Source organism: Rhizobium sp. Root708 (assembly GCF_001429725.1).
Taxonomy (GTDB): Bacteria; Pseudomonadota; Alphaproteobacteria; order Rhizobiales; family Rhizobiaceae; genus Rhizobium.
The window spans coordinates 57,672-511,790 of the sequence record NZ_LMHV01000043.1; the positions used below are offsets into that span (position 1 = coordinate 57,672).

Genomic DNA, 454,119 nt, shown 5'->3' on the forward strand with positions numbered 1-454,119 from the left:
CTTTACAGGCAGCCACTTCGGCTGCCTTTTTTCGTTCAGCCCGCGAGGACGCGCTGCGACGGGAAGGCGATCTCGACGAGCGTGCCTTCGTTCGGCGTAGAGCTGATCGCGAAGACGGCACGGTTCGCATCGACCATTGCCTTGGTCAGCGGCAGGCCAAGGCCGGTGCCTTCGCCGCGATGGCGCGATTGCGTCGACACCTGGCGGAACGGCTTCATCGCCTGATCGAGCTCGCTGCGGGTCATCCCGACGCCGGTGTCGCGAATGCGAAGAACAACGCTGCCGTTGGCTTCATAGGACGTGGACACCACGATCTGACCGCCCGACGGCGTGAAGCGGATCGAATTCGACAGGATGTTGAGCGCGATCTGCTTGATGGAGCGAAGATCGGCGACGACATCGGGAATGGCTTGCGACAGTGCCGTCCGGATGATGACGCGCTGGCTGTTTGCCTGCGGCTGCAGCAGCGATACCGCTTCCGAAATGGCCTCGTTCAGTTTGACGGCGTCGAAGTCCAGGTCCATCTCGCCCGCCTCGATCTTGGAGATATCCAAAAGATCGTTGACGATATCGAGGACATGCCGGCCGGACCGGCCGATGTCGTTGGCATATTCGACATAGCGCGGATGGCCGATCTGCCCAAAGCGTTCCGTCGCCATCATGTCGGAGAAACCGATGATTGCATTGAGCGGCGTGCGGATCTCGTGGCTGACGCGCGCGAGGAAATCCGTTTTGTGGGCATTGGCGGTTTCGGCCGCGCTCTTGGCGGTGCGCAGGTCGTCTTCGGTGCGCTTCCACTGCGTGATGTCGCGGATGACGGCGCAATAGCCGTTCGACGAGGTGAGGCGGCCCATCGTCATGAAGAGCGGCACGAAGCCACCGGCGGCCTCGCGCGCGATCACTTCGCGACCATCGTTCAGGACGCTCGCGACGCCGTGGCCCGAGAGCCCATTGAGATAGTCGAGCACTGCTCGCTGGCTTTCATGGGCGAAGAGCATGACGAAGGGTTTGCCGCGCGTCTCTTCCTCGTCGTAGTTGAAAAGAGCGCTGGCCGAGCGATTCATCGAGCGGATGTCGCCCTCGCTGCCGATGACGACGACGCCGTCGGTGGCGGTCTCGAGGATCGATCGCAGTTCCTCGACTTCGACCTGAAGCCTTGCGACCTTTTCGATCATCCGATCGGTCGCGCGGGGCTCGGCAGGGGTAATATCCTTCGCCGGCACAGTCGCATCGTTTGCGGTGGGCATCAGCGCCAGCATCAGCGCGCTGGATTCTTCCCAGCGAATGGATTGCAGCCGCGCCGAAACCGGCACAAGCTGGTCTTCCGCGGTGACGAGCATCATGGCGCTGCCCCCGCGTGAATTCCCAGCCAGTTCGTGGCGTTGTAGCAGCGCGTCGATCCCGCCGACGTCCGAAAGCTCCTCGAGCGAGCCATAGCCGGTCAGTCGCATGAACTCCGGATTGGCATGAATCAGGTCATCGCCAGCATGAATGAGAACGGCAACGGGCAGCTGGTCGATCACACCCGCGGAGAAGCCGTCCGTCATCTTCACCCGTGGCGGAATGAAGCTCGCCAGGATGTCCATCTGGCTGACGGTTTCCTCGAGGCCCTCGACGGCGTCGTCTTCTTCGTCAGCAATCGGCTGTGCCGCGCTGTCCGATTCCGAAGGCTCAAGTGCGTCTTCTAGCGGCGCGACAGGCCCGGCATCGCGAACTTCCTGCTCCTCGGGAGCTGCGTTGTCGCTGCCCGTGGCGTCTTCCTCGGTTTCCGATGCGCGAACGCCGAAAGCCTCGAGGCGCTTGGCGATTTCGCGGAAGTTCGCCTGCTCGGCCGAGGTCAGGGTCGGTCCGGCGCCGTGCAGCTGCACGATCTTATCGGTCAGGCGACGGTTTGGCGTTTCGACGATCCGGAGCGCCGGCGGCTCGACACGAACAGGTGCTGCCTCGGTCGGTAGATCCTCGTGCTGAGGCGCTTCGGCGACAGGCTCTGGCTGCAGAGCAACGGGCTCCGGCTGTGCGGTATCCGGTTCTGACTCGGCGGCAACAGGTTCCACCTCAGCCGGTTCGGTGGTGTCGACGACGTCAGGCGTCTCGTCTTCGACCTGGACGGGCGCAGGCTCTTCCTCGGGCTGCGCTTCGACAGGCAGGTCCTCATCGGCTTTCGCTTGTTCCAGTTCCGGAGGCGTTGGTTCCTGCGCCAGGAAGGTCAGGCCAAGCGCCAGCGGATCCTCGGCGGCATCGGCAAGGCGCACGACGCCGAAACCACGAAATCCGTCGAACTCGCGGCTTCTCGTATAGGTCGGCAACGCTGCGAGATCGACGGGAACGGCCAGGCTCGTTCCCTCGATCGGCCAGTTGATCGTCTTTCCCGACCATGTATCGCGGCGGGCCAGCGCTTCGGCAATCTTGCCTTCCGGATCGAGATTGAAGAGGGCGGCGAGGTCGCTGAACGCGACGCCGATGATGTCGGCGGCATGTGGGCCGACGGCCTCGGCGAACTCGTCCGAGACTTCGCTGAAACGCCCCTCGGCATCGATCTTCCAGACAAAGCGGGTCGCCCGGCTGTTCGGCCTGAACACGAAGGCGGCATTGTCGGATGCCTGCACGACCGGCGTCTCAGCCGCAACGTGATCGCCTGTCGTGATTTCGTCTTCTTCTTCGGCGACTGTCTCGACCGGCTGATCCGTTGCCGGATCCGCAGCGAGTTCACTATCGGAGGGCATCGGCTCGGCTTCGGCAGCGACCTCTGCCGCCTCATCCGCAGCGTCCTCAACAATAATATCAGCGGCGTCGGTGGCAGGCTCCTCGATCACCTCAAGTGCCGTTTCCGCAAGCTCGGCTTCTACTGCTTCTTCCGCAACGGCAGAGGCCTCGGCGGTATCGTCGCTGGCCTCGATACGCTCTTCCGGCTCGTCCTCTATGTCCTCGATCCCGGCAACAGCGTCGATGGCGTCGGCGAAGTCCGGTGCGGGGGTGTCGGCAACATGGTTAACAGGGCTTGTGGATAAGTCCGGCGCTTCCAGCGGGTCGAGTCTTCCAAGAACCGTCTCGACGGCAAAAAGGAGATTGAGCGCCGGTGCATCACTGATTCGCCCAACGGCGGCAGGAAGATAGCCTTTACCCGTCGCGACCGGCCGCTTCACCAGACCATGCGTGCTTTCACCCGCCATCGTGGCCAGTGCACGCGCCGTTTGCTGTGTGACGCCGAGCGAGGAAAAGCCCGGCGAAGAGGCGATGATTTCGCCATCGTCGCCGATTACCGCCATATGGGTGTCGGGGTCATCGAGGCCGCTCAGCATCCGCTTGGCGCTGTCGCGCAGGGGCGGTTTCGCCGAAGCGGGCAGGAAGACCAAGATGGCCTGTTCGCCGGAAGAGAGAGTGAGAAGTTCCACTCCCGCCTGAACAGCAACCCGCTGGAACCCTTCCGCGATGCGGATCATGAAGTTGCGGCTGTCGCCGATGGCGGCAAGTTGCCTTGCTGTGGCCTCGAGTTGTCGAAAGGTGATGTCCGTTCGGCTGATGCCCTGTTCGAGAAGGTCATAAACCGCCGAATACCCGAAAAGCGCAGCGCCCGAACCGTTGGCCCATAGTGCGCGGGTGAGGTCGGCGGAAAGCAGGACCAACGCTTCGCCACGCGCAAAACGTTCCCTGACGCGCGGGTGGACGGCGATATCGATGAACGGATACTGGACTGCCGGCATGCTCGCACCTTCGGGCTTCGGGCATTGAAATTAACGCTCTATTAATAACGACAGGCTGCATGAGGGTCCAGCAGAGCCCGGGAGTTTCGAGCGGAAAGGTTAATGCGTTGTGCAGTGCACAATGATATTGCAATGCACAAGGAACTGCTATATATAATGGTCACCTAACAAATGAGGCGTGACCCATGCCCAGACCAAAGGAGCGCAGACCCATGGCGAAAATCGACGACGTTTTTTCGATCTCTTCCTTCGACCCTGCAAAGTTCGCGGATTCTTTCCGTGATTTCGCCGAGAAGGGGGCTCAGCAGTCCCGCGAGGCTTACGCGAAGATGAAGGTCGCGGGCGACGAAGCCGGCAAGACGCTGGAAACAACTGTGCAGACCGCCCAGGCTGGTGTTGCCGAAATCGGCCACAAGGCCATCGATGCACTGCGCGTGAATGCCGAGCACTCCCTGACGCACATGGACGCCCTCCTGTCCGTCAAGTCGATTGGCGAACTGATCGAACTGCAGACCTCGTTCCTGCGCAAGCAGACCGAGCTCACCATCGAGCAGGCCAAGTCGATGCAGGAGACCTCCAAGCAGGTCGCCGAGAAGCTTGCCAAGCCGAGCAAGGAAGCTGCGGAAAAGGTCATGGCTTCCTTCAAGGCAGCCTGATCCGATCACCGAGACGACAAAAGGCCGGACCGTTCGTCCGGCCTTTTTGTATATTGAGGGGAGATAGGGCTTGAATTAATTCTCAAGTCCTCGTATGTGAGCCCCGTCGCGTCGGACGCGATTTGTGCGGTTGTAGCTCAGTTGGTTAGAGCGCAGGTTTGTGGCACCTGAGGTCGGAGGTTCGAGACCCCCCAACCGTACCATTCTTCCACTTTTCATTCCGAATGTGACCAGCTCAGTGCTTCATCAGCAATGGCATTGGCGCGTTCAGCAATAGATAACGCGTGACCCGCCCGAGCAGCAGTTCGAGGAAATAGCTGTGCTTGAAGGCGCCGAGCAGCAGGCAGCTGGCGTTCTCCGAGCGGGCGAAATCGAGAATCGTTTCGCCGACCGAGCGGCTTCCGGAACTGACGGCGACGATCTCAGCCCCGATGCCGATCTCGGCCATCAGGTCTTTCGCCTTGTTTCGCGACACGGCGGTCGGCGTGTCGTTGACGCAGAGGATCGTCACGCGTTCAGCTACGGTAAGCCATTGCCTTGCGGCGGTGACGGCCCGCTGGGCGTGGTTTTGCGGCTTCCAGGCGATCACGACGTGACGCAGCAGGTTGCCGTCATAGCCGCCGCGCGGCGGCACCAGCACCAGCTTCTGTTCATTGAAGATAAGGTCGTAGAAGGCATCCCGGGCGTCGAGGTTGCCGTGATAGGGCGCCACCACGATCGAGCTGTCGTGAGCCTCGCGGGCCATGCAGCGCTCCATGTCGCCGCCATAATCGCCCATCGGCAAGGTTCGCCGTTCCGGAGAGTTGCGTCGCCAGGCCCGGAACACCTTGCTCACATGCTCGAAACGTTCCCGCGAAGACCCTTCCGAGATCTCGCGCAACATCATCAGGTCGATCTCTTCAGGCGCCGTGATCATGCCGACAGGGCGTGTGCCGAGATGGGCTGCCCCCATGCTCCCGTTGATCGAGCGGGCGGCCTGTTCGGCGATCTCCAGGCACGAATGGGCGCATGCGGGATCGGAGAGTAGGGCCAGCACGTCGGCCGGCGCCAGGCGCTGATCCGGGTATTGCATTCCCTCCGGGCTACGGTCGGGTTGCTGTTGTCTCGGTCGCACGGTGAACATGGCGGGATCTGCCTCCACAAACGCAGTCTTGTCTCGCCCTTCCGCGCCAACATCTGCTTTTTGTGATTGGCGGCGCTACTCCAAACTCTACGCCTCTACCCCCTGCGCTGCAACGACTATGTGATCCCTACATATCAAGCGATGTAAGCCCGCTAATGCTGCAAGCCGTCGTTTGCAATTCAGGACGGAGGGCGCAAGAAAGATCGCGCGCTAATCGTTTCAATGCATCACAATTTTGTTCTCTATCGTCATATTGCGTTGCAAAATGTGATTGAGAATGCCATTTCTTAAGCGGGGGTTAATTCAGAGTGATTTTAGAAGGAGAATTGGATGTCCATTTCGCTCAACAATCTGGATGAAACCAAAGCCACGGCCGTATCCACCATCAATATCGCAGCTGCTGTAAAGAATGCTCGCGAGGCCGTTGGTTATTCGATTGACGATCTGGCGGTTACCTGTGGCCTGCTCGTCAGCGAGATCCAGGATGTCGAAAGCGGTGCGGATGTCGATCCTGCAAAATTGAAGCGGATCGCTGCGGCGCTGCAAATAACGATTACGGCGTTTCTTCCAGAGTGACGAATGCTATGGGGCTGGCGGGATTTTCCGGCCGCCCCTGCCACTCTTCGGTCCGGCGATGCCGACCGTCTTATGAACCGGTTTCTTTGCCGGCATCCTGAGTGGCGCTTTTCCCCGACTGACCTGACCATGGAACCGCTCCCTTCGGGCAAGCGTTGTCATCGGCAGCGGGAGAATATCGAATGTCAAAGACACTCTTATATGGCGCAACCAAGGTTGACGAAACGAATGCCGGCTATGCCGCCATCGGCAGCCTTGAGCAGTTTCAATGGAAAAGCCGTGTTGTCGTCATCTTTCCGGACAAGGACAATGCGCGCGCGGCACGCCAGGAAAATATGCTGCTTGCCGATCGTCAAGGGCTGGGTGAGCGCGATGTCGTCGTCCTGAAGGTCGCCGGCGGTAACCTGCGCGCGATTTTTGGAGCCGCCGAAAGTCTGGATGCCGAAGCTCTCGAGCAGGAACTGATCGGCGTGTCTGCCGGCGAATTCGCGGCGGTTCTCGTCGGCAAGGACGGGACGGTGAAGCTCAACGTTCGTGAACCGGTGAGCAGCGGCGAGCTCTTTACCATCATCGATGCGATGCCGGTCAGGGCTGCGGAAGCCGCTGACGCAAAGGATCCGTCTTGAGCCTCCGCCTGATGCTCAGAGAAATATGTTGCGCTCGGCGCTGACGAGTTCCTGCAGAAAATCGACCACGGTGCGGACACGAACGAGATCGCGCGCGCTCTCGTGATAGGTCGTCCAGTAAGCCCGATGGATGGAGACGTCGGGAAGCACCTGTATGAGTTCGGGGTATTGTCTGGCGATATAGTCGTGGAGGATGCCGATGCCGGCGCCTGAGCGCACGGCCTCTGTCTGACCGATCGCGGTCGAGATCTCGAATGAGGCATCCCAGCTGCGCATCACCGCCGAGCTGAAATTGAGCGAGGCTGTGAAAACGAGGTCTTCGACATAGCCGATCCGGGGATGCGTTTTCAGCCCATCGGCATCGACGGGCGCTTCATGCCTTTTGAGATAGTCGCGCGAGGCGTAAAGGCCCAGCGTATAGTCGGTCAGCTTGGACGAGACGAGGCGACCTTGTTCTGGGCGCTCGAGGGTGATGGCGATATCGGCCTCGCGCTGCGAAAGCGAAAAGGAACGCGGTACCGGCACCAGCTGGATCTTTAGCTCGGGATGGCGCTCGATCAGCCGACCCATGCGCGGGGCCAGAAACGAAACGCCGAAACCGTCAGGCGCTCCGACACGAACGGTGCCGGCGATCGCCGTATCGGTGCGGCCAAGATTGGCCTGCGCCGCCAGCATCTCCGTTTCCATCCGCTCGGCCGAAGCCAGGAAAACCTCGCCTTCGGTCGTCAGCTCGCACCCGTTAGTCCGGCGAACGAACAGCCGTGTCTTGAGCGCCTCTTCGAGCGAAGTCAGGCGTCGCGACAGCGTGGCGTGGTTGAGCGCCAGCCGTTTGGAGGCCGCGAGGATCTGACCGGTTCGGGCGACGGCCAGGAAAATGCGAACGTCGTCCCAGTTCATGCTTTGGCCGCCATCGCGATCGGCTCGACATCGACGAGCGTCAGCGACGTCACCATCCCGGCCGTTCCATTCTTGTATTTGAGAAAATGCGGCGTCAGCAGATGCGCCTCATAGGCCTCGCGATCCGCATAGACTTCGAGAATGCGGATCTTGTGCGGACTGTCCTTGATGGCAACGGCACTAAGCGAAAGAACGCCGTCCTCCAGGGCAACGGCTGCTTCGATCTCCTCGGAAAGCAGCGCGCGGTAGGCTTCGAGCTGGGCCGGATCGATCTCGATCTCGGCCATTCTGACGATCGGTTTTGCGCTCACTGAGATCATCCTCTCAAATTCGGCTGGCGCTCTATATAGCTCCGCAGAAGCCACAGTGTCGCCAACAACTTTAATTTTCGCACAACGGTTCCTTATATCAGTTCATTGATTTGTGTAAATTGAAGTGCGATTGTGCGGCATCCAATAAATCTAGAGGAGGCACATCCATGCGTGAGATCGGTCATTTCATCGGCGGCAAGCATGTCGCTGGCACCAGCGGACGCACCAGCAACGTTTACAATCCGGCGACGGGCGAAGTGCAGGCGACCGTTGCTTTGGCGAGCAACGAGGATATGCGCGCCGCTGTCGAGAACGCCAAGGCTGCACAGCCGAAGTGGGCTGCCACCAATCCACAGCGTCGCGCCCGTGTCTTCTTCAAGTTCGTCGAGCTTCTGAACAAGCACATGGATGAGCTCGCCGTTCTCCTGTCCACCGAGCACGGCAAGACGGTCGAGGACTCCAAGGGCGACATCGTCCGCGGCCTCGAAGTCTGCGAATTCGTCTGCGGCATCCCGCACCTGCAGAAGGGCGAGTTTACCGAAGGCGCGGGTCCTGCAATCGACATGTACTCGATGCGCCAGGCTGTCGGCATCGGTGCCGGCATCACGCCGTTCAACTTCCCGGCCATGATCCCGATGTGGATGTTCGCCCCGGCGATCGCCTGCGGCAACGCCTTCATCCTGAAGCCCTCCGAGCGCGACCCGTCCGTGCCGATGCGCCTGGCCGAACTGATGATTGAAGCCGGCCTTCCGGCAGGCATCCTCAATGTCGTCAACGGTGACAAGACCGCCGTCGATGCGATCCTCACCGATCCCGATATTGGTGCCGTCTCCTTCGTCGGGTCGACCCCAATTGCTCGTTACGTCTATGGCACCGCTGCCATGAACGGCAAGCGCGCCCAGTGCTTCGGCGGCGCCAAGAACCACATGATCATCATGCCCGATGCCGACCTGGATCAGGCCGTCAACGCTCTGATGGGCGCCGGCTACGGCTCCGCCGGCGAGCGCTGCATGGCGATCTCCGTCGCCGTTCCTGTTGGCGAAGAAACGGCCAACCGTCTCGTCGAGAAGCTGACGCCGAAGATCGAGGCGCTCCGCATCGGTCCTTACACGGATGACAAGGCTGATCTCGGCCCGCTCGTCACCAAGGAAGCTCAGGCCCGCGTCACCGGCCTGATCGACAAGGGCGTCGAGGAAGGCGCCAAGCTCCTCGTCGACGGTCGCGGCTTCAAGCTGCAGGGTTACGAAGACGGCTACTTTGTTGGCGGCACGCTGTTCGACAACGTCACGCCCGACATGGATATCTACAAGACCGAAATCTTCGGACCGGTTCTCTCGGTCGTCCGCGCCAAGAACTACGAAGAAGCCCTCGACCTGCCGATGAAGCATGAATACGGCAACGGTGTCGCGATCTACACCCGCGACGGTGATGCCGCCCGCGACTTTGCCTCGCGCATCAACATCGGCATGATCGGCATCAACGTTCCGATCCCTGTTCCGCTGGCCTACCACTCCTTCGGCGGCTGGAAGGCTTCGAGCTTCGGCGACCTCAACCAGCACGGCACGGACTCGATCAAGTTCTGGACCAAGACCAAGACGATCACCGCTCGTTGGCCGTCGGGCATCAAGGACGGCGCCGAATTCGTCATGCCGACGATGAAGTAAGAGTACCAGCCTCAAGACATTTCGACCGGCCCCTCGTGGGGCCGGTTTCGTTTTGGCCCGTGCGGCGAGGGGCCGCATAAACGTGATTGGGAATTTCATATTTTGGAATTGTTCAAAACTACCAAAGCCACTATATAGACGACTTACACGGGAACGATTCTGGAGATCGGCATGCGTTTGACGAAACAGACCAACTATGCGGTACGCATGTTGATGTATTGCGCGGCCAACGACGGGCGCCTCAGCCGCATTCCAGAGATCGCCAGAGCCTACGGCGTTTCCGAACTTTTTCTATTCAAGATCCTGCAGCCCTTGAACAAGGCTGGTCTGGTTGAAACGGTCCGCGGCCGCAATGGCGGTGTTCGCCTCGGCAGGCCTGCCAAGGACATCAGCCTTTTCGACATCGTCCGTGTCACCGAAGATAGCTTCGCCATGGCGGAATGCTTCGAGGACGACGGCATGGTCGAGTGCCCGCTGGTCGACAGCTGCGGTTTGAACTCCGCGCTTCGAAAGGCGCTGAACGCCTTCTTCGACGTGCTGACCCAGTACTCGATCGACGATCTCGTCAAGGCGCGGCCGCAGATCAGTTTCCTCCTCGGCATTACCGGCGAGCAGGCGTACCGCAAGCCCGCGGTTACAGCACCCGCTGCCTGAGCTTCGGTTTCCAGCATTCCGCAACCGCAGTCGCCTTGGGTGCCTGCGGTTGTTTTGTTTTTGGGCTAGGCTCCCCGGTTCGCGGCAAGCTTGTGCCGTGTCGTCGCCCCCGTAGGCGAAATCATACCAAATGCGACAAAAACTAGACTTATCCAGTGCAAATATTTCTAAATGCGGCCTATTTTCGGCGGAAAATTACAAAAGTTGTCCGACTGGAAAAATTTTCCAATCGGGTCGTTGATTTCAGCAGATAAATATCGTTCCATCTGCCGCCGATCCGGGTGGAATGCCCGGCATCTCAAATAAAAGAACAAACCTGGGAAACGATCTTATGAAAAAGATGTCTGTCTTGTTGGCCGCGACGGTCCTGGCTTCGGCCATGGCATCCGCAGCCTGGTCCAAAACGCTCGTGTATTGCTCCGAGGGCTCGCCGGAAGGCTTCGATCCCGGCATCTACACTGCAGGCACCACCTTCGATGCTTCCTCGCGTACGGTTTACAGCCGCCTGGTTGAATTCAAGCACGGCAAGACTGAAATCGAGCCGGGCTTGGCGGAGAGCTGGGCCGTTTCTGACGACGGCACGACCTACACCTTCAAGTTGCGTCCGGGCGTCAAGTTCCAGACCACCGAGTTCTTCACGCCGAGCCGCGATCTGAACGCTGACGACGTCGTCTTCTCGTTCGAGCGCCAGCTGAAGGCTGACAGCCCGTGGGCCAAGTACGTCGCCGGCGTTTCCTACGAATACGCTGCCGGCATGGGCTTCCCCGATCTGATCAAGTCCGTCGAAAAGGTCGACGATCTGACGGTGAAGTTCACGCTGAACCATCCGGAAGCGCCGTTCCTCGCCGACCTCGCAATGGACTTCGCGTCCGTCCTGTCGAAGGAATATGCCGACAAGCTGCAGGCTGACGGCAAGATGGAACAGATGAACCAGATGCCGCTTGGCACCGGTCCGTTCACCTTCGTTGCCTATCAGCCGGATGCCGTCATCCGCTACAAGGCCAACGAAACCTACTTCAAGGGCAAGGAAAAGATCGACGATCTCGTCTTCGCGATCACCCCTGACGCTTCGGTTCGCACGCAGAAGCTGAAGGCCGGCGAATGCCACATCATGCCGTACCCGAACGCGGCTGATATCAAGGACCTGAAGGCAGACTCGAACCTCAAGGTTCTGGAACAGCCGGGCCTGAACGTCGCTTACCTCGCCTACAACACGCTGCAGGCTCCGTTCGACAAGCCTGACGTTCGCAAGGCGCTGAACATGGCGATCAACAAGCAGGCGATCGTCGATGCCGTCTTCCAGGGTGCCGGCCAGGTTGCCAAAAACCCGATCCCGCCGACGATGTGGTCCTACAACGACAGCATCAAGGACGATGCCTACAATCCTGACGAAGCCAAGAAGGCTCTCGAAAAGGCTGGCGTCAAGGATCTTTCGATGAAGATCTGGGCAATGCCGGTTTCGCGCCCGTACATGCTGAACGCACGTCGCGCCGCTGAACTGATGCAGGCTGACCTCGCCAAGGTCGGCGTCAAGGTCGACATCGTCACCCACGAATGGGCCGAATACCTGAAGCTTTCCAAGGACAAGGCCCGTGACGGCGCTGCGATCCTCGGCTGGACCGGCGACAACGGCGATCCGGACAACTTCCTTGACACCCTGCTCGGCTGCGAAGCCGTCGGCGGCAACAACCGCGCTCAGTGGTGCAACAAGGAATTCGACGCCCTCGTGAAGAAGGCCAAGAAGACCGCTGACCTCGGCGAGCGCACCAAGCTCTACGAAGAAGCACAGGTTGTCTTCAAGAAGGAAGCTCCGTGGGCGACGCTCGATCACTCCACGGAATTCGTGCCGATGAGCGCCAAGGTTTCTGGCTATGTCCAGGATCCGGTCGGTGTTCACCGCTTCGACGGCGTTGATATCGCCGAGTAATCAAAAATATGCAAAGATGCCCGGCAACCCCGGGCTGGCCGGCGGTCAGGTTTGATACCTGACCGCCGGAACACTATGGACACTTGCCAATGTTGCGATTTCTCATCGGACGCCTTGCGATCCTGATCCCAACCTTCATCGGCGTTTCACTCATCGCCTTCTCGTTCATTCGTCTGCTGCCCGGTGATCCGGTCATGCTGATGTCGGGCGAGCGCGTGATGGCGCCGGAACGCCATGCCCAGGTCATGCATGATCTCGGCCTCGATCGACCTGTCTACGTTCAGTACCTGGATTACCTCGGCAACGTGGTGCAGGGCGACCTCGGCTCGTCGATCGTCACAAAGCGCCCGGTTTTGCAGGAGTTCGGCTCGCTGTTTCCGGCGACGCTTGAGCTCTCGCTCTGTGCGATCATTTTTGCCATCGTGCTTGGCATTCCCGCCGGCGTCTTTGCCGCGGTCAAGCGAGGAACCTGGTTCGACCAGAGCGTGATGGGCGTCGCCCTCATCGGCTATTCGATGCCGATCTTCTGGTGGGGCCTGCTGCTCATCGTCCTGTTCTCGAATACGCTGCACTGGACGCCCGTGTCCGGCCGTATCTCGCTGATGTACTTCTTCAAGCCGGTCACCGGCTTCATGTTGATCGACAGTCTGCTCTCCGGCCAGGCAGGCGCCTTCAAGTCGGCATTCGTCTCGCTGATCCTGCCGACCATCGTCCTCGGCACCATTCCGCTGGCTGTCATCGCGCGCCAGACGCGCTCGGCCATGCTCGAAGTCCTCGGCGAAGACTATGTTCGTACCGCCCGCTCCAAGGGCCTCGCGCCGCTCCGCGTCGTCGGCGTCCATGCGCTGCGCAACGCGATGATCCCGGTCGTTACCTCGATCGGCCTGCAGGTCGGTGTCCTCCTTGGCGGCGCCATCCTGACGGAAACCATCTTCTCCTGGCCGGGTATCGGCAAGTGGATGGTCGATGCGGTGTTCAAGCGTGACTATACCGTCGTTCAGGGTGGATTGCTGCTGATTGCCGGCATCATCATGCTCGTCAATCTGATCGTCGACCTCATGTACGGTCTCATCAACCCACGCATCAGGCACTAGGAGCGGCTCATGAGCACGGCAACCACAAAGTCTGCCACACCCTCCGGCCTGTCGGAGTTCTGGTACTACTTCTCCCGCAACAAGGGCGCGGTCATCGGCCTCGTCGTCTTCGTCTTCGTTCTCCTGCTGGCGATCTTCGCATCCGTCGTCGCCCCGCATGATCCGAACGTACCGTCAGGCTTCCAGCGCCTGCCGCCGGCATGGGCGGAAGGCGGCAACAGCGCCTATCTGCTCGGCACCGATGCCGTCGGCCGCGATATGCTCTCGCGCCTGATCTACGGCACGCGCTTTTCGCTGTTCATCGGCCTCGTCGTCGCCTCGCTGTCGGCGGTCGCCGGCGTGTTGCTCGGCCTCATCGCCGGCTATTTCCGCGGCCGTACCGATACGATCATCATGCGCGTCATGGATATCATCCTGGCCTTCCCGTCGCTGCTCCTGGCTCTCGTGCTGGTCGCGGTTCTCGGCCCGGGTCTGTTGAATGCCATGATTGCGATCTCGATCGTCAACCAGCCGCACTTCGTCCGCCTGACCCGCGCCGCCGTCATCAGCGAGCGTGAAAAGGAATATGTCGTAGCCTCCCGCGTCGCCGGCGCCGGCACGCTTCGCCTGATGTTCAAGACCATCCTGCCGAACTGCCTGGCACCCTTGATCGTCCAGGCAACGCTCGCCTTCTCGGCGGCGATCCTTGATGCGGCGGCCCTCGGCTTCCTCGGCATGGGTGCCCAGCCGCCGACATCCGAGTGGGGCACGATGCTTGCCGATGCACGCGAATTCTTCCAGAGCTCGCCGTCGCTCGTCACTTTCCCGGGTCTTTGCATCCTCGTCACCGTTCTCGCCATCAACCTGATGGGCGACGGTCTGCGCGATGCGCTCGATCCCAAACTGAAGAGGTCCTGATATGGCACTTCTCGAAATCGAAAATCTCGTCGTCGAGTTCCAGACCTCGACCGGTGCGTTTCGCGCCGTCGATGGCGTCTCGCTCAAGGTTCATGCCGGAGAAGTCCTCGCCATCGTTGGCGAGTCCGGCTCTGGAAAGTCGGTCTCGATGCTCGCCGCGATGGGCCTCCTGCCGTGGACGGCAAAGGTCACCGCCGACAAGATGGTCTTCGACGGTCGCAACCTGCTTGGCATGTCCGCGCGCGAACGACGCAACATCATCGGCAAGGACATGTCGATGATCTTCCAGGAGCCGATCGCCAGCCTCAATCCTTGTTTCACCGTCGGGTTCCAGATCGAAGAGGTCCTGAGAATCCACATGGGCATGAACAAGGCTGCGCGGCGCAAGCGCGCTGTCGAGCTGTTCGAGGCTGTCGGCATTCCCAATCCCGCCGAACGCCTGGGCCACTTCCCGCACCAGATGTCGGGCGGCCAGTGCCAGCGTGTGATGATCGCCATCGCGATTGCCTGCAATCCGAAGCTTCTCATCGCCGACGAACCGACGACCGCGCTCGACGTCACCATTCAGAAACAGATCCTCGATCTCCTGATGCGCCTGCAGACGGAGCACGGCATGGGCCTCATCATGATCACGCACAACATGGGCGTGGTTGCCGAGACCGCCGATCGGGTGATCGTCCAGTACAAGGGTCGCAAGATGGAGGAGGCCGACGTGCTCTCGCTCTTTGAAGCGCCGAAAAGCGATTATACCCGCGCGCTGCTCGCAGCCTTGCCCGACAACGCGACAGGCGACCGCCTGCCGACGATCGGCGAGCTTTTCAATCCAGACAAGACTGTGCAGGGAGCGGCCCAATGACGCCAGTTCTCGAAGGCAAGAATATCGTCCGCAACTACTATCTGCCGGGCGGTCTCTTCAAGAAAGAGAAGACCGTAAACGCCGTCAAGGGCGTGAGCTTCAAGGTCGAGCAGGGCAAGACGCTGGCGATCGTCGGCGAAAGCGGCTGCGGCAAGTCCACGCTCGCCCGTATCATCACCATGATCGATCCGGCAAGCGGCGGTGAGCTGTTCATCGACGGCAAGAAGGTTGATATCGCAGCCGGCGACCTGACGCCCGAGATGCGCCGCAAGGTGCAGATCGTTTTCCAGAACCCATACGGCTCGCTGAACCCGCGCAAGAAGATCGGCGATATCCTGATGGAGCCGCTGATCATCAACACCAACACGCCTGCAGCCGAACGCCGAGAATTGGCGATGGCGATGCTGAAGAAGGTCGGCCTTCAGGACGTCCACTTCAATCGCTATCCGCACATGTTCTCGGGCGGGCAGCGCCAGCGTATCGCCATCGCGCGCGCACTGATGCTGAAGCCACGGCTCCTGGTTCTCGATGAGCCGGTTTCCGCGCTCGACCTGTCGGTGCAGGCTCAGGTGCTGAACCTGCTCGCCGATCTGCAGGACGAGTTGAACCTGACCTACGTCTTCATCAGCCACGACCTCTCGGTCGTTCGCTACATGGCAGACGACGTGATGGTCATGTACTACGGTGAAGCCGTCGAATACGGATCGCGAGATCAGGTCTTCAGTGATCCGCAGCATAGCTATACAAAGACCCTGTTTGCGGCCACGCCGCGCGCCGATGTCGACACCATCAAGGCACGCCTGGCCCGCAAGAATGCATCCCTGTCGGCTGCATCGTAAGGCACGCTCGCCGCGCCTGATCGGGCCGGCGTAACGAGCGAGACGAGCAATGCCAGAGATCGACAACCACCCCCATGCCATTATCGTCATGGGGGTGAGTGGTTCAGGGAAAACGTCGATAGCCGAAAAGCTGGCTGAGTTGCTCGGCATCGGCTTCGTCGAGGGCGACCGCCTACATCCTGCTTCGAACGTCGAGAAGATGTCGAAGGGCATTCCGCTCACCGACGATGACCGCATGCCTTGGCTCGACCTGATCGGCGATGCAATGAAAGCGTCGATCGGCAATGGCCGGGGCATTGTGGTGTCCTGCTCGGCATTGAAGCGCATCTATCGCGATCGTTTGCGCAACGCCGTCGGCGGCAACCTCTATTTCGTCTACCTCTCAGGTTCCGGGGAGTTGCTGACCAGGCGCATGGGCGAGCGCAAGGGCCATTTCATGCCGCTATCGCTGCTCGAAAGCCAGCTTGCGACGCTTGAGGTACCGACCGGCGAAGCGCGTGTCGTCACTGTCGATATCGACGACACGATCGACGGCATCGTCGCCACCGCTCTTCGTGATCTCCGAAAACTTCTTGCCGCCTAGATGAAGCGTTTCGGCGAATAGGCGGAAATATCGATGAAGGGCGTCTCGCCGGTGATCAGCTCCGCGAGGACCCGGCCCGTGACCGGCCCCAGTGTCAGCCCGTGATGGGCATGGCCGAAAGCGAACCACAATCCATCGTGCCGAGGCGCCTTGCCGATAACCGGCATCATGTCCGGCGTGCACGGGCGGGCGCCCATCCAGGGCTCCGGATCCAGCCGCTCGCCAAGCGGAAACACCGTGCGCGCCACCTTTTCGGCACGGTCGAGCTGCACCGGAGTCTTCGGTGCGTCGAGTGCGGCAAACTCCGCGCCCGTGGTCAAGCGGATACCCCGGCTCATCGGCGCGAGGAAGTAACCGCGCTCGGCATCCAGCGTCCAGTTGTTGAGGGTCGCATCGCCTTTTGTGTCGTAATGCATGTGGTAGCCGCGTTTGACGCCGAGCGGAAACGCGTAGCCGAGCCGGCGCGTCGCGACCGCAGCCCAGGGGCCTAGCGCCAGCACAGCGTCTTCGGCTTCGACAGGACCATCACTTGTCACGACCTTCCAGCTCTTGCCGGAACGCCCCAGCGAGTTGGCGTCGCCGGTAACGGACCTGCCGCCCAGGCTCTCGAAGTAGTCTCGATAGGCTGCCGTCAAGCCGTGCGGATCGAGCACCGACCAGGGATCGCGCCAGCGCAACGCCCCCACGAAGTCGCCTCTGATGTCGGGCTCGAGCTTGGCGAGATCGGCACTTCCCAACGTCTCGTAACTGACGCCGAATTCACGCTGAAGGCGCTCCGCCTCCCAGAGCTCCGCATCGCGCCGCGCAGCTGTGCGGAAGATTTCCATCCAACCGTTCTTGCGGATCAGATGCTCCGCGCCCGAGGCCTCGATGAGCTCGTTATGCTCGGAAATCGAATGCTCGATCAGCGGCGCATAGGCTTTCGAAATGATCTCGTGGCGTTTGGCGTTGGAGTTCCACCAGTAGCGCGCGAGGAAGGCAAGCTGGCCAGGCAGCGCCTTGAGATGGTAGTGCGCGTCGATCCGGTTGTTGAAGGCGTAGCGGACCAGAAGGCCGAGCTGCTGGGGAAAGCCGTATGGGACCACACCCTCCCGCTGGATAAGACCGGCATTGCCGAAGGACGTCTCGCGGCCCGGAGCCTTGCGATCAATCAGGACAACCTGTCGCCCGCGGCGTTGCAAATGAATGGCAGTCGATACGCCTACAATGCCGGCACCAAGTACAATTACCGTCTTCGTCATTTTCCGTGCAGCTCACCCTATTTTGCCGAGGAAGATGCATCTGGAAAACCTGCCGCGCAAACGAAATTTCGGTTTCATTTCAAAAACATTCCCGCTCCAACGCGGTGCTTTCCGCAGCGATGCGAACGCGCAGGATGAGCGCATTCAGCAGGGAGAAACCCAGGGCATAGAACGGCAGGCCGAAGGCGAGGGGGAGGGTGGCAATCTCACCCGCGACGATCAGGTAGTTCGGATGTGCCATGAACCGGTAAGGCCCGCTCCGGACCAGCGCAGATCCCGGCAATATCACGATCCGCGTCGTCCATCGCTCCTTCAGGGACGCGATGACCCAGATGCGGCCCGCCTGGAGCAGGCAGAAAGCCACGAGCCAGATGGGATTGATGCTGTGTCCGGGCGCAAGCAACCACAGTCCGCCGAGCCAGAGCGCATGAAGCGTGACCATAAGCGGATAGTGCCGCGCGCCGATTTCATGACCGCCCTTTCTGAGGAGGGCCTCCGTGTTGCGCCGGGCGAGCAGAAGTTCAGCCAGCCGCTGCAGCGTGACGAAGCTGAGAAGGATGATCGCCGGAGACATCATGCGACCCTCCGGAGCGTCATGCAGCTTGCCGAAAAGCCTGGCCCCATCGCCAGCATCGCGGATCGCTCCGGCAATCCCTGTCGAAGCGCTCGCTGCAGCACGAAAAGCACTGTTGGGGATGACATGTTGCCGTATTCGGCGAGAACCTCGCGCTCGACATCCAGAGTTCCTGTCGGCAGACCAAGAACGGTTTCAAGCGCTGCAACCACGCGTGTTCCGCCCGGGTGGCAGATGAACCGGCCGATGTCATTCCGCGAAAGCCCGTTGCGATCGAGGATGGAATCGAGTGCTCCGCCAAGCTCTGCCTCGACGAACGGCGGAAGAGACTGCGCCAGCACCACGCCGAACCCGCCGTCATCGACCTTCCAGCCCATGATGCCGAGCGTATCGGGAAACAGATGCTCCCCGGTCGCCTCGATCTCGATGAGGCCGTCATCGACGCCGCTTTTCAGCACGCAGGCAGCCGCGCCGTCGGCAAAAAGAGCTGTGGCGATGATGTTCGCGCGCGTCAGTTCGTCCAGCCGGAAAGCCAGCGTGCAGAGTTCGATCGCGACGAAAAGTACGACAGCGCCCGGCCGGTTTCTCGCCAGCCGCGCGGCGACCGCCAACCCCGAGACCCCGGCGGCGCAGCCAAGGCCGAAGACCGGTACACGCTCGATGTCGGGTCGAAATCCCATCTGCCGCGCAAGCTGGGCATCGAGACTGGGCGTTGCGAGCCCGGTGGACGAGACAGTGACGATGCAGTCGACAGCGTCGGGTGCGAGATCTGCATCGGCGAGCGCTTTCGTTGCTGCTTCCGCAAACATGCGCCGCGCCGTATCGACATATGCCGACATGCGATCTTCCCACCCATGCGGCTCGGTAAACCAGCTGAGCGGACGTGCGGCGTGGCGGGTTTGAATGCCGGCATTTGTGAAAACACCAGCAAGATGGCGAAAATCCTGGAAGCGGTCTGCGAAAAGGCGTGCGGCCGTTTCCGCGGCGTCTGATTGCTGGATGATATGCTCAGGCACCGCTGTGGCGAGACTCAGCAGTTGCACGTTGTTGTCCACGAAATGCTCCTCTTGCTCCCGGCAGACAGTAAACCCCTCGTCGGCCTATTTTATTCGCCGGGCGCACTCACAAAGGTGTGATCGAAATCATGCCCGCCGACCTCGAATAAAAATCGCCGCCCGCGTGTTCATTCTCTGCAACTCGATTCAAAGGAGATGAATCCATGACGACTGCGAGCGTTAAGATTGCGTCCGTCGTTGCTGGCGGCTGCATGGCGGCTCTGGCCCTGTCGATGCCTGCTTTCGCGGCGGGTGGAAGCGATGACGGCGCGACCATGCCGGTGTGCAAGAAGGGTCAGATGTACGACAAGAAGACGCAGAAATGCGTCAAGCAGCAGGGCGCCAACGTGACCGACGAAAATCGGGCCGACTACGCCTACGCCCTGGCGAAAGCCGAGCGTTACGACGAGGCGCTTGCCATGCTCGACACGCTGCAAAATCCGAACACCGCCGAAGCACTGAACTACCGCGGCTATGCAACGCGCAAACTCGGACGGACGGACGAGGGGATTTCCTACTACCTCAAATCCGTGCAGCTCGACCCCGGCTACGCGAAAGTGCGGGAGTACCTCGGCGAAGCCTACGTCATCAAGGGCCAGATCGATCTTGCCAAGGATCAGCTGAGCACGATCAAGACGATCTGCGGTACGGACTGCGAGGAATATCGCGATCTGCACGAAGCAATCACCGATCCCTCGAAGATCTGATCGACCGAGCGGAAATACGGTGCGCAGGGAGCTTTTCGATGCCGGTCGCCTACACCGAGTTTCCCGCCTATAGTCCTGCAAGACGAGGCCCGCAGGTTGCATCTGCGGGCCCCGACGACAAACCCGCGGCGGAGGCAGTCATCGCGAGCGAAGCGGATATAAGAGGCGGGCTGGCCGGGCATCTTACCCGGCTGTGGCGCTATGGCCTCGTCCTGTCGCACCGGCGTGACGTGGCCGACGATCTCGTCCAGCAGACATGTATGCGAGCGCTGGAACGAGCCGGCCAGTTTCAGCCGGGCACGCGGCTGGACCGCTGGCTCTTCGCGATCCTGCATTCGATCTGGCTGAACGAGATACGTTCGATGCGCGTCCGCCAGGGACATGGTTTCGTCGATGCCGAAGACACGCTCGTGGTGGACGGCGCCCGCGAAGTCGAAGGCCACGTGATGAGAGGTCAGATATTGCGTCTGGTGAACGGTTTGCCCGACGCGCAGCGTGCGGCGGTCTTCCTGGCCTATGTGGAAGGCCTGTCCTACAAGGAAGTGGCGGAAATATTGAATGTCCCGATCGGAACGGTGATGAGCCGCCTTGCCGCGGCCCGCGCCAAGCTCGCCGAGGGTCTCGCAGGAGGGGAGGCAGCAGGATGAGCGACGAAAGAAAACACCCCTCTGATGAAGAACTGACCGCCTTTCTCGACGGCGAACTTTCCCCGGACGATGCCCGCCGGATCGAAACTCTGATTGCAGCCGATGGCGGTGTTGCCGAACGCATCGAATTCCTGTCGCGCGCCAGCCTTCCGTTCGATCAGGCCTTCGCGCCGCTCCTCGCCGCAGCACCTCATGATGATTTGCAGGCAATGCTGGCCAAGCTTTCGCCGTTACCCGAGGCCCGACCAGCAAGAGCCGGGCGCCGCGCCTTCCTCGGCGCACTCGCCGCAAGCCTCGTTGCCGGCATTGCTGTCGACCGTGGCTACATCGGACTGCGCCGGCATCTCGACCGGGATGAAAGCAGCGAATGGCGCGCGGTCGTGGCCGAGTACATCGATCTCTACACGGCCGATACGCTCTCGGGGCCGACGCCTGGCATCGAGACCCAGACCGCCGAGCTTGCGGTCATTCGCGACAAGCTTGGTCTTTCCCTGTCGCCGGCGTCTGTCGCTTTGTCGGGGGTCGAATTCAAGCGTGCGCTTGTCCTGCAGTATGACGGCAAGCCGCTCGCCCAGATAGCCTATCTCGATCCCGAAACCGGTCCGCTTGCGCTCTGCATCGTTCGTACGGAGGAAGGAGCGCAGCCGCTGCGCATGGAGGGGCGAAAAGGCATGAACGTGGTCTATTGGTCGAGGGGATCGCATGCCTTCATGCTGATCGGCCACGCATCGCCGGAAAGGATGAAGGAGATCGCCGGCGATGTCGAAAACAGGGTGGCGGCGTAAACAGGCGCTACCGTCCTGATTATCTCCACATCGTTCGCATGCGCGCCCCGACGTCGACGCGAATTTGCTTCGTGCTCCGTTCCGTGGAGGATGCCTTGACCAGCGGCCAGCTGGCGGCCTCGAAATACTGCAGCAGCGTCACCGGGATGAAGCGCGTGCGCGACGCATAAACGTGGCGGTCGCCCTGGCCGTGCTGGCCGCTGGTGAAGAAGCGTTGCGGCGTGATGAGCGTCAGGCTGTCCTTGGCGCGGGTCATCCCGACATAGAGCAGCCGCCGCTCCTCTTCGATCTCATCGGTGGTTCCGACGGCAAGATCGGACGGGATGCAGCCGTCCACGACATTCAGCATGAACACCGCCCGCCATTCCTGCCCCTTGGACGAATGGATGGTCGAGAGGATCAGATAGTCCTCGTCGAGCAGCGGCACGCCCGCCTGGTCGCTGGTTGCATCCGGTGGATCGAGCGTCAGTTCGGTCAGGAACCGCTCCCGGCTGGCATAGCCGGCCGCGATCTGCTCGAGCTGCAACAGGTCCGCCTTGCGTGTCTCGCCATCCTCATGAATGCGCTCGAGATGCGGTTCGTACCAGGTGCGGGCCTGAGCGATTTCAGCGGGCCACGCCCCATCGGAGCGACGCAGCCCCTCGAGCAGCTGGATCAATGCGGGCCAATGCTCGCCGGTCTTTGCGGGTGGCGGTATCTCGGCAAGCGCGACCAGCGGCTCCGGATCAGCCGCGATCGCATCCAGTATCTTGCTCGCCGTCTGCGGCCCGATGCCGGGCAGCATCTGCAGCAACCGGAACCCGGAGACACGGTCTCTCGGGTTTTGCGCAAACCTGAGGACTGCAAGCATGTCCTTCACATGCGCAGCATCCAGGAACTTCAGCCCGCCGAACTTGACGAACGGAATGTTTCGCCGCGTCAGCTCCACCTCCAGCGCGCCGCTGTGGCTTGAGGTGCGAAACAGCACGGCCTGCTGCTTGAGAGGCATACCGACCTCGCGATTGGCGAGGATCTGTTCGACGATGTAATTTGCCTGATCGGTCTCGTCCTTGACGGTCAGAAGCTTCGGGCGCTCTTCCGATTGCCGGTCCGTCCACAGGTTCTTCGTGAAGCGCTCGCGCGCCAGGTCGATCACCCCGTTTGCCGCCGCCAAGATCGTCTGCGTCGACCGATAGTTTCGATCGAGCGTGACGATATCGGCCGGCGGGGAGAACGCTTTCGGAAAGTCGAGGATGTTGCGGATCGTTGCTGCCCGGAACGAATAGATCGACTGGGCATCGTCGCCGACAACCGTCAGCCCATGCCCCTGCGGCCTCAGCGCCATCAGCACCGAGGACTGCAGCTTGTTCGTATCCTGGTATTCGTCGACGAGAACATGGTCGAAGCGTCCGCCGATGTCGGCCGCAAGCTCGTCGTCGCTGACCATCTGCGCCCAGTAAAGCAGCAGGTCGTCGTAATCGAGGACGTTCTGCGACTGCTTGGCCTCGACATAGCCGGCAAACAGCTCCCGCAGTTGCTCTTCCCATCCTGACACCCAAGGATACCAGGTCTTCAGCACCTCGTTCAACGGCGCCTCGGAGTTCACCGCGCGCGAGTAGATTGAAAGACAGGTGCCCTTGGTCGGAAACCTGCTTTCCGTCTTGGAAAACCCGAGTTCATGCCGGACGAGGTTCATCAGGTCGGCACTGTCTTCGCGATCGTGGATGGTGAAATCGACGTTCAGGCCGATCTGTTCGGCATAGATCCGCAACAGTCGGGCGCCGATGCCGTGAAAGGTGCCGGCCCAGGTCAGCGCTTCGCTCAAGGCGCCCGCTTTGGCGCCGAGCACCTGTCTCGAAATTCGGTCTACCCGCCGGGCCATTTCAGCGGCAGCGCGGCGGGAGAAGGTCATGAGGAGAATACGGCGCGGGTCGGCGCCGTTGACGATGAGGTGCGCCACCCGATGGGCGAGCGTGTTTGTCTTGCCCGAGCCAGCGCCGGCAATGATCAGCAGCGGCCCGGCCGCCTTGTCCTCGCCAATTCCATGTTCGACAGCCAGCCGTTGTTGGTCGTTCAGCTTGTCGAGATAGGCGGCTGCCGGCATCTATGTCTTTTCCTTCATGTTGCCCGAGCCGCAATGCGCACGACTCGGAACAAATATGGAACATAGCAGTGTCGCCGCGTCGTGGGAAGATCGTTTGAGCCGCTGGCAGCCATCGCTGTCTCTTGTGCACTGCGCAAAAGCACGGGACAGCCTGCCAATTGCATGGCATAAGGGCGCCCAAACGCGTTTTTTCCGGAACTCCTCCTTATATGATTCGTATCGAAAATATCAGCAAGCAGAACAGCCACCGCATTCTCTTCATAGAGGCATCGGCTGCCCTCAACAGAGGCGAGAAGATCGGCCTCGTCGGCCCGAACGGCGCCGGCAAGACCACCCTGTTCAGAATGATCACAGGCGACGAAACGCCTGACGAAGGCCAGGTCTCCGCCGACAAGGGCGTGACGATCGGCTATTTCAACCAGGATGTTGGTGAAATGGGAGGCCGCAGCGCGGTCGCCGAAGTCATGGAAGGTGCTGGCCCCGTCAGCGTCGTTGCCGCCGAACTGGCGGAGCTCGAAGCCGAGATGGTCGATCCTGACAAGCTCGACGAGATGGACCGGATCATCGAACGCTACGGCGAAGTGCAGGCACGTTACGAAGAGCTGGACGGCTACGCGCTCGAGGGACGTGCGCGCGAAGTTCTGGCAGGCTTGAGCTTCAGCCAGGAAATGATGGACGGCGATGTCGGCGGCCTGTCGGGCGGCTGGAAGATGCGTGTTGCGCTTGCCCGCATCCTGCTCATGCGCCCTGATGTCATGCTCCTCGACGAGCCGAGCAACCATCTGGATCTCGAAAGCCTGATTTGGCTCGAGGAATTCCTGAAGGGCTACGAGGGAGCCATTTTGATGACCTCTCACGATCGCGAGTTCATGAACCGCATCGTCGGCAAGATCATCGAGATCGATGCCGGGTCGCTGAACTCCTATTCCGGCGACTACGGCTTCTACGAACAGCAGCGTGCGCAGAACGAGAAGCAGCAGCAGGCGCAGTTCGAGCGCCAGCAGGCGATGCTTGCCAAGGAAATCAAGTTCATCGAGCGCTTCAAGGCGCGCGCCTCGCATGCTTCGCAGGTGCAGAGCCGGGTGAAGAAGCTGGAAAAGATCGATCGCGTCGAGCCGCCCAAGCGCCGCCAGACCGTGGCCTTCGAGTTTCTGCCGGCGCCGCGCTCCGGCGAGGATGTGATCAACGTCAAGAACGTCCACAAGAAATACGGCAGCCGGGTGATCTACGAAGGCCTCGATTTCATGGTGCGGCGCAAGGAGCGCTGGTGCATCATGGGCATCAACGGCGCCGGCAAGTCGACGCTTCTGAAGCTGGTGGCGGGCTCCGCCGAACCGGATACCGGCAGCGTCGCGATCGGAGCAAGCGTCAAGATGGGCTATTTCGCCCAGCACGCCATGGACCTTCTCGATGGCGAGCTGACCGTTCTGGAATGGCTGGAGGAGTCCTTCCCGCTGTCGGGCCAGGCACCGTTGCGCGCGCTTGCCGGCTGTTTCGGTTTTTCCGGTGACGATGTCGAGAAGAAGTGCCGCGTGCTCTCGGGCGGCGAGAAGGCCCGCCTGGTCATGGCCAAGATGCTCTTCGACCCGCCAAACCTTCTGGTCCTCGACGAGCCGACCAACCACCTCGACCTCGACACCAAGGAGATGCTGATCAAGGCGCTCTCCGAATACGAGGGCACGATGCTCTTCGTCTCGCACGACCGCCACTTCCTCGCGGCCTTGTCGAACCGGGTGCTGGAACTGACACCTGACGGCATCCACCAGTATCCGGGCGGCTATACGGAATATGTGGAAAGCACCGGCCAGGAAGCGCCGGGTCTGCGGAGCTAAGCCAGGGCCGATGTCCGAACCGGTGAGCGCGCCTCAGGCGCGCTCTTCCCACACCTTGACGAGTTCGACGATCGTCTGAACTGCCTTCTCCATGTCTTGCCGGCTGATCCATTCGAGCGGCGAATGAAACGCATGCCCGCCGGCGAAAATGTTGGGGCACGGCAATCCCATGAACGACAGGCGCGAACCGTCTGTACCGCCTCGAATGCTGCCTCTCACCGGCTCCAGGCCGGCACGGCGAACCGCTTCGATGGCGTTGTCGACGATCTCTGGATGGCGGTCGAGAACAGACTTCATGTTGCGGTATTGCTGTTTGACCTCGAAGCGGTAGGTCGAGCCGGGGTAACCCGACAGTACATCTTTCACGATGCCTTCAAGCAGAGCTTCCTTGGCGACTAGGCCATCCTCGGTAAAGTCACGAACGATAAGGCTGATGGTCGCCTTCTCCATTGATCCCTCGATGCCGGTCGGGTGAATGAAACCATCTCTTCCGGCTGTGGTTTCAGGGGCCATGTTGCCAGGTAGCCGATCGACGATCGACGCTGCGATCTTGGCCGCGTTCTCCATCTTTCCTTTGGCAAAGCCCGGATGCATGGCAACGCCAAGAATGGTGATCTGGACACCATCGGCGGAAAAGGTCTCGTCCTCGACGTGGCCGGCTGTCTCGCCGTCCATCGTATAAGCGAATTGCGCACCGAGCTTGACGAGATCGACCTTGTCGACACCACGCCCGATCTCTTCGTCGGGCGTGAACAACAGCTTGACCGTGCCGCGGCGAATCTCGGGATGCTCCAACAGGAATTTGGCCGCGGTCATGATCTCGGCAACACCGGCTTTGTCGTCGGCGCCAAGGAGCGTCGTGCCGTCGGTGGTTATGATGTCATTGCCGATTTGATCGCGCAGCGCTGGATGGTCGCTCGCCCGGATGACCTGCTGAGGGTCGCCCGTCAGAACAATATCGCCGCCGCGGTAGTTGCACAGCGTTCGTGGTTTGACGCCGGTGCCGCTGAAATCGGGCGCCGTGTCCATGTGCGAACAGAAGCAAATGGTCGGCACGGTCTTCTCGACATTCCCGGGAATGGTTGCGTAGACGTAGCCGTGCTCATCCAGATGGGCGTCTTCCAGTCCCATCAGCAGAAGCTCGTCCGCCAGCAAGGCCCCGAGGGTCTTCTGCTTTTCAGTGGAAGGTTGCGCGGAAGACTGCGGATCGGACTGGGTGTCGATGACGACATAACGAAGAAAGCGATCGGTAACGGTATCAGACATGGCGGCTTCCGAATAATGACATCAAATCACAATGATGCACTAAACCACCCAGGCGCGCGGCCTGCTATTCCGAAAGAGTTTTGTCGTGGGAGAATTGGCTGGGGAACCTGGATTCTCACATGATTTCAATGACTTATGGAAAAGCCTTTGAAATCCCCTCTGTTTTCCCATCGTGAGCGACCGTGGATGCCACCTTTGTGCCCTGGCTTTGGGCATCAGTCAACAGGACGGGCGAGCGGCAATAATTTCCGGTTTCGAAGGTCAAGTATGCGGTGAGGCGGCCACAAAGCGCCCGGCCGCTCTGCGCCCCCATGCATGTCGGTCGTTCAGAAACACAGCGTCGACACTTTTAAGCGGACATTGAACGGAGCGCGCCATGAGCGGCGATATAATGTTGCAGGTCAGAAGCCGCACTCAGGCTGCGCGAGAGGATCCGGGAGGCGAGGGCACCTAGGCCTCATCATCCTTATCCCCCGCGAGGCCAATCAGGTCGAGGGATGTTGATCGGTCCGCCTTCTGCTCGACAATTTGATCTCCCCACTCCTCGTGACTCCAGCCGCACTGCATGCACTTCCCGCCGCTCTCCTCGTCAGCGCTGAGCAGCTCGCTTTCGCATTCGTCGTTGGGGCACGCGCCGACCTTCATCGGATACACGCCGTCGCAGATCACGCAGCGGACCTCGAGAGTGTCGACCATCCGGAACGACGTCGGCGCATCGGTCTCGTAGGGTTCATGGCCGCCCAGCCTCGCGTCAGACGAGCAACTGAAGCAGATTAAACGACGCTCCTCTCGCTCGTGCCCCATCAGCCACCTGTACTGGCCGTCGGACAGGCCCGGAAGGAGCTGCCAAAGCTCGTGGAATAGATCGCTTCGCTCGTTATAGTCGCTGTCGGCGTAGTTGGCCCAGCGGTGCAGCGTGGCGAAGTGGAGTCGGTCCTCCATCCAACGGCGGCCGGGATACAGCTCAGTGTAGTGCATCTGCAGAATGTCGATGATCACCTGAGGGTCAAGCGCCCTCCTATAGATGCCAAGGTGATACATCTTGTTCCGGTTGCGCCTGATCTCATCGAACATCGCCTGGAACTCCTTCGACAGCAAGGTGGAGCAGAAGGTGTTGTGGACCCGGACAAGTTCCGAGGCGTCGATGGTCGGGAAGTCGGTGAAGTCCCAGGTGTTCGTGGCAGAGTCGGCGGGCTTGATGTCCGTGCGCTTGAGCAGGAGGTACGGACTCACGTCGCATATCTGCGCCTTCAAACCGATCTCCTGGCTCTGCTGGATCAGCGTATAGATGCCCTGCAGGTCACTCTGGGCAGCCTCGATGTAGTCCCGCCACTCGCTGATCACCTCGTCGCCGGAACTGTCGGCCCTGTCGAGGTAGAAGTGCCCGCGCTCCGGCGACCAGTCGGGCGTCGCGAGTCCGCTAAACCTCTCCCATTCTGTGACAATCGCCGTCACCTCGGACCATGCTTTGAAGTAGAGCCGCAGGCTGACGGTGCGCAGCTCGTCTGCTGTCGGTACGTTCTCGATCACGCTTCAGGGTCCTCCTCAAAAGGACTCGTGGACTAAACGGAACCAGCATTCAAGATCCCAGATCGGCGCGAGGCGCCTGACATATACCGGGGCCTTTTGCGCAAAGCGAATTTGTGCGCTGGTTTCAAGCGCGACGCGGTGCGTCAGATCACCGAACGGGGCTATCAGGTCCCGGAGGTTTCGCAACGGCTCGACGTGAGCCAGCGTTCGCTCTACGAGTGGTGGTTGGAAGTTTGCCGCATGGAATACCAAAAGCAGTGTGGCGATTCTACAAAGCGTCTCCATTTCGGCCGTTGAGATCAGCTTTACCGCCGCCAAGGAGCAGTATTGGGGACGGCTCTGCTGATAGTCGTGGCTGCGACTGTGCAGGGCGTTGCGAGCATTTCAACCGTCGCCGACTGCGTTTCGGCGTTCCGTTTCGCTCAGTCGTCTTCGCCGGTGAGTTCCTTCCAGCGACCGACGTCGATATCTACAAAGCCGGCGGGATAGCTCCGCCCCATTGCGCTGAACGCAGCTTCGCCCTCCGTATGGACAGCGGACACCGCCGTCGCCGGAAGCGACGCTTTCAAATAGAGATCGAAGACCGATTTCTCTGGGATCGCGCCGCGTGCGCGTCCGAAGGTCGCGACCACTGCTTTGCTGGCGGCATGGCTGTGACGGGTCGCCTCAAGCGGCACCGCGATCTCAGCGATCCGTGCCCTGCCGAGCCGTGTCAACGGCGCGGAAAGCGCCGTGTCGTTGACCCAAAAGGAAGCCACCTCGCCGCCCCAGCGTGCCATTAGCGGCGCGACGCCGTTGTTGTCGACCGCAATTGGATGGGAGACCATCCAAAACTTCTCGGAGCGGGCGTCGCGCTGCTCGCTGTGGAACGGGCTCGCGTCGTAGAGCTGATCGGCGATCTCGGCTGGCAGGGCGCCGGAGACAACCAGCGCATCGAGGCGGCGGCGCAGGGTGGTCGGGGTGGATAGGTGGATGCCCGAACGGCGAAGCTCCGCGACTTCGTCGTCGGTCAAGCGAGTGTAGTGGAAGGCGCGGATGATGCGTGACACCATAAGATCCCCCACTCTGTCGAGCAGGGCATAGTACGCGGCCGCATGCGGATTGTCCGGGCGCTTGATGGGACGGTCGGGGCCATCGACGTTGTCGTAGGACAGGAAGATGGCGTGATCGGTATCGAAGTAGCCAACGATCTCTTCCGCACAGTCCTCGAGGACCTCTAGCAGGCCAAGATCGAAGGTGCGCGCGTCCCAGACGTCCATAACACCCGGCATGGCGCTACCCTTCAAGGAGCGCGCCGTGCCGATCCAGCACCTTCATCAGAACGGCGTTCGCGGCCGTGAAATTGCCAAGCTGGCCGGCGAGCTTGTACTGCCATTTCAAGCCATGGAAGAGGTTGTTGCGATAGCGGAAAATGATGATCAGGACGGCAGCGACGCGATCGCGCGGATCATTGCCGCTGCCATCGATGACGGCGCGGATCAGGGGCTCTTGATCGTTCTTGCGCAGATGCAGATGTTGGAAGTGATCCGTAAAGGCGCCATTGGCGAAATAGCGTTGCCTAAAGTAGCCGAGTTCCGGGTCGAAGGATGGCGCGTCGAGTATCCCGTCCTTTTGCCAACCATCTACCATGTCGGAGATGGATCGGGCACCTCCTTCAGTGTTGAGCAGGCGGGACTCGAAAAGGGCCCAGAGCAGCGAGAAGTCCGAGATGGCGCTCACCTCCTCGTTTGAGAGGTGATTGAAGCCATGCGCCTTTGCCCTAAGCCAGTCGGTGATTTGGGTCATGGCAGATCTGTAAATCAGTTTCGACGCGCGGTGTAGATCGAGCTTGGAAAAAATGTGTATCGACGACAACCTGCCGCAGCAAGTAGCGAACGACTGTATGTCTTCGTCGTCGGACCAATTCTGGGATGGCGGCCCACGACGGTTGCGTGGAACTGGGGATGAGCGTGCTGACACCAGGATATTGCATCGGGAGATCGTGGATGCGCCCGGCGACGTCGCGGATTAGGTGGAAGCGGACACTTTTATGTCGCCAGAATGGGTGGTAAACGGCTCTGCTGCCTTCGGTGACCGCCGCACTCGGGTCCACCTTCACCCACCGAAGCACCTGAGGAAGGAGATCCGCACGTGAGCGCCGACATCATCATGGACCTTCACGCCGATTTCGCGTCCGCTTGCGCGAAGGAGTTGCAGGCCGCCGGCTACTCACCCCCCACCGGGCCTGCGGCCGAGATCATCCGTTCCTACGCCAATGTCCGAAATCGGCGTGTGCCGCAACGGCCGCGCAGAGTGCATAAAGCCGCGTACTCAGTCCCGGCGCATCTCGTAGCGGGCGAGCAGGCGTTCCTCTCCGCAGTCGCCGTCGGCGCCGACCTTCGCCCCTACCAAAGCACGAGGCTAGAGAAGGCCGACTTCAACGACGGCATGCTCAACGACTTCGGTATCCAGCACTTCCACCTTGGGATCGGGCAGCATCCGACCAAGCCCGGTTTCATGGCGCGCACCGAGCCGGTCCTATTCGCGTTAGTCAGAGATGATGATTTCTACAGCCTGGGATGCTATGTTCACGGGGCCTGGTCCCAGATTGGCTTACTGGACCTCATCCACGCGATCTGGCCGGACGTAATTGCGTCCAACTCTCCAAACAGAGCGCCGGACAGTTCAACCAGCACGCCCGGCTTGAGAATTTTGGGACTACGCCACAACTACACTGACGACGAGGTTGAGATGCTCCGCAAGGCCGGCATCAACGCACTCACTCAGCGGCCAGATGGGACGATTCACGTCGGACCCGGCGGCGGCGTAACAACCGACGGAAAAAGTGGAAAAGTCTCCCGCGAGGTTACCACCATCAAGGGACTGTGCGAGCGGGTCGAGCGGGACCTGAAAGACCTACTGGCTCCCATGCTTGCTTCCGGTGAACTCTCGTCGCCGGTCACATTGCAATTACAGCAGCGTGGGGCCGACACGTTTGCAGTCGTTGATGGGAACAGGGGAGAGTTCGACCTTGGCCGGCGGCTCTTTGTGCCCCCGCTCTGATCAGTCGGCGCGGATCGCGACGGCGAATGGTTTGCGGTCGTGCGTTAAGGGAAGGCCGCGTTCGGAACTGAACAACTGCGGACGAGCGCCTCTCTTTAGGTCGACAGCAGGACGGCAGCCTGGTCGGTGACTTCTAATCCATAGCGATCAGTCCGGAAACGGCCCCCGATCTGGCCGCATGCGCCGCTCCTGCGAACGGTAGGTTCCGGAAAATCACACAACAGGCCATCTGTTGTGCCAGGCGATGAGGTCCTAGCGCGCATGCATTCGCCTTGGCCGCGAGTTCGTGCGCATCCTCTTTACCAATGGTGAGATATTGGTCGGGTGATCTGCAACGGCATGGCCAGGTGGCGCCGACGCTCGCAATACAAGGCTGCTACATTGAATCGACTGCAACAACGGCCATTGCTGGGACTGCTTGTGAACCCATTCGGGACGACGTTTCAGGCCATGGAGCTCGACAGCGATTACCTGTGGGTTACTCGCCGCGGATTGACCTCGTCCGTATCCCTGGAAGCAATATCTGCTGCTCCATTGGTGCGGAAGGGGGCAGTTGCTGCGACGATGACAGTTACCACTGCAGAGCGCCACTTCGTTATTCGTGGCCTACGATATCCTGATGCGTACACGTTCGCCGAGGAAGTCAAAAGTGCCTGGATCGGGTTCAATCTTTCGGCGCTGAAACGCGAAGCAGATCACTTGCTGCGCATTCACCGAGCGATTGCCGAACTTGCCAAGCCCACTGGTTATCCTGCTGCCTGCCAACTCGCGCCGCTTCTGAGCGACGCCAGGGCACTTGAGACCTCGCTGTTATCGAAACTTCAAGTAGACGCCATCGGGGCCGACAAAGCAGAGCGTGTTGCGCTTATCAGGAAGTTCGCCGTCGAGCCTGACACGATGAGAACGAGCGCCATCGCGACCTTTGTCCCTGCCGAGCTCGAACGCTGGAAGGATTTCTTCGATACGATCGAGAGTAAGCCTCTGACGCCGGAACAAAGACTTTCCGTCGTCGTCGACGAGGACGCAACGCTGGTCCTCGCTGGCGCCGGCTCTGGAAAGACAAGTGTCATCACGGCCAAAGCGGCATATCTCGTAAAGGCCGGGATCCGTCAGCCAGACGAAATCCTACTATTGGCATTTGCGAAGAACGCTGCCGAGGAAATGTCGGAACGGGTCGAAGTACGCTCCGGAGTGCCGATTGTTGCGCGAACTTTCCACGCCATTGCCTATGACATCATAGGGAGCGTTGAGGGTTCGAAGCCCGCATTGGCCGATCACGCTACCGATGATGTGAAGTTTACGCACTTGATCAAACAGATCCTGAAGGATCTGGTTCGGGCGCTGTCTGAAGTGTCTAGGGCGATTATCCAGTGGTTCGCGCACTTTCTGGTCGAGCCGAAGACCGAATGGGATTTCAGAACCAAGCACGATTTCTACACCCACATGGAAAAGCAGGATCTTCGCACCTTGCAGGGTGAAAAGGTCAAGAGCTACGAAGAGCTCCAGATCGCCAACTGGCTTTATGAGAATGGTGTCGAATACGAGTACGAGCCGGATTACAAGCATAAGATCCGTGGGACGGGACGCCGGGACTATTGTCCGGATTTTCGTCTTACCGAAAGTGGTGTCTACATCGAGCATTTCGGCGTGCGGCGGCAGAAAGTAGCCGATGGCAGCGAGCGGCTACTCACCGCGCCCTTCATCAATCGTGACGAGTATCTGCGCAGCATGGAATGGAAGCGCGAGGTTCATGCGGCTCATGAAACGGTGCTCATCGAGACATATAGCTACGAGCGGCAGGAGGGGCGTCTGCTCACCGCTCTGGCAGAAAAGCTCGCACCGCATGTGACACTTAATCCTCGCTCTGCCGACACCATCTTTGACCGCGTGGTTGAGCTAAATCAGGTCGACGCGTTTTCACAACTACTCGGCACCTTCCTGCGCAAGTTCAAGAGCGGGGGCTATAGCGTCGCTGACTGCGAGGCCAAGTCCGAGCGAATGAAGTTGGGCAATCGCGCCAAGGCTTTCCTCGCCGTCTTCACGCCAGTTTTTGAGGAGTATCAGAAAAGTCTGGGCGGACGGATAGACTTCGAAGACATGATCCTGCGAGCCGCCCAGTATGCCGAATCCGGCCGATATGTAAGCCCGTTCCGCCACATCCTAGTGGACGAGTTTCAGGACATTTCACAGAGCCGTGCCCGGCTGGTGAAGGCATTGAAAGCTCAGCATCCGGACGTCCGTGTCTTTGCGGTTGGCGACGACTGGCAATCGATCTTCCGATTTGCAGGGTCGGACATCCATCTGATGCGCCACTTCGGCGAAGAATTTGGTGGGAGCTTCAACGGAAAGACCGGAGTTCACAGGACGGTTGATCTTGGTCGCACCTTCCGATCGATCGACCAGATCGCATTGGCGGCGAGGGCCTTCGTGCTGAAAAATCCGGCCCAAATCTCCAAACAGATCGTTCCCGCTGGCAATGCAACAGAGCCGGCCATCAGGATCGTCATGACGTCGAAGAACGAGGAGGCGAAAAAACTTGGCGAAGTTCTTGCCGAGATATCCGCCAAGATTGAATCCGCGAACACCGCAAGCGTCCTACTGCTTGGACGGTATCGCTTTATTGAGCCGGACATCAGAGACCTGCAGCGTCGATTCTCGCGTCTGCGCATTAGCTTCAAGACGATCCATGCGTCCAAGGGCCTCGAGGCCGATCATGTGATCGTCCTTAACGCGGACAGCGGTCGAATGGGCTTCCCGTCTGAGATTGTCGACGACCCTTTGCTAACCTTGGTCTCGCCAGACGAAGAATTGTTCGAAAACGCCGAGGAGCGGCGGGTCATGTACGTCGCGATGACCAGAGCCCGTCGCACTCTAACGATCATGGCCTCGAACTCAAGACCATCGTCCTTCGTGACGGAACTCGCGAAGGACCCTGAATATGGCGTTGCTGCGGAGGCTGGCAGCGAACAGATGGCGCATGAGTGTGGAGAGTGTGGCGGAAGGCTACTGGACGTACGGGGCCAGGATGGTCGAACTTGGTATCGCTGTGAACATGTGCAGCACTGCGAAAATTTACTGCCCGCCTGCCGCTCCTGTGGTGCTGGCCTTCCGCGTCGCCTGGACGGATCGGGCGAGGCTCGGTGTACCTGCGCAACCAGCTATCCGGTATGTCCGGAATGCAAGGATGGATGGCTGATTGAACGATCTGGACGCTATGGTGCTTTCCTGAGCTGTGTCCGTTTTCCCACCTGCATAGGAAAGGCTAAGATTTCGACCAGCATGGCAGGCGCCGGGGCCAGAATGTCGAAGCGTTAGGACACGCTACCGAGCGGCCCGCACAATGTGTCAGTTTCCAAGTGCGACAATCGGTGCCGCCTTGCGATAAATTGGGGCGAGTTGTTTGGGAAACTCGGAGGAAAGCCAAAGCTTCATCCATACGCTGCCATGAGCCGCTCCGGACAAGAAGATCGCGTGGTCAGGGAGTGGCGTCCGACCAAAGCGGGGTCCCCAGCCAACATTCCCAACGGTCCTCGAGCACGATGGATAGCCTAAAGAACTGCGGCCGCGGTCGCCCAACTTATTGAGAAGACGCCACTTTTCCGTGCGGGAGATGGTTGCCAATTTGGATCAAAAAAGCGGTCAAATAAGACCTGCCTGGGTGACCTGGATTCTCACATGATTTCAATGGCTTAGCGGAATGGCCTTTGAATTCCCTATGTTTTCCCATCGCGAGCGACCGTGGATGCCACCTTTGTGCCCTGGCTTTGGGCATCAGTCAACAGGACGGGCGAGCGGCAATAATTTCCGCTTTCGGAGGTCAAGCATGCTTGGGCACAGTCATAAAGCGCTAGGCAGCTTTGCGCCTTCATGTCGGCCGTTCACGACACCCACATCAGATCCCGGAAGCACTCAGACCTCTCTTCGAATGGTCACGGTTGCGACAAGCAGGTTGCAGACCGCACACGAACGGAATCTCAACCTAGAGAATTCCATGGTTGATCGCACCTTTGCCACGTGCAAGCTTGACTCGCTAATAGGCGGCGCCTTGCCCTGTCAGGAGACAAATGGATGACAGCATTCAATCGATCATGGACTGTTCTCACGGTTCTCTTGTCGCTGGCAGCCTTTGGGAACGGCCCCGCATTTTCCAAAGATGCCGACCAGGGGCAAAAGGACTGGCAAGCATGTATGGACAAGTCTGACGGCAGCAACGCGGCGTGGGGCGGCTGCGGGCAGGTCTGGTTGAAGCAGGAAGACGAGAAATTGAATTCGGTTTGGAAAAAAATTTACGGACAGAGCACGGGGCAGACGAAGACCGATCTGCTGGCGGAGCAGCGCCTCTGGAACACATACAAGGAAGGTTCGTGCCAAGTTTACGCGAACGGTGATTGGGGCGCAGAACGGATGGTGCTGGATTACGTCACCTGCCGGGCAGGCGTAATCGATCAACGGATCACCGACCTCGAAAGTTACGGCGAACTATTCAAGGGCAATTGAGCGGCCCTTAGGTCTCCTACTTTTCTTCTGGAGGCCCGCCAGAGCGTAAGGCAGGATCGCGCCCCCATCTCTGTCATAGAATTAGCTTTACCTCGTCGGAAAGCATACACCACCTCGCTTTCAACGAGACGGTATCCGTACGCTGAAACCGGTACGGCATGATCCTTACCGGTTCTCCGCTTCGTATGGAGATTAGCCGGCGGGTTAAGGTTCTGGAAATTTCCAGGTCCCGTCAAGAATTTCTGCTTTGGGTCGATAGAGGCGGACGGTGTAATTCCAACCATTCATGATGAGCAGGCAATTGGGAATTTTCCCATCGCAGCCACCGAACCGAATTGCGATGGACCCGTCCTCGCTTTTTTCGCTGTCACGTTGTTGAGCGAATAGGCGTCCTACTGATTTTTCTCAAAATAACCCTTCGCGTTGTAAAGACTGATGGACGAGAAGCCATCGACCAGTACATCCTTGACGGCGAGCTTGTAGATCGCGTTGCCACCATTGTTCGCAGGCGTCACATTGATATATGATGCGCAGCGTACCAGTCGGCACGGTGCGATTGCCCCAGTCCTCGCTGGACTGCGGCAAAAATGTCGCGCTAGCGCCTACGCACTCGATCGTCTTTCATCCACTTCTTCGAGAGTTTGGCGTATGAGATAAACGGACCCGACTACTTCACAGGTTGTTGTTTCGGCAGCTCCCATGTCCCGTCCAGAGCTCCCTTTTCGGGTCCATAGACCCGCGCGACAAGGCTGTACTTCCCCTCCGGGGTCGGCAGCCAGTTGGCTTCCTTATCTTTGCCTGGTGACGCATGGCCAAGGTAGATCGTCAACGACTTGTCTGGTCCGTATTCAAGCCCCTTCGTACGATCACCGATCGAATAGCGATCGAGTGGGTTTGCATAGAGGAACCGATCGGGAAGCGTGTAGAGCGTCAATGACCAGAAGAACTTGGCCGGCGGCAGCTTATCGGCCTCGAAGTGCAACATCGTCGGCCTCGATCCGTCACCAACAAACCCGCCGTACCACGCTTCCTCAAGCGAGTTGCCGTACAGCCCTTTCTCCGCACCCATGGCGCGCTTCATGTAGTCGCCTTTGAGAGCCTCGCGCGTGCCAAAGAGTCCATTCGAACTCAAGGTCGTTTTCGCTGTCTCCGCCATTTCCGCCTTGGCGTCGCCGACGCCCTGATCGATCGCAGCGAGCGTGGCCGGATCGACTTTTGAAGGATCCCATGGCGCGCCCGGCGCGATGCCGATCTTCGCAAATTTTGCCATCAGCTCCTTCTCTGCAGGGACAGGCGGCTGGGTAAACTGCAGGAGGAAGTTGGTGTAGCCTATAAAGTCGTGGCTGGTCGCCTTGGCGACGTCGTATGGCGGGAACGTAATGGCCGGCGTGGGCTGCGGCGCCGGCTCGTTCAGGAATTTGCTGAGTGGCTCGAGCTTGTACTGAGCCTGGATCGCCTTCACGTTCGGGACGTCTTCCTTGCCATCAAGGGAGGTGCGTCCAAGGATCCCGATGATGTCCGTCTCCGACTGGAAGACCTTGTCGATGCCCTCGGGCTTCTCGCCTTTCCAGTTCGGTCCGGCAATGACGTAGTTTCCGGCGTCGAAGCCCGTCGAACGCACGCCGACATAAGCAAAGTTGTAGGTAAACAGGTCGATGAGCTGCATGACGTAGTACCGATCCTTGGGAACGGCAGGAACGCTCAAGACCATCGGCTCGGCGCGCAGGTCGAGCCACGCCCAGGAGTAGGGCGTGTCATTGTTCGGCGTCACGATATCCTTGTTTTCCGGTGTGAAGGCTTCCGAATAATGCCTGAACACGTTGAAGCCTCCAACGTATTCGGGCGCGTCCGGGAGCGTGGCCTGCTTCGACCATGTCCCGTAGCTTGCGATCGGAGCGTACGCGTAAATATATGCCTCCTTCGCGATCGCTCTCACCTCATCCGGCGGTAAGGTCTGGGCGGTAGCCGCTGCTGTCAGACCCAGAAAGGCTAGTGTGATCGCGAAAATCCGAAACATGCTCTATCTCCAGCGTGGGCAAGCAAAGGTTGGCCGCATAGGGCTCTCGACAAGCAAGCGCTTGTCACTCCACCGGCTGCGGCTAGGGGAATTTCCAGGAACCGTCGAGGATTGCCTCGCGAGGGCGATAAAGTCGAACGGTATAGTTCCACCCCTCGACCGTGGGTAGGCAGTTGGGAATTTTTCCATCACATCCACCGAACTGCACGGCGACAGCGCCGTCCGCGTCCTTCGCGGCGGTCACATTGTTGAGCGAATAGGCGTCGAATGAGTTCTGTTCGAAGTATCCCTTCGAATTGTAGAGACTGATCGACCAAAAGCCGTCGACAGGGACATCTTTGACATTGAGCCTGTAGACCGTTTTTCCGTCGTTCTTGGTCGGCGTGACGTTCAGATACATTGCATCCCTGTCGGGATTGCCACCCCACGCGGCGGCGGTCGCCACAATATGCCTTACTGGATCGACCTCCTCCTTCTTGCCGAAGGACTTGTTGAAGTCCGGCATGGTGGTGGCAAGAACCAGGAGCGCGTCGCGAACCTTCTTCTGACTGGCCGCGTCCCAGTCCGGCGCCGCAAATGATCCGGGCCCGTCCGGCTGGTCAATCTTGATGGCATCCTGCAGAGCATGGACTTCAGACACGTCCGTGGGATCAGTAGGATCGATGAATGTGCGAACGCCTACCAGAACGTATCGCGTGCCGATCTCTTCCTTGGTCAAAGTGTTTATGCCGCCATAAGACATTTTCGGAATGTAGTGGTCCTGATTGATCGTCATCAACGACATGAAGCGCTTCTTGGCGTCCGGAAGCGTAATGGTCACCGGGCCTGCGTCCAGATCGAACACCGCCGCCGAATACAAAGTGTCCCGGTTCAGCCTGATGATGGTCTGGTTCTCTATGGTCGCCGGTTCGCGACGATGCACAAATTTGCCAAGGCCACCATCCTTTACGATGTTTTCAAAGTAGAGGTCGCTCTCGGCACGACCGAAGTTATCGATGGTGACAGGTTCGGAGGCGGCGGACGGACCGGCGTAAGCAAGCAGGGCTGTCAAACCGACCGCGGCGGCGAATGAAGAATGACGAAGGGGCATACAGGTCTCCCGACTGTTTGGCTGCCATCCCATCGCTGAGAAGCAGTCGCTTCCCGCTTCAAGAGCGCGCTCCGTAAACTAAGCTGGTTTCACAGGTTTAGAAGTGGCTTGCCATGAAGTTTCGTAAATCAAGGAATCAAGGGGATTTAGAGAGAATTGGATGGGGAGCCTTGATTCTCCCATTATTTCAATGGTTTAGCGGATAAAACTTGAAATTCCCTCTGTTTTCCAATCGCGAGCGACCGTGGACGCCACCTTTGTGCCCCGGCTTTGGGCCTCAGTCAAAAGGAGGACCCAGCGGCAATAATTTCCGCTTCTGACCTCGTTGCAGTAACTCAGGAAAAGTTCTCCAGTACTGCGAGGAACTTGTGCCGATCGCCTTGTCCCTCGGTCAGCCTCACCCGCCCCTCGATGTCCGCCAGATGGTGATCCATTAGATCCTGTGCCTTGGTGAGATCCTTCGCCTTCAGCGCTGTAACGATCATACGGTGATGGTCGGCACCACAGTCGTCCTTGCGGTCTTCTTCGTAGAGCGACATGACGAGGGAGAGGCGGGCGACGATCTTGGAGAGCATTTCCGTCAGCACGGGATTGCCTGCGAGATCGGCGAGGACGATGTGGAACTTTCCTGATAGTACCGTTTTCGACTTTTCGTCGCCGTGATGGTGGATGTGTTCCTCCTCGTCCGTCAGCCTGTCCAGCGCATCAAGCTGCTCCGAGGTTGCGCGCATGATGACGAGTTCGAGAAGCAGTCGCTCCAGCTTCCGCCGCGCCTCGAACAAGCTCTTGGCTTGCTCGATGCTCGGCTCGGCGACGAAGGTGCCGCGGTTTTTCTTGCGTTCGAGAAGGTGGTCGCTCTCCAGCACGCCAAGCGCGCCGCGAACGACGGTTCGGCTGACCCCGAAATGCTCGGCGATCGCTTCTTCGAGAATCTTGGTCCCCGGCTTGAGGGCGCCTTCGCCGATCGCCGCCGCCAGCGTGTTGCGGATGCGTTCGGAAACGTCGTCGTTGTCAACGGTGTCCGTCGCCCCGTTGGAGGTTGTGGACGGTTTCAGGCTTTGACGACGCGTCTTCTTCATCATTCCTCTCCGGGTTTTGCAGCCGCCGCCGGTTCACACCGGAAGTCGTGACATATCCGATATCGGTGCGCCGTAATTTTTTCCATAAGAATGTTTGTGCGCAATTTGATGTTTCCACCATAAGCTGATGATATCGGGCGGCCGAAGCCGCCGTCATTTCAGCCGATCATGCTGCCTTCTTGTCCGCTGTTGCCGAATTCAGCGCGATGCCTTTGTCTTTGCAGATCGTCTCGATGTGACGCGCCGACTGCTTGATGAACGCGATTGCTTCATTGAAGCCGTAGGACTGGTGTTCGTAGCTTGGATAGCCGTACTGGCTGGATTCATAGGCCTCCCAGTTAGGGACCTCGCCGGATGCCACACGCTGTTCGTAGGCATTCACCAGCGCCATGTAAGCGTCGAGCTCTTCGGCTGTGAGGTCGGGATGGCCCGCGCGCCAGATGGGATCGTCGATCAGGATGCACTGGCGCGGGTTTGCCTTGCGCGGTTTGTCGGCGACGGAAGCCGCCACCTCCAGCGAGAGGTTGAGCGTGGGGTTCGTTTCGGCAAGGATTGGCAGGATCGTCTCGAAATCGACGATACCGCCGCCGACGGGGCGGGTCTGGAAGTCGAGGCCGCCGGGCGCGCGGCCGACATAGGCGTCCTTGATATGCGTCTGGCGGACGAAGGGGGCTAGGCGCTTGGCCGCAAAGACCGGATGCTCGGCGCGCTGCAGTCCATTTGCGGTGTCGAAGACGGCACCAACGCAATCCGCGCCGACCTTCTCGATCAGCCGCAGGATCTCGAAGGACGTGATCTCGTCATGCGTCTCGATGTTCAAGTGCGCGCCATGCGCGCGGGCTACCGGCGCAAGCTTCTGCAGAACCTTCTCGATGCCGGTGAGTTGGTCTTCCCAGGTGATGTCTGTTCGGAAGCGGTCGTTGGCGAGCCGGCCGCGATACTCCGATTTGAAGTTTCCGGGGGCAACCCAGAGTTCGAAGCAGCCAATGGCGGCGCTCGCCTCGATCATCCGCGTGAAGCCGGCGATGATGTCGCCATCACCGGCAGCTCTCAGCGCCGGTTCCTCGGCGCTGCAATAAGGATTGATCTTGCCGACGCCGCTTTCGAGGTAGAGACCGAGTTCGTCAGCCTTTGCCCTGATGTCGCGCATCTCGCCCATGTCGAGCGTCGGGCTCATGTCCAGCGCCGTCGAGAAGAAGATGCCCGAAAGCCCGAGTTCCTTGACGTGGTCGAGGCTGCCGAGCGGGCCGCGCTTCTTCGATTCCGGCAGTTTGATGTTGTCGATGCCAAGCTTCATGATGTGCTCCTTGTCGTTTCCTGACAGGCGTCGCTGCTCTGGCGACGCCCTTTTTTGTTGACCGGTCCTCAGCCGCGTTTCGCTATGCGGTATTTGGGCTGAAGGCTCTTTTCGAGATAGTGCTGGCCGATCGACGCCACCGTGGTGATCGCGAGGTACCAGATGGAGGCGACGAACAGCAGTTCGATCACCAGGAAGTTGCGGGCGTAGATGACCTGAGCCTGCGTCAGCAGGTCCTGCATGCCGATGACGGAGACGATGGCGCTCGCCTTCAGCATGCCGATCGCCTGGTTGCCGGTTGGGGGTACGATGAGGCGCGCCGCCTGCGGCAGAATGACGGTGCGGAATGTCTGCCGGGGCTTCAATCCGAGTGCCGTCGCCGCCTCCCGCTGCCCGCGGTCGATGGCAAGAAGGCCGCTGCGGATGATCTCCGACATGTTGGCGGCTTCGTGCAGCCCGAGCGCCAGGAAGCCCGCGAGCGCCGGTGTGACGAGGTCGTTGATCGAGATACTGTAGTGTCCTACCCCGACCTGCGGAATGAAGAGCGCGATATTGAACCAGAGGAAGATCTGAACGATCAGCGGCACGCCGCGAAACCAACAGACGAAGCCTGCGGCAATCGCTTTCAGAACGATGTTCGTCGATGTTGCCATCACGGCGAGAAGGCAGCCAAGGCCGATGCCGAAGACCATGGCGCCGGCCGTCAGTTCCAGCGTCAGCAGGACGCCGCGCAGGATAGAGGGATTCACGAGATAGCGCGGAATCTCCGTCCATTGCACACTCTGGCTCTGTGCCACGGTGGCTGCGAGAAGCACCAGCGCGAGGATCGCGCTGGCACCGGTTGCAAACTGTCCCCACTTGATCGACCGCACGGCCGGTGGCGGCAGGCTCATTGTCGTTGTCGGCGTGGTGAACAGCGTCATGGGATTCACTCCGCGGGCATGCTGGCGGCGTCGTTGACCTTGACGGTCTTGACGGCGAGTGGGCCGAGGCTCCACTTCTTCATGATTGTCTCGTAGGCGCCGCTGTCAACTATCTGCTGCAGGGCGGCGACGACGGTGCCGCGGAGCTCCGGATTGTCCTTCGATATCAGCATGCCGAGGTAGCCGACGGCGAGCCGGATCTCGGGAAGCGCCTGCAGGCCCTTGCCGTTGCCGGTCTGATGTTCGGTCGTGTAGACGCTGGTCGCATAGCCGTTTACAGTGGCGTCGGCGCGGCCGGTACGCACGGCCTGCAGCACGTCAGGCATCTTCGGGATCGCCATGATGTCGATCGGTGTCTTGCACTTTGCCGAGGCGGCCTCGACCATCTTGCCCTGGAAGGTGCCGACCGGAACCGCAACCTTCTTGCCGCAGAGGTCTTCCATGCTCTTGATGCCGAGCGGGTTGTCCTTGATCGTCATGATCGTGGTGGCGTCATACATGTAGTCGATGACATCGACCTGCTTCTCCAGCTCGACATCGTCGTTGATGCCGGAAATCGTCATATCGAAGCGCTTGGAGAGGATTGCGGGAACGATGGCGGCGCCGGCGCCGACATCCGTCATCTGGACATTGAGCCCGAGGATGACGCCGAGGGCCGCGGCGATATCGGCGTCGATGCCGACAAGCTTGCCGTCGTCACCGTGGAAGCTGATCGGCGGCGTCAGATCCGTCGCGACCTTCAGAACACCCGATGCCTTGATGGACGCGGGAAGACCATCCGCCAGCTTTTGGGTCAGCACCACGCCTGGGAGCTTGCTGACGTCAGCCGCTTCCATCTTCTCGGCCGCGCTCTCCGCTGCATGGGCGGAAAGTGACATGAGGTTAACGAGTACCGTGGCGATGCCGGTCTTCAGAACTGTCTGCACGTTTTTCATGGGATCCCCTTTTTTCGATTTTTGCTGTGCGTGAATTTTCAGGAATACCCAAGCAATCACCGTGCCAGTTTTGTTTTCGAGGCATCAAGCAATTGAATATGAACGGCTAAATTTCCTCCGTATTTGTCCGAATAAAGTTTCGAATATTATTTCGCATAATTATTCGCAATAAGAGTGATTAAAAAATCGCCCTTGCGTCGATTTTCTGAGCGAAACTGCCTTAAGTCTCGTCTTTTCCCTTATTCCTATTCTTTTCATGATGGCTCGTGGCCGGCGAAATTGCCTGTTTCTCGCCATACACTGCAGATATCCGGTCGATAAATGTGCAGAATTCTGCACGACATCGAACCTGCATGGTAAAATTTTAGACACATAAAATTCCGAAGAAAATGGTGGAACTTTATAATAAGAAAGTTTCGAAACTTTATAAATCATAAAAACCGACTTATAATCAGGTACTTGAATCTACGCCGCTTAATGGCCTCTGAATCTGGCACGGCCCTTGCAATTGCCTTTGCATGAACATGCTCCGGTGTTGGAGCGCTCGTTGCACCACGCAAGATCAGGGAAGCCACATGCTGGACATCGCAAAGACTGCCGATCGCAAGCAGCTCAGTGTTCGGGGCGTTACCCATAGCTATGGCGGGCAGAATGCCGTCAACGACATTTCCTTCGATGTCGAGGCCGGCGAGATCGTCGCACTTCTGGGACCGAGCGGCTGTGGCAAGTCGACGGTGCTGAGGGCGATCGCAGGCCTCATCCAGCCGAAAGCGGGCAGGATCGTGCTCGGCAACGACGACCTCGCCAATGTCTCCGCCCGTGCGCGCGGTATCGGCATGGTCTTCCAGAACTACGCGCTCTTCCCGCATCTGACCGTCGCAGAAAACATCGCCTATCCGCTCGCTTGCCAAAAAGTGCCGCGCGCAGAGCGAAACGCACGCGTAGCCGAAATGCTCGCGCTTGTCCGGCTCGACGGCTATGGCAACCGCCTGCCGCGCGAACTCTCCGGAGGCCAGCAGCAGCGTGTCGCCGTTGCTCGCGCCCTCGCGGGCCGCCCGTCGCTGCTGCTTCTCGACGAACCCTTCGGCGCGCTTGACCGGGCACTGCGCTTCGACCTGCAGGTCGAACTCCTCCATCTTCAGAAGACGCTCGGAATCACCACCCTAATCGTCACCCATGACCAGGAAGAGGCCCAGAGCCTCGCCAGCCGACTGGTGCTGATGAACAAGGGCAATGTCGAGCAGATCGACACACCGATGGCCGTCTACGACCGACCGAGGACCCTGTTCGTCAACACCTTCATCGGCCAGACCAACGTTCTCCAGGGGGCCGTTGCCGAACTGGGCGAAGGCAGCACGGTCATCGCCCTGAAGAGCGGCGAACGCCTCGTCCTGCCACGCCGCCTGAGCTTCACCACGGGCTCGGATGTCACCATCACCTTCCGGCCCGAAGAGGTCCGCCTGATGACGCAGCCGGGCGTGAATGCGCTCGCCGCGCGCGTCACTGTTTCCGTGCCGCTCGGCCCGACGCTGATCCACGACCTCGTTCTTGGTGACGGCACGGGCCTGCGCGCCTCCGAGGTTCGCGGTCCCGGCACCGCCATTCCCGAGATCGGTGCCCAGCTTTTCGCAGAGATCGACACCCGCAGGTGTCACGCATTTCCGGCCGAACCGGAAAGCATCCAGTGAATGCCAAAAACGGAATGACATCAACAACAACCAACAGAGGTGACAGCATGAACGACTTCAAAATGACCCGCCGCCATTTCGGCCTTCTCGCTGCCGGCGTCGCCACAGCCTCCGCAATGCCCTTCGCGGCTCGTGCTGCAGCGGGCGAAACCGCAATCGCTGCGACCTTTCCTGGCAACTGGGAAGACGGCTATCGCAGCGTTCTGGGCCCGCTTGTCAAGGAAGCCGGCTATGGCCTGACCATCGCTCCGTCGATGGCGCAGGATCAGCTCGCCAAGGTCATGGCGAGCCCCGGCAACCCGCCTTACGACACGCTGCTGATGTCGCCGGGCCAGATGGCAGTCGCCATCGAGAACGACATCATCCAGAAGATCGATCCAAGCCGTCTAAAGAACTGGAACATGCTGGATCCTGCCTTCCAGGGGGAATACGGCCCCACCGTGACCATCGAGGTCAACGGCATTGCCTACAATCCCGACCTCGTGCCGCGCCCGAAGGGCTATCGTGACCTGTTCGAAAACCCGGCCTATAGTGGCCTTGTCTCCTGGACCGGCTTCGGCTCGAACACAGCCGTTATGGCTTATACGGAGATGGCAAAGATCTTCGGCACCGGCCCTGATGACATGGATGCGGTCTTCAAGCTGTTCAAGGAGCATCCGGATCAACTGAAGGGCGTCGTCGACAGCACCAACCACCAGATGACCCTGTTCCAGCAGGGCGAGATCGCCGTGTTTATGTGCTCGACCGGCAACGTCGCCCGCCTGAAGTCAATGGGGCTCAAGGCTGAATATGTCGCCCCGGAAAGCGGCGCGCCGGCAGCCCCTGTCAACATCCACCTGACTAAGGGCGCGAAGAACCTCGACGCCGCTTACGCCTATATGGATGCCGCCATCTCGAAGGCTGCGCAGGACAAGCTGAAGCTGCCGCCGACCGAGATGTTCCCGACCAACAAGGACGTCGCGCTCACCCCTGAGATCGAGGCCTATGTGACGCGCGAGCAGCTTGGCAACATGGTCTATCCGGACTGGGTCGCCATCAACAAGAACCGCGCCGACTGGATCCGCCAGTTCGACGCTCTCGTCGCAGGCTGAGGAGAGCACGATGAAGGCGGGCGGTTTTCCATACGTTATCCCGATGCTGTTGCTGTCGGTGGCGTTCTTTGCTACGCCGCTCGCCGTTCTCGTCGGTTTCAGCTTCACTGGGCCGAACGGGGCCACGCTGGCTAATTATGGCCGATTCTTCGGGGACGCGTTCAATTTCCGCGTCCTCCTCAACACGGCACGGCTCGGTCTGCTAACCGTTGCGGCCACCACGCTGCTCGGCGTCCCGATAGCGCTTCTTTACTGGCACAGTGGCAGGACGGCGCGTCAGGTCATCATCTTCCTGACGCTCATTCCGATGCTGACCAGCAATGTAGTGCGCACCTTCGCCTGGATCGTCATCCTCGGACGGCAGGGGCCGATCAGTGAATCACTGCTCGGGCTCGGACTCATCGGCCGACCTATATCATTGATGTTCACCGAACTAGGTCTCGTCATGGCCATGTGCCAGATCGATCTACCGCTAATCATCCTGCCTCTCGTCGCCATCCTGTCCCGCACGCCGGTTCAATATACCGAGGCGGCGCAGGTGTCCGGTGCCGGTCCCTGGCGCATCTTCGTCACGGTGCTCATCCCGCTGATGCTGCCGGGTCTGCTGGCAGGCTGGATCCTGGTCTTTGCCAGCACCAGCAGTTCGTTCGTCACGCAGGCCGTCATCGGCGGTGCGCGCAATGTCTATGTTCCGCAACTGATCTATCGCGAGGTCGGCACGCTGTTCGACTGGCCGCTGGCATCGGCGATCGCCGTCGTGCTGTTGCTGTCCACCGGTTGCCTGCTCGTTGCAATGACCATGATTTCCCGTCACAGGAGACTTGTCGGCCATGGCTAACAGACGCGAAAACCCCATCCCAGGCCTGCTCTACAAGTTCTTCGTCTTCGGTTTCGGGACCTTCGCCGTGATCTATCTTGTGGCGCCGATCGTCATCGCCCTGATGATGTCCTTCACCTCGGGTCAGACTTTGAAATATCCCCCCGAGGGCTTCTCGCTTCGCTGGTACGAGGCGCTGCTCGATCCCGTTCGCTCGGCGACGGAACATGCGGCTGCCTTCAACTCGCTGAAGATCGCAGGCCTTGCGGTTCTGGGATCGCTGCTCTTCGCGGTGCCGGCCACCATCGGCATGAGCCGGATGCGCAAGGGCACCGTCGGCGCCATCGAGCCTCTGCTTCTGTCGCCACTCGTCCTGCCCAGCCTCGTCTACGGTCTGGCGGCGCTGATCGTCGCCAATTTCATCGGCTTCCAGCCGTCGCTCTGGCTGACCGTTGCCGGCCATGTCGTGGTCTTCGGCCCGCTGATGTACCGCGCGGCCTCCGTCGTCGCGCAAGGACTCAATCCTTCGCTCGCGGAAGCATCGACCGTCATGGGCGCATCCTGGTTCACCACGCTTCGCCGTGTGACGCTGCCGCTGCTGATGCCGGGCATTCTCGCCGGCGCGTTTCTCGTCTTCATCCAGTCGCTGGACAATGTCTCGATCTCGCTTTTCCTTGCGGATGCCGAGACCACGGTCCTGCCGCTCCGGATGTTCGCGCTGATCGAGGAGTCACTCGACGTTCGCGTCGCCGCGATCTCGGGCATCCTCATCGGCCTCACCCTGATCGTCATGCTCGTCGCAAGGCGCGTTCTCGCGCCGCGGCAGGCCTGATCAAACTCCAATAATAATCTGGAAGGAAACACCCATGACCCCTAGCGCAACCAAGTCAGGCTCCTATCGCGTCGGTTCACTGCTCGCCGATTTCCAGCCGGACTTCGATTTCGATGCACCTCTGCCGCTGCCGGTCGAGGAGTTCGAGGATCGCCTGCGCCGCATCCGCCGTCACGCTGTGGAAGCCGGGCACGATGCGCTGATCGTCCACACTGGGGGCGTCGGCTGGTTCCATACCTCAAATCACTATCTGCGCTATATCTGCGACTGGATGCGCGAGGGTGTGCTGATTATCCCGACCGACAGCGACAAGCCGTTGACGCTTCTGTCCTTCTTCACCCAGTCGGTGCTACTGCCACCCGGCGGCGAGCCGGTTCTGGTCGAGGACATCTGGCAGATCGGTCCGATCGGCCGCGAATATGCCGACCGTCCGGGCGACAGCGTCGTTAAGACGGCGGAGAAATGTGCCGAACTCCTGGCGGGCATGGGGCTCGCCAAGGCCCAGATCGGCCGCATCGGCGATCGGACGTCGCTGACCTTCTGGGCGGCGCTCGATGAATTGATGCCGAAGACCAAATTCGTCGCCGACAACGCCATTCTCGACCGGATGCAGAAGGTCCGCTCGCCGCGCGAGATCACCATGTTCCGCGCCGCAGCCCAGCTCATCAGCATCGCCACGCAGGCGGCCTGTCATGTCGCCAAGCCCGGTGTGACCGACCATGAGATTTACGCCGCCTTCACGCAGGCGCAGCTCACTTATGGCGGCGAGACCGGCGATGGTTACCAGATTGGCATCAACGAGTTCGGCACCCATTGCGGCAAACCCTACGGCCACGTCGTACGGCCGGGCGACCTGATCAATCTATATGTCTCCAACGTGACCTATCGCGGCTACACCGCCCAGACCGCGCGCATGATCGCGGTCGGCGAGATCACCAAACGGCAGGAAGAGGTGCTTGATGCCTGCACTGAGGGCGTCAAGCGGGCCGAAAAGCTGATCCGCCCCGGTGCCCTGATGCGTGACGTCAACAACGCAGCCTTTGAGCCGATGATCGAGCGCGGCATGCTGGCTTCGCTCGAGGCGAGGACTATGCCCTACAACTGGGCGCCGATGGACGACGGCAGCGCCCGCCTCATCCCGCGCCAATATGTGAAGAACATCGACTGGGAGGCGCAGGGCCGCAAACTCATGCACGTCTACCCGGCAACCCACGGGCCGCATAACCCCAATCTTGGCCATTCCGTCGGCATGGCGGGTGGTCAGAACAGCTTCAACATCTCCTCGCACAATTACGACCGGATGGAGGAGGGGATGGTCTTCGTGCTCCATACCCAATGGCTGGAACCGTTGTCGGCCGGGTGCAATGTCGGCGACATGTATGTCGTCACCAAGGATGGCTTCGAGAACCTTTCCCGCCATACCCCGCTTGAAACCCACCGCATCGCCGCCGAGGCCTGATATGTACGATCATACCCATTTCGACTTCTCCAACCTCAACGAGCGCGAGCGCTACAAGATCCTGATCGGCACCGTGATCCCGCGGCCGATCGCGCTGGTGACGACCGTCAACAAGGACGGCCAGCCGAACGCCGGCCCCTTCAGCTTTTTCAATGTGCTCACCCACGATCCGGCCATCGTCGCCATCGGTGTCGAGAACTACGCCGACATGCGCTTCAAGGATACCGCCCGCAACATCCGGGAGACTGGCGAGTTCACAGTCCACATCTGCGATAATGCCCTCGTCGACCAGATGGAGGTCTGCGCCATCAAATTCGGCCCCGAGGTCGACGAGATGGAGGAGGCGGGTCTCGCGACCGTGCCCGGACAGATGGTCCGCAGCCCGCGAATCCTTGCGGCCCCGGCAGCCTTGGAATGCCGCCGCCACACCACCCTGCAAGTCGGCCCCGCCCGTGAGATCATCCTTGGCGAGGTCGTCGGCGTCTTCGTCCGCAGCGATGCAATTAATGCGTCAAATCTCCACATCGACCAGCAAATGATGGATGCCGTCGGCCGCATGGGTGGCCACACCTACGCCCGTACGCGCGACCAGTTCGACATCAAGACGCTGACGCCTCAGGAGTGGGAAGGCCAGAAAGTGGCTGCAGAGTGAGCGACTGTAAAACAAGGGCGTCCCTAAATGCCAAACGGGTCCCCAGCCAGCTTTTGTGCGCCGATAAATGACGTTTTCGACGCTGAGGGATCCCAGAACAGCGGCTCTCTTTTTTGCCGCTAACTATCTGTAAAATTATGACATTTTCAGGTGTGTTCCGGGCCAAAAAAGTCGGGTTATGACGGCGGCAAAAACAGCGTGCCTGGGGACCTTGGATTCTCACATGATTTCAATGACTTAGTGAAGAAGCCTTGAAATTCCCTCTGTTTTCCTGCCGCGAGCGACCGTGGATGCCACCTTTGTGCCCTGGCTTTGGGCATCAGTCAACAGGACGGAGCGAGCGGTAATAATTTCCGCTTGCGGACCTCAAGCTTGTGGTCAGGCGGCCATAACGCGCCCGGCAGTTTCGGGCCTTCAACGCAGACTTTGAGGCATGGCGCTTGCCGGACTAAAAGCGGATGTCCACTCAATCCTCTGGTTGAAAGCCAGCCTTCGGAGTCCTCGGCCCTTCGCGTCACCTTTTGGCATCGAAGTACTGTGTGCCCTGGGCCGCAGGTATAGGGTTACATCATAAAACTGAGTTGGATAGGTGGCCATCCGGCAAAGTTTATGTATGGCACAAGTTGAAAGTTGACCTTTCGCCAAACGCGCGACCATGATGCTAATTGTTTCATCACGCGAATAAAATCTGTTGCATATGGCTGAGCCTTTCCAACTCTTTCTACAGCGTTGCGTTTCGATCGACCTGGAAGTTGATCCTGCAACCGCAAGCATCTTTGCTTTTGCGGCGGTGCGTGATGATGCTCGTCCCCCGATCTTGGCAAAAAAACGCAATCTCGTGATAGCCCTCGACCGCCTGGAAGCAGAAGCAACCGGGGGCATGCATCTGCTCGGCCACAACATACTTCGGCATGACTTGCCTCATCTGTTCGCGGTGCGGCCTGGGCTGGCGAATGTTCTTCGATCACCGATAGACACTCTATGGCTCAATCCGCTCGCATTTCCGCGCAATCCCTACCACCACCTGGTCAAGCATTATCATGACGGGCGTCTGCAAGCGGGTCATGTCAACAATCCTGAACTGGATGCGCGACTGGTGTTTCAGGTGCTGCGCAATCAATTGGCGGCTTTGACGCAGCAGAACGCCGACCAGCCTGATGCCGTTGCAGCATTTCATTTCCTTGCTACGAGGATGGAGAATTCAGGTGGGTTCGACGTGGCGTTTCGGGAGGTTCGCGGAGTTCCCGCGCCCGATCCTCTTGCGGCACAAAAGGCGATTTCCGGGCTTCTGGCGAGGCGCGCCTGCGAGAGGCGGCTCGAGCAGACGCTGAATCGCCTTTCCAACCCGCAGCTTGGTTGGCCGATGGCCTATGCTTTGTCCTGGATATTGGTCGCGGGCGGAGACTCCGTCATGCCGCCCTGGGTGCGGGCGCAGTTTCGCGAGGCTGCACTGATCGTGCGGCACCTGCGCGACGCTAATTGCAATGGTCCGGATTGCGCCTGGTGTAGCGAGAGGAACGACCCGGTGCGCGCGCTCTCACGCTGGTTCGGGTTCGATGCTTTCCGCGCCGAGCCAGTAGATGACATGGGACGCCCCCTGCAGGAGCGGATCGTCGATGAGACGATGCGCGGGGCAAGTGTTCTCGGCATTCTACCAACCGGCACCGGCAAATCGGTCTGCTATCAGATCCCCGCCCTCTCGAAGTTTGACAAGACCGGCGCGCTGACGGTGGTGATCTCCCCGCTAGTCGCATTGATGGCCGATCAGGTGCAGGGCATGGCGCGGGCAGGGATATCCTCTGCCGTGACCGTCAATGGCATGCTTTCGATGCCCGAACGGCAGGATGCACTGGACCGTGTGCGCATGGGAGAGGCCGCAATGCTGCTGATCTCACCCGAGCAGTTGCGGAGCAACTCGGTGCGATCTGTCCTGGCACAGCGTGAAATCGGGCTATGGGTGCTGGACGAAGCGCATTGTGTGTCGAAATGGGGACACGATTTCCGGCCTGATTACCGCTATGTCAGCGGCTTCATCAAGGAAACTTCGGGCGATGAAGCGCCTGCCCAGGTGCTCTGCCTAACCGCCACCGCCAAGCCAGAAGTGGTGCGGGACATCCGAGAGCATTTCAAATCAAGGCTTGGACGCGAACTTTTGCTGCTGGACGGTGGCGCAGTGCGCACCAATCTCAGCTTCGAGGTCCGGCCGACGCAGCGCGGCACCAAGCTGGCGGACATCCTCGATGTGATCGAGACCAAGCTACCACAGGAGGGTGCTTCGGGTGCCGTGGTCTATTGCGCCACCCGCAACGAGACACAGCGCGTCGCCGAGTTCCTCAAGCAGCAGGGTCTGTCGGCGGAACGGTTCCATGCTGGGCTGACGTCCGAGGAGAAGCGTGACATTCAGGAACGATTTCGCGTCGGCGAGCTGCGAATTATTGCTGCGACCAATGCCTTCGGCATGGGGATCGACAAGCCCGATATCCGATTGGTGGTCCATGGCGACATTCCCGGCTCACTGGAGAACTATCTGCAGGAAGCGGGGCGGGCGGGCCGTGACCGTGCCCATGCCAATTGCGTGCTGCTCTTTACTGAGGAGGATGTCGAGCGCCAGTTCTCGCTTTCGGCCCGCTCGCGTCTGGCCCGGCACGAAATCGGTGCGATCCTGAAGGCCCTGCGGCGGCTTGACGAGCGGTCGAAAAAGACCGGCACCGTCGTCGCCACCTCGGGCGAAGTCGTGCGAGCTGAACGCGATCAGGAATTCGAGCGCGACACCAACACCGACGACACCAGGGTGAAGACCGCGGTGTCATGGCTGGAGGAGGCCACGCTGCTGAGCCGCGAGGAGAACAAGGTTCAGGTCTTCCCCTCATCGCTCAGAATCCGCAACCTGGAAGAAGCCGAGGCGATTCTGGCCAGAGCCGCGATCACCGGCACCCGTCGCAAGCAGCTTCTGGATATCACGCGCCACTTGATGAACGCGCCGCCCGATAAGGGCATTTCCACCGACGAGCTGGCCGGGATCAGCGGTTTGACAGAAGGTATGCTGAACAAGGCGCTGGCCGATCTCGAGGCGCTGGGGATTGCCCGCAATGACGTCGTCGTCACGATATTTGTCCATGTTGCGGTGGACGGTCATTCGCAGCAGCGCCTGACGCAGGCCGCGCGACTTGAAACGGCGCTCATTGCCCTGATGCGGGAGGCTGCCCCCGATGCAGATGGCGCCGGAGACATGCCCTTGCATCTGGCTGAAACCTGCCAGGCGCTCCGCAATCAGGGGCACAGCGCAGTGCGGCCCGACATCGTGGAGAAGCTCTTGCGTAGCATGGGCCGCGACGGGCGCGATCAGGATGGTGGTAAGGGAAATCTGCGGCTCCGCAAGGCTTCGCGCAACACGTTGACGGTCACGCTGCAACGGTCTTGGCAGGCGTTGGAACAGACAGCAATCCTGCGGCAGCAGGGGGCAGAACGATTGCTAGGGCACCTTCTGGGCAAGTTGCCGAAGGGTAGCCGCGGCAAGGACATCCAGGTCGAGACCACGATGGGTGACCTGCTCGCCACCCTGACAGGAGACGCGCTGCTGCGCGGCAGCGGCATTCAGGACATGACAAGACTGATGGAGCGCGCACTCCTGTGGCTGCACGAGCAGGAGGTTGTGACCCTCGGCAAGGGACTGACTATTTTCCGGCAGGCGATGACGGTTCATTTGAACCCTTCGGGCGGCCAGTTCACCGTAAAGGATTTCACACCCTTGGAGGATCACTACACGGAGCAGACCATTCAGACCCATGTGATGGCGGCCTATGCAGAAAAGGGCCTTGCCGCAATGGAGCAGGCGCTGCGGCTGTCCGAGGATTACTTTGTGCTAGAGCGCGACGCCTTTCTGCGCCGCTGGATGCCCGGCAAGGGTGGTGAGATCCGGCGTCAGACTACTGGCAGCTCTTGGAAGACGATCGTAGAGGCGCTGAAGAATCCAGTCCAGCAGGAGATTGTCGCTGACGACCGCGAACAAACAAGCGTCCTGGTTCTTGCAGGACCGGGTTCGGGCAAGACGCGCGTTCTGGTGCATCGCATCGCCTACCTAATCCGTGTCCGCCGTGAGGACCCGCGCGGCATCCTCGTGCTGACCTACAACCGTCATGCCGCTGCCGAGATACGCATCCGGCTGCGGCATTTGATCGGCGATGATGCGGCTGCGGTGACCATATCCACTTGTCACGCACTTGCGATGCGACTGGTGGGCGCGAGCTTTGCCGGAACTGCAAGCGAGACGTCCCACGACTTCGACGGGATCGTTCTGGAGGCAGTGCGCCAGTTGAACGGGGAAGGACTGAGCAAACCGGAGGCAGAGGCGCAGCGTGATACGCTGATTCAAGGCTACCGCTGGATCCTGGTAGACGAGTATCAGGACATTGGCCCCGAGGAATATGCTTTAATCTCGGCCGTCGCAGGCCGCTCGCTGGACGATAAGGAGCTTCGGCTCAGCCTGTTTGCGGTAGGCGATGATGATCAGAATATCTACGCTTTCGCTGGGGCCTCCATCCGCTTCATCCGCCAGTTCGAGGCCGACTATAGCGCACGACCGATGTTTCTTGTCGAGAACTACCGCTCGACTGGGCATATCATTACCGCCGCCAACGCAGTCATAGCGCCAGCCGTGGCCCGCATGAAAGCCGGCCATGACATTGCCATAGATCGCAAACGCATCAAGGCTCCGCCCGGAGGAGATATGGCGGCGCTCGATCCGGTAGCCCATGGGAGGGTGCAGGTGTTGGACTGCCCGTCCGGCGATGTGGCGCAGGCGATGACCGCGGTTGATGAACTCGTCCGACTATCACGCCTGGATCCGGAGTGGAGCTGGTCGCGCGCGGCGGTCATAGCTCGCGACTGGCGGCGGTTGGCCCCGGTGCGCGCCTATGCCGAAAAGCTTGGCATTCCGGTAGAGATGGCAAATGAGAGCCTACCAAGCATCTGGCGTTTGCGTGAGATGCAGCAGTTTATCGATGTCCTGCGCCGCGATTCGATACGTCTGCTGGGCGTGCGTGATCTGGTGGGCGTGCTGAATGCGATACAGTCCAATCGCTGGACGGATCTGATCGGCGAAGGCATCGCCGCGCTGGCCAAGGAGCTTGCGAACAAGAGCATGCCCGTACCTGACCTCGTTGAGTGGTTCGCTGAGTGGGCCCACGATGCGCGCAGCGATCAGCGCGCACTCCTGCTACTGACGGCGCATCGATCGAAGGGCTTGGAATTCGACGACGTCGTCATCCTGAATGGCGGTTGGGACCGGCCCTCTAAGGGCGAGGATTCCGATGCGCCGCGCCGGCTTTTCTATGTCGCCATGACCAGAGCGCGACGTAGCCTTACCGTCATTGCCGAAGGCCAGCATCCGTTCGTCCCGCACGGCGAAGAGCATGTGCTGCGCCGCGCCGCGCCAGCCATATCGAATGCCGCCGATTTTCCCGCTGCGCTATACCAAATGCCGAACCTCAAGACCGTGGACCTCTCGTGGGCTGGCCGTCTGGAGTTCGGTCATCCCTCGCTTGTCGCAATCTCGGCGGCAAAGGCAGGTGACCCGCTTCAGATCGCGCGCGATGGCCAGACTTGGATAATGCAGGATGCAAGGGGACAAACTCTCGGACGCATGGCCAAAAGCTGGTCACCTCCCGAGGGGCTAAATTTCCTTCGCGGCGAGGTGGGCGCTATCGTGCGCTGGCGCAAGGCCGACAATAAGGAAGAGTTTCGGGTGCACCTTCATCGCGATGTTTGGGAGGCGGTTGTGCCGGAGCTTGTGTTTCTTTGATCGTTTGCTCGTCGCTACCGTCAGACCGATCGGATAGCTTTGCTCAGTATTTTGAAATTGTGCGATGTGGCTTCATCGCACCGTCACGAGGGCTTTGAGCACCAGTTGGCGGCAATAATTTCCGTTTTACTGGCGAATTCGCGAGCCGGTCACAAGCCGCCAGGCAGTCCATTGGCCTCCCGGCAAGCTTGCGCCCAATGGCCATGCGAAGTCTTCCTCGGATGGAACAGGTATCTCCTTTCTCACCCAATCACCTCCGCGAACAAACCATCGACATCTCTTTCTGAAGTTGGCGGAGCCAGCATATCCCGCGACAATGACCTTTTGCGCTCTAGCAAGTCGTGCAGTTTCTGGTCGAACGACCCCGCACCGTGGGACGGGTGGATGGCCATGGGTAGATGAATGGTGACATCTTTGGTTTGGCCGATGCGGAAGGCGCGATCGTTGCATTGATCCTCAACCGCCGGGTTCCACCATCGGCTCAGGTGGATCACATGATTTGCCGCAGTGATCGTGAGGCCAATCCCCGCCGCTTTCGGCGAGAGTATGAGGAGATCGAAACCTGTCGGCGCTTTCTGGAACGCATCTACGATCTCTTGGCGCTGTCGTCCCACCATCGTGCCGTTTATGATCGGTGGCCGTGCAGGAAGGTTCAAATGCTCTGCGATCGCTGCTGCAAACGTCTGTTGCATGGACCGGTCCTCAAGGAAAACCAACGCCTTCTCCGACCGGCTGCGAATGTGCTCAAGAAGTGTGACGGCTTTCTGCACACGTGCGGAACTGTTGATCCACGAGCTGCGCCACGCTGCGTCATAGGCATTGGCGTCGCCCGCGCGATCAGGGTGCAATGATATGCCGCGCAGCAGATGTAGGGTCTCTAGCATGCTCTTGCGGCTTTTTGAGCCGGCCCTCGCTGCCGCGACGGCGTCGTCATATGCTCTTGCCTGGCTCGCCGGCATCGCGATTGAGTATGGCATGATATGCTTGGCTGGCAGATCCTTCGCGACGTCATCTTTCATACGCCGTAACATGATGGCCGGCGCATTGCCCTGAGGTTGATCCATCTTTGCCTTGAGCTCAGCGAGAGCCTTGGGATCTTCATCGCCATAGGTGCCGGAAAAGCTTTTGAGGTTACCCAGGTAGCCGGGCGCAATTCGATCCATTATGCACCATAGATCCTCCAGCCGGTTTTCGATCGGCGTTCCGGTCATACCCAAGACGAAGTCTATATTCATCGTCTTCGCCGTATGGCTGTTAATCGAATCCGGCGACTTAACTTTCTGCATTTCGTCGAAGATTGCGATCGAATAGGCGATGCGCGCAAAACTGCGGTGATAGAGTGCCAAGGTCTCATAAGTCGTGAGGATCCAATCGGCCTGTCGCATGTAATCGACATCGAGAGCATCCTCTTCACTCCAGCCAACTCCCTTACGGGTCTTAAGTGTTTTCAGCCCAGATCCGAAAGCCTCCGCACACACGCCAAGCTTGCCCGGCTTGAGGTGAATGCTCGCTTCCTTTTTCCAGTTGTCGAGAAGGGACGTCGGCGCAACAATCAGGATTGGACCCTGCAGAGGACGATAAGCGCCACGCCTTGCAGCCATGTTGTCCTTGATCCAAGCAAGAAACGCGAGCGCCTGAAATGTCTTGCCGAGCCCCATGTCGTCGGCGAGCAGCGCACCGGGCCAGCCTTGCGTCCAGCAGTTGCGGAGCCATTCGAAGCCCTGCAGCTGGTGCTGCTTGGGCTGTGTGCCGTTTATGCTCTGCGTTGGAAACCCGCCGGGGATGAGGTTGCTTCGTTTCTCCAGTCTTGACTGGAAGTCGAGCTCCTCTAGGTTCTGCCTGATGATCAGGACGTCATTGTCCGTAGCCTCACGAGGCGGTCTCTCGCCTTGCGGCTCGCCGGAGTAGGGCACGCCGTCTTCATCAAGGCTTGTGAGCATCCTGCGAACATCTGTGGTTGGATAAAGCTCCTGCTCGAAATTGATTTCGTCGGAGCGGTCCTGCTCCGCTTGGTCACAGAGAACCTCCAGCTCCTCGATCTTGTCCGGAGTGGCATTGAGTGTCTTGCTGCCGATCCGAACGACGAAGTTTTCCGGCAGCCACTGGGTGGACTTTTTCTTGATCCAGGGCAGGCTTGGTTTTTGCCACAGCCCCAGGCCTTCGATCCGATCGGAATATTGCGCCGTCTCGACAAACAGACCGGAGGCGAGAGCATCACCATCATCGCCCAGCGCCGCCGCGATACGGGTGCGCGGGTTCTTCAAGAACTCTCGACGGGCCTCGGGCGATGCGCCACGCATCGTCTTGACCACGTCAAGGGCGGTGCGCAGCGTTGGCTCCAGCAGAAGATAGGTATTGCGCCCAACAACATACGCCGCTTCGGTCCTTCCGGGTCGGGAGAGCGCCTGTTCGTAGAATGTGTCCTGGAGGATTGGCGGCAGTAGCGCATCGGCATCGTTGCTGCGTCGGTCGGTGTCCGAAGCCCAAGCCGAGGCATCGTCGCCATCGGTTTCCGGCGCATCATTGCCATCGTCTACCTGGCCAAGCTCGGGCTCGACCGTTCGTGACATCAGCACCGGCAGGAAATCGGTTCCCTGAGCGGTTTCGCGGACATCAAGGCCAAACGCGCCTGCCTGATAGATCGTCAGAGAACCCACAAACTTGTCGGTCTGCACGTCGTTGCCAAGATAGGTCTTCAACTTATCCTGAACCGGCTGCCAGAAAGGAAGACGCTCGGCGAAGGGTTGGCCGGCGGAATTGTTGTAGTCGCGGGCAGCGATGTGGATATCGTAGAGCGGGCGAGACAATCTGGCCCAGTCGCCGCCCACGCGGAGGAAGGGGCCGTGGAAGTCCGGGGTGATGGGCCGCGAGTTCTGGTCCTGCCAGTGCAGGAGGAGGGTGCTATCAGAGTTATCGATCCGACCGCGCATGGAGAGGCTGACCGAAAGACCGACCAGTTTGGGCACGCGCAGCATATCGGCCTGCGTCGCCGACAAAGACAAGATGAATTCCGGCTTTGCGAAGACACCATCGCCTGATGGAACGACGTCACCGGCTGCGACGGCATGCGAGAGAAAACGAAAGCCGTGATCTGCAGCGGCAGCCTTGTCGCCCCATTGCTCGTAGGGAATTAACTTCTTGCCGAGCAGGCCTCGCTGTTCAAACTCGATGAGAGCGCCGTTATGCTGGGGCACGCATTTGAAACTCATGATCGATCCCTATTTGTAGTCACCGGGCTGCAACCTCGTATTCGTCATCCGGTAAATTCGTTCGGCGACGACGCGTTGCCAGCTGTAGGTTTTGGGCGAGCTATGCGTCTTGACGAGATAGCGTGACGTTTCGGTATCGTCCTTCGAAATCGTTACATCGTCCGAACTATAGCTTCTCTGATAGAGCTTCGGCGCGCCTCGCTCGGACGCGTCAGACCAGATGTTAACTTTGCCATTGTGGCTCCAGTCGGCAACAATTCCTTGCCCTACCTCAAGGAGAAGAACGGCGTGCGTGCGCTGGATCTGTTTGGAGCCAGCGCTGACAAAGGTGGCAAAGTCCACATTCTTGCCAAAACGACTACGCGCCAATCGAGCGCCATCCTCCGCGAAGACCACCCATGCGCCCCTGATAATACCTTTCCGGTGCGCGGCTTCCCAGAACGCGCGTCGATATCGCCACATCTGAGCGTCGTTCGGATCCTTTACGGTGAGCCCCACGATATCAAGGAACTGCCGAAGCGACTGCTCCGTTAGCCACGAGACGATCAATGCCTTAATTTGCGGGAATCGTTCCCAGCGGCCGGGATAGGTTCGCGGATCTTTGAAAAGCGAGACAATGAAATTCAAGAAGAGATCTTTAATCGCCTTCTCGGGCGACTTGCCGAGGAACGGTTTGATCAACGCTTCGGCTATCTCCAGATCAAGTCCCTTGAAGACAAGCTCGTTCCGGCTATCGAGCGCATATGATCTGACCATTTCCAGGCGCCTCATATGGTCGGGCTCCGCCCCGTCGCTGAGTTGCACCAATAGGTTTCGGGTGATCGCCTCCGTGAAGCCGGACTGCGCGTCGAGCGCACCAAACCCGAGAGATCGCATTGCGTCGGAGGGCGACATAGCCTGCCGCAACGCCAAGGCTGCGATATTCTTGGGTCCAAGGATCGGGTCGTAGAGTGCGTAGTCTTTTTGATATGATGCGAACGGCTCGCCCCAGCGAACACTACCTTGTTGCAAGATGGAGCTTATGGCCTCAAGTCCGGGTCTGCCTGGGCGAAACTGTATCAAATAGACCGTAGCGAGCGTCCTGAACAGCTTGCGCTTGTCGCTCCGATCCACTTCGTCGACAATTCGCTTCAGCGCTGCGGGTTGGTCGGCCAGCGGCGTCCTAGCCTCCCACAGACACCAGATAGCGTCGCGAAATTCCTTCGTCGACAAGACATCGCCTGCCTGCAACATCGGTAGCAGCCGCGCTGCAATTTCATTAATGGATGCGAGGTCACGCTTTGCACGATCATCAATGCCGGTTGCGCCAATTGATCGTGCTGCCTCATGCACGTAAGTGTATTTGGGTATCACGTCATGACCGGTCAGCCCGGACGCGCGGGCTGACATGCCTGTGCAAGCTTCGCGGAAGAGCCCAATCATTTGAGTGTCGCCGCTTCCCGCAGTTTCTCGATCTGTCCCTCCATATCGTCAGTCAGACGGAGCACATCTTTTAGTCGATCGGAAGGGTCAACCTGCATGACAAAGCGCATGTCGATACGGCGGTTCTTCTCCCAGGCCTGTTGGGTGATTTCAGCGCCTTGCGCAGGCATTTCGGTCCCCGGTATCGGGCGCGTCGAGGAGTAGCCCGAAACAGAGAGGATTTCCTTCTTCTCCGGGTTTCTAAGTGCCCTGAGCGATGGTTCGAAAGCCGTCAGCGTTCTATAGGTCTCGACAGCCCGCTCAGTCGATAGTTGCCAATTGCGACTATCACCGGCCGCGGTCTCCGATCCCTGCCTGTCTGTGTGCCCCTCAATGAAGACGGTGTCGATTGCTGCGCCAGGCGCAAGCAGTTTGCAATCCGTGGCACTACTTGAAACGACGCAACTTGTGTATCGCGGCAACACCCGCGCGAGCACAGCAGCAAGCTTTCGAACATTGTCGGCAGCCTGGGCGCTCAAGTTTGACTTGTCCGTGGCAAAGCGAATTGCATTCTCCGTCAAACGCAAAACGCCGTTTTCGCGGTCGATCTGAACGTCGAGGCCCGTGGCTTTCAACTCGCGCTCAAGATCGTTCAGCAAGGCGGTCCGCTCGCGCTGCGACTGGCTGAGATCCTCGAGCTCCTCGTTGATCTCGGATCGCAAGCTATGGAGCTGCTCGCTTACCTGCCTGACCTTCTCGAGGACTTCTTCGATCTGGACCTTCGATTTATCGGCTTGCTTTTCAGATTCGTCGGTCTGCTTCTGAAACTGGAGCGCGAAAACCATCAGCATGATGATGAAGATGAAGAGGATGCCAACCATCATGTCGGTCATCGACACGAAGTAGTTTTCCTCTTCCTCCTCGATCGCCGGCTTCCCGGCAGCATCGTCAAATGCCAACATGGCTCACCTATTCCGCCGCAGGCCGAACAGCCGATCGCAGGTCTGAGATCGAGCCGGAGAACTCATCAAACGAATCGCTCATTTCTTTTACAGACGACGAAAGCGTATTGACCGCATTGGCGAGCCCGCGATCGATGTCGGTCGCGTAACGGCTCAACGTGTCACCCTGTCGCTCGGTTGCCGTCGCGAGGTCGCTGACCGATTTGGCTAGCGCTTCGTCGATGCGGGCGAACCGTGCTTCATAGTTGCTCCAGATCGCAGCCATGCTCTCCGATTGCTCACGCAAGGATCCATTCAGCTGCTGCGAGGCGGCCTGGCTTGCAGCGAGCGCATCGACGGCCAGGCGCAGCGAATCTTCGAAGCTGGAGGTTGCGGAAGCGATCTTCTCGCCCGACTGCAGCAACGGCGCCGATGCGGAGCGAATATCCGTTGCTGTCTTTGAAAACGCGTCCGAGACGATGCGCGTTTGTGACGTCGCTTCGCCAAGGGCATTGGCCTGCGAAGACAGGGCGGAATTGGATCCGCGCAACGCACTTTCGAAGCGGTCTACTTCCTGACGGATCGTCGCAATGGCCTCGGCAAGGCCTGTCTTGATCGCCTCGGCGGCCCCGGCTGCTACCGCGCTGACGGTAGAGACCGCGCTTTCTTGTGCTGTCCGTATTTGCTCCTGCGTCTTTGTCACGCCATCCCGCAGGTCGCCGTCGAGAGAAGTCATGCTGCCCGTCAGCGTGGTGACCTGGCTTTCCAGCTTCTCCATCACCCGGCCCATCGCCGCCTCGATCCGCTCCGAAGCGCCGCCTGCGGCACGTCCGAGCTCCGTGTCGACCTGCGCGCTCGCCTTGTCGAAGGTGGCCTTCATGGCGGCGAGAATCTCCGCAAGCCCGTCGCGGTTGCGGTTGGCGCCTTCATCCATCGAGCGGGCGGCATCGCCGACCAGCCGGTTGAGGTTTTCGGCTGCCTCGCTCATACGGCGCGCGAAATCCTCGCCCGAACCGCGAACGCCGGTCTGCATATCGGCAAGCGTCGCCTGCATGGCGCCCAAGGTCTCCGCAAGCTGGCGCAACTCCGTGCCGGCGCTTCCCTGGACGCTCGACGAGAACTGCGCGAGCATGTCGTTGATGCCGCTTTGGCTGTTCTCCGTGATCTTTCCAAGCACACCGGTGATGCTGTCATTGATCGGCGCCATCGCCGACGCAAAAGCTGACTGGATTTGCGGCTCGAGTTGACGGCCCATCTGCGCAAAGAACTTGTCGCTGTTGATTTCCTTCAGCTGATCCCGCTGTTCCTTGGCCGCTTCGGCGATCTCGATGGCAACCGATTGCGGTGGGACATATTTCAGCCTGCTCTCCGCAGCCTCACAAAACTTGTGCACGCTGGCTTCGAGCCAGATCGTGTAGACCTTGAAGACGATGGACAAGAGAAGCGAGCAGCCAAGCCCGGCGATGGATGTGGTGAACTTGAAGGATGCGATCTGCAGCAGCTCGGTCATGGCGACCTGCATTTCGTTCACATTGCCCGCACTGGAGGCGCTTCCCGCTTTATAGAGTGCCAGGACGATCCCTGCGAATGTCAGCAGCAAGCCCACGGCGACGAAATAGCCAGGAATGCTCGCCATCATCTTCAGGCCGAAGAAGCGGTCCCGAATGGCGCCGAAATGGATGAAGCTCTGGGGGCGCACCGTGTTCTTGATCAGCGGTGGCTCACCGACTGACGGCTTTATCAGGGTCTCATCGAACTCGCGCCAGGCATGACCAAGCAGCTTGCTGCCTTCCAAGTGATGATAGATCGACTGATCGTATTCGTTGGCAAAATCAGCACGTGTTTTCTGCCGTGAGACAACGCGACGAAGATTGTAGAGCGCGCCGATAATCGCTGCGACGTGGAGCAGCCCGAAAGTCACCATCAAGGAAACGGCCACCGCGAAAATAAGCGATGCAAGGCTGAAGATGAAATCGGTCTGGCTCAAGGCGTCCAGCGCGGCTTTCGCTTCCTGCGCACCAACCTGACCACTCAGCAACGCCAAACCGTTACCAACGCGTTCGATGATCAAGCCGACATCGAGCGGCGGCAATACAAAGCTCAGCCCGAAGACGACCCCGATCGCCAACACCCAAAATGCCACCAGCCTTACAAACCAGTTCCAGCACAAACTACCGAGATTCCTCATGCCCCTACCTGCGATTTCACTGGGGCTGCTCGCCGATGCACTCCAGCCACCCGATGTCCCTGAAATACTGTGCGATGCAAACGCATCGGTTGTTTTTATTTCCTGCTAAATGCCGGGATTGTCCAGATAACAATCGGAATACTTTGTTGAAATGGATAACGCAGCGGGCAATTTTACCTCCAAAGCTGCCATCATCGAAAATGAGGCGAAGTAAGTCATTCACGTCGAGAAGCTTGACGGGAGCCAGAGCCGTCATTCGGCGTGCTCAAGACGGTATAAAACTGGTGAGCAAGGTCAGTCCAACTCGGCAGTTGGTTACTAGGGGCGACCGAGCGTCAATATATGGAAAGCCGAGAAGGCAACTGGATCTCTGTTAGTCGCGACTTGCCAAGGAATAACCTGGTCAACAAAAAGCTCTATGAGTTGTTGGCCGTCAAAGTTCCGACCGGGCTTCTGCCAATCGTCACCAAGCACTATGGCCAGCCAATCTCCCTGTGGATTAAAGACCGGCCCCAGTTTGTCACGGACCTCCTGCTTCAAACTCAGCCATAAAGCCTGCGAATTTACGAATGCCCGTGCAGTATTCTCCCCGGAGGTGGACATTTCGATCTCGATGGCCGGACCGACTACCATTTCAGCTATTCTCCGCTGCTCCAGCCCATCGCTCATATTGACGTGCTGGAACGCGCGGTGCAGCGTTGTGGTAGCAACGACGCAGCGTGCGATATGCTCTGCCGAATAAGGGTGTGGACGCATCCCGCCCCATAAACGATCGATCTGTTTCTGCAGCTTTTCGTCTTCGTCCGAACAGACAGTAAGAAGATTGGTGCAGCCGCGACGCTTCTCGACAAGTTCAGCTAACGCGGCGACCGAGTTCAGCAAGGACTCGGCCAACGTCGGGCCGACAGAGGTCACATCGATTTCGTCCCAACGCTCGTTTGGTCCTGCGATCCAAACAGGCGGAACGGTCAAGGCGTCTTCTTTGGTGATCTGGCCCTCGTCGCTCACCTCAATCAAGACCCCGCCAGCCGACTTTATGTGCTCTAAGAGATCGTCAAACGCGACACGCCGCCGCACCACCACGTTGTACTGATCGAGAGCGTTTTCCAACGCGCTCTTCTTGTCCGGATAAATATGATGCCGTGGAATCGATGAGTGAGAAGCAATATGAGGGAAGACGATGCGGTCCAGTGGCCAGATATGGTCAAATTTTCCGGGCGCCTCCAAGAACAAGCCCTCCTGGGCTTGCAAACGCCATAGATTCGGTACGTCCAAGTGAATAAAACGAGCTGGTCCACCGACCGCATCAAAGGCCCGTTCTGCTTCGTGATCGACTAAGAAGATCGCCCCTTCGTCTTCGGTCGATGCTCCATCGCTTGCGAACCAACCCGCCACCTCAGGACTGCGCGTGAAATCTATAAAGTTGGTCAGGGCAAGCCCGTGGTGCTGCGCGGTGGCAATGAGCGCATCGTCATTCTGGAGATAGGGGACGAGATGCTGAGCACGGCAGGCGAATGAATAAAAGGCGTCCAAATCGGCGACCGCCCTGGCACGGTCAGCCTCGGCAGCCCGGACCAAACTTGAAACGACCTGCCAGCGCGCGTCGCGCTGCCCACGGAAGTACTTGTAGTGACCGCCGGCCCTGAAGTCGGCAGCCAGCGCCACGGCCGTCAGCAAATCGGGTGCATCGTACTGGATAAACCCGCCGGGCATTGGGCGACCCAATATTCCCAACGCATTCCGCTTGGCGCCGAGCAGCTCGGCTATCTCTCTCTCGGACAGGAGTGGTTTCTTATCCATCATGGGCGCCCTCTCAACAGAATATCTAGCCGACGCCCATAGTACGCGGGCGAATGCGGATGGTGCCACTGCCTAGCCTATTTCGAAGAAGACATAATTGCTAAATGCTGTTTAACGAAACTAGCTGCCCGTCTAAAATTTATAGACGAAATAAAGATCCCGATGCGATAAAAGAATCAACCAGTAGTATAGGCAAAAGGGGGGATTATGCCCGACGACGCGCCAGCACCGCGTGACATTCATCTGCTGACAATCGACGCCTTGCTCGCCGATCTGGTCGGCGGGCGTGCCGTGGCTCTCGACGGCGGCAATGAACTCGCGATGGCTTCGGATGACGCACGGTCGGTCCTCGACTGGTATCGGCAAAATCGTGGCAAATGGCAGGCAAATTTGTCGTCCGGAGATACCGAGGCGATTATAGACATGATCGGCACACCTCCGCCGACGATCGAAGCATCGGCCGAGGACGGTGGTAGCCGCGCCATCAAGACTTTGCGTCTGGTGAAGATCGAGGCGCACCGCTTCGCGGGATTACACGCCTATGGCCGACCAAGCGCGCCGCCGGTATCTTTCGTATTTGAACCGGGAAAGCCCGTAACGCTGCTGGAAGGCGTGAACGGTTCGGGCAAGACCTCGATCGCTAATGCGATTGTCTGGTGCTTGACCGGCCACCTGATCCGGTCGCAGCGGCCGCCGGAAGAGGGGCCGCTGGATTTCGCATGTGAAATTTTGCGTGACGATGCCGCGACCACAACACATCCGATGTCAGCGATCACCCCGTTGCCGCCCAAGTCGGCTGAGCTTCCCGCGGATGGCCAGCCGATCCCCGCAGATAGCTGGGTCGAACTGACCTTTTTGGATTCGACTGGCACCCTATTGCCACTGCTCCGTCGTTCACAAATACGCACGAATCGCGGCAAGATCAACGAGACGCCTCCTGATCTAGGCGCGACAGGCATCGACCCGATCGCATGGCGGATCGCTACGATCATGCCCGCGTTGCTGCCGTTCCTTTCGGTCGGTTCGACATCGCAACTGGGCGAAGCGGTGGCGCGACTGACTGGTCTAGCTGACCTGGTGGATCTCGCGCGGCACGCCGAAAAGATGGCCGGCCGGGTTGCCAAGACCGCGACGCCCGAGCTTGAAAAGCAGAGGGTGGAGATCGCGGGCCGATATCAGCAAGCGGCCGACGACCTCGCGGAGATCCTCACCGAAACACCGAGTATCGCATTCGAAGGCGACTGGCCGACGGTAGGTTCCGAAGGTGCACAAGAACGAATCGCTGAGATCGCGAAGCATTTCGTCGAACTCAAAGCCAAGGCATTGAGCGAAGCGCAAGAGGTGCTTGGCACAGGGTTCGACGCGGAGAACAAGCAGGCCCGCGACGATCTTGAAGCCAGCATTCGCCCGGCAATCGAAGGGCTGAAGGTCATCGGCGAATTGCCGTCGATTGCCCGCCTTTCCGCGCTGAAGGTGCACGCTGCCGAGACCGCCAAAGTCGTTGAATTGCTGGCGCAGGTGGAGGCTGAAGCCGCTACGCTATCGACGTTGGCTGCCGATCCCGATCGGGCGCGCCGTGCTCAACTCTATGCTAAGGTATCGGCGTGGATGCACGATCATTCCCATGTCAACGACGGCACTTGCCCCGTCTGCGTCGGTCAACTTCACGGCGCGTGCGATCCGGTGACAGGGGTTCCCGTAACCGATCATCTCGTCGAGGCGGCACGCGACCGGGAGGTGATTGCGCGGACGATCGCCGAATGGTCGGCGCATTGGTGCGGGCGCCTGCTTCAGGAACTGCCGCCGGCGATAGGTGGCGAAGTGCGTCATGACCTGCCTAAGTCTCCTGCCGCGCTGCTTCGGGCTGGCCTGGCAGACGATCTATTTGCAACGGAACCGTTCCGCGGCACCTTGGCGACGCTGCGCACTGATGCCGTTGCGTTGATCGACATACGGCTCGCCGGACTTCCAGAATTTCTACAACCGGCTGGTCGATCACTGCCTGTCGCTCTGCAAGCAGGCTCTGCCCGGCTGCAGCAAATGATCGATCGCACCGTACGTGCATTGGCTTTCGCTGAATGGCGGGAGCAGAACGGGACGGCGCTGACAGCCTTTGTGCACACGGTGCGACGCGGTGACGACGGGGACGCAGACGCAGATCGGGCGATCGGCAGGCGCTTGACCTCGCTGCTTCGGATCGTGGAAGGCGTAACCCCGCTCAATTCAGCGAGCGCACAGGTGCGCCGAATGGAGGCCGCGCGCAAAGACCATGACGCCAAAAAAGACCGTATCGCGGCTTGCGCGCGGGCGATCACGGCGCTCAACCTTCTCGTCCCACTCGGCGGTTTGGCCCAAACGCAGGTCGACACGCTACGCCGCAAACTCCACAATCGGTCGGAGCATTGGCGCCGTGCGATCTATCGCAATGCCACGACCTTTGCGCCCGACCTCATCGGCACAGACATGAACGCGCGAGGCGTGCTGGACCTCAAGGTCGGTCGCGAGGGGGTCACCGCCCCAGCGCAGCACATTTCCAACGCCTCCGCCCTGCGTGGTGCACTGTTCGGCTTCTTTCTCGCGTTCCGGGAGCATGTACTTGCAACGCGTGGCGGACTTTCGCTGCTCATTCTCGACGATCCGCAGGAATTGCTCGATCATGACAACCGCCAGAGACTCGCGCATGGGCTTGCAGCAGTTGCAGAAGCGGGTGCCCAATTGCTCATCACCACCCATGATCGTCGTTTCGCCCGGTCGGTGGTTGCTGAGAACCGTGCGGCCGATCGGGTTCAGCATCTCTCTGTTCACGCGGTCAACAGCGTCCATCCCACCCTGAGTCTGTCGCCGACTATCGAGGAGGTTGATCGGCGTCGGCAGGCATTCATCAATAACCCCGATTCAGCGGTCGCGGCGCAGGATTATGCATCTGATCTGCGCGTCTTTATCGAAGCGCGTTTGGGCGATCTGTTCGATGATTTGGCGGAGCCGGCCCACGCGACATCGACGCAGGCGCTCACCCTCTTCCCTCTGCTTGATCGACTGCGCGCGCTGATATCCAATGGCGGCGGCGAGTTGTTCTCCAATCCGGTACTGCGGCGTTTCGTCGATGATCCAGGGCTGGTCGATGGGGCGGCTCCGCGGCGCATCCTCAACAAGGCCCATCACAGCGAACGGGCATCCATCACATATGTCGATGTCAGAGACGTCGAACCGGCATTCGTTCGCCTGCGAAGCGGGATCGAGAAGGTGCATGAGCAGTTCCGGCTGCATCGCTGGCGCGAACCGCTCGCGCCGACCGATGCCTCGGAGACCAACGTCGTGTCGCTGCCGATGATGGCGCGACCCACATTTTCGGTGCCGATCTGCCCCGACATTGCAGCCTTCTCCCGCTCGGTTCCAGCCGCCGGCGGCTCCCAGGACATGGCCACCGAACAACTCAACGGCGAATGGTTCGATGGAAAGGCTCTGTTCTACGTTCGAGGTGAGACACTGGGCTTCGCGCTTCCCTCGGGCGCCGTCGCCATTGTAGAGGCGGAAGCCTATCCTGGCCGCGACCGAAACCTCGTGATCGCCCGACATCAGGGCAACGTGCTGGCGCGGCGGTTACTCAAGGCACCCGGCTCGCTCGGAATCTCGCTTGCCGCGCAAACTCCTGATCCTCGAACTCCGCGTCCGACGATGACCTATGACGAGAGTAAGGTCAGGCTGTTCCGCATCGTCGGTGCCATTTTCACCGACATGGCTCCACCATCTGGTGGTGGCGAAGCGACGGCGATCGACACCGTACAAGAACTTGGCCGGATCGAGGTCGCTTACCGTGTACGCGAAGACAGTGCCGTGCCTCTCGCACTACCCGGCCAGATCATTCTCGGCGGTGCTGAGCTGACCCCAAGCGAACTCAACACCTGGGAAGGCAAGCTCGTTGCCGTTACGCTTGCCGATGGCACCAGCATCTTCAAGCGCGTTGGTGCGAGGCTTTCCGGCAGCCTTGCTCACCTTCGTCAGTTCGAGACGATCGGCGGACTTGGGGCATCGATGGTTGTCGCCACGGAGGCACTTGACAGGTCCGCCAGCATGCCAGCGATGATCTCCGCTCGCCGAGTTTTAGGAGTGCTCTATGATCAAACATGAGGTATCGACACTTTTCAGGCTTGTTCGACGAAGTATCCGCAATTACCCACACGTGCCGGCTTTAGGGTGGATTGATAAGTGAGACAGACCTTCCACGTTCGGCCCCGAAGTTGACATCGGCTGTAGGCCGCTCGTGGCCACCGGTATTGAACAAATCAGCATAGGAAATTATTTCCGATATCGGAGCTATCTTCTTACGATCTGCTGCGTGTCTCGGTCATATCGATAGAGATGTAGCTGCCCGTCCTTGATAAGTTGTGCTGCGTGGCCGACGTGTTCGGGCAGCACATAAAACCACTCGCGCGGTCGAATTCTTTTGCCGAACCGATCAATGATGAAAAGCTCTCCGGGCCTTGCGGCGTCAAAGAACCGATGGAGCAAGTTTTCCACCTTGGAACGCGACAGGTTCTGCAGTTCGTACGTCGCCACAATCTCGACAGGTGCCAGAAGGAAGGTTGGATCGTTCCGCGCATCGGCCACGCGACGCCTGACGTCTTGTGAGGTTACGCCGATCTTGTAGAGGATATCGCGCTGCGGTTTGATCACCGGATCTTCGGAAAGGCTGCGCGCCACATAGATCGTGCCGGAAAGCGAAACCTTGTCGGTTTCCCAGTCCGGGTCGAGCGGACCGAGGCCCAGGCGCTGAATGACTCGAGCCGTCTTGTCGTCGTTAAGGGACTTGCGGAACGATGACATCAGCGGGTCGCTTTCAGTACCGTTCGAGAAAATCACCCGCAGGCGGTGGTCGCGAGCGCCGCCGCGCTGCGTGCTTTCACTCTTTTCCGCGATGTATGCAAGAAGGCCGTTACGGATGAAGAAGTCGCCTTCCAGTGGCTCGATAATGGCCCATTTTTCAATGAGCGTGGCTTCGCGTGCGCCGCTATCGAGAGCCTGTTGCATGGTCTCGAACAGGCCTTCAAACTGATCGAAGTCCTTGCAGGGTATGAAGTCCGCCCGGTGGTCGGGCACCTGACGTTCAGCAGCAGGCGTCACATGCTTGAGCTGAACAAGCTCCGGCTGAACATCCAGGCCATCATCGGCAAAGATGTCATCGAGCGAGTCCGGTATGTCGTCGTCTTCGACCTCATCCCGCCAGGAAACCTTGGCTGCCTTGTCTTCAAGCTCCAGAAGTCCATGCCTGTCCGCTTGACGCAACTCATCGCTAGGAGATTTGGCAAGGTTTTCCCATATTGTGCCAAGCCGCATCTCTTCGTGGTTGGATGCGTTGGCGTCCGGCAGATGTCCGTGCTGCTCGAAAAAGCGCGTCACATCATTTAGGATCGAGACGCCATTGTTGCCTGAAGATGACGCCCTTGGCTTTAGCTTCACAGCAAGAAGGCCGAATTCGTCTGGCTCTGCAAAGATCTCTTCCAGTGTCGGGCGGGGCATCAGCTTGCCGTCTCCCGCATGATCTGGGCCTTGCGGTTCTTGAGCCAGGCCAGCGCTTCTGCCATGCGCTTTTCCAGCGCATCTTCTGCATGAACATTCGGCTCACGCCCCTCCTGCGCCCGGAACCGCTTGATCCGGGGCCACAGCGTCCGCGCTTCCTCTTCCGTCATCTGCACACGCATGGCCACCATGGTTGACTGCACCTGAGATAGAAGCGGGGCATCGAAGCTGCGCGAGGCCACCTCGAAGCACTCCTGAAAGGCGTTGACGCTGTCTATGAGGTCAATATCCAGCTCACGCACATTAATGAAACGGCGCACCATGGCGAGCAGCGTGTTGGGTGCCGCCCGAATATCCTCGTCTCCCGTATTACCATCAGCCTGCCCGGCGTCGCTGTCCGTCCGAGGGACTTCACCGCCTGCCTGATCGGCACCGATGAACGGTGTGCCCGCTTCCTGAAATCCGCGTTCGGCTTCCTGGCGTGCCAGCGTCAGCAGGTTCATGCGCGCGGCAAGGTTCTGACGAATGGCTTCGGTTTCGTCGTCGTTGAGGTTCTCGTAGCGATGCTCGATAATATCCGTCAGCAGCATCTGCGTTGCCACTTCCGGTGCCGTGTCCGGCGAAACGATGCGGGCATCGACGGCCTGACAGGCGGTTGCCATCAGATCGGCCATATCGTTTTCACAAATGTCGCGCGCCCGGTCGGTCGGCGGCTCCATCAGACCCTTGATGCCAATGGTGATCGTGCCTTGGCCGTCATCGGTGATAGGTTCGCGAATATCGCCGTCTTCCCGGCGATAGAATTTGAAATTGGGCGCCAGCACCTGTTCCATCAGCAGCGAGCCGGAAATGGCCTTAAGCATGTCGTTGACGGCATCCTTCACGGCCGCCGTTTCAACGCCGGGTTCCGCGACCAGATTGGTGAAGATGGCTTTCGGCTTGCCCGGCGCATCGCGCGTAGCACGGCCAATGATCTGCACGATTTCCGTCAGCGAGGCCCGGTAGCCGATGGTCAGCGCGTGCTCGCACCACACCCAGTCGAAGCCCTCCTTGGCCATGCCAAGCGCAATGATGATGTCCACCTTGGCACGGTCGGCCTCATCGTCGCGCTTGCCGTCAGGTCCATTGATTTCGCGGGAAAGTGCTGCCTTCACCCCCTCGCGCTCCGGGCCATCGTGAACGAGATCCGCCACTTTCAGCACGCGGCCATCTGCTGTGCGGATCAGATCGAAGCCCGTTCCGTCTTCCACGCCGATGTGCTCGCCGATGAGATCGAGAATGCGGCCCACCTCATCGTTCTTCTCGCCAAAGGCTTCCGCCGAACCGCGATGGGGAATGTGGATGATAGTCTTCAGCGTCGTGTCGAGCACATCCGGCAGGCCATTGATGTATTGGCCACGATAGAAGCTGTAATTGACGCCGAGCGCCTTCAGATACTCATAGCCTTCAAGCTGCTCGTAATAGGAATAGGTGATTGTCTTGAAGCGCGCCTCGTCTTCCGGGCGCAGCACGGGCACGGCGTCGCCGCGAAAGTAGGAGCCGGTCATGGCCATCACATGGCATTGGCCGCGCACCACAATCTGCCGTAAGATCTCGCCGAGACGGTTATTATCCGCCGCCGAGACATGGTGAAACTCATCGATGGCGAGAAACACGTTGTCGAAGGCATCGATCCCATGCACCCGCTCCACCGCCTCGAAACCGAAGCGGAAGGTGGCATGGGTGCAGACCAGCACGCGGGCGTCGGACTGCATGAACTCCGAAAACGCCTTCACCTTCTGCGCGGTCGAGCCATCTTCCGTGCCGGAAAGGCAAAGGTTCCAGCGGTCCTCCACCTGCCAATCGACATCAAAGCCATAGCTTTTCAGGTCGGTGGAGCGGAAGGAGCCGCCAATAGATGTTTCCGGCACGCAGACAATGGTCTTGGCAAGCCCCTGACGGTGCAGCTTGTCCAGCGCCACAAACATCAGCGCTCTGCTCTTCCCCGCCGCAGGCGGGGCTTTCAGCAGAATGAACTGCGCGCTGCGGGCGGCATAGGCGCGGGCCTGCATGGGCCGCTGGCCCAGCGCATTGGTGGCCTTAGATTGCCCGGTGCCATTGTAGCGCACATTGACCATCTCAACCATTTACTTCGTCCCCCGCTTCACCCGCGCCGCATACAGCTTGAACAGCTTTTCCAGCCGCTCCGGGTCGTTGCGGAAGGGGCGGCCAATATACATGCTCTCCAGCAACTCATCGTTCTCCCGATGCACGGCCCGCAGATCATCCGGCATCTTGTCGGGGTCGTAGAGGTCGGCAATGGTTTTGGGGTAATGCTGATAGCGCGTTTTCAGAATGCGCCGTGCGGAGGCCGAAAGCTGATCCAATTGATCTGCGGTGAATTTCGGCACCGGAAAGGTGTTCCAGCCGAGGGTGTTAGAATATTGAAAATCATTCTTCAATTTGCCGCAAACAGTATCTGTCCAGACCCAATGTAAACGCGAAGATATGATCGCAATAGTCCAATCAGGTCCATCATAAATAACAAAATTTTTGTTTGATGAAACTGTATCCGCAGCGACCCTGTCAACGGGCAGGTAAGGGCGATTCTCTGATGAGATGCTTGGAATGACTATCGCGTGATCCTCCGCGTTAACGTGTTCGCGGAATTGATGTGGGCGCTCTGCTAACGCCTTTCCCGCCGCATCTTTCATATTAAGGCGCGCGAGTCTGTTTTTCTCCACGCGCTCCCAAATCGGCTGGCAAACCTTTGCAGCCTGCAGATCGGAATCGCTTATCCATATACAATATCGAAGGACGCCGTTTATCAGCTCGTCTGACCCAACAAACTTTCGTATGAATCGAGCCGCCTCGGGATTAACTCCAAGCAGGTCATCTCTTTCCGAAGGGCTTAGGCGCAGGTTGCCCGCATCATAAGGCATGCACCCAAAGTTCATAGGCGGTAGGCTGTTAGCTGGGGCTGATACAGGGCGAACGAAGATCTCTGCTTCGTCTATAAGATAGGAATTGATACTGCGTGCGGCCGTCTTGACGTCGGCATCGATAAGATAGCGGGCGCTATCTGAGGAGTTTCGTATTCCAACGATAACACAGATTACAGCTGCATTCGCTGCGGCATTATTGCGCCACCGAAATGAGCGGTATGCAAAGCCTATCTCAATTCCATTTTTCAGTATCTCAGGCCACAAGCTTGCGGCGGAGGCCCCTTGGCAAATTGAATTCGTTGCGACCAGTGCAGCCTTTGCAGTGCGGCGGTGAATGTAACCGGCTGCTTTGAAATACCAACCGGAAACTAGGTCGAAAGCTCGGTAACTTTTGATTTTACCAAAAAATACATAATCCATGTCAGCTTTATGAGAGGTGTCTTGCTTTGCTTTCCCTAAAAACGGCGGGTTTCCCGCGATGAAGACCTCTTCCTCCCCAATGGGAGGCGGGCAAACCTCATCCCAATCCAGCCGAAGTGCATTGCCACGTCTTATCTGTCCACCATCCCGCAACGGCAGCAGCGGAGGCATGCGCCCGAACACATCGGCAAAGCGGGCATTGGCCTGATACTCGGCAATGAACAGCGCAAGCTTGGCCGTTTCCGCCGCAAAGTCCGTCAACTCGATGCCGTAGAACTGGTTGAGGCTGACCGAGGAGAACATGACGTTCTGCGGATTATCCTCCAGCTCTCCCAACCGTTTCAGAATGCGGATTTCACGCTCTCGCATCTGACGATAGGCGACGACAAGAAAGTTGCCGGAGCCGCAGGCGGGATCAAAGACGCGGATTTTCGACAGCCGATGAAGCTGCGCCTTCAGCGCCGCTGGCTTGTCCCAGGCCTTGTCCAGCGCCTCATCCAGATCATCCAGAAACAGCGGCCCCAGCACCTTCATGATATTGGGCACCGAGGTGTAATGCATGCCCAGCTCGGCACGCGCTTTGGGATCGGCAATCGACTGGATCATCGAGCCGAAAATATCCGGGTTGATCAGCTTCCAGTCCAGCTCTGCAGCGTCGCGCAGATAGCGGAAAGAGATGGGGTCGAATTCCGGGGCCTCGATGGCATCGGCAAACAGCCCGCCATTGACGTATTCGAAAGTGTCCGTCCAGGCGGGCAGCCCCTCTCGCTGGCCTTTGGGCAGGTTCATGGCGGTGAACGCCTGCACCAGCACATAGCGCGCATGTTCGCCCTTGTTGCCTCCATAGGAGAAGACGGCGAAGGAGAACTGATCTTCCTTGAAGACGCCGACATCCTCGGAAAACAGGCAGAAGATCAGCCGCGTCATGAACAGGTTCATGGCATGGCGGCGCTCCAGCACAGCCCAATCCGGGTTTGCCTTCAAAAGCGCATCATAAAGCTTTGCCAGCTTGCCGGTGGCCTTGATGTCGACCGGGTTTTCCTCTGCTGCCCGATACCGCTCCTTACCGGCAGCAGGCAGGAAAAAGGAAAAATGTGTGCCAAGCTCGGCAAAGGGGCAGTGCAGTGTCTCCCCGGACTTCGGATGCTCGGCGGCAATCATCTCGCCATCCGTGGCAATCAGAATTGCGGGCTTAGTTTTTGTCGTGCGCTTTGAGGCGCGCAGTGCATCCAGCATTTCAGCCGCCATACCGGGAAGGGCCGGAGCGTAATGAAACTTGCCGTTCAGCAGAACGCCGCTCTCGATTTCTGACTTGTTGGTGGTGCCCGCCTTTAGCTTCGCAACAGTCGCCTGCGCATTGTCTGTCGCCTGTGCAAAAGCATAGCCGAACTCGGCGAGGTCAAACTTGGTCTTGGCAATTGCGTCGAGGGCGTCGGCAATTTCGGTGGGGTTCATCATGGTAGTCAAACTTCTTGTTATTGATACAGGCAGCCCTGTCAGGACCATGCTGGAATAAAAATGCGTTTCAGTGGAATAAGCTGCTGTGTTTCGAGATCGAGCTTTTCGTACTGCTCAAGCAGGCTTTTCACCAAATCGTCGACGTCCATCAGCGCAGTCGGGATGTTGGCGCGCTCTGCTTCGTAGCGAGCCTCTCGTGTGAACCCACCAGTGCTGACGTAAAGGCCTTTATCCTGAGGGTGGCGACCTCCTAGGAAGCTGCGTACTTCAGGTGCTCCCATGGCGCCTTTGCGATGTTTCACCTCGACCACGATGCGTGGAGCCTCAAATCCAAATCCATCCGGTGAAGCGACGATGTCTTTGCCGCGGTCGGGCCCAACTTCCGAGACTCGGGTCTTGTATCCAAGAGAGCGTAGAAGACCTGCGACGAGTTCTTGCATCTCTTCCCAGGTCAGTGCATTGACCTTGTCCTTGATGAATTCGTGTGCGCGGCTAGCCATGTTCTCGAAAACGTCATCTTCAGCGGCTTCACCCACCGGTGCCGAGATGTCTGCCGGTTGGGGAATATTGCCAGAAAGAGCTTTTTTGAGTTCCGCTGCGACCTCATTTGGCAGCCGAAATAGGGTCGAGATCGACCCGAGGCTATTTCTGCTTTCGACCGACAGAAGGTCTCGGCTGACTTCGCCGTGCCAACGGGTCGATCGAACCTGTGTATCTTCGGGATCAATCGACGCATCATGGCGATAGGCGCTAGAAATTTCACCAACAAGATAGACCCGTCGCGAGGGATCATAGGTGACTACCGTATCGCCAATGCTCATCTCGTTGACAAATCGATGGAGCTGGCCAGCGGCCATGGCCTGACTCTGCGGCTTTGCGCCAACATAGACTTTTGCCAAAGCGTCGGTGATCGCTTTGCGACTTTTTAGATGAGAGAGATCGCCAAGGGCGGGCCAACCGATGGCCACGACAGACTTTGTTTTGAAAGCATCGAACAGGCGGCCATTACGTTCGGCCCGTACCATCCATGATTTGGTCATGCGTATTCCCCCAGTCAGCGAGAATACATTCCTTACTCATTGACTGATTGCAAGGCAGAGATTGACACTCTTTCGAGGACATATTTGCCGTAAGGTGCTGCTTCGGAAATAATTTCCGCATCCTCACCCTTTGAATACCCGCTCGCGATGGTACTGCAGGAATTGCGAATGCGGTCGCTCGTCCGCACGTGTGGGCACCAGCAAGCGTCGCTCCGGATTCATCAGCCGTGAGATCGTGTCCGGCACGCCGCCGCTTGCGATCAGCATGCTGTAATCGTCATCCACCGAAATCAGGCCGCGATCGAACATCCAATGGACCGTCCCTGATAGGGCCAGACCATTGCGGACACTGTCTGGGCCGCCATGCGTGACCGGGCGAATATGGGCGGCTTGAACCTCCGATCGGCCGCCGCCGTTGAAGAGCTTGAGGCCGGTCACGGCGCAGGTGTCGTGGTAGGCTGTCTTGATGGCCGCGGCGAAAGCGCGGTCCCGGAAAGGACGTTGCACGACCTGCGACACGATCCGCCGGTCAACACTGTCGATTTCAAAAGGCATCTGCGGGTTATCGCCAAATCCTATGCGCGCTTCTTCAACCGGATCAGGGGTTGGACGCTCTCGGTCACGATTTCCCAAGATATGAGCAAAGCCGGCAGCCAGGATCATGTCGTACTCGGCGTCGGGAATATTTCGCACGGCGCGGCCGAACGCACCCTTGTTGGTGGAGCCGTCCTCCTTGCGAAGGCCGCTTTCGTAATAGTGGGCCAAGTCCTTGAACGGCACCGCATGGTCGAACGGTAGGAAATCGTCGATGAGTGCGTAGAAATGATCCGGCTTTGACGGATCCGGAACAATGTCGGTGATCCGAGCTGTCGCGAAATATGCCTGCTTGCCGCCGGTCTTCATCAAGTCGCCGCTTGGTCGTCGCGGTTCGTAGTAGACGATCCAGTCACCTCGGGCCGCTTCGACCTGCCGCAGGTAGGTTCGCGGGAAATGATACCGCTGCTCCGGAAGATCGTCGTAGGTCGGAACAAGTTTCGTTGTCAGCACTGCCTTTGACATAGTGTCACTCTTTATGAAACTGCGTATTTGGTACCAGGTTGACGGGTTCTCGAAAATGGGCACGTTTATCGAAGGGGTGCAACCGAAGAGTGTAGATGCGTTACTTAAGTATTTTGACGTAAAAAATAATTTTTGGAAAATATATAGAAGAGATTATAAGTATATTTTGAAGAAATTACTCTGTTGCTCGAGCATAAAATTCCAAAACAACTTGCGGTAAGCATTGTCATTTATTGCGCGTGCGGCGATAATACTTATATCAATCGCGCGAACGCGGTTGATGCTTTTTGCAACCTGCAAGGATCTTTGACATGACGAACAAGACAACAAAACGGGCCACCGCCCGCTTTGACTACGATGCGCTCGACATCGGCGCACAGAGCATGAAGGCGTTGGAAGCCGCAGCCATTGGCATCCAGGCTTTGGGGCGTCGTTCCACGGAACAGGCCTTCGAGCTAGGCGTGCTGCTGGAGCAGGCTTCCGAGCACGTAGAACCGGGCACTTTCGAAAAATGGGTGTCGCAGCGATGCGACATTTCTTCGAAAACAGCCCGGAACTACAGGGGTGTTGCTCGAAACCTTGAGGCTTATCGGGCTCGAGCAGTCGAGCTCGCGATCAGCCCGACAGTCCTTTTCCATCTCGCGTCCGCACCGGAGGAGAAGGTTAAGGCTGCCTTGGCTTTTGCCGAGGAGCATGATGGCATCCGCGTCAGCGAGGTGAAGACCTTGCTTGCGGACGGCTCGGAGACGGCTTCTGACGATGAAGCCGGCGCCGAACTCGCCGACATCGGCGGTCTCGCCGGTCTGCGGGCGCTGATCGACCTCAAGACGAAGAGTGGCGTAGCCGCTTTCGTCGAAAGTGCCGCAGCTCTTGCCGCGGCAGTTGTCAGTGCTCTTGAGAGCAAGGGCAAGCGTCTGCAGAAAACGACACTCGTCCCGGTGCTTGAGCCTTTGGCTCGAGTGGCGAAACGCGGCCTGGGCAATGTTTTGCTTCTCGATGCGCCGGGTGACGTCGACGTCCGCAAGCTCTCGGAAAGCGAGCTTTCTGCCGCGAGCCATTGGTACAAGGTCTTCCAGACGTTGGACCATCTCGGCAACAGGGAGTCGTGGCCCGAAGCCAAAGGGCTTGAAACCTGGTTGCGCCAAGACGTCCTGCTGCTGCTCGACTGGGCAACGTCCCGGACGAAGAAACCCGAATGGCCGCTTGAGGCCCCAGTCGCTCCAAAGTCCGCAGACGCAGTCATGCGAAGTGGCCTTGAGGCGCTTGGCGGCGTGGTACGGGTTGAGGCCCCAAGCCTTGATCCGGCCGATGGCAATGGCGCTGCCGTCCGGGACTTCCAGCCGCCGGCGTTCCTGGCGCGTGCGGTTTCGACAGGGAAGGCTGACGCTGAGCCCTCCAACGTCGTCTCGATGCTTTCGACTGAAAACCCGTCGGGGCTGAGGAAGCCGGCTTGGCTGAAGCCAAAACCCGCCGAGGTCTCGGCGGAATGAACATAAGAAAGGGGGCTTCGGCCCCCTTTCTTGATTCCATCGCCGTCGTCGGTGTGCGGTTACCCGGATGATCGTAGGTCGTGTACGAAGTGTTTGCCACCAAGCGTCCAGCGAAATTCGCGTGTAGGTCCCTCGTTAACCGCGTTCGGGATCCGTTCTCTTTTTGCCGGGGGGATCCTTGAGATCTGGTTCCGGTCCTGTCAGATATGGGCGGCTCCGAAGTGAACGGAGCAAGCGGCCCAAGGCAGCGCGCCAACGCTACCAAGGGCCTGACCCTCAAGCCTTCTGTTGAAAGGAATCGGGCTTTGACCAACCTACACTCTTCGTCCCCTGCGGGGGAAGTTCTGCGCGCCGCGTCCGCGGCTTCTTCCACCGTCAACCACTCGCCGGCATCATCTCTGCGCCGGCACTTTGCCGAGCGCCTCGCTGTTCAGGCGGAGCCGCTGGCGCTGCGCCGTCATCCGCATCTGGTGCGCTACCCCGACATCGAATCGGACTTCGACGTCCTGATCGAAAAGGCCATCGCCGCCATTGCCGAAGGCGAGCCGGTCGAAGACGAGATCCTAGGCCACTACGTCAACATCGCCTCGCTTGTGCGCGCCGTGTCGTTTCGTGAGGGCAAGCTGTTGGAACAGGCCGTCGAGCGGCTTGCCAAGGCCAATCCCGACCTCGTGGTCCTCATGCAGTCGATCAAGTTACCACTGGTGAAGGCGGCGATCGAAGCGGTCGCTGGCAATGACTGGCATCATCTTGAGGAAGTACGGCTCGATTGCGATGCGCCCGCCAAGGGCAGCTACACGCCGGACCTGATCCTTGTGAACCGCGCAAAGCGCGCCGCCTTCGTGCTGGATCTGAAACGCTCGCTCGCGTCTTACGGCGATACCAACCGGCTGGAAGAGCTGAAGCTCAGGATGTTAGCGTCGGCAATGATCTTGCCGGACTGGCTCTACAAGACCCAGAAGCGGCTTATGGTCGAGACAGTGGGCGTTGCCATCATTGATGGCGCGAGCCGCCCGAGCGACCATGCGGCGGGCGTATGGGCACTGTCCGAGATCGACGATCTGCTGGAGATCGATGGCGCGGCCACCTGCATGGCGGAACTGCGTCTGAGGTTCGGGCGCCGCGTGCAGCAGCTTCTGGAGGCCGAGGCGCGACATGCGCTAGGTATTCCGGATGCGGTAACGCCGCTGCCGACATCGGCGGCTGCAAATTCGACATCGTCCCGGCGTCTCGGAATCCTCCGGGCCATCCCCCGCGTCATGATCTATGACGATCCGGCGTGCTGCGATGAGCATCCGTCCGGATGCCGCTGTGGCGACGACGATACGTTCGACGCCGGTCGGGATGACGCGGAGGCAGAAGATGACGCCGCAGCCTCATGGCCTCCGCAGCACATCCGCGTCGGCTTTGCGCGGCGTCTGCTCGACGCCTGAGGGCATCCGTCTTTCGCTCTGACTAAGGTGATGGCTGCGGCGCTAATTCCCGCAGCCCGCCTTTCCCGTTCCCTTCATGCTCTGAAGACGCCGGTGACCAAGATTGGACCGGTGAGGAGATCTTGCGTGTCCGTAGAAAACGTACCCACCCCATCATCGCCGCCCGAATTTCGCGGTCCTGCCAAAACTGGCACTGCTTTGGCCGGCCGGCGTCGTCGCGTTTGCCATGATGACCCGGCGTTGGTCGTGGGCCTCGCGCTAGCCTTCACCCGACACGGGGCCGGCGACGCTGCAGCCGTTCCGCCGATGCTCCTTGATCGGCTGTGCCACCACGCATGGTCTGGCGATCCAGCCTGCCGCCTGGTTCTCGACTGGCTCACTGAGAAAGCAAGCAAGCGGCACGATCTTGTTGACTCTAGCGACAGTCATGCCGCTGCCCAGCACACAGGCCCTGCGGAAATTGTTTCCGCTTCCGCGGCGTTCCCGGTGGAGGAGAACTGATGGATCGTCTGTCTTCATTCCTCCTTCGGCGTCTGCGCCATGTTCAGCGTCGCGAGATCAGGCGGCTAGCTGTCCGCAACGGTCTGCTGATGATGACCACCGCCATCGTCGACGGCCATGTCGTTGGCCGCTACCTTCCGGCCTTCGATCCCTCTCATCTGACGGGCGAGGCAGAGCGAGACCGGCCGTGGATGCGCGATCATTTCGCTGCCTTCCTGATCGGCGCCCCGCAGGATGCGAGCGGCCGACCCGACCTGGGGTCGGCGGCGCCTGTGTGGCCGGCGCAGCTCAGGCTACGCTTGGTCGGGAACGGCGCTGACGATGCTGCACTCGCCTATGCGGTCAGGGTTGTCGCCGAAGCCGGTGAGGTGCTTGGCATCAAAACGATGGCGACTGTCCTGTTGCTCTCGGCGGCCATGGAGGAGTCCGTCGTTGAGTTGCGCGATCTGGTCGCGTTTCTTCGCCAACCGGCCGGGGTCTTCGCCGTGCAGGTGACGGTCGAAGGGTTCGAGCGCGCATTGCCGCACCTAGTCGAAAATACCCCCTTCGTGCCATTCGGTCCGTATGTCGGCATGGCTGCTGATTTCACCTTCGTGGACGAGCTCTGGAGCTATGTGGAAGGCCAAGCCAAACGTGTGTTCCTGCAGATTCCGGTCGCTAAAAGTTATCGGCTAAGCAGTTCGGCCATGCGCGCTCAATTGCTATGGGCCTTGGCGCACGGCTCGCCCGTTCTCGCCGTGGCTGAAACTTATCAAGGCATTCCGGATCAGATCGATCTGACAACCGATGTCCGACTGACCGGTGGAGGGATCAATATCGCATTCCTCGCGGACCTGCTGGAAGCGGTCTATGGTAGCGATGCTGTGTCGCGCCATGACGGCCTGATCGCGGAAATCGATGCGGGCGCCCTGACACTCGATGATCTCGCTATTGCCGTCCGGCCCGGCCGACCGATCCGGTCCAGTATTGAAGCGCTGGTGGGGCTTGCGGTTCATAATCGCGAAGAGCGGGACAACGAGAGGGACAGAGGCGACGCCGTCTCCGCACGGCGGCTGATTACTCAGAGCTCCAGTGAACGGGCAGCGCAGTCGTCGCAGAACCGCGGCGGCAAGGGCGACAGCGCATCGTCGTCGGCAGGTAATCGCAGATCAAAAGCGCAGCCGACGGGCGCCGAAGTTATCCTCCCTGTGCCTGAAGATGGTGAGACGCCGGGAGAGGGCCGGCCGCCGCTGCTAGTGGAGACCCTGACCGGTTACGGTGCAGCGAAAGATTGGGCGTTGGGGCTCAAAGCGGATCTGGCCGATTACCTCGCCGGCGACCTGGCCTGGTCCGACATGAGTACCAAGCTTCTTCTCTCCGGACCGCCGGGAACGGGCAAAACGACGTTTGCGCGCTCCATGTGCAATAGCCTCCGGCTCCCGCTTGTCGTGACGTCCGTTTCGACCTGGCTCCAGGGCGAATATCTGCACGCCGTGCTCGGCCGGATGGCCAACACGTTCGCAGAAGCACGAGCGCAGGCGCCATGTATTCTCTTCATCGACGAGATCGACGGTATCGGAACGCGCGTGTCGGCGTCGCGGCAATATGCCGATTACTGGAACGCATGTGTCAACAAGTTGCTTGAGTTACTCGACGGTGCCGTGAAAACCGACGGCGTTATCGTCGTCGGTGCGACCAACCGGCCGAACGAAATCGACGAGGCCATTCGCAGGTCGGGAAGGCTGGAAACCCATATCGAGATCCCACGCCCCGATATCCCGGCGCTCGCCGGCATCCTCGCACATCATCTTGGTGCAGATCTCGACGTCGTCGCCAAATCGGATACGCAAGAGGGAGGTCAGCCATGACGCGGTTTAGCAAGATCAGTGGCCCCGTAGACGAGCTGGAGATCGTTCTTGACGATGACGATCAGCGCGATAGCGAGGGACCGGATGTGCAGAAGGAGGAAGCGGCAATTGCTCAGGCGCTTCGACGTCTAGCGACGCGGGCGATGGGTCTGACGGGTGCCGACATCGAACGGGTCGTACGAGAGGCAAGGCTGAAGGCGCGCCGTGAACAGCGGCGCCTGACCTATGCCGACATCGAATCCGGCATTCGCGGTCATCGGCCGCAAGTCCCGTACGACGTCCGGTGGCGCTATGCGATCCATGAATCCGGCCATGCCATCGTCCATCACGCCTTGCGTCTTGGCTCCATCAAAGGTCTGACGATCGATACCAATGACGGCGGCCACAATGCTCTGACGTTCGCGACTGGCACACCCGATACCGTGGAATGGTATGGGCGGCTGCTTGCCATGCTCATGGCCGGACGTGCAGCGGAACTCATCGTGCTGAAGACCGTATCCGCGGGCTCCGGCGGCGCGGAGCAGAGCGATCTCGCCCGCGCGACACGCATCGCCCTCGACATGGAACAGGCCCTTGGGTTCGGTGGTCGCAATCCGCTGCTTTATCTCGAACACAAGGATCCGACCGCGATCCTCAGTCGAGACGCCGATCTGGCAAAACGGGTGCACCAACGTCTGGAGTTTGCGCAGGCAAGGGCCACCGAGGTGATTTTCGAACGCCGGGCGGCATTCGACCGGCTTGTCCGTGCGCTGTTCGATGCCCAGGCGCTCGATGGCGATGCGGTGATGGACATCCTGGCCCCCACCTCCTAGACCTATGTGGGGACAGGGGAGGTCAGGATGTCTGTGGCGGTCATTGCTCACTGCGACTGGAGTATCGACCGGAAAAAGCGGTGGATGTGCGTCGCCGTCCGACAGGCGACGAGGTGGATTTTGTCGGCGCCGGAGCCTGTCGGCGAAACAAAGGACCTCATCCCTCGGCTTCGAAGCCGTGCCGAAACGGACGCCGCGCTGCTGATAGGGTTCGATTTCCCGATTGGCCTGCCGGCGGCTTATGGTAGAGCAACGGGTCTCGCCGACTTCCGCTCTGCCTTGCGAGCTTTTGGCGCCGGGCGCTTCGAGCGGTGGTTCGACGTCGCGGAGCATCGCATCGACATCGCCATCGATCGTCCCTTCTATCCCATGCGGCCGGGCGGGACGCAGCGCCGACACCTGTTCGATGCCTTGGGCGTCGGAAGCGGCCGTGAGCTTCTGCGCCGTTGCGAGCGTGCAACGGCGGATCGGGGCGATGCCTGCATGCTGTTTTGGACGTTGGGCGGGAATCAAGTCGGAAAAGCAGCCATCAGCGGCTGGCGAGAGATCATCATCCCGAACGTTTTGGAGCTAGCTCTTTGGCCTTTCGACGGAGCCTTGCTGAACTCACAAAGCCCGGAGCAACTGTTGTTGCTGAAACGTACCCAGGAGATGTCTACGGGCAACTTGGCATTCTTCGGCGCCGCGCGTGGAGCAAGCGACAGCAGGCTGGCCGTCGTGCCGCCGGAGGCCAACTTCTCCGATGGTTGGCCGACCGGCCGCACATCGACGGCGCGGCGCTGGAGGCAACGATCATCGATGGGTTTGGGATAGACAAGACCGGTGAGGATCGGTTCGATGCCGTCGTTGGGCTGCTCGGAATGCTCGATGTCGTCGAGCGGCGCCGCAGTGAAGGAGTGCCAGACGACGATGACGTCGCGACCTGGGAAGGTTGGATACTCGGCCAGCGGCCATGAGATCAACGGATCGGCTCTGCGCAACCTGAAACAACCTGATGTCGGTTGCTGGCAACCTTAAACAAATTGCGCTCATTTGATTCAGACTGATGGGCGAACGATTCCAGGTTCCAGACTGACGTTTCGATAGTTCACGCCAACGATTCCAAACCGCAATATTTCGATTCGCGGATTTGAGAGGAAGCTCCAGGCGTCTCTACTTGCCATCGTCTGGGCAAGCGGTGACCCGGCAATGGCTTGCCGGCAACTTGTTTCGACATGCGCTCAACGCGAGTCAAATTGCGCTCATTCGATTCAAAGACCCGGAATTCCGATTCAGAACACGATGATTCCGTTGCCGCGACAAACGGCTTGCGCCGGTCCGCCGGTCCTCTGACCATGGAAGTGCCATCCATAACAACACAGGGAGCGAGACATGGCACGACAGAGTGACGGCGAGCGAAAGGCGAGGCAGAAGGAGCGGCAACAGCGGCTCCGAGATCGGCATCGGGCGGAGCGACGCCCGGATCGCGACGATGTCGCGCGGGCGATGCTGTTCTGGACGATCACCAGCTATCTCGAACAGAGGCAACCGGACTGGATAGAAGAGTTGGCCGACGCCGTTGTCGGGGTTCTCGTCGACCAAGGATTTGACGAGCGGGCAGCGGACGAGGTCTTCGATGATCTCGTTGGTCGCTACGCCCGCGACGACCAACCCTTCCGACGCAAGGTTCACCTGAAAGGCTGAGGCTCTCGCATCGATCTGCTCAGCTTGTTCACCAGCTTTTTGCAAACGGCGTTCTCACAAGGGGACTTCGTCCCCCCGTTACTTCATGAAACGCCGTTTGCAAGTGAATCGGTTTTTTCAGACTTTGCAGCCTATATGGCCAGTCAGTTACCGCACTTTAATCGCCATCACATAGCCCGCATGCCCCGCATCCGCGGGAAACGTAACAACAGCTATGTGAATGGAAATGAACGAATTTTCTGCGAAAACCTTTCAACGCAAGATCAAAGCTTTTTGCCAGCTTCGCCTCGCGCCGGTGCTGAGCGTCGATGAACTACATCGACTGAGTAACTACCTGTACTCCCTTATTGAGGCGAGGCGGTCAGCGCCTCGAATGAACGGCAAGACCGACTGGGACGTCGTTGCAGCCGCGTCCGGCATTGACGCTACCGAACTCGCTGCGAACGAGCGGCGGATCGATCCTGCCCTTGATGCGATCGCTCGGTGGATCCGAGATACTCATCTCGCCGCCGGTGTCGAGAACGCTGAAGTGCGTAAACCAGCGAAGACGTCGAGGGCGAGAGCGGCGGCGCGAACGGTTAATCGCGTGGCGCCGCAAGCGCCGGAGCCACCATCAAAGCCGAAGCCTGGCGGCGTGGCGTCCGCCCGCGTCACCGTCGAGTTTCCTGAAGCCCTCTTCAAAGTCTGGGAGGATCCGACGGACTTCGCGGAAGCACTACAACCTCATCTTCGGCGACATGGAGAAACCTACTGGACGCTTTATCGCGGCATCATCGGCGCAGATGATCTGACGGACAAGAATACGCTGTTGAGCTGGATCGAAGGCCGCCGCGTACCGCGCAGCACCGAGAGTTTCCACGTGCTATCCCGCATTGAGCGCCGCTACAGGCTGCCGGAGGGCTACTTCAAGGCAAAGCTTCCGCACCCGTCACGATCCGCTTCGGGTTTTAATCTGTCCGGGATCGAACCGGCGGAGCGGCGCCGGCTCGCGTGGCACCTTCCGGAGGATTTTAACGCGCTGCCATTTCAGAAGCGTGAAGAGATCGTCGACTGGGTTCGGCGGGTTATCATCAGCGGCTCGACCGACTACAGAAAATTTCAGGCAGCCGCCGCCAAGCAGCGGTACGCGATCCGCTTTCCAGGCGTATCCTATGGCGGTCGGGCGCCGAGGGATGGGAAAATCCTTGTTCCCGCGAACTACGAGGAAACGTGGATAGAAGATCCCGACCTGCTGTCTGGTGTCATCGAGGCGCCACCGGCGTTGGCGATGGAAATGGCCGACCTTGTGCGCTTCAAGACTTCGGCTCTCACGTCGGTTGGTTTCCAGCGAAACGGTGTCTGGGGCGAGGAGACGGCGTCTCAGAAGATCGAGCATCTCGGGCTCATGTTCGGCGCCCTTGCCGCGGCCAAAGACGGGGAGGTCCGGGGTAATGGCGTGCCGCTGCGTCAACTGACCTTCGGACTGTTGCTCTTTCCCGGCGTGTGGGACTGGTATTTGCAATGGCGTGAAACGCGGCGCGGCTTCTATACCGCCTGGGAGGTGGATATGCTGCGAATTGCCTTGGCGATTACCAAGGAAGACACCGGATGGCTTCGCCAACATCCCGAGCTTCTCGCTCGCGTTCAGCCGATCGCCGGTCTTGTCTCGCAGAACGAAATCGACTATGCTTATGCGGATTGGCATGGTGCCTGCGACGATTTCCACAAACATGCTGCTCATCGTGTGAAGGAGATCCAGCGGATTGCCCGCGTCCACCGCGATCCGTTCGAGCCGATCATGCCGGTCCTCGAGGCGGCAAGTCCTGTCGGCGAGTACCGCAAGATAACTGAAGAGATCATCCGCCTGATGCCGGATGAACATCGGTATCCTCGGTCTGCCGCGGAGGCTGTTCGCGCGTTTTTGATGCTGAGGCTGGGCTTGCATCTTGGGCTGAGGCAGAAAAATCTGCGCCAGCTCATGCTTTGCCCCAAAGGTCATGTGCCCCGTTCCGAGCGTGTTCTGGAAAAGATGAAGCGCGGCGAGATGCGCTGGAGCGACCGCGAAGGTGGCTGGGAAGTGTTCATCCCAGCGGTCGCGTTCAAGAACGCTCACTCATCGTTCTTTGGCGATAAGCCGTTTCGCCTTATCCTGCCGGACCTCTTGGATTTGTACGAATACATCGACGCCTATGTCGAACGGCATCGCGCGCTACTCCTGCGATCGGCCGCCGATCCCGGCACTTTCTTCGTCAAGACCGTCAAGACGACCAGCACCGATGCCGCTTACGACGTCACAACCTTCTACGAGGCCTGGCGTCTGACTATCCAGCGTTACGGGATCTACAACCCTTACACTGGGCGAGGCGCGATCAAGGGGCTATTGCCGCATGGTCCCCACAACGTGCGCGACGTGCTTGCGACCCACATCCTGAAGCAGACCGGCTCCTACGAGCAGGCGAGCTATGCAATCCAGGACACCGCCGAGATGGTTGCCAAGCACTATGGGCGCTTCCTTCCCCAGGACAAGGCAGCGCTCGCCGCCCGTATTCTCAATCAGGTCTGGGAGGCCGCATAGCTTCAACGAGACGTCGGAAATTATTTCCGACGTCTCGACTCGGTTTTGGCCTCGCGTGCCCAGGGCGGCGGCAAACGTTGTTCGATCCACGGCAGCAGCCTGATGGGTTTTGGTTCGATGCCAGACGTGATGATAGGATACTTGCTGAGGGCGTCGCGCATGAGTGGAAGTCCGGCCGGGTTGGTATAGCGGAGACTGGTCTCATCGCCTTCGCCTAATCGGCCCGAAATATCATTGATGATTAGTGGCGCAACCCCTGCCTGGAGGAGTGTATCCGCCATGCCGTGACGGAGCGCGTGGAAGGCGCGCTTCCACATTTTATCTCCCAAGGACCGTGCCATCATCGGGAGGAAGACGTCGTAGAAACGGTCGCCCGGATCATTCGTTGTCTTGTGGGAAATAAGGTCCGGGAACACGGCCTTGTATCCCAGCGTCTGTAGAGCAACGCAGTAATCCATGAAGCCCAAACGGATCAATTCGTCGGGAAGAGGCAGCACTCGCTCCGATTGCTCGGTCTTCAATCGCCGAAACTCGTTCGTGCGAAGGACGATCACGAGACCATCGTCATCTTCCTCGATATCGTTCAATGAAAGACCAGCGAACTCCTTTCTGCGGGCGCCAAGATAGGTGAACATGATGGGCAGGAAATAGGCCGCGTCATGGAAGACGTGTGGGCCCGGCTTGCCGCGGCCGCGATCGTGGTTCAGGGAGCCGGTATAGACCGGGCAGGAGAAAAGCGGCCGGATCTCGTCTGGTTTCGGCTTGTGTTGTTGCCTGCGGATAGAGCCGGCCTTGGGCTTTTTCGGTCTCAGACCCTCGAAGCTCCAATCGTCGAGTTCAAAGCCGTGCCCGCGCACATGCTTGAGGAAGTGGTTCAGGTTTCCGAAGTGCTTGCGGATAGTCGCGGCGCTTAAGCCGACGGCCGCCTCCTTGCCCTCCGTCTCGGCCTGCTCGCGCAGCTTCTCCCCTTCGGCTCGTAGCTCGGGTGCCGACATCGCCCTCATTCTGGCGCTCTGTCCCCAACGCGTCGGAATGTTATTGAAGTGCTGGCGCAGCTTGCCGAGGTGGTATTGGCTGATCTGACCGGTATGCTCGATGCCGTATTCTTCAAGCACGCTCTTGAACATGCGAACCAGAGCGCGGGCATCGCGTGCCGTACTGTCGTCCCAGGCGTCCTTCATGTTCTGGGCGAGCTTTTCGCATTCGGCCTCGAAATCCGCGACCCGAATAACCGGCTGCGTTTTCACACCATCGTCGCTTTCGATAGCAGCGTGTCGCGGTGATGGAGATAGATCGAGCACAGCGAACGGGAAGGGCTCGGGAGGGCTTGGTGGCGAAGCATCTTCGACCGGAATCGCGATCAGGGGTGCCGGTGGCATGGCGATCTCAGGCGCCTGTTCGTAGGCAACAGGATGCGGCTTTGGCCTTGACCCGCCTGTGAGTTCGCTGAGATTTCGGTCTGCGAGAGGATGCCTCTCTGCAACGTCGAACAGCGCTTCTGCCCGACCGCTGAAATAGGCCTTCATTGCCTTTTCGTGGTTGAGGGCGTTTTGGCTGATATCGAACTGATGCATCAGCATTCGAATTCCATCCTGGAAGCCACGGGTGTTCGCCTCATGGAGCAATTCGATATAGTTCGATCTGATCGCAAAGATATGTGAGGCAGGGACCCCGTTTTCGAGCAGGTACCTGGATCCGCTGCAGCCGTCCTTCAGTGTCAGGTTCTGGCGGATGCCAAACAATGCGAGCAGCTTGTATGCCCAGCCATTCTCCAGATCGAGTTCCAGTTCCTCGATGTCAGCCGGGCGGCCATAGCGTCTTGCGACGATCGAGATGTCTTCGAGATGCAGGAGCATCACGTCCCGTTCATGTTCGCAAAGCTTTTGGAGCTGCGCCTTCGACATTGGTTCCTTCGATTTCATCTTCAGTTCGGCCATCAGCGTGTTGAGCTTTCTGCCGATGACTTCAGCCTTTTTATGATCGGAACAATGAAGGCTCAGTGAAAGCCGGCTGCCCGGCTGGCACCGTGCGAAAGAAGCTGGAACACGTGCGCGCCAGTAAAAGATGTTGCCGCGGCGAATTAGGTTCTCGACGTCGTGGCGGACCGCCATGAGATTCTTGCCCTTGCCTGCCACCGGCGACGCCGCGACGTGGGTCGCATGGGCATCACCTGTGGGCTACAGTTCTGGGCATCAGGTCGCCAATGATGCCAAAACGATATCCGGCACGACTGGAAAATCAAGGAATTAAGGGGATTTAGAGAGAATTGGCTGGGGAACCTGGACTCGAACCAAGATTAACGGAGTCAGAGTCCGTCGTTCTACCATTGAACTATTCCCCAGCAGGTGCGGCGCTCGAAGCGCTCCGCTGGTGTGCGGCGCTTATAAACAAAACTTGGCGGAATGCAAATACCTGTTTTGAAAAAAATCGAACCTTGTTGTGGAGCGATCGTAACCCCTTTGTAAAGGCATCCTAAAAAGAGTTTGGTGTTTCGGCCCGGCGCTGGTATTCTTGCCGCAACGCAAAATCGAATGAGCGCCAGCTGCATACCTTTCTGGACTTGCGCGGCGCGATGGATAACGAACGTGAAAGACCCCGAAGGCGGCGTGAAGCCGCAACTTGACGGGGCGTCGGCGGCAGGTCGTGGGGATGGTAAAAAATCCCGGCGCCGCAAGGGCAAGCGAGGCGGGCATTCCCGCAACGCGGCTCCTCCCGCCCAGCATGTCTCTTCCGGTGAACTCGGAGAGACCGCGCGCCCAACGGATCATGTCGCCGGGAATCCGGCCCGAAAGCGCAAGCGCCGCCGTGGTGCGGGTGGACCTTCCGAAGCTGCGTCTAAAAGACCCCAGGGTGAAGACAAGATTGTCGCGGCCGACCAGCCTGCGCGCCCGGACGGCGACACGCCACCCAGCCGTCGAAATCGTCGCAAGCATCGCGGCAAGCGCGGTCTGCAGGGGCGTCCACTCGCCCAGCAGAAGCCTGCCGCCCAGGTGCAGCCGCAGCCATCGGCTCCGGTCGCGCGATCCGGCGGTGACAACCGGACGGCGGAAGCGCCCGGGCGCACCCAGCGGCCGGCCGAGCGGGACCAGCAGCGGTCCACACCGGCGCAACATCCCTGGCCGGACGAACTCTATGCCGCTCTCGATCTCGGCACCAACAACTGCCGCCTGCTGATTGCCCAGCCGACGCGGCCCGGGCAGTTTCGCGTCGTTGACGCCTTTTCGCGCATCGTGCGCCTCGGGGAAGGGCTCGCGGCAAGCGGCCGGCTTTCCGACGACGCCATGGATCGCGCGGTCGATGCCTTGCGCGTCTGCGCCTCGAAGCTGAAGAATCGCGAAATCCGCCGCATGCGGCTGATCGCGACCGAGGCCTGCCGGCAGGCAAGCAACGGAGCTGAGTTTCTCGAGCGCGTCGTCACCGAAACCGGTCTCGAGCTCGAGGTCATCGATCGTGAGACCGAAGCGCGGCTCGCCGTTTCCGGCTGCTCGTCGCTCGTCGGTCGCGAAACGCGGTCGGTCGTCCTCTTCGATATCGGCGGCGGCTCTTCGGAAATCGCGGTCATTCGCATCGGCGACAGCCGCTTCAATCGCCTTGCCAATCACATCACCCACTGGACGTCCTTGCCGGTCGGCGTCGTCACGCTGTCGGAGCGCCACGGCGGCCGGGATGTGACGCCCGATGTTTTCGAAGGCATGGTGGCGGAAGTGGCAGGCATGCTTTCCGGCTTCGATTGCCCGGCCATCGACATCGGCCAGGCGGATGATTTTCATCTGATCGGCACATCGGGAACGGTCACGACGCTCGCGGGCGTTCATCTCGATCTGCCGCGCTACGACCGCCGCAAGGTGGATGGCATCTGGCTTTCCGACGACGAGGTCTCGGCGATGCAGGCAAAGCTGTTGTCGTGGGATTTCGAAAGCCGTGCGGCCAATCCGTGCATCGGGCCGGATCGTGCCGATCTGGTGCTCGCCGGCTGCGCCATTCTCGAGGCGATCCGTCGCCGCTGGCCGAGCCCGCGCATGCGGGTGGCCGATCGCGGCTTGAGGGAAGGCCTGTTGACAGACATGATGGCGGACGACGGCGTCTGGCGGCGCCACCGCAACCGCCGCGGCCAACGCGGCAAATAGGGGACAGGGCATGGCGAAGCCAACGATTGCGGGCAACCGCACCGGCCGCAAACTCGGCCAGCGCGTCAAGAACAAGAAGATGAAGGCGTCGTCGCGGCAGTGGCTGCAGCGCCACATCAACGATCCCTACGTGCAACGCGCCCAGCTTGAGGGTTATCGCGCACGCGCCGCCTTCAAGCTGCTGGAGATCGACGAGAAGCACAGTATCCTGAAGGGCGCGCGCCGCATCATCGACCTTGGTGCTGCCCCGGGCAGTTGGTCGCAGATCGCCGCCAAGGTTACCGGTTCCACGGATGACGATACCCGCGTCGCCGCGATCGACTTCCTGGAGATGGCTCCGCTGCCGGGCGTAAAGATCCTCCAACTGGACTTCCTCGATCCCTCGGCGCCGGCCCAGCTGATCGAAGCTGTCGGCGGTACGCCGGATCTGGTGCTTTCGGATATGGCGGCGCCGACGACAGGCCACCACCGCACCGACCACCTGCGCACCATGCATCTTTGCGAAGTGGCAGCCCATTTCGCTATCGAGGTGTTGGGCGAGGGCGGCCATTTCCTGGCGAAGACCTTCCAGGGCGGCACCGAGCGCGACCTTCTCAACATGCTGAAGCGGCATTTCAAGCAGGTCGTCCACGTCAAGCCGGCCTCGTCGCGGGCGGAATCGGTCGAAATGTTCCTGCTCGCGAAGCACTTCAAGGGCCGTCAAGCCGAACCTGACGTTACGGAAGCTTGATCTTTGGGCTGTTCTTGGGTGATGATCGGTCTCCCAAGACCTGGAATGCCCGGCCACCATGCTCTTATACCTGACCCTCGGAACCAACGACATCGATCAGGCACGACGATTCTACGATATCGTCCTGCCGCTTCTCGGCTATCGACGCCAACGCCACTCGGAAGAGGAAATCGGTTACTCCGCCGACGGCGATACCCGCTGCCGGCTCTGGATCGTCACGCCCTTCAACCGCAGGCGGGCCACGAGCGGCAACGGTTCGATGGTGGCGCTGCATGCCGATCGACGCGCCGATGTCGATGCGTTTCATGCCGCGGCGCTTGCGGCCGGCGGCATTGACGAGGGAGCGCCGGGCTTGCGGCCGTTCCATGCCAACTTCTACGCTGCCTATGTCCGCGATCCCGATGGCAACAAGCTGAGCGCCGTCTGCGAGAACCCGGAATAGACCTACTTCACGGCCTGCTGTTCGGCTTCGATCGTCGCTGGCGTCACCCGCGCGGCGCGATGGCCGGAGACGAGCGCGCCGGCGCTCTTGTCCATCCGGATGAAGGGAATGGTCGCCACGACCGTCAGGATCGCGATCACGTAGAAGGCGACGTGGAAGTCGGCCACCTGCAGCGCCTCGCCACGGAAATAGATCGAGGTTTCCAGGATCGCGGCGGCAACGGCGACGCCGAGTGCCAGGCTGATCTGCTGCATGACCGAGCTCATTGACGTTGCCTGACTGGCCTGCGCATCGTCGATATCTGCGAACGCCAGGGCGTTGACGCCGGTAAAGAAGAACGACCGTGAGAAACCGCCGACCAGAAGGATGGCGATGATTACGAGATGCGGCGTCTGCGGGGTAAAGAAGCCGGTTGCGACCGTCACGATCGTCGTGACAGCTGCCGCTGAAAGCAAGGTCGTGCGGAAGCCGGCCGCCGCAAAGACGCGACGCGCCATGAACTTGGTGGTGATCGCGCCGATCGCGCCGGCAAAGGTGATAAGGCCGGATTGGAACGGCGTCAGGCCGAAGCCGAGCTGCAGCATCAGCGGCGTCAGGAACGGCATGGCGCCTATACAGATGCGAAACAGCGTGCCGCCCGTGGTCGATGCCCGGAAGGTCGGGGTACGGAAGAGTTTCAGGTTGAGGATCGGCGCTGGATGCCGCTTGGCATGGCGAACGTAGAGAAAGCCGCAGACGAGGCCGATCACCGTGGCCGTGATGCCGATGATGGGCGGCAGCGCCGGCAGGCTGACGACGGAGAGGCCGAAGACCACACCGGCCGCCGAAAACGACGTCAGCACGAAGCCGACGACGTCAAGCTTCGGCGGCGCGGTCGCTTCTACTTCCGGCAGGAAGATTGTTGCCAGCCAGACGCCGATGATGCCGACCGGCACGTTGATCAGGAAGATCCAGTGCCAGCTGAAGTAGGTGGTGATGAAGCCGCCGAGCGGCGGTCCGGCCAGCGGCCCGACCAGCGCCGGAATGGTCAGCAGCGCCATGGCCGAAACCAGCTCGCTGCGCTTCGTCGTTCGTAGCAACACCAGGCGACCGACCGGCGTCATCATCGCGCCGCCCATGCCCTGCAGGAAGCGAGCGACGACGAACTCGATCAGGCCGGACGAGGCCGCGCAACAGATAGAGCCGACGACGAAGACGCAGATGGCGAGGCGGAAGATGCGCTTGGCGCCGAACCTGTCCGCCATCCAGCCGCTGATCGGAATGAACACCGCGAGCGACACCATGTAGGAGGTCAGCGCCAGCTTCAGCGTGATCGGCCCGACATGAAGGTCGTTGGCGATGGCGGGAAGGGCGGTCGCGATTACGGTGGAGTCCATCTGCTCCATGAAGAGAGCGACGGCGAGGATCAGGGGAACAATGCGGTTCATACGCGAATGCCTTGAAGGTCTTGCGAAGGCGGCTCGGAAAGCCAGTGCTCTGTAGTCCTCGGCAAAGCCGCTGCCAACCTTTCATTCCGGTTCGGGAACACGTTTGCATCACGTCTGCGTGAGACAACTTGCGCTGAAGTTGCGATGCCCGAAATTGACATCTGTTTGTTTCGGCTCGCTGCAATAAGCGGCGGGTCGGTTCCGATTTTGGGGGCTTGCGGCCAGAGCGCCGCGCGTTATTGGAAGGATGGGGACATGACCGCACCGTTGGGGATGAGACGGCGTACGCTGTTCGTCGCGGGCATCAGCCTGCTGGCGGCGCCGATGATTTTGAAAGAGACGGCCGCAATGGCCGCAAGTGGAGACAACACCAAGATGGATGCGACACCGCAGCCCCAGTTCAATCAGTTCAAGCTCGGCTCCTTCAAGTTCACCGTCTTCAAGGACGGCGCCACGATTGCCGAAAAGCCCTATGAAACCTTCGGAACCAACCAGAAGCCGGAAACCGTCCAGGAACTGCTCGCGAAGAATTTCCTGCCGGGCGATAAGTTCGTCAACTCTTACGCCCCGACGCTGATCGACACCGGTTCGGATGTGATCCTCGTCGACACCGGCTTTGGTGAAGGCGGCCGCGCCCGCGGCAGTGGCCTGCTTCGCGATGGGTTAAAGGCGGCCGGTTATTCGCCCGACGATATTACGGTGGTCGCGCTGACGCACCTGCATGGCGATCACATCGGCGGCCTGCTGGAAGGCGGCAAGCCTGCCTTCAAGAATGCACGATATGTCATCGGCCAGATCGAGTACGACTTCTGGACCGACAAGGCCCGCGAAGGTACGCCGGCCGAAGGCGGTCACAAGGCGGTTCTCGCCAACGTCGTGCCGCTTGCCGAGAAGGCGACGTTCATTGGCGATGGCGGGACCATCGCAAGCGGCATCACGGCTATGCTGGCACCGGGCCATACGCAGGGTCACATGGTTTTCCATGTCGAATCCGAGGGCAAGCGCCTGGTCGCAACGGGCGATACCGCCAATCACTATATCCTGTCGCTGCAGAAGCCCGACTGGGAGGTCCGTTTCGATATGGACAAGGCCCAGGCCGCCGCAACCCGTCGCAAGGTGTTCGGCATGATCGCCGCCGAGAAGATCGCCTTTGTCGGCTATCACATGCCGTTCCCTTCGGTCGGCTTCGTGGAAACCTACGAGGACGGCTATCGCTTCGTTCCGAAGACCTATCAGTTCGACCTGTGAAGTCGCTGCATGGCAGCCATACCAGGCCCGGCGGATACGCCGGGCTTTTTGCTATTCCCTTCCTGTCATAGACGTGTTACCAGCCCTCGCCAACTTCCAAAGCAACCCTTGCACACCGCCGGTGCGGACGATTCGTTCCGGGAGGCGTTGCATTTTTCTTAATTGAAGGAATTGGCCATGGCTCGCATCATAGAAACGCCAACCGGTTTGGACGCACTCACCTTCGATGATGTGCTCCTGCAGCCCGGTCATTCCGAGGTTCTGCCTGGCCAGACGAGCGTCGCAACCCGCATCGCCACCGATTTCGAGCTGAACATTCCGATCATTTCTTCGGCCATGGACACCGTCACGGAAAGCCGCCTCGCGATCGCCATGGCGCAGGCCGGCGGTCTCGGCGTCATCCACAAGAACCTGACGCCAGCCGAGCAGGCCGAGCAGGTCCGCCAGGTCAAGAAGTTCGAAAGCGGCATGGTCGTCAACCCGGTGACGATCGGCCCCGACGCGACGCTCGCCGATGCGCTCGCCTTGATGAAGATCCACAGCATCTCGGGCATTCCCGTTGTCGAAAAGACCGGCCGTCTTGTCGGCATTCTGACCAACCGCGACGTTCGCTTCGCGTCCGATCCGAGCCAGAAGATCTACGAGCTGATGACGCGCGAGAACCTCGTTACCGTCAAGGAAAGCGTCAATCAGCAGGAAGCCAAGCGCCTGCTGCACTCCCATCGCATCGAGAAGCTGCTGGTGGTGGATGGCGAAGGCCGTTGCGTCGGTCTCATCACCGTCAAGGACATCGAGAAGTCGCAGCTGAACCCGAATGCATCGAAGGACGCGCAGGGCCGCCTCCGTGCCGCTGCCGCCGTCGGCGTCGGTGACGATGGCTTCGATCGCGCCGAGCGCCTGATCGAAGCCGGCGTCGACCTGCTCGTGGTCGATACCGCGCATGGCCACTCGCAGGGCGTTCTTAATGCCGTGGCGCGCGTCAAGAAGCTCTCCAACTCCGTGCGGGTCATGGCCGGCAACGTCGCCACATCCGATGGTACCAAGGCGCTGATCGATGCCGGCGCGGATGCCGTCAAGGTCGGTATCGGCCCCGGCTCCATCTGCACGACGCGCATCGTCGCTGGCGTCGGCGTTCCGCAGCTCGCCGCCATCATGTCGGCCGTCGAGGCGGCACGCGCCCAGGATATCCCCGTCATCGCCGACGGCGGTATCAAGTTCTCCGGCGATGTTGCCAAGGCGATCGCATCCGGCGCCTCCGCCGTGATGATCGGCTCGCTGCTCGCAGGCACGGATGAAAGCCCGGGCGAAGTCTATCTCTACCAGGGCCGTTCCTTCAAAGCCTATCGCGGCATGGGCTCCGTCGGCGCCATGGCGCGTGGCTCGGCAGACCGTTACTTCCAGGCCGAAGTGCGCGACACGCTGAAGCTCGTGCCGGAGGGCATCGAAGGCCAGGTTCCCTACAAGGGTCCGGTATCCGGCGTTCTGCACCAGCTCGCAGGCGGCCTCAAGGCCGCCATGGGTTATGTCGGCGGCAAGGACATCAAGGACTTCCAGGAGCGCGCAACCTTCGTGCGCATCTCCGGCGCCGGCCTTCGCGAAAGCCATCCGCATGATGTGACGATCACCCGCGAAAGCCCGAACTATCCGAGCGCCGGCGGCTGAGAATGAACGCGGGCAGCCGTATTCCGCTCTGGATTATAGCGCTGCTCGCAGCCCTCTGCCTGGGCGTGCTTGCGTGGACGACATTCGGCTTTGTCGTCCCCTTCAAGCACGAGACCGGCCAGGCGGTCCTCGATGTCTACTTCGCCGGTTACGACGAGCTGACCGTCGGCCGGATGCAGCGATTGCTCGAGCAGAACGAAGTCGCCGACAATCTGCTGAGGGCAATGTATCTTGGCCCTGAGCTGATCTTTCCCGCCCTTCTGGCGACGCTCCTTTTCCTCGTCATTCTGCGACTGCGGACGGCGGTGCCGGATCAAGCCCGGCCGACCAGCTCTCTGGTGTTGAAGGTAATCTCTGCGTTGCCGTTCGTCTACGGCGTTGCCGACTACGGCGAAAACCTGTCGAGCCTGATTGCGTTCGGAGACAGCACCTCGGCTACTTTCGCAGCCGGGATCCTGCCGTGGATGACAAAGCTGAAATTCGCGAGCCTCGCCGTCTGCCTGATCCTCATCGTGCGCTTCGCGATCATTCGCTACATGGCTCTCGGTCAGCGCGAGGAGCGCTGACGTCGGGCAGGGGCGCATTGCCGCAATCTCCACCATGTGACTGGAAAGCCCAACTCTTTTCCTCTACAGCGCTCAGCTCAAAGCAAAGGCGTCAAGGAGAAGACCATATGACCGGCTACGAGATGTTCTGGCCCATTATAGCTCACGCAGCGCTGGTCTATGGACTGTACATGCTCCTCGGTTTCCGCCGTATGCGGATGGTTCGCGCCGGAAAGGTTGCCATCTCCGACTACCGCGAAAATCGCTCGGAGCCCCAGGAGAGCCTGTTCATCAAGAACAGCCTCGCCAACCAGTTCGAATTGCCCGTCCTCTTCTATGCCTGCTGCGTTCTGCTCTACATGACCGAAGCCGACAACATCGTTGCCGTGGTGCTGGCCTGGATCTTCGTGGCCCTTCGCTATCTGCATGCGGCTGTGCATGTGACCAGCAACAACGTGCGCTACCGCAGCCCTCTGTTCGGCGCGGGCTATGTTGTTCTCGGCGTCATGTGGGTGTGGCTTGCGGTCTGGATGACCTTCCCCAACGGCTGAGCGTTGAGGTAACGCAGTTTTGTAATCGCGTTACCGGTGGCTGTCCTATGTTTTCCCTCGGAAACTCTGGGTAGGGAACAGGAGGCCCCAAAATGGACAAGCCGGAAATCACGCAGGCGATGATCAACGCCTACGACGAATACACGCATCTGACGCTCGACCGCCGCAACTTCATGGACAAGCTGACGAAGCTGGCAGGCTCCGCTGGCGCGGCGGCAGTCATCGTCCCCATGCTCGCTGCCAGCAAGGCGAGCGCCGAGATGATTGCGGCAGAAGATCCCCGGCTGGTTGCCAAGGATGTGACCTATCCTGGCGGATACGGCGAAATGAAGGGCTATCTGGTCGAGCCGAAAGACGCATCGGGCAAGCTCGGCGCGGTCATCGTCATCCACGAAAACCGCGGCCTCAATCCGCATATCAAGGACGTCGCTCGCCGCATGGCCCTCGAGGGCTTCATTGCGCTGGCGCCGGACTTTCTCTCGCCGCAGGGCGGAACGCCCGAGAACGAGGACAAGGCCCGCGAGATGTTCAGCACACTGGACCGGCCGGCCACGGTGGCGAACGCCGAGGCGACGCTCACCTATCTGGCGAAGCTCGACAATTCCAACGGCAAGGTCGGTGTTATCGGATTTTGCTGGGGCGGCGGGCTAGTCAACGATTTCGCCACCAAGTCGCCGGAGCTGAAGGCCGGTGTGGCCTATTATGGCGCCCAGCCGAAGGCCGCCGATATCCCCAACATCAAGGCGGCTCTGATGCTCCACTATGCCGGCCTCGACGACCGCATCAATGCCGGCATCGATGCCTACAAGAAAGCGCTGCAGGACAACGGCAAGGACTTCCAGATCTTCGTCTACGACGGCGTCAACCACGCCTTCAACAACGATACGTCGTTGGCCCGTTACGACAAGAAGGCCGCGGACCTTGCCTGGACCAGAACGGTCGAGTTCCTGAAGAAGAACCTTACCTGATCAGGCAGCTTCTTCGCGCGGGGCAGGGGCGACGGCAATGATCGTCTCTGCCAGCGCCTCCATCTCCTTGCCGCGATGGGTGCTGCGCCGCCAGGCAAGGCCGATCTCGCGGGCGGGCTGCGGATCAGTGAACGGCACGATGCGAATGGAGTTGCGGTTGGTCTCGGTCGGGATGGCGATCTCCGGGATCAGCGTCATGCCCATGTCGTGCGATACCATCTGCAGAAGGGTAGCCATCGAGGTTGCCCCGAAATTGACCAGGCTGCGCTTGCCGGCGCTGCAGACGGCGAGCGCCTGATCGCGCAGGCAATGCCCTTCTTCCAAAAGCAGCAGCCGATCGACATTGACCTCGTGCTCGGTCAGCGGCGACATCAGTACGGCTTCGCCGTTATCAGCGACCGCCATGAAGAACCGGTCCGTAAACAGCGGCCGCGTCTGGATGCCCTCGATATCGAGCGGGAGTGCTGCGATCACGGCATCGAGCTTGCCGGCGGAGAGGTCGGCCATCAGGCGATCGGTGACTGCTTCGCGCAGCTCCACCTCGACGCTCGGGTAGGTCGCGCGAAGATGCGGGATGAATTGCGGAACGAGATAAGGAGCCACCGTCGGAATGATCCCGATACGGATCAGGCCCTCAAGCGTGCCGCCGCCTTTTCGAGCCGTCTGTTCGAGCAAGTCGACCTGATGCAGGATCAAGCGGACGTGGTGCAGCACTTCTTCCCCCTTCGGCGTCAGGATCGTGCTCTGGCGGGTGCGCTCCACCAGTTTGGCGCCGAGGTAGTCTTCCATCTCCATGATCTGCGTCGACAGCGCGGGCTGGCTGATGTGGACCATCTCCGCGGCGCGGCCGAAGTGGCGCGTCGTCGCCAGGGCATCGAAATAGCGCATCTGTCGAAGTGTCAGCATGATAACTTCTTCCTATCGTATCCATGAGTAAATACGACTGGAGATTATCGTCGGTCAACCCGTGAAGCGACAAGCGAGAGACGGCGGCGCATCGGTCAGGCGCCGAAAACGTTGCCGATTTTCGCCACGTTCGCGAATCAGTACCCGCCCGCCATCGGGAGCCTGAATTCGCACGCGGAGACGCACCTTTTCCCGGCCAAACGAACGCGTGAACAGAGACCAAATTCGGGTGTATCGCGCAGATTTGATTTAGCTTTTACCGATGCATACAATCCGAACTATCGCGTTTACGAGTCGTGAAGAACTGAGATGCCATATCGGCCAAACGGCGCCGGCATGAACCACTTCCGTCGCTCCACATAGAACAAATGGGAACGACATGAAGGTCGGAAGTTTGGATCGCATTGGCCTCCGTCGGAAGCCGAAGCAGGAACGCAGTATTCAGCGGCTGGACCTGATTTTGTCAGCAGCCGAAACAATCATTGCCGAGAAGGGCGTGAACGCGATGCGCATGACGGAGTTGGCAATTGCCGCCAACGTCCCCATCGGTTCCGTCTATCAATATTTCCCCGAGAAGGCCGCGATCGTTAAGGCGCTGTTCGACCGGAACGCGTCAGCGATCCAGTACAAAATCGCAAACGCCTTTTCCGATGTCACGTCGGTCGATCATGCGCTCGAGGTGTTGGCCAGCACCATCGACTGGCACTACGACGACTATCGCAACGATGCCGCCTACCTCGGCATCTGGATGGGAACCGAGACCGACCAGGATTTGCTGAAGCTCAACATCGAGCACAGCGGCCGGATCGCCGGGATTTTCCACGATACGGTTCGCCGCATTGCGCCCGAGCTGGCGAATGCCGACATGGAAGCGCGCACCTATCTCTTCAGCCATCTGCTCGGAGCGTCGATCCGGCTTGCCGTCGTGACGGAAGCGTCGCTCGCCCGGCGCATTCTGGACGAGTGGAAGAACGTCATCCGCACGTCCTTCTTCGCCCCGGTAGCTGCCTGAGACCTACCAGCTCGGGACGACGTTTGAGACCTTGAGGCGGGGCTGAGCCCGCCCATAGGCGTTCTTCACATCCGGCTCCAGATTGTCGTCGACGACGGCAGGCGTGATGTTGTCGAGGCAGGCGGTGATGTGCGCGGTAATCGCGTTCATCAGCGAAATCGACACGCCCGGCCGCTTCATGATGCCGATCTGGACCGGGGGAAGGGCAGGGAAGCCGTCCACCTGGCTCAGGACCTTCATGCCGGTGCGCAACGCCGATTCCGGCATGACGGAGACAGCCATGCCGGCGAGCACGGCGGCGGCGACGACCGTGCACGACCAGCTGGTGAACAGGATCTGATGTTCGCGACCGACGGCGTCGAGTGCCGAGCAGGCAAGCTGGCGCCATTGGCAGTCGCGGCGACCGACGGCCAGCGGAACCGGTGCGTCGTCACGGATCGGATGGTTGGCCGACCCGACCCAGCAGAGCGGCTCGGTCCGCACGACATCGGACATGCGCTCACGCGGGTTATGGGTCACCAGCGCGATATCGAGTTCGCCGCGATGCATTCGCTCTGCAAGGTCCACCGAAGGCTCGCAGACGATGAAGAGTTCGACGTTCGGGTGCGTCTTGGCGAAGCGGCCGATGATTTCAGGCATGTAGCGATCGGCGTAGTCATCGGGCGTGCCGATGCGCAGCGTTCCCTCGAGCCGGTTGTCGTCGAAGGCAGCAATCGCCTCGTTGTTGAGGCGGATCATGCGTCGCGCATAGTTCAAGAGCTTCTCGCCCTCGGCGGTCAGGCGGTTGCCACGGCCATCCTTGATGAAAAGCTGCTTGCCGATGCGCTCTTCCAGCCGCCTCATCTGCATGGAGACGGCTGATTGCGTCTTGTAGACCCTGTCGGCCGCCTTGGTGAAGCTGCCGGAATCCACAATCGCGATGAAAGTCTGCAACTGATCAATATCAAGAGGCGCGGACATCAGGTCACCTATAACAATCTCTGATGATAATCATTAGAAACATTCGTTGGACTGATCAATAGGGCTTTGGCATCTTCGGCTTGCAAATCAGGCAAGTAATGGACAGGCGCCCTGCCTGTTCGCTCTCAGAAATTCAACCTTCCGTCTTCCCGCTCGACCTCGCGGGAGGGGTGGATTGTTGCGCGCTGAACGAAAGGAACTCCTATGCGCACGACAGACCGGATACTGGAACTCGACTGCACCCAGACGACAACGACGTCTTCCCAGCGTCTCGTGAACGTCTATGCATGGCTGGCATCCGTTGTGCGCGCTTTCCGCAACCGCATGGAAGTCAACCGGCTGCATGATCTCGACGACAATCAACTGAAGGACATCGGGCTTTCGCGCGCCGACCTCACGTCGGCGTTCCGTGCCTCGACCTTCTTTGAAGATCCGTCCGACGATCTCGCCCGCGTTGCCCGCAATCGCGGCCGCAACGCACTTCTCCGGACCAACGACCACTAGGTTCGGCCAGTTTTCCCCGCAGGGTGATAGCCAATAACCCTGCCTCTTGCCCGGTGATCGGCCTCCCAGCCATCTCCGGGTTTTTTTATGCCTTCGGGGGCGGCGAGGAAGGCTTCGGCATATAGCTTTCGAAGATCGCTTCCATGTTCTTCTGATAGCTCTTCTGGACCTCCAGCCCGCTGTCGAACATGGTGCTCAGCATGTTGACATAGCTTTCGGCGGCTGCCGTTCCCTCGTCCTTTGGTTCCGGCTGCTTTTCTGGAGCCGGCTTGCCGACGTTCCCCATCATTTCCTGAAATGCCTTGGCGAACGGATTGTCCAGAAATGGATTGACCGGCGCGTTTTCCCGCTCCGGCTTCGGCACGCTGAACATCAACTGCATCGCCTGGGTGAACGGGTTGTCGAAGATGCTCGGCTCAGGCGCCGCCTTTACCTTCGGCGCAAAGCCGGTGCTCTCCAGCCATCTCTGGATCGTCTCGCCCATCGCGGTATTGACGAACGGATTGACCGGCGCCGACATCTGGCCCATCGACTGCTTGAACAGGCCACCCATCAGCGTGTCGGCAATGACGGGCAGCATCTGCTTGTAGATTTCCTGGCCGATGCCGGTCATCTGCGCGGCCTGCGCGGCAACGGCACGCGAAACCTCTTTCGAGCCGAAGAGCTGCGCCAGGATGTTGTTGCCGTCGGAAATGCCCTGAGGCGTAAACGCCTTGCTCATGTCCTCGAAATACTTGGCGTAATTTCCGGAGCCGACCGACTGCATCAGGCCCATGAAGTCATAGGGATTGTTGCTGTTGCGCTTGAGCCCGGCGGAAAACGCCGGCATCAGGGCTGCCATCGCCTTGGTGGCCTGCTCCTGCGCAAGGTTGAATTGCTTGGAAACCGCGTCCATTGCAGCGCCGTTTTGTGCCTGCATCATCATGTCGAAGAGTGGCAGCATGGAAAATCCCTTTCCCCGGTTTGCGACGCGTGATTGCGTCACTATAGCCGGAAAAAGGAATGCGCAAACGGCTTTTTATTGAACACCTTAAGCAGACAGCGCCGGAAACCCGGCGCCGATCTTCAGCATCAATATTAAGCGGAAGGCGAGTGCCTTAGTACTGGTATTCCGTGAAGACGGGCTCGACCGAGCCGTTCCAGCGACCGCTGTAGAGGGCAACGAGATCTTCCGCGAGCGTCGCGCGCTTGGCGAGCACTTCGTCGAGCGGACCGAGGAAGATCGTCTCGTCCTGGCCTTCCTGATTGAGCTTGCCGCGTGCCTTCAGGCCAGCCTTGGCAACCGCCATGACTTCGCGGGCGGTGTCGTAGAGCTCGTGGCCGCGGAAGCGGGCGCGCAGACCCTGGGCGGGGACCTCGTTTCGAAGCGCGTTCACTTCGTCGAAGGTCCAGTCCTTGGTCAGCATGTCGGCAGCCTCGAGCGCTGCGTCGTCGTAGAGCAGACCGACCCAGAACGCCGGAAGCGCACAGATGCGCCGCCATGGTCCGCCATCGGCGCCGCGCATTTCGAGGAACCGCTTCAGCCGGACATCGGGGAACAGCGTCGACAGGTGGTTGGTCCAGTCGCCCATGGTCGGCTCCCAGGCAGCGACTTCGCCCTTCAGGGCGCCGTTCATGAACTGCCGGAAGGTCACATGGGTACAGTCGTGATAGCGGCCATCGCGCACGATGAAGTACATCGGAACGTCAAGTGCCCATTCCACGTAGTCGCGGAACCCGAAATCGTCGCGGAAGGTGAAGTCGAGCAAGCCGGAGCGTTGGTTGTCCGTATCGCGCCAGATGTCGCCGCGCCAGGAAAGCAATCCGTTGAGCTTGCCTTCGGTAAATGGCGACGATGCAAACAGCGCGGTCGCCAGGGATTGAAGCTTCATCGAGACGCGCATCTTCTTGCGCATGTCGGCTTCGGACGAGAAGTCGAGGTTAACCTGGATCGTGCACGTCCGGTACATCATGTCGAGACCCTGCGTGCCGATCTTCGGCATGTAGCGGCTCATGATGCCGTAGCGCGACTTCGGCATGACGGGGGTTTCCTGCAGCGTCCACTTCGGGCTGCCGCCAATGCCGAGAAACCGGATGCCCATCGGCTCGGCGATCTCGCGCAGCGTCGCCAAGTGTGTATTCGATTCCTTGCAGGTCTCATGGATCGATTGCAGCGGTGCGCCGGAGAGTTCGAACTGACCGCCGGGCTCGATCGAGATGGCGCCCATGCCGTTCGGTGCGCCAAGACCGATGATGTTGCCGTCGTCGACGATCGGATCCCATCCGCTCTTCTGCTGCAGGCCCTTCAACAGGCCGGAAATGCTGTTCTCGCCGAAATACGGAACAGGCGTGTTGTCTGCCCGGAAAAAGGCAAACTTCTCGTGCTCGGTGCCGATCCGAAATGCGTCTTCCGGCTTGTTGCCGGCAGCAAGATAATCGGTCAGCTCCTGAACCGAAGAGAGCGGCGTCTGGTCGGTGGTATCGCGAGCCATTCAAAGTACCTGTATCGGAAGGCGCCCGGAATTGGGCGTATAGGGAAGGGTGATTAGGGCCCGTCCCACGTATGTTGCAAGTGAAATTGTTTCAACGGTTCTTCAAAAATTTAGTAGCCGATTTTTGCTCAAGAATGTTGCCGCTTCAGTGCCAGTCGCCGACCGACGCCTGGATGACGGCAAGCGCTGCAACCGCAGCGGTATCGGCCCGCAAAATTCGCGGCCCGAGAGGGATTGCGGTAACGAAGTCCAGACCGCGAAGCCGTGCCCGTTCCTCTTCCGAGAATCCGCCTTCGGGCCCAACCAGCAATGCCAGCTTGCGCTCGGATATCTTGGCGAGAAGCGGCAGCGGATTTTGCCCGGCATCGCCTTCGTCGCAGTAGATGATGCGTCGGTCGTTCGGCCATGTGTCGAGGAGATCGAAGAGCCGGACCGGGGCGGCAACGTCTGGGATGCCAAGGATGCCGCATTGCTCGGCGGCCTCGATGACGTTGGCTCTAAGCTTGTCGAGGCTGGTGATCTTGCCCTGGACATGCTGCGTCATCACAGGCTGCAGAACGCCGGCGCCCATCTCGACGGCCTTCTGGACGAGATAGTCGAGGCGACCGACCTTCAGCGGCGCGAAGAGATAATGCAGGTCTGAAGGCGCCGGCTGCGGCCGTGTCTGCTCCTCCGGCACAAGCAGGATGCGCTTGCGGGTCGGAAACGAAACGCGGACTTTCCATTCGCCGTCGCGCCCGTTGAAGACAAGAAGCTCGGCGCCGTCGGTCATGCGCAGGACATTGGCCAGGTAGTTGAACTGGTCGGCGCCGACCTCGACGCTGCCGCCCAGCGACAATGGGGCGTCAACAAAGAGCCGCTGCATCCGAAAATTGGCGCGCATAGAGAATATCCCGCTTAGACGAAGAGGAAGACCATAAGCCAGTAAAGAACAGCCGCAAGCGCGCCGGATGCCGGTACGGTGATGACCCAGGCCGCGATGATCGTCATGAAGTGCGAGCGGCGAACCAGATAGCGGCGACGCACCTCGTGGGTGTTCGGGTCCTCGGGCTCGTCGATCACCCAGACCTCAGCCCGGCGCTTGAGATAGGCGAGCCGTTGCTTGGAGTTGCGGGTATACCATTCGCGGAAGAAGCCGACGCCGAAGACCGAACCGACCGCGATATGCGTGGTACTGACAGGCAGGCCGAGCCAGGACGCGATAATAACCGTGAACGCCGTCGACGATGCAACGCAATAGGCGCGCATCGGATTGAGTTTGGTAATCTGTTCACCGACCAGTCGGATCAGGCGTGGACCGAACAGCAGCAGACCGACCGAAATGCCGAAGGCACCGATGAGCATGACCCAGATCGGCGGCCCCGCATTGTCACCGAGAGGATGACCAAGGGAGACACGCACGATCGCCGACAACGGACCGACGGCATTGGAAACGTCGTTTGCGCCATGCGCGAAGGAAAGCAGCGCCGCCGATCCGATCAGAGGCAATCGAAAGAGAACCCGGAGCGAACTGTTGCGGTTCTCGAGCCCTTCCGCCTGCTTGCGCACCAACGGGGCGACGACGAGCCAGCCGAGCACGCCGGCTGCAATGCCGATGAGGATAATGGTCCGCGACGAAAAGCTATGGGCGGTCTCGAGCTGAAGGATCATGTAGCTGGTGAAGCCGCCGATCATCATCGCGATCAGGACGGGCACCCAGCGCTTGGCGGCCGAGATCTTGTCCTCGCGGTAAATGATGAAGGTCTTCACCAGATAGAGCAGGCCCGCCGCGATGACGCCGCCGATTAGCGGCGAGGTGATCCAGCTCGATGTGATTTCCGCCAACACCCGCCAGTTGACGGGCTCGGGACCGACCGCGCCGATGCCGGCGCCGATAACCGCGCCCACGATGGAGTGCGTGGTCGAGACCGGCGCATTCATCCAGGTCGCGAGGTTGATCCACAATGCGGCTGCCATCAGCGCCGCCATCATGATCCAGCCGAGTGTGCCGGCCGGAATCTGGACTGCATCGACAATGCTTGAGGAGATCGTCTTGACGACCTCGCCGCCCGCGATCGTCGCGCCGAGAATCTCGAAAATGGCGGCGATGACAAGCGCCTGACCCATCGTGATGGCACGCGCGCCGACCGCTGCGCCGACGTTGTTGGTCACGTCGTTCGCGCCGATGTTCATGGCCATGTAGGCGGCGAGTGCGGCAGCGGCGATAACCAGCCCGGCGCCCGGACGATCAAGCACGTAGACGCCGGCAAACAGCATTGCGAGGCCAAGGAAGACCATGCCGATACCGGGGGTGATCAGCTTGCGCGAGACGAATTTCGACGCGTCCTCGACATGCATGAGCTTGTCGAGATCCTTGTCGAGCGTTCGTTTCCTGAGGACTGTTGGACGGTCCGGCATGCTGTTCCCTATCGTTGAACGCTGCTTTAACGCTGCTGAGTTCGGCAGCGCAAGATGGCAGCGTTCATTCCGCGGGAATTTGCGTCGGCATGGAGTGTGTCAGCCTGTCGACCATGCGCCGCTTGAACAGCAGGAACAAGGCGCTGAGTTCGGACTCCTGCACGCGCTTCGCGGCTTCCTCGCAGGAGACCCATTCCGTGCGGCGCTCGCCCTTCTCCTTGAAGTTCTTCGCCATCGTCGAAACCTCAAGCACGTAGACCTGAACCTTGCAGGTCACCTTCAGGCCGTTCTTGAGCACCTTGGGATAGTGGTAGCAGCCGATCGTTTCGCTTTCGACCGTGCCGCGGACGCCGGCTTCCTCGTAGGCTTCCCGTGCGGCCACCTCGTACGACGTCTTGCCGTCCATGGGCCATCCCTTCGGCATCACCCAGCGGCCGGTGTCACGGCTCGTCAGTAGCAAGACCTCAAGGGAACCGGATTTCTTGCTCACCCGATAACAAAGCGCTGCATATTGCTGGCGCGGGGGGCGCCGGAACATCAGCTGCACATCAGAGGCCAGGCGGGCAAGAAGAGTCAATGGTCGGGTCACCTTTACGGTTTGGTGTATTTATTGTCCTGTCAGTATCTTGCAGGAAGCTTGCGCGATCCCTGTTTATTGCTTTGCTTTCGCGGGAGGCTTCAAACATACCAATAAATGGTTTCGTTTTGATTTCGGTTTAGAGAAACCGTCATCGAATAGTCTGATTCCGTCGCATTCACAGGAACTAATATGTTCCTTTGCTTTGTCGCAATCAATCGCGCTTTTTGATGATGCACCGATATCTGAATACTGTGGTGATTCTGCGGCTTATCTGCCCAAAAAAGGTTGCCGGCTAATGTTGGTGGATGGATTTGGGACGCTTTTTTCTGTCGAAGAAACAGAAATGTCCGTGCCTTTCAAACGCCGATCTGTCTAACAATGGCCGACCGCGAAAGGAACGACCATGGAAAGACAGGCAACTCGCATCGACTGGATCGGCGGCAGCTGCCGTCTTCTCAACACTACGGCGACCGAATTTCGCGAAACACAGCCTTTTAAGGGGCTTGCGATCGGAACCGGCATCCATCTGGAGCCGAAGACAGTCGCGCTTCTGATGACGCTGAAGGCCGGCGGCGCGCGTCTCGTCTGCACCGGCAATCTAAACAGCACTCAGCCCGCGACCGTTGATTTTCTTCGCGCCGAAGGCTTCACCGTTTTCGCAACCCAGACGACGGACGCCGAGGCCCATCATCAAAGCCTTGAGGCGGTGATTGCCGAAAAACCGGATCTGCTGCTTGATAATGGCGGCGATCTTTTCGCCATCGCCGCGGAGAGTCCCTATCCGCAGCTCCTCGGCGGCACGGAGGAGACGACATCGGGCCGCACCCGGCTGATGCCGCTGCGCGACAAGCTCAAAATGCCGATCCTCGTGATCAACGACAGCCCGATCAAGCAGTTCGCGGAAAACAGGCACGCCGTCGGCCAGAGCCTGTTCGAGAGCTACATGCGCTTCACCAATCGCTCCACCAATGGCAAGCGCGTGACGGTCTTCGGCTACGGAGCCTGCGGCAAGGGCACCGCCGCCTGCTTCCGCAATGCCTTCTCGCAGGTCAGCGTCGTCGACGTCGACCCAGTGACGTCGCTCGAAGCGCATCTCGATGGGTTTCTGACGCCGCTGCGGCAGCAGGCCATCAGGTCCGCCGACGTGCTGATCACAGTAACGGGTTACCCCGATATCGTGACCGCCAAGGATCTGCCGCTATTGAAGGATGGCGTCATCCTGATGAACGGCGGGCATTTCCCGACCGAGATCGACGTTGCGGCTTTTCGCAATCATCCCGACGTCGCAAGCCGCGGCGTCTACGAGGCGGATGGCATCGAAACCCTTCATCTGAAGGACGGCCGGGCAATCCATATTCTCGGCGGCGGCCACATGGCCAATCTCGCCGGCCCGCGCCCGCTCGGCAATTCGGTGGAATCGATGGATCTCGGCTTCACGCTTCAGGCGAGGTGCCTCGAACGTATTGCCCGTCGCGACGCAGGCCCGGAGGCCTGCGTCGTCCCGGTACCGTCAGACATCGACGCTGCCGTCGCCAACGCCTATCTCGATCTGGCACGGTAGGGGCGCGTGCACCTGCCGCATCAGGCGATGTCGATAACGAGCTTGCCGTTGGCCTGCTTGTTTTCGATCAGGGCATGCGTCTCCGCAACGTCGACAAGGCCGAACCGGCGGTCGTCAAGCTTGGGAACCAGCTTTCCGCTTTCGGCAAGCTTGGTCACCTCGTGCATGATCTTCCCGTGGTGTTCGCGGCCTTCGCCTGTCAGCAGCGGCAGCAGCGTGAAAACGCCGGAATAGCTCGCAGCCTTGAAGGACAACGGCGCCAGCGCGTGTGTGCCCCAACCGAGCGCGCTGACGACATGGCCAAATCTGCCGACGGCCTGGAAGGCGTTGTCGAGCCCGGTTCCACCCGCCGTGTCGTAGACGACATCGAACCCTTTGCCGTCGGTATAGGTCGCAACGTAATCGCCGACGGTTCCCGTGGCTCGATCGATCGGTGTTGCGCCGAGGCTGCCGAGAAAGTCCGCCTTGCCGGCACTGTCGACGGCGTAGACGTCGGCGCCCATCGCCTTGGCGATCTGGACGGCGATATGACCGACGCCGCCACCGCCGCCGATAACCAGGACGCGCTGGCCGGATCTTACCTGGGCACGATCGACGAGGCCTTCCCATGCCGTGATCGCGATCAATGGCAGCGCGGCAGCCTCGCGCATCGAGAAATTGTGCGGCTTCGGCGCGATCAGTCGGGCGTCGACGGCGGCAAACTCCGCCAGCGAGCCCTGGACGCCGCCGACGCCGCCGGTCATCCCATAGACTTCGTCACCCCGACGAAAGCCGGAAACGCCGGGGCCGACGGCTTCGACGATGCCGGCCATGTCGATTCCGAGAACCGCCGGAAGCGGGTGGCGGGCATGTGCCGCCTTGCCGGCGCGGATCTTGGTGTCGAGCGGATTGACACCGCTTGCGGCAATCCGCACCAGTAACTGGCCTTCGCCGGCGACAGGGCGGGCGATCTCGGCAAGGCGGAAGTCTGCGTCAGGCGCATCGAGCAGTGCGGCCTTCATCGTTGTTTCCGTGGACATCTGGTTTTTCCTCTTCGTTGAATGGCGTCAGAATGGCGCATTGAAAAAGGAATGGAAATGAAAGAGATTGTCTGAGATCCATGCAAAATTGTTTGGCGGTGGGATGGAGTGGAGCGATCTGAAACTGTTCCTGGCGATCGCCAGATCCGGCACGCTGGGCGCAGCCGCCCGCCTGCTCGGTTTGACGCAACCGACCATGGGACGGCGGCTGCGGGCGCTCGAAGCATCCCTGGGGCAAACGCTCTTTCAGCGAACACCGGACGGTTTCGTTCTGACCGACGAGGGTTCTATCGTTTTTGCCCGCGCCGAACGCATGGAGGAGGAAGCCCTTTCCCTGGAACGCGAACTCGGGGGGCATGGGCGACAGCTGAGCGGGTTTCTTCGCGTCTCGTCGTCCGACTGGTTCGGGACGCATGTGCTGTCGCCGGTTCTGGCCGAGTTTTCGCAAGTCTATCCGAAGGTGGTGGTGGAATTGTTGACCGACAGCCGCCTGCTGAGCCTGTCGCGTCGCGAGGCCGATCTCGTCTTCCGCATCGCGCCGTTCTCGGAGCCGGACGTGATATCGCGCCGGCTGTTGCGCATCGAATATGGCCTCTATGTCCGGAAAGGGATCGATCATCCGGTCGCCTTCAATGGCGAGGGATCGCGCCTCGTGGTCATGGACGAAGCGTTTGAAAGCATGCCCGATGTGCAATGGCTGAAGCGCGTTTTACCGAAGGCTGATATCGTCCTTCGCAGCAACAACCGCGATGTGCAGGCGAGCCTCTGCGCCGGCGGTGCCGGGCTCGCCGTCCTGCCGCGACCGCTCGGCGACGCGATATCGACGATCGAGCTGGTCGATCTCGGAGAGCCGCCGCCCGGCCGGGATACTTGGCTCGGCTATCATCGCGATATCAGAAGGCTCGCGCGGTTGCGCGCCCTTCTCGATCTCGTCATCGAGCGGCTCGCCGGATAACGCCGCCGTTCGCTTATCGCTCCCAGTAAGGGGTCGGGCCGTAGAGCTCCGCGAGATAGTCGATGAACAGCCGAACCTTCGCCGGCAGGAACTGGCGGCTTGGATAGACGGCGGACAAGGTGACGTTGCGCGATCCCTCGTAGGCAGGAAGCACCTGCACCAATCGCCCCTGTTTGAGCTCCTCACCGATGTCCCACGTTGAGCGAAGGGCGATTCCGAGCCCGGCGATGACAGCCTCGCGGATGACCTCGCTGGAGTTGGTGACCAGCATTCCTTCCGGCCGTATCGAAAGCGCGCCGTCCGGCCCCTCGAGCCGCCAGACATCGTTGTTGTGGGCAGGCAGGCAGCGATGCTGCTTCAATTCGTCGATGCTCTGAGGCATGCCCTGGGTCGCGATGTAATCCGGAGACGCACAGAGCAGCCGGCGCACCGGAGCGAGGCGCCGCGCCACGAGGCTGGAATCGGTGAGTTCGGCGATGCGGATGGCGAGGTCGAAGCCGCCGCCGACGATGTCGCTGAATTCGTCGCTGAGCACAAGGTTGATCACTAGCTCCGGATGCTCTTCCATGAACGTCTTGAGATGCGGCGCGATATGCATGCGTCCGAAGGAGGTCGGCGCCGAAACCTTCAGCGTTCCGTGCATCTGCGCCGAGCGACCCGAAATGTAGAATTCGGCCTCCTCCAGTCCGGCGAGGATGCCGAGAACCCGGTCGTAGAAGCCCTGTCCGGCTTCCGTCAGCGAAATCTGCCGCGTCGTCCGCTGCAGCAGCCGCGTCCCCAGCCGGTCTTCGAGCCGCTTTATGCGCTTTGAGACGACCGCCGGCGAAAAGCCCAGCGCCCGCCCGGCCAGCGACATGCTGCCCGTCGCCGCGACCTTGGCGAAGATCTCGAGATCACCCAGATTGGTCATGTTACCCTGATATTTTATTCTTTTGGCATAAGTGCTTAGCATTTGCGCCACAATCGGGAAAGTGCTAAGCCGAAGCCCTTGCGCGCAGGGAGGATGCGCCAGGATTTCGCCGCTGCCAGGCAAGGGAGAGAGTCGTGTCGGACGCAATTTCATTTCTCGCTCCCCGTGCCGATGTGATCGCTCGCCGCAAGCAGATCGTGGCCGATCTCGCCGATCTCCTGCCGCCCGAATGCCTCGTTCACGAGACGCGCGAACTGGTCCCTTTCGAGACCGATGCGTTTGTGTCCTACCGGCGTGTGCCGCTTGCGGTGGCCCTGCCGCGCAGCACGGCCGAAGTGATCGCGGTGATGAAGTACTGTCATCGCTATGGCGTGCCCGTCGTTCCGCGCGGTGCCGGTACCTCGCTTTCCGGCGGTGCGATCCCGCAGGAAGATGCGGTCGTCGTCTGCGTTTCGAAGATGAACCAGATCCTCGATATCGACCTGCCGAACCGCGCTGCCGTCGTACAGGCCGGTGTGACAAATCTGAATATTTCCGACGCGGTTGCCGGCGATGGCTTCTTCTATGCTCCCGACCCGAGTTCGCAGCTTGCCTGCACGATCGGCGGCAATATCGGCATGAATTCCGGCGGCGCGCACTGTCTGAAATACGGCGTGACCACCAACAATTTACTCGGCGTCAGGATGGTCCTGACCGACGGCACGGTCATCGATCTCGGTGGCAAACACCTGGATGCCGCGGGCTATGATCTGCTCGGCCTCGTTTGCGGCCATGAAGGCCAGCTTGGCATCGTCACCGAGGCGACGGTGCGGCTGATTGCAAAGCCGGAAGGTGCCCGCCCTGTCTTGTTCGGCTTCGAGACCTCCGAGGAGGCAGGCTCCTGTGTGTCCGATGTGATCGCGGCCGGCATCATCCCCGTCGCCATCGAGTTCATGGACAAGCCGGCGATCGAGATATGCGAGGCATTTGCCGGCGCGGGCTATCCCCTGGATGTCGGTGCGCTTCTCATCGTCGAGGTCGAGGGGTCCGAAGCGGAAATGGACGACATGCTGGCGAGCGTCGTCGAGATCGCGCGCAAGCATGGCGTGAAGACCGTGCGCGAGTGCCAATCGGCAACCGAGGCGGCGTTGATCTGGAAAGGTCGCAAGTCGGCTTTCGGCGCCACCGGACGCATCTCCGATTACATCTGCATGGATGGGACGGTGCCTTTGAGCCAGTTGTCCTTCGTGCTGAAGCGGACCTCCGAGATCGTCGACAGCTACGGGCTTCGCGTCGCCAACGTCTTTCATGCCGGCGATGGCAACATGCACCCCCTGATCCTCTTCAATGCCAACGATCCCGCGGATGCGGCTCGTGCCGAGGCCGCGGGGATGGATATCCTGAGGCTCTGTGTCGATGCCGGCGGCTGTCTCACCGGCGAGCACGGGGTCGGGATCGAGAAGCGCGATCTCATGCGTCATCAGTTTTCCGAGGCGGATCTGGCGCAGCAGATGGCGGCTCGTGCTGCGTTCGATCCGGGCTGGATACTCAATCCATCGAAGGTCTTCCCGCTTGAGGGACGTCCCGCCGCATGATCGATCTTTTTCCGACCAGCGAAGAGGATGCCGCCGCCATCGTGCGCGAGCATGCCGGGACCGGCCGCAGGCTCGCGATTTGCGGCGGCGACACCCGCGCCGGCTTTGGCAATGCGGTGGAAGCCGAAAGCCGACTGCGCTCCACGAACCTTGCGGGGATCGTCGCCTATAACCCCGGCGAGATGGTCATGACGGCGCGGGCGGGTACGCCGCTGGCCGAAATCGAGAACGCCCTTGCCGGCAACGGGCAGATGATGGCGTTTGAGCCGATGGACCACCGGCCGCTGATGGGCACGACGGGAGAGCCGACGATCGGCGGCGTCTTTGCCGCCAACGTATCAGGGCCGCGCCGTTTCGTGGCGGGCGCAGCGCGCGATAGCCTGCTCGGTGTGCGCTTCATCAATGGCAGGGGAGAAGCCATCAAGGCGGGCGGTCGCGTCATGAAGAACGTCACCGGCCTCGATCTCGTCAAGCTGATGGCAGGCTCCTACGGCACGCTTGGATTTCTGACCGAGGTCACGTTCCGTGTTCCGCCCCGGCCGAAAGACGAGGCGACCATTGCGGTCGAAGGCCTGAACGACGCCGAGGCCGCGCACGCGATGGCGGCAGCCATGGCCCTGCCGGTCGAGGTATCCGGTGCCGCACACCTGCCGATGACGGTGACCTGGAAGTTCCTCGACGGGACGCTTCCCGCGAGTGAGGCGACCGTTCTGCGCATCGAGGGACTGCCCGGCTCCGTCGAGGCAAGAGCAACGAAGCTCGCCGCCGCGATGACTGCCTTCGGTGCCGTCATGCGCTTCGGCAGGGACGAGAGCGTGCAGCTGTGGCGGGAAATCCGTGATGTTCTGCCCTATGCCGACGGCACGCCGCGCCCCGTATGGCGCGTGTCGACCGCGCCGGGCGTCGGGCACCAGCTTGTGGCCGCACTGCGGCTCGAGACCGGCGTCGATGCATTCTATGATTGGCAGGGTGGTCTGATCTGGATGCGAATGGAAGCCGATGCCGAGGCTGACTTGGTCCGCCGGTTTCTGAAGGCGCTCGGCGGCGGTCATGCCGCGCTCTTGCGGGCACCGGAAAGGATGCGCGCCGCAACGGCGGCATTTCAGCCGCAGCCGCAACCGGTGGAGCTCCTGTCCGCGCGCCTGAAGGAGAAGTTCGATCCCGCCGGTATCCTCAACCCGGGCAAGATGGCGGCGAGCTGAGCCATGCAGACCAATTTCACCCTCGCGCAACTGGAAGATCCGCATGTGGCGGAGTCCGAGCGCATCTTGCGCAAATGTGTGCATTGCGGCTTCTGCACGGCCACCTGTCCGACATATGTGACCCTTGGAAACGAGCTCGATAGCCCGAGAGGCCGGATCTATCTGATCAAGGACATGCTTGAGAACGATCGTCCTGCCGATGCCGAGGTCGTCACCCACATCGATCGCTGCCTGTCCTGCCTCGCCTGCACGACGACCTGTCCTTCCGGCGTCGACTACATGCATCTGATCGACCACGCGCGCGTCCATATCGAAAACACCTACAAGCGCCCCTTTCTCAATCGGCTGACGCGCAATCTTCTGGCCGCAGTCTTACCTTATCCGGCCCGGTTCCGGGCCGCCCTCAGGCTGGCCCGACTTGGCCGTCCCTTCGCCGGCCTTCTGCAAAAGAACCCTGCGCTCAAGCCCTTTGCCGCGATGCTGGCCCTTGCGCCGCGCTCGATACCGGCACCTTCCAGCTTCGCAACGCCGGGCGTGCATCAGGCGACTGGCGAGAAGCATGGCCGCGTCGCGATCCTGACCGGTTGCGCGCAGTCCGTGCTCGATCCTGCCATCAACGAAGCCACCATCAGGCTCCTCAATCGCCTCGGTATCGAGGTCGTCCTTCCCAAGGGAGAGGTCTGCTGCGGCTCGCTCGTTCATCACATGGGCCGCGAGCAACAGGCGCTCGATAGCGCCCGCGCGAATGTCGACGTCTGGATGCGTGAGGTGGAGACGGGCGGGCTCGATGCCATCGTGGTAACGGCGTCCGGCTGCGGCACCACGATCAAGGACTATGGCCACATGCTGCGGTTCGATCCTGCTTATGCGGAGAAAGCCGGCCGGGTTTCAGCGCTGGCGAAAGACATCACAGAATACCTTGCCACCCTCGATCTTCCCGCCGAAATGCCGAAGGGGCTGACGGTTGCCTATCACTCCGCCTGCTCGATGCAGCATGGCCAGAAAATCACGACGGCACCGAAGCTTTTGCTGAAGGCCGCGGGCTTCACGGTACGCGAGCCCGCGGAAGGGCATCTCTGTTGCGGGTCGGCCGGCACCTACAACATCCTGCAGTCCGATATTTCGGCCGCCCTGAAGGCGCGCAAGGTCAAGAATATCGAGGCGACCAAGCCAGACATTATCGCGACGGGTAATATCGGCTGCATGACGCAGATCGCGACCGCGACATCCATCCCTATCCTCCACACGGTCGAGCTTCTCGACTGGGCGCACGGCGGCGACGTACCTGAAAAATTAAGAGATATCGCGCAACGTTAGCGCGGCCGATCACCGGCCATTCAGGAGATGGAAATGCGTCGTACAATCCTTGCGCTGGCGGTTCTGCTCGGCGCTGCCCAGGTTGCTCATGCCGACAGCCGCTTTTTCTGTTCGGCCGACGACAAGGATGTGCGTTTCACCGTCGAGAGCGGTTTCGAGGCGGATGGCGGTCACAAGCTCAACCATTTCCGCGGAGCGATCATGCTGAAGAGCGCTGACGCGCCGCAGTCCCTGAAAAAGATCACGCTGGATTCCGACAGCCTGACCAATCGCTGGTCTCACGCCGGCGAGCTTCGCCTGGAAGTGCTTTACGATGGCGGAGAGAATGCGGGCGAGCAGACGATCAATCTGGTTGTCGCGGCAGCTGAGCGCGGCAAGGGCGCTGCCTTCTCGGGCACGTATGAGCTGACTGCGGTTGGTGCCACCAAGCCGCTTTCTGCAAGCGGCAAGGTCAGCTGCGGTTCGAAATAGGCGGCCGGCCGAAACCCGCCGCCTTCATCTTCTATCAGCCGCCGAAGAGCGTGCGCAGCACATCGATGCCTCGATCGTCGAAGCTGACTTCGCCCTGCTTGTCACCAGGGCCGACGACGATCACTTTCGTTCCAACGGGTGCGCGATCGTAGAGGTCCGTGACGTCCTGGTTCATCATCCGGATGCAGCCCGACGACATGTTGAGGCCGATGGACCAGGGCTGGTTCGTGCCATGAATGCGGAAGATCGTATCCTGGCCGCCCTTGTAGAGGTACATGGCGCGCGCGCCGAGCGGGTTGTCTTCGCCACCTTCCTGATAGGCAGGAATGATGTGGCCCTTGGCGGCTTCGCGGCGGCGCATCTCGGCCGGAGGCGTCCAGCCCGGCCATTCAGCCTTGCGGCCGATCTTCACCACGCCGGACCAGCCGAAGCCTTCGCGGCCGACACCGATGCCGTAGCGGGTCGCGCGGTTCTTGCCTTCAACGAGATAGAGAAACTTGTTGTTGGTATCGATGATGATCGTACCGGGAGCTTCGTCCGTCACCAGGCGAACGCGCTGGCGCTTGAACTGCGGCTTGACCGTCTTCGGCATCTGCGCCACGCGGACAACAGGAGCAGCCGACTGCAAAGGAACATTTGGCTGTGCGCTGGCTGTCGTGGACAGGAAAGAGAGCACAAGCCCGGCGGCCGCTAAAGCCGTCGTAATTTTCATCATACGTGATTCCCCTCAAAGCAAAAATCGGATCGAAGCTAGCCGAACTTCGATCCGATTCAAAGTGTTGCGTTTGCAAGCCTAGCAATTTGCGCCGAGAAAAGCGTCTATTCTTGCTTTAGCTGGCTGTATGTTTGGCCGTTACATGACGATGACACGCGTGCCGACATTTACGCGTGCGTAAAGGTCAGCGACGTCTTCGTTGCGCAGGCGGATGCAGCCGGAAGACACGGCGCTGCCGATCGTCCAGGGCGCATTCGTGCCGTGGATGCGGTAGAGCGTCGAGCCGAGATACATCGCGCGGGCGCCGAGCGGATTTTCCGGGCCGCCGTCCATCCGGGCCGGAAGATAGTGGCCTTTCGCGGCCTCTCGGCTGATCATTTCCGACGGCGGCGTCCAGTCCGGCCACTCGGATTTGCGGGTGATCTTGTGCGCGCCGGCCCACTCGAAGCCGGGCTTGCCGACGCCAACACCGTACCGCCGTGCCTTGCCGCCATCCATGACGAGATAAAGGAAACGGTTGTTGGTATCGATGACGATCGTTCCCGCTCTTTCCTTGGTCTCGTAGTTGACGATCTGCGGCAGATACTGCGGCTCGATCTGATGGCGGATGACTGGAACGCCGGGGTTGATCGCCGAAACCGGCTGGGTCAGCGCCGAGGGAACGCGGCGGGTGGCGCGGGGCGCAAAAAGGCCGCGCTGCTGGTAGACGACTGGGCGCTGGTAGACGACTGGGCGGACATTTCGCCCGCCGAGCTGCATGATCCACGGCGCGGCGAGATCGGGGCTCAGTACGACGGGTGGACGGGTGGCATAACGGTCGCCGCCGAGCGCGGACGTGGCGCAAACGCCAAGCAATGCTGCGGCGAGCAGAATGGATTTCATCATCGGACCAACTCTCTACAAAAAGCCGAAAAAGCGCTGGCGGCATGTCCGCCGTCGACCGCCATGCTGCCACCAGCCCGCAAGCGAAAGGTAAATTCGAACTCATTAAGAACCGCCGGGCCGGATAAACTTTTCGTCAGGGTTATCGTTCGGTTTGGAAACACGGTTTCTAAGTGGTAAAAGCCGGATTCGCAGTCGGAAAGCGAAGCGGAATCATGAGCGAAACAGGCATCATCATCGGTGAGGACGGCAAGGCTCGCTGCCACTGGCATGGCAACCTGCCCGATTATCTGCGCTACCACGACGAAGAGTGGGGTCGTCCTGTCACGAACGACATTCGCCTCTTCGAGAAGATTTGCCTCGAGGGGTTTCAGTCGGGGCTTTCCTGGCTGACCATCCTGCGCAAGCGGGAGAATTTCCGGGCTGCCTTCGCCGGCTTCGATTTCGAGAAGGTGGCGCGTTTCGACGATCAGGATATCGAGCGCTGCGTTTCCGATGCTGGGATCATCCGCCATCGCGGCAAGATCGTCTCGACGATCAACAATGCGAAGCGGGCGATCGAGCTTCGCGACGAGTTCGGTTCTCTCGCCGGTTATTTCTGGAGCTTCGAGCCCGGCCACAACGACCGGCCGAAAGTGGTTGATCGCGCGACGCTCGTGGCGAACCCGACCACGCCGACCTCCGTCCTGATATCCAAGAATTTAAAGAAGCGCGGCTGGACCTTTGTCGGCCCGACCACAGTTTACGCCTTCATGCAGGCTATGGGTCTCGTCAACGATCATCTGGAAGGCTGCTTCTGCCGCATCGAGGTAGAGGCGATGCGCGCCGTATTGGTAAGACCATGAGAAAAGCGCTGGCGACAGCTCTCGTCTATGCTCTGCTTGCGTTCTCGGCGCAGGCGCAGTCGCCTGAACTGCAGCCTGGCGAACGCCTGGAGAAACTGCAGTTTCCCGCTGCCACCATGGAGCTCAAGGGCTGGACCAAGTTCGGCAACGGTCGCGTCTACACGCTGCCGGTAAAGGCCGGCCAGCACGTCAAGGTAAGCTTTTCGACAAAGAGCAAGTTCGCGTTCCTGGCGATCTTCGACCTCGCGGCGCCCGATGACGAAGCGATCTTCGGCACGGATGAAGACGGCGAGACCTATAACGTGACGGTCAAGAACAACACGACCTGGCTGCTTCGGCCGTATTATTCCAAGGCATCGCCACGTCGCGGCCTTGGTGCGCCCTACAGCATTCTGGTCGAGCCGCAGACAGCACCGCCGCCCTCCGCAGCACCCGCAACCCCGGCCCCGGCGAATGACGGCAAGCCATCTCCGCTGTTTCCGGCGCGTCCGCAGCAATAGTCATTCAAGGCCGTCGATCAGCCCGCGCAATTCGCCGAGATGCGGAATCTTGCGAAACCGCGGCGCATCCTTCGGTTCGTCGACATGTTCGAGAACCCAGGTCAGCTCATGCGGCACGAACACGCCGTAGCTGCCGGCCGCGATCGCCGGCACGATATCGGACTTCAGCGAATTGCCGACCATCATCGCCCGTTCGGGGCCGCCGCCGATTTTCGAGAAAACGCGGCGGTAGGTAACCGCCGTCTTGTCGGAGACGATTTCCACTGCATGAAAGAAATCGCCGAGGCCCGATTGCGCGAGCTTGCGTTCCTGATCGAACAGGTCGCCCTTGGTGATCATCACAAGCAGGTAGTGTTCGGCAAGCGCTTCCAGCGTTTCGCGGACATGCGGCAGCGTCTCGACCGGATGCGAGAGCAAATCGCGGCCGGTATCCAGAATCCGGGCGATGATGTCACCCGGCACCTTGCCCTCGGTGATCTCGATCGCCGTCTCGATCATGGAAAGGGTGAAGCCCTTGATGCCGAAGCCATAGTGCCGAAGGTTTCGCTTCTCGGCTTCCAGTAGTCGCTCGGAAATCTTCGGGCCGTCGGCAAACTCCGCCAGGAGGTCGGTGAAGTGTGCTTCGGTCAGGCGATAATACTGCTCGTTCTGCCAGAGCGTATCGTCGGCATCGAAGCCGATGGTCGTCAGCGTGCGTGTTGTCATGGGCGCACCGTAAGGTCTCCGAAGAAGAGTTAATAGGGAGTGCGCCGAAAACAAGAGAAAGGCGTGGCTCTTCTGTCGCCGCAAGGTTGTCGAGGAGGCATCGAAAGATCGACCGGAACCGTTGAAACCGCGTGCGTCCGCCATACCTTTCCTGCGTCTCATTCCTCGATCTTGGCCATGGCGACCGTTCGTAATCGCATGGCCACAAATCACCACACGCTCGATCCGCGCCGACCTGTCGGCAGCCTCAAAGGAAAGTGCCAGAACATGCGCTACAACCAGCTTGGAAATACCGGCCTCTTCGTTTCGGAAATCTGCCTCGGCACCATGACCTTCGGCGCGCCGAACGACGGAATGTGGGGAGCGATCGCCGACGTCGATCAGAAAGCCGCCGACCGTATCGTCGAGCGGTCTCTGGCTGCCGGCGTCAACTTCATCGATACCGCGGACGTCTACTCGTTCGGCGAGTCCGAAAAGCTGCTCGGCCAGGCGCTGAAAAACCTCGACGTGCCGCGCAAGGACGTCGTCATCGCCACCAAGGTCTATGGCGTCATGGGAGACAAGCCGAACGATCGCGGTGCCTCGCGCGGCCATATCATGGACTCGGTCGAGGCCAGTCTGGAGCGCCTGCAGACCGATCACATCGACCTTTACCAGATCCACGCAACCGATACCGTCACCCCGATCGACGAAACCCTTCGCGCCCTCGACGATCTCGTGTCGCGCGGGCTGGTTCGCTACGTCGGCGTGTCGAACTGGCAGGCCTGGCGTATCGCCAAGGCTCTCGGCATTTCCGAGCGCCGCGGCTTTGCCCGCTTCGAAACCGTGCAGGCTTACTACTCGATCGCCGGCCGCGATCTCGAGCGCGATATCGTGCCGCTGATGCAGGAAGAGAAGCTCGGCCTGATGGTTTGGTCTCCGCTTGCCGGCGGGTTGCTGTCGGGGAAATACGGACCGGGAGCGCCGGGCAACGGCGAAGGCCGCCGCGCCAGTTTCGATTTCCCGCCGGTGGACAAGGATCGCGCCTGGGCCTGTGTCGCGGTCATGCGCGAGATCGCGAAGAAACACGATAGCAACGTTGCGACGGTCGCTCTCGCCTACATTCTCGCAAAGCCGTTCGTTACCACTGTCATCATTGGCGCAAAGCGCGTCGAACAGCTGGACCAGAATTTGGCCGCCGTTGGCCTGAAACTGGACGGGGACGATCTCGAGAAGCTCGATGCCGTCAGCGTGCTCGCACCCGAATATCCGGGATGGATGCTGGCCCGTCAGGGGGCGGGCCGCCGGCCGCAACCGTTCGAACCCAAGGCTTGATGGACGGACGCCGGCGCTCGGAAAGGGCGCCGGCGTTACGTTCTTACTTCGCGTGTTTCTTCAGCCAGGCCTGCATCTCAGCGATCTCGGCCTCCTGCGCCTTGATGACACCTTCGGCGAGCTTTCGAATTTCGGGATCTTTCCCGTATTTGAGTTCGACCTTGGCCATGTCGATCGCGCCCTGATGATGCGGGATCATGCCGCGCACGAAGTCGACATCCGCGTTTCCGCTGTAGTCGACCATCATGTCCTTGTGCATCTTGTCGTTGGCGGCGGCAAAGGCGTGGCTCGATGGGCTGTGGTCGCCCATCGGCTTGCTCATGTCCATCTTCATCTCTTCGGCGAGGAGGGGCGAAGCGGAAACCGCAAGAATTGCGGCAATAGCGAACATTTTCATAGACATGGGATATCCTTCCTGTGTCTGGAAATGGAATTCGGAATGCGGCCCGAAGCCGCAAATGCGGTCTAAGGTCGATTTGTCAGACAGTTCGGGGAGGCGGTGCCAGTGGCGCCGGTCGTGCGCCCGGAAGGGCGCGTGCTGTGGCCGGGGAGGGGTAGGAAAACATCTGCTTGCCGTCGGCGCCGACCGTCACTTCAGGCACCACGGCAAGACAGGCGGAGCAGAACGGCATGTGTGCCATGCCACCCGCCGGACACGGATCGCTCGCCGGCGTTTGCGGTTTCACCGTGTCGCCCATATCCATGCCGGCCATGTGGTGGTGTTGCGCAGCGCCCGTCATATCCGCACTCGCGGCCTGGCGCATGGATTCGCACATTGGGCATCCCGCAAACGCCGACATTCCGTAGGCGAGCCAGGCAAGCATCAATGTCACGGCGGCAAGGAAGCGCATGCAGCGAAGATAAGCAAACGCAGCGAGGCTGCCAAGATGGCAATCGGCATTATCGAAGCTTGGCGGCCTTGCGCAGCGCTTCGTTGATCCGGCCCTGCCAACCCTTGCCGGTTGCCTTGAAGGCGTCGATCACGTCAGGATCGAGCCGCAGCGAAATCTGCCGCTTCGGTTGCTCCACCGCCGGGCGACCGCGCGAACGCCTGATGCTCTCGGCAAGCTCCGGGAAGACCTCGGCAAAGGGCCGGGCCTTCTTGAGGTCCTCTTCGGTCCACTCGGGATTGTCGCTGACATCATCCCAGTCGTTTCTCGAATAGCCTCGCCCTTCCTTGAACTCGACCTGCAATTCAGTCTTCTTCGCTTTCATCGATCAACCTCCTTTCACTCTTGCGTGCCGGGCGCATGGAGACAATGGAAACCCCCTCCGAACCCAGTATCGCAAAGACTACGGCGATCGAGCCATCGGCAAAGCGGCCTATCGCCATCAATCGCCCGCGTTTGGCCGGCCGCAGAATGGCGTCGAGAAAGAACACCTCGTCGAGATCGGCGAAGTCGAGGCCATGCTTGTCGAGGTTGGCCAGCCGTTTCGGCTCATCCCAAACGATCTTCATCGATACGATATCGCAAAATAAAAGTGATACAATAAATCTTTGATTGCATCACGATATCTTGCAATTCAATAAGCTGCAATCACCTGGTGGATGACCTGATAATCCGGGCTTTCCTCGCCCGTAGGCACCACCGGCCAGGCCCAGCTCGCTTGCGCATCGGGCACCTTGGCCCCATGCATGAGATCGGCCTCCTCATGGGGCTTGCCGTTGCAGTCGATCACCGCGTAGGAGACGTCGGTGACGAGGCAGCTCTTGAACGGCATGCGCGCCAGGCCAGAGAGGTGCGCCGCGATCAGCTGCTCCGCCGTATCATCAGGCATCCGCTCGCGCTCGGCCTCGAACCGCCGCCCAACGCCGCGCCCGATCTGCGACAGGAGATTGGCCGAAACCACGAAATCGAGATAGGGCACGTTGCGCAGGAAGCCGAGCGGCTCCGGCGCTTTGCCGTCGGCAAGCTCGTCGTAGCCGGAGAGATCACGTTCGATCAGCCGGACATTGCGATAGATTTTCTTCCGCATCTTCAGCCGCACCGTCGCGATATGCACGAGATCGATCAGCACCACGGTATCGAAGGCGGCGGCCAGTTCGCGGATCGGCACGTCTCGCAGCAGCCCGGAGCCCAGCACCACGGCTGTCCGCCGCTGCTTGCAGGCCGCCATCGCCGAAAGGATCGCCTGCCTGGTGTTGGCTTCGTGGTCCGCCCATTGCCGGCTGCAGCGATTGGCGCGCGACCAGAGATTGACAGAATAACGGATGAATTTCCTGTGCGCCTTTTGCGTCATCGGGACGGTCGCGGCGTAAAGAAGCGCTTCAGCGATCATGGTATAGCTCCGTCATTCGATCCATTCTCCCTCGTTCACGCGATTCTGTCTCCCGGATCAAGGGCCTTCGCCCTTGCCGCATCCGGCCCTTTCCGCTAGGAAACCGCCACTGTCACACTGAGCGGAAGACGTTGGAAATGAACGACATCAAGAAGAAACCACAAAAGCTCAAGGCCAGACTTCCCCGCGGCTTCGTCGATCGTTCGGCGGCCGATATTCGCGCCGTCAATGAAATGACCGCGAAGATCCGTGAAGTCTATGAGCATTATGGTTTCGATCCTGTCGAAACGCCGCTCTTCGAATACACCGATGCGCTCGGCAAGTTTCTGCCCGATGCCGACCGGCCGAACGAAGGCGTCTTCTCGCTGCAGGATGACGACGAGCAGTGGATGTCGCTCCGCTACGACCTGACGGCGCCGCTCGCCCGCCATGTCGCCGAGAACTTCAACGAAATCCAGCTGCCTTACCGCACCTATCGTGCCGGCTATGTCTTCCGCAACGAGAAGCCCGGCCCCGGCCGCTTCCGCCAGTTCATGCAGTTCGACGCCGACACCGTTGGCGCGCCGGGCGTCCAGGCCGATGCCGAGATGTGCATGATGATGGCCGATACGATGGAGGCGCTCGGCATCAAGCGGGGTGATTATGTCATCCGTGTCAACAACCGCAAGGTTCTCGACGGCGTTCTAGAGGCCGCTGATATCCCAGAATTTAAGCGTGTTGAGACTTTGCGCTCACTCGACAAGTTCGACAAGTTCGGGTTTTCTGGTGTGAAGTCGCTACTGACCACCGGTAGAAAAGACGAGAGTGGAGATTTCACAAAGGGAGTTGGATTGTCTGAGCCGCAGGCCGACATTCTTCTGTCAGTTTTTGCTCCCGGCAATGCCTACAGGTGCAGCTTTGCCAAAGAAGACGGCACGATCGGCTATTTTGAGGGCAGTCCGGATAAAATCATAACCAATTGGGATGATGTCTTGCGCGGGCACAATCAAATTGGATTGGCGCAATTTTTTGGCGCACCGTCTCAGAACCCAAGCTTGATGGCTCTCTTAAATGCGAATGTGGCCTGTAAAGGCAGTCCAACTGGCGCACAAGGATTGGGTGAGCTACTGATTATGCTCAGGGTATTTCAGGACGCTGGCTACGGAGAGGACCGCATCAAGATCGACCCCTCAGTAGTCCGCGGCCTCGAATATTACACCGGCCCGGTCTACGAAGCCGAGCTTCTGTTCGATGTCACCAACGAAAAGGGCGAGAAGGTCGTCTTCGGTTCCGTCGGCGGTGGCGGTCGTTATGATGGCCTCGTTTCCCGCTTCATGGGCCAGCCCGTTCCGGCTACCGGCTTCTCCATCGGTGTGTCGCGTCTGATGACGGCGCTGAAGAACCTTGGCAAGCTCGGCCAGAGCGACGTCATCGAGCCCGTCCTCGTCACCGTCATGGATGGCGATGTCGAGGCCATGGGCCGCTATCAGCGCATCACCCAGGAATTGCGTGCATCCGGCATTCGCGCCGAAATGTACCAGGGCAACTGGAAGAAGTTTGGCAACCAGCTGAAATACGCCGACCGTCGCGGCTGCCCCGTCGCCATCATCCAGGGCGGCGATGAGCGCGCCGACGGCGTCGTGCAGATCAAGGACCTGATCGAGGGCAAGCGTCTCTCCGGTGAGATCGAGGACAACGCCTCGTGGCGTGAAGCCCGCGTCGCACAGGAAACCGTCAAGGAGGCCGATCTGGTCGCCAAGGTGCGGGAAATCCTGGCGGCGCAGGCGGAAGATCGCAAGCGAGCGTCCGATGCTTAATAAACCCCTCCCCAACCCCTCCCCACAGGGGGGAGGGGCTTTCAGCCGCACCGCCCTGCCCAATGCGCCATTTGGGGGCGCGGCCACGGTTCAGATTTTGCTCGACAGCCACTCCGACTTAGTCCCTCCCCCTTGTGGGGAGGGGTTGGGGAGGGGCCTTTATTGGGGAGCAGTACGATGCCCCTGATTAACCTCCCAGCCTTCTCCGAAGACCTTCTCGCCGAATTCGTCGCCCGCCGCACCGAGCGCGTCGACACGCCGATCATTCAGCCGGCGGAGCCGTTTCTGGACATTGCCGGCGAGGATCTCCGTCGCCGGATATTCATGACCGAGAACGAAACCGGCGCCAGCCTGTGCTTGCGGCCGGAGTTCACGATTCCGGTCTGCCTGCGCCACATCGAAAGCGCCACCGGCACCCCGAAACGCTATTCCTATCTCGGCGAAGTCTTCCGGCAGCGGCGCGAGGGCGGAAGCGAATTCTACCAGGCCGGTATCGAAGATCTCGGTGACATCAACATTTCTGCGGCCGACGCCCGCATCATCGGTGACGCGGTCGGCATCCTGTCCCGGCTTCTGCCCGGCCGGCAGCTCGCCGTGACGCTGGGCGATCAGGCCGTCTTCGAAGCGGTCGTGCAGGCTCTTGGTCTCCCGCTCGGCTGGCAGAAGCGATTGACCCACGCCTTCGGCAACATGGCGCAGCTCGAGGCTCTGCTCGCGCGCCTCGTCAGCCCACAATTTGTAACCGGTCTGGATGATCAGGTCGCGAGCCTCCTGAATTCTGGCGACGAAGACGCCCTGGTGAAACACATCGACGAGACCATGCAGGCAACGGGCTATTCGACCAATGCCAGCCGGTCGCCCGCGGAGATCGCGCGGCGCCTGAAGGAAAAGCTCATCCTCGCTGAAATCCGCCTCGACGACGCTGCCTTTGCTGTGCTGCAGGAGTTTCTGTCGCTGCAGGTGCCGCTAACCAACGCCTCAGCGGCCCTGGCCGGTTTCGCGGACGCTGCCGGTTTCAAGCTCGGCAACGCTCTGGCGCGCTTCGATGGCCGTGTCGCCGCATTGGCGAATGCCGGCGTCGATATCTCCATGGTCGAATATCGCGCCGCCTTCGGGCGTCCGCTCGACTATTACACCGGCCTCGTGTTCGAGATCGGCGTCGAGGGCTCCGACTCGGTTCTCGTCGGTGGCGGCCGGTTCGACAAACTGATGACGTTCCTTGGTGCCAAGGAGCGCATTCCCGCGGTTGGCTTCTCCTTGTGGCTCGACCGTATCGATGCGGCGAGGGCGGCCTGATGACGATTACCATCGCTTTGCCCTCCAAGGGTCGCATGAAGGAAGATGCTTCAGCCATCTTCGAACGAGCTGGAATGAAGATAACGGCGGTCGGCAACGACCGCTCCTATCGTGGCAGGGTCGAAGGCCTTGATGATGTCGAGGTCGCCTTTCTGTCGGCGTCAGAGATTTCCCGCGAGATCGGCAATGGCAGCGTCGATTTCGGTGTCACCGGCGAGGATCTGATCCGGGAAGGATTGGCCGAGGCTGACAAGCGCGTCGAAGTCTGCGCGCGGCTGGGATTTGGTCACGCCGATGTCGTGGTCGCTGTCCCGGAGATCTGGCTGGATGTCGATACCATGGCCGATCTCGGTGATGTCGCCGCCGATTTCCGCGCCCGCCACGGACGCCGCCTCGCGATCGCGACGAAGTACTGGCGGCTGACACAGCAGTTCTTTTCGAGCCAGCACGGCATCCAGCTCTATCGCATCGTCGAGAGCCTGGGCGCGACCGAGGGAGCACCGGCATCGGGCTCCGCCGACATCATCGTTGATATCACATCCACGGGATCGACGTTGCGCGCCAACCATCTGAAGGTCTTGAGCGATGGCGTCATCCTGCGCTCGGAAGCCTGCCTGGTGCGCGCCCGCAAGCAAAGCCACGCGGATGAGCCGGCTGTCGCACGCCTGATCGACGCGGTTCGCGGCGCTCTCTGACTTTTCCCTCGATGAAACGAGCACGAAAAAACCCGCCGTCTGGTGACGGCGGGCTCTGTCATGCTTGGGAGAATGTCTTGTCGCTTACGCGGTGACCGGCAGCGCGCCGCGGCGGGCGTCGACCGAGTAGAGGCCTGGGCCGAAGGTGGCGAGCAGGATGTAGGCACCGGCCAGCGTGAAGTTTTTCATCAGCATGATGCCGTTCAGCGCATTGATCCAGCCGAGAGCGGCATCCGGCCAGCCTTCGATTGCAACGGTGCCGGAATGGAAGACGGCGCCGGTGAAGATGCAGAATACGGCCAAAGCCCAGCCGACGATCTTCGTCTGGAAGCCGACGAGAACGGCAAGACCGGTGACGAGTTCGAACAGGCCGGCGAGATAGGCAAGTGCCGTGGCGGCAGGCATGCCGGCGCCGGTGATCATGCCGGCGGTGCCAGCCGGGTCGGTCAGCTTGCCGAAGCCCGAGTAGATGAAGATGAACGAGAGAAGGATGCGGGCGACGAGAATAACAATGTTCTGGGTATTCGACATGGAAGACGTCTCCGTTTGAATGTCTGTGAGGTTTCTGTGCCCCCGGCACTGTCTCAACCTCGGATGACGTCTTTTCTCCTTTTTCTGTGTTGAAGGAAAGATAAACGAACACAGACAGTTTGTTCAATAAAAGGAAACGATAACGCGTTCCGCCGCGTGGCTTGCCGCCATCGGCCGACCTCCCTATCTTCCGGCAACCGAAGACGGAGATCCAAGATGGCAGACCTCAGCGCATTCCCGGTCACAACGCGCTGGCCGGCACAGAATTCCGATATCATTCAGCTCTATTCCCTGCCCACACCGAACGGTGTGAAGGTCTCGATCGCGCTCGAGGAGCTTGGGCTCCCCTACGAACCGCATCTGATCTCCTTCTCCACGAACGATCAGAAGTCTCCGGAGTTCGTCTCCCTCAACCCCAACGGACGCATCCCCGCCATTATCGATCCCAACGGACCGGATGGAAAACCGATCGGCATCTTCGAGTCCGGGGCAATTCTTCTCTACTTGGCGGAAAAGACCGGCCATCTCATTCCCGCCGACGCTGTCGGTCGCTCCCAGACGATCCAGTGGCTGTTCTTCCAGATGGGGGGCATCGGGCCGATGTTCGGCCAGTTCGGCCATTTTCATAAGTTCGCCGCCGATAAGGTGACCAACAATTCCTATCCCGTCGAGCGATACCGTGATGAGAGCAAGCGGCTTCTCAGCGTCCTGGAAGGACGTCTGCAGGGACGCAAATGGATTATGGGAGACCTCTACACGATCGCCGACATAGCGACGTTTCCGTGGGTGCGCGGTGCCGATGTCTTCTACGGCGGTCGCGAGCTTTTGGAATACGCGAAATTCCCTGCCGTGATGGATTGGCTGGAGCGCTGCATTGCCAGACCGGCGAGTGAGAAGGGGCTTAACATCCCCGCGAGGCCAGCCTGATCGCAACTGCGGGGAGCCACCAGAGCGCTGGCTCCCCGCAGGGCTTACTGACGACGGGCAGTCACGCCGGAGGTGCTGCTCTTGAAGCGCGGAAAGATGAATACCCCGAGGATGCTGCCACCGACGCCGTCTTCGTAGCCGTTCGACTCTCCCATGCAGAAGAGCGGTTGCCGATGGCCGTTTGCGGCAATGATGGTCGTCGAAAAACAGAAGGACGACGAAGAGAGCGTGGAGGCCTGCTCGAAGATATCGAGGATGTGGGCGTGGTCCTTCCGGTCATAACAGCGCAGCAGGCTCAGCAGCCCGCATTCTACGCCGGTGAGGCCATGCAGCATGGCGCTGCGTTCCCTGAGGCGGATTGTGCCGCTTGAGAAATCCCCAGTCCAGGTTTCGGCGACAGAGAACTGCGCCAGCATTTCCGGATTATTGTCGTTGAGGTCGAGCGATCCCGGCATTAGCGGTGCCGAAATGTCGGTCTTGGCGATTTTAAACAAATTGTTCCCCATGTTGGCCACAGCGTTCCCCTGCTGCGGTCCCGGCAAACAGAACAGATTCATACTGCACCGAGCATCATGCTCGGGCGGCCGGAGAAAAGGGGTTGCGGACAAAACGGCGTTACGCCTGTCCACTTTCACCGGCGAATAAATACAACCTATAGTAATTGATTCACGGAGCTTTTTCGCTCCCGCTCATCGCCGTCTCCTTTCGGCCGGGATGGCCTGTAAACAGGCAAACTCGGCAGTAGCCACGGTGGCGATTGCTGGGCGAATTTATAGGGGCTTTTTTCGAAACGGCAATCGTCTTTTCACACGCCTGCGTTTTGGGAACCGCAACCCTGATTGAGCGAAAAACACCAAAATCCTGCACGGTTGCGGCTAAATAATCAGAAAATGATCGACCGGAAACGGTTTTAGGCGCGTTGAATGTGAAAATTGCTCACAAAGTGTGGCGAGCTACCATTTCAATCGAAATCAAAAAATCGGCAGCGCGGCAAGCTCCGCGAAAGGTCCAGCGCCGCCCGGGTTGCTGCTTAAACGTTTTACATCGCGCAAATAATTAGCGAGCAAACGAATCACATGAAAACGAAAAGGGCGACCCGAGGGCCGCCCTTCCGTAACTGAACCGGTTGGCTCAGATGTGCAGGCTTTCGCCTATCACATCATGTCCATGCCGCCACTTCAGCGCGCTTGACGCGCTGAAGCACTGAAAGTGTATGGGCGGCTTTCACGGACAGTGCTGCAATCAGACCTTATGGTCTGATCACATCATGTCCATACCGCCCATGCCGCCCATGCCGCCAGGCATGCCGCCAGGAGCGTCCTTCTTCGGAAGTTCGGCGATCATGGCTTCCGTGGTGATCAGCAGCGAAGCAACCGAAGCTGCGTTCTGCAGAGCCGTACGGACAACCTTGACCGGGTCGACGATGCCCATGGCGATCATGTCGCCATATTCAGACGTCTGGGCGTTGTAGCCGAAGTTGTCTTCGTTCTTGTCGAGGACCTTGCCGACAACGATCGAAGCTTCGTCACCAGCGTTCTCAGCGATCTGGCGAACCAGCGACTGGAGAGCCTTGCGTACGATGTTGACGCCAGCTTCCTGGTCGTCATTTTCACCCTTGGAGGTGATCTTCGTCGAAGAGCGGAGCAGAGCGATACCGCCGCCTGGGACGATACCTTCCTGAACGGCAGCGCGCGTCGCGTTCAGAGCGTCGTCGATGCGGTCCTTCTTTTCCTTGACTTCGATTTCCGTGGAGCCGCCAACGCGGATGACGGCAACGCCGCCAGCGAGCTTGGCAAGGCGTTCCTGCAGCTTTTCGCGGTCATAATCGGAAGAGGTTTCTTCGATCTGAGCCTTGATCTGTGCAACGCGGCCTTCGATGTCGGACTTGGCGCCAGCGCCGTCGACGATCGTGGTGTTTTCCTTGGAGATCGAAACCTTCTTCGTACGACCGAGCATGTCGAGCGTAACGGATTCGAGCTTGATGCCGAGGTCTTCGGAGATGACAGTGCCGCCCGTCAGGATGGCGATGTCTTCCAGCATGGCCTTGCGGCGGTCGCCGAAGCCAGGAGCCTTGACGGCAGCGATCTTCAGGCCACCACGCAGTTTGTTGACGACGAGCGTAGCAAGAGCTTCGCCTTCGACGTCTTCAGCGATGATGAGGAGCGGCTTGCCGGTCTGAACGACGGCTTCGAGAACCGGAAGCATCGCCTGCAGGTTCGAGAGCTTCTTCTCGTGGAGGAGAATGTAAGCGTCTTCGAGGTCTGCAACCATCTTTTCCGGGTTGGTCACGAAGTACGGGCTGAGGTAGCCGCGGTCGAACTGCATGCCTTCGACGACTTCGAGTTCGGTTTCGGCGGTCTTGGCTTCTTCGACGGTGATGACACCTTCGTTGCCGACCTTCTGCATGGCTTCAGCGATATCAGCGCCGACCTGCTTGTCGCCGTTTGCGGAGATCGTGCCGACCTGGGCAACTTCCGCCGAGGTGGAGATCTTCTTAGCCTTGGCCTGCAGGTCCTTGACGACTTCTGCAACAGCGAGGTCGATACCGCGCTTCAGGTCCATCGGGTTCATGCCGGCAGCAACTGCCTTGGCGCCTTCGCGAACGATAGCGCGGGCGAGAACCGTTGCCGTCGTCGTGCCGTCGCCGGCGATGTCGTTGGTCTTCGAAGCAACTTCGCGGACCATCTGGGCGCCCATGTTTTCGAACTTGTCTTCGAGTTCGATTTCCTTGGCGACCGAAACACCGTCCTTGGTGATGCGCGGAGCGCCGAAGGACTTGTCGATAACGACGTTGCGGCCCTTCGGACCGAGCGTGACCTGCACTGCGTCAGCGAGGATGTCGACGCCGCGCAGCATCTTTTCGCGCGCAGAGCGGCCGAACTTTACTTCTTTAGCTGCCATTTTGATAACTCCTGAAAAGGGGTGTCAGCGATATTCTGGTCGGGATGACCGGCTGATTAGCCGATGATGCCCATGATGTCGGCTTCCTTCATGATCAGAAGGTCTTCGCCGTTGATCTTGACTTCGGTGCCAGACCACTTGCCGAACAGAACGCGATCGCCGGCCTTGACGTCGAGAGCGACGACCTTGCCGGACTCGTCACGAGCGCCGGAACCGACGGCGACGATTTCGCCTTCCTGCGGCTTTTCCTTGGCGGTGTCGGGAATGATGATGCCGCCCTTGGTCTTTTCTTCGGACTCAACGCGGCGAACAACGACGCGATCGTGAAGGGGGCGGAAGTTGGTGCTTGCCATTGTCTAATCCCTCGATCAAATGACATCAGCGAGCCGAGATAGCTCGCGCGGATGGATGTTAGCACTCGTGCTTGATGAGTGCTAGCGGCGTGCATTTAGGAGTGGCCCGGCGGGGAGTCAAGAACGACCGCTATTTTTCTTCGCCGCGCTCGGCATAGCCTTAACAGCATATCCTTGTCGGAAGTGAGACAGCCGCGCGTCCTGCGAATTTTTCACGCGACCGACGCTGCCGGCTGAAACCCTGAGCCGACGAAATGACTGAATCCGATTGGGCCCCTGGGATGAAAGGCTTTTCCTGGAGAGTGTCCGAGGATTGCCGCGCCCTTTGCCCGGTGCTATCGAACGTCGGCAGTGGGGACGGGGCAGATATCGGTGAACAAGGCGATTGCGGCAGACGAGATCGTGGCGGCGCCGCCTCTTGGCGAGGCCGCTCGCGTTTGGGCGCGTATCGGCTGCCTGAGCTTCGGAGGTCCGGCCGGCCAGATTGCGCTCATGCACAAGGTGGTCGTCGAGGAAAAGAGCTGGATATCCGAGGAGCGGTTTGTGCACGCCTTGAGCTATTGCATGCTGCTGCCCGGCCCGGAGGCGCAGCAGTTGGCAACCTATATCGGCTGGCTCATGCATGGCATTCGCGGTGGCCTGCTTGCCGGTCTTCTTTTCATACTTCCCGGTTTCGCCATCATTCTCGTCCTGTCCGGACTGTATGCCGAGTTTCATGAGACCGGATGGCTGACAGCGGTTTTCTTTGGTCTGAAGGCGGCCGTCCTTGCGGTCGTGATCGAGGCATTGCTGAGGCTGGGTGGCCGGGCGCTCAAGAACCGCTTTCATTATATGGTAGCGACCGCATCGTTCCTCGGACTCTTCTTGCTCAACCTTCCATTTCCGCTGGTCGTCGTGCTGGCAGGTGCAGCAGGCTTCGCTCTCGCCCGTTATCGCGAGAGACGTGCGGCGAAGCCTAGAGCCGAACGCCAGCCACTCGCCCGTTGGACCACGAAGTCGGTTGCGCGCCCTCTGCTGCTGCTGGTCGGCTGGATCCTGATCTGGCAATCGCCGCTCCTGATCGTGCGTGCGCTTGATGCCCCGACGGACCTGTTGGCCGAAGCGTTGAGCGGCGAGGCCAACGTGTTCGGCGCCGTCTTCATCTTCTTTTCCAAGATGGCCACCATCACCTTCGGAGGCGCTTACGCCGTCCTTACCTATGTGGCGCAGATCGCCGTCGGCCACTATGCCTGGCTGAAGCCCGGCGAGATGCTCGATGGCCTGGCGCTGGCGGAAACAACGCCGGGGCCGCTTGTCCTCGTCCTCTGTTTCGTCGGCTTCCTGGCTGGCTACCGCAATCCCGTTGCGATGGTGCCGCTGGCCGGCGGTGTCTTCGGCGCCTTCCTCGCCGCCTGGGCGACCTTCGTTCCAAGCTTCGTGTGGATCTTTGCCGGCGCGCCCTTCATCGAGAGACTGCGCAGCAATGTGATGCTGTCGGCCGCCTTGTCGGCAATCACGGCGGCCATCGTCGGCGTCATTCTCAATCTCGCCGTCTGGTTCGGCCTGCACGTCCTTTTCGCGGACGTGGGACGCATTGCAATTGTCTCGACCGGCGTCGGGCTGCCGCTGATAAGTCTTGCATGGCCCGACTGGCGCAGCATCGATTTCGGGGCCGTCGCGCTTTTCGTCGGCGCAGCGATCGCGCTCTTCCGGTTCAAGGTGAGCGTGGTCAAGATCCTCGGACTATCGGCCTTGGCCGGTCTGGCGATCAAGCTCTGCGAAGCATTCCTTTGATTTCCCAGCCGCGCATTTTGGGTCGATAGCCCGGAAAATGCCTTGCCTTCCCGCCATGCCTTTGCGATGTCACGCCTGACTGAACGAGGATTGGAAAATCGGAATGGCCAAGCGGATCGAAACCTTTGCAGAAATCGCCAGTCAGTATGACGCTGTTTTCTGCGATGTCTGGGGCGTTCTCCATAATGGCGTCGATCCCTTTCCGAAGGCTGGCGCCGCGCTTGCCGCAGCGCGTGAACGCGGCCTCACTGTTGTCCTCATCACCAATTCACCGCGTATCGCCCCCCAGGTCGTGGCACAGCTGCGCCAGATTGGTGTGCCTGACGAGGCCTACGATCGGATCGTCACCTCGGGCGACGTGACGCGCGGCCTGATCGCGCAAGGTCCGAAGAAGGTCTTTCTTCTTGGCCCCGAGCGTGACGTTGCCCTCATCGAGGGCCTCGGTGTCCAGCGCGTCGATGCCAAGGAGGCGACATCGGTCGTCTGCTCCGGCTTCTTCGACGACGAAACGGAGACGCCGGAAGACTACACGGATATGCTCAGGGAATTTCAGGCGCGCAACGTGCCGATGATCTGCGCCAATCCCGACCTCGTCGTCGAGCGCGGCCACAAGATCATCCCCTGCGCGGGCGCCATGGCGGCCTACTATAATCAGCTCGGCGGCGAGACGCGCATCGCCGGCAAGCCGCATAGCCCGATCTATGACGCCGTTTTGTCGGTGGCGCGTGAGGTTCGCGGTGATGTCCCGCTCGACCGTATCTTGGCGATCGGCGACGGAATGCCGACAGATGTGCGCGGCGCGCTCGATTATGGTCTCGATCTGCTCTATATCAGCGGCGGCATTCACGCTAAGGAATACACACTCAACGGCGAGACGGACGAGGCCATTTTGACGGCCTATCTGGAACGTGAGCGTGCTACCCCGCAGTGGTGGATGCCGCGTCTCGCATAAGCGTACCGCCCGAGAAAAGTCCTGCCCGATGACCGTTTTCCACCGCAATGAAACCCGTGAACCCCTGCCTGCCCACCTGAGGGGCGGAGTTGTCGCTGTCGGCAACTTCGATGGCGTCCATCGCGGCCACCAGTCGGTTCTCGAACGTGCGCTGGATATCGCCGAACGCCGTGGCATTCCGGCTCTCGTGCTGACCTTCGAGCCGCATCCGCGCGCCGTCTTCAAGCCCGATGCGCCTGTCTTCCGGATCACGCCGGCGCCGCTGCGTGCCCGTATCCTGGAGGCTCTCGGCTTCAAGGCGGTTGTCGAATATCCATTCGACCGCGCCTTCGCGCAAAGGACGCCCGACGACTTCGTCCACACGGTTCTGAAGGACTGGCTGGGCGCCTCCGAGGTCGTCACCGGCTTCGATTTTCATTTCGGCCATAATCGCGAGGGCGGCCCGGCCTTCCTGATGGACGCCGGCCAGAAATACGGCTTCGGCGTGACGCTGGTCGATGCGTTCCGCGACGAGAATGCCGATGTGGTCTCCTCGAGCAACATTCGCGAACTGCTGAAAGGCGGCGATATCAGTGCCGCAGCCGGGATGCTCGGCTATCACTACACGGTCGAAGCCGAAGTCATCGGCGGCGAGAAGCTTGGCCGGCAGCTCGGATTTCCGACGGCGAACATGCGACTGCCGCCCGAAGCCGCTCTGAAGGCCGGCATCTACGCCGTCAAATTCCGGCTGGAGGACGGCACGGTTCATGATGGTGTCGCAAGCTACGGTCGCCGCCCGACGGTCACCGACAACGGAGCGCCATTGCTCGAGACCTACGTCTTCGATTTCAGCGGCGATCTCTATGGGCAAATCTGTTCCGTCTCGTTCTTCGGCTATCTGCGGCCCGAACTGAAGTTCGATGGCCTCGATCCGCTCGTCGAGCAGATGAACCGCGACAAGGAAGAAGCCCGCGCGCTCCTTGCCGGCATTCAGCCGCTCAGCGAACTCGATCGCAAAATCTGCTTCGCCTGACGTTTCAGGCGCCTTCGAAAATTGTGGCTCTTTCGGGGCAGGCGCGCTTGCCGTGCGCGCTCGCGGGGATATCTCATCTATTTGATAAGACGCGGATTCGCTGCGCCCCCAGCACCGAAAGGCAATCATCAAATGGACAAGAGGTTTGGAACGGCGGCCTGCTGGCTGCTCATCATTCCCTATATCGGGCTCCTATGGGTTCCCTTCTATAATTTTCACGATCCGGTCCTGCTCGGGTTCCCCTTCTTCTACTGGTATCAGCTGGCCTGGGTGCCGATCACCGCCGTCCTGACATTGATTGCCTACCGGAGCATGCGCGATGACGACTGAAATCGACGCCACCGCGCTTTCCGTCTTCATCTTCTTCTTTGTGCTCGTCACGGTCATGGGCTTCGTTGCCGCCCGCTGGCGCAAACCCGAAACGCTTGCAAGCATTGACGAATGGGGTCTCGGCGGCCGCAGCTTCGGCACCTGGATCACCTGGTTCCTGGTCGGCGGCGACTTCTACACCGCCTACACCGTCATCGCCGTTCCCGCCCTTGTCTACACTGTCGGCGCCTACGGCTTCTTCGCCCTGCCATACACGATCGTCGTCTATCCGTTCGTGTTCATGGTCATGCCCGTGCTGTGGAAGCGGGCGAGGGACTTCGGCTACGTGACGGCAGGTGATGTCGTCCATGGTCAGTATGGTTCGCGGGGGCTGGAGCTTGCGGTCGCCGCGACAGGCGTGATCGCGACGATGCCCTATATTGCACTCCAGCTGGTCGGCATGACGGCGGCGTTGAAGGCGCTCGGTCTTCACGGCGAAATACCCCTGGCGGTCGCCTTCATCGTGCTCGCGCTCTACACCTATTCGGCCGGCCTGCGCGCACCGGCGCTGATCGCCTTCGTCAAGGATATCATGATCTACATCGTCGTGATCGCCGCCGTCGCGCTGATCCCGTCGAAGCTTGGCGGCTATGCCAACGTCTTCGCTTCGGCGGATGCGGCGTTCCAGGCGAAGGGATCGGGAAGCCTGCTGCTTGGTGGCAACCAGTACGTCGCCTATGCGACCCTGGCCCTCGGCTCGGCGCTTGCGGCCTTCATGTATCCGCACACGCTGACTGGTATCTTTGCGTCGAACAGCGGCAACACGATCCGCAAGAATGCGGTTTTGCTGCCGGCGTATACGCTGCTGCTCGGCCTTCTGGCTCTGCTCGGCTACATGGGACATGCCGCCGGGCTCAAGCTCGACAGCGCCAACGATGTGGTTCCGGCACTGTTCCAGACCCTGTTCCCGAGCTGGTTCGCGGGCTTCGCCTTCGCGGCGATTGCCATCGGCGCACTGGTGCCGGCGGCGGTGATGAGCATCGGGGCCGCCAACCTCTTCACCCGCAACTTCTGGAAGGCTTACGTCAACCCCGGAGTAACGGACGCCGGCGAGGCGAAGGTTGCCAAGGTGACGTCGCTTGTCGTCAAGGTCGGTGCGTTGCTTGTCATCATCTTCCTGCCGACGCAGTTCGCCCTCGATCTTCAGCTGCTGGGCGGGATCTGGATCCTGCAGACGCTCCCGGCTCTGGTGTTCGGCCTCTATACGGGATGGTTCCGGGCGCCCGGCTTGCTGGCCGGCTGGTTTGTCGGCTTCTTCGGCGGCACGCTGCTTGTCTGGATCAACGGATTGAAGCCGCTGCAGCCGATTGCTTTCGGGGACACGTCATTCACGGTCTACATCGGTCTTCTGGCGCTGGCGGCGAACATCGTCGTTGCCGTGGTCGTCAATGCCGCGACCCCGGCAAAGGCGGTCGCGCGCGCCTGATCTTCGGGTAAAACAGAGGCCGCGGGCAGGGGTGCCCGCGGCTTCTCCACGCGACGACCTCATGAAATCCCTCTTCCTTTTCCGTCTGAAAGCGCCTATGAACCGGCGCGATGAACAAGTTCCGGCTGGCGATCACGATACGAATTATCGGCCCGGCCTTCCGCGCGCGCTAAGCGGCCGGAAGGTCCGGGTTTTTGGCGCTTGGACGACGAGCGCCTCCGTCACCAATTTTCAAGCCCGTTGCGCCTGCTTCCGTGGCGCCTAGAGACGATTGCTAGACATGACCGATACAGCCGAAAAGATCGATTACTCGAAGACCCTCTATCTCCCCGAAACCGACTTCCCGATGCGCGCCGGCCTGCCGCAGAAGGAGCCGGAAACGGTTGCCCGCTGGCAGCAGATGGGCCTCTACAAGAAGCTCCGCGCCTCCGCCGCCGGCCGCGAGAAGTTCGTTCTCCACGATGGCCCTCCCTATGCCAACGGCAACATCCACATCGGCCACGCGCTGAACAAGATCCTCAAGGACGTCATCAACCGCTCGTTCCAGATGCGTGGCTTCGATGCCAACTACGTTCCCGGCTGGGATTGCCACGGCCTTCCGATCGAGTGGAAGATCGAGGAGAAGTATCGCGAGAAGGGCAAGAACAAGGACGAGATCCCGGTCAACGAGTTCCGCAAGGAATGCCGCGAATTCGCCGCCGGCTGGATACAGACCCAGGCCGCCGAATTCAAGCGCCTTGGCATCGAGGGTGATTTCGACAACCCCTACACGACCATGGCCTTCCACGCCGAAAGCCGCATCGCCGGCGAACTGCTGAAGATCGCCAAGTCGGGCCAGCTCTATCGCGGCTCCAAGCCGGTCATGTGGTCGGTCGTCGAGCGCACCGCGCTGGCCGAAGCCGAGGTCGAATACCACGACATCGAGAGCGACATGATCTGGGTGAAGTTCCCGGTGGCTGAGTTCGTGGCACAAAGCACGGAACAAAAGCACTCGATGGCGGCCACCTTCGAGGCGGCGCAGGATGCCCTGAAGAATTTGCAGGGGGCGCATGTCGTCATCTGGACCACCACGCCCTGGACGATCCCCGGCAACCGTGCGATCGCCTATTCGTCGCGCGTTTCGTACGGCCTCTATGAAGTCACCGAAGCCACCAACGACTTCGGTCCGCGTCCGGGCGAAAAGCTGATCCTCGCTGACAAGCTGGCCGAAGACGCTTTCGCCAAGGCCAAGCTACAGTTCAAGCGCTTGCAGGACGTTTCGGCGGAACAACTCGCCGCCATCACCTGCGCCCACCCGTTCAAGGGCTTCGGCGGCGGCTACGAGTTCCTCGTTCCCCTCCTCGACGGCGACCACGTCACCGATGACGCCGGTACCGGCTTCGTACACACCGCGCCCAGCCACGGCCGCGAGGACTTTGATGCCTGGACGGGCCACGCCCGCGAGATCGAGGCACGTGGCATCGACACCAAGATCCCGTTCCCGGTCGACGACGCCGGCTTCTACACATCAGATGCGCCGGGCCTCGAAGGTGGCCGCGTCATCGACGACAACGGCAAGAAGGGCGATGCCAACGAGCGCGTCATCAAGGAACTCATCGCCCGCAACGCGCTCTTTGCCCGCGGCCGACTGAAGCATTCCTATCCGCATTCCTGGCGCTCGAAGAAGCCGGTCATCTTCCGCAACACGCCGCAGTGGTTCGTCTACATGGACAAGACGCTCGCCGACGGCACGACGCTGCGCTCGCGCGCGCTGAACGCCATCGACGACACCCGCTTCGTTCCCGCCGCCGGCCAGAACCGCCTGCGCGCCATGATTGAAGGCCGCCCGGATTGGGTGCTTTCCCGTCAGCGCGCCTGGGGCGTGCCGATCTGCGTCTTCGTCGACGAGGCCGGCGAGGTCTTGGTCGATGAGGAGGTCAACGCCCGCATCCTGGAAGCCTTCGAAGCCGAAGGCGCCGATGCATGGTTCGCCGAAGGTGCGCGCGAGCGCTTCCTCGGCAAGAAAGCCAACGAGCCCTGGAAGCAGGTCATGGACATCCTCGATGTCTGGTTCGACAGTGGCTCGACCCACACGTTTACGCTCGAAGACCGTCCGGATCTCAAGTGGCCGGCCGATCTCTATCTGGAAGGTTCCGACCAGCATCGCGGCTGGTTTCACTCGTCGCTGCTGGAATCGGCGGCGACCCGTGGCCGCGCGCCTTACAACGCCGTACTCACCCATGGCTTCACCATGGACGAGAAGGGCGAGAAGATGTCGAAGTCCAAGGGCAACGTCACCTCGCCGCAGGAAATCATGAAGGACGCCGGCGCCGACATCCTGCGCCTCTGGGTCATGACATCAGACTACGCCGACGACCTGCGCGTCGGTAAGACGATCATCCAGACCAATGTCGATGCCTATAGAAAGCTGCGCAACACCATCCGCTGGATGCTCGGCACGCTGGCGCACGACAAGGGCGAGACCTTCGAGGTCTCCGAGATGCCGGAGCTGGAGCAGCTGATGCTGCATCGTCTGGCCGAGCTCGACCAGCTGGTGCGCGAGAATTACGACGCCTTCGACTTCAAGAAGATTGCCCGCGCGTTGATCGACTTCGCCAATGTCGAACTCTCGGCCTTCTACTTCGACGTCCGCAAGGACGCGCTCTATTGCGATGCGCCATCCAGCCTGCGCCGCCGTGCCAGCCTTCATGTCATTCGCATGATCTTCGATTGCATGGTGACCTGGCTGGCCCCGATGCTGCCCTTCACCACGGAAGAGGCATGGCTGTCGCGCAACCCGAACGCCGTCTCGGTTCACCTCGAGCAGTTCCCGGAAGTTCCTGATAACTGGAAGAACGAGGCGCTGGCCGAGAAGTGGAAGAAGATCCGCGCGGTGCGCACGGTGGTGACAGGCGCGCTTGAAATCGAGCGCAAGGACAAGCGCATCGGCTCCTCGCTGGAAGCAGCCCCCGTCGTTCACATCGCCGATCCGGAGCTGATGAAGGCGCTGGATGGTCAGGATTTCGAGGAGATCTGCATCACCTCGGGCATCACGATCGATGGCTCCGAAGGTCCAGCCGATGCATTCCGCCTGCAGGAAGTCGCTCTCGTCAGCGTCGAACCGAAGCTTGCGGAAGGCACCAAATGCGCCCGCTCGTGGCGGATCACGACGGACGTCGGCTCCGATGCGGAGTATCCCGATGTCTCCGCCCGTGACGCCGTGGCACTTCGCGAACTGGCTGTGCAATAACGAAGAATATTGCCGGGTGAATTGCGTATTTGCGGTTCATCCGGTAAAAGCTGCCTGAAAATGGCCGGATTTTTCCGTCAGGGGGACGATGTTCGGTTTTCAAGCGTTTGAATGCACCGGCATGGCTGGAAGGGTTTTCATGTTATCGAAACGTTGGTTCCATTTGGGCGTCTGCCTGACAGTGGCAATGGCAGGTGGCGCGATGATGTCAGGCTGCACCAGCGGCCCACGTTACGGAACCGACAAGACGGCATTCCAGCAGCTGACTGACGACCTCGGTGACTCCGTTTCGCTGACCGGCAACGATCCCAAGAACAAGGGTGTCCGGTATGCGCCGCGCCCCTCGCTCGTGCTTCCTTCCGACACTGCCAAGGAATCGCTCGTCGAGCCTCAGAAGTCGATCGCGAGCAAGGATAATCCGGAATGGGTCGAGTCTCCGGAAGATACCCGCGCACGTCTGGTCAAGGACGCCGACGACAACAGCGACAAGTCGAGCTTCCGCTCGCCGCTGGCAAGTTCCGCCATTGAAGGTGGACGCCGCACGACCGAGGCGCAGACGAAGGCCTATCGCGAAGCCCGCGCCATCCAGAAGGGCGCCAATCTCGACCAGCGCCGCTATATTTCCGATCCGCCGACCGAATACCGTCAGGTCGGGGATCCGGCGAAACTGGACGACGTCGGCGAGCCCGAGCTGAAGAAGCAGAAGAAGCGGAAGAAGGAAGCCGCTATCGCCGGCAGCGACAAGCAGTGGTGGAATTTACTTCAGTAATCATATCGAACGGGGCGATCAGCCCCGTTTTCTTTTTGCCCAGCGGTCAATTCGAAAACGATGCGTAGCAGTTGGCAGCCGAGCAGCACACCGCCGACCGTCAGTTGCCGTGACAACGGATGAGATCAGGGGATCTCTCTCTTCCCCGAAAAGAACGCGCGCAGAATATCGCCTGCCGCCGTCTCGTTGAGGCCCGAATAGACATCCGGCGCGTGATGGCAGGTCGGCTGCCGATAAAAGCGCACGCCGTTATCGACCCCGCCGCCCTTTGGATCTTCCGCGCCGTAGTAGAGACGTCGAATGCGGGCAAAGGAGATCGCCGCCGCGCACATGGTGCAGGGTTCGAGCGTCACGTAGAGATCTGCACCGGTCAGACGCTCCTGATCGAGCGCTTCGCAGGCCATGCGGATGGCGAGGACTTCGGCATGCGCGGTGACGTCGTTCAACTCGCGTGTGCGGTTGCCGGAGCGCGCGATGACGGCCCCGTCGAGCACCAGCACGGCCCCGATAGGCACTTCGCCGCGTTCGCCTGCGGCACGGGCTTCGTCAAGCGCAAGCCCCATAAATTGATTTGTCTTCACGATGCGACAATTTCCACTTAACCGCGGGGGCGCGAACTGATAGACAGGCCCCAAAAGGCAGGCAAACAACAAATGACATTCAAAGACAAGCCAAAACGGCCGGGCGATAAGCCGCCGCGTCGCGAGAGCGGCCCGAAATCAGCTGCAAAGCCCTCGAAGGCGTTCGCCAAGACGGACGATGACGCCGTCGGTGGCGACGACAAGGCCGAGCGTATCTCCAAGGTGATGGCGCGCGCCGGCGTTGCCTCCCGTCGCGACATCGAACGCATGATCATGGAAGGCCGCGTCACGCTGAACGGCAAGCTCCTGGACACGCCGGTCGTTAACGTGACGCTCACCGACAAGATCGAGGTCGATGGCGTCCCGATCCGTGGCATCGAGCGCACCAGGCTCTGGCTTTACCACAAGCCGGCAGGACTGGTGACGACGAACGCCGACCCCGAGGGTCGCCCGACCGTCTTTGACAATCTGCCGGATGATCTGCCCCGGGTGATGTCGATCGGCCGTCTTGATATCAATACCGAAGGCCTGCTGCTGCTTACCAACGATGGCGGTCTCGCCCGCGCGCTGGAACTGCCGACGACCGGCTGGCTGCGCCGCTACCGCGTGCGCGCCCACGGCGACATCGATCAGGACGCGCTGGACAAGCTCAAGGACGGCATTGCCGTCGATGGCGTCCTTTACGGTTCGATCGAAGCGACGCTCGACCGCACGCAGGGCTCCAACGTCTGGCTCACCATGGGCCTGCGCGAAGGCAAGAACCGCGAAATCAAGAACGTGCTCGGCGCGCTCGGTCTCGACGTCAATCGCCTGATCCGCATCTCCTACGGCCCCTTCCAGCTCGGCGATCTGCCGGAGCGGGATGTGGTCGAAGTACGCGGTCGCACCTTGCGTGACCAGCTCGGCCCGCGCCTGATCGAGGACGCGAAGGCCAATTTCGACGCGCCGATCTACAATTCGCCGGCCGTGGCCGAGGAAGAGGAAGCTGACGCCAAGCCCGAGCGTCGCGAACGCTCGTGGAAGCCGGAAGACAAGCGCGAACGCGCGCTGAGCCGCCTCGACACCAAGCGCGACGACAAACGTGACGACCGACGTGATGATCGCCGCGGCGGTGATCGCGACCGCGATGGCGGCCGTGGCCCAAGCCGTGGTGGCGACCGCAAGGACGAGGGCCCGAAGCGTCCGCCGCTCGGCAGCCGCCGCAACGCCAATGTCTGGATGGCGCCCGGCGCCCGTCCGCTCGGCGAAAAGGCAGCCGCCAAGGCAGAAAAGAACGCCCAGACGGCCCTGCGTCGTGGCGAAAAGCCTGGCCGCTCCAAGCCGCAGCCGACAAGCTACGACGAAGGTCCGCGCGTGCAGATCAACCGTGCCCGCGACGAAGAGGGCGAATGGATCCGCTCGAGCGAAGTCAGCAAGGACGACGGCGACCGCAAGCGCGGTGATCGCGGCGACCGTGGCTTCGGTGATCGCCCCTCCCGTGGTGACCGCTCAGGCGGCGACCGCACGGCACGCGGCGACCGGCCCTATGGTGACCGCCCACCGCGCGGCGACCGTCCCCAGGGCGAGCGCCCGAGAGGCGATCGTCCCTTTGGCGACAAGCCTCGTGGCGAGCGCAAGCCGCGCGAGGATGGCGACCGTCCGCGTTCATTCGGCGACCGCCCACCGCGTGGCGATCGGCCTTTCGGTGATCGCCCTCCCCGTGGTGACCGGCCAGCCGGTGACCGCCCGTTCGCAGCCAAACCTCGCGGCGACCGCAGGCCGCGCGAGGAGGGAGACGACCGTCCCCGTTCCTTCAATGATCGTCCGCCACGCGGCGACCGGCCGTTCGGCGACAAGCCGCGCCGTCCGCGCGAAGAGGGCGACGAGCGTCCCCGCGCCAAGCGTTTCTCCGGCGAGGCTCGTTCCGAGCGTCCGGCAGGCGAACGTTCCTATGGCGACCGGCCTCGTGGTGAACGTCCGCAGGGTGATCGTCCCCAGGGCGAGCGTCCAAGAGGCGATCGTCCCTTCGGCGACAAGCCGCGCGGCAAGAGCTTTGGTGGAAAGCCTGGCGGATCGAAGCCGGGCGCGAAGAGTTTTTCGGGCAAGCCTTCGGGCGATCGTCCCGGCGGTGGTGGCAAGCCTTCGGGCGGGCCGTCACGGGGTGGACCCAAAGGAAAGGGAATAGGACGCGGTGCGGATCGTCGGCGGTGAGTTTCGCGGACGGCCGCTCGCCGTACCAAAATCAAACGACATCCGGCCGACTGCCGACCGGACGCGTGAGAGCCTGTTCAATATTCTGAGCCATGCCTATCCGGAATGCGTCGATGGCACCCGGATACTGGACCTCTTTGCCGGCACCGGCGCCGTTGGCCTCGAAGCCGTCTCGCGTGGCTGCCGTCATGCGCTGTTCGTTGAAAACAGCGTCGAGGGCAGGGGCCTGCTCTGGGAAAATATCGATGCGCTCGGCCTGCATGGCCGGACGCGCATCCTCAGGCGCGACGCGACCGATCTCGGCAGCGTTGGCAATCTCGAGCCGTTTCATATCCTCTTCGCAGACCCGCCCTATGGAAAGGGACTGGGGGAGAAGGCAATGGCGGCCGCGGCAAAGGGCGGCTGGCTGGTGCCGGGCGCGATTGCGGTGCTCGAAGAGCGCACCGATGTTGTTGTTTCGGTGGACCCTTCCTATCTTTTCCTCGAAAGCCGCATCTTCGGCGACACACGGGTTCATTTCTACCGCTATCAGCCCCTGTAACGCGGCGGCGGGCAATCGGGGGTAGTGGTGCAGGCAGAAACGTCAATTGTCGAGTTGCCTGTCCCGCAAGATGCTCCAAGGTCGGATGGCCTGCGCGTGGCCGTCGCGTTCGGCGGCGGCGGAGCCCGTGGCCTCGCTCACATCCATGTCATCGAAACGCTGAATGAACTCGGCATCCGCCCAACAGCGATCGCGGGTTCCTCGATCGGCGCCATCATGGGGGCCGGTATGGCGGCCGGAATGAGCGGCGCCGACATTCGCGAACATGCGCTCATGACCGTCGGCAACAAGACGGCTGTGGTGAGCCGCCTCTGGGGATTGCGCCCGCAAACGGTGCGTGATGCGGTGGCAAACGGCGTTCGCATCGGCCAGTTCAATCTCGAGCGGATCCTGAAGGCGTTTCTCCCAGCCGATCTGCCGGACCATTTCTCCGATCTTCAGATCCCGATGCGGGTGATCGCGACCGACTATTACGGCCAGAACGAGGTGATCGTCGAGGAAGGCGCTCTGTTTCCGGCGCTCGCCGCATCCTCGGCTATTCCCGCGGTTTTCATGCCCGTTCGCCTTTACGGGCGGGTGATGATCGATGGCGGTATCAGCAATCCAGTTCCCTACGAATGCCTCATGAACGAGGCCGACATCGTTATCGGCATCGATGTCGTGGGTGCGCCGGAAGGTGACGGAACGCATATCCCGAACCGCATGGAGAGCATTTTCGGCTCCGGACAGCTGATGATGCAGACGGCGATATCGTTGAAGCTGCGGCTTCAGGCGCCGCATATCTTCCTTCGCCCTGCCGTCGGCAGGACCGGCGTCATGGACTTCCTCAAGGCCCGCGAAGTCCTGGCGATGTCTGCTGGCGTCAAGGACGAGCTGAAATACGCGCTCGACGGCGCCATCGAGGCGCATCAAAGAGCCTAGGCGTCGGCGGTCACCTCGGCGGTGCCCGACAACGGATCATCCTCGAAGCCGGCGGCGCGCTTCGGCTTCACCAGCGGTTCCGGCTTGACCGGCTGCGAGAACAGCATGTCGCGTCCCGCCTGCAATCCCTCGGAAGACTGCAGCACCAGACGCTGCTCGTCACGGCGGCGAATATCCTCTCCGATCTCGTACGCATCGACCTCGCTAACGCCGAGCGCTTCCAGCGTCCTGCGGCCGAAAAGCAGACCCGACTCCAGGGTTTCGCGCAGTTCGTAGTCGACGTTGCGGTTGCGCAGCGCGATCGAATGAATGCGGTCGTAGGAGCGGACGAAAAGCTTGGCGTGCCGATATTCGTCCTGCACCAGCTCGACGATCTTGTCGGTCACCTCGCGTTTTTGCGTGCAGATGACGACGATCTTAGCGTGGTCCACGCCAGCCGCGCGCAGCACGTCCTTGCGGGTTCCATCGCCGAAGTAGATCCGAAAGCCGAAGGACGACGCCTGACGAATACGGTCGGCGGAGGTGTCGATGACGGTCACCGCGCGCCCGCCGGCGAGCAGGATCTGCGCTGAAATCTGTCCGAAACGCGAGAAGCCGATCATCAGAACGTCGGCCCCGGCTCCTTCGAAGTCCTCGTCAAGCTGCTCCTCCTGCTTGTCGCCCGTCAGCAACCGCTTGGAAATCATCGTTCCGATCGGTGTCAGCGCCATCGACATCGTCACGATCGCGATCAGCAGCGAGGCCGTGCTCGGCGGCATCAGGCCGGCAGCCCCGGCAGCGGAGAACAGCACGAAACCGAACTCGCCTCCCTGCGGCAGGAGAAAGGCGATACGTATGGCGTCGTCGTGGGACGAACCCGCGATGCGGCTGATCGCGTATATGACGAGACCTTTCGCGATCATGACAACAGGGACCGCGATGACGATCAGCAGCGCGTTGTCCCACAGGACGGGCAGCTGCAGCGACAGGCCGACGGCGATAAAGAAGATAGCGAGCAGCACCCCGCGGAAAGGCTCGATGTCGGCCTCGAGTTCATGTCGGTAGGACGATTCGGCGAGCATCACTCCCGAAAGAAAGGCGCCCATTGCCATCGACAGGCCGGCGAGCTGCATGAGGCTTGCCGATCCCATGACCACGAACAGGGCGGCGGCGATCATCGCTTCGCGGGCGCCGGTCCGGGCGATGATCTGAAAAAGCGGCGTCAGGAGATAGCGGCCCATGATGATCATTGCGCCGACCGCGCCGATCGCGATGGCGAAATCGAGAACCGGCGCGCCATGACCTTTCCCGGTATCGAGAATATTGATCAATGCCAGCAACGGCACGATTGCCAGATCCTGGAACAGCAGCATCGAGAAGGAGCGCTGGCCATAGCGCGTGTTGACGTCGCCTTCGTCGTCGAGGATCTGCATGGCAAAAGCGGTCGAAGACAGGGCCAGGCCGAACCCCGCAATGATGCAGCCGCGCCAGTCGAGCACACCGGTGAGCCACGCGACGAGCGACAGCAGCGCACCTGTCAGCAGCACCTGCGCCGAGCCGAGCCCGAATATGTCCCGCCGCATTTGCCACAGCCGGCTGGGCTTCAGTTCCAGGCCGATGATGAAGAGCAGGAAGACGACACCGAGCTCGGCGACGGCGAGAATCTGGTCCCCATCGGTAAGCCCGTGAAAGATCGGGCCGATCACGACGCCGGCTGCAAGGTAGCCGAGCACGGTGCCCAATCCGAGCCGCTTGAAGATCGGCGCCGAAACGACGGCGCCGCCAAGCAGCAGGATCGTTTCGGAAAAAAGCGCGTTGGGTTCGGACATGATGCGGGGCTTCCGTGAGGGCGCGTGCTGAGGAGGGAAAAAGAATCGGCGTTGGCGGCCTTGATGCTTTTTGTAGCGCACAATAAATGGAACGCGAAGGAAAGGCCAAATCATGTCTTCTGAAATCGACTCCTCGACGCTTCTTTCCCGCGCAAGCCAATTGATCGACCTGGCCAAGAAGGCCGGAGCCGACGCCGCCGATGCGGTGGTGGTGCGTTCCCGCTCACAATCCGTCAGTGTTCGCCTTGGCAAGGTTGAGGGCACCGAGTCCTCCGAAAGCGATGACTTCGCGCTGCGCGTTTTCGTCGGCAAGCGCGTCGCCAGTGTTTCCGCAAATCCAGGCTTCGATCTCGCGGCGCTGGCGGAGCGCGCGGTCGCCATGGCGAAGGTTTCGCCGGAAGATCCGTTCGCCTGCCTTGCGGACGAAGGCAAGCTCGCGAAATCCTACCCGGACCTGCAGCTGCTCGACACCACGGAGGTTTCCTCCGAACAACTCCGCGAGGCGGCTCTTGCCGCCGAGGCTGCAGCGCTTGCCGTGAAGGGCGTCACGAACTCCTCCGGTGCCGGCGCATCATCTGGAATGGGCGGACTGGTTCTGGTCACCTCGCACGGGTTCGAAGGCAGCTACATGGCGTCGCGCTTCGGCCGTTCCGTCAGCGTCATCGCCGGTGAAGGCACCGGTATGGAGCGCGACTACGATTACGATAGCCGCATCTATTTCGCCGAACTCGACGATCCGGCCGAGATCGGTCGCCGGGCAGGCGAGAGAACGATCAAGCGCATCAATCCGCGCCAGGTCCCGACGGGCAAGGATGTCACCGTCGTCTTCGATCCACGTGTTGCGCGTGGTTTCGTCGGCCATATCGCCGGTGCGATCAACGGTGCCTCCGTCGCCCGCAAGACAAGCTTCCTGCGCGACAAGATGGGCCAGCAGGTCCTGAAGGCGGGACTGTCGATCACGGATGATCCGTTGATCGTGCGCGGTCCGTCGTCTCGCCCCTTTGACGGCGAAGGCATTTCCGGCGAACGGCTGGTAATGATCGAGGATGGCGTGCTCAAGCACTGGTTCCTGTCGACGTCGACGGGTCGCGAGATCGGCATGGAGACCAACGGCCGCGGCGTTCGCGGCGGAAACTCGATCACGCCCGCATCGACCAATCTCGCGCTGGAGCCCGGCGATATCTCGCCCGAGGATCTGGTCCGCGGTGTGGGCAACGGCTTTTACATCACCGAGCTCATCGGTCAGGGCGTCAACATGATCACCGGCGAGTATAGCCGCGGCGCCACCGGCTTCTGGATCGAGAATGGTGAGTTGACCTACGCTGTCTCCGAGGTGACGATCGCATCGAACCTGAAAGATATGTTCATGCGCGTGACGCCTGCAAACGATATCGACCGCAAGTATGGCGTTGCCGCCCCGACGCTCGCGATTGAAGGAATGACACTGGCCGGGCGCTGACGGATTGGATGTGACGGATATGAGCGAAGCGAGTGCAGCCCGCTGGCAGGACGATTTGCATCTGATCGTGGATGCGGCGAAACAGGCTGGCGAGGTTGCTCTTGGTTACTTCAATCAGTCGCCTGAGGTCTGGTGGAAGAACGAGGGGCGCTCACCGGTCAGTGCCGCGGACTTTGCGGCCAATGAAACGCTGGCAACCATCCTGCGGGCCGCCCGGCCTGATTATGGCTGGTTGTCGGAAGAGACGGACGATGACGAGCAGCGGCTGGCGCGCTCGACCCTGTTCATCATCGATCCCATCGACGGCACGCGCGCCTTCATCGGCGGATTGAATCTCTGGTGCGTGAGCGTTGCGGTGGTTCACGACGGCCGGCCGGTCGCCGGCGTGCTCTATGCGCCCGCACTTGACGAGCTTTACGAAGCGACGGAAGCGGGCGTGGCGCGCAAGAACGGCGAGGTGATCACCGTATCCGCCTCGCAGCAGGGCACATCGCGTTTCGCCATAGCCGAAGATGTGCTCGCCAACTTTCCGGATGAGCTCAGAACCCGGATCGAGCGCGTCAAGCATGTGCCGTCACTGGCGTACCGTATCGCCATGGTCGCGGACGGCCGCATCGACGGAACCTTCGTGAAGCGCAACTCCCACGACTGGGACCTTGCGGCCGCCGACCTGATCCTGGAGCGGGCAGGCGGGCGCTTGGTCGATCTCGCCGGCCGTGATGTGATCTACAACAGGCCTCGTGTTAGCCACGACGAACTCTGCGCGGCATCGCACCCTGAATTGAACGACCTGATAACCCGCACCGTGCGTCGATGAGGCAGTTGACGTTTCCGTCAAAATCCCTCAGATGAAACGGCGGAGGAGCAGAAAAAGAAAGAGACGAAAATGACGAACTCCAGCGAAAAGAAACAACTTTTGCACCTTGTATTCGGCGGCGAACTGGAAAGTCTTGACGACGTTCAGTTCCGTGACCTCAAGGATCTGGATATCGTCGGTATTTTTCCAGATTATGCCACCGCGCTGACCGCGTGGAAGGGTAAGGCGCAGTCGACTGTCGACAATGCGCACATGCGTTATTTCATTGTACACATGCACCGTCTTTTGGATCCGGAAAACAAGTCCGGCAACTAATTGTGAAGCGCCGCGCGCTCCTCTCGGCCGCTCTGCCGGCTGCTGACGCATTCTGAACAAAGTGATCGGTCATTTCCGGCCGCAACAAGAATTGGGAATGGGTTAATGACGATCGTAATTGATCGGAGGCAGATCATATGAGCGGCCGCATGGCGCGGCTCGCGCTAGGCGCCTATCAGGCAGCCGGGACGATGATGACGCCTTTCGTCGGTGGGTATCTGACCTACCGGGCCGCAAAGGGCAAGGAAGATCGGGCGCGCCGGCTCGAACGCTCCGGATATCCGAGCGCCGACCGGCCTGCCGGCCCGCTGATCTGGTTTCATGCGGCAAGCGTCGGCGAGATGAATGCGGTCATTCCATTGATCCGCGAAATCCGCCGCCGCGATATTCATGTCATCCTCACGACCGGCACCGTCACTTCGGCCAAGCTCGCCGCCGAGCGCGTCGGCAACGAAGCCATCCACCAATATGTGCCGCTCGATCTGAAGCCCGCCGTCAGCCGTTTTCTCGATTACTGGCAGCCGGATTGCGCCCTGATCGCGGAATCCGAGATCTGGCCGGCGACGATCATGGAGCTTGGTCGGCGTCGCATTCCGCAGATACTGGTCAATGCGCGGATGTCGGATCGCTCCTTCGCGCGCTGGAGTCGTCGTCCGTCTCTTGCTGATGCGCTGTTCGAGAACCTGGCGCTTGTCATCGCGCAGTCGGATGTCGATGCGGAGCGCTTCCGCGACCTCGGCGCGCGCCAGGTCATCATGTCCGGAAATCTGAAGGTCGATACCGACGCTCCTTCCTATGACGCGGCCGTTTTCGCCCGTTACAAGAAGCAGATCGGCGACCGCCGGACCTGGGCTGCGATCTCGACATTCGACGGCGAGGAAAAAGCCGCCGGGATTGTCCACCGCACCCTCAAGGAACGCGACGGTCAACTGACCATCATCGTTCCTCGCCACCCGGATCGTTCGGACGCCATCGAAGCCGAACTGGTCAAGCAGGGCCTGAAGGTCGCGCGCCGCACCCGCGACGATGTCCTCTCGCCTGACGTCGACATCTTCCTCGGCGATACCATCGGCGAAATGGGTCTTTACCTGCGTTTGACCGAAGTGGCCTTTGTCGGTCGTTCGCTGTTTGCCGAAGGCGGCCAGAATCCGCTCGAACCGGCGATGCTAGGCTGCGCGGTTCTCTCCGGCAGCAACGTCCAGAATTTCCGGGAAGCCTATCAACGGCTTGCCCGCCGCGGCAGCGCGCGTATGGTCCGCGACACCGAGATGCTGGCCAAGGGCGTCCACTATCTGCTGATGAACGACGATGCGCGGCGCAAAATGATCGAGGCCGGCGTTGTCGCCGTGCAAGAAATGCGTGGGGCGCTGACGGCGACGCTGAAGGGCCTTGAACCTTATATCAACCCGTTGACGGTGAAGGCGCGCTTGCTGCCGAAGACGGCCGCGCAGCGCTGAGGGATCCATGGACGCGATCAAGGGTATCCTGTTCGACAAGGACGGAACGCTTCTGGACTATGATGAAAGCTGGCTGCCGGTAAACCGGGAGCTCGCCCGCATCGCCTCCGAAGGCGACGCGGCACTTGCCGATCGGCTGCTTTCCGCCTGCGGAATGGATCCGGTGACCGGCCATATCGTCCCGGACAGTCTTCTGGCCGCCGGTAACACCCGCCAGATCGCCGAAGGCCTGGTTGCTGCGGGCTCTTCGCTCGATGTGTCCGACCTGACATTCAGGCTCGATGAGCTGTTTTCGAACGCTGCCGAGTTTTCCGTACCGGTAACGGATCTGTCGGCCTTCTTCGCCCGCCTGCATGCGCGCGGGTTCCGTCTCGGTGTCGCCTCAAGTGACAACGAGCGGTCCATCCGCCAGACAGCGGCGCGCTTTGGTTTCTCGCAATACGTGGATTACATCGCCGGATACGACAGCGGCTTCGGCTCGAAGCCGGAGGCCGGCATGGTACTCGGCTTTTGTGCAGCGACCGGTCTGCAGCCATCGGAAGTCGCTGTCGTCGGCGACAACAATCATGACCTCCACATGGGCCGCAATGCCAAGGCCGGACTGACGGTCGCGGTGTTGACGGGTACCGGTTCGCGCGAATCCCTTGCCGCCGCCTCCGACTATTGCCTGAATGATATCACCGAGCTGGAAGGTCTGTTGCCGGACCTGCAGCTCGCCTGATCGACCAAAGGCTTGCATTTTCTTGAAAATTGCCTTCTCTTTTCGCGGGGTTGAGGAAAAGAGCCGTCGGCCCCAGGCCCGCGGCACAAAAGGCAGGACAGCAAGAATGGTATCGGAAGCGCCGCCTTTCTGGTGGACGAAGGCTGATTGGCGTGCCTGGACGCTCTCCCCTGTTTCCTTCCTCTATGGACGTATTGCCGGTTATCGCATGGCGAATGCCAAGCGCGCATCCGTCCCCGTTCCCGTAATCTGCATCGGCAATTTCACTGTGGGCGGCGCCGGCAAGACGCCGACGGCGCTGACGATCGCCCGTGCCGCGAAGGCGAGGGGGCTGAAGCCCGGCTTTCTCAGCCGTGGCTACGGCGGCTCGCTCGACGTCACGACGGTTGTGGATCCCGAACACCATCGCGCCGTTGCTGTCGGTGACGAGCCGTTGCTGCTCGCCCGCGAGGCATTGACGGTGATTTCAAGGCGCCGCGTCGAGGGCGCCAAGCGTCTCGTCAAGGAAGGCGCCGACCTGATCATCATGGATGACGGCTTCCAGAGCGCGCGACTTGCGATCGACTATGCCTTGCTCGTGATCGATGCGACGCGTGGCCTGGGTAACGGTCATATCGTTCCCGGCGGGCCTGTGCGCGCCCCGATCCGCCAGCAACTGCGCTACGCGACCGCCTTGCTGAAGGTCGGAGCGGGCACCGCGGCCGACCAGATCGTCCGTATCGCCGCACGCGCCGCAAAGCCCTATTTCACCGCTTCCCTGAAGGTTGCGACAGGCAACGAGCTCGCCGGCGAGCGCGTGCTGGCCTTTGCGGGCATTGCCGATCCCTCGAAATTCTTTCGAACGGTGGAGTCGATTGGTTGCGAGATCGCCGTTCGCCGGTCTTTCGGCGATCACGAACATCTGACGGAAGACGAGATCGACGACATCCTCGCGACCGCGGAACGCGACGGTCTCACGATCGTCACGACGTCAAAGGATTTCGTCCGTCTAGCCGGTCACAATGGCAAGGCGAGACAGCTTGCAGAGCGGTGCGTGGTGATCGAAGTCGAAATGGCGTTCGAGGATCATCTTGCGCCGAATCTGATCATCACCCGCGCCATCGATGCTTGCCGCGAGCGCCGGATGAAAGAGAAAACCGCAGCCTGAGCCTTAGCGCTTCTGGTTCGGCAGAACGCCGGCGCGCTTGTCGGCCTCGAGAGAGGCCATGGCGTCGGCATAAGGCTCCTGCCGCGCAACGCTCCAGTAGCGTAATTCGTCGAGAGCGATCTGCTTTCCGGTAATGGCGCAGACGACATAGGAGCCGGGCGACAGGATCTGGAAATCCGCATCCAGATAGCGGATCTGCGCCTCGCGGTTTCCATGTCCCTCAAACAAATTCATGCGCTCCATTCCTTGCAGGCTGTCATTCCCCTGCCATAACCCGCGGCAGCGGCCATTGCCAGCTTTTTCAGCTTCTGCCGAACAGCCGCTCGATATCGGAAAGCTTCAATTCGATATAGGTCGGGCGCCCGTGATTGCACTGGCCGGAGCCCGGCGTCACCTCCATTTGACGGAGAAGTGCATTCATTTCTTCCGACCGCATCCGCCGGCCGGAACGCACCGATCCGTGGCATGCCATCGTCGCCGCGACATATTCCAGCTTGGCCGAGAGGCCGGAGGCCGTGTCCCATTCCGCCACCTCGTCGGCCAGCTGCCGGATGAGGCCAGACGCATCGACTTCGCCGAGCAGCGCCGGCGTCTCGCGAACGGCAATCGCACCGGGGCCGAAGCGCTCGATCGCCAGTCCAAGCTCCCCGAGTTCGGCGGCAAACTGCATCAGCCGGTCGCAATCCTCCTCGGGCAGATCCACGATGTCAGGAATGAGCAGCACCTGCGACGCCAGACGCTTGGAATGCAGCGCCTTGCGCAGCGCCTCGAACACCAGGCGCTCATGGGCTGCATGCTGGTCGACGATAACAAGTCCGTCGTCAGTCTGCGCGACGATGTAGTTCTCATGGATCTGCGCGCGCGCCGCACCAAGCGGATAGCGCGCTGGCGTTTCCGCCTCCGCGGTCGGTGGAGACCATGACGATGTCGAGGTCTCCGCACGTGCCGTCGGCATCACCAGTCCGTCGAACGATGATTGCGGGCGCTCGCGAAAACTGTTGTTGGCGGGAAACTCGTAGGGGCGCGACGGAGACCGTTCCGCGGACCAGGGCTGTTGCGGCTCTGCCGCCCGCGGCTGGAAGCCCGGCCGGAACGAACGCAGCATTCCCTCCGCTCCCGTGGTCGCGGCGCGGCTGCCGTCGCGGGCGAGAGCCTCGCGGATAGCCCCGACGATCAGGCCGCGCACCAGTTGCGGGTCGCGGAAGCGCACGTCCGATTTCGCCGGATGCACGTTTACGTCGACAAGGGCGGGATCGAGTTCGATCGAAAGCACGGCGACCGCGTACCGTCCGGATGGAATGGTTTCCGCGTAGGCGCCGCGGATGGCCGAGAGGATAAGCTTGTCCTGCACCGGTCGGCCGTTGACGAAAGCATATTGATGCGCAGAGTTTCCGCGATTGAAAGTCGGCACCCCGGCAAAGCCGGTCAGCGAGATCTCTTCGCGCTCGGCATTGATCTCGATCGCATTCTCCCGGAATTCCTTGCCGAGAACCTGCGCGATCCGTGCCAGATGATCGTCGCCGGTAGCAGGAAGCTCCAAGGTCGAGCGGTCGGACCCTGACAGCACGAAACGCACGCCCGGAAAGGCGATCGCCATGCGCTTGACGGTCTCGGTAATCGCGGCCGCTTCGGCCTTCTCCGTCTTCAGGAACTTCAGCCGCGCGGGCGTGGCGAAGAAAAGGTCCCGGACTTCGACGATCGTGCCCGGATTGGACGCGGAGGGCCGCAGATGCAGCAGCTTGCCGCCCGCCATCGCGATCTCATGACCGTCGACGCCATCGCGGCGGCGGCTGGAAATGCTCAGCCGGGCAACCGAGCCGATCGAGGGCAGCGCTTCGCCACGGAAGCCGAGCGTGCGGATGTCATCCAGCGTGTTTGAAATCTTGGAGGTGCAGTGCCGCCGGACGGCAAGCTCGAGGTCCGCCGCGTCCATGCCCGATCCGTTGTCGGACACGCGCAGCAGCGCCTTGCCACCGCCTGCCGTGGCGATCTCGATGCGGGTCGCCCCGGCATCGAGCGCGTTCTCGATCAACTCCTTGGCAGCGCTTGCCGGACGCTCGATGACTTCGCCGGCTGCGATTTGGTTGATGAGTGTCTCGGAGAGTTGTCGAATGGCCATTCTGCTATTTTCGCGGATTCGACGGCTCCTGGGAAGCGGGAAAGCGTTTTCGCCGAGGCTTGTCCCGTCCGCTTTCGCCGGCTGCTTAACGTTAAGCGCGCTTTAAGACAAAACTGCCATTTTGATTTGTACCTCCGAGAATGCATTTCAATCGGACATGTGGGACGCGTGAGCATGAGTGCCGGCTTCGAAAAAGCGGACACGTCATCTTTGAATGGCGATTTGCCGGCTGACAACAGCCTGCAAACTGCGTTGTTCGATGCGGTGTGCGAAAGCCTCGCCTCTGCCTTCGTCGTCTACGACAAGACTGATCATCTGATCTTCGCCAGCCGTCAGGTTCTCGACTTCTTCCCGATTTCCGCCGAGATGTTGAGCCCGGGAACGCGTCTGCGCGATTTCCTCGGAGCCATCTACGACACCGGGATCCGAACCAACTCAGCCGGCAAGCAGGCCACTGTCGGCCGCGAGGACTGGCTCTCCCAGAAAATCGCCTCGCACTGGCGCGAGCGCTTCGAGGCCGTCGAGCGGCAAGGCGACGATTGCTGGATCCGCTTCCAGAAGCGGCGCCTTCCAAGCGGTTACGGCGTTTGCGTCATCTCCGACATCTCCGAGGACAAGAAGCGCGAGGAGCAGTGGCGGCTGGATCTCGAACGGGTTCAGCTGACGGAAGACATTCTCGACAACCTGCCGTTTCCGCTATTCGTCAAGGACCGGAACCTGAACTACGTCGCGGTCAACATCGCGTTCTGCGAGAAGTATCAGACCACGGTCGACGAGATCCTCGGCCGCAAGAGTGCCGACCTGTTTTCGCCAGAGATCGCGCAGCGTTTCGAGGAAAGCGATCGCCATGTGCTGGACACGGGCGAGATGTCGATCTCGCGACAGCGGCAGATTTCGCGTGGCGGCTCTGAGCGGGATATCGTCACCCGCAAGCAGCGCATCGGCAAGCCCGGCCGCTATTTCCTCATTTCGACGATGCAGGACCTGCCGCGCGATGGAGCCGATCTCGACGAGTTCGAGCTGGCTTCCGCCATCACCACCTCAAGCCGCAATTCCTACCGCCGCGCCTATGTTCCGATAAGCGGCAGCGGCGAACGGCGCGAGCCGGCGGCGATGGAAGCGATCGTTCCCGAGAATTTCTCCGGCCGGAAAATCCTCGTCGTCACCGGCGACATCGCGGCCGAGACCTCGGCCCTGAGAGCATTGGCGAAGTACGGCTTCGAGGCCTGTTCGGTGCGCCGCGAGGAAGAGCAGGAGCAGTTCCTGGAAATCGCGAGTTCTGCCGGCCTTTCGCTCGATCTGCTGATCATCGACAACCAGATGGGCATGCGCTGCCTGGAGCTCGCGGAGCAATACGGCATTCCCTCCCTCGTCATGGACGGCTTCCAGCTTGCCAACGAGCTGACCTTCCTCGTCGCCCGGCATTTTAACCGCAGCAACCGCAGCGGTATGGTCGGCAACATCGATACGACCTGGGAGATCTCGACATCCGAGGATGATGGTTCGCTCGACGTCCTCGTCGCCGAAGACAACGACATCAATCAGATCGTCTTCTCGCAGATCCTCGAAGGTCTGGGCTACCGCTACCTGATTGCCGCCAGCGGCGATGAGGCGGTACGGCTCTGGACGGAACACAAGCCGAAGATCGTCCTGATGGATATCTCGCTTCCAGGCTTTAACGGCTTTGAAGCGGCTCGCCTGATACGCCAGGTCGAAGGAGACGCAGGCCTCCGGACGCCGATCATCGGCGTGTTGACGCAAGCCTTCGAGCGCGACCGCGCCGAATGCATAAAAGCTGGCATGGACGACGTGATCATGAAGCCCGTCAGCCCCGATATTCTGGAAACGGTTTTCCAGAAGCATTTGGGCACGGAAGGCCTGCGCGCGCAGCGGTAGGCGAAAGGCCGTCAACTCCCCAAATCTTGGGACTATGGCCCCTCGTTTCAGTGCCGTCTCAATATCTAATTTTTAAGACTTGGCGGCCATCCTGCAAACGATTTGGGACAGTGCTGGGTCTAAGTGATGATGTTGGCGGATATGCCATTGGTGCCCGTAAGCCAGAACGAGCTTCAGACGATGGCTTATACGGATCCGTTGACCGGGCTCGGTAACCGCTACCGGATGCGCGATCGCGTTGCACAGATATCGGCCGAGCGTGCCAGTGATCCCGCCCCCTTTGCCATCGGCATCGCCAATCTCGATTCCTTCAAGCCGATCAACGATCTCTTCGGGTCGTCGGCCGGCGACGAAATCCTCTGCCAGGTGGCGCACCGGTTGAAGGCATGCATTCCTGACGGCGCGCTGGTGACACGCCACGACGGCGACGAGTTCGCTTTCGTCCTGCCGCTGGTGTTCGAGCGCGCCGGCGCCGAAAAGTTCGGCCAGATGATCCGAGAAGTGCTGTCGGCACCCTACGATCTCGGCGATCGAAACGTCCGCCTTTCGGCATCTTTCGGCTTTGCCATCTATCCCTTCGCGGGCGAGGAGTTCGATGAGCTTCTGAAGAGCGCCGAGACCGCGCTTTATCGCTCGAAGCGCCGCGGCCGTGGCCAGATCACAGTCTACTCGCGTGAGATCGCGCAGGAAATGAAGCGTGCGACGCAACTCGAGCAGGCCTTGAGAAACGCGATCATATCAGACGCCATCGACGTGCACTTCCAGCCGATCGTTTCGCTGGCCAACAGCCAGGTCGTCGGTTTCGAGGCGCTCGCGCGCTGGAACGATGCCGACCTCGGCTTCGTGTCGCCGGGCGTCTTCGTTCCGCTTGCGGAAGAGCGCGGCTTCATCGACGCCCTGTCCGAGGCGCTGTTGCGAAAGGCAGCGGAAGCGGCACTCTCCTGGCCTCGTGAGCTCTTCCTGTCGTTCAATCTCTCTTCCGCCCAGTTGATGGACCCAGGCACCAGCAGCAGCGTCCTGTCGATCCTCGGGCGCGTCGGCTTCGATCCGCACCGGCTTGAACTGGAGATCACCGAAACCGCCGTCATGGGCTCCGCCGATACCGCAAACCGGATCATTGCCGATCTCCGTCAGGCCGGGGTTCGGATTTCGCTCGATGACTTTGGGACCGGACAATCGAGCCTCGGACGCTTGCGCGATTTCATGTTCGACAAGATCAAGATCGATCGCGCCTTCGTTTCCCGCATCAACTCCGACCGGGCGTCGGAGCATATCATCAAGGCAATCCTCACCATGTGCGAGGGGCTTGATCTGGAAGTGGTTGCCGAAGGCATCGAAGACTATGCCGAGGCAACGAAGCTGCGCGCGCTCGGTTGCGGTATGGGACAGGGCTATCATTTCGGAAAGCCGGCGGACAGCATCGCGACGCTGCGCTATCTCCACGAGAACTACTACGATTCAAGCGAGCGCGTGAGTGCATAAATGCCAATGGCGCCCCTGAGGGGCGCCACCGGTTACGCTATACTCACTGCGCAGTATTCTTACTTGTTGGTCGTCGAGCCGGTTGCCGTGGTATCCATGGCGCCCGGAGCGGGAGCCTTTTCGGCCGACAGCATCTTGAGCGTCTTGAACTCAGGCGCGGCCTTCAGTGTCTCGGCCGTTTCGGATGTCGTCAGCTTGACGCTGCCGTCCTGCGTGTTCTGGGCGACCGTGACCTTGTCCATCGGCACCGCGACGTTCTTTTCGCCGATACCGAGGAAGCCGCCGACGCCGATCACTGCGGCGACAAGGCCGCCATCCTTCTTCATGATCAGGTCGTTGACGCTACCGATGCTTTCGTTCTGGCCGTTATAGACGGACTGGCCGATATAGGTGTTGGCGCTGACCTGATCGGCAGACTGTTCCGTCAGATAGGCGCCAGCGCCGGCCTGGGCCGTGTCAACAGTGGTAGCCGGGGCCGGAGCCTGGGCAGCATCGCCGCTCGGTGCAGGCGCATCCGGAACCTTCGGCGGCGCAGCCGGATCAGACGGAGCGGCCTGGGTCGCCGGTACGCCGGGTGTTGCGGGCTGGGTCGCGCTCTGAGAAAAAGCCGTGGGTGCGAACGCTGTTGCAAACAGGGCGCCAGCGGCAACGGTCGTCAGGAGTTTGCGTGTCATTTCGAACCTACCTTTAATAGTCCTTGAGTGATCTCTAGCCTGGCCACACCCTTATTTGTTGGTGTGTCTACCTGGCCGGTTCCCAATTGAAATGAATGGCTTGCCTATTGGTTCCGAGAAAAAGACATCGAAAATTTGAAAGGAATGAGGGAACTTTCTCGGCACTTCGCGCGCGCTCGTGCTGCGGCGGGCAACGAAAAAGGCGCCCGAAGTGGGCGCCTTTCGAAAACACCGTCTGTTGGGACGGCTAGAGAATGTAAGCCGGATCGAACCGGCCCTTCACCGCAATGCCGAGCTCGAGCAGCGCGCCGGCATCCGGTTGCATGGCGCGCGCCGCTTCATCCAGACCTTCCCAGGCTGTCGTGACCGCAAGGCCTTCCGCGTCCGCGCCGATGAAGGCCGGGCAGGACGGCTGCGCCGCCGGAACCTTGTAGCGGGCGATGCGAAGTCCGTCCGGGCTGTAGCGATCGACTGTTCCGGCACCCCAGCGGGCATTCCAGATATAGCCGTCGGCATCGACCACGGAGCCGTCGATGCCACCTGGTTCCTCCATGGTGTCGACCAGAACGATCGGTTCGCCGGCCGGAAGGCCGGTCTCCGGATCGACCATGACCCGCATCAGCCTGCTGATCCGCGTGTCGGTGAAATAGCCGGTCGTGCCGTCAGGTGAAAAGCAGATCGAGTTGGGAATGCTGATGGCGTCGAAGATCTTCGTCACCTTGCCGCGCGCGACATGATAGATCGCGCCTGCGTGGGTTTCCGCGCGCTTGCTCATCGTGCCGACCCACAATGCGCCCGAGGGATGCGTGCGTCCGTCGTTCGAGCGGTTCTCCGGCCTGTCGTTTTCAAGGGCGGCGTGGAAGGTCAGGTCACCAGTCTCAATATCGCGGACGAAAAGCCCCTGTTCGGTGGCCAGCAACTGCCGGCCGGCGTCGATACGGGCAAGCACGCTTGCCATCATCGGCAGGGGGTGGACCTTCTTCTCCTTCGTCGAGAGCCGCAACTCGTGCAGCTCCTTGCCGAGAATGTTGAACCACCACACCGTATTGGTATCAGGATCGTAGGTCGGCCCTTCGCCAAGCACCGAATTGGTGCTGCAAAGTGTCCTGCCTCCGAACTCATGAATGTCAGTCATCCGTTCAAGCTCCTACCGCTGCATCGTAAGCGTAGATGGTCGCCTTGGCGCGCTCGGCAACCTCTGCGGCAGTCATTCCTGGCTTGTAGATGCTGGTTCCAAGGCCGAACGCCAGGATCCCGGCCTTCGTGTAATCCGCAAAATTCGTGTCCGACACGCCGCCGACCGCAGCGATGACAAGTTCCGGCGGCAGGATGGCGCGGATCGCATTGATGCCCGAAGGACCGAGCACGCTGGCCGGGAAGAACTTCAGCCCCGTAGCGCCGGCGCGCGCGGCGGCCAGAGCTTCGGTCGGCGTGAAGACACCGGGCATGGTGACCATGCCGTAGTCGCGCGCGCGGATAATGACTTCAGGCTCGACGTTTGGCGTTACCAGGAGCTTGCCGCCTGCATTGTGGAGATTGTCCACCGCCTCGGGCGTCAGGACGGTGCCCGCGCCGATCAGGCAATCGGCGGGCGCCATCTTGGCGGCGATTTCGATGGATTTGAACGGCTCCGGCGAGTTCAGCGGGATCTCGATGGCGGTGAGGCCGTTTTCGATCAGCGCGCCGACGACGGCTTCTGTTTCCGACGGCTTGATGCCGCGCAGAATGGCGATCAAGGGGCGTTTCATGGCGGGGAAGGGGATACGGTTCATCGCTCTATTGCTTTCTCAATTCGGCCAGATGGCTTTGGCGGCTGCCGCGAGCCCCTGGCGTACCGCGGCGTCGGCGTCGATGGTGGTGTAGGATAGAGATAGTGTTCGCAAGGCTGTTTCATAAAGGCCCTGCAGCCTGCCGGATGCAACCAGGCTGATGTCGACCTTGGCGTCCGCTGCGGACAGGGCGCCGGCAATCTCCAGGCCGATCAGCGTGCCCGAAATCTTCGCCTGCGCGCCCGCGGCGCCAAGCCCGTGCAATAGCTGGCCGGAACGGGCGGTAAAGAAGAGGTTGGTCGCCATCGCCGGGCGTTCGAAGGCGGCCCTGACGGCAGCTTCGAAAGTCGCGGTGTCGGCGGGCTGATCTTCGGCGCCGACAACCGCGTGCGACAGGATCGTGTGCTTGCTGATCGCATCGAAAAGCTCGCCGGTCATGAAGCTGGAGAAGCCGGTGACGTTGCTGTCGCGCACATGCACCCACTTCGAGTGGGTACCAGGCATGCACACCGCCTGCGCGCCGACGCTCGTCATGCCGAGGGCGCCGAGGAGCTGGGTTTCCTCTCCGCGCATGACATCAGGCATGGCCGTGTCGCGTTGCGCCAACCCGGGAAGAATCCGGATGTCGCGGCTCTGACCGGGAACGGAAACGGCTTTGGTCAGGATGGCGGAGAGCGGCGTCGGCACATCGACGTAGCCTGCTTCCACCCATCCCTGCTTGGCGCCCGCCATGCCGCAGACGATGACCGGCAGATCGGCGGGAGCGCCGACCTTCGCCAGATGTGCCGCAAGCACGGGTTCGAAGCCGGTCTTGGCGGCTGTCGTCATGCCTTCGCCGCTGCGGCTCTCACCGAGAATGCTGCCGTCGGCGCCGATCAGCCACAGCCGGAAGCTGCTCGTTCCCCAGTCGACCGCGATATAAGCGGGATTTGCCATTAGAAAATGCCTCCATCGACAATAAGCGACTGCGCGCTCACGGCGGAGGCGCAGTCGGATGCTAGAAACAGACACGGCCCGACAATAGCGTCGGCGTGCAGAACTTTTTTGATGCACTGGCGCTCGAGCGTGCGGGCAATGCCATCTTCCGTCAGCCAGAGTTTCATCTGGCGATCGGTCACGATCATTCCAGGAAGGATGCAGTTTACCCGGATGTTGTCACTGCCAAGCTTTCCGGCGAGGCTCTTCGTCAGTCCGATAACCCCCGCCTTGGCGGTCGAGTAGGCCGGAAAGTCTGGCATGTTGAGCAGAAAGGCGATCGAGGACATGTTGATGATGGCACCGCCGCCCGCCGCCCGCATGTGAGGTGCGACAGCCTGGGACATGAAAAAGACATGCCTGACGTTGGTGGCCTGGTTGTTGTCCCAGTACTCCTCGGTAACCGTCTCGAAGTCATGGCGATCGTCGCGCGCCGCATTGTTGACGAGGACGCTGATCGGGCCGGAGTGGGCCGCGACCGCCTCGACGGTTTGCCGGATCGCGCTGACGTCGCGGAGATCGGCCCTGTGAAAGCGGACGGGGTGCAGGCTGTCGCGTGACAGGCGTTGAGCAAGTTCGCGGCTTTCGTCTTCGGCGATGTCGATGAAAGAGACTTTCGCGCCCTGTTTGGCAAAGCCCTCGACAATCGCCGCGCCGATCCCCGAGCCGCCGCCCGAGACGAGCACGCTCCGGTCCCTGAATTCCGGAAACTGGGTCCGAATTTCCGCCATGCATGTCCTCCGCCGCTAGTTCCATTATTTGGAACTTAATTTGACTATGTGGAATTATCGGATTACGCTACCCCTTCTGTCAAGGTATCCGGGCGCTCGATCATGGCCACATTGAACAATGAGACAAGGGAGCGTCGCGAGACGGGAACGCTCGGCAAGCTCATGGTTCTTCTGGACCTGGTCGCCCACGCCGATGGCCCCTTGCGATTTACCGATATCGCCGCCGCAAGCGGTCAGCCGCGTGGCACCTTGCATCGTCAGCTCGTGCACCTCGTCGAAGAAGGCCTGCTCGAACTCGACGCCGACGGCCGCTACTCTACGGGCCTGCGGCTGCTGGAGCTTGCGTCGCGAAGCTGGGCGCGCAACGAACTGCGCCTCGTCGCGGAGCCGCATCTGAGGGAACTGCAGGATCTGACGGGTGAAACCGTGCATCTCGGTGTTATCAGGGGTGCGTCCGTCATCTATCTCGACAAGGTCGAAGGTCGGCAACCGGTTCGCATGTATTCGCAGATCGGCAATGCTTCGCCGATCTATTGCACCGGCGTCGGAAAGGCCGCGTTGTCGCTGCTGCCCGACGACCGCATCGATACGCTTCTGGCGGAAGTGAGCTTTCAGCGATTTACGCCCGCCACCCACACTCGCGACACGCTGCTCACCGAGATCAGCGAGATACGCCGCAATGGCGTGGCGTTCGACCGCGAAGAGCACGAGGTCGGCATCCGCTGCGTCGCCGCGCCAATCTCCTCGGAAAATCTCTCCTTTGTCGGCGGGATCTCGGTCACCGGACCTGCATATCGGCTGACCATGGAGCGCCTGGAGGAGTGGGCCGAACCCATCCGGCGGACGGCGGGCCGGATTTCGACGGGCATCCGGATCGGCCTCGGACCGCGTCCTTGAGGGTAATTAACGGTATTCTGCTCACGGTATTGTGATTTTCTGACGAATCGTCACAATTGCACCCTGTCAATCCCCTGTCCTGGGGTGTATGTGCAGTTAGTACACATCGTCCGCGCGCATCCAGGGCTGGCGAAGACGTGTCGCAAGTCCAAGTCCCGAAATTCTGAAGTTGAATGCATAGATGAACGCCTCACACTCTGTTGCTTCCGTAGACGTCTACGTAAGTGAGCTCGCTGGACTGAACACTCAGTTCGACATTTTCCGTTTTATGAAAAGAGTGACGGAGGCGTATCAGGCGCGTGCCTTCATGGTTTTCAACCTGCCGTCCGCCACCACGCGCGATCTGCAAAGCAACACCGTCATCACCAACTGGCCGGTGGAGCTTCTTTCTGCCTATGATCACGAAGGCTTGCTGATCAACAGCCCGGTCATGCGCCGGTTGCGGGGCTCGACGGTTCCCTTCTCCAACGATCTTTCCAAGGCGAAGCTGGAACGTCCGGATGGCAAGGCAGGCATTGTGTCCGCTCTGTTTGAGCGTTTCCGCATGATGCGCTGTGCCTATTTTCCGACGCACGACCCCTCCGGAAGCCGCGGCGCCGTGTCGTTCTCCGGAGATCGGCAGCCCTTCACCTCGGAAGAGATGCGCGAACTGCACTACCTCTCAAGCTATATTTTCGACCGCCTGGCGGAAATCCGGACTCTCGACAACAGAGTGGTCGAAGCCCTGACCGACCGCGAGACCGACTGTCTGAACTGGACCGCTGCGGGTAAGACGAGCGTTGAGATCGCCGATATCCTTGGCTTGTCGGAGCACACGGTCAACCACTACCTCAACCGCGCGACAAAGAAGCTCGACACGGTCAATCGTACGCAGGCCGTCGCCAAGGCTTTGCGCATCGGCCTGATAAAGTGAAATTTGCTCAAATTGCAGGCGAAAGCTCACGCCGAGCCTAAAATTACGCCAAGTAAAGTGTGGATGTTTGTTCCACACTTTACCAGCACTGTGCTTAATCAGCATCTTTTCAACTGGCATGTTTTCTGCTTCTTTATTTGCAGCGGTCCAGAGGGGGCCTGGTAACGACGCCGTATGAATGGCGCGACCTGCACACCGCCGTTCGATGTCGCGGCCGCCTTTTGGCGTGTCTGGCCTCGAACGGCGGTTGTTGCATTTTTGATACTCAGTTTCGTGCATCGGCCACCAAAGCAATTGTTACTACGCTCCGGGCTGGTCTTTCGCCGTGCCTACCCTACAAAATCTACTGATTGGAGAAGGCCGTTGCGCGATCAGGGCGAAAGCCCGGCGGACTTGGTGGCGCAACGGTCATTCTTCACGCCTCATCGACAAAGGCGCCAGCTGCGATTTTGTTTGGCGAAGCCGCGGCTCTCCTCTATCTAGTTTGCCGAAACAGGCAGTGAGGATGGAATGAGCGGCGTCACCAAGGAACAAGTTCTCGAAACGCTGAAAACCGTGCGCGGTCCGGATCTCGAGCACAACATCGTTGAGCTCGGCATGGTCTCCGATGTCTTCATTTCCGACGGCAAGGTCTATTTCTCCATTACCGTACCGGCCGATCGCGCCAAGGAGCTCGAGCCTCTCCGGTCGGCTGCCGAGCGCGTCATCAAGGAGATCCCGGGCGTCAAGGGCGCTCTTGTTGCCCTGACGGCCGACAAGAAGGGCGGCTCCGCGCCCCAGCCCCAGCCCCGGCCGCAGCCGCAGGGCGGCCACGAGCATCACGGCCATTCCCACCCGCACCCCCATCCGCCGCAGCAGGCGCGCTCCGGCAAGCTCGGCGTCCCCGGCATCAACGCGATCATCGCGGTTGCATCCGGCAAGGGCGGGGTCGGCAAGTCGACGACGGCGGTCAATCTTGCGCTAGGTCTTCAGGCAAACGGCCTGCGTGTCGGTATCCTCGATGCGGATATTTACGGCCCCTCGATGCCGCGGCTGCTCAAGATCTCCGGACGCCCGACCCAGATCGACGGCCGCATCATCAATCCGATGGAGAATTACGGTCTCAAGGTCATGTCGATGGGCTTCCTCGTCGACGAGGAGACCGCGATGATCTGGCGGGGCCCGATGGTGCAATCCGCCCTGATGCAGATGCTGCGCGAGGTTGCCTGGGGCGATCTCGACGTTCTCGTCGTCGACATGCCTCCGGGCACCGGCGACGCGCAGCTGACGATGGCGCAACAGGTGCCGCTCGCCGGCGCCGTCATCGTGTCGACGCCGCAGGATCTTGCCCTCATCGATGCCCGCAAGGGCTTGAACATGTTCAGGAAGGTCGAGGTGCCGGTGCTCGGCATCGTCGAGAACATGAGCTACTTCATCGCGCCGGATACCGGCACGCGCTATGACATCTTCGGCCACGGCGGCGCCCGCAAGGAAGCCGAGCGCATTGGCGTTCCGTTCCTCGGGGAGGTGCCGTTGACGATGAATATTCGTGAGACGTCGGATGCCGGAACGCCGCTCGTTGCCACCGAGCCGGATGGCATCGTCGCAAGCATCTACCGTGACATCGCGACCAAGGTCTGGGAGCAGCTGGGCGGCCAGCCCGCGCGGCCTGCGCCGTCCATCGTATTCGAATAACTGCTTCGCCGCGCCTAGACTCCCAATTGCGGAGGAAATGTGTTCCAAGGGCGCAGTGTACGTAAGATGTCTTGATTCTTTCGCAGCTTTCCGTCATATGGCGCGCCGTCGCCATGAGGGCGACTTTGCGAATGCTCGATGATGGCCGTCCCGGTTGGGGATCGGCCAGTGCATGATCGGAGTTGTCTTGGTCGAAGGCTTGGGGACTGCGATACGGTTGAGCATAATGCATGTCTGGGCCGCGGCCCGATGTGCCAGGAGTTACATGAGCTTTCTTCAATCGCTTCCGCAGATATCGATGCCCGGCATCGTTGGCGCTCCCGCAGCCGGAGTGCCGTGGAAGGTCATTCGATGATGCACGTGGTTCCAGCACGATTGATTGATTGGTGGTTCCGGTGATCGCGGCCTACTGCTCCAATTGCAAGACGGTTGAACTCGGCGATCTCTCGCAGGCGAATACCCTGCCTGACGACGTGATGTGGATCGACATGATCGAGCCGACGCGCGAGGAAGAGCTTTACCTCGAAAAGGCGCTCGGTATCGAAGTGCCGACACGCGACGATCTGAAGGACATCGAACCGTCGGCCCGTCTCTATGTCGAGAATGATGCCGTGTTCATGACGGCATCACTCGTCTGGAAGGCGGAAACGGATGCGCCGACGCTGACCGATATCGCGTTCATTCTTGTCGGCAAGCGCCTGATCACCATTCGCTACGCCCTGCCGAAATCCTTCGCACTCTTCATCGCGGCCCTTCACCGCGTTCCGGCCCAGTGCCGCAACGGCGCTGCCCTTCTGTCGAAGCTCTTCGAGACGATCATCGACCGCACCGCCGAGATCCTCGAGATATCTGTCGCGCGGATCGATATTCTGTCCATGCACGTTTTCGGAGATCGCGCCCGGAAGGTTCGCCGGCCCTCGAACTATCTCGAGGAAAAGCTGCGCGACATCGCCGGGCATCATCGTCTTGTCAGCAAGGTGCGCGATAGTCTGGCCTCGATGTCCAGACTGATGACCTTCTTCTACAACGTTCCAGCCGTTCAGCAGGACCGCGAAACCAGGGAACTCTGCAAGACCGTCTCACGCGACATCCAGTCGCTGAACGAGCATGCGTCCTTTATCGCCGGCAACATCACGTTCCTTCTCGACGCGTCGCTCGGTCTGATCAACATCGAGCAGAACTCGATCATCAAGATTTTCTCGATCGCGTCCGTGGTCTTCTTGCCGCCGACGCTGGTCGCCTCCATCTACGGCATGAACTTTGAATTCATGCCGGAACTGCACTTTGCCCACGGGTATCCGATTTCCCTCGGGCTCATGGTGATCTCCGCCATCATTCCCTTCTTCTTTTTCCGATGGAAAGGCTGGCTCTGAAGAGCCTGTTTTCATTTCATGCACGAAGGTAGCCACACTGAAGAGCGATCGATGTCGCCCCGCAAGCTCTTCTATCTTGCGCTGGGTTCCGTCGGCGTTGTCTATGGCGACATCGGCACGAGCCCGCTCTACGCGTTCCGCGAAGCCCTGAAGCCCGTTGCGGCTGACGGCCTGACGCGGTTTGAAGTCATCAGCCTTATCTCGCTGATGATCTGGGCTCTGACCATTATCGTTACCCTCAAATACGTGCTTTTCCTGCTGCGCGCCGACAACGAAGGCGAGGGCGGTACGCTCTCCCTGCTGGCCCTGCTGATGAAGACGGCTAACGGACACACCGCGTTTCTGATGCTGCTCGGTCTGGTCGGCGCCGCCCTGTTCCTTGGCGACGCGATGATCACGCCGGCGCTGTCGGTGCTCTCGGCCGTGGAAGGTCTGAAACTCGTTGCGCCCAGTTTGACCAGTTACATCGTACCGATCTCGGTCTTCATCCTTGCTTTGCTGTTTGCCGTGCAATCGCGCGGAACCGGCACCATGGCCCGCTTTTTCGGGCCGATCACTGCGCTCTGGTTCATCGTCATGGCCGCGGCTGGCATTTCGCACATCTCCGATGACTACGGCATTCTGGCCGCGTTCAATCCGTATTATGCGATCAGCTTCCTGCTGCACGAAGGCTTCTACGGCGTGGTCGTGCTCGGTGCGGTCTTCCTGACCGTAACCGGGGCCGAAGCCCTTTATGCGGATCTCGGTCACTTCGGCCGCCGCCCCATCCAGTGGGCGTGGTTCGCGCTGATCTTTCCGGCGCTGACGCTGAACTATCTGGGCCAGGGCGCCCTGGTGCTCGGCAATCCGATGGCGATGTCCGATCCGTTCTATCTGATGTTCCCGCAGTGGGCGCTGCTGCCTGTCGTCATCCTTGCGACGGCCGCAACGATCATCGCCAGCCAAGCGGTCATAACCGGCGCCTTCTCGCTGGTTCGCCAGGGCATCAACCTCGGTTTCCTGCCGCGGATGGAAGTCCTCTTTACCTCCGAGACGAATACCGGACAGATCTTCGTGCCGTCGGTCAACGTCGTCTTGTTCTTCGGCGTGATCTTCCTCGTTTTGAGCTTCAAGACCTCGGATGCGCTGGCGACCGCCTATGGCATCTCGGTAACAGGCGCGATGGTCGTCACCTCGATCATGGCGTTCGAGTTCGTTCGCGTTCGCTGGAACTGGTCGATCCCGGTCGCCACGCTTGCGCTCGCACCGCTGCTCGTCCTCGAAATGATCTTCCTCGGCGCCAACCTGCTGAAGATCCACGATGGCGGCTATATTCCGGTGCTGATTGCCACCGCCTTCACCATCATCATGTGGACGTGGCGCCGCGGCAGCGCGTTGCTGATGGAAAAGACGCGTCACACGGATATTCCGATGGCGTCGTTCGTCAGTTCCATCGAGCGCAAGAGCGACCATTCGCCGGCGCAGGTGCCGGGTACGGCCATATTCCTGACCAGCGATCCCGAATCGGCGCCGGCCGCATTGCTACACAATCTGAAGCACAACCATGTTCTGCATGAGAGGAACGTGATCCTGACCATCCGGACGGTCAACAAGCCACGCGTGGCAAGCGCCGATCGCTACAAGATCGAGCCGATATCGGAGCGCTTCTCGCGCGTCGAACTGCTCTTCGGCTTCATGGAATCGCAAAACGTCTCGCAGGCGCTGGCGACCTTGCGCAAGACCGGGCTGAAGTTCGATATCATGTCGACGTCGTTCTACCTTGGACGCCGCAAGCTCGTCCCCGATGCCAAGTCGGGCATGCCTTACTGGCAGGACCGTCTTTATATTGCGCTCGCCAACGCCGCGGCCAATCCGTCGGACTACTTCCGGCTTCCGGCAAACCGCGTCGTCGAACTCGGTTCGCACGTTATCATCTGATCGAGCACGTGCTCATCTCCAAAGCCCGGCCCAGTGCCGGGCTTTTTGCATTTTCCAAGATGCTAATCTTTTCGCCCGCCCGCGCCCGACATTAACCAAGCATCAAGGTTAATAAGACATTTTCATCGGCATGTTCATGCGTTCCATGCCGGAGTTCCGCGTTGCGTCGAAATATCCATTCCCGTAGCAAGCTGCGCCTTCTGCTTCAGAACTGGAGCTCTCCCGCATTCTTCGGTGTCTGCGGATGGCTGCTTTTCCCGAGCGTTGCCTCTCACGCCGATCTCGCCGCGCTGCTTGCCGGGCTTGATCAGAGCCGCGACAACTGGCGCATGGTGATGACCAATTCCCCGGCGGGCTCCATTCATCAGGCGGAGCTCACCTTCTCGGATCCCGTCGTCACCGGTACGATCGCCGCCGGCGCTGGAATGGTGTTGCCCGATGGGCGCAAGGTGGCCTTCGTCACCAAGGACAAGGGACACGAAGACACCGCCGACGAGGATCGCGTCAACCGGCAAGGCAAGAAGGGCCGGGTGGTCGCGGTCGAACAGGTCCAGCCGCCCAAGGATTTCTCCGCCGGCTCCATTCTCCAGCGCACCCGCCTGTTGCAGCCGAACTTCGATATCAAGGACAAATCGGTTTTCGTGAAGCCCAAGATCAAGGGCAAGGAAATCGAGATTGCCACGAGCTTCTACACGAAGCAGGCGCCGAAGCCGGATCGCGGCATGTCGCCATTGCTTGCGGGTCTCGTGACAAGCGACAAGGCCGACGTGCTTGCGACCGCCTATGCGCCGGCGGGCCCCGATTACTCCCGACAGTCTCCGTTCGATTCGATCCTGACGGAAAAGGCCAGCGACGGTCGCTTCGTGCCGCAGATCGGTCCGCGCGATCACGCTTGGGCAGCGAGCGTATTGGCGCCGTCCGTCTTTTCGGCCGCCGAACAACAGTGCCTTGCTTCCGGCATCTACTTCGAAGCCCGTGGCGAGACGGTGAAAGGTCAGGCCGCCGTCGCCCAGGTTATTCTCAACCGGGTTCGCAATCCGGCCTATCCGAAAACCATCTGCGGCGTCGTCTATCAGAACGAAGACTGGCGCAACCGCTGCCAGTTCTCCTTCGCATGCGACAACATCAAGGACCGCGTGAACTCGCAATATCACTGGAGAATCGCCCGCGAGGTCGCGATGGCCGTTACCGCCGGCAAGATCTGGCTGCCGCAAGTCGGCTCCGCCACGCACTACCATGCCGTCTATGTTCGCCCGAAATGGGCAAAGACCATGGAGAAGGTCGGCCGCATCGGGCTCCATATTTTCTACCGCACCTATGGCGGCGGCTGGAGCTGATAAGGGCTGTAACACCAGATTCTCTGGCTTCCCGGCCCCGCTAAAAGCGGATTCTTTGCCTCGATTTTCGCGCAAGCCGGCCCCAGCATCCTAAGCATATGTTTTTGCCCGGTTATTTTATGGCTGGACATCGACTGCCTACGCCTTGACTATGCTTTTTGCTAAAACTATGTTGCGCGCGACTTCAAAACGGGCCGGAAGGTTCTCGAGCCTTGGGGTCGTTGTCCTGAAAACCGGGGTAGCGGGAACGCGGACAATGACAGGCGGAGGAGAGCACCATGGCGGATGACCGGGAAGAAAGTCTGGAAAAGCGCCGGACGCAACTGGGAGCGGAACTCGCAACCAAGCGCGTCGAAGCGGGGAAGGAAGAGGCTATCGAAGCCAGCGCCGAGGCCAGCCGTAAAGGCTATGCCCAGGCGATGAAGCTTTCGAGCGAATTCATCTCCGCGATCGTTGTCGGTGCCCTTCTCGGCTATCTCTTGGACCGTTTTGTCGGCACGGCGCCTTGGGGATTGATTGTTCTTCTTCTTCTCGGATTCTGTGCCGGTGTATTGAACGTTTTGCGTGCTGCGGGAAAGGTTTCGAATCCGGATCCTGCCGAGCGCCAGAATGGTAGAAAATAGGGCAGGGCGCTCCGGCGTTCGATCCAGTGCAATAATCCCGTCTCGCGCGGGCTAAAGATAGAGAGAACAAGCGGTGTCTAACGATCCGACCCATCAGTTCCTGATCCAGAAGATTGTGCCGATCGAAGTCGGTGGAATTGATTTCTCGTTTACGAACGCATCGCTCTTTATGATGGCCTCTGCTGCCGTTGCTGCTGGCTTCCTTTATTTCTCGACGTCGAATCGGGCGATCGTTCCGGGCCGTTCGCAGTCGGTTGCCGAGATGTCCTATGAGTTCATCGCCAACATGCTGAAGGAAGGCGCCGGATCCAAGGGGATGAAGTTCTTCCCGCTGGTCTTCTCGCTCTTCATGTTCGTGCTGACCGCAAACCTGCTCGGCATGTTCCCGTACTTCTTCACGGTTACCAGCCAGATCATCGTCACCTTCGCGCTCGCGCTGCTCGTGATCGGCACGGTTCTCGTCTACGGCTTCTATAAGCACGGCTTTCATTTCCTGAATGTTTTTGTCCCGCAAGGCGTTCCCGGCATTCTTCTGCCGCTCGTCGTGACGATCGAAATCATCTCTTTCCTGTCCCGTCCGATTTCGCTCTCGGTTCGTCTTTTCGCTAACATGCTGGCTGGTCATATCACCCTGAAAGTGTTCGCAGGCTTCGTTGCCTCGCTTGGAGCACTGGGTGCGGTCGGCATCGGTGGCGCAGTCCTTCCCCTCCTCATGACCGTCGCCCTGACTGGTCTCGAGTTCCTCGTCGCCTTCCTCCAGGCTTACGTCTTTGCGGTGCTGACTTGCATGTACCTCAACGACGCGATCCACCCGGGTGGCCACTAAGGGATACCGACATTGACGTCCAAGGACGTCAGTCAATTCGCCGCAACACACCATTTCAAAGGAGTTCAACATGGACGCGGAAGCAGCAAAATTCATCGGTGCAGGCCTCGCTTGCTTTGGTATGGCCGGTACGGCTCTCGGCCTCGGCAACATCTTCGGCAGCTACCTGTCCGGCGCTCTGCGCAATCCGTCTGCCGCTGACAGCCAGTTCGGCCGTCTGGTATTCGGCTTCGCCGTTACGGAAGCTCTGGGCATCTTCTCGCTGCTCGTAGCTCTCCTTCTGCTGTTCGCCGTTTAATTTCGGCGCACTGAAGGATCACGGCCTGCAGACCGCAAGCCGTGATCCTTTGCATTTGCAGTACACCTGGAGGTGAGCATGTTTTTTGTGACCCCGGCTTACGCTGAAGAAGCCCCGGCGGGAACCGCAGAAACTGGTACAGCTACCGGTGCAGACGCGCATGCCGCCCCGGCAGCAGGCGAAGTCCACACCGAGACCGGCGTACCGGCCGAGCATCACGGTGGCGGCGTATTCCCGCCTTTCGATTCGTCGACTTACGCCTCGCAGCTCCTGTGGCTGGCGATCACGTTCGTTGTCTTCTTCGTGCTCATGCAAAAGGTCATTACGCCGCGTATCGGCGGGATCCTCGAGCAGCGCCACAATCGCATTTCGCAGGACCTCGAGGAAGCCGGTCGACTGAAGGCCGAAGCTGACGCCGACGTCGCTGCCTACGAGGCCGAACTGGCTGCCGCGCGCACCAAGGCCAACTCGATCGGCACCGCCGCTCGCGAAGCAGCCAAGCTCAAGGCCGAAGCCGACCGCAAGGCCGTCGAAGCCAGCCTCGGCGAAAAGCTGAAGGCAGCGGAAGGCCGCATCTCGGACATCAAGGCGAAGGCTTTCGCCGACGTCGGTGCGATCGCCGAGGAAACCGCAACGGCTGTCGTGGAACAGCTGATCGGCACTGCAGCCAAGGCAGATGTTGCCGCTGCGGTCGCCGACCTCAAGAAGGGGGCTTGATCGATGGCACTTGACGCAACATTCTTTGCGATGATCGGCCTGTTCATCTTCCTGGGACTGGTTGTCTACCTCAAGGTTCCTGGAATGATGGCGAAGTCGCTCGACGACCGCGCCGACCAGATCCGCAACGAACTGGCTGAAGCCAAGCGCCTGCGCGAAGAGGCCCAGCATCTGCTGGCCGAATACCAGCGCAAGCGCAAGGAAGCCGAAGCCGAGGCCGCACACATCGTTGCTGCAGCCGAGCGCGAAGCTGAAATGCTGACCGCGGAAGCCAAGAAGAAGACGGAAGAGTTCGTTGCGAACCGTACGCTCGTCTCCGAACAGAAGATCAAGCAGGCGGAAGCCGATGCGATGAAGGCGGTTCGTTCCGCTGCCGTCGATCTGGCGATCTCAGCTGCTGAATCGGTTCTGGCAAAGAAGGCCGATACCAAGGTCCAGTCGACGCTCTTCAGCGACGCCGTCGGCCAGGTAAAAAGCCGCCTGAACTGAGATATAATCTCTGACCTTGAAAAGCCCCGCTATGCGGGGCTTTTTTCGTTTGTGCGGGATGGTACTGGGCAAGCGTGGATGATCGTGCAAGCCGCCTCTGTCAGGCGCCAGGCGGCGATCATCGCGGCGCTCGGATGACCGACACCTAGTCGCTAAGGGGCTCGGTGCGTCTCAGCGGCCGGAATGTCATGCGGTGCAGCGAGCACGGTCCGTGGGCCTCGATGCTGGTGCGATGTTGAGCCGTTCCGTAGCCTGCGTGGGCCGCGAAGCCATAGGCCGGAAAGATGATATGAGCGCGGGTCATCATCCTGTCACGCGTCACTTTGGCGACGATCGATGCCGCCGCGATGGAAACGGACCGCGCATCACCTTTGACCACGGCCTGGCCGGGGCAGTCGAGACCAAGCGGCACATCGAGGCCGTCGGTCAGGACATAGCTTGCCGGGATCGCCAGTCCGCGAATGGCGCGTCGCATCGCATCGAGACTGGCCTTGCGGATATCCGTCGCATCGATGCGCGTCGCACTCGACGAGGCAATTGAAACAGTGGCGGTCGCCAGGATCTGCTCGAAGAGTTCCTCACGGCGCTGCGCGGATAGCTGCTTCGAATCGTTCAATCCGTCTGGAATTCGTTTCGGATCGAGGATCACCGCCGCTGCAACGACAGGCCCGGCGAGCGGTCCACGCCCGGCCTCATCCGCACCGGCAACAGGCCAATGCCCGGCCTTGCGCGCTTTAAGCTCGAGCCGGAAATCCGGCACGAGAGGAACATCTTCGAAAAGCATAGGAGAATCGGGTGGCGTGCGACGTTTCATGCGGCTGAACTTCGCACGCCAACCCGATTTCCTGCAAGTCCCCGGATCAGGGCGGCGGGCCGGAGACTTGGAGGCAGACGGCCTGGGGTGCCGTCTGCAAGCTTGTTAGAGCAGCGAGAGCTGCACGCCGCTGCCATCGGGCGGCGTAAACAGATCGTCGCGCAGCGGCATCGTGCGGCGCGTCATGCCGAGGCGCTTCGTTGCCATCTCGAACCGGCGGGCGATCTGCCAGGCATAAGGGCCGGCACCTTTCATCCGCTTGCCGAACTCGGCGTCATAATCCTTCCCGCCGCGCATCGACCGCACCAGCGACATGACATGACGATAACGGTCCGGGTAGTTCTGCAGCAGCCAGTCGCGAAACAGCGGCGACACCTCAAGCGGCAGGCGAAGAATGACGTAGCCCGCCTCCAGTGCGCCGGCGGCCCGTGCCGCCTCGAGGATGCGTTCGACCTCGTGGTCGTTGAGGGCGGGAATAACAGGGGCGACCATGGCCGACGTCGGCACGCCGGCCTCGCTCAGCAAGCGGATCGCTTCCAGCCGACGCGTTGGCGTCGAGGCTCTGGGTTCCATCGTGCGCGCCAGCTTGCGGTCGAGCGTGGTGACCGACAGCGAGGCCCGGATGAGGTTCTTTGCCGCCATCCGTTCAAGGATGTCGATGTCGCGCAGGATCAGCGCCGACTTGGTGACGATCGAGACAGGATGGTTTGCCTTTTCGAGAACTTCCAGGATCTGGCGCATGACCCGCCATTCCTTCTCGATTGGCTGATAGGGATCGGTGTTGGTGCCGATTGCGATCACCCGGGGCTTGTAGCCGGGTTTGGCCAGCTCGCGTTCCAGCAAGCGTGCGGCATCTGGCTTTGCAAAAAGCTTCGCCTCGAAATCCAGCCCTGCCGACAATCCCATGTAAGCGTGGGTCGGACGGGCAAAGCAGTAAATGCAGCCATGCTCGCAGCCTCGATACGGATTGATCGACCGGTCGAAGGGGATATCGGGCGACTCGTTGCGCGTGATCGCCGTGCGCGGCTTCTCGATCTGCACCTCGGTCTTGAATGGCGGCAATTCCTCGAGCGTCTGCCAACCGTCATCGAAGGTTTCTCTCTGCTGTGGCTCGAAGCGGCCAGTCGGGTTCAGGCCCGCAGCTCTGCCGCGCCGGCGATCCACCTCGATCCTCAGACCGGAAGACACGATCATCGCATCGGCAATATCTGCCGTATTGGCAGGCGCGAATGCGGCCTGCCCTGCAAGGGACTGCTCGTTCATCGGATTCTCCAGCGTCGGAAGCCATTGCCTCCGCCCGTTTTGATGATTAAATTCCTATCGAGAAAATGAGAACAATGCAAGAACAAAATTGGAAAAGTGGCGCTGGCAAAACTTTGTGCGGCGCTCTATAAATAGGCAATGTTGACAGTAGTGCTGGAGTGCCAGGATCAGGAACCTGAACTGGCGCAGACCTTATTGGTGTTGGTTGCAGGCGCGGTTGAAGGGCTCGTCAGCGATGTCGTGGTGTTGGATCACGGCTCGCAGGATGGCACGTCAAAGGTGGCGGACGCGGCCGGTTGCCGTTTCCATTCGCAGTGGGACATCAAGGATATACTTCATTCGGCGCGGGGCGAGTGGCTGCTCTTCGTCGAGCCGGGCGCGCGTCCGCAAAGCGGATGGATCGATGAGATCGCCGAATACGTCTCGCTGAACAAGCTGCCTGCCCAGTTCACTGCATCGCGAGGCTACAGGCAGCCGTTCTTCAAGCGGATCGGCCGCGCGAAACCGCCGCTGGAACTCGGTCTTCTCCTGCCGAAGAAAGAGGCCCTAGCGTCGGCGCGCAGCGGCATGCGTCTGTCTGAGTTCGTCAGGGGCAAAAAGCTGCGCCGCTTGTCGAGCGAGCTCATTCCCTCCTGGGTCGCGCGTTCGGCTCGCTAGGCAGTTTTATGCCGCGCCGCCGCGCTTCAAGTGCTCATCAAGGCGCGGCATGATTTCCACGAAGTTGCAGGGCATGTGGCGATAGTCGAGCTGGTTCTTCAGGATGCCGTCCCAGGCGTCCTTGCATGCGCCGGGTGACCCGGGCAGCACGAAGATGAAGGTTGCGTTGGCAACGCCCGCCGTCGCGCGCGATTGGATCGTGGATGTCCCGATCTTGTCGTAGGAAATCCGGTGGAAGACTTCGGAGAAGCCGTCCATCCGCTTTTCGAAGATCGGTTCCAGCGCCTCGGGCGTGACGTCCCGGCCGGTAAAGCCGGTGCCGCCGGTCGTGATCACCACATCGATGTCCTTCCGGACGGTCCACGCCGAGACCTGGGCTGCGATGCTCTGCCGATCATCCGGAACGATCGCGCGTTCGACAAGCCGATGTCCCGCGTCGGCAATGCGCTGCGCCAGCGTGTCGCCCGAGCGGTCGTCGGCCAGGGTGCGCGTGTCTGATACCGTCAGGACGGCAATGCCGACCGGAATGAACGGACGATTGTCATCGATTCCAGGCATGCGTGCCTCCTGCCAGCGTTTCGGTCGCCTGGAAATACCAGTCCGGGCGCGCGTCTTGAAGCCTGGCGGCGGCTTTTTCCGCGTCGGCGGCCGTCGCGAATATTCCGAAGCAGGTGGCGCCGGAGCCGGACATGCGCACGAACATCGCGCCTTCCGCTGTCAGCATGGATGAAACGGCCGCGATTTCCGGCAGCAATGCGCGGGCAGGCGGCTCCAGATCGTTGCGCATGTCGCCCAGCGCGTCGAGCCATGATCTCGGATGCTCGGCGGGGAGGGGAGGATTGCGCTTGTTATCGAGCTTGCGGAACACCTCAGGCGTGGAGACGCCCCGCAACGGATTGGCAAGCACCATGGCGAAGGCAGGCATGTCCTGGACGCGCTCGATATCCTCGCCGATGCCACGCGCGATCAGCGGCCGGCTGTGGACGCACATCGGCACGTCGGCTCCGAGACTGAGCGCAACCGCATCGATTGTCTGTCGCGGAAGCGAGGCTTGCCACAGACGCATCAGGCCGCGCAGCGTCGCCGCCGCGTCAGCCGAGCCGCCGCCGATGCCAGAAGCAATCGGGAGATTTTTCTGCAGATGGATGCGAACCGCCGGCGTATCCCCACCAGCCTGCCGGATCGCCGTTCGCAAGGCGTCCCGGGCCTTCAGCACGAGATTGGTGCCGCTGTCTTCCTGCAACGAATCACCGAAGCGCCCCGAAACGCTGAACGTGTCGGTGTCTGACAGCGCGAAGTCCAGCGTGTCGCCATGTCGGGCGAAGGTCACCAGCATTTCCAGCAGGTGGTAGCCGTCGCTCCTCTGGCCCGTCACATGCAGGGCCAGATTGATCTTGGCGAAGGCATCCTCGCGGATAGCAGTCGTGTCGCCGATGTCAGTCAGCGGCATCCGGCGTCAGGACTTCTTGTCCGCCGGCTTGGGTTCGATCGGGGTAGGATCCGGCTGCTTCTTGTCGGCGGCCTTCGGGTTCTCGCCCTGGTCAGGCAGGCCGTTGGCGATCTTGTCCTTGATCTTCGGAATATCGGCTGCCTCCGGCTCGGACGCCAGCGTACGATTCCACTGATAGACGGCTTCGAGCTTGCGACCGACGCGCCAGTAGGCATCGCCCAGATGGTCGTTGATTGTCGCATCGCCGGCCTTGATCTGCGCCGCCTTCTCCAGTTCGTCCACCGCATCGTTGAAGCGGTTGAGACGGAAATAGGCCCAGCCGAGCGAGTCGATGATATAGCCGTCATCAGGGCGCAGCTCGACGGCCTTCTTGATCATTGCCAGCCCCTCGTCGAGGTTCCGGTTCATGTCGATCCAGGAATATCCGAGGTAGTTCAGAACCTGCGGCTGGTTCGCGTTGAGTTCCAGCGCCTTGCGGAAATTCGGCTCTGCCTTGTCCCACTGCTTCAGGCGCTCGTAGGCAATGCCGCGCTGGAAGAAGACGGTCCAGGCATTCTTGCCCGGCAGCGGCCCGATGGCGTCGACAGCCTTGTCGTAATTGTCAGCCATCGCCTTGTAGTCCTTGGCGTCGGATAGAACGCTGCCATAGGCAAGATAGCTGCGGATGTCCTTGGGGTCCGATTCGATCAGGCCTTGCAGATGCTTGCGGGCCTCCTCGACCTTGCCGCCTTCGGCCAGTGCCAGCCCGAGCTGTAGCTCGGAGATGCGGCTCATCGGCGAATTGTCTGGCACTTCCTTGTAGATCGCGATCGCACGATCGACCTGGCTCTGCTTCTCGGCGATGCCGCCGAGCATGACAAGCGCGTCGGCGCTATCGGGATCGAGGCTGCGCGCGATCTGCAGGTAGAGTGATACGATGTCTTCAGCGCCGTCACGGTTGAGCGCGCCGGCAAACGAGAACAGAACGCCGGCTGCACCCTGCTTTGCGGTCAGGATCTGCTGCTGTTCCTTCTGGTCGCTGGTGATACCCTGGCGCAGTGCGTTGAGCGGTGCGTAGTTCGGCAGAAGGTTTTCACCAACCGAGACGGCGTCGAGCGCCTTCTGCTTGTTGCCCTGAGTGGCTTCGAGCCGTGCCAGCGCGATAACGGCGCGGACAAAGGTATCCGGCGCCGTTGCGGCACCATCCTTGTCGAGCACGGCATCGTTGAGATGGCGGCGAGCGGATTTCACGTCGCCGTTGACGATCGCGATCGCGCCGGCATTGTAGTTCTGGAAGATGTTGAGCCAATCCGGCCCCTTCATCTTTTCGACCAGCGTCAGCGCATCCTTGCCCTTGCCGGCGCCGAGGCGGGCCCAGGCAGCCATCAGGTCGTTCATGACGCGATCGAGATCGGTCGGTCCCGTGGTCTTCAGGATCGTTTCGGCCGACTTGTATTCGCCGCGACGAAGCGCATCGGCACCGCGAACGATCGTGGCAAGGCGCTCGATGCTCGGATCGTTCTTCAGGTCGTTGGCATACTTCACGCTGCCCTTGATATCGCCGTTCAGCAACAGCGAGATCATCAAGCGCTGGCGAATTTCAGGATTGCCCGGCTCGATCTGCAGGGCTTTCTTGTAAAGCTCGATTGCCGTGTCGTAGTCGTGGTCGACATCGGCGGTACGCGCGGCAAGCAACGCGCCGGAGAAGGTCGTGACGCTGTCTGGGTCGAAATGCACGCTGCTGCTGGTGTCGTCGGTCTTGACCGCGTCTTCGGCATTTGCGCCGCCGAGCGCGCCAAGCGACAACACCGCCGCCAACGCTGCGCTCGAAAGAAGACGAATGGCAAATTTCCGCCGCATTAGAAAACCTTTCTTCCAGAGCAGCGGAATCTTGTCCGGCTGCAAAATCAGTTGCGAAGACTGATTCACGGCAGGATGGCTTTTTTGAAGCAGCCCCGCAAGAAATTCAGCCCGCAAACAACGATCGTCGGTTAATTGACGCGCTCGATGCAGAAGTCGATGACTTCCATCAGGGCAGATTTCCATGCCGTATCGGGAAGCGGCGCGAGAGCGTCCCGCGCTATCGTCCCGTAATGAACCGCCCGGGCGATCGTATCGTTCAGTGTACCATACTTCGTGATCAGACCGAGAGCCTTCTCGAGATTCTGGTCACTGGCGTTCCCACCTTCGATCGCATCGCGCCAGAAGGCGCGTTCTTCCTCGGTGCCGCGCCGATAGGCGAGGATCACGGGAAGCGTTATCTTGCCTTCCCGGAAGTCGTCGCCGACATTCTTGCCGAGATCGGCAGCCTTGCCGCCGTAGTCAAGCGCATCGTCGACGAGCTGGAATGCCAGCCCGAGGTTCATGCCGTAGGACTTCATCGCATTGCGGCCGGACTTGCCGGCGTCGGCAATGATCGGTCCGACTTCGGCTGCGGCGGCAAAGAGTGCCGCCGTTTTGGCGCGGATGACCGCGAGATAGTCGTCTTCGGTCGTTTCCATGTTCTTGGCGACCGAAAGCTGCAGGACTTCGCCTTCGGCGATGACGCAGGCGGCGGCCGACAGAACATCGAGGGCGTCGAGCGAGCCGACATCCACCATCATGCGGAACGCCTGGCCGAGCAGGAAGTCGCCGACCAGAACGCTTGCCTGGTTGCCCCAGATCGTGCGGGCGGTGGACTTGCCGCGGCGAAGGTCGCTTTCATCGACGACGTCGTCGTGAAGCAGCGTTGCCGTGTGCATGAACTCGACCGAGGTCGCGAGCTTGACGTGGTTTTCACCCTTGTAGCCAAACAGCACCGAGGAGGCCAAGGTCAGCATCGGGCGCAGGCGCTTGCCACCGGAAGAAATAAGGTGGTTCGCCACCTCCGGAATCATTTGGACGTCGGAACCGGCTTTTGAAAGGATCAACTGGTTGACCCGCTCCATGTCCGCTTTGGTCAAATCCACCAGTGGCTTGACGGATGCCAGTTTGTTTTTGCTTTCTTCAAGCGGTATGACCACGCCCAACGACCCGGACTCCTGTTCTTTCATTGAGTTTGACAATAGAAAGGGCAGGATGGCGCGGCAAGAGGTGAAATGTCGCGTCGCGCAAATTTGAAAGGGATTTCACGGCAAATGCATGAACTTATCCGCGCCAATGATCCCGTGCTCCTGTCTTTCGCGGAAAGCCTTCTGAAGGATGCCGGTATTCACTGCCTGATCGCCGATCAGGGCATGAGCATTCTCGAGGGTTCGCTTGGCATGCTGCCGCGTCGGCTGCTGGTGGATGACGAACGCGCCGACCAGGCGCGACGCATCCTCGTCGATGCCGGCCTCGGCAACGAATTGCGCACGGCGAAATGATCGATATGACCGGCCCGGCGGCGACCGAAACGGTCGATGCGTTTCACCGCGGTCTCTTTCACGTCGTCCAGCCGAAAGGCCGGGGGCATCGGTCCGGCATGGACGCGATGCTCCTCGCAGCCCTCGTGGCCGACGATCGGCCGATCATGGTCGCCGATCTTGGAGCCGGTGCCGGTGCGGCGGGTCTTGCGGTCGCGTCGCGACTGCCGGCCGCGGACGTCACCTTGTTCGAGCGATCGGCTGAGATGGCCGCCTATGCGCGCCGCAGCACTCTTCTGCCGGAAAACGCCCACATCGCGGGCCGTGTCTCGGTCATCGAGGCTGATGTGACGCTGAAGGCCAAGGCACGCAATGACGCGGGCCTCATCGACGAGAGCTTTCATCACGTCATCATGAACCCGCCGTTCAACGATGCGGGGGACCGCAAGACGCCTGACGCGTTGAAGGCCGAAGCGCACGCCATGACCGAAGATCTGTTCGAGAGCTGGCTGCGGACGGCTGGCGCCATCATGATCCCCGGCGGGCAGCTGTCGCTGATCGCCCGGCCGGAATCGATCGCCGAGATCATCGACGCCTGTGGTCGACGGTTTGGCGGCGTCGAAGTGACGGCCATTCACCCGCGCCAGGGCGAAAACGCCGTGCGCATCCTGGTGACGGCGATCAAGGGATCGCGCGCGCGGCTTTCATTCCGCGCGCCGCTGATCATGCACGAAGAGGGTACGCATAAATTCTCCCCCTTCGTCGACGACCTCAACAATGGTCGGGCCGCCTATTCACGTCGGTAATTCGCTCAGCCGACCACGAAGTCGAACAGCAGCTTCACGTTCAGTCCCGCGATGACGATCGCGATCGTGTAGGCGACGGCGGACAGCCAGCGTGGTGCCACCAGTTCGCCCATCTTCGCCTTGCTGGCGGTGAACATGACCAGCGGGAACACCGCGAAGGAGAGCTGCAGGCTGAGCACGACCTGGGTCAGGATCAGCAGCTCGGCCGTGCCGGCATCGCCGTACCAGATCGTCACGAAAGCGGCCGGGATGATGGCAATCGCGCGGGTAATCAGGCGCCGTACCCAGGGCTGCAGCCGGATCTTCAGGAAGCCTTCCATGATGATCTGTCCGGCCATCGTCGCCGTCACCGTCGAGTTCAGGCCGCAGCAGAGCAGCGCGATGCCGAACAGCGTCGGGGCAACCGCGAGACCGAGAAGCGGCGCCAGCAGTGACGAGGCTTCGCCGAGTTCGGCAACGTCGGTCCGACCGTTGGCGTGGAAGGCTGCCGCAGCCAGGATCAGGATCGAGGCGTTGACCAGCAGCGCAAAGCAGAGCGCGACAGTCGAGTCGATCGTCGCGAAGGTTAGCGCCTCGCGCTTTTCAGGCAGTGTATGTCCGTAGTCGCGGGTCTGCACGATCCCCGAATGCAGGTAGAGATTGTGCGGCATCACGGTGGCGCCGAGAATGCCGAGGGCGAGATACAGCATCTCGGGATTGGAGACGATCTCGGTGGTCGGGAAGAAGCCGCGAATGACTTGGCCCCACTGCGGATCGGCCAGGAAGATCTGCACGCCGAAACAGACGGTGATGATCCCGAGCAGTGCGATGACGAAGGCCTCCACCCAGCGGAATCCGATCTTCTGCAGATAGAGAATGAGGAAGACGTCGAGTGCCGTGATCAGCACGCCGAGCTCGAGCGGAATGCCGAACAGCAGGTTGAGGCCGATCGCGGTGCCGATCACCTCGGCGATGTCGGTCGCGATAATGGCGATTTCGGCAAACAGCCAGAGCGGGATCGACACGTATTTGGGAAACGCGTCGCGGCAAGCCTGCGCCAGATCGCGGCCGGAACCGATCGCCAGGCGCGCGCAGAGCGATTGCAGAACGATCGCCATCATGTTGGAGAGTAGCGCGACCGCCAGAAGCGTGTAGCCGAACTTGGAGCCGCCGGCGAGGGAGGTCGACCAGTTGCCGGGATCCATGTAGCCGACGGCGACCAGATAGCCGGGCCCGAGAAACGCCGCGATGCGACGCCAGCGCGAAGCGCCCTTGCGAGTGCCGATCGAGCGATAGACATCGGCCATCGATGCTTCTTCGCGCTCGTGGCGCCAGCCCGTCCTGGCCTTCGGATTTACAACGTCCATAAAACAACTGCCTGTTGATAATGAAAATCAATATGGCTGATTAGAATGATAATGCAAGTCATTCGCAACAAGAAAATTGCCGCCCCTGTGTTTTGCGGGCGCCCCCATTGCGTTTGCCGTTCCGACGCATACATGGGAGTGACGTTTCACGCAGCCTGTACGAAGGAATAGAGATGGCCGGATTTTTGAGAAAGCTGATGCCGAAGCGCTTCCGCAAGGATGGCGTCGTGATCCCCGTGGTCCGCCTCCAGGGCGCGATCATGAGTGGCGGCAGCCAGTTTCGACCGGCATTGAACCTCGCCTCGACGGCGCAGGTGCTGGAGAAGGCGTTCGAATTCAAGGATGCCCCGGCCGTGGCGATCTCGATCAATTCGCCCGGCGGGTCGCCCGTCCAATCGCGACTGATCTTCAGCCGTATCCGCGATCTGGCCCGTGAAAAGCAGAAGAAGGTGTTGGTGTTCGTCGAGGACGTGGCGGCATCCGGTGGCTATATGATTGCGCTTGCCGGTGATGAGATCATTGCAGATCCGACCTCGATCGTCGGCTCGATCGGCGTCGTCTCAGGCGGGTTCGGCTTTCCGGAACTCCTGAAGAAGATCGGCGTCGAGCGGCGCGTCTATACGGCAGGCGAGAACAAGGTGATCCTCGATCCGTTCCAGCCGGAAAAGGAAAAGGACATCGAGTATCTGAAGACCCTGCAGCTCGAGATCCATCAGATCTTTATCTCGATGGTCCGTGAACGCCGTGCCGGCAAGCTCAAGGACGACGAGACCGTGTTCTCGGGTCTCTTCTGGACGGGCACACGCGGCCTCGAACTCGGCCTGGTCGATGGTCTTGGCGACATGCGGCAGGAGCTGAAGAAGCGCTACGGCACGAAAACAAAACTTGCGCTGGTAACTCCGGCCCGCGGCCTTTTCGGACGCCGTATTCCTGGGGTAGCGTCTGGGTCGCTTGAGGCGGCGGCGGCAGGCCTTGCGACGGGACTTGTGGAAACCGCCGAAGAAAAGGCATTGTGGAGCCGCTACGGTTTCTGAGGGGGAGTAAGACAGGCCGATGCCACAACTGATAATCATGGGCCTCCTGGTCGTCGGCGCATGGCTGCTGTACCGGCGCTTCGTGGCGGAGGCGGAAAAGCTGGCGGCCCGATCGCGCCGCGCCGAAAGGGAGCGTCAGACTGGCGCCATCGGCACGCTGGTCAAGGATCCGGCCACGGGCGAATACCACCTGAAGAAGGACGAGGAGGAGTAGAGCCGCAAAAGCCTTGACCCGTCTGGCCCGGCGTGGCACCTGTCCGCCCACTTTTGTAAGAATTCGGAAGCCGTTCCATGTCTGCAGCAATCCCCGATCACATGAACCCGAAGCGCTCGTTCCAGGCGCTGATCCTGACGCTCCATAACTACTGGGCGGACAAGGGTTGTGCGGTGCTGCAGCCTTACGACATGGAGGTTGGCGCCGGTACGTTCCACCCGGCAACGACGCTTCGCGCGCTCGGTCCGAAGCCCTGGAAGGCGGCCTATGTGCAGCCGTCGCGTCGTCCGTCGGATGGCCGCTACGGTGAGAACCCGAACCGCCTGCAGCACTATTATCAGTATCAGGTCATCCTGAAGCCGAACCCGCCGAACCTGCAGGAACTCTATCTCGGCTCGCTGGCGGCGATCGGCCTCGATCCGCTGCTGCACGATGTTCGGTTTGTCGAAGACGACTGGGAAAGCCCGACGCTCGGCGCCTGGGGTCTCGGCTGGGAGTGCTGGTGCGACGGCATGGAAGTGTCGCAGTTCACCTATTTCCAGCAGGTCTGCGGCCTCGAATGCTCGCCTGTCGCGGGCGAGTTGACCTACGGTCTCGAGCGCCTCGCCATGTACGTGCAGGGTGTCGATAACGTCTACGACCTGAACTTCAACGGCCGCGAAGGCGACGAGAAGATCAGCTACGGCGACGTCTTCCTGCAGGCCGAACAGGAATATTCGCGCCACAACTTCGAATACGCCAATACGGAAATGCTGCATCGCCACTTCATCGATGCTGAAAAGGAATGCCAGGCGCTTCTCGCCGCCGGCGCACCCGGCGACAGCGACAACCAGAAGCTTCACAAGTGCGTCTTCCCGGCCTACGACCAGTGCATCAAGGCGTCACACGTCTTCAATCTGCTGGATGCCCGCGGCGTGATCTCGGTCACCGAGCGCCAGAGCTACATCCTGCGGGTGCGGACGCTGGCAAAGGCCTGCGGCGAAGCCTTCCTGCTGACGGATGCGGGTGGCGTGAACCTGGCGAAGACTGCCGCCTGAAACGCGGCAGTCAGTGGCGTCGATCGTTTTTGACTTCGACGCGGCGCTCTACCGGCCGAGCCATGTTCCGAACGAAAAAGTACGATGCGATAGCCAGTGCGTTGAGCAGGAAAATGACTGCGCTCATGGTCCGAATGATCCTCGTCGCAAGTTTCTCATGCACGCCGTGTTTTGACGTGCAGGGTGAAGATAGGGCTGTGAGCTGTGCGGCGGTATCGTGATTTTTGACTACCCCGTTGGTATTGACCTTAGGAATACGCCCGAAATGCGGGATGACAATCTGCGGTAACCCGCATAGTCTCCCGGCATACTTTCGGTCGTTGCGGGGGATTCGCGAATGTATGTTATTCTTGGGCTTATTGTCCTTATCGCGCTTTATGCCGTCGTCATTTACAACGGCCTCGTTCGCGCCCGGCAGATGGCCGAGGAGGCCTGGTCCGGCATCGATGTGCAGCTGAAACGCCGCGCCGACCTGATCCCCAATCTGATCGAGACCGTCAAGGGTTATGCCACCCACGAAAAGACCACGCTCGAAGAGGTGGTCAAGCTGCGAAACCAGGCCCAGGCCGTTCCCGCAGGCGATGTCGCCGGCCGCGCGCAGGCGGAAGGCCTGCTTGGTGCGGCCCTCGGACGCGTCCTTGCCCTCGCCGAAGCCTACCCCGATCTGAAGGCCAACGAGAATTTCCGTGAGCTGCAGACTTCGCTCGAGACCATGGAAAGCGAAATCCAGATGGCCCGCCGCTACTACAACGGCGCCGCCCGCGACCTGAACGTCAAGGTCGAAAGCTTCCCCTCCAATCTGGTCGCCGGCCAGTTCGGCTTCCAGAAGCGCGATTATTTCGAGATCACCAACGAAGCCGATCGCGCCGTCCCGACCGTAAAGTTCTGACATCCGCCATTTGTCTTTGCGCAAAAGCTGCTATGAGCAGGGCATGATCGTGGCCTGATATGGCCGTTGCGCAAAGACGGAAAAGACAAGGTAATGAGTAAAGACAAGCTCACCATCATCCCGGCGGCCAAGCCGCTGTCCGGTCGCGCCGTACCTCCCGGCTCGAAGTCGATCACCAACCGCGCGCTGCTTCTGGCCGGTCTCGCCAAGGGCACCAGCCGGCTGACCGGCGCGCTGAAGAGCGATGACACGCGCTATATGGCCGAAGCTCTGCGCGCCATGGGCGTGACGGTGGACGAGCCCGATGCGACGACCTTCGTCGTCACCAGCTCAGGCGAGCTCAAGTCTCCGACCGCGCCGCTTTTTCTCGGCAATGCCGGCACCGCCACCCGCTTTCTCACGGCAGCGCTGGCTCTCGGCCATGGCCGCTATGTGGTCGATGGCGACGAGCACATGCGCAAGCGCCCGATCAAGCCGCTGGTCGATGCCCTGAAGTCGCTCGGCGTCGCGATCGAGGCGCCGACTGGCTGCCCGCCCGTTACGATCGATGCCACCGGCCGCTTCGCCAGCAACAAGGTCGTCATCGATGCCGGCCTCTCCAGCCAGTATGTCTCCGCCCTGCAGATGGCGGCTGCCTGCGGCTCCCAGCCTTTCACCATCGAACTTGCCGGCGCCGATATCGGCGCGCGCGGCTATATCGATCTGACGCTGGCCGCCATGCGCGCCTTCGGCGCCAAGGTCACGCAGCCGACGCCGTCGTCCTGGGTGATCGAGCCGACCGGCTACACCGCCACAGATTTCGTCGTCGAGCCCGATGCCTCCGCCGCCACCTATCTCTGGGCCGCCGAAGTGCTGACCAAGGGGGCGATCGACCTCGGCGTCGCCAATGAGGATTTCACCCAGCCGGATGCCAAGGCATACGACGTCATCAGCCAGTTCCCGCATCTTCCCGCCGAAATCGACGGCTCGCAGATGCAGGATGCGGTGCCGACCATCGCCGTGCTGGCCGCCTTCAACGAGACTCCGGTGCGCTTCGTCGGCATCGCCAATCTGCGCGTCAAGGAATGCGATCGCATCCACGCCGTCTCGACCGGCCTTAACAACATCCGAGCGGGCCTTGCCACCGAAGACGGTGACGACCTGATCGTCGCCTCCGACCCGGCTTTGGCTGGCCAGCATCTGCCCGCCAATATCAACACCTTCGCCGATCACCGCATCGCCATGAGCTTCGCGCTTGCCGGCCTGAAGATCGACGGCATCACCATTCTGGATCCGGATTGCGTCGGCAAGACCTTCCCGTCCTATTGGCGGACGCTGGCGGGACTTGGCGTGACCTACGCGGATGAGGACTGACACTATCTGAGGCGGCGGGAAGCCGCGGGCGGGGGAATGGAATGATCCGGCGGCTTCTCGGTTTTTGCTTTGCACTGCTTCTGCTGCTAGCCGCTGGCCCGTCTCTGGCCAGAGAGGTCATCAATTCGTTTGCCTCCGACATCGTGCTCGACAAGAGCGGTTCGATGACGGTCACGGAAACGATCTCCGTCAATGCCGAGGGCAACCGCATCCGGCGCGGCATCTTTCGCGACTTTCCGCTGGCGATGAAGAATGCCGACGGCCGTACCATTCGCGTCGATTTCGACGTCGTCTCGGTCAAGCGTGACGGGCGCGACGAACCGTGGCACACCGAATCCATCACCGGTGGCATTCGCATATACGCCGGGTCCGAAGACGTCATGCTGAGCTATGGCCGGCATCAGTACGACATCACCTACCGCACCAACAGGCAGATCCGTTACTTCCCCGACCACGACGAACTCTATTGGAACGTCACCGGCAACGGCTGGATCTTCCCGATCATGGCGGCGACGGCCTCCGTAAAACTTCCCGAGGGCGTGCGCTCCATCGACACAGCCTTCTTCACCGGCCCGCTTGGCTCCACCGACCGGAACGCGCGTGTTTCCACAAGCGGCGATCGTCTGGTGTTTACAGCCACGCAGCCGCTGGATGCCGGTGAAGGATTGACGATCGCGGTCAAGATGCCGAAGGGTTCGATCGATCCTCCGAGCGACGCGGACACCAAGCGCTGGTGGCTGAGCGACAATCGCGACTATCTCATTGGCTTCGGCGGCCTGATCCTGGTCTTTCTCTATTACACGCGCTCCTGGCTGAAGGTCGGCCGCGATCCGGTGCGCGGCGTCGTCGTGCCGCGCTGGGACCCGCCAGAGGGAATCTCGCCGGCGCTGGTCAACTACATCGACAATCGCGGTTTTTCCGGTCAGGGCTGGACGGCGCTCTCGGCAACGGCGCTCAATCTCGCGGTGCGCGGCTATGTCGTGCTTGAGGACTTGAAGAACTCGATCATCATCCGCCGCACCGACAAGCCTGTTGGCAAGGAAAAGCTGGAAGCGGGCGAGACGAGCCTGCTGAACGCCGTCGGCAGCAAGGGATCGCTCACCATCGACAAGGCGAACGGCCAGCGCGTGAAATCGGCCGGCGAGAGCTTCCGCTCGGCGATCGAGCGCGAGCACCGTGGCAAATACTACAACTCCAATTCAGGCTACACGGTCGGCGGCATTATCCTCAGTGCGGTGGCACTGATCGCTCTCTTCGTCTTCGGCACCCTGGAGCCCGATGCGATCGCCCTGATGGTGATCCCCATCATCGTTACCGTTTTCGTCTCGATCTTCATCGGCAATATCGCGAAGTCGTTTCGCCCGGGCGGCTCGCTGGGCGGCAAGATCGTGGCGGTGATCACGATTGTCATCGTGGCTTTCATCGGCTTCAGCATCCTCTCGAGCCTGGGACTTGCCCTGTTCTCGTCGCTGATGGAACTTCATGAAACGCCGATGCTGTTTGCGATCGGGGGCATCGTGTTGTTGAACGTGCTCTACGTCTTCATCATGGGAGCGCCGACGCCGCTCGGCGCGAAGCTGATGGATGGCATCGACGGCCTGCGCCAGTATCTGACGCTCGCCGAAAAGGACCGCATGAACATGGCGGGCGCACCGGAAATGTCGCCACAGCATTTCGAAAAGCTGCTGCCTTATGCCGTCGCCCTCGGTGTCGAGAAGCCATGGAGCCGGACCTTCGAACTCTGGCTCGCGGCGGCCGCGGCAGGGGTCGCCGGTGCTGCCGCCTATCATCCCGGCTGGTATTCCGGCAACTTCAGCGGCGGCAATTTTTCCGACCGCATCGGCGGCTTCTCGTCGTCGATGGCCTCGACCATCGCCTCCACGCTGCCAAGCCCGCCGCCCAGTTCCTCTTCGGCCTTCTCCGGCGGCAGCGATGGTGGTGGCGGCGGCTCCTCCGGAGGCGGCGGCGGCGGCGGTGGCGGCGGGGGCTGGTAAGCCTTTCATGCGTGCCGCAGGAAAGCGTTCTCGCCTGCCGCGACAAGCATTCTCGCTTGACCCGGGCAAGCATTCTGCTTGACCTTTCGGCCCGCTCCCCTTAACCGCCAGACGGAAACGCGAAAGGGACGGGCATGAAGGTTCTGTTGATCGGATCGGGCGGACGCGAGCACGCATTGGCCTGGAAGCTGGCGCAATCGCCCCTCATGACGGAATTCTACGCCGCACCCGGCAATCCTGGTATCGCCGAGCATGCGACGCTCGTCGCCGTCAACACCGAGGATAACGACGCCGTCGTTTCTTTCTGCAAGGAAAATGCGATCGATTTCGTCGTCGTCGGCCCGGAAGCGCCTCTGGTCGCAGGCCTGAGCGATGCGCTGCGCGCGGCAGGCTTTGCTGTCTTCGGCCCCTCCGCAGCTGCCGCTCAGCTCGAAGGCTCCAAGGGCTTCACCAAGGATATCTGCGCCCGCTACGATATTCCGACCGGCGCCTACCAGCGCTTCAACAATGCCCCGAAGGCCAAGGCCTATATCCGCCAGCAGGGCGCCCCGATCGTCGTCAAGGCCGATGGCCTCGCCGCTGGCAAGGGTGTGACCGTTGCCATGACAATCGATGAGGCGCTTGCCGCCGTCGACGATTGCTTCGAGGGCGCCTTCGGTGCCGCCGGTGCCGAAGTCGTGGTCGAAGCCTATCTCGATGGCGAGGAAGCAAGCTTCTTCTGCCTCTGCGACGGCAAGCATGTCCTGCCGCTCGCCACAGCCCAGGATCACAAGCGGGTGGGCGAGGGCGATACCGGCCCGAACACTGGCGGCATGGGCGCCTATTCGCCGGCGCCTGTCATGACGCCTGAGATGGTCGAGCGCACGATGAAGGAAATCATCGAGCCGACGATGCGCGGCATGGCCGAAAGCGGCTATCCCTTCTCCGGCGTTTTCTTCGCCGGCCTGATGATCACAGCCAAGGGTCCCGAGCTGATCGAATACAATGTCCGCTTCGGCGATCCCGAATGCCAGGTGCTGGTGATGCGCCTGAAGAGCGACTTGCTGCCGATCCTCTACGCCACCGCGACAGGCACCCTCGATCAGGTGTCCGCCGAATGGACGGATGATCCGGCGCTGACCGTCGTCATGGCATCGAAGGGCTATCCTGGTTCCTACGACAAGAACACGCCGATCGGTCACGTCCCGGAAGCAGGCGAGGGCGCCAAGGTGTTCCATGCCGGCACAGCCCTGAAGGACGGAGCGCTGGTCGCAACCGGCGGCCGCGTCCTGAACGTCACGGCCACGGGCAAGACCGTCGGCGAGGCGCAAGCGCGTGCCTATGCGCTGCTCGACAAGGTCGACTGGGACAACGGCTTCTGCCGCCGCGACATCGGCTGGCAGGCGATCAAGCGCGAAAAAGCGTGAGCAAACCCTAAATCGGGTCAGTTCTCTAAATTTTTACCCTTTCCCCTGACGGGATGGAAACAAAGCCGCGTTAGTCTCTTCTCAACGTGAGACGGAGAGTTCCATGCGTCAGGTCATTTTGAGTGCGATAGCTGTGTTTGCGGCGGGCTCTGCCTTTGCCTCTTCGATCGAGGTGGTCGGCAAGGACACGCGCACCAACGCCGGTAGCATCAGCCAGGAAAGCTGCCAGAGCTGCCCGCCGCTTGCGTCCGTCGAGCGCAAGAAGGATTACACCGTCCCGACGCTCGCGACCGGTTCGCTGCAATCCTCGGAAATCCGCGATGTCGATGGCCAGAAGAAGCTTTACCGCACCGAAGGCTGGATGGGCGGCTCGCCGGTCGTTTTCGTGACCAAAGCCCCCACCGAGTCCATGACGGCGGCGACGCAGCCGGCCGACAACATCGACCGTGCCTCGACGACGGCCGCGGTCGTTGGTGGCGACGTCAAGCCGGTTGCGGCAGGCGTGGCAGGTGGACCGATGGAACAAACGGCGCCGCTAGACGTTTCAAAGTTTGAGCTTCGGCCCTGATATCCAGTTCCCTGCCCCAGCCTGACCAAAGTTTCGGTCAACCGGGGTCCACCCCCGCGGTGGATAAAATGCGTCCCTGAGAGAAGCAGGGGCGCATTTTTCGTTTCTAGTGCGCCTTGCCGAAAGGCGTGCTCCCGAAGCTCGGCGAGAGCAGTCGGACAAGTGCCTGCAATCCGCGCAATGCGTTCGACCAATGCGAAAGTCGCTTGATCTCCGGCGTCTCGGCGGCTACCGCCTCTTCAATTTCGAAAGGCGTCAGATCGGCAATCGGTTCCGGCGGAGAGGAATAGATGCGCCCCTGGTCCAGGGAAAGAATGGTCAGCGTCGTAATCATGGCCGTCTCCCACTTGCGGTTTCGCTGTGGGATGCAGTCTCGTCCCGTCACGGCATTCCGGTCCTGAAGCGATCGGGAAAAGTTCCGAAACGATCCGAAATCAGTGGTCGGGAACACCCGCCAGCCGCAAACCGTCGAGCACACCCTCGATGCGATCCGGATACTTGCCGGCCTGGCCTGCGCGGATACGCTCGACCGTGATATCGGGCGTCAGTCGTTTCAATGCCTGAAGGTGGCGGTGCGCTTCCTGCATGCGGCCGAGATGGGCGCTCGCCGCAATGAGCACCCACAGGGTGGCCTCGAAATTCGGATTGCTGGCCAGCGCCCTGGAGGCCCAGTACACGGCCTCGCCGTACTCGCCGCGTACGACATGGGCATGCGCGATGCCACAGAGCGAGAAGTGCGCACCCCGGTCCCCAGGGATGAAGCGGTTGGCGCGGTGGAAGTGGCTGAGCGCATCCTCGACACTGCCGCAGTGAAGATGGCCGACACCCGCCCTGACCACGGCCATCGGGTTGTTGGGATTGGACTCAGCCGCCGCCTGCAAAACGGCGAGACCCCAATCGTAGTCCTTCACCGTCTGCATCAGGGCGACGCCACAATGAGCGAGAACCATCGCGTCGCCTGCGCCGTGCTCCAGTGCCCGCCGCGCCAATGCGGCGCAGGTCTTGACGTCGTCGTCGGTGAGCGCCGGCCAGCCCATGGTATAGCGATGTTCGAGCGCCCATGTCGCCTGCGCAAGCAGCTGCGCGTTGTCGGGCTCGACAGAGAGCCCCTTCATGAGCAGCGTATAGGCGGCCGCATTGTCGCTTTCGACCTCGGTGGAGATCTTCGCCAGGGCCTGCAGGTAGATGTCGTAGACAGCGACGCTGCCCGGCCGCTCCCGCCGCGATCGCTCGATCTCGGCCGTCTGGATCAGCGGTTCGATCAGCGTCGCGACACGCTCGGTAATGCGATCCTGAAAGTCGAATATCTCGTCCAGCATGCCGTCGAAGGTCTGCGCCCACATATCAGTGCCGCCTTGGCCCTCGACGAGCTCGGCCACGATGCGCAGCCGGTTGCCCGATTGCCGGATGCTGCCCTCCAGCACGTAGCGGACGCCAAGCTCCGCCACGATCTTCCGCACGTCGATGCCGCTGCCCTTGTAGGCGAAGGAACAGTCGCGGGCGACCACCGCAAAGCTTCGGAACCGGCTGAGCGCCGCTATGATGTCGTCGACGATCCCGTCGGCAAAATAGTCCTGCCTAGGGTCGCCGCTGAGATTGCTGAAGGGGAGGACCGCCAGCGTTGGGCGCAGGTCGGCGCCGGGCGACGCGATGCTCGCTTCCGTCGTCGCCCGGAGGAAGCGGTAACCGACGCGCGGCACTGTCGCGATCCATTCCTGCCCATCCGGTGCCGCGCCAAGCGCCTTGCGCAAGGCTGCGACCTGGACGGTCAGGTTACTCTCCTCGACGGCAATTCCCGGCCAGACGAGCTCCATCAACTGGTCTTTAGAGACGATGCTGCCTCGGGCGTCGAGAAGCGCTTCAAGGAGGGCGATGCCGCGCTGCCCGAGCGCGACGGCTCGCCCGTTCCGCAGCAGACCGCAGCCGGGACCCAGTACGAATTCACCGAAGGCATGCGATGCCTCAACCATGCATGAAATATAGCGCAACCGTGGCCGGCGGAAAACGTGCTCGCTTTCGCGGCTTTCAACCTGCAGGCGCGCCAGCGACCGAAAATCGGCGCCGACTGCAAGAAAGCACTGATTATATTTGATATTCCTTTGCTCCGCCATCACTTGGCAATTGTTAATTCCTTCACTCTAACTCTAACGGACAGGCCGGAGGACGCATGATGGTCGTCGCTTGAGCGCGGTTCAGCGCAGAGGTCGGGAGTTTACCGATCCGGAATTGCCGAACCTACCGTTTTGCGAGATAGTCATGAAGAAGCTTAAGATTGCCCATCAACTCTTCGCCCTCGTGGGCGTGCTCATGGCGGCCTTCGCCATTGCCACCTACTTCCAGATCAAGACCACATCGCAGGCGATCTACGACGATCGCTTCGATCTTCTGCGGACCCAGGTCGAGTCCGGCATCTCGGTTCTCGATGCCTACTACCAGCGCGAAAAGTCTGGCGAGATGACGCATGAGGCCGCGCAGGCCGAAGCGTTCAAGGTTCTCTCCAGGGTCAAGTTCGAGCCGGCAGGCTACCTCTTCGGCTACGACTACGGCGTCGTCCAGCGCTTCCATCCGAGCCCGGTCAACATCGGCAAGGACATGAGCGCCCAGGTCGACCAGAACGGCACCTACTTCAGCAAGGACATGGTTGCCAAGGGCAGGGCCGGCGGCGGCCGCACCATCTACTACTGGAGCAAGCCCGGCCAGCCCGCCGACGCACTGTTCGAAAAGGGTTCCTACTCCCAGGCATTCGAGCCGTGGCAGCTGGTCGTCTCCAGCGGCGTCTATCTTGACGACCTGAAGGCGCAGATCAACGAAGCGATCTGGAAGGCCCTCTTTGCCTGTGCCATCATCGCCGTTGCCGGCGTCGCTGCTGCCTACTACTTCATCCGCGGCATCACCAAGCCGCTGCAGGACGTCCACCAGGCCCTCGAAGCCGTGGCCGACGAAAACGTCACGCTCGTCATTCCGCATGGAGAGATGAACAACGAAGTCGGCATGATGGCCAAGGCCACGCAGTCACTTCAGCAGAAGGTCAAGGAACGCCACGCCATGTCCGAGCGCGAGGCTGCCCAGCAGATGGCTCTCGAAGGCGAACGCGAAAACAGCCAGCGCCTGCAGCGCGACGAAGCCAGCGCCCAGACCCACGTCGTCTCGACCATCGGTCATGCTCTGGAGCAGATCGCACACGGCGACCTGACAGTCCGTTGCGCCGATCTCGGCCAGAAGTACGCAGCCCTGCGCGACAACTTCAACGATGCGCTGTCGCATCTCGAAGCAGCCATGGCCAAGGTCAGCGCCAAGGGCGGCGACATCGCCGTCAGCAAGGAAGAGATCCGTCGCGCCTCCAACGACCTGTCGCAGCGCACCGAGCGTCAGGCCGCAAGCCTGGAAGAAACCTCCGCGGCCCTCGATGAGCTGACCGTCGCCGTCCGCCAGACCGCCGAAGGCGCCCACGAGGCGAGCAAGCGCGTCGAAGCCGTCAGCGGTGAGGCGAGCCGCAGCGATGCGGTCGTGTCGGAAGCCATCGAAGCGATGAGCGGCATCGAGAAGTCGTCTTCCGAGATCGGCAAGATCATCGGCGTCATCGACGATATCGCCTTCCAGACGAACCTTTTGGCGCTGAACGCCGGTGTCGAAGCTGCGCGTGCCGGCGAATCCGGCAAGGGCTTCGCGGTTGTTGCTCAGGAAGTTCGCGAATTGGCACAGCGTTCGGCTGCGGCCGCCAAGGAGATCAAGGATCAGATCGCCCGCTCGTCCGGTCAGGTCGACCAGGGTGTTCGCCTGGTCGGCGAAGCCGGCGAGGCATTGAAGCGCATCTCCGATCAGATCAAGGCTGCCAACGAGATCGTTGCCAAGATCGCCCACAGCGCCTCCGAGCAGGACACGACGCTGCGCTCGATCTCCTCGTCGATGAACCAGCTCGACGCTGCGACCCAGCAGAATGCCGCCATGGCAGAGGAGACCACGGCGTCGGCCGAGTCGCTCGCGAGCGATACCGACGAGCTCCTCAACCTCATCCGCGGCTTCCGCGTCGGTGGTGGGCAGGAGTATGGCGCGCAGGTTCGCCGCGCCGCCTGAGGTCAGGCAGCAAACATGAAAACGGCCGCCGGAGCGATCCGGCGGCCGTTTTGCGTTAACGGGGCTGTCGGCTTTTCAGCCGGCCGTGTCTGCCTCATCGGCTGCAAGCCGGGCGACGAGCATCTCCACATTGCGATCCGAGTAGACGGCAATGCCGGCCTGTTTGAGAAGCGCCGCCGTGACGCCGCTCCCAGCGAGCTTCTGCCCCGAGAACGATCCGTCATAGACGAAGCCCGAGCCGCAGGAGGGGCTGCCGTCGATGAGCAGTGCATAACGGCAGCCGGTTTCGGTGGCGAGTGTCAGGGCGTTCCTCGCGGCCTGCACGAACTCTTCCGTCACGTCGCCGCCTGATATCTCGACGACGCGGGCGGTACCTCCAAGCACAGCCTCGCCATCGGCCCCGCCTTCGATCTCGGCGGGCGGACGCGGCACCGGCATTCCGGCAGACATCTCCGGGCAGATGGTCACCAGCCGCCCTTCCTCGACCCAGCGAGCAATCGCCGGATGGAGGAGCGGCTTCGCCTGCCCGTCATAACGGACCGCATGGCCCATGAGACAGGCGCTGACCAGAATCTTGTTCATCGCTTTGGCATAGCCGCGGGGACGTGATAGTTCCAGTCCGATTGGACGTGATGAAAGGTATCGGAGTGCGGCGAAGCATGGGCATGGACAGGTCATGACCGATCTTGCGGTCTATGGCGGCCTTTTCCTGGTGGCTTTTGTGGCAGCGACGATCTTCCCGATGCAGTCGGAAGCAGGCCTTGTCGCCCTCATCGTCACCGAACGATATCCGGTCCTCGTCCTGATCGCGGTGGCGACTTTAGGCAACGTCCTCGGCTCGACCGTCAATTGGCTGCTCGGCCTCGGCCTCGAGCGGTTTCGCCACAAGCGCTGGTTTCCCGTCGGCCAGCCGGCGCTCGGCAAGGCGCAGGGCTGGTATCGCCGCTATGGCAAGTGGTCGCTGCTTCTGAGCTGGATGCCAATCATAGGCGATCCGATCACGGTCGTCGCCGGCGTGCTGCGCGAACCGTTCCCGATGTTCCTGCTGCTCGTGACCATCGCCAAGACTGTGCGCTACGGCGTTCTCGCGGCCGCAACGCTCGGCGTCATGGGCTGACGGCAGCGCTTCGAACTTAGGACGTCACGCCAGCGTCCGCGTCTGTGCGAAACGCTGGCGTCGTGGATCAGCCTGAAATTTTCGAGAAGTCGGCAACGGTGCCCGTTGCTTCGCGGATCAGGCGCAGTAAGGCCAGACGATTGGCGCGGATGGCCGCGTCTTCGTCATTGACGAGCACGTCGGTGAAGAAGCGATCGACCGGCGCACGAAGCTTCGAGAGCGCTTCCATGGCCGAGCGGAAGTCTTCCGTCCCGACGGCAGCGGAAGCCTCGGCCGAAGCCTTGGTGATTGCTGCGTAGAGTTCCTTTTCGGCGTCAAGCTTCAACAGCGCTTCGGAAACGCCGTCGGCAACGACCGTGCCCTTCTTCTCTTCGGCGGCAAGCAGCTGCGTCGCACGCTTGGTGCCTGCCAGCAGGTTCTTGCCGTCTTCCGAGGTGATGAAGGCCGTCAGTGCCTCGACGCGGCGGGCAACCATGCGCAGGTCGTCGGTCTCCGGTGTGAGCACGGCATCGATGAGATCGTGACGTGCACCCTGATCGCGCAGATAGACCTTCAGGCGGTCGTGGAAGAACGAGAGCAGATCGAGCTGTCGCGACATGTCGTCGGTCGCGACCGTGCTGCCGGTGTCCATGTCGATGCGGGCCATGTGGCTGACGATGCGCGGAAGCAGGGTTACGTGGACCCCGCGCTCGAGAATGATGCGGATGACGCCGAGCGCGGCGCGACGCAGTGCAAACGGATCCTTCGAGCCGGTCGGCTTCTCGTCGACCGCCCAGAACCCGATCAGCGTGTCCAGCTTGTCGGCCAGCGCGACCGTGATCGCAATCTTGTCTTCGGGAACCCTGTCCGACGGTCCCTGCGGCTTGTAATGCTCCTCGATGGCGGTCGAGACAACGTCTTCCTCGCCTTGGAGAACGGCGTATTTGCGCCCCATCACGCCCTGCAGTTCCGGGAACTCGCCCACAGCTTCCGTGCGCAGATCGGCCTTGGCAAGCACGACGGCGCGATCGACGAGCTTGTAGTCGGCGCCGGCGGGGAAGGCGATTTTCGCAGCCATGGCGCGGATGCGCTCGACGCGCGCGCCCTGCGTGCCGAGCTTGGCATGGAATGTCACGTTGAGCGCGTCGAGCTTCGCCATGCGCTGGTCGAGCGGCTTCTTCAGGTCGAGGCCGAACTTGGCGGCCGAGCTTTCGAGCAGTTGCAGGTCGGGCAGGTCGCCCTGGTCGCGCTTCCAGAAATGCAGCGCGTCGGACAGGCGTGCGCGCACGACCTTGCCGTTGCCGTGGATGATTTCCTTGCCGCCGTCGCTCGCCTCGATGTTGGAGACGAGGATGAACTTGTTCGACAGCGTGTCGCCGCCAACGGGGCGCGTGACGAAGCACTTCTGGTTCGTCTTGATCGTCAGGCGGATGATTTCAGCCGGAATCGAGAGGTAATCCTCCTCGAAGCTGCCCATCAGCACTTGCGGCCATTCGACAAGGCCGGAGACCTCTTCTAGCAGGCCTTCATCCTCGACCAGATCAAGCCCGTTCGCAAAGGCGACATCGCGGGCATCGTGCAGGATGATGTCCTTGCGGCGCTCGCCGTCGAGGATGACCTTGGCTTTTTCGAGGTTCGCGACGTAATCGTCGAAGCGCTTGACGGTGATGGCACCGGGCGCATGGAAGCGATGGCCGTAGGTCACGTTGGAGGCAACGATGCCGTCGATCGCGAACGGGATGACGGCGGTTTCCTCATGCTCCGTGCCGAAGGTGCAGACGATCGACTGCAGCGGGCGGACCCAGCGCAGCGAACCCGGCTGTGCGGAGGCCGCACCCCAGCGCATCGGCTTCGGCCAGGGGAAATCACGGATGATGCCGGGCATCACATCGCCGATGATCTCTTCGGCGGCGCGGCCGGGCTTGGAGATGATGGCGATGTAGAAGTCGCCCTTCTTCGGGTCGCTCTGGACCTGCGCCTCGGAAATGGAGGAGAGGCCGGCGCCACGCAGGAAGCCTTCGATCGCCTTCTCGTTGGCGTCGGTGCGCGGCCCCTTCTTCTCTTCGCGAACGTCGGCGGAGCGCGCCGTCAGACCGCGAATGTCGAGCGTCAGCCGGCGCGGCGTCCAGTATTCGCGCGCACCTTCGTAGGAAAGCCCTGCCTCGACAAGCGCATCGGTCACGAGCTTCTTCAGATCGCCGGCAGCCTTGCGCTGCAGGCGGGCCGGAATCTCTTCGGAGCGGAGTTCTAGGAGCAGATCTGGCATGTCACTTTCCTTGCCTTCGCTGGGGAAGGCGCCACAAAGGCGGGGCTAAAACGGTCGCCTCTGCTAGCAAAGAATGGCGCATCTGCACAACCGCAAAAACGGATGACGGCGGCGGGGAGGGGATTTTGGCAGGCAGTGTGCCGTGCCGTGGCCTTTGACGTTTGGAAATAGGTTCTTGCCTCGCGGTCGGCTCTAGCGCCTGGAGCGGTGAGTTGAAGTGATTGCGACGTGGGACAGATGGAGCAGATATGTTACCCGTTCCGCAACGATTGATGGCGACGGGGACGCGTATGGACTTCATGAAACTGCTGAAATCTCTCGAGGATCTTCTCTATGAGATGGTGTCATGGCTGGTGTTTTATCCGATCACGATGTGGCGGTCGCTCGTCAGTCCATTCCGGATGATGCAGTATGCCGACGAGGAGTTGGAGGATCGCCCTGAAGATCGGTACAGCGACACTCTCAGCCCGCCACTGTTCCTGCTCCTCACCCTTCTGTTGGCTCAGGCGGTCTCCAGCGCCATCCCCTCGACTTATGCCGATGCAGACCTTCCTCCACTTTTGGCATCAACCGCCAACCTTCTTCTCGCGCGTGGCGTGATATTCGGCGTGCTGCCATTGGTGATGGCGGTTACGCTGGTGAGAAGGAAGGCCATCAGGTTGACGAGGGAAACACTGCGGCCGCCGTTTTACAGTCAATGCTACGTTGCCACGGTGTTCGTGTTCGTGGCAGGCCTTGGGCTAGACCTTCTCTTGATACCTCATCATGTGGGTTTGACGGCCGGGATTGCCGTGGTTGGAGTGGCGACGATTTGGTACGGTTCGGCTCAGGTTCGCTGGTTCAAGCACGATCTCGGCACGAGCACTGCCGAGGGTGCGGCCTTATTCGTTGGAAGATTTATACTTGCGATTCTCGTAATTCTTGCGGTTGCGCTGATGATTGGCTGGGCACTGCGAAACTGGAAATGAGTAGGCTGGATACCGGCTACCCGAGCCTCAGTTCGGACGGTGCGGGATTGCAACGTTCCGGCGGTAGACCGACTGTGCCCCGATCGCTACGACTTCCGCTGTGGAAACCCCACTAGGGCATTGCCTTGCCGTTATTCACCGCTATGGTCCCGCAACTTTTGTGAAACGCAGGAATTCTCATGGCCGCAGATATCCGCATGCTCTCCGCAGTCATCTCTTCCGAAATCAACGCCCGGCCGGATCAGGCAAAGGCCGCGATCGAGTTGCTGGACGAAGGCGCGACCGTGCCCTTCATCGCCCGCTACCGCAAGGAAGTGACCGGTGGGCTGGATGATACGCAGCTGCGCAATCTGGCGGAGCGGCTGGTCTATCTGCGCGAACTGGAAGCCCGCCGCGATACGATCGTCGAGTCGATCAACGGCCAGGGCAAGATGTCCGACGAGCTGATGGCGAAGATCGCCAAGGCCGGCACCAAGGCCGAGCTTGAGGATCTCTATCTTCCCTACAAGCCGAAGCGCCGCACCCGCGCCGAAATCGCCCGCGAACGCGGGCTTGGCCCGTTGGCCGAAATGATCCTAGGCGATCGCTCGAAGGAACCTGCAGTCCTCGCGGAAGGGTTCATCACATCAGATGTCCCCGACGTGAAGACGGCGCTCGAGGGCGCGCGCGACATCGTCGCCGAGGGGATCTCGGAAAATGCCGATCTGCTCGGCAAGCTGCGCGCACACATGCGCGGCGCGGCGCTGCTGAAGGCCAAGGTCGTCGACGGCAAGCAGGCGGCAGGTGAAAAGTTCTCCGACTATTTCGATCATTCCGAGCGCTGGGCGACGGCACCCGGCCATCGCGCGCTTGCCATGCTGCGCGGCTGGAACGAGGAAGTGCTGACGCTGACGATCGAGGCCGATGCCGAAACCGCATCGCCGAACAAGCCGGTCGAGCGGATGATCGCTGCCGCCTACGAGATCGGCAACAGCCGCCCGGGCGATCGCTGGCTGATGGAGGTCGCCAGCTGGACCTGGCGCGTCAAGCTCTCCATGTCGCTGTCGCTCGATTTGATGCGCGAACTTCGCGAACGCGCTGAGGAGGAGGCGATCCACGTCTTCGCCCGCAATCTCAAGGATCTGCTTTTGGCGGCGCCTGCCGGTTCCCGCGCCACGATGGGCCTCGATCCGGGCATCCGCACCGGCGTCAAGGTCGCCGTCACGGACGCGACAGGCAAGGTGGTCGCGACCTCAACCGTTTATCCGTTCCAACCGAGAAACGACGTTCGCGGCGCGCAGATCGAACTTGCCTCGCTGATCCGCAAGCACAACGTCGAGTTGATCTCGATCGGTAACGGTACCGGCAGCCGCGAGACGGAAAAGCTGGTGGCCGATATGCTTGCCGATCTGCCGGCGCCGAAACCGACCAAGGTGATCGTCTCCGAAGCCGGTGCCTCGGTCTACTCGGCCTCCGAAACCGCCGCCCTCGAATTCCCCAACCTCGATGTGTCGCTGCGCGGCGCCGTTTCCATCGCCCGCCGCCTGCAGGACCCGCTGGCCGAGCTCGTCAAGATCGAGCCAAAGTCGATCGGCGTCGGCCAGTACCAGCACGATGTCGACCAGCAGAAATTGTCGCGCTCGCTGGATGCGGTCGTCGAAGACGCGGTGAACGCGGTCGGTGTTGATCTGAACATGGCGTCCGCGCCGTTGCTGGCCCGCGTTTCGGGCCTCGGTTCATCGATTGCCGAGGCGATCGTCCGGCATCGCGACAGCGAAGGCCGCTTCGAGACACGCCGCGATCTTCTGAAGGTTGCCCGCCTCGGCCAGCGCACCTTCGAACAATGCGCCGGCTTCCTGCGCATCCGCGACGGCAAGGAGCCGCTCGATGCCTCTTCCGTTCACCCGGAAGCCTATGGCGTAGCGAAGAAGATCGTCGCCGCCTGCGGCCGCGATCTGCGCTCGATCATGGGTGACAGCGCGACGCTGAAGGCGCTTGACCCGCGCACGTTCATCGACGAGCAGTTCGGTCTTCCGACGGTCAAGGACATCCTTGCCGAGCTGGAAAAGCCCGGTCGCGATCCGCGTCCAAGCTTCAAGACCGCCACCTTTGCCGAAGGCGTCAACGAGATTTCCGACCTGAAGCCGGGGATGATGCTCGAGGGCACGGTCACCAATGTCGCGGCCTTCGGCGCCTTCGTCGATATTGGCGTCCATCAGGACGGTTTGGTTCATGTGTCCCAGCTTGCCGACCGTTTTGTCAAAGACCCCCACGAAGTTGTGAAGGCGGGCGATGTGGTCAAGGTTCGGGTCGTGGAGGTCGATGCGAAGCGCAAGCGCATCGCCCTTTCAATGCGCAAGGACGATGGTTCACAGGCTCCGGCACCACGCGCCGAGTCGCGCGGAAATCAGCCGGTTCGCGGCCAGAATGACCGCCGTTCGGCGCCTCCGAAGCAGGAGAGCCAGGGCGCGTTCGGGGCCGCCTTGGCCGAGGCCATGAAGCGGAAATAAGCGCTTAGCAGTCATGTTTGCAAAAATGTCACACTTCGGCGACCATGTTGCCGAGGTGCGAAATACGGCGCTTGTAAGGCGGCAGAGAGGGACTAAGTTGATTAGACTATCCTGTCACATTGCGAGGCCTTATTCATGGCGTCGGCATTCTTATCGATTGTCCAGAAACTCATCCGCAAGGGTAATTTGAAGCTCACTCTCGCCAATGGCGAGACGCATATGGTAGGGGACGGAACCGGTGAATTGGTTGTCGTCCGCATTGCCGACGAGGAAGCGGAAAAACTGATCCGCCGCGACCCCACCCTCAAGCTCGGCGAAATGTACATGGAAGGCCGGTTCATTCTTGAACAAGGCAATATCTATGATTTTCTGGCGATGGTGAAACAGAACACCACCAACGAAATCTTCGATATCCCGATGGCTGCCCTCCTGATTGCCCGCATCGCCCTGCAGCAAGTGAAGAGCCGGGTGCCGATCAATCGTAACAAGCGCAATGTCGCCCACCACTACGATCTGTCGGAGCATCTGTTCGAACTGTTTCTCGACGAGGACTGGCAGTATTCCTGCGCCTACTTCAACCCTCCTGATATCAGCCTCGAGGAGGCGCAGGTGGCCAAGAAGCGCCACATCGCGGCCAAGCTTCTTCTGGAGCCCAACCAGCGTGTTCTAGAGATCGGCTCAGGTTGGGGTGGCATGGGCATGTACCTTGCCGAAGCGACGCCCGGTCTCGATCTCACCGGCATCACGCTCAGTGAAGAGCAGCTGAAGATCTCCCGGGACCGCGCCCAGAAGCGAGGTCTGACCGACCGCGTTCGCTTCGAGCTGCAGGATTACCGGACGATGACCGGCCGGAAGTTCGACCGTATTGTCTCCGTCGGTATGTTCGAGCACGTCGGCATCGGCAACTTCGACAGGTTCTTCAAGAAGGTGCACGAACTCCTGGCCGATGACGGGGTGATGGTCCTGCACTCGATCGCCCGCCCGAAGCAGAGCTTTGGGACCAATGCCTTCATCGAGAAGTACATCTTCCCGCAAGGTTACGTTCCGTCGATCGGCGAGACGCTGCCGCCGATCGAGAGCGCTGGCCTGCTGGTCAGGGACGTCGAGGTCCTGCCGTTGCATTACGCCTACACGCTGCGCCATTGGCGCGAGCGCTTCGTCGCCCGCAAGGCCGATGCGGTCGCACTCTATGACGAGCGCTTCTTCCGCATGTGGGAATTCTATCTGGCCGGCTCCGAGATCGGCTTCCGCTGGGATGAGCTGTTCATCATGCAGATCCAGATCTCCAAGAACCAGTTTTCGACCCCTGACAACCGCAACTACATTGCGGAGAACGAGGCGAAGCTGAAAGAGTTCGAGGCGACGCGAGCCCCGCTCGAAAAAGTCATTCTCTGATACAGATCATGAGGCGCGGCAAAGGCCGCGCCTTTTTACATTCGGAGCTTGATGGAAATGGCGACTACCCTTCCGGAAATCTATCTCGTGCGCCACGGAGAGACGGAGTGGAGCCTGTCCGGCAGGCACACCGGGCGCAGCGACATCCCGCTGACGCCAAACGGAGAAGCGGCGGCGCGTGAGGTCGGCCCGCGCCTGGCCGGCAGGAGTTTCGCTGCCGTTTGGTTGAGCCCCTCGCAGCGCGCCCGCAATACCTGCCGGCTCGCGGGTTTCGGAGCCGGCGTCGTCGCCAAGAATGACCTGGCGGAATGGGACTACGGGGCCTACGAAGGCATAACGACGAAGGCGATCCATGCGGACAGGCCGGACTGGCAATTGTTTCGCGACGGCTGCCCCGATGGCGAGGCGGCAGACGACGTCGGTGCCCGCGCCGACCGGATCGTCACGGAGCTCAGGCAGGCCAATGCCTCCATCCTGATTTTCTCAAGTTCGCATTTCCTGCGCGTACTCGCCGCCCGCTGGCTCGGATTGCCGCCCACCGATGGTGCGCGCTTCATCCTGGATACCACCAGCATCAGCGTTCTCGGCTACGAGCACGACCTGACCGAGCCGGTCATCAGGCAATGGAATGGGCGCTAAGCCTGCTGTGTGGTCGTGATCCCTGGAGTATTTATGAGTTCAATGGCTGCGCGGATCATATTGCTTAACGGCGTAGGAAGTTCGGGGAAATCGTCGATTGCCCGGGAACTGCAAAGGATCACCGTGCGCCCGTTTCTGCACGTGGAGATGGACATGTTCCTCAACATGTTGCCCAACGCTTACCAAAATCATCCTGAGGCCTTCACCTACGAGACCACTTCGGACGCGGACGGTTTTCCCGTCGTGGCTATCAAAAACGGACCGCTTGGCGACAGGCTTATGAAGGGAATGCGTTACTCTATCAGGGCAATGGCGGAGCAAGGGCTCGATCTGATTGTTGATGATGTTCTTCTCGGGGCGGATGACGCCGGAAACACGGAATACGCGGAGCTTTTGCAGAAGTTCCAGTTCCATCGGGTGGGCGTTCTCGCGAGCCTTGAGGTGCTTGAGGAGCGGGAGCGAAAGCGTGGAGATCGGATGCTTGGGTTGGCGAGATGGCAGTTTGACAGGGTGCACAGTGGAATGCGCTACGACCTTGAGGTCGATACGAGCAATGTTTCGCCAGTCGAATGCGCCAAAATGATCAAGCAGAAATTTCAACTCTGACAATCCGTGACGCTCAACGAGGCGCTTTGCCACGCAAGTCCACTCGAGCCAACCATCCGCTTGACCATCCGCTTCGCGCATCGCTAGATGGCGGCATGCAACAGATCGGCGGAATAAACGGGCGCGTTGCGGATGCGCCTTCGAACAATTGGGTTTACCGGGTCCTGCCTCCGTGGCTCTGGCCCTATGCGCAGCTTGCGCGTTGGGATCGGCCGATCGGCTGGCAGCTCCTGATGTGGCCGTGCTTCTGGTCGGCCGCCATGGCCGCCAATACGGCCGCCCAGCTCGGACAGTTTTCCGGCGGCCAGCTGATCTTCCATCTCGTGCTCTACTTCCTCGGTTCGGTCGCGATGCGCGGGGCAGGGTGCACCTATAACGATCTGGTCGACCATCAGATCGATATGGAAGTGGCGCGCACGCGATCGCGGCCCTTGCCATCCGGCCGCGTCACGCGCACGCAGGCCAAGCTGTTCATCGTGCTGCAGGCATTGGTGGGATTGCTGGTGGTCCTGCAGCTCAACTGGTTTTCCGTCATTCTCGGCGTCGCCTCGCTGGTGATCGTTGCGCTCTATCCCTTCGCCAAGCGCTTCACCGACTGGCCGCAATTCTTCCTCGGGCTCGCCTTTTCCTGGGGCGCGTTGATGGGATGGGCGGCCATTTTCGGCAGCCTCTCGCTCGCGCCGATCCTGCTTTACATCGGCGCGGTGGTCTGGACGATCGGCTACGACACGATCTACGCCCATCAGGACAAGGAAGACGACGAGCTGATCGGTGTCCGCTCCACCGCCAGGCTGTTCGGCGACAAGACCAAGCAGTGGCTCGTCGGGCTCTATGGGCTGATGCTGATCCTGACCTTCGCCGCCTTCGTGCTCGCAGGCGTCGGAATCATCGCCTATCTCGGCCTGTTGGTCGCCGCCTGCATGTTTGCCTGGCAGATCGTGACACTTGATATCAACGATGCCGATCAGTGCCTGGCGTTGTTCAAGTCGAACAATCGCGTCGGCCTGATCATCTTCGGTGGCCTTTTCCTGTCGCTATTATTCGTTCTGCCATAGGGCCAAACGGAAAAGCCCGGCGCTAGGCCGGGCTCCTTGATCCGATCAGCGCCGCTTAGCTGCGGGCGATGATTTCCTTGCCTTCGATCTTCATGGCGACGCCGAGCTTGCCGGTCGTGCGGCGCACGAGGAAGCGCGGGCGGCGGTTGGCGAAGTAGGAGTGGCGGCGGCGCGGCTTCAGCGTGTTGGTCCTGAGGTCGCCGAGATGTTCTTCGAGCGGCCGCGCGACACCATCGGCCTCGACCATCAGCATCGGAATGCGGAAGGCTTCGGACCAGCTGCGCCAGTCGGCGGCGATGTCGGCCAGGTCGTGAGCAACCAGCAGCGGCACACAGAGTTCGGGGTCTTCGTGGTGCAGTTCGAGGGTGACGGTGACCTCACCGTTGCCATGGTCGATGGCGCGGGCGGCAACGCCTTTGAAGGCGCGCTTCGGAAGTGCGATCGAAAGCGGCAGGCCGCTTGAGGGAAGAACCTTGCGCAGAATGGCGCCGCGTTCATCGATCGTTATGCTGACGTCATCTGAAGAGTCATGGATGGCGTAGCTGACCTGCTGGGGAAAGCGAGACGGATCGAGACGCAATGTCGTTCCAGCCCATGCGGGCTTCATAACGGTGTTGTTCATGTTCATTCTACCCTTGTCTTACCTGAGAGCCGGTTTCCGGTCTTCTCCTCGGGGCTTTTCGCCCTCTATGGCTCGACAATAGGCGCCGCCTGTTCGAGACAGCTTAAAAATCGCGGTTAAGAAAACTTTGCCTCGGTGGATGGTTATCAAAACCGAAGCCGGCAAGGTTTCCGGAGGATGAACGCGCTGTGCCGGGATGCGACACGGCTAGGGTAAGTCTCGGGTAAGCTTTTCCAGGCAAAATGACGAGGTAACGTTTTGTCATTCTTTGAGTGATTTTGCCGGAAGAGGGCGTCTTATGATCTCGGCTTCGATAGCTTACAACATCATTTCAGGCGATATGAAGAAGAGCCTGGATCGTGTTGCGTCTCAGGCGTCAGTCAAGCGCGATGTCGATTACTACAAAGAAAACATCAATAAAGTCAAAAACGTAGACGATTTTATCGGCAACTATCGCCTCTATAACTATGCAATGAAAGCCTATGGCCTGCAGGATATGGCCTATGGCAAGGCGTTCATGAAGAAGGTGCTGGAAAGCGACCTGACGGATGCCAACAGCTTTGCGAACCGCCTCTCCGACACTCGCTACAAGGACTTCGCGGCTGCCTTCAATTTCAATGCGCCGGCAGCTGACGCTCAGAGCGACGCGCAGGAAGATGATCTGATCGGGCTCTACAACCAGTCCTTCGCCGACGAGGGGAAGAATGCGGCGACCGAGACCGACTACTTCAGCGGCGCCATGGACGACGTTCAGAACGTCTCCGATTTCGTTGACAACGATCGCCTTCGCTCCTTCGCGATGAAGGCGTATGGTATCGATCCGACCTATGTTTCCAAGGATTTCCTGACGCAGGTTCTGACCAGCGATCTCAGCGATCCCAACAGCTTCGCCAACATCAGCGCCAACGACAAGTACAAGGCGCTCGCAGCGCAGTTCAGCTTCAATGCCGATGGCACCGTGACCGGTTCGGCGCAGACGGCGACGCAAAAAGACGCGGTGATGGAACAGTACAACCTGACTGTCCCATCGATCGTTACGCCGGTCGCCGCCGACTACAACAAGGCCTATTATCTGTCCAAGATCGGGACGATCACCAAGGTCGATGATCTCCTGGCCGATAGCCGCCTGACGTCCTATATCAAGACGGCCTTCGGAATGCAGGCCGATTTCAGCAACGCGGCGCTGAAGTCGGTGCTCACAAATCCCAGTTACGCGCAGACGATGGACCTGACGGCTGCCTACCAGGCCTTCAATTTCAAGTCCGACGGCACCGTCCAGACGACGGCGCGGGCGCAGAGCGCGTCGCAGACCTCGTCGACCGTGGCGGCTGCCAACAGCGCATCGACCTATTACACGCAGCAGATATCGGGCGGAACGATCACCAATGTCGACAGCCTGCTGGCCGACTCCAAGCTTGCTGCCTACATCAAGGACGCCTACGGCCTCGCACCCGATTTCAGCAGCGCCGACCTGAAGAGCATCCTGACCGACTCCACCTATGCCGCTAACGCCGGCCATAGCGACATCAATTCGGCGTTCGGTTTCCAGGCCGATGGCACGCTGTCGGGAACGGCGGCACAGACGGCCTCACAGCGCAATGCGACGGTCGCGAAGGTCGTGGCGAACGGAAACTATTTCCAGGGCAAGGTCAGCAGCTACAGCACCGTCGACGATCTGATGGCCGATACCAGGGCGATCAGCTACCTTAGAAATGCCTATGGCGTGGCGTCCACGGTCAGCGATGCTGATATGAAGGCGATCCTGACGGATGCCAATACGGCTGCGACCTCGGGCTACAGCAGCCTCCACGAAGCGTTCAGCTTCTCATCGTCAGGCGGCCTGTCGTCCTTCTACGCACCGCAGACGCCGAGCCAGATGTCCGCGACGTCGGATATGGTGATCGCCTCGCGCAGCTACTACAGAAACGCGATCGTCAAGATCACCAACGTCGACGATCTGCTTGCCGACCCACGGCTGACCAGCTTCATCAAGGACGCCTACGGCATGCCGCAGTCGACGAGCGACGCGGACCTCAAGAGCGTTCTCACCGATCCTAATTACGCAAGCGCGCGCGGCTATGACAAGGTCAATGCCGCGTTCAACTTCAAGTCCGACGGCAGCGTGCCCAACGACGTCAATGCCCAGACGGCGGCCCAGGCGCGACAGACGGCAACGAAGGCCAGCGGCAATCAGGATTATTACGAGAACGCGATCAGCACGGTCGCAACGGTCGATGATCTGATGGCGGACTCCAGGTTGACCAGCCTGCTCCGGGTGACCTACGAGGTTCCGGCTGATCTTACCGATGCCGACCTGAAGAACGTTCTGACTGATCCGACATTTGCGGAAACGAAAGGCCTGGCAAAGCTCAACGCAGCCTTCAGTTTCGCTGCGGATGGTTCCGCGCCTGCCGCCGGCGGTGCGCAGAACAGTGCCCAGCTGATGGACACGACTGATTTCTACGACACCCGCTATGACGACGTTCAGCAGGAAGCCATCGACGATGCGGTCAGCAACTACAAGACGCGCATGGCCGACGGCAAGATCAAGTCGATCGACGATTTCCTGCGCTCCAATTCTACCTCGGACCTCGACAAGCAGAATGACGGTGTCCCTGATCCCTATCAGGTGGCGCTTCGCGCCTATGGGCTGACCGATCAGGACGTGCCGCGGTCGATGATGCGCAAGCTCCTGAAGAGCGACCCCTACGATCCGAAGGGCTACGTCGCATCGCTCAAGGACGATCGCATCACCAACATGGTGCGCGCCTTCAACTTCGGCTCCGATGGCAAGATCACCTTCGAAATGCAGGCGCTGCCGTCTGCTGTCATGGCCAAGTACGCGACGAACTTCAAGTCGCGCGCGACCATGGGCATGAGCGACGGCGCCCTGAAGGACAAGGCGTCGAAGGACGCGACCCAGGCCGTCAACGATTTCGCCAAGGGCATGGCCGAGGTGAAGTCGGTCGATGACTTTGTATCGAACAAGAAGCTCACCGACCTCGTCCTGAAGGCAAGCGGACTAGATCCGAAGAAATACGACGAAGAGACGCTGAAGAAGATATTCACGTCCGACCCTGCCGATTCCAAGAGCTATCTGAACACCAAGGCAGACTCGAAGTTCAAGGAGATCGTCGCGGACTTCAACTTCGACAGCAGCGGCGAACTGACCCGCGCCAAGATCGGCACGATCCAGAACACCGGCGCCGAGGACCGCACGCAGCAGAGCTACCTGCAGCAAAGCCTTGAGACCCAGCAGGGCGAGAACAATGACGGTGTGCGTCTTGCCCTGTATTTCTCGCGAAAGGCGCCAAACATCACCTCGCTCTATACGATCCTTGGGGACAAGGCGCTGTTCCAGGTGATCACGACCGCGTTTAACCTGCCGACCCAGATTTCCAGCATGGATGTCGACAAGCAGGCGGCGATGCTGAAGAAGTTCGTCAACCTCGATGACCTGCAGGATTCGAAGAAGGTCGACAAGCTGATGAAGCGCTTCACGGCGATGTACGATCTCAAGAACAACACCGATACGTCGCCGGCCCTGAGCATTCTGACGAACGGCGGCACCAGTCGCTGACGGAAAACGGGCGCCGCTTGCGCGAGCGCCCGTTATCTCCGACCGGATCCCGTCTCACGATGGATCAGTCGATACTCACGACCTTGCCCGGGTTCATAATGTTTGCCGGATCGAACGACCGCTTGACGCGGCGCATCAGATCCATCTCGATTTCAGACCGGATCGCCGCCAGTTCGTCCCGCTTCAGTTGACCGATCCCATGCTCGGCGGAGATCGAGCCGGCATGAGACAGCACCAGCCCGTGAACGATCTCGTTCATTTCGTGCCAGCGCGCCAGGAAGGCCTGCTTGTCGGCGCCGACAGGCTGGGAAATGTTGTAGTGGATGTTGCCGTCGCCCATGTGGCCGAAGGCGCAGATGCGCGCGCCGGGCATCGCCGCCATGACGGCTTCCTGCGCTTCGGCCATGAAATCAGGCACGGTGGAAACAGGCACCGAAACGTCGTGCTTGATCGAGCCGCCTTCGGGCTTCTGCGCATCCGACATGCTTTCGCGCATATGCCAGAGGGCTTTCTGCTGCGCAACGGATGAGGCGATCACGGCATCCTCAACAAACCCGGCTTCGAAACCCTGTTCGAGTAGCGCCGTCATCATGCGCTCCGCTGTTTCCGCAGAGTCGGAGGTGGAGATGTCGATCAGCACATACCAGGCGTGTTCGGATTCCAGCGGATCGCGCACGCCGTCGATATTTCGTGCGGTGATTTCGACGCCGAAGCGCGGCATCAGTTCGAAGCCCGTCAGCGACGTGCCGCAAAGGCTGGATGCGAGGTTGAACAGCGCCAGCGCGTCGTCGACGGAGTTGAGGCCCGCGAAGGCGACCTGCTTGCCGAGCGGCTGCGGGAAGAGCCTGAGAACCGCACCGGTGATGATGCCGAGCGTGCCTTCCGCGCCAATGAAGAGATCGCGCAGGTCGTAACCCGTATTGTCCTTCTTGAGACGTCTGAGGCCATTCCAGATCTCGCCGGTCGGCAGCACGACTTCGAGCCCGAGGCACAGTTGCCGCATGTTGCCATAGGCGAGAACCGCCGTTCCGCCAGCATTGGTCGACAGGTTGCCGCCGATACGGCAGGAGCCTTCCGAGCCAAGTGACAGGGGAAACAGCCGCCCATGCGCTTCGGCCGCCTTCTGAACTTCCGCCAGGATGGCGCCGCCGTCGGCCACGAGAACGTTTGCCACCGGATCGACGTCCCGGATCTTGTTCATGCGCTCGAGAGAGATGATGATGTCGGACTTGCCCTCGCGCGGCGTCTGGCCGCCGACGAGGCCGGTGTTGCCGGTCTGCGGCACAACCGCGGTGCCCGTCTCCGTTGCCAGCTTGAGGATAGCCGACACTTCCTCGACCGTCGCCGGCTTCAGGAGCATGGGGGACGAGCCGTGGTAGAGGCCGCGGTTCTCGATCAGATGCGGTGCGAGTTCCATCTCGCTGCGAAGCGCATACTTGTCGCCGACGATGGCGGCAAAGCGGTCGAGAAGGTCGGGGGAAACGCCTGCGCTCATGGAGTCTTCGTCCTCTTGGTCATTCTCTGGGGGCAGCGGCACGCCGCAGCCGGTCGTTGATGGCTTCGCCCAGGCCTTCGTCCGGGATTGCGGAAAATGCGATCGTGCCGGCGCCGCTGGCGTCGGCTCTTTTCATGTAGTCGAAGAGATTGGCGGCAGCCTCTGCAAGGTTGCCCTCGGGGCTGAGGTTGAGCACGGTCGCGGCTTTCTCGGCGCCAGGCAGCGACATCGAGCCAAAGCCGATAAACGCCTCGCCGGCGTCGATATGCGTTGCAGCCAACCTCACCGCAGCGCCGGGCGCGTAGTGCGATGCCAGCATACCCGGCGCCTCGATGGCAGCGGAAGCTTTCTTCGCCCGATGCAGCTTCTGTCCTGCCACGCGTTCGATATCTTCGGCCGGAAGCCCACCCGGGCGCAGAAGACGAAGCTTGCCGTCCTCGACCTTGACGATGGTGGATTCGACGCCGACGACGCTTGCTCCGGCATCGAGGATCAGTTTCAGCTTGGAGCCGAGATCGGCCTGCACATGCGTGGCGCTGGTGGCGCTGATCTTGCCCGAGGTATTGGCGCTCGGCGCGGCGAGCGGCTTGCCGAAGGCACGGATCAGTTCCCCCGCGAAACCGCGCGGCAAGCGGATGCCGACGGTATCGAGACCGGCGGTCGCCAGTGAATGGATGCTGCTTTCGGGCCTCAACGGCAGCACGATCGTCAGCGGACCGGGCCAGAAGGCTTCCGCCAGGGCGCGCGATACCGGATCGAAGATCGCATACTGCTCGGCCATGGCGAGATCGGCCATGTGGCAGATCAGCGGGTTGAAGCGCGGCCGCCCCTTGGTCTCGTAAATCCGCGTGATCGCGGCTGGATTGGTCGCGTCGGCTGCGAGCCCGTAAACCGTCTCGGTGGGGATCGCAATCGGCAAGCCGTCGGCAAGCACGTCGCACGCGCTCGTAATCGCTTCTCGCGGATCCACGGTGATGTCGATGATATGCGCCATATGCTGCCCAAGTAATATTCCCGGCAGTCCATAGGCCTTCCGCGCCTCGCGATCAATATCGCAGCTACCGGATGATCCCGATCAGAGCTCGCGAATGATCCCGATCAGAGTTGGCGAATGATTTCGCGCAGCTGTTCGTTACGTGCGCCAAGAAGCAGCACGTTCTTGATCGCGACCTGCGGATCGTGGGTGCGGAAGAGCACGCCGTTCCCGCGCACGTTCCGATCGATCGTCATTCTCTCCGCCGTATGCTCGCCGGGACGGATCGCCACGGCGAAGTACATGCGCGAATATTGGACATCGATATGCTGGAAGAAATTGTCGTTCTCGCCGATGTCAGCATAAAAGTTGGCGATGTAGAACGCCCAGCTCACGTCCTCGTAATGGGCGAACTTGGTTCTGGACGCGGTGACGTGACAGTAGCCGAGGTGCGGACTGTCCTTCAGCGTCCGGTGAAACACCATCTTCGGGAACTGTATCGCGCGATGGAAGCCGTTGATGTGCTGGTGGGTCTTCTCTCCGGCGGTCTGCAGCCGGCGGCCCGTCTTATCCGCGACTTCGTCATGCGTGAGATAACGGCGTTCGGCGGCAAGCCAGTGGGCGCGGTTTCGTGTGATCTTGCCGGTCCGCAGGAATTCCGAATGCGGCGCGGCAGCCGCGCTTTCCGGCTCTTCCGTGGTCTGGGTCCTGTCGAAGTAACGAAGTTTCGCCATGATTGCATTCCGCATGCTCGGGAGATTGGCGAAAACGATAAGCAATCATGCTTAACGGCGTGTTAAACACCCGCCCGTATCTGCGCCCGGAAGAATTCGCTTCGGCTGATGTCGCAAACAGGCCATCTAATGATATTTCGCTTGAAGGCAGGTGTCTTTTCAGCTCTCAGCCGCATGTCGCAAACGGCGGAAATGTTGCGTGCGCGTGCCGGCGATGTGGCATAAAGTGCCCTGATAGCAAAGGTGATGCGGCTGTCGTCAATTTCGAAGCCGATGTCGCTTAGCAGCCACGAGGCCGGCTTTCGCGGTGATTATATACGGTGGAAGAGAATGTCTCCCGGTGGAGAGGAAGCACGTACTTCCTGCGGTTGTCGCCTCCCAGCAGCGGTGGCCCGAACAGACGAGGATATGCATATGGATATTCGCAGCAACGCCCTGCGGCAGCTCAAGAACCGCCGCGAAGGTTTCAGCCTCGAACAGCCTTTCTATATCGACGAGGACTACTTCAAGCTCGATATGGAGATGCTCTACTATCGCGACTGGCTGTTCATGGGCCACGATTGCGAGCTGCCGAAGCCGGGAGCCTATTTCACGGTTCAGATCGGCCAGTATCCGGTGGTGATCGTTCGCGGTCGCGACAACGTCATCCGCGCCTTCCACAACAGCTGTCGCCATCGCGGTTCGCGCGTCTGCACCAAGGACCACGGTTCGTCGGTCCGTCTCGTCTGCCCCTATCATCAGTGGGCTTACGATCTCGACGGCAAGCTCGCCTTTGCCCGCCATATGGGCGATGATTTCGACAAGAGCGGTTATAGCTTGAAGCCGGTTCATTGCGAGAGCTTCGCGGGCTACATCTTCATCTGTCTCGCCGAGAAGGCGCCGGACTTCCAGCCAATTCGCGACATGGTCGCACCCTACATGCTGCCGCATCACCTGAGCGATGCAAAGGTCGCTTTCCAGAGCACGATCATCGAGAAGGGCAACTGGAAGCTCGTCTGGGAAAACAACCGCGAGTGCTATCATTGCGCGGCCAACCATCCGGAACTCTGCCGCACCTATCCGGAAGCGCCGAGCGTCACGGGAACCGATGGCGGTGCCGACGATCCGGAAATTGCGGGACATTGGGCACGGTGCGAAGCCGCTGGCCTGCCGAGCAAGTTCCAGATTTCGCCGGATGGCCAGTTCCGTACCGCCCGCATGCCGCTGATCGAGGATGCCGAGAGCTACACCATGTCGGGCAAGCGCGCCGTCGGCCGTGCGCTGTCGGATGACGTGACGATCGACCGGATCGGCACCATGCTGCTGTTCCACTATCCAACGACATGGAACCATATCCTCGGCGATCACGCGATTTCCTTCCGCGTCCTGCCGCTGAGCGCCAACGAGACGGCGGTCACGACCAAGTGGCTCGTGCACAAGGATGCCGTCGAAGGCGTCGATTACAATCTCGAGGACCTGACCCACGTCTGGACCGAGACCAACGACCAGGATCGCCGCATCGTGGAAGAAAATGCCTTCGGCATCCATTCGCCGGCCTACGAGCCCGGTCCGTACTCGATGCTGCATGAAGGCGGCGTCATGCAGTTCCTCGAATGGTATGGAAACTTCATGATGAACCGCATCCAGGGCGATCAGGCGAAACTTTCGGTCGTCGCCTGATCGGCATACAGGATCTCCCAAGCGGCTCCGTTTCCTTAGGGAGGCGGGGTCGCCTTCGTTTCGGGATGCTCAGAAATCCTGATAGTTCAGCGCGTTGATCTCGCGCTTCGGCACCGAGGAGGTGATGATCGGGTCGGGCTCGCTGGTAACAGCAAATTTCGGCTCCATCTCCATCTTCGCGAGAATAAGCGGCGGATCGGGTTCGCGCGCCGGTAGCAGGTTCCCCTGTGCCCAGACGCTCGCAAGATCGGCCCGACTCATCGGCGCCACGTTGACGTCGATATCTGTCAATGTTCCCGGCACCCTGTAGGGGCAGCGCCGCTTGCTGCAATTCACACCCGATGAGAACTGCCAGAGCAGGTAGTTGTCCCAGTTCGCCAACGGAAAGACACCTTTGATCTCAGGCTTGTACCGCGCGTACCACAGGGGCAGACGTGCAAGCACCGGGTAGTCGTTCCGGTAGGCGGCGATATAGCGGGCCGTGTTGTTGTTGGTATAGAGCACGGGATAGCGGCCGGTGCGCGCCTTGATGTGACCTGCGAAGATCTGTGCATCCTCGAGCGACATGAAGTTCTGCGGATCGATGCCTTCGATATCGAGGATCATCATTTCATCGGGCTTGGGATCGGCATAATCCAGGAAGTGGTTTGCCTGATCGATCGGATTTCCGGGTCTCGCCAGATGATAGGCGCCCCAGAGCAGGCCGGCCGCACGGGCCACCAGCCTCCGTGTCTGGAACAGTTCGCGGCTGACGGCATACTTGCGCCACATCGTCTTGCAGTGCGCCACCGTATCTCCGGCATGGTCGCCCGTGCAGTCGAACGCCTCGGGCAGTCCGTCGGAAGCCTTGGAGATGAAGCCGGAAATGCGCTTGTCTGACAGCAGCGCCTCCCAGTCGACGGTGTTCAGCTCGTAGGCGTCGACCACAAGTGCATTGGCGGGGTCGTTCCAGGGAAGGCTGTCGGATGCCGTGGCGTGTTGAGGGGCGCTGGCTGCAAGCGCCAGAAGCAGAAGACGGAAGATGAAATTTCCACTGCAGCGCCTCATGGAACGAGCGTGGTAAAAACTGGTTAATCTCCGGTTAATCCGAGATGCCGCATATCTAAAATGCATCGCGAAAAGCGAGATTTAAGTGACGGTGGGAACAATATGCCACCACATGCGTTGAGTTTTGGGATGTTGCCTCTTGTGATTGGAGCTTCGATGATCAGTCGACTGAAAAAAATGGCCATCGCGATCAGCGCGTCGATAATGCTTTTCGCCGGCGTGCTGCCAACGCAGGCGATGCAGATGCCGGGTGTGCCGCAGACCACCGACAAGACCGATGTCCAGAATGTGCAGTATTGCGCCTATGGCCGCTGCGCCCGCCCAGGCTACCGGCCGGGCTATCGCCCCGGATACTATCCCGGTTACCGCCCTGCTTACCGTCCCGGCTATTATCCTGGCTATCGTCCAGCCTACAGACCGGGTTTTTACGGCGGTTACCGTGGCTATCCCTATTATCGCAACGGCTATCGCTACTATAACGGCTACTGGTTCCCGCTTGCTGCCTTCGGAGCAGGTGCGGTCATCGGCGGTGCGATTGCATCCGAACCGCGTTATGCGCCGGCGCCGGAAGGCGATTCCGCGCACGTGGCATGGTGCGAAGCGCGTTACCGCTCGTATCGCGCCTATGACAACACGTTCCAGCCGAACAGCGGTCCGCGGCGGGAGTGCGTTTCACCCTATTGAGGCAATAGCTGTCGCAATCAGGAGCCCGGTATCGATGCCGGGCTCTTTTGCGTTCAAAGGATGTCGACGCGTCGCAAGAGCCACCAGGCCAGTGCGATCGAGGCAATGATCAGGCCGACGGCGTATTCGGTGCCGTTCGATCCTTGCGCGAACGGCAGGTTGGCGGTGTTCATCCCGAAGAAGCCGGTAACCAGCGTCGGCGGCAGCAGGAAGGCCGTCATGATCGACAGGATGTAGAGGTGCCGGTTCGTCTCCGAGGAAAGCTTGGAGTCGATTTCTTCGTGCAGCAGGCGCGCTCTATCCTGCAGGGTGTAGATGTCGTGATCGACGGTCTCCAATCGGCTCGTCAGCCGCCCGGCGATATCCTCGAAGCCGAAGGGCATTTCGTCGTCGTCGGACGCGGCCGCCCGGCGCATGAGACTTAACACGGTTCGTAGGTGCCGATGAATGCGCACCACCGTTCTGCGCACCGGGGCAAGTCGCCGGCGCTCGTCGCGGGGCGCGTTGTCGTAGACGTAGTCCTCGATCAGGTTCAACTCTTCGGTGATCTCCATGACGATGGATATCAGCGTTCTCTGAAACTCGGTCACCAGCATTTCGAAAAGATCGACAGGACGCGCGAACTTCGTCGGATTCTTTTCGATCAGGGCGCGGGCCCTGTCGACGCTGCGCAGCGGCTGCAGGCGCGTGGTGATGATGAACCTGTCCGACATGGCAAAGTGCAGCCATCCGAGATCGGCTGTCTCGTGGTCGAACTCGCGCTGGCAATCGACGAGCGTGCCGTAGAGCATCTGGTCGTCGACCGTGATGGCGGAGTGCGTGTCGTGCGTGGTGAGGGCGGCCTTCGCGTCCGGCGTCAACCCTTCGAGCGAATCCAGCAGGCCGGGGACGCGCGCGTCGGCAAGGTTGAGATGCAGCCAATAGAAGCCGCCCTCGGCCGTCAGCTCGGCCGGGCCGGCACTGTTTTGCAGCCGGATCGCCTTGCCGCCCTCGGGAGGAAAGCGATAGGCCCAGACCAATCCCGGGATATTGACGGGCAAAGTATCCATGATCGCTGGTCCTCTTGCGATTGCGGGCATGCGTGATTTCGCCAGCGTGGTTCTCGGCGTTCGCTCTAGTCATTCTCCATGACAGTCGTTTGTACAAGTGTCCAATCGCCACACTCGAGCCCTATACCACGACAGTTACCGCGACTTTAAAATTGACGTTTACGTAAAAATCAATTAGCTCTGCCGACGGAGGATAGGTTGAGGTGTTTGCCCGCCCGACCGTCATGCGAGGAGACCGCACACCATGTACAAGGCGCCTGTCGAAGACATCGCATTTACGCTCAAGCACGTCGCGGGCCTTGGCCCGGCGCTGGAAGAGGGTGCGTTCGGTGATCTCGAAGAAGACGTCGTCGATGCGATCCTCGCCGAAGCCGGACGCTTCGCCACGGAAGAGGTCGCACCCCTTGCCGATATCGGCGATCGGCAGGGAGCGCGCATCGCCGATGGCCGGGTGACGATAGCCGACGGCTGGCGCGATCTTTACAGGAATTGGACGGCTGGTGGCTGGAATGGCCTGACGGCGGCAGAAGAGTTCGGTGGCCAGGCGCTTCCGCACATGCTGAATGTCGCGGCGCTGGAAATGTGGAATTCCGGTTCCATGGCCTTCGCGATCTGCCCCACCTTGACGATGGGAGCAGTCGAGGCACTCCACGCCCACGGCAGCGATGCGCTGAAACAGACATATCTGCCAAAGCTCGTTTCTGGCGAGTGGACCGGTACGATGAACCTGACGGAGCCGCATGCCGGCTCCGACCTCGGCGCTCTCCGGGCGCGCGCCGAGCGCCGCGACGACGGCACCTATCGGATATTTGGCCAGAAGATCTTCATCACCTGGGGCGAGCACGATGCTGCGGACAATATCGTTCATCTGGTTCTCGCCCGTCTGCCCGATGCGCCCGCCGGCACGCGCGGCATTTCGCTGTTTCTCGTTCCGAAATTCCTGGTCAATGCCGACGGCTCCCTCGGCGAGCGAAATGACCTGTTTGCCCACGCCTTGGAACACAAGCTCGGCATCCATGGCTCGCCGACCTGCACGATGATCTTCGGCGACGGCCGGTTCGGCGCCGAAAAAGGTGCGATCGGCTGGCTGGTCGGCGAGGAGAACAAGGGGCTCGCCTGCATGTTCACGATGATGAACAATGCGCGCCTGGCGGTCGGAATGCAGGGCGTTGCCGTCGCGGAGTCCGCCACCCAGAAGGCCGTCGCCTTCGCCGGCGAGCGCACCCAGGGCAAGGCCCCGGGATGGAGCGGTTCGGGGATGAGCCCGATCATCGAACATCCTGACGTCGCCCGCATGCTGCTGACCATGAAGGCACTGACGCAGGGCGCCCGGTCGATCTCCTATAGCTGCGCCCACGCGATCGACATGGCCCGTCGCGCATCCGGCGACCTGCAGCATTGGCAGGAGAGAGCGGCACTTTTGACCCCGATCGCCAAGGCGTTTTCCACCGATGTCGGCGTCGATGTCGCATCGCTCGGCATACAGGTGCATGGCGGCATGGGCTTCATCGAGGAGACGGGTGCTGCCCGCTATCTCCGCGATGCCCGTATCGCGCCGATCTACGAAGGCACCAACGGTATCCAGGCAATCGATCTGGTGACCCGCAAGCTCCGGCTGTCCGATGGCGCCGAGGTCCGGAGCCTGATTGCCGAGTTGAACGCCATTGCCGATGACGTTCGCCGCTCCAATCTCGACGGCTTCGGATCGACGGCAAACCGCCTGGATGCCGCGATCACCGATCTGGCCGAAACCACCGACTGGCTTCTCGTCCAGCTTTCAGCAGGCAAAACGGTCGAAGCGCTTTCGGGCGCCACACCCTATCTGCGCCTCTTCGGACTTACATTGACGGGCTGCTACCTTGCGAAGGGTGCGCTTGCCGAAGCCGGGGATGGCAAGCAACCGGCGCGCGTTGCTCTCTGCCGGTTCGCCGCCGAAAACCTGCTCGCCGAGGCAGCGGCGCTGAAGGATACCGTCATCGGCGGCGCGGCAAGCCTTGCCGCGGCGCGTCTTGTCCTAGCCTGAGGGAGTTTTGCAATGACGGATCACATCATCGTAGAGCAGCTCGAGGCTCACCCAGACGTGCAGGTCATCCGCTTCAATCGGGCGGAAAAGAAGAATGCGATCACGCGCGCCATGTACTCGAAGATGACGGCCGCCCTGATGGATGCCGACCGGGACACAGCGATCCGCGCCACCGTGTTCCTCGGAACGGCAGGCTGCTTTTCGGCCGGCAACGATCTTGGCGATTTTCTCGCAGCCGCGATGGGCGGCAGCATGCCGGGTGAGATCGTCGAGTTTCTCTATGCCCTGGTTCGCTCGCCAAAGCCTGTCGTCTCGGGCGTTGACGGGCTGGCGATCGGCATCGGCACGACCATGCATCTTCACTGCGACATGACGATCGCTTCGGCAAGGAGCCAGTTCCGCACCCCCTTCGTCGATCTGGCCCTCGTGCCGGAAGCGGCCTCGAGCCTGATCGCACCGCGCGTCATGGGACATCAGCGTGCATTCGCGCTGCTGGCGGCCGGCGAGACCTTCTCCGGCGAGGATGCAAAGAGTGCGGGCATCGTTTGGCGGCTCTGCCCGCCCGAAGAGGTCGAGACTGCGACCCTCAAGGCCGCCTCGGCGCTCGCCGCCAAGCCCCCGGAAGCGTTGCGTATCGCCCGCGACCTCATTCGCGGCGACCGCGACGAGATCATCGTCCGGATCGACGAGGAAGCGCGGCATTTCTCGGCACGGCTTCACAGTGCCGAAGCGCGGGCGGCATTCGAAGCGTTCATGCGTCGCTAGCGCTTGCGCGATTGTTTTTTGTTAAATTTTAAGCCTGTTTTAAATATCATTCTAATATGGCTAGGTGTCGGCTGGCCACTGTTGCAGCCGCCCGGGCGCATGAGGCGCTTCGTTTCGCTTTGCCCCAGCATTTTGCCGCTTCGAGCGGCCCGCGGTTGATACGCGGACCGTTCCCCGAAAGGAAACTTCCTTGAAGAAGACGAACCTGATGACGCGCATTCTTGTTGCCGCGTCTGCTGTTGTTCTCACAGCCTTTGCAGCCTTTTCCTACTACATCAATTCCGTCGAACGGAGCACCGCCACCGCCGCGATCGAAGCGAACATCCGCTCATCGGGCGAGCAGGCTGCAAACAGCCTCGCCAACTGGATGAACGGCCGCGTGACGCTGACGGCGATGGTCGCCAACGCCGTCAGTCGCTCCGCCGATCAGCAGGCGGTCGAAGGCGTGCTGCAGAACGATGTCCTGACCAGCCAGTTCGTCAGCACCTATCTAGGCGATGAGCAGGGCGTCTTCACCATGTGGCCGAAGCTGCCGATGCCCGACGGTTACGATCCGCGTAAGCGCCCGTGGTATCAGGACGCTGTAAAGGCGAACGCCAGCATCATGACCGAGCCCTACACCGACGCATCGAGCGGCGATCTGATCATCAGCGCCGCCGTGCCGGTCAGCCGCGGTGGTAAGCTTGCCGGCGTCGTCGGTAGCGATTTCTCGCTGAAGACGATGGTCGAGATGATCAAGAAGATCGATCTCGGCGGCAAGGGCACCGCCTTCCTCGTCAACAAGAGCGGTCAGATCCTCATCCATCCAGACGCCAAGCTGGTGACGAAGAGCCTCTCGGATGCTTTCCCGGCCGAAACCCCGACGATCGCTTCAAAGCTCGCCGCGACTGAATTTGCCGGAAAGGACGTCCTTGTCAGCTTCATGCCGGTTGCCGGCTTGCCGACGGTCGAATGGTATCTCGGCTTCGTCGTCGATAGCGACGCGGCGTTTTCGTCGCTGAACGAGTTCCGTATCGCGGCAACCGTCGCCACCATTCTTGCTGTTGGCCTGATGATCGCCGCCATGGCCTGGCTGCTTCATGGCCTGGTCATCCGTCCGGTCACCGATATGACGGCCGCCATGCAGAAGCTCGCGGCCGGCGACCTGTCCGTTACCATCCCTGGCGAAGAGCGCCGCGACCAGATCGGTTCTATGGCCGAGGCCGTCGCGATCTTCAAGCGAAACGCGGTCGATCGCGCGCGCCTGGAAGGCGAGGCCGAATCCGGCCGCGCCCTGACGGACCGTGAGCGCCAGGAGCGCGAAGTGCAGAAGAACCGCGAGGCTGCCGAGATCCGCGATGCGGTGGATGCACTTGCCGGTGCGCTTGGTGCCCTTTCGGATGGTGACCTCGGTCATCGGATCGAGACGCCGTTCGCGGCCCATCTCGATCGCCTGCGTACCGACTACAACACCGCGGTCGGCAAGCTTAATGGCGCTCTGCAGATGGTCGGCAACAACGCGCATGCCATCGATGCCGGTGCCAGCGAAATCCGCACCGCCGCCGATGGCCTTGCCCGCCGTACCGAACAGCAGGCTGCCTCTGTCGAGGAAACCGCCGCCGCTCTGGAAGAGATCACCACGACGGTCAAGGACACGGCTCGCCGTGCCGAAGACGTCGGCGGTCTTGTTTCTCGGACCCGTTCCGGCGCCGAAGAATCCGGCAACATCGTCCGCAAGGCCGTTTCGGCAATGACGGAGATCGAGCAGTCGTCGCAGAGGATCGCAAACATCATCGGCGTCATCGACGACATCGCCTTCCAGACCAACCTGCTGGCGCTGAACGCCGGCGTTGAAGCGGCCCGCGCCGGTGAAGCCGGCAAGGGCTTTGCCGTCGTCGCCCAGGAAGTCCGCGAGCTGGCGCAGCGCTCCGCTCAGGCCGCCAAGGAAATCGAAGGCCTGATCACCGCCTCGAACAGCCAGGTTCGCTCGGGCGTCACGCTCGTCGGCGACACAGGCAAGGCGTTGGAAGCCATCGTCGGACAGGTGCAGGAGATCAGCCGCCACGTCGACGCGATCGTGACAGCGACCCGCGAGCAGTCGACCGGATTGGCCGAGATCAACACGGCAGTCAACACGATGGACCAGGGCACGCAGCAGAACGCCGCCATGGTCGAGGAGCAGACGGCANCGCGAGCAGTCGACCGGATTGGCCGAGATCAACACGGCAGTCAACACGATGGACCAGGGCACGCAGCAGAACGCCGCCATGGTCGAGGAGCAGACGGCAGCAAGCCACGGACTGGCGCAGGAGGCTGCGAAACTGATGCAGCTGCTCAGCCAGTTCAACCTTCAGACGGCATCTCAAGGCATGGCGTACAGCCGTCAAGCTGCCTGATCGACATCCAGCGCCTCCATGGAAACGCCCGCGCTCGGCGCGGGCGTTTCCGTTTGTGCCGCGCCGATCGTCAGTTGCTTAAAAAATAATACTTTTAATCAAATTTTACGGATATTCGTCTTTAGTGACATGCAATGCATGACGCAGGCCGGACACCGTCCGGATACCCCCGCAACCCCATCAGAACGAGTGACCGTACCGGCGATCGATCGCGATCGGCCGTGCGAGATCCTCCGCAGTATGAGACCGCCGCATGTCCAAACTGAAGATCAAAACGCTCCTTCCGCTTCTCTTCCTGTCTCTCGTTGTCATTGCGCTGGTGCAAGGTGCGATCGCGGCCTTCTCGCTGACCAATCTTGAAGCCAACACCCGGCAGATCGGCGCCCAGAACATTCCGAACACCGAGCGGCTCTATGCCATCGTCACGACACTGAACGACGTTCGCCGCAGCTACGCCGACTATCTGCTCGCGACAGGCAAGACCGACTTCCGTAACGCCGAGACGACACTGAAGACCCGCCGCCAGCGTCTCAACACCGCAATCGACGCCTTCGACAAGCAGCCGAAGAGCGACTACATGAGCCAGAACTTCGGTCGCCTGCAGAAGGCGCTGGCCAACGACGCCGCGCTTGCCGACAAGATCATTGGGCTCGCGCTCGACAACAAGCGCAGTCTGGCGAACAGCATCTATCGCGGCGAACTCTCGATGTCCGCCAACAACATCCAGACCTTCATTGATGGAATGCTCGCCAAGGATCGGCAGTCGACCGATGCGACGCTCGCCGCCGCCGCGGTCAACTACAGCGCAGGCATCCTGTCGATCGTCGGCGGCCTTGCGGTTGCCCTGGCCGTCGCCGTCGCTGCCGCCTTCCTCGCATGGAAGCGCATTTCTCAGCCGATCTCGACGATTGCAGCGCGTATGGCCCGTCTCGCCAACGGCGATCTCGACGCCGCCGTTCCCTATGCCGGCCGCAAGGATGAGATCGGCGACATGGCCGCAGCCGTCGCGGTCTTCCGCGACAACTCCTTCGCGCGCCTCGATCTTGAACGCAACGCCGAGCACAGCCGCGAGCAGGCGCAGCAGGAACGTTCGCGCAACGAGGCCTCGAAGGCCAGCGAAGCCGCTGACATCCAGCATGCTGTGGCAGCCCTGGCCGATGCCTTGGGCGCCCTCTCGGAAGGCGACCTGACGCGCACGATCGAGACGCCGTTTGCCGATCACCTCGATCGTCTGCGCAGCGATTTCAACGCCTCCGTCGCCAAGCTGCGGGCCGTCCTCCAGGAAGTCGGTGACAACGCGCATGCGATCGACGCCGGCGCCGGAGAAATCCGCACCGCGGCCGATGGTCTTGCCCGCCGTACCGAACAGCAGGCAGCCTCCATCGAGGAGACCGCGGCGGCTCTTGAAGAGATCACCACGACGGTCAAGGACACCGCGCGTCGCGCCGAGGAAGCCGGCACGCTGGTCACCCGCACCCGCAACGGTGCCGAAGAATCCGGCAACATTGTTCGCAAGGCCGTCTCGGCGATGACCGAGATCGAGCACTCGTCCGAAAAGATCGCAAACATCATCAGCGTCATCGACGACATCGCCTTCCAGACCAACTTGCTGGCGCTGAACGCCGGCGTCGAGGCTGCTCGCGCCGGTGAAGCCGGAAAGGGCTTTGCCGTCGTCGCCCAGGAGGTCCGCGAGCTGGCGCAGCGCTCCGCTCAGGCCGCCAAGGAAATCGAAAGCCTGATCACCGCCTCGAACAGCCAGGTTCGCTCGGGCGTGACGCTCGTCGGCGATACCGGCAAGGCGTTGGAGGCAATCGTCGGTCAGGTGCAGGAGATCAGCCGCCACGTCGACGCGATCGTGACAGCGACCCGCGAGCAGTCGACCGGATTGGCCGAGATCAACACGGCAGTCAACACGATGGACCAGGGCACGCAGCAGAACGCCGCCATGGTCGAGGAGCAGACGGCGGCAAGCCACGGACTGGCGCAGGAAGCGGCCAAGCTGATGCAGCTGCTCAGCCAGTTCAACCTGCAGGCCGCATCTCAAGGCACCGGATCACATGGCCGCTACGCAGCCTGATTGAGGCCGATACCGTACAAACAACAACGCCCGCGCAGGTCGCGGGCGTTTTTTGCTTTTACTTCTCGAGCGTCGCCACGACCTCGACATGCGGCGTCCACAGGAACTGGTCGATCGGCGTCACGCTGGTGATGCGATAGCCACCCTCGACGAGCAGGGCCAGATCGCGGGCAAGTGTCAACGGATTGCAGCTGACCGCCACCACTTTCTTGACGGTCGAGCGGGCCAATTCCTTGCACTGAAACTCCGCGCCGGCGCGCGGCGGGTCAAAGACGACCGCGTCATAGACTTTCAGCTCCGAGGTCATCAACGGCCGGCGGAAGAGATCCCGCCTCTCGACGCTGACAGGCTTCAGGCCCTGCGTGTTGCGGGCGGCATGGTCGAGTGCCGCCAAAGCCTTATCCTCGCTCTCGACCGCCTGTACGCGGCCGATACGGGCAAGGCGGAGTGAAAACGTGCCGGCGCCGGCAAAGAGATCGGCGATGCGTTTCGCCTTGCCGACATGCGCCAGAACCAGTTCCGCCATCGCATCTTCCGCCGGCTTGGTCGCCTGCGTGAAGCCGCCCGGAGGAGGCACGACGTTGACGCCGCCGAAATCAACGATCGGCTTCGATGGTTCGACGAGGATTTCGCCGTTCAGCGAGACACGGGCGATGCCACGCATGGCAAGCACCGTCTCGACGGCCTTGCGACGCTGCTGGTCGGAGAGTTTCTTGATGCCGTCGACGGCAAGATCGAGGCCGGAGGGTGTCTCCAGTACCGCGATGCGGAACGCCTCGGCGCTATTGGCAAGCGCCGCCCCAATCGCCTTGATCGCCGGCAGCCTGGCCATGATGCCCGCCGACGAGATGGGACATTCCTCGATGGCGACGATGTGGTGGCTCTCGGCCTGATTGAAGCCGACGAGCATGTCCTTCTCGGTCCGCCGAGCGGCGAAGACGACACGCCGCCGTTCGCCCGGATGAGCGGCAACGAGATCGCCGACCTCGGGCGTCAGCCCCTTTGATTTCAACGCGTCGACGACCAGCTGGCGCTTGAAGCTGCGGTAGGCCGCATCGTCCATATGCTGCAGGCTGCAGCCGCCGCAGGTGCCGTTGACGCCATCGGGCCCGAAATGCCGGCAGGGCGGATCCTGGCGCTCCGGCGATGGCGTCGTGATCGACATCAGCGTGCCCTGGCTTTTGACCCGCGCGATGGCGACGGTCTCGCCCGGCAGAGTGAAGGGCACGTAGATCGGGCCGCCATCCGCGTGCACGATGCCGTCGCCCTGGGCGCCGAGCTTTTCGATCGTAACTGTTTGCGTGCTCAAGGTTTCGTTCCCGCGAGTAGATATTCCTGGTTTCCGTCGCCGCCGGCGATCGGGGAGGGGATGAGCCCAAGGCTTGTCCAGCCCATGTCCTCGACGAACCAGCGCTCGAGTTCAGCCGCGACATCAGGCGCCGACGACGGATCCTTGAGAAGGCCGCCCTTGCCGATCGCATCGCGGCCGGCTTCGAACTGCGGCTTGACGAGGATGGCAGCGATCGCTCCCGTCTCGGCAAGATCGAGCGCCGGGGCCAGCGCCAGCTTCAGCGAGATGAACGAGACGTCAGAGACAATGAAGGTGATCGGGTGTCCGACGTCCTCTGCCGTCAGATTGCGGGCATTCAGGCCTTCGATATTGGTCACGCGGGGATCCCCCGAGATGCGCGGATGCATCTGCCCGTGGCCGACATCGATGGCGGTGACATGCGTTGCGCCGTTCTGCAGCAGAACCTCGGTAAAGCCACCGGTCGATGCGCCGACGTCAAGGCAATTGTGCCCGGACGGATCGAGCTTGAAGTGGTCGAGTGCAGCGGCAAGCTTCAGGGCGGCGCGCGAGACATAGTCCTGCGCGGGATCATCGATCTCGATGACGGCATCATCGGCGAACAGCGCACCGGCTTTCGTCACCACCTTGCCGTCGATTTTCACGGTACCGCGTTGTACCGCATCCCGTGCACGGGAGCGGCTGGCGAAAAGGCCGAGGGTGACCAGCAACTGGTCCAGGCGTTGGGTATCTTGATCGGGCATGGGCTGTCCATGACCGGCAAAGCCGTCCGTTGCAAGCCTTTTGTTGAAATAGCCGAAGCGGCTGGACAAACCGGGCTTTGGTCACTCGGCGTGCTGCGCCGCACAATTTTTAAATAAATTGAAAGCCTTGCCGCCTATGGTTTGGCTGATTGCAGCGGCCCGCGGCCGCTTTTGCCATGATGGCCCTCAATCCGATCTGCCGATCATGTACGCCGAATTACCAAAGTATGCCTCCGCATGCTCTGGCTTTGCCATGCCTGTGCGCTTCAAGAGAGATTGACTGATGTTGGCCAAGAACATGTCCCTGAACGGTAAGCTCGCCGCGACTTTCGCTGCGCTGATCCTTATCTTTCTATCCGTTTCCAGCTTTGTTTACTTCAAGGCGAATGTGGTTGCCGAAGCTGCCGTTCAGCAGAAGAAGTCGGAACTGCTCGTCAACCAGATCGACGATGCGCTTCAGGCGATGCTTGAGCAGGCCGTCAATCTGCGCGGCTTCCTGCTGTTCCGCAGCGACAGCACTTATGGCGATATTTTCGCGAACCGCGAGCGCATGCTGAAGGCGATCGATGCGGCAAGAACGACGGCTGCCGGCAACGGTGATTTCGTCGGCCAGATCGACGCCATGCAGAAGGCGGCTGACCTCTATTTCCGCCAGCTTGCCGAGCCGCAGTCGAAGGCTCGCAAGGAAACCGACATGCCTGTCGACCAGATCGTCAAGATCGGCGTCAACGAGACCAAGGGCCAGCTCGATGGCTTCCGTCAGGCCTCCGCCAAGATCAAGGCCGCGGCACGCGACGAATCGAACGCGCTTGCCGACCGCAAGGCACAGGCGAGTCGGGCGCTGAACATCAGCCTGTTGACTGGTGGCATCGCCGCTGCGGCTGCTGCGGTCCTGCTTGCCTGGATGCTGTCGCGCAGCATCGTTCGCCCGATCGTCGGCATGACGTCCGCCATGGGCCGTCTGGCCGGTGGTCAGCACGATATCGACGTTCCGGCGCTCGACCGCCAGGACGAAGTCGGCCGCATGGCCCAGTCGGTTCTCGTCTTCAAGGATGCCGCGATCGACAAGCTGCGCCTGTCCGGCGAAACCGACCGCATGCGCAGCGATGCCGAGCGCCAGCGCCAGATGAGCGACGAGCAGAAGGCACGCGAGGAAGCGGAACTCCGTTTCGCCATCGAAGGCCTCGCCAGCGGTCTGTCCGATCTTGCCAACGGCAATGTTGCCATCCGTATCACCACGCCCTTCGCCTCGCAGTTCGATCGTCTCCGCAACGACTTCAACAACGCCGTCGAGAAGCTGCAGGCCGCCCTTCAGTCGGTTGGCCGCAATGCGTCCGCCATCAATGCCGGCGCGGGTGAAATCCGCTCGGCTGCCGACGATCTCGCGCGCCGCACCGAGCAGCAGGCCGCAGCCGTCGAGGAGACGGCGGCAGCGCTCGAGGAAGTCACCACCACCGTTCGCGACTCCGCCAAGCGCGCCGAAGATGTCGGCCAGCTGGTCGAGCGCACGCGCCTCGGCGCTGAAAAGTCCGGCGATGTCGTCCGCAAGGCGGTTTCCGCCATGCAGGAAATCGAGAAGTCGTCTGATGCGATCAGCAACATCATCGGCGTGATCGACGACATCGCATTCCAGACCAACCTTCTCGCCCTGAACGCCGGTGTCGAAGCCGCGCGTGCGGGCGAAGCGGGCAAGGGCTTTGCCGTCGTCGCACAGGAAGTGCGCGAGCTCGCCCAGCGCTCGGCGAATGCCGCCAAGGAGATCAAGTCGCTGATCAACACCTCGGGCACGCAGGTCGATGCCGGCGTCTCGCTCGTCGACGAAACCGGCAAGGCGCTTGCTGAAATCGTCGGTGCGGTCCAGGAGATCAACAAGCACGTCAGCGCCATCGTCACAGCAACGCGCGAGCAGTCGGTCGGCCTGCAGGAGATCAATACCGCCGTCAACAACATGGACCAGGGCACGCAACAGAACGCCGCCATGGTCGAGGAGCAGACGGCGGCGAGCCACTCGCTGGCGCAGGAAGCAGGCGCTCTCGACGATCTGCTCGGCCAGTTCAATCTCGGCCACGTCCGCGCCGAAGCGCCAAGGGCTGCCGTCGCCAACCCCGCGTCCCGCCCGGTCGCATCGCCCGCCCGCGCGCTGACCCGCACGGTGGCCAAGGCCTTCGGCGGCGGCAGGGCTGCAACGGCTGCCGCGGTTCAGGAGGACTGGACGGAATTTTGAGCTGATAACCACGTGACCGAGAAAGAGAAGTCACTTCTCCGATTGGCCTCTGACTTGAAATGTGAAAATCCGTACCGATGAGAAACAAGAAACGCTCGCAGCAAGCCGCTGCGAGCGTTTTCATTTTCCGAAGGCATTTCCTATGTTTAAGCAGAAGCTTGTTCTACGGTGCGACCGAGAATCATAGGAAATAGGAGGTTGTGGACGCATGCTTCATCATATCTCTTTCGGCGTCTCAAACATCGAACGTTCAGCGGCGTTCTACGACGCCGCTCTGGCGCCCCTCGGCTATATTCGTGTCTGGGAGGATCTGAGGCCCGGAGAAGCTGATCAGGCCGTCGGCTACGGAATTGCCGGCGGCGGCGATAAGTTTGCGATCAAATTGTGCCCGGAGGGCCAGCACGCCCCGGGACCCGGCTTTCATCTGGCCTTCGGCTCCACGAGCAGACGAGCGGTCGCCAGCTTTTATGAGGCGGCGATCGCGCACGGAGGCATCGATAACGGGGCTCCCGGTCTTCGTGCCCACTACGGACCGCATTACTTCGCGGCCTTCGTTGTCGACCCGGACGGCCACCATATCGAAGCGGTTTTCAATTCTCCCGACTAGTCGCAAGAAAAGTCAAAGTACCGCGAAAGCTTGGCGCTTCTGCGGTTGATGACGGTGCCGGATTAGCTGGCGGCGCCGACGCCGAAGGCTGCAGGGCGTCCAAGCACCCGGAAGACGGTCGAGACGATCCCGGCGCGGTCGAGACCGGCATGAGCGTTCATCACCTCGGGCTTTGCCTGTTCCATCCAGATGTCGGGCATCACAAGCGAGCGGATCTTCAAGCCGTTGTCGAGCAGGCCGTCAGCCGACAGGAACTGCATGACCTGGCTGCCGAAGCCGCCGACAGACCCTTCCTCGACGGTGATCAGGATTTCGTGGTGGCGGGCAAGCTGGCGGATCAGGTCGTGATCCAGCGGCTTGGCGAAGCGCGCATCGGCAACCGTCGTCGACAGACCGGCCGCATCCAGATCTTCGGCGGCGAGCAAACAGTCAGCCAGGCGTGTGCCGAACGACAGCAGCGCCACCTTCGCGCCTTCCTTGACGACACGGCCCTTGCCGATCTGCAGGATTTCGCCGCGGATAGGCATTTCGATGCCGACGCCTTCGCCGCGCGGATACCGGAACGAGATCGGGCCGGCATCATAGGCGGCGGCCGTGCGCACCATATGCTTCAGTTCTGCCTCATCGGATGCTGCCATGACGACGAAGCCGGGCAGGGTGGCGAGGAAAGCGGTATCGAAGGAGCCCGCATGCGTCGGGCCATCGGCGCCGACGAAACCGGCGCGGTCGATCGGGAAGCGAACCGGCAAGCCCTGGATCGCCACGTCGTGGACCACCTGGTCATAGGCGCGCTGCAGGAAGGTCGAGTACAGCGCGGCAAACGGCTTGAAGCCCTCGGCGGCAAGGCCGGCCGCGAACGTCACCGCATGCTGCTCGGCAATGCCGACATCGAAGCACCGCGACGGGAAGAGGCTGGCGAGCTTGTCGAGGCCGGTACCGTTCGGCATGGCGGCGGTGATGCCGACGATCTTGTCGTCGAGCTCGGCTTCCTGCACCAGCGCTTCGGCGAAGACGCTCGTGTAGCTCGGTGCATTCGGCTTCACCTTCGCCTGCGCGCCGGTGATGACATCGAACTTGTTGACGCCGTGATACTTGTCGGCAGCGGCTTCCGCCGGCGCATAGCCCTTACCCTTCTGCGTCACGACATGGATCAGGACCGGGCCGTTGGCATGGTCGCGCACATTGCGCAGCACTGGAAGCAAATGCTCGAAGGAGTGACCGTCGATCGGTCCGATGTGGTAGAAACCCATCTCCTCGAACATGGTCCCGCCGGTCACATAGCCCCGCGCATGCTCCACGGCGCGGGTGATGGCGCGGTCGACGTTCTTGCCGAGATAGGCGGTCAGCTTCTTGCCGAAATCGCGGAAGCCCATGTAGGTGCGCCCGGAGGCGAGGCGTGCGAGATAAGCGCTCATCGCGCCGGTCGGAGGCGCAATCGACATGTCGTTGTCGTTGAGGATGACGATCAGCCGGGCGTCGAGCGCGCCTGCATTGTTGAGCGCCTCATAGGCCATACCGGCCGACATCGCTCCATCGCCGATCACGGCGATCACGCGGCGGTCGGTCTTGTCGAGGTCCGAGGCAACAGCCATGCCGAGACCGGCGGAAATCGACGTCGAGGAGTGAGCGGCGCCGAACGGGTCGTATTCGCTTTCGGCGCGACGCGTGAAGCCCGATAGACCGTCCTCTTGACGCAGCGTGCGGATGCGGTCACGACGGCCGGTGAGGATCTTGTGCGGATAGCACTGATGCCCGACATCGAAGATCAGCCGGTCGTCAGGCGTGTTGAAGACGTTGTGGATGGCGATCGTCAGCTCGACGACGCCGAGGCCGGCGCCCAGATGCCCACCGGTCTTCGATACCGCATCGATCATCTCGTCGCGGACTTCGCGCGCCAGCTGCGGCAGGTCGCGATCCTCCAGCTTTCGGAGGTCGGCTGGATAGGTCACCTTGTCCAGCAGCGGCGTCTTCGGCGGTTGTGTCACGGGTGGGCGCTCTTTCTTGTCTTTCTTGGGCGGGATGCCTTTAAGCCATAAAATGCGGTGAAAAAAGTCGATTTCAAGAACGGCTGTACCTCCTTTCTAAAGGAGATCAGCCTTCCGGCAAAGGTATGAATTCTTCTTCGTCCCCCGGAACGATGTCGAACTTGCCAGTCCGCCACTCTTCCTTTGCCTTTTCGATGCGCTCTTTCGAGGAGGAAACGAAGTTCCACCAGATGTAGCGTTTCGAGTTCAGCGCCGCTCCGCCGAACAGCATGAGATGACAGCCCTGGCTGCCCGCTTCGAGGGTAATCTGGTCGCCGGGACGGAAGACGAGCAGCTGGTCGGCGGCAAACCTGTCGCCCGATATCACGACTTCGCCCGACAGCACGTAGGCTGCCCGCTCCTCGTGCGCAGCGGCGAAGGGAAACATCACGCCGGGTTCGAGACTGATGTCGACATAGAGCGTGTCCGAAAACACCTTCACCGGAGATTTCATCCCCTCGAAGTCGCCGATCACGACGCGCCCGCGCATGCCGCGTTCGTCGATGACAGGCATGTCCGCCTTTTCGGTATGCGTAAAGGAGGGATCGATCTCCTCCTTGTCATCGGGCAGCGCCAGCCAGGTCTGCAGGCCCGACATCAACAGCGGGTGTCCGCGCAGGTTGTCGGGCGTGCGCTCCGAATGGACGATGCCACGTCCCGCTGTCATCAGGTTGATGTCGCCCGGGCGGATGACCTTCTCGGTACCGAGGCTATCCAGATGCCGGATCTCGCCGTCGAAGAGGTAGGTGACCGTCGAAAGCCCGATATGCGGATGCGGCCGGACATCCAGCGCCTCGTTCGGCTTCAGGATCGCCGGCCCCATGCGGTCGAAGAAGATGAACGGCCCGACGAGCCGCCGTTGCCGTGTCGGCAGCGCTCGACGAACCTGGAAGCCGCCGAGATCGCTGGTGCGCGGGATGATCAGGTTTTCGATCGCGTCGCAGGCGAAGGCATCGCCGGGCAGGGGGTCTTTACCGGGGAAGAAGGACATCGCAGGTCTCCGATGAGCGTTCGTTCTACGCTAGCCCGATTGACGATAGCGGACTAGGGAAACTTGTCGCCCGAAAGGCGACGCTCCGTTCTGGATGATGACGATTTCAGTTGCGTCTGCTTATGCGCCGTCCAGCGGCTCCACGCCCTGCGGCTTGCCCGATCGGTCGAGACGGATCTTTTCGATGCGGTTTTCGGCGGCCGAAAGCAGCGTTTCGCAATGCTTCTTCAGCGCTTCGCCGCGCTCGTAGATCTCGATGGATTCGTCCAGCGCCACGTCGCCGCGTTCCAGGCGGGCGACGATGCTTTCGAGTTCTGCCACGGCCTTCTCGAACGAAAGACCGGAAACCTCCGGCTTGGCGCTGTCAGTCATACTCAACCCTTCATCATTCTGAGAATATGCAGGCCGGCCGATTCGGCGAGGCCTTCGAGATCATAGCCGCCTTCCAGAAGGCTGACGACCCGGTTTCCGGCACTTTTGTCGGCGACCTCGAGCAACCGCCCGGTCGCCCAATCGAAATCCTCGCCGACGAGATTGATCTGCGCCAGCGGATCGCGGTGATGCGCATCGAAGCCGGCCGAGATGATGATCAGGTCCGGACGGAAATCGAAGAGGGCCGGAAGCACCCGCGACTTGAACGCCTCGCGAAAATGATCGCTGCCGACATTGGGCGATAGCGGCGCGTTGACGATGGTTCCATGCTTGCCGCTTTCGTCCTTCGCGCCGCTGCCGGGGTATAGCGGCATCTGGTGCGTCGAGCAGAAGAGAACCGAGGGATCGTCCCAGAAGATGTCCTGCGTGCCATTGCCGTGGTGAACGTCCCAGTCGACGATGGCGACGCGCTCTGCGCCGTGCACTTTTTGCGCATGGCGGGCGGCGATGGCGGCATTGTTGAAGAAGCAGAAGCCCATCGCCTTCGATTTCTCGGCGTGGTGGCCGGGCGGACGCGATGCGACGAAGACGTTGTCGGCCCTGCCGGTGAAGACGTCGTCAACGGCGGCCATGGCTGCACCGACGCCCGTCAAGGCCGCCTGCAGGCTCTTCGGGCTAGCATAGGTATCGGCCTCCAGCTGATTGATCTCGCCGTCTACCTCGGGGATCTGCCGCATGACCGCCAGCAGATGCTCTTCCGGGTGCGCGAGGAGAACGGCATCTTCGTTCGCCTGCGGGGCCTGCTTGCGCTCAAGCCGCTCGAAGTTCGGATGCTCAAGCGCGACGTTGATTGCGCGCAGGCGATCCGATCGTTCGGGATGACCGTCGGGCGTTACATGTTCCAGGAAGATCGGATGTTCGTAAAGGCGGGTGCTCATCTCTTCACTCTATCTCCCGGTCCCGTCATGATCCACAGCAGATGGCGCATGGGAACCCGATTTCAACAAGCCGCTTTGTCGCGCTCCCGTTACCTGGTGCGTTTACTTACACGGCGCGCGACGCTACTCTCGCCGGCGGGGAATTCGGTAAAAAGATCAATGAACTCGACCACGCGCTCCAACTCCGTGCAGATGCACGTTCCGTTCCGGGACGTCGATATGAACGGCCGGATGTTCCTGGGGTCCTATATCTCCCATGCGGAATCCGTTCTGGCGAATTTCTGGTCGCTCCGGCCCGATGTTGCCGATGAGCCGGTTTACGTCGCGAGCAAGGCGACATGCATCCTTCATCGACCCTTGCATTACGACGAGAAGGTGGTTTTCACCGCATCGGTCGACAAGATCGGCATGCGGTCCGTGGGCTTCATGATCAGCGTCGACATGGGAGGCGAACGCGCCGCCGAAGTCGAGATCATCTGGCGGGCGCTCTCGCCCGAGGACCGTACGCCGGTCGCGCTCCCCGAAGTGACGCGCGACTGGCTCTATAGCTTTGTGAATTGACGCCTAACGACTTTAGCGACGAGCGGGCAGCAGCGGGTAGCCGGCCATGACGGCGCGACCGACCAGCGCAGCGACAAACGCCTTGAGAACGTCGCCGGGGATGAAGGCCATCGATCCGAAAAAAGCCTTGCCGAAACCGAGGCCGCCGACGGTGGCGAGATAGCTGATGCCGCAGGCGTAAAGCACGACGATCCCGCCGATCATGGCAGCAAGGAAAAAGCCGATCGTCTGTATGGTCGTGCTCTGGTCCGGGTTGACCAGGCGTTCGCTGAGGTAGCCTGTGGTCAGCGCGGCGAGCACCCAGCCGATCAGGAAGCCCGACGTCGGTGCGGCGAAGGCGGCAAGCCCGCCGCGTCCGCCGGACAACACCGGCAGGCCGATCGCGACAAGCACCAGCACGATGAGAACAGCGACGGTACCACGGCGCGCGCCGAGCACGACGCCGGCCATCATCACGCCCAGCGACTGGGCAGTGATCGGCACCGGAATGAAGCCGAGCGTGATCGGCGGCAGAATGCCGAGCGCAACGATGATCGCGGCGAAGAGGGCGCAAAGAACGAGGTCGCGAGTGCTCATGGGGGCTCCGTAATTGACGATTGGCTAAATCACATGCCGCCGAATGCCGCGTGCGTCAATCGCGGCTGCGATATTATCCGCATCCCTCAGCGTCAGGATGAGAAGCGGCACAAGAATGGTGGTTGGTCTGAGCTTCAGGCCACGCGCCGCATGGGCCTCGCGTATTGCCTGATAGCGCCCAAGAATTTCCGGCACGAAGCGAACGACGAGCCCGACGGCGAGGCCGATGTCATCAGCCTGAACGAGGCCGGTACGCTCAAGCGGGCGGGCAAGCGTCGTCACTTCATCGATGAAGGCGGTTATCGTTGTCGTCGCCGTGACACTCGCGGCGAACAACATGAGCGCCGTGAGGCGCAGCAATGCGACGACAGCCTGATGCCAGGGATTGAATGCGAGGCTGAACAGGGCCACGACCAGGATGGTCAGCAAGATCGGCTTCAGCCGCGTGAAGGCTGTTGTCAGCGACAGCCCGAGCGTGAAGTAGACGGCTGCCGTCAGGATGACGGCTGCTCCAAGTACGACGATGTTCGTCGTGACAAACAACAGGACGCCGAGGGCGGCAATGATGAGAAGCTTGGCCCGCGCGCCCAGCCGATGCATGAGACTGCTGCCTTCGACGAAAAGCGACTGCATCAGGCCGCGATCTCCCTGTAGTAACGGACGGCTTCCGCTTCCGCCGCGTCGGCGACGAGGGCTCCCTGGTGAAACACCAGCACCCGCTCGTATCCGGAAAGAAGATCGAGATCGTGGGTAATGACGATCGCGCTTTCGGTCAGATCCTCGACCAGCCTTTGCACATAGCCGCGATTGCGAAGATCGAGCTGGTTGGTCGGCTCGTCCAGGATAAGAATGCTGGGACCGGTGGCGAGCACCGAGCACAGTGCCGCAAGCTGCAGCTCTCCGCCCGAAAGTTCGTGCGCACGCCTGTCCGCCAGATGCTCCGCCTTGAAACGGCGCAAAACCGCATCCACCCGGATGTCGATTTCAGGCTTGCTCAACCCGCGGCTTTTCAGGCCGAATGCGATGTCATCGCGAACGATAGGCAGGATGATCTGGTTCTGCGGCGATTGAAAAATGAAGCCGACATCCGTCGAAACCGACTTGTCCTCCGACGTATCGCGGCCATTGACGATGACGCGACCGCCGGTTGGTTTGGTCAGGCCGTTGATCAGCCGCGCGAACGTCGTCTTTCCGGAGCCGTTCAAGCCGATGACGCCGATGCGCGGCTCGGTCAGTTCCAGGCTCAACGGCAGGAGCGCAACGCGCGAGCCATACGTGACCTCAGCGCTTTCGAAGCGGATATTCAATCGATCCCCCGTGTCCTGATCCGCCGCTCCTATAACCCAATCCGGCGCTTCGGACACGAAAAACGTCACGCCATCGGAAATCACATTATTCGGGTGGCTAGGAAGATTTTCCCGCATATGATGAACCCATGACGACTCTCGTTTCGAACTCCGACGCCCGCCGTGTCTTTCTCGCGAAACAGGGCCTGAGCGTTCCGCCGAATACCGCCCTGAGCAAACAGGGCCTGTTGGAGCTGATCCGCGACCTCGGCTTCGTGCAGGTCGACAGCATCCAGACGGTCGAGCGCGCCCATCACCAGATCCTGTTTTCGCGCAATCAGACCTACAAGCGCGAGCACCTGACGGCGCTGCTCGAGAAGGATGGCGCGCTCTTCGAACACTGGACGCACGACGCGTCGATCCTGCCGAGCGCGTTCTTCAAGTACTGGAAGCACAAGTTCCGGCGGCAGGAAGAGGTGCTCATCAAGCGCTGGCGCAAATGGCAGGGCGAAGGTTTCGAGCACGCGTTCGACGAAACCTACGAGCGCGTTGTCGCCAACGGCGCCATTCTTGCCCGCGAGATCAAGGCGGACGGACATGTATCCGGCGGCTGGTGGAACTGGCATCCCAACAAGACGGCCCTCGAATACTACTGGCACACCGGCAAGTTCGCGATCGCCGGCCGGTCGAATTTCCAAAAGATCTACGATCTTGTCGAGCGCGTCATCCCCGCCGAGTTCCACGAACCCGAAGTGAGCAAAGAGGAGTTTGTCGATTGGGCTTGTCGTAGCGCTCTGACGCGGCTTGGCTTCGCAACCCATGGCGAAATCGCAGCCTTCTGGGATCTGCTGACGCCCGAGGAAGCAAAGCGCTGGGTCGCGGAGCATCGCGACGAGCTCATCGAGATCCTGATCGAACCGGCCCTTGGCGGCAAGCCGCGCCCGTCATGGGCGTTCGCATCGCTGCTTTCGACGCTTGAATCGGTGCCCGACGCACCGGCGCGCATTCGCGTGCTCAGCCCATTCGATCCGATGATCCGCGATCGCAACCGCACCGAACGCCTGTTCGGCTTCTTCTACCGTATCGAGATTTTCGTGCCGGAACCGAAGCGGGAGTATGGCTACTACGTCTTCCCGCTCCTGGAAGGCGACCGGCTGATTGGCCGCATCGACATGAAAGCCGACCGCAAGCGCGGAACGCTTGATGTCAGGAAACTGTGGCTTGAGTCCGGTGTACGCCCGTCAGCAGGACGGATCGAAAAGCTGATCGCCGAACTTGACCGGCTGGCCAAGTTCGCCGGTGTTGAACAGGTCGTTCTGATCGATGGTTGGCAGGAGCCGAACGGCGCCCGCCGATAGTCGAAATTTTAGGAAAATTCGTCGCGATTACAAAGAATTAATGTTGATGCGCGCTTTACCATGCTTTTCCTGAACTCGTTAAGAGCCAGCTGCCTAGATTGGCTGCATGAAAGCACGAGCTATCAAATTCGCCGCTTTGGCGGCACTGAACAGCCTTCGCCGTGAGGTGAGAGCCCTGCTGCGCAAGCGGCGCGATGCGCGCGCCGCTACGATCGTCACACGGGCCGGACGGCTGGCGAAGATGCAACCGTTGACGGTAAAATCGACGCTGATCGATGCGGTCTATTTCAGCCAGGAGGACGGCCGGCTTCGCGTCTGCCTCAGCAACGGCGAAGAGCGGCAGTTCGAAGGCGTGGCCGAAGCCCAGGTGGTCGCCATGGTCACCTCGCATTCGCCGGGACGATACTACATCGAGAACGTCCGCGACCGATTCAAGCGCATCGCCGCCTAAGGTCGTTGCCGGCAGAATCTAGAGCGCCGTGCGTCCTTAGGGACGCACAAAGGACGCTCTATCTTGTTTAATTTACGCATTAGGCCTTCCGAAAACCGATTCCGGCTTTCGGGCCCCTCAACAAATCTCCGTCTTCGAAATCTTGATGCCGAAGCCTTCGAGGCCGACGTAGTGGCGCTCGCGGGTCGTCAGCAGCTCGATCGAGGTCACGCCGAGATCCTTGAGGATCTGCGCACCCAGACCGATTTCCAGCCATTCGTTTTCACGCGCCTGCGCTTCCGCGTGCGTATCGCGGCCCTGCGTGCGCCCCTTGCGGCCGTTGTTCTGGTGTCCGACGCCGACGGATCCTTCGCGAAGATAGACGATCACGCCGCGACCTTCCTCGGCGATCTTCTTCATGTAGTGGTCGACGGGACGCCGCTTGCCGAACAGATCCTCGGCGACGTTCTCCGTGTGCAGGCGCACCGGGATGTCGATGCCGTCTCTGATGTCGCCGAAGACGACGGCGAGATGCTGCATCGGATCCCAGGGCAGCGAATAGCTGTGTGCCTTGGCCTTGCCGAACGGGGTCTCCACGTCGAAGCTCGTGTGGAGCTCGATGAGGGTTTCCTTGCGCTGGCGGTAGGCGATCAGATCGGCAACGGATACGAGCTTGAGGCCATGCTGTTCCGCGAAGTCGACGACCTGAGGGCCGCGCGTGACCGTGCCGTCATCGTTGACGAGTTCGCAGATCACGCCGATCGGCGGAAGGCCGGCCAGCCTGCAGAGATCGACGGCAGCTTCCGTGTGACCCGAGCGCATCAGAACGCCGCCTTCGCGGGCGACGAGCGGGAAGATGTGGCCTGGGCGGACGAAATCGGAAGGGCCGACATTCGGGTTGGCGAGATTGCGCACCGTCAGCGTGCGGTCCTCGGCGGAAATGCCCGTCGTCGTGCCGTGCTTGAAATCGACCGTCACCGTGAAGGCTGTCGTGTGCGCAGAGTCGTTTTCGGCAACCATGGCATTGAGGTTGAGGCGCTTGGCCTCCTCCTTCGGCATGGGCGTGCAGACGATGCCGGAGGTGTGGCGAACGATGAAGGCCATCTTCTCCGGCGTGCAGTGCACGGCGGCGACGATCAGGTCACCTTCGTTCTCGCGGTCGTCATCATCGACGACGACAACGATTTCGCCGGCCTCGAAAGCTCGGATCGCATCGACGACGCGTTTCTGGTCATAAGACATGCGGGCTTTTCCTATTTCAGTCGGCCGGTCTGGCCACGGTCACGAAGATAGTGGTCGGCGATCGCGCATGCGACCATGGCTTCGCCGATCGGAACCGCGCGGATGCCGACGCATGGATCATGCCGCCCCTTGGTGCGGACATCGACATTCTTGCCGTCCGAATCGATGGACTGCCGTTCGGTCAGGATCGATGATGTCGGCTTGATCGCGAAGCGAGCGATGACAGGCTGGCCGGTGGAAATGCCGCCGAGAATTCCCCCAGCATTGTTGGACAGGAAGAGCGGCGTGCCGTCATTGCCCATGCGCATCTCGTCGGCGTTCTCTTCGCCGGTGATTTCGGCGGCTCCGAAGCCGTTGCCGATTTCGACGCCCTTGACGGCGTTGATCGACATCAGAAGCGACGCGATATCCTGATCGAGCTTGCTGTAGATCGGCGCACCGAGGCCGGCCGGAACCCCTTCGGCAACCATTTCCACGACAGCGCCGATCGAGGAGCCGCTCTTGCGGATCCCGTCTAGATACTCTTCCCAGACAGGCACGATTTCCGGATCCGGCGAGAAGAACGGGTTGTTGTCGACTTGATCCCAATCCCAGTTCTGGCGATTGATCTTGTGCTTGCCGATCTGGATCAGCGCGCCGCGCACCTTCACGCCGGGGACCACGAGCCTGGCGATCCCACCGGCGGCCACACGGGCAGCCGTTTCGCGCGCCGAGGAGCGACCGCCGCCGCGATAATCGCGGATGCCGTACTTCAGATCGTAGGTGTAATCAGCGTGACCCGGCCGGTACTGCCGTGCGATCTCGCCGTAATCCTTCGAGCGCTGGTCGGTGTTCTCGATCAGCATGGAGATCGGCGTTCCCGTGCTGATCATGGTTTCGCCGTCGGCATCGAACATGACGCCGGAGAGAACCTTCACAAGGTCAGCTTCGCGGCGCTGGGTGACGAAGCGCGACTGTCCGGGCTTGCGCTTGTCCAGCCAGACCTGAAGGTCCTCCAGCTTGAAGCGCAGGCCCGGAGGGCAGCCATCAACGACGCAGCCGAGAGCCGGGCCGTGGCTTTCGCCCCAGGTTGTTACGCGGAAGAGGTGACCGAATGTATTGTGCGACATATGTTCCGACCGGATCGCGCGCCGATCGTCGCCGGCAGCGCCATTCTTTGAAAAGCGCGACACTCATAGGCCAAAAAGACGCGTCGGCAAACGCCTTTCTTTGCGCGGAAACCGCGGTTCCGGGAAATGCTGTTTCCACAAAAAGCGAACGCTGGCCTCAGGAGGCGAGCCGCCACGTCTGTCCCGCGGCGGCGGTCGTGAAGTCGGTGTAGGAGAGGGGAGGCGAAAACGCATAACCCTGCAGCAGGTCGCAGCCGAGCGTGTGCAGGAGAGCGGCGTGGGCCGCTGTCTCGACGCCCTCGGCAACGGTCTCGACGCCAAGCGAGCGAGCGATATCGATAATCGAGCTGACGAGCGTCCGCTCCTGCGGCGAGTGGACGATCGGTTGAACCAGCTGGCGGTCGATCTTCAGCCGTTTCGGCTTCAGTTTCAAAAGGCTCACGATCGAGGTGTGACCTGTCCCGAAGTCGTCGATCTCGATGTCGATGCCGAGCGATTTGATCTGGTCGAGGTTGTGGGCCGCGATATCCTCGCTTTCGTCGAGGAAGATGGATTCCACCAGTTCGAAGGAAATCTCGCCCGGACGGATATAGAGGTTGCGCAGCGAGTCGATGAGGCTTTCGTCGTGCAGGCGCCGCGCCGAGACATTCACCGAAACCTTCGGGATGGAAATTCCGAGCGCCGCCCAGCGCATCTTGTCCCGCAGTACAGAATCCAGAACCAGCCGATCCAGCGTTTGAACGACGTTGATCTCGTCCGCGATCTTCAGGAACTTGTCCGGCGTCAGCAGGCCTCTGGAAGGATGGTTCCAGCGCACAAGCGCTTCCGCCCCGATCAGCTCGTTCGTGCGGGCACTGAACTGCGGCTGGTACCAGGCGGTAAACTCGCCGTTCTCGATGCCGGACAGAATCTCGTCGGCCAGCCGCTTGTTGTTGATGATGTCGGCCTGGAGATTGTGGTTGAAGAACTGGTAGCGGTTGCGGCCCTGGCTCTTCGCCCGATAGAGCGCGATGTCGGCGTTGATCAGCACCTTGCGGGCATCGACATGCACGCCGTTGGCAAGCGCGATGCCGATCGACACGCCGCATCGGCAGGCAAAGCCCTGGAAGTCGATCGGCTGCCGCATTTCCTCGATGATGCGCCCGGCAAGCGCCGCCATGTCGGCGTCGCTTGCGTGGAGCGAAAGGATGACGAATTCGTCGCCGCCGATGCGGGCGACGATGTCGTTGGGGCCGAGGCTGCGCGACAACACCCGGGAAGCGTGGACCAGCATCGAGTCGCCGGCGGCGTGGCCGAGCGTGTCGTTGATTTCCTTGAAGCGATCGAGGTCGATATGAAGGATGGCGAATTTCTGCCGCGTGCCTCGGCCTTCGCGCGTCAACTTTTCAAGCGCGATGTCGAGCTTGCGCCGGTTGGCGAGCCCGGTCAGCGGATCGTGCAGGGAGTTGTGCTCGATGCGGTCCTTGGCCATCTCAAGTTCGATGTTCTTGGCGATCGCCTCGTCCTTCGCCGCCTTCAGCTGCGCCGTCATCAAGGCGTCTTCGGTCACGTCGAAGGCAACGCCGATGATCTTCAGCTGGCCGCTCGGCGTCTGGTGAACTTTGCCGCTCGACCGGACGTAGCGCAGCGTTCCCTCGGGCGTCGGAACCCGGCAGACCAACGTGTGGTGGTCGCCAAGTTTCTTGAAGTGGCGGGCGCTTTCGATGGCGAGAGGACGATCCTCCTCGAGAATGCAGGAGAGCCATTTTTCCTCGTTCATGAAGCCTGCTTTCGGCTCCAGTCCGTAGAGCTCATGCATGCGATCATCCCAGAAGGAGCCGCCCTGTTCCGCTTCGAAGCTCGCCTCCCAGATACCACACTGGTAGGAATCGAGCGCCAGGTCGAGCTTGCCGGAGAGTTCGGCCAGCTGGGCCTCGCGGTAGGAAAGCTCGTCGAGCGCAAGCTCGAGCTCCGCGTTCTTGATGTCGCTGGTTTCCTTCGACTTGCGCAGCGTTTCGGCGGCGAGCGCGTCGGTAGTGACATCCCAGACGATGCCGATGACTTTGCTGGCGCCCGTTGCGTCGGTGTAAAGCGAGCCGACCGAGCGCAGGTAGCGAACCGAACCATCGTCGAGGCGGACGCGATATTGTGTCTTGTAGGACGACGATTCCGCGATCTGTTCGTTGAGTGAGTTCAGTTCGGCGACCCCGCGATCCTCGGCAACCAGGGTTTCCAGCCAGTCTTCGCGCGTGTAGTTGCCGTCCAGAGCCTGCTTGCCGTGAAGGGCCGCTGCGCGCGCATCGCAGAACAGCGTGTTGCCGTCGTCGCGCAGCTCCCAGATACCGATCTTCGATGATTCCAGTGCCAGGTCGAGGCGCTGCGAGAGCTCCAATAGCGCTGCCTCGCGGGTCTTCAGGCGGGTGATGTTGCGGTTGCGTTCACCAAGCAGCAGCGTCGCGAAGAACACCGGTATGACCGTGACGCAGCCGGCGATGAGGATGATCACACGCAGTGTCAGCTGGTTCTCGGGAACCGCGTTCCAGCCGGCCTTCGGCACCGCCGCGATCTCCCATCGGCCGCTGGCGAAGTTGATCTTCCGGGTCAGCGGCTGCTTGCCGAGAACGTCTGTATCGCCGAAGAACGGCGTGGAGGCACGATCTGCGACGCTGAGATCGCGTACGGCGATCGCCAGGTGATCGAGATGCGGGTATTTCTCCTGGTTCTCGCTGTTGCGGGCCGCCAGCAAGCCGGTGTTCTGGTAGAACATGTTGGCGTCGGTCACCACCTCGACCGCACCCCAAACACGACGCTGCCCGTCCTCCTTCACGTAGACAGGGAAGAAGATGGCGAAGGTTTCCTTGCCTTCCTTATCCCGGGTAGGGCCATAAAAGCGCGCCTGCTGGTTGCCAGTATAGCGACCGACCGGCTGCAGCTGCATCATGGTTTCGCGGACGTCCTTGCCCAACCGGTCAGGTGCCGACGAGGAGGGGAACACCGAGCTGACGGTGAAATCAGGGGCAATGGCGACTTGGACGAAGTGCGGGTTCTGGATCAGCAGCCAGTTGATCTGGCGCTCGAGTTCCTCGCTGTTCGCGGATGAGTTGATCGCGACCATGTTCGCAAGGTCGCGCACCACGGTGATATCCATGTTGATCTGCGCCGTTACGCGCGCACGAATCAAGCCGACTTCGTTTTCGGTACGAATAGTCGTTTCGCGAAGGTGAGCAGCAGTATTGGCTCGGTCGAGCGCAACGCCCACAAGCACGACAATAATGGCAACGATGCTGGATATCAGAAAGGATATGTGGGTCTTGCGAATGACGCGCCGCAACCTGCTTCTGTCCATGTGGCGGAATAACAAACCCAGTCTCCCTATGTATGGTGTGACTGTAGAGAGAAGCGGTTAATTTACGATTTCCCCTCGCTAATATTTGAACGTCCGCATGTGCAACTTACGCGATCGTAAACGGAAGTTGTCGACTATTGTTAAAATGCTATTCATCAATGAGGCTGGAAAGGTCATTCTTCTGGGCAAATTTCGCCATATTCGGGAGGTTATCTGTGCGCAATTGGATGTTTGAGTCGTGTCTTCGAAGGAATACCCGCATGCGCTTCGTGATAGCTACGCTTTTGGCAACAGCGAGTTTTTTGTCGCCTATCAATGGCTTTGCCGAGAGCGCCGATGTCGAGGCGACGATCAAGAATGTCGACATGACCAATCTCAGCCTGACGCTGGATGACGGCAAGACCTATCAGGCATCGGAGGAGTTCAACTTCGACGGGCTGAAGGCCGGCGTGAAGGTTATCGTCTTCTACACCGAAGTCGACGGAAAACGCGTCATCAACGACCTCGATATCGTCCAGTAAGGGCCGACTAGATCCAGTCGATCAGCCCCTTGTCGCGGTCGATCTTCAAGACGCGGTCCTGAGGAATTTCGCCTTCGGCGGCTTCGGCCTTGGGGCGGTGCGCGATCGTCCTGAACAGGCTGCGGATCACTCCCCCATGCGTCACGCAGACGGTCGGAACCTCGACCGCGTTCAGCCAGGACGCCACCCGCCAGGACATGATTTCGTAGCTTTCCGCATCGTCGCCGGGCGGAATGAAATCCCATTTGTTGAGATTGCGTTCGACAACGCGCTCCCGCGAAGTCGCCTTCAGTTCCTTGATTGTGGAACCTTCCCAATCGCCGAAGGAGACTTCGACGAGGCGCTCATCCGTTCGGTAGTCTTTTGGCGGCAGCCCCATGGCGTCGCGCATGATTTCCATGGTCGCGCGGGTGCGTCCAAGCGGGCTTGCGATGAAATCGAAGGGGATCGCCTCGACCTTCAGGATATCGGCCAGGTTGAGACCGTTCTGTCGCGCCTGCTCGCGACCTATGGCGTTCAGCGGGATATCCTTCTGCCCCTGCAGGCGGCGTTCCGCGTTCCAGTCGGTCTGGCCGTGTCTGACGACATAAATAAGCAATGGTGGCTCCGTTAAGCACACAACCCCCGCTCGCTGTCGCGAAAGCGGGGGTCGCGAACACTACGCAGCAGAAGACTGCGATCAGTCCTTTATGACGGAAATATCAGGCGCGTCCACAGCCTTCATGCCGATGACATGGTAGCCGCTGTCGGCATGGTGCACTTCGCCGGTGACGGAGCGCGACAGATCCGAGAGCATGTAAAGGCCGACATCGCCGACTTCCTCGATGGTCACGGTACGGCGCAGCGGCGCGTTGTACTCGTTCCACTTGAGGATGTAGCGGAAGTCGCCGATGCCCGAAGCAGCAAGCGTCTTGATCGGACCGGCGGAAATCGCGTTGACGCGAATGTTCTTCGGTCCGAGGTCGACGGCAAGATACTTCACGCTCGCTTCGAGTGCAGCCTTGGCAACGCCCATGACGTTGTAGTTCGGCATGACCTTTTCTGCGCCATAGTAGGTCAGCGTCAGGATTGATCCGCCGTCGGTCATCAGCTTTTCCGCGCGACGCGCAACTGACGTCAGCGAATAGACCGAAATCTGCATCGTTTTGGCGAAGTTGTCAGCCGAGGTATCGACGTAGCGGCCGGTCAGCTCGTCCTTGTCGGAGAAGCCGATGGCGTGGACGACGAAGTCGATCTTGCCCCAGGTCTTTTCGATGTGCTCGAAAACCGCGTCGATCGATGCTTCGTCGGCGACATCACAGTGACCTGCGAGGATTCCGCCGAGTTCCGCAGCCAGCGGCTCGACGCGCTTCTTGAGTGCATCGCCCTGATACGTAAAGGCAACTTCACCACCGTGCGCATGAATAGCTTTGGCAATACCCCACGCAATCGAACGATTGTTGGCAACGCCCATGATGACGCCGCGTTTGCCTGACATGAGGCCTGATGCCTGAGCCATATTTCGCCCCCTAAGTAAATTGATCGGTCCTGCCTATGGCATAGGCTGCTAATCGGTTCAAGATTGGCAGCAATCATCAACTGTTAGGGATCGTAACAAAGGGTGCTCTTGTCACCAAAATTTCACAAAAACAGCCCGTTCTTCATGCTTCGCATCAGATCGGTAACCTTATCGTCCGGCTTTTCCCACAGGATTATTCGCAGTTCGACCACTAGGTCACCCCGTCCACCGGCGCCATCGGCCAGTCCCTGACCGGCGAGACGGATGGTCTTGTCCGAGCCGGACCATGCGGGAACCGTGATCTTGATCGGGCCGTTCGGCCCCTCGATCTCGGCATCGGTCCCGAGAACCGCATTCTCGATCGTGACCGGCAGAACGGCGTGAAGATCGAACCCGTCAACCTTGAAGCGTGCATCGGGCGCGATGTGGACATTGACCAGCGCGTCGCCGCGCTGCATGCCCGTGAGCTTGTGCCCCTGGCCCTTCAACCGCACCTGATGGCCCTCGGTTGTGCCAGCTGCCAACGCAAAGCCGACTTCCCGGCCTTCGCCGAGATCGACAAGAGTCCAACTGCCCTTGAGGATATCGTCGACGGTCACAGTCGCCGTCGCGATCAGGTCGGGCACTTTTTCAGGCGCGGGTGTCGCGGTGCCGGTAAAGCGGCGAACGAGCGACGTCAGAAGGCTGAGCGGCTGCAGGATGGAGGCGGTTGCCGCGTCCTCCGCCGTCGTTTCGGTGTCGGTCTTGGCGGGATCTGGTTGCTTGTCCGCGCCAGGCTCCGTCTCGGCCCTCTTCGAGGAGGCGGCGTAAGCGGTGCGGCTTCCGCCACCTGCGGCGCGTGCCTGTGCACCGAAAATCCGCTCGATCATTTCTTCAGCGGGCTCGGCAGCACCGGTCTGCTGCTGTTTGGCGGTGTCCGCGGCTGCCTTCTGCGCTGCGGCGCGGGCAAGCTCTTCCATCACGCGTTCCGCGTTTTCCTGCGCTGCCTTGGCGCGTACGGCGGCTTCGCGAGCGGCCTGCCGCTGCTGCATGATGGTGTTTTCTTTGCTCTTGGCCTCGGCCATCCGGGCAGCGTTGTCGAAAAGGCTGCGCTTCTTTGGATCCTTGAGCGTTTCATAGGCGCGACCGACCTCGGCGAAGCGGGCGCTTGCCGTCGGGTCCCCCTGATTGTGATCAGGGTGCACGGCCTTGGCCATATTGCGCCAAGCCGATTTGATCTCATCCTGCCCCGCGTCTCGCTTGACGCCCAAGATCTTATAAGGATCGCGCATGTTTCAACCGCCGGTATCCGATGCGGCGTGCCGTCCTCTGTCCGCACGCTCGCAAGCCCACAACTCATCTGGTGCGCCCGCCCCGGTTTTCCCAGCCGGGATGAGCGCATTTGATGGTTGGATCGTCCGGTAAAGTTGCTAATCAGTCCTTATTTCGCGCTTGTTCATTCAGCGGTTTCGCGCCGAATGGTTAGCCTTTTGCTAAATCTTGAACAATATCGCCCCGCGCTCCCGGGAAACGGCAGCAATCAGCTTTCCGGCTGGAAGCTCAGCAGCTGCCAGTTGCCGCCGCCGACGAGGCATGTCCTGCCGTAGAAATTGGCGATCCCGACATAGGAATGGCGTGTCGTGCGAAATTGCCGGCAGACCTGTCCGGAATCGCTGTTCTCGACGATCGTGTCGATGACCCCGGCGCTGCCGGTGGATGCGTTCGCCCAGGGAAGCGGGCGCCCCTCAAGCTTCTGGATGTCGGCGGAGGTGACGGCGTTGCCGACTGTCATCTCGTCCGAAAGGGAATCGCTCGTGGGCGAGGGCTGCGCAACGGTGCCCGTCGCGACCGATCGATCGACCTTGGAGCTGCTGAACATGTCCAGTCCGCCGGCCATGCAGCCGGGCAGAGAGAGCATCGCCAGACCGACAATGCAGAAGGCCGCGCATTGACGCAGCAGACCCTTTGTATGACGATCTGACTTTGCTATGACTTCCACCCTGTGTCCTGTCCAGATGCGTAGAGCTGGGCAAATTTCGAATAAACCCGGGGAATTTGAGTTAATATGTCGGCAAATGAGTTAATAAGCGGTGACTTCACGGAGCGAAACGAGCCGTTCGATCTTTTCGCCGATTGGCTGAAGGAAGCCGAGGCGTCCGAGGTCAATGACCCCAATGCGGTAGCGCTTGCGACGGTCGACGAGGACGGCCTTCCCAATGTCCGCATGGTTCTCCTTAAGGGATTCGATCAAGACGGTTTTGTCTTCTACACGAATTTCGAGAGCCAGAAAGGTCGCGAAATCTTGGGGCAGAAAAAAGCTGCCATGTGTTTCCACTGGAAGACGCTGCGCAGGCAGGTTCGCCTGCGCGGGCCTGTGGAAATCGTCAGTGACGAGGAAGCCGACGCCTACTACAAGACGCGTGCCCGCGGCAGCCGTATCGGCGCCTGGGCGTCAAAACAGTCCCGCCCGCTGGAAAGCCGATTCGCGCTGGAGAAGGCCGTGGCCGAATACACGGCGCGCTATGCCGTCGGTGAGATACCCCGTCCGGCCCACTGGTCGGGCTTCCGGATCCGCCCGGTCTCGATCGAGTTCTGGAAGGATCAGAAGTTTCGCCTGCACGATCGCGTCGAGTTCCGCCGGACGTCGCCTGATGGCGATTGGGGGAAAGTGCGGATGTACCCCTGAGGTCACCGGATGCTGCGTCAGGTCCGCATCAGCATCAGCGGGATCCCTGACGCCAGGCCGGAGACATAGCGCGGCTTCTGGTAGAGGCCGTTGAGCGACAACCTTGGCAGGTAGGTCACGGCTTCCAGCGACCGCTGCGTGACCACTCCCGGCTGTGTGGTGACGGCTAGCGAGAAACCAAGGTCGCGGGCGATCTCCGCCTGCCGTCTGGTGACCGCTTCGCGCGTACCGTAGGGATAGGCGAAGCTCTGCGGTTGTTTCCCGGTGATCGCCTCGACATAATCGGCCGACGCCCGCATCTCATCGAAGGCGTCGCGGTCCGATAGGCGAGCCATGGCGCGATGGCTGACGGTATGCGCGCCCAGCGATGCAAGCGGGCTTGCCTCCAGCAGATTGAATTCCGAAGGGCTCATGACGAGATCGTCGACGATGTCGGTCGGATCGAGTTCATGCGCGCGGGCGGCGGCGTCGATCGCTTCGACGGCTTCGGTCTCGTCGGTGCCATGAAGATAGGACGCAAATCGCGCGAAGGCGCGGCTCTTTGCGAGCGGCGTTTCGAGGTCGATCGTCTCATGGCCGCGACCGAAATCGAAGCTCAGCCGCTCCTCCTTGCGCAAAAGCCTTGCCAGCGTTTCCCACCAGATGGTGTGGGTCCGTTCTGCTAGCCCTTTGGCGACGAAAACGGTGAACGGCGCTTCGTGGCGTTCGAAGATCGGCAAGGCGTAAACGAGATTGTTGCGATAACCGTCGTCGAGCGTGAACGCCGCGAATGGTGCGCCCTTCGGATCGTTTTCGGATAGCAGCGCCGGCACATCGGCCAGCGGCACGAACCGATAGCCATCCCGTTTCAACCGTGTCAGAACGGTATCGAGAAACTGCGGCGTGATCTCCAGATGCGCGTTCGGTTCGAACGGGTGTTCGTCGCGAGGGCGGACGTGATGCAGCGTGAAGATCGCGCCGCGCCCGCGCGCCTTGCGCATCAGGCCGGTCGCGCGGAGCAGGTTAGCGGCTTCAAGGCCGCCCGCAATGGCGATTCGTTTCGCAAGCGCTTTGGCGTTTGCCATCCTGTCACCCGGCTCTCGGTTTCGTTGGGCGGCGACGTTAGCCAATCGAGGGTTAAGTCTTGCTGAACGACCAGATTTCGGATCGATGATTTACGGTTTTTTCACTATGAAGGATAAAACTTGACAAAAATGGTATCAGTTGCCGCAAAGTCGCGCCACATTTGCGGCTTCTGTAGCGGAACGGGACAATACGGAATGACTGGGTCATTCGTTCTTTGAGGGGAAGTGCATGAGAAAGCTGTTAGCCGCGTTTATGACCGCGACGCTCGTCGTTGCGGCGCCTTTGACGGCGATGGCGGGCAGCGCCTCCCTGATCCTCGATGCAAGAACCGGCAAGGTGCTGACGGCCGAGAACGCCGACGTGCTGAACCATCCGGCATCGCTGACGAAGATGATGACCATCTACATGGCCTTCGAGGCGGTCAATCGCGGCAAGATGAGCTGGAACACGCCGATCGTGATGTCGAAATACGCGGCCTCCCGTCCGCCGACCAAGCTTGGCGTGCGCGCCGGTGAAACCATCACGGTTCGTGAGGCTGTCCTCGGCATGATCACCAAATCGGCCAATGACGCCGCTGCCGCAATGGGCGAGAAGCTCGGCGGCTCGGAAAGCAATTTTGCCCGCCTGATGACGCAAAGGGCACGCCAGCTCGGCATGAGCCGGACCACCTTTTACAACGCCTCCGGCCTGCCGGATGCCCGCCAGGTGACGACGGCACGTGACATGTCCACGCTCGCGATTGCGCTGATGAGGAACTATCCGTCCGAGTACCGGATGTTTTCGACGGCGAGCTTCAATTTCCGCGGACGCACCATTCGCGGCCATAACAATCTGATGTACCGCTATCAGGGCATGGACGGCATCAAGACCGGCTATACCAATGCGTCCGGCTTCAATCTCGTCAGCGCCGTGAAGGATGGCAACCGCCGTGTCGTCGGCGTCGTGCTCGGTGGCCGCACGGCCCGGAGCCGCGACGACAAGATGGCCGGGCTCCTCGATAAGTATCTCGGTCGCGCGTCCTCGTCGGGGGGCGCGAAGCTCGTCGCCAGCGTCAACGGCCGCCCGCCGGTCGAAGTCGCGTCCGCTGCCGACGACAGAGACCTGCCGATCCCCGCTTCGGCGCCTCGCGTCGCGGATGTGGCTCCCAACGCACCAGATATCGCCCGCAGCGAACTTTCGCCCCAGGCGCTCGGCTATCTCGGCGATACCGTGCCTCAGGAGCGTCCGTCGGCGCTGGACGCCGTGACACCCGCAGCCAAGCTCACCACATCAGCCAAGCTCGCGCCGGCGGCGAAATCGCTCGGCGCGGTTGCCTCGACCGGCGACTGGCAGATCCAGATTTCGGCCGCCCCAAGCGACGAGGCCGCCCGCGCGCTGCTCGCCCAGGCCAAGTCAGAAGGTGGCGCTGCGCTGAAGTCTGCCAATCCCTACACAGAGGCCGTCGGCAAGGGCGCCAACAAGATTTACCGCGCACGCTTCGTCGGCTTCCAGACCCGCGAGGCCGCGACATCCGCTTGCGATGCCCTGAGGCAGCGCTCCTACGATTGCATGCTTCTGCCTGATCACGGCTGATCGGACTGGACATACCGCGGGAATCGTCGTTCTCCTGAGTACGAAAGGAGAACGAAATGCTGCATGAACTTTCCGACAAATTCGAGGATGCGTCCCGCGCCTATGCGCGGGCGAACGGCATAGAGCGCGATCCCGACTGGTTTCTTCTGAAGCTGCAGGAAGAGATGGGGGAGCTTACCCAGGCCTGGAACCGCATTCGTGGTCGCGGCCGGCGCAAGGGGCGATCAGACGAGGAACTGTCGCGTGATCTTGCCGATGAAACCGCCGATGTGCTCGGCCATATCCTGCTGTTTGCGCATCAGAACGGGCTCGATCTTGCCGCCGCGGTCAAACGGAAATGGCTATTCTCGCCCGATGACGATCAGGATGCCGAAAGCGTGCGACGATAGAACTTGCTGTCGACGGCCATGACGGGAAAGGCCGAGGGGAGGGTGTCCTTCCGGACTTCGGAGAACCCGTTCTTCTCATAGAAGCGGTGCGCGGCCAGAAACTTGTCGGTCGTTCCGAGATAGATTTCCCGAAGTCCCTGCGCCGTCGCGTGCAAGACAAGAGCGGAGAGAAGCGCGGCCGCAACGCCATACTCTCGCCCGCGAACGCCGGCGGCGACAAACATCTTGCGGAGCGCCGCCTGTCCGTCGCCGATGTCCTTCAGGCCGAGCGTGCCGACGATCTCGCCCTCACACAGCGCAACCCAGAACTGCCCCTTGCCGGATTGATAGAAATCGGGGATCGCCGCAAGGTCCGGCTGATCGGCCGCGCTGATGGAAATCCCGAATTCCTCCTGCTGGATCGGCAGGATCACCGAGATCACGCCGTCCCTGTCAGCGGGCTGGTAGGCTCGGACGGTGATCTCGTTCATCGTTATTGTCGCTTTACGCCTGCGTCCCGCCGACGGTCACCTGGTCCATTCTGAGGTGCGGCTGGCCGACGCCGACCGGAACCCACTGGCCCGCCTTGCCGCAGTTGCCGATGCCGGTGTCGAGCTTCATGTCGTTGCCGACCATCGAGACGCGCTTCATGGCCTCCGGGCCATTGCCGATCAGCATGGCGCCCTTGATCGGCGCACCGATCTTGCCGTTTTCGATCAGATAGGCCTCGGTGCAGCCGAACACGAACTTGCCGGATGTGATGTCGACCTGGCCGCCGCCGAACGAGACGGCGTAGATACCCTTCTTGACCGAGGAGATGATCTCCTCCGGCGTCTTGTCACCACCGAGCATATAGGTGTTGGTCATGCGCGGCATCGGCACATGCGCGTAGCCCTGCCGACGTCCGTTGCCCGTCGGTGCCATGCCCATCAGGCGCGCGTTCTGACGGTCCTGCATGTAGCCGACCAGCTTGCCCTTTTCGATCAACACGTTGTAGGCGGAAGGCGTGCCCTCGTCGTCGATGGTGATCGAGCCGCGACGGTTGTCTATCGTGCCGTCATCGACGACGGTGACGCCTGGTGCGGCCACCATCTGTCCAAGCAGTCCGGCGAATGCCGATGTTTTCTTGCGGTTGAAGTCGCCTTCCAGACCGTGGCCGACGGCTTCGTGCAGCATGACACCAGGCCAGCCGGCGCCGAGAACGACGTCCATCGTGCCGGCCGGCGCGTCGATCGCTTCAAGATTGACCAGTGCCTGCCGCAGCGCCTCGTCGGCGCCGTGCTGCCAGCTGCCTTCGCTAATGAAATCGCCGAAGCCGATGCGACCACCGCTGCCGTAGGAGCCCGATTCCTGCCGATCGCCTTCACCGACGACGACGGAAATGTTGATGCGCGTCATCGGGCGGATGTCGCGAACGCGGTGCCCATCGGCCCGCAGGATGTCCACGACCTGCCAGCTTGCCGCCACCGACGCGGTGACCTGACGAACCTTGTCGTCCTTGCCGCGCAGATAGGCGTCGATATCCTGCAGCACCTTGGCCTTGTGCTCGAACGTCGGAGAGCCGATCGGGTTGTCGTCGCCGTAGAACTTCTTGTTGGTACCTTGCGGCGCGGCGGCATAGCTTCCGGCGTAGCCGCGGGTCACCGCGCCGACGGCGTCAGCGGCGCGCTTGAGTGCTGCAACGGAGAGATCGCCCGCATGGGCGTAGCCAACCGCATCACCGGCGACGGCGCGCAGACCGAATCCCTGTTCGGTATTGAAGCTGCCGCCCTTCAGGCGTCCGTTATCGAACATCAGCGATTCCGCCTGGGAATGTTCGATGTAGAGCTCCCCGTCATCGGCGCCCGAAAGCGCCTCGGCAACGAGCGAGCGTACTTTCGCTTCGTCGGCATCGAAAAGCGTGAGGAGATCGGTATTCATGTCTTTATGCTCCGCTAAAGCAGGAATGCTTTCAGCCGATGTAGGTCCCGTGGACGGTTCGAGCAAGCCCCGAAAGTCGAGAGATCAGGCCCAGGATCAAGGGAGGGCGTCGTAGCCTTCGGCAAAGCCCTTGAGGTCGACGGGGATGCCGATGCCTTCCTCGGGCGTCTGGAAGACGATGAAGGTCGCACTGGCGCCGCTGCGGAAGGTCTTCAGCAGTTCGTCTTCAAGAACGACTTCCGCGTAGCAGCCGTCGGCGAAGCAGCGCACGAAGTAGGCGCGGCCGATATCCTTGCCGTCGACATTGAGGCCGAGGCCGTTCGGCAGCAGCACGCCGAGCGGGGCGAGAACGCGAAGAATCTTGGATTTGCGGTCAGCCGTCTTCAGGACGACGACCGACAAGCCGACTTCCGGACGGTCTTCGGCGATGACGTTCTGCATGAGCGCGCATTGCTCGGCCGATGCGCCCGCCGGCTTGTCGCACACCACGGACCAAGCGCCATGGTTCGATCTGACGTTGCCCGGAGCCTGTGGCTGCGTCTGTCCCGGTGTCGCCTGCGATGCCGGAGGTGTTGGCGAAGGCTGCGCCGGCGCGGGCTGCTGCGCAAATGCGGGAGCAGTCGTCGCGGCCGCAATGCACGCCGTCAGCAAGAATGGCCGTGCGAGGGAACGGAAACCCATGAAAACCTCTGCAGTTCGAATCAGTGGCGTTAAGTTGGGGCCCGTCGCTCGAAATGAAAAGCCCCGCTGGCTGAAAAGCCGGGGACTGCGGCGGAAATGGGACGTTTGGCCCGGAATGTTGTTTCCTTCAGCCAGTCCAAGCTCTACCTCTTCGCAGTGCAGCATTAAAACAGCGAATGTTTCGTTGCGCTTGAGGGAGGCATCTTCAAGCAAAAATGCCGCATAGACAAATGCTTTGGCCTGTTGCGGCGGATGCCAAACTGTGGTTTGAAGCGCAGAGATGGCAAGGATTCTGCGCGCATTTTACGCAGATCAGCGCTCGAGGGAGATTTTAACGTGATTAAGAAGGCTTATGCAGCTCTGACCGCGCTGGTCTGTCTGCTTTTTGCTTCCGGCAGTTATGCCGACCAGCCGATGCCGTGGCAGGCGACGTTGCAGCCGGCAGCCACGCCGATCATGCGGGACATTCATTGGTTCGAACAATATACCCTGTGGTTTATCGTTCCGATCACGCTCTTCGTACTGGTTCTTCTGATCGTCGTCTGTCTCAAGTTCCGCGCCGGCGCAAACCCGGTGCCTTCCAAGACGAGCCACAACACGCTGATCGAGATCGCCTGGACCGTGGGACCGGTTCTGGTGCTTCTCTTCCTCGCCGTGCCGTCGTTCAACCTGCTGACGGCGCAGCTGACGCTGCCCGAGAATCCTGACGTCACGATCAAGGCGACCGCGACGCAGTGGCAGTGGAATTACGAATATGAAGGCTCGGGCGAAAACCCACTCGCGTTCGATTCGTTCCTGCTCAAGGATGCCGATCGCGCAGCCGCCGGCAAGGAAGACAAGGCGATCTATCCGCGCCTCCTGACTGTCGACAACGAATTGGTTCTGCCTGTTAACAAGACGGTCCGCGTCCTCGTGACCGCGGCTCCGACCGACGTTATCCACGCATTCGCCATGCCGTCCTTCGGCGTGAAGATCGACGCTGTACCGGGTCGTCTGAACGAGACCTGGTTCCGTGCTGAGCGTGAGGGGCTCTTCTACGGCCAGTGTTCCGAACTCTGCGGCAAGGATCATGCGTTCATGCCGATCGCCATCCGCGTCGTCTCCGAGGACAAGTACAAGCAGTGGCTGACAGCGGCCGCCGCTGATCTGCCCGGAGCCTACAAGGCACTCATGGCTGCAACCGATGGTCCTGCAAAGACCACCGATGTTGCCGAAAACGTCGCACAGTAAGGGAAGAGGGAACGGGACTATGGCTGGACCTTCCGCACACGATCATTCGCATGATCACGATCACGGCGCACACGCCCATGATGATCATCACCATGACCACTCGCACAAGCCGAGCTTCATCAATCGCTGGTTCTTTTCGACGAACCACAAGGACATCGGCACGCTCTACCTGATCTTCGCGATCATCGCCGGCATCATCGGCGGCGCGCTCTCCGTTGCCATGCGCATGGAGCTGCAGGAGCCGGGTATCCAGATCTTCCACGGTCTGGCAGCCATGGTTTACGGCTATGAAGGCGATGCCGCCATCGATGGCGCCAAGCAGATGTTCAACATGTTCACCACGGCGCACGCGCTGATCATGATCTTCTTCATGGTCATGCCGGCGATGATCGGTGGCTTCGCCAACTGGATGGTGCCGATCATGATCGGTGCGCCTGACATGGCGTTCCCGCGTCTGAACAACATCTCCTTCTGGCTGATCGTTCCGGCTTTCCTTTTGCTCATCATGTCGATGTTCGTCGAAGGTCCTGCCGGCGCTTACGGCGCAGGTGGCGGCTGGACGATGTATCCGCCGCTGTCGAGCTCCGGTACGCCCGGTCCGGCTGTCGACCTTGCGATCTTCGCGCTCCACATTGCAGGTGCGTCCTCGATCCTCGGTGCGATCAATTTCATCACCACGATCCTGAACATGCGCGCTCCGGGCATGACGCTGCACAAGATGCCGCTGTTTGCCTGGTCGGTCTTGATCACCGCCTTCCTGCTCCTGCTGTCGCTTCCGGTTCTGGCCGGCGCCATCACCATGATGCTGACCGACCGCAACTTCGGTACGTCCTTCTTCGTACCGGAAGGCGGCGGCGACCCGATCCTCTACCAGCACCTGTTCTGGTTCTTCGGTCACCCGGAAGTCTACATCCTGATCCTGCCCGGCTTCGGCATCGTCAGCCACATCATCTCGACCTTCTCGAAGAAGCCGGTTTTCGGCTACCTCGGCATGGCCTACGCCATGGTCGCGATCGGTGCCGTCGGCTTCGTCGTCTGGGCACACCACATGTACACGGTCGGCCTGTCGCTCGATGCGCAGCGCTACTTCGTCTTCGCAACGATGGTCATCGCCGTTCCGACGGGCGTGAAGATCTTCTCCTGGATCGCGACGATGTGGGGTGGCTCGATCACCTTCCGCACGCCGATGGTCTGGGCGATCGGCTTCATCTTCCTGTTCACCGTCGGTGGTGTTACGGGCGTCCAGCTCGCCAACGCCGGCCTCGACCGTTCGCTGCATGACACCTACTACGTCGTGGCTCACTTCCACTACGTTCTGTCGCTCGGCGCCGTCTTCGCCATCTTCGCTGCCTGGTACTACTGGTTCCCGAAGATGACCGGCTACATGTACAACGAGTTCCTCGGCAAGGCGCACTTCTGGGTCATGTTCATCGGCGTCAACCTGGTGTTCTTCCCGCAGCACTTCCTCGGCCTCGCCGGCATGCCGCGCCGCTACATCGACTATCCGGATGCATTTGCCGGCTGGAACTACGTTTCCTCCATCGGCTCGTATATCTCGGCCTTCGCGGTTCTGATCTTCCTCGTCGGTGTCTTCGAAGCCTTCGCCAAGAAGCGCGTCGCTGGCGACAATCCCTGGGGTGAAGGTGCAACGACGCTGGAATGGCAGCTGTCTTCGCCGCCGCCATACCACCAGTGGGAACAGCTCCCGCGCATCAAGTAAGGTGCGAGCAATTGCGATCGCCGCATGTTAGAGTGCGGCGATCGCCTTCAAGTTTGCAGGACGAGATAATGACAGTAATCGGCAATCGCAAAACTCTTGCACATGACGGCGAATTTCGCCTGTCGGAAGCAAGCGCACGCGATTATTTCGAGCTTCTGAAGCCACGCGTGATGTCGCTTGTGGTCTTCACCGCATTCGCGGGTCTGGTCGTGGCGCCAGGCCACATCAACCCGGTCATCGGCCTGATTGCCATTCTCTGCATCGCGGTCGGAGCAGGCGCCTCGGGCGCGCTCAACATGTGGTACGATGCCGATATCGATGCCATCATGACGCGGACCGCCAAGCGTCCGATCCCGGCTGGCAATATCATGCCCAACGAGGCGCTCGCCTTCGGCCTGGTTCTTTCCTGTTTCTCGGTCACCATCCTCGGGCTCGCCGTCAATTGGCTCGCAGCCTCGATCCTGGCCTTCACGATCTTCTTCTACGCCGTCGTCTATACGATGTGGCTGAAGCGCTCGACGCCGCAGAACATCGTCATCGGCGGTGCCGCCGGCGCCTTTCCTCCGATGATCGGCTGGGCCTGCGTGACAGGTACGGTGACGATCGAGAGCGTCGTTCTGTTCATGATCATCTTCCTGTGGACGCCGGCGCACTTCTGGGCGCTCGCTCTCTTCAAGATGGGCGATTACGAGGCCGTCGGCGTTCCGATGCTGCCGAACGTATCGGGTGAGCGCACGACGAAGCACCAGATCGTTCTTTATGCGGTGCTGACGGCGATCTGTGGCGTTCTGCCTTCCGCCCTTGGTTTCGCAAGCATCGGCTATGGTCTCGTTGCCGCGGCCCTTGGCGCGATCTTCGTCTACTGTTCCATCGCCGTCTGGCGGATGCCCGACGGCGATGAGAAGATGGTTCCGGCCAAGAAGCTCTTTGCCTATTCGATCTTCTATCTGTTCGCTGTCTTCTCCGCCCTGATGTTCGATCGGCTCGCTGCCGTGCTGGTATCGCATACGGGAGGTCTGCTTTGATAGATACGGTGAAGCTCACGGACGCGCAGCGTAAATCGCGGCGCAACCGAAACGTTGCTCTTGGTCTGGTTCTCGCCGGGCTGGTGATCCTTTTCTACGCAATTACGATCGTCAAGTTCACGTCGGGGCACATGTGAGATGAGCGGGATGCCGAGCACACCTGAAAAGCCGCGCAACAATGGCGCCGTGGTTTTCATGTGCCTGTCCTTTGTCGTCGGCATGGGTGCTGCGAGCTATGCCGCCGTGCCGCTCTATCGAATGTTCTGTCAGCTCACCGGCTATAACGGCACGACGCAGCGCGTCGAACAGGCATCGACAGTCGTTCTCGACCGCAAGATGCGCGTCACCTTCGACGCCAATGTCGCGCCCGGTCTCGAATGGGAGTTCAAGCCGGTCGAACGCGAGGTCAATCCGCGCATCGGCGAGACCATCCAGGTGAATTTCGTCGCGGTGAACAAGTCGAACGAGCCGCAGCGCGGCCAGGCTGTGTTCAATGTGACGCCTGGCGAAGCCGGCGCCTATTTCAACAAGGTGCAGTGCTTCTGCTTCAACGAGACCGTGCTGAAGCCGGGCGAGAAGCTCGAGATGCCGGTCGTGTTCTACATTGATCCAGATATTACCAAGGCCGTTGAATCGAAGGACATTCACACGGTTACCTTGTCCTATACCTTCTACCCGAAGGAAGGCCCGAAGCCGGTGGCCTTGAACGAGGGTGGTGCGGGAAAGCTTGAAAAGAAACTTTGATTGAGGGTTCGTTTCCGGCTAAGCCGGAGCGGAGAGGAAGAGATCCGGGGATAGCTTACATGGCTGATGCTCATCAGAAAAATCACGATTACCACATCATCGATCCAAGCCCGTGGCCGTTGCTGGCCTCGATCGGCGCCTTCATCATGGCGTTCGGCGGTGTTGGCTTCATGCGCTACATCAATGGGGGATCGCTGCACATCTTCGGCATCGAATGGGCGCATCCGTGGCTGTTCTTCATCGGCCTGGCACTCGTTCTCTACGTCATGTACGGCTGGTGGGCGGATACCGTAAAGGAAGCGCACGAAGGGGCTCATACCCGCGTCGTGTCGCTGCATCTGCGCTACGGCATGATCATGTTCATCGCTTCGGAAGTGATGTTCTTCGTTGCCTGGTTCTGGGCCTATTTCGACGCAAGCCTCTATCCGCATGAGGCGATCCAGGCGTCGCGTCTCGCCTTCACCGGCGGTCAGTGGCCGCCGAAGGGCATCGAGGTTCTCGACCCGTGGCATCTGCCGATCTACAACACCGTCATCCTGCTCCTGTCGGGCACGACGGTCACCTGGGCGCACCACGCGCTGCTGCACAACGATCGCAAGGGCCTCGTTCAGGGACTGACCCTGACTGTGTTGCTGGGTGTCCTGTTCTCGAGCGTTCAGGCTTACGAATATGCGCACGCCCCGTTCGCGTTCAAGAACTCGATCTACGGCGCAACCTTCTTCATGGCGACAGGCTTCCACGGCTTCCACGTCCTGGTCGGAACGATCTTCCTGGTCGTCTGCCTCATTCGTGCGCTGCGTGGCGATTTCACCCCGAAGCAGCACTTCGGCTTTGAGGCGGCTGCCTGGTATTGGCACTTCGTTGACGTCGTCTGGCTGTTCCTGTTCTTCAGCATCTACGTCTGGGGCGGCTGGGGTGCGCCGCTCGCCGCGGGCTGAGCGAACGTCGGATAAGAATGAAAAAGGCGGGTGCTGTGGCGCCCGCCTTTTTTGTTTCCGTCAGCGCAGTCCGGCGAGCTGTTCGAAAGCGGATGGCTGGGCAATGCCGAGATCGAGCTGGTGGCGAATGGCTTCGGCGCACTCCGCGGGCGTCAGCACCCCCGTATCGAGTTCCATGTCGTAGATGCCGGGGATATGCACTTCTTTCTGCCACAGCCGGACCTGTTGCGGGATCGCGTCCGTTTCGCCGCCTCTGACATAGAGTGTCTCGCGACCGGGCTCGACGATCTCGCGGCGCTTCATGATGACTTCGATCGGACATCTGACGCCGACGAAAAGCACAGGCAGCCCCTCCAGGCGCCGCGCGCAATCGGCAAGAATGCCAAGCGGCTGAGAGTAGCTGTCATGATGGCCGAGATCGGCGACGATGTTGAGGCCGAGCCCGGCATGGATGGCGATCGACTCGTAGAGCGCGGCATAGAAAAACGGCACCATCTCCTCGAGATCCGGGCGTTCCCCGCCCGGCCGCAGCCCGATCCCGGGCAGGTAGCGCTCCGGTGTCATCCCGTTATAGGCATCGACGCCGAGGTTCATCCAGGGGCCGTCGAAATGCTCCTGGATCGCCTTGGCGATCGACGATTTTCCACTGCGCGGGGCACCGTTCAGGATCACGATCTGTCCAGCCGAGCTGTCGTATGTCATCAGTTTTCTTCTTCTGTTTGGCGCGAATCGCTGGGGCGAAAGAGCGCAGGGATTTCCCTTCGTTCTGCGAATACTTTATGGGTGAGTTAAGGCGGGGCTCCGGTTGGCCACAGGCAATTCGAAGGATAGCATGAACGAGGACAGCGCGCATTTCCCACCGGTCGATCCGGTGAAGACAGGCATCAGGGGATGCTGCCCTCGCTGCGGCCAGGGAAAGCTCTTCAACGGCCTGCTGGCGCTGAAACCGCGCTGCGCGGCCTGTGGCCTCGACTACGATTTCGCCGATGCCGGCGATGGCCCTGCGGTGTTCGTCATTCTGATCGTCGGCTTCATCGTCATCGGCTCGGTGCTTTGGCTCGACGTCAATTATGCGCCGCCGATCTGGCTGCACATCCTGCTGTTCGGTCCGCTCACCATTGTTCTCTCCCTGCTGGCCCTGCGCTGGTGCAAGGGTATCCTGATCGCGATGCAGTATCGCCATAACGCCAGCGAGGGGCGACTTTCCCGTGACTGAATTTCATGTTTCGGCGCCACGCCGACAGCGGTCGGTGCTGACAGGCATCGCGGTGCTTGTCGCGCTCGCCATCCTGCTTACGCTCGGCACCTGGCAGGTCGAACGGCTCCAGTGGAAGGAGAAGCTGCTGGCCGATATCACCGAGCGTCGGGAGGCGCCGCCGGCGTCGCTTGCCGATGTCGAGGCGATCGCGGCAAAGGGCGAAGATGTCGATTATCGCCACATCACCGTCAGCGGCGAATACGTCAACAGCAAGGAGCGGCACTTCTTCGCCACCTGGCGTGGCCAGACGGGCTTCTACGTCTACACCCCGCTTCAGTTGGCCGATGGCCGCTATCTCTTCGTCAACCGGGGTTTCGTTCCTTACGACAACAAGGAACCGGAAATGCGCATGCAGGGGCAGCTCACCGATCGGCAAACGGTGACCGGTCTTGCTCGCGCGAAACTGCCGGGCAAGCCGTCTTGGGTGGTGCCTGACAATGATGTCGCCAAGAACATCTTCTACTGGAAGGACCTCGACGTGATGGCGTCGAGCGTCGAGCTCGACGGGAAACAGGTTGTTCCCTTCTTCGTCGACGCGGACGATACCCCCAATCCGAAAGGGATGCCGATCGGCGGCGTTACGGATGTCGACCTGCCGAACAATCACCTGCAATATGCCTTCACATGGTACGGGCTTGCGGCAACGCTTGTGATCATCGTTCTGGTCGCTCGCTTCCGCAAGCGAGGTCCGGCGCAATAGTATCGCTTCAATTCCTGCCTATATTGGGCTAGACAGCGCTATCCCTACGAACCGGAACAGACATGAATATTGCGGCGAAACCTCCCTTGACGATCAGGCTCTGCGGACCGCGCGGCTTTTGCGCCGGCGTCGACCGCGCCATCCAGATCGTCGTGCTGGCGCTGAAATCCTACGGTGCGCCTGTTTATGTCCGCCACGAGATTGTCCATAACAGGTATGTCGTGGAAGGCCTGGAAGCCAAGGGCGCCGTCTTCGTCGAAGAGCTCGACGAGATCCCTGAAGAGCATCGCGCCCAGCCGGTCGTCTTCTCCGCCCACGGGGTGCCGAAATCCGTTCCGGAAGATGCAAGCACCCGCAATCTCTTCTATCTCGATGCCACATGCCCGCTGGTCTCCAAGGTGCACAAGCAGGCGATGCGCCACAACAAGCTCGGCCGTCATGTCGTCCTGATCGGTCACGCCGGCCACCCGGAAGTGATCGGCACGATGGGCCAGCTGCCGGAAGGGTCGGTATCCCTGATCGAAACGATCGAGGACGCCGACGCCTACGAGCCCGCCGATCCCGACAATCTGGGTTTCGTGACGCAGACGACGCTCTCGGTGGATGACACGGCCGGCGTGATCACGCGCCTGCATGAGCGCTTCCCCAACCTGACGGCGCCTGCCGCCGACTCGATCTGCTACGCCACGACCAACCGCCAGGAAGTGGTCAAGCAGGCAGCACCCGGCTGCGATCTCTTCATCATCGTCGGTGCTCCGAACTCGTCGAACTCCAAACGGCTGGTCGAGGTGGCGCTGCGGGCAGGGGCGAGGAAGTCGCTCCTGGTGCAACGCGCCTCGGAGCTCGATTGGGATGATATCGGCCCGATCTCGACGCTTGGCCTGTCTGCCGGCGCGTCGGCGCCCGAGGTTATCGTCAACGAGATCATCGAAGCCTTCCGTGCGCGCTTCGACGCCAGGGTCGAACTCGCCGAGACAGTTCAGGAAAACGAGCATTTCCTCGTCAACCGGGAACTGCGCAACATCGAGCTGACGCATGAGGACATGGCGTGGGTGAATGGATAAGGCGCATCCCGTGATACGGGCGTAATCGTCGAGGGGACGATTACGGCGCCAGTAACCGCTCCGGCCGGGCGGCATCATAACGGATCAAACATTTTTCGCGGGACATAAATTGGCAGTTTACACCGATATTTCAGAAGACGATTTGAAGTGGTTCCTGACGGAGTACGAGGCAGGCACGCTGCTGTCCTACAAGGGCATCGCGGAAGGCGTCGAGAACTCCAACTTCCTGCTGCATACCAGCAAGGATCCGTTGATCCTCACCCTCTACGAGAAGCGCGTCGAGAAGAACGATTTGCCGTTCTTCCTCGGCTTGATGCAGCATTTGGCTGCCGGCGGCCTGTCCTGCCCGCTGCCGCTGCCGCGCAAGGACGGGGCACTGCTCGGCACGCTTTCCGATCGTCCGGCAGCTTTGATCTCCTTCCTGGAAGGCATGTGGCTGCGCAAGCCCGAAGCAAAGCACTGCCGCGAGGTCGGCAAGGCGCTGGCAAAGATGCACGTCGCCGGTGAAGGCTTCGAACTGAAGCGCCCCAACGCCCTGTCGGTCGACGGCTGGAAGGTGCTTTGGGAGAAGTCGGAGGCGCGCGCAGACGAAGTCGAGAAGGGGCTGCAGAACGAGATCCGCGGCGAACTCGATTTCCTCGCCGGCCACTGGCCGAAGGACCTGCCATCCGGTGTCATCCACGCCGATCTCTTCCCCGATAACGTCTTCTTCCTCGGCGATGATCTCTCGGGCCTGATCGATTTCTATTTCGCCTGCAACGACCTCCTGGCCTACGACGTCTCGATCATCCTGAACGCCTGGTGCTTCGAGAAGGACGGCGCCTACAACATCACCAAGGGCATGGCGATGCTGGAGGGCTACCAGAGCGTCCGGCCGCTGAGCGACGCCGAACTGGCAGCGCTGCCGATCCTGTCGCGTGGCTCGGCGCTGCGGTTCTTCCTGACCCGGCTCTATGACTGGCTGACGACGCCGGAGGGCGCGATGGTCACCAAGAAGGATCCGCTCGAATATCTGCGCAAGCTGCGCTTCCACCGGCAGATCGCCAACGCCGTCGAATACGGGCTCTCGGCATGAAGCACGTCGATATCTACACTGACGGGGCCTGCTCCGGAAATCCCGGCCCCGGCGGCTGGGGCGCGGTGCTGCGCTACGGCGACGTCGAGAAGGATCTTTGCGGCGGCGAGGCGGATACCACCAACAACCGCATGGAGCTGCTGGCCGCCATCTCGGCGCTGACGGCGCTAAAGAGCGCCTGTGAAGTCGATCTCCACACAGACAGCAAATACGTCATGGACGGCATCTCCAAGTGGATCTTCGGCTGGAAAAAGAACGGCTGGAAAACCGCCGACAAGAAGCCGGTGAAGAACGGCGAACTCTGGCAGGCGCTTGATGTCGCCAACCAGCGCCACAAGGTCACATGGCACTGGGTCAAGGGCCACGCCGGCCATCCTGAAAACGAGCGCGCCGACGAGCTTGCCCGCAAGGGCATGGAGCCGTTCAAGAAGCGGTAGAGGCGGCTCAACCCGCGTAAAAACAGCCACATGAGGCGCTTGCCTGAATCAATCCGGCAAGCGCTTGAATCAACGCTCGAGGAGGGCTGCGGTGCGTGTCATCTCGCTGAACGCCTGGGGCGGAAAGCTCTATGAGCCGCTGATCCGCTATCTTCGCGATGCCGATCCCGACGTCCTCTGCCTGCAGGAAGTGACCCGCTCGGTCGGCGTCGCCTCGGACTGGCTGGAGTATCGTGACGGAAGCCACATCCTGCCGCAGCGTGCCAATCTCTTCGACGAGATCAAGACAATCCTTCGCGATCACGACGCCTTCTTCGCACCAACGGCACGCGGCACGCTCTTCGACGGCAAGAAGCTGGTCTCGTCCGAATTCGGGCTCGCGACCTTCGTGCGCAACAGCTATCCGGTTATCGGTCGTGCGATGGATTTCGTGCACGGCGACTTCTCCAGTGATGGCTACGGTGAGCATCCGCGCCCGCGCAATGCCGATTGCATCAGGCTCTTCGACTACGCCAGTAACAGGCCCATCACCATCGCCCAACTGCATGGCCTGCGCGACCTCGCCGGCAAGGGCGACACGCCGGCCCGCCGCGCCCAGGCGCAATCTCTGGTCTCGCTGATCAGCCGCATCTGGCGTACCGGCGAACGGCTCGTCGTTTGCGGCGATCTCAATTTACTGCCCGATAGCGCGACCTTCACGACGCTGGCCGAACTCGGCCTCACCGATCTGGTCACCTCCCGAGTCCATACAGACACCCGGACCTCGCACTACACCAAGGAGGGCCGCTACGCCGATTACATGCTGGTGACGCCCGATGTTGATGTGGCGACCTTCGACCCGGTGGCGCAGCCCGAGGTTTCCGATCACCGCGCGCTGCTGTTGGAGATCGAATAGGGCATCACTGCCCGGCAACGGCGAGATAGGCCGAGATCGTCGCGATCGACAGCACCGTCGAGGCAAGCACGACGCGCCCCGTCAGGCTCGCTTCCCGGCCATAAAATTCCGCCAGCATGAAAGGCCCGGTGCCAGTCGGCAGCGCTGCAAGCAGGACGGCGGTGTGCACGGCAACCGGTGGCAGCTTGAGTAGCGGACCGGCGATGATCCAGGTCACGGCAGGTTGCGCGATCAACTTTAGCCCGACGAGGATGCCTGTCGTCGCCGCCCGTTCGGTGGCAGCCCCGGCCTTCGACCCTGCCAGGAACAGGCCGAGCGCGATCAATGCGCAGGGCGAAGCCGCGCCACCGAGAAGCTTCAGGAAGGAATGCATCGGCGCCGGCAACGGCACGCCGGAGAGCATGAACAGCGCGCCGATAATAGGCGCGATCAGCAGCGGGTTTTTGGCCAGTGAGAAGAAGGTCTTCGTCGCGATATCGCGCCGCCGCGTCTCCGATTGCAGGCCGCCTTCGATCAGCACGATCGCGACCGCGAAGAGCACGCAGACCGTCAGGATCGTCGAGATCAGCGTCGGCGCCATGCCGGAATCTCCGACCAGCGACAGCACCAGTGGAAAACCGACGAAGCCGGTGTTGGCGTAGCTGGCATTGAGGCTGTCGATCGCCGCATCGGCAAGCTGCCGTCCCTTGGCCATCCGCCACCACAGCGTCGCGCCGAAGATGATGGCGCAGCCCGATGTAAACGCCAGGATGAAGCCGGGCTGCCAGATCTGCGCGACCTTGGCATTGGCCATGATGTCGAAGAGCAGGGCAGGCAGCGCCAGATAGACCACCAGCCGGTTCACCTCCCGCGTTGCGTTCGGGCCGAGCGCGCCTGATTTCCGCGCAATCCATCCGGTCAGTATCAAGGCGAAGATTGGCAGGACGATCAGGAGATTGGTCAGCATCGGAGAACTCGAGTTGCAAAGACCATTGTCTAGCGCCTGACATCAAGATAATCCAATGTCGGTTTGATGGCTGATCGATGCATCTGAGGTATTGAATGGATACGCGCCACATGCGCTATTTCGTGGCCCTTGCCGAGACCCTGCACTTCGGCCACGCGGCTGCGCGCATGAACATGAGCCAGCCGCCCTTCAGTCGCCAGATCGCCGCGATCGAGCGGACCCTGGGTGCCCGGCTGTTCGAACGCAACTCCCGCAACGTCGCGCTGACGGCGGCGGGCAAGCATTTCCTCGGAGAGTGCCGCGCCGTGCTCGCTCATTTCGACGCCGCCTGCCGCGACGTGCAGCTGGTGGCATCAGGCGCAAAGGGCGAACTGAAGCTCGGCTTCATGATGAACGCCGCCTACAGCGTCGTGCCGTCCCTGGTGCGAGTCTATTCCGAGACACGGCCCGAAGTGCGCCTCGTGCTCGAAGAGAGAATCCCGACCGATATCGAGGAGATGCTGATCGAGGGCCGCCTCGACGCCGCCGTCACCTTCGGCGGCAGTCCAGCGCCACACCTGCGCACCGCGCTTCTCGCCCGCGACCGCCTGCGCCTGATCGTGCCCGACCATCATCCCCTGGCGCGGGTCGACGAAGCCGAGCCGAAGCATCTGGAAGGCGAACGACTGATCGCCGCGCCCGCAAGCGTCACGCCCACGCTGCGCGATGCCATCAGAAACTACTGCGTGGCCGCAGGCGTCGTCCCGCATTTCGCGCTCGAACCGCGCCTGCAGCACACCATCATCCGGCTCGTCGCAGAAGGCCTCGGTATCGCGCTGATCCCGCAATCACTGTGTACGGATCTTGCCGAGGGGCTGGTATCCAGACCGATCGCAAACGCCCCGGAGTTCGACATCGTGCTTTGCGCCTCCGCCACTTCGAACAATCCCGCTGTTCCACAGCTGTTTGAGGTCGCGAAGTCGCTCCGCGAGGGTGCGTGATCGCCGGAAGAGACCATTCATGCCCCCGGCGCTTTGCCAAACTCGGAGGTATTTGCTATCTCGGTAGATGGAAACAGCGAGATAGGCCGGGTTTCCGAATGAATCCGGCAACCGCTTGCATGCATGCCGCGCCCTTTTCCGAAAATCCTATCGGCGGAAATCAGACAAAATCGTGTGGCAAAGCTTGCTGCTGGACCACCGGAAACCAAGGAAAACCATGACTGCTTCGATCGATTTTGACTGTCAGGCCTGCGGTGCCTGCTGCTCGTTTTCGTCGAGCTGGCCGAGGTTCTCCACCGAGACCGACGAGGAACTGGACGAGATTCCGCCGCACTTCGTTTCCGATGACCAGCAGGGTATGCGCTGCCACGGCGACCGCTGCGTCGCCCTGCACGGCCGCGTCGGCGTTAACACCTCATGTTCGATCTACGAGATCCGTCCGGACGTCTGCCGCGCCTGCATGCCCGGAGACGGCGCCTGTCTCGAGGCCCGCGCCGCCTATGGGTTCGGCTAACGCCGCCGCCGCGCCAGAAGCGGCCATTGCAGTGATCCGTCCGAAAGGCTATGCGTTCTGACTGACCTGCAGACGGAGAACCGAAATTATTAAAGTGATGGTATTGCTGCACAGTGCCGTTGGCACAGATTGGCAGTCACCCCCTCAAGGAACGAGCCTGAAGACTCTCAGCGAAGCTGAAGAGCAAGGTTTCATCCTTATCCGAGGGGAATTCCAGAAACGGCAATTCCGCCTTACGGAAACCGGTCTGGAACATGTCGAGCGCGATCGGCGACGTCTGCAAGCTCGCAAGCACTAACTGGTCATACCGCAGTAACGTCTATCTTGCGCGATTGCGGTCATTTGATCTTGGCAATATGAGACGCTTTTCGAGATACGGTCGGGGAAAATCCAACGGCTTCGTAGAACATCGCGGCTTGTCGTGTGTCTGTGAACAGTCGTACGCACGCGAACGAAATCCGGGCGACGCCGAGGAGGTGTCCGACCATGGCAGACGCAATGCCCTGCCGACGTGCTATCTTGAGAACATACAAGTGGCGCAGACGGCCTACGGCGCTATCTCCGGCGTAGGGATCAATGTTAAGCCCGCAGATGGCTACCAGGCTTTCGTTTTGAAAGGCTCCGATCAATGCTTCCCCCGGCGCGTCAAATCGGTTGGCCGCTGATTGCCATTCGATCGTGAGCTTGTCGATGAAGCGGAAGCCGTCTCTCGCTGCCTCAGTTCGAAGCGCCTCGATGTCGCACGGCAAGTCCCCAAGGTGCTTAATTTCCGTAGCAGCGAGCATACCGGCCTCGTAATTTTGGATAAGTTATCACGCCTCTCGGTAAGGGGTCGCCGAGATGACTGCAATGGGCCGATAGCCGACATCGCGCCAACCGCTTCGCGCCAGAAGCGGAATGTAGAGCCATACGTGCCGCGACCCCGAAGAGCCGCGGCAGGCAATCAGGCGACGTCTTGCAGTTGGGCTTCCCCGTCGTGAAGGAAGCAGGCCTTATTGAAAAGGCCGAGATCGACGAAGTTCGGAAGGCGGATGTCGCGGATATCGGGAAGTCGTTTGCTAGATGGATCAAACGACCGGTCGATCTGCGAGATGAAACCTAGAACAACGCCCGTCCGTTGTGCGAAGTCGCCAAGCGTTTGAACCTGCTCGGAAAGAGCGGGTTTGCTGCGGTTCTGGTCGAGTACCTGGAGATAGTCGATGACCGCGACTGTTCCCGGCTCCGATACCGACAGATGGCTTATGATGTAGTCCGCGCTGATCTCATCGGACGTGACAATTCGCACCCTGTCGGCAACGCCGTCGGTATCGCCCTCCAGCGCTCGAAGATGCTTCCTTGCCTGTTGCTCCGTGAATTCCAGGCTGAACAAGAAGGCCGTGCGGCCAGCGCGGGCCGCGTCGATCAGAAGCTGAAGCCCGAGGGTGGTCTTGCCGTGGCCGGGACGCCCGGCGAGCAACAGCAGGTCGCCATTGCCAAGGCGAGACAGGAGCGTTTGGGAAAGCGGCCCGGAAGACATCCGGGACGACAACAGGCTCCATCTCGCAAACCCCTCGTCGCGGGCGATCTGGTCCAATGCTTGGTTGAGCGGAACCTTGTCATTCCGTGCCATCAGCTTGGCGCGGCGCTTGAGCTGAAATATCGGTGCAGAGAGTTTCATCGTAGACCTCCATTGCGAGCCGAAACGCAACCCCTCCTCATGCGATGCTCGAACAGATGGTTCGATGATCTGGCGTCACCCTGCATGTGCGATGCTGTCCCGAAAGGAGGGGGGAGGCTTGGGTCGAGCCTGTGGCCGAAACCTAGCGAGTTGCGCGATTCGCGACAAGACTGGCCCACGCACAAGGCCGAAAGCGATCCCGGTGCGAGGCAGCGGGTGATTTCTGGCCCCAGACGTGTAAGCTAAACGACAATCCAAGCTCACGGAGAACGCGCCTATGCCCCGTTTTCTTGCCGTCTACACGATCAAGCCAGAAGCCGTCCTAGCTTTTCGAGAACTGCCGAAAGTCGAGCAGGATGCAATCGATTCTGTCGGCGTCGCGCAGTGGGCAGCCTGGGAAGAAAGAAACGCCGCGTTCATCCTCGATCGTGGCGGCATGGTCGGAAAAACCACCCGTATAACCAAGGATGGGATCGCCAAGGCCGTGAACCCGTTCTGCGGCTATCTGGTGGTCGAGGCGGAAAACGCCGATGCCGCCGCACGGATGTTCGAGGACCACCCGCACATCACCGTGTTTCCCGGTGACGGTGTCGATATCATGCCCTTCGTGACCTGATTGCCCGGGGAAGCGTTCGCGCCGGATGCGGTCATTCCAAGGACCGGCCAAGCATCATCTAATCTGCAAATAGCAGGGGCGGCTGTACCACGACAGCCGCCCCCATTGCGTTACGTCCTCTCCAGACCGGAAAGAACCCCGACTGGATCAAGCCGCCTTCGCCACATCCCCATGCGGGTCGAGCACGAACTTCGTCGCGGCGCCATGGTCGAAGCTCTCGTAGCCCTGCACCGCCTCTTCGAGCGGAATGACCTTGGCGTTGACGATGTCGGCGATTGGCAGCCGGTCGTGCAGGATTGCCTGCATGAGCTGGCGGTTGTACTTCAGAACAGGCGTCTGGCCGGTATGGAACGACTGCGCCTTCGCCCAGCCGAGGCCGAAGCGGAGCGACAGGTTGCCGTTCTTGGCGGCATTGTCGACGGCGCCGGGATCCTCGGTCACGTAGAGGCCTGGAATGCCGATCGAGCCCGCCGCGCGGGTGATTTCCATCATCTGGTTCAGAACGATCGCCGGCTGCTCGCCGCCCGAATGGCCGCGCGCCTCGAAGCCGACGGCGTCGATGGCGCTGTCCACTTCGTTCGTGCCGGTCACCTGCGCGATCATGTCGCCGAGGCGGTCGCTCTTCGACAGGTCGATCGGCTCGAAGCCGACCCTGGCGGCATGGGCGAGGCGATCCTTGTTGAAGTCGCCGATCATCACGACGGCGGCGCCGAGGATGCGGGCGGAAGCAGCCGCCGCAAGCCCGACCGGGCCGGCACCGGCGACATACACCGTCGACCCGACTCCGACGCCGGCACGCACCGCGCCGTGGAAACCTGTCGGCAGGATGTCGGAGAGCATGGTCAGATCACGGATCTTTTCCATGGCGCGATCGCGATCCGGAAATTTCAGCAGGTTGAAGTCGGCATAGGGAATGGTCACGTAGCGGGCCTGCCCGCCGATCCAGCCGCCCATGTCGACATAGCCGTAGGCGCCGCCGGCGCGCGACGGATTGACGGTGAGGCAGACGCCGGTGTCCTGCGACTTGCAGCAGCGGCAGCGGCCGCAGGCGACGTTGAACGGCACCGAAACGATATCGCCGACGGCGAGCATCTCGACGTCGATGCCCTTCTCGATCACCTCGCCGGTGATCTCATGGCCGAGGACGAGGCCGGGCATGGCGGTGGTGCGGCCGCGCACCATGTGCTGGTCCGATCCGCAGATGTTGGTGGAGATCACTTTCAGGATGACGCCGTGCTCGATCCTGCGGCCATCGGGCGCCTCAAGTTTCGGATCGTCGATGTCGTGGATTTCGACCTTGCCAGGCCGCATGTAGACGACGCCTCGGTTCTTGCTCATTTCCATCTCCTCCGTTGAAAATGCATATTGCACGCAGGGCTCCTCTTTCCCGCGCGCTTGATATCGACAGATTAGACGAGAATGTAGGACGCGCCGTTCCGTTTACGACGGTTTGCGGCGTCGAATTGGTCGCGTCCTGCATGCGAGCTTTCGCCGAGGCCGTCCACCCAAGGCCATTCACCCAAGGCCATTCACATGGGGATGCAGTCAAAACGGCACAGCCTTGTCCCTTGCCCCTGCGATGTTTCTCCTTATGCTCGGCGGAAAACGGATCCGGGAGGTCACCACATGATCCTGCACTGCGTGCTGATGCGGCTGAAGGCAGCCATGACGGGGGATGAAAAGCAGTCCCTGTTCGACGCGATCGTCGGATTGAAACAGCTGATACCAGGCATCCTCGATATCAAGCATGGTCCGAACGTCTCGCCGGAGGGACTGCATGCCGGCTACGTCGATGGTTTTGCCGTGACCTTCGAGAGCGCGGATGCACGCGACGCCTATCTCGTGCACCCTGATCATGTCGCTGTCGGCGAGCGCATCGTCTCGTCGACGGACGGTGGACTGGGCGGTCTGATCGTCTTCGACCTACAGGTCTAGTAGGACATCAAGGGCTCAGCTCGATTTCCGCATCGCCGCGGCGATCTGATCGACGTTGAAGCGAAACATCTTTTCATAGGTAGGGGCGGGACCTTTCGCATCCGAGAGCGATTCGACGTAGAGCTCGCCGCCGGGCTCGGCGCCGGTTGCCTTCGCGACCTGGCGGACGAGGCGCGGATCGTTCGAGTTTTCGAAGAAGTAGGTTTTGACCCGCTCATGCTTGATCTGTTCGATCAGCTTGGCGACCTCGGCAGCGGAGGCCTCGCTTTCCGTCGATATCCCGATCGGCGCCATGAAGCTCACCCCATACTCGCGGCCGAAGTAGCCGAATGCATCATGGCTCGTCAGCACCTTGCGGCGATCCTCAGGTATCTTGTCGAAGGCCGATCGCGCGTAGGCATCGAGCGCATCGAGCTTCTCTCCGTAGGCCTTGGCGTTGCTCTCGAAGGCAGTCGCGTCGGCCGGGTCGGCTGATGCAAGCGCCTTCGCGATGTTGGCGACCCAGACCTTGACGTTGACGGGGCTGTTCCAGATGTGCGGATCGGTGATCGTCTTCCCATCCTCCTCCATGGTCCGCAGCGTGACGCCATCGGAGGCGACCACCGGCTTGCCCTGGTAGCCGGATGCACTGATCAGCCTGTCCATCCAGCCTTCGAGGCCTTCGCCGCTGACGAAGACGACACTCGCTTCCTTCAGGTTTCTGGCATTGGCCGGCGATGGCTCGAACTCATGGGGGTCGCCGTTCGGGCCGACGAGGCTGGTGACATGCACATGGTCGCCGCCCACCTGTTTGACGACATCAGCGAGAACGGTGAAGGAGGCAACGACCTTCAGCGTCTCGGCCGAGGCGGGCAGCGTGGCCGCCATCGTCGATGCGCAAAGCGTGATGGATAGGAGCAGTCGTTTCGAGATCATCTGGGTCTCCTTTGAAGTCAGCCCTTAAGGTGAGGGCGGGGGAAATAGCGCCGGAGAAGTCCGGCGGGGGCAAAAACGATGGAAAGGCCGTAGAGGAGGGCGGCGGTCATGATGATCGTCGGCCCGGAAGCGAGCTCGAAGTGATAGGACGCAACGAGGCCGAGGTAGCCCGACGCCACGGCGCTTGTGCCGGCAACGATCATCATCGACGGCAGGCTTCGGCACCAGAGCTGCGCAATGGCAGCCGGCAGCATCATCAGGCCGACAGCCATCAGCGTGCCGAGCGCCTGGAAGCTTGCAACCAGCGTCAGCACCACCAGCAGCAGGAAGAGGAAATGATAGAGCGGCCCGCGACCGCCGACCGCCCGTAGAAAGCCGGGGTCGAAGCATTCCACGACGAGAGGGCGATAGATGACGGCGAGCGTCAGCAACGTCACGGTCGTGATCGCCCCGATCTGATGCAGCGCAGGAGCATCGATGGCGAGGATCGTCCCGAAGAGCACATGCAGCAGGTCGATGCTGGACCCTCGAAGCGAGACGATGAGCACGCCGAGCGCCAGCGACGCGAGGTAGAAGCTCGCAAAGCTCGCATCCTCCTGCAGCACGGTGGCGCGACTGACGGCGCCCGAAAGCAGCGCGACAGTAAGGCCCGCGACAAGCCCGCCGAGCCCCATGGCCGTCAGCGACAGCGACCCGGCAACCATGTAGCCGATCGCAGCACCCGGCAGGATCGCATGGCTCATGGCGTCGCCGACGAGGCTCATCCGGCGCAGCACCAGCAGCACGCCGATCGGCCCCGATCCCATGCCGAGGCAGAGGCAGGCGACGAGCGCGCGTCGCATGAAGCCGTAATCGGCAAACGGCGCGATGAAGAGATCGTAGGCGCTCATGCGGCGGGCGCGCAGATAGCCGCGTCCTCTTCCCAGCGCTCTGCCATGGCCCGGGCCTTCATAAGGTTATCAGGCCTCATGACCTCAGGTGTCGCGCCCCAGTCGACGATCTCGCGGGCAAGCAGAAGCGTATGCGGGAAATGCGACCGGACCTGCTCGAAGTCATGCAGCACGGCGATAACAGTTCGCCCCTCAACGCCCCATCGCGTGACGATGTCGAGGAGGTCGCGTGTGGTGCGGGCGTCGATCGCGGTGAAAGGTTCGTCGAGCAGAATGACCTTCGCATCCTGCAGCAGCAGTCGCGCAAACAGCGCCCGCTGTGCCTGGCCGGCCGAAAGCGAGCCTATGCTCCGCCCTTCAAAGCCGTCCAGCCCGACGGCGGCCAGGGCATCGAGGGCTTTCATTCGCTGCGCCCGGCCGATCCGGCCAAACGCGCCGGCCTCTCGCCAGACGCCGAGCAGCACGGTTTCGAGAACGGAAATGGGGAAGCGTCGATTGATATCGGCGGCTTGCGGCAGATAGCCGAAGTCCGTCGGCGCCAGCCCGTGTTCGACCCGGCCGGACACCGGTCGAAGGTCGCCGATGATCGCCTTCAGCAATGTCGACTTGCCGGCGCCGTTTGGGCCGGCAATGGCCGTGAGGCTGCCAGACGCAAATGTTCCGGATACATGGTGGACGGCGGGATGCCGGTTATAGGCGACGGTGAGGTCGCGGAGGCGGATCACGTCGCTCATGGCAGCCGCACGGCCCAGGCGATCAATCCCCAGAGAGCGAGAGAGGCGACCGCCGCAGCGAATAGCCTCAACAGCGCGGATTGCGCGAGCACTCCCGGGCCAGTGGTCCTTGTCTCGTGCTTCATCGCGCATCCTCATAACGTAATAACGTAACGTGTTATGTTATAACAAATGAGGCCAAATCAAGGCAGTTCTGGTGCTCGTGTGTGCAAAACAAAAAAGCGGCCGGGAGGGCCGCTTTCGAAACTCGAATGCAATGAAGGGCTCAGAGCTGCTCGATCATCGTCGCGGCGCTGGAAACCGTCGCCTGGCCCGGGTTCTCTTCGACGTTCAGCGACTTCACGACGCCGTCTTCCACCAGCATCGAGTAGCGCTTCGAGCGGATGCCGAGGCTGCCGCCGGAAAGGTCGGCATCCAGGCCGAGAGCCTTGGTGAAGGCGGCATTCCAGTCCGCCAGGAAGTGGATCTTGCCGAGCCCGCCGGAGGACTGCGCCCAGGCGCCCATAACGTGCCAGTCGTTGACGGCGACGACGGCGATATCGTCGACACCCTTGCCGAGAATAGTGTCGCGGTTCTCCAGATAGCCCGGAAGGTGGTTGAGCGAGCAGGTCGGCGTGAATGCGCCGGGCACCGCAAAGAGCACGACGCGCTTGCCCTTGAACAGCGCATCCGTCGTGGTCTCGACCGGACCGTCGGCGGTCTTTTCCTTGAATGTGGCTGATGGCAACGTGTCGCCGATAGCGATCGTCATGAAATTCTCCTCATGCTCGTTGGAAAGCGGCTCCGGCCGCAGGTGAGGCGACTATAGGACGCGGCTATTCAAAGGCAAGCGGGCTTTCCATCGCACGCGTCCCGTCTATGACGAGAACGTTCCACACCTTTCCGTGAATGTCGTAGTTGCGTGGCAACTTGCCGATTGCAAGCGTTGCCTTGGCGGTGTTGCCGGTGCGCGTCGCCGCGATCTGCTTCGTGAACGCGTAGCCGCTCGGGCCGGCAATGACGACCTGGGGGGGCGTCTCGCCGGATTGTGGCAGGCTCATCTCCAGCGTCAGGCTCGTGCCGTCGGCCGAAAGTGTATGCCCGGTGATTGCAAAGTCGGCGGACGGCGCTTGCGGCAGCCGCTTCTCGGCTTCGGCAAGAATGGCTTCTTCCTCGGGCCGCGTCTGCGCGGCCGGCGAGAGCTTCAGCGTCAGGTCAGCCTGAAAAGGGATGCAGATCTCCTTGCAGATGCCGATGAAGGCCATGGCATGAATCTCGCCCGCCGCCCCGGTCGACTTCAGCGTCAGGGGGAAGGTGACCGACGCGTCGTAGGCAATCTCGTCGACTTTTGCGTCCACGATATGCTTGGGGACCGGATAGCGAATCTCCTGAAGCGTCACGCTGCTGCCGGGCGCGATCGTAATTTGAGGAGGGATCCCGTTTTTGCCGGGTTCACGCCAATAGGTGATCCAGCCGGATCGCGGTTCGACCTGCAAGCCGGCGCGTATTTCGCCCATTGCGTCGGGCGGCAGGGCGACAAGGCGCATGCGTCCGCCCTCATTATCGGCCCATGCGCTCATTTCCGCTGACGCAGAGGTAAGAGACAGACAAAAGCCGAGGGCGGTGAGGATGATGTGTGAAGCGCGGATCGAGATGAGCATGGAGGAAACATCTACGGGAAATTGTGGCAATCGGTCCAGAACGCTCTTTCAATTAAATTCTCATTTTCAGTTGATTGATACCGGACATTGGCCCATGTTGATGATGTTGAGGCCTTATAATCGGCCCGGCAGCAGGAGCAAAGATGTCCTTATCCACGCTGAAAAACAGACGTGAACGTGGCTTCTTCGACGGCCAGTTCCTTATTGCCATGCCGGGGATGGCTGACAGTAACTTTTCCCGAACGGTGATATACATTTGCGCCCATTCCGATGCCGGCGCGATGGGCTTCATTATCAACCGATCGCAGGAACTGACGTTCACCGACGTCCTGCTGCATCTCGACATCATCAAGGACGATGATGCGATCGTGTTGCCGCCGAACGCCCGGGATCTGCAAATCCAGACCGGTGGGCCGGTCGAGAGCGGTCGCGGCTTTGTCCTCCATTCGGACGACTATCTGTGCGATTCCAGTATTCCGGTCAGCGACGACATCTCCATGACCGCGACGCTTGATATCATTCGCGCCATCTCGAATGGAAATGGACCGAAGCGCGCCACCATGATGCTCGGATATGCCGGATGGGGCGCCGGCCAGCTCGAAGCGGAAATTGCAAACAACGGCTGGCTGAATTGCGCGGCGAACGAAGAGTTGATCTTCGATGCAAGCCTCGACGACAAATATGAGCGCGCGCTCGCCGGCATGGGGATCAGCGCTGCGATGCTTTCGGCAGAAGCCGGCCACGCATAATCACGGAACGATTGCCGCGCGGCGACGTTTCCTTCGGGCAATCGGGCACAATGGTCCGACCAACAAAGGAAACAGCGATGGGAAGCACCACCGACAAGATTTCGGGCAAGACCAACGAGATTGCCGGCAAGGCCAAACAGGCGGTCGGCAAGGCAACGGGCAAGGATTCCATGCGCGCCGAAGGCGCTGCGCAGGAAGCCAAAGGCAAGGCCCAGGTCGCGACAGGCACTGTCAAGGAAAAGCTGAAGAACGCTGTCGATCGCCTGTGATCACGATTGTGATCGCAAGCTTTGCCGAACTGTTCGGAGCCCGTCGTCCGCGACGGGCTCTTTTTGACGCGAAAGTCGCGGAGGATTGCGGGCAATGAGGTTTTTCGCATGCGGCAACTGCAATCAGCTCGTTCATTTCGATAACACGCAATGTGTGAATTGCGGGCACCGGTTGGGATTTCTGCCGGATGATCTCGCCATGCACGCGCTGCAGCCATCCGGGGAGGGCGGGTGGCAGTCCTCGGCGCGCCCGCAGGCGGCGTTGCGCTTCTGCGCCAATGCTGGCCTCGATATCTGCAACTGGCTGATACCGGCTGACCGACAGGGCGAACTTTGCGAAGCCTGCAGCCACAATCGCTTGGTTCCGAACACCACAAACCCTGACGGCGTCGATCGCTGGCGGCGGATCGGTCAGGCGCAGCGCCATCTCTTCTATTCCCTGCTGCGGCTAAAGCTGCCCCATCCCGATCGCATTGAGGATCCCGTGGGCGGGTTGGTCTTCGACTTTCTAGAGGATACCGTCCAGCCCGACGGCAACGTCGAACCGGCGATGACCGGTCACGAGGAGGGGCTTATCGCCATCCGCGCGGCCGAGGCCGATGATGCCACGCGCGAGAAGGCGCGGGTCGAGATGAACGAGCCGTATCGGACGCTGCTCGGCCATTTCCGCCACGAGGTCGGGCATTTCGTCTGGAACAAGCTCGTGCGCGACCGGAATGCCTTCGAGGGGTTCCGCGCCGTCTTCGGCGATGAGCGTCAGGACTACGCCGCTGCCCTTCAGGCGCATTATGCGAACGGCGCCCCGGCGGCCTGGCAGGACAGCTTCATCAGCGCCTATGCCGCGTCCCATCCGTGGGAGGACTTTGCCGAGTGCTTCGCCCACTATCTCCACATCGTCGACACGTTGGAAACCGCGCGTTCCTTCGGTATCGAAGTCGACCCGCGTGGGCATGAGGAAATGGCGGCGGAAGTGGACTTCGATCCATATAGAGCAGCTGGCGCCGAGCAGTTGGTGACCGCCTGGATCCCGATGAGCGTTGCGATCAACGCCATTCAGCGGAGCATGGGGCAGCCGGATTCCTATCCGTTCATCCTGTCCGCCCCGGTCGTTGCAAAGCTCGAATATGTGCACCAGCTGATCCGAGGCGCCTCGACGCCTCGGCAACAGATGGCCTGAGCCTTACGCCCGCTTCGTCAGCGGAAAGCGTTCCTTCAGCAGGCGCAGCACGGATTCGGCTGCCATCGGCGGGCCGAAGAGATAGCTCTGGCCGAAGGTGCATCCCATCTTCGCGAGTTCGATCGCGTCCTCGTTCGACTCGATCCCTTCCGCGACCACCTTCATCTCGAGTTCGCGGGCCATGGCGATGACGGAGCGCAGCACCGTCGCCTTCCGGTCGCTGGTGTCGCAGACGAGGGTCTTGTCGAGCTTGACGGTATCGAACGGGAAACGCGTCAGATAGGACAGCGAGGAATATCCGGTGCCGAAATCGTCGAGGGCGAGACCGAGGCCGATTTCCTTCAGTTTTTCCAGAACGAGGCGGGCCTGTTCCGGGTTTTCCATCACCATCGTTTCGGTCAGCTCGAGCTTCAACCGCGAAGGCTCGCAATGCGTCTTGGCAAGCACCGAGCGCACATCTTCGTAGAGATCGTTGTTCAGAAGCTGGGCGCTCGAGAGGTTGATCGAGACGAATATCGGCAGTTCGCCGGTCTGGTTTTCCCAGGCCATCAGATCGTTCGTTGCCTGCTCCAGCGCGAAGAGGCCGAGCATGTTGATGATGTCGGAGGCCTCGGCGATCGGGATGAACTCGGATGGCGGAATGCTGCCGCGCTTCGGATGTTCCCAGCGCATCAGCGCTTCGAAGCCGGCGATCTCGACATCCTCCAGCCCGGCGATCGGCTGGTAGACCATCGAGAGCTCCTTGCGCTCGAGCGCGCGACGCAGGTCCGTTTCGAGCTGCAGCCGGTCGGCGCCGAAGTCGCGGAACGCCGGCTGGAAGGGCTCGACGCGATTGCCCCCCGCGCGCTTGGCGCGATACATCGCCAGTTCGGCGTCGCTGAGCATGCTTGCGGCATTCTCCTGCTGGTCGACGAAGGAGGCGAGGCCGATCGAGGCGGTCAGGATGATTTCGCGGTTGGCGAAGTTGATCGGCACCATGATCGCCTTGCTGATCGCATCTGCGAAGTCCGCGATCTTCGCTGGGTCGCGCTCCGAGGCGAGGATAAGGCCGAACTGATCGCCCGACAGTCGCGCAAGCGTGTCCTGCGGCTTCAGCAGTCGGCGGAGCCGCCGCGTCAGCGCGATCAGAATATTGTCGCCGGCCGCGATGCCGAGCGCATCGTTGACCATCTTGTAGCGGTCGATGTCGATGACCATGACGGTTGGGCGCAGCGTTTCGCCACCGGGTGCCAGTGCCAGGATAGCCTGCAGCCGGTCGACGAAAAGCTGCCGGTTCGGCAGGCCCGTCAGATTGTCGTGCAGGGCGTCCTGCAGCAGCCTGTCCATCGAGTTCTTCTGTTCGGTCACGTCGACGACGGTGCCGACGCAACGGATGACTTCGCCGTTCGATCCAAGGACAGGCCGGGCGCGGATCAGCAGCCAGTGGAAATGGCCGTCCTCGGCGCGAATCCGGAACTCGTGATTGAGCCGTCCGCGGCGGTGTTCGAGCAGGACGTCGAGCGTTGCGCGGAAGCGGTCGCGATCGTCGGGATGAAGGCGCGGCAACCAGTTGCGCGCAGCGCCGTGCATCGTTCCCGGCGCAAGGCCGAGCTTCATCGAGACATCAGGGATCGTGACGACACGGTCGCGTGCCACATCCCAGTCCCACACCATGTCGCCGGAGCCGGTCAGAGCCAGCGACTGCCGCTCGAGGTCGGAGAAAAGGCCTTGCTGGAAGGCGCCACCGGCGAAAGCATGCTGCATGACGGTGAAGCCGATCAGCAGGACGATCAGCACCAGACCGCCGCCAAGCGCCGGCTGGATGATGTCGTTGTCAAGTCGTCCGGTGATGGTCAGCCAAGCGCCAAAGATCCAGACAAGGATCAGTGCCCATGCCGGCACCAGCAGAATGGCGCGGTCGTAGCGGTTAAGGCCGAGGTAGACGATCAGCAGAAGCCCCATCGTCGCCGTCAGCGCAAAGGAAAGCCGCGCGATGCCGGCCGCGATCGAAGGGTCGTAAATAGCAACCCCGAAGAGCAGCGCCAGGCCGAGCACCCAGGCGAGTGTCAGATAGCCAAGATGCGTGTGCCATCGGTTCAGGTTGAGATAGGTGAAGAGGAAGATGACGAAGCTCGAGGCGAGCGCCACTTCCGCGCAGGCGCGCCATATTCGCTGGTCGCCGGACGCGATGCTGACCAGCTTGCCGAGGAAGCCGAAGTCGACGCAGATATAGCCGAGCACCGCCCAGGCGAGTGCCGCCGTCGCCGGCAGCATCGAGGTTCCCTTGACGACGAACAGGATCGTCAGGAACACGGCTAACAGGCCGGCGATGCCGAGCACGATGCCGCGATAGAGCGTGAAGGCGTTGATCGTGTCCTTGTAGGCGTCGGGTTCCCACAGATAAATCTGCGGCAGCTCAGGCGTCGAAAGCTCCGCGACGAAGGTGATGACGGCGCCCGGGTTAAGGGTGATGCGGAAGACATCGGCCTCGTCGCTCGGCTGCCGATCGAGCGCGAAGCCTTCGCTCGGCGTGATCGCGATGATGCGCTGCGAGCCGAGATCCGGCCAGAAAAGCTTTGAATTCACCAGGCGGAAGTGCGGCGCGACGATGACGCGCTCGAGCTGTTCGTCGGAGACGTTGGCAAGCGCGAAAACGGCCCAATCGCCCTGGTGGTTATCGGAGCTGGCACGTACCTCAATACGGCGACGAATACCGTCGGCTCCGGCCGCGGTCGAAACCTGGAACGCTTCTCCCTGGTTTGCATAGATTTCGGTTGTGGCCGTCAGGTCGAGCGCGGTGTCGTCTCGAGAAATCTTGACCGGTTCGGCTGCCTGGACATGACCTGCAGATAGCATGAAGGCTGACAGCAAGAGAGCTGCGATCACCGCGATGAAGCGTCCGGCCGGTGATGATAGCAGCATGCGATAGTTAGTCATCGGCTGTCGGTTATCCTGCCTTTATCCGTGTCGGTGGCGAGCAGTGAGAACATCACATGGTCATGCCACTGACCGTTGATTTTCAAGTATCCGCGCAGATAGCCTTCCCGCTGAAACCCGGCTTTTTCAAGCAGGCGGATGCTCCGAGCATTGTCTGGAATACAGGCTGCTTCGATACGGTGCAACTCAAGCGCTGCGAAGATATAGGGTATAACCAAGCGAAGTGCGGCGAACATATGGCCCTGGCCGGCGTGGGCCTCGCCCATCCAGTAGCCGATCATGCAGCTTTGGGCGGCGCCTCGGCGGATATAGCCGATCGTGATGCCGCCAAGCAGCGTCATGTTTTCCTTGTGAAACAGGAAGAGCGGGATCGCCAGCCCGGAGGCATATTCCTGCTTGCCGCGGATGACGCGGGCGCGGTAGGCGCCCTCCGTCAGTTCGTCGCGACGCCATGTCGGTTCCCAGGGCTCGAGAAACTGCCGGCTCGCCGCCCGCAGCTTGTGCCACTGGTTGAAATCCTGGTAGCGCGGCAGACGAAGCACATAATGCTCGTTCTCAAGCTCTACCGAATCCGGCTGCCGCGACAGGAACCGAAAAACCGATTTTGGCATCGATCACTCCCGGCAGGGTGGATTTGGATCAGACGAGAGCCTGCTTGCTATGCGGGGCGGGCGAGGAGAGCGACGCGGCGATGTCTTCCATCGGCGCAAGATGCTCCAGCGGGCCGATGGCGGAGAGTGTCGGCACGGTGTCGAAGAACAGCCGTCCGGCAAGATCCGTCAGCCGTTCTACCGTGATGCCTTCCAGCCGTTCCATCATCTCCGGGTTGGAGATCGGGCGGCCGTAGAGCATCATCTGCCGTGCGATTTGTCCTGCGCGGGCAGCCGGGCTTTCCTGGCCCATCAGCAGCTGCGCACGGATCTGGGCGCGGGCGCGCTCGATTTCCTTCTGCTCGATCTTCGCCGCCGACTTGTGCAGCTCATCGATGATGACGGGAACGAGTTCCGGCAGGTTCTCGCCGCCGGTGGCGGCATGAATGCCGAAGATGCCGGTGTCGGAGAAGCCCCAATGAAAGGCATAGATCGAGTAGCAAAGGCCGCGGATCTCGCGGACTTCCTGGAACAGGCGGGACGACATGCCGCCACCGAGGATGTTGGCGAGAATCTGCGAACAGTAGAAGTCGCGGGCGTGATAGGCCTTGCCCTCGAAGCCGAGGAGGATCTGCGCATCCATCAGGTCGCGCGTCTCGCGGATGTTGCCACCGATGTACTTGGCCGGCTCCATGACCGGGGTTGCCGATGGCGCGGTCGGAAGGCTCGCGAAGCGGTCCTCGACCATGCGGACGAACTCGTCGTGCTGGACGGCGCCGGTGGCGACGATGAACATCCGATCCGTCGTGTAGTTGCGGCTGAGATAGGCGCGAATCTGCGGAGGCGTGAAGGAAACCACGGTTTCAGGCGTGCCGAGAATCGGCCGCCCGAGCGTCTGGTCGCGATAGGCGGTCTCTGAAAACTTGTCGAAAACGACATCGTCGGGCGTGTCGCTAGCGGCGTTGATTTCCTGCAGGATGACCTGCTTTTCACGCTCGAGTTCTTCCTCCTCGAACGCCGACTCCGTCAGGATGTCGGCCAGGATGTCGACGGCCAGCGGCACGTGATCCTTGAGAACGCGGGCATAGTAGGACGTCGTCTCGGTCGACGTCGCGGCGTTCACTTCGCCGCCGACGTCTTCGATCTCCTCGGCGATCTCGCGTGCCGTGCGGCGTGCCGTCCCCTTGAAAGCCATGTGTTCGAGCAGGTGGGCGATGCCATGCTCGTCTTGCGTCTCGTTGCGCGACCCCGATTTGATCCAAACTCCGAGCGCAACACTTTCCAGATGCGGCATCGTTTGTGTGACTACTGTCAGCCCGGATTTGAGCCGGGTGCACTCAACTGTCATTGGCTATCTTTCTGCGCCTGCATCACTTAGGCCCGGACATGCTCGCCAATGAAGGTTTCAATGGCTTTGAGCTCAGGCTTAACGATCTGAAAGCGCTCCTCCTTGTGCATAAGATCAGCAAGCCACGTCGGAAGCGCGGGGTCAATACCGGATGCCGATTTTACGGCGGCCGGGAATTTGGCGGGGTGCGCCGTCGCGAGCGTCACCATCGGCGTGTTGGGCTTTTCGTGCTTTGCCGCAACGAAAACGCCGATCGCCGAATGCGGATCGAGCAGGTAGCCGGTTTCGGCAAAGGTCTTCTTGATCGTCTGCGCGACCTGCTTCTCGCTGGTGCGGCCGGCACGGAAGTCCTTCTTGATAAAGGCCAGAGCCTCCTTCGAGATCTCGAAACCGCTCGACTGCTTCAGGCTGTCCATCGCCGCGCGAACCTTCGATGCGTCGCGATCATAGGCCTCGAACAGCAGTCGTTCGAAGTTCGAGGAAATCTGGATATCCATCGACGGCGACGTCGTGGCCTTGACGGACTTCATCTCGTAACGGCCGGTCTTCAGGGTCCGGTCGAGGATGTCGTTCTCGTTGGTGGCGACGACGAGCTTGCCGATCGGCAGGCCCATGCGCTTTGCGCAATAACCGGCGAAAATGTCGCCGAAATTGCCCGTCGGTACGGTAAACGAAATCTTGCGGTCCGGGCCGCCGAGCGCGATCGCCGTCGTGAAGTAATAGACGATCTGCGCCATGATACGGGCCCAGTTGATCGAGTTGACGCCGGAGAGGCGGACGCGATCGCGGAACGACGCGTCGTTGAACATCGCTTTGACGAGGTTCTGGCAGTCGTCGAAATTGCCTTCGACGGCAAGCGCGTGAACGTTGGCGGCGGTGGACGTCGTCATCTGGCGCTGTTGCACCGGCGAGACCTTGCCGTGCGGGAAGAGGATGAAAATATCGGTGCGTTCGCGACCGGCAAAGGCGTCGATCGCCGCGCCGCCGGTGTCGCCCGAGGTTGCGCCGACGATCGTTGCCCGTTCGCCGCGCTTTTCCAGCGCATAATCCATGAGGCGCGCAAGCAGCTGCATCGCGACATCCTTGAACGCCAGCGTCGTGCCGTGGAACAGTTCCATCACGAAGCTGTTCGGGCCGGTCTGCACGAGCGGGGCAATCGCTGGATGGCGGAAAGTGCCGTAAGCCTCATCGATCATCGAGCGGAACGTGTCGTCCGGAATTTCGCCGTTGGTAAAGGGCGACAGGATCGCAAAGGCGATATCCTGATAGCTCTTGCCGCGAAGTGCGCGGATCTCTTTCTTCGAGAAGTGCGGCCATTTGCGCGGCACATACAGGCCGCCATCGCGCGCCAGACCCGTCAGCAATGCATCGCAGAAACCGAGGGAAGGGGCTTCGCCGCGGGTCGAGATATAATCCACTGTCGTCATCCTTGATGTGCCGGCCGGAGAAAATCCGGGTTTGCAGGAAAGTATGCCTCGCGCCCCATCTCGCTTATTTTGCCGGCTGCCGCCCGCCATCCCGAAATGTGCATCAAAACGGTTCTTACCCAATCGATTTTTGTTTGCGCCGCTGATATAGACCATCGCAAACTGTCACGAAAGGCCCGGTTTCAAAGTCATGGGCCTGCCAGAAACTTTGTGAAGAGGGTGGAATAATCGTGCTTGGCAAGGTCTCGCGTCTCATCGTTTCCGTATCTGTTGCCGCAGTCCTGGCAGGTTGCAATTCGCTTGGAACGGGCGGGGACACCAAGGCCGCGGCTTCTTCCGGAAGCGCGCAGGTCATGCCGATGGCCCCGGCCAATCCGTCATCGAACGATCCGTCCATCGGAACGGCAACGACGGCTTCCGGCGCTACGGCTCAAGTGGTTCAGGGCGCTTGCCCGCAGATATTCATGAAGGACGCCGATGCGGTTTACCGCACCTACGCCGGCGGCGCGAAGACGGGCGATGCGCAGAAGCTCGCCTATCAGGCTTCGATCGGCGACTATACCCGCCAGTGCACCTTGAACGAGAGCAACCTCAACATGACCGTGGTTGCGCAGCTCCGCGTTCTGGCAGGGCCTGCCGGCACCGGCGGCAAGATCAACCTGCCGGTTCGAATCACGGTTCTCGACGGCGAAGACACGCTCTATTCAGAGGTCACCAACTTCCCTGCCGAAGTCTCGGCGGGTGCCGCGACGCAGGTCCTTTTCCGCAAGGACGGCATCAAGATGCCGGTCGGTTCGGGCGCGCTGGTGCGCGTCAATATCGGCTTTGACCAGGGCGCTCCGAAGGGCGTGAAGAAAAAGAAGTAATCCTTCTGCCTCTTCTTTCCTGTGGTCTTGCGCCATGCGTGTTCAATTGCGGACGCGGAGACTAAACGGCTTGAAAGTCGGGATCGTTCTTAACGCTGTATCGGGACGTGGCAAGGCAGGCCCGTGGCCGGCCATCCGCCGTGCCTTCGCCGCGCGAGGCGACGAGCTCGACATTCGCGAAACCACGGGATCGGGGGATGCCGAGCGGCTTGGCAAGGCGCTGGCCGGCGATGGATCCGATCTGGTGCTTGCCGTCGGCGGCGACGGGACGATCGGCGAAACGCTTGGCGGCGTGTTGAAATCCGCTCGCCCGGAGACGCCGTTCTCGTTCATCGCTACCGGAACGGGATGCGATTTTGCCCGCAATTTCCCAGAGGTCCGCAATCCCGATCATGTCGTGGAGAAGTTACGATCCGCAAGTGTCCGCAGGATCGACGCCGGTCTGCTGACATGTGATGACGGCGACGGCGACGCGGTCCGACGGCATTTCGCCAATATCGCAAGCTTCGGCGTCTCCGGCCGCATCGTGCGGGCCGTCAACGCCGCCCGGAAGGGCAGGAGCCTGCCGGGTTCCGTGGTGTTCTTCTGGCACAGCGTGGCGCAGATCCTTCGCTACCGGCCATGCGAAATCCGCCTGAGGCTGGATGGCGAAGATGTGTTCGAGGGGGCGATCACGACGGTCGTGGTTGCAAATGGTGCCTGGTTCGGCGGCGGCATGAAGGTGGCGCCACGGGCCGATGTGGCGGACGGTCTATTCGATGTCGTCATCATCAGGGCCGCGTCGCGCCTGAAGGTGCTGATGCTGATGAACAGCATCTACAGCGGCGCCCACGTCAGGAGCCAGCTCGTCAGCATGCATCTGGCGCGGTTGGTCGAGGCGTGGCCGATCGACAAGTCGGCGGCGCTGATCGACAGCGATGGTGAAGCGCCGGGGCAGCTCCCGGCAAGCTTCGAAGTGCTGCCGGGCGCGGTATCGCTCAGGCTCTGATCAGAGAGCGCCTTCCCATTCGGCCAGCGCGGCGACGACGCCTGGCAGGTCGGTCATGCGGGAAATGACAGTCTCGGCTCCAGCATCCGTCAGCTTGTCGGCATGCGAGGGATAGCTGTGAGACGCGCCGGTAAAGCCGATCACGCGCATGCCGGCCGCACGAGCCGCCTGTACGCCATGGACCGAGTCTTCGACGACGACGCTTCTCGCGGGCGAAACGCCCATCTGCTTGGCGCCGTGCAGAAAGATGTCCGGCTTCGGCTTGACGCGATCGGCGCCGAGGTCCTTCGCCGAAAAGATATTCGGATCGAAGAGCGACTTCAGCCGCACCTTGCCGAGCATCATGGCGAGGCGCTGGCTGCTGGAATTGGAGCAGATGCAGCGCTTCAGATTGATGCGCGAAAGCGCCGATTGCACGCCGGCGATCGCCTGGACGTCTCTTTCCAGACGCATGTCCAGGAGCTTCTCGGATTTGTCGAGCAGCGCAGCCGAAAGCGGGATGTTGGCCTCGCGTTCAACCTGGAAGAGGATGTTCTGCCAGGTCATGCCGGCGAAGCGCTCGCCCATTTCCTCGACGCTGATCGGATAGCCGGCCTCCGTCAGCAGTGCCGATTCAACCTGTGCGGCGATAATCTCTGAATCGACGAGAACGCCGTCGCAGTCGAAAATAATGAGGTCGAAGCCGTCCATATACTCACGCCTTGTTTGGGATGATGCCCCTTTACATGATGGCGCGGCGAAGCTCAACCTGAATGCCCGCATGGCTGGATTGCGCTATGGAGTGGGGTGGGCCTTCTTCCTGCCCGAATTTGCGCTCCGCGCCGGCCATCTCGTGCCTCGACAACCTCATCGTGTGTCTCTAAGGGATGGTTATGGGCAAGGAACCTGAAGACACGATCGCAAGCCGCATCAGCCGCGTCCTGGCCGACAGGATCGTTCGCGGCGAACTTGGTGCCGGGCTGCGGCTGCGGCAGGATCACATCGCCGAGGAATTCGGCACCAGCCATGTGCCGGTGCGCGAGGCGTTCCGGCGTCTGGAAGCGCAGGGGCTGGCCATCAGCGAACCGCGCCGGGGCGTCAGGGTCGCCTCGTTCGATCTCAAGGAAGTGCGTGAAGTGGCCGAGATGCGCGCCGCGCTTGAGGTTCTGGCCCTGCGCCACGCGGCGCCCCACCTGACGGCGGCGATCCTCGATTCAGCCGAGGAAGCCGCGCGGGAAGGCGATGCGGCGGCCGATGTTCACGCCTGGGAGGAGGCAAACCGCCGCTTCCACCGCATTATTCTCTCCCCATGCAACATGCAGCGGCTGCTGACCGCAATCGACGATCTCCATGCGGCAAGCGCGCGCTTTCTCTTTTCGGCCTGGCGTTCCGGCTGGGAAAAGCGCACCGATCACGATCACCGGGCAATCGTGATGGCTTTGCGGCAAGGCCGGACGGACGACGCCGCCGCGATCCTGGAAACGCATGTCCAGTGGATCGGCCGCGCGCCGCGCTCAGGCCCGACCCGGGAAGCCTTCGCCATCGTCGGCTAGGGCCGAACTGCCCTCACGATGCGGCCGGAAAAAGCGCCAGAAACTGCCGCTCGCCCTCCGGCGAAAAGACCACAGAGCGGCTTCCCGCGGTGCGATGCGCCCATCCTTTCTCGAAGAAACTCGACAACAGCGCCTTGCCGAGGCTGCCGGCGAGATGCGCCCGTCGCTCGCTCCAATCGAGACAGGAGCGGCAAAGCGGCCGGCGCGATGACTTGAGATCGCGGACATCGATCCCGATGGATTGAAGCTGGCTCTCGCCTGTTGGTGTGAGCGCTAAACCATCGCCAACCGCATCGATCGCGCCTCGAGCGACGAGACTGTCCAGCATCCGTACACCGTAGTCGCCGGCAAGGTGGTCGTAGCAGATGCGCGCCTTGCGGAGAGCCGGTTCCTTCGGGCCAGGCCGATGGCGCAGATGGCCACGCCCGGCCGCAAAGCCCATGATGCTTTCAAGCAGCTTCCCGACGCCGTCATCGGCAAGCGCGAAGTAGCGGTGTCGCCCCTGTTTGCGCTGAACGAGAAGCTGCCCGGCCTCGAGTTTGGCGAGGTGTGCGCTTGCCGTCTGCAGGGTGACGCCGCCGGCTCCCGCAAGCTCGGTCGCGGTCAACGCCTTGCCGCCCATCAGAGCGGTCAGCATGTTGGCGCGAGCCGGATCGCCGATCAGCGCCCCGATCTGGGCTATGTCAGGTCCTTCCTTCATACTTCGATCGTAACCGAAGCATTGTCGTCGGGCAATGTGCGAAAACAGTCTCCAGGCAACAAGGAGACAAAGATGATTACCTGCTTCATCCGCTACGAGATCGATCCGTTCAAGAAGGATGCCTTCATCGAATATGCCCGCAACTGGGGGCAGGCGATCCCGCGCAACGGTGCCGACCTGATCGGCTACTTCGCCCCGCACGAGGGTTCGGCAACGACTGCCTACGGTGTCTACAACATCGAAAGCCTCGCCGCCTACGAGGCCTACCGCGCGCGGCTCTCCGCCGATCAGCTTGGCCGCGACAACTACGAATTCGCCAGGCGTGAGCGCTTCATCCTCAGGGAGGACCGCATCTTCCTGAAGAACACATCCCTTCCTCACGCAAAGCTGGTGCTGCCATGATCGCCGTCATCTTCGAGGTTCTGCCTTATCTCGGCGAACGCCACGCCTATCTCGATCTCGCCGGCGAACTGCGGGCGGAACTGGAAAAGATCGATGGCTTCATCTCCATCGAGCGCTTCGAGAGCCTCACCATCCGTGGCAAGTTGTTGTCGCTGTCATTCTGGCGCGATGAGGAGGCCGTAAAGGAATGGCGTAACCTCGAGGCCCACCGCGCCGCCCAATCTGCCGGGCGCAACGGCATCTTCGCGGACTACCGCCTGCGGATCGGCCATATCGTGCGCGATTACGGCATGACCGAGCGGGCGCAGGCGCCTGGCGATAGCCGGATGGTGCATGATGGCGCCGGACGTTGACCGCCCATGATGGCTTTTCCGGTGGACAGGCCTTATTGGCGATTTATAACAGTGTCCTATGGAAAACCTGTCCGCATCCGCTTCGCTGATTATTATCGTCGTCCAATCGACGGTGGGTTAGCGCGCGTCCGGGATTTCCGAATTGCAACCCGCCCATGAGGCGGGTTTTTTATGTCTGTCTCCTGGGATCGCTATCGACAAAGGAGACACCCATGTCATCACATCCACTCAAGGCGTTGATCGAGGCGGCCGACCGTGCCATCGGCGCTGAGGATTTCGACGCGCTGATGGAATTTTATGCCGAAGATGCAACGCTCGTCGTCAAGCCGGGCCTCATCGCGTCAGGCAAGGAGCAGATCCGCCGCGCCTTCGCCGCCATTGCCGACTATTTCGATCACAGCATCGTCGTCACGCAGGGCGATATGCACGTCATCGAGGGCGCTGATACGGCGTTGGTGGTCATGGAAACCGTGCTGCAAACGAGCGGCAAGGAGGATATGCCCGCGCCGATCACACGGCGCGCAACCTATGTTTTTAGGCGCGACGCCGCCGGGAGGTGGCTCTGCGTCATTGATAATTCCTACGGCACCGACCTCCTGAATTCGTGAGCCGATCACGCCATGACGGCAGCCCCTGTGGCTGCCGTCTACGTCTGCGCGGGCCTCGTAAAACTGCGGCGCTCGCAGGTGAGCTCGATTTTTTTCCCGAAATCGATCGGCGGTTCAGTCTTTGGTAACCAAGATGGGTAACCATAACAGACAGTAAAAAAGCGTAATTGTGTATGAGCGAGTTTCCAGATGGCGTCAGTATTTCCGCTTGCCGATCTCAAGGCCTCCGCAAAGCCGGGCTCCTGGGTCGACACGATCATCAAGGGCGATTGCGTTGCTGCCCTTGAAGCCCTCCCGACCCATTCCGTAGACGTCATTTTCGCCGATCCGCCCTATAACCTGCAGCTCGGCGGCAACCTGCATCGTCCCGATCAGTCGCTGGTCGACGCGGTTGATGACGAGTGGGATCAGTTCGCATCCTTCGAAGCCTATGACGCCTTTACCCGCGCTTGGCTGCTCGCCTGCCGTCGCGTCCTGAAGCCAACAGGCACGCTCTGGGTGATCGGCTCCTATCACAACATCTTTCGTGTCGGCGCCACGCTGCAGGACCTGAATTTCTGGATCCTCAACGACATCGTCTGGCGCAAGACCAACCCGATGCCGAATTTCAAGGGCCGTCGTTTCCAGAACGCGCATGAGACGATGATCTGGGCGAGCCCGAGCGCCAAGGCAAAGGGCTACACCTTCAACTACGATGCCATGAAGGCGGCAAACGACGACGTGCAGATGCGCTCCGACTGGCTGTTCCCGATCTGCAGCGGCGGCGAACGCCTGAAGGGCGACGACGGCAAGAAGGTGCATCCGACGCAGAAGCCGGAAGCATTGCTTGCCCGCGTCATCATGGCGTCCTCGAAGCCCGGCGACATCATCCTCGATCCGTTCTTCGGCTCGGGCACGACGGGCGCCGTCGCCAAGCGCCTCGGCCGCCACTTCGTCGGCATCGAGCGCGAACAGGATTATATCGATGCGGCTTCGGCCCGTATCGAAGCGGTCGAGCCGCTCGGCAAGGCCGAACTCACCGTGATGACCGGCAAGAAGCAGGAAGTCCGCGTGGCTTTCAACGTGCTGGTCGAAAGCGGCCTTGTAAAGCCCGGTCAGGTTCTGACCGATGCGCGCCGTCGCTACAGCGCAATCATTCGTGCCGACGGCACGGTGGCCTCCGGCGGCGAGGCCGGTTCGATTCATCGCCTTGGAGCGAAGGTCCAGGGCCTTGATGCATGCAACGGATGGACATTCTGGCACTTCGACGACGGGCAATCCCTGCGCCCGATCGATGAATTGCGGTCCGTTATCCGCAGTGATCTGGCAAAGGCGGAATAACGCGCCTCGACCTGATCGAGACTGCCTTCTTCCGGTTTTTGTACCTCCAGTTGCGGAAGAAGGCACGATGCCCGGGGATTAACGTCCCCGGGCATCATATTTTTGTAGTTTGTTCGGCGCGTTGCGAAATGGCTCAATGCCAGAAGAACAGGATGATCAGGATCAAGGGGATCGGAATACCCAGCATCCACAGTAGAATACCTCTACCCATCGTAACCTCCCGCCGGCTTTGCCGGCTTTCCGTTTCATTTTGGCCGCGATCGCGCGGTTGAGATAAAAACAGCGGGGAGCGCTGATTGTTCCGCGCACCCGACTTCGATCTTTGTCGATTTAGCTCGCGCGGCAGTGCGGTTAGGTGCCATCTATCGGCATCGATGATCCGAAGAGGCACTGAAACGCCATGTATCTTGCGATCATACTGCTGCTGATGTTTGTTCTGCCGCTCGGCTCGATCGTTGCCGAGATGGCGTCGAGTACAGGCGCTGACCTCGTCTTCCTGATCGGGAAATGGTTTGTCTTCTGGGGGATGGGGCTGCGGTTGCTTGCCGCCAGCCTGAAGCAGATTTTCAATCCCGCCTTCACTGCCGAGACGATCTTCGGCATCACCGACCACAAGGCACAGCTACTGGTGCAAGAGATCGGTTTTGCAAACCTGTCGCTCGGGATGCTCGGAGTCCTCAGCATCTTCGAGCCACAGTGGATCGTGCCGGCGGCGATCACCGGGAGCCTGTTTTACGGGCTCGCCGGTATCAAGCATTTGCTGGAACCGGGGAGAAACAGGTCGCGGAACATCGCGATGATCTCCGACCTGTGGCTCGCGCTGGTGCTGCTGTTCTATCTCTCCGCAACGTTCTTTCAGAACGCCTGATAGTCCTTCACCTCGACGTGGGTGACATGGCCGTCTTCGTTGAAGGTGAGCGTCTCTTCGCCTTCCCGCACCAGGGGCTTGCCCGTCTTGCTGTGCGTCGCGCGAACCGACCACACGGCGCGGGCCGCATTCGGGCGGACCTTCTCGACCAGTGTGTCGATCGCCGTCTGATCAGGGTAGTCGTCGAAATACTTGCGGAAGGCGACCATGATCTCAGCACGCCCCGACAGGCTTCCGACGCCGTCCGAGACATAGGTCGCGTCTTCCGCGAAATAGTTCTCGATCGTCTCGAAATCGAGCGCGTTGACCGCGTCGTGGAAACGCTTGAGTTCCTCAACCGGATCGAATGCCATGGTCATACCCTCACGCCACGCGCTGCAAGATCGGCGTGCAGCTTGTCGGCGCCGGTGAAAAGAACCGCATCCCAGCCGGCGGTCTTGGCGCCCTCGACATTGGGGGCGGAGTCGTCGATGAAGATCGTCGCTGCCGGATCGAGATCGAAGCTCTTCGCATGGGTTTCGTAGATCGCGATGTCGGGCTTGATCAGGCCGATATCGCCGGAAACGGTCACGCCGCGCGGCTTGGTCAGGAACGGAAAGCGCACCTGCGCCTCGCGGAACGTATCGGATGCAAAGTTGGTCAGCATCGTCACGTCCTGGCCGTCGGCGATCAGGCCTTCCATGATGGCGACGCTGTCGTCGTAGGAATGCGAGACCATTTCGTGCCAGTGCTTGCGGAAGGCGCGGATGTGTTCCTCGCGGTCCGGGTGTGCCGCGAGCAGCAGGGCTTCGGCATCGGCCCAGGTGCGGCCGCGGTCCTGCTCGAGATTCCAGTCGTGGGTGCAGACGTTATCGAAGAACCACTTGCGCTCTGCCTCATCGGGGATGAGGCGGCTGAACGGAATATTCGGATCGTAATGGATGAGAACTTTTCCGATGTCGAAAACAATATGCTCGATGGGCATCGATTAATCCTTGGCATGTTTGAACGCGAGCGGGATAGCCGCGGTGATTGCTTTTTTCATGACGGTCGGCAGCGCCTGCGAGTCAAGATTTGTAACCGGTTCCCACCAACCGTTATCGACTTGAATTCGCGAAGCGATCGCCACGCGGTGGATGGAAAGCCTGAGCTCGAAATGGGTGAAGACGTGGGTCACGGTCCCGCAGGGCTCCCATGCCGCCGGAAACGGCGCCGCGTCAGCCGATGTCTCGCCGTCTATCCGCGCCGTCCAGTGGGTCGTCGGCACCTCGGTCATGCCGCCGAGCAGGCCGCTCTCGATGCGACGCCGCAGCAGAACCTCGCCATCTTCAGTGACGGCGATAAAGGCCGCGCCTTGGCGGATCGGTTTTTGCTTTTTGGCTGCCTTGACCGGGAATTGTTCGGGATCGTGCAGGCGCAGCGCCTCGCAGGATCCGTTGAACGGACAGAGAGAACAGGCAGGGCGCTTCGGCGTGCAGATCGTGGCGCCGAGATCCATCATCGCCTGCGCGAAGTCGCCCGGCCTATCCTTCGGCGTCAGAAGTGCGACCTTCTGCTTCATCAATGGCTTGGCCGCGGGCAGGGGCGTGGCGATCGCGTAGAGCCGCGAGATCACCCGCTCGACATTGCCGTCCATGACAGCCGCCTGCCGGTTGAAGGCGATCGCGGCCACGGCCGCTGCAGTATAATCGCCGATGCCGGGAAGCGACTTCAGCCCGTCCTCGGTATCCGGAAAGATGCCGTCGTGGTCGCGTGTCACGGCCTCGGCGCATTTCTTCAGATTGCGGGCGCGTGCGTAGTATCCAAGCCCCGCCCAGGCAGCCATCACGTCTTCGGTGGGCGCATCGGCAAGGTCGCGCACGGTCGGCCAGCGCGCCAGGAAATTGGCGAAGTAAGGCTTCACCGCCGGCACTGTTGTCTGCTGCAGCATCACCTCGGAGAGCCAGATGCGATAGGGATCGGCCTTGATGCCACGCGCAGCCATCGGGGGCGAAACCCGCCAGGGCAGGTCGCGATGGTGCCGGTCATACCAGTGAAGGAGCGGCTTGGCGGCGGGCGCGTCCAGTGTCGTCGATGTCATCATTTGCCGTCGTGAGGGGAAGTGCCCTATACTTGGCGGAGCAATGCCGCGCGATCAAGGCAGTGGTGCCGCAAGGCAGCGCGATATGAAGGTTTCGATGAGTTATCCACGCAAAGGTGAAAAGCAGATCTCCGAATTGACCAATCGGTTGATCGATCCGGTGCTCGCAAAGCGCGCCGGCATCAATACGGCGCTGCTCGGATCGTGGGATGAAATCGCCGGCGAGGAGTTTGCCGATTGCACGCGCCCGGAAAAGATCGCCTGGGCGAGGGGCAATGACGACGGCGGCTTTCGTCCTGGTGTCCTCACCATTGCCTGTGAGGGCGCTCGCGCACTGTTTCTGACGCATGCGCAGGGCGAACTGATCCAGCGGGTCAACAGCTTCTTCGGCTTTGCCGCCGTTCATCAGATACGCATCGTTCAGAAGCCAGTCTATCAGGCCGCCAAGCGCTCCCGCACGCCTCCGCCGCTGAAGGGCGCGGCGGCGGCCAAGCTCGAGGACATGATGGAAGGTATCGAGAGCGAAAAGCTGCGCGACGCGGTCAAGCGTCTCGGAACCGCGGTCTTGGGAAAGCGCGGTCGCTGATCCCTTGCAGGCCAACCTTTCCGCAATTTAATCTGGCCGTCCCACCATGGTCACAATTCTTTGAAGAAAGTTGGTGAAGCGTGCCTTGTTCAGGGCTTCGCGCCGTTATATCGCACTCACAGCCACTACTCTCATTTATGGGGAACTTCATGCCGATTTCCGAAATGCAACTGACGAAACGCCAGCTTCTGGGCGGCGTGGCTGCCGCGACCGCGACACTTGCGGTGTTCAGCACCGCGAACGCGGCTGCGGAAATGCCGCAGTCCGATGGCGACGTCGACATGGCTGCCGTGCTGAAGCCCGGCGCGCTGCCGGAAATGGCGCTTGGCAAGGAAGATGCCCCAGTCAAGATCGTCGAATACATGTCGATGACCTGCCCGCACTGCGCCCACTTCCACACGACGACCTTCGACGAGATCAAGAAAAAGTACGTCGACACCGGCAAGGTGCGTTTCATCATCCGTGAATTCCCGTTCGATCCGCGCGCTGCTGCTGCCTTCATGCTCGCGCGCTGCAACCCGTCCAAGCCTGAGGATCTCAGCACGCCCGAGCAGTATTTCCCGATGGTTGCCATGCTGTTCAAGCAGCAGCAGACCTGGGCTGCCGCCGATGACGGCCGCGCCGCGCTGCTCCAGATGTCGAAACTCGCTGGATTTAGTGAGGATAGCTTCACGAAGTGCTTGACGAACCAGAAGCTGCTGGATGAAGTGAACGCAACACGGGAACGGGGTTCCAAGGAGTTCGGCGTCAACGCCACGCCGACGTTCCTCATCAACGGGAAGCGCTATTCTGGAGACATGTCGGTTGACACCCTGTCGGCCCTTATCGACAGCCTGCTCTAAACTGATCCGTATCCGATCGACGGGCGACGGCGGCTGCCGTGCGCCCGTCGTTTGCTTTGCGCGGTGCGAGGCCGCCGCATGAAGTTCAACAAGCTTCGCGTCGTCGGTTTCAAGTCTTTCGTAGAGCCCACCGAGTTCATCATCGAGCGCGGATTGACCGGGGTCGTCGGCCCGAATGGCTGCGGCAAGTCGAACCTCGTCGAAGCCCTCCGTTGGGTGATGGGCGAGAACTCCTACAAGAACATGCGCGCGTCCGGCATGGACGACGTCATCTTCTCGGGCTCCGGCAATCGCCCCGCCCGCAATACCGCCGAGGTCGCGCTTTATCTCGACAATGCCGAGCGCACGGCACCCGCCGCCTTCAACGATAGCGACGAGATCCAGGTCACCCGCCGCATCGAGCGCGAGCAGGGCTCGATTTATCGCATCAACGGCAAGGAAAGCCGCGCCAAGGACGTGCAGCTTCTCTTCGCTGATGCGTCCACCGGCGCGCGTTCGCCGTCAATGGTCGGGCAGGGGCGGATCGGCGAACTCATCTCCGCCAAGCCGCAGGCGCGCCGCCAGCTGCTCGAAGAAGCGGCCGGCATCTCCGGTCTACATTCAAGGCGCCACGAGGCGGAGCTTCGCCTGCGCGCCGCCGAAACCAATCTCGAGCGCCTTGATGACGTCACCTCGCAGCTTGAAAGCCAGATCGAAAGCCTGAAACGCCAGGCGCGCCAGGCAAATCGCTTCAAGGCGCTTTCGGCTGATATCCGTGCTCGCGAAGCGATGCTTCTGCATATCCGCTGGGTGCAGGCCAAGGAGGCCGAGGCGGAGGCCGACAGCGCGCTCAACCAGGCGACATCAGTCGTCGCCGAAAAGGCGCAGATGCAGATGCAGGCCGCCAAGTCGCAGGCGATCGCAAGTCTCAGGCTGCCGGACCTTCGCGAAGCGGAGGCACGCGCGGGGGCCGCGCTGCAACGCCTGCAGATTGCCAGAACACAGCTGGAAGAGGATGTCGGCCGCATCCTGCGTCGCCGCGACGAACTGACCCGCCGCCTGGCCCAGCTTGGCGAGGATATCCGTCGCGAGGAACGTCTGGTCGCCGACAACGCCGCGATCCTGGCAAGACTGGACGCCGAGGAAGCCGAGATCACCGAGATCCTTGCCGACTCCGGACGATATGCGGAAGAGACGCGGGAAGCCTTCGAAGAGGCATCGATCAAGCTTGCTGACAGCGAGCGCATCTTTACGGCATTGACGGCGGAGCGTGCCGAAGCCGCCGCCGGCCGCAACCAGCTCGAGCGTGCGATCAGGGACCTTTCCGACCGCCGGCTGCGCCTCGAACGCCAGATGGACGAAGCCGGTAGTGAACTGTCCTCGATCCGCGACCGCATTGCATCCCTGCCGGATCCGGACGAAAAGCGCGCCGTCGTCGAGGCCGGGGAAATGGCAGCCGCGGAAGCGGAAGCCGGAATCCAGGCTGTCGAACAGGCTTTGGCGTCGGCCCGCGCAACCGAGGCCTTATCGCGCGCACCGGTCGAACAGGCCCGCTCGGCGCTGAACGCGATCGAGACGGAAGCGCGCACCATTTCACGTATGCTGGCGGCGGGTGCGGCGGCTGGCGAGTTTCCGCCTGTTGCGGAAGACCTTCGCGTCGATCGCGGTTTCGAAACGGCGCTCGGTGCTGCCCTTGGCGACGACCTTGAATCTCCGGCCGATCCGCGAGCCCCGGCCCACTGGTCGGTCAACGGCGATGGTTCGTCCGACCCAGCTCTTCCCTCCGGCGCTACGCCGCTTTCGGATCGCGTTCAGGCGCCGGCGGCTCTGGTCCGGCGACTGCGGCAGATCGGGCTTGTTTCCGATGCTGACGCCCAAAGACTGATGAAGGAGCTGAAGCCCGGCCAGAGGCTCGTCACGAAAGAGGGCGCCGTCTATCGTTGGGATGGCCACGTCACCGGTGCGGATGCGCCGAGCGCTGCGGCACTTAGGCTCTCGCAGAAGAACCGCCTGTCGGAACTCGAGGGCGAGGCCGAGGTGGCAAGAGACGTGCTCGTCGAGGCGGAGGAGCGGCTGGAAACGGCTGCCGACGCCATCCGCGAGGAAGAAAACCGCCTTGCTCAGGCGCGCGAAGTGTCACGCTTCTCGGCCCGCCAGCTCGCGGAAGCCAGAGAGGCGCTTGCCGCGGCCGAGCGCGCGTCAGGTGATCTCATTCGTCGCAGGGACGTCGTCGCGGAGGCTGTCAGCCAGTTGCGGTCGCAGATCGAGGATCTCGGCCTACAGGAAGAAAATGCCCGTATCGAGCTTGATGATGCCCCTGACCTGACCGCCCTCGATGAGCGGCTTCGCCTTCAGCAGGCCGATGTCGCGCTGGATCGCGGCGCGCTTGCGGAAGCGCGCGCCCGCCACGAGGGCCTCAATCGCGAAAACGAAGCCCGGCAGCGTCGTCTGGTGGCGATCGGGCAGGAACGCGGAACGTGGAGCCAGCGCGCAGCGAGCGCGGAGGACCATATTTCGACGCTCCGGGACCGTGAAGAGGAAGCGCGGGAAGAGGCTGCCGAGCTGGAGTTGGCGCCCGACGAGTTCGATGACAAGCGTCGTGCGCTGATGTCCGAATTGCAGAAGGCCGAGGAAGCCCGCCGCCACGCGGCCGATCTTCTGGCCGAGGCCGAGACCGTCCAACGCGACGCCGACCATAAGGCCGCAACCGCGCTGTCCGAACTTGCCGAAAGCCGCGAGCGCCGGGGACGTGCCGAAGAGCGCCTGGTTTCCGCGCGTGAAAAGCGGCAGGAAACCGAGGCGCGCATCCGCGAAGTGTTGAACGTGGCGCCGCACGAGGCGCTGCGCCTTGCCGGGCTGGAGGTCATGCAGTCCGTTCCCGATCCGCGTGACGTCGAGCGCGAGCTTGAGCGCCTGAAAATGGAGCGCGAGCGGCTCGGCGCGGTCAACCTGCGCGCCGAAGAGGAACAGAAGGAGCTTTCTGCCAAGCTCGAAGCCCTGATCAAGGAACGCGACGACGTGATCGACGCAATCCGCAAGCTGCGCGGCGCCATTCAGAGCCTGAACCGGGAAGGGCGCGAACGCCTGATCGCGGCGTTCGATGTGGTCAACGGCCAGTTCCAGCGCCTCTTCACCCACCTGTTCGGCGGTGGCACCGCTGAGCTGCAGCTGATCGAATCCGATGATCCTCTGGAAGCCGGCTTGGAAATCCTCGCGCGCCCGCCCGGCAAGAAGCCGCAGACGATGACGCTGCTGTCGGGTGGTGAGCAGGCGCTGACGGCGATGGCGCTGATCTTCGCTGTCTTCCTCACCAATCCGGCGCCGATCTGCGTGCTGGACGAAGTGGATGCGCCGCTCGACGACCACAATGTCGAGCGCTATTGCAATCTCATGGACGAAATGGCGGCGTCGACCGAGACCCGTTTCGTCATCATCACCCACAATCCGATCACCATGGCGCGGATGAACAGGCTGTTCGGCGTCACCATGGCGGAGCAGGGTGTGTCGCAGCTCGTTTCGGTCGATTTGCAGACCGCCGAGAAGCTTCGCGAGATCGCTTGAGATAGTTAAGAAACGCCCAAAAAAGGTCCGCCGCTGAGCGAGATGTCACCCATTTAGGTGATGTTTTTGTACCAATCTTGTATTAGAGCTTGCTTCATATGTGGCGAAGTTATCGCGGTTCCGCCTCGCTTTACGCGAGCGCGAAGGAGCGAACTGTTCCCGACTCGCCTGTCTGAACCCCCCGTCTGGTTTTCCTGGCCAGGCGGAAAAAAGGCTTTGCGGGACTTTGTTGCAGTCCCGCAAAGCTTTTTTGTTTCTCGCCCTCGGCAAATGCTTGCGACAATTTCGCAGAAATTGTGCGCTGCAAAATTTTGGCCGCATTTGTCGATTTTCATTTCAGCACCAAGGGATTAAGTTGCTCCTGATTGGGGAGTTGGGGGACCATGACCAAGTGGGTCTATAAATTCGGCAACGGCGAGGCCGAGGGACGTGCCGTTGATCGCGAGCTTTTGGGCGGCAAGGGCGCGAATCTCGCGGAGATGTCCAGCCTCGGCCTGCCGGTGCCTCCCGGGCTGACGATCGTCGCCGACGCGTGCTCCGCCTATTTCAAGCGGGGAAGCTCCATAGACGATGAACTCAAGCGTCAGGTGCTTGCGGGGATCGAAAGCATCGAGGCAATCACCGGCACGAAGTTCGGCGCCGGTCACCGGCCGCTGCTGCTCTCCGTTCGTTCCGGCGCCCGGGTTTCCATGCCCGGCATGATGGATACCGTCCTCAATCTCGGCCTCAACGACGAAACTGTGCAAGCGCTCGGCCACGATGCCGGCGACGCGCGTTTCGCCTGGGACAGCTACCGCCGTTTCATCCAGATGTACTCGGACGTCGTCATGGGGCTCGACAACGACGTGTTCGAAGAGATCCTGGAGGATGAGAAAGCCCGCCTCGGCTACGAATACGATACGGAGCTGACGGCAGGAGAGTGGCAGCATGTCGTCACGCTCTACAAGGACGTGATCGAGGAAGAGCTGGGGAAAGAGTTTCCGCAGGATCCTGAGGTACAGCTGTGGGGCGCCGTCGGCTCGGTCTTTTCGAGCTGGAAGAGCGCGCGCGCCGTCACCTATCGACAGCTTCATAATATTCCTGAGGGTTGGGGCACTGCCGTCAATGTTCAGGCCATGGTGTTCGGCAACCTCGGCAATGCATCGGCCACCGGCGTTGCCTTTACCCGCAACCCCTCGACCGGCGAGCGGTCGCTCTATGGCGAGTTCTTGGTCAACGCACAGGGCGAGGACGTCGTTGCCGGCATACGCACGCCGCAGAGCATTACCGAGGAGGGGCGCATCAGCTCCGGCTCCGATCGCCCGTCGATGGAAAAGCTGATGCCGGAGGCGTTCAAGGAGTTTTCGCAGATCTGCGACCGGCTCGAGCAGCATTACCGCGACATGCAGGATATCGAGTTCACCATCGAGCGCGGCAAGCTCTGGATGCTGCAGACGCGCTCCGGAAAGCGCTCCACCCGGGCGGCCATGAAGATCGCCGTCGACATGGTCGACGAGGGCCTGATCACCGAACGTGAAGCGGTGCTTCGCATCGATCCGGCCTCGCTCGACCAGCTCCTGCACCCGACCATCGACCCGCGCGTCCCGCGCGAAGTGATCGGTACCGGTTTGCCGGCATCCCCAGGTGCCGCGACAGGCGAGATCGTGTTCACCGCCGAGGAGGCCGTGGTCGCTGAAGAGGAGGGCCGCAAGGTCATCCTGCTCCGCGTCGAGACGAGCCCCGAGGATATTCACGGCATGCATGCGGCCGAAGGCATCCTGACGACGCGCGGCGGCATGACCAGCCACGCGGCGGTCGTCGCCCGCGGCATGGGCATCCCCTGCGTCGTCGGCGCCGGAACGATGCGTATCGACCTCAGAAACGAGCGCCTCATCGGCATCGGTGTGACGCTGCAGAAGGGCGACGTCATCACGATCGACGGTTCCGCCGGCCAAGTGCTGAAGGGCGAGGTCCAGATGGTCCAGCCCGAACTGTCGGGCGATTTTGGCCGGATCATGCAATGGGCCGACAGCGTTCGCCGCATGACGGTCAGGACCAATGCGGATACGCCGGCCGATGCCCGCGCGGCCCGCTCCTTCGGCGCCGAAGGCATCGGTCTTTGTCGAACGGAGCACATGTTCTTCGAGGGCGAGCGCATCCACGTGATGCGCGAGATGATCCTTGCCGAGGACGAGCTTGGGCGCCGCGCCGCGCTCGACAAGCTGCTGCCGATCCAGCGCCTGGATTTTACCGGGCTATTCAACGTGATGCACGGCCTGCCGGTGACGATCCGCCTGCTCGATCCGCCGCTGCACGAGTTTCTGCCGAAGACGGAGGAAGAGATCGCCGACGTCGCCGCGGCGATGGGCATGGAAGCGACCGCCCTGCGCCACCGGGTCGATGCCCTGCATGAGTTCAATCCGATGCTCGGCCATCGCGGGTGCCGTCTGGCCATTTCCTATCCCGAGATCGTCGAGATGCAGGCCCGCGCGATCTTCGAGGCTGCGGTTGCCGCGGCGCATGAGACGGGTGCGCCAGTCGTGCCTGAAATCATGGTGCCGCTCGTCGGCCTGCGTTCGGAGCTCGATTATGTCAAGGATCGGATCGACGCGATCGCCAGGGACGTGATGAACGAAGCGAAGATGCGGATCGACTATCTCGTCGGCACGATGATCGAGCTGCCGCGCGCCGCACTTCGGGCCCACATCATTGCCGAGGCCGCCGAGTTCTTTTCATTCGGCACCAACGACTTGACGCAAACGACATTCGGCATTTCGCGCGACGATGCGTCCGCCTTCATTCCGACCTATCAGCGCAAGGGCATCATCGAGCATGACCCCTTCATCTCGCTGGATTTCGACGGTGTCGGCGAACTCATTCGCATCGCCGCCGAACGAGGAAGACGCACGCGCAATGACATGAAACTCGGCATTTGCGGCGAGCATGGCGGCGATCCCGCTTCGATTCACTTCTGCGAGGATATCGGTCTCGACTACGTGTCCTGCTCGCCGTTTCGCGTGCCGATCGCACGACTGGCGGCGGCGCAGGCCGTCATCCGCGCCGCTCAGCGATAGTGCCGGTAATAGTAGGGGCGCCCATAATAGGGACCGCCGACCGAGTAGGACATGTCCATCATCACGACGTCGCTGTTATAGCGCGCCTGCGCATGGCGATCGATATCGATGCGCTGAAGGCAGGTTGCAAACCCTTCGGTTCCCCGCTTGAAGCCATAGCTCATGCACTGCCGCTCGTCGGCCGCGCGACGCTCTTCCGGGGTCATCGTCTGGCAGGCCGAAAGCCCCAGGGCGACCAGGCCAAGGAAGAGGGTGGTTGTTGCAATGCGCATCTCGGATGTCTTCATGTCGTTGCCAGTACTCTTTGAGCAAAGTCCATTCCAGCCTCGCGGTCAACCGGAAAGACGGTACCTCTAGACGCCTGCAGCGCAGGATTGCGTGTCGGGTTTAGTGGCCCCCGAGCCGTCGATTTCGTTAAAAAGCATTTCGCTTCCACGGAAAACGAGGCCATCGGCTTGCGCTTCCACCTTTCGCAAAGCGGATATCGCCTGTAAGAGGGGCGCTTGCGAGATTGGACAATGGCATGGCACTACGCGATCGATTTTCGAAGAAACTGACTTGCCCGCAATGCGGCAATAGCGGCTTTGCGGAAGCCTCGGAAACCGACGATCCGAAGCGCAAGCATCCGGGCTTCACCGTCGATCATCTTCCTCGCGGCTTCTTCGTGCAGCGGCCGTCAAACCATCAGGAAACATTCGTCGTCAAATGCGAATGCGGCCGCAAGTTTCCGTTCAGGAGCCTCGCCGAGGCTGCTTCCGGTCGCGATTGAGCCTTAGAAACGCTCCAGCACCGTGATGAAGGCTTCCGCGAACCGGACGACGTGCGCGGTCTCCGGGGCCGGTGCTTCGACCCTGATATCGCTGCCGTTGTGATCGAGCACGGCAAGGACAATGCGCATCTCGGCGTCTTCTGATGGGATGCGCAATACCGCGATGCGTTTGCAGTCGTCCATCAGGCCATCGGCGGGAAGATCGAATAGGAATTCGCCGCCCGAATGGGTCGCCGCGAGACGAACCGCGTCGCAGAAATCGGCGTCGCCATTATAGCTCTCGAGCGACAGTTCGAGCTCGAGCAGTTCCATCGGCAGCAACGCATCCGCGGGGTCGGCTCCGGCCAATGCGAATACCGGTTTCTCCACTGCGAGATCGGGTGCAATCATCTGAGCTCTCCTGAGCATCCCTGGTCTGAAGGTTGCAGATTTAGGCTGTTTTCAATGCAATATCAGAAACCGCTAACGAACGCCATCGCAGTCTTCGTCGTGGATTGCGTGTTTCGGTGCGTCACAACAGTTTCAATTTAGGCGAATCTTGCACTAAACAAGTCTTGGGCGATTTGCGCGTTCGTGCGGGACGCGCCGCTTGCGAGTAACCGGTAAGTTTGATGGCAATCCGTTTCGACCGCCCCGTTTCCAGCGCCGCCCGCTTTTCGCGGCGTTTTGCGGCGTTTGCACTGGTCTTGTGCCTGGCAGCCTTGATCGGACACCGCTTTGCCGGGCTGGCGACGCCCTATCTGGTTCTTCTCCTTCTGGTCGCTGGCGGTTTTGCGGTTCTTGCCATCGCCTTGGCCTGCGCCGGCCTCAGAAGCCTGTGGTTGAACGGGGCGGAAGGCGGCCAGGACGCAATGGCGGCGATCATTTTCGCGGCCCTGCCGATCATGATCGGCGGATTGGCCGCCGAGCGCTACCTGACCCTTCCGGCAATCTACGACGTAACGACGGATACCGAATCCACGCCTGACTGGTTGAAGACGCCGAAGGCCGATCAGATCTGGCTCGCACGCCAGCCGGTCACCGCGACTGATCGCGAAAAACAGCTGGAAGCCTATCCCGAGCTCACCGGGCGTCGCTATGACGGTGCCATCGACCGCGTTCTCGAGGCTGTCAAGAAGGTCGCCAAGAAGAGCGGCATACGCATCACCCGTGCCGAGGGCGACAGCGAACCGGTGCGTGAGCCGGATACCAAGGCGGGCCAGCCGCAGCCAGAGGACGGCGCCGTGCCCGACGCGCCGGAAGCCGTGCCGATCCCCACGCCACGGCCTTACGACGATGACGTCGCCAAGTTGATCCGGCGCGCGAACGGCGTGACGTTGCAGGGGGAAACGCGAACGCTCGTGCTCGGCCTGCGCTTCGATGTCGTGATCCGTCTGCGTGAAGAAGCCGAGACGACCTTCGTCGACGTGCGCGTGGCGTCACGCTACGGGCCAGCCGATCTGGGCTTCAGCGCCGACATAGCCGAGGACTACCTGAAGGCGCTAGACTCGGAATTGCTCGGAATAGCCGGCGGCTGACGATATCGCGCCGGCGCCGGCTTCAGTCGTGTGGCTGCGTCATTTCCCTCGGACCGGCCGATAAGTACCCATGAGGGAAGGCGGGCCATCGGTTTCGATCTCGCCACGCTCCAGCAGATCCTCGATATGCGCCAGCACCGACAGGGCGGCCGCGCCATGCAGCCGAACGTCCGTGTCGCGATAGATCACCTTCACCATCGCGGGGATCGTGCTTTCGCCCGCGCGGATCCGCCCGAGTACGGCTCGTTCGCGCATCCGCCGATGGGTCTTCAACGCCCGCATGAACGACACCGGCTTCCTGACCGGTCCGCCGTGCCCCGGCAGCAGCAGTCGGTCCCGGCGCGCGATCAGCTTGTCGAGGGAGGCCATGTAGTCAGCCATCGAGCCATCGGGCGGCGCCACTATCGATGTTGCCCACGCCATGACATGATCGGCGCAAAAGAGGATGCCGGTGCCGTCGAGCGCGAAGGCGCAGTGGTTGGCCGTGTGTCCCGGGGTATGGACGGCGGTCAGGCGCCAGCCGTCACCCTGGATCGCTTCGCCGTCGGCAACCGCCTTGTCCGGCACGAATGCCATGTCGGCGCTCTCGGCGAATGGATTGATTTCGCCCGCATGCAAGGGGCGTGAGGCGCGATGCGGGCCTTCCGCGACGATCAGCCCGCCGGTCTTTTCCTGTAGCCGCCGCGACAGCGGCGAGTGGTCGCGATGGGTATGGCTGACCACGATATGGGTCACCTTCCTGCCACCCAGCGCGGTCATCAGCGCCGCAAGATGTGCGTCGTCCTCAGGCCCGGGATCGATCACCGCGACGGAGCGGTCGCCGACGATGTAGCTGTTGGTGCCATGGAAGGTGAACGGGCTCGGATTGTTGACCGTGACGCGCTGGACATGAGGTGCAACGGTGACCGCCTGACCATAGCTGGGTTCGAAGGCGAGATTGAATTCGGGATTGGTCATGTCGGATCTATGTGGGACGGACTTACTTGTATTCGATCTCGATGAACGACATCGGCTTGCCGCCCGCATTGACGACGTTGTGCTCGACACCGGCATCGCGCCGATAGGCGGCACCCGCGGCTAGATCAACCCGCCGATCGCCGTCCTTCTCTTCGATCAGGAATTCGCAGTCCGTCATCGGCACGACGACGTAGCCGAGGCCATGCGTGTGAACCCCGGTATCGGCGCCGGGTTCGAAATCCCAGCGGGTAATGCGAACCACCTCATCATCGAGCAGAAGCGTCGGAATGGCAGGCGGGCGGGCGCGGTATTGGCTCATCGTCACTCCGGGAATGCTGTCGTCATCGCGCCAGAGGTATCACATGCCCGAAAAAGCACACAGAAATATCGGATCGCTTGAAACTTAATGATTGTGACGGCAGACGACCTTTGCTAATCAGGCGTCGATGTCGCGAAGTGGTCTCCGCTTCCGCGATGGTGGGGCGTCGCCAAGCGGTAAGGCACCGGTTTTTGGTACCGGCATTCCCAGGTTCGAATCCTGGCGCCCCAGCCACTTCTAAGTTCACACGTAAATATTACCGGGTTTGAGGCTGAAGCCACTGTGCCTTGTCCGAGCGGTCTGGCGCTTGAGCGCTACCTGTTGCCTACCGGTGTCGGCGCGCATCCAGAACGTATTCCATCAGCCAGGCATGCCGCCTTTCCATCCAAATCTGCTGCGTGTTCGCCCTTGCGAAGGCGACGGCCTTGCGCGCATGCTCTGTCAGCCTGGCTCGGTCCTTGTCGAGTGCGACGAAGGCGGTCGCGAGCTTCTCCGCCGAAGGCCATTCGGCGGTGCTGACAGCTCCGCTCATCTCGGCAAGACCGTTGAAATAATCGAGATTGAAGGCTGCGATCGGCAATCCTCTTGCCATGGAATCGAACGCCGAGCGAGGGGTGTCTTCCACCAGGGGGCACGCAATGGAAGCGTGAAAACTGGAGAGCAGCCGAAACAGCGGCTCGCCGTATTTTACCGCAGGGATAAAAGTGACCGCCTCCGATAGCTTCGCGTCGTCCACCTGGCGCTGCAACGAAGGCAGCTCCGGGCCATCACCGATGATCATCAGCCTGATGTCATGGCCTCTCGATCGCGCGATACGGATGGCGTCGATGGCGAGATTGATGCCCTTGTAGGAAACCAGTCGACCAAAATAGACCAGCTGCAGTGGCCTGGTGTCATCGGAGAGCCATGTCAGGCGTTGCGCCAATTCGTCGTCGGTCAGGACCTGTTCGGCGTTGTGGGCCGTGTCCAGGAAGTTCTTCACGCTGGCTCTGCCGCCACCGAAATCGCGCACCAGGTCCGGGCTTTTCAGGAGTACCAGGCTTGATAGCCTGACCGCGAGCCAGACTTGAAACCAGCGCAGGGGATCGTGCAGAAGCCGATTGACGACATAGCTCTTGCGGCTCCAGATGCCGAGTTGGCGAAACCGCTGCGTATTGCGGCGAAAATCGATGTCGACGAAGAACAGCGAACGCTTCCTGTGGGCCCAGGTGATGATGTTCAACAACAACAGCATCGGTCGCCATATGTCATGCGACATGCCGGTGTGAACGACGGCTGCCTGGCGGACCGTTCTACTGAAAACACCCAGTAGCCGCGGCACATGGCGGATCCAGAACTCCTTTGCGGATGCATTGACCGGATAGGTCGGTACCATCTCAATTCCCTCGTCGGCGGTGATGACGCCAAGCGACGGATTGCGATCGAAATCTTCGCGGCTTAGTTCCGGCGCCACCAGTATGATCTTGCCGACATGTCCCTCGAGCTGCAGTTTGAGTTCCCTGAGATGGTAGGAAAAAGCATCTTCGATCGCGAATGCAGTGTCCGACAGGCGAAAAGCAGGAGCCGTCACCGCGATGACATACGCGCCTGATGATGCGGCGTTGCCACGCGACGGAACCACCTTGATTGAAGTCTCATTGGACATGCTGACGTTCACGAACCGAATGCCTCACTTATTGGAATGAGGCTCACCATGCTCTATCGGCTCCACAGCTTGAAGCTGGCTTTAAGGCGACGCGTCTACGCCCTTCGAGGTCCCTCGTTTCGGGGTCGTAGCCGATCCATCGAACGCTTGTGCTCATCGTCGCGACGCATTTCATGAGACTGCAGTTACTTTCACGCAAGCGAGGCCGGAACATCGCACCCGACGTTCCGGCCTCTCAATGTTTGGACGGCCTTTGGGCTCGCCCCTATGTCTTCAGTATCGGCAGATGCCCGCTTACTGCGCGGGCTGGGCCGGCGCCAGGAACTCGGCGCAATAGGACGGGCCGTTGGCGCCCGGTACGTCGCCGGAAACCCGGATACTGCGGATCGTGTAGTCCGCGCTGGTCACGATTTCGGCCTGGCAGCGCAGGTAGGTGGTGCGGGCAGCGGAGATCTGCTTGCCGCGCTTGCCGTCGGCGGCTTCGGCGTATTTCGCGGGAACCTTGACGGTCTTGTATCCGCCCTTCCAGGTGTAGACATTTCCGGAGCCGTTGTCGGCGTCGCTGAGCGGCGGGCCGAAGGCGGCGAAGAACTTGCCTGCCGACTGACCGACCCAGCGGCTCGAGATCGGATCAGCTGCGGTCGGAATGGTCGTGCAGCCGGCAAGCGCAATGGCAAGTCCGGCCGCGGCGAAGGTGCGGAGTTTCATGGTATCGTCCCTGAGAGTTGTCGCGCATTCGACGGTGAGAATCGCTGTCTCGCAGCGGTTCCGTATGTCCCGTCGAGCGCTTTAGCGCGGAACTCGGCAAAAGAAAATCGGCCTTCATTCGCATTCGCAAAATTTGCTGCGAGTGTGGCTTTTTGCGCCGCGGGTCTGCGGTTTCCGTCGTCCTGAGCATCGACCAAAAAATGCGCCGGCTTTTGAATTTTGCCGCTTGCGCAATGGCATGGGCCAGTCTATTAGAAGCGCCGCTGGTCACGGAGTGTAGCGCAGTCTGGTAGCGCACCACGTTCGGGACGTGGGGGTCGCAAGTTCGAATCTTGCCACTCCGACCAGCTTGATTTTCTCCGACATCTTAAAGCAGTTTCCGACCGGCATCAGCAGGTTTGGCCAGCGAAACCCGCGATCCTCAGTGTTTCAGGTCGTAGGCCTGGCCGGATGCGCGAAGCTCGGCGAGCGTCTTGCCGACGCAGGTGCCTGCGCCCTCGCTGCCGATCGCCTTTGCATGCCCGTCGAGCGAGATGGTGCCGGCGATCCGGTCGGATGCCACGTAGGTCGCGACCCCGTCCTCGGAGACGCGGGATATGTAGAAGGCATGTTGCGTCTTGTTGGATTGGCAGTGGATGACCAGCGGGAACTGCGTGAAGAAGTCGTCTTCGGCGACGGCGACGGCGCCGTGTGCGAACGACAGCAGCGCAACCGCGCCGACCAGTCTGGCGAGATGCATTCCGGCTGATGCGGGCGTGAGGCGCGATTTCCTGGGCATCGTTCAATCCACTCCGTTATGGCCTTCGCAGGTCTGGTTTCCTCTAGATGGTCAGGGCAATGAGCGCGTCTCTGTCGAGCAGGCGAACCACCCGCTGCAGTTTGCCGGTCAGGCAAAGGATGCGCTTTTCCCGAAGCTTGGTGAACGAACGCGCGACGGTTTCGACCGTCAGCCCCAGATAGTCGGCGATATCGCTGCGGGACATCATGATGTCGAACTCGGGTTCCTCAGGATGGAGGTTCGCCATCTCCTGGACGAAGGCGGCAACGCGCCGTAGCGCGCTCTGCTCGGTGATGACGAGCTGCTTGCACTGCGCCTTCGCAAGGTTTGTCAGCGCGATATGCAGCAGATCGATCGGCACGACCGCATCGCGGTTGGAGCGGAAGAGCCGCAGGCGTGTCTCGCAGACGGCTTCCGCGAAATCGGTCCGCACATTTCCCTTTTCCAGCCCGAACCACTCGCCCTTGCCGCAGAACGAGAGGATGTATCGCTGTCCGTTGGAGGTCAGGCGGTAGATCCTGACTGCGCCGGCTTCGACCTGATAGATCGCGAAGGCGTATTCGCCTTCGCTGTAAACAGTCTCGTCGGCCTTCAGCCTGATCGTATCGTCTTTCGCAGCCGTGGAGGCGGCGCCACAGCGCTGCCCCGGCGCCGTCGTATCCCTTGCGATCGCGTAGCTCTGAAACATGTGCATCGCCCCCGTCAGGACTTCAGCATAGGAGATCACCGCCAAGGCCGATATTCGAAATACCCCTTACGTACTGCTACGGAAGCAGGCGTACGCCCGTCGGTGTATAACGCTGTCGCCCTTGATGAGAGCGGTGCGACGGTATCGCGGGAGGTCTTGGTGGCGTCGAAAGAGGGTGACTACGACCAGGCAGATCCGGACCCGGCAAGGGTGCGCGAACAGTTAGCGATCATACTCGCCAGCCCGGAGTTTCTTGCCTCCGAGCGGGGCCGACGCTTTCTGCGCTACATCGTCGAGGAGGCGCTCGAGGGGCGCCGGGAGCAGCTGAAGGCCTACACGATCGCGCAGGCGGTTTTCGGCCGCGATGCATCCTTCGATGCGCAGAACGATCCGGTTGTCCGCATCGACGCCGGGCGTATCCGCCGTGCGCTGGAGCGCTATTATCTGGTCTCCGGAAACAATGATCTCGTCAGGATCACCATCCCCAAGGGCGGCTATGCGCCCCAATTCGTGATCGTCGCCGATAGAAATCCCGCGACCGAACGCAAGCGCGAGGAGAAGCCGTCTCCCGCCGTCCGTGGCGCCCCGACAAGCTATCGCGACCTCATCCTGCCGATCGGCGTTCCCGCGATATTCGGCGCGATCGCAATGCTGGCGCTCATCCGGCCGCTCGAATCCTATTTGTGGCCGCCACAGACCTCGCCGGCCGCGGCGACATCGGCGCTGAACAGCAAGGCTGTGATTGCTGTCGAGCCCTTCGCGGCACTTGGCGGCACGAACGAAAGCACCGATTTTGCCAACGGCCTCGCCGATCAGATGATTGCCAAGCTGATGAATGTGGATGGGGTCGTCGTGCTTGCGCCGGGCCGTTCAGGCGGGGAGGCGGCCGGCGCGCTGCTGAACCTGCAGGGAAGCGTGCTTGTCGAGGACGGCACACTGCATGTGCATGCCCGCCTGATCAATGGAAGCGATGGTGCCGTCGCCTGGGCAACGCGATATGACCGCGACCTGAAGGGGCAAACCATCATCGATGTTGAAGACGAGATCGCCGGACAGATCGCAAAGGAGGTTTCCAAGAGCCTCGAGATTGCCCGCCCGGCGGCAACTCCGTAGCACCGGAAGCTGCAAACGATCTCGGCCCTATTGTTGCGTCGAAGCGACGTTCACCCCAGCGGCGCGCAGTCCGCCGTAGAACCGTTCCTGATCCTGCTGGCGGGGCAGGCGCAGCGAAATCTCCCGGCGAATATTGGCCATCAGCACGGGTGCATGGCCGTCCAGCCAATCCTTCTCCACCTTCGCATCTGCAGCCTTGCCTGCCGTACCGAGCACGGCAAGCAGGACAAGGTGATGCATCGGGTTGGAGCCGAGGTCGGACATCCTCGCCCATTCCTCCGCCGTTGCCATATCGTTGCGCATCAGACCGCAGAGCGCCATGCCGGCTTCGTAATAGCCGCGCGGGCGGCCGCTCTTGTTGAGGGCGACCGACAGCAATTCGCAGCCCGATTGCCATTTGCCCGACATCGCCAGCCGCATCCCGTACTCGCCTGCAACGTCCACGTCATCGGGGTTGGCCGCATAGGCTGCCGTGCCGGCCTCCAGCGCCTTGTCGATATCCCCGCGGAAGAAATTCACCAGCATCAGGGCTTGCAGCACACGCGGATTTTCAGGCTCCAGCGATGCGGCACGGTCCACGGCCCCGATCGCGAGCTCGAGCGGCTGGGCGGAGAACGGCGACATGCCGAGCTTGTAGCGAAAGCGCATCTCGTCGAGGTAGACCAATGCCAGAAGCGCCCAGGAGGTGGCGTTGGCAGGGAAGCGCTGCGTCGCCTGCTGCAGGCAATCGCGCGCCGCCGCATGGCTTTGCGTATTCATGGTCTGTCGATAGCTGTAATAGGCCAGCGTGCAGGCATAGGCGTCCTGATCCCCGTTCTGGGGCTGCGCGATCGCGCTGGTCTCGGTCTGGAAGAGCGCGCCGTAGGGCTGGGCTATGGCGCTGGCCACCTGCCGGGCGATATCGCTCTGGATCACGAGTTTGTTTTGCGCATGAAGATCCGCATCGTAATTGTTGGCCCATATCACCGCGCCATCGGACTGGCGCACCAGCCGGGCAACCGATCGAAATCTGCTGCCGTCGAGCTGTACGTTGCCTTGCAGCGCATAGTCGGCGCCGCCGGACCGACGGTTTTTCAAAGGGTCTGCGACCACCACGATATCACGGAATTGCGCAAGCTGGCCGATGATGTCGTCCCTGAGGCCGCGGGCAATGTCCGAGCTGGCGTCGTCAGGTCCGCTTTCCGCGAAGAATTCGACGATCACCCTTGGCTCTGCCGCGTCTGGCGCGGGCGAGCGGGCCGGAGGTGCCCATGTCGCCGGGAAGGCGCCCGCGAGGATGAAGAGGAGAGCAAGGACGGCTGCGAGCCCGCTTGCCAGGCCGAAAGCGACCAGTGGGCCGCCGGGCCGCTTTTCTGCCGGCGGTGACGCCACCGGCGCGGGCGCGGCGATCGGCAGGGTCTCCGGCTGATCCGCCAGCACGCCCTCGACCGGCCCGCCGCGGGCATACTCGAAATGCGGGACGTAGCCGCCCTTGGGCACGGTGAGGATGATCGCGTCGTCCTTCCCCGCGACCAGATAATATCGCTCGAGGGCTCTTCGAATACGGCCAGCCTCGATCCGCACGACCGGATCATTCTGCGGATCGAACGACGCCTCGCGGCCAAATACCACGTTCGCGATGGTGAACGCCTTGAGGAACTCCGATCGCCCGGCCAGCGTTTCGTTGACGACAAACGCCAAAAAACTCCGCCCACGCTTGGGAGCGTGAAACTCATTGCTGGAGAGAATCCGCTCGAGCTGTCGGCCGATTTCCTCGGCTGTCGGGCCAAGGCCGTCTGAAACAGTGACTGCGCTTCTCATGACCGCCCCTGACAGGATCACGCAATTATTTCAGTATATTCTGACTAACAATAGCTCATAAGCTTCTGGTTGCAAGTGTATTCTCTTCTTAACGAGCATAGGTTGGCCAGGCCCGTGCAGGCGCGGCACTCTCGTCCGACGAAGGCTGCGCGAGCGCCTCGATCGCGGCGGTCATGCGCATCAGCTCGGCGAGATTGCGTGCCCCCATCTTGGCCATCACGTTGGCACGGTGAACCTCCACGGTGCGCGAGCTGATCCCCAAATGATAGGCGATCATCTTGTTCTGCAGGCCATCGAGCACACCGGCCAGAACCTGTTGTTCGCGGTCGGTGAGCTGGCGCAGCCGGGCGGCCACGGTTTCGGATCCTGCAGCAGGGCGGCTTTGCCGCTTTGGCGCCATGACGCGGTTGATGGCCGCGACCAACGTCTCTTCCCGCAGGGGCTTCTCCAGAAAATCCGAGGCTCCTGCCTTCATCGCCTGCACGGCGGCGGCGATGTCGCCATGGCCACTGATCACGATCGTCGGGATATTGATAGCAGCATGCCGGAGACGCTCCAGCAGCTCGATACCATCGATACCGCGCATGCGGAGGTCGGTGATCAGGCAGCTTTTCTCCGAAACGGGAAGAAGATCCAGAAATGCCTTCGCGGAACTGTGCGCGCGGACGGCAAAGCCTGCCGAGACAAGAAGGAACGTCAGGGATCGCCTGAACGACTCCTCATCGTCGACGAGGTGGATCGTGAGGTCATTCGCCATGGGACACGGTCTCCATGAGGGGAAGCGAGAACGAAAAGATCGCGCCGCCTTCCGGTCTTCTGCGAGCGCTCATGCGGCCGCCATGCGCCTCGACGATACGCCGGGACAAGGCCAGTCCCAGGCCGAGACCATGCGGCTTGCTGGTTATGAAGGGACGAAACAGCGTCTCCTCGATGTCGGCAGGAATGCCGCAGCCATTATCCGAGACCTCGACCACGATGCGCCGCCCGTCTTCGGTTCTGGTCCGGATCGCGATGTCAGGCTGTTCGGTCCGATCGGTGGCATCAAGTGCGTTGCGGATGAGATTTGTCAGCACCTGCATCACCTGGACCCGATCGACGAGCGCAATGTCTTGCCCCGCCTGGAGGTGCAGATCCGGCTGGATGCCGCGTGTTCTGGCCCCGGCGAATGCGAACCCCGCCGCCTGGCGGATCAGGTCATGCAGCGTTGCCGGTGCCCTGCCGCCGGTATTGGATCTCGAAAATTCCAGCATGTGCTGGATGATGTTGCCGCCCCGCAGCGCATGCTCGGTGATCTCCGTCAGCACGTCGCGAACCGTCTCGCTCTCGGGGCCATGGTCGGCCGTCACGAGCTTGCTGCATCCTTGCGAATAGGCGGCGATCGATGACAGCGGCTGCGAGAGCTCATGCGCAAGGGTCGATGCCATTTCTCCGAGCGCGTTCACCCTGGCGATGCGCGCAAGCTCGTTCTGAAGCGTCTGCACCTGTTGCAGGGTTTCGCGCTCGGCCCGCAAGTCCTCGAAAACCGCCGCCGTGAAAACCTGTCGGCCGCGACGCTGCCGGATGACGGTCAGCGTGGCCGGAAATCGATCTCCACTCTTGGGGGTTATCTCACCGGCGCGAACCGCGCCATGATCGCTCCAGCGCCCCTTCAGGCGGATGTCGGGCGTCGCACTCCAGAGGAAATCGACCGTGCAGCCGATCAGTTCGTCTTCCTCATAGCCGAACAGGCCGATCGCGGTCTTGTTGCAGGCTGAAACGCGATGGCTGTCGCTGAGGAGAAGAACCGCATCCGGCATGCAGTCGTGGAGTTGCCGGATCCAGCCCGTGCGCTCTCTCACGGCGCTCTTGGAGACATGATCGGGTGCCGCGTGCAGCGCATGCGACAAAACCCGCCCCGCCACGGCTGTGGCAGACGTGCGCTCGGCAATATCGGGCGCTTCTATCTCGATGGGCATGTTACTCCCTCCGCCCCCATGAGAACTCTCTGACCTTCCGGACCGCCTTTCATTTTCAATGATGACTGGAGTTTATCACTTTTGGAGGGGGAAACGCCGTAGCATCGCGTAACCTCTATTGGCTTCATCTTATGAAGCTGCATGACGCGGCGCCGTCTGATCTCCTTGCGTGCGCCATTGATCCGGCTCAATGCCCTCGGGCAACTGTTTCGTTACTGTTACCGATAGAACGGATGATCGTTTGAGGGAGCATGACCGCCATGAAGCTTGCCCTTGCCATCGCAATGACCATCGCGGCCGCCACGGTCACGGCACCCCCCGCCGGAGCGCAGGAAAGCCGCAAGGAACACAGGCGCATGAACTGGGCCGAGAACCTGCCCGAAGCGGTCAAGGCCTATCACGGCAAACGGTTCTCGGTTGTCAGCTACCGCACGGCACACGAGGTCGGCGCCGTGCCGACGCCCGGAAGTGCCAAGGAGGTCGAAGCGATCCGCTCCGCCGCCCGGTCGAACGAATGGCTCGTGGGCCAGCTGAAAGCCAAGAAGTTGACACCCAATGATATCGAATGGGTCACGCGTGCCCGCAACGGCAATCTGACCTTTTACGTAGAATGAGCGACAACCGCGCCCGCAGGAACGGTCCCCGCCGGCATCGCAGACGGCCGCTTTTTCGCAGCAGCCGTTCGTCCACCGCCGCAATGCCGGCGTGGTGGAAAGATGCCGGGATGAGGGTCCGTGTCCGACTGGCGCTCGTCTATCCTCACCATGAGGGTTCGGTGATGTGGCAGTTGGTCGTCGAAGCTCCATTCGAGCAGGATATAGAACTCGCCGTCATCGATGACGAAGGGGTCCATGCCCTTGTTTTCCCCTGTCTGCGCACCGCCGGCGGATGGGCCAATGCCGTCACCGGCGAGATGCTAGACGTGCACCCGACCCACTGGCGCTATTGGCAGGCCGAGCGCCGTCAGGCGTCCGATCTCCACTGATCGGGTACCCCCATCAAACATGCTGCACTGCACATTGTTTGCGATCAATGACATGACCGCGCCGCGCAAAATAGTCTGGCGGGGTTCGCAGGCGGTCGTCGCACCGCCATCCCGCAAGGCTGCTTTAAGGAGACCCGCATGCGTGGTTTCGGTGTTCATTCCGAGGTCGGCAAGCTCAGGACCGTAATGGTCTGCCGGCCATCCCTGGCGCATCAGCGCCTGACGCCCGCCAACTGCCATGACCTGCTTTTCGACGATGTCCTGTGGGTCCATGAAGCGCAGAAGGATCACTATGATTTCGTCCTGAAAATGCAGGAGAGGGGCGTCGAGGTTCTCGAGCTCCACGACCTGCTCGGCCAGACGCTCGCCGACAAGGAGGCGCGCGACTTCGTGCTCGACCGGCGCATCACCCCGAATGTGCTCGGCTCGCAGATCGCGGAAGCCGTGCGTCCCTGGCTCGACGAGATGAACCCCACCCAGCTTGCGGCTTTCATGATCGGCGGCATCGCCATCTCGGACCTGCCAGACGTCCGGGCGAAGACGTTGATGCTGAGCGCACTGCCGGAAACCGAATTCGTCATCCCGCCCATCCCGAACACGCTGTTCCAGCGCGATCCCTCCTGCTGGATCTATGGCGGTGTGACCGTCAACCCGATGTTCTGGCCGGCGCGGCGGGCCGAGACCTTGATCCAGCGCGCCATCTACAAGTTCCATCCGACCTTCCGCGACGGCGACTTCAAGATTTGGTGGGGCGACAGCGACCATCAGTTCGCCAATGCCTCGATGGAAGGCGGCGACGTCATGCCGATCGGAAACGGCACTGTCCTCATCGGCATGGGCGAACGCACGACCTACCAGGCGGTGGGGCAGGTGGCGCAGGCGCTGTTCCGCAACAAGGCGGTGAAGCGGGTGATCGGCTGCCTGATGCCGAAGAGCCGCGCGGCGATGCACCTCGACACCGTCTTCAGCTTCTGCGACCGCGATGTTGTGACCCTGTTTGCCGAAGTGGTGGACCAGATCCGCTGCTACAGCATGCACCCCAAGGGTGACGACGGCACCTTCGAGATCCATCCGGAGAACAAGCCGATGCTCGAAGTGGTTGCCGAGGCACTGGGGCTGCCCAGCCTGCGGGTCGTCGAGACCGGCGGCAATTCCTATCAGGCGGAGCGCGAGCAGTGGGACGACGGCAACAACGTCGTGGCGCTCGAGCCCGGCGTCGTCGTCGCCTACGACCGCAACACCTACACCAACACGCTGCTGCGCAAGGCGGGGATCGAGGTGATCACCATCCGCGGCTCGGAACTCGGCCGCGGCCGCGGCGGCGGACATTGCATGACGTGCCCGATCTGGCGCGACCCGGCGTACTGACGCCTTCACCCCACGAAACAGACCCGACGGAGCAAGAAAATGAGCTTCAATCTGCGCAATCGTTCGCTTCTGACCGTACAGGATTATACGCCGCGCGAATTCCGCTACCTGCTTGATCTCGCCCGCGACCTGAAGCGGGCGAAATATGCCCGCACCGAGCAGCAGCATCTCAAGGGCAAGGAAATCTGCCTGATCTTCGAGAAGACCTCGACGCGCACGCGTTGCGCCTTCGAGGTCGCCTGCTCGGACCAGGGCGCCAACGTCACCTATCTCGATCCGTCGGGCTCGCAGATCGGTCACAAGGAATCCTTCAAGGATACGGCGCGGGTGCTGGGGCGCATGTATGACGCGATCGAATATCGCGGCTCGGCGCAGACCGGCGTGGAGACGCTTGCCCGCTATGCCGGCGTTCCCGTCTATAACGGTCTGACCGATGAATATCACCCGACGCAGATGCTCGCCGACGTGATGACCATGCGCGAGCACAGCGACAAGCCGGTCACCGATATCAAATATGCCTATGTCGGCGACACGCGCTCGAACATGGGCCACTCGCTGCTGATCGTCGGCTGCCTGATGGGCATGGACGTGCGCATCTGCGGCCCGAAATCGCTGTGGCCCTCGGAAGAATACATGAAGATCGCAAGGGAACTACAGGAACGCTCCGGCGCCCGGCTGCTCGTCACCGACGATCCCAAGGAAGCGGTCAAGGATGTCGATTTCATTCATACCGACGTTTGGGTGTCGATGGGCGAGCCGAAGGATGTCTGGCGCGAACGCATCAAGCTCCTCACCCCCTACCAGGTCAACACGAACCTGATGAAGGCTTCCGGCAATTCGCAGACGAAGTTCATGCACTGCCTGCCGGCCTTCCACGACACCGAGACCGTCATGGGCAAGCAGATCGCTGAGGACTATGGCATGGACAACGGCCTCGAGGTCACCAACGACGTCTTCGAGTCCGAGGCCAATGTCGCCTTCGAGCAGGCGGAAAACCGGCTGCACACGATCAAGGCACTGCTCGTCGCGACCTTGGGGGATTGAGCATGCGTGTCGTTATCGCGCTTGGCGGCAATGCGCTTCTCCGCCGTGGGGAAGCGATGACCGCCGATGTTCAGCGCCGCAACGCCCGCATCGCCGCCGAGGCGATCGCGCCGCTTGCCGCCGAACATCAACTTATCATCACTCACGGCAACGGTCCTCAAGTTGGATTGCTGGCGCTGCAGGGCGCGGCCTACAAGCCGGACGAAGCCTATCCGCTCGATGTTCTCGGGGCCGAAACCGAGGGCATGATCGGCTATATGCTCGAGCAGGAGCTCGGAAACCTGCTGCCGTTCGAACAGCCGCTGGCGACCCTGCTCACGATGGTCGAGGTCGACGGCGAGGATCCCGGCTTTCAGAATCCGACCAAGTTCGTCGGCCCTGTCTATGACAAGGCGGATGCCGATCGGATCCGCAGCGACAAGGGCTGGACGTTCAAGCAGGACGGCGACAAGTGGCGGCGCGTCGTCGCCTCTCCGTTGCCGAAGCGTATCTTCGAGGTGCGTCCTGTCCGGTGGCTGCTGGAGCAGCGCACCATCGTCATCTGCGCCGGCGGCGGCGGCATCCCGACCATGTACGAGAAGGGTGTCGACCGAAAGCTGATCGGCGTCGAGGCCGTCATCGACAAGGACCTCTGCTCCGAGCTGCTCGCCCGCGAGCTCGATGCCGATCTCCTGGTCATGGCGACGGATGCGCCTGCAGTCTGCACCGATTGGGGCAAGCCGTCGCAGAAATCGATCCACAAGGCACGCCCTGAGGATATGAAGCAATTCTCCTTCCCGGCGGGCTCCATGGGGCCGAAGGTCGATGCGGCCTGCCATTTCGCGGAAGGACCGGGGCGCAGTGCCGCGATCGGGCCGCTGGCCGATATCGCGGGGATGGTGCGCGGCGAGCGCGGAACGATCATCAGCAGCGGCTTCTCCGGCCTTAGCTGGCACGCCTGACGCGGCGCCGATCCTATAGAAACATCAACCTCAGGGAACAGCCGGGCGCGTGACAGCGCCCGGTGCCGTTTCCGGCGTCTCGGCGCGAACGACGCCGCCGTTTCGCCGCTGCCAGACATAGACGGGAATGCCGAGCATCAGCAGTACGAGACCGTAGAGCACCGGTTCGGCGCCGGAGCCATAGAGCGTGAACATCGCGAAGATGAAGGCGATGAGTTCGATCGGGGTGACGCGCGGAATGAGCCCACCTCTTACGCGGGCGGCAACGAGGCTGGATGCGAGCGAGCAGAAGGCATAGGGCACCACCGCCGTCATCGTGCTCAGCCCGACCATCAGCCGGTAGACGGAGGCAAAGCCTTCGCCGCCCATGGCCTGGACGAGGACCAGCAGGGTTGCGAAGCATGCCGAGACGACCATGCCGATCGCCGGCACGCCGCGCGAGGAGAGGCGGCCAAAGAGCGGCGGAAACAGTCCGTCGCGGGCGGCTGCCATCGGCACCTGGCCCATCAGCAGCGTCCAGCCATTGAGGGCGCCGATCGATGAGACCACGACCGCGACTGAGATCGCCAGTGCACCGCCGCGACCCCACATCACGCCAGCGGCCTCGGAGAAGGGGGCGACGGAATGGGCGAGTTGTTCGCGGGGCAGCACGCCCATGACGACGATGGTGCCGAGAACATAGAGCGTGGCGGCGATCGATATGCCGAGCACGGTCGAGCGCGGGATGGTGCGTTCGGCGTTCCTGACGTCGCCGGCGGGAACGGTGGCCGATTCCAGGCCGAGATAGGCAAACATCGTCAGTGGCGCCAGGGCCGCGATCGACTGAAGGATCGGCTGGCCGGTCGGGTTGAACTCGGTAAAATGCGAGGTGTCGATATAAAGCAGACCAATGATCGCGACCGCGCCGAAGGGGAGCAGCTTGGCGTAGGTGGTAACCTGTGCGAAGAGGCCGGCGGCGTGGACGCCGCGAAGGTTGACGAGCACGATCGCCCAGATCACGCCGAGCGTCAGCACCGTCGCCGCGAAACGGTTGCCGAGCGCCGGCACGAGATCGACGATCACCCCGGTAAAGGCGATGGCGATCACCGGCAGCGACGTCCAGATCGAGATCCAGTAGCCCCAGGCAATCAGGAAGCCGGCGAAATCGCCATAGGCGAGGCGGGTATAGGCATAGGGTCCGCCGACGGCGGGCACGAGGCTTGCGAGCCGCGCGAAGGTGAGGCCGAGGCAGATCGCGCCGGCGCCCATGATGATCCAGACGAGGATCGCGAGGTTGCCATAGGGGGCGACGGCGGCCGGAGAGAGATAGAAACCGGAGCCCACCATGTTTCCGACGACGATGGCGGTGCAGGCTGCAAGTCCGAGGCTTTTGCCATCAGGCGATGTTGTCATGAGGTCCCTCCCAGGAGGCCGCCTCGCCGGAATTGGGCTCCGTCGGGCCGCATTGCCGCGTCGATTTTCCCTTCAAAACGGAAAGGCCGCAATTCGTGTCAATGCGTAGTTGCCGACTGTTTTCCCTGCCTTCACATTCCCGTAGCGACGCGCGTATTACTGCGGGTACGATCATGCATGGGAGGTTGCGATGTCGAATGAGCAAGGATTTCTACGAATCTCGATTGCGGCCACCGTCGTGGTCGCGGCGCTCGGTATCTTCTTCGGCATTCTCTCCGGCTCGTTTTCGATCGCTTTCGACGGCGTCTATTCGCTCGCCGACGCCGCCATGACCGGGCTTGCGCTCTGGGTGTCGAGCCTGATCGTCCAATCGGCGCGCAACGACGCCAAGTCGGGCCGCATCCGCAACCGCTTCACCATGGGCTTCTGGCACCTCGAGCCGATCGTGCTTCTCCTTAACGGTTGCCTGCTGGTGACTGTCGCCGTCTACGCACTGATCAACGCGATCATCAGCATCATCAATGGCGGGCACGAACTGCATTTCGGGGCGGCGATAGTCTATTCCGGCGCGACACTCGTCGTCTGCGTCGTCATGGCTGGGATCGGGACGGCGGTGAACCGACGGCTGAAGTCGGATTTCGTCGCGCTCGACATCAAGGCCTGGATCATGTCCGGCGGTATCGCCTTCGCGCTGCTCGTCGCCTTCATCATCGGCCTTGCCGTGCAGCCGACGCCGCTTGTGTGGATTGCCCGATATGTCGACCCGGTGGTGCTCGGGCTCGTCTGCCTGGTGATGATCCCGATCCCGATCGCCACGATCTGGAAGGCGCTGAGCGAGATCCTGCTGATTGCTCCCGTCGATCTGCAGGAGCATGTCGATCGCGTCGCCTCCGACACCGTTCGCCGCCTCGGCTTCCTGTCTTACCGCGCCTATGTCGCCCGCGTCGGTCGTGCGACCGAGATCGAACTCTACTTCATCGTCCCCGAAGGATTGCCGCCGAAGCGGCTTGAGGAATGGGATGCGCTGCGCGATGAAATCGGGGATGCGATCGGTGACGAGAGCGCCAACCGCTGGCTCACCATCGCTTTCACCGCCGATGCGGAATGGGCGGAATAGACGCGTTCCAGCACCGCATTTTTCGACCTAAAGCCTTTTGCCCGGACGTTGATTGCGATCAACGACGCCTCTAGGCCCGGCGTGTACGATCCCCCAAGCTGAGACGAAAGCGCCGCTGAGCACCCGCTTCTGCGGCCATCGGATCCGGGAGGGATGGATGGAATTCCAGAAGGCATTTCCAGTCGCTGTCATCGATGAGGACTTCGAAGGCAAGAGCGCCGCCGGGCGCGGCATGCGCGATCTGGCCGCCGCGATCGAGGCCGATGGCTTCCGCATTGTCTCTGGCGTCACCTATGAGGACGCGCGTCGGCTGGTTCATATCTTCAACACGGAATCCTGCTGGCTGGTTTCCGTCGACGGCAGTGAGGACAAGGCCTCGCGCTGGCAGGTGCTGGAAGAGATCCTGAGCGCCAAGCGCAAGAAGAACGACCGCATTCCGATCTTCCTTTTCGGCGATGACACGACGGCCGAGGACGTGCCGGCGAGCGTGCTGCGCCACGCCAATGCCTTCCTGCGGCTGTACGAGGATTCCGCCGAGTTCATGGCGCGCGCCATCGTCCAGGCCGCGCGCAACTACCTCGACCGGCTGCCGCCGCCGATGTTCAAGGCGCTGATGAATTATACGCTTGAGGGGGCCTATTCCTGGCATACGCCGGGCCATGGCGGCGGTGTCGCCTTCCGCAAGAGCCCGGTCGGGCAGATGTTCTATACCTTCTTCGGCGAGAACACGCTGCGATCGGATATTTCGGTATCGGTCGGCAGCGTCGGCTCGCTGCTCGATCACGTTGGTCCGATCGCCGAGGGCGAGCGCAACGCGTCGCGCATCTTCGGAACCGACGAGACATTTTTCGTCGTCGGCGGAACGTCGACCGCCAACAAGATCATCTGGCATGGCATGGTCGGGCGCGGCGATCTCGTGCTCTGCGACCGCAACTGCCACAAGTCGATCCTGCATTCGCTGATCATGACGGGCGCGACCCCGATCTATCTGGTGCCGTCGCGCAACGGGCTCGGGATCATCGGCCCGATCTCCAAGGATCAGTTCACGCCCGAGGCGATCGCCCAGAAGATTGCCGCCAGCCCCTTTGCCGGACAGACGAGCGGCAAGGTGCGCCTCATGGTCATCACCAACTCGACCTATGACGGGCTCTGCTACAATGTCGATGCGATCAAGGCCTCGCTCGGCGATGCCGTCGAGGTGCTGCACTTCGACGAGGCCTGGTACGCCTATGCGAACTTCCACGAGTTCTACGACGGCTTCCACGGCATCTCGTCGACGCAGCCCGCCCGCTCGAAGAACGCGATCACTTTTGCCACGCACTCGACGCACAAGCTTCTGGCGGCGTTTTCGCAGGCATCGATGATCCACATCCAGCACGCCGAGAACAAGCGGCTGGACGTGACCCGCTTCAACGAAGCCTTCATGATGCATACCTCGACCTCGCCGCAATATGGCATCATCGCCTCCTGCGACGTCGCCGCCGCGATGATGGAGCAACCGGCCGGGCGCTCGCTGGTGCAGGAGACGATCGACGAGGCGATCAGCTTCCGCCGCGCGATGAACGGCGTCCGCAGCCAGACCGAGGGCAGCTGGTGGTTCGATGTCTGGGAGCCGACGGTTGCCGAGCAGACGCCGAACGACCGGCACGAGGATTGGGTGCTGAAGCCCGGCGACGGCTGGCATGGCTTTATGGGACTTGCCGAAAACCATGTGATGGTCGATCCGATCAAGGTGACGATCCTGTCGCCCGGCCTGTCCGCCAGCGGATTCATGCAGGAACACGGCATCCCCGCCGCCGTGGTGACGAAGTTCCTCTCGTCGCGCCGCATCGAGATCGAGAAGACCGGCCTCTATTCTTTCCTCGTGCTGTTCTCGATGGGGATCACCCGCGGCAAGTGGAGCACGCTGGTTACCGAACTCCTCAACTTCAAGGATCTCTACGACAGCAACGCGCCGCTGACGCGGGCGCTACCGGCATTGGCCGCCGGGCACCCGGAAGCCTATGGCAACATGGGGTTGAAGGATCTCTGCGAGCAGATCCACGCCGTCTACCGCAAGGACGACGTGCCGAAGGCGCAGCGCGAGATGTACACCGTGTTGCCAGACATGGCGCTGCGGCCGGCCGATGCCTATGACCTTCTGGTCAAGGGCAAGATCGAGAGCGTCGAGATCGACAATCTCATGGACCGCGTCCTCGCCGTGATGATCGTTCCCTATCCGCCGGGCATTCCGCTGATCATGCCGGGCGAGCGGATCACCCAGTCGACGAAGTCGATCCAGGATTACCTGCTCTACGCCCGCGAATTCGATAGCAAGTTCCCCGGCTTCGAGACCGATATTCACGGCCTGCGCTTCACGCCCGGTCCGAATGGCCGCCGCTATCTGGTCGATTGCATTGCAGAGGGGGCGTAACGATGATCCCGCGCGACGTGAAATCACCGACAGTTGCCATTCCCTTCCACAAGATGCTGAAGGTCGTCGCCATCGTCGATCGCGATAATCCCCAGGTGCGGGAATTGCTGGCCCAGATTGTGGCCGATGGCTTCGAGGTGGAGATTCGTGACGACTATTCGGCCGACGTGTCCGAGGATGCCTCGGTCGGCGCCTATATCGGATCGGTCGAGGGCGGCTGGCTGCCGGATGCGCGCACCTTCCTCCGTTCCGTCAGGGATATCGGTTTCCGCACGCCGATCTGGGCTTTGGCCGATGCGCTCGGGGTTGCTGATCTCGATGTCGTCGAAGGCGTTGGGGAGGTGGATGGCTTCGTCTATCTCGGCCAGCAGACGCCTGTCTTCTACGCCAAGCAGATCGTCTCCAGCCTGATCAACTACGGCAAGTCGCTGCTGCCGCCATTCTTCGGCGGCATGATGGCCTATGATGGCGAGGCGAACATCGCCTTCGATTGCCCCGGCCACCAGGGCGGGCAGTTCTATCGCAAGTCGCCGGCCGGCCAGCTGTTCTTCAAGTATTTCGGCGAGAGCATCTTCCGCAACGACCTCTGCAATGCCGATGTCGATCTCGGCGACCTCCTGATCCACGAGGGGCCCGCCGCCGAGGCGCAGAAGCAGGCGGCACGGATCTTCGGCGCCGATCGCACCTATTTCATCCTGAACGGCACCAGCACCTCCAACAAGGTGGTGACCAACGCGGTGTTGCGCCCCGGCGACCTCGTGCTCTTCGACCGTAACAACCACAAGTCCCTGCATCAGGGCGCGTTGGTGCAGGCCGGCGCTATCCCGATCTTCCTGCCGACGGCGCGCAATGCCTTCGGCATGATCGGCGCCGTCGACTGGGCGGCTTGGGACGAGACCTGGCTGCGCAAGCAGATCGAGGCGCATCCGCTGGTGACCGACAAGAGCCGCGCCAAGGCCGAGCGGCCACTCCGGCTCGCCTGCATCCAGCTCGCGACCTATGACGGCACGATCTACAATGTGCGTCAGGTCATGGAGAAGATCGGCCATCTCTGCGACTACGTTCTCTGGGACGAGGCCTGGATCGGCTACAACGCCTTCCATCCGCTGTTCGAGGGTCACAGCCCGATGCGGCTGAAGGACCTGCCGCCTGACATGCCCGGCCTGTTTTCCACGCAATCGGTGCACAAGCAGGGCGCGGGCTTCTCGCAGGCCTCGCAGATCCACAAGCGCGACGAACATATCAACGGCCAGCGGCGGTTCATCGAGCACAAGCGCTTCAATGAATCCCTTTTGATGCATGTCTCGACATCGCCCTTCTACCCGCTCTTCGCCTCGCTCGACGTCAATGCCAAGGTACATGAGGGCAAGGCCGGCGAGATGCTCTGGGATCGCTGCATCGAGCTCGGGATCGAGGTGCGCAAGAAGCTGCGCGGCTTCGTCGAGCATTACGAGACGAAGGCGGCGCCGACCGAGGAGCAATGGTTCTTCGATCCCTTCGTGCCGGACAAGGTTTCGATATCAGGATCGAAGCATACGAGCGACATCGCCGACGCCAGATGGGAGGACATCCCGACCGAGGTGTTGAAACGCGAGCAGCAGTGCTGGCGCTTTGATCCGCAGGCGAAATGGCACGGCTACTCCGGCTATGCGCCCGGCTACACGATGGTCGATCCAAACAAGCTGGCGCTGCTGACCCCCGGCATCGACCGCAAGACCGGCGAGTATCGCGACTTCGGCATTCCGGCGACCGTCGTCGCCAACTATCTGCGCGAGCAGCGGGTGGTGCCGGAAAAGTGCGACCTTAACAGCCTGCTCTTCCTGCTGACGCCGGCAGAAGACGAGAGCAAGCTGAACACGCTGGTCGCCAAGCTGGTGAAGTTCAAGAACCTCTGGGACCGCGACGCGCCGCTGCAGGAAGTGCTGCCGACGGTGTTTGCCGCCAATCGCGAGCGCTACAAGGGCTACACGGTCCGGCAGGTCTGCCAGGAGATGCACTCCTTCTACCGCGAGGCGGGCGTGAAGGAACTGCAGCGCCTCTGCTTCCGTTCGGAAAGTTTCCCGGAGCCGGCGGTCCCCTCAAAGCAGGCCTATGAGGCGCTGGTGGCCAACAATGTCGACTACGTGCCTTTGACCGAGGCGGCCGGCCGCATTTCCGCGACGCTGGCGCTGATCTATCCGCCGGGTATCGGCGTGATCGTGCCGGGCGAGCGTTGGGACGAGCGCGCGCGGCCGATGCGGGACTATTTCCTGGCCTTCGAAGAATCCTTCAACCGTTTCCCGGGCTTCAACTACGAGGTCCAGGGTGTGTTCCAGGAGCGGATCGAAGGACGGATCAAGTTCCATACCTATGTGGTGCGCGAGTAGGGGACGGGAGGAACCATCATGACAGACAACACAATGCATCTCGCGGCCGAGACAACGGCCAAGAAAAAGATGAACCTGGTGCAGCTTACCTTCATCGTCGCGGTCAACATGATGGGATCGGGCATTATCATGCTGCCCGCCAACATGGCGCAGGTCGGCGCGATCTCGCTGCTGTCCTGGATCGTGACCGCCGTGGGATCGATGGCGATCGCCTACGGCTTCGCGCAGGCCGGCCTCTTCAACCAGCGGTCCGGCGGCATGTCCGCCTATGCCGAGGATGCCTACGGCAAGGACGGCTACTTCCTGGTCTTCTTCCTGTACTTCCTGTCGCTTGCCGTCGGCAACGTCGCCATCGGCATCTCGGCGGTCGGCTATCTTGCCGGCTTCTTTCCTGTCCTCACCTCGACGCCTGTAATGACCTGCCTGGCGCTGATCGTTCTTCTGTGGCTGACGACAGCCGCGAATTTCGGCGGCGCGCGTATCACCGGGCGCATCGGCTCGATCACGGTATGGGGCGTCATCATCCCTGTCGGGCTGCTGTCGATCATTGGCTGGTTCTGGTTCAGCTCCACCACATTCGGCGCCGCCTGGAATCCGAAAGGGCTGTCGCTCGCGCAGGGTATGGGATCCAGCATCTCCCTGACGCTATGGGCGTTCCTCGGCATGGAATCGGCGGCACAGAATTCCGACGCCGTCGAAAATCCGAAACGCGACGTGCCGCTCGCCTGCATGTTCGGCACGCTCGGCGCCGCTGCCATCTACATCCTGTCGACGACGGTGATCCAGGGTATCGTGCCGAACGCCGATCTCGCCGCATCCACCGGACCGTTCGCGCTCGCCTATGCCACCATGTTCAATCCCACGATCGGCTCGATCATCATGGCGCTTGCGGTGCTTGCCTGCCTCGGCTCGCTGCTCGGCTGGCAGTTCACCATCGCGCAGACGGCGCGCAGCGCGGCGCAGGAGAGAATGTTCCCCGCGATCTTCTCGCGCGTGAACGAACTGGGCGCGCCAGTGCCCGGCATGATCATCCTCGGCATCGTGCAGACGGGCCTTGCGCTGATGACCATCTCGCCGACGCTCAGCGAACAGTTCTCGGCACTCGTCAATCTCGCGGTTGTCACGAACGTGCTGCCTTACATCATCGCTCTGTCGGCGCTCTTCGTGATGATGAAGAACGCCGGCGTGCCGCAGGCGAAATACCGGCTCAACGCCATCGTCGTCATGATCGGCATGCTCTACAGCGTGTTCGCAATCTATGCGTCGGGCAAGGACGCCGTGCTTGGCGGGATGCTGGTCACGGGTATCGGTTTCATCATCTACGGCCTGATCGCGCCGCGCTTCAGCGGTGGCGCCAATCGCGTGCCGGCGGAATAGGGGAGGACTCACCATGTCAAGGAGCAAAGCTCGCTTCGCCGCCATGGCGGCCACCGTCGTCGCGGGCGCAATCGCAACTGTCGCCTGGATGTCGCCGGCGCAAGCACAGACCCTGGACCGTATCCGCTCCAGCAGCGCGCTGAAACTCGGCTACGATCCGGATGCAAAGCCGTTCTCGTTCGGTGCGGATCAGAGCAAGCCGGAGGGCTATGCGGTCGCGCTCTGCAACGGGATCGCGGAAAGCATCAAGACGCAGCTGAACCTGCCGCAATTGAACGTTGAGTGGGTTTCACTCGCGGGTGATGCCGGAACGCATGCCGTCAAGGACGGCACGGCGGATCTCCTCTGCGGGGCCGAACCGGTGACGCTCAGCCGCCGGCAGGAAGTCTCGTTCTCGATCCCGATCTTCCCGAGCGGCACTGGCGCGCTGCTCAACGCCAGTTCGCCGCTGGCGCTGCGCGAGGTCCTGCAATACGGCCAGCCGTCGAGCCGGCCAGTCTGGCGCGGTTCGCCGGCCCGCACGATCCTCGAGCACAAGACGTTCTCGTCGATCGCCGGATCCTCAAGCGAACGCTGGCTCTCCGACAGGATCAAGACCTTCCAGCTTGCCGCGACGGCAACGCCCGTCAGCAGCTACCAGCAGGGGATCGAGCGCGTGCTCGACGGCAGCTCCGCCGTGCTCTTCGGAGACATGCCGCTGCTGATGGATGCCGCCGCCCGCAACAGCGACTCCGGCAACCTCATCGTCCTGCAGCGTCATTTTACCTATGAACCGCTTGGGCTCGAGTTGGCGCGTGGTGACGAGGATTTCCGGCTCGCGGTGGATCGCGCCCTGAGCCAGATTTACGCCTCGCAGGATTTCCGCGCCTTCTTCACCACCTGGTTCGGTCCGCCCGATGATGCGACGGTGACGTTCTTCCGGCAGACGGCTTTGCCGGAATAGCCCGCGGTTGAATACTATCGGAAAACCCCTGTGATATCTGGAACGCGGCTCTCTGCCGCGTTCTGTTTTGGTGCCGGTTATCCTTGCGGCTGTGATCTCCGCCGAAGGTCCGAAAGCCCGGTTCCCGAAGCTGCTGATTATTTGCTCGGCCGGGAACGATCCGGTCCCCCAGCGATTTCGTATGACTCTGAGGAATGAGTTGAATGCGGAGCTGATCAATGAGCCGAGCGCGCGGCCGCAGAAAACTGATGCTGAGACTTCCCGACATCAGGCATATTCTGGGAAACATCGCCAGTGAGCCGATGGGCGAGATGTTCGAAGCCTATGATCTGGCTGTCGATGCACTCGATCGTTTCCGGATACAGACTCCCCCGGAACAGAAGCTGATAACGGAATACGAGCAGCTGTGTGAGGAGATAGAGCAGGAAGTGGTCGTCTACTGCACGGGCCGCTGAAACCGCAGTTCTGAACCGCTCAGAGCCATTACACCCTTTCCGGTTCGGCGCCGACCGATGGTGTGGTTTCAAGCGCGGTCGGCGATGGCCAGGCCCATGCCTTCAACAGTTCGTAGAAGACGCTGAGGACAACGGGCCCCAGGAACAGGCCGAGGAGGCCGTTCGAAAGCGTTCCCCCGATAACACCGATAAGGATCACCGGCATCGGCGTCGACAGACCCCGCGACATCAGGATCGGCTTCAATATGTTGTCGACCACGGTAATGGGCACGGCGACGATGGTGAAGGCGAGCGCGATGCCGGGCGGCCAGGAAAACCAGACCCATATCATGATCGGCAGCAGCACAAGCCCGGGACCGAGCTGCATGATGCAAAGGATGAATGTCACGAAGGTAAGGACGCCGCGTGCCGGAATGCCGAAGAAGGCGAAGCACAATCCGCAGAGCAGCGTCTGCAGGAAGGCGACGCCGATCACGCCACGCGACACGTTGCGCACCGTGGCTCCGGCAAGCCGCGCAAATCCAACGCCCTTGTCGCCGCCGATCCGGCTCGCCAGATGCTGGACGGCATCCGCGAGCCGGGCCGATCGCGTCAGAAAGATACCGGAGAGGATGATCGAGACGACGAAGCTCAGCACGCCGCCGCCGATCGAGGCAAGTTTTGCAACGATGACGCCCGTGACTTCGCGAATGGGCGCCTGAAACTTGACGAGGGTGGTAGCGAGATCACCGGCGACCTGGTTCCAGGAATCGTAGATCTTTTGCCCGACGACAGGCCAGTCGCGAATGGCCTCCGGCGCCGAGGGAAGCGCAAAATGCTCCGTCCACAATTTGCCCACCAGCCCCTGCAGCCCATCGGCAAAGTTGACGGCAACCAGCGCAAGCGGTGCGATGATCAGGACAAGGCAGCCGACGACGATCACGATCGCGGCGATGACAGGTCTGTTTCCGATCAGCCTCGAGATCGCCGCGAACAAGGGAAAGAGCGCCACCGCGAGAATGGCGGACCAGATGACGATCAGCGCAAACGGAGCGATGAGGACGAAGGTCCAATAGGCGAACAAGCCGATGATGCCCAACCGGACGAGATCGCTTACTCTCGCCTCGATCGAGATCTGTCCGCCTCCGCCTGCCGGCATCGCCTTGTCGCTCGTCTGCTCCACCGTCGCCCCCGCCGCCATGCTTCTCCCCGGTCGATCCTATGACGTCGTATCGGGCACGACGTGGCGGACGCTGTTGTCTTCAATGTAGCTCGACGGCCGCTTTTGACGCTTCCCGAGATCGGGCGCGTCAAACTTCACGCGCTCGTAGGGGATGGATTGCAGGATGTGCGAGATGCAGTTGACGCGGGCGCGCTTCTTGTCGTCCGACGGCACGATCCACCACGGCGCGTGGTTGCTATCCGTCATCCGCAGCATCTCGTCGTAGACCCGGGTATAGTCCCACCAGCGCTGGTAGGATTCGACATCCATCGGGCTCAGCTTCCACTGCCGCATCGGGTCATCGATGCGACGACGGAATCTCCGCTCCTGTTCGTCTTCGCTGACCGTCAGGAAGTATTTGAGCAGGATCACGCCGCTTTCGACGATGGCTGCTTCAAAGCGCGGCGCCAGTTCGAGGAAGCGCTGGGCCTTCTTGTCGCTGCAGAAGCCCATGACGCGATCGACGCCGGCGCGGTTGTACCAGCTGCGATCAAATATCACCGCTTCGCCGGCGGCCGGCAGGTGCGCGATATAGCGCTGCATGTAGATCTGTGATTTTTCGCGGTCGGTCGGCGCCGGCAGGGCGACGACGCGAAAGACGCGCGGGCTCACCCGCTCGGTGATCCGCTTGATCATGCCACCCTTGCCGGCGGCGTCGCGTCCCTCGAAAATGATCACGACCCTTGCGCCGGATTTCTTCATCCAGGCTTGCAGATGGGCAAGTTCGACCTGCAGCCGAACGATCTCCTTGTCGTAATCCCACGACTTCTTCTTCTTTTTGTCCTTGCCGCTGCGGCCTGCATCGCCATTGATTTGCTTGGGCTCGTAATTCTCGTCCATGGTTCTCCCTCCGTGCTGCTAAACTGCGCTGCCTGCCGATGCATTGCCGGGCTGGTCGAAGTCTCCGATCAGCGCCCGCAACGCCTCTTCCCTGCCGTTGAACAGGTTTTGAGCGCCGATCGCCTTGATCACCCCGGCGCGGGTGAGAAGGCCGCGGCTTTCTTCGCTGAGGTCCGCGATCGCGAATGTGATGTTGCGCCTGGCAAGAATCTCGGCCACGGCATCGAGCGCGGCAGCGCCCGTGCTGTCGATCTGCGTGACAGCGCTGGCGTCGAGCACAAGGCACCGGGTGTCCGCAGGGAGATCTTTTATGACCGAGCTTAACCGCATGCGAACGTAGTCGGCGTTGTAGAAGAGGATGTTTCCCTGAATGGCGAAGACGGCGGCGCCGTCGACGGGCCGCGCTTCCGGGTGGCGGGCAAGGTCGAAGAAACCGTGCCGGCCTTCGATGCGGCCAAGCAGCCCGTCGCGCGGAAACATCGTCTGGCGCAGAAGATAGACCAGTGTCGCGGCGACCGCGACGATGACGCCGTTGAGCACGCCGAAGCTGATGGCGCCCCACATGGCAATCAGCGCGAAGATGAACTCCATGCGGCTGATCCGCCAGATCTTCCGAAGCTCGTGAACGTCGATGAGGCTGATCGCCGCCATCGCCAGGATTGCGGCAAGGGCCGGAATCGGAAGGATGCGCAGTGCGCTGTGCAGGAAAACCAGCGCCGCGATCAGCGTCGCCGCCGAGACGAGGCCGGCTGCCTGCGACACGCCGCCGGTCGAAAGGTTGATCGCCGTGCGTGAATCCGAAACGCTGATCGGGAACGAGCCGAAGAGCCCCGGCGCGATGTTCGCGGCGCCAAGCCCGATAAGCTCCTGGTTGGCGTCGACCTCTTCGCCGGTTCGCGAGCCGAAGCTGCGCGCCGCGACGATTCCCGCCCCGAAGCTGACGAGGAAGATCGCGGCCGAGCCGAGCACGATCTTGTCGAGCGGCATCTGATGCAGCGCAGGCAGCGAGAAGCTCGGCAGGCCGCTTGGAATATCGCCGACGACGGCGATGCCGCGCCCCTGGAAATCGAAGAGGGCGGAGAGCACGACGGAGAGGACGACGACGACGACCGGTCCCGGAATCTTGGGCTGGAAGGTCCGGATGATCCACAGCAATGCGAACATCGCAAGACCAAGAAGCAGCGAGGGCCAGTGGATCAGGCCGCTCTTGCCGGCGATCTCGAAGAGCGGCGGGACCAACCCATCGGATTCGATCTTCACCCCGGTAAAGCGGCTGATCTGGCCGACAAGGATCGACAGCGACACCCCGGCGAAAAAGCCGACGAGGATGGGTCGCGACAGGAAACTTGCGAGAACGCCGAGGCGCAGCAGCTTGGCGGCGATGCAGCAGATGCCGACGCCGAGCGCAAGCGCCGATGCGATGGCAATCCGGTCGACCGGCGTACCAACGGGGTAGGCGGCAACGATCGTTCCCATCGCCGCCGCGAGCACGGTCATGGTAGCCGCATCCGGACCGACGACGAGGAGCCTTGAGGGACCGAAGATCGCATAGGCGATCGGCGCGACGATGCTGGCGTAGATGCCCGTTTCCGGCGGCAGGCCGGCGATGGCGGGATAGGCGATGGCGCTCGGCAGGCCGACGGCCGCAATAGACAGGCCGGCCGGGATATCGCTCTTCAGCCAATCCCTGCTGAAGCCGCTCAGGCCTCGCAACATTGGAAGACTGCCTATCACCGCGGGCTCCTTATCGCTTCGTCTTCGGCATTCCCGTATTGGTGTCGACCCCGCCCGAAGGACGGGGCCGACCTTCTCCCCTCAGTGTTCGAGGAACACGTAGTTCATCCAGCTGCTCATCCGCAAAAGCACCTTCCGGAGAACGGCGACGTGGTGCCAGTGGTGCGTATAGACGGCAACCTCGGCGACGACACCGCCTGGCAGCTGGTATCCCTCCGTGCTTTCCAGAAGCTCGATGCTGGCGATCGTCTGGCCGGGTGCGGCGCGTTCGGGCGACTGCGGGTCGATCAGCGCGCCTGACGGCTGCAACTGGCCCTGCGCCATGACGTCGATGATCCCTTGCACACGGGCCTTGAAGATCTTGCCCGGAACCGCTTTGAAGGCCACTTCGGCATCGTCGCCGACGTTGACGCGTTGCAGCGAGTTCTGGATGAAGGCGGCGCCGAGCATCTGATCCTGGCTGTCGATGAAGACCATGACCGGGCGCAGCGGAAGCGGGTTCGCCATCATCCCCGGGCGCAGGAAGACCTGGGTGACGTAGCCGTCGCTCGGTGCGCGGACCGTCGTCTGATCGAGTTCGTATTGCGCGTTGGCGAGTTCGGCCTGAAGCCGGGCGACGGTGGGGTTGGTACCGTTGATTTCCGATTCATAGGCCAGTCTTGCCTGCGTGGCCTGGGCGCGGGCGGTATCGACCGTGGCCTCCGCCGTCAGGTAGATGCCCCTGCGGTTTTCGACTTCGAGTTCGGAGTAGACGGCGCCCTTGCCGCTCGACTTCGAGTTTTCGTTCGATGCCTGGAATTTTTCGAAAGCCTGCTGCGAACGGTCGCGCGATGCTTCCGCACCGACGACGGCCGCGTTGGCGGCGTCGAGCGCCGCTTTCAACTGCAGCACCGTCTGCTTGGCTTCGGCGAGCGCCGCGGTCTTCTGGTCGACCGTGAACTGGTAGGGGCGCGGATCGATGCGGAAGAGAATGTCGCCCTTCTTCAGCGGCGCGTTGGGTGTCACCGGCACCTCGACAACCTGGCCTCCCACTGTCGGAATGACCGGCGCGGAGGTGAAGTAGATGCGCGCGTCGCTGGTGTACGGATGATTGTAGCTCATCAGCAGCAGCAGCGTCCCGATCAGGAAGATGCCGCCGAGAACTGATGTCGCCAGCGTCCACTGGTTCACCGGAATGCGGAAGATCTTGAAGATCGCGTAGCAGAGCGCGGCATAGGTGAGGATGAGAAGCAGGTCCATCAGGCGGTTTCCTTGTCCGAGGCCTGTGCCTCAAGCTCGGCGATGCGGCCATGCAGGCGGGCGATTTCAGCGTTGGCTTCTGCAGCCGGCGACAGCTTCCCATCGGTGCGCATTCCCCAGCCGCGATCCTCGCGATAGAGCGTCGCCCAAATGAACAGGAACGGCCAGATGGCATGCAGCGTGAAGAGACTGACCCAACCGGCGACATGAATGGCATCCTGATGCGGATGGTTTCTGGCTTTGGCCATCAGATGAGGAATGTCGTGGATGGCGATCACCGCGTAGAACAGCGTGATCACGACGAAGAACAGCACGCCCAGCGCAAAATAGTCGAGAAACACGACTCCTCCCTTCCGGCTTGCTCCAGCCGAGCCATTTGATCGCGATCGATACCCCCGATAGTAGACCCGCTCCCGCGCAAACGCCCGTAGCATCGCGTAACATCTATCGAGATGCGGACGACCAGCGGCGATCCGGCGGCTATGTTGCGGAGATGGTGAAGCGGAGGCGAAATGACCGATCGAATGGCATCGGATCGCTTGCGCTGCAGGCGGATTGGTCGCCTCGAAAGCCGGCTACAGTAGGTTCGTGTATTATACGTCTGCACCCCAGTTGGCCTGTTATATAGTTTTCACGTCTGCTAGCGCAGTTCGGCGGGGGCGCAAATGGCGTCGGGAGAACGTGGTTCGACATACCTGTCCGCCCTTGAGACGGCAGAGATATATTTCCCTGACCAGGCGAAGCTGGTGCAGCGGCTATTCTACGCAAATGAAGCCTTTCGCAGCATGTGTGAGGATCTCAAGGACGCCGCACGGACGCTGGCACACATCGAACACCTGCCTGAGGCGGTTCGAGAAGAGCGGCGGCAGGAATATGCGGGCCTGGTCGATGCCTTGCTGACGGAGATGGGCGAGGCGATCGCCCAATCGAAGATCGTGATGCTGAGGCGCTCGCCCGGCGCCACGCCGAAACTGCCGTGAGGGTACGCATCATTCGACTGATTTGATTCAACGGAGGTCCATGCGCGATGAAAGCAATTTCCCGCAAACTGCTTGCCGGATTGTCAGCTTTGGCGATTATTGCGCTCCAGCCGACGCTTCCCCTGCATGCCCAGGCCCCGGCGCCGGCCGCGCCGCCTGCGCAGACGGGAACTGAACAGCCTGCCGCAACGCTTCTCTCCGACGACGAGCTTGAAGTGCTGGTGGCGCGCATCGCGCTCTATCCCGACGAACTGGTGGCCGCGATCTCGGCTGCCTCGCTCTTTCCGGTGCAGATCATAGAAGCGTCCCGGTTCCTTGAGGCCAAGAAGAAGAACGCCGACCTCAAGCCGAAAGCCGACTGGGACGGCAGCGTCATCTCGCTGCTGAACTACCCCGACATCGTCAAGATGATGGGCGAGGATCTCGACTGGACCCAACAGCTTGCCGATGCGCTGACCAATCAGCAGAAAGATGTCCTGATCGCCATCCAGCAGCTTCGCGATGAGGCGGTTGCGAAGAACATCATCAAGACGGACGACAAGGTCACGATCGTCAACGAAAACGACAACATCATCATCAAGCCGACCAATCCGGAAAAGATCTACATCCCGCAATATCCGCCGGAGATGCTTTATGAGCCGACCTATGCGGCGGCTCCGATCTCCTACTATCCTGAGTCCTACGACAATTATTACTATCCGGGTGCGGCCTTCTTTGCCGGTGCGGTGACGGGACTTGCCTGGGCCGCCGTCGTCAACTGGGACGACTGGGGCGTATGGGGCGGCGGCTGGCGTGGCGGAGACATTGATATCGATTGCAACAACTGCATGATCGACCGCTCCTTCAATGGAAAGATGAGGTGGAACGACGTCGATTGGGCGAACGTGGATCGCAGCAAGCTCAGTATCGGCAAGGACCAGTTGAACAAGCTCGATCGGTCCGAGATCAGGTCGGGGCTGCAGGCCGACAATCGCAACCAGCTGCGCAACAAGGCCTCCGAGATCAACAGGACCGACCGGCCGGGTAACCGCGGCACCGCTGCCCGCGCCGACGACATCCGGAAGAACACGGCCCAGGGGTTGAAGAACAAGTCGCCGGGCAACGCCGCGGCCAATCGCCCGAATGCGGGGGCCCGTCCGGATGCACGCCCTGCGAAACCAGCGGCGGGCAATCGACCGAACAAGCCGGCACAGAAGGCAGCAAACAGACCGAACAAGCCGCAAATGGCATCAAGGCCTGATAACCGCGCGCGCCAGCCAAGCGCGCTCGGCAATCCTCAGTCCGGCCGCCGGGACGCCGTTGCCTCGAAGCGCGGCGGACAGAGCATGGGCGGACAGCGCCCTGCCGCGCGGGCCCAGCACCAGCCACCCCCATCCGCTCACCGTGGCGGCGGCGGAGGTCGTGGCGGTGGCGGTGGCGGCGGTGGTCGCGGCGGCGGACGCCGATGATACCTGAAACCGGCAGACCAGCTTACGGACCCAGATCCAGCTTACGGAGTTAGATGATGAGACGTCGATCGACCGTAGTTTCGCTCATGTTCGCGGCAGCCTTCTGCACGATGTCAGCGACCGCAGCATTTCCAAGGATGCAGACCGAGCTGTCGGACTTCAGTGCCGGTACGCCGGCGCCGCAGTTCGACAGTGCCGAACTGGCGATGGACCGGCTGAAATCGGTGCTGGCATCGAACAATATCGATGATCTTGCCGGACTGCTTGGGCTCAACGCCGAAAAGTTGCGGGCGAGCAACGAGGCAATGGTCGCCTACGGCGTCATCCGCGAGGGCGCCGCGCGGCAGTTGGTGCTGAAGGACTCCGAAGGCGCCAAGATCGTCGCGATCGGCGATCGCCTCTGGCCGTTTCCATTCCCGCTGACCCAGGCCAAGGACGGCAAGTGGGCTTTCGACACGCAGCGCGGTCTTCAGGAGATCATCAATCGTCGGATCGGCGAGAATGAGCTCGCGACCATTGATACGATGCACCAATACGTGACGGCGCAGTACCAATACGCCGCCGAGGACCGCGATGGCGACGGTGTCTTTGAGTTCGCGCAGAAGCTGATCAGCAGTCAGGGCAAGACGGACGGCCTGTATTGGGAGCCGGGCGCTTATGCCGAACCGAGCCCCGCCAGTTCCCTCGTCGAAACGGCGGCCTTCGGCAAGGCAAAGCGCGGGGACGGCTACTTCGGATACCGTTATCGCATCCTGACCGGGCAGGGCGCCAACGTCGCCGGCGGCAAGCAGAGCTACCTCGTCAATGGTTACATGACAGGCGGCTTCGCCCTGATCGCCTGGCCGGTCAAATACCGCGTGACCGGGGTGCAGACGTTCATCGTCAACGGCGTCAGCGTCATCTATCAGCGCGATCTCGGGCCGCAGACCGACGAGCGTGCCGCCGCGATCAAGGAGTTCAACCCGGACTCCAACTGGACTGTCGTGGACCAATAGCGCTATCCAGCCACGCCCTGCGCTACCGGTGAAAGGCGTGGGGCGGTCGCCATCGAGCAGTTGGAATATCGTTTGCTGCCTGTCACCTCGCGACCGAGCCAGGGCGGACGGCTGACGTCTCCTCTTCGCTCGCCATCTCGATCTCGGCAAGCGTCAATCCCTCATACGCGCCGGCAAAGACGTCGACGTCCCAATTCCGGCCATCATGGGCGACGCGGTATCGCGTCTTTTCGAGGATATGGCCGGTTGCGCGGAGCAGCAGCCCGCGCGCCTCCTCGACCGGGATCTCGTATTCGTATTCTTCCTTGGTAAGCGCCGTGGTGCGGAATTTGATGGTGAGACGCGCCGAACATCCGTCGACCAGCCGGACGCGCACCGAACCCTGGTCCCGACCGTGGAGATAGGCCTGCTGCAGAACGTGTGGACAGCTGGCGGAATCGCGCCAGCTGTCGTCACGAACCAGAAATTTGCGTTCGATCTCGGTCGCTTTCAAATCGATGGACCTTCACCCTAGCCGATCAATCGACAGGTGGCTCCCATGTCAGGAAGAACCCGACGTCACCAGGCATGCCGTCCGGGAAGTTGATGATCGCGGCCTTGAGCCCATAGCCCTGCGGCTTGGCGACTTCCTCGAACAGCGACTGCAATTCCTTTGCCTTGCCCTGCAGGGTATTCTGCCAGCCGGGCAGGTTGTTGTTGATGGCGCGGCCGCTGTCGGAGCACAGGCTCGATGGGAAGCTGAAGATCAGCGCTTCATATTTTCCATCGGCGGCGGCCTTCATCACCAGCCGCTTGATGACGGCGCGTTCGGCTTCGCCGACTTGCTTCTGGAAGAAGTCTTCGAGGAACTCAGCGTGCTTTGTCGCTTCGCGGTCCTTTATCCGCTGGTCGCGCTCCATCTCGGCCAGTTGCAGCTCGAGCGCGCGCTTGCGCAGTTCTTCCGCGCTCGTCATGGACGTATTAGGTGATGTCATAGCCGCTTCCTCCAGGGATATGCGGTGATGATAGAGCGGTCGCGGCGACGAAGGCAGTAAAATACATGTCGGCCCGGGTAGCATACGGGATTCTACGTTGCGGTCGGTATCCGCGCCGCGCCGACGTCGCGACGCCTATCGATTGCCTAACCCTAATGACGGTGTTCGGTTGAACGGCGTTGCCGTTGCTCGCGTTCGGGGTTATCCTTTCGGAACTGCAGGTTGTTTTCAATCATAGTCGGGGGCGGCGATGATCAGTGCAGGCATCGAAGGGGCCGATCGAGACATCCGTTCATCGGAAGACGTGCGACAACAGCTCGGCCGCATCCTGTCCAGCTCGGAGTTTCGTCTTCCAGAGCGCGCCAGGCGATTCCTCGAATTTGTGATTGACGAAACCCTCGGCGGTCGTCGCGAATATCTGAAAGCCTTCACGATCGCACAGGCCGTCTTCGGTCGGGATGTAAATTTCGACGCCCAGCAGGATCCGTGTGTTCGCATCGAGGCAGGCCGTCTGCGACGAGAGCTGGAACATTACTACCTCACGGCGGGAGCCGGCGACAAAATCATCATCACGATCCCGAAGGGCGGCTACGTCCCGGCCTTCGAAGTCAGGCGGACCACGGACGCCATGGACGACGACGAGTTGCAGCCGTCCGGTCAGCCGATGGAGGACAGGCGGCGGGCCGGCTCGATCGCTGCCCGCAGCAAGGTTGGCAGGCCTGGGTATCGATATTGGGCGATCGCGGGGAGTGTGGCGGTCATGTTCGTCTCGGCAACGGCCGTCCTGCAACATCTGCGAACGCCGCATGCGGCAAAGGCGCCTGTTGCCGGCGCCGAGGATCGCCCCACCATCCTCGTCGAACGCTTCGAGAGCGTGACGGATGGAAGGCTTGCCTCCGACATTTCCCGCGGAATAACCGACGACATCATCGAAAAACTCGTGCCGTTCAACGAGATCGGCGTCGTCACCGCCGTTCCACCGAACAAGGATCAGGCGGCCGTCGCGCAGCCATCCTATGCGCTGCAGGGAAGCGTCAGACTTGAAGGCAACATGCTGCGCTCGACGGCGCGGCTTGTGCGCCGCGCCGATGGCGCCGTCATATGGGCCAACAATTACGATGCCGATATGCAGGTGCAGGGCGTCCTGAAGACACAGACAAGCGTCGCCGAGGACATCGTAACAGCCGTTGCGCGCCCCTTCGGCGTCATGTTCCGCGCAGATACCGAGACGATAGCCGGCAGTGACGACCCTTATGCCTGTGTTTTGTCCTATTACAGCTACCGCAACGAAATGACCTTGGCTGCGCATGACGCCGCCCAATCCTGTCTGGAGCAGGCGGTCGAAAAGATGCCGGGGGATTCCAATGTCGCAGCACTTCTGTCGCTGACGCATCTCGATGAGTTCCGGTTCCCGTTCCAACTGAACACCAAGCCGACTGCCGCGACGCTGAAGACTGCCAAGGGCCTTGCGGAACGTGCGGTGCAGCTCGACCCGAACAATGCCCGTGCGCTCCAGGCATTGATGCTCGTAAACTTCTTCAGCAACGACATGCCCGAGGCGCTTCGGGCGGGTGCGGCAGCCTATGCCAGCAATCCGAACGATACCGAAGTCGCCGGCGAGTACGGCTTGCGGCTATCGATGTCGGGAGAATGGGACAAGGGTTGCGAGCTCGTCTCGACGGCGGTCAGCAGGAATGCCGGGCCGCGTGGATACTACGAGGTCGGCATGGCGCTTTGTGCCTTCATACGTGGCGATACCCAGGCGGCGGAGCTCTGGTCGCGGATGTCGGATCTCGATTACAATCCGATGCACCGTCTCGTCCTGCTGTCTATCCTTGGAGCGCTCGGGAAAGAGGATGAGGCGCGGGAACAGATCGATTGGCTCAAATCGAAAGCACCGGCCGTGATCCCGAGCATCCGTCCCGAGGTTGAAAGGCGGCTGGCCCGAAAGCAGGATCAGGCGCGGTTCTTTGCGGGATTGCGTGCTGCGGGCATCCCTGTCCAGGCAGACGCACCGCTCCAGAATTGACGGCCTACGCAGCACGCGCGGGCGTTTGACGGCTAGGCCGCCGCCGGCGCGTCGTGGTGTTTCCTGCGCTCCGCCAGGTGCGTTTCCACCCGGCGTTTCAGCCGCCACAAGTGGGTCGCCGTGGCTCCCGCGATCGTATGCGGAATATGGTAGTTCGCCAGATCGTTCTTGAGGTTTCGCGACCAGAACAGCTTGTATGGCTCGTTGCCTGCTCCGAAATCGACGTTCAGGCGCTTCTCGAAAACGATCTTCATCCAGTATTCGTCGAGCACGAACCCCGGCGAATATTTCGCGTACTGCGGATCCGAGTGAAAGCCGGCGATGATCAGGTCCAGGTGAGAAACACCGTAGGCCGCCAGTTTCATCGCGATCGGCATCTTATCGATCTGGATCGTGTAGAGGCGCATCCCCTGAATATTCCGAGGATCCGTGATCCAGCGGTACAGGAAGTTTCGGTAGCCCTGCGAGCTGATCCAGTCCCCGTGCTTTCCGACCCGGTCGGCCCAGACCTGTTTATGGGTGAACATCCAGTCGATGAGTTCCAGAGCGTATTTCGGATCCGCGACGGGATCGACTTCGATGAACTTGAATTCTCCGAGTTCGGAGAGCCGCTTGCGCTTTCGGTTCAGCTGCTGCCTGGAATTCGCGCCGATGATCCTCTCATAGGTGGCCCAGTCCGTCTGATCCTGAAGATTGGCAAAGGGAGCGATGTCCGCGTCGCGCTCGATGTTGCGCGAATGCTGGATCAACTGATCCAGCGTCGATCCGACCTTGATGAACGGCATGTGGATGATGTCTGCCTTGGAGGCGTGCTCGATGGTTCGCCATGCCTGGGTAACCGTTGCCTGCCAGTCCACGTCCGGATCGACAAGCATATCCGTCGTCTCGGCCGCATTCGGGCCGAGTGGCCGGATCATCAGAAGCGGCCCCTTGCGATATCGTACCATGGGAAAGACGAGAACCATTGCCCCCTGGTCACGGATCACGATGCAGAAAAGCGATCGGCCGGCAGGTTCGGCAATCTCTTTCCAGCTATGATAAGCAACGGAGAAGCTTTGATAGAATGAACCCTTGGCTTTGAGCCAAAGATTGTTCCATTCCGTTTCCAGTTCCACCATCTGAGTGGGATTGGTGATGATTTCGCAAGTAGATCGGGAAAATTCGCTTGAATTGAAGCTGTTCATCTTCTGAATCCGTTCACGAACGCGTGACTTATTCATTGATTTACTAATTTAATAAATGAATATGCTATTTGTTCGTGCGCTAGCAATTCTTAAATTGAAACTAATGCTAAAGCGGTACAATCTTTGCTGGTATCCTCTATCGAGACAATTCTGGGGCTGCTCGTGTTCGCTCACGCAAATGTTTATTTCGACCTCTGGTTTTAGATATCGCCAGCAGCATATCCCCGGTGTGCGAATATCGGGAGAGATTGGAATGAAGAAATTGGCTGTTGTGGCTGTCGCGCTCTTCACGACACTGGCGGATTCCTTGCCCGCCGCGGCGTTTCCGGTGCCATCGGCGGCGACGATCGCCACCCAAGGCGACGCCGACATATTGCAGGTGCAGCAGAGGCCGCCGCCATGCCGTCCGCCCTATTGCCGTCCGGGTGCTCCGGGACGACCGCCCGGTGCGCACCCCGGCAGACCGCCGGCACCTCCACACCATGCCAACAGACCCCATCGCCCGCCACCGCCACAGCACGGCTGGTATAACGGACATCGCGGCTATCGGGATTATCACCCGGGCTATCGCCGTGGCAGCGATGGCTGGTGGTATCCGCTGGCAGCTTTCGGCACCGGCTTGATCATCGGCGGCACGATCGCCAACCAGCCGGCACGCTACAGCAGCGCGCATGTGCAGTGGTGCTACGATCGCTACAAGACCTACCGCGCATCCGACAACACCTACGCGCCGCAGGTCGGCGTCCGCGCGCAATGCGTCTCGCCCTATCGCTGAGATAGGCCCCAGGCGGAACGCGAGCCCCGGCGAGGGCTCGCGTTGATTGCGGATTGGAAAAACTGTCCTGCCAATCTGGAGGTTGCCAGTCTGATATCCGGCGCTTAAACCATTACGATCAGTGACAGCGCCGCGAAAAGTGATCAGATGAGCAGCCAGAACTTCTATGCCAGCATGGGCGGCCTACCGCCGCAGACTGAACTCCTGTCGAGCAAGGCCGTGTTCACGACCGCCTATGCCGTCATCCCCCGCACAGTGATGACCGATATCGTCACCAGCTACCTCCCGCATTGGGACGGCACGCGCGCCTGGGTGATCTCCCGACCGCTGACAGGTTTCTCCGAGACCTTCTCGCAGTACATCATGGAAGTGCAGCCGGGCGGCGGCAGCGACCGGCCGGAGCCGGAAAAGCGCGCCGAAGGCGTGCTGTTCGTCGTCGAGGGCGAGATGACCGTCGAGTTCGAAGGAACGGCGCATGCCATGCGCACCGGCTCCTTCGCGTTTCTACCCGCCGGTTCCAGCTGGACGCTGCGCAACAAGAGTGCCGCGCCGGTGAAATTCCACTGGATCCGCAAGGCCTTCCAGGTCGCCGAAGGCCTGGAGCCGCCACCGGCGATGTTCACCCATGAAGACCAGCATCCGCCCAAGGCAATGCCCGACACCAACGGTGCCTGGGCAACGACACGCTTCATCGACCCAGACGATCTGCGCTACGACATGCATGTCACCATCGTCACGTTTGAGCCGGGCGGCATCATCCCCTTCATGGAAACGCACGTCATGGAGCACGGCCTCTACGTGCTGGAAGGCAAGGCCGTCTACCGCCTGAACAAGGATTGGGTCGAAGTCGAAGCCGGCGATTTCATGTGGCTTCGCGCCTTCTGCCCGCAGGCCTGCTATGCCGGCGGCCCCGGCAGGTTCCGCTATCTGCTCTACAAGGACGTCAACCGCCACATGCCTCTGTGGTAAGAGCTATAGATGCACGCTTTGGGTGCATTGATTTGCGGCTGACATTTCCCGGATAGAGCTACCGCTTTTTCGGTCGTTGTCTTCGAGCCGGTTCACGCGAGAATCGCTCCCTTCCTTTCGGGAGCGCACTCCTGTGATCGTCGGCTACATGCTGCTTGTGCATGAAAATCCGGGGCAAGTGCAGCGGCTGGTCTCGGTTCTGCCCGAGGGTTCTCCGGTGCTCATCCATGTCGACAGGCGAGCGCCGGACGATTTCCAGGAAGAATTGAACGGCCGTCTGCATGGCAGAGCCAACGTGCATTTCGTGCCGCGCTTTGCCAGCCGATGGGGCAGCGCCGGTATCATACGAGCGACTTTCTCCCTGATCGGTTCGGCGATAGAGAAGGGGATCGCCTTCGACTATGCGACGCTGCTGTCGGGCGCCGATTATCCGATCAAGTCCAACGCGGAGATCGCGCGGTTTCTGGAACACCATCAGGGAAGCGAGTTCATCGAAAGCTTCGCGATGGAGAAGCCGAACCGATGGAGTGCGATGGGCGGAAATTACAAGGCGCCGGACAAGGTGCTCCGCTATCACCTCCGCATACGCAGCCGGGTTGTGAGAACGCCGTTCTCGCGCCGATTGCCCTACGGACTGGTGCCCCATGGCGGCAGTCAGTGGTGGACGCTCAGTTACGCGGCGCTACAGCACATCAGCCAGTTCGTGAGGCGCACTCCGAAGTTCGACCGGTTTCTCGACGGCGTCTTCATTCCCGACGAGTTCGCGATCCAGACCATACTCAGCAATTCTCGCTTCGCGGACCGCATCACCGGCGATGACCTGAGACTTGCGATATGGGATAGGCCGGTCCCGCCTTACCCCGCGACGCTGAAATGCGCCGACATGGACCGGATATTCGCTTCCGACAAGTTCTTCGCGCGCAAGTTCGACACGGAAACGGATGCGGAGGTCTTTGACCGGATTGACCGGCGTCGCGACGCCGCGGCCGCATCCGCTCATCTCAAGTCAAGCCACTGAAAGCGGAAGGGGCGGTACCTTGCAGCACCGCCCCTTACCGAGACTTAGATGTCGCTTGCCGCGTTCGACCAGAGGTCGGCGGCTTCGGCGGCCGTCATGCGCCTGACCTCCGCCTCGTGGCGACGGTTGGCGAAGAGTTCGCTTGCCATGATCTGGTCGGCAAGATCGGCCGGCAGAGACAGGATCACACGGGCGTCGCCGCCGTGGATGCCGCCGAGTTCGCTCCGCTTTCCTGATATCATGCCGCCCGCCACCGTGTTGTTGGTCTCGGGGTCGATCAGGATGAAGGAGCCGGATGCGCGGTTCTGCTCATAAGGGTCGAAGATCGCCTGTTCGTCGAAGGCGAGGCGGACCTTGCCGATCGCGTTCATGTAGAGCGTATCGACCGGAACCCAGGCACCGGTCTTCAGCTCAAGCTGCGCCAACGGCTGCACCTGCACGCGCTGGCGGCGGCTGCCGCTCTTCAGCCAGTAGCGCTTGCCGGCTTCGATGCCCTCGGGCTGCAGCGCGACGATCTGCGCGTCGAAGGAGAGGCCGACCTGCGGCTGGCTGTCGATCGAGACGATCATGTCGCCGCGGGCAACGTCCACCTGCCGGTCGAGAACCAGCGTGATCGCGTCGCCGGCAACGGCGGCGTTGCGGACGAGATCGAAGGTGACGATCTTGGTGACGTTGGCGACCATGCCCGACGGCAGGATCATGACGCTGTCACCCGGCTTGACGGAACCGCCGGCAACCGTGCCCTGGTAGCCGCGGAAGCTTTCGCCCGGACGCGACACGCGCTGCACCGAGAAGCGGAAACCCGTCGCCTGCGAAGAGCGGACGGTCGCAAGCTCGAGCGTTTCGACCAGCGTCGGACCGGCATACCATGGCATCGCTGCTTCGCCGGAGTAGACGACGTTTTCGCCCTTCAGGGCCGACATCGGGATCGCGGTGATCTGCTTGACGCCGAGCGACAGCGCGAATTCGCGGAACTCGTGGGTGATCTTGTCGAAACCGGCGCGATCGTAGTTCGTCAGGTCGATCTTGTTGACCGCAAGCACGAACTGCTTGATGCCGAGCAGCGACGCGATCGTCGCGTGACGGCGCGTCTGTTCCAGAATGCCGGCGCGGGCATCGACCAGCAGGATGGCGAGGTCGGCGGTGGAAGCGCCGGTTGCCATGTTGCGGGTGTACTGCTCGTGGCCGGGCGTGTCGGCAACGATGAAGGACCGCTTGTCGGTCGAGAAGTAGCGATAGGCGACATCGATGGTGATGCCCTGTTCGCGCTCGGCTTGCAGGCCGTCGAGCAGCAATGCGAAGTCGGGCAGGCCGAGATCGTTCTGCTTGCCGGTGGAATCGCGCTGCAGCGTGGCGGCCTGATCTTCCTTGACGGCCTTGGTGTCCCAAAGCAGGCGTCCGATCAGGGTGGACTTGCCATCATCGACGCTGCCGCAGGTGATGAGGCGCAGCGGTCGCGAGTCGCGGGTCGCCGTCGCGGCTTCGGCGGCGGGCACGGCGAGGACGTGTGCGGCGGTTACGGCTGCGGTCATCTCAGAAATATCCTTCACGCTTCTTCTTTTCCATGGAGCCGGACTGGTCGCGGTCGATGGCGCGGCCCTGTCGTTCGGAAACCGTGGCGATTTCCAGCTCCGCGATGATGTCTTCAAGGGTGGTCGCGGTCGAGCGGATCGCGCCCGTCAGCGGGAAGCAGCCGAGCGTACGGAAGCGGATGGAATCTTCCTGCTTCGTTTCGCCGGGCAGCAGTTCAAGCCGCGGATCGGAGGCCGCGATCATCATGCCGTCGCGCTCCACATAGGGGCGCTTTGCCGCGAAATAGAGCGGCACGATCGGAATGTTTTCGGCCTGGATGTAGCGCCAGATGTCGACCTCGGTCCAGTTCGACAGCGGGAAGACGCGAACGCTTTCGCCCTTGCGGATTTGGCCATTGTAGACGTTCCAAAGCTCGGGGCGCTGGTTGCGCGGATCCCAGCGATGGTCGGGCGTACGGAAGGAATAGATGCGTTCCTTGGCGCGGCTCGCTTCCTCGTCACGGCGGGCACCGCCGAAGGCAGCGTCGAACTTGCCGGCGTCGAGCGCATTGCGCAGCGCTTCCGTCTTCATGATGTCGGTATAGCGCGCCGAGCCGTAGGTGAACGGCGTGATGTTTTCGGCGTCGCCGCGCGGATTGATGTGCTCGATCAGGTCGAGATCGTATTTCTTCACGATCTCGTCGCGGAAAGTAATCATCTCCGCGAACTTCCAGCCCGTGTTGACATGCAGCAGCGGGAAGGGGATGCGGCCGGGATAGAATGCCTTGCGGGCAAGATGCAGCAGGACCGACGAGTCCTTGCCGATCGAGTAAAGCATCACCGGCTTCTCGAATTCGGCGGCGACTTCGCGGAAAATGTGGATCGCTTCGTTTTCGAGCGCCTTCAAATGCGGGTCGAGCGGCGGCTTGGCGCTCTGGGGATTGCTGAGTTCCGTATCCGGACGGCTATCGGGCATTTCTAACTCCAGACTTCGATCGTTCCAGGACGGGAGGCCTCCGGAACGAGGTGCATTTCAGACTTCGAGGAGCGCAGGCGACGAGCCGCGCTCCGATCCCGAAATCGACGGGTTACTGTTGTGCGACAATCGACGAGGCTTCCTCAGCCACGTGCAGGCCGCATTCGCGCTTTTCGTCCTGTTCCCACCACCAGCGGCCGGCACGCTCTGGCTCGCCGGGCTTGATTGCCCGCGTGCACGGTTCACAACCGATCGAGGGGTAGCCACGGGCATGCAGTGGATTGACCGGCACGCTGTTGTCGGCGACGTAGGCCTTGATGACGTCGATGTCCCAATCGGCCAGCGGGTTGACCTTCAACAGGTGGCGCTCGGCGTCATACTCGGCAAACGGCGTGTCTGACCGGTTGGTCGACTGGCCGCGACGCAGACCGGTGATCCAGATGGTTGCCCCATCGAGTGCGCGCGCAAGCGGCTTCAGCTTGCGCACGCCACAACAGGCATGTCTGGCCTCGACGCTTTCGTAAAAGCCGTTGAGGCCATACTTCGCGGCATAGGCGTCTATATCGGCCTGCTCAGGCTCGTAGCGGCTGATGTGGATGTCGTATTGCTTCTCGGTTTCGTCGATCAGCGCGAGCGTTTCCGGAAACAGGCGTCCGGTCTGCAGCGTCGCGACGTCGATCGGCAGGCGGTGATTGCCGATTTCCGCGGTGATCACCTGGTCCTCGATGCCGAGGGAGGTCGTAAAGACGACGCGGCCACCGAGACCGGCAACGAGCGACAGGCGCCCGGCAAGGTCAAGGCCTGCGAGTTTCGCGTTCAGCGTTTCCGCCTCGGCGTTTGGATTGGCAGCAACAGTCATGGGGATCCTGTCCTTGATGTTGGCCGGAGTATCGCAGGTCAGGCTTGGATCGGACAGAAAAACGGATTTCGAAAGCAGGCGCGATAGGAGCAAATATCTCTCCCCGGTCGCTGCAATGCGGAAAAGCAGCCGCCCCGGCGATGTTTTGCCAGTGGTCAGCTTGAATGTCTATTGATTTAGTAGAGTAACACGCCGCCTGTCAATCGGAAATCTGAATTGATGACATCGGAAGCGCGTTTTGAAGTAGATTTCAGGCATCGGCCGAGGATGAAAAAACAAGGCCAAAAACCTTGTCTCTCAAGGGTTTCGCCGGCTTGTTCAAATTCCGTTCATGCTGCGCGTGCCATAGAGGCAGGACCGAGCTTGCGGCGGCTTGTTGATTCCGCCCGCCATGTGTGTGTCGACGGTCGAAAATGATTACGCAGAAGGCAAAATATGCGCTGAGGGCGCTGACGGTATTGGCTGAAGCCCAAGATGGCGAGCCTGTGATGATCTCCGACATCGCGGCGCAGCAGAAAATACCGAAGAAGTTTCTCGAACAGATCCTGCTCGATCTCAAGCACCAGGGCATCGTCGTCAGCCGCCGCGGCAAGGCGGGCGGTTACCTGCTGCTGAAGCCGGCCGACATGATCACCTTCGGCGAAGTCTTGCGCATCATCGACGGCCCGATCGCGCCGCTCCCCTGCCTGTCGATCACCGCCTACCGCAAGTGCGACGACTGTGATGGCGAGCAGAACTGTGAAATCCGCCACGTCTTCGCCAAGGTGGCCGATGCCACCCGCAAGGTGCTCTTCTCCACCACGATCGCCGATGCCGTGGCTCCCGCAAAGGGCGCGCAGGTCACGCGGCTGCTGGCTTAGGACGAAGCTTCCTCGACACCAGACTTATGCTCCGCTGCCCTCCGCGCGCGAATGGCGGCTGCGATGAAGACCCGCGACAGGCCGTGATACAGCGGCTCGCGGGAGAGCAGCCGCGAGGTGACATAGCCGATCATCGATACCGCCATGATCGGGATCACCGCCTGATGGTCTCCGGTCATTTCCAGAATGATGACGAACGCCGTCATCGGTGCCTGCACCACTCCCGCGAAATAGCCGGCCATGCCAAGAATTGCGGCGAGCGCGATGCTGCTGCCGACCAGCGTGCCGACCGTGCTGCCGAAGCCGGCGCCAACGGCAAGCGACGGTGCGAAGATGCCGCCGGGAATGCCTGATACCATCGACAGGAAGCTGGCGACGAGTTTCTCGACAAAGAAGAGCAGCGGCAGCGCTTCTCCCTCGACCGCGCCCTTCGCCTGGTCATAGCCGGTGCCGAAGGTCGTGCCGCCGGACGCAACGCCGATGATGGCGATTGCCAGGCCGCAGGCACCGGCAAGGCAGAGCATGCGCTTCAACGGCTGTGGTTGCGCCCAGCGGCGGATGCGCTGGCCGACATGCAGCGCCAGCCCGCTGAAACCCGCTCCGAGCGCTCCGCCGCCAAAGCCGCAGATGAGGACCAGGCTCCAATCGGCAAGGGTCAACGGGGCGACGGACGTCGAGCCGAAGTAGTTGTAGCTTCCGGCGAGCCCGAGCGCAGCGAGGCCCGAAAGGATCACGGCGGTCAACACAAGGCCGTTGGCGCGCGACTCGTAGGTTCGGCTCATTTCCTCGATCGCAAACACGATGCCCGCAAGCGGCGTATTGAAGGCAGCGGCGATGCCGGCGGCCGATCCGGCGAGGATGAGCCCGCGCGCCTGCGCCATGCCGCCGAAGCGCGCGACGGCCAGCATGATCGAAGCCCCGACCTGCACCGTCGGTCCTTCGCGCCCGATCGATGCGCCACTGAAGAGACCGAGCACCGTCAGCACGATCTTGCCGAAGGCGATCCGCAGCGAAAGCAGCCGCGAGCGATCCGTCTCGTCGTGCAGGTGTCGTGCGGCAATCGCTTGCGGAATGCCGCTGCCCTGCGAGTTCGGGAACAATGTGGCGGCGAGATAGGCGGAAAGAACGAAGCCGAGCGGCGTGATGAGCAACGGCAGCAGGAACGACCATTCGCTGGAGGTGGTGATCGAGGCAAAGGTCTTCTGCGCCATATCGGCGAGCCGCGCGAAACCGACGCTGATGACGCCGATTGCCAAGGCACCGCACCAGAAGACCAGTCGCGGCCTCCAGAGCGAAAAGGATCCCCAGAACACCCGTGATCGACGAATGAGCTTCGATTTGCGGTAGGGCTGGGGCATGTCAATCCTGCGGGAGCGATTTCGGGGGCAGGTCTCTTATCTGCGCCATGTGGTGAGCATGCAAGGCCGGGTATGTGGTAAGAGGTACGCTGCCGGGCAGACGCATCGCTCAGACGGCCCGTTAGGCTGTTTCCTGACTGCCGGAGGGCCGACATCGGCCTTACCGATCGCTGACAGCCCAGCGCGGATTGATCCACGGCTCCTGATTGGAGCGCGGCAGCGGCTGTTTGCCGAGGATATGGTCGGCGGCCTTCTCGCCGGTCATGATCGATGGGCCGTTGAGGTTGCCGTAGGTGACGTGCGGGAAGATCGACGAGTCGGCGACACGCAGGCCATCGACGCCGATGACGCGCGTCTCGGGATCGACCACGGCCATGGGGTCGTCTTTCGCGCCCATCTTGCAGGTGCCGCAGGGATGATAGGCGCTTTCGAGGTGCTCGCGCAGGAAAGCGTCGATCTCCTCGTCGGTCTGCACCTTTTCGCCCGGCTGGATCTCCGGTCCGCGATACTGGTCGAAAGCTTTCTGGCCGAAGAGTTCGCGGGTGAGCCGCACGCAATGACGGAACTTCTCCCAGTCCTCGGGATGGCTCATGTAGTTGAAGCGGATGACAGGGTCGGCCTTCGGGTCCGAAGAGCCCAAAGTGACGTTGCCGCGCGATTTCGACAGGTTGTAGCCGACATGCACCTGGAAACCGTGGCTCTTCGCCGCCGCCTTGCCGTCATAGCTGATCGCCACCGGCAGGAAGTGGTACTGGATATCGGGCTGCTTGACGCCCGGCGCCGACCGCAGGAAGGCGCAGGCCTCGAATTGGTTCGAGGTGCCGAGGCCCGATTTGGTGAACATCCATTGCGCGCCGGCGACCCCCTGCCAGAACCACGGAAGCCACGAATAGAGCGACACCGGCTTGGTGCTGACCTGCTGGAAATAGAATTCCATGTGGTCCTGCAGGTTGGCGCCGACGCCCGGCCGGTTCGCCTTCACCTCGATGCCCATGTCCTGCAGATGTGCGCCGGGGCCGATGCCCGACAGCATCAAAAGCTTCGGCGAATTGAAGGACGAAGCCGAAACAATCACTTCGCGGGTCGCCTTGACGACCTCGATCTTGCCGCCGCGCTCGATCTCGACGCCGACAGCCCGGCCGTTCTCGATCACCACCTTCTGGGCGTGGCCGTAGACGACTTCGACATTCGGTCGCTTCAGCGCCGGCTTCAGATAGGCAGATGCAGCCGACCAGCGGCGTCCGCCGAAAATGGTCTGCTCCATCAGCCCGAAACCTTCCTGTTTCGAGCCGTTGTAATCCTCGGTTGCCTCGAAGCCCGCCTGCTTGCCGGCCTCGATGAAAGCGTGGAACAGCGGGTTGCGGAACACGCCGCGCTGGACATGCAGCGGTCCGTCCTTGCCGCGCCAGCCTTCTTCGCCGCCGTGGCTGTGCTCCATCCGCTTGAAGTAGGGGAGAACGTCGGCATAGGCCCAGCCCTGCGCGCCGAGCTCTTCCCAGCGGTTATAGTCCTCGGCGTGGCCACGCACATAGACCATGCCGTTGATCGAGGAGGAACCGCCGATCACCTTGCCGCGTGGCGCAGTTATCCGCCGGTTGTTGAGGTGAGGCTCGGGCTCTGAGAGATATCCCCAGTTGTAGCGCTTCATGCTCATCGGCCAGGCAAGCGCCGCCGGCATCTGGATGAACGGCCCGAAATCGGAACCGCCCGCCTCGATGACGATGACGGTGTTCTTGCCGTCTTCCGAAAGACGGTAGGCAAGCGCCGAGCCCGCCGAGCCGGAGCCGATGATGACGAAATCTGCCTGCATGGTCATTCCTAAATCTCTGGAACTTTGCTACTAGTGGGTGTATTGCGAATTGCTATTTTTATGCTGGCCGATTTTATCGCTGAGAGCTATATTGCGATGAAGCAGATTGTCTTTACCCGCGAGGCGCAGAAGAGCTTGAGCCTTATGCAACCGAAGCGTAGGGCCGCGATCTATGCGAAGCTCGATGCCTATGCTCTTGGGCAGCCGGTCGACATCAAGAAGCTGAAGGGCAAGGACTATTATCGCATCCGCGTTGGTCAGGACCGCATCATCATCGACGATCAGGGAAGGGTCGTCCTGGTCATCGAGGCGGGCCCGCGCGGCAGTATCTACAAGGAGTAGGACGGGATGGGCGATATCCAGAAACTGACGATTGACGGGAAGAACTACGTCCTTCTGAGCGAGGAAGACTATGAGGATTTGGTGGATGGGTTGCGCGCCGACGCCGTAGTGGCGCGCGTTGCCGCCGGTGAGGAAACCTGGCCCTACGAATTCGTCAAGGAACTCACGGAAAGCGACAGCCGCATCCGCAGTTTTCGCGCTTACCGTGGCATGACGATTTCCGAGCTTGCTGCGGCGGTCGGCATCTCGCAACCCTATCTCTCCGAGATCGAGACCGGCAAGAAGACGGGTTCCGTCGATGTGCTGAAGCGCATCGCGTCTGCCCTGAATGTCCATCTCGATGATCTCGTTATCGGCTGAGTTCATTTCAATACGGCGCCTGCACCGGCCCCATGCCGACGTAAACCGTCTTCAGCTCCGAATAGTGCTCCAGCGCCGCCAGCGAATTCTCGCGTCCGAAGCCTGATTGCTTGGAGCCGCCGAACGGGATTTCGACAGGGCAGAGATTATAAGTGTTGATCCACAGCGTTCCGGCCTCGAGCTGGTCGACGACGCGATGGGCGCGCGTCAGGTCGGCGGTGAAGACGCCGGCGGAGAGCCCGAATTCCGTCGCGTTGCCCCGAGCGATCACCTCGGCCTCGTCGTCGAAGTCGAGCACGCACATGACAGGCCCGAAGATCTCTTCGCGGGCAATCGTCATCTCGTCGGTAACGTCGGCAAACACCGTCGGCTGCACGTAGTAGCCTTCGCCGGAGACATTGTTCGGAATGCCGCCGCCGGTCACGAGCGTCGCGCCTTCGGCCTTGCCCTTCTCGATGTAGGAGAGAACCTTGTCGCGCTGCGCCCAGGACACCATCGGCCCGAGCTGCGTCGCTTCGTCCATCGGATCGCCGATCAGGATGGCTTCTGTGCGGGCCTTCAGCCGCTTCAGGAATTCAGCCTTGATTTTCCGCTGCACGAAGACGCGCGTGCCGTTCGAGCAGACCTGGCCGGTCGAATAGAAATTGCCGAGCATGGCGCCGCCGACGGCGCTGTCGATGTCGGCGTCTTCGAAAATGATCAGCGGCGACTTGCCGCCGAGTTCCATGGTGACGTGTTTGAGGTTGCCGGCCGCCGCAGCCGCGACCTTGCGGCCCGTCGGCACCGAGCCCGTCAGAGACACCTTGGCGACGTCAGGGTGGTTGACGAGCAGCGGCCCCGTCTCGCGATCACCCTGGATGACGTTGTAGAGCCCCTTCGGCAGGCCCGCTTCGTGCAGGATTTCGGCAATCGCAAGTGCGCCGAGCGGCGTGTTTTCCGATGGCTTGAAGACCATGGCGTTGCCGGCGGCAAGCGCCGGTGCACCCTTCCAGCAGGCGATCTGCTGCGGATAGTTCCAGGCGCCGATGCCGACGCAGACGCCGAGCGGCACCCGCTTGGTATAGGCGAAGTCGCCGCCGAGCGGGATGTAGGAGCCGTTGAGGCCGGCAGCAGCGATGCCGCCGAAGAACTCGAAGCTGTCGGCGCCCGATGTCGGGTCGGCGACGGTCGTTTCCTGGATCGGCTTGCCGGTATCGAGCGTCTCGAGTTCCGACAGCTCGCGATTGCGCTCGCGGATCAGGTCGGCGGCGCGCTTCAGGATGCGGCCGCGGGCCGTCGGGCTCATCGCCGCCCATTCTGGCTGGGCGCGCTTGGCCGCCGCGATCGCCTTTTCGACGATGGCGGGCGTTGCCGCGTGCAGCCGCGCGATCACCTCGCCGGTCGCCGGATAGAGGCTTTCGATGACGCTACCGGCGTCATCCTCGACGTACTCGCCGTCGATGAAATGGGAGGCTTTCGGCTGGGCTCTGAGGGTCACTGGATCTGTCCTTTCGCAAGGGCGGCAAGCTGTGAATGGATGTAGTCTTCGGTAAGCGAGATCGATGCCTCGATGCTGACAGGCGCTGACCTCAGACTTTGGCGGATGTAGAGCCCGTCGATCATCGCAGCCGCGCCTTCGGCAATGCGTTCTGCGGCATCGCCGGGGCAGAGCGCTTTCAGGTTGGCGACGAGGTTCGACCGCAGGCGGCGGGCGTAAATGACGAGGAAGCGCCGCGTCTCTTCGGAGCGCTGCGCCTCGGCATAGAAGGCGAGCCAGGCGGCAATCGTCGCCGGCGCGAACTGGTCGGCCTGGAAGCTGACGCGGATCACGGCGGAGATTTTCGCACGCGGCGTATCCACGGCCTTCAGCGCTGTCACCGCGTCGTCGCGCAGCTGCTTTAGAAGCGAGCGGATCGTTTCGATCAGCAGCTGTTCCTTGCTGCCGAAGTAGTGATGCGCCAGCGCCGGCGACACACCAGCCTGCCGGGCGATTTCGGACATGGTGACGGTGAGCGAGCCGTGATCGCCGATCACGCGCAGCGCGGCATCGACGAGCGCCTTGCGGCGAACCGGCTCCATTCCGACCTTGGGCATCGCGTCACTCCACTTAGATGCCGCAAGCATAATTTTGATTGACTGATCAATCAATAAAAATCTGGAGGCTACCGGGAAAGCCTAACCTCTTCCAATTCCGTCTTTTTGCGGCATATTCATTTACCAACCAGGAGGTGTGTCATGGCTGATATTTCCAATCGACTGAGCTTTCCTTCTCTGCAAGCGAAATGGGGTTGGTTCGTAGCGCTGGGCGTGCTGCTGATCGTCTGCGGCTTCATCGCGACAGCCAACATCGTCTTCGCAACGGTTGCATCGGTTTTCTACGTCGGGATGCTGATGCTGGTCGGCGGCATCGTCTATCTGGTGCATGCGTTCCAGGTGCGGACCTGGGAGCAGGCGCTGTTCTGGGCGCTGAGCGGCGTCCTCTACGTGCTCGCCGGCGTCTTCGCCTTCATGAACCCGTTGTTGGCCTCGGCCGCGCTGACGCTGTTCCTGGCGATTGCGCTGTTGATCGCCGGTGTGTTCCGCACCTGGGTCGGCTGGCGCATGCGGCCCCTCAAGGGCTGGGGCTGGGTGCTTCTCAGCGGCATCATCACGGCACTCGCCGGCGTCGTGATCTACATCGGCTGGCCGGTGAACAGCCTCTGGATCCTGGGCCTTTTCCTCGCCTGCGATCTGCTCATTCAGGGTTGGTCGATGCTGGCCTTCGGCCTTGCGATCCGCCGCTGAGTTATGCCCGCAATTCACAAGGCCGGCATCACGGACTGTTTCTTTTTTGACAGCAATGTGAGGAGTGTCTAAAATTAGGGATGTAAAGGCGGCCGTGGTCAGGCGGTATCCGGCGGCCTTTGCCTGACAAAAATCGGTCCTTCCTTGAAAGGACACGATTATCCCACGAGGAAAGGGAGGAATGTCATGCCTATGGTCACTGTATCGATTTCCCCGCTCCAGGCGGCAGACATCCGGCAGGCTGTCGATGACGGCAGCTACGCTTCCAGCAGCGAAGTGGTCCGCGAAGCGCTTCGCCTGTGGGACACAGCCCGGAAGATGGGCGCCCCGATCGACAGCGGAGATGGAACCGTTGCAAATGGTCGGTGTGTCGCCGACATGTTTGCCGATCACGAAGCCGAGCGGCGTTCTGCCTGAACGCCCTTAGGCTCCCCTCGGATCAGGCATCCGAGCTTTCACAAAAGTTTCACATTGGGGAAAGTCTTCGTTGACGCTTCTCCACCATGTTCCCTGCGAAAAACAATAAATCACAGTGGAGATCGGCATGTCTTTGGCTGCCGCCGTGGAACCGGCCCTCGTTCGTCGCTTCGCAAGCGATCAGATAGTTACCCTGGCTAAACTTGTCATCGAGAATGCGTTCCAGCCGATCGTGGAGGCCGGCACCGGCATCGTGTTCGGCTACGAGTCGCTGATGCGCGGCCAGGATCGCCTTGGCTTTGCCTCGCCGATCGAGATACTGGACGAGGCCTACAGGGCCGACCAGCTGCTACAGCTCGAGCAGATGGTGGCGAGCCGGGCGCTGGCAAAGTTCGCCACGCTACCGAATTTCGCCAATGCCACGCTGTTCCTCAATCTTGATGTCCGTCTGATCCCGCATGGCGAGCGGCTTGCGGAGAGCCTCCTGCAGCACCTGAAGCTTGCCAATATCCCGCCGTCGTCGATCTGCTTCGAATTCTCCGAGCGCTTCGACAATACCAGCGTCCCGGAATTCGCGGCGCTGGTGTCGCTGCTGCGCAAGCGCGGCTTCAAGCTCGCGATCGATGATTTCGGCGTCGGCCACGGCGAGATGAAGCTGCTTTGCGACCACCCGGTCGATTATCTCAAGATCGATCGCTTCTTCGTCGCCGATATCGACAGCAATCCGCGCAAGCGCCACCTGCTGAAAAACATCGTCCATATTGCCCACGTCCTCGGCACGCGCGTCATCGCGGAAGGGATCGAGACCGAGGCCGAATTCATTGCCTGCCGCGAATATGGCGTCGATCTGGTCCAGGGATGGTTCATCTCCCGCCCGACCACGCATCTGACCGAGCTGCAGCCGTCCTTTCCCTATCTGCAGGATCTCGGCAAGACCAAGCGGAACACGCAGTCGCTCGACGAAATCCTCATCCGCAAGCAGATCGAAGTCCTGCCGACGGTCTATGAGAACGACACGATCGACAGCGTCTTCGAGCTCTTCCGCCGCAATCCGCAGCAGGCTTATTTCCCGGTGCTCAACGCCAACGGCGAGCCGCGCGGCATCCTGCACGAGCGCCACCTGAAGGAATACATCTACCAGCCCTTCGGCCGCGACCTCTTGAAGAACAAGGTCTACGAGCGGACGATTTCCCATTTCGTGGAAATGGCCCCGATCGTCGGCCTGGACTGCGACGCCGAACAGTTGATGGCGATCTTCGCCAACATGGAAGGCAGCAACTGCCTCCTGCTGACCGAAAACATGCGCTACGCCGGTGTTGTCTCGGCCGCGTCGCTGATCAAGGTGATGAACGAGAAGAAGCTGAAGACGGCGCAGGACCAGAACCCGCTGACCGGTCTTCCGGGCAACCACGCCATCCGCGATTTCATGCGGGAAGCGAGCCGCGACGGCGATGACATGCGTCATTTCTGCTACTGCGACTTCGACAATTTCAAGCCGTTCAACGATGCCTATGGCTTCCATCTGGGCGACCACGCGATCTCCTTGTTCGCGGCACTGATGCGCCGTTACTTTTTTGCCGAGCGGCACTTCCTGGGCCATGTCGGCGGCGACGATTTCTTCATCGGCGTCTGCGGCTGGACCAAGGAGGAACTGACCGAAATCCTCGACCGGCTGATCAGCGATTTCCACGACGACGTGCTCGATCTCTATTCCGATGTGGACCGGGCTGCCGGGCGCATCCGCGGCCATGACAGAGCCGGCGTCGAGGCGCTGTTTCCACTGATGCGCTGCTCCATCGGGGTTCTGGAACTGCCCGAAGGCCTCGTCATCGACGACGTGAGCCGGGTCAGCGCGGCGATAGCCCACATCAAGGCGGAGGCCAAGGAAAGCGCCGAGGGCCTGGTCTTCCATCTTCTGGGCGAGGCGAATTGACGCCTCCACCGTTTCCCTCCTTCTCAATTCCCGATCGGTGAACTATGTCGGGAATTGTCGGAACGAGGAGACCGGACCATGCCCTTGCCCACGCAGATGCGCTTCGTCGATTTGCCGAGCTTCGGTGCCCCCGAAGTGATGCGGATCGCGGTCGGACCTCTCCCGGTGCCAAGCGAGGGGCAGGTCCTTGTCCGCACCGAAGCTGTTGGCGTCAACCGCCCGGATGTCGCCCAGCGGCAGGGCACATATCCGCCGCCGCGCGACGCGAGCCCTGTCCTCGGTCTTGAGATGGCCGGCGAGATCGTCGCCGTCGGACCGGGCGTTTCCGAATTCATCGTTGGCGACAAGGTCTGCGGCCTCGCCAACGGCGGTGCCTATGCCGAATATTGCCTGCTCCCCGTCGGCCAGGCCTTGCGCTTCCCTAGGGGCTACGATGCCGTGAAGGCAGCGGCTCTTCCGGAGAACTATTTCACCGTCTGGGCCAACATGTTCCAGATGGCCGGCCTGACCGAGGGCGAGACCGTTCTCGTGCACGGCGGTTCGAGCGGCATTGGCACGACAGCCATCCAGCTTGCGCGTGCCTTCGGAGCCAAGGTCTATGCAACGGCCGGATCCCAGGACAAGTGCGACGCCTGCGTGAACCTCGGCGCTATCAGGGCGATCAACTACAAGACCGAGGATTTCGCGGATGTCATCAAGGCCGAGACCGGGCAGGGCGTCGACATCATCCTCGACATGATCGGTGCCGCCTATTTCGAAAAGAACCTGGCGTCGCTCGCCAGGGATGGATGCCTGTCGATCATCGCCTTTTTGGGCGGTGCCGTTGCCGACAAGGTCAATCTCGCGCCGATCATGGTCAAGCGCCTGACGGTCACGGGATCGACGCTGCGGCCTCGGACCGTCGAGGAGAAACGCGCCATCCGCGACGATCTTCTCGCCAACGTCTGGCCGCTTCTCGACGAGGGCAACGTCGCCCCCGTCATCGATACCGTCTTTCCATTCGAAGAAGTCGCCGAAGCGCATCGGCGGATGGAAACGAGCGGCCACATCGGCAAGATCATGCTGCGTTTGTGACCGCTCGCACGTCGCTTACCGAACCTGCCGAGGCGGGGGCGACGAGAGTGTCAGGGAAGCCGCGACGGCGATGAGGCCGGGAAGCGCCATCAGCACATAGAGCCAATGCGCGGCGGAAACCGTGCCGGCGATGCCGCCGGGCTGAACGAGGCCGGCGCTGTTGACGATCACGCCCGACAAAGCCGCGCCGAAGGCGCTGCCGAGAGACTGGACCGTCGAGATCGCGGCTGATGCCTTATCCTGTTCGGCGTTCTCGACGAGCTTCAGGACTTTGGCGACCAGATGCGCCCAGCCAAGCCCGACGCCGAAGCCCATCATGAACATGCCGATGACGGCAGGCACGAGGACGGCAAGCGCGCTCGCCTGATTGTCCGCCGCCAGGAAGATCGCAAGCGACGCCGTCGTTACGGCCTCGATGACGCATCCGACGACGATCGCGACACCCGCGGCCCTGCCGGAAAGCGTTCCGCTGAAGAAGGCGGCGAAGGTCCATCCAAGCGCGACGAGCGCCGTCAGGTAACCGGACATCAGCGGCGTGACGCCGTGCAGCGCCTGCAGGAAATAGGGAATGTAGATGTCGCTCGTCAGCACGACCAGAAGCGTGAACATGGTGAGGTAGACCCGCGCGACGGGCTTTGCCAGCGTAACGGCGCCCGACGGCAGCAGACGGTTGTCGCTTCGCCGCTCGATGAACAGCATGCCCGCTACCGCGACGATGGCGGCGGCGATCAAAAGGGCCTTTGTTGTCGTTACCTCGATCGTTCCGGCAAGGCTGACGAGAAGCACGCCGGCCAGCAGCATGACGATCTGCAGTACCGGCGTCTTGCCGTGGGCGCGGTCGTCCTCGGCACGCGGCAGGAACCGCGGTGCCAGGGCCGCCATCAGCACGCCAAGCGGAACCAGCAGCAGGAAGGCGTGCCGCCATGCGCTGCCTGAGGAAAACACGCCGCCAAGCGTTGGGCCGAATAGCGTGGAAATGCCCCAGATCGCGGCATAGAGAGTCGAGGCCTTGCGCCACAGCGGCTCGGGATAGGCGAAGCGGATGAACGCATAGGCAAGCCCTGCGAGCGTGCCTGCGCCGAAGCCTTGCACCGCACGACCCAGCAGAACCACCGGCATCGAGCCGGCGACCGCGCAGATCAGGCTGCCGAGGCCGAAGATCAGCGCACCGGCGGCATAAACGGTACGCAGCCCGGTGCCGCGCGGGCGCATGGCAACGAAGATCGAGCCGAGCACGGCCGAGGCGACATAGAGCGTCGTGACCCAGGCGAGAAGGTTCAGTCCGCCGATGTCGCGCACGATCGAGGGCGCGATGGTGGCGGTGATGTAGGTTTCGACGGCGTAGAGGGTGACGCCGCCGCCGAGCATCAGCGTTGCCGGCAACAGGGGCTTGGAAAACAAATGAAATACGGAGGGTTTGTCCGCGGAAATCTGGTCGAGACCGGTCATTGCATGCGCCTTTTGGGTATTTCCTCGTGGGATTATTATTTTGCAAGTTATTGCTTGGAAAAATTACATGGCTCGGCTATTAATGCAAGCGTTGGCTTGGAAAAATAAATGCGACAGTCGCCCGTGAACCGAATTCTCGTCTTGCTCAAGACCGATGGCCCGCAGCTTGCCGTCGACGTCGGCGATGCACTCGGCATCTCCTCGGAGGCCGCGCGCCAGCAGTTGACGAAGATGGCGGACGATGGCCTGGTCGAGCCTGTGACCGAGCCCGCCGCGGGAAGGGGCCGACCGCGCCAGCTGTGGCATCTGACGTCCCAGGGCCATCAGGCGTTCCCCGACCGGCATGCGGAGCTGACGACGAGCCTTCTGTCGATGCTGGTCAACGAGCTTGGGCAACCCGCGCTCGATGCCGTGATCGCCGCCCGCGAAAGCGAGACGTTGAAACGCTATCAGGGCGAAATGGCAGGGCACGATCTGCCGGGCAGGGTGCGCCAGCTTGTTTCGATCCGGACGTCGGAAGGCTACATGGCCGATAGTTGGCAAGAGGCCGACGGTTCATTGATCCTCGTCGAGAATCATTGTCCGATCTGTGCCGCAGCCAGCGCCTGCGCCGGTTTTTGCCGCTCGGAGCTCGAAACCTTCCGGGCCGTTCTCGGCGCGAAGGTGGAGCGTGAGCAGCATATTCTGGCGGGCGCCCGCCGCTGCGCCTATCGGATCAATCCGCTCTAGGCGGGCTGCCCGGCCGGCTGCCGGTCGCGCTCGATGAAAAGCAGCAGGCAGACCGAGGCGATGCCGACCCCCGCCGAAACCAGCGCCGTGCCGGAATAATCGGTGAACGCGGTGCCTGCCGCGAAAATGGACGCGCTCACACCGTTGGCGATGAAGGTGTTCACCGAAATCAGCGAACTGCCGAGGCCGGGGCGATCGGCGATCAGGTCCTGCATGTAGGTGATGGGAACGCTGAGGATCGCCGCCGCGCCGCAAGCGTTGATGAGCACGAGCGAATAGATTTGCCATGGCGCCCAGACAAAGCCGAGCAGCGTCAAATACAGACAATAGATCGCCGCTCCCACGGCAAGCACGTGAACGCTGCGAAACCGCCGTTGCAAGGCGCCCCACATCATCATGAACGGCATTTCCAGGAAGGCGACGAGCCCGGCCATGAAGCCGACATCGACCACCGTTCCGCCCGCTGCATGGGTGATGACGAGCGGCGATATCACGCTGTTCACACGCTGCAGCCCCAGCAGCAGTGCCATCATGCCGACCCGCACCGCGACATAGGGTGAAAAGACCCTGCTGAGCGACGAGAAGAAGCCGATATGCTGCGTCACTGGCCCCTCGCGCTTTGGAGCCGGCTTGGCAAGAAACAGGTACAGGCAGAAGCAGGTAAGGCTTGCTATGCCGGCAATGCCATATGCCGGCATCATCGATTGCGAGTGCATCAGGTAAAGGCCGATCAGCCCCGGCGCCAGCGCCCAGGAGCCGGAAAACAAGGCTCGCACGGTAGAGGTGATAGCGGCGGCTCTTCCCCGGTCCATCGTGTTCGTCGTTGCACGGATGCTGGCGAACAGGATCGAATATGTCGAGTTGCTGATCGGGATGAAGACCAGCATGGCGATCATGAACACCGCTGTCGTGCGAAACTCGTAGATCATTCCGAAGCCGAGCATGCCGCTGACGGAAAGCGCCAGCACCAGCGGCCGGCGATCGCTCAGCTTGTCCGACCAGATGCCGAGCGTCAGACTGGTGGCGACGTTGACCAACGCCGCGAGAAAGATCAATCCGGAATAGGAGCGGTCCGACATGCCGAGTTCGTTGATGCCGATGATCGACTGATACGGCATCGTGGAGGCATAGGTGAAGGCGAGCGCAATCAGCGTCAGCGTTGGAATGCGAATACGGACGTCGCGGACGATGGAAGAAAAGGCAGATGGCATGGCGTGGTTCCCGATGCCCAAGCTTTAGACCGATGCGGCCAGCTTGCCCAACCAGAGTTTTTGATAGGGCACGTCAAATGCTGTGATGAATGGTCGCGCCAGCCGGTGTGGGCGGCGCGTGGCAGCGATTATCGAAATGCGGTTTGCATTGTCGATGCGATTGGCTATGCCTGAGCACCGCCCAATCAATCCGGATTCTTCCCATGACCAATCCCGTTACCGTCGAAGTCACCCGTGGCGCGCTCGTCGAGAGCCGGCATCGAGGCTCCATCGTGGCCATCGACGGTGATGGAAAGGTGGTCTTCTCGCTCGGCGACATCGATGCGCCGGTGTTTCCGCGTTCGGCGTGCAAGGCGATGCAGGCGCTGCCGCTCGTCGAAAGCGGTGCTGCGGATGCCTACGGCTTCGGCAACAAGGAACTGGCGCTTGCCTGCTCCTCGCACAACGGCGAGGACGAGCATGTCGCGCTCGCTGGATCGATGCTGGCAAAGGCCGGGCGCGGCGTCGAGACGCTCGAGTGCGGCGCGCACTGGTCTTCGAGCCAGAGGGTGCTGATCCACCAGGCCCGGACCATGGAAAAGCCGACCGCCCTGCATAACAACTGCTCGGGCAAGCACGCCGGCTTCGTCTGCGCCTGCTGCCATCAGGATGTCGATCCGACGGGCTATGTCGGCTACGATCATCTTCTGCAGAAGGAAATCCGCGGCACGATGGAAAGCCTGACCGGCGCTACCCTCGGCCACGACAATTGCGGCACCGACGGTTGCTTGATACCGACCTACGCCGTCCCGCTGCGCGGTCTCGCCCATGGCTTCGCGAAGATGGCAACCGGAACCGGCCTCGATCCGATCCGCGCCAGGGCATCGCGCCGGCTGATCGAAGCCTGCATGGCCGAACCCTTCTACGTCGCCGGAACCGGCCGCGCCTGCACGGCGTTGATGCAGGCCGCCCCGGGGCGCATTTTCGCGAAAACCGGTGCCGAGGGTGTGTTCTGCGCGGCGGTGCCGGAGCAGGGAATCGCCATTGCCATCAAATGCGATGACGGCCATTCGCGCGCCGCCGAAGCCATGGTTGCCGCCACCCTCGGCCGCTTCTTCGAAGAGGACAGCGCGATTCGCAACGCGCTGACGGCCATGGCCACGGTTTCGATGCACAATTGGAACGGCATTCACGTTGGCGATGTTCGCGCGCTGGCTGCGCTCACGCAGTAAGCCGTGTCGGAACGGCACAGGGACGCGAACCGGAATAGAAATAACTAATATATGTGAAACTACAGCCTGCAAGAACGGATGCGGTTCGGCATGGTTCGGCTACTCTTGGCGAAGTACATCGAACGCCATGAGGGCAGGATATGTTTGCAGGCCGCTATCTCTGGTGGATGCTGATCGCAATGGCGATCTTCCTGTTCTTTGCGATGTGCTTTGATTACGTCACATGGGCAACGGTTGCGACTTCGGGCTGCGCGCGCGTCGCCGGCACCTGCGGGCCGATCATCCTGACCATGACCGGCTCGATGAAGCCGGCAGGCGTCTATCTTGCCGGCGGCATCATGCTGGCCGTCACCTTCGTCCGCATCCGCTACATCGGCATGAGCTGGCTCTGGTCGGCCTTCGTCCTCATCCTTTTCATTGCCTCGGCGCCGTTTCCGCTGCTTCTCGCCAACGCATGGACCGGTCAGCTCAAGCCGGAGACGGTGTTGACCAATCTGCCGCTGTCCTTCCTCTTCCTCGTCGTGCTCGGCACCTATATCGGCTGGTCCTTCGAGGAGAGCACGGTGAAGCCGCTCGGCAACAACCGTATCCGAAGCTTTGTGGTCAAGCTCGCGGCGGCCTACGGCGCCTTGATCGTGCTTGCCGAAACGCCGGCCTTTGCCGCGTTTCCCGCACGCCTGCTCGGCTTGCAGTCGCTATCGGCTGACGTGGCCGCGCTTCAACCCAAACTCTATGACGCCCTGACCTTCGGCGCCGGCAACGACACCCTGGGTTACGTGGCGCTTGCGGTCGTTGCCGTCGGGCTCGCTACGACTTTGCTGCCCGCCGGTATCCTCCGCATGCCGGCGTGGCTTTCGCACCCGTTCATGCTTCCAGGATCGCGACGTTGATGTTGCGGTAGGGTTCCAGCTGTGCGCTGTCCGTTTCGGCTGGAACGATGAGCCCTGAGATCTCGCCGACAGTCAGGATCGGAAAGGGCGATGCCCGGTCCAGCTTCTCCTCGGTGAGAAGCACATAGGTTTCCGCCGAGCGCGACGCGATATGCCGCTTGATGGCGGCTTCCTCGAAATCGCCCGTGCTCAGCCCGTGCGTCGGATGGGCTGCCGTCACGCCGAGGAAAAACATGTCCGGCCGAAGCTGCGAGATCGCCGCCATGGCCACGGCGCCTGTTGTCACCATCGAGTGCTTGTAGATCCGCCCGCCGATCAGGATGACCTCGGCTGTCGGATGATGCTCGAGTTCGGCCGCTATCGTCGGGCTATGCGTCGCGACAGTGAACGCGATATCGCACGGCAGGCAGCGAACGATCTCCGCATTCGTCGTGCCGCCGTCGAGAAAGATCGTTTGCCCCGCCTTGACGAGCGACGCTGCCTTGACGCCAAGCCGCCGCTTGATGTCGGTTGCGATCTCCTTGCGGACCGAAAAGTCAGGCAGGTCGGGCGTTAGCGGCAGCGCGCCGCCATGCACCCTCTTCAGCAGCCCGTCCGCCGCCATTTCCCTAAGATCGCGCCGGATCGTGTCTTCCGACAGCGAGAAGCGCTCCGCGGCAGCCTTTGCGACGACCTGCCCCTCGCTGCTGAGAATGTCGAGGATCAGCGCCTTGCGTTGTGACGTCAGCATGAAATCTCACGAAAATGAACGAACTGTCACGAATATGCATGAAATGATTCGACCATCAATAAGAATCGTGCATTTTCATGCAATCCCGTGCATGACGCCGGGAGTAAAGGAGTTTTCGAAATGCTGATTCTGATCGCAGGTCCCTATCGCTCGGGAACGGGCGACGACCCCGCCAAGATGGCCGCCAACCTGAAGCGTCTCGAGGAACCGTCGCACGCCCTTTTCCAGGCGGGCCACGTTCCGATGATTGGCGAGTGGGTTGCCTTGCCGATCTGGCACGCCGCCGGCGGCAAGACGGTGGGCGATCATCTCTACGAGGAGATCTTCCACCCGGTCGCCGGTCGCCTGCTGCAGCTCTGCGAAGGTGTGCTGCGGCTGGAAGGCGCGTCCAAGGGCGCCGACAACGACGTTCGTATCGCCCGCGAGCGTGGCATTCCGGTCTGGTACAGGCTCGAGGATGTACCCGGGCTGCGCCAAGGCAGCATGACCGAAGCGGGGGCCGTTTGCGCGGTCCCCGGGACCGCTCCTGCGGTCCCGTTCTCATCGATGTCGGACATATTCGTTTGAAGTTCGTCGCGCTATAAGGTGAGCATCGAAGGGAGTCGATCAATGCTGACATTGTATTTCGCGCCACGGACCTGCGCGCTCGCAAGCCTCATCGCACTGGAAGAGTCCGGGCTGCCGTTCACGACGAAGAAACTGAATTTTGCCGAAGGGGAACAGCGTTCTCCGGACTATCTGGCGATCAATCCCAAGGGCCGGGTGCCCGCGCTGGTAACCGAGCGCGGCATCATCACCGAGACGCCGGCGATCCTGGCCTACATCGCGCAGATCGCCCCCGCCGCGCAGTTGGCGCCGCTCGATCCGTTCGAGTTCGCCAGGATGCAGGCGTTCAACAACTATCTCTGCTCGACCGTGCATGTGAACCACGCACACGGCCGCCGCGGCAGCCGCTGGGCTGACGACGCCGCGGCCCAGGAAGCGATGAAGGCCAAGGTGCCGCAAACCATGGCCGAGGCCTTCGAGGTCATCGATCATGCGATGCTGGAAGGCCCCTGGGTGATGGGTGAGTATTACTCGGTTGCCGATCCGTATCTCTTCGTCATGACCGGCTGGCTCCGGCCCGACGGTGTCGATCCGATCCACTTCAAGAAGTCGACGGCGCATTATGCGCAGATGATGGAACGACCGGCGGTACAGCGGGCGCTTGAGCGCGAGCAGGCCTAGTCGAAGCCCGCGCGCGGTTGGTTGCAGCGGGTGGGGCGGTTACGCGCTCACTCGTGAAACCGCGCCGCGATCTTTTTCGGTGCGCGAAACCGCCAGGCGCCGATCAGCCGCTCCTTCAACTCCGTGTCGCTGATCGCGCCGGCCCGCAGCGGCAGGTGCGGCCAGCCGACATAGTGATCGGTCTGATAGTAGATGTCGGGTGCCATCTCGATCAGTCGTTCCTTGTCGTCGATGGAAATCGAAATGACGATGGTCGCGTTGTTCTTGACCGCCACGAAGGATTTCCCGCCGACCTTCAGCGCCGGGTTTCCATAGGACGTGCTTTCCTCGACATCGGGCAGCTCGGCTTCCGCCGCGAGGCGCTTGAGCCGCGCAAAAATCATATCGACGCTGTCAGCCATGGCCCTACTCAACGATGAGACTTGGGCAGACTAGCAGATTTCATCGGCCTATGCGCAGTTTGCGAGTTGAGGCTGCTCTCTCGCAGGGATGCGCGGTTGCGGCCCGAGCGGCAGGTCCGCCAGCGCGGTCGGCGTCATCCGCGCCAGATCGGGATGAGAAAGAGGATCCCTATCGCTATCGGCGCCATAGGGCGGCTCGATCGTTTCGAGGCTCAAGAAAAACTTCAGGATTCGCATGGCGTACCTCGCTTCCCTCTGGATGGACGAATAGATCGTCTGGCCGGAATGGCTGAATTATCGCGGTCGAAGTCGCCAGTTTCAATTGAGATTGCCAATGATCCGGTATAGAAAAACTATATGCGAAACCTGAACTCGGTTCATCTCAACGGATTGCGCGCGCTGGAGGCGGTGGGCCGGCTCGGCTCGCTGCAGGCGGCTGCGGAAGAGCTTGGTGTCTCGATCGGCGCGGTCAGCCAGCAGGTCATCAAGGCCGAAGCGCAGCTCGATCATGTGATCTTCGAGCGCACCCCGAAAGGCATGGTGGCGACGGAGGCCGGGACGCGTCTGCTGGCCGGCCTGACCGAGGGCTTCAATGCGCTGTCGCAGGCGGTCGCGACCACGCAGCGGCGCGACGACAGCATTCTCACCGTCTCCGTGGCGCCGGTCTTTGCCGCCCGCTGGCTCGTCTACAGGCTCGACCGCTTTGCCGAGCGGCACCCCGAAATCAGCCTGCGGATGGACGCGACCACGAGGCTCGTCAATCCGGCGCTCTGCGATGTCGATGTCGGCATCCGGGTCGGCAACGGGCAATGGCCGGATGTGAAGGCGGAGTTGCTGCTGCAGCAGGAGGTCTTTCCCGTCTGCTCGCCAGCGGTCGCCGCTCGATTGCGTGAACCCGCCGACATCCTGCAGCTTCCGGCCGTGATCGACGGTCGTGCGATGTTTACCTGGGAGGTCTGGATGCGCGAGGCCGGGCTATCAGGCGCGACACTCGAGACGCGCCATGTCTTCAACGACGCGTCCCTGTGTCTCGATGCGGCAATCGCAGGGCAGGGCGTCATGCTCGCCTGGCAGACGCTTGCGGGTTTTGCCCTGCAGCAGGGGCAGTTGGTCGCGCCCTTCGGCATTCGCGCCAAGACCGGCTTCGGCCACTACTTCGTAACGGCCGAAGGCTCGCGCGAACCAAAGAAGGTGAAGGATTTCAAGGCCTGGATCCGCGAGGAAATGGCCGGCACCCTCAAGCTCTTTCCGTGATCAGGTCGGTTCCTGCGACCGCGTCGCCTGCATGGCGATATAGGCCGGCCGCGACTGGCAACGCTTGATCCAGGCGCTGACATTGGGATGCGCGTCGAAGAGCGCCTGTTCCGACTGCGCGTAGCGCAGCACCTCGGCGATGTTGAGGTCAACAGCCGTAAAGCGGTTGCCGACGACGTATTCGTTCGTCGTCAGATGCTTCTCCAGGGTCGCGAACGCCTTCTTCAGGGAGCGGACGGCAACGCTGATCGTCGCCTTGCCTTCGTCGGTATCCTGCTTCTCGTCGTCATGGACATAGACGATCTTCACCGTTTGCGGTTCGACCTCGGTTGCCGCGAAGATGCTCCACATTGTCATCAAACCGTCTTCCTCGACTGTTTGGCCGGCAAGAGGCCCGCCATGCTTGCGCGCGAGGTAAAGCGTGATGGCAAGCGACTCGTTCATCACGAGGTCGCCATCCTTGATGCTGGGGATGAGCCCCATCGGATTGATCGCAAGAAACTCGGGCGACAGCGTGTTGATCGGTGCCTCGGCAGCGAGCGGATTGGCGAGGCGCCGCGCCTGAATGACCCGCACGGACTCGAATTCCAGCCCCAGCTCCTCGGCCATCCAGTAAACGCGAGAAGCGCGCGAGCGGTAAACCCCGTAGATAGTCAGCATGGTCATGTCCCCTGTTGTTCGGTTGCCGCAACCTAGGAGCCCAAGAGCCCCGGCGGAAGCCGTCGGGTCTTATGAACCGATGAAAGCTTTTGATGCGTTTCAGGAGGTGCGGTTACGCTCGATCGTCAGGTGCGGATAGGACGAGGAGCCCGTCAGCGCCAGTTCGCCCGATGCCTTCTTGTCCCATTCGAAACCGAGGACGGCGCCATCAGGTGTCTCCTGGAACACGTTGTCGGTGATGACGGCTGTTCCCGCACCTTCGGCCACCGATACCGCGCAGCCGATCGGCGCCTTGCGGATGATGTTGCCCGTCACCACGAGGTTGCGCAGATAGGGACCCCAGCCGAGCTGCATGCCCCATCTTGGCGCACCTTCGATGATGTTCCCGGAGATCAGCGTATCGGCTTCGGCGGCAATCCCGATGCCAAAGCCGACATCAGGCTTGTACGGTCCCTTGGTTGTCAGGTTGCGCACGACATTGCCTGTCACGCTCGCCAGCCTGCCACCTTTGTCGAAATTGGCGATCGAGATGCCGTTGGCGGCGCCGTTGACGATATTGTTGGAGACGATGGCACCCTCGAACTCGAACTCGACATAGATAGCAGTCTCGCCCGAGCGGTGGCACTGGTTGCCGGTGATCTGGATGTCTGACGCCGAATTGGCGCGGATCGCGGTGAAGGCGCAGTCGGAGATGTGGTTGTTCGCCACCATGACATTGTCGGCGCGGAAGATGTTGATGCCGTTGCCGTTCTGGCCGGTGCCGCCGTCATTGGCCTTGATCCGGTAGATGCGGTTGCCATTGACGACGCTGTTGTCGGCGCCCTTCTTCCAGCGGTGCAAGAGGATGCCGCCATTGCCGCAGTCGAACACCTCGTTGCCTTCAAGCGAGAGCCGGTCGGACTCGACGGCGTAGATGCCGGACTGACCGGCACCCGATATGCGGCTGCGCGCGATCCGTCCGCCGCATCGTTCGAGTTGAACGCCGTGCTTGCGGCTGCCACCGATTTCGCAATTGTCGATCATCACCTCGGCAACGCCGGTGAACTGCAAAAGCGCGCCGGCATAGTCGCCCAGCCAGCGGTTCTGCCCGTCGATGACGATGTTCGATAGCTCGATGCGCTTGACGTTCTCGGAGCTGAACAGGTGCCCGTCGCCGGTATAGACGATGCGCGATGCGCCGGGTACGCCGGTGATCCGGGTGTTTTCGGGCAGCACGAGGTTGGAAACCTTGTAGGTGCCTGGCGGCAGGAACACGGGCACGTTCTCAGCCGCTGCCTGATCGATCATCTTCTGCAGGCTGACGCTCTTGCGGTCGCCCGCATTGGGCATGGTCTTGTACTGGACCGCGTCGATCGTCCCGCGAAGGTCCTGCTGCATCCCGGCCGCGAATGCCGATGGCGTCGCCAATACCGCGCCGGAGACGGCGGCAAGGCGAAGAAAATCGCGGCGGGAGGTCTGCGGCAACGGTTCTTTCATAGGGTAAACAATGCAGGAATTGTGCCGAAATTCTTGTCTCATCTTGAGACATCTGAGGCCTGTACCTTCGGAAAGGCCATACAACTAGAATCGGCGCCGAAATATTGTGTTCTCGTTCACCTTTCCATTTAAGCACGGCGAAGGAAATCGCGCATATATTTCGCCCTAGTTCAGCTGTGCCCCGCGCTGATGCGGCCGTCGTTTCGGCCGTTCCGGAGAGACATCATGAATGAAGCATTTGCCAGCCGGCGCGATACCGAAGTCGGAGGTGCCGAGACCAGGCGGATCGTTGCGGCGACGGAAGCGCTGCTCGCGGCCTCCGCGCGCAACATGCCGGACAGCATCGAAAGTCTCCAGCTGAAGGCGATCATCCACGAGCTGCCGGACTATTTCTACGTCAAGGACAGAGACAGCCGTTTCGTTTTCGCCAACGCCACGGTGGCGCGCAGCTTCGGGCTTGAGGAAAGCGTCGATCTTGCCGGCAGGCGCGACTTCGACTTCTTCGATTTCGAGACGGCGCGCAGCTATTTCGAAGTCGAACAGGAGATCATGGCGAGCGGCGAAGCCCGTCTCGACATCGAGGAGAACGTTCCGTCGCCTGCCGGCGGCCGCGCCATCTGGCGGCTGACCTCCAAGCTTCCGCTGCGCAACGAGCGCGGAGCGGTGGTGGGCTTGATCGGCATCTCCCGCGACCTGACGGAACGCAAGCGGCAGGAGGATCTTCGCCGCGGACAGGCACACGTGCTCGAGATGATTGCTCGAAACGAGCCCCTTGAAACGGTGCTGGAAGCACTGGTGCTGTTGATCGAAGCCGAACTCGACGGCATCTCCGGCTCCATCCTGATGCTGGATCGCGAAGGGCGCCGTCTCTATCACGGCGCCGCGCCGAACCTGCCGGGAGCCTACAGCCGGATGATCGATGGCGTGATTATCGGCCCTAGCGTCGGTTCCTGCGGCACGGCCGCGTGGACAAGCGAGCCTGTCATCGTCGAGGACGTGACGGTGGATCCTCTATGGGCGGATTTTCGCGGCGTCGTGGAGCAGTTCGGCTTTCGCTCCTGCTGGTCGACGCCGATTCTGACGGCGCAGAACAATGTGCTCGGCACATTCGCGCTTTATTCCAATCAGGTGCGGCGTCCGACGGCGCGCGAGATCGAACTGGTCGCACTGGCAACCCACATTGCCGGCATTGCCATCGAGCGCAAGCGTGGCGATGAGCGCATTCATTTCATGGCGCATCACGACGATCTGACGGGGCTACCCAATCGCGCCTTCTTCAAGGAACGGATGGCGAAGACCCTCTACCATGCGCGCAGCAGCGGCCGGAAGGTCACCGTCGCCTATCTCGACCTCGATAATTTCAAGGAGATCAATGATGGTCTCGGCCACGCAGCCGGCGACGACGTCCTGAAGGAAGTCGCCTCGCGCATGGCAAACGGCGTGCGCGCGTCCGACATGGTCGTGCGGCTTGGTGGCGATGAGTTCCTGGTCGTGCTCGTCCATCAATCGAGCCACGACGCCGGCATCATGCGCAGGCTTCGCGATCTGCAGAAGGTCTTGCTGAAGCCGATCCAGACCCAGAACCAGCAGGTCAGCGTCACCTGCAGCATCGGTGTCGCGTCCTTCCCGAGCGATGGCGCCACGGCGGAAGAGCTGCTGGCCAACGCCGATCGCGCCATGTACCGGGCCAAGCAGCTTGGCCGCAACACACTGCAGCACCATCACGGCGTAACGGACGCTGAAATCAAGCTGCCGGTGAGCGAGCAGGAGGAGTTGCGGCAGGCGATCGTCACCGATCAGCTGGTGCTGCACTACCAGCCGCAGGTCGACGTGATGACGCAGCAGGTGACCGGCGTGGAGGCGCTGGTGCGCTGGAACCATCCCTCGCGCGGTCTTGTGCCTCCGAACGAGTTCATTCCGATGGCCGAGGATAGCGGCCTGATCATCCCGCTGGGGCTGTGGGTGCTGAATGAAGCCTGCAGGCAGGCGCGCAAGTGGCTGGACATGGGCCTGCCGCCGCTGCGGGTGGCGGTCAACGTCTCCGCCAAGCAATTTACCGATCCGGATTTCGCGCGCCATGTCGCCGAAGCAACGGAACGCTACGACCTTGCGCCTCGGTGGATCGAGCTGGAACTGACCGAAAGCGTGCTCATGCAGGATGCCGAGCGGGCGCTGGAGACCATGAACGCCCTGCGTCCGCTCGGCATACGCTTCTCCATCGATGATTTCGGCAGCGGCTATTCGAGCCTCGCCTCGCTGAAGACCTTCCCCTTCGACCGGCTGAAGATGGATCGATCGCTGATCGAAGCGCTGCCGGGCGACAAGACCGCGGTGGCGATCGGCCTTGCCGTCATATCGCTCGCCCAGACCTTGAAACTGACGGTCGTTGCCGAAGGCGTGGAAACCGACGCGCAGCGGGATTTCCTCCGTTTCGCCAAATGCGAGGAGGCGCAGGGCTATCGTTTCTCCAAGCCGCTGACGGCAGAACAGATTCCGGCTTTCCTGCAGAAGTAGAAGGCCGAGTTTCGGCGTCAGTGCGATAGAGACTGGCCCGAACGACATTTGCCGCTATCTTCCTGCTCATGCGACCAGATGCCCTGCTTTATCCCACGCCGGACGGGCTCTATTGCCCCGAGGGACAGTTTCATGTCGATCCGGTGCGGCCGGTTTCGCGCGCGCTGATCACCCACGGTCACTCCGACCACGCCCGCGCCAGCCATCGGGCCGTGATGGCGACGCGCCAGACGCTCGACATCATGCGGATACGCTATGGCGACGATTTCTGCGAAAGCGAGCAGGCGGTCGGTTTCGGCGAAGAGGTCACGGTCGATGGCGTGCGTGTCAGCTTTCACCCCGCCGGCCATGTGCTCGGATCGGCTCAGATCGCCATCGAAAAGGCGGGCATGCGGATCGTCGTCTCCGGCGACTACAAGCGGCGAGCCGATCCCACCTGCGCGGCCTATGTGCCTGTGCCCTGCGATGTGTTCATAACCGAAGCGACGTTCGGCCTGCCGGTGTTCCATCACCCCGATCCCGCCGGTGAGATGGCGAAGCTCTATGCATCCCTGCGCCGCTTCCCGGAGCGCACCCACCTCATCGGCGCCTATGCGCTCGGCAAGGCGCAAAGGGTGATCCGGCTGCTGCGGGACACGGGCTATGATGCGCCGATCTACATTCACGGCGCCATGGAAAAGCTCTGCGCATACTATGTCAGCCAGGGCATCGACCTCGGGGAACTGCGTCCCGCCACCGTCGAGACCAGCGACAAGGCGGATTTCAAGGGTGCGGTCGTCGTCGGGCCCTCGTCGGCCTTTGCCGACCGCTGGGCGCGGCGCTTCTATGAGCCGCTGCCGGCCTTCGCGTCGGGCTGGATGATGATCCGCCAGCGCGCCAAGCAACAGGGCGTCGAACTGCCGCTCGTCATTTCCGACCATTGCGATTGGCCCGAACTGACCGAGACGATCACCGACCTGGCGCCCGGCGAGGTCTGGGTCACGCACGGTCGCGAGGAAGCGCTTGTGCGCTGGTGCGAGCTGCATGGGGTGAAAGCCAAGCCGCTGCATCTGGTGGGGTATGAGGATGAGGCGGAGTGATGGTGGTTCGCAGCAATAAAAACCCCTCCCCAACCCCTCCCCACAAGGGGGAGGGGCTATCCCGTGCGCGCCATTGCGGGAAAACGAGAAACGTGCCGCAAGTTGAGACGTTTCGACGTATTTGGGCGGTGCCACGCCTAAGTCCCTCCCCCTTGTGGGGAGGGGTTGGGGAGGGGTCTTTGCCACGGCTCCATAGGGCGCCCTTCTCCTCGTCGGAAAGGGAAGGCGGCCTTCACCCATGAGAGCATTCTCCGACCTCCTCGATCGCCTCGTCACCACGCCAAGCCGAAACGGCAAGCTGAAGCTGCTCACCGACTACTTCCGCAATACGCCCGATCCCGATCGTGGATATGGCCTTGCCGCCATCGCCGGAACGCTGGAGGTGCGCAACGTCAAGCCGGCGATGCTGCGGGAACTGGTGCTGGAGCGGATGGACGAGGTGCTCTTCCGCTATTCCTACGATTATGTCGGCGATCTCGCGGAGACGATCTCGCTTGTGTGGGACAACGAGAAGGACATAGAGCGTTCCTCGCTTGCCCAGCCGCCGCTCGGCGAAGTGGTCGCGCGGATGAACGCCCTCGGACGCACGGAAGTGCGCGGCTTCGTCCGCGAACTGCTCGATCGGCTCGATGCCTCGGGCCGCTTCGCCTTCATCAAGCTCGCTACCGGTGCGCTGCGCATCGGCGTTTCCGCCCGGCTCGCCAAGCAGGCGTTGGCTGATCTCGGGGCAATCGACGTCGGTGAAATTGAAACCCTGTGGCACGGCCTCGAGCCGCCCTATCAAAGCTTGTTCGCCTGGCTGGAGGGCAAGGCCGGCAAGCCTGTTCTCGCCACGCCCGCGATCTTCCACTCCGTCATGCTCGCCAATCCGGTGGAGGAGGGGGACCTGAAAGCCCTCGACCCCGCCGATTATGCGGCGGAATGGAAATGGGACGGCATCCGCGTGCAGTTGTCCCGCTCCGGCGAAACCCGCAAGATCTATTCGCGCTCAGGAGATGACATTTCGCAGGCCTTTCCCGACATCGTCGATTCCATCAGCTTCGATGGGGTGATGGACGGTGAATTGCTGGTCGGCGGCACCGCGCGTTCGAACAACCCGACGCGCACCTTCTCGGACTTGCAACAACGCCTGAACCGGAAGACCGTGACGGCCAAGATGCTGGAGGAATATCCGGCGTTCATCCGGGCCTACGATCTGCTGTTCGATGGCGAGGAGGATATCCGCGCCCGCACCTACGTCGACCGGCGTGCGCGCCTTTCTGAGATTGTCGAGCAGGCGCCGCATGATCGCTTCGATCTGTCGTCGCTCGTCGCCTTCTCGTCCTGGGATGAATTGGACCGGCTGCGCTCCTCGCCGCCCGATCCCGTCATCGAAGGCGTCATGATCAAGCGGCGGGACAGCGTCTACCAGGCCGGCCGCATGAAGGGGCCATGGTTCAAGTGGAAACGCAATCCGTACAATGTCGACGCGGTGCTGATGTACGCGCAGCGCGGTCACGGCAAGCGATCCAGCTACTATTCCGATTTTACCTTCGGCGTCTGGGCCGAGACGCCTGACGGCGAACAGCTGGTTCCCGTCGGCAAGGCCTACTTCGGCTTCACCGATGCCGAGCTCGAGGTCCTCGACAAGTTCGTGCGCAACAACACCACCGAGCGCTTCGGGCCGGTGCGTGCCGTCCGCGCCGACAAGGACTTCGGCTTCGTCGTGGAAGTGGCCTTCGAAGGCATAAACCGCTCGAATCGCCACAAGTCGGGCGTCGCCATGCGCTTTCCCCGGATCGCCAGATTGCGTCCGGAAAAGCCCTCCTACGAGGCCGATCGGCTGCAGACCCTGGTGGCGATGATCGATGCGAAGGCGGAATGAGGGCTTTTGCCTGACGCAAAATGACGCAGTCCGACAATCCTCAACAGAATGTGTGTTGGCGATGACATCAGGCAATGCAATTTTCGATGCGACGGGGAACGATGGACGCAGTGACATGACAACGAACGACGACAATCGCTTTCTTCGCCAACGCCGTGCGCTGCTGGCAGGCATCGCCGGCGCACTCGTTCTGCCCGCGATCGCCAGCGCTTTTGATGTTCCTGCCGAACCGCGCCTGATCACCCGGGACTATGCCCGGGCGCGCAGCCATTTCCGCACTAACCTTCTGAAGAAGGGTCCGGCCCCCGACCGATATGAATCGCTCGATGCGCCGTCGAATGCCGACAGGATATTCTATCGTTCGGGCTATGGCGGCGAGCTGGAACTGGTTGCCTGGGTTTCCCAGTACAAGCGCGATCGCAAGCCGAAGCCGGCTGTCCTTTTCCTGCACGGTGGCAACGCCATGGGGCTTGGCCATTGGAACCTGATGGCTCCCTATGTCGATGCCGGCTTCGTCGTGATGATGCCGGCGCTGAGAGGCGAGAATGGCCAGATGGGCAATTTCTCGGGCTTCTACGACGAGGTCGACGATGTGCTTTCGGCCGCCGACCGCCTCGCGCATCTGCCGGGCGTCGATCAGAATCGTCTCTTCATCGCCGGCCACAGCATCGGCGGCACGCTGACGATGCTCGCGTCGATGAGCAGCCACAAGTTTCGCGCCGCGGCGCCCATTTCCGGCAACCCCGATGCCTTCCGGTTCTTCAATCGCTATCCGCAGGATATCCGGTTCGACGATCGCAATGCGCACGAATTCGAGGTTCGCACCGCGCTTTGCTACGCGCAGAGCTTCAAATGCCCGGTGCGCGTCGTGCATGGCACGGATGAGTCGCACTTCAACGATAGGGCAGGCCTGCTCGCCAGTCGCGCCCGCGCCGCCGGCGTGCGCATCGAGACGGCAACGGTGACCGGCAACCATACCTCCGCGCTACCGGCGGAGATTGCGCAGAGCATTCATTTCTTCCAGGGCGTGTCGGCCTAGTTCCGCCCTCGCACCAGCTTCGCGCCAGCCGCGCCTGCCATTGTTGCCGCAGCTATACGTGTCGCTTCATCGATGAGGGTGGTTTTATGAATGTAGTCAGGCGAGTGTCGTGCATTGGCGGCCTCGCGGTCGCGCTGATGTCGCTGAGCGGCTGCAATATTTTCGTGCCGGATACCGGCGCGACCGATCCTGCCCGTTTCGTTCAGGAAACCTATCCGGTCTTTTATCATCCGGCCGGCGTCGATCCCGATCGCGTCAGGCCGATCGACGCGCCGGTGCCGGTGCGGCCCGGTGTTCCGGCGACAATTTACAATCAGACCTACGGCATCCCCGGCGCGACGCAGACCCGAACTTACGGTCTGCCGATGGTTAATCCGGTCAGTGCGGCGCTCTATGGCGAGGTCAGGGACAACGACTTTACCCTTCCGGCCATTCCGGTCAGCCGTGTTGATCCGCAATATCTGCGGCAGGAGGTCGACTATCCGACCAACGAGAAGCCGGGCACGATCATCGTCAATACCAAGACCAAGCACCTCTATTTCGTCGAGCCGGGTGGCAAGGCCATGCGTTACGGCGTCGGGCTCGGACGCGAAGGCTACGCCTGGTCCGGCCGTGGCGTCATTCAATGGAAGCAGAAGTGGCCGCGCTGGACGCCGCCGGATGAAATGGTGTCGCGCCAGCCCGATGTGCGGGCCTTCTCCGCGGAGAATGGTGGCATGAACCCCGGCCTCGGAAATCCGCTCGGTGCGCGCGCGATGTATATCTTCAAAGACGGTCAGGACACGCTCTATCGCATCCATGGAACGCCCGATTGGCAATCCGTCGGCAAGGCGACCTCGTCCGGTTGCGTACGCATGCTCAATCAGGATGTCGTCGACCTTTACGAGCGCGTGCCGGCAAAGGCGGAGATCGTTGTGATGTAGCAGCGCAACAGGCGGGCGATAACGCCTGCCTGACTGCGGACACGAGTTCGTGAGGCTATGGTTTATTCAGCATAACGGGATAGTTTTCTTGAAGCGTCACCGGCGTTGAATAACCCTCCAGAGACAGGCGCCCGCCTTTCTCGCGCTAAAGGAAAACAGACCCGCGTTATGAGCTTCGAAAAAACTTTCTCCCGCCGCAGCTTTCTCTCCCTTTCGGCGATGACTGCGGCTTCGGCATTGACGGGATGCGCATCCACGGCCGGCGGTCCCCCGGTCGGCCAGCCGATCGCTTTTCCCAACCCGATCCGTGCCTTCCAGACGACGCCGGCTCCGACGGATGCCGAACTTGCCGTCATGTACGGACCGATCGAGGATGGCGGCTTCCTTATACCGGCCGTTCCCTACCAGCAGATCGATCCGCGCTTCTATCGACAGCAGGTGATCGACCCGACGGGGCAGCCCGCCGGTACGATCGTCGTCGATACCCCGTCGCGCTTCCTCTATCTCGTGCAGCCCGGCGGCACGGCGATGCGTTACGGCGTCGGCATCGGCCGCGAGGGCTTTGCCTGGCAGGGCAATGGCGTCATCCAGTGGCGTCAGAGATGGCCGCGCTGGAAGCCACCGAATGAGATGGTTGCCCGCCAGCCCGAGCTTGCCAAGTATTCGATCGACAACGGCGGTATGGATCCGGGCCTGAAGAACCCGCTCGGTGCACGTGCGCTTTACATCTTCTCGAATGGCGAAGACACGCTTTACCGTCTGCACGGTAATCCGGATTGGCGTTCGATCGGCAAGGCCGTGTCCTCGGGCTGCGTCCGCCTGCTCAACCAGGATATCATCGACCTCTACGATCGCGTGCCCAACAAGGCGCCGATCCTCGTCCTGCAGTGACGTAACAACAAGACGACCGGTTCTCCGGTCGTCTTCCGGGCCGGTCTCGGCCCGGATTTTCGGCTTATGGCCGGGGCACTAGAGCGCGTTCGTCAGGTTCGACCGCAATCCTTTGAGCAGGTCGCGGATCGTCGCCATTTCTTCCAGAGTGCAGCCGGAAGCCTCTCCGATCGCCGTCATGATGGTGTTGACCTCGTTTCGCATCGATTGCCCCTTCGGGGTCAGTGATACGATCACCTGACGCTCGTCGCGTGCATCCCGGGCGCGCGTGATCAATCCGTTCTGCTCAAGCCGCTTGAGAAGCGGCGACAGCGTGCCGGAATCCAGATCCAGCTGTTCGCCGATCGCCTTGACCGGCTGTTCCGTCTTTTCCCAAAGCGCCAGCATCACAAGGTACTGGGGGTAGGTGAGGCCGACCCGATCGAGGATCGGCTTGTAGGCGCGCGTGAATGCGTGCGCCGTTGAATAGACCGCGAAGCAGAGCTGGTTTGCCAGCCTTTTTTCTTCTTCCGGAATTTCCATCGTCTTTGTCATCTGCGCTTTCATTGCCGCCATTCCCTGGGGTCCGATTGTCCCCTTTTCGAATTCGAAATGCAATTTGCAAAATTCACTTGCGTACAATTTAATTGCGCAATATACAAAATCCAACCCCAACGCAAAGGAGACTGACATGCCTATCCTCTACACGACGAAAGCTTCTGCCACCGGCGGCCGCGCAGGTCGCGCCGTTTCCGAAAACGGTGCTCTCGACGTCACGCTGACCGTTCCGAAGGAGCTCGGAGGCGATGGCGCTACGGGCACCAACCCTGAACAGCTCTTTGCTGCCGGCTATTCCGCCTGCTTCCTGGGTGCCTTGAAATTTGTCGCCGGCAAGGAAAAGGTCAAGATTCCGGAAGAAACCACGGTCAGCGCCACTGTCGGCATCGGTCCGCGTGAAGATGGCGCCGGCTTCGGCATCGAAGTCGCATTGACCGTCCATATTCCCGGCCTCGACAAGCCGACAGCCGAGAAGCTTGCCGCTGCCGCGCACATCGTTTGCCCTTACAGCCACGCCATGCGCACCTCGACCGAAGTCCCGGTCACGGTCGCCTGAGTATTTCCGCCGAAGTTTCAAAAGGAGCGTCACATCAGTGGCGCTCTTTTCATATGAAATAAAGTTGCTATATTCTTTCCAGAGAAAGGATATGACTCATGACTGCAGCAAATCCGGTTTCCGGCACCCGACCCGCCGAAGCCGCTGTCATCACCAAGGCGGTGGTCAACGCCGCCGATCGCCTCGGCATCAGTTCGCGCACGCTTTCGGCCGTCCTCGGCATTTCGGAAGCCAGTATCTCGCGAATGAAGCGGCAGGACTATCTGCTCGAGCGCGGCTCGAAAGCCTTTGAACTCGCCATCCTGCTTGTCCGCATTTTCCGCTCGCTCGATGCCATCGTCGGTGGTGATGAGGCCGTGGCGCGGCAATGGCTGCGCAATGCCAATGCGGCGTTTGGCGCAGCACCCGTCGAAAAGATCGTCAGCATTGCAGGATTGACCGATGTCCTTGCCTATCTGGACGCCCGCCGCGCTCTCGTCTGAGGCGGGCGCTCTGTCCGGTCGCTTCTGGCGTCTGGTCGAAGCCCAGCATCAGATATCCACCCTGAAGATCGTCGATACGCTGGATGAGCAGGCGCTGCTCGAAGGATTGCTGGAAGAGAGCAAGCCGGCGCTGCCGCCCGAATGCATCGGCCTCGATTATCTGCTGGCCACCCCGTTTCGATATGGCGCGATCTATCCCCACGGCTCACGCTTCCGCAGGGCAGGCCGCACACAGGGTGTCTTCTATGCGTCCGAAGCCGTCGAGACCGCGCTGGCCGAGATGGCCTTTTACCGGCTGCTGTTCTTCGCGGATTCGCCGGCAACGCCGCTGCCGGCCAACGCGGCTGAGTACACCGCCTTCGCCGCCGAGATTTCCGCGCCTGATGTCCTCGATCTCACCACGCCGCCGCTCGATCGTGACCGTGCCGCCTGGATGGACCTGCAGCGGTACGAGGCCTGTCAGTCTCTCGCGGATGCGGCCCGGGAAGCCGGCTGCCAGGCAATCCTTTATGAATCCGTGCGCGACCCACGCCACGGCCGCAATCTCGCGTTGCTGACGGCATCGGGCTTTGCCGCCCGCGAACCGGTGGAGCGGCAAACCTGGCGCATCCGTCTTTCGGCGAGCGGCGTGCAGGCGCTCTGCGAATTTCCGAGAAACCGGATCGGTTTCGCGCGCGACGATTTCGCCGCCGATCCGCGCATTGCTAACGGTTAGGCATCGCCTCAGGCGAGAGTGACGAGATCCCGCCGCAGCCGCCCGGCATCGCCCTCGGGCAGCTTGGCCTCAAGGCGCGCATGCGTGCTTTCCCATATGGGCAGGGCGGCGGCCAGTACCGAGCGGCCCTCAACCGTCAGGTTCAGCAGCTTGCGGCGGCGATCCCCGGGATTGGCGGTCACGAGCACCCATCCTTTGCGCTCCAGCGGCTTCAGTGCTGCGGTCAGCGTCGTCTGGTCCATGGCCAGCAGATTTGCGACCGGCCCCATCGGCGGCGGCTCGGGACGGTTCAGCGACATCATCAGCGAGAACTGCCCGTTGGTCAGCCCGACCGGGCGCAAGGCGTCGTCGAAAAGTCGGGCAAGGGCGCGGGCCGCGCGCTGGACATGCAGGCAAAGGCAGGTGTCGCGCACCAGCAGCGTTGTCGAGTAGGGAATCTCAAGCGAGTTTGACATGAGTAGTTTGTATTGATATCAATATAAATAGTCAAGAAACAAGGAGAATGGACCGCAATTCTCGGTCGCGCCGGAGGAGGGCGCTCGCGATGCAGAACCAAGTCGTTTCCCGTGAAGAATGGTTGGAAGCCCGCCGCGCACTGCTGCTTCAGGAGAAAGAGGCAACGCATCTGCGCGACAAGGTCAATGCCGCGCGCCTGGCCCTGCCTTGGGTGCGGGTCGATAAAGACTACATGTTCGACACGCCCGGTGGCAAAAGAAGTCTCTCGGATCTCTTCGATGGCCGCAGCCAGCTTCTGGTCTATCACTTCATGCTCGGGCCGGAATGGCAGGCGGGGTGCCCCGGTTGCTCCTTCCTGTCCGATCACGTCGACGGCACGCTCGCCCATCTGAACAACCACGACGTCACCTGGGTTGCCGTTTCCCGGGCCGAGCTTCCCCGCGTCGATGCGTACAAGCAGCGGATGGGCTGGAAGTTTCCGTGGGTTTCCTCGTTCGGCTCCGATTTCAATTTCGACTATCACGTCTCGTTCACGCCGCAGGATCTGGCGGGCGAGGCCGTTGTCTACAATTTCGAAGCCATTCCTCCGGCCAATGCTCACGACGAGCTGCCGGGCGTCAGCGCCTTCTACAAGAACGACGCCGGTGAAATTTTCCACACCTACTCTAGTTACGCCCGTGGGCTGGAAGAGATGGTCGGAACGCTGATGATCCTTGACCGTGCCCCGAAGGGCCGCAACGAGGATTCGACCATGAGCTTCGTCAAACGTCACGACGAGTACGCGCCGGAGACGGCAAAATCCTGCTGCCACTGAGACGGTACGACGGTCGCTAGGCAACTGGCGGCCAATGAAGGCACCGCGCCAGCGCCAGCGCCATCCGGCGTCGCGGCTGCTTGCGTGAACACATTCGTCAACATCAATGCCTGAGCGCGAAAAACGGAGAAGCGCAATGTCTGCCACGCATGGCAAGTTTATCTGGTGCGAACTGATGACGCCGGACATGAAGGCGGCGACGAAATTCTACGGCGATGTCGTCGGCTGGACGACGAGCAGCATGAATGTCGAGGGTATGCCGCCCTATACGATCTTCGAAGCAAGCGGCGCAGGCGTCGCCGGGCTCATGGATTTTCCCGCCGAGCTGGAAGGCAAGGGCATCCCGCCGAACTGGACGGGATATGTCGCGGTCGACGATGTCGATCAGTCCGCGAAGGATTTCGCGGCCAATGGCGGCTCCATCCGCAGACCGCCGGAAGATATCCCGAGCGTCGGCCGCTTCGCCGTCGTTGCCGACCCGCACGGCGCGGTGATCTGCATCATGACGCCGTTTCCGATGGACAATCCTCCTCCGGAAGCCCCGGCGAACGCTCCCGGCCAAGTTGGTTGGCATGAACTCTACGCCGGCAACGGCGAAGAGGCCTTTGCATTCTATTCGAAGCTCTTCGGCTGGACGAAGGATCATGACTTCGACATGGGCGAGATGGGCGCCTACCGTATTTTCGCCGAGCATGGCACGCCGGTTGGCGGCATGATGACCAAGCCGCCGAACGTGCCGATGCCGGCCTGGGCCTATTATTTCAACGTGGCCGGCGTCGATTCCGCCATCGAACGGGTCAAGGCGGGCGGCGGCCAAATCCTGAATGGCCCGATGGAAGTTCCCGGCGGCAGCTGGATCGTCCAGGCGATGGACCCGCAGGGCGCGTTCTTCTGCCTGGTGGCACCCGCAAAGTAGGCTGATCGGCCGATTTGAAAGGTTAACGACAAGGCTGCCGCGGGCGACTGCGGTAGCCTTTTTGTGTCACTGCAGAACGCGGGAAACGGGCACGGGAATCGGTTCGAAAAACATCCCGAATCGCTGGCCTTCAGGGCATGCCGGTCAACTGGCGAAATCCGTATTCCTTTAATTTTATTAGAATTTTAGCGGTTTTAGTGGCACTTTGGTTGCCATCAAGGTTAACCGTCCCTAAACATTTTTGGGTGGATGCATAACCGGCTATATCAGCAGAGTTGAGTACATATTGCTTTTGCGCGGCCGGCGTAATTGATTGGCCCCAGTTTCTCATTGGGGTATTTTGTATGTCTATCGAAGATCCGCGCATTGCAGCAGTTGACGGCGAAAACGCTTCGCACGACTTCATTTCCGATATTCATGCAGACGCAGCGTTTCAGACCTCCGCCCAGCAGGGCGTAGAGGTGGCGCAGGCCGATGGCGGCCAGCCGGCAGATCAGGCTGCAAAGACCGACCGCGTACCGGCCCAGGAGAGCGCTTCCGCCGCTCCCGCCGCCAACGAGGTCGTTCCGGATCAGAACAACATCGCGCATCTTCCGACCGGCGCCTCGATCGACGACATCCGCGTCGAGGGTAGCAATCTGGTACTGGTCCAGGCTGACGGCACCGAGATCGTCATCGTCAACGGCGCGCTCCACGTTCCGACCTTCCTGATCGGCGAAGTTCAGCTTCCGCAGCAGGCCGTGATCGCCGCTCTTGAAGAGAGCAACATCAACGTCGCGGCAGGCCCTGACGGTTCCTACTCCGCAAGCTCCTCGCCCTCGAGCTCCGGTGCCGAGTTCCAGGACGCGATGCAGCCCGACCCCAACGACCCGACGCAGCTGGCAAGCCTGCTGGCCGACACGCAGCAGCCTGACGTCAGCCCGGAGAGCACGCCCGACGAACGCAACGGCGTCCCCGTCATCACCACCAGCAGCCTGCTGAGCGTTACGGAAATCGCCGGCAACGAAGGTGGCTTCCAGCCGCAGGTCGTCAACGGCCAGTTCGGTTTCATTCCGGGCAAGGATGGCGGCATTATTTCCGCCGTCGGCTTCTCCGACTCCCTGAACATGCAGGAAGGCACGCAGACCGGCACGCACGTCGACCTGACCTCCGACGGCAAGCCTGTCGTCATCACCGTCGACGGTCTGACGATCACCGGCACCGTCGATGGCCATACGGTCTTCACCCTGACCGTCACCAACACCCAGACCGGCGCCTACACCTTCAGCCAGTTCGCTCCGATCGATCATCCCGACAAGGGCGAAGCCGGCATCGACGACGTGCTGCGTCTGCAGTTCAGCTACACCGTCACCGACAAGGACGGCGATAGCGTCACCGGTATCGGCTCGGTCGACGTCCGCGACGACGCTCCGACCGTCAACACCGAGAACAATGCCAGCAGCATCAGCGAGAGCAACCTGTCGGGCGAAGGCCATCCGACGGTTCAGGGTTCGCTTGGCGTTCAGTGGGGCGCCGACAACGGCACCGGCCGCGATCTCACATTCGACAAGCAGGCAGCACCTGAAGGCCTGAAGTCACACGGCGCCGCCATCCACTACGAGATTTCCGCCGACGGCCACACGCTGACCGGCTACACCGGCTCCGCCACCGGCGCAGATCGCGTCGACGTCTTCGTCGCAACGCTCAATCCGGCTGCCCCGAACGGTTCCTACACCTTCGAACTGCTGCAGAGCATCGATCATCCGCAGACCAAGGGTTCTGAGGGCGGCGAAGGCGAAATCCAGCCGCTCGCCGAGACCATTTCGACGGACGAACAGCTCGGCCTCCATTTCACGGCGACCGCCAAGGACGCCGACGGCGACACCGTACCGGTCGACTTCACCGTCACCGTCAAGGATGACGTCCCGACCGCCGATTATTCCGGCACCAGCACTATTACCGAGCACGGCGCGGATGGTGCTTTTGCCGAGCAGTCCGCGACCGGACAGCTAGACTTCAAAACCGGCGCGGATGGCGGCCAGGTCAGTGATCTGGTGTTCCGCAACGCGATTGAGCATCGTGGGACACCTGACGAAGACTTCCCGGCTCTGAAGTCGCATGACGTCGCACTGACTTACGAAACCACAATTGTGAACGGTGAGATCACCGTAACGGCACATGCGGGCGATACGCTCGTCTTCACGCTGACGGTCGATCAGCAATCGGGTGACTACAAGTACACGCAGTTTTCATCCATCGACCACGCCTCCGACAGCGACGCGCTGCGTCTCGTGTTTGATTTCATTGTCACGGATGGCGACGGCGACAAGACCGCTTGGAACGATGGCACGCTCCAGATTGACATCATCGACGACAAGCCGACGATCAATGGTTCCGCGCAAGCAATAAACCTGCTCGCCAACGGCAATTTCAAGGATGACGGCTGGCAGTCGCAGAGCTGGGACAACGGCGGTTACGCCGGCTCGGCAACCGGTGGCATCGGCTGGAAGGTCGATGGTACGGGCAGCGTACAGCTCGAGCGCGTCAGCGATGGCTATCTTGGCATGCACACCTCCAACGGTGCGCCGATGGTCGACATGGGCTCTTCGCCCGGCAACACCACGATCTCGCAGGACATTGTCGGCCTGAAGGCCGGCGAGCCGCTGACATTGAGCTTCGAAGTCGGTTCTCCGGATCCAGCCTCTTCCAAGCTGCTGGTCTATTGGAACGGTGAACTCGTCGGCACATTCGACCAGCCCTCCGCGATGACGCTGGTCAAGATCGAAGGTCTCTTCGCATCCGCGACCGGCAACAACCAGCTGACCTTCCAGGAAGTCGGAACGTCCGACTACACCGGCAGCTACCTTGCCAACATCAGCCTGACCGAAAGCGCAAACGTTCCGGTCTTCAAGGCCGCGATTCTCGAAAACTCCAATGCCTTCTCCTTCGAGTTGGCCGACGGCAAGCAGTTCTCCTTCGGCGCCGACGGCAAGGGCGCGGTAGCGCTGGGTGCCGCGACGGTGGCCTCGGCTGGCGGCATCGCGCTAGCACTGCCGGAAAAGGCCTACTCCTACGTAAACGGCCACATCGTCATCGACCCGAGCTACGTCCAGTCGCTCAACGCCGGCGAGATCGCCACGATCACCATCCCGTTCACCGTCACCGACTCTGACGGCGACAGCAAGACCGGCGTCTACCAGATCACCGTCACCGGGGAGAACGATGCCGCCACGATCACCGGAACCGTTACAGGCGCCGTCACGGAAGATGCCAGCGTCCTGACAGCAAGCGGTACGCTGACCGTTACCGACGTCGACCACGGCGAAGCCCATTTCCAGGCGCCCGCCTCGCTCGCAGGCACCTATGGCACATTCACCTTCAACACGGCGACCGGCGCGTGGACCTACGTGCTGGACAACGCCAAGGCGCAGTCGCTCGGTCAGGACAAGACCTTCAATGAAAAGCTGACCGTCGTCTCCGCTGACGGCACGGCGACGCAGACCATCACGGTCCAGGTCAACGGCGTCAACGACCGTCCGGTCGCAGTCAACGATACCTTCACGGCCATCAGCGAAGCTGACATCGAGCATGCTTCCTGGAACAACAAGCTGACCGTCGGCAATGTGCTGGCGCAGGATACCGACGTAGACGTCGGCGACACCCTGAAGGTCAGCAATATCGGCAACGTCGTCATCACGATCGGCAACACGACCTTCAGCGGCACGCAGGAGAACGGCGGCTACAAGATCCACACCGCCTATGGTGACGCCCACCTGTCGGTCGCCTCGGACGGCACCGTCCGCATCTGGTCGGACAACGGCGAAGATCCCTTCAAGGCGCTGGCTGTCGGAGAAACCGCGACGATCAAGTTCACCTACACGGTCTCCGACGGACACCAGGGCGGCACCGATACGGCAACCGCGACGATCACCATCAACGGTTCGAACGATGCGCCGGTTGCCACCAACGACCTCTTCTCGGTAACGGAATCCGGCATCGAGAACGCGTACGCATCCGGCAAGTTGACGGTTGGTAACGTTCTGACGCAGGGCACCAATGACAGCGACGTCGATGGCGACAGCCTGCACGTCAACAGCATCTCGAATGTGAAGGTAACGTCGGCGGAGAACATCAACTTCACCGTCAGCCAGGAAGCCGGCGGCTACAAGATCCACACCGCCTTCGGCGATGCTCATATGTCGGTTAGCGCCGACGGCACCGTCAAGCTGTGGTCCGACAATGGCGCCGATCCGTTCAAGGCGCTCGGCGTCGGCGAGAAGGCGACCATTTCCTTCACCTACCAGATCTCCGACGGCAACGGCGGCTTCGACACCGCAACGGCCAGCATTGTTGTCAACGGTACCAACGACGCGCCAGTCGCGACCGACGATGTCTTCTCCATCACCGAATCCGGTGTCGAGGGCGCGTCCTACTTCCACAGACTCGACGTCGGCAACGTTCTGACGCAGGGCACCAACGACAGCGACGTCGATGGCGACCAGCTGAAGGTCTCCGGCATCTCGAACGTGAAGGTGACCTCTGCCGACAGCGGCATCAGCTTCAATGTCAGCCAGGAGAACGGCGGCTATCAGATCCGTACGGCCTTCGGCGATGCTCACCTCACGGTCGGCCAGAATGGCTCTGTCCAGATGTGGTCCGATAGCAATGAAGATCCGTTCAAGGCGCTTGGAGTCGGCGAGAAGGCAACGATCACCTTCAGCTACCAGGTTTCCGACGGCAATGGCGGCTTCGATACCGCAACCGCGACCATCACGGTCAACGGCTCGAACGACGCGCCGGTCCTGTCGGGCGGCGACGAACGCTCGGTTTCCGTCGCTGAAAACACCAATGCCGTCACGACTGTGACTTCCAGCGACGTCGATGGCGATACGCGCACCTATTCGATCGTCCAGACCAACGGCACCGACTACGGCAAGTTCACCATTGATGCGGCGACAGGCGAACTGCGCTTCATCAACAAGCCTGACTACGAAAACCCGAACGATGTCGGCGGCCAGGACCACAACAACGTCTACGTCGTCGATGTCCGCGTCTCGGATGGCAACGGCGGCTACGACACCCAGACGATCAACGTCACGGTAACAAACGTCAACGAGGCGCCGGTGCTTTCGCCGGCCACTGCGGAGATTGCCTTTACCGAAAATTCGGCAGCGGTGAAGCTGCTGTCGACCGCCCACGTCACCGACCCTGATAATCCGTCGAACTTCAATGGCGGCACGATCAACGCCACGCTCGGCTCTACCGCCGTCAGCGGCGACAAGCTGGTGCTCGTCACCGGAAACGGCATTGTCCTCTCGGGCAATGATGTCTGGGTGAATGGCGACAAGATCGGCACGATCAGCGGCAACGGCTCGACGAACGTCACGATCTCGCTGAACAGCAATGCCCATGGCAGCGATGTCGATAGCGTCATCAAGGCGCTGGCTTACCAGTCGACCTCTGAGAATCCGACTGGTGCCGATCGCACCGCGACGATTACCTTTAACGACGGCGGCAATTCCGGCACAGGCGGCTCGCTCTCCGACAGCACCAGCGTTGTCATCCATGTCACTCCGGTCAACGATCCGGCTATTCTGTCCTCGGCAACGGTCAACCTGACCGAAGGCAACACCGTCGCGGCGATCAGCACCTCCGGCCAGCTTACGATCAGCGACGTCGACAGCCCTGCGACCTTCGTGGTCCAGAACAATGTCGCCGGCACCTACGGCGCCTTCTCGATCGGTGCAAACGGCGCCTGGACTTACAACGCCAGCTCGCCCCACAACGAATTCGAGGCCGGCAAGACCTATACCGACAGCTTTACGGTAACGTCTGCCGACGGCACGACGACCTCGGTCACGGTCAACATCGCCGGCACCAACGATGCCGCCGTGCTCTCCTCGGCTGTCAAGACACTAACGGAGACCAACTCCGCCAACGACCTCAAGACCTCGGGCCAGCTGACGATCACGGACGTCGACAGCCCACAGACCTTCGTGGCGCAGAGCAATGTCGCCGGCACCTACGGCACGTTCTCGATCGGCACCGACGGCAAGTGGAACTACAGCGCGACGTCGGCTCATAACGAGTTCGAAGCCGGCAAGGCCTATACCGACACCTTCTCCGTAGCGTCCGCAGACGGCACGACGACGTCGGTTACGGTCATAATCAACGGCACCAATGACGCCCCGGTCTTCGACGGCGGCGACGCGCGCACCGTTTCGGTTGCTGAAAACTCCACTGCTGTCACGACGGTGAGCTCGACCGATGTCGACGGCGGCACGCCGATCTACTCGATCGTTAGCGCCAACGGTACCGACTACAGCAAGTTCAACATCAATTCGGCAACCGGTGCCATCACCTTCAAGACCGCGCCGAACTATGAGGACCCGAACCACAATAGCACCTACGTGCTGAAGGTTTCCGTGTCCGACGGCAATAGCGGTTCCGCCATTCAGACGATCAGCGTCAAGGTCACCGACGTCAACGAAGCGCCGGTCCTGACGCCGGAGGCAAAGGACGTCTCCTACACGGAAAACAACAGCGGTGTGGCGCTTCTTTCGAATGCCGGCCTTACCGATCCTGACAACCCCAGCAACTTCAGTGGCGGTTCGATCACCGTTTCGCTGAGCAACACGGTCGCCGGCGACAAGCTTGTTATCCTGAACGGTTCGTCGGTCCAGATCGTCAACGGCAGCGTGCAGGTCTATCACGGCTTCTGGCCGATCGGTGGCTGGCAATCGGTCGGCACGGTCACCGGCGGTGGCGTCGGCAGCGGCCAGACCTCGCTGACGATCACGCTCAACAGCAACTCCGATACCGCCGACGTCAAGACGGTTCTGCAGAGCCTTGGCTTTGCCTCGGACTCCGAAAACCCGACCAATGCCGATCGCACCGCGACGATCACCTTCAACGATGGCGGCCATGACGGTGCCGGCAGCGCGCTGTCCGACAGCTCGACGGTGACCATCCACGTCAACCCGGTCAACGATGCTCCGGTCTTCGACGGCGGCGACATACGCACGGTTTCGGTTGCCGAAAACTCCACGGCTGTCACGACGGTCAGCTCGACCGATGTCGACGGCGGCACGCCGGTCTACTCGATCGTCAATACCATCGGCACGGACTACAGCAAGTTCAACATCAATTCGGCAACCGGTGCCATCAGCTTCAAGACCGCGCCGAACTACGAGGACCCGAATCACAGCAGCACCTACGTGCTGAAGGTTGCCGTGTCCGACGGCAACGGCGGCGTCGACTACCAGATCATCAGCGTCAAGGTCACCGACGTCAACGAAGCGCCGGTCCTGACGCCTGAGGCAAAGGACATCTCCTACACCGAGAACAACAGCGGTGTAGCGCTTCTTTCGAATGCAGGTCTCACCGATCCTGACAACCCGACAAACTTTAGCGGCGGTTCGATCACCGTTTCGCTGAGCAACACGGTCGCCGGCGACAAGCTCGTCGTCCTGGCCGGTTCTTCGGTCCAGATCGTCAACGGCAGTGTCCAGGTCTATCACGGCAGCTGGCCGATCGGCGGCTGGCAGACGGTCGGCACGGTCACCGGCGGTGGCGTCGGCAGCGGCCAGACCTCGCTGACGATCACGCTCAACAACAACTCCGATACCGCCGACGTCAAGACGGTTCTGCAGAGCCTTGGCTTTGCCTCGGACTCCGAAAACCCGACCAATGCCGATCGCACCGCGACGGTTACCTTCAACGATGGCGGTCATGACGGCGCCGGCAGCGCGCTGTCCGACAGCTCGACCGTGACTATCCACGTCAACCCCGTCAACGACGCCCCCGTGTTTGTCGGTGGCATCACCATTTCGGCAACCGTTGCCGAAAATTCCACGGCTGTCACGACGGTCAGCTCGACGGACGTCGATGGCGGAACGCCGATCTACTCGATCGTCTCCGGCTTCGGCGACGCTTCGAAATTCAATATCGATGCGGCAACCGGCGCGGTCAGCTTCAAGGACGCCCCGAACTTCGAGGATACGAACCACGGCACCGGCTACCAGCTGAAGGTCAGCGTTTCTGACGGCAACGGCGGTTCCGCTGTCCAGACGATCAGCGTCACCGTCACCAACGTCAGCGAGGCACCCACTGCTGCCAACGACCAGGCGAGCGTGATCGAGAACAAGTCTGTCGTCGGCACCAATGTCCTGGCCAACGACACCGACCCGGATGCCGGCGACAAGCTCGTCGTCAGCGGCATCAAGGGCGCGAACGGCACGACCGTTGCCGTCGATGCGGCCGGCACGACCAGCCACGGCCAGTATGGCGACCTCGTCATCAAGTCGGACGGCAGCTACAGCTACACCGCCAACGGAATTGCCGCGCAGCTGCTGACCAAGGGCCAGCAGGTCGATGACGTCTTCTCCTACACGATCAAGGATACTTCGGGCGAAGTCTCGACCGCGACCATCACCATCCATGTGACCGGCGACAACAATATCCCGCTGGTTGGTGTGATCTCCGCTATCAACAACGTCGACGAACTGGCCGACGCCAGCGCGCAGGCCGTCCATGTCACCGGCCAGCTGATGGTGGCCGATTTCGATATCGGCGATGTCGAAACGGCATCCGTCACCGGTGCGACGGCGGTCTGGTCCGGCGGCACGCTCGATCCCGCCCTGCTTTCGGCGCTGACCAACAATGCAGCGCTGACCTTCGGATCTGCGCCGGTATCGAACGGTCTCTCGTTCATCGACTGGAAGTACGAGCCGGGCGCGCAGAACCTCGATTTCCTGGCAAAGGGCCAGACGCTTACCGTGACCTATATGGTGCAGGTGAGCGACGGCACGTCCGCGACACCGACGGCCATCACCGTCGTCATCCACGGCACCAATGATGCGCCTGTTGCTCCGCCGGTGACGCTTGAGGCGATTGCTGAAGATAGCGGTGCGCATCTGATCACCCAGGCTCAGCTTCTGGCTGGCGCGACGGATGTCGATGGCGACAAGCTTTCGGTCAGCGGCGTTTCGGCTTCGTCTGGCACGCTGCACGATAACGGCGACGGCACGTGGACCTTCACGCCGGCAGCCAACGACGACACGTCCGTCAGCTTCAGCTACACGGTGTCCGACGGCACGACGACGGTTGCCGGCAGTGCAACGCTCGACATCACGCCGGTCAATGATGCGCCTGTTGCTCCGCCGGTGACGCTTGAGGCGATTGCCGAAGACAGCGGCGCGCATGTGATCACTCAGGCTCAGCTTCTGGCTGGCGCGACGGATGTCGATGGCGACRAGCTTTCGGTCAGCGGCGTTTCGGCTTCGTCTGGCACGCTGCACGACAACGGCGACGGCACGTGGACCTTCACGCCGGCAGCCAACGACGACACCTCCGTCAGCTTCAGCTACACGGTGTCCGACGGCACGACGACGGTTGCGGGCAGTGCAACGCTCGACATCACGCCGGTCAATGATGCGCCTGTTGCTCCGCGGTGACGCTTGACGCGATTGCCGAAGACAGCGGTGCGCATCTGATCACCCAGGCTCAGCTTCTGGCTGGCGCGACGGATGTCGATGGCGACGAGCTTTCGGTCAGCGGCGTTTCGGCNGACACCTCCGTCAGCTTCAGCTACACGGTGTCCGACGGCACGACGACGGTTGCGGGCAGTGCAACGCTCGACATCACGCCGGTCAATGATGCGCCTGTTGCTCCGCCGGTGACGCTTGACGCGATTGCCGAAGACAGCGGTGCGCATCTGATCACCCAGGCTCAGCTTCTGGCTGGTGCGACGGATGTCGATGGCGACGAGCTTTCGGTCAGCGGCGTTTCGGCTTCGTCKGGCACGCTGCACGACAACGGCGACGGCACGTGGACCTTCACGCCGGCAGCCAACGACGACACSTCCGTCAGCTTCAGCTACACGGTGTCCGACGGCACGACGACGGTTGCGCCAACGACGACACCTCCGTCAGCTTCAGCTACACGGTGTCCGACGGCACGACGACGGTTGCGGGCAGTGCAACGCTCGACATCACGCCGGTCAATGATGCGCCTGTCATCAGCTCCAACGGCGGTGGCGACACGGCTGCGGTTACGATCGACGAAAACACGACCGCAGTCACAACCGTAACGGCTACCGACGTCGACACGCCGGCCGCAAACCTCGTCTATTCCATTGTCGGCGGGGACGACAAGAATCTGTTCCAGATCGACAGCTCCGGTAACCTGAGCTTCAAGGATGCGCCGGACTTCGAGCATCCGCTCGATAATGGCGCCAACAACATCTACAACGTCATCGTTCAGGTTTCCGACGGCAACAAGACCGACACTCAGACGCTCAACATCACGGTCAATGATGTTCAGGAAAACATTGCGCCGGTTCTGACGCTGTCGAACGGTGCCTATGTCCTCGATCAGTTCAACCAGAATGCCTATAACGGCAACGACGGTACCGCGAACTGGAAGACGGACTGGATCGAATACGCCGAGAACCAAGGCAATCCTGCGACCACCGGCGATGTCCGGGTGAATGGTGGCGTGCTTGTTCTCTCCGACACCGACTCCGAGGTCGATACCGAAGGCGATTATGTCTACCGCTCTGTCGATCTTACGGGCGCCACCCAGGCGACGCTCACCTTCGACTACAAGCGGGAAAGCATGGAGTCGGACGATGCCGTCCATGTGCAGGTGAAGAGCAACGGCGTCTGGGTCGAGATAGCCACGATCAGCGGCGAGAATATCAGTGACGCAAGCTTCAAGGCGGTGACCGTCGACCTCTCGGCCTACATCTCGTCCTCGACCACGATCCGCTTCTACGCGAATGACGAACTCGAGAACGGCGACATTGTCTACGTCGACAACGTCAAGATCGCCTACACGACGACGCCGACCTTCACCGAAGGCGGCTCGGCCGTCGCGGTTGTCGGTAACGCCGTGATCGCCGATGCCGATGCCAACATGACCTCGGCCACCGTCAAGCTGACCAACGGCCAGGCGGGCGACGTGCTTTCGATCGCCGGCCAGGCTACCAACAACGGCACGATCGGCGGCATCACCTATAGCATCAGCGGCAACACCGTGACCTTCACAGGCTCGGCGACGAAAGCTGCCTACGAAGCTGTGATCGAAGCCGTCCGCTTTGCGAACAGCTCGGAAAACCCGAGCGGCGCTGACCGTACCTTCCAGGTTGTCGTCAACGACGGCCTGAACTCGAACATCGCGACGACGACCGTCCACGTGACGGGTGTCAACGACGCGCCGGTCAATACGGTTCCGGGTTCCGCGGTTACGGCTGCGGAGGAGACCAGCACGGCCATCACCGGGCTTTCCGTCTCCGACGTGGATGCAGGCTCCTCGACGCTGACGACGACGCTTTCGGTAACGCACGGCACGCTTACGCTTGCAGCACTTGGCGGTGCATCCGTCATCGGCAGCGGAACCGGCACGGTAACGCTGAGCGGTACGCTTGCCCAGATCAATGCGACACTCGCCGGCAACAACGTCTCCTACAAGGGCGAGCTGAACTACAGCGGCTCCGACACGCTGACGATGACGACCAGCGATGGCGGCAATACGGGTACCGGCGGCGTCAAGACAGACACCGACACGGTCTCGATCACGGTGACGCCGGTCAACGATGCTCCGGTCAATACCGTTCCTGGCGCGACAGTGGCTGCAACCGAGGATACCAGCAAGTCGATCACCGGCCTGTCCGTGGCCGACGTCGATGCCAGCTCCTCGATCGTCACGACAACGCTCTCTGTGCTGCATGGCACGTTGACGCTCGGCGCGGTTGGCGGCGGCGCGTCGATCAGCGGCAACGGCACCGGTACCGTCACCTTGAGCGGCACCATTGCCCAGATCAATGCGTCACTCGCTGGCAGCAACGTCTCCTACAAAGGCGAGCTGAACTATAACGGCGCCGACACCCTGACGATGAAGACCGACGATGGCGGCCACAACGGTTCCGGCGGCGCCATGAGCGATACCGACACGGTGTCTATCTCGGTGGCTGCGGTCAACGATGCTCCGGTTGTCTCGAACCTCGTCATCAGCGAAAGCGGCATCAAGTTCACCCTCACGGATCCGGACAGCTCGAGCTTCACGCTTGCTTCGCCGTTTGCCACCGCATTCGGCAGCAACCCCGGCCTCCATGTCGGCGACAACACCCTGACGCCTACGGCACAGGCCAGTGCTGTCAGCGGCACGCTGACAGTCAGCGACGGGGCTCTGTCCGATGGGATCGTCAACGTCATCCTCGGCAACAATAGCAACAACACCGGTAGTTCGCTGAAGGCGTCCGACACCTCGACGGCCATCTATGGCTTCGGCGGAAACGATACACTGACGGGCGGCTCCGCTGCGGACTGGCTGTTTGGTGGCGACGGCGACGACACGCTCGACGGCAACGGCGGCGCGGATACGCTTTCGGGTGGCGCGGGCAGCGATAACTTCCAGCTGGCCAGTGGCGATTGGGTCGCCGGTGAAACGATCGATGGCGGAGCGGGTAGCGACACGATCACGCTCATGCAGAACGGAGTGACCGTCGACTTCACGACCGGCACGATCAGCAACGTCGAAACGCTGACCGGAAGCTCGAGCAGTGATAGTGTTACGATGTCGGCTTCTCAGTACCTGGGCTTCTCGGCCATCAATCTCGGCAATGGCAGCGACTCGCTGACCGTAAGCGTAAGCGGCACGACGGATCTCTCCGCCTCCGCGCCGACGATATCGAGCGTCGAAACGCAGAAGATCACCGGTTCGGCCGGTGACGACAACCTGACGCTCAGCGCCCAGCAGTATGCGGCCTTTGGCAGCATCGACCTCAAGGGTGGCAACGATACGCTGACGGTCAATGTTGCCGGAACGAGCGATCTCTCGGATGCTGCCGCGCTTGCCGGCGTTGAAACCGCCAAGCTGGTGGGTTCGACCGGCGTCGACACGGTTACGGTCAGCAACTCGCTCTCCGGCTTCAACTCCATCGATCTCGGTGACGGTGTCGATACGCTGAAGATCGCCGGTGGCTTCACGGACAGCAACGACGCCCAGCTCGTCCGTGTCGAGAATGTGGTAATGACAAGCTCGGGTATCCTGAACCTGTCGCATCAGTCCGAAGGCCTCACCATCACCGGCACTTCCGGTGCTGACACGATCACCGGCGGCTCTGGTAACGACAGGATCGTCGGAGGTGCGGGCGGCGACATACTGACGGGCGGAGCCGGTCGCGATACTTTCGTGATCGCCGCGGGCGACTCGACGCCCGAGACTGCGCAAGGGAGTGGCCTCTTCCCTTGGACAAGGAATGAAAACGGCACGATCAGCGGCTACGACAAGATCACGGATTGGGGAGCAGGCGGCACTGCCGACAAACTGGACTTCTCTGTGGCTCCGGTTAAGGCCGTTGCTTCGGTGGACGGCAAGGACTCTACGCTGACTATAGATTACGACAACGTAGAATCACACAAGGTCGACACCAATACTGGAATGACCACCTTCTATGGCGAAGGCAACTTTACCCAAACTCTGGCGGTGACCTCGACGTCGGGCCTGGCCGCCGTCGTCCAATACCTCATGGCGAGTGATATTGGCGATGCGGGTGCTACACTTGCCTTCACGGGGATGGGCAACACCTACGTCTATCAACAGACCGGTGCCGGTGCCGGCGGTTCGCTGGTCGAACTCACAGGCGTCACCCTTACCAACATCTATGCGAGCATGGGCTCGGCGACCACGTTCGCCATCGACCCGATCATCCTCGACCTCGACCATAACGGCATCGCGCTGACCGCGCTCGACCAGGGCGTCCAGTTCGATATCAATGCCGACGGTCACAAGGATCAGATCGCTTGGACGGCGGGCACGGATGGCATTCTTGCCTACGACGTGGATGGCAACGGGACGATCGACAACGGCACCGAGATCTTCTCGCCGCACTTTGCCGGTGGCACCTATGTCGATGGCCTGGCGGCGCTGGCGACGCTCGACAGCAACCACGACGGCAAGATCGATGCCAATGACGAGGCTTTTGCAAAGCTCACCGTCTGGCAGGACCTGAACCACAACGGCATCACCGATGCCGGCGAGCTCTCGAGCCTCGCGGATCATTCGATCGCTAGCATCTCGCTGGATGCCCATGCGACCGATACCTCGATCAACGGCCAGTCGGTCCTGGCGGACGGCAGCTACACCCTGACGGACGGCTCCACCGGCCACTTCGTCGAAGTTGCCTTCGACACGACGCTTGGCGGCAGCACGGACAGCAGCAGCGTCCATGCGCTGATCGGCAGCGACGGCGACGACACGCTGGCCGGCAGCGGCGGTATGTTCACCATCACCGGCGGGGCAGGGGCTGATACCTTCGTTCTCGACGCGGATGCACTTGGTGATGTCAAGCTCGCCGACGTGATCACCGACTACAAGGCCAGCGAAGGCGACACGCTCGATGTGTCGAAGCTTCTCGACAGCCTGCTCGGTCACCAGGCAACCGAAGCCGAGGCGCTTGCCAGCGTCAAGACGACGGTATCAGGTGCCGACACCGTGGTCAGCGTCAACGCAAACGGCGCCTGGCACGACGTTGCGGTTCTCCAGAACACCACGGAAGCGGTCAAGATCCTGTTCGACGACAAGCACGACACGACCACCGCGCCGCACGTCGGCTAATTGCCTGAAGGCAACGGACGGTCCCAGAATCTCGAAAGAGGCGCTTCGGCGCCTCTTTCTGTTTCCAACGAGTGTACTGGTACGTCGTCGCCCCGACGGGCTTCGGAGCGGCTCTCAGGCGGTCGGAAGCCTGGAGATCGGCAAAGCTTCGTCGCCGTCGGCGCCGCCGCGCTGCATGGCCATGTCGTCGGCGAGCTGACGGATATGGTTGAAATCAGTCGGTCCTTCGAAGATCGCGCCGCCGAGGCGGATGTCGATCGTCAGATGCGCTTCGCCGGCGGTAAAGGCGGCTTCCGAAACGCGCCTGCGGATACGGGTACCGACGTCCTGGGCGTTCTCCACGCTGGCGCCCGGCAGGAAGACGCCGAGCTCGTTCGAGGCAATGCGAGCGACCAGATCTCCGCTGCGAACCGAGGACTGGATGATGGCGGCGAGCGACTGCATCACCGTATCGGCCCACTGCGGGCCGTAGCGGCGGCTGATCGCATCGAGCGAATCAATGACGACCGCGATCATCACGCCACCGGCATCCGTGGCGATTCGCTTGCGCCTGTCGATGTAGTGTTCGACGGCCGCGGCGAAGGCCGTACCGTTCAAGGTTTTGGTCACGGCGTCGTGTCGCGTGGCAAAATTCAGCTTTTCCTGAAGGACGCGAGTTTCTGCGCCTTTTAGTTGCAGCTTAATTAGAAGCGGAAATGCAACAAAAACTGAAATTAGCGCCGCGCCTGCAAATCCTACCAAAAATGGTCGATCCGGCGCAGCAAGGTTTAATATAAGTAAAACCCCGACGGAAATTGCTGCACAGCAGGCACTGCCAAGTGCGGCGATCCGAAGAGCAGAAGTAATTGTGGCGGATGAGTAACGCTGGCCAAAAATCATCGCGGTTTTAAACCCGTTGGAAGTAAGGCCAGATAATCACAGCCGGGGAAATCCAGGATTAAAAAATCCTGTAAAATTCTCGCTTTAGGGGCCTTACGAGGAGAATTAACTGTCTCCGTAGGAAGGACCTGTGCCGCAATTGGAATGTGGAAAAAATGGTGTTACTTGTTCCCTGGATTTAATTCTTCGGTATACGGGTACACCGGTCGAATTTTGATGTTGAGGGGCATCCGTCTTGTTTAATAGCAAAAGAATAATTGCAGCTTTGTCTGCCACTGTTGTTTTAAATTTTGCGTTCTACGTCGATGCCAATGCCATGTCTTTGCAGCAGGCAATCGAAAAGACCATGAAGACCAATCCGCAGATCTTGCAGGCAGCAAAAGATCGCGAAGCGGTTGAATTTGAGTTGCGCCAGGCGCGCGGTCTTTACTTGCCGTCTGTCGATCTCGAGGCAGGCATCGGTCGTCGTAGACTTTCCAACGCAAGCTCAGGCGCACTGCGGTCCGATCATGATTACTTGTCGCCCGGCGATGTCGGCGTGACGGTCACCCAGACGCTGTTCGACGGCGGCAGCCGCAAGGCGCAGGTCGATCAGCAGGCGTCGCGTGTCGATGGCGCCTCCTTTCGGGTCCTCGAACGCTCCGAAGCGCTCGCGCTCGAAGTAACCCAGGACTATCTCGAATACATGCTGCAGAACCAGATCGTGTCGGCTGCGAAGGAAAACGTCTCCTTCCACACCGCGATGGTCGGCGACATCAACGAGAGCATCAAGGGCGGCGCCCTGACCGATGCGGATCGCCTGCAGGGTAGCGAACGTCTGCAGGCCGCCAAGGCCCGCATGCGCGAGGCGCTCGAAGAACTCGAAGCGACGAAGATCCGCTTCCTCAAGGCGGTCGGCGAGCCGATCACCAATCCGCAGTCTCCGCCCTCGGTGGCGAAGTATGTGCCGAAGACGCTCGACGATGCACTCTTCGTTGCCAACAAGAACAGCCCACGCATCTACTCGGCGAATGCCGACGTCGATGCGGCGGATGCAGGTGTGCGCGGTGCGCGCGCCAACTACATGCCGAAGGTCAACCTCGAAGGTACGGCCCGCGTCGGCGACGACATCGACGGCGATTCAGGCAACACCAACGACTATCAGGTCCGCGTCGTTGCCCGCTGGAACCTCTATCGCGGCGGCATCGACGTTGCTCGCGAGCAGGAACAGATCCGTCGTGCCGGCGAACAGCGTTACGCGCTGGCGCAGGTTCAGCGCGAGGTTCAGGAATCGGTTCGCTCCGCCTGGAACGAGCGTGCGAGCCGCAGCGACCTTTCCGGCATCCTCGGCAAGCAGGCTTCGATCAACGATCAGCTCGTGGGTTCCTACCGCGAGCAGTTCAAGGTCGGTCAGCGCTCGCTGCTCGACGTGCTGGACGCACAGAACACCAAGTTCAATACGAAGGTCCTCGCAGACACGGCGCGCGTTGCCTCGCTGTTTGCCGAGTACAAGATCCTCGCCGCTTCCGGCAATCTGCTTCAGACGATGAAGCTGAGGCCGGTCGATCAGGGCAAGGCTTATGCGCGGGAAGAGTTTGTTGTCCCCGCTGGCGTGGCGAATCCCGGATATGCCGAAGTCGACTCTCATCAGAAGGCTGGCATGCCCCTGGATCTCCTAGCGCCAATTCGACAGCAGTAGTCGAAACGGCCATGGAACAATGCTGAACGTAGCACCTGAAACGACCAGCGGCACACCGCTCCAGACCTTTAAAGCCGCTTTCAAATCCGTGGCTGCGTTCTATGGCCGACCAAGCTCCGATACGGTCCTCTTTTCCGGTCTTCCGGACGAGGTGACCGAGTCGCTTGATGGCGACGATGTCGAACGCATTGCGGAGCGCATCGGCCTGCAGGTCATCAAGCATGGGGACCGCGAATGTCGCCTGGGCAATTTCGATTGCCCGGCCATCGTCGCGTTCGCCGATGGCGGCGTGCTGCCGCTTCTCGAGGTTGCCGAAGACGGCTCCTACGTGACGGATATCGTTCCGGTCGCGGGAGCCGCGATCAGGATCAGCCGCGAGGAGTTCGCGGCTCTTCGTCCGCAACTGGCTTTCGCCTTCACGCTCTATTATCAGAACGCTTCGGAAGAAGCCCTGGTCGGCAACGCCGTCGAGATCGAGCGCCGCCACTGGCTGGCAACGACGCTGACGCCTTACTGGCGAACCTACGTCCGCGTCATGGTCGCGGCGCTGTTCATCAACCTCATCGCGCTCGGCTCGCCGCTCTTCACGATGAACGTCTACGACCGCGTTCTGCCGAACAAGGCGGTCTCCACCCTGTGGGTTCTCGCCGCCGGCATTTCGCTGGCTTATATTTTTGATTTTCTTTTGAAAACGGCAAGGTCGTCACTGATCGACTACGCCGGCCGCAAGGCTGACCTGCGCCTCTCGCAGCTGCTGTTCGACAAGGTGCTGAATTCGACGCTGGCATCGCGGCCGATGTCAACAGGCGAGTATGCCAACCGCATCACGCAGTATGAATTCGTGCGCGAGTTCTTCACGTCGAACACGATCGGCGTGTTGATCGACAGCCTGTTCGTCTTCATTTTCCTGGCCGTTATCTATCTGATCTCGGGCTGGCTGGTCGTCATCCCGGCGGTCGCTTTCGTCCTTTCGGTTGCGATCGGGCTGTGGGCCCAGGCGGCGATCGGCAAGCGCATGGCAACGGCCGCCAACGAGGCGTCCCGCCGCCAGTCGCTGCTCGTCGAAACAATTTCGACGATCGAGACGCTGAAGAGCCTGCGTGCGGAAGCGACCATGCTGCGCCGCTGGCAGGAACTTACCAAGTATTCCAGCCGCACCAGCGAAGAGATCAAGCATATCTCCACCAATGCCATCAACATGACGATGTTCGTGCAGCAGATGGTGAGCGTCCTGATCGTGATCGCCGGCACCTACGAGTTTTCCGAGGGCCATATCGCCATGGGCGCGATCGTCGCGACCGTGATGCTGGCGAGCCGTGCCGGAGCGCCGCTCGGCCAGATTGCCATGACGCTGGCTCGTTTCCGCCAGGCCACCATGTCGCTGCGCATTCTCGACAAGATCATGGAACAGCCGGACGATCGTCCGTCCACGGTCGGTTTCGTCAATCGCGAGATCACCCGCGGCGCCTTCAGCTTCCAGGATGTGTCGTTCCAGTATCCGGGTTCCGATTATCCTGTCATCAACAAGCTGTCCTTCTCGGTCCGGCCAGGTGAGCGTATCGGCATCATCGGCCGCATCGGCTCGGGCAAGACGACGCTCGGGCGGCTTCTGGATGGTCTGTTCGCTCCGTCAGGCGGTCGCGTGCTGATCGATGGCGTCGATATCCGCCAGTACCACATGGCCGAGGTTCGCTCCGCTGTTGCGGTTGCCGGCCAGTCGTCCGACCTGTTCTCGGGCACGGTGAAGGAAAATCTCCTGATCGGTCGCGCCGACGCGACCGACGAGGAATTGCTTGAGGTCGCCCGCATGACAGGCGTCGACGAATTCGTCGGCAATCATCCGCGCGGCTTCGATATGCCGGTCGGAGAGCGCGGGACCAACCTTTCAAGCGGTCAGAAGCAGGCGCTGACGATTGCCCGTCTGCTCCTCACCCGGCCGAAGATCATCTTTCTCGATGAACCCTCCGGCGCGATGGACCTCGCGACCGAACGGAACCTGATCTTGCGTCTGTCGAAGGCGATCAGCCGCGACACGACGCTGCTGATTGCGACCCACCGCTACAGCATGTTGGAACTGGTCGACCGCCTGATCGTGATCGACAAGGGCCGGATCATCGCTGACGGGCCGAAGCAGGCCGTGATCGAAGCCATGCAGCGCAAGCCGGCGGGAGTGCAGTCATGAGCAACCAGCACGACAATCCGCCACTGCTGGCCCGCGGCATTCTCGCCCTCGTATCGCTCGTCTTTGCAAGCTTTCTGGCCTGGGCGGCGATCGCCGATGTCAACGAGATCGCGCGCGGCGAAGGCAAGGTCATCCCGGTCTCCAAGACCCAGATCATCCAGTCTTCCGAGCCGGGTGTGGTTCAGCAGATCGCCGTCGTTCTCGGACAGGTCGTCCGCAAGGGACAGCTGCTCGTCCAGCTCGACAATACGACAACGACCTCGTCGCTCGGTGAATCCGTTGCCAAGGCGAGGGCGCTCGGTGCCAAGGTCGCCCGGTTGAAGCTTGAAGAAGCCGGCCAGTACGATGCACCTTACGTCTGCCCGCAGGAGATCCTGGCGGTCGCCAAGGAAGTGTGCAGCAACGAAACGCAGCTCTTCGCCGCGGACCGCGCCAGCTACAAGAACAAGCTCGGCGTGCTGCAGGAACGCGTGCGTCAGCGCGAGAACGAACTCGCCGAAGCGCATGCGAATATCGACCGACTGGAGCAGAACATCGATGGTGCGCAGCGCCAATACGATTTGATCAGCCCGCTGGCCAAGAAGAAGTTGGTTGCCGAGACCGAGGTTCTGAAAACCGAGCGCGACCTCACGGACCAGAAGGGCCAGCTCAAGGTCTATCAGGAAAGCCTCGACCGGCTGCAGGCCGCTGTCCAGGAAGCCAAGCTTCAGCTCGGCGATCTGGCCCTGGAGCTTCGCCAGCAGGCGCTGACCGATAAGGCCCAGGCTCTGGCCGAGCTTTCCGTCGTCGATGAGACCATTCGCGGCGCATCCGATCGCGTCAAGCGCACGGATATTCGCTCGCCTGTCGATGGCATCGTCAACACCCTAGAAGTCAACACGATCGGTGGCTATGTCGATCCGGGCCGGGTCATCGCCGGCATCGTCCCGACCGCCGACACACTGCTGATCGAGGCGAAGATCTCGCCGCGCGACGTGGCTTTCGTTCGTCGTGGCCAGCCGGCCGTCGTCAAGATCACGGCCTATGACTTCTCGATCTTCGGCGGCCTCGACGGCATCGTCGAGAACATCTCGGCCGACAGCCTCGTCGAGAAGGAAAAGGGCGAGACCTACTACCTCGTGCAGGTCAAGACCGATCGCTCCGAGTTGCAGCGCAACGGGAAGGCTTATCCCATTATCCCTGGCATGGTCGCTTCCGTCGAAATCATGACGGGCAACAAGACCGTTCTCAGCTATCTCATGAAGCCGATCAACAAGGCGCGCAGCGAAGCGCTGACGGAGCGATAGATGCTGATTGTGAAGCCCCGCACAGACGCGCTGTCCGATCTCGAGCCGATCGAGGAGCCTTTGCCCTCGATCGATGCGGAGGAGATCGAGCCGCGTTTTCGTGCGGTGGTCGGTCGCGGCGGCGAACGTCGGGGCATTCGGCTGGAGCGGATTTACTGGGATGGTCTTGGTCGCATGTCGACCGTCGGCAAGATGAGCACGGCCGATCTCGTGCATTACACCGCGTCACAGATGCCGGAGTCCGGCAATCTGGCGTCGCTGCTGCGTGTTCTCAGCCTGAAATGGGCGCTGCGTCGCCTCGATACCGTCGAAGACATCTCGTCGATGGCGAACATCAATGCGATCATCCAGGCGTCGCCGTCTCCGACGATCCTGTTGACGCATGACAAGAAGATCCAGCTTTTCAACGATCCCTTCCTGTCGATGCTGCGCCAGCGCCTGCCGATGACCGATACCGTGCAGCTGACCAAGGGCCTGCGCTTCTCCATCGACACACATATCGACGAAGCGATTGCCACGCTTGAGCGAAACAAGGGCAAGACCCTGAATACGGGCTTCACCATCACTGTCGGCACGCAGACGATGAAGGGCCAGATCAACCTGGCCCTGGCGCCGACGCACGAGAAGTCGATGCTGATCGGCTATATTTCCCGCTACTGATTAGCTTCGCTGCAGCGCCAGATGTGCGCCGAGGCCGACGAGCGTCGCGCCGCCCAACCGCCGCACCAGCCGCTGCGCCGACGTCGAGCGCCGCAGCCTGCCGATCACGGCTCCGGCCAGGAACACGCAGACGATATCCGCTGATGAAAAGATCACGTTGACGACGGTGCCGAGGATGACGAACTGCAGCCAGACCGGGAAGCTGGCCGATGCATCGATGAATTGCGGCAGGAACGCGAAGAAGAAGATCGCCGTTTTCGGGTTCAGCACGTCGATCATGAAGCTCTCGAACAGCGCCCGCCGTCCGGATTTCGGCTCCGCACCGGGAAGGACGGTTTCGCCTTCCTGCTTGCCGCGAAACAGCGAGATGCCGAGCCACACGAGATAGGCGGCGCCGACCAGCTTTACCGCCATGTAGAGAACAGGCACGGCGTGAAACAGGATCGAAAGACCGGCGGCCGCGGCCGCGACATGCACATAGCAGCCGAGATGAATGCCGAGCGCCGCCATGAAACCCGCACGTCGTCCGCGCGCCATGGTCTGGGCCGCCGCGTAAAGCATGGCCGGCCCCGGCATGTAGGCGAACAGCGTGGTGGTGATGAAGAAGCTGATCAGCAGTTCGGCGGATGGCATCGGTTCGTCCCCATTCATGCGCTAAGCCGTTGATATCAGGCCGCGCTTGATCTGCATAGCAGACGAAGGAGAGACTGTTGATCGCCGATCCGGACGCCGTGCAGGCGATCCGGAATGGTCGACGTTCAACCTGTCGCGTCAGAAAGCAACGCCTTCGCCGGGTGCGACCTTCTCGATCGGCATGGCCGAGGCCATCTGGCCGCCGCCGACGCGCGAACCGTGGATGAAGCCCTTGCCGCCGGCGATCGAATAGAGCGGCATGTAGTCGGGCAGCCGCGTATCCGGCAGCACCTCGTCGCGCATGTTGTCGAGGATGAAGCGGTTGCCTTCGACCGAGACCGAAAGAACGGCATGGTAGAAGTGCCGCTTTTGGTCGAACAGAACGACGATCGCCATATCCTTGAGATCGACACCCTCCGCATGCAGGGCCGCCATCTTCAGGATCGCGAAGTCTTCGCAATCGCCCTGCTGGCGCGCGATGGTCTCCGTCGGCGTCGCCCAGTAGTCGGCAACCTTATAGGTTTCGATATCGCGCTTGTAGCGGATCGCGTGGTTGACCGTGTTGTTGACGGTATTCATCTTGTCACGGATCGAGGCCTGCGAGGTCTTCGTGAAGGCTGCCTTGATCACCACTGCGGCATTGCTGCACTTGCCGGCATCGCAGCTGATCGCCGTGCCGTCGGTCATCTCCTCAAGGGATGGCGCAAGTCGCTTCAGCGCGGCAAGCCGCTTGAAGGGGATCGCGACCGAACCGAATACGCCGCCATCGCGCGGCGCCGCCGCGATCGACGGGCGCGCTGCAGGCTTCGGCGCAATCGCGCTTTCGCGGGTCCATCCGGCCGGTGCCGGTTCAGTGAGCGCTGCCGTAAATGTCTGCGCAAGTCCGCGCCCAGCAAGGCTCAGCAGGTCGCCGATGGCGCCAACGCCGGCAAATTTCGAAAGATTTGCTACCGTGCTGACGGAAGAATAAGATAAGTAAATTCCGCCAGACATCGTAGAAGATGGAAGGAATGTTGCGGGAGTGGAGTTGGCGACAAAAGGATAAAATGCGGATGCCAATGTAATAAATGCCGATGCCGCTATTTTTGTTCTTTTTTTCATGGGCGCAATGTCTCTCTGTTTGAGAGAAATGTACGGAACAGCCATAAATATGCGGTGTGGAAGCTTGGATAACTTTGAACGAAATTATCCGCTCGAAAACGCAGAAAATTTTAGCGAACGCATAAACCAACTTTGGGTGAATGGTTTGCTTTCCCTTGCGGCCTGTGCAGATATGGGATCAAGAAAATCGCGGTTTTACAGGCTGCGGACACGGGGGGAAACGGTGACGGTGCAACGGATCGGGCATGCGCAAGGCTCGCATGGTTTACAGCGGGCGCGGCAGGCTCTGTCTCTCGGTGCTGTCGGTAGCCTCCGGCTCACCGCTCGCTTCATCGCGCCGCTGGTTTTCGTCGTTTGCGGTGCTCTGGCTGGCTGCCAATCCGATGTGGATGGCGTGGCCAAGAACGTCAAGACCAACGATATCAAAGCGCCCTCGAGCGATGTCGAAGAATCCTTTGGCGAGAGCGGCGCCGAGATCACGTTGCTGCTGCAGAAGGGCGGCAGCGGTCTCTTCGAGGGTTCCTCGCGTGATGTCAGGGATGCGGCGGGCTTGAGCGTCGGCGATCTCGGCGGCAATCAGGCCTTCGTCAAGGTGGTCGATGTGTCCGGCGCTGCAAACGTATCGTCGGCGGTTGCTGCCGCCAAGAGCAGAAACGCGGCGCTGCTCATCGGCTATCTTCCGCCTCAGGTTACCGCGTCAATCGCCGCCATGCCTGCCGATCAGCGGCCGCCTCTGGTCAATCTAGGTGCGCCGGTGCCGGCGACGGCGGGCAACGTCTACAATCTGGTGTCCGACGAGATGGACAGCGCCGTGGAGGGCCTGCGCGCGGCGTCCGCGAGCGGTCACAAGAAGGTAGCCGCCTTCGCACAGAAGGATTTTCCGCAGGCAAGCGAAATCAAGCTTGGAGACACGGTCCGTGCAGCCGGTGGAACCTTCCTCGGCATGACGCGCTATGATCTGACCGACGCGGCCGCGTCCGACGCGGTCCAGAAGAGCCGCCCGATGCTGCAGGGCGCCGATACCGTCCTGATCCTCGGCCGGACCGCCATCACCACGACGATCGAGGGTGCGATCAAGGCGGGTGGACAATCGAACCTGGCCTTTGTCGGCACCAGCGCCTGGCCGCCGCAGGCGTACGCGGAGCCGACCGCGAACGGCACCGTCATCGCGATGGTCGAGCCGGAGGGCGCCTCGCTCATCGCCGAGCGCTATAAGCGACACTACAAGCGCACGCTGTCCACCGATGCCGCCTATGGCTACGATGCCGTGGCGATCGCATCGGGGATTATTCGCACAAAAGGCCCCGCGAGTCTGAACGCGGAGAATTTGACGAGCAAGACCGGTTTCCGGGGCGTGACCGGGCTCTTCCGCCTGACACCGTCAGGCCAGGTCGAACGGCGCCTCAGCCTCTATACGATCAGCGGCGGAAAGCTCACCCTTCTCTCCGCCGCTCCGACCTCGTTCTAGTCTAGCTCGCGCTGTAGGCAGCGGCGAAGAACGGCTCCGGACTTTCCACTTCGACCAGCCGCCGGCGCTCGATCTGCCAGAACCGGTTGCCGACCGCGCGAACGAAGCTGCGGTCGTGCGACACGACGAGGCAGCTTGCCTGATGCGCCATGAGTTCGCCTTCCAGCGCTTCCTGCCCATCGATATCGAGATGGTTGGTTGGCTCGTCGAGCAGGTAGAAGTTCGGCTCCGCCAGCCGCAGGACCAGCATGCCGAGCCGTGCCTTCTGGCCGCCTGACAATCGTCCGACCGGACGCGACTGCATCTCGATCGTCATGCCGGCGCCCGCCAGTAACGACCGCGCCCGCTGATCGCCTACATCGAAACGATGAATGATCGTCTCCATCGGCGTATCGGCATCCTTGAGATCGGCAAGCGCCTGGTCGCTGTAGCCGAGCACCAGCGAAGGTGTCGCCTTGATGCCGTTCTGCACAGTCTCCGGGTTGCCGATCGCCTTTCGAAGCATGGCGATCAGCCGCGACTTGCCCGCACCGTTCTCGCCGAGCAGGACGATCCGGTCTCCCTGGCAGATGAACTGCTTGCCGGTTCGAAACAGCGGCGTTCCGTCAGGCGTGCGGACCTCGGCATCGTCGAGCGTCACCAGAACCTTGGCATGAGTGCCACGGTTGGCGAGCCGGATAGCACCCGCGGATCGCTCGAGATGGGCAGGCTTGGCGGCATCCTCCAGCTTGTCGGCGCGTTGCTTGAGCTGCTTGGTCTTGACGACAAGCAGGTCGCTGCCGGAGTTGATGCCGATATTGTTGAGCTTCGCCGCCTGCTTGCGCAGCTGCTCGGCAGTCTTCATGTCGCGTTCGTAGCGTTTCTTGTCGGCCGCATCCGCCTCGTCAAGCGCCGCCCGCGCCCGACTGTAAGGCAGGGAGAAGACCTGCGATTGTTCCGGCCGCAGGAACATGGTGCGGTTTGTGACGGCATCGAGGAAGGCGCGGTCATGGCTCGAGATGATGACGGGCACATCCCGCGGCAGCGCGTTCAGCCAGCCTTCGAGCGCGGCGATCTTGCCGAGATCGAGGTGGTTGGTCGGCTCGTCGAGCAGCAGCGCATCGGGGTCGGTTACCCAGGTGCGCGCCAGCATCGCCAGCCGCTGCCAGCCGCCACTGAGCTGTCCGACCGCGCGGCTGCGCAACGCTTCGGGAACATCAAGAGAATCCAGCACGATATCGACGCGCCAGCTCTCGTTCGTCTGCTGGTCGGCCGGTAGTGCCTGCAGGACGGCATCGTGGAACGGCACGTCGAGCAACCTGGCCGGCACGTCCTGCTCGACATAGCCGATCGTCAGTCCGCGCGAACGCGTGATGTCGCCCTGGGTTGCCTCGAGCGTGCCGGAAATGCAGCGCAACAGCGTGGACTTGCCGCGCCCGTTGGCGGCGATGAGCCCAAGCCGGTCGCCGGCATTGATGACGAGGTCGAGCTTGGCAAAAAGCGGCGCGCTGAGGGTGACGCCGAGATTGCGGATATTGATAAGGGTCATGATCTTGCTCTGGTCTTGCCGAGCGATCACACGGGCGAGGGCATGCAGCCTTCATCGCGCCGTGTGCTTGGAGCTCGGGGATGATTAGTCGCAGACGAGCGTAATGCCCGAGCTGCTGCCACGAGGGGCAGACCAGGAAGAGAGTCTTGAGAAACGGTCTCTGGTCAGCCCTGCAAACGCATCTGCAGGGCGTTGACTGGGCCACGCTGCCGGTAGAACCGGAAATAGAAATTTTGCACGCGACCCTCCTTTCTCTTTGAGTGCCTGACCGGGATACCATCGGGCAGGTGAAAACGCAATCGAGACGATCGCACCGGCTATGTCACACGCTGGCCGGCCGCGCGGCTTGCACGATATAGACGCGCCAGCTCTCGTTTGCCTGCTGGTCGGCCGGCGGCGCCTGCAGGACAGCGGAACGGCACATCCACAAGCTTTTCCGGCACGTCCTGCTCGACATAGCCCGATCGTCAGCCCGCGTGATGTCGCCCTGGGTAGCCTCGAGCGCACCAGAAATGCAGCGCAACAGCGTGGACTTGCCGCGCCCGTTGGCAGCGACGAGCCCAAGCCGATCGCCGGCGTTGATGACGAGGTCGAGCTTGGCAAAAAGCGGCGCGCTGAGAGTGACGCCGAGATTGCGAATATTGATAAGGGTCATGATCTTGCTTTGGTCTTGCCGAGCGGTCACACGGGCGCTCAAGCGTTCGGGACTTGCGAAGAGTCGACAGTCGGTAGGCGCGATCGATTCAGGCTTGGCGGTCAGCTTTAGCTGCCTTCAACTTTGAAGAACGGAATTGACTTGTCCCGAAAGTGTCTTCGGAGAGCCGGGGTAAGCTTGTGGCAGGTGTTCACAGCCTCTTTGCGGTACACCGGAAGGTGTTCGACCATCGACTCCGCTAGTGTCTTAAGCTCCAATCTAATGATCGTCGCGGGCGTGTCGAACGCTTCGCTGTGGCTCATGACTTGATTTCCGATCACTTCGCCTTCCTTGACCCGACTCCGTAACTCGGTCTTGCGTTCGGCAAACGCGTTGTAGGCATCGCAAATCGACTTGTTCCGCATGGCTAGGGTGACTAGCTCGTGAACCAGATCGTATTGGCGAGCTTCGATGAAAACCAGAAGTTCGTGCGGCTCTATTCTCACCGGCTCTAGCTGACCGGCCATAAGCTGAATGTAAGCCCACGGCTCGAATTGGCCGGGTAGCTGGCGTCCCTTCGCGACATCCTCGCAAGCCTTGATGTGGCGTAAGAGGTGGTCGAACGTGTTGTGTATCAATGTTGCTTTCAGCGCGACCGAAATGGCTTCGCTCTTGCGTTGCTTTCGATGTTCTCGGTGAGCGAAATACGCTGCTATGATGATCGACAGCGCGGAACCCAGCAATACCCCGCCGAATCCTGACACGTACGTCGCCCAATTGTCCGGTGAGATTTTGCTGAACCATTCCGAAATCGCGGAAATTTGTTCACTCGTGTCCATAAGTGTTTACCCGTGTAATTTGGGCACTGATTGGACACCAAAGCCCGTAAAGTATTGAATTTTATAGAAAAGCTACGCGTTAAGACGCATCTTCAGGGCGTTGACGGGGCCACGCTGCCGGTAGAACCGGAAATAGAAATTATGCACGTGACCCTCCCTTCTCTTTGAGTGCAGAGCCGGGATACCATCGGGCCGGCAGAAATGCAATCGAGGCGGGCGCAGCGGGTATGTCACACGCTGGCCGGCCGCCCGGCTTGCACGAGGCGCCGTGCTTGTTGTAAGCGGCCCTCACAGCTAGTTCTTTTTCTCAAGGAGAAGCGCCATGAGCGGCGGTGACGACGACTATGTCTATGACGAGGTAACCGGCGAATGGCGTCCGGCTTCCGAGCTGGCTGCCGCGGCGAGCAACGCCGAGGTTCGCGACGCTGCCGGAAACGTCCTCAAGGACGGCGATTCCGTCACTCTCATCAAGGACCTGAAGGTGAAGGGCGCCAATCAGACGCTGAAGCAGGGTACGGTCATCAAGTCGATCCGGCTGACGGACAATCCCGATGAGATCGACTGCCGCCACGAGGCCATCAAGGGCCTCGTCCTGCGCACGGAATTCGTCCGCAAACGCTGAGCAGCCCGCGTGTGCTGAGGGAAGGGCGATAACGCCCTTCGCCTAGCGCTTCAGGCTGCCGAGGATGCCGCGCACCAGTGCCCGGCCAACCTGTGTCGCAACCGTCCGGGCAACGCTCTTCATCGCCGCTTCCACCACCGTTTCACGCTGGTATCCCGGCGAGCGGGCGCGGCCCTGGGCCTTGCCCTGCTGCTCGTCATTGTCGTCGCCGAAGCCCGGCAGCGTCCAGCGGCCCGAGGCGCCGCCTTCGGTCGGCTGTGTCGGTTGCGCCTGCTTGGCGGCGTCGGCGTCCGACGCCTTCTTGGCGCGGGCCGCCAGGATCTCGAAGGCGGATTCGCGATCAAGATCCTCGTCGTAGACGCCAATCACCGGGCTCTTGTCCATGACTCCCTGGCGCTCCGCATCCGTCAGCGGCCCGACGCGGCCGGATGGCGGCCGGATCAGCGTCCGTTCGACGATCGAGGGCGAGCCTTTCGCCTCCAGCGTCGATACCAGCGCCTCGCCGGTGCCGAGCGTGGTGATAACGGTTGCGCAGTCGAAGGCCGGGTTCGGACGGAAGGTGTCGGCGGCCGTCTTGACGGCCTTCTGCTCGCGCGGCGAATAGGCGCGCAACGCATGCTGCACGCGGTTGCCGAGCTGGGCAAGCACCGTTTCCGGCACGTCGAGCGGGTTCTGCGTCACGAAAAAGACGCCGACGCCCTTCGAGCGGATGAGGCGGACGACCTGCTCGACACGTTCGAGCAAGACCCTCGGCGCATCGTTGAAGAGCAGATGCGCTTCGTCGAAGAAGAAGACGAGGTTCGGCTTCTCCGGATCGCCCACCTCAGGCAGCTCCTCGAAGAGCTCGGACAGCAGCCAGAGCAGGAAGGTCGCATAGAGCCGCGGGTTCATCATCAGCTTGTCGGCTGCCAGCACCGAAATCTGGCCGTAGCCGCGGTTGTCGGTGCGCATGATGTCGGAAATCTTCAGCGCCGGCTCACCGAAGAAGTGTTCAGCGCCCTGCTGCTCGAGCACCAGCATCGCGCGCTGGATCGAGGCGACCGATGCCTTCGAGATCAGCCCGAACTGGCTGGAGAGCTCGGTGGCGTTCTCGGCCATGTAGTTCAACAGCGAGGAGAAGTCCTTGAGGTCGAGCAGCGGCAGCCCGCCCTGATCGGCGATCTTGAAGGCGATGTTGATGACGCCTTCCTGCGGCTCGGATGCATCCATGAGGCGGGCCAGCAGCAGCGGCCCCATCTCGGCGATCGTGGTGCGGACGCGGTGGCCCTTCTCGCCGAAAAGATCCCAGAAGATGACCGGGAAGCGATCGAACTCGTAGTCGTCGAAGCCGATCTGCTCGGCGCGCTTGGTCAGGAAATCCTTTGGCTCGCCCTTTACGGCGATGCCTGACAGGTCGCCCTTGATGTCGGAGCAGAAAACCGGGACGCCAGCCCTGGCGAAGCCCTCGGCAAGCACCTGCAGCGTCACCGTCTTGCCGGTGCCGGTGGCACCCGTCACAAGGCCGTGACGGTTTCCGAATTTCAGGTCGAGATATTCGGGCTTGTTGATGCTGTCGTCCGGATTGCGGCTGACACCGACGAAAATCTTGCCTTCCTCGAGCATTTCGAAACGTCTCCCTCCGGCATTCGATGCCGCTTGCGTCAAAATGCGGAGCGCAGTTTCCGCATGGTCATTGTAATATCGCCTGACTGTTATAAGCAGGCAGCTCCGTGCGGACAACTGCCTGCATTAAAAGGAAAAGTGGGATAAGCTCGGTCTGACGGGCGGACCGCTTGAGTTGCCGCATGAACTCGATTAACGTTGACGTTAACGTCAAAAATAGGAGGCTGACGATGAATGAAATCGTGGACCAGATCGCCGCGCGCGTAGGCATACCTGCGGATGTGGCGGAAAAGGCCGTTGGCATGATGCTCGGCTTTCTGCAGCGGGAGGCCGCCGATGGCCCCGTCGCGAAGATGATCGAAGCCATTCCCGGCGCGTCGGATCTCGTCGCGAAGTATAACGGTGAGGGCGAAACCGGTGGTGGCGGCTTGCTCGGCAGCATCATGGGCGCGTTCGGCGGAGCCGGCGGCGTCATGGCGCTCGGCCAGCAGCTGATGGGCGAAGGCCTCGGCATGGGCGAAATCACCACGCTTGCCAAGGAAACGATCGCTGTCGCCGAACAGCACGCCGGCAAGGAAGTTGTCGACGAGGTTGTCGCATCGGTGCCTGGACTCGGCCAGTTCATCTGACGCTAGAGCGCCGTGCGTCCCTAGGGACGCACAAAGGACACTCTATCTTATCGAATCTAAAGCATCGGGCCGATGCTTTAGCGCGAATTCGCAATGGGCGGCGTCGCACTGCCCATTGCTTCCGACGCCGGTTATTTCGAAATGCCGAGAAGCGTCAGAAATACTTCCGCCTGGTCTCGCGCCGTCTGTCGATCGGCGTTATCGAGCCATTCCTCTCCGCAAAATTTCGCAACGTCGTCGTTATCGGCAGCCGCATATTCCGGGTGCCGTGAGCCGACGATCGTCTTTTGCCAGGCGCAACCGAACATTCTGTTTTCCGTGATGGCGCCGTCGCAGCCTGTGCTGAGGCAGATCGCAACCCTGTGCTGGCTCTCAAAATTGCCGAGGGTTGCCTTGTGGTAGGTATCTATCCAGGTGTCGCGCGTGGTGCGGCAGCGCGCGGGTTCCGCGCTGAGGCTGCAGCTCTTCTCGGCGATGTAATCCTGCGCCGCGGGCCAGTCGGAAACCTCCGCCAGGCTGACGCATCCGCAGGCTAAAAGAGCGGCCACCCAATGCAATTTCGACCCTCGTCGTCGCACGACCCGAACCTGGTCCGTGAATCACTTCACGCCAGTTCGATTACTCTTTTACGTGTTGTCGGTGCGCGCCGGAAGCCGCAATTTTCACCGCCGGCGAGAAGCGAAATCAATGCTTGCTCTTGGTTTCCCGGGCGAGCTTCAAAATGACATCGTCGGCCGCATCGGCGAGGGCCATTGCAATTTCGGCAGCCTTCCAGCCTCTCTTCTCTCCATTGCGGATAAGTTCGAAAAGCATGGGCTCGAATTCGGACCTACAGGTCTCCATTCGCTGGTCTGAGTTCAAGCGATTCTTGGAAGATTGAATATCTGTCATCTCGATACCCCAGATTTAGAGGGTAGATTTATCAAGGCGGCTGAAGAGCGCAAGTAAATATGTTAATCGAACATTAATAATTCGATTTTTCGACTCGCCTCGGCCGTAAACAACTGGAAATCCAAGAAGGGCTCGCCGGGGTTTGACGAGCCCCGCCTTCTTTGTCGCACTGGAAAAGCAACTCGGTCAGCCCAAAAATCTTGCGTTTGCGCATGCTTCCAGTCAACTTCTACTTATTTTGTATAGACGGAGGGCTGGATGCCGGAATGGCACAGTAGTTCCGGCGAGATAAAGCTGGATCGGGGCCGAAATAGCTTTGCTTTTCTCTGTCGGCCCCGAAATATACTAACTTAAAAGTGTATTTATTCGGATTGTTTTTTATGGTTGTGCGTCAAAACGCCCAACGCGTGCCACTGCCGTCCGTCCTGCTGGATGAGGTCGTCGGCGCAGGCGGGACCCATGCTCCCGGGCGCATACGGATCCGGTTTTTTTGCACCTGATGCCCACACGTCAAGGAACGGCTGAACGGCTGCCCATCCGGCTTCGATGCCGTCTGCACGTTGGAAGAGCGTCTGGTCGCCGATGAAGAGATCGTAGAGCAAAGACTCGTAGCCCGTCATCTTGCCGATATCGAACATCTCGGCGTAGCGGAAATCGAGCGACACCGGAACGGTATCGACCGAGAGGCCCGGCGACTTGATCGAGAGCTCGACGCTCAGGCCCTCGTCGGGCTGCACCTGGATCACCATGCGGTTCGGGGGCAGGCTGCGTTTGATGTCGGTTTCGCGGAACTGCGCGAAAGGCACCTGCCGGAAGGTTACGACGATTTCGGTGTCGCGCGCCGTCATCGCCTTGCCTGTCCGCAGATAGAACGGCACGCCGGCCCAGCGCCAGGTATCGACATAGAGCTTCAGCGCCACAAAGGTTTCCGTATCGCTGTCGGGCGACACGTCCTTGCTGTCGCGGAAGGCGGTGATGGCGTTGCCGTTCAGCGTTCCCGACGTGTAGGCGCCGCGCACGGCATGCGTCTCGGCCTCTTCGGGCGTATAGATGCGCAGCGCGCTCAGTGCCTTGCTCTTCTCGCTGCGGATCGCCTCGGCGCCGAAGCCGTTCGGGGCTTCCATCGCGATCATTGCCAGAAGCTGGAACAGGTGGTTCGGCACCATGTCGCGGAGTGCGCCCGTCGCATCGTAGAACTTGCCGCGCATGCCGACATCGACGGTTTCGGCGGCGGTGATCTGCACGTGATCGATGTAGTTGTTGTTCCAGAGTGACTCGATCATCATGTTGGCGAAGCGCGCCGTCAGGATGTTCTGTACCGTTTCCTTGCCGAGGAAATGATCCAGCCGGTAGACTTGGGTTTCCGCCACGCGGCTGAGGATCTGGGCGTTGAGCGCGCGCGCCGAGGCGAGGTCCGTGCCGAAAGGCTTTTCGATGGCGATGCGGCGGAAACATCCGTCGCTTTCCTTCGTCAGATTATGCTCTGCCAGTTTATTGACGAGCGGACCGAAGAATTGCGGCGGCACCGCGAAGTAAAACGCAGCATTACCGCTCTGCGATGCTTTCAGCCGGTCGGCGATCTGCAGGAATATATCGTCCTTGGTGAAGTCGCCGGAGATATAGGCGATGCGCTTCTTGAGGCGCTGCCAGCCGTCGGTCTTCTGATGCGCGCCGCCATCGTCCATGCCGGCGAGAAAGCTGTCGAGGTGATCGACCAGCATCGCGTCGTCGCCGGCATCGATGCCGATACCGAGGATATGCAGATCGTCTCCGACCATGCCGCTCTGTATCAGGTTGATGATCGCCGGCACCAGCAGGCGGCGGGTGAGGTCGCCGGTGGCGCCGAAGATGACGAGGGTGACCGGCGGGGTGGGGGCTACGTCCATGGTGATCTGCTCCTTGTGGCCGCGGTCAATATAAAGCGCGCCTGCATCGTCACAAGTGGCGGCGCAGGCGCGGGATGTATCAGGCCTTTACGGCGACCATGAAGAGGCGCGGAAAGCGCAGCAGCACGCGGCCGTCGGACATCTTCGGATAGGCTTTCTCGACGCGGGCGTGATAATCCGCCAGGAACGCCTCGCGATGTTCTTCGCCGGCATGGTCGAGATAGGGCCGGAGACCGGTGCCCTTCACCCATTCGACAATCGCGGCGGCATCGGCCATCGGGTGATTGTAGATCGTATGCCAGATATCGACCCTGGCCGATTTCGCGATCAGCCGGCTGTAATAGGTCGATGGGACAGGCAACGGATTGCGGCGAACGCTCTTGGCGGCGAATGCGGCCTTCCAGGGGCCGGCATGCCCGGTTTCTTCCATCAGCAGGTGCGTCGGCTCATTCAGGTTGTCGGGCATCTGCACGGCAAGCGCGCCGCCCGGCGCAAGCCCGTCCATGAGCCTATCCATCAGGTCGATATGATCAGGCAGCCACTGGAAAACGGCGTTGGCAAACAGCAGGTCGACAGGCTCGCTCGGTTGCCATGTCGCGAGGTTCGCTTCCACGAACGCCGTTGAGGGCAGCCGCTTGCGCGCCGCTTCCAGCATGTTCAGGTCGCTGTCGAGCCCGACGACGCCGGCACTCCCGTAGCGATCGATGATGAGTTCGGTCGAATTTCCCGGGCCGCAGCCGAGATCGATCGCCCTGTTGATGCGCTCGAGCGGAACCTGTGCGAGCAGATCCCGCGCCGGGCGGGTGCGCTCGTCTTCGAACTTCACATACTGGCTGGCGGACCATGCCATGGGATGCACTCCTTGCTTACACATTGCTTCCTGCGCGCACGCGCATTCAGTTTGTATTGCGAGGGACGCGCTTCCGGAAGGGATAGCTTTGTTTTGAAACGAGAATGTGAAGAGGAGAAGGCCGAGACTGGCTCCAGTCTCGGCATTGCTTTTCAGGCATCGGCCATTGAGCCGATAGCCCTGCTCAGGCCGCCAGGATGGTGATGCCGTGGGCGTTGGCGGCGGCCTTCATGCGGTCCATCGTTTCCGCCGAAGGTGCTGTCTTCGGCGGTTCCTGCGAGCCTGCGGCTTCCAGGAATTCGGCCATGCCGCTATCGACGATCGCCGCGAAGGCGGCGGTCTCGGTGCCTGTGTTGGAGTAGGCGTGGGCCTGCTTCGCCTCGATGCGGACGATATCGCCCGCCGTCGCCTCGAACTCGTCGATGCCGTTCGCGGTCGCCCGGCGAATGGTCAGCCGACCCTCGAGTATCCGGAAGACCTCGGGGCTCGCGTGCTGGTGCAATGGCGTGCGGCTGCCGGGTGGCACCGTCACGTCGAATATGTTGAGCCAGTTTCCCTGCAGTCGAGCCCGCCGCTCGATCCGATCGCCCAGCACGAAGAATACCTTCGCGCTCGCCTGGGCAGGCGCTTTCACAAATGAGTTGGACATCATGTCTCGCTTTTTCTTTTTCTTGGCGGCGAGCCCGTTAGACCTTTCCGGAGCCATTGGCAACCCGCAGCCGCCGATCGTCGCTGTCGCGACTTGTCCCGGCGCATATGGGTTCTGGCGTTTGCCGCTTCAAGCCGCATCGCTTTTCTGGTCGCCGCTGCTCTGCTCCGCCAGAATGCGCCTGGCAACCTCGTCCAGCGCCTTGGCATTGTCCTTGGCGAGCGATGCACCGATAGCCTTCAACGCCTTGATATTATCAGGCGAGGCATCGTCGAGCGCATCGTTTTCCTTCTGCGTCAGCTGCCGGTCGAGACGGAAATAATCGAGGCTCCGAATATTGGCATCCGTCACCACGGTAGAGTAGTCGAGCTCGGTGCCGGCAGGGTTGAGAAGCGCGTTTGCCTGATAGGAAGCCGTGCTTGCCTGTCCCTGCATCAGGATCGAAATCAGCGGCGTATCGCGGGCCGGATGCATCCAGCCGACGGCACCCCAGCCCTTGGCCTCCTGATAGGCGACCGGTCGGTTCTGCTGGCCCGTGCCGAGCGACAGGAAGACCAGCCGGTCATCCTGCCACGGCTTCTTGCGCGCCTCGACATAGGCCGCGAGGATCGGGTCGTTGGCAAACACGCCGCCGTCGATCAGCGGCAAGAAGCGGTCTTCCTTCTTCGCGCCGATCCGCTCGATCAGTGCCGGCGGGAAGTAGGTCGGCGCCGCCGAGGTCGCCCTTGCTGCCTCCCAGTAGCGGAAATTGCTGTTCTTCTTGTCGGCGTTCGACATGAAGAGTGCTGTCCGGTTGCGAATGTCGTAGGCCGGGATGAGGACGGTCGACAGGCCCTTGTCCAGCGTCGCGGTTCCCAACCGCTCCTTCAGCTTCGCCTCGAGCGAAACGGTTTCGTAGCTCGGGCTGCTCAGGCCATAGGGATTGATGATGTCGCCGAGCGGCGGTTTGCGAAAGATATCGCCGCCCTCCTTCGCGTAAAGCTCAAGCAGGTCCGACGGCGTGCAGGCTGCTTCGCCGGCCTTCGACGGGTGAGGGCAGGTCAGGCCGGCCGCGATGATGCCGCCGGTCGAGGTGCCCGCGATCAGGTCGAATGCCTTGTGCAGCGGCAGCCCGTTCAACCGCTTGGCCAGTTCCACCAGGATCAAGGCCGGAATGATGCCGCGGATGCCGCCGCCGTCGATCGAAAGAATAAAACGCGTTGCCATTTGCCCCTCCATCCGGTTCATCCGGTGGTGGAGAGTATGAATTGCAACCAAAAGAATACTACAAACTGAAGCGCACTTTTTGATTGAAGTCGGTTGCAGGCAAAATCAGAACTGGGTGATGACGCTGATCCCGATGCCCTCGGCACGATCCATGGTCATCAGGCCGGGGATTGCCTCCTCGAGCGTGATGCGCCGGCCGATCAGCTTCTGCGGCGCGATCTTACCCGCCGCGAGCATCGACAGCATCGCGTCATAGCGCCAGGCCTGCATGCCGTGGCTGCCGTAGATTTCCAGCTCATGGCCGATCACCTGCGCCATCGGGATTTGCGGCGTCGCATGTTCGCCGAGCATGAGGCCGATCTGCACATGCCGCCCGCGCCGGCGCAGGTTCTTGATCGAGTTGAAGCAGGTGACGGGATGGCCGAGCGCGTCGATCGAGACATGCGCGCCGCCCTTGGTGATCTCGCGCACCGCCTCGGCCACATCGGCCACGCTGCTCGCATTGATCGTCGCCACCGCCCCGCATTCGCGCGCGAAGGCAAGCTTCTCGTCGGAAAGATCGATGCCGATCGCGTTCGCCCCGAGTGCCGTCGCGATCATGATGGCCGAAAGCCCGACGCCGCCGCAGCCGTGCACGGCGATCCACTCGCCGGGGCCGGTGCGCGCCTGGTCGGCCACCGCGCGAAACGAGGTCGCGAAGCGGCAGCCAAGGCTTGCCGCCGTCGCGTCGTCGATGCTCTCGGGCAGGTGCACGAGGTTCGTATCGGCATAGTCGATCGCGACGTACTCGGCGAACGAGCCCCAATGCGTGAAGCCCGGCTGGAACTGGTTGGGGCAGACCTGCTGGTTGCCGGAATGGCACTCGCCGCAATGGCCGCAGCCGGAAACGAACGGCACGGTCACGCGATCTCCGACCTTGAAGCGCACCACGCCCTTGCCGGTTGCGACCACCTTGCCGGCCAGCTCATGGCCCGGAACGTGAGGCAGCTTGATATCGGGATCATGGCCCACCCAGCCGTGCCAGTCGCTGCGGCAAAGCCCGCTTGCGCCGACGGCGATGACCACGCCATCCTCGCCGGGTGTCGGATCGGGCAGGCTGCGAATTTCGGGAGCCTTCTGGAAGGCATCGTAGAACATGGCTCTCATCGGTCTCTACTCCACAGCGACATGGCGATTCCGCTCTATGATGGCACGTCGCCTGCATCGCTTCCAATCGCGCCACCCATGATTTTCGGTGATGCACCCATCGACGGCGCTCAACGAGATGCGAACGAATATTACTCCACTACAGACGCGTCAGTCATTTTCTTGCTTCCGGTTTTACGGCAAGGATTTCCTCTTGACCGGCCGTCTGCAGGGGGATTTTGCTCCTTTCTACTTTTTGAGGAGAATGCCCATGGCCGTCGACACATCGCCCCGTTCCTCCACCTGGACCTACGTCGAGGGAGAGTGGCTCACCGGCAATCCGCCGCTGATCGGGCCGACCTCGCACGCCATGTGGCTGGCCTCCACAGTGTTCGACGGCGCCCGCTGGTTCGATGGCATCGCGCCGGATCTCGACCTGCATTGCCAGCGCGTCAACCGCTCGGCGATCAACATGGGCCTGAAGCCGGTCAAGACCGCCGAGGAGATCGAGGCGCTGGCCTGGGAAGGCATCAAGAAGTTCGACGGCAAGACGCCGCTCTACATCAAGCCGATGTATTGGGGCGAACATGGCTCGGCCGGCAGCGTCGTCACGGTCGACGGCGAATCCACACGCTTCGCGCTCTGCCTGTTCGAGGCGCCGCTCGGCAACAATGCCCCGAATTCGCTGACCGTTTCGCCCTACCGCCGCCCATCGCCGGAAACCGCGATGACGGATGCCAAGACCGGCTCGCTCTATCCGAACAGCGGTCGCGCCATCGCCGAAGCCAAAAGCCGCGGCTTCGACAACGCGCTGATGCGCGACATGAGCGGTAACGTCGCGGAAACGGCATCCTCCAACGTCTTCATGGTCAAGGACGGCATCATCTCGACGCCGATCGCCAACCGCACGTTCCTGGCCGGCATCACCCGCGCCCGTGTCATCGGTCTCCTGCGCAAGGCTGGCTTCGAGGTCCGCGAAGTGACGCTGTCGGTCGAGGACTTCATGAACGCCGACGAGATCTTCACCTCAGGCAACTATTCCAAGGTCGTCGGCGTCAGCCGCCTCGACGGTCGGGATTTTCAGCCGGGGCCGGTCACCCGCAAGGCGTTCGAACTCTACATGGACTGGGCCTTCGGTCGCAGCGAAAGCGACAGCTAAGGTCGTCGCTTTCGATCCAAAGTACTATGGCCGCGCTTGGCGCGGCCATTCGGTCGGCTGTAGGGAGGAAGGCCGAGATCCCATCATTCGAACGACCGAGAAGCCCGCGTCATGATCGTGCGCCCCCGTCCCAGCCTGCTCAAACTCTTCTTCATTCTTCGTGGCTCGATCATCAAGCAGGTCTTCCCGCAGATCCTGTTGACCGGCTTCCTTTCCTCGCTCGTGGTGCTCGTCCACAGCGTCTGGCCGGGCACCTTGCCGGTCTTCAGCGGCGCGCCCTTCGCGCTTCTCGGTATCGCGATCTCCATCTTCCTCGGCTTCCGCAACAACGCCTGCTACGACCGCTGGTGGGAGGCGCGCAAGCAGTGGGGGCAGATGATCTTCTCCGCCCGTCACTTCGCCCGGCAGACGCTGATCATCGAAACCGCAAGTGGTGAGGCCGGGGCCGAAGCGCGCAAACGCCTTGTCACGCTCGTCATCGCCTTCGTTCAGTCGCTGGTACCGCACTTACGCGCCGGCAGCGGCCGCGAAAAGGTCGAGCGCCTGCTGTCGCCGGAGCTGAAGGCCCGCTATCACGCAAGCCGCACGCCGCCGGAGGCGATCTCGCTGGAAATCGCGCGGGAGCTAGCCGATCTGCGTGCCAGGGGCATGCTCACGGACATCTCCTATCAGATCCTCGACAAGACACTCGGAGAGCTGACGCTGGCGCAGGCATCCTGCGAGCGCATCCGCTGGACACCGGTGCCCTTCGGCTACACGCTGCTGCTCCACCGCACGGCGCATCTCTTCTGCCTGCTTTTGCCTTTCGGCTTCGATGACGTGCTCGGCTGGTTCATGCCCTTCGCGACGGCGCTGGTCGCCTACACCTTCTTCGGCCTCGATGCGCTCGGCGACGAACTGGAAGCCCCATTCGGCATCCAGCCGAACGCCCTCCCGATCGGCGCCCTTGCCGACACGATCGAGATCAATCTGCGCGAAGCGCTGGGCGAGACGGACCTGCCGCCGCTCCCGACGCCGGTGGATTACCTTCTGATGTAGGCCTCAGCGTCTACGCCGTTTCCGTCGAAGTCGGTGGCGCGCTTTTTCGATACAAGACGATCGCAAAGACGGATGACCGACGGTCGCAATCTGTCCCGCATTCGTTCTTCGGCCCAGCAGATGAGGCCCGTCAGTGTGAAGATGAGCACAAACGTCGAAGTAAGCGCTGCGTAAGGGCTCATTCCTGCTTCAACCAGCAGGTACAAAAGATAAACGCCGACGATCTGGTGGACGAGATAAAGCGGGTAGGTCGCCTTGCCCAGCTCACGGATCAGCCGCCTTTGCGGATCCGAGAGCAGCCGCAGGACCTGTCCATTCGCAGCGATCGTAACTGCGAAAACCATCAGGAATACTGTCCAGATGAAGAATGGCGGAGAGTACGAGGCCGTCTCGGCATAGCTGCCGACGATCGCGATTGTCAGGAAGATCAATCGATGGAGGCGGACGCCGTTATGGTACAGGTGGTAGGCAAGTGCGCCGACGGCAAATTCGCAGCCGTGCCGGATCAGCAGCAAATTTGTCCACTTTCCCGAGAAATTCAGCTGCTCGTAGCCTGCGTTTATCAGGATGTTGAAGGTCGCGCTGATTGTAGCGATGAGACATATATATTTGTAAAATAAGGAGAAATTAGAGAAAATCAGAATCAGGAAAACGCAGGTGTAGAAGGCGACTTCGATCGACAGTGTCCAATAGACGCCATCGATCTGTGAGCCTAACGGGAAGAACGCCATGCTGTTGAAAAGACGCCCTAGGGTGCTTGGGATCGAGTTCTGGCCCGACAGAACAATGAAAATTGCGGTGAGCGGCGCGCAAAGCCATACGGCTGGGCCGAGACGCAATATCCGCGCCGCGAGGAACTTCGACGGGGTCGTCGCGCTGGCGCTGAACGAAATGACAAAGCCCGATATCACAAAAAATGCAGGCACGCCCATCCACCCGTATTGGGCGAAAAATGCCAGATCGGGAAACGCGATGATTCCCATCGAGAACTTGTAGGCATCTCGCCCGGCAATCGAGGTCTGGTAACAATAGTGGTAGAGAACGACCGAGAGCGCCGCCAGCAGGCGAAGTAGGTCTAAACCAATGATTTGACGAGATTTCCTGTGCCCGACACCTTCAGGTGCGGTCGTTTGTTTTTTATTGCTGCCCCCAGTCACAATATCTCCACAGCACGAAGAATAGACGTCAGATATTCTTTCGGAATATTTGTGAAGTATAATCTTCGGCTGTGGGTGTAAATGGCTGCTTTATTGTCGGTTGTGGAAAAGGCCTGTGCCTACGCCTCTTTCGGCCGCACCAGCCACGCGTAGGCGGCACCCGCGATCAACAGCACGCAGGTTCCGAGAAAGACCGCCCGCATGCCGATATGGCCGCCGATGAAGCCGCCAAGCACCGGGCCGGCGACCTGGCCGACATATTGCGAGGAGACCGACAGCCCGAGGATGCTGCCGGCAGCACTATCTGGCACGCTGTGGCGGATGACGGCGGAAATGCAGGGCAGCAGCCCGCCGAGCGCGGTCCCCATCAGGAAGCGCAGGATGATCAGCTGCCAGGAGCTGGTCACGAATGCCTGTGGGATCAGCAGCACGCCGGCGACGCCGAGCGCGCCTGCGATGACAGGCCAGTGACCGATCCGGTCGGCAAGCTTGCCGAGACGCGAGGCCGACAGGATGCTGCCGAGCGCTGCCGCCGACATGACGATGCCTGCAATCATCGTGACCTTGCCGGGATCTTCCACCAGCTGCGCCACATAGACGGTGATGATCGGCTCGATCGACATGTTGGCAAACATCAACAGCATACCGGTCGCCAGCATCGCGACGACAGGACGCTTGTCCGGGATCGAAGTCCAGCCGCCGCTCGCCTTCGCCGCCTGCTTGCGGGCAGGGGATTTCTCTTCCTTGATCAGGAAGGTGGTTGCGAGAAACGCCAGGAAGATCATCGCGCCGGCCGCGAGGAAGGTGTAGCGGATGCCGATCAACGGAGGCAGCGCACCGCCGATCAGCGGTCCGACGAGATTGCCGGCCATGATGCCCGACGCGAGCATGCCGAGCGCCCATGCGGATCGATCCTTCGGCGTCTGGGTGGCGACCAGCACCATCGAACCGGACGAATAGCCGCCGGCCAGCCCGACGAACAGCCGCAGCGCCACCAGTTGCCAGACATTGTCGGCCATGCCCATTAGCGAGATCGCAAGCGTCATCCCGGCGCTGGCGCGCACCAGCATCAGCTTGCGTCCATAGATGTCGCCGAGGCGGCCCCAGAGCGGGGCCACGAAGGCGGCGGCAAGGAAGGTCGCTCCATAGGCGATACCGGACCACTGGACGATTGCCGCATGGTCGCTGACACCGAGTTCCTCGACGTAGAGCGGCAGAAACGGGAGCAGCAGCGTCATCGCGACGATCGTCGTGAAGGAGCCGAGCAGCGAAATGACCAGATTGCGCTTCCAATAGATCGAGCCGATATCGGCGACGGCAGCGCCGGTGTTCTTAGTCGTATCGCTCATGTCAGGCCTTCTAGGTGATCAATCGCCCGGCCGAAAACGCGAAAAGCATGTCGTTCCCGGTGGATGCACCGGTATAGCCTCGCCGTCGCGGCCCCATCAAGGACGGATGCCGGGCCATTCGGTTCGCTCAACGTCGTAATCATCCCGAACCGTCTGGTCTTTTGCACGAGCGACCGCAGTTAAGAACGATGGAGGAGCAAGATGACAGAGGAAAGCGATACAGAACGCGCCGAAACGGTCCGCGCGCTCTACGCGGCCTATATCGACGGCCGCGCCGATATCGTCGCGACGATGCTGACGGAGGATTTCACCTTTTCCAGCCCACGTGACGACCATATCGACCGCAGCACCTATTTCGAGAGGTGCTGGCCCAAGCCACCGCCGTTCGAGCGTCTGGAGATCGAATATCTCGGTCTTGAGGACGATCAGGCTGTGGTTCGCTATCGCGCAGTCAAGCGCGACGGTGGCGCGTTCCGCAACATGGAAACGCTCCGCTTCAAGGGGGATAAGGTCGCGGCCGTCGAGGTCTACTTCGGCCGCGATGCCTAAAATGTAGGGCGCGAGGGATCAGGCGACCGCGCGCCGCGCCTGGCGGCGCGAGACGATGAAGGCCTGCGCCATGCTGCCTAAAGCAAACAGCACAATCCATGCAAGCAGCGCTGCCTTCACCGGCGGCGAATCCGGACCGTTGCCGATCGGATGCGAGGGCGGGAGCCGCGACAAGCTCTCGTTGATCCCGGGAACCCAGAGCAGGAAATAGGTGAATGAGAAGCCGAGGTTCCTCAGATAGGGGATCAGCCGGCCGAGAAATCTAAGCTTCGGCAGCACGAGACAGATGGCGGAAACGAGAAGCACGATGATGGCAAGCGCATGGCCGGGATTGAAGCCGCCGGTGGACGACAGGCCGAAGGCGCTGATGGCGGAGAGCGCCAGCGTTGCGAGATAGACCTTGCCGACGGATGTTTCCGGGCGAATGGCGCGGTACTTGGCGAAACTGTAGAGCCCGGCAACGGCGGGAACGATGCTGATGGCGGTGTGGATCTCACCGAGAAGCGAAAGCGGATTGGCCATGTCGAATGCTCCTGTTTGGACCGACTAGTTGGTCGGTAGTTTGATCGAAAAATGCAATGCCGGATGATCCCTGCTCTACCCGGTGAGCCGCTGCAGTGCCGGCTGGGTGATCCTGGAAAACAGCGCCGCGTCGCCACCGGCGACGCGGGCGGCGAGCATCGCGCCATGAACGCTGGCGACCAGCACCCGCGCACTCGTCTCGGCATTGTCGGGGCTTTTCAATGCGCCGCTTCGCAACCCCTCGTCTATGAAGCCGGCGAGGCGGTCTATCAGTTCGTCGAAATGCGCCTTCACCTGCTCCACGACCTCCGGCGGAAGGCTCGGCAGTTCGGACGCTAGCAATGCGGCGATACAAAAGGGCGCGTTGTCGTCACGGATGCATTGCTCCCAGAAGCCGACATAGGCTCGAAGCCGCATGTCGGCCTGCGTGACCCGCGCTGCTATTGCTCCCATCCCGTCCACCGTCGCCTGCCGGTAGCGGGCGATCACCGCAACGGCCAGATCCGCCTTGCCGGGAAAGTGGTGGTGGATCGTCGCCTTGCCGACGCCGACAGCGGCGGCGATGTCGGCATAGCTGAAGGCGTTGTAGCCGCGCGTCACGATCAGAGATTGGGCGCTGTCGAGGATGCGAGTGTAGGTGTCGGTTGCCATGAAGGGTTGTCTACCGACTAGTTGGTCTGGAGTCAACGAGGCAGCATTTGGCACACTCAAACGTGATGTCGGGCGAGACCGGTCGAGCCCGACATCGTGGTGGGAAATGTCTTAGCCAATCGCCATGGCCGAGCCCGGGCACCGCGTCGGTGATGATCCGGCCGAGAGGCCGGACCGCACCTATCCGCTTATTCCGCTGGCGTCAGCCGGGGATCGCCAAGGTCGCCGGAGAGGCGCAGCGACTTGTCGGAAATGTCGATCATCGGCGTGAAGGTGGCGGCCGGCATGCGCGGCTCCTCGACCCGCTCACTGGATAGCACCGGGCCCGGGCGCTCGCTGCGGGCCACCTCGAGCTGTCCCGTCAGGATCGCCCGTTCGGCACGCAGCTGGCGGATTTCGGACTTGGCGATTTCCAGGCTCGTGCGCAGCTGGCCGATTTCGTGCCGGTCCGAATCCATCCGCGTGTCCATGTCGCGGCGCAGGGCGTCGGAATCGCGGTCGCGTTGCAGTCTCAGGCTGTCGGTCTCGCGCAGCTTGAGCGTCAGTTCGTTCGCCTGGCTCGCAAGCTCGCGGCGGGCCGCCTCGCTTTCGGTGCCTGACGTCCGTGCGCGCTGAAGCTCTTCGCCAAGCCGCTCGGTGCGTGACAGCGACGTCGAGAGTTCCGAGCGAACCCGCTTCAGTTCGCCGCGCGCCGCCTGCAGTTCCTCGTCGGTGATCCGGTTGCGGCCGTTCGCCGTGACCAGCAGCTTTTCCACCAGCTCGGCCTTCGAGCCGATCGCCTCATGCTTGGTCGTCAGATGCGCGATCTCGAGCGCCGAGGATGCCTGCAGCGTCTCGAATTCCATTTCGAGCCGCTTGTGGCGTTCCTCGAACAATGCGAGATCCTGCTTCAGGCTCGCGGCCGTCATCTGCAGATTGCGAACGAGCGCTTCCTGCTCCATCAGGCCGCTTTTCAGCTGGCTGCGCTCTTCATTGAGGCGTGCCATCTCGCGGGCCTGGACGCCGTTTTCGCGGCGTGAAGTCTCGATCAGCAGCTGGTGGGCGGTCGTTTCACCGTCGAGCTTCTCCCGTGTGCTCGCCAGCTCGCGGCTGCGCTGATCCAGCTCCAGCTGCGTGCGCTTCAACAGCGTCGATGCCTCGTCGAACTGGATGGCGCGATCGCTGAGTTCGCGTTCGGCGTCGAGCAGCCGGGTCTCGACGATGGTGAACTCTTCGCAGGTGACCCCGTGGACGCCCTGCAGCTTGGTCAGTTCGTCGCGCAGTGCCTCGGTTTCGGAACGCAGTTGCGTGTTGTCGTTCCGGAAGTCCTTGTTCTCGCTGCTCAGTCGCGCATTGTCCTGATCGGCCTTGTGGCGGGCATTGCTCTCATATTCGAGAAGCGAGCTGATCCGCGCGCATTCGGCGCGCAGCGTGCCGGTCTCGGTCAGCGACTGGCTGTGCGTTCCGAGCAGGCTCGATACGCGCTGCTGCAGCGAGGCGATGCTGGACATCAGATCCTCCGATGTCCGCTGGCTTTCTTCCAACGCCGATCCGAAGGCGGAGAATTCGTTGACATCCGCGACGGTATAGCGAAGCGGCTCGCCGCCGGTCGACCGTTGTTCGGTTATCGATGTTGGCCGGTAACCGGCTGTCGGCTGCGGCCGACCGTCTTCTCCGCGACGAAAAAAGCTCATGACCATGACTTGTGCCCCAAAAGTACTGTCAAAAAACGCCGGTGAAATATGGATTTCAGCTAAATAAGCGAATTGTCGAAAATTGTGCCGATTCCTAACCCCGTACTGCGGGTTGCATCTAGAAACGCCTATGTATGCCTGTCAAAATACGACAGATGACAATCAACAGGCTTCTTGAGGGTCCGGTCGTTTGAGCTGATTTCTGTGGGATTTGTGCAACAGGCCATTTCCGGCCGGTCACTCCTCCGGCAGGAACCGGATTTGCTCGGTGTCGAGTTCGCTGCCGAGCTCCACATCCTTCGTCCGCTTGTCGAAGATGCAGAAGTAGCTGACGAAGCCGTTGGCGCCCTTTGGCTTGCCGGTGACGAGTGCCACGCCGAAGTGCTCGCTGCCGAAAGGATCGACGATCGCGTGCGGAAATTCGATCGAGGCCCGCGCCGCAATTTCGCACTTGCCCTGAACTTCCGTGGCGAACTCCTGCCAGGCATCCCCGGAAGAGGCGTGCGCTGAAGAAGCGGCGGCGAGCGAAGCGAAAAGGATGCCGCAACGGATCGTCCAATCTGGCATGATCAACCCCCATCTTCTCTTGCGTGCCGCCAGCGCATCATCGTTGATTTGCGCCTTGGATGCCAAGCCCTTAGCCGAGGCAAATTTTCCTCCGGACTTGCCTTTTTTGATATTTCTCCGGTTGCCTGACCGGGCTTGCGCTCCTATGTTCCCGCTCACCTGCCGATCACGCAAACTATTGCCAAGAGGAGACTACAATGGCTTTCGAATTGCCTGAACTTCCCTACGACTACGAAGCGCTGCAGCCTTTCATGTCGAAGGAAACCCTGGAGTTCCATCACGACAAGCACCACAAGGCCTATGTCGACAACGGCAACAAGCTCGCTGCGGAAGCGGGCCTTGCCGATCTTTCGCTCGAAGAAGTCGTCAAGAAGTCTTTCGGCACCAACGCCGGTCTCTTCAACAATGCTGCCCAGCACTACAACCACGTCCATTTCTGGAAGTGGATGAAGAAGGGCGGCGGCGGCAACAAGCTGCCTTCCAAGCTCGAAGCGGCTATCAACTCCGACCTCGGCGGCTACGACAAGTTCAAGGCTGACTTCGTTGCTGCGGGCACGACGCAGTTCGGCTCCGGCTGGGCCTGGGTTTCCGTCAAGAACGGCAAGCTGGAAATCTCCAAGACCCCGAACGGCGAGAACCCGCTGGTTCACGGCGCGACCCCGATCCTCGGCGTCGACGTTTGGGAGCACTCCTACTACATCGACTACCGCAACGCCCGCCCGAAGTACCTCGAAGCGTTCGTCGATAGCCTGATCAACTGGGACTACGTCCTGGAGCGCTACGAAGCCGCTACCAAGTAAGGCCGGCATAGCCGACTGGATCCGACGCCCGGTGCTGAAACGCACCGGGCGTTTTTCGTTGGGAAAGCGTCACAGGCCTGTCACGCATGGTGCCTAAAGCACCGCCATGACACATGTTTCCGACACTCCGCTTTTCCGCTTCGGCATCGTCGCAGACCCGCAATACGCCGATATCGAGCCGCATATGGCGATGAACCGCTATTATGCCGCAAGCCTCGGCAAGCTCGCCGATGCGATCGATGTCTTCAACGGCGAGGATCTGAGCTTCGTCATGACCCTCGGCGATATCATCGACAGGGATTTCAGGAGCTTCGACGACATCCTGCCGGTTTACGGGAAATCCAGGCAGGAAGTACTGTTCCTGCTCGGCAATCACGATTTTTCGGTCGCGCCCGATCATCTCCCCTCGGTCGCCGAACGCGTGGGCTTGGCCTCGCCGTATTACAGCTTCGTCAGGCACGGCTGGCGTTTCGTCGTCCTGAACGGCAACGAAGTCAGCACTTTCGCGCCGCCGGTCGGGCATCCGCATCGGGCGCTTGCGGCAAGCATGCTTGCCGATCTCCGGGCAAAGGGAGCGATCAACGCGCAGGACTGGAATGCGGCCTTGAGCGACGAGCAGTTTGCCTGGCTGGAAGGCGAGATCAAAGCCGCGGCCGCAGCGGGCGAACGGGTCATCGTCATGAACCACTACCCCGTCTATCCGCCGAACGAACACGACTGCTGGGACCGCGAGCGCATCATCGGGTTGCTGACGGCAAATGACTGCGTCGCGGCCTATTTCAACGGCCATAACCACGCCGGCAATTTCGGCAAGCTCGGCGGCTGCTACTTCGTCAATTTCAAGGGCATGGTCGACACCGAGAGCGAAAACACCTTCGCGGTCGTCGAGGTCTGGGTCGACCGCTTGGAAATCCGCGGCTTCGGCCGTGAGGACGACAGGACGCTGCCGCTCTAGGCTGCAAATTTACTGCCTGGTTCGGATAACCTCCTGCTATTCGCGTTCGGCTGCGCTTTTGAGGCGCTGCTCAGTCCAAAAGATGCGGACGCTCCGTCCAGCCCGCGGTCCAGAGGCCACGCAACTGGTCGCCTTCGCCCTTGAAGTAGGCGTCGGCGGTCTCGCAATGCTCCACGCGGTCGGAGCGGAAGTTGCGGATCGCCGACCGCAATTCGCACCACGCGACGATATTGGTGGTCTGCGAATAGTAGATCAGCGCGATCGGCCGGACGGTCCGCTCGGTCGCGCGACCGAGTTCATCGCGATAATCAAGGCTGAGCTTCTGCTCGTCGCGGATCGCGCGGCGGACGGTGCCGAGATCGACGCTGACAGGCGCCTCGGCGGCCGATCCCCAGGCATAGAGTGCCCGCCGGTTCATCGCCTGTCGCAAAGGCAGGGGAACAGCGCCGGCGATCTTCTGGTTGACGCGCTTCGCGGCGTGCTTCAGCTCCTCGTCGCCGGTGCGCTCCAGCAGCGCCAGCGACAGCACGATCGCCTCGACCTCCTCGATCGAGAACATCAGCGGCGGCAGGTCGAAACCCGGCCGCATGATGTAGCCGATCCCACGCCCGCCTTCGATCGGCACCCGCATCGCCTGCAAGGCGGCGATATCCCGGTAGATCGATCGGACTGTCACCTCGAGCGCTTCGGCCATGACAGCCGCCGTCAGGGGCTGTCGCGCCAGTCGCAGCATCTGGATGATCTCGAAAAGGCGCGAAGCCTTGCGCATTTACCTCTCCATGAACCGACGCTCCTGACAATACACTGTCAGTTGGGCCCCCGTATACATCCCCATATCGAATTGAAAAATAACGAACCTTCGAGGAAGGATCGTCAGATGAGGGACAGGCAACTGACATGACCTACACACAAAATCTCTGGCTCTACTTCACGCTCCTGTTCGGAATTATTGTCGTGCCCGGCATGGACATGCTGTTCGTGCTGGCGAATTCGCTGACTGGCGGGCGGCGGACCGGGATGGCGGCAACAGCGGGCATCATGGCGGGCGGCGTCGTGCATTCGCTCTATGGCGCGATCGGCGTCGGGATATTGGCCAGCCTGCTGCCATCCCTGTTCAACCCGCTGCTTTTCGCGGGCGCCGCCTACATGGCCTGGATCGGATACACCCTGATCCGCAGTTCGATCGTCGTGAACAGCGTCGAGGCCGATGCGTCGCGCTCCGGTTGGCGGGCCTTCCGCCGCGGTGCCGCCACCTGCCTGATGAACCCGAAGGCCTATCTGTTCATGATTGCCGTCTACCCGCAGTTCCTGAAGCCGATCTACGGGCCGATATGGCTTCAGGGCCTCGTCATGGGGGCGATGACGATGGCGACGCAGGCCGCAATCTACGGGACGCTCGCCCTGACGGCGGCCCGCAGCCGCACTCTTCTTGTCTCCAACCCCGCTGCAACCGTGATGGTCGGCAGGGTGGCCGGCGCGCTCCTCGTCGCCGTCTCGATCCTGACCGCTTGGCAGGGTTGGCGGATGCCTGGATGAGCGGGGCTGTGCGAACCGATTAGAATACTGAAATGATTGCGCTATCACCCACTTGTTACTTCGTGCCGGGCATAAGTTTGACATCATGCCGCCGTTGAAACGAAGCGCCGGGCTTCGGATCTCGGTCTCGAAGAGGAGTGAAGATATGCGCATGAAAGCAATTGCCGCGGCGGTCCTGGTCGCGGGCATGGGGGTGAGCACGGTCTTTGCGGCCGGCGAAGGAACGCATGATGCGCGCGTTGCGATGATGAAGAAGATCGGCGGCGCCACGGGCTCGCTCGCTTCCATCGCCAAGGGCGAGAAGCCCTACGACGCCGAAGCGGTGAAGACGGCGCTCGCGACGATTTCGGAAACCGCCAAGGCCTTCCCGGATCAGTTCAAGCCGGGCACGGAAAACGCATCCGCGGATTCCGAAGCAAGCCCGAAGATCTGGGAAAACATGGATGATTTCAAGGCGCGGGCGCAGAAGCTTTCGAGCGATGCCGATGCGCTGGTTGCGCAGCTTCCCGCCGATGCCGCAGGCGTTGGCGCCGGCCTCAAGACCCTCGGCGCGAGCTGTGGCGGCTGTCATCAGAACTACCGAGTGAAGAAGGATTAGCCGACCCATTCGCCATCATTGCGATCCGCCGCGGCCTTGCCCGCCCGGCGGATCGCTTTATGTTTGAGCGCCTGTAGTGGCCAAGGGGGCGGAATATGGTTCGCAGGTTTATCCGGTTTCTACTCTGTCTCGTCGGCATCGCGGTGGTCGGCGGCGCGGTGTTCTACGTGATAACGGCGCCGAACCCGCTGCCCGACAGCCACTGGTCGGGGCTCGGCGAAGCCGATGTGAAGAACGGCGAAACGGTTTTCTGGGCCGGCGGTTGCGTCAGCTGTCATGCCGCGCCCGGAGCCCAGGGCGATGCCAAGCTGGTGCTATCGGGTGGACTGGCCCTGAAGAGCCCGTTCGGAACCTTCCATGTCCCGAATGTTTCTCCCGACGAGAAGGCAGGTATCGGTACCTGGACGCTCGCGCAGTTCGGCAACGCCATGAAGCGTGGCGTGGCGCCGAACGGCGACCATCTCTACCCGTCCTTCCCCTACGGCTCCTATGCCCGGATGAGCGACAAGGACGTCAACGATCTGTTCGGCTATCTGAAGACGCTGCCGAAGAGCGCAAACGTCGCGCCGCCGCACGAGCTGCCGTTCCCGTTCAATATCCGGCTCGCCCTGGGGGGATGGAAGTTCCTGTATTTCAACGAGCAACCGCGCGTCGCGCTCGAAAACCCCGACGAGAAGGTCAAGCGTGGCCAGTATCTCGTGGAAGGTCCCGGCCATTGCGGAGAGTGTCATACGCCGAGAGACGCGCTGGGCGGTTTCAAGCCGGATATGTGGCTTGCGGGCGCTCCCAATCCGGAAGGCGAGGGGCGCATCCCGGATATTACCCCGGGTTCGAAGGCAATCGGCTCCTGGAGCGAGGGTGATATCGCCAACTACCTCGAAACCGGATTCACGCCCGATTTCGATTCAGCCGGCGGATCGATGACCGAAGTACAGCAGAACATCGCGCATCTGCCGAAGTCAGATCTCGAAGCGATCGCTGCCTATCTCAAGGCCGTCCCGAGCCATTGAGGCGGCCGATCGCGTCTCAGGCCGCCTTCGGCTGGTGCTCGGCGCCGAACATCAGCACGTATTGATCGAGCTCGTCGCCGCTGTGGCCGAGCGCCCGATAGATCTCCGCCGCGAATGTCACGGGTGCCGAGCCGGCCGCCGTGACGATCTTGCCGTCGCGCACCGCATGCGGTCCGTCGCGATAGCGTGTCTTGCCGGTATATCCCGGAGCGGCGGCGATGAAGTCCGCGGCATTGCTGGTGTGCAGGACGCGGTTGAGAACGCCGGCGCCGGCGAGTGGCAGTGTCGCGCCGCAGATCGCCGCGACGACCTTGCCGTGCGCGATGAAGTCCTCGACGATTTCAGCGACGTCGGGCGCCTTGTCCGTTTCCCATATCGTGCCACCGCAGAGCACGAGAGCGTCGAATGCGTGAGCGCGAAGATTGTCGGTACTGATATCGGGCGCCACGCGCATGCCGCCCATCGATCGCACGTCGGCGCCATCGGGCGCGGCCGTCACCACGTCGAAGCCGAAATAGGTGCGCGCCGAAGCCGTCAGCGGCGCAACCTCCCAATCGGCGAAACCTTCGGTGAGCAGGATTGCAAGTCGGGTCATTGCCTTCTCCTTGCCGGGAGTGGGCGGCTGCTGCCGCTCACGCCAGAGCTTGCATATAGCGCATGCCTGTGACCGGGCGAGGGACGAAGTCCATGTTCTCGTAGAAGCGGTGCGCCTGCACGTTGCCGGTGGCGGCGCTGACCGAAAGATAGGCGCAGCCCGCCGAACGGGCCGTATCGCGCGCACGGTTGACGAGATGCTGGCCGATGCCGTGGCCGCGATGGCCGTCGCGAACGAAGAGGTGATGCAGGTCCATGCCGCGCGCACCGTCCTGCGCCCTGTAGAGCGGGACGAGAATGGCGTAGCCGATCAGGCCATTGTCGGTTTCGGCAACCAGCGCATTGATCCACGGCACCGGGCCGAAGAGGTCGCGTTCCAGCTGCTCGGGGGTAGAGGCCGCTGCGTCGCCGTGATGGGTGGCCAGCAGCGCTATCATCTCGTTGAGTTCCGGCAGATCACGCGGCTTGGCGGCACGGATGTTGATCACCGGCGGGCGGATCAATGAAATTTCGCTGTCTTCGATTTCAATCATGGTCCTGCGTCCTTTTGTGGTTTTCTGCCGTCAGGACGCTGCCGATACAACAAAGCCGCCTGACGGCGGCTTGTTGACAATATGATCTTGTCCAGCCGCCCTTTACAGGTACAGCCAAAAATACGAGCTGGTGATGTGCGCGTTCTTGATCATGCGCAGATACATCGGCGGAAACGTGGTCCTTGTCAAGCCATCGCTGAAATGGCGGGAGACCGTGGGTGCGCCGACATGGTTCTTGTCACTCAAGTGCATCCCATATACTATACCCCCCTATCCTATATTGGAACGACGATGTCACACACCACGCACCATAAGAAGAAACTTCTCGCCAGGGTCGGTCGGCTGAAAGGCCAGATGGAGGCTGTCGAGCGGGCGCTGGAAGGCGAGCGTCCCTGCGGCGAAATCCTGCAGCTGCTCGCGTCCATTCGCGGTGCGCTGAACGGTCTGACCGGCGAGGTTCTCGACGATCATCTGCACGAGCATGTCCTGCATGCCGCCGATGACAAGGCGAGGGGCGAGGCCGTGCAGGAAATATCGGAAGTATTGCGGACCTATATCCGCTGACGACGACGGGAAGGAAAGCCATCATGGCTGCGCATACCGAAGGGTTCGGACACGAGCACGTTTTTCTCGGCGACGACCATGACAACAACGCTCGCAAGGTGTGGCTGGTCATCGCCCTGACGACTGTGATGATGGTGATCGAGATCGCCGCAGGCGCCTATTACGGCTCCATGGCGCTGGTCGCCGATGGCTGGCACATGTCGACACACGCCAGCGCGCTGCTGATCGCTGCCATCGCCTATCTCTACGCGCGCCGGCAGGCACACAATCCGCGCTTTACCTTCGGAACCGGCAAGCTTGGCGATCTCGCCGGCTTCGCGAGCGCGATCATCCTCGCTCTCATTGCGCTGCTGATGGCCTGGGAGAGCATCGTTCGCATCCTTCATCCGGTCGCGATCAGTTTCAGCCAGGCGATCGGCGTGGCGGTGGTCGGCCTGCTGGTCAATCTCGTCAGCGCCTGGATACTCAAGGACAACCATCATCGCGCGCATGGCCACCATCACGGGCACGGCGACCACGCTCACCACGGCGAGCATGCTCGCCACGGGGATCACGCCCATTCCGGTGCGCATGCGCACCATGCGACCGACAACAACATGCGCGCCGCCTATGTGCATGTCATCGCCGATGCGCTGACCTCGGTTCTTGCGATCGTCGCGCTGCTGCTCGGCAGCTACTATGGCTGGCTGTGGCTCGATCCACTGATGGGCATCGTCGGCGGCCTGATCATCGCCCAGTGGGCGTTTGGCCTGATGCGCTCTTCGGCGACCGTTCTGCTCGATGCGATACCGGATCGGCAGAAGCTGCCGAACGAGATCCGCACCGCGATCGAAACCGAAGGGGAGCGCATTACCGACCTGCATGTCTGGCAGGTCGGGCCGGGTCACCACGCAGCCATCGTAGCACTGACGGCGCCGGTCGCCCGCCCGCCGGCCTTCTACAAGGCGAAGCTGGAGCGGTTCTCCGAGCTTTCGCACGTCACTGTCGAGGTGACGCAGGCGGCCTGAGGCGACGCGAGCGAGCCACAATCTGCTTCTAGCGATAGTATGGAATGATTCGTTCAGAGGGTTTCATGCATCGTTTCTCGATCCGCCGCCGCGCGCTTCTCGGCTCGGCCCTGTTGTCCCCCGCGCTGTTCCTGCCGTCCTGGGCATGCGCGGCGGAAAGCGACGACGAGATCGATCGCCGCATTGCTGCGCTCGAGAAGCAGATCGGCGGCGGCATCGGCGTGTCGGTCATCGACACGCAGACGAACATCAGCTTCGGCTACCGCGAAACCGAAAGCTTTCCGCTGTGCAGCACCTTCAAGGTGCTCGCCGCCGGCTTCGTGCTGTCACGCGTCGAAAAGGGTGAGGAGAACCTCGAGCGGCGCATCATCTACGACACCGACAAGCTGGTGACCTATTCCCCCGAAACGGGCAAGCACGTCGGCGGCGATGGCATGAGCGTCGGAGACTTGTGCCAGGCGGCCATCACGCTCAGCGACAACACCGCTGCCAATCTGCTCCTCGAAAGCTTCGGCGGCCCCAAGGAACTGACCAACTGGCTGCGCACCTTCGGAGACGCCTCGACCCGTCTCGATCGTTGGGAAACCGATCTGAACGAGGCAAAGAAGGACGACCCGCGGGACACCACCACGCCCGACGCGATGCTCGATACACTGGGCAACCTGACGCTCGGATCGGTGCTGTCCGAGCCCTCGCAGAACACTCTTGTCGAATGGATGGTGGCGAATACGACGGGCGGAGCGCGGCTGCGCTCGGGCCTTCCCGATGACTGGAAGATCGGCGACAAGACCGGCACCGGCAACAACGGCTGCGCCGCCGATATCGCCATCGCCTGGCCGCCCGGTCACGGACCTCTGCTGATGACGGTCTACGTCAAGCAGGCAAGCGTGCCGGTGGCCGACATCAATCCTGTTTTCGCAGAAGTCGGCCGCATCGTCACCGACATGGTCGGATAAGTCTTTTTCTTCAAGGAGATGCGCCGGAAATGTGAATCTCCGTCGCATTCAGCTGAATCAGTTTATGAAGATCTCAGGCGCCGACGATCGTGTCGGCGTCCGGCTTGTCCTTGCTGTCGTCGCCGGTCAGCTGCCGCTTCAGTTCATCGGCGATCTGCTTGTCGACGGCCGCGCGTTCTTCCGGCGGCATGGACGCCAGTTCGTCTTCGGTGATCCCGAGGCTCTTGAGAACGCTGTCGCGGATCCGTTCCGCCGGCGTCTTGTCGGCAAGCTCGGTGAACTCCGAGATGACGGCGTCATGGCGCGCTTTCGAGGCATCCTCGGTTCCGTCCATGGTCGTCGTGCCGCTCGCCTGCAGCGCCCACATCGTGCTGGAGATCGATGTCGGCGTGGTGCTTGGCTGCAGCGCCGCGCCGCTCTGGCGAACGCTGACCTCGGTATCGCCAGTCTGTTGCTTGTTGCGCTGGCCGGATTGGCTGAAAAGGTTGCTCAATCCATAGGTGCTGGAAACGCTGCTGCCGATCTTCATGAAAATCCTCCCTGAAACAATGGGCGGGAGAATGGCGCGCAAGGCCTGCCCGGAGCTTGCATCCTTGACGAGGTGGCCACCGCAGCGATGGCCACCGATCATTTTTCTCTTATGGGAGCGCGTAGCCGATCACATAGTCGCCGGGCTTGGTTCCGATAGAGCCGTGCCCGCCGGCCACCATGACGACGAACTGCTTGTTGTCTGATGTCGTGTAGGTCATCGGCGTCGCCTGGCCGCCGGCCGGCAGACGGGCCTGCCAGAGCTGATTGCCATTCGTCACGTCATAGGCGCGCAGGTAGTTGTCGACAGCGGCGCCGAGGAAGGCGACGCCGCCCTTGGTCAGCATTGGACCGCCGATGCCGGGCACGCCGACCTTGAAGGGCAGCGGCAGCGGCGTCATGTCGTGCACCGTCCCGTTTTTCAGCTTGTAGGCCGTCTTGCCGGTGAGGAGATCGACGCCGGCGACATAGCCCCAAGGCGGCGCCTGGCAGGGGATCTTGAGCGGTCCGAGGAACGGCCCCATGAAGACACCGTAGGGCGCGCCATCGTTGCGGTTGAGGCCCTGTTCGCTGCCCTTTTCATCCTGGCTCTTTGGCGGGATGTCGGCGGCCGGAACCAGCCGCGAGGTGAAGGCAAGATAGGTCGGCATGCCGAACATGATCTGCCGCTCCGGGTCGATAGCGACGCTGCCCCAGTTGAAGGTGCCGAAATTGCCGGGATAGATGATCGAACCTTCAAGCGACGGCGGCGTGTAGCGGCCCTCGTACTTGTAGCGATGGAATTCGATGCGGCAGGCGAGCTGGTCGAGCAGCGTCACGCCCCACATGTCCTTCTCCTGCAGCGGCGGCGGCGAGAAGGTGAGGTCGGAGATCGGCTGCGTCGGCGCGGTATGATCCTCGGGGATCGCGCCAGCTGGTGCCGGGATTTCCTTGAAGGGAATGATCGGCTCGCCGGTACGCCGGTCGAGCACGTAGATATCGCCCTGCTTCGTCGGGCCGACGAGCGCCGGAACGACAGTGCCGTCAGGCTTCTTCATGTCGAACAGCACCGGCTGCGCCGGCACGTCCATGTCCCAGAGATCGTGATGGACGAACTGCTGCACCCACTTCAATTGTCCGGTGTTGATGTCGAGCGCCGCGATCGAAGACGAGAACTTCTCGACGTTCTCGCTTCTGTTCATGCCGAGCTGGTCCGGCACCTGGTTGCCGAGCGGGATGTAGACCATGCCAAGCCCGTCATCGACGCTGAGCACCGACCAACTGTTCGGGGAGTTGGTCGTATAGGTCTGGCCCTCTGGCAGGGGCGTGGTCACGTCGGGATTGCCCGAGTCCCAGTTCCAGATCAGCGCGCCGGAATTGATGTCGAAAGCGCGGATGACCCCCGACTGTTCCTGCGTCGAGTAGTTGTCGTTGACGGCACCGCCGATAATCAGCTTGCCGGCGACCGCGACGGGCGGCGAGGTCGAGTAGTAATAGCCGGCCGGATTGTACTTCATGCCCTTTTCGAGGTGCAGCACGCCCTGTTCGGCAAAGCTCGTGCAGACCTTGCCGTCGAGCGCATCGAGCGCGATCAGCCGGGCATCCGAGGTCGGCAGATAGACACGGTCGACGCAGGGCTGGCCTGCGGCGACAGACGTGTCGTGGTAGTAGGTCACGCCGCGGCAGGTCTGGTGCTGGCGGTCGGGATTCATGCCGGAATTGGCGTCGTACTTCCACTTCTCCTTGCCCGTCTTCGCATCGAGCGCGATCGCCCAGTTATGCGGGGTGCAGAGATAGAGCATGTCGCCGACCTTCAGCGGCGTCACCTGGTAGGTCGTCTCGCCGACATCGTCAGGCCGCTTCACGTCGCCCGTCTGATAGCGCCAGACCTCCTTGAGATCCTTGACGTTGCCGGTGTTGATCTGGTCGAGCGGCGAGTAGCGCTGACCGAACGGCGTGCGGCCATATTGATGCCATTCGCCGCTCTGGACCGTACCGCCGAAGGTCGGTGTGCCAGACACCTGCGTCGGCAAGGTCCCGTGCATGTCGTGCGGATCCGTCGTCATCGAATAGCCGGCGACGACGATTGCGAGAAGCAACGGGATTGCGAGAGGCCACGGATTGGCACCGTAGGACATCCCCGTCGGGCTGAGGAAGCCGAGCGGCCTACGGATCCACGGCGTCAGCAGCCACAGGCCGAGCAGAATGACCAGACCGCCGCGCGGCCCGAGCTGCCACCAATCGAAGCCGACTTCCCAGATCGCCCAGACAAGGGCAACGACAACAAGCAGTGCATAGAGCCAGAGGGCCGCCGCCCGGCGCATCAACAGCAGGATCGCCGTGAGGAGGAACATCACGCCGGCGAAGAGATAGAAGAAGCTACCGCCGAGCAGCACCAACCAGAGCCCGCCGCCGCCGAGCGCCAGCCCGAGGAGGATGAAAATAATCGAGGTAATGACGATTGCCATTAAGGGGGACTCCCGCTGACGTTGGCCGGGTGCGATGAAAACGCGAAAAAAGCGTGCTAATCAGCGAGATAGAGCGAGCGCAGTCAGCGTCAACTGCGACCATAGGTGTCAGAGGGGAATGGGCCTCGCCCGGTCAGGTGCCGCAGAAGGTCTGCAGCACGCGCTCGTCCGGCTTCGGCGGTTCCATATAGGAGGCAAAGCCCGGCTGGTCGTCGTAGGGCTTGGCGAGAACCGCAAGCAACGCTTCGAAGAGCGAAAAATCCGCATCCTCGACGGCCGCGCTGATCGCTTGCTCGATGCGATGGTTGCGCGGGATGAAGGCGGGATTGACCGCGCGCATCGCCGCCCTGCGATCCGCCTCCGACCGGCCGTCGTCGCGAGCAAGGCGGTCGCGCCAGCGGCCAAGCCATTCGCGCGCGCCATCCGGTTCGCGGAAGCTCGAGAGGAACAACGCCTCGCCGTCACCGGCAGCAGCGGCGTCGGAAAGGCGGCGGAAGGCGAGGGTGAAGTCGGCCTGTTGCGCCTGCATCGCGGCGAGCAGCGACTGGATGAGCTCAAGATCGCCATCCTCGACGGTCGCAAGGCCGATCTTCTCGCGCATCCCGCGCAGCCAACGGATTTGGAAGCGCTCGCCATATTGCTGGATAACAGCGTTGGCGAGTTCGAGCGCCTTTTCGGCATCCGGGTCGAACAGCGGCAACAGCGTTTCGCCGAGACGCGCCAGGTTCCATTGGCCGATGCCGGGCTGGTTGGCATAGGCATAGCGGCCGCCTTGATCGATCGAGGAAAAGACGGTGCCGGGATGGTACTCGTCGATGAAGGCGCAGGGGCCGAAATCGATCGTCTCGCCCGAGATCGTCATGTTGTCGGTGTTCATCACGCCATGGATGAAGCCGACCTGCAGCCATCTGCCGATCAGGGCGGCCTGCCGCTCGCAGACGGCCTCGTAGAGCGCCAGATAGGGATTGTCCCTGTCCTTAAGTTCCGGATAGTGCCGATCGATCACATAATCGGCCAGCGCCCGCACGCCATCGGTATCGCCGCGCGCGGCGAAGAACTGGAACGTGCCGACGCGGATATGGCTTGCCGCGACGCGGGTAAACACAGCACCCGGCAGGATGTTTTCGCGATAGACGGGCTGCCCGGTCGAAACCGCGGCAAGCGCCCGGGTTGCCGGCACACCGAGCGCATACATCGCCTCGCTGACGATGTATTCGCGAAGCACCGGGCCAAGGGCAGCCCGGCCGTCGCCACGGCGCGAGTAGGGCGTCTGTCCCGCACCCTTCAACTGGATGTCGCGCCGCTGGCCGGTGCGATCGATCACCTCGCCAAGCAGGATTGCCCGCCCGTCGCCGAGGAGCGGCACGAACGAACCGAACTGGTGCCCGGCATAGGCCATCGCCAGCGGATCGGCGCCTTCGGGCACGAGATTGCCCGAGAAGATCGCCGCACCGTCGCGCTTCAGCGCCGCGACATCGAGGCCGAGTTCTTCCGCAAGCGCTTCGTTCAGCTTGATCAGCCAGGGCTCGGCGGCCTGCGAGGGCGCCTGACGCGTGAAGAATTGCTCCGGCAACCGCGCATAGCTGTTGTCGAAGGGGAAGGGCGCGCCGGTTGGTTCGGTCTCTGGCAGGATCTGTGTCATGCCTCATAGGTAGGGTCCGGCACCGATTGCCGCAAGCGATAAGCGATGGTAGGATTTTATCCTACTTCTGTGTGGAGCGTGTCCGATGGAAAAGTTGAGCATCACTTTGCCGACCGAAATGGTCAACGTGATCAAGGCAGAGGTCGAGGCTGGCACGTTTGCCTCGACAAGCGAGGTACTGCGGGAAGCCATGCGCGTCTGGATGCGGCGCGAGGAAGAACACAGGGAGCGCATTGCCGCGATCCGCGCCAAGGTGCAGGCGTCTTTGGATGATCCAAGGCCGAGCCTCAGCAGCCGGGAAATGAAGGACGCGATAGACGCCCTCTTTGCAAAACACCGGTGAGCCATGGAGAGCTATCGGGTAGAGTATCGGCCAGAGGCACTTGAAGCGACGGTCGCTATCGTCGCGTATGTTCTTGAGGCAAGTCAAAATCGCGTCACGGCCGAACGCTACATCGAACGCCTTTACGACCGTTGCGAGCGTATCGGTGACGCACCGTTTGCGGGTGTGGCGAGATCGGATCTCGGCGCCAATCTGCGCATGGCGGTCTTCGAGAAAAGCATCGTGATACTCTACGCGGTCGAGGATAACGTGGTCAGCATCACCAATATCTTCTCCGGCGGACAGGACTACCAAACACTGCTGCGCGACCACTGAACCGGGCGCCTCGCCAAGCCATTCCGCGACGACACGGCTGCCTTTCCATATAAGCATAACGACGCCACATTTGCGGGCGTATACAAAGGTCTCTAATCCCCTTTTGGCATTACGCCATACCATACCGCGGCCATCGCTTCCGCGCCGGCCACGCCATTGCGAGTGATCCCTGACGATGTCGGATCAGATCTACCAGGCGGCTGCCATCGGGCGCGCCAAGCCGAACTTCCGCGTTATTGCGATGATCGTGGCGAGCGCCATGTTTATGGAGCAGCTCGACGCAACCGTCCTGGCAACGGCGCTGCCGACCATGGCGCGCGACTTCGGCGTCAGCGCTCCATCGATGAGCATCGCGCTGACCTCCTATCTTCTCAGTCTGGCGATCTTCATTCCGGCGAGCGGCCTGATCGCCGATCGCTTCGGTTCGCGCACCGTCTTCCGCTCGGCGATCGCCGTCTTCATGGCCGGCTCCATCTTCTGCGCACTGTCGCCGAACCTCCTCTGTCTGGTGCTGGCGCGATTGCTGCAGGGACTTGGCGGGGCGATGATGCTGCCGGTCGGCCGTCTCGTGCTGCTGCGCAGCGTCGACCGCAAGGACATGGTCAACGCCATGTCGTGGCTGCTGGTGCCGGCGCTGATCGGCCCGATCCTCGGCCCCCCGGTCGGCGGCCTGATCGTCACTTACCTCGACTGGCGGTGGATCTTCTACATCAACGTTCCGATCGGCATCATCGGCTTTACCCTGGTCTCGATCTTCATCGAGGATTTCAAGGGCGAGGAGAAGCGTCCGTTCGACACGATCGGCTTCATCCTCTCCGGCATCGCGCTCGGCTCCCTGCTGTTCGGTTTTGAAAGCTCGAGCCGTCCGGGCGAGGGCGCCTTCTCGCTGTTCCTGATCGCCATCGGCATGCTCTTCGGCATCGCGTACCTGAAGCACGCCCGCCGCCACCCGTCGCCGATCATGGATTTCTCGCTGATGAAGGTGCCGAGCTTCGGCACCTCGGTCATCGCCGGATCGCTGACCCGCATCACGCAGGGCGCCCAGCCCTTCCTGTTGCCGCTCTATTTCCAGCTCGGCTTCGGCCTGTCTGCGGCGAAGGCCGGTCAGCTCGTCACCGCAGCGGCAATCGGCTCGATGGCGATGAAGGCCTTTGCGCCGCGCGTGCTGCGCCGCTTCGGCTTCCGCAACGCCCTAGTGGCGAACGGCGTCGTCGCCACAGTCGGCTATGCGCTCTGCGCCGCCTTCCGGCCGGACTGGCCGCTGGCACTGATCTTCGCGATCCTGGTCATGTGCGGTTTCTTCATGTCGTTCCAGTTCACCGCCTACAACACCGTGGCCTACGACGCCATCGACCGTGACCGGATGAGTTCGGCCACCAGCTTCTATACGACGTTCCAGCAGCTGATGCTGTCGCTCGGCATCTGCGTCGGCGCGCTGGCGCTGCACACCTCGATGGTGGCCAACGGCAGCGAGACGCCGCAGCTCCTCGATTTCTCCGCTGCCTTCCTCTTCGTCACCGCGATCTCGATCACCGCGACGTTCTGGAACCTGCGCTTCTCCAGAAACGCCGGCGCCGACATCAGCGGCCATGATGCCGGCAAGGCCGCGCACGCCTCCGAGCACTAAGCGTCAGGCAGCACTCGGAAGGGCTGGCAGGCACGCCTCGCAGATCGCCGCGACATGCCGGTGATCGGTGCCGCAACAGCCGCCGACGATCCTGACGTGCGGCATTGTCTGCATCAGCTCCTTGTAGCGCTGACCAAGATCGACAGGGTCGCCGGCATCCAGCGTTTCGCTCTCGTCGAGTTCGGCATGGCTCATGCGCGACGCATTGGCCCGCAAGCCATAGATCCGCTTGGTCCATCCGGCACGGTGATCCAGCGCCTCGGTGAAATGCGTCGGATGCGCGCAATTGATCATGTAATAGGCCACCGAGCCGCCGGTCGCCGCATCCGTCGTCTCGATCGCGTCCTGCATAGTGCGCCCTGTCACCAGCCGGCCATCCGTCTCGACCGTGAACGAGATCGCGCAGGGCATGCCTCGCGCCGCCGAAGCGCGCGCGACGCCGATCGCCTCGTCAATGTTGGTCAATGTGAACGCGGCCACCATGTCGGCTTCACTTTCCGCGAAGCTGCCGATCTGGACGCTGTGATAGTCCTCACTCTCGGTCGCATCCATGTTGCCGGCCTTGTAGCCGTCGCCGCGCGGGCCTATCGCGCCGCTAAGCACGATCGGTCTTTCCGGCTGCTCGTATTTCGCGCGCAGTTCGGCCAGCAGATCGATGCCTGCAATATTGGCCGCATGCAGCGCTTCACGCGTGTAATGGAGCTTCTCGCCCCAATCCGGATTGGCCCGCCATGTCGGCGTGTCCAGGATGAAGCCGGCGCCGTGCTTGCGGGCGATCTCAAGATAGCGACGATAGTAGGCTTTCAGCCGGTCACGTCCGTCTTGCGAAGACAGCATGACGAAGGAAGCGAAGTGCGGAAGTTGCAGGCCGTCATGGAAAATAAAGGTCGTCTCCATGCCGCCATCGCTCACGAAGACGCCACCGTCGAGTTGCGGCAAGCTGTGTCGGTAGGTCGCCATCGGATCCCTCCTGTACCAGACCAAAGGAATGCTGCATGGCGAGAATGTTTATTAAGTGTGTTCTAAAATAGGCGGCCGCCTGCTCAGCCGGCTTCCATATCCGCCGCCATCTCGGCGAGCTTGCGCACTGTGTTCATGTTGCGCGCGGTTCCTGGCTTCAAGGCCGGCAGCTTGAGCTTCGATTTGCCCGAACCGATAGGGAAATGGACGTAGATTTCCCGCCCGGCAACGACGGCTTCCTCGCCATCCGGCGCGACCATTCCGTTGAGGGCGTCTTTGGGCGCGGACCTGGGCAGGAAGGTCACCAGCAGATAGTTGGGCTTGGCGTCGGCGAAGGGTGTATTGGCGACGACCGCCTCCAGCTCCTTGCGGCTGCGCAGCATCACGCCGGGCTTCTTGCCCAGCAGTCTTCCAAGCGCGTCATCAAGCTTCTGCTCGACCTCGGCCTCCGCTGCATCGGCGCGAAACAGCACGTTGCCGCTCTGGATGTAGGTCTTCACATCGCTGAAGCCGAGCTCTTCACAAGCCGCCTTCAGCGTTGCCATCGGCAGCTTGCCCGTGCCGCCGACGTTGATGGCTCTCAGGAGCGCCACATAGACCGTCACGGGCTCCTCCAACCTCTTACATCTTGCCGGCGACCTTGATCGCGAAGGCATATTCGAAGGCGATTTCCTCGAGGCGCTGGAAGCGTCCCGATGCGCCGCCATGGCCGGCATCCATGTTGGTCTTCAACAGGATCGGCGCCGAGCCGGTGGTCTTTTCGCGCAGCCGCGCCACCCACTTCGCCGGCTCCCAATAGGTGACGCGCGGATCGGTGAGGCCGCCGAGCGCCAGGATCGGCGGATAGGCCTTCGCCTCGACATTGTCGTAGGGCGAATAGGCGGCGATCTGCTCGTATTCTTCGCGGCTCTCGATCGGGTTGCCCCATTCAGGCCATTCCGGCGGGGTCAGCGGCAGAGTGTCGTCGAGCATGGTGTTCAGCACGTCGACGAAGGGAACGGCGGCGATCAGCCCGGCGAACTTTTCCGGCGCCATGTTGGCAACGGCGCCCATCAACATGCCGCCGGCCGAGCCGCCCTCGGCGATGATGTTCTTGTAGGAGGTGAACTTCTCCTGATTCAGATAGTCAGCGGCTGAGATGAAGTCCTTGAAGGTGTTGGTCTTCTTTTCCATCTTGCCGTCTTCGTACCAGGCAAAGCCCTTGTCCTTGCCGCCGCGGATATGGGCGATGGCATAGACGAAGCCGCGATCGGCGAGCGACAGGCAGTTGGTGTTGAAGCCGGCCGGAATGGTGATGCCGTAGGCGCCATAGCCGTAGAGCAGGCAGGGTGCGGAACCGTCGAGCGGTGTGTCCTTGCGATAAAGCAGGGTGACCGGCACTTCAACGCCATCCCAGGCCGGCGCGAAGACGCGGCGGGTGACGTAGTCGTCGGGATTGTGGCCGGAGGGCACTTCCTGGGTCTTCAACAGCGTGCGCTCGCGCGTCACCATGTTGTAGTCGTAGAGTTGGCTCGGCGTTGTCATCGAGGAATAGGAGAAGCGAATGATGTCGCTATCGTATTCGGCGGCTCCCTGCAGGCCGAGCGAATAGGCTTCCTCGGCAAAGGCGATGGCGTGTTCCTCGCCGGTCTTGCGGTCGCGGATCATGATCTGCGGCAGGCCGTCCTTGCGCTCCAGCCACAGCAGGTGGCGGGCATAGGCCATGTGGCTGATGATGAGGGTGCCCGGCTTGTGCGGCACGACCTCGCGCCAGTTCGCCTTGCCCGGGTTTGCAACCGGCGCTTCCATGATCTTGAAATCCTTGGCGTCGCCGTCGTTCGTCAGGATGTAGAAGACGTCGCCGCCTTCCGTCATCGAGTATTCGATGCCTTCCTCGCGCTCGGCCACCAGCTTCGGCTCGGCCGTCAGGTCCTTGGTGGACAGCAGGCGGTATTCCGAGGTCTCGTGATCGTGGATGTCGATGTAGATGAAATCGTCGAGCAGCGAACCGCCGACGCCCATGAAGAAGCCCGCATCCTTCTCCTCGTAGACCAGCCGGTCCTCCGATTGAGGTGTGCCGAGGATGTGGTGGAACACCTTCGAGGGGCGGTGGTTCTCGTCGAGCGCCGAGTAGAAGAAGCTCTTGCCGTCAGGCGCCCAAGCGCCGCCGCCGCCGGTGTTCTCGATGACGTCGTCCATGTCCTCGCCGGTCGCAAGGTCGCGCACACGCAGCGTATAGAACTCGGAGCCCTTGTCGTCATAGCCCCAGATGCCGCGGCTGTGGTCGGTCGAGTGGTCGAGGCCGGCGAGCCTGAAGTAGGCCTTGCCGGCGGCCTCCTTGTCGCCGTCGAGCAAGACGGTGCGGATCGCCTCATCCTTGACGTCGCCGTCGCGCGGAGTGCGGAAATAACGGGGCTGTTCGCCGCCGGTTACGAAGAAGGTGCCGTAGGCGTAGTCGCCGTCCTTCATCGGAACGGAGCTGTCGTCTTCCTTGATGCGGCCGCGCATTTCCGCAAACAGCGTCTTCTGCAGCGCCTTGGTGTCTTCCATCGCCGCGTTCATATAGACGTTTTCGGCCTCGAGATGCTGGCGGATCGCGGGGTCGAGGATCGAAGGATCCTTGAACATCGACTGCCAGTTGTCGGCGCGCAGCCACGCATAGTCGTCGGTACGCGTGATGCCGTGGCGCGTATCGGAAAGCGGCTTCTTGGCGGCAGCGGGTGGGTTCGGCAGGTTCTTGAAGACGGTCAAGGAAAGCTCCGGATACGTGGTGTCAGGTGGGCAAGAGATAGAGGTGCGGATGCCTCCGATCAAGCGTCGAAGGTCCGACGAAATCACCTCTGCGTGAAAACCGAAGGAATGCTCACGTTGCCTTGATGTCACCACATTATTTAAGAAAGTCCGCTACGTCGCCCGGAATTTGCGCCCTGTTCGACCGTGGAAAGCACGGTTTTCCACAAGCTATTCCGGAATGAAGAATGCAAAGGAATCCTACTATAATGCCAAAACGCATCGTGTTGCTTCTGTCCGCTTTTAGCCTTGCCGTCCCTGCCTACGCAGTCGATCCCGCAATCAAGAAGCAACTGGAGAAACTCGACCCCGCAACGCGCCTCGAACAGAGCTGCGACACGGAGGCAATGAGCCGAATCAACAGCGACTCGACCGGCTACAAACCCGATAAAGTCATTGCCTATACCTTCAAGGATCCGGTCCCCAGCGACGACAAGCTGGAGGCGCCAGGTGCGGTCTTCCGCAGCAAGGGTGACTGGTATCATCTCTCCTACACCTGCATTACCGGCCCGCAGCACATCAATGTCCGCGATCTGCAATACAAGATCGGCGACAAGGTCCCGCGCGAGAAGTGGCCGAAATATTACCTCTACGATTGATCGGAAGGTCGCCTTCCTGAGGCCTTAGTCCGGGGGCATTAGCCGTCTCGGCGATGCTGGTGGCAGCGCCGCAAGCGTCATCGAACCGCATGGCGCCGACGCGCTGCATGGGTTATGCAGCGCTTCAATATCGAACGGCTTGTCACTGTTATGAATCGTATTTTCCTGATCCCGGCTCTGCTGGTCGCCTCCGTTTCCGCTGCATCTGCTGGCGTTCTCCCGTCGGCAGATGCGCCTGTTGTCAGCGCGCCAGCCAAGATCACGCCGCCGAAGAATAAGACCTCCTGGCCGAAGCTGGTCGAGCCGCATCTGCGCATCGCAAGCTCGGGCATCAAAGGCCATGCGCGCGTGGCGCTCACCTTCGATGCCTGCATGGGCAAGGCCGACGACCGCATTCTTTCGGTACTGGTGCGGGAGCGCATTCCCGCGACGATCTTCGTCACCGCCCGTTGGCTGAAGCATAATCCGCAGGCGCTGCAGGTTTTCCTTCAGAATCAGGATCTCTTCGAACTCGAGAACCACGGTCAGAACCATATTCCGGCCGTCGATACACCCGTCTCGATCTACGGAATTGCCTCGGCGGGCTCGCCCGAGGCGGTTCGTCAGGAAGTCCAGGGTGGTGCCGACGCCATGCGTGCGGCCGGTATTGCCCAGCCGCGTTGGTTCCGTGGCTCGACCGCGAAATATGACCTCTCCTCGATCGTCCAGATCCGTGAGATGGGATACCGCATCGCCGGCTATTCCGTGAACGGCGACGGCGGATCGCTGCTTGGTGCTGCTGTAACGGAAAAGCGGATTTCGTCGGCCAGGGATGGCGACGTCGTGATCTCCCATATCAACCAGCCGACCCATGCCGCCGGCGAGGGCGTTGCCAAGGCGATCCTTGATCTGAAGGCGAAGGGCGTCGAGTTCGTCCGTCTGCAGGATGTCGAAGACACGGGCGACGACCGGACAACCCAATAAGCGGACGTCAGTTGAACGGTGCCGGACGACCCGGCTGCCAATCGGCGGGATCGGCAAATCGCGGCGCGTCCCGGTCGAGAGCGAAATCGTCGAACCAGTCGCGATAGGTGCCGCCTATCATCGCGCCGATCACCTGGGTCGCGAGGTAGGAAAAGGTGATGCCATTGCCACCATAGCCATAGGCGGCATAGACATCAGGCATCGATGGCACAGGCCCGATCAGCGGCAACCCGTCCGATGTCTCGCCGAATGTGCCGCACCAGGCATAGGCGATCCGCGTGTCGGCTTTCGGCCAGAGCCGTTTCAGTTTCTCCCTGATGGCGCCTGCTTTCTGCGGCAACTTCTCGTCTCTTGCGGCGGGGTCTGTGGTCGGATCGTCTTCGCCGCCGGCGATGATCCGGCCGTCCGCTGTCGTCCTGACATAGAGATAGGGATGGCTGTCCTCCCAGATGAGACACTGATCGCGCCAGAGCGAAGCCGGATCCTGGGGAATGGTCGCGATTGCCCAGCTTGAGCTTGCACGATGAAGTTTCGGCATTTCGATGCCCGGCAGCGTATAGCCGGTCGCAAGCACCGCCGTCTTCGCCTCGATCTCATGGCCGTCTGCGGTTCCGGCAAAGACCCTACCGCCTTCGCAATTCAACGTTTTGACAGATGCGTTCAGCAATATCGCCCCCTGCTGCGCTGCCGATCGGAGCAGGCCGGTGGTAAGCAGCAGCGGATCGGCTTCGGCCGCTCCCAGCGAGCGGATGCCGGCGTCGCGATCGAGCTCGTATTGCGTGAACAGGTCGCAATGCTCGAGATAAACACTCGGCAGGCCGGCTTTCCGCCGCAGGGCGGCTTCGTTGGCAAGATCGCGCGCCCCCTCCTGGTTGCCGGCAAGGAAGAGCGATTGCCGCGGGCGAAGCTGGCAGGGAATGGCTAGTTCGGCGATGAGCTTTGCGAGCCCGGCAACGGACGCGGCGCTGCGCCGGTATATGCCGACGGCGCGCTCGAAGCCGTAGAGCTGTTCGAGTTCGCTGAGCGTCCTGTCTGTCTCCCATTGCAGCATGGCCGTGCTGGCGACAGTGCTGCCGAGGCCGGGTGTCTCACGATCGACAATGGCGACGCTGAGGCCGCGGGCGGCAAGATGCTGCCCCATCAAGGCGCCGGTGATTCCGCTGCCCACCACGAGAGCATCGACCTTCAGGCTACTGGTCAGGGGCAGGGCGTTTGGTGCCTGGCTCTCATGAGACCAGGGCGACCTGCCACTGACGAGGCGATCCTGCGTTGAGTCCTTGAGCTCGATCTCTGCCATCAGCCTGTCTCCATGCCGTCACTTCGGCAATTGCGGCTGCACTTTCTCTTCGATCAGCAATTCATCGACGATGGTCATGACGATCAGAGAAAGCGGCAGTGCAAGCATGGCGCCGACGGCACCCCACATCCATGTCCAGAACAGGATGGCGAGGAAAACGACGAAGGGGTTGATCTCCAGCCGCCGACCCATGACCGCCGGAAAGATCAGGTTCTCCATCAGAAGGTGCACGGTGAAGAAGGCCGCCGCCGGCAGCAGGCCGAACAGCAGCCCGTCATGGGTGATGACACCGGCAATGGCGATGGCGAGCGTCATCATCGTGATTCCGAGATAGGGAATGAAGCTCGATAGGAAAGCAAAGAAACCCCAGAGAATGGGCGCCGAAAGGCCTCCCGCATAAGCGATCACCATCATCGCGACGCCTAGGCAGGCATAGATCAGCGATGCGGTCGCGAAGTAGAAGCCGAGCACCTGTTCGACGCCGTTGGTCACCCGGATGGCTGCGAGCCGCTTCGGGCGGTCGCGGAACATCATGATGATCGATTTCCGCAGGCTGACGCGTCCGGCCAGGAACAGCAGCAGCGCGGCGAAGAAGATCAGCGTCTGGATCAGCGCCGGCGTCAGGTTGGCAGTTACGATATGCAGCACATTGCCGGTGTTTTCGAGGAGCTTGTCGGCCGACATCGGGCCGCTCTGGAAGGTCTCCGGCGTGATGTGCAGCCATTTGATCCGCTCGAGATAGGGCAACAGCCGGTTCATCGTCTTTTCGGCGAAGGCCGGGCCCTCGTTTGCAAGTGTCGTCAGCGGGCCGGCCAGCGAGTTGGCGACCAGGAAGATCAACAGCGCGACGCTGCTCGAGAGGATGACGGCGTTGGTGATGCGCGGAACGCCGAGCTTGGTCAGTTTTTCCGCCAGCATGCCGAGGATCATGCCGACGACGATCGCGAGCGTGAGCGGAATGAGGATAAGCGACATCATGTAGACGCCGGCCAGCGCAAGGATCGTGAAAATCCCGATGATCGCCCAGGCCATGCTCACATCGAGCCCGTCCTTCTCGACCCGGCGCAGCGGCGTCGGGGGCATGCTCTCCGTCGTCTCCGTCATGTTTCGCGCCCAGGCGCTTACGTGACGTTCATTGGCGACAACCTTGCTCGCCTGTTTGCGAATGCCATTGGCAATGCCCATGGAAGTTGGATCCCCGGAAGCCCCGTTGCTTCGCCGCCTAAACGCGAGATGGCACGGAAGAGTTCCGGGCATGCCCCGATATCGCCGCATCTTCACGGCATGTTGGACATGAGTTCGGCGGGGAGGCAGGGCCGCTTCCTGGCTGTTTCGAAGCGAAGCGCCGTTTGCGGCCCTGTCTGTTTGGCTCAGCGAGCCTCGCTGGTGGCTGGTTGCAGGACTGGATTGCGGCGCCGAAGGAAGGCCATGACCACGATGGCGGTCACCACCGTCACGCCCGCCAGAATCCCGAGCAAAGTCGAAAACGCATGGCCGTAGCCCTCGATCAGCGCGGCGCGTCCGGCCTCCGGCAGCGCGGCGATAGCCGCTTCCAGATTGCCGGTTACAAGTCGCTGCGCCGCCGTTGTCGCCGCCTCGCTGTCTCCCTGATCGATCCCACCGCGGACGAGTGCCGATAGCACGGCGGTCACGACAGCCAATGCCACCCCTTCGCCTGCGACGCGCGTCGTGCTGAAGATGCCGGTCGCCATGCCGGCGCGTTCCTTCGGGACGACGCTGACGGCAAGGCC

Annotated in this window: 408 protein-coding genes, 4 tRNA genes and 6 pseudogenes (1 of these 418 cut by a window edge); 229 read left to right on the forward strand and 189 right to left on the reverse strand. The window is 61.3% G+C overall.

Going from position 1 to position 454,119, the window contains the following annotated elements:
• Window positions 1–35 precede the first annotated feature (35 nt).
• Window positions 36–3,701 (reverse strand): ATP-binding protein, encoded by a 3,666-nt coding sequence (locus ASE04_RS24705; RefSeq protein ID WP_056824233.1) that lies wholly within the window; start codon window positions 3,699–3,701, stop codon window positions 36–38.
• Between the two features lie 212 nt (window positions 3,702–3,913).
• Between ASE04_RS24705 and ASE04_RS24710 the strand changes: the two genes are divergently transcribed.
• Both ASE04_RS24710 and ASE04_RS24715 read left to right on the forward strand, forming a co-directional pair.
• Window positions 3,914–4,357, forward strand: coding sequence for a phasin (locus tag ASE04_RS24710; protein WP_056824235.1), 444 nt, complete (start codon window positions 3,914–3,916; stop codon window positions 4,355–4,357).
• A gap of 126 nt (window positions 4,358–4,483) precedes the next feature.
• A tRNA-His gene (locus ASE04_RS24715) sits at window positions 4,484–4,560 on the forward strand.
• A gap of 32 nt (window positions 4,561–4,592) precedes the next feature.
• On the opposite strand, the gene ASE04_RS24720 is transcribed toward ASE04_RS24715, so the two are convergent.
• Window positions 4,593–5,429, reverse strand: a complete 837-nt coding sequence (locus tag ASE04_RS24720; protein WP_056824237.1) for a universal stress protein — start codon at window positions 5,427–5,429, stop codon at window positions 4,593–4,595.
• Window positions 5,430–5,810: 381 nt separating this feature from the next.
• Here ASE04_RS24720 and ASE04_RS24725 point away from each other — a divergent pair, with 381 nt between their 5' ends.
• Both ASE04_RS24725 and ASE04_RS24730 read left to right on the forward strand, forming a co-directional pair.
• On the forward strand, window positions 5,811–6,056 hold the full coding sequence (locus tag ASE04_RS24725) for a helix-turn-helix domain-containing protein (RefSeq protein WP_056824240.1): 246 nt from the start codon (window positions 5,811–5,813) through the stop codon (window positions 6,054–6,056).
• 182 nt (window positions 6,057–6,238) lie between these two features.
• Window positions 6,239–6,682 carry a DUF4174 domain-containing protein gene (locus ASE04_RS24730; RefSeq protein ID WP_056824243.1) on the forward strand — a complete coding sequence of 148 codons (444 nt, stop codon included), beginning with the start codon at window positions 6,239–6,241 and terminating at the stop codon, window positions 6,680–6,682.
• Between the two features lie 15 nt (window positions 6,683–6,697).
• On the opposite strand, the gene ASE04_RS24735 is transcribed toward ASE04_RS24730, so the two are convergent.
• Window positions 6,698–7,579 carry a LysR family transcriptional regulator gene (locus ASE04_RS24735; RefSeq protein ID WP_056824245.1) on the reverse strand — a complete coding sequence of 294 codons (882 nt, stop codon included), beginning with the start codon at window positions 7,577–7,579 and terminating at the stop codon, window positions 6,698–6,700.
• Window positions 7,576–7,890, reverse strand: coding sequence for a putative quinol monooxygenase (locus tag ASE04_RS24740; protein ID WP_056825713.1), 315 nt, complete (start codon window positions 7,888–7,890; stop codon window positions 7,576–7,578). The genes ASE04_RS24735 and ASE04_RS24740 overlap by 4 nt, the downstream gene beginning before the upstream one ends.
• A 167-nt stretch (window positions 7,891–8,057) precedes the next feature.
• On the opposite strand from ASE04_RS24740, the gene ASE04_RS24745 reads away from it, so the two are divergent.
• From ASE04_RS24745 to ASE04_RS24780, 8 genes are all read left to right on the forward strand, one after another.
• A complete protein-coding gene (locus ASE04_RS24745; protein WP_056824248.1) occupies window positions 8,058–9,554 on the forward strand; it encodes a CoA-acylating methylmalonate-semialdehyde dehydrogenase in 1,497 nt (498 codons plus the stop codon).
• Between the two features lie 171 nt (window positions 9,555–9,725).
• Window positions 9,726–10,208: an iron-responsive transcriptional regulator RirA gene (rirA, locus tag ASE04_RS24750; RefSeq protein ID WP_056824251.1), complete on the forward strand. Its 483-nt coding sequence runs from the start codon at window positions 9,726–9,728 to the stop codon at window positions 10,206–10,208.
• Between the two features lie 331 nt (window positions 10,209–10,539).
• A complete protein-coding gene (locus ASE04_RS24755) occupies window positions 10,540–12,135 on the forward strand; it encodes an ABC transporter substrate-binding protein (RefSeq protein WP_056824254.1) in 1,596 nt (531 codons plus the stop codon).
• A gap of 89 nt (window positions 12,136–12,224) precedes the next feature.
• Complete coding sequence (locus tag ASE04_RS24760; RefSeq protein WP_056824257.1) at window positions 12,225–13,229, forward strand: ABC transporter permease subunit; 1,005 nt, start codon at window positions 12,225–12,227, stop codon at window positions 13,227–13,229.
• A gap of 9 nt (window positions 13,230–13,238) precedes the next feature.
• Window positions 13,239–14,126 carry an ABC transporter permease subunit gene (locus ASE04_RS24765; RefSeq protein ID WP_056824262.1) on the forward strand — a complete coding sequence of 296 codons (888 nt, stop codon included), beginning with the start codon at window positions 13,239–13,241 and terminating at the stop codon, window positions 14,124–14,126.
• 1 nt (window position 14,127) lies between these two features.
• The gene (locus ASE04_RS24770; RefSeq protein WP_082597474.1) at window positions 14,128–14,982 is read left to right on the forward strand and encodes an ABC transporter ATP-binding protein; all 855 of its coding nucleotides are present in this window, start codon (window positions 14,128–14,130) and stop codon (window positions 14,980–14,982) included.
• Window positions 14,979–15,821 carry a dipeptide ABC transporter ATP-binding protein gene (locus ASE04_RS24775; RefSeq protein ID WP_056824264.1) on the forward strand — a complete coding sequence of 281 codons (843 nt, stop codon included), beginning with the start codon at window positions 14,979–14,981 and terminating at the stop codon, window positions 15,819–15,821. The genes ASE04_RS24770 and ASE04_RS24775 overlap by 4 nt, the downstream gene beginning before the upstream one ends.
• A gap of 49 nt (window positions 15,822–15,870) precedes the next feature.
• Entirely contained in the window at window positions 15,871–16,404 is a 534-nt protein-coding gene (locus tag ASE04_RS24780) for a gluconokinase (protein WP_056824267.1), read from the forward strand.
• Here ASE04_RS24780 and ASE04_RS24785 read toward each other — a convergent pair.
• The 3 genes from ASE04_RS24785 to ASE04_RS24795 form a co-directional block, all read right to left on the reverse strand.
• Window positions 16,401–17,645 carry an NAD(P)/FAD-dependent oxidoreductase gene (locus ASE04_RS24785; protein ID WP_056824269.1) on the reverse strand — a complete coding sequence of 415 codons (1,245 nt, stop codon included), beginning with the start codon at window positions 17,643–17,645 and terminating at the stop codon, window positions 16,401–16,403. The genes ASE04_RS24780 and ASE04_RS24785 overlap by 4 nt on opposite strands.
• A 79-nt stretch (window positions 17,646–17,724) precedes the next feature.
• Window positions 17,725–18,222 carry an isoprenylcysteine carboxyl methyltransferase family protein gene (locus tag ASE04_RS24790; RefSeq protein ID WP_056824272.1) on the reverse strand — a complete coding sequence of 166 codons (498 nt, stop codon included), beginning with the start codon at window positions 18,220–18,222 and terminating at the stop codon, window positions 17,725–17,727.
• On the reverse strand, window positions 18,219–19,274 hold the full coding sequence (locus ASE04_RS24795; RefSeq protein ID WP_056824275.1) for a type III polyketide synthase: 1,056 nt from the start codon (window positions 19,272–19,274) through the stop codon (window positions 18,219–18,221). The genes ASE04_RS24790 and ASE04_RS24795 overlap by 4 nt, the downstream gene beginning before the upstream one ends.
• A gap of 164 nt (window positions 19,275–19,438) precedes the next feature.
• Between ASE04_RS24795 and ASE04_RS24800 the strand changes: the two genes are divergently transcribed.
• Genes ASE04_RS24800 through ASE04_RS24810 form a run of 3 tightly spaced genes read left to right on the forward strand, consistent with a single transcriptional unit; the run spans window position 19,439 to window position 21,413 of the window.
• Window positions 19,439–19,981: a tetratricopeptide repeat protein gene (locus tag ASE04_RS24800; protein ID WP_056824280.1), complete on the forward strand. Its 543-nt coding sequence runs from the start codon at window positions 19,439–19,441 to the stop codon at window positions 19,979–19,981.
• Window positions 19,982–20,019: 38 nt separating this feature from the next.
• Window positions 20,020–20,628: an RNA polymerase sigma factor gene (locus ASE04_RS24805; protein ID WP_056824283.1), complete on the forward strand. Its 609-nt coding sequence runs from the start codon at window positions 20,020–20,022 to the stop codon at window positions 20,626–20,628.
• Window positions 20,625–21,413 (forward strand): anti-sigma factor family protein, encoded by a 789-nt coding sequence (locus tag ASE04_RS24810; protein WP_056824286.1) that lies wholly within the window; start codon window positions 20,625–20,627, stop codon window positions 21,411–21,413. The genes ASE04_RS24805 and ASE04_RS24810 overlap by 4 nt, the downstream gene beginning before the upstream one ends.
• A 19-nt stretch (window positions 21,414–21,432) precedes the next feature.
• On the opposite strand, the gene ASE04_RS24815 is transcribed toward ASE04_RS24810, so the two are convergent.
• Window positions 21,433–23,496: an ATP-dependent helicase gene (locus tag ASE04_RS24815; RefSeq protein WP_056824289.1), complete on the reverse strand. Its 2,064-nt coding sequence runs from the start codon at window positions 23,494–23,496 to the stop codon at window positions 21,433–21,435.
• A 209-nt stretch (window positions 23,497–23,705) separates the two neighbouring features.
• Here ASE04_RS24815 and ASE04_RS24820 point away from each other — a divergent pair, with 209 nt between their 5' ends.
• Window positions 23,706–25,328, forward strand: a complete 1,623-nt coding sequence (locus tag ASE04_RS24820; protein WP_056824292.1) for an ABC-F family ATP-binding cassette domain-containing protein — start codon at window positions 23,706–23,708, stop codon at window positions 25,326–25,328.
• A 33-nt stretch (window positions 25,329–25,361) separates the two neighbouring features.
• Here ASE04_RS24820 and pepT read toward each other — a convergent pair whose 3' ends face one another.
• Window positions 25,362–26,594: a peptidase T gene (pepT, locus tag ASE04_RS24825; protein ID WP_056824295.1), complete on the reverse strand. Its 1,233-nt coding sequence runs from the start codon at window positions 26,592–26,594 to the stop codon at window positions 25,362–25,364.
• Between the two features lie 450 nt (window positions 26,595–27,044).
• Entirely contained in the window at window positions 27,045–28,124 is a 1,080-nt protein-coding gene (locus ASE04_RS24830) for a hypothetical protein (RefSeq protein ID WP_056824297.1), read from the reverse strand.
• 96 nt (window positions 28,125–28,220) lie between these two features.
• Between ASE04_RS24830 and ASE04_RS30385 the strand changes: the two are divergent.
• Window positions 28,221–28,346, forward strand: a pseudogene (locus ASE04_RS30385) (transposase); the annotation flags it as partial.
• A 200-nt stretch (window positions 28,347–28,546) separates the two neighbouring features.
• On the opposite strand, the gene ASE04_RS24840 reads toward ASE04_RS30385, so the two are convergent.
• On the reverse strand, window positions 28,547–29,395 hold the full coding sequence (locus tag ASE04_RS24840) for a hypothetical protein (protein ID WP_156408887.1): 849 nt from the start codon (window positions 29,393–29,395) through the stop codon (window positions 28,547–28,549).
• Between the two features lie 4 nt (window positions 29,396–29,399).
• The gene (locus ASE04_RS24845; RefSeq protein ID WP_056824308.1) at window positions 29,400–29,909 is read right to left on the reverse strand and encodes a hypothetical protein; all 510 of its coding nucleotides are present in this window, start codon (window positions 29,907–29,909) and stop codon (window positions 29,400–29,402) included.
• Between the two features lie 345 nt (window positions 29,910–30,254).
• On the opposite strand from ASE04_RS24845, the gene ASE04_RS24850 reads away from it, so the two are divergent.
• The 3 genes from ASE04_RS24850 (at window position 30,255) to ASE04_RS24860 (ending at window position 35,663) form a co-directional block, all read left to right on the forward strand.
• The gene (locus ASE04_RS24850; protein WP_056824311.1) at window positions 30,255–31,166 is read left to right on the forward strand and encodes a hypothetical protein; all 912 of its coding nucleotides are present in this window, start codon (window positions 30,255–30,257) and stop codon (window positions 31,164–31,166) included.
• 324 nt (window positions 31,167–31,490) lie between these two features.
• Window positions 31,491–34,481: a UvrD-helicase domain-containing protein gene (locus ASE04_RS24855; protein WP_244490487.1), complete on the forward strand. Its 2,991-nt coding sequence runs from the start codon at window positions 31,491–31,493 to the stop codon at window positions 34,479–34,481.
• 753 nt (window positions 34,482–35,234) lie between these two features.
• Window positions 35,235–35,663: a lysozyme inhibitor LprI family protein gene (locus ASE04_RS24860; protein ID WP_082597476.1), complete on the forward strand. Its 429-nt coding sequence runs from the start codon at window positions 35,235–35,237 to the stop codon at window positions 35,661–35,663.
• Window positions 35,664–35,867: 204 nt separating this feature from the next.
• Here the strand turns inward: ASE04_RS24860 and ASE04_RS31780 are convergent.
• From ASE04_RS31780 to ASE04_RS24890, 7 genes and pseudogenes are all read right to left on the reverse strand, one after another.
• Window positions 35,868–36,193 (reverse strand): annotated as a pseudogene (locus tag ASE04_RS31780) (DUF1214 domain-containing protein); the annotation flags it as partial.
• A 137-nt stretch (window positions 36,194–36,330) separates the two neighbouring features.
• Window positions 36,331–37,680, reverse strand: coding sequence for a DUF1254 domain-containing protein (locus tag ASE04_RS24865; RefSeq protein WP_056824314.1), 1,350 nt, complete (start codon window positions 37,678–37,680; stop codon window positions 36,331–36,333).
• Window positions 37,681–37,762: 82 nt separating this feature from the next.
• Complete coding sequence (locus tag ASE04_RS24870) at window positions 37,763–38,770, reverse strand: DUF1254 domain-containing protein (protein WP_056824318.1); 1,008 nt, start codon at window positions 38,768–38,770, stop codon at window positions 37,763–37,765.
• Between the two features lie 335 nt (window positions 38,771–39,105).
• On the reverse strand, window positions 39,106–39,849 hold the full coding sequence (locus tag ASE04_RS24875; protein ID WP_056824321.1) for a GntR family transcriptional regulator: 744 nt from the start codon (window positions 39,847–39,849) through the stop codon (window positions 39,106–39,108).
• A gap of 166 nt (window positions 39,850–40,015) precedes the next feature.
• A complete protein-coding gene (locus tag ASE04_RS24880) occupies window positions 40,016–41,146 on the reverse strand; it encodes a sugar phosphate isomerase/epimerase family protein (protein WP_056824325.1) in 1,131 nt (376 codons plus the stop codon).
• Window positions 41,147–41,214: 68 nt separating this feature from the next.
• Window positions 41,215–42,069 (reverse strand): amino acid ABC transporter permease, encoded by an 855-nt coding sequence (locus ASE04_RS24885; protein ID WP_056824328.1) that lies wholly within the window; start codon window positions 42,067–42,069, stop codon window positions 41,215–41,217.
• A 5-nt stretch (window positions 42,070–42,074) separates the two neighbouring features.
• Window positions 42,075–43,004: an ABC transporter substrate-binding protein gene (locus ASE04_RS24890; RefSeq protein WP_056824331.1), complete on the reverse strand. Its 930-nt coding sequence runs from the start codon at window positions 43,002–43,004 to the stop codon at window positions 42,075–42,077.
• A gap of 518 nt (window positions 43,005–43,522) precedes the next feature.
• Here ASE04_RS24890 and ASE04_RS24895 point away from each other — a divergent pair.
• The 7 genes from ASE04_RS24895 to ASE04_RS24925 all read left to right on the forward strand — a co-directional run bounded on the left by ASE04_RS24895 (window position 43,523) and on the right by ASE04_RS24925 (window position 55,343).
• Complete coding sequence (locus tag ASE04_RS24895) at window positions 43,523–44,692, forward strand: ABC transporter ATP-binding protein (protein WP_443216912.1); 1,170 nt, start codon at window positions 43,523–43,525, stop codon at window positions 44,690–44,692.
• 47 nt (window positions 44,693–44,739) lie between these two features.
• A complete protein-coding gene (locus ASE04_RS24900) occupies window positions 44,740–45,783 on the forward strand; it encodes an ABC transporter substrate-binding protein (protein ID WP_056825721.1) in 1,044 nt (347 codons plus the stop codon).
• A gap of 10 nt (window positions 45,784–45,793) precedes the next feature.
• Window positions 45,794–46,621 carry an ABC transporter permease gene (locus tag ASE04_RS24905; RefSeq protein WP_056824338.1) on the forward strand — a complete coding sequence of 276 codons (828 nt, stop codon included), beginning with the start codon at window positions 45,794–45,796 and terminating at the stop codon, window positions 46,619–46,621.
• Window positions 46,614–47,432: an ABC transporter permease gene (locus ASE04_RS24910; protein WP_056824341.1), complete on the forward strand. Its 819-nt coding sequence runs from the start codon at window positions 46,614–46,616 to the stop codon at window positions 47,430–47,432. Before ASE04_RS24905 ends, ASE04_RS24910 begins: the two co-directional genes overlap by 8 nt.
• Before the next feature lie 34 nt (window positions 47,433–47,466).
• Window positions 47,467–48,891, forward strand: coding sequence for a M24 family metallopeptidase (locus tag ASE04_RS24915; protein ID WP_056824344.1), 1,425 nt, complete (start codon window positions 47,467–47,469; stop codon window positions 48,889–48,891).
• Between the two features lies 1 nt (window position 48,892).
• Complete coding sequence (locus ASE04_RS24920; RefSeq protein ID WP_056824347.1) at window positions 48,893–49,543, forward strand: flavin reductase family protein; 651 nt, start codon at window positions 48,893–48,895, stop codon at window positions 49,541–49,543.
• Window positions 49,544–50,240: 697 nt separating this feature from the next.
• Window positions 50,241–55,343: a RecQ family ATP-dependent DNA helicase gene (locus tag ASE04_RS24925; RefSeq protein WP_056824350.1), complete on the forward strand. Its 5,103-nt coding sequence runs from the start codon at window positions 50,241–50,243 to the stop codon at window positions 55,341–55,343.
• A gap of 242 nt (window positions 55,344–55,585) precedes the next feature.
• Here the strand turns inward: ASE04_RS24925 and ASE04_RS24930 are convergent, their stop codons facing one another.
• The 5 genes from ASE04_RS24930 to ASE04_RS24955 form a co-directional block, all read right to left on the reverse strand.
• Window positions 55,586–58,345: a DEAD/DEAH box helicase gene (locus tag ASE04_RS24930; RefSeq protein WP_210172104.1), complete on the reverse strand. Its 2,760-nt coding sequence runs from the start codon at window positions 58,343–58,345 to the stop codon at window positions 55,586–55,588.
• Window positions 58,346–58,561: 216 nt separating this feature from the next.
• The gene (locus ASE04_RS24935) at window positions 58,562–59,974 is read right to left on the reverse strand and encodes an EH signature domain-containing protein (protein WP_056824356.1); all 1,413 of its coding nucleotides are present in this window, start codon (window positions 59,972–59,974) and stop codon (window positions 58,562–58,564) included.
• The gene (locus ASE04_RS24940; protein ID WP_056824359.1) at window positions 59,971–60,915 is read right to left on the reverse strand and encodes an OmpA family protein; all 945 of its coding nucleotides are present in this window, start codon (window positions 60,913–60,915) and stop codon (window positions 59,971–59,973) included. Before ASE04_RS24940 ends, ASE04_RS24935 begins: the two co-directional genes overlap by 4 nt.
• Window positions 60,916–60,922: 7 nt before the next feature.
• Window positions 60,923–63,082, reverse strand: a complete 2,160-nt coding sequence (gene zorA, locus ASE04_RS24945; protein WP_156408889.1) for an anti-phage ZorAB system protein ZorA — start codon at window positions 63,080–63,082, stop codon at window positions 60,923–60,925.
• A gap of 318 nt (window positions 63,083–63,400) precedes the next feature.
• A complete protein-coding gene (locus tag ASE04_RS24955; protein WP_056824372.1) occupies window positions 63,401–64,885 on the reverse strand; it encodes an FRG domain-containing protein in 1,485 nt (494 codons plus the stop codon).
• 204 nt (window positions 64,886–65,089) lie between these two features.
• On the opposite strand from ASE04_RS24955, the gene ASE04_RS24960 reads away from it, so the two are divergent.
• Window positions 65,090–69,010, forward strand: coding sequence for an ATP-binding protein (locus tag ASE04_RS24960; protein ID WP_056824376.1), 3,921 nt, complete (start codon window positions 65,090–65,092; stop codon window positions 69,008–69,010).
• Between the two features lie 186 nt (window positions 69,011–69,196).
• Here the strand turns inward: ASE04_RS24960 and ASE04_RS24965 are convergent, their stop codons facing one another.
• From ASE04_RS24965 to ASE04_RS24985, 5 genes are all read right to left on the reverse strand, one after another.
• Window positions 69,197–70,399, reverse strand: coding sequence for a GIY-YIG nuclease family protein (locus ASE04_RS24965; RefSeq protein WP_056824379.1), 1,203 nt, complete (start codon window positions 70,397–70,399; stop codon window positions 69,197–69,199).
• Window positions 70,399–72,525, reverse strand: coding sequence for a DEAD/DEAH box helicase (locus tag ASE04_RS24970; RefSeq protein ID WP_056824380.1), 2,127 nt, complete (start codon window positions 72,523–72,525; stop codon window positions 70,399–70,401). Before ASE04_RS24970 ends, ASE04_RS24965 begins: the two co-directional genes overlap by 1 nt.
• Entirely contained in the window at window positions 72,526–75,201 is a 2,676-nt protein-coding gene (locus tag ASE04_RS24975) for a class I SAM-dependent DNA methyltransferase (RefSeq protein ID WP_056824383.1), read from the reverse strand. It lies immediately after the preceding gene.
• Between the two features lie 38 nt (window positions 75,202–75,239).
• The gene (locus ASE04_RS24980) at window positions 75,240–76,241 is read right to left on the reverse strand and encodes a restriction endonuclease (protein ID WP_244490488.1); all 1,002 of its coding nucleotides are present in this window, start codon (window positions 76,239–76,241) and stop codon (window positions 75,240–75,242) included.
• A 123-nt stretch (window positions 76,242–76,364) separates the two neighbouring features.
• Window positions 76,365–77,300 carry an HNH endonuclease gene (locus ASE04_RS24985; RefSeq protein WP_056824388.1) on the reverse strand — a complete coding sequence of 312 codons (936 nt, stop codon included), beginning with the start codon at window positions 77,298–77,300 and terminating at the stop codon, window positions 76,365–76,367.
• Between the two features lie 311 nt (window positions 77,301–77,611).
• Between ASE04_RS24985 and ASE04_RS24995 the strand changes: the two genes are divergently transcribed.
• A complete protein-coding gene (locus tag ASE04_RS24995) occupies window positions 77,612–78,790 on the forward strand; it encodes a hypothetical protein (protein ID WP_056824393.1) in 1,179 nt (392 codons plus the stop codon).
• 305 nt (window positions 78,791–79,095) lie between these two features.
• Window positions 79,096–80,223: a hypothetical protein gene (locus tag ASE04_RS25000; protein WP_056825726.1), complete on the forward strand. Its 1,128-nt coding sequence runs from the start codon at window positions 79,096–79,098 to the stop codon at window positions 80,221–80,223.
• A 258-nt stretch (window positions 80,224–80,481) separates the two neighbouring features.
• Here ASE04_RS25000 and ASE04_RS25005 read toward each other — a convergent pair whose 3' ends face one another.
• The gene (locus tag ASE04_RS25005; RefSeq protein ID WP_156408891.1) at window positions 80,482–80,652 is read right to left on the reverse strand and encodes a hypothetical protein; all 171 of its coding nucleotides are present in this window, start codon (window positions 80,650–80,652) and stop codon (window positions 80,482–80,484) included.
• A 71-nt stretch (window positions 80,653–80,723) separates the two neighbouring features.
• Between ASE04_RS25005 and ASE04_RS25010 the strand changes: the two genes are divergently transcribed.
• Window positions 80,724–82,571, forward strand: coding sequence for an AAA family ATPase (locus tag ASE04_RS25010; protein WP_056824400.1), 1,848 nt, complete (start codon window positions 80,724–80,726; stop codon window positions 82,569–82,571).
• Complete coding sequence (locus tag ASE04_RS25015) at window positions 82,568–83,383, forward strand: ATP-dependent Zn protease (protein WP_056824406.1); 816 nt, start codon at window positions 82,568–82,570, stop codon at window positions 83,381–83,383. The genes ASE04_RS25010 and ASE04_RS25015 overlap by 4 nt, the downstream gene beginning before the upstream one ends.
• 509 nt (window positions 83,384–83,892) lie before the next feature.
• Here ASE04_RS25015 and ASE04_RS30840 read toward each other — a convergent pair.
• Window positions 83,893–84,345, reverse strand: coding sequence for a hypothetical protein (locus ASE04_RS30840; RefSeq protein ID WP_156408892.1), 453 nt, complete (start codon window positions 84,343–84,345; stop codon window positions 83,893–83,895).
• Window positions 84,346–84,754: 409 nt separating this feature from the next.
• Here ASE04_RS30840 and ASE04_RS30395 point away from each other — a divergent pair, with 409 nt between their 5' ends.
• Together ASE04_RS30395 and ASE04_RS25030 are read left to right on the forward strand one after the other, a co-directional pair.
• A complete protein-coding gene (locus ASE04_RS30395) occupies window positions 84,755–85,066 on the forward strand; it encodes a hypothetical protein (protein WP_082597477.1) in 312 nt (103 codons plus the stop codon).
• 220 nt (window positions 85,067–85,286) lie between these two features.
• A complete protein-coding gene (locus ASE04_RS25030; RefSeq protein ID WP_056824412.1) occupies window positions 85,287–87,620 on the forward strand; it encodes a hypothetical protein in 2,334 nt (777 codons plus the stop codon).
• A gap of 20 nt (window positions 87,621–87,640) precedes the next feature.
• Here the strand turns inward: ASE04_RS25030 and ASE04_RS25035 are convergent, their stop codons facing one another.
• Both ASE04_RS25035 and ASE04_RS25040 read right to left on the reverse strand, forming a co-directional pair.
• Window positions 87,641–89,542 carry an integrase gene (locus ASE04_RS25035; RefSeq protein WP_244490489.1) on the reverse strand — a complete coding sequence of 634 codons (1,902 nt, stop codon included), beginning with the start codon at window positions 89,540–89,542 and terminating at the stop codon, window positions 87,641–87,643.
• Window positions 89,543–89,887: 345 nt separating this feature from the next.
• Window positions 89,888–89,961 (reverse strand) — tRNA-Gln (locus tag ASE04_RS25040).
• 244 nt (window positions 89,962–90,205) lie between these two features.
• On the opposite strand from ASE04_RS25040, the gene ASE04_RS25045 reads away from it, so the two are divergent.
• From ASE04_RS25045 to ASE04_RS25055, 3 genes are read left to right on the forward strand one after another with little or no spacing between them, the layout of a single operon-like run.
• Window positions 90,206–91,747, forward strand: a complete 1,542-nt coding sequence (locus ASE04_RS25045) for a Ppx/GppA phosphatase family protein (protein ID WP_056824417.1) — start codon at window positions 90,206–90,208, stop codon at window positions 91,745–91,747.
• 10 nt (window positions 91,748–91,757) lie between these two features.
• A complete protein-coding gene (locus ASE04_RS25050) occupies window positions 91,758–92,477 on the forward strand; it encodes an RlmE family RNA methyltransferase (RefSeq protein ID WP_056824420.1) in 720 nt (239 codons plus the stop codon).
• A gap of 58 nt (window positions 92,478–92,535) precedes the next feature.
• The gene (locus tag ASE04_RS25055; protein ID WP_056824423.1) at window positions 92,536–92,919 is read left to right on the forward strand and encodes a VOC family protein; all 384 of its coding nucleotides are present in this window, start codon (window positions 92,536–92,538) and stop codon (window positions 92,917–92,919) included.
• A gap of 2 nt (window positions 92,920–92,921) precedes the next feature.
• Here ASE04_RS25055 and ASE04_RS25060 read toward each other — a convergent pair whose 3' ends face one another.
• Window positions 92,922–94,346 (reverse strand): DHA2 family efflux MFS transporter permease subunit, encoded by a 1,425-nt coding sequence (locus ASE04_RS25060; protein WP_056824426.1) that lies wholly within the window; start codon window positions 94,344–94,346, stop codon window positions 92,922–92,924.
• A gap of 255 nt (window positions 94,347–94,601) precedes the next feature.
• Between ASE04_RS25060 and ASE04_RS25065 the strand changes: the two genes are divergently transcribed.
• The 5 genes from ASE04_RS25065 to ASE04_RS25085 all read left to right on the forward strand — a co-directional run bounded on the left by ASE04_RS25065 (window position 94,602) and on the right by ASE04_RS25085 (window position 99,320).
• Window positions 94,602–95,594, forward strand: a complete 993-nt coding sequence (locus tag ASE04_RS25065; protein ID WP_056824428.1) for an MBL fold metallo-hydrolase — start codon at window positions 94,602–94,604, stop codon at window positions 95,592–95,594.
• 177 nt (window positions 95,595–95,771) lie between these two features.
• Window positions 95,772–97,256: an IMP dehydrogenase gene (gene guaB / locus ASE04_RS25070; protein ID WP_056824430.1), complete on the forward strand. Its 1,485-nt coding sequence runs from the start codon at window positions 95,772–95,774 to the stop codon at window positions 97,254–97,256.
• A gap of 2 nt (window positions 97,257–97,258) precedes the next feature.
• On the forward strand, window positions 97,259–97,822 hold the full coding sequence (locus tag ASE04_RS25075) for a hypothetical protein (protein ID WP_056824433.1): 564 nt from the start codon (window positions 97,259–97,261) through the stop codon (window positions 97,820–97,822).
• A gap of 107 nt (window positions 97,823–97,929) precedes the next feature.
• Window positions 97,930–98,352 (forward strand): MAPEG family protein, encoded by a 423-nt coding sequence (locus tag ASE04_RS25080; protein WP_056824437.1) that lies wholly within the window; start codon window positions 97,930–97,932, stop codon window positions 98,350–98,352.
• A 92-nt stretch (window positions 98,353–98,444) separates the two neighbouring features.
• On the forward strand, window positions 98,445–99,320 hold the full coding sequence (locus ASE04_RS25085; RefSeq protein ID WP_056824439.1) for a dienelactone hydrolase family protein: 876 nt from the start codon (window positions 98,445–98,447) through the stop codon (window positions 99,318–99,320).
• Here ASE04_RS25085 and ASE04_RS25090 read toward each other — a convergent pair whose 3' ends face one another.
• The gene (locus ASE04_RS25090) at window positions 99,321–100,226 is read right to left on the reverse strand and encodes a hydrogen peroxide-inducible genes activator (protein ID WP_056824442.1); all 906 of its coding nucleotides are present in this window, start codon (window positions 100,224–100,226) and stop codon (window positions 99,321–99,323) included.
• Between the two features lie 379 nt (window positions 100,227–100,605).
• On the opposite strand from ASE04_RS25090, the gene ASE04_RS25095 reads away from it, so the two are divergent.
• Window positions 100,606–101,238: a TetR/AcrR family transcriptional regulator gene (locus ASE04_RS25095; RefSeq protein WP_056824446.1), complete on the forward strand. Its 633-nt coding sequence runs from the start codon at window positions 100,606–100,608 to the stop codon at window positions 101,236–101,238.
• A gap of 3 nt (window positions 101,239–101,241) precedes the next feature.
• Here the strand turns inward: ASE04_RS25095 and ASE04_RS25100 are convergent, their stop codons facing one another.
• A complete protein-coding gene (locus ASE04_RS25100; protein WP_056824449.1) occupies window positions 101,242–102,198 on the reverse strand; it encodes a LysR substrate-binding domain-containing protein in 957 nt (318 codons plus the stop codon).
• 204 nt (window positions 102,199–102,402) lie between these two features.
• Here ASE04_RS25100 and ASE04_RS25105 point away from each other — a divergent pair, with 204 nt between their 5' ends.
• Window positions 102,403–102,702, forward strand: coding sequence for a DUF1127 domain-containing protein (locus tag ASE04_RS25105; protein ID WP_056824450.1), 300 nt, complete (start codon window positions 102,403–102,405; stop codon window positions 102,700–102,702).
• Window positions 102,703–102,787: 85 nt separating this feature from the next.
• Here ASE04_RS25105 and ASE04_RS25110 read toward each other — a convergent pair whose 3' ends face one another.
• The 5 genes from ASE04_RS25110 to ASE04_RS25130 form a co-directional block, all read right to left on the reverse strand.
• Window positions 102,788–103,645 (reverse strand): DUF937 domain-containing protein, encoded by an 858-nt coding sequence (locus ASE04_RS25110; protein WP_056824453.1) that lies wholly within the window; start codon window positions 103,643–103,645, stop codon window positions 102,788–102,790.
• A 154-nt stretch (window positions 103,646–103,799) separates the two neighbouring features.
• The gene (locus ASE04_RS25115; RefSeq protein ID WP_056824455.1) at window positions 103,800–105,173 is read right to left on the reverse strand and encodes a glutamate--cysteine ligase; all 1,374 of its coding nucleotides are present in this window, start codon (window positions 105,171–105,173) and stop codon (window positions 103,800–103,802) included.
• Between the two features lie 145 nt (window positions 105,174–105,318).
• Window positions 105,319–106,056 (reverse strand): 16S rRNA (uracil(1498)-N(3))-methyltransferase, encoded by a 738-nt coding sequence (locus ASE04_RS25120; protein WP_056824458.1) that lies wholly within the window; start codon window positions 106,054–106,056, stop codon window positions 105,319–105,321.
• A 14-nt stretch (window positions 106,057–106,070) separates the two neighbouring features.
• The gene (locus ASE04_RS25125; protein ID WP_056824461.1) at window positions 106,071–107,570 is read right to left on the reverse strand and encodes an inorganic phosphate transporter; all 1,500 of its coding nucleotides are present in this window, start codon (window positions 107,568–107,570) and stop codon (window positions 106,071–106,073) included.
• A gap of 64 nt (window positions 107,571–107,634) precedes the next feature.
• Window positions 107,635–108,147, reverse strand: coding sequence for an NUDIX hydrolase (locus tag ASE04_RS25130; RefSeq protein ID WP_056824463.1), 513 nt, complete (start codon window positions 108,145–108,147; stop codon window positions 107,635–107,637).
• A 406-nt stretch (window positions 108,148–108,553) separates the two neighbouring features.
• Between ASE04_RS25130 and ASE04_RS25135 the strand changes: the two genes are divergently transcribed.
• On the forward strand, window positions 108,554–109,711 hold the full coding sequence (locus tag ASE04_RS25135) for an adenosylhomocysteinase (protein ID WP_056824465.1): 1,158 nt from the start codon (window positions 108,554–108,556) through the stop codon (window positions 109,709–109,711).
• A 20-nt stretch (window positions 109,712–109,731) separates the two neighbouring features.
• Here ASE04_RS25135 and ASE04_RS25140 read toward each other — a convergent pair whose 3' ends face one another.
• Complete coding sequence (locus ASE04_RS25140; protein ID WP_056824468.1) at window positions 109,732–110,730, reverse strand: zinc-dependent alcohol dehydrogenase family protein; 999 nt, start codon at window positions 110,728–110,730, stop codon at window positions 109,732–109,734.
• 103 nt (window positions 110,731–110,833) lie between these two features.
• On the opposite strand from ASE04_RS25140, the gene ASE04_RS25145 reads away from it, so the two are divergent.
• Window positions 110,834–111,685 carry a LysR family transcriptional regulator gene (locus tag ASE04_RS25145; RefSeq protein ID WP_056824471.1) on the forward strand — a complete coding sequence of 284 codons (852 nt, stop codon included), beginning with the start codon at window positions 110,834–110,836 and terminating at the stop codon, window positions 111,683–111,685.
• A 13-nt stretch (window positions 111,686–111,698) separates the two neighbouring features.
• Here the strand turns inward: ASE04_RS25145 and ASE04_RS25150 are convergent, their stop codons facing one another.
• Window positions 111,699–112,595 (reverse strand): LysR family transcriptional regulator, encoded by an 897-nt coding sequence (locus tag ASE04_RS25150; protein WP_056824474.1) that lies wholly within the window; start codon window positions 112,593–112,595, stop codon window positions 111,699–111,701.
• Between the two features lie 134 nt (window positions 112,596–112,729).
• Here ASE04_RS25150 and ASE04_RS25155 point away from each other — a divergent pair, with 134 nt between their 5' ends.
• Genes ASE04_RS25155 through ASE04_RS25170 form a run of 4 tightly spaced genes read left to right on the forward strand, consistent with a single transcriptional unit; the run spans window position 112,730 to window position 117,159 of the window.
• Complete coding sequence (locus ASE04_RS25155; protein ID WP_056824477.1) at window positions 112,730–114,169, forward strand: FAD-linked oxidase C-terminal domain-containing protein; 1,440 nt, start codon at window positions 112,730–112,732, stop codon at window positions 114,167–114,169.
• Window positions 114,166–115,371 (forward strand): FAD-binding protein, encoded by a 1,206-nt coding sequence (locus ASE04_RS25160; RefSeq protein ID WP_056824480.1) that lies wholly within the window; start codon window positions 114,166–114,168, stop codon window positions 115,369–115,371. The genes ASE04_RS25155 and ASE04_RS25160 overlap by 4 nt, the downstream gene beginning before the upstream one ends.
• A gap of 3 nt (window positions 115,372–115,374) precedes the next feature.
• Window positions 115,375–116,688, forward strand: a complete 1,314-nt coding sequence (glcF, locus tag ASE04_RS25165) for a glycolate oxidase subunit GlcF (RefSeq protein WP_056824483.1) — start codon at window positions 115,375–115,377, stop codon at window positions 116,686–116,688.
• Window positions 116,689–116,721: 33 nt separating this feature from the next.
• The gene (locus tag ASE04_RS25170; protein WP_056824485.1) at window positions 116,722–117,159 is read left to right on the forward strand and encodes a hypothetical protein; all 438 of its coding nucleotides are present in this window, start codon (window positions 116,722–116,724) and stop codon (window positions 117,157–117,159) included.
• A 34-nt stretch (window positions 117,160–117,193) separates the two neighbouring features.
• On the opposite strand, the gene ASE04_RS25175 is transcribed toward ASE04_RS25170, so the two are convergent.
• Window positions 117,194–117,874 (reverse strand): L,D-transpeptidase, encoded by a 681-nt coding sequence (locus ASE04_RS25175; protein ID WP_056824488.1) that lies wholly within the window; start codon window positions 117,872–117,874, stop codon window positions 117,194–117,196.
• Window positions 117,875–118,012: 138 nt separating this feature from the next.
• Window positions 118,013–118,759, reverse strand: coding sequence for a L,D-transpeptidase (locus ASE04_RS25180; protein ID WP_056824492.1), 747 nt, complete (start codon window positions 118,757–118,759; stop codon window positions 118,013–118,015).
• 212 nt (window positions 118,760–118,971) lie between these two features.
• Here ASE04_RS25180 and ASE04_RS25185 point away from each other — a divergent pair, with 212 nt between their 5' ends.
• Together ASE04_RS25185 and ASE04_RS25190 are read left to right on the forward strand one after the other, a co-directional pair.
• Window positions 118,972–119,601: a DNA-3-methyladenine glycosylase I gene (locus ASE04_RS25185; RefSeq protein WP_056824494.1), complete on the forward strand. Its 630-nt coding sequence runs from the start codon at window positions 118,972–118,974 to the stop codon at window positions 119,599–119,601.
• Window positions 119,598–120,101: a hypothetical protein gene (locus ASE04_RS25190; protein ID WP_056824497.1), complete on the forward strand. Its 504-nt coding sequence runs from the start codon at window positions 119,598–119,600 to the stop codon at window positions 120,099–120,101. Before ASE04_RS25185 ends, ASE04_RS25190 begins: the two co-directional genes overlap by 4 nt.
• Here the strand turns inward: ASE04_RS25190 and ASE04_RS25195 are convergent, their stop codons facing one another.
• The gene (locus ASE04_RS25195; protein ID WP_056824500.1) at window positions 120,102–120,806 is read right to left on the reverse strand and encodes an HAD family hydrolase; all 705 of its coding nucleotides are present in this window, start codon (window positions 120,804–120,806) and stop codon (window positions 120,102–120,104) included. It lies immediately after the preceding gene.
• 267 nt (window positions 120,807–121,073) lie between these two features.
• On the opposite strand from ASE04_RS25195, the gene ASE04_RS25200 reads away from it, so the two are divergent.
• Window positions 121,074–122,120 (forward strand): aldo/keto reductase, encoded by a 1,047-nt coding sequence (locus ASE04_RS25200; RefSeq protein WP_056825728.1) that lies wholly within the window; start codon window positions 121,074–121,076, stop codon window positions 122,118–122,120.
• 43 nt (window positions 122,121–122,163) lie between these two features.
• Here the strand turns inward: ASE04_RS25200 and copM are convergent, their stop codons facing one another.
• The 5 genes from copM to ASE04_RS25225 form a co-directional block, all read right to left on the reverse strand.
• Window positions 122,164–122,523 carry a CopM family metallochaperone gene (gene copM, locus ASE04_RS25205; protein ID WP_056824503.1) on the reverse strand — a complete coding sequence of 120 codons (360 nt, stop codon included), beginning with the start codon at window positions 122,521–122,523 and terminating at the stop codon, window positions 122,164–122,166.
• 76 nt (window positions 122,524–122,599) lie between these two features.
• The gene (locus ASE04_RS25210) at window positions 122,600–122,896 is read right to left on the reverse strand and encodes a hypothetical protein (protein ID WP_338012502.1); all 297 of its coding nucleotides are present in this window, start codon (window positions 122,894–122,896) and stop codon (window positions 122,600–122,602) included.
• A 124-nt stretch (window positions 122,897–123,020) separates the two neighbouring features.
• Window positions 123,021–123,335, reverse strand: coding sequence for a BrnA antitoxin family protein (locus ASE04_RS25215; protein WP_056824509.1), 315 nt, complete (start codon window positions 123,333–123,335; stop codon window positions 123,021–123,023).
• Entirely contained in the window at window positions 123,316–123,579 is a 264-nt protein-coding gene (locus ASE04_RS25220) for a BrnT family toxin (protein WP_056824511.1), read from the reverse strand. Before ASE04_RS25220 ends, ASE04_RS25215 begins: the two co-directional genes overlap by 20 nt.
• A gap of 65 nt (window positions 123,580–123,644) precedes the next feature.
• Complete coding sequence (locus tag ASE04_RS25225; RefSeq protein ID WP_056824514.1) at window positions 123,645–124,400, reverse strand: hypothetical protein; 756 nt, start codon at window positions 124,398–124,400, stop codon at window positions 123,645–123,647.
• Between the two features lie 137 nt (window positions 124,401–124,537).
• On the opposite strand from ASE04_RS25225, the gene ASE04_RS25230 reads away from it, so the two are divergent.
• From ASE04_RS25230 to hisG, 3 genes are all read left to right on the forward strand, one after another.
• Entirely contained in the window at window positions 124,538–126,196 is a 1,659-nt protein-coding gene (locus ASE04_RS25230) for a histidine--tRNA ligase (RefSeq protein WP_056824518.1), read from the forward strand.
• A gap of 177 nt (window positions 126,197–126,373) precedes the next feature.
• Window positions 126,374–127,492, forward strand: a complete 1,119-nt coding sequence (locus ASE04_RS25235) for an ATP phosphoribosyltransferase regulatory subunit (protein ID WP_056824521.1) — start codon at window positions 126,374–126,376, stop codon at window positions 127,490–127,492.
• Entirely contained in the window at window positions 127,492–128,187 is a 696-nt protein-coding gene (gene hisG / locus ASE04_RS25240; protein WP_056824524.1) for an ATP phosphoribosyltransferase, read from the forward strand. The genes ASE04_RS25235 and hisG overlap by 1 nt, the downstream gene beginning before the upstream one ends.
• A gap of 84 nt (window positions 128,188–128,271) precedes the next feature.
• On the opposite strand, the gene ASE04_RS25245 is transcribed toward hisG, so the two are convergent.
• The gene (locus ASE04_RS25245; RefSeq protein WP_056824527.1) at window positions 128,272–128,718 is read right to left on the reverse strand and encodes a DoxX family protein; all 447 of its coding nucleotides are present in this window, start codon (window positions 128,716–128,718) and stop codon (window positions 128,272–128,274) included.
• 216 nt (window positions 128,719–128,934) lie between these two features.
• Between ASE04_RS25245 and ASE04_RS25250 the strand changes: the two genes are divergently transcribed.
• Window positions 128,935–129,645, forward strand: a complete 711-nt coding sequence (locus ASE04_RS25250; protein ID WP_056824530.1) for a glutathione binding-like protein — start codon at window positions 128,935–128,937, stop codon at window positions 129,643–129,645.
• Between the two features lie 44 nt (window positions 129,646–129,689).
• Here the strand turns inward: ASE04_RS25250 and ASE04_RS25255 are convergent, their stop codons facing one another.
• The 3 genes from ASE04_RS25255 to groES all read right to left on the reverse strand — a co-directional run bounded on the left by ASE04_RS25255 (window position 129,690) and on the right by groES (window position 132,899).
• Complete coding sequence (locus ASE04_RS25255) at window positions 129,690–130,139, reverse strand: hypothetical protein (RefSeq protein WP_082597509.1); 450 nt, start codon at window positions 130,137–130,139, stop codon at window positions 129,690–129,692.
• Between the two features lie 766 nt (window positions 130,140–130,905).
• Window positions 130,906–132,546 (reverse strand): chaperonin GroEL, encoded by a 1,641-nt coding sequence (gene groL, locus ASE04_RS25260; RefSeq protein WP_056824535.1) that lies wholly within the window; start codon window positions 132,544–132,546, stop codon window positions 130,906–130,908.
• 56 nt (window positions 132,547–132,602) lie between these two features.
• Window positions 132,603–132,899, reverse strand: coding sequence for a co-chaperone GroES (gene groES, locus ASE04_RS25265; protein ID WP_004675403.1), 297 nt, complete (start codon window positions 132,897–132,899; stop codon window positions 132,603–132,605).
• A 372-nt stretch (window positions 132,900–133,271) separates the two neighbouring features.
• Here groES and chrA point away from each other — a divergent pair, with 372 nt between their 5' ends.
• The 7 genes from chrA (at window position 133,272) to ASE04_RS25305 (ending at window position 142,429) form a co-directional block, all read left to right on the forward strand.
• Window positions 133,272–134,672 (forward strand): chromate efflux transporter, encoded by a 1,401-nt coding sequence (gene chrA / locus ASE04_RS25270; protein WP_056824539.1) that lies wholly within the window; start codon window positions 133,272–133,274, stop codon window positions 134,670–134,672.
• Between the two features lie 103 nt (window positions 134,673–134,775).
• Window positions 134,776–135,624: a TIGR01459 family HAD-type hydrolase gene (locus tag ASE04_RS25275; RefSeq protein WP_056824541.1), complete on the forward strand. Its 849-nt coding sequence runs from the start codon at window positions 134,776–134,778 to the stop codon at window positions 135,622–135,624.
• A 28-nt stretch (window positions 135,625–135,652) separates the two neighbouring features.
• A complete protein-coding gene (locus tag ASE04_RS25280; RefSeq protein WP_056824544.1) occupies window positions 135,653–136,636 on the forward strand; it encodes a bifunctional riboflavin kinase/FAD synthetase in 984 nt (327 codons plus the stop codon).
• A 132-nt stretch (window positions 136,637–136,768) separates the two neighbouring features.
• Window positions 136,769–136,966 carry a DUF3311 domain-containing protein gene (locus tag ASE04_RS25285; RefSeq protein WP_056824547.1) on the forward strand — a complete coding sequence of 66 codons (198 nt, stop codon included), beginning with the start codon at window positions 136,769–136,771 and terminating at the stop codon, window positions 136,964–136,966.
• Window positions 136,956–138,431 carry a monocarboxylate uptake permease MctP gene (gene mctP / locus ASE04_RS25290; protein WP_056824551.1) on the forward strand — a complete coding sequence of 492 codons (1,476 nt, stop codon included), beginning with the start codon at window positions 136,956–136,958 and terminating at the stop codon, window positions 138,429–138,431. Before ASE04_RS25285 ends, mctP begins: the two co-directional genes overlap by 11 nt.
• 280 nt (window positions 138,432–138,711) lie before the next feature.
• Window positions 138,712–141,660: an isoleucine--tRNA ligase gene (gene ileS, locus ASE04_RS25300; protein ID WP_056824557.1), complete on the forward strand. Its 2,949-nt coding sequence runs from the start codon at window positions 138,712–138,714 to the stop codon at window positions 141,658–141,660.
• A 139-nt stretch (window positions 141,661–141,799) separates the two neighbouring features.
• Complete coding sequence (locus ASE04_RS25305) at window positions 141,800–142,429, forward strand: hypothetical protein (protein ID WP_056825730.1); 630 nt, start codon at window positions 141,800–141,802, stop codon at window positions 142,427–142,429.
• 125 nt (window positions 142,430–142,554) lie between these two features.
• On the opposite strand, the gene ASE04_RS25310 is transcribed toward ASE04_RS25305, so the two are convergent.
• Window positions 142,555–142,992 (reverse strand): nucleoside deaminase, encoded by a 438-nt coding sequence (locus ASE04_RS25310; protein ID WP_056824560.1) that lies wholly within the window; start codon window positions 142,990–142,992, stop codon window positions 142,555–142,557.
• Between the two features lie 90 nt (window positions 142,993–143,082).
• On the opposite strand from ASE04_RS25310, the gene ASE04_RS25315 reads away from it, so the two are divergent.
• Genes ASE04_RS25315 through ASE04_RS25325 form a run of 3 tightly spaced genes read left to right on the forward strand, consistent with a single transcriptional unit; the run spans window position 143,083 to window position 146,662 of the window.
• Window positions 143,083–145,200, forward strand: coding sequence for a pseudouridine synthase (locus ASE04_RS25315; protein WP_056824565.1), 2,118 nt, complete (start codon window positions 143,083–143,085; stop codon window positions 145,198–145,200).
• Entirely contained in the window at window positions 145,181–145,741 is a 561-nt protein-coding gene (gene rsmD, locus ASE04_RS25320; protein WP_056824567.1) for a 16S rRNA (guanine(966)-N(2))-methyltransferase RsmD, read from the forward strand. The genes ASE04_RS25315 and rsmD overlap by 20 nt, the downstream gene beginning before the upstream one ends.
• Window positions 145,742–145,765: 24 nt before the next feature.
• A complete protein-coding gene (locus ASE04_RS25325; protein ID WP_443216916.1) occupies window positions 145,766–146,662 on the forward strand; it encodes a patatin-like phospholipase family protein in 897 nt (298 codons plus the stop codon).
• Here ASE04_RS25325 and ASE04_RS25330 read toward each other — a convergent pair.
• Window positions 146,659–148,470 carry a monovalent cation:proton antiporter-2 (CPA2) family protein gene (locus tag ASE04_RS25330; protein WP_056824572.1) on the reverse strand — a complete coding sequence of 604 codons (1,812 nt, stop codon included), beginning with the start codon at window positions 148,468–148,470 and terminating at the stop codon, window positions 146,659–146,661. The two genes, ASE04_RS25325 and ASE04_RS25330, sit on opposite strands and share 4 nt — an antisense overlap.
• Before the next feature lie 112 nt (window positions 148,471–148,582).
• Here ASE04_RS25330 and ASE04_RS25335 point away from each other — a divergent pair, with 112 nt between their 5' ends.
• From ASE04_RS25335 to lpxK, 6 genes are all read left to right on the forward strand, one after another.
• Window positions 148,583–149,929 (forward strand): TldD/PmbA family protein, encoded by a 1,347-nt coding sequence (locus ASE04_RS25335; protein ID WP_056824575.1) that lies wholly within the window; start codon window positions 148,583–148,585, stop codon window positions 149,927–149,929.
• Window positions 149,930–149,948: 19 nt separating this feature from the next.
• A complete protein-coding gene (locus tag ASE04_RS25340) occupies window positions 149,949–150,746 on the forward strand; it encodes a 3'(2'),5'-bisphosphate nucleotidase CysQ (RefSeq protein ID WP_056824578.1) in 798 nt (265 codons plus the stop codon).
• A 69-nt stretch (window positions 150,747–150,815) separates the two neighbouring features.
• Window positions 150,816–151,061, forward strand: coding sequence for a DUF4170 domain-containing protein (locus ASE04_RS25345; protein ID WP_056824582.1), 246 nt, complete (start codon window positions 150,816–150,818; stop codon window positions 151,059–151,061).
• Window positions 151,062–151,198: 137 nt separating this feature from the next.
• A complete protein-coding gene (gene waaA / locus ASE04_RS25350) occupies window positions 151,199–152,518 on the forward strand; it encodes a lipid IV(A) 3-deoxy-D-manno-octulosonic acid transferase (RefSeq protein WP_056824585.1) in 1,320 nt (439 codons plus the stop codon).
• Between the two features lie 7 nt (window positions 152,519–152,525).
• A complete protein-coding gene (locus ASE04_RS25355; protein ID WP_056824587.1) occupies window positions 152,526–153,239 on the forward strand; it encodes an HAD family hydrolase in 714 nt (237 codons plus the stop codon).
• Window positions 153,240–153,345: 106 nt separating this feature from the next.
• On the forward strand, window positions 153,346–154,386 hold the full coding sequence (gene lpxK / locus ASE04_RS25360) for a tetraacyldisaccharide 4'-kinase (RefSeq protein WP_056824591.1): 1,041 nt from the start codon (window positions 153,346–153,348) through the stop codon (window positions 154,384–154,386).
• Between the two features lie 3 nt (window positions 154,387–154,389).
• Here the strand turns inward: lpxK and ASE04_RS25365 are convergent, their stop codons facing one another.
• The gene (locus ASE04_RS25365; protein WP_056825735.1) at window positions 154,390–154,620 is read right to left on the reverse strand and encodes a DUF2093 domain-containing protein; all 231 of its coding nucleotides are present in this window, start codon (window positions 154,618–154,620) and stop codon (window positions 154,390–154,392) included.
• A gap of 67 nt (window positions 154,621–154,687) precedes the next feature.
• Window positions 154,688–156,505 carry a DNA mismatch repair endonuclease MutL gene (mutL, locus tag ASE04_RS25370; RefSeq protein ID WP_056824595.1) on the reverse strand — a complete coding sequence of 606 codons (1,818 nt, stop codon included), beginning with the start codon at window positions 156,503–156,505 and terminating at the stop codon, window positions 154,688–154,690.
• Window positions 156,506–156,679: 174 nt separating this feature from the next.
• On the opposite strand from mutL, the gene ASE04_RS25375 reads away from it, so the two are divergent.
• Both ASE04_RS25375 and ASE04_RS25380 read left to right on the forward strand, forming a co-directional pair.
• Window positions 156,680–158,401 carry a response regulator gene (locus ASE04_RS25375; RefSeq protein ID WP_056824596.1) on the forward strand — a complete coding sequence of 574 codons (1,722 nt, stop codon included), beginning with the start codon at window positions 156,680–156,682 and terminating at the stop codon, window positions 158,399–158,401.
• Between the two features lie 126 nt (window positions 158,402–158,527).
• Complete coding sequence (locus ASE04_RS25380; protein WP_443216917.1) at window positions 158,528–159,883, forward strand: putative bifunctional diguanylate cyclase/phosphodiesterase; 1,356 nt, start codon at window positions 158,528–158,530, stop codon at window positions 159,881–159,883.
• Between the two features lie 59 nt (window positions 159,884–159,942).
• On the opposite strand, the gene ASE04_RS25385 is transcribed toward ASE04_RS25380, so the two are convergent.
• The 5 genes from ASE04_RS25385 to ASE04_RS25405 all read right to left on the reverse strand — a co-directional run bounded on the left by ASE04_RS25385 (window position 159,943) and on the right by ASE04_RS25405 (window position 164,032).
• Complete coding sequence (locus tag ASE04_RS25385; RefSeq protein WP_056824602.1) at window positions 159,943–160,557, reverse strand: PRC-barrel domain-containing protein; 615 nt, start codon at window positions 160,555–160,557, stop codon at window positions 159,943–159,945.
• A 247-nt stretch (window positions 160,558–160,804) separates the two neighbouring features.
• Window positions 160,805–161,692: an SMP-30/gluconolactonase/LRE family protein gene (locus tag ASE04_RS25390; RefSeq protein ID WP_056824604.1), complete on the reverse strand. Its 888-nt coding sequence runs from the start codon at window positions 161,690–161,692 to the stop codon at window positions 160,805–160,807.
• A 4-nt stretch (window positions 161,693–161,696) separates the two neighbouring features.
• Window positions 161,697–162,329 (reverse strand): 2-dehydro-3-deoxy-6-phosphogalactonate aldolase, encoded by a 633-nt coding sequence (locus ASE04_RS25395; RefSeq protein WP_056824607.1) that lies wholly within the window; start codon window positions 162,327–162,329, stop codon window positions 161,697–161,699.
• 15 nt (window positions 162,330–162,344) lie between these two features.
• The gene (locus tag ASE04_RS25400; RefSeq protein WP_056824609.1) at window positions 162,345–163,262 is read right to left on the reverse strand and encodes a 2-dehydro-3-deoxygalactonokinase; all 918 of its coding nucleotides are present in this window, start codon (window positions 163,260–163,262) and stop codon (window positions 162,345–162,347) included.
• Window positions 163,262–164,032 (reverse strand): SDR family NAD(P)-dependent oxidoreductase, encoded by a 771-nt coding sequence (locus ASE04_RS25405; RefSeq protein WP_056824612.1) that lies wholly within the window; start codon window positions 164,030–164,032, stop codon window positions 163,262–163,264. Before ASE04_RS25405 ends, ASE04_RS25400 begins: the two co-directional genes overlap by 1 nt.
• Window positions 164,033–164,134: 102 nt before the next feature.
• Here ASE04_RS25405 and ASE04_RS25410 point away from each other — a divergent pair, with 102 nt between their 5' ends.
• The 11 genes from ASE04_RS25410 (at window position 164,135) to ASE04_RS25460 (ending at window position 175,096) form a co-directional block, all read left to right on the forward strand.
• Entirely contained in the window at window positions 164,135–164,929 is a 795-nt protein-coding gene (locus ASE04_RS25410; RefSeq protein WP_056824615.1) for an IclR family transcriptional regulator, read from the forward strand.
• A gap of 181 nt (window positions 164,930–165,110) precedes the next feature.
• Window positions 165,111–165,842, forward strand: a complete 732-nt coding sequence (locus ASE04_RS25415; protein WP_056824618.1) for a helix-turn-helix transcriptional regulator — start codon at window positions 165,111–165,113, stop codon at window positions 165,840–165,842.
• A 510-nt stretch (window positions 165,843–166,352) separates the two neighbouring features.
• Complete coding sequence (apbC, locus tag ASE04_RS25420) at window positions 166,353–167,516, forward strand: iron-sulfur cluster carrier protein ApbC (RefSeq protein WP_056824622.1); 1,164 nt, start codon at window positions 166,353–166,355, stop codon at window positions 167,514–167,516.
• A 395-nt stretch (window positions 167,517–167,911) separates the two neighbouring features.
• Window positions 167,912–168,889 (forward strand): magnesium transporter CorA family protein, encoded by a 978-nt coding sequence (locus ASE04_RS25425; RefSeq protein ID WP_056825738.1) that lies wholly within the window; start codon window positions 167,912–167,914, stop codon window positions 168,887–168,889.
• 18 nt (window positions 168,890–168,907) lie between these two features.
• Window positions 168,908–170,806, forward strand: coding sequence for a potassium transporter Kup (locus ASE04_RS25430; RefSeq protein ID WP_056824625.1), 1,899 nt, complete (start codon window positions 168,908–168,910; stop codon window positions 170,804–170,806).
• Between the two features lie 161 nt (window positions 170,807–170,967).
• Window positions 170,968–172,143, forward strand: coding sequence for a cell wall hydrolase (locus ASE04_RS25435; protein WP_056824627.1), 1,176 nt, complete (start codon window positions 170,968–170,970; stop codon window positions 172,141–172,143).
• Between the two features lie 278 nt (window positions 172,144–172,421).
• A complete protein-coding gene (locus ASE04_RS25440) occupies window positions 172,422–172,766 on the forward strand; it encodes an AtpZ/AtpI family protein (protein WP_056824630.1) in 345 nt (114 codons plus the stop codon).
• Between the two features lie 73 nt (window positions 172,767–172,839).
• Window positions 172,840–173,592: a F0F1 ATP synthase subunit A gene (locus ASE04_RS25445; RefSeq protein ID WP_056824634.1), complete on the forward strand. Its 753-nt coding sequence runs from the start codon at window positions 172,840–172,842 to the stop codon at window positions 173,590–173,592.
• 70 nt (window positions 173,593–173,662) lie between these two features.
• Window positions 173,663–173,890 carry a F0F1 ATP synthase subunit C gene (locus tag ASE04_RS25450; protein ID WP_015338972.1) on the forward strand — a complete coding sequence of 76 codons (228 nt, stop codon included), beginning with the start codon at window positions 173,663–173,665 and terminating at the stop codon, window positions 173,888–173,890.
• Between the two features lie 78 nt (window positions 173,891–173,968).
• Complete coding sequence (locus ASE04_RS25455) at window positions 173,969–174,607, forward strand: F0F1 ATP synthase subunit B (RefSeq protein WP_056824635.1); 639 nt, start codon at window positions 173,969–173,971, stop codon at window positions 174,605–174,607.
• A 3-nt stretch (window positions 174,608–174,610) separates the two neighbouring features.
• Window positions 174,611–175,096 (forward strand): F0F1 ATP synthase subunit B, encoded by a 486-nt coding sequence (locus tag ASE04_RS25460; RefSeq protein ID WP_056824638.1) that lies wholly within the window; start codon window positions 174,611–174,613, stop codon window positions 175,094–175,096.
• Window positions 175,097–175,241: 145 nt separating this feature from the next.
• On the opposite strand, the gene ASE04_RS25465 is transcribed toward ASE04_RS25460, so the two are convergent.
• A complete protein-coding gene (locus ASE04_RS25465; RefSeq protein ID WP_056824641.1) occupies window positions 175,242–175,910 on the reverse strand; it encodes a ribonuclease HII in 669 nt (222 codons plus the stop codon).
• A 105-nt stretch (window positions 175,911–176,015) separates the two neighbouring features.
• On the reverse strand, window positions 176,016–177,173 hold the full coding sequence (locus ASE04_RS25470) for a PA0069 family radical SAM protein (RefSeq protein ID WP_056824643.1): 1,158 nt from the start codon (window positions 177,171–177,173) through the stop codon (window positions 176,016–176,018).
• Between the two features lie 138 nt (window positions 177,174–177,311).
• Between ASE04_RS25470 and ASE04_RS25475 the strand changes: the two genes are divergently transcribed.
• Complete coding sequence (locus tag ASE04_RS25475) at window positions 177,312–177,830, forward strand: hypothetical protein (RefSeq protein WP_056824645.1); 519 nt, start codon at window positions 177,312–177,314, stop codon at window positions 177,828–177,830.
• Between the two features lie 6 nt (window positions 177,831–177,836).
• Here ASE04_RS25475 and moaB read toward each other — a convergent pair whose 3' ends face one another.
• From moaB to ASE04_RS25495, 4 genes are all read right to left on the reverse strand, one after another.
• On the reverse strand, window positions 177,837–178,388 hold the full coding sequence (moaB, locus tag ASE04_RS25480; RefSeq protein WP_056824648.1) for a molybdenum cofactor biosynthesis protein B: 552 nt from the start codon (window positions 178,386–178,388) through the stop codon (window positions 177,837–177,839).
• Window positions 178,372–179,280 carry a 4-(cytidine 5'-diphospho)-2-C-methyl-D-erythritol kinase gene (locus tag ASE04_RS25485; protein ID WP_056824652.1) on the reverse strand — a complete coding sequence of 303 codons (909 nt, stop codon included), beginning with the start codon at window positions 179,278–179,280 and terminating at the stop codon, window positions 178,372–178,374. Before ASE04_RS25485 ends, moaB begins: the two co-directional genes overlap by 17 nt.
• 6 nt (window positions 179,281–179,286) lie before the next feature.
• The gene (locus ASE04_RS25490; RefSeq protein ID WP_056825739.1) at window positions 179,287–181,119 is read right to left on the reverse strand and encodes a tetratricopeptide repeat protein; all 1,833 of its coding nucleotides are present in this window, start codon (window positions 181,117–181,119) and stop codon (window positions 179,287–179,289) included.
• Between the two features lie 131 nt (window positions 181,120–181,250).
• Window positions 181,251–182,267 (reverse strand): polyprenyl synthetase family protein, encoded by a 1,017-nt coding sequence (locus ASE04_RS25495; RefSeq protein WP_056824654.1) that lies wholly within the window; start codon window positions 182,265–182,267, stop codon window positions 181,251–181,253.
• A 108-nt stretch (window positions 182,268–182,375) separates the two neighbouring features.
• Here ASE04_RS25495 and ASE04_RS25500 point away from each other — a divergent pair, with 108 nt between their 5' ends.
• Window positions 182,376–182,603 (forward strand): putative signal transducing protein, encoded by a 228-nt coding sequence (locus ASE04_RS25500; RefSeq protein ID WP_056824657.1) that lies wholly within the window; start codon window positions 182,376–182,378, stop codon window positions 182,601–182,603.
• A 5-nt stretch (window positions 182,604–182,608) separates the two neighbouring features.
• Complete coding sequence (locus ASE04_RS25505) at window positions 182,609–183,388, forward strand: tRNA1(Val) (adenine(37)-N6)-methyltransferase (protein WP_056825741.1); 780 nt, start codon at window positions 182,609–182,611, stop codon at window positions 183,386–183,388.
• Between the two features lie 5 nt (window positions 183,389–183,393).
• Here the strand turns inward: ASE04_RS25505 and ASE04_RS25510 are convergent, their stop codons facing one another.
• Window positions 183,394–184,734 carry an Nramp family divalent metal transporter gene (locus tag ASE04_RS25510; RefSeq protein ID WP_056824660.1) on the reverse strand — a complete coding sequence of 447 codons (1,341 nt, stop codon included), beginning with the start codon at window positions 184,732–184,734 and terminating at the stop codon, window positions 183,394–183,396.
• Window positions 184,735–184,907: 173 nt separating this feature from the next.
• On the opposite strand from ASE04_RS25510, the gene ASE04_RS25515 reads away from it, so the two are divergent.
• The 8 genes from ASE04_RS25515 to ASE04_RS25550 all read left to right on the forward strand — a co-directional run bounded on the left by ASE04_RS25515 (window position 184,908) and on the right by ASE04_RS25550 (window position 193,229).
• Window positions 184,908–185,768 (forward strand): S49 family peptidase, encoded by an 861-nt coding sequence (locus ASE04_RS25515; protein ID WP_056824663.1) that lies wholly within the window; start codon window positions 184,908–184,910, stop codon window positions 185,766–185,768.
• Window positions 185,769–185,787: 19 nt separating this feature from the next.
• Complete coding sequence (locus ASE04_RS25520; RefSeq protein WP_056824666.1) at window positions 185,788–185,982, forward strand: hypothetical protein; 195 nt, start codon at window positions 185,788–185,790, stop codon at window positions 185,980–185,982.
• Window positions 185,983–186,059: 77 nt separating this feature from the next.
• Complete coding sequence (locus ASE04_RS25525) at window positions 186,060–187,019, forward strand: glycine--tRNA ligase subunit alpha (RefSeq protein ID WP_056824669.1); 960 nt, start codon at window positions 186,060–186,062, stop codon at window positions 187,017–187,019.
• A gap of 337 nt (window positions 187,020–187,356) precedes the next feature.
• On the forward strand, window positions 187,357–187,908 hold the full coding sequence (locus tag ASE04_RS25530; protein WP_056824672.1) for a LemA family protein: 552 nt from the start codon (window positions 187,357–187,359) through the stop codon (window positions 187,906–187,908).
• Between the two features lie 93 nt (window positions 187,909–188,001).
• On the forward strand, window positions 188,002–189,261 hold the full coding sequence (locus ASE04_RS25535) for a 3-phosphoshikimate 1-carboxyvinyltransferase (RefSeq protein WP_056824675.1): 1,260 nt from the start codon (window positions 188,002–188,004) through the stop codon (window positions 189,259–189,261).
• A gap of 41 nt (window positions 189,262–189,302) precedes the next feature.
• Entirely contained in the window at window positions 189,303–191,255 is a 1,953-nt protein-coding gene (locus tag ASE04_RS25540; protein WP_056824678.1) for a DUF2207 domain-containing protein, read from the forward strand.
• Window positions 191,256–191,389: 134 nt separating this feature from the next.
• Window positions 191,390–192,661, forward strand: a complete 1,272-nt coding sequence (purD, locus tag ASE04_RS25545; RefSeq protein ID WP_056824681.1) for a phosphoribosylamine--glycine ligase — start codon at window positions 191,390–191,392, stop codon at window positions 192,659–192,661.
• A 103-nt stretch (window positions 192,662–192,764) separates the two neighbouring features.
• The gene (locus ASE04_RS25550) at window positions 192,765–193,229 is read left to right on the forward strand and encodes a plant virulence effector HPE1-like domain-containing protein (RefSeq protein WP_056824684.1); all 465 of its coding nucleotides are present in this window, start codon (window positions 192,765–192,767) and stop codon (window positions 193,227–193,229) included.
• Between the two features lie 106 nt (window positions 193,230–193,335).
• Here the strand turns inward: ASE04_RS25550 and ASE04_RS25555 are convergent, their stop codons facing one another.
• Both ASE04_RS25555 and ASE04_RS25560 read right to left on the reverse strand, forming a co-directional pair.
• A complete protein-coding gene (locus ASE04_RS25555) occupies window positions 193,336–193,563 on the reverse strand; it encodes a hypothetical protein (protein WP_056824686.1) in 228 nt (75 codons plus the stop codon).
• Window positions 193,564–193,663: 100 nt separating this feature from the next.
• Window positions 193,664–195,199: a winged helix-turn-helix domain-containing tetratricopeptide repeat protein gene (locus ASE04_RS25560; protein WP_056825743.1), complete on the reverse strand. Its 1,536-nt coding sequence runs from the start codon at window positions 195,197–195,199 to the stop codon at window positions 193,664–193,666.
• A 286-nt stretch (window positions 195,200–195,485) separates the two neighbouring features.
• On the opposite strand from ASE04_RS25560, the gene ASE04_RS25565 reads away from it, so the two are divergent.
• Window positions 195,486–197,303, forward strand: coding sequence for a methyl-accepting chemotaxis protein (locus tag ASE04_RS25565; protein ID WP_056824691.1), 1,818 nt, complete (start codon window positions 195,486–195,488; stop codon window positions 197,301–197,303).
• 75 nt (window positions 197,304–197,378) lie between these two features.
• Here the strand turns inward: ASE04_RS25565 and ASE04_RS25570 are convergent, their stop codons facing one another.
• Window positions 197,379–197,885 (reverse strand): DUF523 domain-containing protein, encoded by a 507-nt coding sequence (locus tag ASE04_RS25570; RefSeq protein ID WP_056824694.1) that lies wholly within the window; start codon window positions 197,883–197,885, stop codon window positions 197,379–197,381.
• A 94-nt stretch (window positions 197,886–197,979) separates the two neighbouring features.
• On the opposite strand from ASE04_RS25570, the gene ASE04_RS25575 reads away from it, so the two are divergent.
• Window positions 197,980–198,420: a YqaA family protein gene (locus ASE04_RS25575; protein ID WP_056824697.1), complete on the forward strand. Its 441-nt coding sequence runs from the start codon at window positions 197,980–197,982 to the stop codon at window positions 198,418–198,420.
• Between the two features lie 67 nt (window positions 198,421–198,487).
• On the opposite strand, the gene glyS is transcribed toward ASE04_RS25575, so the two are convergent.
• Window positions 198,488–200,665 carry a glycine--tRNA ligase subunit beta gene (glyS, locus tag ASE04_RS25580; protein ID WP_056824701.1) on the reverse strand — a complete coding sequence of 726 codons (2,178 nt, stop codon included), beginning with the start codon at window positions 200,663–200,665 and terminating at the stop codon, window positions 198,488–198,490.
• A 290-nt stretch (window positions 200,666–200,955) separates the two neighbouring features.
• Here glyS and ASE04_RS25585 point away from each other — a divergent pair, with 290 nt between their 5' ends.
• The 6 genes from ASE04_RS25585 (at window position 200,956) to ubiA (ending at window position 207,817) form a co-directional block, all read left to right on the forward strand.
• A complete protein-coding gene (locus ASE04_RS25585; RefSeq protein ID WP_056825746.1) occupies window positions 200,956–201,633 on the forward strand; it encodes a hypothetical protein in 678 nt (225 codons plus the stop codon).
• 179 nt (window positions 201,634–201,812) lie between these two features.
• Window positions 201,813–204,122 (forward strand): Tex family protein, encoded by a 2,310-nt coding sequence (locus ASE04_RS25590; protein ID WP_056824704.1) that lies wholly within the window; start codon window positions 201,813–201,815, stop codon window positions 204,120–204,122.
• A 135-nt stretch (window positions 204,123–204,257) separates the two neighbouring features.
• Window positions 204,258–205,517, forward strand: coding sequence for an SAM-dependent methyltransferase (locus tag ASE04_RS25595; protein ID WP_056824707.1), 1,260 nt, complete (start codon window positions 204,258–204,260; stop codon window positions 205,515–205,517).
• A 57-nt stretch (window positions 205,518–205,574) separates the two neighbouring features.
• Window positions 205,575–206,156: a histidine phosphatase family protein gene (locus ASE04_RS25600; RefSeq protein ID WP_056825747.1), complete on the forward strand. Its 582-nt coding sequence runs from the start codon at window positions 205,575–205,577 to the stop codon at window positions 206,154–206,156.
• A 33-nt stretch (window positions 206,157–206,189) separates the two neighbouring features.
• Entirely contained in the window at window positions 206,190–206,762 is a 573-nt protein-coding gene (locus tag ASE04_RS25605) for a chloramphenicol phosphotransferase CPT family protein (protein WP_244490490.1), read from the forward strand.
• Between the two features lie 95 nt (window positions 206,763–206,857).
• Window positions 206,858–207,817 carry a 4-hydroxybenzoate octaprenyltransferase gene (gene ubiA / locus ASE04_RS25610; RefSeq protein ID WP_056825751.1) on the forward strand — a complete coding sequence of 320 codons (960 nt, stop codon included), beginning with the start codon at window positions 206,858–206,860 and terminating at the stop codon, window positions 207,815–207,817.
• 55 nt (window positions 207,818–207,872) lie between these two features.
• Here the strand turns inward: ubiA and ASE04_RS25615 are convergent, their stop codons facing one another.
• Complete coding sequence (locus ASE04_RS25615) at window positions 207,873–208,439, reverse strand: DUF6101 family protein (protein WP_056825753.1); 567 nt, start codon at window positions 208,437–208,439, stop codon at window positions 207,873–207,875.
• Between the two features lie 298 nt (window positions 208,440–208,737).
• Between ASE04_RS25615 and ASE04_RS25620 the strand changes: the two genes are divergently transcribed.
• Window positions 208,738–212,019: a DUF1217 domain-containing protein gene (locus ASE04_RS25620; protein WP_056824709.1), complete on the forward strand. Its 3,282-nt coding sequence runs from the start codon at window positions 208,738–208,740 to the stop codon at window positions 212,017–212,019.
• 64 nt (window positions 212,020–212,083) lie between these two features.
• Here ASE04_RS25620 and ASE04_RS25625 read toward each other — a convergent pair whose 3' ends face one another.
• The 3 genes from ASE04_RS25625 to ASE04_RS25635 form a co-directional block, all read right to left on the reverse strand.
• Entirely contained in the window at window positions 212,084–213,514 is a 1,431-nt protein-coding gene (locus ASE04_RS25625) for an FAD-binding oxidoreductase (RefSeq protein ID WP_056824712.1), read from the reverse strand.
• A 19-nt stretch (window positions 213,515–213,533) separates the two neighbouring features.
• A complete protein-coding gene (locus ASE04_RS25630) occupies window positions 213,534–214,508 on the reverse strand; it encodes an L-threonylcarbamoyladenylate synthase (protein ID WP_056824715.1) in 975 nt (324 codons plus the stop codon).
• 104 nt (window positions 214,509–214,612) lie between these two features.
• Window positions 214,613–215,221: a DUF6656 family protein gene (locus tag ASE04_RS25635; protein ID WP_056825755.1), complete on the reverse strand. Its 609-nt coding sequence runs from the start codon at window positions 215,219–215,221 to the stop codon at window positions 214,613–214,615.
• A 414-nt stretch (window positions 215,222–215,635) separates the two neighbouring features.
• Between ASE04_RS25635 and ASE04_RS25640 the strand changes: the two genes are divergently transcribed.
• Window positions 215,636–216,880 carry an aromatic ring-hydroxylating oxygenase subunit alpha gene (locus ASE04_RS25640; RefSeq protein WP_056824718.1) on the forward strand — a complete coding sequence of 415 codons (1,245 nt, stop codon included), beginning with the start codon at window positions 215,636–215,638 and terminating at the stop codon, window positions 216,878–216,880.
• Between the two features lie 69 nt (window positions 216,881–216,949).
• Here the strand turns inward: ASE04_RS25640 and ASE04_RS25645 are convergent, their stop codons facing one another.
• Window positions 216,950–217,927, reverse strand: coding sequence for a glycoside hydrolase family 25 protein (locus ASE04_RS25645; RefSeq protein WP_056824719.1), 978 nt, complete (start codon window positions 217,925–217,927; stop codon window positions 216,950–216,952).
• Window positions 217,928–218,083: 156 nt separating this feature from the next.
• Between ASE04_RS25645 and ASE04_RS25650 the strand changes: the two genes are divergently transcribed.
• Window positions 218,084–218,611 carry a BA14K family protein gene (locus ASE04_RS25650; protein WP_056825757.1) on the forward strand — a complete coding sequence of 176 codons (528 nt, stop codon included), beginning with the start codon at window positions 218,084–218,086 and terminating at the stop codon, window positions 218,609–218,611.
• 53 nt (window positions 218,612–218,664) lie between these two features.
• On the opposite strand, the gene ASE04_RS25655 is transcribed toward ASE04_RS25650, so the two are convergent.
• Window positions 218,665–219,660: a transporter gene (locus ASE04_RS25655; RefSeq protein ID WP_056825759.1), complete on the reverse strand. Its 996-nt coding sequence runs from the start codon at window positions 219,658–219,660 to the stop codon at window positions 218,665–218,667.
• A gap of 244 nt (window positions 219,661–219,904) precedes the next feature.
• Between ASE04_RS25655 and ASE04_RS25660 the strand changes: the two genes are divergently transcribed.
• From ASE04_RS25660 to ASE04_RS25675, 5 genes and pseudogenes are all read left to right on the forward strand, one after another.
• Window positions 219,905–221,683 carry an acyl-CoA dehydrogenase gene (locus ASE04_RS25660; RefSeq protein ID WP_056824722.1) on the forward strand — a complete coding sequence of 593 codons (1,779 nt, stop codon included), beginning with the start codon at window positions 219,905–219,907 and terminating at the stop codon, window positions 221,681–221,683.
• Window positions 221,684–221,695: 12 nt separating this feature from the next.
• On the forward strand, window positions 221,696–222,448 hold the full coding sequence (locus tag ASE04_RS25665) for a crotonase/enoyl-CoA hydratase family protein (RefSeq protein ID WP_056824725.1): 753 nt from the start codon (window positions 221,696–221,698) through the stop codon (window positions 222,446–222,448).
• 208 nt (window positions 222,449–222,656) lie between these two features.
• On the forward strand, window positions 222,657–224,615 hold a 1,959-nt coding region (locus ASE04_RS25670; RefSeq protein ID WP_244490500.1), incomplete at its 3' end, for a methyl-accepting chemotaxis protein.
• Between the two features lies 1 nt (window position 224,616).
• Window positions 224,617–224,823, forward strand: a pseudogene (locus ASE04_RS31785) (methyl-accepting chemotaxis protein); the annotation flags it as partial.
• Between the two features lie 253 nt (window positions 224,824–225,076).
• Window positions 225,077–226,900 carry a HAMP domain-containing methyl-accepting chemotaxis protein gene (locus ASE04_RS25675; RefSeq protein ID WP_056824728.1) on the forward strand — a complete coding sequence of 608 codons (1,824 nt, stop codon included), beginning with the start codon at window positions 225,077–225,079 and terminating at the stop codon, window positions 226,898–226,900.
• A gap of 58 nt (window positions 226,901–226,958) precedes the next feature.
• Here ASE04_RS25675 and ASE04_RS25680 read toward each other — a convergent pair whose 3' ends face one another.
• Window positions 226,959–228,209, reverse strand: a complete 1,251-nt coding sequence (locus tag ASE04_RS25680) for a class I SAM-dependent RNA methyltransferase (RefSeq protein ID WP_056824731.1) — start codon at window positions 228,207–228,209, stop codon at window positions 226,959–226,961.
• Window positions 228,206–228,952 carry a TlyA family RNA methyltransferase gene (locus ASE04_RS25685; protein ID WP_056825761.1) on the reverse strand — a complete coding sequence of 249 codons (747 nt, stop codon included), beginning with the start codon at window positions 228,950–228,952 and terminating at the stop codon, window positions 228,206–228,208. The genes ASE04_RS25680 and ASE04_RS25685 overlap by 4 nt, the downstream gene beginning before the upstream one ends.
• A 283-nt stretch (window positions 228,953–229,235) precedes the next feature.
• On the opposite strand from ASE04_RS25685, the gene ASE04_RS25690 reads away from it, so the two are divergent.
• Complete coding sequence (locus ASE04_RS25690; RefSeq protein ID WP_056824734.1) at window positions 229,236–231,176, forward strand: methyl-accepting chemotaxis protein; 1,941 nt, start codon at window positions 229,236–229,238, stop codon at window positions 231,174–231,176.
• Between the two features lie 208 nt (window positions 231,177–231,384).
• On the forward strand, window positions 231,385–231,783 hold the full coding sequence (locus tag ASE04_RS25695) for a VOC family protein (protein ID WP_056824737.1): 399 nt from the start codon (window positions 231,385–231,387) through the stop codon (window positions 231,781–231,783).
• Window positions 231,784–231,845: 62 nt separating this feature from the next.
• Here ASE04_RS25695 and dxs read toward each other — a convergent pair whose 3' ends face one another.
• The 4 genes from dxs to ASE04_RS25715 form a co-directional block, all read right to left on the reverse strand.
• The gene (gene dxs, locus ASE04_RS25700) at window positions 231,846–233,768 is read right to left on the reverse strand and encodes a 1-deoxy-D-xylulose-5-phosphate synthase (protein WP_056824739.1); all 1,923 of its coding nucleotides are present in this window, start codon (window positions 233,766–233,768) and stop codon (window positions 231,846–231,848) included.
• A 106-nt stretch (window positions 233,769–233,874) separates the two neighbouring features.
• Window positions 233,875–234,798, reverse strand: coding sequence for a pirin family protein (locus tag ASE04_RS25705; RefSeq protein WP_056824742.1), 924 nt, complete (start codon window positions 234,796–234,798; stop codon window positions 233,875–233,877).
• A 120-nt stretch (window positions 234,799–234,918) separates the two neighbouring features.
• A complete protein-coding gene (locus ASE04_RS25710) occupies window positions 234,919–235,170 on the reverse strand; it encodes an exodeoxyribonuclease VII small subunit (RefSeq protein ID WP_025582353.1) in 252 nt (83 codons plus the stop codon).
• A 2-nt stretch (window positions 235,171–235,172) separates the two neighbouring features.
• A complete protein-coding gene (locus ASE04_RS25715; RefSeq protein WP_056824746.1) occupies window positions 235,173–236,108 on the reverse strand; it encodes a histone deacetylase family protein in 936 nt (311 codons plus the stop codon).
• Between the two features lie 159 nt (window positions 236,109–236,267).
• Between ASE04_RS25715 and ASE04_RS25720 the strand changes: the two genes are divergently transcribed.
• Window positions 236,268–236,669: an acyl-CoA thioesterase gene (locus tag ASE04_RS25720; RefSeq protein ID WP_056824748.1), complete on the forward strand. Its 402-nt coding sequence runs from the start codon at window positions 236,268–236,270 to the stop codon at window positions 236,667–236,669.
• A gap of 12 nt (window positions 236,670–236,681) precedes the next feature.
• Here ASE04_RS25720 and ASE04_RS25725 read toward each other — a convergent pair whose 3' ends face one another.
• From ASE04_RS25725 to ASE04_RS25735, 3 genes are read right to left on the reverse strand one after another with little or no spacing between them, the layout of a single operon-like run.
• Window positions 236,682–237,245, reverse strand: a complete 564-nt coding sequence (locus ASE04_RS25725) for a biotin transporter BioY (RefSeq protein WP_056824751.1) — start codon at window positions 237,243–237,245, stop codon at window positions 236,682–236,684.
• 24 nt (window positions 237,246–237,269) lie between these two features.
• Entirely contained in the window at window positions 237,270–237,878 is a 609-nt protein-coding gene (locus ASE04_RS25730; RefSeq protein WP_056824753.1) for a CbiQ family ECF transporter T component, read from the reverse strand.
• Window positions 237,878–238,552, reverse strand: a complete 675-nt coding sequence (locus ASE04_RS25735) for an energy-coupling factor ABC transporter ATP-binding protein (RefSeq protein WP_056825763.1) — start codon at window positions 238,550–238,552, stop codon at window positions 237,878–237,880. The genes ASE04_RS25730 and ASE04_RS25735 overlap by 1 nt, the downstream gene beginning before the upstream one ends.
• Window positions 238,553–238,680: 128 nt before the next feature.
• Between ASE04_RS25735 and ASE04_RS25740 the strand changes: the two genes are divergently transcribed.
• Window positions 238,681–239,889, forward strand: a complete 1,209-nt coding sequence (locus ASE04_RS25740; protein ID WP_056824757.1) for a winged helix-turn-helix domain-containing protein — start codon at window positions 238,681–238,683, stop codon at window positions 239,887–239,889.
• A 106-nt stretch (window positions 239,890–239,995) separates the two neighbouring features.
• Window positions 239,996–240,340 (forward strand): KTSC domain-containing protein, encoded by a 345-nt coding sequence (locus tag ASE04_RS32300; protein ID WP_082597479.1) that lies wholly within the window; start codon window positions 239,996–239,998, stop codon window positions 240,338–240,340.
• Between the two features lie 117 nt (window positions 240,341–240,457).
• Here ASE04_RS32300 and ribB read toward each other — a convergent pair whose 3' ends face one another.
• The 3 genes from ribB to ASE04_RS25760 all read right to left on the reverse strand — a co-directional run bounded on the left by ribB (window position 240,458) and on the right by ASE04_RS25760 (window position 246,010).
• Entirely contained in the window at window positions 240,458–241,561 is a 1,104-nt protein-coding gene (gene ribB, locus ASE04_RS25750) for a 3,4-dihydroxy-2-butanone-4-phosphate synthase (RefSeq protein ID WP_056824759.1), read from the reverse strand.
• An 11-nt stretch (window positions 241,562–241,572) separates the two neighbouring features.
• Window positions 241,573–242,670 carry a chorismate synthase gene (aroC, locus tag ASE04_RS25755; RefSeq protein ID WP_056825768.1) on the reverse strand — a complete coding sequence of 366 codons (1,098 nt, stop codon included), beginning with the start codon at window positions 242,668–242,670 and terminating at the stop codon, window positions 241,573–241,575.
• Window positions 242,671–242,827: 157 nt separating this feature from the next.
• The gene (locus tag ASE04_RS25760; protein WP_082597481.1) at window positions 242,828–246,010 is read right to left on the reverse strand and encodes a bifunctional diguanylate cyclase/phosphodiesterase; all 3,183 of its coding nucleotides are present in this window, start codon (window positions 246,008–246,010) and stop codon (window positions 242,828–242,830) included.
• 245 nt (window positions 246,011–246,255) lie between these two features.
• Here ASE04_RS25760 and ASE04_RS25765 point away from each other — a divergent pair, with 245 nt between their 5' ends.
• Window positions 246,256–246,516 (forward strand): DUF1344 domain-containing protein, encoded by a 261-nt coding sequence (locus tag ASE04_RS25765; RefSeq protein WP_056824765.1) that lies wholly within the window; start codon window positions 246,256–246,258, stop codon window positions 246,514–246,516.
• Window positions 246,517–246,523: 7 nt separating this feature from the next.
• On the opposite strand, the gene ASE04_RS25770 is transcribed toward ASE04_RS25765, so the two are convergent.
• The 4 genes from ASE04_RS25770 to ASE04_RS25785 all read right to left on the reverse strand — a co-directional run bounded on the left by ASE04_RS25770 (window position 246,524) and on the right by ASE04_RS25785 (window position 249,992).
• Window positions 246,524–247,114 (reverse strand): histidine phosphatase family protein, encoded by a 591-nt coding sequence (locus tag ASE04_RS25770; protein ID WP_056824770.1) that lies wholly within the window; start codon window positions 247,112–247,114, stop codon window positions 246,524–246,526.
• A gap of 81 nt (window positions 247,115–247,195) precedes the next feature.
• Window positions 247,196–248,014, reverse strand: coding sequence for an enoyl-ACP reductase FabI (fabI, locus tag ASE04_RS25775; RefSeq protein WP_056824773.1), 819 nt, complete (start codon window positions 248,012–248,014; stop codon window positions 247,196–247,198).
• A 122-nt stretch (window positions 248,015–248,136) separates the two neighbouring features.
• Complete coding sequence (locus ASE04_RS25780) at window positions 248,137–249,285, reverse strand: DnaJ C-terminal domain-containing protein (protein ID WP_056824777.1); 1,149 nt, start codon at window positions 249,283–249,285, stop codon at window positions 248,137–248,139.
• A gap of 248 nt (window positions 249,286–249,533) precedes the next feature.
• Window positions 249,534–249,992: an RT0821/Lpp0805 family surface protein gene (locus ASE04_RS25785; protein WP_056824779.1), complete on the reverse strand. Its 459-nt coding sequence runs from the start codon at window positions 249,990–249,992 to the stop codon at window positions 249,534–249,536.
• A 66-nt stretch (window positions 249,993–250,058) separates the two neighbouring features.
• On the opposite strand from ASE04_RS25785, the gene pdxH reads away from it, so the two are divergent.
• The gene (gene pdxH / locus ASE04_RS25790) at window positions 250,059–250,679 is read left to right on the forward strand and encodes a pyridoxamine 5'-phosphate oxidase (RefSeq protein WP_056824782.1); all 621 of its coding nucleotides are present in this window, start codon (window positions 250,059–250,061) and stop codon (window positions 250,677–250,679) included.
• A gap of 17 nt (window positions 250,680–250,696) precedes the next feature.
• Here pdxH and ASE04_RS25795 read toward each other — a convergent pair whose 3' ends face one another.
• Entirely contained in the window at window positions 250,697–251,743 is a 1,047-nt protein-coding gene (locus tag ASE04_RS25795; RefSeq protein ID WP_056824785.1) for a polysaccharide deacetylase family protein, read from the reverse strand.
• Between the two features lie 229 nt (window positions 251,744–251,972).
• Between ASE04_RS25795 and ASE04_RS25800 the strand changes: the two genes are divergently transcribed.
• Together ASE04_RS25800 and ASE04_RS25805 are read left to right on the forward strand one after the other, a co-directional pair.
• Entirely contained in the window at window positions 251,973–253,316 is a 1,344-nt protein-coding gene (locus ASE04_RS25800; RefSeq protein WP_056824787.1) for a D-alanyl-D-alanine carboxypeptidase family protein, read from the forward strand.
• 56 nt (window positions 253,317–253,372) lie between these two features.
• Window positions 253,373–253,705: a hypothetical protein gene (locus tag ASE04_RS25805; RefSeq protein WP_056824789.1), complete on the forward strand. Its 333-nt coding sequence runs from the start codon at window positions 253,373–253,375 to the stop codon at window positions 253,703–253,705.
• Here ASE04_RS25805 and ASE04_RS25810 read toward each other — a convergent pair.
• The 3 genes from ASE04_RS25810 to ASE04_RS25820 form a co-directional block, all read right to left on the reverse strand.
• Window positions 253,678–254,175, reverse strand: a complete 498-nt coding sequence (locus tag ASE04_RS25810) for a GNAT family N-acetyltransferase (protein ID WP_056824791.1) — start codon at window positions 254,173–254,175, stop codon at window positions 253,678–253,680. The two genes, ASE04_RS25805 and ASE04_RS25810, sit on opposite strands and share 28 nt — an antisense overlap.
• Window positions 254,176–254,188: 13 nt before the next feature.
• A complete protein-coding gene (tldD, locus tag ASE04_RS25815; protein ID WP_056824794.1) occupies window positions 254,189–255,604 on the reverse strand; it encodes a metalloprotease TldD in 1,416 nt (471 codons plus the stop codon).
• 96 nt (window positions 255,605–255,700) lie between these two features.
• Window positions 255,701–256,285 (reverse strand): invasion associated locus B family protein, encoded by a 585-nt coding sequence (locus tag ASE04_RS25820; protein WP_056824795.1) that lies wholly within the window; start codon window positions 256,283–256,285, stop codon window positions 255,701–255,703.
• A 336-nt stretch (window positions 256,286–256,621) separates the two neighbouring features.
• On the opposite strand from ASE04_RS25820, the gene coxB reads away from it, so the two are divergent.
• From coxB to ASE04_RS25850, 6 genes are all read left to right on the forward strand, one after another.
• Window positions 256,622–257,515 carry a cytochrome c oxidase subunit II gene (gene coxB, locus ASE04_RS25825; RefSeq protein WP_056824800.1) on the forward strand — a complete coding sequence of 298 codons (894 nt, stop codon included), beginning with the start codon at window positions 256,622–256,624 and terminating at the stop codon, window positions 257,513–257,515.
• A gap of 19 nt (window positions 257,516–257,534) precedes the next feature.
• The gene (gene ctaD, locus ASE04_RS25830; protein WP_056824803.1) at window positions 257,535–259,235 is read left to right on the forward strand and encodes a cytochrome c oxidase subunit I; all 1,701 of its coding nucleotides are present in this window, start codon (window positions 257,535–257,537) and stop codon (window positions 259,233–259,235) included.
• A gap of 68 nt (window positions 259,236–259,303) precedes the next feature.
• Complete coding sequence (locus tag ASE04_RS25835) at window positions 259,304–260,260, forward strand: heme o synthase (protein WP_056824806.1); 957 nt, start codon at window positions 259,304–259,306, stop codon at window positions 260,258–260,260.
• A complete protein-coding gene (locus ASE04_RS30845) occupies window positions 260,257–260,397 on the forward strand; it encodes a hypothetical protein (protein ID WP_056824809.1) in 141 nt (46 codons plus the stop codon). Before ASE04_RS25835 ends, ASE04_RS30845 begins: the two co-directional genes overlap by 4 nt.
• A 1-nt stretch (window position 260,398) precedes the next feature.
• Complete coding sequence (locus tag ASE04_RS25845; RefSeq protein ID WP_056824813.1) at window positions 260,399–261,004, forward strand: cytochrome c oxidase assembly protein; 606 nt, start codon at window positions 260,399–260,401, stop codon at window positions 261,002–261,004.
• Between the two features lie 59 nt (window positions 261,005–261,063).
• Window positions 261,064–261,942: a cytochrome c oxidase subunit 3 gene (locus tag ASE04_RS25850; RefSeq protein WP_056824816.1), complete on the forward strand. Its 879-nt coding sequence runs from the start codon at window positions 261,064–261,066 to the stop codon at window positions 261,940–261,942.
• A 60-nt stretch (window positions 261,943–262,002) separates the two neighbouring features.
• On the opposite strand, the gene ASE04_RS25855 is transcribed toward ASE04_RS25850, so the two are convergent.
• Window positions 262,003–262,644, reverse strand: a complete 642-nt coding sequence (locus tag ASE04_RS25855; protein ID WP_056824818.1) for a chloramphenicol phosphotransferase CPT family protein — start codon at window positions 262,642–262,644, stop codon at window positions 262,003–262,005.
• Window positions 262,645–262,774: 130 nt separating this feature from the next.
• Between ASE04_RS25855 and ASE04_RS25860 the strand changes: the two genes are divergently transcribed.
• The 6 genes from ASE04_RS25860 (at window position 262,775) to ASE04_RS25885 (ending at window position 267,371) form a co-directional block, all read left to right on the forward strand.
• Entirely contained in the window at window positions 262,775–263,158 is a 384-nt protein-coding gene (locus ASE04_RS25860) for a DUF983 domain-containing protein (RefSeq protein ID WP_056824822.1), read from the forward strand.
• Complete coding sequence (locus tag ASE04_RS25865) at window positions 263,151–263,900, forward strand: SURF1 family protein (protein WP_056824826.1); 750 nt, start codon at window positions 263,151–263,153, stop codon at window positions 263,898–263,900. The genes ASE04_RS25860 and ASE04_RS25865 overlap by 8 nt, the downstream gene beginning before the upstream one ends.
• 62 nt (window positions 263,901–263,962) lie before the next feature.
• Window positions 263,963–264,964 carry a 4-hydroxy-3-methylbut-2-enyl diphosphate reductase gene (gene ispH / locus ASE04_RS25870; protein ID WP_056824829.1) on the forward strand — a complete coding sequence of 334 codons (1,002 nt, stop codon included), beginning with the start codon at window positions 263,963–263,965 and terminating at the stop codon, window positions 264,962–264,964.
• 109 nt (window positions 264,965–265,073) lie between these two features.
• Window positions 265,074–266,039 (forward strand): homoserine kinase, encoded by a 966-nt coding sequence (locus ASE04_RS25875; protein ID WP_056824832.1) that lies wholly within the window; start codon window positions 265,074–265,076, stop codon window positions 266,037–266,039.
• A complete protein-coding gene (rnhA, locus tag ASE04_RS25880; protein ID WP_056824835.1) occupies window positions 266,036–266,476 on the forward strand; it encodes a ribonuclease HI in 441 nt (146 codons plus the stop codon). Before ASE04_RS25875 ends, rnhA begins: the two co-directional genes overlap by 4 nt.
• Window positions 266,477–266,567: 91 nt before the next feature.
• Complete coding sequence (locus tag ASE04_RS25885; protein ID WP_056824836.1) at window positions 266,568–267,371, forward strand: endonuclease/exonuclease/phosphatase family protein; 804 nt, start codon at window positions 266,568–266,570, stop codon at window positions 267,369–267,371.
• A 4-nt stretch (window positions 267,372–267,375) separates the two neighbouring features.
• On the opposite strand, the gene ASE04_RS25890 is transcribed toward ASE04_RS25885, so the two are convergent.
• Window positions 267,376–268,317: an AEC family transporter gene (locus ASE04_RS25890; protein ID WP_056824839.1), complete on the reverse strand. Its 942-nt coding sequence runs from the start codon at window positions 268,315–268,317 to the stop codon at window positions 267,376–267,378.
• Window positions 268,318–268,412: 95 nt separating this feature from the next.
• Between ASE04_RS25890 and ASE04_RS25895 the strand changes: the two genes are divergently transcribed.
• The 3 genes from ASE04_RS25895 (at window position 268,413) to ASE04_RS31795 (ending at window position 270,109) form a co-directional block, all read left to right on the forward strand.
• Complete coding sequence (locus ASE04_RS25895) at window positions 268,413–269,297, forward strand: LysR family transcriptional regulator (protein WP_056824842.1); 885 nt, start codon at window positions 268,413–268,415, stop codon at window positions 269,295–269,297.
• A gap of 217 nt (window positions 269,298–269,514) precedes the next feature.
• On the forward strand, window positions 269,515–269,811 hold the full coding sequence (locus ASE04_RS25900; protein ID WP_056824845.1) for a YkgJ family cysteine cluster protein: 297 nt from the start codon (window positions 269,515–269,517) through the stop codon (window positions 269,809–269,811).
• Window positions 269,812–269,908: 97 nt separating this feature from the next.
• Window positions 269,909–270,109: a hypothetical protein gene (locus ASE04_RS31795; RefSeq protein ID WP_082597483.1), complete on the forward strand. Its 201-nt coding sequence runs from the start codon at window positions 269,909–269,911 to the stop codon at window positions 270,107–270,109.
• A gap of 40 nt (window positions 270,110–270,149) precedes the next feature.
• Here the strand turns inward: ASE04_RS31795 and ASE04_RS25905 are convergent, their stop codons facing one another.
• Both ASE04_RS25905 and ASE04_RS25910 read right to left on the reverse strand, forming a co-directional pair.
• Window positions 270,150–270,596 carry a GNAT family N-acetyltransferase gene (locus tag ASE04_RS25905; RefSeq protein ID WP_056824848.1) on the reverse strand — a complete coding sequence of 149 codons (447 nt, stop codon included), beginning with the start codon at window positions 270,594–270,596 and terminating at the stop codon, window positions 270,150–270,152.
• A gap of 158 nt (window positions 270,597–270,754) precedes the next feature.
• Window positions 270,755–271,468 carry a DNA helicase gene (locus tag ASE04_RS25910; RefSeq protein WP_056824851.1) on the reverse strand — a complete coding sequence of 238 codons (714 nt, stop codon included), beginning with the start codon at window positions 271,466–271,468 and terminating at the stop codon, window positions 270,755–270,757.
• Between the two features lie 277 nt (window positions 271,469–271,745).
• Here ASE04_RS25910 and ASE04_RS25915 point away from each other — a divergent pair, with 277 nt between their 5' ends.
• Window positions 271,746–272,084: a hypothetical protein gene (locus tag ASE04_RS25915; protein WP_056824854.1), complete on the forward strand. Its 339-nt coding sequence runs from the start codon at window positions 271,746–271,748 to the stop codon at window positions 272,082–272,084.
• A gap of 147 nt (window positions 272,085–272,231) precedes the next feature.
• Here the strand turns inward: ASE04_RS25915 and fdhA are convergent, their stop codons facing one another.
• A complete protein-coding gene (gene fdhA, locus ASE04_RS25920; protein WP_056825771.1) occupies window positions 272,232–273,422 on the reverse strand; it encodes a formaldehyde dehydrogenase, glutathione-independent in 1,191 nt (396 codons plus the stop codon).
• Window positions 273,423–273,710: 288 nt separating this feature from the next.
• On the opposite strand from fdhA, the gene ASE04_RS25925 reads away from it, so the two are divergent.
• A complete protein-coding gene (locus ASE04_RS25925) occupies window positions 273,711–274,019 on the forward strand; it encodes a Dabb family protein (RefSeq protein WP_056824858.1) in 309 nt (102 codons plus the stop codon).
• A 15-nt stretch (window positions 274,020–274,034) separates the two neighbouring features.
• Here the strand turns inward: ASE04_RS25925 and ASE04_RS25930 are convergent, their stop codons facing one another.
• The 6 genes from ASE04_RS25930 to ASE04_RS25950 all read right to left on the reverse strand — a co-directional run bounded on the left by ASE04_RS25930 (window position 274,035) and on the right by ASE04_RS25950 (window position 278,198).
• Window positions 274,035–274,934 carry a metal ABC transporter substrate-binding protein gene (locus ASE04_RS25930; protein WP_056824860.1) on the reverse strand — a complete coding sequence of 300 codons (900 nt, stop codon included), beginning with the start codon at window positions 274,932–274,934 and terminating at the stop codon, window positions 274,035–274,037.
• Between the two features lie 17 nt (window positions 274,935–274,951).
• Window positions 274,952–275,824, reverse strand: a complete 873-nt coding sequence (locus ASE04_RS25935; RefSeq protein WP_056824863.1) for a metal ABC transporter permease — start codon at window positions 275,822–275,824, stop codon at window positions 274,952–274,954.
• Entirely contained in the window at window positions 275,821–276,558 is a 738-nt protein-coding gene (locus ASE04_RS25940) for a metal ABC transporter ATP-binding protein (RefSeq protein WP_056824865.1), read from the reverse strand. The genes ASE04_RS25935 and ASE04_RS25940 overlap by 4 nt, the downstream gene beginning before the upstream one ends.
• The gene (locus tag ASE04_RS31965; protein ID WP_274533903.1) at window positions 276,555–276,683 is read right to left on the reverse strand and encodes a hypothetical protein; all 129 of its coding nucleotides are present in this window, start codon (window positions 276,681–276,683) and stop codon (window positions 276,555–276,557) included. The genes ASE04_RS25940 and ASE04_RS31965 overlap by 4 nt, the downstream gene beginning before the upstream one ends.
• Before the next feature lie 140 nt (window positions 276,684–276,823).
• Entirely contained in the window at window positions 276,824–277,309 is a 486-nt protein-coding gene (locus ASE04_RS25945) for a peroxiredoxin (RefSeq protein ID WP_056824867.1), read from the reverse strand.
• Window positions 277,310–277,373: 64 nt separating this feature from the next.
• On the reverse strand, window positions 277,374–278,198 hold the full coding sequence (locus ASE04_RS25950; RefSeq protein WP_082597484.1) for a protein-disulfide reductase DsbD domain-containing protein: 825 nt from the start codon (window positions 278,196–278,198) through the stop codon (window positions 277,374–277,376).
• A gap of 143 nt (window positions 278,199–278,341) precedes the next feature.
• Between ASE04_RS25950 and ASE04_RS25955 the strand changes: the two genes are divergently transcribed.
• The 3 genes from ASE04_RS25955 to ASE04_RS25965 all read left to right on the forward strand — a co-directional run bounded on the left by ASE04_RS25955 (window position 278,342) and on the right by ASE04_RS25965 (window position 280,393).
• Window positions 278,342–278,947, forward strand: a complete 606-nt coding sequence (locus ASE04_RS25955; RefSeq protein WP_056824870.1) for a YqgE/AlgH family protein — start codon at window positions 278,342–278,344, stop codon at window positions 278,945–278,947.
• A 77-nt stretch (window positions 278,948–279,024) separates the two neighbouring features.
• Window positions 279,025–279,216: a CsbD family protein gene (locus tag ASE04_RS25960; protein ID WP_056824873.1), complete on the forward strand. Its 192-nt coding sequence runs from the start codon at window positions 279,025–279,027 to the stop codon at window positions 279,214–279,216.
• Between the two features lie 94 nt (window positions 279,217–279,310).
• On the forward strand, window positions 279,311–280,393 hold the full coding sequence (locus ASE04_RS25965) for a zinc-binding metallopeptidase family protein (RefSeq protein WP_056824877.1): 1,083 nt from the start codon (window positions 279,311–279,313) through the stop codon (window positions 280,391–280,393).
• A 3-nt stretch (window positions 280,394–280,396) separates the two neighbouring features.
• Here the strand turns inward: ASE04_RS25965 and ASE04_RS25970 are convergent, their stop codons facing one another.
• Genes ASE04_RS25970 through thrC form a run of 4 tightly spaced genes read right to left on the reverse strand, consistent with a single transcriptional unit; the run spans window position 280,397 to window position 286,665 of the window.
• Window positions 280,397–283,309, reverse strand: coding sequence for a sensor domain-containing phosphodiesterase (locus ASE04_RS25970; protein WP_056824879.1), 2,913 nt, complete (start codon window positions 283,307–283,309; stop codon window positions 280,397–280,399).
• Window positions 283,306–283,920 carry a GNAT family N-acetyltransferase gene (locus tag ASE04_RS25975; RefSeq protein WP_056824883.1) on the reverse strand — a complete coding sequence of 205 codons (615 nt, stop codon included), beginning with the start codon at window positions 283,918–283,920 and terminating at the stop codon, window positions 283,306–283,308. Before ASE04_RS25975 ends, ASE04_RS25970 begins: the two co-directional genes overlap by 4 nt.
• Before the next feature lie 28 nt (window positions 283,921–283,948).
• Complete coding sequence (locus tag ASE04_RS25980) at window positions 283,949–285,247, reverse strand: M16 family metallopeptidase (protein ID WP_056824886.1); 1,299 nt, start codon at window positions 285,245–285,247, stop codon at window positions 283,949–283,951.
• A gap of 26 nt (window positions 285,248–285,273) precedes the next feature.
• A complete protein-coding gene (thrC, locus tag ASE04_RS25985) occupies window positions 285,274–286,665 on the reverse strand; it encodes a threonine synthase (RefSeq protein ID WP_056825775.1) in 1,392 nt (463 codons plus the stop codon).
• Window positions 286,666–286,901: 236 nt separating this feature from the next.
• On the opposite strand from thrC, the gene ASE04_RS25990 reads away from it, so the two are divergent.
• Window positions 286,902–287,540 carry a hypothetical protein gene (locus tag ASE04_RS25990; RefSeq protein WP_200960780.1) on the forward strand — a complete coding sequence of 213 codons (639 nt, stop codon included), beginning with the start codon at window positions 286,902–286,904 and terminating at the stop codon, window positions 287,538–287,540.
• A gap of 70 nt (window positions 287,541–287,610) precedes the next feature.
• The gene (locus ASE04_RS25995) at window positions 287,611–288,528 is read left to right on the forward strand and encodes a diacylglycerol/lipid kinase family protein (RefSeq protein WP_056824891.1); all 918 of its coding nucleotides are present in this window, start codon (window positions 287,611–287,613) and stop codon (window positions 288,526–288,528) included.
• On the opposite strand, the gene ASE04_RS26000 is transcribed toward ASE04_RS25995, so the two are convergent.
• Together ASE04_RS26000 and ASE04_RS31970 are read right to left on the reverse strand one after the other, a co-directional pair.
• A complete protein-coding gene (locus tag ASE04_RS26000) occupies window positions 288,529–289,218 on the reverse strand; it encodes an HAD family hydrolase (RefSeq protein ID WP_056824893.1) in 690 nt (229 codons plus the stop codon).
• Window positions 289,219–289,249: 31 nt separating this feature from the next.
• On the reverse strand, window positions 289,250–289,378 hold the full coding sequence (locus ASE04_RS31970) for a hypothetical protein (protein ID WP_274533904.1): 129 nt from the start codon (window positions 289,376–289,378) through the stop codon (window positions 289,250–289,252).
• 22 nt (window positions 289,379–289,400) lie between these two features.
• Between ASE04_RS31970 and ASE04_RS26005 the strand changes: the two genes are divergently transcribed.
• Window positions 289,401–290,060 (forward strand): GntR family transcriptional regulator, encoded by a 660-nt coding sequence (locus ASE04_RS26005; protein WP_056824895.1) that lies wholly within the window; start codon window positions 289,401–289,403, stop codon window positions 290,058–290,060.
• A gap of 13 nt (window positions 290,061–290,073) precedes the next feature.
• Here ASE04_RS26005 and ASE04_RS26010 read toward each other — a convergent pair whose 3' ends face one another.
• Complete coding sequence (locus tag ASE04_RS26010; RefSeq protein ID WP_056824897.1) at window positions 290,074–290,760, reverse strand: ArsR/SmtB family transcription factor; 687 nt, start codon at window positions 290,758–290,760, stop codon at window positions 290,074–290,076.
• A 72-nt stretch (window positions 290,761–290,832) separates the two neighbouring features.
• Here ASE04_RS26010 and ASE04_RS26015 point away from each other — a divergent pair, with 72 nt between their 5' ends.
• From ASE04_RS26015 to ASE04_RS26035, 5 genes are all read left to right on the forward strand, one after another.
• Entirely contained in the window at window positions 290,833–291,162 is a 330-nt protein-coding gene (locus tag ASE04_RS26015) for an NIPSNAP family protein (protein ID WP_056824898.1), read from the forward strand.
• Window positions 291,159–291,515 carry an antibiotic biosynthesis monooxygenase family protein gene (locus ASE04_RS26020; RefSeq protein WP_056824901.1) on the forward strand — a complete coding sequence of 119 codons (357 nt, stop codon included), beginning with the start codon at window positions 291,159–291,161 and terminating at the stop codon, window positions 291,513–291,515. Before ASE04_RS26015 ends, ASE04_RS26020 begins: the two co-directional genes overlap by 4 nt.
• Window positions 291,516–291,727: 212 nt before the next feature.
• Window positions 291,728–292,123 carry a YybH family protein gene (locus ASE04_RS26025; RefSeq protein WP_056824903.1) on the forward strand — a complete coding sequence of 132 codons (396 nt, stop codon included), beginning with the start codon at window positions 291,728–291,730 and terminating at the stop codon, window positions 292,121–292,123.
• Window positions 292,124–292,312: 189 nt separating this feature from the next.
• Window positions 292,313–293,443, forward strand: coding sequence for a site-specific DNA-methyltransferase (locus tag ASE04_RS26030; RefSeq protein WP_056824905.1), 1,131 nt, complete (start codon window positions 292,313–292,315; stop codon window positions 293,441–293,443).
• A gap of 400 nt (window positions 293,444–293,843) precedes the next feature.
• A complete protein-coding gene (locus tag ASE04_RS26035) occupies window positions 293,844–294,311 on the forward strand; it encodes a DUF6790 family protein (RefSeq protein ID WP_056824907.1) in 468 nt (155 codons plus the stop codon).
• Here the strand turns inward: ASE04_RS26035 and ASE04_RS26040 are convergent.
• The 3 genes from ASE04_RS26040 to mutY are packed head-to-tail and all read right to left on the reverse strand — an operon-like array spanning window position 294,299 to window position 296,370.
• Window positions 294,299–294,664, reverse strand: a complete 366-nt coding sequence (locus ASE04_RS26040) for a nuclear transport factor 2 family protein (protein ID WP_056824908.1) — start codon at window positions 294,662–294,664, stop codon at window positions 294,299–294,301. The genes ASE04_RS26035 and ASE04_RS26040 overlap by 13 nt on opposite strands.
• 2 nt (window positions 294,665–294,666) lie before the next feature.
• A complete protein-coding gene (locus ASE04_RS26045; protein WP_056824910.1) occupies window positions 294,667–295,275 on the reverse strand; it encodes an HAD family hydrolase in 609 nt (202 codons plus the stop codon).
• 3 nt (window positions 295,276–295,278) lie between these two features.
• The gene (mutY, locus tag ASE04_RS26050) at window positions 295,279–296,370 is read right to left on the reverse strand and encodes an A/G-specific adenine glycosylase (protein WP_200960773.1); all 1,092 of its coding nucleotides are present in this window, start codon (window positions 296,368–296,370) and stop codon (window positions 295,279–295,281) included.
• A gap of 97 nt (window positions 296,371–296,467) precedes the next feature.
• On the opposite strand from mutY, the gene ASE04_RS26055 reads away from it, so the two are divergent.
• From ASE04_RS26055 to ppdK, 4 genes are all read left to right on the forward strand, one after another.
• Entirely contained in the window at window positions 296,468–296,956 is a 489-nt protein-coding gene (locus ASE04_RS26055; protein ID WP_056825777.1) for a DUF721 domain-containing protein, read from the forward strand.
• A 149-nt stretch (window positions 296,957–297,105) separates the two neighbouring features.
• Complete coding sequence (locus ASE04_RS26060) at window positions 297,106–297,798, forward strand: DsbA family protein (RefSeq protein WP_056824915.1); 693 nt, start codon at window positions 297,106–297,108, stop codon at window positions 297,796–297,798.
• Between the two features lie 78 nt (window positions 297,799–297,876).
• The gene (smc, locus tag ASE04_RS26065; protein ID WP_056824916.1) at window positions 297,877–301,338 is read left to right on the forward strand and encodes a chromosome segregation protein SMC; all 3,462 of its coding nucleotides are present in this window, start codon (window positions 297,877–297,879) and stop codon (window positions 301,336–301,338) included.
• A 383-nt stretch (window positions 301,339–301,721) separates the two neighbouring features.
• Window positions 301,722–304,391 carry a pyruvate, phosphate dikinase gene (gene ppdK, locus ASE04_RS26070; protein ID WP_056824918.1) on the forward strand — a complete coding sequence of 890 codons (2,670 nt, stop codon included), beginning with the start codon at window positions 301,722–301,724 and terminating at the stop codon, window positions 304,389–304,391.
• Here ppdK and ASE04_RS26075 read toward each other — a convergent pair.
• The gene (locus tag ASE04_RS26075) at window positions 304,382–304,663 is read right to left on the reverse strand and encodes a hypothetical protein (protein ID WP_056825779.1); all 282 of its coding nucleotides are present in this window, start codon (window positions 304,661–304,663) and stop codon (window positions 304,382–304,384) included. The two genes, ppdK and ASE04_RS26075, sit on opposite strands and share 10 nt — an antisense overlap.
• Window positions 304,664–304,914: 251 nt before the next feature.
• Here ASE04_RS26075 and ASE04_RS26080 point away from each other — a divergent pair, with 251 nt between their 5' ends.
• Window positions 304,915–305,160 carry a hypothetical protein gene (locus ASE04_RS26080; protein ID WP_056824921.1) on the forward strand — a complete coding sequence of 82 codons (246 nt, stop codon included), beginning with the start codon at window positions 304,915–304,917 and terminating at the stop codon, window positions 305,158–305,160.
• A 3-nt stretch (window positions 305,161–305,163) separates the two neighbouring features.
• Here the strand turns inward: ASE04_RS26080 and ASE04_RS26085 are convergent, their stop codons facing one another.
• Window positions 305,164–305,550 (reverse strand): hypothetical protein, encoded by a 387-nt coding sequence (locus tag ASE04_RS26085; protein WP_056824923.1) that lies wholly within the window; start codon window positions 305,548–305,550, stop codon window positions 305,164–305,166.
• Between the two features lie 221 nt (window positions 305,551–305,771).
• Here ASE04_RS26085 and ASE04_RS26090 point away from each other — a divergent pair, with 221 nt between their 5' ends.
• Window positions 305,772–306,677: a DUF1499 domain-containing protein gene (locus ASE04_RS26090; RefSeq protein ID WP_056824926.1), complete on the forward strand. Its 906-nt coding sequence runs from the start codon at window positions 305,772–305,774 to the stop codon at window positions 306,675–306,677.
• A gap of 39 nt (window positions 306,678–306,716) precedes the next feature.
• Here the strand turns inward: ASE04_RS26090 and ASE04_RS26095 are convergent, their stop codons facing one another.
• The gene (locus tag ASE04_RS26095) at window positions 306,717–307,634 is read right to left on the reverse strand and encodes an MBL fold metallo-hydrolase (protein WP_056824928.1); all 918 of its coding nucleotides are present in this window, start codon (window positions 307,632–307,634) and stop codon (window positions 306,717–306,719) included.
• A gap of 22 nt (window positions 307,635–307,656) precedes the next feature.
• Window positions 307,657–307,953 (reverse strand): cupin domain-containing protein, encoded by a 297-nt coding sequence (locus tag ASE04_RS26100; RefSeq protein WP_056824931.1) that lies wholly within the window; start codon window positions 307,951–307,953, stop codon window positions 307,657–307,659.
• A 159-nt stretch (window positions 307,954–308,112) separates the two neighbouring features.
• Here ASE04_RS26100 and ASE04_RS26105 point away from each other — a divergent pair.
• Window positions 308,113–308,187 (forward strand) — tRNA-Gln (locus tag ASE04_RS26105).
• 91 nt (window positions 308,188–308,278) lie between these two features.
• Here ASE04_RS26105 and ASE04_RS26110 read toward each other — a convergent pair.
• Together ASE04_RS26110 and ASE04_RS26115 are read right to left on the reverse strand one after the other, a co-directional pair.
• Window positions 308,279–309,598: a glycosyltransferase gene (locus tag ASE04_RS26110; RefSeq protein ID WP_056824933.1), complete on the reverse strand. Its 1,320-nt coding sequence runs from the start codon at window positions 309,596–309,598 to the stop codon at window positions 308,279–308,281.
• Between the two features lie 294 nt (window positions 309,599–309,892).
• Window positions 309,893–310,306 carry a hypothetical protein gene (locus ASE04_RS26115; protein WP_056824935.1) on the reverse strand — a complete coding sequence of 138 codons (414 nt, stop codon included), beginning with the start codon at window positions 310,304–310,306 and terminating at the stop codon, window positions 309,893–309,895.
• A gap of 270 nt (window positions 310,307–310,576) precedes the next feature.
• Here ASE04_RS26115 and ASE04_RS26120 point away from each other — a divergent pair.
• Window positions 310,577–310,653: transfer RNA gene (locus ASE04_RS26120), tRNA-Pro, on the forward strand.
• Between the two features lie 74 nt (window positions 310,654–310,727).
• Here the strand turns inward: ASE04_RS26120 and ASE04_RS26125 are convergent.
• Window positions 310,728–311,084 carry a hypothetical protein gene (locus tag ASE04_RS26125; RefSeq protein ID WP_443216923.1) on the reverse strand — a complete coding sequence of 119 codons (357 nt, stop codon included), beginning with the start codon at window positions 311,082–311,084 and terminating at the stop codon, window positions 310,728–310,730.
• Between the two features lie 43 nt (window positions 311,085–311,127).
• Complete coding sequence (locus tag ASE04_RS26130; protein WP_056825781.1) at window positions 311,128–311,772, reverse strand: helix-turn-helix domain-containing protein; 645 nt, start codon at window positions 311,770–311,772, stop codon at window positions 311,128–311,130.
• Window positions 311,773–311,931: 159 nt separating this feature from the next.
• On the opposite strand from ASE04_RS26130, the gene ASE04_RS26135 reads away from it, so the two are divergent.
• A complete protein-coding gene (locus ASE04_RS26135) occupies window positions 311,932–312,885 on the forward strand; it encodes a hypothetical protein (protein ID WP_056824938.1) in 954 nt (317 codons plus the stop codon).
• A 27-nt stretch (window positions 312,886–312,912) separates the two neighbouring features.
• On the opposite strand, the gene ASE04_RS26140 is transcribed toward ASE04_RS26135, so the two are convergent.
• The 3 genes from ASE04_RS26140 to ASE04_RS26150 all read right to left on the reverse strand — a co-directional run bounded on the left by ASE04_RS26140 (window position 312,913) and on the right by ASE04_RS26150 (window position 316,640).
• Window positions 312,913–314,685: a hypothetical protein gene (locus ASE04_RS26140; protein WP_056824940.1), complete on the reverse strand. Its 1,773-nt coding sequence runs from the start codon at window positions 314,683–314,685 to the stop codon at window positions 312,913–312,915.
• Between the two features lie 88 nt (window positions 314,686–314,773).
• Window positions 314,774–315,442: a response regulator transcription factor gene (locus ASE04_RS26145; RefSeq protein ID WP_056824943.1), complete on the reverse strand. Its 669-nt coding sequence runs from the start codon at window positions 315,440–315,442 to the stop codon at window positions 314,774–314,776.
• Window positions 315,432–316,640: a sensor histidine kinase gene (locus ASE04_RS26150; protein ID WP_056824945.1), complete on the reverse strand. Its 1,209-nt coding sequence runs from the start codon at window positions 316,638–316,640 to the stop codon at window positions 315,432–315,434. Before ASE04_RS26150 ends, ASE04_RS26145 begins: the two co-directional genes overlap by 11 nt.
• A 260-nt stretch (window positions 316,641–316,900) precedes the next feature.
• Between ASE04_RS26150 and ASE04_RS26155 the strand changes: the two genes are divergently transcribed.
• The 5 genes from ASE04_RS26155 to arcC all read left to right on the forward strand — a co-directional run bounded on the left by ASE04_RS26155 (window position 316,901) and on the right by arcC (window position 320,978).
• Entirely contained in the window at window positions 316,901–317,254 is a 354-nt protein-coding gene (locus tag ASE04_RS26155; protein WP_443216931.1) for a hypothetical protein, read from the forward strand.
• A 110-nt stretch (window positions 317,255–317,364) separates the two neighbouring features.
• Window positions 317,365–317,625: a hypothetical protein gene (locus ASE04_RS26160; protein ID WP_338012503.1), complete on the forward strand. Its 261-nt coding sequence runs from the start codon at window positions 317,365–317,367 to the stop codon at window positions 317,623–317,625.
• Between the two features lie 138 nt (window positions 317,626–317,763).
• Window positions 317,764–318,993: an arginine deiminase gene (gene arcA, locus ASE04_RS26165; protein WP_056824947.1), complete on the forward strand. Its 1,230-nt coding sequence runs from the start codon at window positions 317,764–317,766 to the stop codon at window positions 318,991–318,993.
• A 39-nt stretch (window positions 318,994–319,032) separates the two neighbouring features.
• Window positions 319,033–320,037, forward strand: a complete 1,005-nt coding sequence (locus ASE04_RS26170; protein WP_056824949.1) for an ornithine carbamoyltransferase — start codon at window positions 319,033–319,035, stop codon at window positions 320,035–320,037.
• 2 nt (window positions 320,038–320,039) lie between these two features.
• Window positions 320,040–320,978 carry a carbamate kinase gene (gene arcC / locus ASE04_RS26175; RefSeq protein ID WP_056824951.1) on the forward strand — a complete coding sequence of 313 codons (939 nt, stop codon included), beginning with the start codon at window positions 320,040–320,042 and terminating at the stop codon, window positions 320,976–320,978.
• A 30-nt stretch (window positions 320,979–321,008) separates the two neighbouring features.
• Here the strand turns inward: arcC and ASE04_RS26180 are convergent, their stop codons facing one another.
• A complete protein-coding gene (locus ASE04_RS26180) occupies window positions 321,009–322,370 on the reverse strand; it encodes an amino acid permease (RefSeq protein ID WP_056824953.1) in 1,362 nt (453 codons plus the stop codon).
• Window positions 322,371–322,560: 190 nt separating this feature from the next.
• Here ASE04_RS26180 and ASE04_RS26185 point away from each other — a divergent pair, with 190 nt between their 5' ends.
• The 6 genes from ASE04_RS26185 to ASE04_RS26210 all read left to right on the forward strand — a co-directional run bounded on the left by ASE04_RS26185 (window position 322,561) and on the right by ASE04_RS26210 (window position 331,041).
• Entirely contained in the window at window positions 322,561–323,487 is a 927-nt protein-coding gene (locus tag ASE04_RS26185) for a cation diffusion facilitator family transporter (RefSeq protein ID WP_056824955.1), read from the forward strand.
• Window positions 323,488–323,644: 157 nt separating this feature from the next.
• Complete coding sequence (locus tag ASE04_RS26190) at window positions 323,645–325,900, forward strand: arginine/lysine/ornithine decarboxylase (protein ID WP_056824956.1); 2,256 nt, start codon at window positions 323,645–323,647, stop codon at window positions 325,898–325,900.
• 2 nt (window positions 325,901–325,902) lie between these two features.
• On the forward strand, window positions 325,903–328,266 hold the full coding sequence (gene speC, locus ASE04_RS26195; protein WP_056824958.1) for an ornithine decarboxylase: 2,364 nt from the start codon (window positions 325,903–325,905) through the stop codon (window positions 328,264–328,266).
• A gap of 18 nt (window positions 328,267–328,284) precedes the next feature.
• Window positions 328,285–329,643: a putrescine-ornithine antiporter gene (potE, locus tag ASE04_RS26200; protein WP_056824960.1), complete on the forward strand. Its 1,359-nt coding sequence runs from the start codon at window positions 328,285–328,287 to the stop codon at window positions 329,641–329,643.
• A gap of 13 nt (window positions 329,644–329,656) precedes the next feature.
• Complete coding sequence (locus ASE04_RS26205; RefSeq protein WP_056824962.1) at window positions 329,657–330,586, forward strand: amino acid ABC transporter substrate-binding protein; 930 nt, start codon at window positions 329,657–329,659, stop codon at window positions 330,584–330,586.
• A 218-nt stretch (window positions 330,587–330,804) separates the two neighbouring features.
• Window positions 330,805–331,041, forward strand: coding sequence for a hypothetical protein (locus ASE04_RS26210; RefSeq protein ID WP_056824963.1), 237 nt, complete (start codon window positions 330,805–330,807; stop codon window positions 331,039–331,041).
• A 28-nt stretch (window positions 331,042–331,069) separates the two neighbouring features.
• Here the strand turns inward: ASE04_RS26210 and ASE04_RS26215 are convergent, their stop codons facing one another.
• From ASE04_RS26215 to ASE04_RS26235, 5 genes are all read right to left on the reverse strand, one after another.
• Window positions 331,070–332,221 carry an AI-2E family transporter gene (locus ASE04_RS26215; protein WP_443216924.1) on the reverse strand — a complete coding sequence of 384 codons (1,152 nt, stop codon included), beginning with the start codon at window positions 332,219–332,221 and terminating at the stop codon, window positions 331,070–331,072.
• Window positions 332,222–332,239: 18 nt separating this feature from the next.
• Window positions 332,240–333,082, reverse strand: coding sequence for a polyphosphate kinase 2 (gene ppk2 / locus ASE04_RS26220; RefSeq protein WP_056824967.1), 843 nt, complete (start codon window positions 333,080–333,082; stop codon window positions 332,240–332,242).
• 18 nt (window positions 333,083–333,100) lie between these two features.
• Window positions 333,101–334,798, reverse strand: coding sequence for a SulP family inorganic anion transporter (locus ASE04_RS26225; RefSeq protein WP_244490492.1), 1,698 nt, complete (start codon window positions 334,796–334,798; stop codon window positions 333,101–333,103).
• A 99-nt stretch (window positions 334,799–334,897) separates the two neighbouring features.
• The gene (locus tag ASE04_RS26230; protein ID WP_056824971.1) at window positions 334,898–336,055 is read right to left on the reverse strand and encodes an HlyD family secretion protein; all 1,158 of its coding nucleotides are present in this window, start codon (window positions 336,053–336,055) and stop codon (window positions 334,898–334,900) included.
• Entirely contained in the window at window positions 336,055–336,396 is a 342-nt protein-coding gene (locus tag ASE04_RS26235) for a DUF3302 domain-containing protein (protein ID WP_056824973.1), read from the reverse strand. The genes ASE04_RS26230 and ASE04_RS26235 overlap by 1 nt, the downstream gene beginning before the upstream one ends.
• 324 nt (window positions 336,397–336,720) lie before the next feature.
• Between ASE04_RS26235 and ASE04_RS26240 the strand changes: the two genes are divergently transcribed.
• The 3 genes from ASE04_RS26240 to ASE04_RS26250 are packed head-to-tail and all read left to right on the forward strand — an operon-like array spanning window position 336,721 to window position 339,478.
• Entirely contained in the window at window positions 336,721–337,035 is a 315-nt protein-coding gene (locus ASE04_RS26240) for a hypothetical protein (protein ID WP_056824976.1), read from the forward strand.
• Window positions 337,036–337,082: 47 nt separating this feature from the next.
• The gene (locus tag ASE04_RS26245; RefSeq protein WP_056824978.1) at window positions 337,083–338,483 is read left to right on the forward strand and encodes a DUF3300 domain-containing protein; all 1,401 of its coding nucleotides are present in this window, start codon (window positions 337,083–337,085) and stop codon (window positions 338,481–338,483) included.
• Between the two features lie 56 nt (window positions 338,484–338,539).
• Window positions 338,540–339,478, forward strand: a complete 939-nt coding sequence (locus ASE04_RS26250; protein ID WP_056824980.1) for a DUF2950 domain-containing protein — start codon at window positions 338,540–338,542, stop codon at window positions 339,476–339,478.
• Window positions 339,479–339,480: 2 nt separating this feature from the next.
• On the opposite strand, the pseudogene ASE04_RS26255 reads toward ASE04_RS26250, so the two are convergent.
• Window positions 339,481–339,971, reverse strand: a pseudogene (locus ASE04_RS26255) (CYTH domain-containing protein).
• A 25-nt stretch (window positions 339,972–339,996) separates the two neighbouring features.
• Window positions 339,997–340,452 carry a hypothetical protein gene (locus ASE04_RS26260; protein WP_056824982.1) on the reverse strand — a complete coding sequence of 152 codons (456 nt, stop codon included), beginning with the start codon at window positions 340,450–340,452 and terminating at the stop codon, window positions 339,997–339,999.
• A gap of 250 nt (window positions 340,453–340,702) precedes the next feature.
• Between ASE04_RS26260 and ASE04_RS26265 the strand changes: the two genes are divergently transcribed.
• Window positions 340,703–342,481 carry a hypothetical protein gene (locus ASE04_RS26265; RefSeq protein WP_056824984.1) on the forward strand — a complete coding sequence of 593 codons (1,779 nt, stop codon included), beginning with the start codon at window positions 340,703–340,705 and terminating at the stop codon, window positions 342,479–342,481.
• 32 nt (window positions 342,482–342,513) lie between these two features.
• Here the strand turns inward: ASE04_RS26265 and ASE04_RS26270 are convergent, their stop codons facing one another.
• Complete coding sequence (locus ASE04_RS26270) at window positions 342,514–343,665, reverse strand: GNAT family N-acetyltransferase (protein WP_162260547.1); 1,152 nt, start codon at window positions 343,663–343,665, stop codon at window positions 342,514–342,516.
• Window positions 343,666–343,918: 253 nt separating this feature from the next.
• On the opposite strand from ASE04_RS26270, the gene ASE04_RS32105 reads away from it, so the two are divergent.
• From ASE04_RS32105 to ASE04_RS26285, 3 genes are all read left to right on the forward strand, one after another.
• A complete protein-coding gene (locus ASE04_RS32105; protein WP_056824988.1) occupies window positions 343,919–344,440 on the forward strand; it encodes a BA14K family protein in 522 nt (173 codons plus the stop codon).
• A 147-nt stretch (window positions 344,441–344,587) separates the two neighbouring features.
• A complete protein-coding gene (locus ASE04_RS26280) occupies window positions 344,588–345,409 on the forward strand; it encodes a bifunctional allantoicase/(S)-ureidoglycine aminohydrolase (protein ID WP_056824991.1) in 822 nt (273 codons plus the stop codon).
• Between the two features lie 133 nt (window positions 345,410–345,542).
• A complete protein-coding gene (locus ASE04_RS26285) occupies window positions 345,543–346,427 on the forward strand; it encodes a beta-1,6-N-acetylglucosaminyltransferase (protein ID WP_056824994.1) in 885 nt (294 codons plus the stop codon).
• Between the two features lie 44 nt (window positions 346,428–346,471).
• Here ASE04_RS26285 and cysN read toward each other — a convergent pair whose 3' ends face one another.
• From cysN to ASE04_RS26300, 3 genes are all read right to left on the reverse strand, one after another.
• The gene (cysN, locus tag ASE04_RS26290) at window positions 346,472–347,959 is read right to left on the reverse strand and encodes a sulfate adenylyltransferase subunit CysN (RefSeq protein WP_056824996.1); all 1,488 of its coding nucleotides are present in this window, start codon (window positions 347,957–347,959) and stop codon (window positions 346,472–346,474) included.
• Between the two features lies 1 nt (window position 347,960).
• Entirely contained in the window at window positions 347,961–348,914 is a 954-nt protein-coding gene (cysD, locus tag ASE04_RS26295) for a sulfate adenylyltransferase subunit CysD (protein ID WP_056824999.1), read from the reverse strand.
• Window positions 348,915–349,026: 112 nt separating this feature from the next.
• The gene (locus ASE04_RS26300; RefSeq protein ID WP_056825791.1) at window positions 349,027–349,773 is read right to left on the reverse strand and encodes a phosphoadenylyl-sulfate reductase; all 747 of its coding nucleotides are present in this window, start codon (window positions 349,771–349,773) and stop codon (window positions 349,027–349,029) included.
• A 413-nt stretch (window positions 349,774–350,186) separates the two neighbouring features.
• Between ASE04_RS26300 and ASE04_RS26305 the strand changes: the two genes are divergently transcribed.
• Complete coding sequence (locus ASE04_RS26305; RefSeq protein WP_056825000.1) at window positions 350,187–350,633, forward strand: RrF2 family transcriptional regulator; 447 nt, start codon at window positions 350,187–350,189, stop codon at window positions 350,631–350,633.
• Here ASE04_RS26305 and ASE04_RS26310 read toward each other — a convergent pair.
• The gene (locus ASE04_RS26310) at window positions 350,630–351,991 is read right to left on the reverse strand and encodes a chloride channel protein (RefSeq protein WP_056825002.1); all 1,362 of its coding nucleotides are present in this window, start codon (window positions 351,989–351,991) and stop codon (window positions 350,630–350,632) included. The genes ASE04_RS26305 and ASE04_RS26310 overlap by 4 nt on opposite strands.
• A 160-nt stretch (window positions 351,992–352,151) precedes the next feature.
• On the reverse strand, window positions 352,152–353,801 hold the full coding sequence (gene betA / locus ASE04_RS26315; protein ID WP_056825005.1) for a choline dehydrogenase: 1,650 nt from the start codon (window positions 353,799–353,801) through the stop codon (window positions 352,152–352,154).
• A 96-nt stretch (window positions 353,802–353,897) separates the two neighbouring features.
• Here betA and ASE04_RS26320 point away from each other — a divergent pair, with 96 nt between their 5' ends.
• Both ASE04_RS26320 and ASE04_RS26325 read left to right on the forward strand, forming a co-directional pair.
• Window positions 353,898–354,143: a type II toxin-antitoxin system RelE family toxin gene (locus ASE04_RS26320; RefSeq protein WP_056825793.1), complete on the forward strand. Its 246-nt coding sequence runs from the start codon at window positions 353,898–353,900 to the stop codon at window positions 354,141–354,143.
• A gap of 6 nt (window positions 354,144–354,149) precedes the next feature.
• Window positions 354,150–354,503 carry a helix-turn-helix domain-containing protein gene (locus ASE04_RS26325; RefSeq protein WP_056825007.1) on the forward strand — a complete coding sequence of 118 codons (354 nt, stop codon included), beginning with the start codon at window positions 354,150–354,152 and terminating at the stop codon, window positions 354,501–354,503.
• 7 nt (window positions 354,504–354,510) lie between these two features.
• Here ASE04_RS26325 and betB read toward each other — a convergent pair whose 3' ends face one another.
• Together betB and betI are read right to left on the reverse strand one after the other, a co-directional pair.
• Window positions 354,511–355,980 carry a betaine-aldehyde dehydrogenase gene (gene betB / locus ASE04_RS26330; RefSeq protein WP_056825010.1) on the reverse strand — a complete coding sequence of 490 codons (1,470 nt, stop codon included), beginning with the start codon at window positions 355,978–355,980 and terminating at the stop codon, window positions 354,511–354,513.
• Window positions 355,977–356,576, reverse strand: coding sequence for a transcriptional regulator BetI (gene betI, locus ASE04_RS26335; protein WP_056825013.1), 600 nt, complete (start codon window positions 356,574–356,576; stop codon window positions 355,977–355,979). Before betI ends, betB begins: the two co-directional genes overlap by 4 nt.
• 141 nt (window positions 356,577–356,717) lie before the next feature.
• On the opposite strand from betI, the gene ASE04_RS26340 reads away from it, so the two are divergent.
• From ASE04_RS26340 to ASE04_RS26355, 4 genes are all read left to right on the forward strand, one after another.
• Window positions 356,718–357,266 (forward strand): HdeD family acid-resistance protein, encoded by a 549-nt coding sequence (locus ASE04_RS26340; protein ID WP_056825015.1) that lies wholly within the window; start codon window positions 356,718–356,720, stop codon window positions 357,264–357,266.
• A gap of 186 nt (window positions 357,267–357,452) precedes the next feature.
• On the forward strand, window positions 357,453–357,683 hold the full coding sequence (locus tag ASE04_RS26345; protein WP_056825018.1) for a ribbon-helix-helix domain-containing protein: 231 nt from the start codon (window positions 357,453–357,455) through the stop codon (window positions 357,681–357,683).
• 127 nt (window positions 357,684–357,810) lie between these two features.
• Window positions 357,811–359,616, forward strand: coding sequence for a GGDEF domain-containing protein (locus tag ASE04_RS26350; protein WP_056825020.1), 1,806 nt, complete (start codon window positions 357,811–357,813; stop codon window positions 359,614–359,616).
• 78 nt (window positions 359,617–359,694) lie between these two features.
• The gene (locus ASE04_RS26355) at window positions 359,695–360,690 is read left to right on the forward strand and encodes an NAD(P)H-quinone oxidoreductase (RefSeq protein WP_056825022.1); all 996 of its coding nucleotides are present in this window, start codon (window positions 359,695–359,697) and stop codon (window positions 360,688–360,690) included.
• A gap of 15 nt (window positions 360,691–360,705) precedes the next feature.
• Here the strand turns inward: ASE04_RS26355 and ASE04_RS26360 are convergent, their stop codons facing one another.
• On the reverse strand, window positions 360,706–362,139 hold the full coding sequence (locus tag ASE04_RS26360) for an MFS transporter (RefSeq protein ID WP_056825025.1): 1,434 nt from the start codon (window positions 362,137–362,139) through the stop codon (window positions 360,706–360,708).
• 108 nt (window positions 362,140–362,247) lie between these two features.
• Between ASE04_RS26360 and ASE04_RS26365 the strand changes: the two genes are divergently transcribed.
• Window positions 362,248–362,868: a helix-turn-helix transcriptional regulator gene (locus tag ASE04_RS26365; RefSeq protein WP_056825027.1), complete on the forward strand. Its 621-nt coding sequence runs from the start codon at window positions 362,248–362,250 to the stop codon at window positions 362,866–362,868.
• Here the strand turns inward: ASE04_RS26365 and ASE04_RS26370 are convergent.
• Window positions 362,865–364,079, reverse strand: coding sequence for an MFS transporter (locus ASE04_RS26370; RefSeq protein ID WP_056825030.1), 1,215 nt, complete (start codon window positions 364,077–364,079; stop codon window positions 362,865–362,867). The two genes, ASE04_RS26365 and ASE04_RS26370, sit on opposite strands and share 4 nt — an antisense overlap.
• Window positions 364,080–364,282: 203 nt before the next feature.
• On the opposite strand from ASE04_RS26370, the gene ASE04_RS26375 reads away from it, so the two are divergent.
• Complete coding sequence (locus ASE04_RS26375; RefSeq protein WP_056825032.1) at window positions 364,283–365,290, forward strand: asparaginase; 1,008 nt, start codon at window positions 364,283–364,285, stop codon at window positions 365,288–365,290.
• A gap of 140 nt (window positions 365,291–365,430) precedes the next feature.
• Entirely contained in the window at window positions 365,431–366,180 is a 750-nt protein-coding gene (locus ASE04_RS26380; RefSeq protein WP_056825034.1) for a hypothetical protein, read from the forward strand.
• On the opposite strand, the gene ASE04_RS26385 is transcribed toward ASE04_RS26380, so the two are convergent.
• The gene (locus ASE04_RS26385) at window positions 366,155–366,910 is read right to left on the reverse strand and encodes a DeoR/GlpR family DNA-binding transcription regulator (protein ID WP_056825036.1); all 756 of its coding nucleotides are present in this window, start codon (window positions 366,908–366,910) and stop codon (window positions 366,155–366,157) included. The two genes, ASE04_RS26380 and ASE04_RS26385, sit on opposite strands and share 26 nt — an antisense overlap.
• Before the next feature lie 120 nt (window positions 366,911–367,030).
• Between ASE04_RS26385 and ASE04_RS26390 the strand changes: the two are divergent.
• Both ASE04_RS26390 and ASE04_RS26395 read left to right on the forward strand, forming a co-directional pair.
• Window positions 367,031–367,378, forward strand: a pseudogene (locus ASE04_RS26390) (DUF4406 domain-containing protein); the annotation flags it as partial.
• A 141-nt stretch (window positions 367,379–367,519) separates the two neighbouring features.
• Window positions 367,520–368,137 (forward strand): glutathione S-transferase family protein, encoded by a 618-nt coding sequence (locus ASE04_RS26395; RefSeq protein WP_056825038.1) that lies wholly within the window; start codon window positions 367,520–367,522, stop codon window positions 368,135–368,137.
• A 47-nt stretch (window positions 368,138–368,184) separates the two neighbouring features.
• Here ASE04_RS26395 and ASE04_RS26400 read toward each other — a convergent pair whose 3' ends face one another.
• Window positions 368,185–368,538 carry an MmcQ/YjbR family DNA-binding protein gene (locus tag ASE04_RS26400; RefSeq protein ID WP_056825040.1) on the reverse strand — a complete coding sequence of 118 codons (354 nt, stop codon included), beginning with the start codon at window positions 368,536–368,538 and terminating at the stop codon, window positions 368,185–368,187.
• A 48-nt stretch (window positions 368,539–368,586) separates the two neighbouring features.
• A complete protein-coding gene (locus ASE04_RS26405) occupies window positions 368,587–368,754 on the reverse strand; it encodes a hypothetical protein (protein WP_338012504.1) in 168 nt (55 codons plus the stop codon).
• A 141-nt stretch (window positions 368,755–368,895) separates the two neighbouring features.
• Between ASE04_RS26405 and ASE04_RS26410 the strand changes: the two genes are divergently transcribed.
• Window positions 368,896–369,792, forward strand: a complete 897-nt coding sequence (locus tag ASE04_RS26410) for a LysR substrate-binding domain-containing protein (protein ID WP_056825044.1) — start codon at window positions 368,896–368,898, stop codon at window positions 369,790–369,792.
• Here the strand turns inward: ASE04_RS26410 and ASE04_RS26415 are convergent, their stop codons facing one another.
• Both ASE04_RS26415 and ASE04_RS26420 read right to left on the reverse strand, forming a co-directional pair.
• Complete coding sequence (locus tag ASE04_RS26415; RefSeq protein WP_156408894.1) at window positions 369,793–370,452, reverse strand: glutathione S-transferase family protein; 660 nt, start codon at window positions 370,450–370,452, stop codon at window positions 369,793–369,795.
• A gap of 99 nt (window positions 370,453–370,551) precedes the next feature.
• Window positions 370,552–371,928: a TIGR03808 family TAT-translocated repetitive protein gene (locus ASE04_RS26420; protein WP_056825049.1), complete on the reverse strand. Its 1,377-nt coding sequence runs from the start codon at window positions 371,926–371,928 to the stop codon at window positions 370,552–370,554.
• Window positions 371,929–372,153: 225 nt separating this feature from the next.
• Here ASE04_RS26420 and ASE04_RS26425 point away from each other — a divergent pair, with 225 nt between their 5' ends.
• The 6 genes from ASE04_RS26425 to ASE04_RS26450 all read left to right on the forward strand — a co-directional run bounded on the left by ASE04_RS26425 (window position 372,154) and on the right by ASE04_RS26450 (window position 380,238).
• Entirely contained in the window at window positions 372,154–374,442 is a 2,289-nt protein-coding gene (locus ASE04_RS26425; protein ID WP_056825050.1) for a putative bifunctional diguanylate cyclase/phosphodiesterase, read from the forward strand.
• Between the two features lie 68 nt (window positions 374,443–374,510).
• Window positions 374,511–375,521, forward strand: a complete 1,011-nt coding sequence (locus tag ASE04_RS26430) for a ligase-associated DNA damage response exonuclease (protein ID WP_056825052.1) — start codon at window positions 374,511–374,513, stop codon at window positions 375,519–375,521.
• 238 nt (window positions 375,522–375,759) lie between these two features.
• Window positions 375,760–377,385 (forward strand): cisplatin damage response ATP-dependent DNA ligase, encoded by a 1,626-nt coding sequence (locus ASE04_RS26435; RefSeq protein ID WP_056825053.1) that lies wholly within the window; start codon window positions 375,760–375,762, stop codon window positions 377,383–377,385.
• A gap of 115 nt (window positions 377,386–377,500) precedes the next feature.
• Window positions 377,501–378,424 carry an alpha/beta hydrolase family protein gene (locus ASE04_RS26440; RefSeq protein WP_056825795.1) on the forward strand — a complete coding sequence of 308 codons (924 nt, stop codon included), beginning with the start codon at window positions 377,501–377,503 and terminating at the stop codon, window positions 378,422–378,424.
• An 86-nt stretch (window positions 378,425–378,510) separates the two neighbouring features.
• On the forward strand, window positions 378,511–379,347 hold the full coding sequence (locus ASE04_RS26445) for a L,D-transpeptidase (protein WP_056825054.1): 837 nt from the start codon (window positions 378,511–378,513) through the stop codon (window positions 379,345–379,347).
• A gap of 168 nt (window positions 379,348–379,515) precedes the next feature.
• Window positions 379,516–380,238, forward strand: coding sequence for a L,D-transpeptidase (locus ASE04_RS26450; RefSeq protein ID WP_056825056.1), 723 nt, complete (start codon window positions 379,516–379,518; stop codon window positions 380,236–380,238).
• 78 nt (window positions 380,239–380,316) lie between these two features.
• Here the strand turns inward: ASE04_RS26450 and ASE04_RS26455 are convergent, their stop codons facing one another.
• A complete protein-coding gene (locus ASE04_RS26455) occupies window positions 380,317–380,793 on the reverse strand; it encodes a MarR family winged helix-turn-helix transcriptional regulator (protein ID WP_200960774.1) in 477 nt (158 codons plus the stop codon).
• Between the two features lie 115 nt (window positions 380,794–380,908).
• Between ASE04_RS26455 and ASE04_RS26460 the strand changes: the two genes are divergently transcribed.
• From ASE04_RS26460 to ASE04_RS26470, 3 genes are all read left to right on the forward strand, one after another.
• Complete coding sequence (locus ASE04_RS26460; protein WP_056825058.1) at window positions 380,909–381,331, forward strand: organic hydroperoxide resistance protein; 423 nt, start codon at window positions 380,909–380,911, stop codon at window positions 381,329–381,331.
• 98 nt (window positions 381,332–381,429) lie between these two features.
• Window positions 381,430–381,813, forward strand: coding sequence for an MbcA/ParS/Xre antitoxin family protein (locus ASE04_RS26465; protein ID WP_056825061.1), 384 nt, complete (start codon window positions 381,430–381,432; stop codon window positions 381,811–381,813).
• Window positions 381,773–382,528, forward strand: a complete 756-nt coding sequence (locus ASE04_RS26470; protein WP_056825063.1) for an RES family NAD+ phosphorylase — start codon at window positions 381,773–381,775, stop codon at window positions 382,526–382,528. Before ASE04_RS26465 ends, ASE04_RS26470 begins: the two co-directional genes overlap by 41 nt.
• An 8-nt stretch (window positions 382,529–382,536) precedes the next feature.
• Here ASE04_RS26470 and ASE04_RS26475 read toward each other — a convergent pair whose 3' ends face one another.
• Window positions 382,537–382,983, reverse strand: coding sequence for a MarR family winged helix-turn-helix transcriptional regulator (locus tag ASE04_RS26475; RefSeq protein WP_056825064.1), 447 nt, complete (start codon window positions 382,981–382,983; stop codon window positions 382,537–382,539).
• An 89-nt stretch (window positions 382,984–383,072) separates the two neighbouring features.
• On the opposite strand from ASE04_RS26475, the gene ASE04_RS26480 reads away from it, so the two are divergent.
• The 6 genes and pseudogenes from ASE04_RS26480 (at window position 383,073) to ASE04_RS31980 (ending at window position 399,312) form a co-directional block, all read left to right on the forward strand.
• Window positions 383,073–383,798 (forward strand): DUF899 domain-containing protein, encoded by a 726-nt coding sequence (locus ASE04_RS26480; RefSeq protein ID WP_056825065.1) that lies wholly within the window; start codon window positions 383,073–383,075, stop codon window positions 383,796–383,798.
• Window positions 383,799–383,934: 136 nt separating this feature from the next.
• Window positions 383,935–384,714, forward strand: coding sequence for a VOC family protein (locus ASE04_RS26485; protein WP_056825070.1), 780 nt, complete (start codon window positions 383,935–383,937; stop codon window positions 384,712–384,714).
• Between the two features lie 344 nt (window positions 384,715–385,058).
• A complete protein-coding gene (locus tag ASE04_RS26490; RefSeq protein ID WP_056825072.1) occupies window positions 385,059–394,148 on the forward strand; it encodes a tandem-95 repeat protein in 9,090 nt (3,029 codons plus the stop codon).
• On the forward strand, window positions 394,145–394,260 hold a 116-nt coding region (locus ASE04_RS32305), incomplete at its 3' end, for a cadherin-like domain-containing protein (RefSeq protein ID WP_443216932.1). The genes ASE04_RS26490 and ASE04_RS32305, both read left to right, overlap by 4 nt.
• Window position 394,261: 1 nt before the next feature.
• Window positions 394,262–394,600 (forward strand): annotated as a pseudogene (locus ASE04_RS31975) (cadherin-like domain-containing protein); the annotation flags it as partial.
• Window positions 394,601–394,638: 38 nt separating this feature from the next.
• Window positions 394,639–399,312, forward strand: coding sequence for a beta strand repeat-containing protein (locus tag ASE04_RS31980; RefSeq protein ID WP_162260548.1), 4,674 nt, complete (start codon window positions 394,639–394,641; stop codon window positions 399,310–399,312).
• Between the two features lie 114 nt (window positions 399,313–399,426).
• Here the strand turns inward: ASE04_RS31980 and ASE04_RS31985 are convergent, their stop codons facing one another.
• Window positions 399,427–400,191, reverse strand: coding sequence for a GGDEF domain-containing protein (locus tag ASE04_RS31985; protein WP_056825076.1), 765 nt, complete (start codon window positions 400,189–400,191; stop codon window positions 399,427–399,429).
• 316 nt (window positions 400,192–400,507) lie between these two features.
• On the opposite strand from ASE04_RS31985, the gene ASE04_RS26505 reads away from it, so the two are divergent.
• The 4 genes from ASE04_RS26505 to ASE04_RS26520 are packed head-to-tail and all read left to right on the forward strand — an operon-like array spanning window position 400,508 to window position 405,997.
• Complete coding sequence (locus tag ASE04_RS26505; protein WP_056825799.1) at window positions 400,508–401,869, forward strand: TolC family outer membrane protein; 1,362 nt, start codon at window positions 400,508–400,510, stop codon at window positions 401,867–401,869.
• Between the two features lie 19 nt (window positions 401,870–401,888).
• Window positions 401,889–404,051, forward strand: a complete 2,163-nt coding sequence (locus ASE04_RS26510) for a type I secretion system permease/ATPase (RefSeq protein WP_056825078.1) — start codon at window positions 401,889–401,891, stop codon at window positions 404,049–404,051.
• On the forward strand, window positions 404,048–405,337 hold the full coding sequence (locus tag ASE04_RS26515; protein WP_056825083.1) for an HlyD family type I secretion periplasmic adaptor subunit: 1,290 nt from the start codon (window positions 404,048–404,050) through the stop codon (window positions 405,335–405,337). The genes ASE04_RS26510 and ASE04_RS26515 overlap by 4 nt, the downstream gene beginning before the upstream one ends.
• Complete coding sequence (locus ASE04_RS26520) at window positions 405,338–405,997, forward strand: ribbon-helix-helix domain-containing protein (RefSeq protein ID WP_056825086.1); 660 nt, start codon at window positions 405,338–405,340, stop codon at window positions 405,995–405,997.
• On the opposite strand, the gene ASE04_RS26525 is transcribed toward ASE04_RS26520, so the two are convergent.
• A complete protein-coding gene (locus ASE04_RS26525) occupies window positions 405,998–406,630 on the reverse strand; it encodes a LysE family translocator (RefSeq protein ID WP_056825800.1) in 633 nt (210 codons plus the stop codon).
• A gap of 138 nt (window positions 406,631–406,768) precedes the next feature.
• Window positions 406,769–407,623: a transglutaminase-like cysteine peptidase gene (locus ASE04_RS26530; protein WP_244490494.1), complete on the reverse strand. Its 855-nt coding sequence runs from the start codon at window positions 407,621–407,623 to the stop codon at window positions 406,769–406,771.
• Between the two features lie 331 nt (window positions 407,624–407,954).
• Between ASE04_RS26530 and ASE04_RS26535 the strand changes: the two genes are divergently transcribed.
• Entirely contained in the window at window positions 407,955–409,199 is a 1,245-nt protein-coding gene (locus ASE04_RS26535; RefSeq protein WP_056825091.1) for an ABC transporter substrate-binding protein, read from the forward strand.
• Window position 409,200: 1 nt separating this feature from the next.
• Here the strand turns inward: ASE04_RS26535 and ASE04_RS26540 are convergent, their stop codons facing one another.
• The 3 genes from ASE04_RS26540 to ASE04_RS26550 all read right to left on the reverse strand — a co-directional run bounded on the left by ASE04_RS26540 (window position 409,201) and on the right by ASE04_RS26550 (window position 412,200).
• Window positions 409,201–410,727, reverse strand: a complete 1,527-nt coding sequence (locus tag ASE04_RS26540; RefSeq protein ID WP_056825802.1) for an ABC-F family ATP-binding cassette domain-containing protein — start codon at window positions 410,725–410,727, stop codon at window positions 409,201–409,203.
• Window positions 410,728–411,049: 322 nt separating this feature from the next.
• The gene (locus ASE04_RS26545) at window positions 411,050–411,382 is read right to left on the reverse strand and encodes an ATP-binding cassette domain-containing protein (protein WP_274533907.1); all 333 of its coding nucleotides are present in this window, start codon (window positions 411,380–411,382) and stop codon (window positions 411,050–411,052) included.
• A 107-nt stretch (window positions 411,383–411,489) separates the two neighbouring features.
• Window positions 411,490–412,200, reverse strand: coding sequence for a hypothetical protein (locus tag ASE04_RS26550; protein ID WP_056825096.1), 711 nt, complete (start codon window positions 412,198–412,200; stop codon window positions 411,490–411,492).
• A gap of 322 nt (window positions 412,201–412,522) precedes the next feature.
• Between ASE04_RS26550 and ASE04_RS26555 the strand changes: the two genes are divergently transcribed.
• Window positions 412,523–412,822: an alkylphosphonate utilization protein gene (locus ASE04_RS26555; RefSeq protein ID WP_056825097.1), complete on the forward strand. Its 300-nt coding sequence runs from the start codon at window positions 412,523–412,525 to the stop codon at window positions 412,820–412,822.
• A 42-nt stretch (window positions 412,823–412,864) separates the two neighbouring features.
• Here the strand turns inward: ASE04_RS26555 and ASE04_RS26560 are convergent, their stop codons facing one another.
• Window positions 412,865–414,424 (reverse strand): helicase HerA-like C-terminal domain-containing protein, encoded by a 1,560-nt coding sequence (locus ASE04_RS26560; RefSeq protein WP_056825100.1) that lies wholly within the window; start codon window positions 414,422–414,424, stop codon window positions 412,865–412,867.
• A 230-nt stretch (window positions 414,425–414,654) separates the two neighbouring features.
• Here ASE04_RS26560 and ASE04_RS26565 point away from each other — a divergent pair, with 230 nt between their 5' ends.
• The gene (locus tag ASE04_RS26565) at window positions 414,655–415,053 is read left to right on the forward strand and encodes a hypothetical protein (RefSeq protein ID WP_056825102.1); all 399 of its coding nucleotides are present in this window, start codon (window positions 414,655–414,657) and stop codon (window positions 415,051–415,053) included.
• 131 nt (window positions 415,054–415,184) lie between these two features.
• Here ASE04_RS26565 and ASE04_RS26570 read toward each other — a convergent pair whose 3' ends face one another.
• Entirely contained in the window at window positions 415,185–415,601 is a 417-nt protein-coding gene (locus tag ASE04_RS26570; protein ID WP_056825104.1) for a hypothetical protein, read from the reverse strand.
• A gap of 46 nt (window positions 415,602–415,647) precedes the next feature.
• On the opposite strand from ASE04_RS26570, the gene ASE04_RS30855 reads away from it, so the two are divergent.
• Window positions 415,648–415,908 carry a hypothetical protein gene (locus tag ASE04_RS30855; RefSeq protein ID WP_156408895.1) on the forward strand — a complete coding sequence of 87 codons (261 nt, stop codon included), beginning with the start codon at window positions 415,648–415,650 and terminating at the stop codon, window positions 415,906–415,908.
• 398 nt (window positions 415,909–416,306) lie between these two features.
• Here the strand turns inward: ASE04_RS30855 and zwf are convergent, their stop codons facing one another.
• The 5 genes from zwf to ASE04_RS26600 form a co-directional block, all read right to left on the reverse strand.
• Window positions 416,307–417,830, reverse strand: coding sequence for a glucose-6-phosphate dehydrogenase (gene zwf, locus ASE04_RS26580; RefSeq protein ID WP_056825108.1), 1,524 nt, complete (start codon window positions 417,828–417,830; stop codon window positions 416,307–416,309).
• Window positions 417,831–417,909: 79 nt separating this feature from the next.
• The gene (tam, locus tag ASE04_RS26585; RefSeq protein ID WP_056825110.1) at window positions 417,910–418,680 is read right to left on the reverse strand and encodes a trans-aconitate 2-methyltransferase; all 771 of its coding nucleotides are present in this window, start codon (window positions 418,678–418,680) and stop codon (window positions 417,910–417,912) included.
• Window positions 418,681–418,864: 184 nt separating this feature from the next.
• On the reverse strand, window positions 418,865–419,332 hold the full coding sequence (locus ASE04_RS26590; protein WP_056825112.1) for a cupin domain-containing protein: 468 nt from the start codon (window positions 419,330–419,332) through the stop codon (window positions 418,865–418,867).
• Window positions 419,333–419,458: 126 nt separating this feature from the next.
• Complete coding sequence (locus ASE04_RS26595) at window positions 419,459–420,535, reverse strand: patatin-like phospholipase family protein (protein ID WP_056825114.1); 1,077 nt, start codon at window positions 420,533–420,535, stop codon at window positions 419,459–419,461.
• A 105-nt stretch (window positions 420,536–420,640) separates the two neighbouring features.
• Window positions 420,641–421,681, reverse strand: coding sequence for a zinc-dependent alcohol dehydrogenase family protein (locus ASE04_RS26600; RefSeq protein WP_056825116.1), 1,041 nt, complete (start codon window positions 421,679–421,681; stop codon window positions 420,641–420,643).
• Window positions 421,682–421,931: 250 nt separating this feature from the next.
• On the opposite strand from ASE04_RS26600, the gene ASE04_RS26605 reads away from it, so the two are divergent.
• Both ASE04_RS26605 and ASE04_RS26610 read left to right on the forward strand, forming a co-directional pair.
• Window positions 421,932–422,819: a branched-chain amino acid aminotransferase gene (locus ASE04_RS26605; RefSeq protein WP_056825118.1), complete on the forward strand. Its 888-nt coding sequence runs from the start codon at window positions 421,932–421,934 to the stop codon at window positions 422,817–422,819.
• 111 nt (window positions 422,820–422,930) lie between these two features.
• Complete coding sequence (locus ASE04_RS26610) at window positions 422,931–423,857, forward strand: bestrophin family protein (RefSeq protein WP_056825120.1); 927 nt, start codon at window positions 422,931–422,933, stop codon at window positions 423,855–423,857.
• On the opposite strand, the gene ASE04_RS26615 is transcribed toward ASE04_RS26610, so the two are convergent.
• A complete protein-coding gene (locus ASE04_RS26615) occupies window positions 423,842–425,014 on the reverse strand; it encodes an acyltransferase family protein (RefSeq protein ID WP_162260549.1) in 1,173 nt (390 codons plus the stop codon). The two genes, ASE04_RS26610 and ASE04_RS26615, sit on opposite strands and share 16 nt — an antisense overlap.
• A gap of 119 nt (window positions 425,015–425,133) precedes the next feature.
• Entirely contained in the window at window positions 425,134–426,363 is a 1,230-nt protein-coding gene (locus tag ASE04_RS26620) for a multidrug efflux MFS transporter (protein ID WP_056825124.1), read from the reverse strand.
• Between the two features lie 201 nt (window positions 426,364–426,564).
• Here ASE04_RS26620 and ASE04_RS26625 point away from each other — a divergent pair, with 201 nt between their 5' ends.
• Entirely contained in the window at window positions 426,565–426,912 is a 348-nt protein-coding gene (locus tag ASE04_RS26625) for a nuclear transport factor 2 family protein (RefSeq protein WP_056825125.1), read from the forward strand.
• A gap of 18 nt (window positions 426,913–426,930) precedes the next feature.
• Here the strand turns inward: ASE04_RS26625 and ASE04_RS26630 are convergent, their stop codons facing one another.
• The 4 genes from ASE04_RS26630 to ASE04_RS26645 form a co-directional block, all read right to left on the reverse strand.
• Complete coding sequence (locus ASE04_RS26630; protein WP_056825126.1) at window positions 426,931–427,434, reverse strand: hypothetical protein; 504 nt, start codon at window positions 427,432–427,434, stop codon at window positions 426,931–426,933.
• 75 nt (window positions 427,435–427,509) lie between these two features.
• Window positions 427,510–428,085, reverse strand: a complete 576-nt coding sequence (locus tag ASE04_RS26635; RefSeq protein ID WP_056825128.1) for a TetR/AcrR family transcriptional regulator — start codon at window positions 428,083–428,085, stop codon at window positions 427,510–427,512.
• A 188-nt stretch (window positions 428,086–428,273) separates the two neighbouring features.
• Window positions 428,274–429,764, reverse strand: coding sequence for a hypothetical protein (locus ASE04_RS26640; RefSeq protein WP_056825130.1), 1,491 nt, complete (start codon window positions 429,762–429,764; stop codon window positions 428,274–428,276).
• Between the two features lie 231 nt (window positions 429,765–429,995).
• A complete protein-coding gene (locus tag ASE04_RS26645) occupies window positions 429,996–430,325 on the reverse strand; it encodes a hypothetical protein (RefSeq protein ID WP_056825804.1) in 330 nt (109 codons plus the stop codon).
• Between the two features lie 197 nt (window positions 430,326–430,522).
• On the opposite strand from ASE04_RS26645, the gene ASE04_RS26650 reads away from it, so the two are divergent.
• Both ASE04_RS26650 and ASE04_RS26655 read left to right on the forward strand, forming a co-directional pair.
• Window positions 430,523–431,125, forward strand: coding sequence for a superoxide dismutase (locus tag ASE04_RS26650; protein WP_037180608.1), 603 nt, complete (start codon window positions 430,523–430,525; stop codon window positions 431,123–431,125).
• Window positions 431,126–431,231: 106 nt separating this feature from the next.
• A complete protein-coding gene (locus tag ASE04_RS26655; RefSeq protein ID WP_056825133.1) occupies window positions 431,232–432,080 on the forward strand; it encodes a metallophosphoesterase in 849 nt (282 codons plus the stop codon).
• Window positions 432,081–432,150: 70 nt separating this feature from the next.
• Here ASE04_RS26655 and ASE04_RS26660 read toward each other — a convergent pair whose 3' ends face one another.
• The gene (locus ASE04_RS26660) at window positions 432,151–432,849 is read right to left on the reverse strand and encodes a helix-turn-helix transcriptional regulator (RefSeq protein ID WP_056825135.1); all 699 of its coding nucleotides are present in this window, start codon (window positions 432,847–432,849) and stop codon (window positions 432,151–432,153) included.
• A gap of 128 nt (window positions 432,850–432,977) precedes the next feature.
• Between ASE04_RS26660 and ASE04_RS26665 the strand changes: the two genes are divergently transcribed.
• From ASE04_RS26665 to ASE04_RS26675, 3 genes are all read left to right on the forward strand, one after another.
• Complete coding sequence (locus ASE04_RS26665; RefSeq protein WP_056825137.1) at window positions 432,978–433,616, forward strand: LysE family translocator; 639 nt, start codon at window positions 432,978–432,980, stop codon at window positions 433,614–433,616.
• Between the two features lie 145 nt (window positions 433,617–433,761).
• Window positions 433,762–434,214, forward strand: a complete 453-nt coding sequence (locus ASE04_RS26670) for a c-type cytochrome (RefSeq protein ID WP_056825138.1) — start codon at window positions 433,762–433,764, stop codon at window positions 434,212–434,214.
• 95 nt (window positions 434,215–434,309) lie between these two features.
• Window positions 434,310–435,224, forward strand: coding sequence for a cytochrome c (locus tag ASE04_RS26675; protein WP_056825139.1), 915 nt, complete (start codon window positions 434,310–434,312; stop codon window positions 435,222–435,224).
• 16 nt (window positions 435,225–435,240) lie between these two features.
• On the opposite strand, the gene ASE04_RS26680 is transcribed toward ASE04_RS26675, so the two are convergent.
• A complete protein-coding gene (locus ASE04_RS26680) occupies window positions 435,241–435,819 on the reverse strand; it encodes a type 1 glutamine amidotransferase family protein (RefSeq protein WP_056825140.1) in 579 nt (192 codons plus the stop codon).
• 37 nt (window positions 435,820–435,856) lie between these two features.
• Window positions 435,857–436,351: a GNAT family N-acetyltransferase gene (locus ASE04_RS26685; RefSeq protein ID WP_056825142.1), complete on the reverse strand. Its 495-nt coding sequence runs from the start codon at window positions 436,349–436,351 to the stop codon at window positions 435,857–435,859.
• Window positions 436,352–436,642: 291 nt separating this feature from the next.
• Here ASE04_RS26685 and dmeR point away from each other — a divergent pair, with 291 nt between their 5' ends.
• From dmeR to bla, 3 genes are all read left to right on the forward strand, one after another.
• Window positions 436,643–436,915 (forward strand): Ni(II)/Co(II)-sensing transcriptional repressor DmeR, encoded by a 273-nt coding sequence (gene dmeR / locus ASE04_RS26690; RefSeq protein WP_056825144.1) that lies wholly within the window; start codon window positions 436,643–436,645, stop codon window positions 436,913–436,915.
• A 23-nt stretch (window positions 436,916–436,938) separates the two neighbouring features.
• The gene (gene dmeF, locus ASE04_RS26695; protein WP_056825146.1) at window positions 436,939–437,922 is read left to right on the forward strand and encodes a CDF family Co(II)/Ni(II) efflux transporter DmeF; all 984 of its coding nucleotides are present in this window, start codon (window positions 436,939–436,941) and stop codon (window positions 437,920–437,922) included.
• A gap of 65 nt (window positions 437,923–437,987) precedes the next feature.
• Window positions 437,988–438,878: a class A beta-lactamase gene (gene bla, locus ASE04_RS26700; RefSeq protein WP_056825806.1), complete on the forward strand. Its 891-nt coding sequence runs from the start codon at window positions 437,988–437,990 to the stop codon at window positions 438,876–438,878.
• Window positions 438,879–438,951: 73 nt separating this feature from the next.
• On the opposite strand, the gene ASE04_RS26705 is transcribed toward bla, so the two are convergent.
• From ASE04_RS26705 to ASE04_RS26715, 3 genes are all read right to left on the reverse strand, one after another.
• Window positions 438,952–439,407: a hypothetical protein gene (locus tag ASE04_RS26705; protein ID WP_056825808.1), complete on the reverse strand. Its 456-nt coding sequence runs from the start codon at window positions 439,405–439,407 to the stop codon at window positions 438,952–438,954.
• Window positions 439,408–439,516: 109 nt separating this feature from the next.
• On the reverse strand, window positions 439,517–441,853 hold the full coding sequence (locus tag ASE04_RS26710; RefSeq protein WP_056825148.1) for a glucose/quinate/shikimate family membrane-bound PQQ-dependent dehydrogenase: 2,337 nt from the start codon (window positions 441,851–441,853) through the stop codon (window positions 439,517–439,519).
• A 133-nt stretch (window positions 441,854–441,986) separates the two neighbouring features.
• Complete coding sequence (locus ASE04_RS26715; protein WP_056825150.1) at window positions 441,987–443,495, reverse strand: protein adenylyltransferase SelO; 1,509 nt, start codon at window positions 443,493–443,495, stop codon at window positions 441,987–441,989.
• A gap of 85 nt (window positions 443,496–443,580) precedes the next feature.
• Here ASE04_RS26715 and ASE04_RS26720 point away from each other — a divergent pair, with 85 nt between their 5' ends.
• The 3 genes from ASE04_RS26720 (at window position 443,581) to ASE04_RS26730 (ending at window position 445,780) form a co-directional block, all read left to right on the forward strand.
• Window positions 443,581–443,838, forward strand: coding sequence for a ribbon-helix-helix domain-containing protein (locus tag ASE04_RS26720; RefSeq protein WP_056825151.1), 258 nt, complete (start codon window positions 443,581–443,583; stop codon window positions 443,836–443,838).
• A 3-nt stretch (window positions 443,839–443,841) separates the two neighbouring features.
• Window positions 443,842–444,153 carry a type II toxin-antitoxin system RelE/ParE family toxin gene (locus ASE04_RS26725; RefSeq protein ID WP_056825154.1) on the forward strand — a complete coding sequence of 104 codons (312 nt, stop codon included), beginning with the start codon at window positions 443,842–443,844 and terminating at the stop codon, window positions 444,151–444,153.
• Window positions 444,154–444,328: 175 nt separating this feature from the next.
• Complete coding sequence (locus tag ASE04_RS26730) at window positions 444,329–445,780, forward strand: DHA2 family efflux MFS transporter permease subunit (RefSeq protein WP_056825155.1); 1,452 nt, start codon at window positions 444,329–444,331, stop codon at window positions 445,778–445,780.
• A gap of 3 nt (window positions 445,781–445,783) precedes the next feature.
• On the opposite strand, the gene ASE04_RS26735 is transcribed toward ASE04_RS26730, so the two are convergent.
• The 3 genes from ASE04_RS26735 to ASE04_RS26745 all read right to left on the reverse strand — a co-directional run bounded on the left by ASE04_RS26735 (window position 445,784) and on the right by ASE04_RS26745 (window position 449,470).
• A complete protein-coding gene (locus tag ASE04_RS26735; RefSeq protein ID WP_056825156.1) occupies window positions 445,784–446,740 on the reverse strand; it encodes a homocysteine S-methyltransferase family protein in 957 nt (318 codons plus the stop codon).
• Window positions 446,741–446,823: 83 nt separating this feature from the next.
• The gene (locus ASE04_RS26740) at window positions 446,824–447,345 is read right to left on the reverse strand and encodes a DUF1697 domain-containing protein (protein ID WP_056825157.1); all 522 of its coding nucleotides are present in this window, start codon (window positions 447,343–447,345) and stop codon (window positions 446,824–446,826) included.
• A 16-nt stretch (window positions 447,346–447,361) separates the two neighbouring features.
• A complete protein-coding gene (locus ASE04_RS26745) occupies window positions 447,362–449,470 on the reverse strand; it encodes a S9 family peptidase (RefSeq protein ID WP_056825159.1) in 2,109 nt (702 codons plus the stop codon).
• A gap of 248 nt (window positions 449,471–449,718) precedes the next feature.
• Here ASE04_RS26745 and ASE04_RS26750 point away from each other — a divergent pair, with 248 nt between their 5' ends.
• On the forward strand, window positions 449,719–450,108 hold the full coding sequence (locus ASE04_RS26750; RefSeq protein WP_056825161.1) for a DUF930 domain-containing protein: 390 nt from the start codon (window positions 449,719–449,721) through the stop codon (window positions 450,106–450,108).
• A gap of 150 nt (window positions 450,109–450,258) precedes the next feature.
• A complete protein-coding gene (locus ASE04_RS26755; protein ID WP_056825810.1) occupies window positions 450,259–451,071 on the forward strand; it encodes a polysaccharide deacetylase family protein in 813 nt (270 codons plus the stop codon).
• Between the two features lie 7 nt (window positions 451,072–451,078).
• Here ASE04_RS26755 and ASE04_RS26760 read toward each other — a convergent pair whose 3' ends face one another.
• The 3 genes from ASE04_RS26760 to ASE04_RS26770 form a co-directional block, all read right to left on the reverse strand.
• Window positions 451,079–452,368 (reverse strand): NAD(P)/FAD-dependent oxidoreductase, encoded by a 1,290-nt coding sequence (locus ASE04_RS26760; RefSeq protein WP_056825163.1) that lies wholly within the window; start codon window positions 452,366–452,368, stop codon window positions 451,079–451,081.
• 18 nt (window positions 452,369–452,386) lie between these two features.
• Entirely contained in the window at window positions 452,387–453,553 is a 1,167-nt protein-coding gene (locus tag ASE04_RS26765) for an AI-2E family transporter (protein ID WP_056825165.1), read from the reverse strand.
• A 185-nt stretch (window positions 453,554–453,738) separates the two neighbouring features.
• A protein-coding gene (locus ASE04_RS26770; protein ID WP_056825167.1) for an MFS transporter crosses the window boundary here: on the reverse strand, window positions 453,739–454,119 show its final stretch. Its footprint extends 1,140 nt past the window's final position; 381 of the gene's 1,521 nt are visible here — the last part of the coding sequence; its start codon lies off the right edge, out of view; the stop codon is at window positions 453,739–453,741.

What these genes read in the sequence shown, in the direction of transcription:
- ASE04_RS24705 (WP_056824233.1), bottom strand. Translation starts at nt 3,701, where the DNA reads ATGCCGGCAGTCCAGTATCCGTTCATCGATATCGCCGTCCACCCGCGC.
- ASE04_RS24710 (WP_056824235.1), top strand. Translation starts at nt 3,914, where the DNA reads ATGGCGAAAATCGACGACGTTTTTTCGATCTCTTCCTTCGACCCTGCA.
- ASE04_RS24720 (WP_056824237.1), bottom strand. Translation starts at nt 5,429, where the DNA reads ATGCAATACCCGGATCAGCGCCTGGCGCCGGCCGACGTGCTGGCCCTA.
- ASE04_RS24725 (WP_056824240.1), top strand. Translation starts at nt 5,811, where the DNA reads ATGTCCATTTCGCTCAACAATCTGGATGAAACCAAAGCCACGGCCGTA.
- ASE04_RS24730 (WP_056824243.1), top strand. Translation starts at nt 6,239, where the DNA reads ATGTCAAAGACACTCTTATATGGCGCAACCAAGGTTGACGAAACGAAT.
- ASE04_RS24735 (WP_056824245.1), bottom strand. Translation starts at nt 7,579, where the DNA reads ATGAACTGGGACGACGTTCGCATTTTCCTGGCCGTCGCCCGAACCGGT.
- ASE04_RS24745 (WP_056824248.1), top strand. Translation starts at nt 8,058, where the DNA reads ATGCGTGAGATCGGTCATTTCATCGGCGGCAAGCATGTCGCTGGCACC.
- rirA (WP_056824251.1), top strand. Translation starts at nt 9,726, where the DNA reads ATGCGTTTGACGAAACAGACCAACTATGCGGTACGCATGTTGATGTAT.
- ASE04_RS24755 (WP_056824254.1), top strand. Translation starts at nt 10,540, where the DNA reads ATGAAAAAGATGTCTGTCTTGTTGGCCGCGACGGTCCTGGCTTCGGCC.
- ASE04_RS24760 (WP_056824257.1), top strand. Translation starts at nt 12,225, where the DNA reads ATGTTGCGATTTCTCATCGGACGCCTTGCGATCCTGATCCCAACCTTC.
- ASE04_RS24765 (WP_056824262.1), top strand. Translation starts at nt 13,239, where the DNA reads ATGAGCACGGCAACCACAAAGTCTGCCACACCCTCCGGCCTGTCGGAG.
- ASE04_RS24770 (WP_082597474.1), top strand. Translation starts at nt 14,128, where the DNA reads ATGGCACTTCTCGAAATCGAAAATCTCGTCGTCGAGTTCCAGACCTCG.
- ASE04_RS24775 (WP_056824264.1), top strand. Translation starts at nt 14,979, where the DNA reads ATGACGCCAGTTCTCGAAGGCAAGAATATCGTCCGCAACTACTATCTG.
- ASE04_RS24780 (WP_056824267.1), top strand. Translation starts at nt 15,871, where the DNA reads ATGCCAGAGATCGACAACCACCCCCATGCCATTATCGTCATGGGGGTG.
- ASE04_RS24785 (WP_056824269.1), bottom strand. Translation starts at nt 17,645, where the DNA reads ATGACGAAGACGGTAATTGTACTTGGTGCCGGCATTGTAGGCGTATCG.
- ASE04_RS24790 (WP_056824272.1), bottom strand. Translation starts at nt 18,222, where the DNA reads ATGATGTCTCCGGCGATCATCCTTCTCAGCTTCGTCACGCTGCAGCGG.
- ASE04_RS24800 (WP_056824280.1), top strand. Translation starts at nt 19,439, where the DNA reads ATGACGACTGCGAGCGTTAAGATTGCGTCCGTCGTTGCTGGCGGCTGC.
- ASE04_RS24805 (WP_056824283.1), top strand. Translation starts at nt 20,020, where the DNA reads ATGCCGGTCGCCTACACCGAGTTTCCCGCCTATAGTCCTGCAAGACGA.
- ASE04_RS24810 (WP_056824286.1), top strand. Translation starts at nt 20,625, where the DNA reads ATGAGCGACGAAAGAAAACACCCCTCTGATGAAGAACTGACCGCCTTT.
- ASE04_RS24815 (WP_056824289.1), bottom strand. Translation starts at nt 23,496, where the DNA reads ATGCCGGCAGCCGCCTATCTCGACAAGCTGAACGACCAACAACGGCTG.
- ASE04_RS24820 (WP_056824292.1), top strand. Translation starts at nt 23,706, where the DNA reads ATGATTCGTATCGAAAATATCAGCAAGCAGAACAGCCACCGCATTCTC.
- pepT (WP_056824295.1), bottom strand. Translation starts at nt 26,594, where the DNA reads ATGTCTGATACCGTTACCGATCGCTTTCTTCGTTATGTCGTCATCGAC.
- ASE04_RS24840 (WP_156408887.1), bottom strand. Translation starts at nt 29,395, where the DNA reads ATGCCGGGTGTTATGGACGTCTGGGACGCGCGCACCTTCGATCTTGGC.
- ASE04_RS24845 (WP_056824308.1), bottom strand. Translation starts at nt 29,909, where the DNA reads ATGACCCAAATCACCGACTGGCTTAGGGCAAAGGCGCATGGCTTCAAT.
- ASE04_RS24860 (WP_082597476.1), top strand. Translation starts at nt 35,235, where the DNA reads ATGACAGCATTCAATCGATCATGGACTGTTCTCACGGTTCTCTTGTCG.
- ASE04_RS24865 (WP_056824314.1), bottom strand. Translation starts at nt 37,680, where the DNA reads ATGTTTCGGATTTTCGCGATCACACTAGCCTTTCTGGGTCTGACAGCA.
- ASE04_RS24870 (WP_056824318.1), bottom strand. Translation starts at nt 38,770, where the DNA reads ATGCCCCTTCGTCATTCTTCATTCGCCGCCGCGGTCGGTTTGACAGCC.
- ASE04_RS24875 (WP_056824321.1), bottom strand. Translation starts at nt 39,849, where the DNA reads ATGAAGAAGACGCGTCGTCAAAGCCTGAAACCGTCCACAACCTCCAAC.
- ASE04_RS24880 (WP_056824325.1), bottom strand. Translation starts at nt 41,146, where the DNA reads ATGAAGCTTGGCATCGACAACATCAAACTGCCGGAATCGAAGAAGCGC.
- ASE04_RS24885 (WP_056824328.1), bottom strand. Translation starts at nt 42,069, where the DNA reads ATGACGCTGTTCACCACGCCGACAACGACAATGAGCCTGCCGCCACCG.
- ASE04_RS24890 (WP_056824331.1), bottom strand. Translation starts at nt 43,004, where the DNA reads ATGAAAAACGTGCAGACAGTTCTGAAGACCGGCATCGCCACGGTACTC.
- ASE04_RS24895 (WP_443216912.1), top strand. Translation starts at nt 43,523, where the DNA reads ATGAACATGCTCCGGTGTTGGAGCGCTCGTTGCACCACGCAAGATCAG.
- ASE04_RS24900 (WP_056825721.1), top strand. Translation starts at nt 44,740, where the DNA reads ATGAACGACTTCAAAATGACCCGCCGCCATTTCGGCCTTCTCGCTGCC.
- ASE04_RS24905 (WP_056824338.1), top strand. Translation starts at nt 45,794, where the DNA reads ATGAAGGCGGGCGGTTTTCCATACGTTATCCCGATGCTGTTGCTGTCG.
- ASE04_RS24910 (WP_056824341.1), top strand. Translation starts at nt 46,614, where the DNA reads ATGGCTAACAGACGCGAAAACCCCATCCCAGGCCTGCTCTACAAGTTC.
- ASE04_RS24915 (WP_056824344.1), top strand. Translation starts at nt 47,467, where the DNA reads ATGACCCCTAGCGCAACCAAGTCAGGCTCCTATCGCGTCGGTTCACTG.
- ASE04_RS24920 (WP_056824347.1), top strand. Translation starts at nt 48,893, where the DNA reads ATGTACGATCATACCCATTTCGACTTCTCCAACCTCAACGAGCGCGAG.
- ASE04_RS24925 (WP_056824350.1), top strand. Translation starts at nt 50,241, where the DNA reads ATGGCTGAGCCTTTCCAACTCTTTCTACAGCGTTGCGTTTCGATCGAC.
- ASE04_RS24935 (WP_056824356.1), bottom strand. Translation starts at nt 59,974, where the DNA reads ATGATTGGGCTCTTCCGCGAAGCTTGCACAGGCATGTCAGCCCGCGCG.
- ASE04_RS24940 (WP_056824359.1), bottom strand. Translation starts at nt 60,915, where the DNA reads ATGTTGGCATTTGACGATGCTGCCGGGAAGCCGGCGATCGAGGAGGAA.
- zorA (WP_156408889.1), bottom strand. Translation starts at nt 63,082, where the DNA reads ATGAGGAATCTCGGTAGTTTGTGCTGGAACTGGTTTGTAAGGCTGGTG.
- ASE04_RS24955 (WP_056824372.1), bottom strand. Translation starts at nt 64,885, where the DNA reads ATGATGGATAAGAAACCACTCCTGTCCGAGAGAGAGATAGCCGAGCTG.
- ASE04_RS24960 (WP_056824376.1), top strand. Translation starts at nt 65,090, where the DNA reads ATGCCCGACGACGCGCCAGCACCGCGTGACATTCATCTGCTGACAATC.
- ASE04_RS24965 (WP_056824379.1), bottom strand. Translation starts at nt 70,399, where the DNA reads ATGCCCCGCCCGACACTGGAAGAGATCTTTGCAGAGCCAGACGAATTC.
- ASE04_RS24970 (WP_056824380.1), bottom strand. Translation starts at nt 72,525, where the DNA reads ATGGTTGAGATGGTCAATGTGCGCTACAATGGCACCGGGCAATCTAAG.
- ASE04_RS24975 (WP_056824383.1), bottom strand. Translation starts at nt 75,201, where the DNA reads ATGATGAACCCCACCGAAATTGCCGACGCCCTCGACGCAATTGCCAAG.
- ASE04_RS24980 (WP_244490488.1), bottom strand. Translation starts at nt 76,241, where the DNA reads ATGACCAAATCATGGATGGTACGGGCCGAACGTAATGGCCGCCTGTTC.
- ASE04_RS24985 (WP_056824388.1), bottom strand. Translation starts at nt 77,300, where the DNA reads ATGTCAAAGGCAGTGCTGACAACGAAACTTGTTCCGACCTACGACGAT.
- ASE04_RS24995 (WP_056824393.1), top strand. Translation starts at nt 77,612, where the DNA reads ATGACGAACAAGACAACAAAACGGGCCACCGCCCGCTTTGACTACGAT.
- ASE04_RS25005 (WP_156408891.1), bottom strand. Translation starts at nt 80,652, where the DNA reads ATGACTGTCGCTAGAGTCAACAAGATCGTGCCGCTTGCTTGCTTTCTC.
- ASE04_RS25010 (WP_056824400.1), top strand. Translation starts at nt 80,724, where the DNA reads ATGGATCGTCTGTCTTCATTCCTCCTTCGGCGTCTGCGCCATGTTCAG.
- ASE04_RS25015 (WP_056824406.1), top strand. Translation starts at nt 82,568, where the DNA reads ATGACGCGGTTTAGCAAGATCAGTGGCCCCGTAGACGAGCTGGAGATC.
- ASE04_RS30395 (WP_082597477.1), top strand. Translation starts at nt 84,755, where the DNA reads ATGGCACGACAGAGTGACGGCGAGCGAAAGGCGAGGCAGAAGGAGCGG.
- ASE04_RS25030 (WP_056824412.1), top strand. Translation starts at nt 85,287, where the DNA reads ATGGAAATGAACGAATTTTCTGCGAAAACCTTTCAACGCAAGATCAAA.
- ASE04_RS25035 (WP_244490489.1), bottom strand. Translation starts at nt 89,542, where the DNA reads ATGAAATCGAAGGAACCAATGTCGAAGGCGCAGCTCCAAAAGCTTTGC.
- ASE04_RS25050 (WP_056824420.1), top strand. Translation starts at nt 91,758, where the DNA reads ATGGCGAAGCCAACGATTGCGGGCAACCGCACCGGCCGCAAACTCGGC.
- ASE04_RS25055 (WP_056824423.1), top strand. Translation starts at nt 92,536, where the DNA reads ATGCTCTTATACCTGACCCTCGGAACCAACGACATCGATCAGGCACGA.
- ASE04_RS25060 (WP_056824426.1), bottom strand. Translation starts at nt 94,346, where the DNA reads ATGAACCGCATTGTTCCCCTGATCCTCGCCGTCGCTCTCTTCATGGAG.
- ASE04_RS25065 (WP_056824428.1), top strand. Translation starts at nt 94,602, where the DNA reads ATGACCGCACCGTTGGGGATGAGACGGCGTACGCTGTTCGTCGCGGGC.
- guaB (WP_056824430.1), top strand. Translation starts at nt 95,772, where the DNA reads ATGGCTCGCATCATAGAAACGCCAACCGGTTTGGACGCACTCACCTTC.
- ASE04_RS25075 (WP_056824433.1), top strand. Translation starts at nt 97,259, where the DNA reads ATGAACGCGGGCAGCCGTATTCCGCTCTGGATTATAGCGCTGCTCGCA.
- ASE04_RS25080 (WP_056824437.1), top strand. Translation starts at nt 97,930, where the DNA reads ATGACCGGCTACGAGATGTTCTGGCCCATTATAGCTCACGCAGCGCTG.
- ASE04_RS25085 (WP_056824439.1), top strand. Translation starts at nt 98,445, where the DNA reads ATGGACAAGCCGGAAATCACGCAGGCGATGATCAACGCCTACGACGAA.
- ASE04_RS25090 (WP_056824442.1), bottom strand. Translation starts at nt 100,226, where the DNA reads ATGCTGACACTTCGACAGATGCGCTATTTCGATGCCCTGGCGACGACG.
- ASE04_RS25095 (WP_056824446.1), top strand. Translation starts at nt 100,606, where the DNA reads ATGAAGGTCGGAAGTTTGGATCGCATTGGCCTCCGTCGGAAGCCGAAG.
- ASE04_RS25100 (WP_056824449.1), bottom strand. Translation starts at nt 102,198, where the DNA reads ATGTCCGCGCCTCTTGATATTGATCAGTTGCAGACTTTCATCGCGATT.
- ASE04_RS25105 (WP_056824450.1), top strand. Translation starts at nt 102,403, where the DNA reads ATGCGCACGACAGACCGGATACTGGAACTCGACTGCACCCAGACGACA.
- ASE04_RS25110 (WP_056824453.1), bottom strand. Translation starts at nt 103,645, where the DNA reads ATGCTGCCACTCTTCGACATGATGATGCAGGCACAAAACGGCGCTGCA.
- ASE04_RS25115 (WP_056824455.1), bottom strand. Translation starts at nt 105,173, where the DNA reads ATGGCTCGCGATACCACCGACCAGACGCCGCTCTCTTCGGTTCAGGAG.
- ASE04_RS25120 (WP_056824458.1), bottom strand. Translation starts at nt 106,056, where the DNA reads ATGCGCGCCAATTTTCGGATGCAGCGGCTCTTTGTTGACGCCCCATTG.
- ASE04_RS25125 (WP_056824461.1), bottom strand. Translation starts at nt 107,570, where the DNA reads ATGCCGGACCGTCCAACAGTCCTCAGGAAACGAACGCTCGACAAGGAT.
- ASE04_RS25135 (WP_056824465.1), top strand. Translation starts at nt 108,554, where the DNA reads ATGGAAAGACAGGCAACTCGCATCGACTGGATCGGCGGCAGCTGCCGT.
- ASE04_RS25140 (WP_056824468.1), bottom strand. Translation starts at nt 110,730, where the DNA reads ATGTCCACGGAAACAACGATGAAGGCCGCACTGCTCGATGCGCCTGAC.
- ASE04_RS25145 (WP_056824471.1), top strand. Translation starts at nt 110,834, where the DNA reads ATGGAGTGGAGCGATCTGAAACTGTTCCTGGCGATCGCCAGATCCGGC.
- ASE04_RS25150 (WP_056824474.1), bottom strand. Translation starts at nt 112,595, where the DNA reads ATGACCAATCTGGGTGATCTCGAGATCTTCGCCAAGGTCGCGGCGACG.
- ASE04_RS25160 (WP_056824480.1), top strand. Translation starts at nt 114,166, where the DNA reads ATGATCGATCTTTTTCCGACCAGCGAAGAGGATGCCGCCGCCATCGTG.
- glcF (WP_056824483.1), top strand. Translation starts at nt 115,375, where the DNA reads ATGCAGACCAATTTCACCCTCGCGCAACTGGAAGATCCGCATGTGGCG.
- ASE04_RS25170 (WP_056824485.1), top strand. Translation starts at nt 116,722, where the DNA reads ATGCGTCGTACAATCCTTGCGCTGGCGGTTCTGCTCGGCGCTGCCCAG.
- ASE04_RS25175 (WP_056824488.1), bottom strand. Translation starts at nt 117,874, where the DNA reads ATGATGAAAATTACGACGGCTTTAGCGGCCGCCGGGCTTGTGCTCTCT.
- ASE04_RS25180 (WP_056824492.1), bottom strand. Translation starts at nt 118,759, where the DNA reads ATGATGAAATCCATTCTGCTCGCCGCAGCATTGCTTGGCGTTTGCGCC.
- ASE04_RS25185 (WP_056824494.1), top strand. Translation starts at nt 118,972, where the DNA reads ATGAGCGAAACAGGCATCATCATCGGTGAGGACGGCAAGGCTCGCTGC.
- ASE04_RS25190 (WP_056824497.1), top strand. Translation starts at nt 119,598, where the DNA reads ATGAGAAAAGCGCTGGCGACAGCTCTCGTCTATGCTCTGCTTGCGTTC.
- ASE04_RS25195 (WP_056824500.1), bottom strand. Translation starts at nt 120,806, where the DNA reads ATGACAACACGCACGCTGACGACCATCGGCTTCGATGCCGACGATACG.
- ASE04_RS25200 (WP_056825728.1), top strand. Translation starts at nt 121,074, where the DNA reads ATGCGCTACAACCAGCTTGGAAATACCGGCCTCTTCGTTTCGGAAATC.
- copM (WP_056824503.1), bottom strand. Translation starts at nt 122,523, where the DNA reads ATGTCTATGAAAATGTTCGCTATTGCCGCAATTCTTGCGGTTTCCGCT.
- ASE04_RS25210 (WP_338012502.1), bottom strand. Translation starts at nt 122,896, where the DNA reads ATGTGCGAATCCATGCGCCAGGCCGCGAGTGCGGATATGACGGGCGCT.
- ASE04_RS25215 (WP_056824509.1), bottom strand. Translation starts at nt 123,335, where the DNA reads ATGAAAGCGAAGAAGACTGAATTGCAGGTCGAGTTCAAGGAAGGGCGA.
- ASE04_RS25220 (WP_056824511.1), bottom strand. Translation starts at nt 123,579, where the DNA reads ATGAAGATCGTTTGGGATGAGCCGAAACGGCTGGCCAACCTCGACAAG.
- ASE04_RS25225 (WP_056824514.1), bottom strand. Translation starts at nt 124,400, where the DNA reads ATGATCGCTGAAGCGCTTCTTTACGCCGCGACCGTCCCGATGACGCAA.
- ASE04_RS25230 (WP_056824518.1), top strand. Translation starts at nt 124,538, where the DNA reads ATGAACGACATCAAGAAGAAACCACAAAAGCTCAAGGCCAGACTTCCC.
- ASE04_RS25235 (WP_056824521.1), top strand. Translation starts at nt 126,374, where the DNA reads ATGCCCCTGATTAACCTCCCAGCCTTCTCCGAAGACCTTCTCGCCGAA.
- hisG (WP_056824524.1), top strand. Translation starts at nt 127,492, where the DNA reads ATGACGATTACCATCGCTTTGCCCTCCAAGGGTCGCATGAAGGAAGAT.
- ASE04_RS25245 (WP_056824527.1), bottom strand. Translation starts at nt 128,718, where the DNA reads ATGTCGAATACCCAGAACATTGTTATTCTCGTCGCCCGCATCCTTCTC.
- ASE04_RS25250 (WP_056824530.1), top strand. Translation starts at nt 128,935, where the DNA reads ATGGCAGACCTCAGCGCATTCCCGGTCACAACGCGCTGGCCGGCACAG.
- groL (WP_056824535.1), bottom strand. Translation starts at nt 132,546, where the DNA reads ATGGCAGCTAAAGAAGTAAAGTTCGGCCGCTCTGCGCGCGAAAAGATG.
- groES (WP_004675403.1), bottom strand. Translation starts at nt 132,899, where the DNA reads ATGGCAAGCACCAACTTCCGCCCCCTTCACGATCGCGTCGTTGTTCGC.
- ASE04_RS25275 (WP_056824541.1), top strand. Translation starts at nt 134,776, where the DNA reads ATGGCCAAGCGGATCGAAACCTTTGCAGAAATCGCCAGTCAGTATGAC.
- ASE04_RS25280 (WP_056824544.1), top strand. Translation starts at nt 135,653, where the DNA reads ATGACCGTTTTCCACCGCAATGAAACCCGTGAACCCCTGCCTGCCCAC.
- ASE04_RS25285 (WP_056824547.1), top strand. Translation starts at nt 136,769, where the DNA reads ATGGACAAGAGGTTTGGAACGGCGGCCTGCTGGCTGCTCATCATTCCC.
- mctP (WP_056824551.1), top strand. Translation starts at nt 136,956, where the DNA reads ATGACGACTGAAATCGACGCCACCGCGCTTTCCGTCTTCATCTTCTTC.
- ileS (WP_056824557.1), top strand. Translation starts at nt 138,712, where the DNA reads ATGACCGATACAGCCGAAAAGATCGATTACTCGAAGACCCTCTATCTC.
- ASE04_RS25305 (WP_056825730.1), top strand. Translation starts at nt 141,800, where the DNA reads ATGTTATCGAAACGTTGGTTCCATTTGGGCGTCTGCCTGACAGTGGCA.
- ASE04_RS25310 (WP_056824560.1), bottom strand. Translation starts at nt 142,992, where the DNA reads ATGGGGCTTGCGCTTGACGAAGCCCGTGCCGCAGGCGAACGCGGCGAA.
- ASE04_RS25315 (WP_056824565.1), top strand. Translation starts at nt 143,083, where the DNA reads ATGACATTCAAAGACAAGCCAAAACGGCCGGGCGATAAGCCGCCGCGT.
- ASE04_RS25330 (WP_056824572.1), bottom strand. Translation starts at nt 148,470, where the DNA reads ATGTCCGAACCCAACGCGCTTTTTTCCGAAACGATCCTGCTGCTTGGC.
- ASE04_RS25335 (WP_056824575.1), top strand. Translation starts at nt 148,583, where the DNA reads ATGTCTTCTGAAATCGACTCCTCGACGCTTCTTTCCCGCGCAAGCCAA.
- ASE04_RS25340 (WP_056824578.1), top strand. Translation starts at nt 149,949, where the DNA reads ATGAGCGAAGCGAGTGCAGCCCGCTGGCAGGACGATTTGCATCTGATC.
- ASE04_RS25345 (WP_056824582.1), top strand. Translation starts at nt 150,816, where the DNA reads ATGACGAACTCCAGCGAAAAGAAACAACTTTTGCACCTTGTATTCGGC.
- waaA (WP_056824585.1), top strand. Translation starts at nt 151,199, where the DNA reads ATGAGCGGCCGCATGGCGCGGCTCGCGCTAGGCGCCTATCAGGCAGCC.
- ASE04_RS25355 (WP_056824587.1), top strand. Translation starts at nt 152,526, where the DNA reads ATGGACGCGATCAAGGGTATCCTGTTCGACAAGGACGGAACGCTTCTG.
- lpxK (WP_056824591.1), top strand. Translation starts at nt 153,346, where the DNA reads ATGGTATCGGAAGCGCCGCCTTTCTGGTGGACGAAGGCTGATTGGCGT.
- ASE04_RS25365 (WP_056825735.1), bottom strand. Translation starts at nt 154,620, where the DNA reads ATGAATTTGTTTGAGGGACATGGAAACCGCGAGGCGCAGATCCGCTAT.
- mutL (WP_056824595.1), bottom strand. Translation starts at nt 156,505, where the DNA reads ATGGCCATTCGACAACTCTCCGAGACACTCATCAACCAAATCGCAGCC.
- ASE04_RS25375 (WP_056824596.1), top strand. Translation starts at nt 156,680, where the DNA reads ATGAGTGCCGGCTTCGAAAAAGCGGACACGTCATCTTTGAATGGCGAT.
- ASE04_RS25380 (WP_443216917.1), top strand. Translation starts at nt 158,528, where the DNA reads ATGATGTTGGCGGATATGCCATTGGTGCCCGTAAGCCAGAACGAGCTT.
- ASE04_RS25385 (WP_056824602.1), bottom strand. Translation starts at nt 160,557, where the DNA reads ATGACACGCAAACTCCTGACGACCGTTGCCGCTGGCGCCCTGTTTGCA.
- ASE04_RS25390 (WP_056824604.1), bottom strand. Translation starts at nt 161,692, where the DNA reads ATGACTGACATTCATGAGTTCGGAGGCAGGACACTTTGCAGCACCAAT.
- ASE04_RS25395 (WP_056824607.1), bottom strand. Translation starts at nt 162,329, where the DNA reads ATGAACCGTATCCCCTTCCCCGCCATGAAACGCCCCTTGATCGCCATT.
- ASE04_RS25400 (WP_056824609.1), bottom strand. Translation starts at nt 163,262, where the DNA reads ATGGCAAATCCCGCTTATATCGCGGTCGACTGGGGAACGAGCAGCTTC.
- ASE04_RS25405 (WP_056824612.1), bottom strand. Translation starts at nt 164,032, where the DNA reads ATGGCGGAAATTCGGACCCAGTTTCCGGAATTCAGGGACCGGAGCGTG.
- ASE04_RS25410 (WP_056824615.1), top strand. Translation starts at nt 164,135, where the DNA reads ATGGCCACATTGAACAATGAGACAAGGGAGCGTCGCGAGACGGGAACG.
- ASE04_RS25415 (WP_056824618.1), top strand. Translation starts at nt 165,111, where the DNA reads ATGAACGCCTCACACTCTGTTGCTTCCGTAGACGTCTACGTAAGTGAG.
- apbC (WP_056824622.1), top strand. Translation starts at nt 166,353, where the DNA reads ATGAGCGGCGTCACCAAGGAACAAGTTCTCGAAACGCTGAAAACCGTG.
- ASE04_RS25430 (WP_056824625.1), top strand. Translation starts at nt 168,908, where the DNA reads ATGCACGAAGGTAGCCACACTGAAGAGCGATCGATGTCGCCCCGCAAG.
- ASE04_RS25440 (WP_056824630.1), top strand. Translation starts at nt 172,422, where the DNA reads ATGGCGGATGACCGGGAAGAAAGTCTGGAAAAGCGCCGGACGCAACTG.
- ASE04_RS25450 (WP_015338972.1), top strand. Translation starts at nt 173,663, where the DNA reads ATGGACGCGGAAGCAGCAAAATTCATCGGTGCAGGCCTCGCTTGCTTT.
- ASE04_RS25455 (WP_056824635.1), top strand. Translation starts at nt 173,969, where the DNA reads ATGTTTTTTGTGACCCCGGCTTACGCTGAAGAAGCCCCGGCGGGAACC.
- ASE04_RS25460 (WP_056824638.1), top strand. Translation starts at nt 174,611, where the DNA reads ATGGCACTTGACGCAACATTCTTTGCGATGATCGGCCTGTTCATCTTC.
- ASE04_RS25465 (WP_056824641.1), bottom strand. Translation starts at nt 175,910, where the DNA reads ATGAAACGTCGCACGCCACCCGATTCTCCTATGCTTTTCGAAGATGTT.
- ASE04_RS25470 (WP_056824643.1), bottom strand. Translation starts at nt 177,173, where the DNA reads ATGAACGAGCAGTCCCTTGCAGGGCAGGCCGCATTCGCGCCTGCCAAT.
- ASE04_RS25475 (WP_056824645.1), top strand. Translation starts at nt 177,312, where the DNA reads ATGTTGACAGTAGTGCTGGAGTGCCAGGATCAGGAACCTGAACTGGCG.
- moaB (WP_056824648.1), bottom strand. Translation starts at nt 178,388, where the DNA reads ATGCCTGGAATCGATGACAATCGTCCGTTCATTCCGGTCGGCATTGCC.
- ASE04_RS25485 (WP_056824652.1), bottom strand. Translation starts at nt 179,280, where the DNA reads ATGCCGCTGACTGACATCGGCGACACGACTGCTATCCGCGAGGATGCC.
- ASE04_RS25490 (WP_056825739.1), bottom strand. Translation starts at nt 181,119, where the DNA reads ATGCGGCGGAAATTTGCCATTCGTCTTCTTTCGAGCGCAGCGTTGGCG.
- ASE04_RS25500 (WP_056824657.1), top strand. Translation starts at nt 182,376, where the DNA reads ATGCATGAACTTATCCGCGCCAATGATCCCGTGCTCCTGTCTTTCGCG.
- ASE04_RS25505 (WP_056825741.1), top strand. Translation starts at nt 182,609, where the DNA reads ATGACCGGCCCGGCGGCGACCGAAACGGTCGATGCGTTTCACCGCGGT.
- ASE04_RS25510 (WP_056824660.1), bottom strand. Translation starts at nt 184,734, where the DNA reads ATGGACGTTGTAAATCCGAAGGCCAGGACGGGCTGGCGCCACGAGCGC.
- ASE04_RS25515 (WP_056824663.1), top strand. Translation starts at nt 184,908, where the DNA reads ATGGCCGGATTTTTGAGAAAGCTGATGCCGAAGCGCTTCCGCAAGGAT.
- ASE04_RS25520 (WP_056824666.1), top strand. Translation starts at nt 185,788, where the DNA reads ATGCCACAACTGATAATCATGGGCCTCCTGGTCGTCGGCGCATGGCTG.
- ASE04_RS25525 (WP_056824669.1), top strand. Translation starts at nt 186,060, where the DNA reads ATGTCTGCAGCAATCCCCGATCACATGAACCCGAAGCGCTCGTTCCAG.
- ASE04_RS25530 (WP_056824672.1), top strand. Translation starts at nt 187,357, where the DNA reads ATGTATGTTATTCTTGGGCTTATTGTCCTTATCGCGCTTTATGCCGTC.
- ASE04_RS25535 (WP_056824675.1), top strand. Translation starts at nt 188,002, where the DNA reads ATGAGTAAAGACAAGCTCACCATCATCCCGGCGGCCAAGCCGCTGTCC.
- ASE04_RS25540 (WP_056824678.1), top strand. Translation starts at nt 189,303, where the DNA reads ATGATCCGGCGGCTTCTCGGTTTTTGCTTTGCACTGCTTCTGCTGCTA.
- purD (WP_056824681.1), top strand. Translation starts at nt 191,390, where the DNA reads ATGAAGGTTCTGTTGATCGGATCGGGCGGACGCGAGCACGCATTGGCC.
- ASE04_RS25550 (WP_056824684.1), top strand. Translation starts at nt 192,765, where the DNA reads ATGCGTCAGGTCATTTTGAGTGCGATAGCTGTGTTTGCGGCGGGCTCT.
- ASE04_RS25555 (WP_056824686.1), bottom strand. Translation starts at nt 193,563, where the DNA reads ATGATTACGACGCTGACCATTCTTTCCCTGGACCAGGGGCGCATCTAT.
- ASE04_RS25560 (WP_056825743.1), bottom strand. Translation starts at nt 195,199, where the DNA reads ATGGTTGAGGCATCGCATGCCTTCGGTGAATTCGTACTGGGTCCCGGC.
- ASE04_RS25565 (WP_056824691.1), top strand. Translation starts at nt 195,486, where the DNA reads ATGAAGAAGCTTAAGATTGCCCATCAACTCTTCGCCCTCGTGGGCGTG.
- ASE04_RS25570 (WP_056824694.1), bottom strand. Translation starts at nt 197,885, where the DNA reads ATGAACAAGATTCTGGTCAGCGCCTGTCTCATGGGCCATGCGGTCCGT.
- ASE04_RS25575 (WP_056824697.1), top strand. Translation starts at nt 197,980, where the DNA reads ATGACCGATCTTGCGGTCTATGGCGGCCTTTTCCTGGTGGCTTTTGTG.
- glyS (WP_056824701.1), bottom strand. Translation starts at nt 200,665, where the DNA reads ATGCCAGATCTGCTCCTAGAACTCCGCTCCGAAGAGATTCCGGCCCGC.
- ASE04_RS25585 (WP_056825746.1), top strand. Translation starts at nt 200,956, where the DNA reads ATGGACTTCATGAAACTGCTGAAATCTCTCGAGGATCTTCTCTATGAG.
- ASE04_RS25590 (WP_056824704.1), top strand. Translation starts at nt 201,813, where the DNA reads ATGGCCGCAGATATCCGCATGCTCTCCGCAGTCATCTCTTCCGAAATC.
- ASE04_RS25595 (WP_056824707.1), top strand. Translation starts at nt 204,258, where the DNA reads ATGGCGTCGGCATTCTTATCGATTGTCCAGAAACTCATCCGCAAGGGT.
- ASE04_RS25600 (WP_056825747.1), top strand. Translation starts at nt 205,575, where the DNA reads ATGGCGACTACCCTTCCGGAAATCTATCTCGTGCGCCACGGAGAGACG.
- ASE04_RS25605 (WP_244490490.1), top strand. Translation starts at nt 206,190, where the DNA reads ATGAGTTCAATGGCTGCGCGGATCATATTGCTTAACGGCGTAGGAAGT.
- ubiA (WP_056825751.1), top strand. Translation starts at nt 206,858, where the DNA reads ATGCAACAGATCGGCGGAATAAACGGGCGCGTTGCGGATGCGCCTTCG.
- ASE04_RS25615 (WP_056825753.1), bottom strand. Translation starts at nt 208,439, where the DNA reads ATGAACAACACCGTTATGAAGCCCGCATGGGCTGGAACGACATTGCGT.
- ASE04_RS25620 (WP_056824709.1), top strand. Translation starts at nt 208,738, where the DNA reads ATGATCTCGGCTTCGATAGCTTACAACATCATTTCAGGCGATATGAAG.
- ASE04_RS25625 (WP_056824712.1), bottom strand. Translation starts at nt 213,514, where the DNA reads ATGAGCGCAGGCGTTTCCCCCGACCTTCTCGACCGCTTTGCCGCCATC.
- ASE04_RS25630 (WP_056824715.1), bottom strand. Translation starts at nt 214,508, where the DNA reads ATGGCGCATATCATCGACATCACCGTGGATCCGCGAGAAGCGATTACG.
- ASE04_RS25635 (WP_056825755.1), bottom strand. Translation starts at nt 215,221, where the DNA reads ATGGCGAAACTTCGTTACTTCGACAGGACCCAGACCACGGAAGAGCCG.
- ASE04_RS25640 (WP_056824718.1), top strand. Translation starts at nt 215,636, where the DNA reads ATGGATATTCGCAGCAACGCCCTGCGGCAGCTCAAGAACCGCCGCGAA.
- ASE04_RS25645 (WP_056824719.1), bottom strand. Translation starts at nt 217,927, where the DNA reads ATGAGGCGCTGCAGTGGAAATTTCATCTTCCGTCTTCTGCTTCTGGCG.
- ASE04_RS25650 (WP_056825757.1), top strand. Translation starts at nt 218,084, where the DNA reads ATGATCAGTCGACTGAAAAAAATGGCCATCGCGATCAGCGCGTCGATA.
- ASE04_RS25655 (WP_056825759.1), bottom strand. Translation starts at nt 219,660, where the DNA reads ATGGATACTTTGCCCGTCAATATCCCGGGATTGGTCTGGGCCTATCGC.
- ASE04_RS25660 (WP_056824722.1), top strand. Translation starts at nt 219,905, where the DNA reads ATGTACAAGGCGCCTGTCGAAGACATCGCATTTACGCTCAAGCACGTC.
- ASE04_RS25665 (WP_056824725.1), top strand. Translation starts at nt 221,696, where the DNA reads ATGACGGATCACATCATCGTAGAGCAGCTCGAGGCTCACCCAGACGTG.
- ASE04_RS25675 (WP_056824728.1), top strand. Translation starts at nt 225,077, where the DNA reads ATGTCCAAACTGAAGATCAAAACGCTCCTTCCGCTTCTCTTCCTGTCT.
- ASE04_RS25685 (WP_056825761.1), bottom strand. Translation starts at nt 228,952, where the DNA reads ATGCCCGATCAAGATACCCAACGCCTGGACCAGTTGCTGGTCACCCTC.
- ASE04_RS25690 (WP_056824734.1), top strand. Translation starts at nt 229,236, where the DNA reads ATGTTGGCCAAGAACATGTCCCTGAACGGTAAGCTCGCCGCGACTTTC.
- ASE04_RS25695 (WP_056824737.1), top strand. Translation starts at nt 231,385, where the DNA reads ATGCTTCATCATATCTCTTTCGGCGTCTCAAACATCGAACGTTCAGCG.
- ASE04_RS25705 (WP_056824742.1), bottom strand. Translation starts at nt 234,798, where the DNA reads ATGTCCTTCTTCCCCGGTAAAGACCCCCTGCCCGGCGATGCCTTCGCC.
- ASE04_RS25710 (WP_025582353.1), bottom strand. Translation starts at nt 235,170, where the DNA reads ATGACTGACAGCGCCAAGCCGGAGGTTTCCGGTCTTTCGTTCGAGAAG.
- ASE04_RS25715 (WP_056824746.1), bottom strand. Translation starts at nt 236,108, where the DNA reads ATGAGCACCCGCCTTTACGAACATCCGATCTTCCTGGAACATGTAACG.
- ASE04_RS25720 (WP_056824748.1), top strand. Translation starts at nt 236,268, where the DNA reads ATGAACTCGACCACGCGCTCCAACTCCGTGCAGATGCACGTTCCGTTC.
- ASE04_RS25725 (WP_056824751.1), bottom strand. Translation starts at nt 237,245, where the DNA reads ATGAGCACTCGCGACCTCGTTCTTTGCGCCCTCTTCGCCGCGATCATC.
- ASE04_RS25730 (WP_056824753.1), bottom strand. Translation starts at nt 237,878, where the DNA reads ATGCAGTCGCTTTTCGTCGAAGGCAGCAGTCTCATGCATCGGCTGGGC.
- ASE04_RS25740 (WP_056824757.1), top strand. Translation starts at nt 238,681, where the DNA reads ATGACGACTCTCGTTTCGAACTCCGACGCCCGCCGTGTCTTTCTCGCG.
- ASE04_RS32300 (WP_082597479.1), top strand. Translation starts at nt 239,996, where the DNA reads ATGAAAGCACGAGCTATCAAATTCGCCGCTTTGGCGGCACTGAACAGC.
- ribB (WP_056824759.1), bottom strand. Translation starts at nt 241,561, where the DNA reads ATGTCTTATGACCAGAAACGCGTCGTCGATGCGATCCGAGCTTTCGAG.
- aroC (WP_056825768.1), bottom strand. Translation starts at nt 242,670, where the DNA reads ATGTCGCACAATACATTCGGTCACCTCTTCCGCGTAACAACCTGGGGC.
- ASE04_RS25765 (WP_056824765.1), top strand. Translation starts at nt 246,256, where the DNA reads ATGCGCTTCGTGATAGCTACGCTTTTGGCAACAGCGAGTTTTTTGTCG.
- fabI (WP_056824773.1), bottom strand. Translation starts at nt 248,014, where the DNA reads ATGGCTCAGGCATCAGGCCTCATGTCAGGCAAACGCGGCGTCATCATG.
- ASE04_RS25780 (WP_056824777.1), bottom strand. Translation starts at nt 249,285, where the DNA reads ATGCGCGATCCTTATAAGATCTTGGGCGTCAAGCGAGACGCGGGGCAG.
- pdxH (WP_056824782.1), top strand. Translation starts at nt 250,059, where the DNA reads ATGTCGGCAAATGAGTTAATAAGCGGTGACTTCACGGAGCGAAACGAG.
- ASE04_RS25795 (WP_056824785.1), bottom strand. Translation starts at nt 251,743, where the DNA reads ATGGCAAACGCCAAAGCGCTTGCGAAACGAATCGCCATTGCGGGCGGC.
- ASE04_RS25800 (WP_056824787.1), top strand. Translation starts at nt 251,973, where the DNA reads ATGAGAAAGCTGTTAGCCGCGTTTATGACCGCGACGCTCGTCGTTGCG.
- ASE04_RS25805 (WP_056824789.1), top strand. Translation starts at nt 253,373, where the DNA reads ATGCTGCATGAACTTTCCGACAAATTCGAGGATGCGTCCCGCGCCTAT.
- ASE04_RS25810 (WP_056824791.1), bottom strand. Translation starts at nt 254,175, where the DNA reads ATGAACGAGATCACCGTCCGAGCCTACCAGCCCGCTGACAGGGACGGC.
- tldD (WP_056824794.1), bottom strand. Translation starts at nt 255,604, where the DNA reads ATGAATACCGATCTCCTCACGCTTTTCGATGCCGACGAAGCGAAAGTA.
- ASE04_RS25820 (WP_056824795.1), bottom strand. Translation starts at nt 256,285, where the DNA reads ATGGGTTTCCGTTCCCTCGCACGGCCATTCTTGCTGACGGCGTGCATT.
- ctaD (WP_056824803.1), top strand. Translation starts at nt 257,535, where the DNA reads ATGGCTGGACCTTCCGCACACGATCATTCGCATGATCACGATCACGGC.
- ASE04_RS25835 (WP_056824806.1), top strand. Translation starts at nt 259,304, where the DNA reads ATGACAGTAATCGGCAATCGCAAAACTCTTGCACATGACGGCGAATTT.
- ASE04_RS25845 (WP_056824813.1), top strand. Translation starts at nt 260,399, where the DNA reads ATGAGCGGGATGCCGAGCACACCTGAAAAGCCGCGCAACAATGGCGCC.
- ASE04_RS25850 (WP_056824816.1), top strand. Translation starts at nt 261,064, where the DNA reads ATGGCTGATGCTCATCAGAAAAATCACGATTACCACATCATCGATCCA.
- ASE04_RS25855 (WP_056824818.1), bottom strand. Translation starts at nt 262,644, where the DNA reads ATGACATACGACAGCTCGGCTGGACAGATCGTGATCCTGAACGGTGCC.
- ASE04_RS25860 (WP_056824822.1), top strand. Translation starts at nt 262,775, where the DNA reads ATGAACGAGGACAGCGCGCATTTCCCACCGGTCGATCCGGTGAAGACA.
- ispH (WP_056824829.1), top strand. Translation starts at nt 263,963, where the DNA reads ATGAATATTGCGGCGAAACCTCCCTTGACGATCAGGCTCTGCGGACCG.
- rnhA (WP_056824835.1), top strand. Translation starts at nt 266,036, where the DNA reads ATGAAGCACGTCGATATCTACACTGACGGGGCCTGCTCCGGAAATCCC.
- ASE04_RS25890 (WP_056824839.1), bottom strand. Translation starts at nt 268,317, where the DNA reads ATGCTGACCAATCTCCTGATCGTCCTGCCAATCTTCGCCTTGATACTG.
- ASE04_RS25895 (WP_056824842.1), top strand. Translation starts at nt 268,413, where the DNA reads ATGGATACGCGCCACATGCGCTATTTCGTGGCCCTTGCCGAGACCCTG.
- ASE04_RS25900 (WP_056824845.1), top strand. Translation starts at nt 269,515, where the DNA reads ATGACTGCTTCGATCGATTTTGACTGTCAGGCCTGCGGTGCCTGCTGC.
- ASE04_RS31795 (WP_082597483.1), top strand. Translation starts at nt 269,909, where the DNA reads ATGGTATTGCTGCACAGTGCCGTTGGCACAGATTGGCAGTCACCCCCT.
- ASE04_RS25905 (WP_056824848.1), bottom strand. Translation starts at nt 270,596, where the DNA reads ATGCTCGCTGCTACGGAAATTAAGCACCTTGGGGACTTGCCGTGCGAC.
- ASE04_RS25910 (WP_056824851.1), bottom strand. Translation starts at nt 271,468, where the DNA reads ATGAAACTCTCTGCACCGATATTTCAGCTCAAGCGCCGCGCCAAGCTG.
- ASE04_RS25915 (WP_056824854.1), top strand. Translation starts at nt 271,746, where the DNA reads ATGCCCCGTTTTCTTGCCGTCTACACGATCAAGCCAGAAGCCGTCCTA.
- fdhA (WP_056825771.1), bottom strand. Translation starts at nt 273,422, where the DNA reads ATGAGCAAGAACCGAGGCGTCGTCTACATGCGGCCTGGCAAGGTCGAA.
- ASE04_RS25925 (WP_056824858.1), top strand. Translation starts at nt 273,711, where the DNA reads ATGATCCTGCACTGCGTGCTGATGCGGCTGAAGGCAGCCATGACGGGG.
- ASE04_RS25930 (WP_056824860.1), bottom strand. Translation starts at nt 274,934, where the DNA reads ATGATCTCGAAACGACTGCTCCTATCCATCACGCTTTGCGCATCGACG.
- ASE04_RS25935 (WP_056824863.1), bottom strand. Translation starts at nt 275,824, where the DNA reads ATGAGCGCCTACGATCTCTTCATCGCGCCGTTTGCCGATTACGGCTTC.
- ASE04_RS25940 (WP_056824865.1), bottom strand. Translation starts at nt 276,558, where the DNA reads ATGAGCGACGTGATCCGCCTCCGCGACCTCACCGTCGCCTATAACCGG.
- ASE04_RS31965 (WP_274533903.1), bottom strand. Translation starts at nt 276,683, where the DNA reads ATGAAGCACGAGACAAGGACCACTGGCCCGGGAGTGCTCGCGCAATCC.
- ASE04_RS25945 (WP_056824867.1), bottom strand. Translation starts at nt 277,309, where the DNA reads ATGACGATCGCTATCGGCGACACGTTGCCATCAGCCACATTCAAGGAA.
- ASE04_RS25950 (WP_082597484.1), bottom strand. Translation starts at nt 278,198, where the DNA reads ATGCTCATCTCGATCCGCGCTTCACACATCATCCTCACCGCCCTCGGC.
- ASE04_RS25955 (WP_056824870.1), top strand. Translation starts at nt 278,342, where the DNA reads ATGTCCTTATCCACGCTGAAAAACAGACGTGAACGTGGCTTCTTCGAC.
- ASE04_RS25960 (WP_056824873.1), top strand. Translation starts at nt 279,025, where the DNA reads ATGGGAAGCACCACCGACAAGATTTCGGGCAAGACCAACGAGATTGCC.
- ASE04_RS25965 (WP_056824877.1), top strand. Translation starts at nt 279,311, where the DNA reads ATGAGGTTTTTCGCATGCGGCAACTGCAATCAGCTCGTTCATTTCGAT.
- ASE04_RS25970 (WP_056824879.1), bottom strand. Translation starts at nt 283,309, where the DNA reads ATGACTAACTATCGCATGCTGCTATCATCACCGGCCGGACGCTTCATC.
- ASE04_RS25975 (WP_056824883.1), bottom strand. Translation starts at nt 283,920, where the DNA reads ATGCCAAAATCGGTTTTTCGGTTCCTGTCGCGGCAGCCGGATTCGGTA.
- ASE04_RS25980 (WP_056824886.1), bottom strand. Translation starts at nt 285,247, where the DNA reads ATGACAGTTGAGTGCACCCGGCTCAAATCCGGGCTGACAGTAGTCACA.
- ASE04_RS26000 (WP_056824893.1), bottom strand. Translation starts at nt 289,218, where the DNA reads ATGGACGGCTTCGACCTCATTATTTTCGACTGCGACGGCGTTCTCGTC.
- ASE04_RS31970 (WP_274533904.1), bottom strand. Translation starts at nt 289,378, where the DNA reads ATGAGGTTGTCGAGGCACGAGATGGCCGGCGCGGAGCGCAAATTCGGG.
- ASE04_RS26005 (WP_056824895.1), top strand. Translation starts at nt 289,401, where the DNA reads ATGGGCAAGGAACCTGAAGACACGATCGCAAGCCGCATCAGCCGCGTC.
- ASE04_RS26010 (WP_056824897.1), bottom strand. Translation starts at nt 290,760, where the DNA reads ATGAAGGAAGGACCTGACATAGCCCAGATCGGGGCGCTGATCGGCGAT.
- ASE04_RS26015 (WP_056824898.1), top strand. Translation starts at nt 290,833, where the DNA reads ATGATTACCTGCTTCATCCGCTACGAGATCGATCCGTTCAAGAAGGAT.
- ASE04_RS26020 (WP_056824901.1), top strand. Translation starts at nt 291,159, where the DNA reads ATGATCGCCGTCATCTTCGAGGTTCTGCCTTATCTCGGCGAACGCCAC.
- ASE04_RS26025 (WP_056824903.1), top strand. Translation starts at nt 291,728, where the DNA reads ATGTCATCACATCCACTCAAGGCGTTGATCGAGGCGGCCGACCGTGCC.
- ASE04_RS26030 (WP_056824905.1), top strand. Translation starts at nt 292,313, where the DNA reads ATGGCGTCAGTATTTCCGCTTGCCGATCTCAAGGCCTCCGCAAAGCCG.
- ASE04_RS26035 (WP_056824907.1), top strand. Translation starts at nt 293,844, where the DNA reads ATGTATCTTGCGATCATACTGCTGCTGATGTTTGTTCTGCCGCTCGGC.
- ASE04_RS26040 (WP_056824908.1), bottom strand. Translation starts at nt 294,664, where the DNA reads ATGGCATTCGATCCGGTTGAGGAACTCAAGCGTTTCCACGACGCGGTC.
- ASE04_RS26045 (WP_056824910.1), bottom strand. Translation starts at nt 295,275, where the DNA reads ATGCCCATCGAGCATATTGTTTTCGACATCGGAAAAGTTCTCATCCAT.
- mutY (WP_200960773.1), bottom strand. Translation starts at nt 296,370, where the DNA reads ATGACATCGACGACACTGGACGCGCCCGCCGCCAAGCCGCTCCTTCAC.
- ASE04_RS26055 (WP_056825777.1), top strand. Translation starts at nt 296,468, where the DNA reads ATGAGTTATCCACGCAAAGGTGAAAAGCAGATCTCCGAATTGACCAAT.
- ASE04_RS26060 (WP_056824915.1), top strand. Translation starts at nt 297,106, where the DNA reads ATGCCGATTTCCGAAATGCAACTGACGAAACGCCAGCTTCTGGGCGGC.
- smc (WP_056824916.1), top strand. Translation starts at nt 297,877, where the DNA reads ATGAAGTTCAACAAGCTTCGCGTCGTCGGTTTCAAGTCTTTCGTAGAG.
- ppdK (WP_056824918.1), top strand. Translation starts at nt 301,722, where the DNA reads ATGACCAAGTGGGTCTATAAATTCGGCAACGGCGAGGCCGAGGGACGT.
- ASE04_RS26075 (WP_056825779.1), bottom strand. Translation starts at nt 304,663, where the DNA reads ATGCGCATTGCAACAACCACCCTCTTCCTTGGCCTGGTCGCCCTGGGG.
- ASE04_RS26080 (WP_056824921.1), top strand. Translation starts at nt 304,915, where the DNA reads ATGGCACTACGCGATCGATTTTCGAAGAAACTGACTTGCCCGCAATGC.
- ASE04_RS26085 (WP_056824923.1), bottom strand. Translation starts at nt 305,550, where the DNA reads ATGATTGCACCCGATCTCGCAGTGGAGAAACCGGTATTCGCATTGGCC.
- ASE04_RS26090 (WP_056824926.1), top strand. Translation starts at nt 305,772, where the DNA reads ATGGCAATCCGTTTCGACCGCCCCGTTTCCAGCGCCGCCCGCTTTTCG.
- ASE04_RS26095 (WP_056824928.1), bottom strand. Translation starts at nt 307,634, where the DNA reads ATGACCAATCCCGAATTCAATCTCGCCTTCGAACCCAGCTATGGTCAG.
- ASE04_RS26100 (WP_056824931.1), bottom strand. Translation starts at nt 307,953, where the DNA reads ATGAGCCAATACCGCGCCCGCCCGCCTGCCATTCCGACGCTTCTGCTC.
- ASE04_RS26110 (WP_056824933.1), bottom strand. Translation starts at nt 309,598, where the DNA reads ATGTCCAATGAGACTTCAATCAAGGTGGTTCCGTCGCGTGGCAACGCC.
- ASE04_RS26115 (WP_056824935.1), bottom strand. Translation starts at nt 310,306, where the DNA reads ATGAAACTCCGCACCTTCGCCGCGGCCGGACTTGCCATTGCGCTTGCC.
- ASE04_RS26125 (WP_443216923.1), bottom strand. Translation starts at nt 311,084, where the DNA reads ATGCCCAGGAAATCGCGCCTCACGCCCGCATCAGCCGGAATGCATCTC.
- ASE04_RS26130 (WP_056825781.1), bottom strand. Translation starts at nt 311,772, where the DNA reads ATGTTTCAGAGCTACGCGATCGCAAGGGATACGACGGCGCCGGGGCAG.
- ASE04_RS26140 (WP_056824940.1), bottom strand. Translation starts at nt 314,685, where the DNA reads ATGAGAAGCGCAGTCACTGTTTCAGACGGCCTTGGCCCGACAGCCGAG.
- ASE04_RS26145 (WP_056824943.1), bottom strand. Translation starts at nt 315,442, where the DNA reads ATGGCGAATGACCTCACGATCCACCTCGTCGACGATGAGGAGTCGTTC.
- ASE04_RS26150 (WP_056824945.1), bottom strand. Translation starts at nt 316,640, where the DNA reads ATGCCCATCGAGATAGAAGCGCCCGATATTGCCGAGCGCACGTCTGCC.
- ASE04_RS26155 (WP_443216931.1), top strand. Translation starts at nt 316,901, where the DNA reads ATGAAGCTTGCCCTTGCCATCGCAATGACCATCGCGGCCGCCACGGTC.
- ASE04_RS26160 (WP_338012503.1), top strand. Translation starts at nt 317,365, where the DNA reads ATGAGGGTCCGTGTCCGACTGGCGCTCGTCTATCCTCACCATGAGGGT.
- arcA (WP_056824947.1), top strand. Translation starts at nt 317,764, where the DNA reads ATGCGTGGTTTCGGTGTTCATTCCGAGGTCGGCAAGCTCAGGACCGTA.
- ASE04_RS26170 (WP_056824949.1), top strand. Translation starts at nt 319,033, where the DNA reads ATGAGCTTCAATCTGCGCAATCGTTCGCTTCTGACCGTACAGGATTAT.
- arcC (WP_056824951.1), top strand. Translation starts at nt 320,040, where the DNA reads ATGCGTGTCGTTATCGCGCTTGGCGGCAATGCGCTTCTCCGCCGTGGG.
- ASE04_RS26180 (WP_056824953.1), bottom strand. Translation starts at nt 322,370, where the DNA reads ATGACAACATCGCCTGATGGCAAAAGCCTCGGACTTGCAGCCTGCACC.
- ASE04_RS26185 (WP_056824955.1), top strand. Translation starts at nt 322,561, where the DNA reads ATGTCGAATGAGCAAGGATTTCTACGAATCTCGATTGCGGCCACCGTC.
- ASE04_RS26190 (WP_056824956.1), top strand. Translation starts at nt 323,645, where the DNA reads ATGGAATTCCAGAAGGCATTTCCAGTCGCTGTCATCGATGAGGACTTC.
- speC (WP_056824958.1), top strand. Translation starts at nt 325,903, where the DNA reads ATGATCCCGCGCGACGTGAAATCACCGACAGTTGCCATTCCCTTCCAC.
- potE (WP_056824960.1), top strand. Translation starts at nt 328,285, where the DNA reads ATGACAGACAACACAATGCATCTCGCGGCCGAGACAACGGCCAAGAAA.
- ASE04_RS26205 (WP_056824962.1), top strand. Translation starts at nt 329,657, where the DNA reads ATGTCAAGGAGCAAAGCTCGCTTCGCCGCCATGGCGGCCACCGTCGTC.
- ASE04_RS26210 (WP_056824963.1), top strand. Translation starts at nt 330,805, where the DNA reads ATGAGCCGAGCGCGCGGCCGCAGAAAACTGATGCTGAGACTTCCCGAC.
- ASE04_RS26215 (WP_443216924.1), bottom strand. Translation starts at nt 332,221, where the DNA reads ATGGCGGCGGGGGCGACGGTGGAGCAGACGAGCGACAAGGCGATGCCG.
- ppk2 (WP_056824967.1), bottom strand. Translation starts at nt 333,082, where the DNA reads ATGGACGAGAATTACGAGCCCAAGCAAATCAATGGCGATGCAGGCCGC.
- ASE04_RS26225 (WP_244490492.1), bottom strand. Translation starts at nt 334,798, where the DNA reads ATGTTGCGAGGCCTGAGCGGCTTCAGCAGGGATTGGCTGAAGAGCGAT.
- ASE04_RS26230 (WP_056824971.1), bottom strand. Translation starts at nt 336,055, where the DNA reads ATGGACCTGCTTCTCATCCTCACCTATGCCGCGCTCTGCTACGCGATC.
- ASE04_RS26240 (WP_056824976.1), top strand. Translation starts at nt 336,721, where the DNA reads ATGGCGTCGGGAGAACGTGGTTCGACATACCTGTCCGCCCTTGAGACG.
- ASE04_RS26245 (WP_056824978.1), top strand. Translation starts at nt 337,083, where the DNA reads ATGAAAGCAATTTCCCGCAAACTGCTTGCCGGATTGTCAGCTTTGGCG.
- ASE04_RS26250 (WP_056824980.1), top strand. Translation starts at nt 338,540, where the DNA reads ATGAGACGTCGATCGACCGTAGTTTCGCTCATGTTCGCGGCAGCCTTC.
- ASE04_RS26260 (WP_056824982.1), bottom strand. Translation starts at nt 340,452, where the DNA reads ATGACATCACCTAATACGTCCATGACGAGCGCGGAAGAACTGCGCAAG.
- ASE04_RS26265 (WP_056824984.1), top strand. Translation starts at nt 340,703, where the DNA reads ATGATCAGTGCAGGCATCGAAGGGGCCGATCGAGACATCCGTTCATCG.
- ASE04_RS26270 (WP_162260547.1), bottom strand. Translation starts at nt 343,665, where the DNA reads ATGAACAGCTTCAATTCAAGCGAATTTTCCCGATCTACTTGCGAAATC.
- ASE04_RS32105 (WP_056824988.1), top strand. Translation starts at nt 343,919, where the DNA reads ATGAAGAAATTGGCTGTTGTGGCTGTCGCGCTCTTCACGACACTGGCG.
- ASE04_RS26280 (WP_056824991.1), top strand. Translation starts at nt 344,588, where the DNA reads ATGAGCAGCCAGAACTTCTATGCCAGCATGGGCGGCCTACCGCCGCAG.
- cysN (WP_056824996.1), bottom strand. Translation starts at nt 347,959, where the DNA reads ATGACCGCAGCCGTAACCGCCGCACACGTCCTCGCCGTGCCCGCCGCC.
- cysD (WP_056824999.1), bottom strand. Translation starts at nt 348,914, where the DNA reads ATGCCCGATAGCCGTCCGGATACGGAACTCAGCAATCCCCAGAGCGCC.
- ASE04_RS26300 (WP_056825791.1), bottom strand. Translation starts at nt 349,773, where the DNA reads ATGACTGTTGCTGCCAATCCAAACGCCGAGGCGGAAACGCTGAACGCG.
- ASE04_RS26305 (WP_056825000.1), top strand. Translation starts at nt 350,187, where the DNA reads ATGATTACGCAGAAGGCAAAATATGCGCTGAGGGCGCTGACGGTATTG.
- ASE04_RS26310 (WP_056825002.1), bottom strand. Translation starts at nt 351,991, where the DNA reads ATGCCCCAGCCCTACCGCAAATCGAAGCTCATTCGTCGATCACGGGTG.
- betA (WP_056825005.1), bottom strand. Translation starts at nt 353,801, where the DNA reads ATGCAGGCAGATTTCGTCATCATCGGCTCCGGCTCGGCGGGCTCGGCG.
- ASE04_RS26320 (WP_056825793.1), top strand. Translation starts at nt 353,898, where the DNA reads ATGAAGCAGATTGTCTTTACCCGCGAGGCGCAGAAGAGCTTGAGCCTT.
- ASE04_RS26325 (WP_056825007.1), top strand. Translation starts at nt 354,150, where the DNA reads ATGGGCGATATCCAGAAACTGACGATTGACGGGAAGAACTACGTCCTT.
- betI (WP_056825013.1), bottom strand. Translation starts at nt 356,576, where the DNA reads ATGCCCAAGGTCGGAATGGAGCCGGTTCGCCGCAAGGCGCTCGTCGAT.
- ASE04_RS26340 (WP_056825015.1), top strand. Translation starts at nt 356,718, where the DNA reads ATGGCTGATATTTCCAATCGACTGAGCTTTCCTTCTCTGCAAGCGAAA.
- ASE04_RS26345 (WP_056825018.1), top strand. Translation starts at nt 357,453, where the DNA reads ATGCCTATGGTCACTGTATCGATTTCCCCGCTCCAGGCGGCAGACATC.
- ASE04_RS26350 (WP_056825020.1), top strand. Translation starts at nt 357,811, where the DNA reads ATGTCTTTGGCTGCCGCCGTGGAACCGGCCCTCGTTCGTCGCTTCGCA.
- ASE04_RS26355 (WP_056825022.1), top strand. Translation starts at nt 359,695, where the DNA reads ATGCCCTTGCCCACGCAGATGCGCTTCGTCGATTTGCCGAGCTTCGGT.
- ASE04_RS26360 (WP_056825025.1), bottom strand. Translation starts at nt 362,139, where the DNA reads ATGACCGGTCTCGACCAGATTTCCGCGGACAAACCCTCCGTATTTCAT.
- ASE04_RS26365 (WP_056825027.1), top strand. Translation starts at nt 362,248, where the DNA reads ATGCGACAGTCGCCCGTGAACCGAATTCTCGTCTTGCTCAAGACCGAT.
- ASE04_RS26370 (WP_056825030.1), bottom strand. Translation starts at nt 364,079, where the DNA reads ATGCCATCTGCCTTTTCTTCCATCGTCCGCGACGTCCGTATTCGCATT.
- ASE04_RS26375 (WP_056825032.1), top strand. Translation starts at nt 364,283, where the DNA reads ATGACCAATCCCGTTACCGTCGAAGTCACCCGTGGCGCGCTCGTCGAG.
- ASE04_RS26380 (WP_056825034.1), top strand. Translation starts at nt 365,431, where the DNA reads ATGTTTGCAGGCCGCTATCTCTGGTGGATGCTGATCGCAATGGCGATC.
- ASE04_RS26385 (WP_056825036.1), bottom strand. Translation starts at nt 366,910, where the DNA reads ATGCTGACGTCACAACGCAAGGCGCTGATCCTCGACATTCTCAGCAGC.
- ASE04_RS26395 (WP_056825038.1), top strand. Translation starts at nt 367,520, where the DNA reads ATGCTGACATTGTATTTCGCGCCACGGACCTGCGCGCTCGCAAGCCTC.
- ASE04_RS26400 (WP_056825040.1), bottom strand. Translation starts at nt 368,538, where the DNA reads ATGGCTGACAGCGTCGATATGATTTTTGCGCGGCTCAAGCGCCTCGCG.
- ASE04_RS26410 (WP_056825044.1), top strand. Translation starts at nt 368,896, where the DNA reads ATGCGAAACCTGAACTCGGTTCATCTCAACGGATTGCGCGCGCTGGAG.
- ASE04_RS26415 (WP_156408894.1), bottom strand. Translation starts at nt 370,452, where the DNA reads ATGCTGACTATCTACGGGGTTTACCGCTCGCGCGCTTCTCGCGTTTAC.
- ASE04_RS26420 (WP_056825049.1), bottom strand. Translation starts at nt 371,928, where the DNA reads ATGAAAGAACCGTTGCCGCAGACCTCCCGCCGCGATTTTCTTCGCCTT.
- ASE04_RS26425 (WP_056825050.1), top strand. Translation starts at nt 372,154, where the DNA reads ATGAATGAAGCATTTGCCAGCCGGCGCGATACCGAAGTCGGAGGTGCC.
- ASE04_RS26430 (WP_056825052.1), top strand. Translation starts at nt 374,511, where the DNA reads ATGCGACCAGATGCCCTGCTTTATCCCACGCCGGACGGGCTCTATTGC.
- ASE04_RS26435 (WP_056825053.1), top strand. Translation starts at nt 375,760, where the DNA reads ATGAGAGCATTCTCCGACCTCCTCGATCGCCTCGTCACCACGCCAAGC.
- ASE04_RS26440 (WP_056825795.1), top strand. Translation starts at nt 377,501, where the DNA reads ATGACAACGAACGACGACAATCGCTTTCTTCGCCAACGCCGTGCGCTG.
- ASE04_RS26445 (WP_056825054.1), top strand. Translation starts at nt 378,511, where the DNA reads ATGAATGTAGTCAGGCGAGTGTCGTGCATTGGCGGCCTCGCGGTCGCG.
- ASE04_RS26450 (WP_056825056.1), top strand. Translation starts at nt 379,516, where the DNA reads ATGAGCTTCGAAAAAACTTTCTCCCGCCGCAGCTTTCTCTCCCTTTCG.
- ASE04_RS26455 (WP_200960774.1), bottom strand. Translation starts at nt 380,793, where the DNA reads ATGGCGGCAATGAAAGCGCAGATGACAAAGACGATGGAAATTCCGGAA.
- ASE04_RS26460 (WP_056825058.1), top strand. Translation starts at nt 380,909, where the DNA reads ATGCCTATCCTCTACACGACGAAAGCTTCTGCCACCGGCGGCCGCGCA.
- ASE04_RS26465 (WP_056825061.1), top strand. Translation starts at nt 381,430, where the DNA reads ATGACTGCAGCAAATCCGGTTTCCGGCACCCGACCCGCCGAAGCCGCT.
- ASE04_RS26470 (WP_056825063.1), top strand. Translation starts at nt 381,773, where the DNA reads ATGTCCTTGCCTATCTGGACGCCCGCCGCGCTCTCGTCTGAGGCGGGC.
- ASE04_RS26475 (WP_056825064.1), bottom strand. Translation starts at nt 382,983, where the DNA reads ATGTCAAACTCGCTTGAGATTCCCTACTCGACAACGCTGCTGGTGCGC.
- ASE04_RS26480 (WP_056825065.1), top strand. Translation starts at nt 383,073, where the DNA reads ATGCAGAACCAAGTCGTTTCCCGTGAAGAATGGTTGGAAGCCCGCCGC.
- ASE04_RS26485 (WP_056825070.1), top strand. Translation starts at nt 383,935, where the DNA reads ATGTCTGCCACGCATGGCAAGTTTATCTGGTGCGAACTGATGACGCCG.
- ASE04_RS31985 (WP_056825076.1), bottom strand. Translation starts at nt 400,191, where the DNA reads ATGATTTTTGGCCAGCGTTACTCATCCGCCACAATTACTTCTGCTCTT.
- ASE04_RS26505 (WP_056825799.1), top strand. Translation starts at nt 400,508, where the DNA reads ATGTCTTTGCAGCAGGCAATCGAAAAGACCATGAAGACCAATCCGCAG.
- ASE04_RS26510 (WP_056825078.1), top strand. Translation starts at nt 401,889, where the DNA reads ATGCTGAACGTAGCACCTGAAACGACCAGCGGCACACCGCTCCAGACC.
- ASE04_RS26515 (WP_056825083.1), top strand. Translation starts at nt 404,048, where the DNA reads ATGAGCAACCAGCACGACAATCCGCCACTGCTGGCCCGCGGCATTCTC.
- ASE04_RS26520 (WP_056825086.1), top strand. Translation starts at nt 405,338, where the DNA reads ATGCTGATTGTGAAGCCCCGCACAGACGCGCTGTCCGATCTCGAGCCG.
- ASE04_RS26525 (WP_056825800.1), bottom strand. Translation starts at nt 406,630, where the DNA reads ATGCCATCCGCCGAACTGCTGATCAGCTTCTTCATCACCACCACGCTG.
- ASE04_RS26530 (WP_244490494.1), bottom strand. Translation starts at nt 407,623, where the DNA reads ATGTCTGGCGGAATTTACTTATCTTATTCTTCCGTCAGCACGGTAGCA.
- ASE04_RS26540 (WP_056825802.1), bottom strand. Translation starts at nt 410,727, where the DNA reads ATGACCCTTATCAATATCCGCAATCTCGGCGTCACCCTCAGCGCGCCG.
- ASE04_RS26545 (WP_274533907.1), bottom strand. Translation starts at nt 411,382, where the DNA reads ATGACCCTTATCAATATTCGCAATCTCGGCGTCACTCTCAGCGCGCCG.
- ASE04_RS26550 (WP_056825096.1), bottom strand. Translation starts at nt 412,200, where the DNA reads ATGGACACGAGTGAACAAATTTCCGCGATTTCGGAATGGTTCAGCAAA.
- ASE04_RS26555 (WP_056825097.1), top strand. Translation starts at nt 412,523, where the DNA reads ATGAGCGGCGGTGACGACGACTATGTCTATGACGAGGTAACCGGCGAA.
- ASE04_RS26560 (WP_056825100.1), bottom strand. Translation starts at nt 414,424, where the DNA reads ATGCTCGAGGAAGGCAAGATTTTCGTCGGTGTCAGCCGCAATCCGGAC.
- ASE04_RS26565 (WP_056825102.1), top strand. Translation starts at nt 414,655, where the DNA reads ATGAATGAAATCGTGGACCAGATCGCCGCGCGCGTAGGCATACCTGCG.
- zwf (WP_056825108.1), bottom strand. Translation starts at nt 417,830, where the DNA reads ATGGACGTAGCCCCCACCCCGCCGGTCACCCTCGTCATCTTCGGCGCC.
- tam (WP_056825110.1), bottom strand. Translation starts at nt 418,680, where the DNA reads ATGGCATGGTCCGCCAGCCAGTATGTGAAGTTCGAAGACGAGCGCACC.
- ASE04_RS26590 (WP_056825112.1), bottom strand. Translation starts at nt 419,332, where the DNA reads ATGATGTCCAACTCATTTGTGAAAGCGCCTGCCCAGGCGAGCGCGAAG.
- ASE04_RS26595 (WP_056825114.1), bottom strand. Translation starts at nt 420,535, where the DNA reads ATGGCAACGCGTTTTATTCTTTCGATCGACGGCGGCGGCATCCGCGGC.
- ASE04_RS26600 (WP_056825116.1), bottom strand. Translation starts at nt 421,681, where the DNA reads ATGAGAGCCATGTTCTACGATGCCTTCCAGAAGGCTCCCGAAATTCGC.
- ASE04_RS26605 (WP_056825118.1), top strand. Translation starts at nt 421,932, where the DNA reads ATGGCCGTCGACACATCGCCCCGTTCCTCCACCTGGACCTACGTCGAG.
- ASE04_RS26610 (WP_056825120.1), top strand. Translation starts at nt 422,931, where the DNA reads ATGATCGTGCGCCCCCGTCCCAGCCTGCTCAAACTCTTCTTCATTCTT.
- ASE04_RS26620 (WP_056825124.1), bottom strand. Translation starts at nt 426,363, where the DNA reads ATGAGCGATACGACTAAGAACACCGGCGCTGCCGTCGCCGATATCGGC.
- ASE04_RS26625 (WP_056825125.1), top strand. Translation starts at nt 426,565, where the DNA reads ATGACAGAGGAAAGCGATACAGAACGCGCCGAAACGGTCCGCGCGCTC.
- ASE04_RS26630 (WP_056825126.1), bottom strand. Translation starts at nt 427,434, where the DNA reads ATGGCCAATCCGCTTTCGCTTCTCGGTGAGATCCACACCGCCATCAGC.
- ASE04_RS26635 (WP_056825128.1), bottom strand. Translation starts at nt 428,085, where the DNA reads ATGGCAACCGACACCTACACTCGCATCCTCGACAGCGCCCAATCTCTG.
- ASE04_RS26640 (WP_056825130.1), bottom strand. Translation starts at nt 429,764, where the DNA reads ATGGTCATGAGCTTTTTTCGTCGCGGAGAAGACGGTCGGCCGCAGCCG.
- ASE04_RS26645 (WP_056825804.1), bottom strand. Translation starts at nt 430,325, where the DNA reads ATGCCAGATTGGACGATCCGTTGCGGCATCCTTTTCGCTTCGCTCGCC.
- ASE04_RS26650 (WP_037180608.1), top strand. Translation starts at nt 430,523, where the DNA reads ATGGCTTTCGAATTGCCTGAACTTCCCTACGACTACGAAGCGCTGCAG.
- ASE04_RS26655 (WP_056825133.1), top strand. Translation starts at nt 431,232, where the DNA reads ATGACACATGTTTCCGACACTCCGCTTTTCCGCTTCGGCATCGTCGCA.
- ASE04_RS26660 (WP_056825135.1), bottom strand. Translation starts at nt 432,849, where the DNA reads ATGCGCAAGGCTTCGCGCCTTTTCGAGATCATCCAGATGCTGCGACTG.
- ASE04_RS26665 (WP_056825137.1), top strand. Translation starts at nt 432,978, where the DNA reads ATGACCTACACACAAAATCTCTGGCTCTACTTCACGCTCCTGTTCGGA.
- ASE04_RS26670 (WP_056825138.1), top strand. Translation starts at nt 433,762, where the DNA reads ATGCGCATGAAAGCAATTGCCGCGGCGGTCCTGGTCGCGGGCATGGGG.
- ASE04_RS26675 (WP_056825139.1), top strand. Translation starts at nt 434,310, where the DNA reads ATGGTTCGCAGGTTTATCCGGTTTCTACTCTGTCTCGTCGGCATCGCG.
- ASE04_RS26680 (WP_056825140.1), bottom strand. Translation starts at nt 435,819, where the DNA reads ATGACCCGACTTGCAATCCTGCTCACCGAAGGTTTCGCCGATTGGGAG.
- ASE04_RS26685 (WP_056825142.1), bottom strand. Translation starts at nt 436,351, where the DNA reads ATGATTGAAATCGAAGACAGCGAAATTTCATTGATCCGCCCGCCGGTG.
- dmeR (WP_056825144.1), top strand. Translation starts at nt 436,643, where the DNA reads ATGTCACACACCACGCACCATAAGAAGAAACTTCTCGCCAGGGTCGGT.
- dmeF (WP_056825146.1), top strand. Translation starts at nt 436,939, where the DNA reads ATGGCTGCGCATACCGAAGGGTTCGGACACGAGCACGTTTTTCTCGGC.
- bla (WP_056825806.1), top strand. Translation starts at nt 437,988, where the DNA reads ATGCATCGTTTCTCGATCCGCCGCCGCGCGCTTCTCGGCTCGGCCCTG.
- ASE04_RS26705 (WP_056825808.1), bottom strand. Translation starts at nt 439,407, where the DNA reads ATGAAGATCGGCAGCAGCGTTTCCAGCACCTATGGATTGAGCAACCTT.
- ASE04_RS26710 (WP_056825148.1), bottom strand. Translation starts at nt 441,853, where the DNA reads ATGGCAATCGTCATTACCTCGATTATTTTCATCCTCCTCGGGCTGGCG.
- ASE04_RS26715 (WP_056825150.1), bottom strand. Translation starts at nt 443,495, where the DNA reads ATGACACAGATCCTGCCAGAGACCGAACCAACCGGCGCGCCCTTCCCC.
- ASE04_RS26720 (WP_056825151.1), top strand. Translation starts at nt 443,581, where the DNA reads ATGGAAAAGTTGAGCATCACTTTGCCGACCGAAATGGTCAACGTGATC.
- ASE04_RS26725 (WP_056825154.1), top strand. Translation starts at nt 443,842, where the DNA reads ATGGAGAGCTATCGGGTAGAGTATCGGCCAGAGGCACTTGAAGCGACG.
- ASE04_RS26730 (WP_056825155.1), top strand. Translation starts at nt 444,329, where the DNA reads ATGTCGGATCAGATCTACCAGGCGGCTGCCATCGGGCGCGCCAAGCCG.
- ASE04_RS26735 (WP_056825156.1), bottom strand. Translation starts at nt 446,740, where the DNA reads ATGGCGACCTACCGACACAGCTTGCCGCAACTCGACGGTGGCGTCTTC.
- ASE04_RS26750 (WP_056825161.1), top strand. Translation starts at nt 449,719, where the DNA reads ATGCCAAAACGCATCGTGTTGCTTCTGTCCGCTTTTAGCCTTGCCGTC.
- ASE04_RS26755 (WP_056825810.1), top strand. Translation starts at nt 450,259, where the DNA reads ATGAATCGTATTTTCCTGATCCCGGCTCTGCTGGTCGCCTCCGTTTCC.
- ASE04_RS26760 (WP_056825163.1), bottom strand. Translation starts at nt 452,368, where the DNA reads ATGGCAGAGATCGAGCTCAAGGACTCAACGCAGGATCGCCTCGTCAGT.
- ASE04_RS26765 (WP_056825165.1), bottom strand. Translation starts at nt 453,553, where the DNA reads ATGGGCATTGCCAATGGCATTCGCAAACAGGCGAGCAAGGTTGTCGCC.